General features: G+C 45.4%; 396 protein-coding genes, 21 tRNA genes, 10 rRNA genes, 1 other RNA gene, 10 pseudogenes and 1 riboswitch (2 of these 439 running past the window's edge). Of the genes and pseudogenes, 265 read left to right on the top strand and 173 right to left on the bottom strand.

What is annotated here, in order from left to right; translation table 11 throughout:
- From CTT30_RS14440 to trpS, 8 genes are all read left to right on the top strand, one after another.
- On the top strand, window positions 1-838 hold the 3' portion of the coding sequence (locus CTT30_RS14440) for a type IV pilus secretin PilQ (RefSeq protein ID WP_252035469.1). Its footprint begins 539 nt before the window's first position; the window shows 838 of its 1,377 coding nt (coding positions 540-1,377); its start codon lies off the left edge, out of view; its stop codon occupies window positions 836-838.
- Between the two features lie 161 nt (window positions 839-999).
- Window positions 1,000-1,518 carry a shikimate kinase AroK gene (aroK, locus tag CTT30_RS14435; RefSeq protein WP_239838680.1) on the top strand — a complete coding sequence of 173 codons (519 nt, stop codon included), beginning with the start codon at window positions 1,000-1,002 and terminating at the stop codon, window positions 1,516-1,518.
- Between the two features lie 31 nt (window positions 1,519-1,549).
- A complete protein-coding gene (gene aroB / locus CTT30_RS14430; RefSeq protein ID WP_239870685.1) occupies window positions 1,550-2,638 on the top strand; it encodes a 3-dehydroquinate synthase in 1,089 nt (362 codons plus the stop codon).
- Window positions 2,639-2,679: 41 nt separating this feature from the next.
- Window positions 2,680-4,185, top strand: coding sequence for an SPOR domain-containing protein (locus CTT30_RS14425; protein ID WP_252035468.1), 1,506 nt, complete (start codon window positions 2,680-2,682; stop codon window positions 4,183-4,185).
- Between the two features lie 69 nt (window positions 4,186-4,254).
- On the top strand, window positions 4,255-5,082 hold the full coding sequence (dam, locus tag CTT30_RS14420; RefSeq protein ID WP_252035467.1) for an adenine-specific DNA-methyltransferase: 828 nt from the start codon (window positions 4,255-4,257) through the stop codon (window positions 5,080-5,082).
- Window positions 5,083-5,184: 102 nt separating this feature from the next.
- Window positions 5,185-5,856 carry a ribulose-phosphate 3-epimerase gene (gene rpe / locus CTT30_RS14415; protein WP_239876952.1) on the top strand — a complete coding sequence of 224 codons (672 nt, stop codon included), beginning with the start codon at window positions 5,185-5,187 and terminating at the stop codon, window positions 5,854-5,856.
- Window positions 5,857-5,860: 4 nt separating this feature from the next.
- Complete coding sequence (locus CTT30_RS14410) at window positions 5,861-6,541, top strand: phosphoglycolate phosphatase (protein ID WP_252035466.1); 681 nt, start codon at window positions 5,861-5,863, stop codon at window positions 6,539-6,541.
- Window positions 6,542-6,656: 115 nt separating this feature from the next.
- Window positions 6,657-7,694, top strand: coding sequence for a tryptophan--tRNA ligase (gene trpS / locus CTT30_RS14405; RefSeq protein ID WP_252035465.1), 1,038 nt, complete (start codon window positions 6,657-6,659; stop codon window positions 7,692-7,694).
- 71 nt (window positions 7,695-7,765) lie between these two features.
- Here the strand turns inward: trpS and trmL are convergent, their stop codons facing one another.
- The 4 genes from trmL to CTT30_RS14385 all read right to left on the bottom strand — a co-directional run bounded on the left by trmL (window position 7,766) and on the right by CTT30_RS14385 (window position 11,091).
- A complete protein-coding gene (trmL, locus tag CTT30_RS14400; RefSeq protein WP_252035464.1) occupies window positions 7,766-8,242 on the bottom strand; it encodes a tRNA (uridine(34)/cytosine(34)/5-carboxymethylaminomethyluridine(34)-2'-O)-methyltransferase TrmL in 477 nt (158 codons plus the stop codon).
- An 86-nt stretch (window positions 8,243-8,328) separates the two neighbouring features.
- Entirely contained in the window at window positions 8,329-8,946 is a 618-nt protein-coding gene (locus CTT30_RS14395) for a superoxide dismutase (protein WP_239876948.1), read from the bottom strand.
- Window positions 8,947-9,019: 73 nt separating this feature from the next.
- Window positions 9,020-10,405 (bottom strand): envelope stress sensor histidine kinase CpxA, encoded by a 1,386-nt coding sequence (cpxA, locus tag CTT30_RS14390; protein WP_252035463.1) that lies wholly within the window; start codon window positions 10,403-10,405, stop codon window positions 9,020-9,022.
- Window positions 10,405-11,091, bottom strand: coding sequence for a response regulator (locus tag CTT30_RS14385; protein WP_239838613.1), 687 nt, complete (start codon window positions 11,089-11,091; stop codon window positions 10,405-10,407). Before CTT30_RS14385 ends, cpxA begins: the two co-directional genes overlap by 1 nt.
- 189 nt (window positions 11,092-11,280) lie before the next feature.
- Between CTT30_RS14385 and CTT30_RS14380 the strand changes: the two genes are divergently transcribed.
- The 3 genes from CTT30_RS14380 to pfkA all read left to right on the top strand — a co-directional run bounded on the left by CTT30_RS14380 (window position 11,281) and on the right by pfkA (window position 14,045).
- Window positions 11,281-11,778, top strand: a complete 498-nt coding sequence (locus CTT30_RS14380; protein WP_252035462.1) for a CpxP family protein — start codon at window positions 11,281-11,283, stop codon at window positions 11,776-11,778.
- A 107-nt stretch (window positions 11,779-11,885) separates the two neighbouring features.
- Window positions 11,886-12,794, top strand: coding sequence for a CDF family cation-efflux transporter FieF (gene fieF, locus CTT30_RS14375; protein ID WP_239838615.1), 909 nt, complete (start codon window positions 11,886-11,888; stop codon window positions 12,792-12,794).
- A gap of 288 nt (window positions 12,795-13,082) precedes the next feature.
- On the top strand, window positions 13,083-14,045 hold the full coding sequence (pfkA, locus tag CTT30_RS14370; RefSeq protein ID WP_239838616.1) for a 6-phosphofructokinase: 963 nt from the start codon (window positions 13,083-13,085) through the stop codon (window positions 14,043-14,045).
- Window positions 14,046-14,089: 44 nt separating this feature from the next.
- Here the strand turns inward: pfkA and CTT30_RS14365 are convergent, their stop codons facing one another.
- The 3 genes from CTT30_RS14365 to epmB form a co-directional block, all read right to left on the bottom strand.
- The gene (locus CTT30_RS14365) at window positions 14,090-14,605 is read right to left on the bottom strand and encodes an MgtC/SapB family protein (protein ID WP_239838617.1); all 516 of its coding nucleotides are present in this window, start codon (window positions 14,603-14,605) and stop codon (window positions 14,090-14,092) included.
- 82 nt (window positions 14,606-14,687) lie between these two features.
- On the bottom strand, window positions 14,688-15,179 hold the full coding sequence (locus CTT30_RS14360; protein WP_252035461.1) for a type II secretion system protein: 492 nt from the start codon (window positions 15,177-15,179) through the stop codon (window positions 14,688-14,690).
- Between the two features lie 8 nt (window positions 15,180-15,187).
- Window positions 15,188-16,210: an EF-P beta-lysylation protein EpmB gene (gene epmB / locus CTT30_RS14355; protein WP_252035460.1), complete on the bottom strand. Its 1,023-nt coding sequence runs from the start codon at window positions 16,208-16,210 to the stop codon at window positions 15,188-15,190.
- A gap of 33 nt (window positions 16,211-16,243) precedes the next feature.
- On the opposite strand from epmB, the gene efp reads away from it, so the two are divergent.
- From efp to rraA, 3 genes are all read left to right on the top strand, one after another.
- Window positions 16,244-16,810 (top strand): elongation factor P, encoded by a 567-nt coding sequence (gene efp / locus CTT30_RS14350; RefSeq protein WP_239838620.1) that lies wholly within the window; start codon window positions 16,244-16,246, stop codon window positions 16,808-16,810.
- 113 nt (window positions 16,811-16,923) lie between these two features.
- Window positions 16,924-17,841: a 1,4-dihydroxy-2-naphthoate polyprenyltransferase gene (locus CTT30_RS14345; RefSeq protein ID WP_252035459.1), complete on the top strand. Its 918-nt coding sequence runs from the start codon at window positions 16,924-16,926 to the stop codon at window positions 17,839-17,841.
- A 76-nt stretch (window positions 17,842-17,917) separates the two neighbouring features.
- Window positions 17,918-18,439, top strand: a complete 522-nt coding sequence (gene rraA / locus CTT30_RS14340; protein ID WP_252035458.1) for a ribonuclease E activity regulator RraA — start codon at window positions 17,918-17,920, stop codon at window positions 18,437-18,439.
- A 38-nt stretch (window positions 18,440-18,477) separates the two neighbouring features.
- Here rraA and CTT30_RS14335 read toward each other — a convergent pair whose 3' ends face one another.
- Window positions 18,478-19,821, bottom strand: a complete 1,344-nt coding sequence (locus tag CTT30_RS14335; protein ID WP_239870647.1) for an MATE family efflux transporter — start codon at window positions 19,819-19,821, stop codon at window positions 18,478-18,480.
- A gap of 110 nt (window positions 19,822-19,931) precedes the next feature.
- Window positions 19,932-20,702, bottom strand: coding sequence for a triose-phosphate isomerase (gene tpiA, locus CTT30_RS14330; protein ID WP_239838624.1), 771 nt, complete (start codon window positions 20,700-20,702; stop codon window positions 19,932-19,934).
- A 283-nt stretch (window positions 20,703-20,985) separates the two neighbouring features.
- Here tpiA and CTT30_RS14325 point away from each other — a divergent pair, with 283 nt between their 5' ends.
- A complete protein-coding gene (locus CTT30_RS14325; RefSeq protein WP_239870644.1) occupies window positions 20,986-21,333 on the top strand; it encodes a 5-carboxymethyl-2-hydroxymuconate Delta-isomerase in 348 nt (115 codons plus the stop codon).
- Between the two features lie 27 nt (window positions 21,334-21,360).
- A complete protein-coding gene (locus CTT30_RS14320; RefSeq protein ID WP_239870641.1) occupies window positions 21,361-21,786 on the top strand; it encodes a DUF805 domain-containing protein in 426 nt (141 codons plus the stop codon).
- A 74-nt stretch (window positions 21,787-21,860) separates the two neighbouring features.
- On the opposite strand, the gene CTT30_RS14315 is transcribed toward CTT30_RS14320, so the two are convergent.
- The 14 genes from CTT30_RS14315 to rsd all read right to left on the bottom strand — a co-directional run bounded on the left by CTT30_RS14315 (window position 21,861) and on the right by rsd (window position 37,244).
- Entirely contained in the window at window positions 21,861-22,343 is a 483-nt protein-coding gene (locus tag CTT30_RS14315) for a hypothetical protein (RefSeq protein WP_252035457.1), read from the bottom strand.
- Between the two features lie 107 nt (window positions 22,344-22,450).
- The gene (locus tag CTT30_RS14310; protein ID WP_239870636.1) at window positions 22,451-24,178 is read right to left on the bottom strand and encodes a sodium:solute symporter family protein; all 1,728 of its coding nucleotides are present in this window, start codon (window positions 24,176-24,178) and stop codon (window positions 22,451-22,453) included.
- 12 nt (window positions 24,179-24,190) lie between these two features.
- Entirely contained in the window at window positions 24,191-24,454 is a 264-nt protein-coding gene (locus CTT30_RS14305; protein ID WP_239870633.1) for a DUF4212 domain-containing protein, read from the bottom strand.
- 217 nt (window positions 24,455-24,671) lie between these two features.
- Window positions 24,672-25,298, bottom strand: coding sequence for a MarC family protein (locus tag CTT30_RS14300; RefSeq protein WP_239870629.1), 627 nt, complete (start codon window positions 25,296-25,298; stop codon window positions 24,672-24,674).
- 100 nt (window positions 25,299-25,398) lie between these two features.
- Complete coding sequence (locus CTT30_RS14295) at window positions 25,399-26,034, bottom strand: response regulator (RefSeq protein ID WP_239876556.1); 636 nt, start codon at window positions 26,032-26,034, stop codon at window positions 25,399-25,401.
- Between the two features lie 177 nt (window positions 26,035-26,211).
- Window positions 26,212-28,002: a protein-disulfide reductase DsbD gene (locus CTT30_RS14290; RefSeq protein WP_252035456.1), complete on the bottom strand. Its 1,791-nt coding sequence runs from the start codon at window positions 28,000-28,002 to the stop codon at window positions 26,212-26,214.
- A 149-nt stretch (window positions 28,003-28,151) separates the two neighbouring features.
- Window positions 28,152-28,640: an arginine repressor gene (locus CTT30_RS14285; protein ID WP_239876558.1), complete on the bottom strand. Its 489-nt coding sequence runs from the start codon at window positions 28,638-28,640 to the stop codon at window positions 28,152-28,154.
- Window positions 28,641-28,928: 288 nt separating this feature from the next.
- A complete protein-coding gene (gene pyrI / locus CTT30_RS14280) occupies window positions 28,929-29,393 on the bottom strand; it encodes an aspartate carbamoyltransferase regulatory subunit (RefSeq protein ID WP_239838632.1) in 465 nt (154 codons plus the stop codon).
- Window positions 29,394-29,409: 16 nt separating this feature from the next.
- Window positions 29,410-30,339: an aspartate carbamoyltransferase gene (gene pyrB, locus CTT30_RS14275; protein ID WP_239870615.1), complete on the bottom strand. Its 930-nt coding sequence runs from the start codon at window positions 30,337-30,339 to the stop codon at window positions 29,410-29,412.
- A 488-nt stretch (window positions 30,340-30,827) separates the two neighbouring features.
- Window positions 30,828-31,838: an ornithine carbamoyltransferase gene (locus tag CTT30_RS14270; RefSeq protein WP_006963254.1), complete on the bottom strand. Its 1,011-nt coding sequence runs from the start codon at window positions 31,836-31,838 to the stop codon at window positions 30,828-30,830.
- A gap of 124 nt (window positions 31,839-31,962) precedes the next feature.
- Complete coding sequence (gene arcC, locus CTT30_RS14265) at window positions 31,963-32,874, bottom strand: carbamate kinase (protein WP_239870609.1); 912 nt, start codon at window positions 32,872-32,874, stop codon at window positions 31,963-31,965.
- A gap of 59 nt (window positions 32,875-32,933) precedes the next feature.
- Window positions 32,934-34,154 carry an arginine deiminase gene (arcA, locus tag CTT30_RS14260; RefSeq protein ID WP_252035455.1) on the bottom strand — a complete coding sequence of 407 codons (1,221 nt, stop codon included), beginning with the start codon at window positions 34,152-34,154 and terminating at the stop codon, window positions 32,934-32,936.
- A 606-nt stretch (window positions 34,155-34,760) separates the two neighbouring features.
- Complete coding sequence (locus tag CTT30_RS14255) at window positions 34,761-36,209, bottom strand: YfcC family protein (RefSeq protein ID WP_239870569.1); 1,449 nt, start codon at window positions 36,207-36,209, stop codon at window positions 34,761-34,763.
- A gap of 540 nt (window positions 36,210-36,749) precedes the next feature.
- Complete coding sequence (rsd, locus tag CTT30_RS14250) at window positions 36,750-37,244, bottom strand: sigma D regulator (protein ID WP_239870566.1); 495 nt, start codon at window positions 37,242-37,244, stop codon at window positions 36,750-36,752.
- 178 nt (window positions 37,245-37,422) lie between these two features.
- On the opposite strand from rsd, the gene nudC reads away from it, so the two are divergent.
- From nudC to CTT30_RS14230, 4 genes are all read left to right on the top strand, one after another.
- The gene (gene nudC / locus CTT30_RS14245) at window positions 37,423-38,199 is read left to right on the top strand and encodes an NAD(+) diphosphatase (protein ID WP_239838638.1); all 777 of its coding nucleotides are present in this window, start codon (window positions 37,423-37,425) and stop codon (window positions 38,197-38,199) included.
- A 272-nt stretch (window positions 38,200-38,471) separates the two neighbouring features.
- Window positions 38,472-39,539 (top strand): uroporphyrinogen decarboxylase, encoded by a 1,068-nt coding sequence (hemE, locus tag CTT30_RS14240; RefSeq protein WP_239870544.1) that lies wholly within the window; start codon window positions 38,472-38,474, stop codon window positions 39,537-39,539.
- Window positions 39,540-39,644: 105 nt separating this feature from the next.
- Complete coding sequence (locus tag CTT30_RS14235) at window positions 39,645-40,280, top strand: TetR/AcrR family transcriptional regulator (RefSeq protein ID WP_239838640.1); 636 nt, start codon at window positions 39,645-39,647, stop codon at window positions 40,278-40,280.
- A 74-nt stretch (window positions 40,281-40,354) separates the two neighbouring features.
- Complete coding sequence (locus CTT30_RS14230) at window positions 40,355-41,311, top strand: DHH family phosphoesterase (RefSeq protein ID WP_252035454.1); 957 nt, start codon at window positions 40,355-40,357, stop codon at window positions 41,309-41,311.
- Window positions 41,312-41,339: 28 nt separating this feature from the next.
- Here the strand turns inward: CTT30_RS14230 and CTT30_RS14225 are convergent, their stop codons facing one another.
- The 11 genes and pseudogenes from CTT30_RS14225 to CTT30_RS14175 form a co-directional block, all read right to left on the bottom strand.
- Window positions 41,340-42,485: a murein hydrolase activator EnvC family protein gene (locus tag CTT30_RS14225; protein ID WP_239838642.1), complete on the bottom strand. Its 1,146-nt coding sequence runs from the start codon at window positions 42,483-42,485 to the stop codon at window positions 41,340-41,342.
- Window positions 42,486-42,640: 155 nt separating this feature from the next.
- The gene (gene gpmM / locus CTT30_RS14220; RefSeq protein ID WP_252035453.1) at window positions 42,641-44,173 is read right to left on the bottom strand and encodes a 2,3-bisphosphoglycerate-independent phosphoglycerate mutase; all 1,533 of its coding nucleotides are present in this window, start codon (window positions 44,171-44,173) and stop codon (window positions 42,641-42,643) included.
- 237 nt (window positions 44,174-44,410) lie between these two features.
- Entirely contained in the window at window positions 44,411-45,298 is an 888-nt protein-coding gene (locus tag CTT30_RS14215; RefSeq protein WP_239876563.1) for a DMT family transporter, read from the bottom strand.
- Window positions 45,299-45,369: 71 nt separating this feature from the next.
- Window positions 45,370-47,250: a methyl-accepting chemotaxis protein gene (locus CTT30_RS14210; RefSeq protein ID WP_252035452.1), complete on the bottom strand. Its 1,881-nt coding sequence runs from the start codon at window positions 47,248-47,250 to the stop codon at window positions 45,370-45,372.
- A 267-nt stretch (window positions 47,251-47,517) separates the two neighbouring features.
- A pseudogene (locus CTT30_RS14205) lies at window positions 47,518-48,932 on the bottom strand (SLC13 family permease).
- 180 nt (window positions 48,933-49,112) lie between these two features.
- Window positions 49,113-49,745 carry a cAMP-activated global transcriptional regulator CRP gene (gene crp / locus CTT30_RS14200; protein WP_004410522.1) on the bottom strand — a complete coding sequence of 211 codons (633 nt, stop codon included), beginning with the start codon at window positions 49,743-49,745 and terminating at the stop codon, window positions 49,113-49,115.
- Window positions 49,746-49,987: 242 nt separating this feature from the next.
- The gene (locus tag CTT30_RS14195) at window positions 49,988-50,857 is read right to left on the bottom strand and encodes a phosphoribulokinase (protein ID WP_019276788.1); all 870 of its coding nucleotides are present in this window, start codon (window positions 50,855-50,857) and stop codon (window positions 49,988-49,990) included.
- 82 nt (window positions 50,858-50,939) lie between these two features.
- Window positions 50,940-51,158, bottom strand: coding sequence for a YheU family protein (locus CTT30_RS14190; protein ID WP_252035451.1), 219 nt, complete (start codon window positions 51,156-51,158; stop codon window positions 50,940-50,942).
- 39 nt (window positions 51,159-51,197) lie between these two features.
- Window positions 51,198-52,175, bottom strand: coding sequence for a hydrolase (locus CTT30_RS14185; protein WP_252035450.1), 978 nt, complete (start codon window positions 52,173-52,175; stop codon window positions 51,198-51,200).
- A gap of 11 nt (window positions 52,176-52,186) precedes the next feature.
- Window positions 52,187-52,663: a TIGR02444 family protein gene (locus CTT30_RS14180; protein ID WP_038513779.1), complete on the bottom strand. Its 477-nt coding sequence runs from the start codon at window positions 52,661-52,663 to the stop codon at window positions 52,187-52,189.
- Window positions 52,663-54,582 carry an ABC transporter ATP-binding protein gene (locus CTT30_RS14175; RefSeq protein ID WP_252035449.1) on the bottom strand — a complete coding sequence of 640 codons (1,920 nt, stop codon included), beginning with the start codon at window positions 54,580-54,582 and terminating at the stop codon, window positions 52,663-52,665. The genes CTT30_RS14180 and CTT30_RS14175 overlap by 1 nt, the downstream gene beginning before the upstream one ends.
- Before the next feature lie 166 nt (window positions 54,583-54,748).
- Here CTT30_RS14175 and kefG point away from each other — a divergent pair, with 166 nt between their 5' ends.
- From kefG to motX, 7 genes are all read left to right on the top strand, one after another.
- Window positions 54,749-55,342 (top strand): glutathione-regulated potassium-efflux system ancillary protein KefG, encoded by a 594-nt coding sequence (kefG, locus tag CTT30_RS14170; protein ID WP_239838651.1) that lies wholly within the window; start codon window positions 54,749-54,751, stop codon window positions 55,340-55,342.
- Entirely contained in the window at window positions 55,332-57,128 is a 1,797-nt protein-coding gene (gene kefB, locus CTT30_RS14165; RefSeq protein ID WP_252035448.1) for a glutathione-regulated potassium-efflux system protein KefB, read from the top strand. The genes kefG and kefB overlap by 11 nt, the downstream gene beginning before the upstream one ends.
- Before the next feature lie 63 nt (window positions 57,129-57,191).
- Complete coding sequence (locus tag CTT30_RS14160) at window positions 57,192-57,386, top strand: YheV family putative zinc ribbon protein (RefSeq protein WP_252035447.1); 195 nt, start codon at window positions 57,192-57,194, stop codon at window positions 57,384-57,386.
- A 96-nt stretch (window positions 57,387-57,482) separates the two neighbouring features.
- Window positions 57,483-58,049, top strand: coding sequence for a peptidylprolyl isomerase (gene slyD / locus CTT30_RS14155; RefSeq protein WP_239838654.1), 567 nt, complete (start codon window positions 57,483-57,485; stop codon window positions 58,047-58,049).
- Window positions 58,050-58,174: 125 nt separating this feature from the next.
- Entirely contained in the window at window positions 58,175-59,116 is a 942-nt protein-coding gene (locus CTT30_RS14150) for an isoaspartyl peptidase/L-asparaginase family protein (protein WP_252035446.1), read from the top strand.
- Window positions 59,117-59,249: 133 nt separating this feature from the next.
- On the top strand, window positions 59,250-60,566 hold the full coding sequence (locus CTT30_RS14145; RefSeq protein WP_239870374.1) for an adenylosuccinate synthase: 1,317 nt from the start codon (window positions 59,250-59,252) through the stop codon (window positions 60,564-60,566).
- Window positions 60,567-60,837: 271 nt separating this feature from the next.
- Complete coding sequence (gene motX, locus CTT30_RS14140) at window positions 60,838-61,476, top strand: flagellar protein MotX (protein WP_239838657.1); 639 nt, start codon at window positions 60,838-60,840, stop codon at window positions 61,474-61,476.
- Between the two features lie 85 nt (window positions 61,477-61,561).
- Here the strand turns inward: motX and CTT30_RS14135 are convergent, their stop codons facing one another.
- Entirely contained in the window at window positions 61,562-62,965 is a 1,404-nt protein-coding gene (locus CTT30_RS14135; RefSeq protein ID WP_239838658.1) for an amidohydrolase, read from the bottom strand.
- Window positions 62,966-63,218: 253 nt separating this feature from the next.
- Between CTT30_RS14135 and rnr the strand changes: the two genes are divergently transcribed.
- The 30 genes from rnr to rplQ all read left to right on the top strand — a co-directional run bounded on the left by rnr (window position 63,219) and on the right by rplQ (window position 80,523).
- Window positions 63,219-65,675: a ribonuclease R gene (gene rnr, locus CTT30_RS14130; RefSeq protein WP_252035445.1), complete on the top strand. Its 2,457-nt coding sequence runs from the start codon at window positions 63,219-63,221 to the stop codon at window positions 65,673-65,675.
- A 12-nt stretch (window positions 65,676-65,687) separates the two neighbouring features.
- Entirely contained in the window at window positions 65,688-66,425 is a 738-nt protein-coding gene (rlmB, locus tag CTT30_RS14125) for a 23S rRNA (guanosine(2251)-2'-O)-methyltransferase RlmB (protein WP_239838660.1), read from the top strand.
- Window positions 66,426-66,871: 446 nt separating this feature from the next.
- Window positions 66,872-67,183: a 30S ribosomal protein S10 gene (gene rpsJ / locus CTT30_RS14120; RefSeq protein WP_001181007.1), complete on the top strand. Its 312-nt coding sequence runs from the start codon at window positions 66,872-66,874 to the stop codon at window positions 67,181-67,183.
- Between the two features lie 14 nt (window positions 67,184-67,197).
- Complete coding sequence (rplC, locus tag CTT30_RS14115; RefSeq protein ID WP_006963219.1) at window positions 67,198-67,827, top strand: 50S ribosomal protein L3; 630 nt, start codon at window positions 67,198-67,200, stop codon at window positions 67,825-67,827.
- 17 nt (window positions 67,828-67,844) lie between these two features.
- Window positions 67,845-68,447 carry a 50S ribosomal protein L4 gene (gene rplD, locus CTT30_RS14110; protein ID WP_006963218.1) on the top strand — a complete coding sequence of 201 codons (603 nt, stop codon included), beginning with the start codon at window positions 67,845-67,847 and terminating at the stop codon, window positions 68,445-68,447.
- Complete coding sequence (gene rplW, locus CTT30_RS14105) at window positions 68,444-68,746, top strand: 50S ribosomal protein L23 (RefSeq protein ID WP_093278415.1); 303 nt, start codon at window positions 68,444-68,446, stop codon at window positions 68,744-68,746. The genes rplD and rplW overlap by 4 nt, the downstream gene beginning before the upstream one ends.
- Before the next feature lie 16 nt (window positions 68,747-68,762).
- Window positions 68,763-69,587, top strand: a complete 825-nt coding sequence (gene rplB / locus CTT30_RS14100; RefSeq protein ID WP_006963217.1) for a 50S ribosomal protein L2 — start codon at window positions 68,763-68,765, stop codon at window positions 69,585-69,587.
- A gap of 21 nt (window positions 69,588-69,608) precedes the next feature.
- Complete coding sequence (rpsS, locus tag CTT30_RS14095; RefSeq protein WP_004745876.1) at window positions 69,609-69,887, top strand: 30S ribosomal protein S19; 279 nt, start codon at window positions 69,609-69,611, stop codon at window positions 69,885-69,887.
- A gap of 10 nt (window positions 69,888-69,897) precedes the next feature.
- The gene (gene rplV / locus CTT30_RS14090; RefSeq protein ID WP_006963216.1) at window positions 69,898-70,230 is read left to right on the top strand and encodes a 50S ribosomal protein L22; all 333 of its coding nucleotides are present in this window, start codon (window positions 69,898-69,900) and stop codon (window positions 70,228-70,230) included.
- A gap of 19 nt (window positions 70,231-70,249) precedes the next feature.
- The gene (rpsC, locus tag CTT30_RS14085) at window positions 70,250-70,948 is read left to right on the top strand and encodes a 30S ribosomal protein S3 (RefSeq protein WP_252035444.1); all 699 of its coding nucleotides are present in this window, start codon (window positions 70,250-70,252) and stop codon (window positions 70,946-70,948) included.
- Window positions 70,949-70,959: 11 nt separating this feature from the next.
- Window positions 70,960-71,370 carry a 50S ribosomal protein L16 gene (rplP, locus tag CTT30_RS14080; RefSeq protein ID WP_004410459.1) on the top strand — a complete coding sequence of 137 codons (411 nt, stop codon included), beginning with the start codon at window positions 70,960-70,962 and terminating at the stop codon, window positions 71,368-71,370.
- Window positions 71,370-71,561, top strand: a complete 192-nt coding sequence (gene rpmC, locus CTT30_RS14075; RefSeq protein WP_004410456.1) for a 50S ribosomal protein L29 — start codon at window positions 71,370-71,372, stop codon at window positions 71,559-71,561. The genes rplP and rpmC overlap by 1 nt, the downstream gene beginning before the upstream one ends.
- Window positions 71,561-71,815, top strand: coding sequence for a 30S ribosomal protein S17 (gene rpsQ, locus CTT30_RS14070; RefSeq protein ID WP_206371606.1), 255 nt, complete (start codon window positions 71,561-71,563; stop codon window positions 71,813-71,815). The genes rpmC and rpsQ overlap by 1 nt, the downstream gene beginning before the upstream one ends.
- Window positions 71,816-71,979: 164 nt before the next feature.
- On the top strand, window positions 71,980-72,351 hold the full coding sequence (gene rplN / locus CTT30_RS14065) for a 50S ribosomal protein L14 (RefSeq protein ID WP_004745883.1): 372 nt from the start codon (window positions 71,980-71,982) through the stop codon (window positions 72,349-72,351).
- Between the two features lie 13 nt (window positions 72,352-72,364).
- Window positions 72,365-72,682, top strand: coding sequence for a 50S ribosomal protein L24 (gene rplX / locus CTT30_RS14060; RefSeq protein WP_045974710.1), 318 nt, complete (start codon window positions 72,365-72,367; stop codon window positions 72,680-72,682).
- Window positions 72,683-72,705: 23 nt separating this feature from the next.
- Complete coding sequence (gene rplE, locus CTT30_RS14055) at window positions 72,706-73,245, top strand: 50S ribosomal protein L5 (RefSeq protein ID WP_008072340.1); 540 nt, start codon at window positions 72,706-72,708, stop codon at window positions 73,243-73,245.
- Between the two features lie 17 nt (window positions 73,246-73,262).
- The gene (gene rpsN / locus CTT30_RS14050; protein ID WP_006963211.1) at window positions 73,263-73,568 is read left to right on the top strand and encodes a 30S ribosomal protein S14; all 306 of its coding nucleotides are present in this window, start codon (window positions 73,263-73,265) and stop codon (window positions 73,566-73,568) included.
- A 29-nt stretch (window positions 73,569-73,597) separates the two neighbouring features.
- Window positions 73,598-73,990 (top strand): 30S ribosomal protein S8, encoded by a 393-nt coding sequence (gene rpsH / locus CTT30_RS14045; RefSeq protein WP_045974708.1) that lies wholly within the window; start codon window positions 73,598-73,600, stop codon window positions 73,988-73,990.
- A 12-nt stretch (window positions 73,991-74,002) separates the two neighbouring features.
- A complete protein-coding gene (rplF, locus tag CTT30_RS14040) occupies window positions 74,003-74,536 on the top strand; it encodes a 50S ribosomal protein L6 (protein WP_045974707.1) in 534 nt (177 codons plus the stop codon).
- Between the two features lie 9 nt (window positions 74,537-74,545).
- On the top strand, window positions 74,546-74,899 hold the full coding sequence (rplR, locus tag CTT30_RS14035; RefSeq protein WP_045974706.1) for a 50S ribosomal protein L18: 354 nt from the start codon (window positions 74,546-74,548) through the stop codon (window positions 74,897-74,899).
- A gap of 14 nt (window positions 74,900-74,913) precedes the next feature.
- Window positions 74,914-75,417 (top strand): 30S ribosomal protein S5, encoded by a 504-nt coding sequence (gene rpsE / locus CTT30_RS14030; protein ID WP_004745894.1) that lies wholly within the window; start codon window positions 74,914-74,916, stop codon window positions 75,415-75,417.
- Between the two features lie 7 nt (window positions 75,418-75,424).
- On the top strand, window positions 75,425-75,601 hold the full coding sequence (gene rpmD / locus CTT30_RS14025) for a 50S ribosomal protein L30 (protein ID WP_006963207.1): 177 nt from the start codon (window positions 75,425-75,427) through the stop codon (window positions 75,599-75,601).
- 5 nt (window positions 75,602-75,606) lie between these two features.
- Window positions 75,607-76,041, top strand: a complete 435-nt coding sequence (gene rplO / locus CTT30_RS14020) for a 50S ribosomal protein L15 (protein ID WP_006963206.1) — start codon at window positions 75,607-75,609, stop codon at window positions 76,039-76,041.
- Between the two features lie 20 nt (window positions 76,042-76,061).
- Window positions 76,062-77,396 carry a preprotein translocase subunit SecY gene (secY, locus tag CTT30_RS14015; RefSeq protein ID WP_239838662.1) on the top strand — a complete coding sequence of 445 codons (1,335 nt, stop codon included), beginning with the start codon at window positions 76,062-76,064 and terminating at the stop codon, window positions 77,394-77,396.
- 27 nt (window positions 77,397-77,423) lie between these two features.
- Window positions 77,424-77,537 carry a 50S ribosomal protein L36 gene (gene rpmJ, locus CTT30_RS14010; protein ID WP_000868186.1) on the top strand — a complete coding sequence of 38 codons (114 nt, stop codon included), beginning with the start codon at window positions 77,424-77,426 and terminating at the stop codon, window positions 77,535-77,537.
- A gap of 149 nt (window positions 77,538-77,686) precedes the next feature.
- Window positions 77,687-78,043 (top strand): 30S ribosomal protein S13, encoded by a 357-nt coding sequence (gene rpsM / locus CTT30_RS14005; RefSeq protein WP_005383154.1) that lies wholly within the window; start codon window positions 77,687-77,689, stop codon window positions 78,041-78,043.
- Window positions 78,044-78,061: 18 nt separating this feature from the next.
- The gene (gene rpsK / locus CTT30_RS14000) at window positions 78,062-78,451 is read left to right on the top strand and encodes a 30S ribosomal protein S11 (RefSeq protein WP_001118870.1); all 390 of its coding nucleotides are present in this window, start codon (window positions 78,062-78,064) and stop codon (window positions 78,449-78,451) included.
- Window positions 78,452-78,478: 27 nt separating this feature from the next.
- On the top strand, window positions 78,479-79,099 hold the full coding sequence (gene rpsD / locus CTT30_RS13995) for a 30S ribosomal protein S4 (RefSeq protein WP_006963204.1): 621 nt from the start codon (window positions 78,479-78,481) through the stop codon (window positions 79,097-79,099).
- 24 nt (window positions 79,100-79,123) lie between these two features.
- Complete coding sequence (locus tag CTT30_RS13990) at window positions 79,124-80,116, top strand: DNA-directed RNA polymerase subunit alpha (protein ID WP_004410407.1); 993 nt, start codon at window positions 79,124-79,126, stop codon at window positions 80,114-80,116.
- Between the two features lie 26 nt (window positions 80,117-80,142).
- Window positions 80,143-80,523 (top strand): 50S ribosomal protein L17, encoded by a 381-nt coding sequence (gene rplQ, locus CTT30_RS13985; protein ID WP_005383141.1) that lies wholly within the window; start codon window positions 80,143-80,145, stop codon window positions 80,521-80,523.
- A 71-nt stretch (window positions 80,524-80,594) separates the two neighbouring features.
- Here the strand turns inward: rplQ and CTT30_RS13980 are convergent, their stop codons facing one another.
- Window positions 80,595-81,074, bottom strand: coding sequence for a DUF2780 domain-containing protein (locus tag CTT30_RS13980; protein WP_252035443.1), 480 nt, complete (start codon window positions 81,072-81,074; stop codon window positions 80,595-80,597).
- Between the two features lie 96 nt (window positions 81,075-81,170).
- On the bottom strand, window positions 81,171-81,791 hold the full coding sequence (locus CTT30_RS13975; RefSeq protein WP_239838664.1) for an FKBP-type peptidyl-prolyl cis-trans isomerase: 621 nt from the start codon (window positions 81,789-81,791) through the stop codon (window positions 81,171-81,173).
- Window positions 81,792-82,025: 234 nt separating this feature from the next.
- Between CTT30_RS13975 and CTT30_RS13970 the strand changes: the two genes are divergently transcribed.
- A complete protein-coding gene (locus CTT30_RS13970; RefSeq protein WP_239838665.1) occupies window positions 82,026-82,595 on the top strand; it encodes a LysM-like peptidoglycan-binding domain-containing protein in 570 nt (189 codons plus the stop codon).
- On the opposite strand, the gene CTT30_RS13965 is transcribed toward CTT30_RS13970, so the two are convergent.
- From CTT30_RS13965 to cpdB, 4 genes are all read right to left on the bottom strand, one after another.
- On the bottom strand, window positions 82,596-83,459 hold the full coding sequence (locus tag CTT30_RS13965; protein ID WP_252035442.1) for a DMT family transporter: 864 nt from the start codon (window positions 83,457-83,459) through the stop codon (window positions 82,596-82,598). It lies immediately after the preceding gene.
- Between the two features lie 2 nt (window positions 83,460-83,461).
- Entirely contained in the window at window positions 83,462-83,914 is a 453-nt protein-coding gene (locus CTT30_RS13960; RefSeq protein WP_252035441.1) for a GNAT family N-acetyltransferase, read from the bottom strand.
- A 70-nt stretch (window positions 83,915-83,984) separates the two neighbouring features.
- Window positions 83,985-84,554, bottom strand: coding sequence for a Crp/Fnr family transcriptional regulator (locus tag CTT30_RS13955; protein WP_252035440.1), 570 nt, complete (start codon window positions 84,552-84,554; stop codon window positions 83,985-83,987).
- A 117-nt stretch (window positions 84,555-84,671) separates the two neighbouring features.
- The gene (cpdB, locus tag CTT30_RS13950) at window positions 84,672-86,633 is read right to left on the bottom strand and encodes a 2',3'-cyclic-nucleotide 2'-phosphodiesterase (RefSeq protein WP_239870323.1); all 1,962 of its coding nucleotides are present in this window, start codon (window positions 86,631-86,633) and stop codon (window positions 84,672-84,674) included.
- Window positions 86,634-86,895: 262 nt separating this feature from the next.
- Here cpdB and cobA point away from each other — a divergent pair, with 262 nt between their 5' ends.
- The 5 genes from cobA to cysC are packed head-to-tail and all read left to right on the top strand — an operon-like array spanning window position 86,896 to window position 92,535.
- Entirely contained in the window at window positions 86,896-87,762 is an 867-nt protein-coding gene (gene cobA / locus CTT30_RS13945) for a uroporphyrinogen-III C-methyltransferase (protein ID WP_252036654.1), read from the top strand.
- A 58-nt stretch (window positions 87,763-87,820) separates the two neighbouring features.
- Entirely contained in the window at window positions 87,821-88,729 is a 909-nt protein-coding gene (gene cysD, locus CTT30_RS13940) for a sulfate adenylyltransferase subunit CysD (protein ID WP_006963194.1), read from the top strand.
- Window positions 88,730-88,746: 17 nt separating this feature from the next.
- Window positions 88,747-90,159, top strand: a complete 1,413-nt coding sequence (gene cysN, locus CTT30_RS13935) for a sulfate adenylyltransferase subunit CysN (RefSeq protein ID WP_252035439.1) — start codon at window positions 88,747-88,749, stop codon at window positions 90,157-90,159.
- Between the two features lie 23 nt (window positions 90,160-90,182).
- Window positions 90,183-91,907, top strand: a complete 1,725-nt coding sequence (locus CTT30_RS13930; RefSeq protein WP_252036653.1) for an SLC13 family permease — start codon at window positions 90,183-90,185, stop codon at window positions 91,905-91,907.
- Between the two features lie 10 nt (window positions 91,908-91,917).
- A complete protein-coding gene (gene cysC, locus CTT30_RS13925) occupies window positions 91,918-92,535 on the top strand; it encodes an adenylyl-sulfate kinase (RefSeq protein ID WP_252035438.1) in 618 nt (205 codons plus the stop codon).
- Window positions 92,536-92,584: 49 nt separating this feature from the next.
- On the opposite strand, the gene CTT30_RS13920 is transcribed toward cysC, so the two are convergent.
- The 4 genes from CTT30_RS13920 to CTT30_RS13905 all read right to left on the bottom strand — a co-directional run bounded on the left by CTT30_RS13920 (window position 92,585) and on the right by CTT30_RS13905 (window position 98,363).
- The gene (locus CTT30_RS13920) at window positions 92,585-93,046 is read right to left on the bottom strand and encodes a chemotaxis protein CheX (protein WP_006963190.1); all 462 of its coding nucleotides are present in this window, start codon (window positions 93,044-93,046) and stop codon (window positions 92,585-92,587) included.
- A 15-nt stretch (window positions 93,047-93,061) separates the two neighbouring features.
- Window positions 93,062-93,520: a zinc uptake transcriptional repressor Zur gene (gene zur, locus CTT30_RS13915; RefSeq protein ID WP_239838671.1), complete on the bottom strand. Its 459-nt coding sequence runs from the start codon at window positions 93,518-93,520 to the stop codon at window positions 93,062-93,064.
- Between the two features lie 166 nt (window positions 93,521-93,686).
- Window positions 93,687-97,304, bottom strand: a complete 3,618-nt coding sequence (locus tag CTT30_RS13910) for a response regulator (protein WP_252035437.1) — start codon at window positions 97,302-97,304, stop codon at window positions 93,687-93,689.
- A 21-nt stretch (window positions 97,305-97,325) separates the two neighbouring features.
- Window positions 97,326-98,363: a response regulator gene (locus tag CTT30_RS13905; RefSeq protein ID WP_252035436.1), complete on the bottom strand. Its 1,038-nt coding sequence runs from the start codon at window positions 98,361-98,363 to the stop codon at window positions 97,326-97,328.
- A 996-nt stretch (window positions 98,364-99,359) separates the two neighbouring features.
- Here CTT30_RS13905 and dusA point away from each other — a divergent pair.
- From dusA to CTT30_RS13810, 19 genes are all read left to right on the top strand, one after another.
- Window positions 99,360-100,361, top strand: coding sequence for a tRNA dihydrouridine(20/20a) synthase DusA (dusA, locus tag CTT30_RS13900; RefSeq protein WP_252035435.1), 1,002 nt, complete (start codon window positions 99,360-99,362; stop codon window positions 100,359-100,361).
- 170 nt (window positions 100,362-100,531) lie between these two features.
- Entirely contained in the window at window positions 100,532-100,741 is a 210-nt protein-coding gene (gene pspG / locus CTT30_RS13895; protein ID WP_006963183.1) for an envelope stress response protein PspG, read from the top strand.
- Between the two features lie 90 nt (window positions 100,742-100,831).
- Window positions 100,832-101,506, top strand: a complete 675-nt coding sequence (locus tag CTT30_RS13890; protein WP_252035434.1) for a TIGR04219 family outer membrane beta-barrel protein — start codon at window positions 100,832-100,834, stop codon at window positions 101,504-101,506.
- A 146-nt stretch (window positions 101,507-101,652) separates the two neighbouring features.
- Window positions 101,653-101,883, top strand: a complete 231-nt coding sequence (locus tag CTT30_RS13885; RefSeq protein WP_239838676.1) for a hypothetical protein — start codon at window positions 101,653-101,655, stop codon at window positions 101,881-101,883.
- Between the two features lie 126 nt (window positions 101,884-102,009).
- Complete coding sequence (locus CTT30_RS13880) at window positions 102,010-103,869, top strand: assimilatory sulfite reductase (NADPH) flavoprotein subunit (protein WP_252035433.1); 1,860 nt, start codon at window positions 102,010-102,012, stop codon at window positions 103,867-103,869.
- Window positions 103,869-105,605 (top strand): assimilatory sulfite reductase (NADPH) hemoprotein subunit, encoded by a 1,737-nt coding sequence (gene cysI / locus CTT30_RS13875; protein ID WP_252035432.1) that lies wholly within the window; start codon window positions 103,869-103,871, stop codon window positions 105,603-105,605. Before CTT30_RS13880 ends, cysI begins: the two co-directional genes overlap by 1 nt.
- Entirely contained in the window at window positions 105,598-106,374 is a 777-nt protein-coding gene (locus CTT30_RS13870) for a phosphoadenylyl-sulfate reductase (RefSeq protein ID WP_004743371.1), read from the top strand. The genes cysI and CTT30_RS13870 overlap by 8 nt, the downstream gene beginning before the upstream one ends.
- Before the next feature lie 607 nt (window positions 106,375-106,981).
- Window positions 106,982-108,533 (top strand): 16S ribosomal RNA (locus tag CTT30_RS13865).
- Between the two features lie 66 nt (window positions 108,534-108,599).
- Window positions 108,600-108,676, top strand: a tRNA-Ile gene (locus tag CTT30_RS13860).
- A 42-nt stretch (window positions 108,677-108,718) separates the two neighbouring features.
- Window positions 108,719-108,794: transfer RNA gene (locus CTT30_RS13855), tRNA-Ala, on the top strand.
- Between the two features lie 277 nt (window positions 108,795-109,071).
- A 23S ribosomal RNA gene (locus tag CTT30_RS13850) occupies window positions 109,072-111,960 on the top strand.
- Between the two features lie 94 nt (window positions 111,961-112,054).
- Window positions 112,055-112,170, top strand: a 5S ribosomal RNA gene (rrf, locus tag CTT30_RS13845).
- Window positions 112,171-112,487: 317 nt separating this feature from the next.
- Window positions 112,488-114,039 (top strand): 16S ribosomal RNA (locus CTT30_RS13840).
- An 89-nt stretch (window positions 114,040-114,128) separates the two neighbouring features.
- Window positions 114,129-114,204 (top strand) — tRNA-Glu (locus tag CTT30_RS13835).
- A 2-nt stretch (window positions 114,205-114,206) separates the two neighbouring features.
- A tRNA-Lys gene (locus CTT30_RS13830) sits at window positions 114,207-114,282 on the top strand.
- A 30-nt stretch (window positions 114,283-114,312) separates the two neighbouring features.
- Window positions 114,313-114,388: transfer RNA gene (locus tag CTT30_RS13825), tRNA-Val, on the top strand.
- A 336-nt stretch (window positions 114,389-114,724) separates the two neighbouring features.
- A 23S ribosomal RNA gene (locus CTT30_RS13820) occupies window positions 114,725-117,613 on the top strand.
- 165 nt (window positions 117,614-117,778) lie between these two features.
- Window positions 117,779-117,894, top strand: a 5S ribosomal RNA gene (rrf, locus tag CTT30_RS13815).
- The 16S, 23S and 5S rRNA genes sit together here with 6 tRNA genes alongside, the layout of an rRNA operon.
- A gap of 31 nt (window positions 117,895-117,925) precedes the next feature.
- Window positions 117,926-118,002, top strand: a tRNA-Asp gene (locus tag CTT30_RS13810).
- 484 nt (window positions 118,003-118,486) lie between these two features.
- Here the strand turns inward: CTT30_RS13810 and CTT30_RS13805 are convergent.
- A complete protein-coding gene (locus CTT30_RS13805) occupies window positions 118,487-119,845 on the bottom strand; it encodes a cation:proton antiporter (RefSeq protein ID WP_370689705.1) in 1,359 nt (452 codons plus the stop codon).
- A gap of 127 nt (window positions 119,846-119,972) precedes the next feature.
- Between CTT30_RS13805 and metH the strand changes: the two genes are divergently transcribed.
- Window positions 119,973-123,650 (top strand): methionine synthase, encoded by a 3,678-nt coding sequence (metH, locus tag CTT30_RS13800; RefSeq protein ID WP_252035431.1) that lies wholly within the window; start codon window positions 119,973-119,975, stop codon window positions 123,648-123,650.
- Between the two features lie 68 nt (window positions 123,651-123,718).
- Here the strand turns inward: metH and mgtE are convergent, their stop codons facing one another.
- The 12 genes from mgtE to CTT30_RS13740 form a co-directional block, all read right to left on the bottom strand.
- The gene (gene mgtE / locus CTT30_RS13795) at window positions 123,719-125,074 is read right to left on the bottom strand and encodes a magnesium transporter (protein WP_239876503.1); all 1,356 of its coding nucleotides are present in this window, start codon (window positions 125,072-125,074) and stop codon (window positions 123,719-123,721) included.
- Between the two features lie 110 nt (window positions 125,075-125,184).
- Window positions 125,185-125,463 carry an HPr family phosphocarrier protein gene (locus CTT30_RS13790; protein WP_239838851.1) on the bottom strand — a complete coding sequence of 93 codons (279 nt, stop codon included), beginning with the start codon at window positions 125,461-125,463 and terminating at the stop codon, window positions 125,185-125,187.
- A 3-nt stretch (window positions 125,464-125,466) separates the two neighbouring features.
- On the bottom strand, window positions 125,467-126,330 hold the full coding sequence (gene rapZ, locus CTT30_RS13785) for an RNase adapter RapZ (RefSeq protein ID WP_239838852.1): 864 nt from the start codon (window positions 126,328-126,330) through the stop codon (window positions 125,467-125,469).
- Window positions 126,330-126,776, bottom strand: coding sequence for a PTS IIA-like nitrogen regulatory protein PtsN (ptsN, locus tag CTT30_RS13780; RefSeq protein WP_239838853.1), 447 nt, complete (start codon window positions 126,774-126,776; stop codon window positions 126,330-126,332). Before ptsN ends, rapZ begins: the two co-directional genes overlap by 1 nt.
- 5 nt (window positions 126,777-126,781) lie before the next feature.
- Window positions 126,782-127,069 (bottom strand): ribosome hibernation promoting factor, encoded by a 288-nt coding sequence (gene hpf / locus CTT30_RS13775; protein ID WP_006963171.1) that lies wholly within the window; start codon window positions 127,067-127,069, stop codon window positions 126,782-126,784.
- A 24-nt stretch (window positions 127,070-127,093) separates the two neighbouring features.
- On the bottom strand, window positions 127,094-128,554 hold the full coding sequence (locus CTT30_RS13770; protein WP_239876505.1) for an RNA polymerase factor sigma-54: 1,461 nt from the start codon (window positions 128,552-128,554) through the stop codon (window positions 127,094-127,096).
- A 51-nt stretch (window positions 128,555-128,605) separates the two neighbouring features.
- Window positions 128,606-129,331: an LPS export ABC transporter ATP-binding protein gene (gene lptB, locus CTT30_RS13765; RefSeq protein ID WP_239838856.1), complete on the bottom strand. Its 726-nt coding sequence runs from the start codon at window positions 129,329-129,331 to the stop codon at window positions 128,606-128,608.
- A 2-nt stretch (window positions 129,332-129,333) separates the two neighbouring features.
- Window positions 129,334-129,831 carry a lipopolysaccharide transport periplasmic protein LptA gene (lptA, locus tag CTT30_RS13760; RefSeq protein ID WP_239838857.1) on the bottom strand — a complete coding sequence of 166 codons (498 nt, stop codon included), beginning with the start codon at window positions 129,829-129,831 and terminating at the stop codon, window positions 129,334-129,336.
- Entirely contained in the window at window positions 129,812-130,375 is a 564-nt protein-coding gene (gene lptC, locus CTT30_RS13755; protein WP_252035430.1) for an LPS export ABC transporter periplasmic protein LptC, read from the bottom strand. The genes lptA and lptC overlap by 20 nt, the downstream gene beginning before the upstream one ends.
- Entirely contained in the window at window positions 130,372-130,929 is a 558-nt protein-coding gene (kdsC, locus tag CTT30_RS13750; protein ID WP_252035429.1) for a 3-deoxy-manno-octulosonate-8-phosphatase KdsC, read from the bottom strand. The genes lptC and kdsC overlap by 4 nt, the downstream gene beginning before the upstream one ends.
- Window positions 130,929-131,894, bottom strand: coding sequence for a KpsF/GutQ family sugar-phosphate isomerase (locus tag CTT30_RS13745; RefSeq protein WP_239871076.1), 966 nt, complete (start codon window positions 131,892-131,894; stop codon window positions 130,929-130,931). The genes kdsC and CTT30_RS13745 overlap by 1 nt, the downstream gene beginning before the upstream one ends.
- Before the next feature lie 27 nt (window positions 131,895-131,921).
- Window positions 131,922-132,893: a calcium/sodium antiporter gene (locus tag CTT30_RS13740; RefSeq protein ID WP_239838861.1), complete on the bottom strand. Its 972-nt coding sequence runs from the start codon at window positions 132,891-132,893 to the stop codon at window positions 131,922-131,924.
- A gap of 236 nt (window positions 132,894-133,129) precedes the next feature.
- Between CTT30_RS13740 and mlaF the strand changes: the two genes are divergently transcribed.
- The 8 genes from mlaF (at window position 133,130) to CTT30_RS13700 (ending at window position 138,554) form a co-directional block, all read left to right on the top strand.
- Window positions 133,130-133,924: a phospholipid ABC transporter ATP-binding protein MlaF gene (mlaF, locus tag CTT30_RS13735; protein WP_252035428.1), complete on the top strand. Its 795-nt coding sequence runs from the start codon at window positions 133,130-133,132 to the stop codon at window positions 133,922-133,924.
- On the top strand, window positions 133,924-134,715 hold the full coding sequence (gene mlaE, locus CTT30_RS13730; RefSeq protein ID WP_239838863.1) for a lipid asymmetry maintenance ABC transporter permease subunit MlaE: 792 nt from the start codon (window positions 133,924-133,926) through the stop codon (window positions 134,713-134,715). Before mlaF ends, mlaE begins: the two co-directional genes overlap by 1 nt.
- 2 nt (window positions 134,716-134,717) lie before the next feature.
- The gene (gene mlaD, locus CTT30_RS13725) at window positions 134,718-135,209 is read left to right on the top strand and encodes an outer membrane lipid asymmetry maintenance protein MlaD (protein WP_239871067.1); all 492 of its coding nucleotides are present in this window, start codon (window positions 134,718-134,720) and stop codon (window positions 135,207-135,209) included.
- Window positions 135,210-135,211: 2 nt separating this feature from the next.
- Window positions 135,212-135,853: a phospholipid-binding protein MlaC gene (mlaC, locus tag CTT30_RS13720; protein WP_252035427.1), complete on the top strand. Its 642-nt coding sequence runs from the start codon at window positions 135,212-135,214 to the stop codon at window positions 135,851-135,853.
- Window positions 135,850-136,158 (top strand): STAS domain-containing protein, encoded by a 309-nt coding sequence (locus tag CTT30_RS13715; protein WP_239871061.1) that lies wholly within the window; start codon window positions 135,850-135,852, stop codon window positions 136,156-136,158. Before mlaC ends, CTT30_RS13715 begins: the two co-directional genes overlap by 4 nt.
- A 13-nt stretch (window positions 136,159-136,171) precedes the next feature.
- A complete protein-coding gene (ibaG, locus tag CTT30_RS13710; RefSeq protein ID WP_239838867.1) occupies window positions 136,172-136,426 on the top strand; it encodes a BolA family iron metabolism protein IbaG in 255 nt (84 codons plus the stop codon).
- Between the two features lie 9 nt (window positions 136,427-136,435).
- Window positions 136,436-137,701: a UDP-N-acetylglucosamine 1-carboxyvinyltransferase gene (murA, locus tag CTT30_RS13705; protein WP_252036651.1), complete on the top strand. Its 1,266-nt coding sequence runs from the start codon at window positions 136,436-136,438 to the stop codon at window positions 137,699-137,701.
- A 112-nt stretch (window positions 137,702-137,813) separates the two neighbouring features.
- The gene (locus CTT30_RS13700; protein ID WP_239871057.1) at window positions 137,814-138,554 is read left to right on the top strand and encodes a 1-acylglycerol-3-phosphate O-acyltransferase; all 741 of its coding nucleotides are present in this window, start codon (window positions 137,814-137,816) and stop codon (window positions 138,552-138,554) included.
- Window positions 138,555-138,628: 74 nt separating this feature from the next.
- Here the strand turns inward: CTT30_RS13700 and yjgA are convergent, their stop codons facing one another.
- On the bottom strand, window positions 138,629-139,156 hold the full coding sequence (gene yjgA / locus CTT30_RS13695; protein ID WP_239871054.1) for a ribosome biogenesis factor YjgA: 528 nt from the start codon (window positions 139,154-139,156) through the stop codon (window positions 138,629-138,631).
- A gap of 108 nt (window positions 139,157-139,264) precedes the next feature.
- Here yjgA and pmbA point away from each other — a divergent pair, with 108 nt between their 5' ends.
- Complete coding sequence (gene pmbA / locus CTT30_RS13690) at window positions 139,265-140,608, top strand: metalloprotease PmbA (RefSeq protein ID WP_252035426.1); 1,344 nt, start codon at window positions 139,265-139,267, stop codon at window positions 140,606-140,608.
- A 79-nt stretch (window positions 140,609-140,687) separates the two neighbouring features.
- Here pmbA and lysC read toward each other — a convergent pair whose 3' ends face one another.
- Complete coding sequence (gene lysC, locus CTT30_RS13685) at window positions 140,688-142,040, bottom strand: lysine-sensitive aspartokinase 3 (protein ID WP_252035425.1); 1,353 nt, start codon at window positions 142,038-142,040, stop codon at window positions 140,688-140,690.
- A 90-nt stretch (window positions 142,041-142,130) separates the two neighbouring features.
- Window positions 142,131-142,308: riboswitch (Lysine riboswitch) on the bottom strand.
- A 219-nt stretch (window positions 142,309-142,527) separates the two neighbouring features.
- Here lysC and CTT30_RS13680 point away from each other — a divergent pair.
- Window positions 142,528-143,649 carry a pyridoxal-phosphate-dependent aminotransferase family protein gene (locus CTT30_RS13680; RefSeq protein ID WP_252035424.1) on the top strand — a complete coding sequence of 374 codons (1,122 nt, stop codon included), beginning with the start codon at window positions 142,528-142,530 and terminating at the stop codon, window positions 143,647-143,649.
- A gap of 60 nt (window positions 143,650-143,709) precedes the next feature.
- Here the strand turns inward: CTT30_RS13680 and arcA (CTT30_RS13675) are convergent, their stop codons facing one another.
- Window positions 143,710-144,930, bottom strand: coding sequence for an arginine deiminase (gene arcA / locus CTT30_RS13675; RefSeq protein WP_239838873.1), 1,221 nt, complete (start codon window positions 144,928-144,930; stop codon window positions 143,710-143,712).
- Window positions 144,931-145,495: 565 nt separating this feature from the next.
- Between arcA (CTT30_RS13675) and rraB the strand changes: the two genes are divergently transcribed.
- Window positions 145,496-145,909: a ribonuclease E inhibitor RraB gene (rraB, locus tag CTT30_RS13670; protein WP_239838874.1), complete on the top strand. Its 414-nt coding sequence runs from the start codon at window positions 145,496-145,498 to the stop codon at window positions 145,907-145,909.
- Between the two features lie 133 nt (window positions 145,910-146,042).
- Window positions 146,043-146,843, top strand: a complete 801-nt coding sequence (locus tag CTT30_RS13665; RefSeq protein WP_252035423.1) for a glycosyl hydrolase 2 galactose-binding domain-containing protein — start codon at window positions 146,043-146,045, stop codon at window positions 146,841-146,843.
- Between the two features lie 4 nt (window positions 146,844-146,847).
- Here the strand turns inward: CTT30_RS13665 and CTT30_RS13660 are convergent, their stop codons facing one another.
- The 5 genes from CTT30_RS13660 to argR form a co-directional block, all read right to left on the bottom strand.
- On the bottom strand, window positions 146,848-147,240 hold the full coding sequence (locus tag CTT30_RS13660; protein ID WP_252035422.1) for a DUF2061 domain-containing protein: 393 nt from the start codon (window positions 147,238-147,240) through the stop codon (window positions 146,848-146,850).
- 144 nt (window positions 147,241-147,384) lie between these two features.
- The gene (locus CTT30_RS13655) at window positions 147,385-147,822 is read right to left on the bottom strand and encodes a universal stress protein (protein WP_252035421.1); all 438 of its coding nucleotides are present in this window, start codon (window positions 147,820-147,822) and stop codon (window positions 147,385-147,387) included.
- A 129-nt stretch (window positions 147,823-147,951) separates the two neighbouring features.
- Entirely contained in the window at window positions 147,952-150,531 is a 2,580-nt protein-coding gene (locus tag CTT30_RS13650) for a TRAP transporter permease (protein WP_252035420.1), read from the bottom strand.
- Window positions 150,532-150,760: 229 nt separating this feature from the next.
- Window positions 150,761-151,729, bottom strand: a complete 969-nt coding sequence (locus CTT30_RS13645; protein ID WP_239838879.1) for a TAXI family TRAP transporter solute-binding subunit — start codon at window positions 151,727-151,729, stop codon at window positions 150,761-150,763.
- A 334-nt stretch (window positions 151,730-152,063) separates the two neighbouring features.
- Window positions 152,064-152,534, bottom strand: coding sequence for a transcriptional regulator ArgR (gene argR, locus CTT30_RS13640; RefSeq protein WP_239838880.1), 471 nt, complete (start codon window positions 152,532-152,534; stop codon window positions 152,064-152,066).
- A gap of 330 nt (window positions 152,535-152,864) precedes the next feature.
- On the opposite strand from argR, the gene mdh reads away from it, so the two are divergent.
- Window positions 152,865-153,797, top strand: coding sequence for a malate dehydrogenase (mdh, locus tag CTT30_RS13635; RefSeq protein WP_239871031.1), 933 nt, complete (start codon window positions 152,865-152,867; stop codon window positions 153,795-153,797).
- 101 nt (window positions 153,798-153,898) lie between these two features.
- Entirely contained in the window at window positions 153,899-154,063 is a 165-nt protein-coding gene (locus CTT30_RS13630; protein WP_239838882.1) for a hypothetical protein, read from the top strand.
- Window positions 154,064-154,145: 82 nt separating this feature from the next.
- On the opposite strand, the gene CTT30_RS13625 is transcribed toward CTT30_RS13630, so the two are convergent.
- From CTT30_RS13625 to CTT30_RS13605, 5 genes are all read right to left on the bottom strand, one after another.
- Complete coding sequence (locus tag CTT30_RS13625; protein WP_252035419.1) at window positions 154,146-154,535, bottom strand: RidA family protein; 390 nt, start codon at window positions 154,533-154,535, stop codon at window positions 154,146-154,148.
- Window positions 154,536-154,658: 123 nt separating this feature from the next.
- A complete protein-coding gene (gene pyrI, locus CTT30_RS13620) occupies window positions 154,659-155,120 on the bottom strand; it encodes an aspartate carbamoyltransferase regulatory subunit (protein ID WP_239838883.1) in 462 nt (153 codons plus the stop codon).
- 14 nt (window positions 155,121-155,134) lie between these two features.
- Window positions 155,135-156,064, bottom strand: a complete 930-nt coding sequence (gene pyrB, locus CTT30_RS13615) for an aspartate carbamoyltransferase (protein ID WP_029236336.1) — start codon at window positions 156,062-156,064, stop codon at window positions 155,135-155,137.
- Window positions 156,065-156,311: 247 nt separating this feature from the next.
- Entirely contained in the window at window positions 156,312-157,316 is a 1,005-nt protein-coding gene (locus tag CTT30_RS13610) for an ornithine carbamoyltransferase (protein WP_064488732.1), read from the bottom strand.
- Between the two features lie 118 nt (window positions 157,317-157,434).
- Window positions 157,435-158,811: a PhoH family protein gene (locus CTT30_RS13605; RefSeq protein ID WP_239838886.1), complete on the bottom strand. Its 1,377-nt coding sequence runs from the start codon at window positions 158,809-158,811 to the stop codon at window positions 157,435-157,437.
- A 472-nt stretch (window positions 158,812-159,283) separates the two neighbouring features.
- Between CTT30_RS13605 and rapA the strand changes: the two genes are divergently transcribed.
- Window positions 159,284-162,193 (top strand): RNA polymerase-associated protein RapA, encoded by a 2,910-nt coding sequence (rapA, locus tag CTT30_RS13600; protein WP_252035418.1) that lies wholly within the window; start codon window positions 159,284-159,286, stop codon window positions 162,191-162,193.
- Between the two features lie 57 nt (window positions 162,194-162,250).
- Here rapA and CTT30_RS13595 read toward each other — a convergent pair whose 3' ends face one another.
- Window positions 162,251-163,522: an NRAMP family divalent metal transporter gene (locus tag CTT30_RS13595; RefSeq protein WP_252035417.1), complete on the bottom strand. Its 1,272-nt coding sequence runs from the start codon at window positions 163,520-163,522 to the stop codon at window positions 162,251-162,253.
- A gap of 182 nt (window positions 163,523-163,704) precedes the next feature.
- Here CTT30_RS13595 and CTT30_RS13590 point away from each other — a divergent pair, with 182 nt between their 5' ends.
- A complete protein-coding gene (locus CTT30_RS13590; protein ID WP_252035416.1) occupies window positions 163,705-164,442 on the top strand; it encodes a pseudouridine synthase in 738 nt (245 codons plus the stop codon).
- Between the two features lie 29 nt (window positions 164,443-164,471).
- Entirely contained in the window at window positions 164,472-165,434 is a 963-nt protein-coding gene (locus CTT30_RS13585; protein WP_252035415.1) for a D-2-hydroxyacid dehydrogenase, read from the top strand.
- On the opposite strand, the gene CTT30_RS13580 is transcribed toward CTT30_RS13585, so the two are convergent.
- Window positions 165,431-166,183 (bottom strand): substrate-binding periplasmic protein, encoded by a 753-nt coding sequence (locus tag CTT30_RS13580; protein ID WP_252035414.1) that lies wholly within the window; start codon window positions 166,181-166,183, stop codon window positions 165,431-165,433. The genes CTT30_RS13585 and CTT30_RS13580 overlap by 4 nt on opposite strands.
- A gap of 278 nt (window positions 166,184-166,461) precedes the next feature.
- Here CTT30_RS13580 and CTT30_RS13575 point away from each other — a divergent pair, with 278 nt between their 5' ends.
- A complete protein-coding gene (locus tag CTT30_RS13575) occupies window positions 166,462-167,637 on the top strand; it encodes a YjgN family protein (RefSeq protein WP_252035413.1) in 1,176 nt (391 codons plus the stop codon).
- Window positions 167,637-168,629, top strand: a complete 993-nt coding sequence (locus tag CTT30_RS13570; RefSeq protein WP_252035412.1) for a M48 family metallopeptidase — start codon at window positions 167,637-167,639, stop codon at window positions 168,627-168,629. The genes CTT30_RS13575 and CTT30_RS13570 overlap by 1 nt, the downstream gene beginning before the upstream one ends.
- A 53-nt stretch (window positions 168,630-168,682) precedes the next feature.
- Here CTT30_RS13570 and CTT30_RS13565 read toward each other — a convergent pair whose 3' ends face one another.
- The 3 genes from CTT30_RS13565 to pepA all read right to left on the bottom strand — a co-directional run bounded on the left by CTT30_RS13565 (window position 168,683) and on the right by pepA (window position 173,648).
- Window positions 168,683-171,541 carry a valine--tRNA ligase gene (locus CTT30_RS13565; RefSeq protein WP_252035411.1) on the bottom strand — a complete coding sequence of 953 codons (2,859 nt, stop codon included), beginning with the start codon at window positions 171,539-171,541 and terminating at the stop codon, window positions 168,683-168,685.
- Window positions 171,542-171,637: 96 nt separating this feature from the next.
- The gene (locus CTT30_RS13560; RefSeq protein ID WP_252035410.1) at window positions 171,638-172,087 is read right to left on the bottom strand and encodes a DNA polymerase III subunit chi; all 450 of its coding nucleotides are present in this window, start codon (window positions 172,085-172,087) and stop codon (window positions 171,638-171,640) included.
- Between the two features lie 52 nt (window positions 172,088-172,139).
- A complete protein-coding gene (gene pepA, locus CTT30_RS13555; RefSeq protein WP_239838896.1) occupies window positions 172,140-173,648 on the bottom strand; it encodes a leucyl aminopeptidase in 1,509 nt (502 codons plus the stop codon).
- A gap of 191 nt (window positions 173,649-173,839) precedes the next feature.
- Here pepA and lptF point away from each other — a divergent pair, with 191 nt between their 5' ends.
- Together lptF and lptG are read left to right on the top strand one after the other, a co-directional pair.
- Window positions 173,840-174,946 (top strand): LPS export ABC transporter permease LptF, encoded by a 1,107-nt coding sequence (lptF, locus tag CTT30_RS13550; RefSeq protein ID WP_239838897.1) that lies wholly within the window; start codon window positions 173,840-173,842, stop codon window positions 174,944-174,946.
- Between the two features lie 3 nt (window positions 174,947-174,949).
- On the top strand, window positions 174,950-176,020 hold the full coding sequence (gene lptG, locus CTT30_RS13545) for an LPS export ABC transporter permease LptG (RefSeq protein ID WP_239838898.1): 1,071 nt from the start codon (window positions 174,950-174,952) through the stop codon (window positions 176,018-176,020).
- A 70-nt stretch (window positions 176,021-176,090) separates the two neighbouring features.
- Here lptG and mutS read toward each other — a convergent pair whose 3' ends face one another.
- Window positions 176,091-178,655, bottom strand: coding sequence for a DNA mismatch repair protein MutS (gene mutS, locus CTT30_RS13540; protein WP_252035409.1), 2,565 nt, complete (start codon window positions 178,653-178,655; stop codon window positions 176,091-176,093).
- Window positions 178,656-178,739: 84 nt separating this feature from the next.
- On the opposite strand from mutS, the gene pncC reads away from it, so the two are divergent.
- The 23 genes from pncC to luxS all read left to right on the top strand — a co-directional run bounded on the left by pncC (window position 178,740) and on the right by luxS (window position 197,435).
- Window positions 178,740-179,231 carry a nicotinamide-nucleotide amidase gene (gene pncC, locus CTT30_RS13535; protein WP_252036650.1) on the top strand — a complete coding sequence of 164 codons (492 nt, stop codon included), beginning with the start codon at window positions 178,740-178,742 and terminating at the stop codon, window positions 179,229-179,231.
- 192 nt (window positions 179,232-179,423) lie between these two features.
- Window positions 179,424-180,470, top strand: a complete 1,047-nt coding sequence (gene recA / locus CTT30_RS13530; protein ID WP_031343405.1) for a recombinase RecA — start codon at window positions 179,424-179,426, stop codon at window positions 180,468-180,470.
- Window positions 180,471-180,552: 82 nt separating this feature from the next.
- Window positions 180,553-181,017, top strand: a complete 465-nt coding sequence (gene recX / locus CTT30_RS13525; protein WP_252035408.1) for a recombination regulator RecX — start codon at window positions 180,553-180,555, stop codon at window positions 181,015-181,017.
- Between the two features lie 141 nt (window positions 181,018-181,158).
- Complete coding sequence (gene alaS, locus CTT30_RS13520) at window positions 181,159-183,741, top strand: alanine--tRNA ligase (RefSeq protein ID WP_252035407.1); 2,583 nt, start codon at window positions 181,159-181,161, stop codon at window positions 183,739-183,741.
- A 192-nt stretch (window positions 183,742-183,933) separates the two neighbouring features.
- A complete protein-coding gene (locus CTT30_RS13515; protein ID WP_239838902.1) occupies window positions 183,934-185,121 on the top strand; it encodes an aspartate kinase in 1,188 nt (395 codons plus the stop codon).
- Between the two features lie 92 nt (window positions 185,122-185,213).
- The gene (csrA, locus tag CTT30_RS13510) at window positions 185,214-185,411 is read left to right on the top strand and encodes a carbon storage regulator CsrA (protein ID WP_229631383.1); all 198 of its coding nucleotides are present in this window, start codon (window positions 185,214-185,216) and stop codon (window positions 185,409-185,411) included.
- A 183-nt stretch (window positions 185,412-185,594) separates the two neighbouring features.
- A tRNA-Ser gene (locus CTT30_RS13505) sits at window positions 185,595-185,687 on the top strand.
- Between the two features lie 43 nt (window positions 185,688-185,730).
- Window positions 185,731-185,807, top strand: a tRNA-Arg gene (locus tag CTT30_RS13500).
- 24 nt (window positions 185,808-185,831) lie between these two features.
- Window positions 185,832-185,924 (top strand) — tRNA-Ser (locus CTT30_RS13495).
- A gap of 83 nt (window positions 185,925-186,007) precedes the next feature.
- Window positions 186,008-186,084 (top strand) — tRNA-Arg (locus CTT30_RS13490).
- Between the two features lie 41 nt (window positions 186,085-186,125).
- Window positions 186,126-186,202 (top strand) — tRNA-Arg (locus CTT30_RS13485).
- Between the two features lie 51 nt (window positions 186,203-186,253).
- Window positions 186,254-186,330: transfer RNA gene (locus CTT30_RS13480), tRNA-Arg, on the top strand.
- 41 nt (window positions 186,331-186,371) lie between these two features.
- Window positions 186,372-186,448 (top strand) — tRNA-Arg (locus CTT30_RS13475).
- Window positions 186,449-186,499: 51 nt separating this feature from the next.
- Window positions 186,500-186,576 (top strand) — tRNA-Arg (locus tag CTT30_RS13470).
- A 441-nt stretch (window positions 186,577-187,017) separates the two neighbouring features.
- On the top strand, window positions 187,018-187,275 hold the full coding sequence (locus CTT30_RS13465) for an oxaloacetate decarboxylase subunit gamma (RefSeq protein ID WP_239838903.1): 258 nt from the start codon (window positions 187,018-187,020) through the stop codon (window positions 187,273-187,275).
- Window positions 187,276-187,306: 31 nt separating this feature from the next.
- Entirely contained in the window at window positions 187,307-189,091 is a 1,785-nt protein-coding gene (gene oadA / locus CTT30_RS13460; RefSeq protein ID WP_252035406.1) for a sodium-extruding oxaloacetate decarboxylase subunit alpha, read from the top strand.
- 9 nt (window positions 189,092-189,100) lie between these two features.
- On the top strand, window positions 189,101-190,231 hold the full coding sequence (locus tag CTT30_RS13455; protein WP_252035405.1) for a sodium ion-translocating decarboxylase subunit beta: 1,131 nt from the start codon (window positions 189,101-189,103) through the stop codon (window positions 190,229-190,231).
- 112 nt (window positions 190,232-190,343) lie between these two features.
- The gene (locus CTT30_RS13450; protein WP_252035404.1) at window positions 190,344-191,294 is read left to right on the top strand and encodes an NADP-dependent oxidoreductase; all 951 of its coding nucleotides are present in this window, start codon (window positions 190,344-190,346) and stop codon (window positions 191,292-191,294) included.
- Window positions 191,288-191,749 carry a YqaA family protein gene (locus CTT30_RS13445; protein ID WP_252035403.1) on the top strand — a complete coding sequence of 154 codons (462 nt, stop codon included), beginning with the start codon at window positions 191,288-191,290 and terminating at the stop codon, window positions 191,747-191,749. Before CTT30_RS13450 ends, CTT30_RS13445 begins: the two co-directional genes overlap by 7 nt.
- A gap of 9 nt (window positions 191,750-191,758) precedes the next feature.
- Window positions 191,759-194,617, top strand: a complete 2,859-nt coding sequence (locus CTT30_RS13440) for a M16 family metallopeptidase (RefSeq protein WP_252035402.1) — start codon at window positions 191,759-191,761, stop codon at window positions 194,615-194,617.
- A 104-nt stretch (window positions 194,618-194,721) separates the two neighbouring features.
- Window positions 194,722-196,290, top strand: a complete 1,569-nt coding sequence (gshA, locus tag CTT30_RS13435; RefSeq protein WP_239876553.1) for a glutamate--cysteine ligase — start codon at window positions 194,722-194,724, stop codon at window positions 196,288-196,290.
- A gap of 40 nt (window positions 196,291-196,330) precedes the next feature.
- A complete protein-coding gene (locus tag CTT30_RS13430; protein ID WP_239838916.1) occupies window positions 196,331-196,894 on the top strand; it encodes a transglycosylase SLT domain-containing protein in 564 nt (187 codons plus the stop codon).
- A 22-nt stretch (window positions 196,895-196,916) separates the two neighbouring features.
- A complete protein-coding gene (luxS, locus tag CTT30_RS13425; protein WP_252035401.1) occupies window positions 196,917-197,435 on the top strand; it encodes an S-ribosylhomocysteine lyase in 519 nt (172 codons plus the stop codon).
- A gap of 45 nt (window positions 197,436-197,480) precedes the next feature.
- On the opposite strand, the gene CTT30_RS13420 is transcribed toward luxS, so the two are convergent.
- Complete coding sequence (locus CTT30_RS13420; protein ID WP_239870956.1) at window positions 197,481-197,957, bottom strand: RDD family protein; 477 nt, start codon at window positions 197,955-197,957, stop codon at window positions 197,481-197,483.
- 189 nt (window positions 197,958-198,146) lie between these two features.
- Here CTT30_RS13420 and CTT30_RS13415 point away from each other — a divergent pair.
- The 7 genes from CTT30_RS13415 (at window position 198,147) to CTT30_RS13385 (ending at window position 203,011) form a co-directional block, all read left to right on the top strand.
- A tRNA-Leu gene (locus CTT30_RS13415) sits at window positions 198,147-198,231 on the top strand.
- A gap of 478 nt (window positions 198,232-198,709) precedes the next feature.
- Entirely contained in the window at window positions 198,710-199,702 is a 993-nt protein-coding gene (locus tag CTT30_RS13410) for a hypothetical protein (protein WP_252035400.1), read from the top strand.
- Window positions 199,695-200,156: a Panacea domain-containing protein gene (locus CTT30_RS13405; RefSeq protein WP_252035399.1), complete on the top strand. Its 462-nt coding sequence runs from the start codon at window positions 199,695-199,697 to the stop codon at window positions 200,154-200,156. The genes CTT30_RS13410 and CTT30_RS13405 overlap by 8 nt, the downstream gene beginning before the upstream one ends.
- Before the next feature lie 64 nt (window positions 200,157-200,220).
- On the top strand, window positions 200,221-201,468 hold the full coding sequence (locus CTT30_RS13400; RefSeq protein ID WP_252035398.1) for a tyrosine-type recombinase/integrase: 1,248 nt from the start codon (window positions 200,221-200,223) through the stop codon (window positions 201,466-201,468).
- Window positions 201,469-201,549: 81 nt separating this feature from the next.
- Window positions 201,550-201,933 carry a hypothetical protein gene (locus tag CTT30_RS13395; RefSeq protein ID WP_252035397.1) on the top strand — a complete coding sequence of 128 codons (384 nt, stop codon included), beginning with the start codon at window positions 201,550-201,552 and terminating at the stop codon, window positions 201,931-201,933.
- Between the two features lie 44 nt (window positions 201,934-201,977).
- Window positions 201,978-202,478: a hypothetical protein gene (locus tag CTT30_RS13390; protein WP_252035396.1), complete on the top strand. Its 501-nt coding sequence runs from the start codon at window positions 201,978-201,980 to the stop codon at window positions 202,476-202,478.
- Window positions 202,479-202,579: 101 nt separating this feature from the next.
- Entirely contained in the window at window positions 202,580-203,011 is a 432-nt protein-coding gene (locus CTT30_RS13385) for a DUF2787 family protein (RefSeq protein ID WP_252035395.1), read from the top strand.
- A gap of 685 nt (window positions 203,012-203,696) precedes the next feature.
- Here the strand turns inward: CTT30_RS13385 and CTT30_RS13380 are convergent.
- A complete protein-coding gene (locus CTT30_RS13380) occupies window positions 203,697-204,053 on the bottom strand; it encodes a WYL domain-containing protein (RefSeq protein ID WP_252035394.1) in 357 nt (118 codons plus the stop codon).
- 200 nt (window positions 204,054-204,253) lie between these two features.
- Between CTT30_RS13380 and CTT30_RS13375 the strand changes: the two genes are divergently transcribed.
- On the top strand, window positions 204,254-204,628 hold the full coding sequence (locus CTT30_RS13375; protein WP_252035393.1) for a hypothetical protein: 375 nt from the start codon (window positions 204,254-204,256) through the stop codon (window positions 204,626-204,628).
- Between the two features lie 73 nt (window positions 204,629-204,701).
- Window positions 204,702-204,899, top strand: a complete 198-nt coding sequence (locus CTT30_RS13370; RefSeq protein ID WP_252035392.1) for a hypothetical protein — start codon at window positions 204,702-204,704, stop codon at window positions 204,897-204,899.
- A gap of 139 nt (window positions 204,900-205,038) precedes the next feature.
- Here the strand turns inward: CTT30_RS13370 and CTT30_RS13365 are convergent, their stop codons facing one another.
- Window positions 205,039-206,193 (bottom strand): hypothetical protein, encoded by a 1,155-nt coding sequence (locus CTT30_RS13365; RefSeq protein ID WP_252035391.1) that lies wholly within the window; start codon window positions 206,191-206,193, stop codon window positions 205,039-205,041.
- A gap of 186 nt (window positions 206,194-206,379) precedes the next feature.
- Between CTT30_RS13365 and CTT30_RS13360 the strand changes: the two genes are divergently transcribed.
- The 6 genes from CTT30_RS13360 (at window position 206,380) to CTT30_RS13335 (ending at window position 212,813) form a co-directional block, all read left to right on the top strand.
- Window positions 206,380-207,537, top strand: a complete 1,158-nt coding sequence (locus CTT30_RS13360) for a site-specific integrase (protein WP_252035390.1) — start codon at window positions 206,380-206,382, stop codon at window positions 207,535-207,537.
- A gap of 10 nt (window positions 207,538-207,547) precedes the next feature.
- On the top strand, window positions 207,548-207,730 hold the full coding sequence (locus tag CTT30_RS13355; RefSeq protein WP_025589484.1) for a helix-turn-helix transcriptional regulator: 183 nt from the start codon (window positions 207,548-207,550) through the stop codon (window positions 207,728-207,730).
- Window positions 207,731-207,834: 104 nt separating this feature from the next.
- Window positions 207,835-208,275 (top strand): hypothetical protein, encoded by a 441-nt coding sequence (locus CTT30_RS13350; RefSeq protein ID WP_252035389.1) that lies wholly within the window; start codon window positions 207,835-207,837, stop codon window positions 208,273-208,275.
- A 62-nt stretch (window positions 208,276-208,337) separates the two neighbouring features.
- Complete coding sequence (locus CTT30_RS13345) at window positions 208,338-211,046, top strand: DNA polymerase (protein ID WP_252035388.1); 2,709 nt, start codon at window positions 208,338-208,340, stop codon at window positions 211,044-211,046.
- Window positions 211,047-211,371: 325 nt separating this feature from the next.
- On the top strand, window positions 211,372-211,971 hold the full coding sequence (locus CTT30_RS13340; RefSeq protein ID WP_252035387.1) for an RNase H1/viroplasmin domain-containing protein: 600 nt from the start codon (window positions 211,372-211,374) through the stop codon (window positions 211,969-211,971).
- Window positions 211,972-212,186: 215 nt separating this feature from the next.
- The gene (locus CTT30_RS13335) at window positions 212,187-212,813 is read left to right on the top strand and encodes a helix-turn-helix domain-containing protein (protein WP_252035386.1); all 627 of its coding nucleotides are present in this window, start codon (window positions 212,187-212,189) and stop codon (window positions 212,811-212,813) included.
- 334 nt (window positions 212,814-213,147) lie between these two features.
- Here CTT30_RS13335 and dcm read toward each other — a convergent pair whose 3' ends face one another.
- Together dcm and CTT30_RS13325 are read right to left on the bottom strand one after the other, a co-directional pair.
- On the bottom strand, window positions 213,148-214,287 hold the full coding sequence (gene dcm, locus CTT30_RS13330; protein WP_252035385.1) for a DNA cytosine methyltransferase: 1,140 nt from the start codon (window positions 214,285-214,287) through the stop codon (window positions 213,148-213,150).
- A 336-nt stretch (window positions 214,288-214,623) separates the two neighbouring features.
- The gene (locus CTT30_RS13325; protein WP_252035384.1) at window positions 214,624-215,871 is read right to left on the bottom strand and encodes a hypothetical protein; all 1,248 of its coding nucleotides are present in this window, start codon (window positions 215,869-215,871) and stop codon (window positions 214,624-214,626) included.
- A gap of 735 nt (window positions 215,872-216,606) precedes the next feature.
- On the opposite strand from CTT30_RS13325, the gene CTT30_RS13320 reads away from it, so the two are divergent.
- The 9 genes from CTT30_RS13320 (at window position 216,607) to CTT30_RS13280 (ending at window position 224,467) form a co-directional block, all read left to right on the top strand.
- Window positions 216,607-217,014: a VOC family protein gene (locus tag CTT30_RS13320; protein ID WP_239838912.1), complete on the top strand. Its 408-nt coding sequence runs from the start codon at window positions 216,607-216,609 to the stop codon at window positions 217,012-217,014.
- A gap of 113 nt (window positions 217,015-217,127) precedes the next feature.
- The gene (locus CTT30_RS13315; RefSeq protein ID WP_252035383.1) at window positions 217,128-218,384 is read left to right on the top strand and encodes a cyclic di-GMP phosphodiesterase; all 1,257 of its coding nucleotides are present in this window, start codon (window positions 217,128-217,130) and stop codon (window positions 218,382-218,384) included.
- Window positions 218,385-218,915: 531 nt separating this feature from the next.
- Window positions 218,916-220,467 (top strand): 16S ribosomal RNA (locus CTT30_RS13310).
- A gap of 90 nt (window positions 220,468-220,557) precedes the next feature.
- Window positions 220,558-220,633: transfer RNA gene (locus tag CTT30_RS13305), tRNA-Glu, on the top strand.
- 313 nt (window positions 220,634-220,946) lie between these two features.
- Window positions 220,947-223,835: ribosomal RNA gene (locus CTT30_RS13300) — 23S ribosomal RNA — on the top strand.
- A gap of 161 nt (window positions 223,836-223,996) precedes the next feature.
- Window positions 223,997-224,112: ribosomal RNA gene (rrf, locus tag CTT30_RS13295) — 5S ribosomal RNA — on the top strand.
- A 42-nt stretch (window positions 224,113-224,154) separates the two neighbouring features.
- Window positions 224,155-224,230: transfer RNA gene (locus tag CTT30_RS13290), tRNA-Thr, on the top strand.
- A gap of 13 nt (window positions 224,231-224,243) precedes the next feature.
- Window positions 224,244-224,359, top strand: a 5S ribosomal RNA gene (rrf, locus tag CTT30_RS13285).
- A 31-nt stretch (window positions 224,360-224,390) separates the two neighbouring features.
- Window positions 224,391-224,467 (top strand) — tRNA-Asp (locus tag CTT30_RS13280).
- Window positions 224,468-224,631: 164 nt separating this feature from the next.
- On the opposite strand, the gene CTT30_RS13275 is transcribed toward CTT30_RS13280, so the two are convergent.
- The 3 genes from CTT30_RS13275 to ispB all read right to left on the bottom strand — a co-directional run bounded on the left by CTT30_RS13275 (window position 224,632) and on the right by ispB (window position 228,707).
- Window positions 224,632-225,414 carry a DUF547 domain-containing protein gene (locus CTT30_RS13275; RefSeq protein ID WP_252035382.1) on the bottom strand — a complete coding sequence of 261 codons (783 nt, stop codon included), beginning with the start codon at window positions 225,412-225,414 and terminating at the stop codon, window positions 224,632-224,634.
- A gap of 186 nt (window positions 225,415-225,600) precedes the next feature.
- Window positions 225,601-227,364, bottom strand: coding sequence for a bifunctional lysophospholipid acyltransferase family protein/GNAT family N-acetyltransferase (locus CTT30_RS13270; protein ID WP_252035381.1), 1,764 nt, complete (start codon window positions 227,362-227,364; stop codon window positions 225,601-225,603).
- 371 nt (window positions 227,365-227,735) lie between these two features.
- On the bottom strand, window positions 227,736-228,707 hold the full coding sequence (ispB, locus tag CTT30_RS13265) for an octaprenyl diphosphate synthase (protein WP_239865304.1): 972 nt from the start codon (window positions 228,705-228,707) through the stop codon (window positions 227,736-227,738).
- Between the two features lie 272 nt (window positions 228,708-228,979).
- On the opposite strand from ispB, the gene rplU reads away from it, so the two are divergent.
- The 6 genes from rplU to folA all read left to right on the top strand — a co-directional run bounded on the left by rplU (window position 228,980) and on the right by folA (window position 232,881).
- Complete coding sequence (rplU, locus tag CTT30_RS13260; RefSeq protein ID WP_008072988.1) at window positions 228,980-229,291, top strand: 50S ribosomal protein L21; 312 nt, start codon at window positions 228,980-228,982, stop codon at window positions 229,289-229,291.
- Between the two features lie 19 nt (window positions 229,292-229,310).
- Window positions 229,311-229,568, top strand: a complete 258-nt coding sequence (gene rpmA, locus CTT30_RS13255) for a 50S ribosomal protein L27 (RefSeq protein WP_004409945.1) — start codon at window positions 229,311-229,313, stop codon at window positions 229,566-229,568.
- Window positions 229,569-229,842: 274 nt separating this feature from the next.
- Window positions 229,843-231,015 (top strand): Obg family GTPase CgtA, encoded by a 1,173-nt coding sequence (gene cgtA, locus CTT30_RS13250; protein WP_239865302.1) that lies wholly within the window; start codon window positions 229,843-229,845, stop codon window positions 231,013-231,015.
- Between the two features lie 120 nt (window positions 231,016-231,135).
- Window positions 231,136-231,903, top strand: coding sequence for a threonine/serine exporter family protein (locus CTT30_RS13245; RefSeq protein WP_239837850.1), 768 nt, complete (start codon window positions 231,136-231,138; stop codon window positions 231,901-231,903).
- The gene (locus CTT30_RS13240; protein ID WP_252035380.1) at window positions 231,900-232,373 is read left to right on the top strand and encodes a threonine/serine exporter family protein; all 474 of its coding nucleotides are present in this window, start codon (window positions 231,900-231,902) and stop codon (window positions 232,371-232,373) included. The genes CTT30_RS13245 and CTT30_RS13240 overlap by 4 nt, the downstream gene beginning before the upstream one ends.
- A 22-nt stretch (window positions 232,374-232,395) precedes the next feature.
- Window positions 232,396-232,881: a type 3 dihydrofolate reductase gene (gene folA, locus CTT30_RS13235; RefSeq protein ID WP_252035379.1), complete on the top strand. Its 486-nt coding sequence runs from the start codon at window positions 232,396-232,398 to the stop codon at window positions 232,879-232,881.
- 68 nt (window positions 232,882-232,949) lie between these two features.
- Here the strand turns inward: folA and apaH are convergent, their stop codons facing one another.
- The 6 genes from apaH to lptD all read right to left on the bottom strand — a co-directional run bounded on the left by apaH (window position 232,950) and on the right by lptD (window position 239,761).
- On the bottom strand, window positions 232,950-233,759 hold the full coding sequence (apaH, locus tag CTT30_RS13230; protein ID WP_252035378.1) for a bis(5'-nucleosyl)-tetraphosphatase (symmetrical) ApaH: 810 nt from the start codon (window positions 233,757-233,759) through the stop codon (window positions 232,950-232,952).
- 19 nt (window positions 233,760-233,778) lie between these two features.
- Window positions 233,779-234,156: a Co2+/Mg2+ efflux facilitator ApaG/CorD gene (gene apaG, locus CTT30_RS13225; protein ID WP_239837846.1), complete on the bottom strand. Its 378-nt coding sequence runs from the start codon at window positions 234,154-234,156 to the stop codon at window positions 233,779-233,781.
- A gap of 71 nt (window positions 234,157-234,227) precedes the next feature.
- Window positions 234,228-235,034 (bottom strand): 16S rRNA (adenine(1518)-N(6)/adenine(1519)-N(6))-dimethyltransferase RsmA, encoded by an 807-nt coding sequence (gene rsmA / locus CTT30_RS13220; protein ID WP_239865291.1) that lies wholly within the window; start codon window positions 235,032-235,034, stop codon window positions 234,228-234,230.
- 12 nt (window positions 235,035-235,046) lie between these two features.
- Entirely contained in the window at window positions 235,047-236,039 is a 993-nt protein-coding gene (gene pdxA, locus CTT30_RS13215) for a 4-hydroxythreonine-4-phosphate dehydrogenase PdxA (protein WP_252035377.1), read from the bottom strand.
- A complete protein-coding gene (gene surA, locus CTT30_RS13210; RefSeq protein ID WP_252035376.1) occupies window positions 236,029-237,324 on the bottom strand; it encodes a peptidylprolyl isomerase SurA in 1,296 nt (431 codons plus the stop codon). The genes pdxA and surA overlap by 11 nt, the downstream gene beginning before the upstream one ends.
- A gap of 52 nt (window positions 237,325-237,376) precedes the next feature.
- Entirely contained in the window at window positions 237,377-239,761 is a 2,385-nt protein-coding gene (gene lptD / locus CTT30_RS13205) for an LPS assembly protein LptD (protein WP_252035375.1), read from the bottom strand.
- A gap of 148 nt (window positions 239,762-239,909) precedes the next feature.
- Between lptD and djlA the strand changes: the two genes are divergently transcribed.
- A complete protein-coding gene (djlA, locus tag CTT30_RS13200) occupies window positions 239,910-240,761 on the top strand; it encodes a co-chaperone DjlA (RefSeq protein ID WP_239865287.1) in 852 nt (283 codons plus the stop codon).
- Window positions 240,762-240,821: 60 nt separating this feature from the next.
- Here the strand turns inward: djlA and CTT30_RS13195 are convergent.
- From CTT30_RS13195 to rpsU, 5 genes are all read right to left on the bottom strand, one after another.
- A tRNA-Ile gene (locus tag CTT30_RS13195) sits at window positions 240,822-240,897 on the bottom strand.
- Between the two features lie 139 nt (window positions 240,898-241,036).
- On the bottom strand, window positions 241,037-242,890 hold the full coding sequence (gene rpoD, locus CTT30_RS13190; protein ID WP_006958179.1) for an RNA polymerase sigma factor RpoD: 1,854 nt from the start codon (window positions 242,888-242,890) through the stop codon (window positions 241,037-241,039).
- A 97-nt stretch (window positions 242,891-242,987) separates the two neighbouring features.
- Window positions 242,988-244,745 (bottom strand): DNA primase, encoded by a 1,758-nt coding sequence (gene dnaG, locus CTT30_RS13185; protein ID WP_252035374.1) that lies wholly within the window; start codon window positions 244,743-244,745, stop codon window positions 242,988-242,990.
- 93 nt (window positions 244,746-244,838) lie between these two features.
- Window positions 244,839-245,282 carry a GatB/YqeY domain-containing protein gene (locus CTT30_RS13180; RefSeq protein ID WP_252035373.1) on the bottom strand — a complete coding sequence of 148 codons (444 nt, stop codon included), beginning with the start codon at window positions 245,280-245,282 and terminating at the stop codon, window positions 244,839-244,841.
- 26 nt (window positions 245,283-245,308) lie between these two features.
- Window positions 245,309-245,524, bottom strand: a complete 216-nt coding sequence (gene rpsU, locus CTT30_RS13175; RefSeq protein WP_001145625.1) for a 30S ribosomal protein S21 — start codon at window positions 245,522-245,524, stop codon at window positions 245,309-245,311.
- A 228-nt stretch (window positions 245,525-245,752) separates the two neighbouring features.
- Between rpsU and tsaD the strand changes: the two genes are divergently transcribed.
- Window positions 245,753-246,769: a tRNA (adenosine(37)-N6)-threonylcarbamoyltransferase complex transferase subunit TsaD gene (tsaD, locus tag CTT30_RS13170; RefSeq protein WP_064488052.1), complete on the top strand. Its 1,017-nt coding sequence runs from the start codon at window positions 245,753-245,755 to the stop codon at window positions 246,767-246,769.
- 51 nt (window positions 246,770-246,820) lie between these two features.
- Here the strand turns inward: tsaD and CTT30_RS13165 are convergent, their stop codons facing one another.
- The gene (locus tag CTT30_RS13165) at window positions 246,821-248,143 is read right to left on the bottom strand and encodes an IS4 family transposase (protein ID WP_252034657.1); all 1,323 of its coding nucleotides are present in this window, start codon (window positions 248,141-248,143) and stop codon (window positions 246,821-246,823) included.
- 194 nt (window positions 248,144-248,337) lie between these two features.
- Between CTT30_RS13165 and CTT30_RS13160 the strand changes: the two genes are divergently transcribed.
- Window positions 248,338-249,153, top strand: a complete 816-nt coding sequence (locus CTT30_RS13160; protein ID WP_252035372.1) for an alpha/beta fold hydrolase — start codon at window positions 248,338-248,340, stop codon at window positions 249,151-249,153.
- 11 nt (window positions 249,154-249,164) lie between these two features.
- Here the strand turns inward: CTT30_RS13160 and plsY are convergent, their stop codons facing one another.
- Entirely contained in the window at window positions 249,165-249,779 is a 615-nt protein-coding gene (gene plsY / locus CTT30_RS13155; RefSeq protein ID WP_252035371.1) for a glycerol-3-phosphate 1-O-acyltransferase PlsY, read from the bottom strand.
- Between the two features lie 158 nt (window positions 249,780-249,937).
- Between plsY and folB the strand changes: the two genes are divergently transcribed.
- The 11 genes from folB to rpoS all read left to right on the top strand — a co-directional run bounded on the left by folB (window position 249,938) and on the right by rpoS (window position 257,619).
- Window positions 249,938-250,291, top strand: coding sequence for a dihydroneopterin aldolase (gene folB, locus CTT30_RS13150; protein WP_252035370.1), 354 nt, complete (start codon window positions 249,938-249,940; stop codon window positions 250,289-250,291).
- On the top strand, window positions 250,288-250,776 hold the full coding sequence (gene folK / locus CTT30_RS13145) for a 2-amino-4-hydroxy-6-hydroxymethyldihydropteridine diphosphokinase (protein WP_252035369.1): 489 nt from the start codon (window positions 250,288-250,290) through the stop codon (window positions 250,774-250,776). Before folB ends, folK (CTT30_RS13145) begins: the two co-directional genes overlap by 4 nt.
- A gap of 17 nt (window positions 250,777-250,793) precedes the next feature.
- Complete coding sequence (locus tag CTT30_RS13140) at window positions 250,794-251,597, top strand: undecaprenyl-diphosphate phosphatase (RefSeq protein WP_252035368.1); 804 nt, start codon at window positions 250,794-250,796, stop codon at window positions 251,595-251,597.
- 112 nt (window positions 251,598-251,709) lie between these two features.
- Complete coding sequence (gene ftsB, locus CTT30_RS13135; RefSeq protein WP_239865280.1) at window positions 251,710-251,988, top strand: cell division protein FtsB; 279 nt, start codon at window positions 251,710-251,712, stop codon at window positions 251,986-251,988.
- Window positions 251,989-251,990: 2 nt separating this feature from the next.
- Window positions 251,991-252,695, top strand: a complete 705-nt coding sequence (ispD, locus tag CTT30_RS13130) for a 2-C-methyl-D-erythritol 4-phosphate cytidylyltransferase (RefSeq protein WP_239876863.1) — start codon at window positions 251,991-251,993, stop codon at window positions 252,693-252,695.
- A gap of 3 nt (window positions 252,696-252,698) precedes the next feature.
- Window positions 252,699-253,178, top strand: coding sequence for a 2-C-methyl-D-erythritol 2,4-cyclodiphosphate synthase (gene ispF / locus CTT30_RS13125; RefSeq protein ID WP_252036649.1), 480 nt, complete (start codon window positions 252,699-252,701; stop codon window positions 253,176-253,178).
- 46 nt (window positions 253,179-253,224) lie between these two features.
- On the top strand, window positions 253,225-254,271 hold the full coding sequence (gene truD, locus CTT30_RS13120; RefSeq protein WP_252035367.1) for a tRNA pseudouridine(13) synthase TruD: 1,047 nt from the start codon (window positions 253,225-253,227) through the stop codon (window positions 254,269-254,271).
- Window positions 254,268-255,026 carry a 5'/3'-nucleotidase SurE gene (gene surE, locus CTT30_RS13115; protein WP_252035366.1) on the top strand — a complete coding sequence of 253 codons (759 nt, stop codon included), beginning with the start codon at window positions 254,268-254,270 and terminating at the stop codon, window positions 255,024-255,026. The genes truD and surE overlap by 4 nt, the downstream gene beginning before the upstream one ends.
- 2 nt (window positions 255,027-255,028) lie before the next feature.
- Entirely contained in the window at window positions 255,029-255,655 is a 627-nt protein-coding gene (locus tag CTT30_RS13110) for a protein-L-isoaspartate(D-aspartate) O-methyltransferase (protein WP_239865274.1), read from the top strand.
- A gap of 2 nt (window positions 255,656-255,657) precedes the next feature.
- On the top strand, window positions 255,658-256,569 hold the full coding sequence (nlpD, locus tag CTT30_RS13105; RefSeq protein WP_252035365.1) for a murein hydrolase activator NlpD: 912 nt from the start codon (window positions 255,658-255,660) through the stop codon (window positions 256,567-256,569).
- 66 nt (window positions 256,570-256,635) lie between these two features.
- Window positions 256,636-257,619, top strand: a complete 984-nt coding sequence (rpoS, locus tag CTT30_RS13100) for an RNA polymerase sigma factor RpoS (RefSeq protein ID WP_239837826.1) — start codon at window positions 256,636-256,638, stop codon at window positions 257,617-257,619.
- A gap of 71 nt (window positions 257,620-257,690) precedes the next feature.
- Here rpoS and CTT30_RS13095 read toward each other — a convergent pair whose 3' ends face one another.
- Both CTT30_RS13095 and CTT30_RS13090 read right to left on the bottom strand, forming a co-directional pair.
- Entirely contained in the window at window positions 257,691-258,965 is a 1,275-nt protein-coding gene (locus tag CTT30_RS13095) for an HlyC/CorC family transporter (protein ID WP_252035364.1), read from the bottom strand.
- Between the two features lie 122 nt (window positions 258,966-259,087).
- Window positions 259,088-259,882, bottom strand: a complete 795-nt coding sequence (locus tag CTT30_RS13090; protein WP_239837824.1) for a cytochrome C assembly family protein — start codon at window positions 259,880-259,882, stop codon at window positions 259,088-259,090.
- A gap of 208 nt (window positions 259,883-260,090) precedes the next feature.
- On the opposite strand from CTT30_RS13090, the gene ffh reads away from it, so the two are divergent.
- The 5 genes from ffh (at window position 260,091) to rplS (ending at window position 263,689) form a co-directional block, all read left to right on the top strand.
- Window positions 260,091-261,470, top strand: coding sequence for a signal recognition particle protein (gene ffh, locus CTT30_RS13085; RefSeq protein WP_239876864.1), 1,380 nt, complete (start codon window positions 260,091-260,093; stop codon window positions 261,468-261,470).
- A gap of 207 nt (window positions 261,471-261,677) precedes the next feature.
- Window positions 261,678-261,926, top strand: coding sequence for a 30S ribosomal protein S16 (rpsP, locus tag CTT30_RS13080; protein WP_005438039.1), 249 nt, complete (start codon window positions 261,678-261,680; stop codon window positions 261,924-261,926).
- A gap of 29 nt (window positions 261,927-261,955) precedes the next feature.
- On the top strand, window positions 261,956-262,504 hold the full coding sequence (rimM, locus tag CTT30_RS13075) for a ribosome maturation factor RimM (protein WP_252035363.1): 549 nt from the start codon (window positions 261,956-261,958) through the stop codon (window positions 262,502-262,504).
- A 46-nt stretch (window positions 262,505-262,550) separates the two neighbouring features.
- On the top strand, window positions 262,551-263,294 hold the full coding sequence (trmD, locus tag CTT30_RS13070; RefSeq protein ID WP_252035362.1) for a tRNA (guanosine(37)-N1)-methyltransferase TrmD: 744 nt from the start codon (window positions 262,551-262,553) through the stop codon (window positions 263,292-263,294).
- A 41-nt stretch (window positions 263,295-263,335) separates the two neighbouring features.
- On the top strand, window positions 263,336-263,689 hold the full coding sequence (gene rplS, locus CTT30_RS13065; RefSeq protein WP_045977783.1) for a 50S ribosomal protein L19: 354 nt from the start codon (window positions 263,336-263,338) through the stop codon (window positions 263,687-263,689).
- Between the two features lie 131 nt (window positions 263,690-263,820).
- On the opposite strand, the gene yacG is transcribed toward rplS, so the two are convergent.
- The 8 genes from yacG to nadC all read right to left on the bottom strand — a co-directional run bounded on the left by yacG (window position 263,821) and on the right by nadC (window position 270,813).
- On the bottom strand, window positions 263,821-264,012 hold the full coding sequence (gene yacG / locus CTT30_RS13060; protein WP_252035361.1) for a DNA gyrase inhibitor YacG: 192 nt from the start codon (window positions 264,010-264,012) through the stop codon (window positions 263,821-263,823).
- A 52-nt stretch (window positions 264,013-264,064) separates the two neighbouring features.
- Entirely contained in the window at window positions 264,065-264,805 is a 741-nt protein-coding gene (gene zapD, locus CTT30_RS13055) for a cell division protein ZapD (protein ID WP_252035360.1), read from the bottom strand.
- 33 nt (window positions 264,806-264,838) lie between these two features.
- A complete protein-coding gene (gene coaE / locus CTT30_RS13050) occupies window positions 264,839-265,447 on the bottom strand; it encodes a dephospho-CoA kinase (RefSeq protein WP_252035359.1) in 609 nt (202 codons plus the stop codon).
- 1 nt (window position 265,448) lies between these two features.
- Complete coding sequence (locus tag CTT30_RS13045; RefSeq protein ID WP_252035358.1) at window positions 265,449-266,318, bottom strand: prepilin peptidase; 870 nt, start codon at window positions 266,316-266,318, stop codon at window positions 265,449-265,451.
- A gap of 49 nt (window positions 266,319-266,367) precedes the next feature.
- Window positions 266,368-267,603, bottom strand: a complete 1,236-nt coding sequence (locus tag CTT30_RS13040) for a type II secretion system F family protein (RefSeq protein WP_252035357.1) — start codon at window positions 267,601-267,603, stop codon at window positions 266,368-266,370.
- A gap of 9 nt (window positions 267,604-267,612) precedes the next feature.
- Window positions 267,613-269,262, bottom strand: coding sequence for a type IV-A pilus assembly ATPase PilB (gene pilB / locus CTT30_RS13035; protein ID WP_252035356.1), 1,650 nt, complete (start codon window positions 269,260-269,262; stop codon window positions 267,613-267,615).
- Window positions 269,262-269,702: a pilin gene (locus CTT30_RS13030; protein ID WP_252035355.1), complete on the bottom strand. Its 441-nt coding sequence runs from the start codon at window positions 269,700-269,702 to the stop codon at window positions 269,262-269,264. The genes pilB and CTT30_RS13030 overlap by 1 nt, the downstream gene beginning before the upstream one ends.
- 223 nt (window positions 269,703-269,925) lie before the next feature.
- Window positions 269,926-270,813 carry a carboxylating nicotinate-nucleotide diphosphorylase gene (nadC, locus tag CTT30_RS13025; RefSeq protein ID WP_252035354.1) on the bottom strand — a complete coding sequence of 296 codons (888 nt, stop codon included), beginning with the start codon at window positions 270,811-270,813 and terminating at the stop codon, window positions 269,926-269,928.
- A 131-nt stretch (window positions 270,814-270,944) separates the two neighbouring features.
- On the opposite strand from nadC, the gene ampD reads away from it, so the two are divergent.
- A complete protein-coding gene (gene ampD / locus CTT30_RS13020) occupies window positions 270,945-271,490 on the top strand; it encodes a 1,6-anhydro-N-acetylmuramyl-L-alanine amidase AmpD (RefSeq protein ID WP_252035353.1) in 546 nt (181 codons plus the stop codon).
- Window positions 271,491-271,578: 88 nt separating this feature from the next.
- Here the strand turns inward: ampD and fldB are convergent, their stop codons facing one another.
- Complete coding sequence (gene fldB / locus CTT30_RS13015; protein WP_239865423.1) at window positions 271,579-272,100, bottom strand: flavodoxin FldB; 522 nt, start codon at window positions 272,098-272,100, stop codon at window positions 271,579-271,581.
- 163 nt (window positions 272,101-272,263) lie between these two features.
- On the opposite strand from fldB, the gene xerD reads away from it, so the two are divergent.
- The 7 genes from xerD to lpdA all read left to right on the top strand — a co-directional run bounded on the left by xerD (window position 272,264) and on the right by lpdA (window position 283,275).
- Complete coding sequence (gene xerD / locus CTT30_RS13010) at window positions 272,264-273,160, top strand: site-specific tyrosine recombinase XerD (RefSeq protein ID WP_252036648.1); 897 nt, start codon at window positions 272,264-272,266, stop codon at window positions 273,158-273,160.
- Between the two features lie 40 nt (window positions 273,161-273,200).
- Window positions 273,201-273,953 (top strand): bifunctional protein-disulfide isomerase/oxidoreductase DsbC, encoded by a 753-nt coding sequence (dsbC, locus tag CTT30_RS13005; protein WP_252035352.1) that lies wholly within the window; start codon window positions 273,201-273,203, stop codon window positions 273,951-273,953.
- Window positions 273,954-274,100: 147 nt separating this feature from the next.
- Window positions 274,101-275,837, top strand: coding sequence for a single-stranded-DNA-specific exonuclease RecJ (gene recJ / locus CTT30_RS13000; protein ID WP_252035351.1), 1,737 nt, complete (start codon window positions 274,101-274,103; stop codon window positions 275,835-275,837).
- Window positions 275,838-276,190: 353 nt separating this feature from the next.
- Window positions 276,191-276,958: a pyruvate dehydrogenase complex transcriptional repressor PdhR gene (pdhR, locus tag CTT30_RS12995; protein WP_006958126.1), complete on the top strand. Its 768-nt coding sequence runs from the start codon at window positions 276,191-276,193 to the stop codon at window positions 276,956-276,958.
- 49 nt (window positions 276,959-277,007) lie between these two features.
- Window positions 277,008-279,671 carry a pyruvate dehydrogenase (acetyl-transferring), homodimeric type gene (aceE, locus tag CTT30_RS12990; protein WP_239876876.1) on the top strand — a complete coding sequence of 888 codons (2,664 nt, stop codon included), beginning with the start codon at window positions 277,008-277,010 and terminating at the stop codon, window positions 279,669-279,671.
- 19 nt (window positions 279,672-279,690) lie between these two features.
- Window positions 279,691-281,589, top strand: coding sequence for a pyruvate dehydrogenase complex dihydrolipoyllysine-residue acetyltransferase (gene aceF, locus CTT30_RS12985; RefSeq protein ID WP_252035350.1), 1,899 nt, complete (start codon window positions 279,691-279,693; stop codon window positions 281,587-281,589).
- A 255-nt stretch (window positions 281,590-281,844) separates the two neighbouring features.
- Window positions 281,845-283,275 carry a dihydrolipoyl dehydrogenase gene (gene lpdA, locus CTT30_RS12980; protein ID WP_239837807.1) on the top strand — a complete coding sequence of 477 codons (1,431 nt, stop codon included), beginning with the start codon at window positions 281,845-281,847 and terminating at the stop codon, window positions 283,273-283,275.
- Window positions 283,276-283,404: 129 nt separating this feature from the next.
- Here lpdA and CTT30_RS12975 read toward each other — a convergent pair whose 3' ends face one another.
- The gene (locus CTT30_RS12975; RefSeq protein ID WP_239837806.1) at window positions 283,405-284,010 is read right to left on the bottom strand and encodes a LuxR/HapR/OpaR family quorum-sensing transcriptional regulator; all 606 of its coding nucleotides are present in this window, start codon (window positions 284,008-284,010) and stop codon (window positions 283,405-283,407) included.
- 306 nt (window positions 284,011-284,316) lie between these two features.
- Here CTT30_RS12975 and hpt point away from each other — a divergent pair, with 306 nt between their 5' ends.
- On the top strand, window positions 284,317-284,847 hold the full coding sequence (gene hpt / locus CTT30_RS12970) for a hypoxanthine phosphoribosyltransferase (protein ID WP_239837805.1): 531 nt from the start codon (window positions 284,317-284,319) through the stop codon (window positions 284,845-284,847).
- Between the two features lie 52 nt (window positions 284,848-284,899).
- Here the strand turns inward: hpt and can are convergent, their stop codons facing one another.
- Window positions 284,900-285,559 (bottom strand): carbonate dehydratase, encoded by a 660-nt coding sequence (gene can, locus CTT30_RS12965; RefSeq protein WP_239837804.1) that lies wholly within the window; start codon window positions 285,557-285,559, stop codon window positions 284,900-284,902.
- A 353-nt stretch (window positions 285,560-285,912) separates the two neighbouring features.
- Between can and CTT30_RS12960 the strand changes: the two genes are divergently transcribed.
- The 3 genes from CTT30_RS12960 to CTT30_RS12950 all read left to right on the top strand — a co-directional run bounded on the left by CTT30_RS12960 (window position 285,913) and on the right by CTT30_RS12950 (window position 289,458).
- Entirely contained in the window at window positions 285,913-287,583 is a 1,671-nt protein-coding gene (locus tag CTT30_RS12960; protein WP_239865235.1) for a SulP family inorganic anion transporter, read from the top strand.
- A 188-nt stretch (window positions 287,584-287,771) separates the two neighbouring features.
- Entirely contained in the window at window positions 287,772-288,686 is a 915-nt protein-coding gene (locus CTT30_RS12955; protein ID WP_252036647.1) for an ABC transporter ATP-binding protein, read from the top strand.
- A gap of 1 nt (window position 288,687) precedes the next feature.
- Window positions 288,688-289,458 (top strand): ABC transporter permease, encoded by a 771-nt coding sequence (locus CTT30_RS12950; RefSeq protein WP_252035349.1) that lies wholly within the window; start codon window positions 288,688-288,690, stop codon window positions 289,456-289,458.
- A 72-nt stretch (window positions 289,459-289,530) separates the two neighbouring features.
- Here CTT30_RS12950 and panC read toward each other — a convergent pair whose 3' ends face one another.
- From panC to sfsA, 7 genes are all read right to left on the bottom strand, one after another.
- A complete protein-coding gene (panC, locus tag CTT30_RS12945; protein WP_252035348.1) occupies window positions 289,531-290,433 on the bottom strand; it encodes a pantoate--beta-alanine ligase in 903 nt (300 codons plus the stop codon).
- Between the two features lie 11 nt (window positions 290,434-290,444).
- Complete coding sequence (panB, locus tag CTT30_RS12940; protein ID WP_239865231.1) at window positions 290,445-291,239, bottom strand: 3-methyl-2-oxobutanoate hydroxymethyltransferase; 795 nt, start codon at window positions 291,237-291,239, stop codon at window positions 290,445-290,447.
- A gap of 23 nt (window positions 291,240-291,262) precedes the next feature.
- Window positions 291,263-291,748, bottom strand: coding sequence for a 2-amino-4-hydroxy-6-hydroxymethyldihydropteridine diphosphokinase (folK, locus tag CTT30_RS12935; protein ID WP_252035347.1), 486 nt, complete (start codon window positions 291,746-291,748; stop codon window positions 291,263-291,265).
- Window positions 291,745-293,115, bottom strand: a complete 1,371-nt coding sequence (pcnB, locus tag CTT30_RS12930) for a polynucleotide adenylyltransferase PcnB (RefSeq protein WP_239865230.1) — start codon at window positions 293,113-293,115, stop codon at window positions 291,745-291,747. The genes folK (CTT30_RS12935) and pcnB overlap by 4 nt, the downstream gene beginning before the upstream one ends.
- Window positions 293,116-293,229: 114 nt before the next feature.
- Window positions 293,230-294,120: a tRNA glutamyl-Q(34) synthetase GluQRS gene (gene gluQRS / locus CTT30_RS12925; RefSeq protein ID WP_252036646.1), complete on the bottom strand. Its 891-nt coding sequence runs from the start codon at window positions 294,118-294,120 to the stop codon at window positions 293,230-293,232.
- A gap of 70 nt (window positions 294,121-294,190) precedes the next feature.
- Window positions 294,191-294,637, bottom strand: a complete 447-nt coding sequence (gene dksA / locus CTT30_RS12920; RefSeq protein WP_006958112.1) for an RNA polymerase-binding protein DksA — start codon at window positions 294,635-294,637, stop codon at window positions 294,191-294,193.
- A 139-nt stretch (window positions 294,638-294,776) separates the two neighbouring features.
- Complete coding sequence (gene sfsA / locus CTT30_RS12915; RefSeq protein ID WP_252035346.1) at window positions 294,777-295,490, bottom strand: DNA/RNA nuclease SfsA; 714 nt, start codon at window positions 295,488-295,490, stop codon at window positions 294,777-294,779.
- Between the two features lie 54 nt (window positions 295,491-295,544).
- On the opposite strand from sfsA, the gene hrpB reads away from it, so the two are divergent.
- The 7 genes from hrpB to CTT30_RS12880 all read left to right on the top strand — a co-directional run bounded on the left by hrpB (window position 295,545) and on the right by CTT30_RS12880 (window position 307,643).
- A complete protein-coding gene (hrpB, locus tag CTT30_RS12910) occupies window positions 295,545-297,959 on the top strand; it encodes an ATP-dependent helicase HrpB (protein ID WP_252035345.1) in 2,415 nt (804 codons plus the stop codon).
- Between the two features lie 61 nt (window positions 297,960-298,020).
- Window positions 298,021-299,469, top strand: coding sequence for a site-specific integrase (locus tag CTT30_RS12905; RefSeq protein WP_252035344.1), 1,449 nt, complete (start codon window positions 298,021-298,023; stop codon window positions 299,467-299,469).
- On the top strand, window positions 299,462-301,402 hold the full coding sequence (locus CTT30_RS12900; protein WP_252037866.1) for a hypothetical protein: 1,941 nt from the start codon (window positions 299,462-299,464) through the stop codon (window positions 301,400-301,402). The genes CTT30_RS12905 and CTT30_RS12900 overlap by 8 nt, the downstream gene beginning before the upstream one ends.
- Window positions 301,399-303,513 carry a site-specific integrase gene (locus CTT30_RS12895; RefSeq protein WP_252035341.1) on the top strand — a complete coding sequence of 705 codons (2,115 nt, stop codon included), beginning with the start codon at window positions 301,399-301,401 and terminating at the stop codon, window positions 303,511-303,513. The genes CTT30_RS12900 and CTT30_RS12895 overlap by 4 nt, the downstream gene beginning before the upstream one ends.
- Window positions 303,510-303,926 (top strand): hypothetical protein, encoded by a 417-nt coding sequence (locus tag CTT30_RS12890; RefSeq protein WP_252035340.1) that lies wholly within the window; start codon window positions 303,510-303,512, stop codon window positions 303,924-303,926. Before CTT30_RS12895 ends, CTT30_RS12890 begins: the two co-directional genes overlap by 4 nt.
- 811 nt (window positions 303,927-304,737) lie before the next feature.
- Entirely contained in the window at window positions 304,738-307,002 is a 2,265-nt protein-coding gene (locus CTT30_RS12885) for a multiheme c-type cytochrome (protein ID WP_252035339.1), read from the top strand.
- A 71-nt stretch (window positions 307,003-307,073) separates the two neighbouring features.
- On the top strand, window positions 307,074-307,643 hold the full coding sequence (locus CTT30_RS12880) for a TetR/AcrR family transcriptional regulator (protein ID WP_252035338.1): 570 nt from the start codon (window positions 307,074-307,076) through the stop codon (window positions 307,641-307,643).
- Between the two features lie 58 nt (window positions 307,644-307,701).
- On the opposite strand, the pseudogene CTT30_RS12875 reads toward CTT30_RS12880, so the two are convergent.
- A pseudogene (locus CTT30_RS12875) lies at window positions 307,702-309,205 on the bottom strand (arylsulfatase).
- Between the two features lie 573 nt (window positions 309,206-309,778).
- Between CTT30_RS12875 and CTT30_RS12870 the strand changes: the two are divergent.
- Window positions 309,779-310,687, top strand: a complete 909-nt coding sequence (locus CTT30_RS12870; protein ID WP_252037867.1) for an IS5 family transposase — start codon at window positions 309,779-309,781, stop codon at window positions 310,685-310,687.
- A gap of 211 nt (window positions 310,688-310,898) precedes the next feature.
- Window positions 310,899-312,095, top strand: a complete 1,197-nt coding sequence (locus tag CTT30_RS12865; protein WP_252035336.1) for a hypothetical protein — start codon at window positions 310,899-310,901, stop codon at window positions 312,093-312,095.
- A 155-nt stretch (window positions 312,096-312,250) separates the two neighbouring features.
- Here CTT30_RS12865 and CTT30_RS12860 read toward each other — a convergent pair whose 3' ends face one another.
- The 3 genes from CTT30_RS12860 to CTT30_RS12850 form a co-directional block, all read right to left on the bottom strand.
- Window positions 312,251-313,159, bottom strand: coding sequence for an IS5 family transposase (locus CTT30_RS12860; protein WP_252035329.1), 909 nt, complete (start codon window positions 313,157-313,159; stop codon window positions 312,251-312,253).
- A 178-nt stretch (window positions 313,160-313,337) separates the two neighbouring features.
- On the bottom strand, window positions 313,338-315,776 hold the full coding sequence (locus CTT30_RS12855; RefSeq protein ID WP_252040072.1) for a hypothetical protein: 2,439 nt from the start codon (window positions 315,774-315,776) through the stop codon (window positions 313,338-313,340).
- A gap of 497 nt (window positions 315,777-316,273) precedes the next feature.
- Window positions 316,274-317,182 carry an IS5 family transposase gene (locus CTT30_RS12850; RefSeq protein WP_252035333.1) on the bottom strand — a complete coding sequence of 303 codons (909 nt, stop codon included), beginning with the start codon at window positions 317,180-317,182 and terminating at the stop codon, window positions 316,274-316,276.
- Window positions 317,183-317,300: 118 nt separating this feature from the next.
- Between CTT30_RS12850 and CTT30_RS12845 the strand changes: the two genes are divergently transcribed.
- Window positions 317,301-318,089, top strand: coding sequence for an Ig-like domain-containing protein (locus CTT30_RS12845; protein ID WP_252035332.1), 789 nt, complete (start codon window positions 317,301-317,303; stop codon window positions 318,087-318,089).
- Between the two features lie 65 nt (window positions 318,090-318,154).
- Here the strand turns inward: CTT30_RS12845 and CTT30_RS12840 are convergent.
- Window positions 318,155-319,098: pseudogene (locus CTT30_RS12840) on the bottom strand (transposase family protein).
- An 81-nt stretch (window positions 319,099-319,179) separates the two neighbouring features.
- Between CTT30_RS12840 and CTT30_RS12835 the strand changes: the two are divergent.
- A pseudogene (locus CTT30_RS12835) lies at window positions 319,180-319,278 on the top strand (IS110 family transposase); the annotation flags it as partial.
- A 133-nt stretch (window positions 319,279-319,411) separates the two neighbouring features.
- Here the strand turns inward: CTT30_RS12835 and CTT30_RS12830 are convergent.
- The 3 genes and pseudogenes from CTT30_RS12830 to CTT30_RS12820 all read right to left on the bottom strand — a co-directional run bounded on the left by CTT30_RS12830 (window position 319,412) and on the right by CTT30_RS12820 (window position 321,737).
- Complete coding sequence (locus CTT30_RS12830) at window positions 319,412-319,780, bottom strand: GFA family protein (protein WP_442308688.1); 369 nt, start codon at window positions 319,778-319,780, stop codon at window positions 319,412-319,414.
- Window positions 319,781-320,450: 670 nt separating this feature from the next.
- Window positions 320,451-320,900: pseudogene (gene tnpA, locus CTT30_RS12825) on the bottom strand (IS200/IS605 family transposase).
- A 129-nt stretch (window positions 320,901-321,029) separates the two neighbouring features.
- A complete protein-coding gene (locus CTT30_RS12820) occupies window positions 321,030-321,737 on the bottom strand; it encodes a hypothetical protein (RefSeq protein WP_370689718.1) in 708 nt (235 codons plus the stop codon).
- A 244-nt stretch (window positions 321,738-321,981) separates the two neighbouring features.
- Between CTT30_RS12820 and CTT30_RS12815 the strand changes: the two are divergent.
- Both CTT30_RS12815 and CTT30_RS12810 read left to right on the top strand, forming a co-directional pair.
- A pseudogene (locus tag CTT30_RS12815) lies at window positions 321,982-323,398 on the top strand (coniferyl aldehyde dehydrogenase).
- A 34-nt stretch (window positions 323,399-323,432) separates the two neighbouring features.
- Window positions 323,433-323,877 (top strand): annotated as a pseudogene (locus tag CTT30_RS12810) (hypothetical protein).
- A 40-nt stretch (window positions 323,878-323,917) separates the two neighbouring features.
- On the opposite strand, the pseudogene CTT30_RS12805 reads toward CTT30_RS12810, so the two are convergent.
- Together CTT30_RS12805 and CTT30_RS12800 are read right to left on the bottom strand one after the other, a co-directional pair.
- Window positions 323,918-324,265: pseudogene (locus CTT30_RS12805) on the bottom strand (IS4 family transposase); the annotation flags it as partial.
- A gap of 47 nt (window positions 324,266-324,312) precedes the next feature.
- Window positions 324,313-325,223 (bottom strand): annotated as a pseudogene (locus CTT30_RS12800) (IS5 family transposase).
- Window positions 325,224-325,303: 80 nt separating this feature from the next.
- On the opposite strand from CTT30_RS12800, the pseudogene CTT30_RS12795 reads away from it, so the two are divergent.
- The 10 genes and pseudogenes from CTT30_RS12795 to CTT30_RS12750 all read left to right on the top strand — a co-directional run.
- A pseudogene (locus tag CTT30_RS12795) lies at window positions 325,304-325,594 on the top strand (group II intron reverse transcriptase/maturase); the annotation flags it as partial.
- Window positions 325,595-326,042: 448 nt separating this feature from the next.
- On the top strand, window positions 326,043-328,403 hold the full coding sequence (mrcB, locus tag CTT30_RS12790) for a penicillin-binding protein 1B (RefSeq protein WP_252035328.1): 2,361 nt from the start codon (window positions 326,043-326,045) through the stop codon (window positions 328,401-328,403).
- A 100-nt stretch (window positions 328,404-328,503) separates the two neighbouring features.
- Complete coding sequence (locus tag CTT30_RS12785; protein ID WP_252036644.1) at window positions 328,504-330,756, top strand: patatin-like phospholipase family protein; 2,253 nt, start codon at window positions 328,504-328,506, stop codon at window positions 330,754-330,756.
- 298 nt (window positions 330,757-331,054) lie between these two features.
- Window positions 331,055-333,643, top strand: a complete 2,589-nt coding sequence (acnB, locus tag CTT30_RS12780) for a bifunctional aconitate hydratase 2/2-methylisocitrate dehydratase (protein ID WP_239865223.1) — start codon at window positions 331,055-331,057, stop codon at window positions 333,641-333,643.
- Between the two features lie 105 nt (window positions 333,644-333,748).
- Window positions 333,749-334,120, top strand: coding sequence for a YacL family protein (locus CTT30_RS12775; RefSeq protein ID WP_252035327.1), 372 nt, complete (start codon window positions 333,749-333,751; stop codon window positions 334,118-334,120).
- Window positions 334,121-334,309: 189 nt separating this feature from the next.
- Window positions 334,310-334,648 (top strand): P-II family nitrogen regulator, encoded by a 339-nt coding sequence (gene glnK / locus CTT30_RS12770; RefSeq protein ID WP_004742633.1) that lies wholly within the window; start codon window positions 334,310-334,312, stop codon window positions 334,646-334,648.
- A gap of 26 nt (window positions 334,649-334,674) precedes the next feature.
- Window positions 334,675-335,904 (top strand): ammonium transporter AmtB, encoded by a 1,230-nt coding sequence (gene amtB / locus CTT30_RS12765; RefSeq protein WP_252035326.1) that lies wholly within the window; start codon window positions 334,675-334,677, stop codon window positions 335,902-335,904.
- A 154-nt stretch (window positions 335,905-336,058) separates the two neighbouring features.
- Complete coding sequence (locus CTT30_RS12760; RefSeq protein WP_239865216.1) at window positions 336,059-337,072, top strand: Fe(3+) ABC transporter substrate-binding protein; 1,014 nt, start codon at window positions 336,059-336,061, stop codon at window positions 337,070-337,072.
- Window positions 337,073-337,237: 165 nt separating this feature from the next.
- Window positions 337,238-338,863, top strand: a complete 1,626-nt coding sequence (locus tag CTT30_RS12755) for an ABC transporter permease (protein ID WP_239865215.1) — start codon at window positions 337,238-337,240, stop codon at window positions 338,861-338,863.
- Window positions 338,863-339,894 (top strand): ABC transporter ATP-binding protein, encoded by a 1,032-nt coding sequence (locus CTT30_RS12750; protein ID WP_239875146.1) that lies wholly within the window; start codon window positions 338,863-338,865, stop codon window positions 339,892-339,894. Before CTT30_RS12755 ends, CTT30_RS12750 begins: the two co-directional genes overlap by 1 nt.
- A gap of 45 nt (window positions 339,895-339,939) precedes the next feature.
- Here the strand turns inward: CTT30_RS12750 and CTT30_RS12745 are convergent, their stop codons facing one another.
- From CTT30_RS12745 to hemL, 14 genes are all read right to left on the bottom strand, one after another.
- Window positions 339,940-341,352: a phosphoglucomutase/phosphomannomutase family protein gene (locus tag CTT30_RS12745; RefSeq protein ID WP_252035325.1), complete on the bottom strand. Its 1,413-nt coding sequence runs from the start codon at window positions 341,350-341,352 to the stop codon at window positions 339,940-339,942.
- Between the two features lie 54 nt (window positions 341,353-341,406).
- The gene (locus CTT30_RS12740; protein WP_252035324.1) at window positions 341,407-343,815 is read right to left on the bottom strand and encodes a glycoside hydrolase family 94 protein; all 2,409 of its coding nucleotides are present in this window, start codon (window positions 343,813-343,815) and stop codon (window positions 341,407-341,409) included.
- A gap of 88 nt (window positions 343,816-343,903) precedes the next feature.
- A complete protein-coding gene (locus tag CTT30_RS12735; protein WP_252035323.1) occupies window positions 343,904-345,811 on the bottom strand; it encodes a beta-N-acetylhexosaminidase in 1,908 nt (635 codons plus the stop codon).
- 9 nt (window positions 345,812-345,820) lie between these two features.
- Window positions 345,821-346,696, bottom strand: coding sequence for a glucosamine kinase nucleotide-binding domain-containing protein (locus CTT30_RS12730; RefSeq protein ID WP_252035322.1), 876 nt, complete (start codon window positions 346,694-346,696; stop codon window positions 345,821-345,823).
- Between the two features lies 1 nt (window position 346,697).
- A complete protein-coding gene (locus tag CTT30_RS12725) occupies window positions 346,698-348,419 on the bottom strand; it encodes a glycoside hydrolase family 9 protein (protein WP_252035321.1) in 1,722 nt (573 codons plus the stop codon).
- Window positions 348,420-348,475: 56 nt separating this feature from the next.
- Entirely contained in the window at window positions 348,476-349,471 is a 996-nt protein-coding gene (locus CTT30_RS12720; RefSeq protein ID WP_239837783.1) for an ABC transporter ATP-binding protein, read from the bottom strand.
- 41 nt (window positions 349,472-349,512) lie between these two features.
- On the bottom strand, window positions 349,513-350,496 hold the full coding sequence (locus CTT30_RS12715) for an ABC transporter ATP-binding protein (RefSeq protein WP_239837782.1): 984 nt from the start codon (window positions 350,494-350,496) through the stop codon (window positions 349,513-349,515).
- A gap of 2 nt (window positions 350,497-350,498) precedes the next feature.
- A complete protein-coding gene (locus CTT30_RS12710; protein WP_239865207.1) occupies window positions 350,499-351,524 on the bottom strand; it encodes an ABC transporter permease in 1,026 nt (341 codons plus the stop codon).
- Window positions 351,525-351,526: 2 nt separating this feature from the next.
- Window positions 351,527-352,513: an ABC transporter permease gene (locus CTT30_RS12705; RefSeq protein WP_239865206.1), complete on the bottom strand. Its 987-nt coding sequence runs from the start codon at window positions 352,511-352,513 to the stop codon at window positions 351,527-351,529.
- A 171-nt stretch (window positions 352,514-352,684) separates the two neighbouring features.
- Window positions 352,685-354,367 carry an ABC transporter substrate-binding protein gene (locus CTT30_RS12700; RefSeq protein WP_239865205.1) on the bottom strand — a complete coding sequence of 561 codons (1,683 nt, stop codon included), beginning with the start codon at window positions 354,365-354,367 and terminating at the stop codon, window positions 352,685-352,687.
- Window positions 354,368-355,052: 685 nt separating this feature from the next.
- Entirely contained in the window at window positions 355,053-358,439 is a 3,387-nt protein-coding gene (locus CTT30_RS12695) for a response regulator (protein WP_252035320.1), read from the bottom strand.
- 192 nt (window positions 358,440-358,631) lie between these two features.
- Window positions 358,632-359,654, bottom strand: a complete 1,023-nt coding sequence (gene rsmC, locus CTT30_RS12690) for a 16S rRNA (guanine(1207)-N(2))-methyltransferase RsmC (RefSeq protein WP_252035319.1) — start codon at window positions 359,652-359,654, stop codon at window positions 358,632-358,634.
- Between the two features lie 77 nt (window positions 359,655-359,731).
- Entirely contained in the window at window positions 359,732-360,817 is a 1,086-nt protein-coding gene (locus CTT30_RS12685; RefSeq protein ID WP_239837776.1) for an AI-2E family transporter, read from the bottom strand.
- Between the two features lie 261 nt (window positions 360,818-361,078).
- Window positions 361,079-362,371: a glutamate-1-semialdehyde 2,1-aminomutase gene (hemL, locus tag CTT30_RS12680; RefSeq protein ID WP_239875155.1), complete on the bottom strand. Its 1,293-nt coding sequence runs from the start codon at window positions 362,369-362,371 to the stop codon at window positions 361,079-361,081.
- A gap of 255 nt (window positions 362,372-362,626) precedes the next feature.
- Here hemL and erpA point away from each other — a divergent pair, with 255 nt between their 5' ends.
- From erpA to CTT30_RS12665, 3 genes are all read left to right on the top strand, one after another.
- Window positions 362,627-362,968 carry an iron-sulfur cluster insertion protein ErpA gene (gene erpA / locus CTT30_RS12675; protein ID WP_239837774.1) on the top strand — a complete coding sequence of 114 codons (342 nt, stop codon included), beginning with the start codon at window positions 362,627-362,629 and terminating at the stop codon, window positions 362,966-362,968.
- 182 nt (window positions 362,969-363,150) lie between these two features.
- Complete coding sequence (locus CTT30_RS12670; RefSeq protein WP_252035318.1) at window positions 363,151-364,227, top strand: efflux RND transporter periplasmic adaptor subunit; 1,077 nt, start codon at window positions 363,151-363,153, stop codon at window positions 364,225-364,227.
- 15 nt (window positions 364,228-364,242) lie between these two features.
- Window positions 364,243-367,356 (top strand): efflux RND transporter permease subunit, encoded by a 3,114-nt coding sequence (locus tag CTT30_RS12665; RefSeq protein WP_252035317.1) that lies wholly within the window; start codon window positions 364,243-364,245, stop codon window positions 367,354-367,356.
- 90 nt (window positions 367,357-367,446) lie between these two features.
- Here CTT30_RS12665 and CTT30_RS12660 read toward each other — a convergent pair whose 3' ends face one another.
- On the bottom strand, window positions 367,447-368,469 hold the full coding sequence (locus CTT30_RS12660; protein WP_239837771.1) for a porin: 1,023 nt from the start codon (window positions 368,467-368,469) through the stop codon (window positions 367,447-367,449).
- 531 nt (window positions 368,470-369,000) lie between these two features.
- On the opposite strand from CTT30_RS12660, the gene greA reads away from it, so the two are divergent.
- Entirely contained in the window at window positions 369,001-369,474 is a 474-nt protein-coding gene (gene greA, locus CTT30_RS12655) for a transcription elongation factor GreA (RefSeq protein ID WP_239837770.1), read from the top strand.
- A gap of 72 nt (window positions 369,475-369,546) precedes the next feature.
- Here the strand turns inward: greA and yhbY are convergent, their stop codons facing one another.
- Window positions 369,547-369,843 carry a ribosome assembly RNA-binding protein YhbY gene (yhbY, locus tag CTT30_RS12650; RefSeq protein ID WP_239837769.1) on the bottom strand — a complete coding sequence of 99 codons (297 nt, stop codon included), beginning with the start codon at window positions 369,841-369,843 and terminating at the stop codon, window positions 369,547-369,549.
- A 113-nt stretch (window positions 369,844-369,956) separates the two neighbouring features.
- Between yhbY and rlmE the strand changes: the two genes are divergently transcribed.
- From rlmE to rimI, 6 genes are all read left to right on the top strand, one after another.
- Window positions 369,957-370,586, top strand: a complete 630-nt coding sequence (gene rlmE / locus CTT30_RS12645) for a 23S rRNA (uridine(2552)-2'-O)-methyltransferase RlmE (protein ID WP_239837768.1) — start codon at window positions 369,957-369,959, stop codon at window positions 370,584-370,586.
- Window positions 370,587-370,693: 107 nt separating this feature from the next.
- Window positions 370,694-372,658, top strand: a complete 1,965-nt coding sequence (gene ftsH, locus CTT30_RS12640) for an ATP-dependent zinc metalloprotease FtsH (RefSeq protein WP_239837767.1) — start codon at window positions 370,694-370,696, stop codon at window positions 372,656-372,658.
- 48 nt (window positions 372,659-372,706) lie between these two features.
- The gene (gene folP / locus CTT30_RS12635; RefSeq protein ID WP_239865194.1) at window positions 372,707-373,537 is read left to right on the top strand and encodes a dihydropteroate synthase; all 831 of its coding nucleotides are present in this window, start codon (window positions 372,707-372,709) and stop codon (window positions 373,535-373,537) included.
- A gap of 26 nt (window positions 373,538-373,563) precedes the next feature.
- A complete protein-coding gene (gene glmM, locus CTT30_RS12630) occupies window positions 373,564-374,904 on the top strand; it encodes a phosphoglucosamine mutase (protein ID WP_252035316.1) in 1,341 nt (446 codons plus the stop codon).
- Window positions 374,905-374,989: 85 nt separating this feature from the next.
- Window positions 374,990-375,388 (top strand): DNA polymerase III subunit psi, encoded by a 399-nt coding sequence (locus CTT30_RS12625; RefSeq protein WP_252035315.1) that lies wholly within the window; start codon window positions 374,990-374,992, stop codon window positions 375,386-375,388.
- A 1-nt stretch (window position 375,389) separates the two neighbouring features.
- On the top strand, window positions 375,390-375,830 hold the full coding sequence (rimI, locus tag CTT30_RS12620) for a ribosomal protein S18-alanine N-acetyltransferase (protein ID WP_239865189.1): 441 nt from the start codon (window positions 375,390-375,392) through the stop codon (window positions 375,828-375,830).
- Window position 375,831: 1 nt separating this feature from the next.
- Here the strand turns inward: rimI and CTT30_RS12615 are convergent, their stop codons facing one another.
- Window positions 375,832-377,883 (bottom strand): putative bifunctional diguanylate cyclase/phosphodiesterase, encoded by a 2,052-nt coding sequence (locus tag CTT30_RS12615; protein WP_239875163.1) that lies wholly within the window; start codon window positions 377,881-377,883, stop codon window positions 375,832-375,834.
- A gap of 220 nt (window positions 377,884-378,103) precedes the next feature.
- Between CTT30_RS12615 and prfC the strand changes: the two genes are divergently transcribed.
- Window positions 378,104-379,693 carry a peptide chain release factor 3 gene (gene prfC / locus CTT30_RS12610; protein WP_239837761.1) on the top strand — a complete coding sequence of 530 codons (1,590 nt, stop codon included), beginning with the start codon at window positions 378,104-378,106 and terminating at the stop codon, window positions 379,691-379,693.
- Window positions 379,694-379,900: 207 nt separating this feature from the next.
- On the opposite strand, the gene srmB is transcribed toward prfC, so the two are convergent.
- Together srmB and CTT30_RS12600 are read right to left on the bottom strand one after the other, a co-directional pair.
- On the bottom strand, window positions 379,901-381,133 hold the full coding sequence (gene srmB / locus CTT30_RS12605) for an ATP-dependent RNA helicase SrmB (RefSeq protein WP_252035314.1): 1,233 nt from the start codon (window positions 381,131-381,133) through the stop codon (window positions 379,901-379,903).
- A 90-nt stretch (window positions 381,134-381,223) separates the two neighbouring features.
- Window positions 381,224-381,943: a tRNA1(Val) (adenine(37)-N6)-methyltransferase gene (locus CTT30_RS12600; RefSeq protein ID WP_252035313.1), complete on the bottom strand. Its 720-nt coding sequence runs from the start codon at window positions 381,941-381,943 to the stop codon at window positions 381,224-381,226.
- A gap of 304 nt (window positions 381,944-382,247) precedes the next feature.
- Between CTT30_RS12600 and brnQ the strand changes: the two genes are divergently transcribed.
- From brnQ to lysS, 3 genes are all read left to right on the top strand, one after another.
- Entirely contained in the window at window positions 382,248-383,561 is a 1,314-nt protein-coding gene (gene brnQ, locus CTT30_RS12595) for a branched-chain amino acid transport system II carrier protein (protein ID WP_252035312.1), read from the top strand.
- A gap of 162 nt (window positions 383,562-383,723) precedes the next feature.
- Window positions 383,724-384,822 (top strand): peptide chain release factor 2 gene (prfB, locus tag CTT30_RS12590; RefSeq protein WP_126575070.1). Its coding sequence is split into 2 segments (ribosomal slippage): window positions 383,724-383,798 and window positions 383,800-384,822, totalling 1,098 coding nucleotides; the frame shifts between segments, so codons are not numbered across the junction.
- Between the two features lie 50 nt (window positions 384,823-384,872).
- Window positions 384,873-386,390: a lysine--tRNA ligase gene (gene lysS, locus CTT30_RS12585; protein ID WP_252035311.1), complete on the top strand. Its 1,518-nt coding sequence runs from the start codon at window positions 384,873-384,875 to the stop codon at window positions 386,388-386,390.
- A gap of 69 nt (window positions 386,391-386,459) precedes the next feature.
- Here the strand turns inward: lysS and CTT30_RS12580 are convergent, their stop codons facing one another.
- From CTT30_RS12580 to CTT30_RS12570, 3 genes are all read right to left on the bottom strand, one after another.
- Entirely contained in the window at window positions 386,460-387,338 is an 879-nt protein-coding gene (locus tag CTT30_RS12580) for a U32 family peptidase (RefSeq protein WP_252036643.1), read from the bottom strand.
- Between the two features lie 20 nt (window positions 387,339-387,358).
- Window positions 387,359-388,372, bottom strand: a complete 1,014-nt coding sequence (gene ubiU, locus CTT30_RS12575) for a ubiquinone anaerobic biosynthesis protein UbiU (RefSeq protein WP_252035310.1) — start codon at window positions 388,370-388,372, stop codon at window positions 387,359-387,361.
- Between the two features lie 134 nt (window positions 388,373-388,506).
- Window positions 388,507-390,546 (bottom strand): sensor domain-containing protein, encoded by a 2,040-nt coding sequence (locus tag CTT30_RS12570; RefSeq protein WP_252035309.1) that lies wholly within the window; start codon window positions 390,544-390,546, stop codon window positions 388,507-388,509.
- 197 nt (window positions 390,547-390,743) lie between these two features.
- Here CTT30_RS12570 and ubiT point away from each other — a divergent pair, with 197 nt between their 5' ends.
- The 4 genes from ubiT (at window position 390,744) to CTT30_RS12550 (ending at window position 392,413) form a co-directional block, all read left to right on the top strand.
- Window positions 390,744-391,271, top strand: coding sequence for a ubiquinone anaerobic biosynthesis accessory factor UbiT (gene ubiT / locus CTT30_RS12565; protein WP_252035308.1), 528 nt, complete (start codon window positions 390,744-390,746; stop codon window positions 391,269-391,271).
- Complete coding sequence (locus tag CTT30_RS12560) at window positions 391,255-391,758, top strand: GNAT family N-acetyltransferase (RefSeq protein ID WP_239837752.1); 504 nt, start codon at window positions 391,255-391,257, stop codon at window positions 391,756-391,758. The genes ubiT and CTT30_RS12560 overlap by 17 nt, the downstream gene beginning before the upstream one ends.
- Before the next feature lie 220 nt (window positions 391,759-391,978).
- Window positions 391,979-392,314 carry a preprotein translocase subunit SecG gene (gene secG / locus CTT30_RS12555; protein ID WP_006958051.1) on the top strand — a complete coding sequence of 112 codons (336 nt, stop codon included), beginning with the start codon at window positions 391,979-391,981 and terminating at the stop codon, window positions 392,312-392,314.
- Window positions 392,315-392,329: 15 nt separating this feature from the next.
- A tRNA-Leu gene (locus CTT30_RS12550) sits at window positions 392,330-392,413 on the top strand.
- Window positions 392,414-393,913: 1,500 nt separating this feature from the next.
- Here the strand turns inward: CTT30_RS12550 and CTT30_RS12545 are convergent.
- The 7 genes from CTT30_RS12545 to CTT30_RS12515 form a co-directional block, all read right to left on the bottom strand.
- Window positions 393,914-394,957: an AAA family ATPase gene (locus CTT30_RS12545; RefSeq protein ID WP_252035307.1), complete on the bottom strand. Its 1,044-nt coding sequence runs from the start codon at window positions 394,955-394,957 to the stop codon at window positions 393,914-393,916.
- Between the two features lie 154 nt (window positions 394,958-395,111).
- Window positions 395,112-395,555 (bottom strand): HNH endonuclease, encoded by a 444-nt coding sequence (locus CTT30_RS12540; RefSeq protein ID WP_252040071.1) that lies wholly within the window; start codon window positions 395,553-395,555, stop codon window positions 395,112-395,114.
- 9 nt (window positions 395,556-395,564) lie between these two features.
- Window positions 395,565-395,900 carry a hypothetical protein gene (locus CTT30_RS12535; protein ID WP_252035306.1) on the bottom strand — a complete coding sequence of 112 codons (336 nt, stop codon included), beginning with the start codon at window positions 395,898-395,900 and terminating at the stop codon, window positions 395,565-395,567.
- 323 nt (window positions 395,901-396,223) lie between these two features.
- On the bottom strand, window positions 396,224-396,514 hold the full coding sequence (locus CTT30_RS12530) for a hypothetical protein (RefSeq protein ID WP_252035305.1): 291 nt from the start codon (window positions 396,512-396,514) through the stop codon (window positions 396,224-396,226).
- A 3-nt stretch (window positions 396,515-396,517) separates the two neighbouring features.
- Window positions 396,518-397,042: an HK97 family phage prohead protease gene (locus tag CTT30_RS12525; protein ID WP_252035304.1), complete on the bottom strand. Its 525-nt coding sequence runs from the start codon at window positions 397,040-397,042 to the stop codon at window positions 396,518-396,520.
- A gap of 298 nt (window positions 397,043-397,340) precedes the next feature.
- Window positions 397,341-398,339 (bottom strand): phage major capsid protein, encoded by a 999-nt coding sequence (locus CTT30_RS12520; protein WP_252035303.1) that lies wholly within the window; start codon window positions 398,337-398,339, stop codon window positions 397,341-397,343.
- A 10-nt stretch (window positions 398,340-398,349) separates the two neighbouring features.
- Entirely contained in the window at window positions 398,350-399,699 is a 1,350-nt protein-coding gene (locus CTT30_RS12515) for a phage major capsid family protein (protein ID WP_252035302.1), read from the bottom strand.
- Between the two features lie 488 nt (window positions 399,700-400,187).
- Between CTT30_RS12515 and CTT30_RS12510 the strand changes: the two genes are divergently transcribed.
- Both CTT30_RS12510 and CTT30_RS12505 read left to right on the top strand, forming a co-directional pair.
- Window positions 400,188-400,481 (top strand): hypothetical protein, encoded by a 294-nt coding sequence (locus tag CTT30_RS12510; protein WP_252035301.1) that lies wholly within the window; start codon window positions 400,188-400,190, stop codon window positions 400,479-400,481.
- 1 nt (window position 400,482) lies between these two features.
- The gene (locus tag CTT30_RS12505; protein ID WP_252035300.1) at window positions 400,483-400,845 is read left to right on the top strand and encodes a hypothetical protein; all 363 of its coding nucleotides are present in this window, start codon (window positions 400,483-400,485) and stop codon (window positions 400,843-400,845) included.
- A 24-nt stretch (window positions 400,846-400,869) separates the two neighbouring features.
- Here the strand turns inward: CTT30_RS12505 and CTT30_RS12500 are convergent, their stop codons facing one another.
- From CTT30_RS12500 to CTT30_RS12490, 3 genes are all read right to left on the bottom strand, one after another.
- On the bottom strand, window positions 400,870-401,160 hold the full coding sequence (locus CTT30_RS12500) for a type II toxin-antitoxin system RelE/ParE family toxin (protein ID WP_252035299.1): 291 nt from the start codon (window positions 401,158-401,160) through the stop codon (window positions 400,870-400,872).
- Window positions 401,141-401,368, bottom strand: a complete 228-nt coding sequence (locus tag CTT30_RS12495; protein ID WP_252035298.1) for a TA system antitoxin ParD family protein — start codon at window positions 401,366-401,368, stop codon at window positions 401,141-401,143. The genes CTT30_RS12500 and CTT30_RS12495 overlap by 20 nt, the downstream gene beginning before the upstream one ends.
- Window positions 401,369-401,939: 571 nt before the next feature.
- Entirely contained in the window at window positions 401,940-403,271 is a 1,332-nt protein-coding gene (locus CTT30_RS12490) for a tyrosine-type recombinase/integrase (RefSeq protein WP_252035297.1), read from the bottom strand.
- A 313-nt stretch (window positions 403,272-403,584) separates the two neighbouring features.
- Here CTT30_RS12490 and CTT30_RS12485 point away from each other — a divergent pair.
- The 6 genes from CTT30_RS12485 (at window position 403,585) to truB (ending at window position 410,032) form a co-directional block, all read left to right on the top strand.
- A tRNA-Met gene (locus CTT30_RS12485) sits at window positions 403,585-403,661 on the top strand.
- A gap of 212 nt (window positions 403,662-403,873) precedes the next feature.
- Entirely contained in the window at window positions 403,874-404,329 is a 456-nt protein-coding gene (rimP, locus tag CTT30_RS12480) for a ribosome maturation factor RimP (protein WP_239837751.1), read from the top strand.
- A gap of 24 nt (window positions 404,330-404,353) precedes the next feature.
- Window positions 404,354-405,841, top strand: a complete 1,488-nt coding sequence (gene nusA / locus CTT30_RS12475) for a transcription termination factor NusA (RefSeq protein WP_239837750.1) — start codon at window positions 404,354-404,356, stop codon at window positions 405,839-405,841.
- A gap of 22 nt (window positions 405,842-405,863) precedes the next feature.
- Window positions 405,864-408,557 carry a translation initiation factor IF-2 gene (gene infB / locus CTT30_RS12470; protein ID WP_252035296.1) on the top strand — a complete coding sequence of 898 codons (2,694 nt, stop codon included), beginning with the start codon at window positions 405,864-405,866 and terminating at the stop codon, window positions 408,555-408,557.
- Window positions 408,558-408,671: 114 nt separating this feature from the next.
- On the top strand, window positions 408,672-409,085 hold the full coding sequence (rbfA, locus tag CTT30_RS12465) for a 30S ribosome-binding factor RbfA (RefSeq protein ID WP_239837748.1): 414 nt from the start codon (window positions 408,672-408,674) through the stop codon (window positions 409,083-409,085).
- A complete protein-coding gene (gene truB, locus CTT30_RS12460; RefSeq protein WP_252035295.1) occupies window positions 409,085-410,032 on the top strand; it encodes a tRNA pseudouridine(55) synthase TruB in 948 nt (315 codons plus the stop codon). The genes rbfA and truB overlap by 1 nt, the downstream gene beginning before the upstream one ends.
- A gap of 65 nt (window positions 410,033-410,097) precedes the next feature.
- On the opposite strand, the gene CTT30_RS12455 is transcribed toward truB, so the two are convergent.
- The 5 genes from CTT30_RS12455 to gltB (CTT30_RS12435) all read right to left on the bottom strand — a co-directional run bounded on the left by CTT30_RS12455 (window position 410,098) and on the right by gltB (CTT30_RS12435) (window position 422,964).
- On the bottom strand, window positions 410,098-410,526 hold the full coding sequence (locus tag CTT30_RS12455) for a DUF1499 domain-containing protein (protein ID WP_252035294.1): 429 nt from the start codon (window positions 410,524-410,526) through the stop codon (window positions 410,098-410,100).
- 90 nt (window positions 410,527-410,616) lie between these two features.
- Window positions 410,617-412,029, bottom strand: coding sequence for a glutamate synthase small subunit GltD family protein (locus CTT30_RS12450; RefSeq protein WP_252035293.1), 1,413 nt, complete (start codon window positions 412,027-412,029; stop codon window positions 410,617-410,619).
- A gap of 20 nt (window positions 412,030-412,049) precedes the next feature.
- Window positions 412,050-416,513, bottom strand: coding sequence for a glutamate synthase large subunit (gene gltB / locus CTT30_RS12445; RefSeq protein WP_252035292.1), 4,464 nt, complete (start codon window positions 416,511-416,513; stop codon window positions 412,050-412,052).
- Window positions 416,514-416,944: 431 nt separating this feature from the next.
- A complete protein-coding gene (gene gltD / locus CTT30_RS12440) occupies window positions 416,945-418,414 on the bottom strand; it encodes a glutamate synthase subunit beta (RefSeq protein ID WP_252035291.1) in 1,470 nt (489 codons plus the stop codon).
- Window positions 418,414-422,964, bottom strand: a complete 4,551-nt coding sequence (gene gltB / locus CTT30_RS12435) for a glutamate synthase large subunit (protein WP_239875178.1) — start codon at window positions 422,962-422,964, stop codon at window positions 418,414-418,416. Before gltB (CTT30_RS12435) ends, gltD begins: the two co-directional genes overlap by 1 nt.
- A gap of 534 nt (window positions 422,965-423,498) precedes the next feature.
- On the opposite strand from gltB (CTT30_RS12435), the gene mnmL reads away from it, so the two are divergent.
- From mnmL to CTT30_RS12415, 4 genes are all read left to right on the top strand, one after another.
- The gene (mnmL, locus tag CTT30_RS12430) at window positions 423,499-424,458 is read left to right on the top strand and encodes a tRNA modification radical SAM protein MnmL/YtqA (protein WP_252035290.1); all 960 of its coding nucleotides are present in this window, start codon (window positions 423,499-423,501) and stop codon (window positions 424,456-424,458) included.
- A 50-nt stretch (window positions 424,459-424,508) separates the two neighbouring features.
- Window positions 424,509-426,257 carry a GGDEF domain-containing protein gene (locus tag CTT30_RS12425; RefSeq protein ID WP_252035289.1) on the top strand — a complete coding sequence of 583 codons (1,749 nt, stop codon included), beginning with the start codon at window positions 424,509-424,511 and terminating at the stop codon, window positions 426,255-426,257.
- Between the two features lie 81 nt (window positions 426,258-426,338).
- Complete coding sequence (gene arcB, locus CTT30_RS12420; RefSeq protein WP_252035288.1) at window positions 426,339-428,678, top strand: aerobic respiration two-component sensor histidine kinase ArcB; 2,340 nt, start codon at window positions 426,339-426,341, stop codon at window positions 428,676-428,678.
- A 5-nt stretch (window positions 428,679-428,683) separates the two neighbouring features.
- Window positions 428,684-429,130 (top strand): hypothetical protein, encoded by a 447-nt coding sequence (locus CTT30_RS12415; RefSeq protein WP_239865147.1) that lies wholly within the window; start codon window positions 428,684-428,686, stop codon window positions 429,128-429,130.
- Between the two features lie 157 nt (window positions 429,131-429,287).
- Here CTT30_RS12415 and tolC read toward each other — a convergent pair whose 3' ends face one another.
- Complete coding sequence (gene tolC, locus CTT30_RS12410) at window positions 429,288-430,613, bottom strand: outer membrane channel protein TolC (RefSeq protein WP_252035287.1); 1,326 nt, start codon at window positions 430,611-430,613, stop codon at window positions 429,288-429,290.
- Window positions 430,614-430,846: 233 nt separating this feature from the next.
- On the opposite strand from tolC, the gene nudF reads away from it, so the two are divergent.
- The 6 genes from nudF to parC all read left to right on the top strand — a co-directional run bounded on the left by nudF (window position 430,847) and on the right by parC (window position 437,710).
- Window positions 430,847-431,476: an ADP-ribose diphosphatase gene (gene nudF, locus CTT30_RS12405; protein WP_252035286.1), complete on the top strand. Its 630-nt coding sequence runs from the start codon at window positions 430,847-430,849 to the stop codon at window positions 431,474-431,476.
- Entirely contained in the window at window positions 431,464-431,904 is a 441-nt protein-coding gene (locus CTT30_RS12400) for a DUF1249 family protein (protein WP_239837735.1), read from the top strand. Before nudF ends, CTT30_RS12400 begins: the two co-directional genes overlap by 13 nt.
- A 9-nt stretch (window positions 431,905-431,913) precedes the next feature.
- A complete protein-coding gene (gene cpdA, locus CTT30_RS12395; protein ID WP_239837734.1) occupies window positions 431,914-432,732 on the top strand; it encodes a 3',5'-cyclic-AMP phosphodiesterase in 819 nt (272 codons plus the stop codon).
- 28 nt (window positions 432,733-432,760) lie between these two features.
- Entirely contained in the window at window positions 432,761-433,342 is a 582-nt protein-coding gene (yqiA, locus tag CTT30_RS12390) for an esterase YqiA (protein ID WP_239837733.1), read from the top strand.
- A gap of 213 nt (window positions 433,343-433,555) precedes the next feature.
- Window positions 433,556-435,436, top strand: a complete 1,881-nt coding sequence (gene parE / locus CTT30_RS12385; RefSeq protein ID WP_239875183.1) for a DNA topoisomerase IV subunit B — start codon at window positions 433,556-433,558, stop codon at window positions 435,434-435,436.
- A gap of 3 nt (window positions 435,437-435,439) precedes the next feature.
- The gene (gene parC, locus CTT30_RS12380) at window positions 435,440-437,710 is read left to right on the top strand and encodes a DNA topoisomerase IV subunit A (protein ID WP_252035285.1); all 2,271 of its coding nucleotides are present in this window, start codon (window positions 435,440-435,442) and stop codon (window positions 437,708-437,710) included.
- A gap of 46 nt (window positions 437,711-437,756) precedes the next feature.
- Here the strand turns inward: parC and degS are convergent, their stop codons facing one another.
- The 3 genes from degS to zapG all read right to left on the bottom strand — a co-directional run bounded on the left by degS (window position 437,757) and on the right by zapG (window position 440,889).
- Window positions 437,757-438,824 (bottom strand): outer membrane-stress sensor serine endopeptidase DegS, encoded by a 1,068-nt coding sequence (gene degS, locus CTT30_RS12375; RefSeq protein ID WP_239865142.1) that lies wholly within the window; start codon window positions 438,822-438,824, stop codon window positions 437,757-437,759.
- A 114-nt stretch (window positions 438,825-438,938) separates the two neighbouring features.
- A complete protein-coding gene (locus CTT30_RS12370; RefSeq protein ID WP_239875186.1) occupies window positions 438,939-440,306 on the bottom strand; it encodes a DegQ family serine endoprotease in 1,368 nt (455 codons plus the stop codon).
- Window positions 440,307-440,433: 127 nt separating this feature from the next.
- Window positions 440,434-440,889: a Z-ring associated protein ZapG gene (gene zapG / locus CTT30_RS12365; RefSeq protein ID WP_252035284.1), complete on the bottom strand. Its 456-nt coding sequence runs from the start codon at window positions 440,887-440,889 to the stop codon at window positions 440,434-440,436.
- A 152-nt stretch (window positions 440,890-441,041) separates the two neighbouring features.
- Here zapG and zapE point away from each other — a divergent pair, with 152 nt between their 5' ends.
- From zapE to sspB, 8 genes are all read left to right on the top strand, one after another.
- Complete coding sequence (zapE, locus tag CTT30_RS12360; RefSeq protein WP_252035283.1) at window positions 441,042-442,145, top strand: cell division protein ZapE; 1,104 nt, start codon at window positions 441,042-441,044, stop codon at window positions 442,143-442,145.
- Between the two features lie 230 nt (window positions 442,146-442,375).
- Window positions 442,376-442,804: a 50S ribosomal protein L13 gene (gene rplM, locus CTT30_RS12355; RefSeq protein ID WP_006877363.1), complete on the top strand. Its 429-nt coding sequence runs from the start codon at window positions 442,376-442,378 to the stop codon at window positions 442,802-442,804.
- 15 nt (window positions 442,805-442,819) lie between these two features.
- Window positions 442,820-443,212: a 30S ribosomal protein S9 gene (gene rpsI, locus CTT30_RS12350; RefSeq protein WP_005436094.1), complete on the top strand. Its 393-nt coding sequence runs from the start codon at window positions 442,820-442,822 to the stop codon at window positions 443,210-443,212.
- Between the two features lie 328 nt (window positions 443,213-443,540).
- A complete protein-coding gene (gene petA / locus CTT30_RS12345; RefSeq protein ID WP_239837726.1) occupies window positions 443,541-444,134 on the top strand; it encodes a ubiquinol-cytochrome c reductase iron-sulfur subunit in 594 nt (197 codons plus the stop codon).
- On the top strand, window positions 444,134-445,399 hold the full coding sequence (locus CTT30_RS12340) for a cytochrome b (RefSeq protein ID WP_239865137.1): 1,266 nt from the start codon (window positions 444,134-444,136) through the stop codon (window positions 445,397-445,399). Before petA ends, CTT30_RS12340 begins: the two co-directional genes overlap by 1 nt.
- Window positions 445,396-446,133 carry a cytochrome c1 gene (locus CTT30_RS12335; protein ID WP_252035282.1) on the top strand — a complete coding sequence of 246 codons (738 nt, stop codon included), beginning with the start codon at window positions 445,396-445,398 and terminating at the stop codon, window positions 446,131-446,133. The genes CTT30_RS12340 and CTT30_RS12335 overlap by 4 nt, the downstream gene beginning before the upstream one ends.
- 97 nt (window positions 446,134-446,230) lie before the next feature.
- Window positions 446,231-446,866 (top strand): stringent starvation protein SspA, encoded by a 636-nt coding sequence (gene sspA, locus CTT30_RS12330; protein ID WP_239837723.1) that lies wholly within the window; start codon window positions 446,231-446,233, stop codon window positions 446,864-446,866.
- 11 nt (window positions 446,867-446,877) lie between these two features.
- Window positions 446,878-447,363, top strand: a complete 486-nt coding sequence (gene sspB / locus CTT30_RS12325) for a ClpXP protease specificity-enhancing factor (RefSeq protein ID WP_239865132.1) — start codon at window positions 446,878-446,880, stop codon at window positions 447,361-447,363.
- 46 nt (window positions 447,364-447,409) lie between these two features.
- Here the strand turns inward: sspB and CTT30_RS12320 are convergent, their stop codons facing one another.
- Genes CTT30_RS12320 through CTT30_RS12305 form a run of 4 tightly spaced genes read right to left on the bottom strand, consistent with a single transcriptional unit; the run spans window position 447,410 to window position 450,743 of the window.
- Entirely contained in the window at window positions 447,410-447,979 is a 570-nt protein-coding gene (locus CTT30_RS12320; protein WP_239865130.1) for a BON domain-containing protein, read from the bottom strand.
- Between the two features lie 3 nt (window positions 447,980-447,982).
- Window positions 447,983-448,573 carry a phosphoheptose isomerase gene (locus CTT30_RS12315; RefSeq protein ID WP_045976171.1) on the bottom strand — a complete coding sequence of 197 codons (591 nt, stop codon included), beginning with the start codon at window positions 448,571-448,573 and terminating at the stop codon, window positions 447,983-447,985.
- 3 nt (window positions 448,574-448,576) lie between these two features.
- Window positions 448,577-448,945: a YraN family protein gene (locus CTT30_RS12310; RefSeq protein ID WP_252035281.1), complete on the bottom strand. Its 369-nt coding sequence runs from the start codon at window positions 448,943-448,945 to the stop codon at window positions 448,577-448,579.
- Window positions 448,929-450,743 carry a penicillin-binding protein activator gene (locus tag CTT30_RS12305; protein ID WP_252035280.1) on the bottom strand — a complete coding sequence of 605 codons (1,815 nt, stop codon included), beginning with the start codon at window positions 450,741-450,743 and terminating at the stop codon, window positions 448,929-448,931. Before CTT30_RS12305 ends, CTT30_RS12310 begins: the two co-directional genes overlap by 17 nt.
- A 63-nt stretch (window positions 450,744-450,806) precedes the next feature.
- Here CTT30_RS12305 and rsmI point away from each other — a divergent pair, with 63 nt between their 5' ends.
- The 10 genes from rsmI to ftsW all read left to right on the top strand — a co-directional run.
- On the top strand, window positions 450,807-451,670 hold the full coding sequence (rsmI, locus tag CTT30_RS12300; protein ID WP_239865126.1) for a 16S rRNA (cytidine(1402)-2'-O)-methyltransferase: 864 nt from the start codon (window positions 450,807-450,809) through the stop codon (window positions 451,668-451,670).
- Between the two features lie 111 nt (window positions 451,671-451,781).
- An RNA gene (gene rnpB, locus CTT30_RS12295) (RNase P RNA component class A) lies at window positions 451,782-452,176 on the top strand.
- A gap of 184 nt (window positions 452,177-452,360) precedes the next feature.
- The gene (gene rsmH, locus CTT30_RS12290; protein WP_252035279.1) at window positions 452,361-453,311 is read left to right on the top strand and encodes a 16S rRNA (cytosine(1402)-N(4))-methyltransferase RsmH; all 951 of its coding nucleotides are present in this window, start codon (window positions 452,361-452,363) and stop codon (window positions 453,309-453,311) included.
- 5 nt (window positions 453,312-453,316) lie between these two features.
- Window positions 453,317-453,634 carry a cell division protein FtsL gene (ftsL, locus tag CTT30_RS12285; protein WP_252035278.1) on the top strand — a complete coding sequence of 106 codons (318 nt, stop codon included), beginning with the start codon at window positions 453,317-453,319 and terminating at the stop codon, window positions 453,632-453,634.
- Window positions 453,631-455,361, top strand: coding sequence for a penicillin-binding transpeptidase domain-containing protein (locus CTT30_RS12280; protein WP_252035277.1), 1,731 nt, complete (start codon window positions 453,631-453,633; stop codon window positions 455,359-455,361). The genes ftsL and CTT30_RS12280 overlap by 4 nt, the downstream gene beginning before the upstream one ends.
- Window positions 455,362-455,373: 12 nt before the next feature.
- Complete coding sequence (gene murE, locus CTT30_RS12275; protein WP_252035276.1) at window positions 455,374-456,852, top strand: UDP-N-acetylmuramoyl-L-alanyl-D-glutamate--2,6-diaminopimelate ligase; 1,479 nt, start codon at window positions 455,374-455,376, stop codon at window positions 456,850-456,852.
- A 4-nt stretch (window positions 456,853-456,856) separates the two neighbouring features.
- Complete coding sequence (locus CTT30_RS12270; RefSeq protein ID WP_252036642.1) at window positions 456,857-458,215, top strand: UDP-N-acetylmuramoyl-tripeptide--D-alanyl-D-alanine ligase; 1,359 nt, start codon at window positions 456,857-456,859, stop codon at window positions 458,213-458,215.
- The gene (gene mraY, locus CTT30_RS12265) at window positions 458,212-459,294 is read left to right on the top strand and encodes a phospho-N-acetylmuramoyl-pentapeptide-transferase (protein WP_239837713.1); all 1,083 of its coding nucleotides are present in this window, start codon (window positions 458,212-458,214) and stop codon (window positions 459,292-459,294) included. The genes CTT30_RS12270 and mraY overlap by 4 nt, the downstream gene beginning before the upstream one ends.
- A 17-nt stretch (window positions 459,295-459,311) precedes the next feature.
- Window positions 459,312-460,631, top strand: coding sequence for a UDP-N-acetylmuramoyl-L-alanine--D-glutamate ligase (murD, locus tag CTT30_RS12260; RefSeq protein WP_252035275.1), 1,320 nt, complete (start codon window positions 459,312-459,314; stop codon window positions 460,629-460,631).
- A 13-nt stretch (window positions 460,632-460,644) separates the two neighbouring features.
- On the top strand, window positions 460,645-461,373 hold the 5' portion of the coding sequence (ftsW, locus tag CTT30_RS12255; RefSeq protein WP_239865120.1) for a cell division protein FtsW. 471 nt of this gene lie beyond the right edge of the window; 729 of the gene's 1,200 nt are visible here — the first part of the coding sequence; its start codon is at window positions 460,645-460,647; its stop codon lies beyond the right edge, outside the window.

Here is a 461,373-nt window from a genome sequence, read left to right as displayed (position 1 = left end):
AGATGTTGCCAGCCATATTCAAGCAATGAGGTCTATCATCACCGCCTTAGATGTCCCGGTGAAGCAAGTCCAAATAGAAGCGCGTATCGTCAGTTTGAACGAAGGCGATTTACAAGAGTTGGGTGTGCGTTGGGGGTTCAGTTCTACCAACGGGAGCCACTCGGTTGGAGGATCGATCGAAAGCAATGTAGAGAAGCTCAATTTATATGGGGACAGTGGTGTGTCACTGGATGATTTTTTAAACGTCAATTTGGCCGCAACTTCTACCACCGCGTCGACCATTGCATTTCAAGTGGCCAAATTGGCCAGTGATACTTTGCTTGATCTTGAGTTGTCTGCATTACAAAGAGAGTCGCGGGCAGAGGTGATCTCCAGCCCGCGTTTAATGACGACCAACAAACAGCCCGCTTATATTGAACAAGGAACCGAAATTCCGTACTTAGAAGCCGCATCGAGTGGCGCAACTAGTGTTAACTTCAAAAAAGCAGTACTGAGCTTGAAAGTGACGCCGCAGATTACCTCTGATAATCGCTTAATCTTAGATCTGAATGTTACGCAGGACAGGCCGGGCCAAGTTGTAAAAACGGGTACGGGAGAAGCGGTGGCGATAGATACGCAACGCATTGGGACTCAAGTATTGGTGAATAACGGTGAAACGATTGTGTTAGGCGGGATTTACCAACACAGTGTGTCTGATACTGTTGATCAGGTGCCGATTTTAGGTGATATTCCCCTGTTGGGAGCCCTTTTTCGACGAACTTATCAGCAAATGGGTAAAAGTGAATTGCTGATTTTCGTTACTCCAAAAGTGGTCGTTCCGTCATCAATCAACAGATAGATGAAAATAAATTTGCATTAGTGTCACCTTATCTAGATAATTTCGGGTCTTATCACGAATTATCTGTGAGGAATAGGTGCTGCAAGCATATCTTAGACCAGAGAAATCTTGGTTTTCTTGTAGCGATGTCATTGAATTAACGTTGTAAATTAATGCTGAACATGGCTGAAAAACGCAATATTTTTCTTGTTGGACCAATGGGTGCCGGCAAAAGTACAATTGGTAGACACCTGGCTCAACAGCTTCACATGGAGTTTGTTGACTCGGATACAGTGATCGAAGAACGCACTGGCGCGGATATCGCGTGGGTGTTTGACGTGGAAGGCGAAGAAGGCTTTCGTGTCCGTGAAGAAAAGGTGATCAATGACCTAACTGAAGAGCAAGGTATTGTTCTGGCAACAGGCGGTGGCTCTATCAAGAGTAAAGAAAACCGCAATCGCCTTTCTGCTCGCGGCATTGTTGTTTACCTTGAAACCACAATCGAAAAGCAACTTGCACGTACTAACCGTGACAAGAAACGCCCTCTACTTCAAACGGACAACCCTCGTAACGTGTTGGAGTCACTGGCTGGTGAACGCAACCCTCTTTACGAAGAAATTGCGGATTACACCGTGCGTACCGACGATCAAAGTGCAAAAGTGGTAGCCAACCAGATTGTAAAAATGCTAGAAGAACGTTAATACGTCAAATTTTAGCAACTGGAGAATACCCATGGAACGGATTACGGTCAGTTTAGGTGAGCGTAGCTATCCAATCTCAATTGGTGCCGGATTATTTAATGATCCGGCCCACCTTTCTTTTTTATCTGCAAAACAAAAAGTCGTTGTGATTACTAACGTCACGGTTGCTCCTTTGTACGCTGATAAAATCTTATCTCTTCTTGAGCAAGTAGGCTGCGAAGCCTCTGTACTTGAGTTGCCAGACGGCGAACAGTACAAATCGCTGGATACTTTTAATACTGTGATGAGTTACCTTCTTGAAGGCAACTTTGCACGTGATGTCGTCGTGATAGCACTTGGCGGCGGTGTGATTGGTGATCTCGTTGGCTTTTCTGCTGCATGCTACCAACGTGGTGTCGACTTTATTCAGATCCCAACCACGCTATTGTCTCAGGTGGACTCCTCAGTCGGTGGTAAAACTGCTGTGAACCACAAGCTGGGTAAGAACATGATAGGGGCTTTTTATCAGCCTAAATCGGTGATTATCGACACCGATTGCCTCGCAACGCTGCCACCAAGAGAGTTTGCGGCGGGGATTGCTGAGGTGATCAAATATGGCATCATTTACGATCAGGATTTCTTTGTCTGGCTAGAAGAAAACCTCGATAAACTCTACGCACTGGATGAGCAAGCTTTGACTTATGCGATAGCTCGTTGCTGTCAAATCAAAGCAGAAGTGGTGGCTTTGGATGAAAAAGAGTCAGGCATTCGTGCATTGCTGAATCTAGGTCATACATTTGGTCATGCGATCGAAGCTGAGTTAGGTTATGGTAAATGGCTACACGGTGAAGCCGTTTCTTCAGGCACTGTGATGGCAGCAAAAACTGCCGAGCTTCAAGGGCTTATCACGGAGCAGCAAGTAGAGAGAATTCTCTCTATACTGAAGAGAGCACAATTACCTGTGCATACACCAGAAACTATGACCTTTGACGACTTCATGAAACACATGATGCGCGATAAAAAAGTTCTCGCTGGTGAACTGCGATTAGTGTTACCGACCAGTATCGGTAGCGCTGAAGTAGTGAAAGGTGTGCCTGAATCGGTTATTAAGCAAGCGATCGATTTTTGTCGCGATATCTAAGTTCTTTTCTTTAGACAGTAGGCTGTCATTAGGATGGTTAAATGAGTTTGACGCATGAATCCCGTGTGTTGGAGTTAGCTTCTCAAGTTGAATTGCTTGAACGTATGCAATTGCTGACTAACTTCGGTTCAAACTTAGTCACTGTTGGCGGTGCATCAGGGGCTGGTAAGTCTTGGCTTGCCCAGCGTTATTTAGAAGCGTGGGTGTCAGATAAAAACCAATCACTCCTGATGTGTCATCCAAGTCAGGATGATCAGCAGCGCCGTACTATGATTCTGTCTCAGCTCTTTTCTGACTCAATGTTCAATCCTGCAGATCCTCTAGCTGAGAGTTTTGCCCGCCAGATGCAGGGGGAAAGCTGCGATGCGGTGATTGTTGTGGATGACGCCCATCTTCTACAGGAGACATTTGTATCTGAATTGTGGATGCTGATTTTGGAAGCGCAGGAAAACCCTGCTTGGACAATTAATGTGGTGTTGTTTGCCCAGTCGAATAGTTTGGATGTATTACTGACTCGGCTCAGTTATGGGCAGGATCACAAGCCAATTGATCTGGAGATCGAACCACTAAGTCAGGATGAAGCCGATCGATTTTTTGAACACTTAGTGATTCGTTTTGTCGAAGATGAAAGAGAAAAACGCGTACGTAATGCGTACCGAACTGTGGCCCGTCGACCGGGTGAGATTATGGCTTTAGGGGATCATAAAGTGGAAAAAAGGATTATTATCCGCTCAATTATTGGCTCACCAATTAACATCGCATTATTGGTGGTGACCTTACTGTTATTGATTGGTGGTGGGTACTGGTGGATGATGAGTCAACCCTCGCCGGATGATAAAGCACAGCAAATGGTTGATGCTATTGAGCAGACCGTCATCCCTACTTTAGCTAAAGACCCTGAGCCTGAAACGGAGCTGAATAACTCGATGGAAGAGGAGTCGATGAGCACCGATCCTATGCTTGCTTCTGCGGAAGATGATTCTGAATCTCTACCGCCGGCGGTAACAGAGCAAACGTCGAGCGTGGGTAATCCAGAAAGTGATCATCAGCGTGTCGTGATTACTTCTGAGGTGGTAGATGCTCTGCTCGAGGGTAAGCCTGAAACCGCAGATACCACCGCTATAGAACAAGTGGTTGAGCAGTCTATTCCTCAATCAGAACAATCAGCGACTCCAAGTGCTGTGGAAGCCGAGCCGATTGCTCAAACAGAGAATTCCCCTCAACCAGAAAAGACAGTCATTACGTTCTCTTTTACCAAAGAGGAACTAAAGCGCTTTTCTCCCCGTAGCTATACGCTACAGCTGGCCGCCGTACAATCACTGGAAGATGTGCAAGCTTTTCTCGATAAATATAAATTATCTGACAATGTGTATATCTATCCAACGGTGCGCAATGATATCGAGTGGTTCATCGTCACATATCAAAACTATCCAACCATTCAGGTGGCAAGGGATGCAGTAGATGCATTGCCTGAAGACTTGCAACGACTAGACCCTTGGGCAAAATCGCTCAGTCAGGTTCACCGTGAAATTGATCGAGTGAAATAACGCTGAGCTTAGCGGGAAAATATGTTACATTCCGCAGCCTTAATTTGTGGTTGATAGATAGAGCAGTTGATGAAGAAGCAGCGTGCCTTCCTGAAATGGGCGGGTGGAAAATACGGACTTGTCGAAGATATCCAGCGATACTTGCCTGAAGGTCGTAAGCTGGTAGAGCCGTTCGTTGGTGCTGGTTCTGTATTTCTCAATACTGACTATGAGCAGTATCTGCTTGCTGACATTAATCCTGATCTGATTAATCTCTATAATTTACTTAAAGAAAAGCCAGACGATTATATTTCAGAGGCCAGACGATGGTTTGTCCCTGAAAACAATCGCAAAGATGCCTACTTGTCTATTCGAGCAGAGTTTAATGGCACCGATGACGTGATGTATCGCTCGCTGGCGTTCCTTTACATGAACCGTTTTGGTTTTAATGGCTTATGCCGTTACAACAAGAAAGGCGGTTTTAACGTCCCGTTCGGTTCGTATAAAAAGCCTTATTTTCCTCAGGCTGAGCTGGAGTTCTTTGCCCAAAAAGCGAAGAAAGCGACATTTGTGTGCGAGAGCTACACCGACACGTTCAAACGTGCTCGCAAGGGCAGTGTAGTGTATTGCGATCCACCCTACGCTCCACTTTCTAATACAGCCAACTTTACCTCTTATGCGGGCAACGGCTTTACTTTGGATGACCAGGCCGCATTGGCGGATGTGGCAGAAAAAGCCGCTAAAGAGCGTAATATTCCAGTGTTGATTTCTAACCATGATACGACGTTAACACGCCGGCTATACCACGGGGCAGAACTCAATGTCGTCAAGGTTAAGCGTACGATCAGCCGCAATGGCGCTGGGCGCAACAAAGTAGATGAACTATTGGCGTTGTTTAAGCCACAAGACAACCGTTAACGACATTTCTCTTCTCTCATCTATCTTCTGACCTTTAGCTTAGGTAGAATTGCGTTCAACTTATATTCAGTCGTTTTGCTCAATTCATTTTAGAGGTCAGGTATGAAAGATTTCCTTATCGCTCCATCGATTCTATCTGCAGATATGGCTCGCTTAGGCGAAGACGTAGAAAAAGTTCTCGCAGCGGGTGCCGATGTGGTTCACTTTGACGTAATGGATAACCACTACGTACCTAACCTAACCTTTGGTGCGCCTATCTGTCAGGCACTGCGTGACTACGGTATTACTGCACCAATCGATGTACACCTAATGGTGAAGCCAGTCGATCGCATTATTCCTGACTTCGCTAAAGCAGGTGCGTCTATGATCACTTTCCATATCGAAGCCTCTGAGCACGTTGATCGCACACTTCAGCTTATCAAAGAGCATGGTTGTAAAGCGGGTGTGGTACTCAACCCAGCGACACCGCTATCTCACCTTGAGTACATCATTGATAAAGTAGATATGATTCTTCTGATGTCAGTAAACCCAGGCTTTGGCGGTCAATCTTTCATTCCTAAAACACTCGATAAGCTACGCGCTGTACGCAAAATGATTGATCAATCTGGTCGCGATATTCGTTTGGAAATTGATGGCGGTGTTAAGGTTGAAAACATCAAAGAGATCGCAGAAGCAGGCGCAGATATGTTCGTCGCAGGTTCGGCTATCTTCAACCAGCCAGACTACAAACAAGTGATCGATGAAATGCGCGCTGAACTGGCTAAGGTTAACTAATTCAATGAGCAATATTAAATTAATCGCATTCGATTTAGACGGTACGCTACTTGATAGCGTGCCTGATTTGGCGGTTGCTGCTGACCAAGCCGTACAAGCATTAGGCTACCCTGCGGTGACAGAAGAGCAAGTGCGTGACTATGTTGGTAACGGCGCTGATGTTCTTATTGGTCGTTCGCTGAGTCGCAGCCTAACGGTTTCACCAGATTTAGACCCAGAATTGCATGCTAAAGCGCGTATTCTGTTTGATGACTACTACGAGCAAAGTGGACACAAGCTTAGCCACCTTTACCCCGCGGTAAAAGAAACCTTGGCGGAGCTGCACGAAGCGGACTTTACCATGGCGCTAGTGACCAACAAGCCATCGAAGTTTGTCCCTGAGGTTCTGGCGAAGCACGGTATTGATAAGTACTTTGTTGATGTGATTGGTGGTGATACGTTCCCCGAGAAAAAGCCTAACCCAATGGCACTAAATTGGCTGCTTGAGAAACATGGCTGCCAGCCACAAGAAATGCTAATGGTGGGTGATTCAAGTAACGATATCAAAGCGGCGAAAAACGCAGGCTGTCATTCGTTTGGTTTGACCTATGGCTACAACCACGGTGAGCCTATTTCTGCCTCTCAACCGGATTATGTCGCAGATACCATCGCAGATTTAGCAGAACTCTTAATGGTTTCAGCTTAATAGCGACAAAAGATCTTTTAAAATACTCGTTAATGAGTACACTGAGTAAACCGTGTGGAGAGAAACCACGCGGTTTTTTCATTATTTAGCATAAGAAGTCAAAGGAACTATTCCCATGAGCAAACCCATCGTATTGAGTGGTGTTCAACCATCAGGTGAACTAAGTATCGGTAACTACTTGGGTGCTCTACGTCAATGGCAGCAGATGCAAGATGATTACGATTGCCAATACTGTGTTGTCGACCTTCACGCAATTACGGTTCGCCAAGATCCGAAAGCGTTGCACGAAGCGACTCTAGACGCACTAGCAATTTGTCTTGCAGTTGGTGTTGATCCGCAAAAGAGCACGCTATTTGTTCAGTCACATGTACCAGAGCATGCTCAACTTGGTTGGCTTCTTAACTGTTACACCCAGATGGGTGAACTGGGTCGAATGACTCAGTTTAAAGACAAGTCTGCGCGTTATTCGAAAGACTCATCTAGCCAATTTGGTGATGTGAACGTGGGCTTGTTTGACTACCCAGTGTTGATGGCAGCAGATATCCTTCTCTACGGTGCGCATCAAGTACCAGTAGGTAGTGACCAGAAGCAGCACCTTGAATTAGCACGTGATATCGCTAACCGCTTCAACAACATCTACTCACCAGAGCAGCCAATCTTCCAAGTGCCGGAGCCGTATATTCCAACAGTGAATGCGCGAGTGATGAGCTTGCAAGATGCGACTAAGAAGATGTCTAAGTCGGATGATAACCGTAAGAACGTGATCACTCTGCTTGAAGAGCCTAAGTCAATCATCAAGAAGATTAACAAAGCTCAGACAGATGCAGAAACGCCACCGCGTATTGCTCATGACTGGGATAACAAAGCCGGTATTTCTAACCTAATGGGCCTTTACTCGGCAGCGACAGGTAAGAGCTTTGAAGAGATTGAAGTTAAGTACCATGGCGTTGAGATGTACGGTCCATTTAAGAAAGATGTTGGTGAAGCAATTGTTGCTATGCTTGAGCCTATTCAAGCTGAATACCACCGTATCCGTACAGATCGCGCATACATGGATCAGGTGATGAAGCAGGGTGCTGAGAAAGCGTCTGCACGCGCCGCTGAGACACTGAAGAAAGCATACGAAGCGGTAGGTTTTGTGGCTCGCCCATAGACCTATCTGCTTTCGATAAATATAAAAAACGGACTCATTTGAGTCCGTTTTTTTATATCCAGTTTATGATGCTATTGAGCACCTTCAAAGCCCATTTGTCGCCATGCTTCAAAAGCGATAATGGCGACTGCGTTAGATAAATTGAGGCTGCGAGCATCAGGCATCATTGGGATGCGAATGCGCTGTTCCATTGGCATACTCTCAATAAGCTCTGCTGGCAGGCCGCGGGTTTCTGGGCCAAACAGTAACACGTCACCTCTCTGGAAATGAGCATCAACGTGATGACCAGTTGTTTTTGTCGTACAGGCAAAAATACGGAAGCTTTCGCGCTCTTTTTCTAGGTATTCAACAAACGCTTGATAGTTCTTATGCCGAGTGACACGTGCTAAGTCATGGTAGTCGAGACCAGCGCGGCGGACTTTTTTCTCTTCTAAATCAAACCCTAATGGCTCAATTAAATGCAGGTTTGCACCACAGTTAGCACACAGGCGAATAATGTTTCCTGTATTTGGGGCAATTTCAGGCTCATAAAGGGCGATATCGAACATAGTGTTAATTTCTTATCATCTGCTTGGAAACTCAGCAGTATAAGGCGGCTTTAAAATGCCGCCAAGCCTGAAATGGTGAGTTTTTGCTATGCGTTTTGCGCTAGAGCTACTGCATAGTTTTCACTGACGGCATCCCAGTTGACGACATTCCACCAAGCATCAATGTATTCAGGGCGACGGTTTTGGTAACTGATGTAGTAAGCATGCTCCCATACATCCAGCGCCAGAATAGGCTCACCTTGAACGCCCGCCACATCCATCAATGGATTGTCTTGATTACTTGTGGAAGTGATGTGCAGCTGACCTTCTTTGACGACTAACCACGCAAAACCAGAACCGAAGGTATTGATGGCCGCATCGGCGAACAGAGCCTTAAATTGCTCAAAACTTCCAAAAGTAGCATTAATCGCTTTTGCCAAGTCGCCTTCAGGTTCGCCGAGTGCACCTGGTGTCATGCAGTGCCAATAAAGAATATGATTGTAGTAACCTCCACCGTTGTTGCGAATGGCTGGAGAGTACTGGGAAATATTGGCAAAGATATCTTTCAGTGAGGCATTTTCCAGTTCGGTACCTTTGACTGCAGCAATAAATTTATCGAAGTATGTTCTGTGATGCTTACTGTAATGGACTTCCATGGTTTTAGCGTCGATATACGGCTCTAGTGAATCGTAAGCGTAAGGCAGGTCAGGGAAAGTGTGAGACATAGTAAATCCTCCGTCATTGAAGGATTTACTTTAAATGATAATGAGATCCATTATCAACTGTGTTTTTGTAAGGTTATTGCTTTGGTATCAGCGGTAGGAGAATTTCTACTTTCAGGCCACCAAGCTCGCTACGTAAAGCGCGAATGGTACCACTATGCTGGCGGATGGCATTTTCGGTAATGGCTAACCCTAATCCAGTGCCACCGCTGTGACGATCACGTGCTGTAGAGACGCGGTAGAAAGGACGGAAGATGGCTTCAAGCTCTTGCTCCGGCACACCTTCCCCATTATCATCCACAGAGATAGTGAGCTGGTCTGAATGAACGTCGAGTGATACTTGAATAATATCCTTACCGTAGTAGATAGCGTTACGAACAATATTATCGACAGCGCTCATCAGCAATTTCGGGTTGCCCGAAATCATGCGATCAGGGATGTCATTATAGCTCAGTGACTTTTCCATTTGTTCCGCTTCAAATTGCGCATCGGAAAGAATCGCCTCCCAAAGACTCACAATGGGTTGTTGTTCGCGCTCGACGTGACTATCGACTTGCATACGGGATAGCTCCAGCAATTCACCGATCATTTGCTCTAGCCGTTGCGCTTCTGTATCTATGCGAGTGAGCTCTGGGCTTTCTCCCTGTTTTCGTGAGGCAAGGGCTGTGGCCATCCGTAAGCGGGTTAAGGGTGAGCGAAGCTCATGTGAGATATCAGACAGCAAGCGCTGTTGACCTGAAATCATTTGATTTACGGCTTCGACCATCTGGTTAAAACTTTTGCCAGCTTGGCGAAACTCTGAGGTGCCTTTTTCTAATTGTGGATCAACAAAAAACTCTCCTTTTGCTACGCGCTTAGCGGCTCGCTCCAGTTTTCTGGCCGGTTGACTGAGCGCCCAGGCAAGCCACAGGAGCAAAGGGGTACTCACCAGCATTACAGCAAACAGCAATTGGAAGGGTTTATCAAACAGTCGAATTAGGAAAGGAGAGGGTTGATTCCATTTGACGCCGATGTACAACAGAAGATCCTTCTGCGCCAGTGTGATTGGCAATGGTCCTGCCACCATATAGTGCCCATAGAGCCTTTGTTTCGGCTTATCTGGATCTTCGATGCCGGTAATAAAATTTTGTACCGCTTTGAGCTTGAAGTCCTTGCGATCCCGGGTCGTGAGGATATTGCCTTCAAGATCGGTCAGGACAAAGCGAGGACGAGGATCTCGTGGTGATCGCTTGGGGCCTTCTAACTGAAAAATAATACGCCGTAGATCCGTTTCGTCAGCAAAGCTTTGTTCAATCTTCTGCTTAGTGGCCAACAGTTTTTGGTAATGATCAGCAGGGATATCTCTTGATTTACGTGGATCTAGATGAGGTAGAGACAAAACAGCGATCAGCACCAGAAACATGGTGAACCAGAAGATAGCAAAGATGCGCCCGTAGAGGCTGGTGATTTTGGGCAGACGCATTAATCTTCCTCTACCAACAAATAGCCGCGCCCGCGCAAAGTTTTGATACGTGACTTACCATCTTCACGCTCTGGCAGCTTTTTCCTGAGGTTAGAGACATGCATATCAATCGCACGATCAAAAGCAGCGAGTCGTTTCCCCAGAACATCCAAACTGAGAGTCTCTTTGGTTAAGGTTTCTCCAGGATGCTGAACGAAGTGGCTCAATAGGGCAAACTCTGTTGTGGTGAGTTCAAGATACTGCTCCTGGCAATACGCTTCCTGTTTACCCGGATAAATTTTGATGTCTTGATAGTGGATACAGTCGCTGTTTTTCGTGCCGATTTTGGCCTGTGTGCGGCGCAAAATAGCACGAATACGCGCTAGCAGTTCGCGATCACTGAAGGGTTTAGGTAGGTAATCGTCGGCCCCTAACTCTAATCCAATAACCCTATCTATTTCCTCCCCTTTAGCGGTCAGCATTAATACAGGGGTTTCCCAGTGTTCACGTAGGCGTTTAAGGGTTTCCATACCGTTGAGTTTGGGCATCATGACATCGAGCAGTATTAAATCGATGCTGTCATTAACCGCCTCAAGTCCAGCTTCTCCGTCGTTAGCCTCAGATACACTATAACCTTCGAACGTCAGCACCTCTTTGAGTAAGCTGGTTAGCTCGGTGTCATCATCAATTAATAGGATATTTGCCATGGAATGCATCTCTTCAATATTACCCGTTACACTAATACTACTGATTATTCGTCAAGAGCTTTAGCCAAAAATTTGCTCTTTACGATTCTTTACGCTCTCTAGACACCACTTTACGTTGCAGTTCGTATTCTACACTCAAGCGCTGTCAAGGCAGCTTGATTCCTCACTCTGGATACGAAAGGTACGATTATGAAAACGGCAAAGAAATTGATATTAGCGGCGGTGATTCTTCCTTTGACTCTGGGCACGGCAAGTGCATTCGCTTTTGGTGGCAAAGATCATAAAAAAGGCCACCACGGTGAGTTTGGTTTTGATCGTGGCATTATGCGTCAGCTTGATTTAACGGACGCGCAGAAAGAACAGATGAAAGTGCTGCGTGAAACGTCTAAAACCGAAATGAAAGCAGAGTTTAAACAAAACTTTGAAACTCGACATGCTGAAATGCAAGCCAATAAAGAAAAACTTCAAGCCTTGGTACTCGCGGATACGTTCGATAAAACGGCTGCGAATGAGTTAGCCAAACAAATGGTTGAGCAGCAGACTGCACGTAAAGTAAAAATGTTGGAAAAACAACATCAGATGTTGAGCATCCTGACGCCAGAGCAGAAAAACAAATATGTTGAACTGCAAAAAGAGCGTGCTGAGAAGCGCTTCAATAAGATGCAAGAGCGCTTAAGCGATAGTTAAACCGATGTGATTTATTAAGGCGGCCGATTGGCCGCCTTTTGTGTATCATTTTTATTCAATAATTTGCGAGTTATACTTAAGGTAATGTTTTTCAAACGCTTTACTCTATGAAACACGAATATGCACGTTTAGTAACACTGGCTGCTTGGACAGCGACGATTGTTGCAACGTTACTGCTGATGGTTAAGTTGGCAGCATGGTGGGTGACGGGCTCAGTCAGTTTACTCGCCTCATTGATTGACTCTATGCTCGATATTGCCGCATCTCTGGTCAACCTTTTTGTCGTCAGATATTCACTGCAACCCGCTGACAGAGAGCATACCTTTGGTCATGGTAAAGCTGAGTCCTTGGCGGCGTTGGCTCAGGCGATGTTTATTTCTGGCTCTGCGGTCTTCTTGATCCTCAATGGTGTAGAGCGCTTTTTCCGCCCTCATGAACTGCAATCTCCCGAATATGGGGTATACGTGAGTTTATTTGCCATTGTGATTACCTTTGCTCTTGTTCAGTTCCAAAAATACGTGGTTAAACAAACGGGCAGTCAGGCCATTGCTGCGGACTCTTTGCACTATCAATCTGATTTATACATGAATGCTGCAATTATGTTAGCGCTGGGCTTAAGTTGGTTTGGCATTACTCAAGCGGATGCGGTGTTTGCCGTCGGGATTGGTTTATACATTTTATATAGTGCTGTGCAGATGGTACGAGAAGCGATTCAGACTCTGCTGGATCGTAAGTTGCCGGATGAAGAGTTGGAAGAAATCAAGGCGTGCTGCTTATCAGTCGATGGAGTTTTAGGGGTGCACCAATTACGAACACGTATGTCGGGCCCAACGCGTTTTATTCAGTTACACCTTGAGCTTGAAGATCAGATCCCGCTGCTTGAAGCGCATCGCATTTCTGACTCAGTAGAAAATCGGTTATTGGAACGCTTCCCGCATGCCGATGTATTGATCCACCAAGACCCGTATTCGGTTGTTTTTGGGCCGGAGAAAGAGCAAAAAGCCCAAGATTGGTAGCGGCGGATGGTAAGCCACAGGTCTGAAGCGACAAAATGTGCCTTATTGACTATCTTTTCATCGAGGGCACAATCCGTTGGTATTCTGATGTGTATCAAATCAGAAAAAGAGTAAAACTGTAATACTCTTACATAAGTAGAAAAGTTACATAATTTAGTTTAAATAACAGTAGTATTCCTTGTGCGTCAAGGTAACATACTGCACAGCTATAAGAATCTTGTCAGTAATTCGGTTGTAAATTGCTGACGTAAAAATTGAAATAAGATTCCCAAAAAATCGAGGGTGAGCATGATTAAGAAGATCGGTGTTTTGACAAGTGGCGGTGACGCACCAGGTATGAACGCAGCCGTTCGCGGTGTGGTACGTACAGCGCTATCGGAAGGTTTAGAAGTGTACGGCGTTTACGACGGATACTTAGGCCTTTATGAAGACCGTATCGAGAAGCTTGATCGTTCAAGCGTATCTGATGTGATCAACAAAGGTGGTACTTTCTTAGGTTCAGCACGTTTTCCTGAATTCAAAGAAGTGGCTGTTCGTGAGAAGGCGATTGAGAACCTTAAGAAGCACGGCATCGAAGCACTGGTTGTGGTCGGTGGTGACGGTTCTTACATGGGCGCAAAGAAGTTAACCGAAATGGGTTACCCATGTGTTGGTCTGCCAGGGACTATCGATAACGACATTGCAGGTACTGATTACACGATCGGCTATTTGACGGCTTTGAACACAGTAATCGATGCTATTGACCGTTTGCGTGATACTTCTTCTTCCCACCAGCGCATTTCAATTGTTGAAATCATGGGACGCCACTGTGGTGACTTAACTCTGATGTCGGCGATTGCAGGTGGCTGTGAGTACATCATCACTCCTGAAACAGGCTTGGATAAAGAGAAACTGATTAACAACATTCAGGATGGCATCAAGAAAGGTAAGAAGCATGCGATTATTGCCCTTACTGAGCTAATGATGGACGCTAACGAGCTGGCGAAAGAGATTGAAACGGCCACTGGTCGTGAAACTCGTGCTACTGTTCTTGGCCACATTCAACGCGGTGGTCGACCAACGGCATTTGACCGCGTTCTCGCTTCTCGCATGGGTAACTACGCGGTTCACCTTCTTATGGATGGCCATGGTGGTCGTTGTGTCGGTATCCAGAAAGAGCAACTGGTTCATCACGACATCATCGACGCGATTGAGAATATGAAACGCCCTGTTCGTGAAGACCTATACAAAGTGGCTGAAGAGTTATTCTAAGCCGCGATGAATCAAACCAGCCACCCAATCGATGGGTGGCTTTTTTATATCTCGTTTGAGTGCAGTTGGTTATCCATGGCAGAGGCTTTACGCTGTTGTCTCTTTTGGTGGACACCACGCCTCAAAGCTTGAATACGATTTTCCGCCTTATCGACACCCAAAAGAACCATCAGTGTGAGCAAAGTAATGATGACCGATTGGTGCCAGTAACCCAGACCAATCATCATCCCTAATGCTGCGAGTACCCATATCACCGCAGCTGAAGTGACACCATGTATTTTGCCATCTTGTGTCATCATCACCCCTGCACCGAGAAAGCCGACTCCAGTAATGATCTGCCCTAGCACCCTAGCTTGATCTAAAGTGTTGGGGGAAAGAGAAACCGCCATAGACATAAATAAGTAAGTTCCAGCGATGATTAAGATGGATGTTCGGATACCAACAGGCTTGCCACGCGTTTGACGTTCAACGCCAATCAAAATACCGTTGATCGCGCAGCATAGCAGTGCAGCCCAGCTAAATGGGCCAAGATGCAGTAAAGGATCGGGTGTTATATTCATAGTGCTCTCCTAAACTGCGGAGTATGCCGAGCATACTTGGTTTAGGCGAACAAAAGATATTTATCTTGAGGGTAAAGCGAATTTAACAACCCGTCGTGGTCAAAACAAAGTTAGGCTCCGCAGCTGAAGTGGCTTCACGGTATTGCAGGTAGCAATTTTGCGTGCTTTGGCGTCGGTCTGCGGGCATGTAGAGAATGATACCATCATTGGGATCGGTATTGCTGAAGTACCAATCAGCACCATCCGCGCCGAAGGTGGCATCTTCAGTCGTTGTGTCCAAAAGCTGAGACCAAGCATTAGCATTATCGGCTTTTGGATAGCCATAACCTATATCGACGCTGTCACCCTCTAGAGTCAAGGTTGCGTTGGAGAGCGCGTTCAGGTTCTGCGCCGAGGCAATTCCAATAACTTGTTCATTCGCCCCTTGCATGGCTCCTTTTAGCCCTTGTAAAGCGGATATGCGTGCATTGGATTGCAAATTAAGTAGGCGAGGCAGGGCCGTGATGGCCAGAATACCCAATACCACAATGACGATAACCAGTTCGATTAGAGTGAAACCTTGTTTGCTTTTCATGACTATTTTTATTCTAAATGGAGATCCAGAGGGGTTTTGCTGGCTCGGCCACCGATTTCGCGCGTTAACTTAGGAACCAGATAGCCAGACACTCGCTCAATCACACCCGCCATAATTTGCTTCGCTTGCTGATCTGAAATGAAAAAGTGGGCTGCGCCTTGTACTTTATCTAATACATGAATGTAGTAGGGCAGTACACCTGCATCAAATAATGCTTCGCTGAGCTCCACTTGTACATCAACGCTGTCATTGACGCCTTTGAGCATCACTCCTTGATTAAGTAGGGTAACACCTGAACATCGTAGTGTACTTAAGGCATCTCTTAGTTGCTGATTGATTTCATTGGCGTGATTGATGTGAGTAACCATAATCACTTGCAAACGGGTTGCTGCTAACAGCTCGATCAACGTAGGCGTGATTCGATCTGGAATCACAACGGGCAGACGAGAGTGAATTCTCAACCGTTTAATGTGTGGAATATCCGCGATCTGATCAACCAACCATTGCAGCTCTTCATCCTTTGCCATCAGAGGATCCCCACCTGAAAGAATGATTTCATTCAGTTCAGGGTGCTGGCGTACATAATCTAGGCTCTGCAACCAGACGGATTTACTGCCTTTATTCTCGTTATATGGAAAGTGGCGACGGAAGCAGTATCGACAGTTGATTGCGCAGCCTCCTTTAACGATCATCAAAGCGCGATTGCGGTATTTATGCAGTAATCCGGGAACTTGGTTATCTTGCTCTTCCAAGGGATCGGTTGAGTAGCCGGGGTGTACCTCAAACTCTTCTGAGAGAGGCAAAACCTGACGCAATAAAGGATCCCACGGATTGCCTTTTTCCATTCGGTCAATAAAACTTTGCGGTACACGCTGGGCGAACAACTTGCGAGCGTCGAAACCACTTCGCCATGGAGAGGGATCGATTTCCAACTGCTCAAGCAGTTTTTCAGGATCAGAGATCCCATTCGACAGCTGTTTGAGCCAGTTTTGCTCAACAGAATCGACTTTTCGGGTTATGATGTGCGGCATTAAATTTAACTCGAAGAATGGTAAGAGGAAAAAATGGCTACTGTTAGCACGAATGAATTCAAAGGCGGTCTTAAAATTATGCTTGATAATGAGCCTTGTGTCATTCTCGAAAACGAGTATGTAAAACCAGGCAAAGGTCAGGCATTCAACCGTGTTAAAATCCGTAAACTGCTTTCAGGTAAAGTTTTAGAGAAGACATTTAAGTCTGGCGACACAGTTGAAGTGGCAGACGTAATGGATATCGATCTTGACTACCTGTACAACGACGGTGAATTCTACCACTTCATGAACAATGAAACATTCGAACAAATCGCTGCTGACACGAAAGCGGTGGGTGAAAATGCGAAATGGTTGGTTGAAAACGATACTTGTATGCTGACACTATGGAATGGTAACCCAATCGTAGTGACGCCACCAAACTTCGTTGAGTTAGAAGTGACAGAAACCGATCCTGGCCTGAAAGGTGATACTCAAGGAACTGGCGGTAAGCCAGCAACACTGACAACAGGTGCTGTGGTTCGTGTTCCATTGTTCATCGCTATCGGTGAAGTGATCAAGGTAGATACGCGTACTGGTGAGTACGTTGGTCGAGTGAAGTAAGTTTGGTTTACTGAATAATTTGAAAAAGGTCACTTCGGTGGCCTTTTTTGTTTCTGAGCTAACTTTGATGTGCCACAATTCCTGCCATGTACACAGGGACTAAACTGGTAAGCATGAAACAGTCTTTACGTATTTGGCTAGATGCCGCTCGCCCTAAAACGCTGCCATTGGCTCTGGTGTCCATTTTAACAGGTAGTGTTCTCGCGTATTCCACCCATCAGTTTTCTTTAATGATTACTGTGTTGGCGTTTGTGACAGCAACGTTATTGCAAATCTTGTCCAATTTAGCCAATGACTATGGTGATGCCGTTAAAGGCACCGACAACGACAATCGACTTGGGCCAATGCGCGCTATTCAGTCGGGGGCAGTGACACAGACGGATATGAAGCACGCTATTGTGATTAATATCGTCCTAACCATGGTGGCTGGACTGTCTCTGGTCTTTTATGCGCTCGATAGTTTACAGAGTATTCTGGCTTTTATTGGCTTAGGTGTGCTGGCAATTGTTGCTGCTATCGCGTACACGGTGGGGAATAAACCTTACGGCTATGTAGGACTTGGTGATGTATCGGTATTTATTTTCTTTGGTCTGCTCGGTGTGGCAGGGACTTTCTTCCTTCACACTGGAATTGTCGCGCCTTTGTTAATCTTACCAGCAGTCGGCTGTGGTTTACTTGCTGTTGCCGTTTTGAACATCAACAACATGCGAGACATAGAAAATGACCAAGAGTGCGGTAAGCGTACAGTCGCGGTTCGTCTCGGTCAGAAAAATGCTAAGCATTATCACAGCGCGTTGTTGGTTGGTGCTCTGGTTGCATTTATTGGTTACCTTATCGTTCAGCCTGTACCTGTCTGGTTGAGTTTGCCCTTTTTATTGAGTGTACTGGTGATTTACAAACATGGCCGAGCGGTATGGCAAGCGAAGAAGCCTGCTCAGATAGCCCCTATGATGCCAGTGGTTGTGAAATGCTCTCTGGTGACTAACTTATTGTTTGCGGGTGTGGTTATAGCTCAAACTCTGGTCAGTTAATTGAGCCTTGTCATTGCAATGACTTAATGTGTCTATATACTCGATGGAGATGACGAACCGTATGGGAAGGAACACGATGGAATACAATACATCGGCTTTATGCGACATTTACTCAGAACAAGTGGATGTAGTTGAACCAATGTTTAGCAACTTTGGTGGCAGTGCCTCGTTTGCTGGACAGATCACGACGGTGAAGTGTTTTGAAGACAACGGTCTGATTCGAGAAGTCCTCGAACAGGATGGTTTAGGCCGCATATTACTCATTGATGGTGGTGGCTCATTGCGCCGTGCATTAATTGATGCTGAGCTAGCTTCACTGGCTGAAGAAAATGAGTGGGAGGGCTTAATCGTCTACGGATGTGTACGTGAAGTCGATGAACTGGAAGATATGAGCATCGGAATTCAAGCCCTAGCTTCAATTCCGGCTGGAGCAACTTCCCAAGCAATTGGAGAAGTGGACGTCGCGGTGAACTTTGGCGGAGTCACTTTCTTGCCCGAAGATTATCTATATGCAGACAATACAGGAGTGATTTTGTCGCAAGAGCCGCTTGATGTGGACCTAGATACCGAAGACGATGAACTCAATGCAGACGAATAACAGAATCCAAAAACACCGACTGTCCCGTCGGTGTTTTGCTATATAGCTTGAGCTAAATATTGACGCCTAAGCTTAAGAGCATAAAGATACCCCAGAATGCCTCCGAGAATGTTTCCCACTGCGATGCCCGCAAATAGCCCTTCTATGTCATACCAATGACTACCGAGCCAAGCGCAAGGTAAGGTAAAGATGAATAGACGCATAAAGCTCCATTGGAATGCTTTGAGCGGCTCATGGAGTGCGTTTAGCCCGGACACCAGCATCATTACGATTCCCTGAAACCCGTAACTGAATGGCACAACTAGCAAATAGTGCCATAGCAGATCACTCACCGCTTGCTCTTGAGAAAAAAGTGCTGCCAGTGGGATGCTCAGTGGAACCATCATAATAAAAATGCCGAACTGGAATAGCAGTGAGAAACGCATGCTGAGGAATAACCCGGCAAAACTACGTTGAGGGTTATTTGCGCCAACGTTTTGAGCGATGAATGGGGTTAAGGTTGAGGTTAATGACATCAATACTATGATGAGAATGGACTCCACTCGTTGAGCTGCACCGTAAGCGGCCACTGCAGCGGTGCCATGACGGGAAAGCAACATCATTAGGATAGCGCCTGAGAGTGGATTCATTGCATTCGATAAAGCGGCAGGTGTGCCTATTTTTAAAATTTGCTGCCAATCTACCCCAAGGGTTTTAAAACATGGCCACGCTAGGAGTTTCTCTCTTTTTATCAGTACATATAGGGATCCGATTAACGCGCCAAACCAGCTCATCGCACTGGCAATGGCCGCTCCCTGAATGCCTAACTCGGGGAATGGACCATAACCAAAGATGAGTAAGGGGTCGAGCACACCATTAATTAGACCCGCTAGCATCATGATTTTAGCTGGCGTCTTAGTGTCACCTGTGGCTCGAATCGCACTGTTTCCTGCCATAGGAACGACCAGAAGAGGGATGGTCAGATACCAGATATCCATATACTGATGAATTAAAGGCAGTAGGGTTTGCTGTGCACCAAGAAAAAGGAAGAGTGGTTCGATGGTAAACAGCCCAAGTGTGGAGGCGAGGGCGACAAGTAACACGGCTAACAATAATCCATGAGAAGAAAATCGTGCCGCGATAATAGACTGACCTTGGCCCAGCAAGCGGCCGATATTGGTCGATAATCCCATTCCTATTCCCATAGTGATACAGTTAACAGCGAATGTGACTGGGAAAGTGTAGCTGATGGCGGCTAGCGCTTCTGTCCCCAAAAGAGAAATAAAGAAGGTATCCACCAAGTTGAACATCAGAATGGCTACCATGCCGAAAGTCATCGGAATGGTCATCTGACGAAGCACGAGAGGGATGGGGCCAGTTAAAAGGCCATGTTTATCCTGCATTCGGTACAGCGACTCTTAGGGGAGAAAAGCTGTAGGATACTTGATTGATGTGTGAGACACAAAAAAGGCCAGCTTGCGCTGACCTCAATAAGCGATTTCCTAAAGGAAAATTACGCTTTAGCTGCTGCTGCCGCTTTCGCGATGGCTGCGAAGCTCTTCGCATCTAGAGATGCACCGCCCACTAGAGCACCGTCGATGTCTGGTTGTGAGAAGTATGCTTCAGCGTTCTCTGGCTTAACAGAACCACCGTATTGAATTATTACTTGCTCAGCCACTGCAGCGTCTTTTTCTGCGATTAGAGCGCGGATAGAAGCGTGGATGCGCTGTGCATCTTCAGCTGTTGCTGCTTTACCAGTACCGATAGCCCAGATTGGCTCGTATGCGATGATCGCGTCGTTTAGCGCTTCAACACCGTATGCGTCGATTACTGCGTTGATTTGACGTGCACAAACTGCTTCAGTTTCGCCCGCTTCGTTTTGAGCTTCAGATTCACCAATACAGAAAACTGGCTTCAGGCCGTTCTCTTTTAGGAAAGCAAATTTCTTCGCGATGAACTCGTCAGATTCGTTGTGGTATTCACGACGCTCAGAGTGGCCGATGATGATGTGAGAAGCACCGAAATCCTTCAGCATTTCTGGAGACATATCGCCAGTGAATGCACCGCTGTTGTTTAGGTCAGTGTTTTGAGCACCTAGGATGATCTTGTTACCGCCTTCAGCGATAACACGTTCAGCTAGATCGATGTAAAGCGCTGGTGGAGCTACTGCTACGTCAACACCTTCCACACCTTCAAGTTCTGCGTTCAGGCCAGTTAGCAACTCTTTTACCATTGCTTTACTGCCGTTAAGTTTCCAGTTACCCATCACTACAGGACGACGCATAGGAATATCTCCCTTTGTATTTAATGTAAGTTCATTAATGTAAAAAATCTTCGTAGGAATATAACAGATTACACCAACCAAATCATGACTAGTATCATGTCTTGTTCGGTTCTGGATGATTGGATGCCGCTGTGACAACTCATAATTGGTATAAGCTTTGCTGTACTGAGTGATCCATAAAGCATTATGCTGGTTTTACGCTCGGAAACAGCAGCGGAAATTGGTAATAGTGTCTGAGTATTTTTAATGATTATTTGAAACTCTCTTACATTTGAGGACAGCTATGCCAAATCTAGTGATGGAATACTCTAACTCTGTTGATGAACGAGTTAACGTACAGGGATTATTGGAAGATCTACATCAGGTCGCCCTTCACAGTGGGTTGTTCGATGCCTCTTCGGTGAAGTCTCGAGCTTTGCGATGTCATCATTGGCTAGTGGGAGAGGCTGGTGATAATGTCGACTTCATACATATCAGCTTTGATTTACTTGGTGGACGAACGGCGGAGCAAAAGCGTGAGCTATCACGTCAGCTGATGGGAGTTCTGCAAGATCAAGCAAGCCATGTGCATAGTTTGACAGTCAATATCCGGGATATGGATAAAGAATGTTTTCAAAAAGTGGTCAATTAATAGTTTTGGCGGTTTAGGTAAGTCATCATGTCAATGAAAGAGTTGCTGCTTTCGTTTCAAGGTCGAGTAGGGCGCAAAACCTACTGGATATGGAATATCATATATTACGTGTTAATTGTTGGCTTTGCTGCCGGAGTGAATGCGTTGTTGCCAAGTATGGCGCATTTGCTGTTGCCGTTATTTTTGATTGTAGTCTTGCTCCCAGATCTCGCTATTACTGCCAAACGCTGGCATGACAGAGGCAAATCCAGTTGGTGGTTATTACTGAATGTGCCATTAATCATTGGCCGCATGACAGTCCCAGCAGGAGACCCGGCTCAGATGACGCAACCAACCACATTACAAGCCGTGAGTTCTTTAGCGGCCTTAGTGTGTGGTGTTTGGATTCTTGTGGAGTGCGGTTTCCTCAAGGGAAACCAAGGCAATAACCAGTATGGTGTAGAGCCTAAATAGAACATGAATAAGAAAAAAGGCTAGAATCAGGGATGATGCCATGACATCAACCCTGATCATCGTCTCGCGACTCTCTATTCTGTAAACATTGTTTCGTATTTTACAAATGCGGTTTGTGTTTCCCCATAATATAGCGTGCCGTCAGATTGAATCGCCACTCTCAACCAGCTGTCTGCTGATGTGGGTTTAGGTAACGTAATATACCAATTTTGCCCTGCTTGATCGGCTGGCTCCATATTGATTGGTTGCGCATTCTGCTCTTGGCTGTCGACCAAAGAAAGCTTAACGCCTTCGAGAGCATGGGCTGAATGAAGTGACAATTCAAGATTTTCATCGGTGAGCTTTTCTGAGCGGAACTTGACCTTAAAGTCTCCATTTTCCATATCGCACAAACCACTGGTGTAGCGACAGTTTGATTTGCTGACCAGTTTGTAGCTCTGGCCTTCTTTGGCGGCATGGGGTTTTTCGCTGACTGCTATATCAGTGCCGAAATAGGCAATAATGGACAGAATCGGTGCAATCAAAAGAGCGACAATAAAGTGCTTATTTTTGAACATCTTGGCTTCCTTGCGACAACATTTCGAAACTACGGTAACTGAATTAAGAGCAATAAAAAAGCCCCGGACGGGTCGTCCCGTGAGGGGCTTTAGTCATTAAGTGTAGATTAGTGATCTACCGCATCTCCAGCGCCTGCTGGAACACGAACGTGTTCGACCAAATCTTTCACTTCTTGTGGTGTTTCTGCCGTGACTTTCGATACTGCGAATGCCACTAGGAAGTTGAATAGCGCACCGATAGCACCGAAGGCATTCGGTTCGATACCTAGGAACCAGTTGCTGCCCCAGCTTTCTAGGTATTTCCAGTCAGCGATGAACAGGATGCCTTTGTGTTGGAATACGTAGAATAGAGTGATCGTGATACCTGCAATCATGCCGGCAATCGCGCCTTCCTTGTTGATGTTCTTACTGAAAATACCCATCATCAAGGCAGGGAAGATGGACGAGGCGGCCAGACCGAAGGCCAGTGCCACCGTACCTGCGGCAAAGCCAGGCGGATTGAGCCCCAGATAACCGGCGACAGCAATCGCGACTGCCATGGATATCCGACTGGCCAGTAACTCTTTCTTCTCAGAGATGTTCGGATTTATCACACCTTTGATTAAGTCATGAGATATTGCTGACGATATCGCGAGTAGCAGACCTGCTGCGGTAGACAGAGCGGCGGCTAAACCACCCGCAGCAACCAGTGCAATAACCCAGTTAGGTAGCTTGGCTATTTCTGGGTTCGCCAGAACCATGATGTCACGGTCGACTTTCAGCTCGTTGGTTTCCGCATTTGAGGTGTACTGGATGTTGCCATCGCCGTTCTTGTCATCAAAGCCAAGTAGGCCAGTTTTTTCCCAGTTTTTGAACCAGTCAGGGCGCTCATCGTAAGCAAGGTTCTGACCTGGAGCTGGGTTAACTGTATCCATTAGGTTTAGACGTGCCATTGCAGATACCGCAGGTGCAGTGGTGTACAGAATCGCGATAAAGACGAGCGCCCAGCCTGCTGAAGTGCGTGCATCACGTACTTTCGGTACTGTGAAGAAACGGATGATAACGTGCGGTAGACCCGCAGTACCAATCATCAGAGACATGGTGTAAACAAACATGTTCAAGGTATCGCCGCGCACCTGAGTCGTGTACTCGCTAAATCCGAGCTCAGTCACCACCTGATCAAGCCGATCGAGCAGATAGACGTCCGTTCCAGCCATGGTACTACCTAGGCCCATTTGTGGAATTGGGTTTCCTGTTAGCTGTAGCGAGATAAAGATAGCAGGAATGGTGTACGCCAGAATAAGTACACAGTACTGAGCAATCTGCGTGTAGGTAATGCCTTTCATGCCGCCCATTACCGCGTACATGAATACAATACACATACCGATCAGTAGACCTGTTGAGTAATCTACTTCAAGGAATCGACCGAAGGCAACACCCACCCCTTTCATCTGACCGATTACGTAAGTCACTGACGCGATAATCAGACACACAACCGCAACAATACGTGCCGCATTGGAGTAGAAACGCTCACCAACGAACTCAGGTACTGTGAACTTGCCAAATTTACGTAGGTAAGGTGCTAAAAGCAAAGCGAGTAGTACATAGCCGCCTGTCCAGCCCATCAGGAATACGGAACCACCGTAACCCATGAAGGCGATAAGGCCTGCCATTGAAATGAAGGAAGCTGCTGACATCCAGTCCGCAGCGGTTGCCATGCCGTTGGCAATCGGGTTAACCCCACCACCCGCGACATAGAACTCTTTGGTTGACCCCGCACGTGCCCAAATAGCGATACCGATATAAAGGACAAAAGTGGCACCGACAACGAGGTAAGTGATTGTTTTCAAATCCATCTGAACTGCTCCTTACTCGTCCACATTAAATTCGCGATCGATTTGGCGCATTTTCCACGCATAGTAGAAAATAATGCCTAAAAAGGTATAGATGGAACCTTGTTGTGCAAACCAGAAGCCCAGTTTGTAGCCACCTATCTGAAATTGGTTAAGTACGTCGACAAATAAAATGCCGCAGCCAAAAGAAACGACAAACCAGATCACCATCAAGCTGATCATCAGTTTTACGTTTTTGTCCCAGTAGGCTTTGGCTCGTTCCTGACTTTCAAACGCCATTGCCGCCTCCTTACGATTGGTGTTGTTAATAAAATGTTTCACTTTCTACCTTAGCAAGGTGCTGGCAAGAACTCTTTTCAACTTTAGTCGCGTAGGGAAAAACAAAAAGCGCCTATAAATAAGGCGCTTAGTATTTAAGTGATAGATTTTTGTGATGTTAATCTTGTGTTAAATTAGCCAAAGGTCTAATGATTTGTTGATGACTTTATAAAATAATTCAACCTAGGTAGAAATCTTTGATGCCTAGAAGCAGGTTGTTCAAAGCCACTGCGGCAAGGATCAACCCCATGACTCGGCTGATGATCGCAGCGCCGACATTGCCAATCCATTTCTGGATATGTGTCGCGCCAAGTAGCAAGAGTAAGGTGATCAACAGAACACTCACCATCACCGCTGCGGTGATGCCTTGGTCGACCAAAGAATAACGATGATTGTCAGTCAGCATTACGATTGCCATCATTGCACCAGGAGAGGCAATCGAAGGGATCGCAAGTGGGTAGACGGCTAAGTCAGCTAGGTCGGAGTGGCTGACTTCTTCAGAAAGCTTAGTTTCCTGTTCAGGTTTAGATTCACCAAAAATCATTGTTAGAGCGAACAGTAAGAGTACTAAGCCACCTGCTGCTTGAAATGCAGGCAGAGGAATCTGCATAGCTTCCAGTAATAGTTGACCGGCCATAAGGAAGAACAGAAGTACGCCTGTTGAGATACCTACCGCTTTAAGCGCCACTAAACGACGTTGTTTGGCTGTGAGGTGTTGAGTTTGAGATAAATAGACCGGAACGGAACCAATCGGATCGATGACGGCCCAGAGAACGACAAATTGAGTGATCAATACGCTAAGCAATGATGTGACTCCCAGAGTTAGTGAAACAGAGGGATGAATAAGTCGATCAGATGACCGACTTGACTATCTTAGCAGAGAAATGATCGAGATAGGATGAAAATTAAGCTTCAGATTCTAGCTGCTGAAGTAAAATTACAGCCTGAGTACGGTTTTTAACACCTAACTTTCTAAAGATCGCGGTCATATGGGCTTTTATCGTGGCTTCAGATACATTTAACTCATAAGCAATCTGCTTGTTTAGCAAACCATCAGATAGCATTCCGAGTACTTTGTATTGTTGTGGCGTTAAAGTGGCAATTTTCTCTGCTAAGTCATTGCAAGCCGCGTTGTTAGTGATGGAACCTTCTGGAAAGAAAGGCTCGCCATTCAAGACCTGATTCAATGCGCTGACCAATTCGCGCATGTCACTCGACTTAGGGATAAAACCAAACGCGCCATGGCTTTTGACCTGAGTGACGACGGAAGGCTCTTCACTGGCCGATACGACCACAATTGGCATGTCCGGGTACTCTGCTCGTAGCTGAATCAATCCAGACATTCCATTAGCGCCGGGCATTTTTAGATCAAGCAGCAGAAGATCGGGCTCGTCTTCCTTGGCAAGAACGGCCAAAAGGGCTTCAAGGGAATCCGCTTCCAATAAATTGGCACCACTAACCGCCATGTGCACAGACTGAAACAGTGCATTACGAAATAAGGGGTGATCGTCGGCGATGATAATGGTGTAAGTCGAGTCCATGACGTTAACTGCTTTTGAAAGTTTGCTTAATGGAATTATTGTCACCTTTGAGAGTATGGACAATATTCATACCCTAAAAGTCTGAACTGTATCGGGTTTTATCACCAAATTGCATATATATAAACAACAGACAAAAACGCCAGTCTGATGACTGGCGTAAAGTGAAGCTTAAGTTGGCTATAAGCTATTGGCATTGATATGTTGCAAAAACGGCTCTGCCTGCATAAATCCGGTGACTCTGGCGTTGGAGACATGTTGACCGCTGGCATCCCAGAACTCTATGGTTGGCAGGCCAAGTACATTCATCTCTTTCAGCAATGCGATATCTTGCGGCAAGTTTTTGGTGACATCGGCCTGTAACAGCACAAAATTACGTAGCTTTGCTTCTACATCAGGCTGGTGGAAGGTGTACTTTTCGAACTCTTTACACGCCACACACCAGTCAGCATAGAAGTCGAGCATCACAGGCTTGCCTGCCAGCTTAGCTTGCTCCAACTGGCTGTTGAGGTCATCCACAGTGCTAATGCGTGTAAATTGAATACTAGGCTGCGCTTGTTCTGTATGACCACCAAACCAATAGTTGAGTGCGGGTTGCGCTGAGACAAATAAGCCAAGAACCGCAATGATACCGACCGCACTTTGTTTCCAGCCGCCAAATGGCAGTGAGTTTTTAACATGGTATAGCCAGCCAAAAGCGGCTAGACCAAGAGCGGACCACAATCCTGTCGCCCAAGTTTCTGGCAGGATACGTTCAAGTAAGAAGATTGGCGCAGCAAGCAGAATAAAGCCAAACAGGGTTTTTACTCTGTCCATCCAGTTACCGGCTTTTGGCAGCAGTTTGTTGCCAAATACCGCAACCAGCATCAGTGGAATGCCCATACCTAAAGCGAGAGCGTACAGTGCGACGCCGCCCGTGAGTAAGTCACCGCTTTGTGCGACGTAGAGCAGTGCGCCTGAAAGTGGCGCTGTGGTGCAAGGGGAACAAACCAATCCAGAAATCGCCCCCATCGCAAACACGCCCAGTGAGCTGCCACCTTGTTGTTTGTTACTCAGGTTATTCAGCCACGTCTGTACTGCACTTGGCAGCTGAATGGTGTAGGCACCAAACATCGACAGCGCAAGGGCAACAAACATGACGCTCAAACCAATCAGGACATAAGGGTGTTGCATAGCGGCCTGAAACTGCATACCTGCAGAGGCGACAACCAATCCTAATAAGGTGTATGTGAGAGCCATCCCTTGAACGTAAATAAACGCTAAGCCTAATGCTCGGCCGTGGCTCAGTTTGCCGCTGCCAAGCACAATACTGGTTAAAATCGGATACATCGGCAGCACGCATGGCGTAAACGCAAGGCCAACACCCAGCGCTAAAAACAGTAAGGGTGTCCACCAGTTATCACTTAGGCTAGATGCTAGGCTCGATTCCTGAGAAAGCGGCTGTGATGGCTTGGCTGGAGTGTCTGTTGGTACGGAACTTGTGCTGCTTGATGGCGCCAAGTTGTCACTAGTGCTGGATTGGAAACGGGTTAAGTCAACCACGCGGGTCTCTGGCGGGTAGCAAAAGCCAGCTTTTGCACAGCCCTGATACTGGACAATCAGACGTGCACCATCCTGATAATCGGCTAAAGGCACTTCGACAAACAGAGGCGTGGTATAGATGTTGACCTCACCGAAAAACTCGTCTTGGTAGGGTTGGCCGTCTTCCATTTTGAGCTCGCCAACCGTGATATTTTCACCACTGACCGATAAACGGTGCTGGTAGAGGTAGTAATCTTGTTTGACTTGCCAGTCGAGGAAAACCTTATCGCCTTGCTGATAGGCGTTAAACGGGAAAGCTTGATCGACAGGGACAAAAGTATTGCTCTGATTTCCGAAGCTTGGTGCAGGGTTAGACTGCTCGAAAAGCGCCATAGCAGGGGCAGAAGCTACAGTCAGACATAATAAAATCAGTGAAAAGACGGCACGCATAGAAAAGTCACTTGAGTTTAGTTTTGATCATTTTAACTCAATCAGACAGGGGAAAGGGGGAATAAGTTTCATACTCCGACAAATATCGTCAATTCAGACGCTTAAGTCAGGTCGATGCCTGACTTAAGCCGAGAGGGTGTCAGAAAAGCTTAAGCCACCCCCAGTCGAGCGCGAACCACTCGCTCACAGGCATCAATATGCTCAGTATCTTTCGGGATCACCAAGACGGTGTCGTTACCCCCAACGGTACCTAGGATTTCAGTGTGTGGGTCGATATCGACCAATCGTGCGACGAGCTGAGCGCTGCCCGGGTGAGTTTTGACCACTACCATCGCCTGATTATGAGTAATAAATTCTATCTGCGAGGAAATCGATGACTCAACACGCACAGGAGCGGTTTCAACGGTAATGCAATACACCTTTTTACCACAGGCATTCTGGACTTTGACGACCCCAAGCTGAGACAGCAGACGCGAGACCGTTGATTGGCTGATGCCTTCAAAGCCGATAGCAACCAGAGCTTCGCGCAACTCATTCTGAGTAGTAAAGCTCTGTTGTTGAAGCAGGCGTTTACAGGCTGCAGTCAGAGTTTTGTCTTCAGTGTAATCGACTGAAGTTGGATTTAGAGTTTCACTCATGCGAACTCCTTTAAAACATGACGTAGAGATAATTCGTCCTTGCGACCTTCGACACTTCATTCCCTAGTAGCGTCTTCAGATATTGAGCGGTCACTTCTGTGGTGACTTAAAGGTTTGATTCGTAGATATCTTACCACCAAATAAAGTGTGGCTTTTTGAAAGGGATCACCAATCAAAGACTATTAATTTGCGATTTTATTGGTGAATAATTCTGTTGAAAGTGGATATTTATTCCTGGGTGGGAATAAATATCCACGGTTGTTTTATAAGAGTGACAGGCAGAGCGGATTAACGCGCTTCTGCCATGATTTCACGTGAGAATACTTTTTCACAGTAATGGCATTTGAGCTGAACCTGATGCTGTTTCTGTTGCACTTTGAATTGGCTTTCGACCGGTTCACCGTGTGAGATGCAATTGCTGTTCGGGCACTCAAAGACGCTCTGAATATGTTCTGGGAGCGCTAAAGTCAGTTTGTTGACCACCTGATATTCTTCGATCTGGTTCACGGTCGCTTTCGGCGCATACAAAGCCAATTGGTTGGCCTGCTCTTTGGTCAAATAGACATTTTCAATCTTGATGAGGTCTTTTTCACCGAGCGCCGAAGAGGGTAAGTTGAGACCAATAGTAATGCGTTGATTGGTCTTGTGCATTTTAAAAAGTTTGAGCACTTTAATGCCAACGTTCGCAGGAATATGGTCAATCACGCTGCCGTTACGAATGGCTTCTACTTGTAGTTGAGTTTCTTTCACCATGATAATTCTCCTGCAATTAAAGGGTTTCACTAAGAACAAGGGCAAGTAAGGCTTCACGCGCATAGACACCGTTTTCTGCCTGTTCAAAGTAGTAAGCGTGTGGTGTTCTATCGACGTCTGTTGTGATCTCATCGACGCGTGGTAATGGGTGAAGAACTTTCAGGTTCTCACGCGCCTCTTTCAGCGTGTCGGCGGTGAGAATAAACGCTGACTTAATGTGGGCGTATTCGGACTCATCAAAGCGTTCTTTCTGTACGCGTGTCATATACAGGACATCAAGTTCCGGTACGACATCTTCGATGTTGTTGTGCATGCTGAATTTGATGCCTGCTTCTTCGAGTTCTTCACAGATGTAATCAGGCATCGCCAATGCTTCAGGTGCGATAAAGAAGAAACGCACGTTATTGAACTTAGCCAGTGCCTGAGTCAGAGAGTGGACAGTACGACCGTATTTAAGGTCACCCACAAACGCGACATTGAGGTTGTCGAGTGTGCCTTGGGTTTCGTAGATAGAAAACAAGTCCAGCAGAGTCTGGGTTGGATGCTGATTCGCGCCATCACCGCCGTTGACCACAGGTACGCCATTGGAAAATTCGGACGCCAAACGCGCTGCGCCTTCTTGTGGGTGACGCATCACAAAGGCATCCACATAAGAAGATATTACCTGAACTGAGTCGGCCAGTGTCTCACCCTTTTTCGCCAGTGACGTGTTGCCACCATTATCGAAGCCAATAATTGTGCCGCCAAGACGCTGCACAGCCGTTTCAAATGACAACCTGGTGCGAGTGGAAGGTTCAAAGAAGCAGCTGGCCACCACTTTGTTTTTAAGCAGTGTCGGGTTTGGCTCGGCTTTGAGTCTAGCCGCGGTGTCGACGATAAGCTCTAGCTCGCTGCGGCTGAGCTCAGGAATGGAGATAATGTGCTTGTTAAATAACGAATGCGCCATAGCAGTGTTTCCTCGTCTCAATGGGTGAGTTTGTCCAACCCTTGTGGATTGCTAATCCATGGATTGATGTAAATTTCAGACAAAAAAAAGCCTCCTAAATAGGAGGCTTGAAAAGGATCGATAGAAAAAAATGAAACCACGCATGTCCCTGAGTCAGGGCATAAGTTAAGCCAACATTGAGTGGTTGCTGACAGGTTCATTTTGATCCTCCGAAGACAAATTGCGGAGGATTATACGGACAAAAAAAGCCAACGCAAGCGTTTGCGTAAAGTATTCATGAATTGGATTTTTATGCGTATTTCGCCCATTTTAGCGACACGTTTGCAGTGCTTGTGCTGTCTTGCATTGAGAGCGATGATTAGTCCTTAAGTGTGAAAAAAAATGCGGGCTTTATTCAGCATGTTTTTGATACATGATGAACGCCGCCCGCATTTCCCTGCAAACAATACTCAGTCTAATTTGAGTATGATTACTTTTAATCGATGATATTAGTCACCTAGTGTAGCTACCATCACCGCTTTGATGGTGTGCATACGGTTTTCAGCTTCGTCGAACACAATAGAGTAGTCAGATTCAACCACTTCATCGGTCACCTCACAGCCGTTTTTAAGCATTGGGTATTCTTCAGCAAGCTGTTTACCTACCGTGGTATCTTCGCCGTGGAAGGCAGGTAGGCAGTGCATGAATTTCACGTGAGGATTGCCTGTGGCTTTAATCATTTCCATGTTGACTTGGTAAGGCAGCATGAGGTTGATACGCTCTGCCCATGCTTCTTTTGCTTCACCCATCGATACCCACACATCCGTGTAGAGGTAGTCACAACCTTGAACGCCTTCTTGAACATCTTCAGTCAGGGTAATTTTCGCACCGGTTGTTTCAGCGATCTCACGGCACTGCGCGACAAGGGCTTCTTCTGGCCAGAACTGCTTAGGTGCGACGAGACGAATATCCATGCCCATTTTAGCGGCGCCAACCATCAGGGAGTTGCCCATGTTGTTGCGCGCATCGCCTAGGTAGGCAAACTTCATTTCGTGTAGCTGTTTGCCACGGCCATGTTCCATCATAGTCAGGAAGTCAGCGAGAATTTGCGTCGGGTGGAACTCATCAGTCAGGCCATTCCATACCGGTACACCCGCGTAAGCGCCCAGCTCTTCGACAATTTCCTGACCAAATCCGCGGTACTCGATGCCATCGTACATACGGCCTAAAACACGAGCGGTATCTTTCATCGATTCTTTGTGACCAATCTGAGAGCCTGTTGGGCCTAAGTAAGAAACTTGAGCGCCTTGGTCAAAAGCCGCAACTTCAAAGGCACAACGGGTACGAGTCGACGTTTTCTCGAATATCAGAGCGATGTTTTTGCCTTTGAGACGAGGTTGCTCATAGCCGTTGTATTTCGCTTTTTTCAACTCCACGGATAGGTCCAACATGTGTTGAATTTCACGCGGAGTAAAGTCTAATAATTTTAGGAAGTTACGGTTGCGTAGGTTGAAAGCCATGATGTTTTCCTTCTTATCGATGTGCACTTTCTCGTTGCAGGGAAAGAGGTAAGAAAGTGCAGTAATGAATTTGAGTGATTGTTTGTTTCATCTCAGCCCTGACTAAAGTCAGGACAGCTGGTAATTAGCCTTTGGTGATATTGGTGCCTGCCGTGCCCTGAAGAATGCGTAAACCATCTTCCAGTGAGCCGATCCCGACCACTTTGCCACCTTGTTTGACGAACTCGCATGATGCTTCAATTTTTGGCCCCATTGAGCCAGCATCAAATTGGTACTGCGCCAATTCAGTTGGGTTAGTGCTGCGCAGCGCATGTTGAGTTGGTTTGCCCCAATCGAGATAAACCGCATCCGCGTCAGTGAGGATGAGCAGGGCGTCAGCATTTAGCTGTTTAGCAAGGAAAGCGGCAGACATGTCCTTATCAATCACGGCTTCAACACCGACCAGCTTGCCGTTTTCGTGTTTGACCGGAATGCCACCACCGCCAGTACAAATCACTAAGTGGCCTTCGTCGATGAGCTTGGTGATCGCTTCGTGCTCGATAATTCCTGTTGGTTGCGGGCTAGGTACAACGCGGCGGAAGTGCTGGCCGTCAGGTTTGATCGTCCAGTGGTATTTCTCAGCCAGTTCCCGAGCCTCGGCTTCTTCATAAATCGGGCCGATGGGTTTAGTTGGGTCTGCGAATGCCGGATCATTGGGGTCCACTGTCATTTGCGTTAACATGCAAGTGGCATTGACGTTTGGCATTTGGTTTTTGAACTCTTGCATCAGCATGTAACCAATCATGCCTTGTGTTTCACTGCCCAGAACATCGAGTGGGTAGGGTGCTACCTTCTTGTACTCCAAGCCTTGTAACGCCAGTAAGCCAACTTGTGGGCCATTACCGTGTACCAGTACGACGTTGTATTCCTGAGCAATTTCCGAAATGGTTTTGACGGCAATTTCGATGTTCTGACGTTGTACTTCGGCTTCCAATGGTTCACCGCGGCGAAGTAGGGCGTTTCCGCCAAGTGCGACAACTACAGTTTGTTTTGTCATTGCTTTTATCTCTCTGCTGAGGGCGAAAGCTAAGTCGCTCTCGCCAACTTATCCGTTACTTAAATACCATCACGTTCGATTGGGCAGCTCATGCAGCGTGCACCGCCGCGGCCACGACCCAGCTCATCGCCCGGAATTGGCAATACTGTGATGCCCGCTTTGTCGTACTTCTCATTGGTGTAGGTGTTGCCTTCGTATCCGATCACGACACCAGGCTTAACGGTGAGAACGTTGTTAGCATCGTTCCACTGCTCACGTTCCGCGTTGAAGTTGTCGCCGCCAGTGGTGATAAGATTGAGTTGGTCGATGCCGAGTGCTTTCTCGATAGCCGTCACAAAGTAACCTTCTTCTTTGACATTCACTGCGCCAGACGCATCGCCAGTCAGGCTCCAGCACTTGACATCTTTGCGCATGACTTCTGGGTAAACAGAGAAGGTGTCTTCACGCATATGAGTCATGACGGTGTCTAAGTGCATGCAAGAGCGATGTTTTGGCAGCTCCATTGCAATCACTTGTTTCGCTTGACCATGTTTGAACAAGCCAGCAGCAAGGTGTTCAACACCTTGAGCGGTTGTGCGCTCTGACATACCAATCAGCACGGCACCTTTACCAATGACTAACACATCGCCGCCTTCAATGGTCGAGTTGTCGTAGAGCTTCTCTTCATCACCGAAGTACTTAATGAAATCCTGACCAGCAAAGCTTGGATGCCAGCGGTAGATTGCACGAACATGGTTGGTTTCACGTTGACGAGCAGGTTTGGCCATTGGGTTGATAGAAACACCGCCATAGACCCAGCAAGAGGTATCGCGGGTAAATAGGTGGTTAGGTAATGGTTCAATGATGAAATCAGTTGGCGCATGAAGTCCTTGCATCATTGATGAAGATTTCATCGGCATCTCTGCGTAAGAAAGGCCGCCGGTAAGGATCTTAGCTAGTTCTATATTCGGTAAGTCACTTAGGTAGCAGCGAACATCATTAGCAAAGGTTTTGCCCAAACGGTAATCCGACACTTGACGGCTGAGCAGCCACTCTTTAGCTTCTGCTACCGCCAGCGTATCTGCAAGCAAGTCCGTCAGAAGTAAGACTTCCACACCTTGGTCGCGCAGAGTTTGAGTGAACACATCGTGTTCTTTACCTGCACGCTCAACAGCAAGGACGTCATCGAATAGCAGATCGTGGCAGTTGGAAGGTGTCAGATGAGTCAGTGCTCGTCTTGGACGATGAACTAGAACACGACGTAATTGACCGATTTCAGAACCTACGTATAACTTACTCATGATCGTATCTCTCTTATATTTTTAATTAGTTTAAAACTTGAAAACTAATATTTAATTTGTAGGGAATAGAAGAGCGAATTTATTTATTCACTTATTTTGTTTCTGTAATTCATATTACGCTTGTCTGAGGAGGAATCTTAGAGGTCAGTCACAGTTCATTTTTTATGCCTAAAGCCAGTGTTTTCAAGGGTTTTAACAATATCTATGCAGTTGTTATTTGGATGTGAATGCCCTATTTAATCATTAGAAAGGAAAGTTTATGCATAAAATTATTCTGAGTGGTTGATACATATTGGTGAGAAGGAATAATATTCAAATTAAAATAACTTAAATATCTTTAACTAGATTGGAATTATGCATTTTAACTTTCTAGATAATTGCTTTTAAGGATTTAGAATATAGATTGATAACAAAAAAATGATAATAAGTTTAACCCAGATCACATATTAAATTTTCTGAAGTATTTAAGAATGGAACTATTGGATAAATAAAAGTTATAGCTAGAAATAACTTTTCTAATTTTTCGGTGAAGAGTGTAAAGAAAAGCCGCACTAAGGCGGCTTTGGGGGCTTACATCCTGTGAGCGAGTGTAAGGAAAAGAGCAGGCTAGATAAGTGCACCAATGCTTATCATTACAACACAGAATAACGTCAGAATGGCCAACAGTGGTGCCACCCATTTCACCCAGCGCACATAAGGCACTCGGGCAATGGCAAGGCCGCCCATAACGACTGCCGAAGTGGGAGTGATGAGGTTTACTAAACCAGAAGCCGACTGGTAAGCCGTGATGACTAGGTCGCGTCCGACACCAGCAAAGTCTGCGAGTGGGGCCATAATTGGCATGGTCAGTACCGCTAGGCCAGAGGTTGAAGGCACAAGGAACGATAACAAAATCTCAAGGAAGAACATGACATTAATGAATACGACCGACGATAGTCCGGTCACCATCTGTTCTGCTGAGTACAAGATGGTATCAGTGATCATGCCGCGGTCCATAACCACTACAATCCCGCGTGCAATACCAATGATCAGCGCTACGCCGAGTAGGTCACGAGCACCATCAATAAAGCTGTTAGTAAACTCTTCTTCGCTCATACGTGCCACGAGTCCGACTAAAATCGTTGCCGCTAAGAACATCGCTGAGATTTCTGCCATCCACCAGCCAGCCACAGAAACACCGTAGATCATCACGCCGAATGAGCCGCCGAAGATGGTTAAAATGACTTTACGTGTGGTGGTGAACTCAAGAGATTCGCCAGTTTGATTACCAAGAAAATGCGCTTTGTTCTCTTCGTATTTATCGTAAACAATTGATTTGCTCTGGTCTTCACGCACCATACGGGCATAGCGCATCACGTAGGCAACACAAATGACCCAGCCGATCACCAGCATTAAGGCGCGCAGCATGATGCCATCCGTAAACGGAATGCCAGAAGCGTTGGCGGCAATCACAGTGGCAAACGGGTTGATGGTGGATCCCAATACGCCAATACCAGCGCCGAGCAATACGGTCGCTGCGGCAACCAATGGGTCGAAGCGCGCAGCCATCATCACTGGCACTAACAGGGTGTAGAATGGCAAGGATTCTTCGGCCATGCCGTAGACGGTTCCCCCGGCAGCAAACAGCGCCATTAGGATGGGAATCATCATCTCTTCTCGGCCTTGAAGACGCTGCGTTACGCGTTCAATCCCAGCATCGATGGCACCCGTTTTTGTCACTAGCCCTAGGAAGCCACCAATGACAAGGATAAACAGAGAAACATCAATTGCGGCGGCTTCGTAGCTATTGTGGTCATAGAAGCCGTCAATCGGTGCTAGTAGTACGTCAATGACACCTTGAGGGTTGCCTTCAACAGCTTGGTAAGTGCCTGTGACAGGCACTTCTCGCCCTAAATCTTCATTCATTGTTCGCTGATACTGGCCAGCAGGTACGATCCAAGTCAGCATCGCAACCAGTGCAATGAGGATAAACAGAATTGTATAAGCGGAAGGGAATTTAAAGTTGGCAAAGAAGCCGCCTTTTTTTTCTTCAGTAGGTACAGTTTGGGTGGTCATGGTGTTCTCCTTACTTTTACTTGCTGAATAACAAATAAAAGTGAATCCGCGACTAGAGTTATAAAATAAAACTTACAAAGACTAAGTTATTGGAATGGTGATAATTAATTTGAGCTTCTTAATCACAGCTCTTAGTTGTTAGTTTAATTATTGATAGGGAATCTAACTTTGTTGATCTTCACAAAAATATTCAGTGTTATTTAATTGGATTTTAAATGGCGATGAATAGCTAGGGTAATTGTTTAAATAAAACGGATTTCTATTCTTTCGTGATAGGTAAGAGTAAGTTATTTAGACAGTATTTACTTGTGTGGAAATAAAATAAGGAATTTTATGCATTGATACGGATTTTCATTCAGGTATTTTTTTTGGCAGATCTTTTGATTAAAGTCAAAAATAATATGCTATAGAAGGTTCATTTCCCTTTGGAGGATAAAGAGATACATGATGAGTGTGTCTGGTATAGCCAAGAGTGTTGGTCATTATGAATAGCAAAAAGGCTGATATTCTCACATCAGCCTTTACATTTTCTCGTGTCGGCTAAGCGCCTGGAGGAATGGCCAAGCTATCAGCAATAAGCTGTATTAGGTGGTCTTCGACTTCAAAACGCACTTCGAGTAGTTCGCCAACCTTTGACATATCCACCTCAAAATCGGGGAGTTCATCATCGGCACTTACGTTGACATATTTATCGTTAAACTCAAGCAAAGGCTCTGTGGTTAACACAATTTTTGCGTAAGTAGCATCGATCTCGTTATTTGATTTAAAGCCAGTGGCCTGCCATTTCTCCATTACCATGTCGTAAATTTTGAAATGACCTTCTGAAATGTAATCAACCACATGGTCACAAAAAGAGCGGATTTGTTTCGGGGAAGGAAGTTCAACAACGTTAGCGTGTCCATTCGCTGGCTGAAGTGAGCCCAATCGACAATATTCGACAATCAGTGCCTGTCGAGTCTCTAACCAATGATCGATGACTTCACTGGAGCCACCCCACTGGTCTTGCGTTCGTTTGAATTTATTTAGCATGACCATGCCCTCATGATCGGATCACAGTTCCGGTGATCATTACGCTTTGCGGTGCAAAGCCATTCTAGAGTTTAACCTCTTGTCCTTACTAGAATTTATAGCCAGAAAATTGTTCCACTACAAACTCTGGTATGAAATTAGATTGCCAGTAAAATGGATGAACTGCAAGCAGAGAGGAAGGGGAATGTTTAAGAACAGTGACACAAACCGTACGAGCAATGCTTACTGGTGCGTTGTATCAGGTAGTGAGGTTTGGCTGGAGGAGCATGCGTTACCTTGTGGTTCAGCCCAGGCATTTGCACTACCGGAGGAAAATGCGATAAAGATAGGTGATTACAATGGGTTGCCAGTTATGTGGCTCAACGCACATGATGTCGAGCAGACGTTGCCATTGACTTCATTAAGAGAATGTTTGGGATTGGCTGAGCCGCTGTTTTTGTTGATCAGCAAGGCGGTGCAATATAGCCACATGACACAGACCCTGCGCTTTTGCCCAATTTGCGGTGGTCGTAACCACCTCAACCACAATCAAGTTGCTATGCAGTGTGGTGATTGTCGTACTTTACATTACCCGAGAATTTTTCCGTGCATCATTGTTGCCGTTCGTCATGGTGAGCAAATTCTATTGGCCCAGCACCCGCGTCATCGTAACGGTATGTACACCGTCATTGCAGGGTTTGTGGAAGTGGGGGAAACGCTTGAGCAGTGTGTAGCTCGTGAGGTCAAAGAAGAGACAGGTATTGATGTGACAAACATTCGTTATTTTGGCAGTCAGCCTTGGGCATTCCCTTCCAGTTTAATGATGGGCTTTTTGGCAGATTATCAAGGCGGGGAGTTAAAACCTGATTATAGCGAACTGAGTGATGCCCAGTGGTTCACTGCGCAGAATATGCCTCCTGTTGCTCCGCAAGGCACGATTGCGAGAGCATTGATCGAACGGACAATCAATGAAATGCAATGAAGCAATATTTTGATTTGATAGATAAAAAAAAACCCTCCGAGAGGAGGGGGTAAGTAAGATGTCGTTATGAGATGCTGAGTCGCGAGTACTCAGGTTATAATTGTTGTTTTCGCTAGCACACAAATTTTTAACACTCTTGTAGTTTGGGTGCAAATTAAGCACTGATTTAAAAGTTAATAACTTGATCTAGGTTGCAAAGCACACCGCTTTTGTATGGAAAACAGTGTTAGAATAGCGCCCCTAAATAGAAGCCGAATAGTTGGAAAGACGGAATGACTGAATTAAAAAATGATCGCTATCTACGTGCGCTTTTAAAGCAGCCTGTAGATTACACGCCAGTATGGATGATGCGTCAGGCAGGGCGTTACCTACCGGAGTATAAAGCGACCCGTGCTGAAGCGGGCGACTTCATGTCTTTGTGTAAGAACGCAGAACTTGCGTCAGAGGTCACGCTACAACCACTTCGTCGTTTCCCTCTAGATGCTGCTATTCTGTTTTCGGATATCTTAACTATCCCTGATGCGATGGGACTTGAGCTTCGTTTTGCAGCAGGTGAAGGTCCGGTTTTCGATAAGCCTATCACTTGTAAAGCTGACGTTGAAAAGATTGGTATTCCTGACCCGGAAGGTGAGCTGAAATATGTAATGAATGCTGTGCGCCAGATTCGTAAAGATCTCAATGGTGATGTTCCACTGATTGGTTTCTCTGGTAGTCCGTGGACTCTGGCAACTTATATGGTTGAAGGTAGCAGCTCTAAAGCATTCACTAAGATCAAAAAGATGATGTACGCAGAACCACAAACACTACACTTGTTGTTGGATAAGCTTGCAGACAGTGTGATTGAGTACCTAAATGCGCAAATCAAGGCAGGTGCACAATCTGTGATGGTCTTTGATACATGGGGTGGTGTTTTAACGCCACGTGATTACAACCTGTTCTCCTTACAATACATGCACAAAATCGTTGATGGCTTGATTCGTGAGAACGATGGTCGCCGTGTCCCTGTGACTCTGTTTACTAAGAACGGTGGCATGTGGCTAGAGCAAATTGCGGCAACTGGCTGTGATGCTGTTGGTTTGGACTGGACGATCAACATTCAAGATGCCGTTAAGCGTGTAGGTGATAAAGTGGCGCTGCAAGGCAATATGGATCCATCGATGCTTTACGCTTCACCAGAACGTATTCGTGAGGAGGTTGCGACCATCCTAGAAGGCTATGGTGATGCCGGTACAGGTCATGTATTTAACCTTGGCCATGGTATTCACCTTGATGTGCCGCCTGAAAATGCGGGAGTATTTGTTGAAGCGGTTCATGAGTTATCTAAGCCATACCACAAATAACTAAGAAACCAATGAAAGCGCCTGGTCTAATCAGGCGCTTTTTTGTTATTGGTTAATATACTCAGTTATACTGATGATATTAATGGAAGAGGGTACGGAAAACGAATGAAGACACGCGACAAAATAGTGCTTGCCGCATTGGATCTCTTTAATGAACATGGTGAGCGTAATATCACCACCAACCACATTGCTGCACATATAGACATAAGTCCGGGCAACCTTTACTACCACTTCCGCAACAAACAAGAAATCGTCCGCGAAATCTTTACCCTCTATTCGAATGAGTTATTGGAAAGGTTCTCTCCTATTCATGGTCAGCAAGAGAGCTTGGTATTGCTTAAGCACTACCTTGATTCAATTTTCAACTTGATGTGGAAATACCGCTTTTTCTACGCCAACCTGCCTGAGATTCTTCAACGTGATGAGCAGCTACATGACGATTACATTCAGGTGCAAGAAAAGTTGCAGACTAACTTGATCAACATTATGCGCGCATTTGTTGATTTGGAGCTGGTGTCTGTCGAAGACAGCGAAATGAAGTCACTGGTCACAACACTACATCTTATCGCATGTAGTTGGCTAGGTTACCAAGCGGCGATGTCGCCAAAAACTCAGATCACCGAGCAGGTCATTCATCAAGGTATGCTGCAGATGATAGCGGTCGTCAAGCCGAAAGCGACGGAGCAGGGGCTAGAACAACTGCAGTTATTGGAAGATGGTGTTAAAGCCATTCATGCTTAGCCATAACTAAACGCGATTGTGAAGTTTTCTCTAACCCCTTAAAGTGTCTAAAGATATTTTAAGGGGTTTTGTTTATGCACTACGATGTGTTCAACGGTGATGCGGATGGCATCATTTCTCTCCTTCAGCTTCGCTTAGCCGAACCTAAAGAATCGACATTGATTACGGGTGTGAAACGTGACATCGCACTGTTAACTTCTCTCCAGTGCCAAGCGGATGACTCGCTGACCGTATTGGATATCTCGATGGAGAAAAATAAAGCGAGCTTAGAAGCGATTCTTGCCACAGGTGCTCAGGTATTTTATGCCGATCACCACAAGTCAGGTGATATTCCACAGCATTCAAACCTTGATGCTCATATTTGTTTAGACGCCAATACATGCACCGCTTTGATTGTGGATGAGCTGCTGCAAGGTCGTTTTCACTTATGGGCTATTACTGCCGCGTACGGTGATAACTTGATTGCAAAAGCGGATGAGTTGGCTGACAGAGCAGGCCTTACCGATGAACAGAAAGAACAGTTGAAAGAGCTGGGGATACTCATTAACTACAATGGCTATGGGGCAGAGTTGGCGGATTTACATTTTGACCCCGCTCTGCTGTTTGAGCACCTTTTGGCCTATAATGATCCTTTTGCAGTTATTGCTGATCCAAACTCGGCTTATCACACTCTTACATCAGCGTATCAAAGTGATCTGGATAAGGCTCTCGCTATTGAAGCTTCTCATCAAAGTGATGTATTGGCAGTGTTTGAGCTGCCTAATCAAGCTTCTTCACGACGTATCAGTGGTGTTTATGGTAACTGGTTGGCGAACCAATCTCCGGACTGTGCACATGCTGTACTTTCAGAAAATGCGGATGGGAGTTATACCGTCTCACTACGGGCACCGCTGAATAATAAGCAAGGAGCAGGTGATATTTGTTCACAGTTTGCAACAGGCGGAGGACGCGCTGCCGCAGCTGGAATTAATTCACTCGATAGGGCGCAGGTTGGCGTCTTTATTGCGACAGTGGAAGCATATTACGCTTAAATACTAGTCGGCTAATGAGGTAACGAGATTACCTTGTTAGCCAGCGCTTCGGATTTTGTGTTTTGCTGTTTCTACGGATTTCGAAGTACAGGGAAGCTTGAGGTTGACCACCAGTATCGCCTGCGAGTGCAATGGTTTCACCTGCGGCGACTTTATCCCCTTCTTTTTTCAACAGGCTCTGATTAAAACCGTATAAGGTCATATCGCCTTTACCGTGATCGAGCAGGATTACCAAACCATAGCCCCTTAAATAATCAGAAAAAACAACGGTGCCCGAATACACGGCTTTCACTGATTGGCCGTAATTGGCATCAATGACCATACCTTTCCAGTTGATCTGGCCTGTCTGACGTGAGCCATAATTGTGTAAAACTTTACCTTTCAGTGGCCAAGGTAATCGACCTTTGCGTTTGGCTAAGCCATCCATAGGAACGGCATTGAGCTTGGCGGCTTTGGCTGCCTTGGCTATTTCCGCCTTTAAGCGTGTTTCATTGCGCTGTAGCTCAGTCAGGTAAACCTTATCACTGGAAATGCTTTTCTTAATGCTGGTAACGGTACCTTTACGTTTCGATTGTTCTTTACTCAATTGTTGACGCTTTTGGTTCTGTTGAGCGAGGAGCTTAGTGATTTGTTGCTGTTCAAGCTTGAGTTGATTTTCACTTTCTGAAAGCTGTTCTACGGTTGTTTCCAGCTTTTCAATCGTAATGGTACGTTGTTTCGCCAAGTGCTGGAAATATTGGCTGATCCTGTCCTCTTCCACTCCTTGATTAAGAAGGCTCGCGGATGATTTCGCTCGTTGAGTGACGTAATAGGTCTGCAATAGCTCAGCGAGCTTTTCGCTTTGTTGCTGTTTCTGCTGTCGAAGTGAAGTAATGCGCTTTTCTAACGTGGCAATACTGTGGTTGGTTTTATTCAGGGCCTCTTTGGCCTCTTTAATCTCTTTCTCTAAACGGACAATACTCAGTTCTTGCGCCTTGAGTGATTTCTGCAGGGAGTCGAGTTTCTTTTGCTGAGAACTTAATGCCTGCTTTTGACGAGATATCTCACTACTGACCCCTTTTAATTCATTGGGGGAGGCAGACCAACTAGGAAAGGCTAGGGTTGAGGCAACAATCAATACCCATGCTGAGAGCGTAGAGGTGGCGATCAGTCGTCCTTGTTGCTGTGTTGCCATCGAAGAATCAGTCCTAAGTCTTTGAGAGAAAGTCAGTATACCCAAACACATTCCTTCGAAGAAAGAGTAATGTCAAAACTTGTTAATGAGGAAATAAAAAAGCTCAGGTATTCACCTGAGCTTTTCGATATAAGCGATGTCGCCGTCAAGCGTGCCTATTTGACTAGAACTTCACCTGACATTTCTGCTGGAATTTCTAGGCCAGCCAGAGATAGCATGGTTGGCGCAAGATCGGACAGTTTTCCGCCTTCTTTGAATTCCACTGCTTTTTCACCGACATAAATTAGTGGTACTGGCAGATTGGTGTGTGCCGTGTGAGTACCGCCTGTTTCTGGGTCTACCATCATTTCGGCGTTACCGTGGTCTGCTGTGATAAGGAGCTGACCACCCACTTCCTTGATGGCTTCCACTACCTTACCAACGCTTTCGTCGAGTGCTTCGATGGCTTTCTCTGCCGCTTCATAGACACCGGTGTGGCCAACCATGTCGGCATTTGGGTAGTTACAGATGATGGCATCGTATTTACCCGACTTGATCGCCGCAACCATTTTCTCTGTCAACTCAGGGGAGCTCATCTCTGGTTGAAGGTCGTATGTGGCCACTTTTGGTGACGCTACAAGTTGACGCTCCTCGCCTTCAAATTCACTTTCAACTCCACCGTTGAAGAAGAAAGTCACGTGCGCGTATTTCTCTGTTTCAGAGATACGTAGCTGAGTTTGACCTTGTTTAGATAGCCACTCACCGTAAGTGTTTTCTAGAGATGCAGGTGGGAAGGCGATAGCTAGAGGGATATCAGCAGCGTATTGAGTCAGCATCACGAAGTTGATGGCTGGGAATGCAGCACGCTCGAAGCCGTCAAATGCAGGAACGAATGCACGAGTGATTTGACGTGCACGGTCAGCACGGTAGTTCATGAAGATAACCGCATCGCCATCTTGCATGATGGCATCTTCTTGGCCTTCTGCTTGGATTGCTGTCGCTTTAACGAACTCGTCGTTTTCTTCACGCGCGTACGCGGCTTCTAGGCCTGCAACTGCCGTTTCTGCTCTGAACTCAGCTTTGGCTTGAGTGAGAAGATCGTAAGCAACTTGAACGCGATCCCAGTTGTTGTCACGATCCATTGCATAATAACGGCCCACTAAAGAGGCGATACGGCCTTTACCTAATGTCGCAAAGAGATCTTGGAAACGTTGCAGTGAGTTTGCTGCGCTACGTGGTGGTGTGTCACGACCGTCAAGGAAGCAGTGTAGGTAAATCTTTTCTGCGCCACGTGCTGCTGCCATTTCAACTGCGGCATAGATGTGATCTTCGTGAGAGTGGACGCCACCTGGAGACATCAGGCCCATTAGGTGAACGGCTTTACCTGCTTTAACCGCCGAGTCAATCGCTTCGACAAGTGCTGGTGTCTCAGCAAACTCACCATCGGCGATGGATTTAGTAATACGAGTCAGATCCTGATAGACCACTCGGCCTGCACCAATGTTCGTGTGGCCGACTTCAGAGTTACCCATCTGGCCGTCAGGCAGACCCACATCTAGGCCTGATGCTGAGATGAGAGTGTGTGGATTGTTGGCAAGCAGGCCGTCGATCACGGGCGTTTTCGCATTTGCGATTGCGTTGCTTGCTGTCTCTTCACGGTGACCGTAACCGTCAAGAATAACCAGAGCCAATGGCTTCTTAGCTGACATAGTGATGTCCTCGTCAAATTCAAAGTAACTTTAGAAACAAAATTAGCGTAATTTTACTACACTTTTTACCCAAAACTGTAGGCTAAGATCAAATATTGTTGGCTAAATATCGTTGTTATATTTCACCTTATATTGAGCGTAACGACTGAATAGGGGGAGATTTCCTGTCTCGTTGACTTCATTTTCACTCATACAGAGGAAAGATAAAGCAGGTATTAACTATTGTTCTAATAGCGGTTAACTGACTAACAGCCCAGTTCCTACCACCGCCAAAATCGCGCCTAGCCATGCAAATCGATTGGGGCGTTTTTTGGTATAAATCCAAAGTATAGGCAGCAACATGATCGGCGTGGTAGAAGAAAGTAGGGCAACCATACCGACATTCCCTTCTTGAAGTGCATAGAGGATAAGCGTCATACCAACAGCCATCGCGAGAAAGCCGTTGAGAGCGGTGATGGCGAATAAGCGAAGATTCATGGGTAGTGTTGCTTTCGCGAGCTTAGCACCACTTAAGAAAAACAGGCAGTGTGCAGCAAAGGCTGTCATCATACGTATAGCTGATGCTGCCACGGGGTCGATAGCAGTCTGCATTACGGGTTTAGCGATAATGCCACCAAGTGCCTGACACAGCGCCGCAACCAGTCCTAAGGAGATACCAAACCAGATACTGCCTTTCACCGACTCCAAGTGATTAGTGCTCTGCCCTTTACGGCCAAAAAAGATAGCAGTGAGAACGCCAGAGAAAACCAAAGCTGAACCTATAAGCTCAATGCTGGTCATGGTTTCGCTAAACAGGAAGTAGCCCAGTATGGCGGAAAACACAGCATGGCAAGAAAACAGCAAGCCAGCTTGGCGAGGCCCCATCCGATTTAAGCAAGCGAACAGAGCTGTGTCGCCAACAAAAATGCCGATCAAACCAGATAAGGCCATGGCTGAAATGGCGCTGGTTTCAACCGTTGCCCAGCCGCCTGTAAATAATGCCATTGAAGCGAGAATGACAGAGGTGCATCCCATGCGCCAGCGACTGTACGCAAAGGTACCAAGGTGCTGTGCAGGTCCAACAGAGAGTAAACTGGCTACCGCCCAGAGAAAAGCTGCAGCCAGTGCCAGCCATTCGAATCCCATAAGCTGTTCGTCCTGTGAACAAAGAAATCAATAGGCTGACAATATGCATGAAATAGCGTTGGAAACAAAGCTTAAACTTTAAAGCGTTCTACCTCAGTGCGTACCGTGTTGGCTGAGTTAAACATGTTAGTCGCACTATCACTACTGCGCATCGCCTGTTCAGACAGAATATCTGACGCATCTTTAATACCTTGAGTATTGCGACTGATGTCTTCGCTGACGGCACGTTGCTCTTCCGCAGCACTGGCTATCTGAAGCGCCATATCGTTAATTTCTGTAATCGCAGAGGTGATGGTATTCAGGCTCTGATATGCTTGTTGAGCGTAATCCACACTAGTCCCTGCTAGTGCCGTGCTGCTTTCCATACTGTTGACGGCGAGCTTGGTATTGTTCTGTAGTGTTTCAATCATATTGCGGATCTCTTCGGTTGAGCCATGTGTGCGTTGGCTCAACACTCTGACTTCGTCCGCTACGACGGCAAAACCACGGCCTTGCTCACCCGCACGAGCAGCTTCGATCGCAGCATTAAGGGCCAGTAAATTGGTTTGCTCTGCAATTTCGCGAATGGTAGAGAGAATTTGATTGATGCTCTGTGTGTTGCTCTCCAGTTCTGAGATCACCCCAGAGGCTGCGGTCACCTGATCGGCTAGCTCAACAATAGCTTGACGGTTTTTTTCGATCACTTGCTGGCCGTCTTCACACGCGGATGCTGAACCTTGAGAAGCGTTCGCGGTCAACTCAGCGTGACTGGCTACTTCAGCCGCTGTTGCTGACATTTCATGAATCGCAGTCGCTATTTGATTAACATCATTTTGCTGTGCTTCGACTTGCTGGGAAGATTGTTGTGCTAGTAGGTTCGCTTGTTCAGCTTGGACGGCCAGATCTCTACTGTGATGAATGATACCGCTGAGCATAGATTGCATTTGACTGAGGAACTGATTGACGTGCTGCGCCAGTTCTCCGATTTCATCCATACGGCGAATGTCTATTCGTTGAGTTAAATCCCCTTCACCCTGAGAGAGCTGTGAAAGTGCTGCTGATAAGGTTTGTAGAGGCTGAAGTAAGCGAGTAATTACATAAGTGCTGATTGAAGCAATCACAATGTAGAGGAAAATCGATGCGATCGCGGTGAATTGAATTTGTTCGGCTACCGAGGCGTACGCCATGTCTTTATCTACCACAATGCCTAGTGACCAATCGGTATTGGGTACATTAGTCGCAAAGATCAGCTTATCGCCTTGTTGTGGCCAGCTGATAGTGGAAATGAAAGAGGTATTGACCAGTTGATGAACTTTATCGGCTGATAAGACTGGATTGAGCTCAGTCAGAGGTTGCTGGCTCAGCTTCTCATCTTGGTAAGCGACAATGTTGTTATTACCATCAACCAAAAACGAAAACCCTTCGTTGTCTAAGCTGACATTGAGCACTTCTTCGATGATATTCGTCACGGTCAAATCTGCGGCTAAGACGCCATTTTTACTGCCGCTAAATGCTTTAGCAAAGCTGACCACGATACTGCCATCGAAGTCTTGATAGGGCTCGGTGACGATCAGTCCATTGGTTGCCATGGCATCTTTATACCAAGGTCGGGTGCGAGGATCGTAATCTGCAGGCCAATCCTCGCTTTTATCTCCATAAGCGATAGAACCATCATCAAAACCAGCATAGACTGATAAGAACCCTCCGGCTCGTTTAGTGATAAGCATCTCTCTATCGGCATTGTCAGTGTTGAGAATGCTCACTTCATTTGCCAGCATCATATCGCTTCGGATGGAGAGCCAGTCACTGATATAACGAGAGGTGGCATGGCTGACGTTAGCCATTTCACTATTCAGTGCGGAAGTGGTTTCTTGTTTTAATTGACTGACAGAGATCCATGCCTGGACTCCTGAGACAATTGCAATAATGATCGCGATGGCGATCTGAATCTTTAATTTAATTGTGTTTCTCATTGCCCTTCCTTAATACTTAGACAACCTATCGAAAATCAGGGTGTGTGAGTTTGAATTAGTGGTTACACCCTGTTAGTGCGGAAGTTCACGTAGGAACTGCTGAAATAGCTATGAATATTGGTTTAACAGGCTGATGTTATAGAAGTTATTAAAATATAGATTTGATCTATATGGATATTCAGGAAGTGGAATATCGATGAAGAGGGACCTTTTGACTGAATTGTGACTTCTTGCCCATTAATGAAACAAGAAGCCACAACCTAATATCTAGGTTAAAAATAGAGCTGCCATATAGACAATCGCTAAACCAACGAGACCGATAATGACCCCTGTTTTTGCCATGTCTTTACTTTCGATAAGCCCAGTTGAGTAGGCGAGGGAGTTAGGGGGAGTAGAAACGGGCAATATCATGCCAAGTGATGCTGAGAAAGCTACCACGACCAGTAAGCCTTGCAATCCTCCGACTGAAGCTAGGCTGTCCATCGATGCCCCAATCGCTGCAGCGATCGGCATCAATAAGTTGGCCGTTGCGGTGTTGGACATGAAGTTCGCCATTAACCAACACACCATAGACAGGGTGAGGACCACCGCAACTGGGGACAAGGCCTCGTAATCAATCGCGTGTGCCAGCGCAGCGGCCAATCCGGTTTTATCTAGGCCAATTCCTATTGCAATGCCCCCAGCGACTAACCACAACACATCCCAGTTGATCTGTTTGAGCTCTGCTTTGCCCATGATACCTGTCAATGTGAAGACCGCGAGAGGGATAATGGATACCACGTAGGTGTTCATTCCATGCAGCTTTGTCGTCATCCATAACAATATGGTAGCCGCGAAGGTGACATAGACTACCATGGCACGCCAGCTACGCTGAAACTGGCCGTCGAGCTTCAGTGTCATAGTTTGATGTGAAGAAGGGAACAGTTTTTGAAGTAGGAACCAAGCAAAGGTGAGCTGGACTATCACAAAAGGCAAACCCATCATCATCCAGCTGAGAAAGTCGATGCTGTTTTCACCCGTTAAGTATTGTAGAGCGATGGCGTTAGGTGGGGTTCCGATCGGAGTGGCAATCCCCCTGTATTAGCGGCAATGGGAATACACAAAACCAGTGCTTTTATCCCTAAATCGCCTTTGGGGGCTGAGGCGACAATCGGGCCAAGCAGTGCCAGCATCATCACTGTTGTTGCGGTATTAGACATAAACATTGAGAACACTGCAGTAATCAACATTAAGCCGAGCATAATAAATTTTGGCTGGTGGCCGAAAGGGCGCAGCAAAACTCGAGCAAGGTTGTTATCGAGTTCGTATTTTGATGCAGCGATGGCTAGCGCAAACCCACCCATAAATAGAATAATAATGGGTGAGGAGAAGGCGCTGAAGATATCGGTGTATTTCATCAACTCTCCCAGATCATGTCCTGCTGGAGGAGTGCGAAAGAGATGCAGACCTTTGTCTGAAATCATGACCAATTCAAGTGCGATGATCAAAATCGAAGTGGCGAAAACGGGAACAGGCTCCAGTACCCATAATAGGGCGGCGAGCAGAAAGATAGCCAGTAAACGATGTTGAATTAAAGTCAGATCATCAATGGGGATGGCATCAATTGGCATAAACAACACGGCAATTGGCAAACCAAAGCAAATCAGTAACTTAATGACTATGGTTCGATCAATGTTGGGCATAAGGGCTTAACCTCAAAGCGAAACTCTGCGGATAAGAATAAAGAATAACTAAATGAAGGTCTTAGACTAAGATGGAAGTTTTTATATGTAATCAAGAAATGTTAAGCAAGGTTGTTTTTGGTCAAAAAAAACCACCAATGTTGCCATTGGTGGTTTGTTCAATCTTTTATGCCGCGGTAATTAACGAGTACCGTAAACAACAATTGTCTTACCGTGGGCAGAAATTAAGTTCTGCTCTTCTAGCATCTTCAAGATACGACCTACTGTCTCACGAGAACAGCCAACAATCTGACCGATTTCCTGACGAGTGATCTTGATCTGCATACCGTCTGGGTGTGTCATTGCATCTGGCTGTTTCGCCAGATTAAGCAGGGTTTGTGCGATGCGGCCGGTTACGTCTAGGAATGCCAAGTCACCCACTTTCTGACTAGTGACCTGTAGACGGCTTGCCATTTGTGCGGACAGACGCATCAGGATGTCAGGGTTAACTTGGATTAGCTGACGGAATTTCTTGAATGAAATTTCTGCTACTTCACAAGGAGATTTGGCACGAACCCATGCCGTACGCTCTTGGTCTTCTTCGAATAAACCAAGTTCACCGATAAAGTCGCCTTGGTTTAGGTAAGAAAGGATCATTTCCTTACCTTCTTCGTCTTTGATAAGTACTGCCACAGAACCTTTAACAATGTAGTAAAGAGTTTCTGCTTTTTCGCCCGCGTGGATCAGCGTGCTTTTTGATGGGTACTTATGAATATGACAGTGTGAAAGGAACCACTCTAATGTTGGATCGGTTTGAGGTTTACCTAGAACCATAATATCTCACTTCCTCTGCAGGGTACGCTTGCTGCTTTCCATGTTTTAGCTAAGCCTTGAATCAAGACCTACTAGGATAAGAGCACTTTTCAAATGCTGCAAGCCATCTTTGTTTCGGTTTCAAATAGTATCTTTTTTTGAAATCGATTTCTTGATTTTAATCGGGTACACCTTACGATTTTGTACGCAAAAATGTGCACATGATCACGGTATGAAAAGTAATCGTGCTTATCCGGTGGTTGTTAACCAATTTTTCCGGTTTCGATCAGTTGTTGCAAAATAGGGCGCACAATTAGCTCGACCGCGAAACTCATTTTGCCCCCAGGCACCACGAGCGTGTTATGACGTGACATAAATGAGCCGTCAATCATCGCCAGTAGGTAAGGGAAGTCGACGTTTTTAATACCACGAAGACGAATCACGACAAAGCTTTCATCTAAGCTTGGTATACCTTTGGCATTTAATGGGTTAGAAGTATCGACGGTTGGAACACGCTGGAAGTTAATATGAGTGCGCGAGAACTGGGGAGTAATGTAGTTTAGGTAGTCGTCCATTGAACGGACAATAGAGTCCATCACGGCCTCTCGAGAGTGGCCACGATCTCGGGTATCTCGAACGAACTTTTGGATCCATTCCAAGTTAACAATGGGGACCATGCCAATCAGAAAGTCGACGTGCTGAGCGACGTTAACATCGCCATCAACGACGCCACCGTGCAAGCCTTCATAAAACAATACATCAGAGTTCTCAGGCAGTTCTTGCCATGGCGTAAAGGTACCCGGCATCTGATTGTACGGTACGGCTTCATCAAAGGTGTGCAGATAACGGCGTACCTGACCTGTTCCTTCATTTCCGTATTTACGGAAAAACTCAGCGAGTGCTGGGAAGTCGTTCGCCTGTGGGCCAAAGTAGCTGATGTGTCGCCCCTGTTCACGGGCTTTGCGAATTTCGACATCCATCTCTGGGCGCGTAAAGCGGTGAAAACTATCACCTTCTACCCAAGCGGGCTTGACGTTCATCATGTTGAACATTTTGCGGAACGCTTCAGATGTCGTTGTGGTGCCCGCACCAGATGAACCAGTGACGGCAATAATCGGATGTTTTGCTGACATGACAAACCTTGTCTGTAAATAACTGTCCCTTGTTGCATGCCACTATAACACGCTTTAATGGGAAGAGACTGTATGCTGTGTTTTAAAAAGAAAACTTTTGTTTGAGCTGAATGTCGACGGTCTCGTGAAGCTCAGAAAAAACCACAACAGCTTCACCTGCTTCGAGCTGGTTTTTGATTTGATCGATTTTGTCTTGCAGGGAAATTTCTAGTTCGCCGTAGTCTGTGCCTTCACGCAGGACGAATTCACGAATCAGGTTGTCCAGTGTGTCTGGGTCAATTTGTTGCCATGGAACGATCATAAATACCTCTGTCTTTTATGCTCGAAAAGTTGACGGCTATTATCCAGAAACCACCAGACTTTGGTAGTAGGCTGGTAACGCTTCTTCTAGCCAGAACCTCGGTTTGAGTGCGCTGCCGGTTAAAAAGCCCACATGACCACCTTGTTCGAACAAGCGGTAGTCAATGTTATCTGGTAAAACGAATTTTGGTATAACGGCATCTGTCATAAAAGGGTCGTCTTTGGCATGAATGATTTGTGTCGGTATGCGAATGTCTTTGAGTCGATGAATACCGGAGCACCTCTGATAGTAATCCTGTGCGTCTTTAAAGCCATGTAAAGGAGCGGTAATCAAATCATCAAATTCAAACAGTTTGGTGACTCGCTTTATGCTTTGGTAAGAGACATTGAGCTCGCCTTTAATTAGGTGATGTTTACGCAGAGCATTTTTCTTCAAAGATGAGAGCAGGTACGTTTTATACACCTTGGAGAATCCTTTCTCGATGCGCTCTGAACAGGCCGATAGATCGAGTGGTGCCGAGACGATGGTCGCCGCAGAAAGTAGTGGCTCTTGATTGTATTGCGCCAGATAGTTAGCCAGCATGTTGCCACCAAGAGAAATCCCTACCGCGACTTTGGTTTGATTTGGTAGTTGTTGATTTAGCTGCTCAAGGAACAAGCGTGCGTCTTCTACTTCCCCCGAATGATAGGCTCGCGCACGGTGGTTCGGTTTGCCGCTGCAGCCGCGAAAATGCATCATCACAGACAGCCAGCCATGTTGAGAAAATGCGTGCATCAGGCCATTGGCATAAGGGCTGTAAAAGCAGCCTTCTAGCCCATGAAACAAGACAAAAACAGGTTTTTTCTTAGCTTGCTCAGTTTGCCAGTCTTCACTCCAAGCTAGATCGAGAAAATCACCATCCGGAGTATTCAGGGTCTGCCAAAGCGGTTCAAACAGTGCTTTCTTACGAATGAAACGTGGTGCCAGAGTTTGCAGATGCGGATTGGCTAATCCTTTGGCAGCAATAAATTGAGTCATAAGAACGCCTATCAGTGGGTAAGGTCATCGATGGAATGGGCAAAAACATCGTGCAAATGTTCTCCGCCAAGCTGACGACAATATCTCAACGTCAGCGGTTCAGCTTGGTTAGTCTGAAGTTCTATACTGTTGATGCAATCGACCAGATCAGACTGTTGTTGCTTTTCAAGTTGCAATTCGAATTGCAAGGATTCTCTGTAGAGGGTGTCTGGGACGTGGGATTTGAGTTTACGACGTAGGTCTCGATAGCTGTGTAACAGGGTTTCTGAACGACCTAGACACTCTTCGACTTTGTGCCAGTCTTCATCGAGAAAGGCAGCCTGCTGCTCATCAAGCCATTTCAGCAGCAACAGCAGGTTTACATTGCCTTTGAACTGGTTTTGTAAATTGAGGCACGCATCTTTCACTTCTCGAACACTGTAATATTGCAGGCTGAACTGCCATAAGCGTTCTAGGGTTAGCGAAACTGATACGTGCTTTGAGCTCATTAACCGTTAAACTCCTGTTCCATCTGCTCCAGCTCCTCCTGCAGTGCCATCCATTCCATTTCGACCTCTTCCAGCTCTGCTTTAGCCTGACTCTGAGCGGTTAATACCTGATTAAGTTTAGCTTTATTTTCCGCTTCATACAGTGAGTTATCAGATAATTGCGTTTCTGCTTCCGCTAATTGATTACCTAGGGTCTCCATCTTAGCTTCAAGCTTGGTGAGTGTTTTGCGTACAGGTGCCGTCTGTTTACGGAATTCTGCTTCACGACGTTTCTGCTCTTTCTTGGCGGCAGCACTGTTGGTAGCGCTCTTGTCTGGTTGCGCAGATTGTGCTTCGCGGCGTTCAGCTTTCTGCTGCTCTGTCAGCCACTTGTAGTAATCATTGAGATCGCCATCAAATGGTGCGACCTGACGATCATGCACCAAATAGAGGTCATCAGTGGTCGCACGCAGCAAATAACGGTCATGCGAGACAATTACCATTGCGCCTTCGAATGTTTGTAGAGCAAGCGTCAGAGCTTGGCGCATATCCAAGTCCAAGTGGTTGGTGGGTTCGTCGAGCAGCAGCAAGTTGGGTTTTTGCCACACAATCAACGCCAACACGAGGCGAGCTTTCTCGCCCCCAGAGAAAGGAGCCACTTTTTCTAACGCTTTGTCACCTTGGAATCCAAAGCTACCCAGATAGTTGCGCAGCTCAAGTTCGTTCTTGTCGGGCGCAATTTGCATCATGTGCTGAAGAGGCGTTTCTTCAGGGTGTAAAGTTTCTAGCTGGTGCTGAGCAAAGTAACCGATTTTAACGCCTTGCGAGTAAGTCAGCTCGCCACCTTGTGGGTTCAACTCACGGGAAAGCAGTTTGATCAGAGTTGATTTACCTGCGCCGTTACGTCCGAGTAGGCCTATACGGCTGCCGGGAACCAGATTGAGGCGGATTTTCTCTAAGATCAGGTTGTCTCCATAACCTGCAGAGACCTCATCCATCATAATGATTGGGTTGGGTAACGCATCGGGATCACGAAACTCAAAGCTGAATGGGTTATCAAATTGCGCAGGCAGCACTTTTTCCATGCGATCCAATGCCTTGATGCGGCTTTGTGCTTGACGGGCTTTCGAGGCTTTATAACGGAAACGGTCGATATACTTCTGCATATGCGCCATTTGCTTCTGCTGTTTCTGAAATTGCGCTTGTTGCAGGAGCAGTTTCTGGGCGCGCTGATCTTCAAACGAGGAGTAGTTGCCGGTGTACTCATTCATCTGCTCATTTTCGATATGAATAATACGGCCAACGATAGGATCGAGAAAATCACGGTCGTGCGAGATAAGGACGAGTGTACCTGGGTAGTTTTGCAACCACCTTTCTAACCACATCACGGCATCCAGATCTAAGTGGTTGGTTGGCTCATCGAGTAGCAGTAGGTCTGAGCGGCATAGTAGGGCTTGGGCAAGGTTGAGACGCATACGCCATCCGCCTGAGAACTGTGTCAGGTTCCAATTCATCTGGTCTTGGCTAAAGCCTAAACCATCAAGCAATTCAGCCGCACGAGCGCGGATGCTGTATCCGCCAATGGTCTCAATCTTTCCATGCAGTTCAGCAACCAGAGTACCATTGTCCGCTTGTTCGGCTTGAAGAAGCTGAGCTTCTAACGCTCGGTATTCACGATCACCATCAATGACGTATTCCAGTGCCGGACGCTCTAGTGCAGGTGTTTCCTGCGCAACCCAAGCGAGCTCCCAATGTAAAGGTTTACTGAAGTTACCGGCATCAATTGACAACTCATCTTTAATTAAGGCAAACAGTGTCGACTTGCCACAGCCATTTTTACCGACTAGGCCGACCTTGTCGCCAGGGTGAATCGTTGCTGAGGTTTGATCCAATAATGGTTTGCCGCCACGCAGTAACTGGATGTCAGAAAAGGTAATCATAATCTTGTGCTTATTCTTGCTCGTGTCGCGTCGAATAGTAGGGGGAATGAGATAAAATGTCGATCATTGCGTTATGCTTAACAACAACGTATAACAAACTGATAACGATAAAATTGTACCTAAGCCCAGCTTAGGCATTGAAAACAAAAGGATGGCTGCTTACGGAATGGCTGTAAACGATTTAAATATTGAGTCACCTGAAAAACCGAAAGTGCTGGTGATTTATGCTCACCCTGAATCGCAAAGCTCTGTCGCAAACCAAGTGATGATCAAGAAGATAACCGCGCTTGATCACGTTACTGTGCATGATCTCTATGCCTATTACCCTGACTTTTTTATTGATGTGGACGCGGAGCAGCAGCGTTTGCTTGATCACGATGTGATCGTCTTTCAGCACCCTCTATACATGTATTCTTGTCCTGCGTTACTCAAAGAGTGGATGGATCGAGTGTTGGGTAAAGGGTTTGCTTACGGTAAAGGTGAGGAATTAAAAGGGAAATATTGGCGCAGTGTCATCACCACGGGCGGTAATGAAGAGGCGTTTGGTAGTGAAGGCTACAACAAGTACCCGTTGTCAGAGATTCTTCAGCCATTTGAGTTAACAGCAGCCTTGTGTCAAATGGCATGGATTGAACCTCTGGTGCTTTACTGGGCACGCAATGTTTCAGATATGGATCGCTACCAGCACGCAGAGAAGTATCGCCAGTGGTTGCAAAATCCGATCATGACATCAACCTCGGGAGAAATTCATGGCACTTGAAAATGACTTTCTTCAGAGTAGCGTGATCTTTCTTACCGCAGCGGTCGTTGCAGTGCCATTAGCCCAACGCTTAGGTCTCGGTTCCGTGCTGGGTTATCTGCTGGCGGGCATTGCTATCGGTCCTTGGGGGTTGGGTCTGATTAGTGACGTTGAAGCGATTCTGCACTTCGCTGAATTTGGTGTCGTGTTACTACTGTTTTTGATCGGCTTAGAGCTGAACCCCAAAAAGTTGTTGCAGATGAAAGGGCCTATTCTTGGACTCGGCGGCGCCCAAGTTGTGATTACCACGGCGGTGTTGGCGAGCGTGACTAATCTCGCTGGGGTCAGCTGGCAAACCAGTTTAGTGATTGGTATGGGCTTAGCGTTGTCATCGACCGCGATTGCGCTGAAAGTGATTGAAGAGCAGGGCTTGGCAGGCAGTGAAGCGGGGCAGTCTGGGTTTGCTGTGTTGCTGTTTCAGGATATTGCGGTCATCCCCATGTTAGCAATTCTGCCTGTTCTGGCAGGAAACACCGCAGGGGACTGGCTCGATGCCATGTGGATGCTCGGCGGTGTAATCGGCCTTTTGGTCGGCGGCCATTTCTTATTGCGTCCCTTGTTCCGCTATGTGGTACTGAGTGGAGTTCGTGAACTATTTACCGTTGCAGCACTGCTGTTAGTTATCGGAATTGCACTGCTGATGCAGCAACTCGGCCTGTCTATGGCACTGGGTACTTTTCTTGCGGGTGTCCTCCTTGCAGAGAGTGAGTATCGTCATGAGCTGGAAATTGCCATCGAGCCGTTCAAAGGGCTACTGCTAGGTTTATTCTTTATTGCGGTCGGTATGGCGGTGAACTTAGGCTTGCTCGCACTGGAGCCATGGAATGTACTGATGGCGGTGTTTGGCTTAGTGGCTGTCAAGGCGGTCATTCTTTACTTCTTAGCCCGCTTGGCAGGCAGTAAACCCAAAGCTCGTAGTAAGATGGCGGCCATTCTTAGTCAGGGTGGTGAATTTGCCTTTGTTATCTTCACGGCAGCGAGTGCAGAAGGTTTGCTGGCGCAGGATCAAACCGCCTTCCTACTCGTGGTGGTAAGTTTGTCTATGGTCACCACTCCGTTATTATTGATGGTGCAAAGCAAGTGGTATGCCCGTGGTTTAAACTTTGATGAATCAGGGGCATTGCGCACCGATGTCGTTAACCGTGAACCAAGAGTGATTATTGCAGGATTTGGTCGTTTTGGTCAGATCGTTGGCCGACTGATGTACGCCAATAAAATTCGAGTGACGGTACTTGAAAGTGACGCCAGTCAGATCCAATTACTTAGAAAGTATGGTTACAAGGTATTTTATGGTGATGCCACGCAGCTAGACTTATTGCGTGCTGCTGGAGCGGATAAAGCGGAAGCTATGGTGATCTGTACCGACTCGCCGGATGAGATCATGAAGATCGTCGATTTGTGTCAGTACCATTTCCCGCATCTTAAATTACTGGCGCGGGCACGAAGTCGGGTTGAAGCCTATCAGCTTCTGAGCCACGGGGTAGATAACTACTCAAGAGAAACTTTCCTTGGGGCGTTGGACCTAGGCCGTCAAGCGTTAACCGAGCTCGGTATGCACCCATATCAGGCCAAGCGAGCCGAAGCACACTTTCGAAAATTAGATAATGCGATGCTGAAAGAATTACTGCCTCAGCATCATGAAGACAAGCAATTGGCCATGAGAGCCAAAGAAGCCCGAAAAGAACTGGAAGAAATCTTTGGTCGCGAGATGGAAAAAGATCAGCAATCAAAGAACTTCTGGGATTAAACCTAATCTTCCCAGATCAGGATGCATATTCTGTTTTGGAAGGTTTACGTTGTGGAATGAAAAATGAAAAAAAGATTTATCGCGGGAGCGAGCTGCCCTCAATGTTCCCAGCAAGATACGCTGCGCTGGTGGATAGAAAATAATATTGAGCTGGTAGAGTGTGTGGAATGTCATTATCAGGATCAGCGCAAACCGCAATCCGTAGAGAAAACTGAACACTCGCAACAAGAGATGATTGGTATTTTTAAGCCGGATTGATTGAGTTTCTGTGTTTGATCCCCATAATACCCTACATAGAAAATAGTTATTCGGAGCAAGCTACTTGCTCCGTTTCTTTATCTCCTTGGAGTCATTATGAAAATTGAAAAGAACGTAGTAGTAAGCCTTGCTTACCAGGTGAAACTGGAAGATGGCGCAGTGGTTGATCAGTCAACAGCAGAAGCACCACTTGACTACTTACACGGTAACAACAACCTGATCACAGGTCTTGAAACGGCACTAGAAGGTAAAGAAGCGGGCGCTAACTTCTCTGTAACTGTTTCTCCAGAAGAAGCTTACGGTGAGCACAACGACGCACTGGTTCAACGTGTACCAGCAAATGTTTTCCAAGGTGTTGACCAGATTGAAGTGGGTATGCGTTTCCTAGCGGATACTGACCAAGGTCCAATCCCAGTTGAAGTGACTGAGGTTGATGGTGACGAAGTTGTGGTGGATGGTAACCATATGCTTGCTGGTCAGACTCTAACTTTTGACGTTGAAGTTGTAGCGGTACGTGAAGCAACAGCAGAAGAAGTTGAGCACGGCCATGTTCACCAAGCTGGTGCACACGATCACGAAGGCGGTTGTTGTGGCGGCGACCATGACCACGCTGAAGAGAAGAAAGACGGCTGCTGTGGTGGCGGTAGCTGCGGTTCTCACTAACAGAGAAAAGACCACCTGAGTATTGTGCTCAGGTGTCGATTTTAAAGCGCAAGCTAAGTGATTAGCTTGCGCTTTTTGTTTATCTAAGGTGTGATGAGAGCAAAGCACACTCAAAGGAGTAGGACGTGAGTAAATCATTTTCAATCGCGATTCATGGCGGTGCGGGGACAATTTTACGTGAACAGATGAGTGACGAGTTAAAGGCGGACATTCTCAACGATTTAGAAAAGTCCGTTCGTTCTGGTCATGAGGTTCTTGCTCGTGGCGGTGATGCTATGGATGCCGTCGTTGCCGCAGTGAAGGTGCTGGAGGATTCGGTCAACTTTAATGCTGGTCGAGGCTCAGTGTTAACGCACAAGGAAATTGTTGAGATGGATGCCTCTGTCATGCACGGTAAAGACGCAAATGCAGGCGCAGTGGCTGGCGTGCGCCATATTCGTAACCCGATTGAGCTTGCTCGTGATGTGATGACAGACAGTAACCATGTGCTGTTGATCGGAGAAGGGGCCGAAGAGTTTGCCTTTGAGCAAGGCCATCAATACACCGAACAAGATTACTTCTTCACTGACCGACGCTATGACCAGTTGCAGTTGATGAAAGAGAAAGGCCTATTTGCCTTATCCGAGTCGAAATACCCGGATGACAAGAAATACGGCACAGTCGGCGCTGTTGCTCTAGACAAGCAAGGCAATTTAGCGGCAGCCACCAGTACTGGTGGTGTGACCAACAAAAAGTACGGTCGAGTGGGGGATTCTTCCATCATTGGCGCGGGTACGTTTGCCGAAAATGGTAACGTGGCGGTATCGACCACCGGAATGGGGGAGTACTTTATTCGCAAGACTGTCGCGAGTGATGTGGCCGCGCGAATGCGTTATCTCAAGGAAGATGTGCATACGGCCTGCGAGACGGTGATTCAAGGCGAGTTGAAGGCCATGGGAGGCGAAGGAGGTCTGATCGCCATTGATGGTGATGGACGTGTTCACTTTGCGATGAACAGCAGCGGCATGTACCGAGCGAGCATGGATGCGGATGGCAGCCTGCTAGTGAAGATTTATTCGGATGAGTAGAGTCAAAACGACCCCTAATAGTAGCACTAACAAAGGGTTAGTGCTTCATTACACTTCTATGATTAAAAAATGACTGCAAGAAGTGTGATTCAGTGCTAGAATCCATTTTTAACTAGCAATCAGACTTGGAAAGATGGGAAATAACGTAGTCGTTCTGGGCACCCAATGGGGTGACGAAGGTAAAGGTAAAATCGTAGACCTTTTAACTGAAGATGCAAAATACGTGGTTCGCTACCAAGGCGGTCACAACGCAGGTCACACTCTAGTCATTGACGGTGAAAAAACCGTTCTTCACTTAATTCCATCAGGTATTCTTCGCGATAACGTAAAATGTGTTATCGGTAATGGCGTAGTACTTTCGCCAGAAGCTCTCCTTAAAGAAATGAAGCCTCTTGAAGAGCGCGGTATTCCAGTACGCGAGCGTCTTTTCGTGTCTGAAGCTTGTCCTCTAATTCTTCCTTACCACATCGCTATCGACAACGCGCGTGAAATCGCTCGTGGCGCGAAAGCTATTGGTACAACAGGTCGCGGTATTGGTCCTGCTTACGAAGACAAAGTCGCTCGTCGTGGTCTACGCGTTGGTGACCTGTTCGATAAAGAGATGTTTGCCGAGAAGCTAAAAGAAGTGATGGCTTTCCATAACTTCCAGCTAGAGCACTTCTACAAAGCGGAAACAGTGAGCTACGAAGAAGTCCTTGAGCAATGCATGAGCTACGCAGATCTTCTTACTTCAATGGTTATTGACGTCACTGACGAACTAGACGCAGCACGTAAGCGCGGCGACAAGATTATGTTCGAAGGCGCTCAAGGTACGCTACTTGATATCGACCACGGTACTTACCCATACGTAACGTCTTCTAACACGACGGCTGGTGGTGTTGCTGCGGGTTCTGGTTTCGGTCCTCGTCACATCGGTTACATCCTTGGTATTACTAAGGCTTACTGTACTCGTGTTGGTTCAGGTCCATTCCCAACTGAGCTTTACGATGGTCAAGACAAGCAAGACCCAGTAGGTAAGCACCTAGGTGATGTCGGTCATGAGTTTGGCGCAACAACGGGTCGTCTACGTCGTACAGGTTGGTTCGATGCAGTGGCAATGCGCCGCGCAATCCAAATCAACTCGCTAACAGGTATGTGCCTAACTAAGCTAGACGTTCTTGATGGTCTGAAAGAGATCAAGATCTGTACTGGTTACAAGATGAAAGATGGCTCTATCCTAGAAGTTTCTCCAATGGCTGCAGAGTCATTCGAAGAAGCAACGCCAATCTACGAAACTATGCCAGGTTGGTCTGAGACAACCTTTGGTGCTAAATCTTTAGAGGCGCTTCCACAAGCAGCTCTGGATTACATCAAGCGTATTGAAGAACTTACGGGTGTTCCGGTAGACATTATCTCTACAGGTCCAGACCGTAATGAGACAATCATCAAGGTTCATCCTTACAAAGCTTAATTCTGTTCGCTTTCAGTGATTTAAAAACCAGCGTGGAAACGCTGGTTTTTTTGTGCTCAATATTTATGCATTATCTATACTGACAGTGGCAAGTTTTTGCCAGTTTTCGGCAATTTTGATTAAAGAGTTAGCAGTCATTGCCGATACAGGTATCAAGATTGCCGTTTGTACGGTTAATCCTCAATATACAGGTTGCTAAGAACCCAGCTTGTATTGCCTGTCGTGGTGAGTAGACAGGTGGAGACATTATCGAAGTCAAAGAGTGCAGACAATGAAGCTAAGAAAGTTAGCTGCTTCGATGGTATTTTTGTTTGGGGCCTCCATGGCTAATGCCAATGAACTTACTGAGATTGGTGAGCCGATTCCCATCTATACCGAAGCTGAACTGATAAAACTGATCAACGAAAATAAACATTTAGAGCAGGTCAAAGCAGACAGTTGCCAATTGGTTGAAGACATTGTTGCTCGTGCAACGAGGATCAGCCTGCCATCGTACGAATTTTTGTATGGGGATATGTTAGCGTGGGGTGTCTGTGTCGAGCAGGATGTCGAACTGGGCTTGTACTATATGGAAAATGCAGCGCATCAGGGCTTGCCAGCAGCACTGGAACAGCTCGGGCGTTATTATTCGCGCGGTACCTTAGTTCAGCAGGACAAAGAGCGTGCGATCCCCTATTTGCGTGAAGCGGCTGCAATGGGTAACCTTAAGGCACGTATTCACTTAGCGGAGCTGTTACTGCGTGACTATGGCAGTCCGCTGGATTACGAAGATGCCTATCGCTGGCTATACAACTCAGTGACAGCTGATCAGCGCACGCACAAACGTATTTCGATTCTGCGCCAAGGCTTAGAGCGGAGAATGCCACAAAATATTATTGCCAGAGCCAAAAAACGCGATACCTTCTGGTAACTCATCGACCTGACTGCACTCAGAGCGTGAATGAAAAGAAAATGCCCAGCACTTGCTGGGCATTGCTGCTTTAAGACAGGGGGGATTATTGTACGACTTCCCCTGATTCAATCACGGTCTCTCGTACGACTTCTGTAAACTCAAGCGCTTCTTTACGAATCGCTGCTTCATTTACGGTTAGCATCTTGCGATCTTCCATCAGAATTTTTCCGTCAACAATGGAATGGCGGACGTTGCCAGAATTTGCAGAATAAACCAATGCAGAGTATGGGTTGTATACGGGCACCATGTTTGGTGCTTTGGTATCGACAACGATGATATCCGCTAGCTTTCCTTCCTCTAGTGAGCCGATTTTGTCTTCCATATGCAGTGCTTTTGCTGCGCCCATGGTCGCCATATCGATCACTTTAATCGGTGGCATAGCAGCACGGTCTTTGTTAACCAGCTTATGCACTTTAGCGACCTGATTGAATTCATCAATGGTGCTTAGTGTGTTGCCAGACATTGGACCATCAGTGCCTAAACCAATACGAACGCCTTGATCGTACATCTTAAGCGCTGGTGATACGCCTTTCGCTGACTTAATGTTGGCACTCATGTTATGGGCAACGCCCATATCCGATTGCTTGACCAATTCAATGTCTTTGTCATCGACGAGAATCATATGTGCGCCAACTAAGTTTTTGTTGAGCGCGCCAATGCTATCCATGTACTCAACGGGAGACATTCCTTCAGCACGCTCAGCGATTTTTTCTTCTTCACGATGCGATTCTGCAAGGTGAATCATGACTGGAACATCCTTCTCCAGTGATAGTTTGGCAATCTTCTGCAGAGTTTCTGTTGTATTGGTGTAAGGTGCATGCGGGGCGAATGCGGGTGTAATGCGAGGGTGGTCTTTGTACTCTTCAATAAAGTTGAGCGCGTACTGAATACCTTCTTCTGCATTGGCTGCATCAGCAACTGGGAATTTAATCACTGTTTCGCCAAGAATGGCTCGCATGCCGATTTTATCGACAGTTTTAGCCACTTCGTCTTCAAAGTAGTACATGTCGGCATAAGTCGTCACGCCCCCTTTGACCATTTCGACGTTACCTAGGTTGGCACCAATGCGTACCATATCACGGGAGACGAGCTTAGCTTCAAGCGGGAAGATATAACGGTGTAGTCGGTCAGGAACATCGTCCGCTAGCGAACGAAAGACAGTCATTGATACGTGAGTGTGCGTGTTAATCAGGCCTGGCATCACGATATCACCATCAACATCGAGTGTTTTCTTAGCTTGGTATTGTGATTCAAGCGATTGGTCACCAACGGCCAAAATCTTATTATCTTTGATCACAACAGTGCCTTTTTCATACACCTGCTTGTCATGATTCATGGTTAATACCATCGCATCTGTGATCATCAGATCGACTTTCTCGGCGGCAGAAACGGATAAGGAACATAACCCTGCAACTGCAGCGGAAAGTAAAGTACGCTTAATACTCATAACGAAACCTAAATAAAATATAAACAGTAAAATTTGACTGGATAATAGAGTGAAATTTCACTTTTGCAATCGTTTGCTTTGTCATTTTCATCAAAGTGTGATCTTTGAATTTTGTTGTAAAAGATCGTGATCAAAGATGTTAACAGATGAAAACACAATAGAATTTGGCTTTTTAATCTATCTATCCTGTAGCTTAGTAAGTGAGTCGGATATACTAGCTTTAATTACCTTCCTTGTTTAATTAGGCGCGCCTATGTCAGAAAGCACACCAAACGATCCATTTGCAGCTCGTGAATCAGAAAATTATGAAAACCCTGTTCCAAGCCGGGAGTTCATTCTTGAGTTTCTCGCACAGGCGGGTGTTCCCTTGAATCGCAATGACTTGTTTGAAGCCCTACATTTAGAAGGCGAAGAGCAGTATGAAGGTTTACGTCGTAGACTGAGAGCGATGGAGCGTGATGGTCAATTGGTGTTTACGCGTCGTCAATGCTACGCCTTGCCGGAAAAGCTCGAAATGGTCAAAGGCTACGTGATTGGCCACAAGGACGGCCACGGTTGGGTTCGTCCAGAAGGCAGTGTTGGTAAAGATAATGACATAGTGCTGCCACATCATCAGATGAAGAACATCATTCATGGTGACTATGTACTGGTGCAACCAACGGACAACTCTAAGCGAGGGCGAAAGGAAGGGCGACTTGTTCGCGTTTTAGAAGAGCGAGCAACGCAGATTGTGGGACGTTTCTTCCTTGAGTATGGCTACTCATACGTTGTCCCTGATGATTCACGTATCAGCCAAGATATTCTGATTCCAAATGATCAGCGAGCCGGGGCTCGTATGGGGAACGTTGTGGTGATTGAAATCACTGACCGTGGCTCTCGCTCTCGCGGCATGATGGGAAAAGTCATTGAGGTGCTAGGTGAAAATATGGCACCGGGCATGGAAACGCAAATCGCAATCCGCACTCACCAAATTCCCCATGAGTGGCCTGAAGCTGTCGACAAGCAAATTGAGGGACTGGGTGAAGAGGTTCCAGAAGAGGCGAAACAAGGCCGTGTTGATCTTCGTGAGCTACCACTAGTGACTATCGATGGTGAAGACGCGCGTGATTTCGATGATGCAGTTTTCTGTCAGAAAAAGAAAAGTGGCGGTTGGCGCCTATGGGTGGCGATTGCCGATGTGAGTTATTATGTCCGCCCTGATAGCGCTTTAGATAAAGAAGCGATTAACCGCGGTAACTCGGTTTACTTCCCATCGCAAGTGGTGCCTATGCTTCCGGAAGTATTGTCTAACGGCTTATGTTCTCTTAACCCGCAAGTTGATCGCCTATGTATGGTGTGTGAGATGACCATTTCTGAGACGGGTAAGTTATCTGGCTATAAGCACTACGAAGCGGTGATGAACTCACATGCTCGTCTGACTTACAACAAGGTGAACGATATCCTTGAAGGAGATGAAGAGCTGCGTCAAAGATATGAGCCATTAGTTCCGCACTTGGAAGAGCTGCATAAGATGTACAAAGTGCTTAAGCACGCTCGAGATAATCGTGGCGCTATCGAGTTTGAAACGGTCGAAACTAAGTTCATCTTTAATGCTGAGCGTAAGATTGACAGCATCGAACCGGTAATCCGTAACGATGCGCATAAGATTATCGAAGAATGTATGATTCTTGCCAATATTGCTTCTGCTTCCTTGGTTGAAAAAGCAAAAGAGCCAGCACTATACCGCATTCACGAATCTCCGGGTGAGCTGAGATTACAAGGTTTCCGTGACTTCTTAGGCGAATTAGGTTTACATCTCAATGGTGGTTTAGAGCCTTCACCGACAGACTATGCAGATTTGGTCAAGCAGATTGGTGAACGTGCGGATAAAGAGTTGATTCAAACCATGTTGCTTCGCTCAATGAAGCAGGCGGTGTACAACGCCGATAACTGTGGTCACTTTGGTTTGGCATTAAAACGCTACGCGCACTTTACTTCCCCTATTCGCCGCTATCCGGACCTCTTGCTTCATCGGGCAATCAAATATCTGATTGCAAAAGAGAATGGCACGCTGAAAGATCGTTGGACACCTACAGGTGGCTTCCATTACTCCTTTGATGATATGGACTTCTATGGTGAGCAGTGTTCGATGACAGAGCGTCGTGCTGATGATGCGACGCGTGAAGTGTCTGACTGGCTTAAGTGTGAATATATGCAAGATCATGTCGGAGAAGAGCTGGATGGTGTTATAGCTAATGTCACCGGTTTTGGTTTCTTCGTGCGTCTGACAGAGTTACATATTGACGGGTTGGTGCATATTTCGACGCTTGCTAATGACTATTATCAATTTGACCCTATTGGCCAAAGACTTATTGGTGAAAGCTTTGGCGCTATTTATCGGCTTGGTGATGCCGTTAAAGTCAAAGTACTTTCCGTCAACCTTGATGATCGACAAATAGACTTTGAATTGATCGAAACAAATCGTAAGCTACGCGGCAAAGGAAAAACCGCTAAGAAGCGTGCTGCTGAGGCGCAGAAAAAAGCCAAAGCGAAAAAGAATGCGGCTGCGACTGGTCGACGTTCAGTAGATAAGGCCAAACCTTTGGTTGAACCAGCCAAACGCCCAGACGCAGGCCCCGAAGAAGGTAAAAAAGCCTCGAAGCAGTCAGATAAAGCACGTAAGAAAAAGCCACGTAATAAAGCTAAGAAAGCACGTAGCAAGAAACAGTAATCGGATAAAGTAATGAGTAACGAATTTATTTACGGGATTCACGCAGTAAAAGCGGTATTGGCAAAAGAGCCAGAGCGCTTTGTTGAAGCCTTTGTATTAAAAGGTCGTCAAGATGACCGTTTAATGCCAATCCTAAATGAGCTCCAGATGTGTGGCGTGTCGATTCAACAAATGACACGTAAGACTCTTGATGATAAAGCTCGTGGTGCTAACCACCAGGGCATTATGGCTAAGGTGAAGCCTGCCAAGCAATTAAATGAAAATGATCTCGATGACATCCTTGCCCAACACTCTGCACCATTATTGCTGGTATTGGATGGGGTCACCGATCCGCATAACCTAGGAGCGTGTTTACGAAATGCTGATGCGGCTGGTGTGGCAGCGGTGATCGTCCCTAAAGATAAATCAGCAAACATTAACGCGACAGTCAGCAAAGTTGCTTGTGGCGCAGCAGAAACGGTGCCTTTGGTTCGCGTAACCAACCTTGCGCGGACTATGCGTGCGTTGCAAGAGCAGGGGATCTGGTTTGTCGGTACGGCCGGTGAAGCGACACATGACATCTACCAAGCTAAGTTAACTGGGCCTCTTGCTATCGTCATGGGAGCAGAAGGTGATGGCATGCGTCGCCTGACACGTGAAACCTGTGATGACCTAATTAAAATCCCAATGGCAGGCAGTGTGTCGAGCTTGAACGTTTCTGTTGCTTCTGGAGTGTGTCTGTTTGAAGCGGTGCGTCAACGGCTCGTTTGACTTTACACACAGGACTACCTTCCTAATAACAAAACGCAGATCGGCTAGCTCCGTCTGCGTTTTTGCTTCTGAAATCCACCTTCATATCTGCTCTGGTTTATTTTTCAAACAAACCTTGCACATAAAATTGTGATCTGTATAATGCGTCGCACTGGTTAAGCCAGTTGTGAACCAATGAGCAATGAGGAGCGAGCAAATCAGATTGATTTGCAAGGTAATGTAAACTCAGCTTATGTTCGCGGTTAATACAATTAGCTATCTTTTCTTCGGAAAAACTATCCCCAAAGGTGACTTTGGCATGTAGGGGTGGTTAATCGAAAATTAACTGACAATGCGTCCTAATCTTGGATGCTACGGTTTCACATAAATCAATCGGCATTCTCTCGCTTTTGCGAGTTTGAGTGGCGATATTGTTTGTGTAATATTTAATTTTGGAGCTCTGTCTCATGCAGAACCAACGTATCCGTATCCGCCTAAAAGCTTTCGATTACAAACTGATCGATGCTTCAACAGCGGAAATCGTTGAAACAGCTAAGCGCACTGGCGCACAGGTTCGTGGTCCAATCCCACTACCTACTCGTAAAGAGCGTTTCACAGTTCTTATCTCTCCACACGTTAACAAAGATGCTCGTGATCAGTACGAAATCCGTACTCACAAACGTCTAATCGACATCGTTGAGCCAACAGACAAAACTGTTGATGCTCTGATGCGTCTAGACCTTGCAGCGGGCGTTGACGTACAAATTAGCCTAGGTTAAGGGAGATTAGAAGAATGATTGGTCTAATCGGTCGTAAAGTGGGCATGACCCGCGTATTTACTGAAGAAGGCGTTTCTATCCCAGTAACAGTTGTTGAGGTTGAAGCTAACCGTGTATCTCAAGTGCGTACACTTGAAACTGACGGCTACGCAGCAATCCAGGTAACTACTGGTGCTAAGAAAGCTAACCGTGTTTCTAAGCCAGAAGCTGGCCACTTTGCGAAAGCAGGTGTTGAAGCTGGTCGCGGTCTTTGGGAATTCCGTTTGGAAAACGGTGAAGAGTTTGAAGTTGGTGCTGAACTAACTGTTGAACTGTTCAACGAAACTAAGAAAGTAGACGTTACTGGTACATCTAAAGGTAAAGGCTTCCAAGGCGCTGTTAAGCGTTGGAACTTCTCTACTCAAGATATGACTCACGGTAACTCATTGTCTCACCGTGCTCCTGGTTCTATCGGTCAATGTCAGACTCCAGGTCGCGTATTTAAAGGCAAGAAAATGGCAGGTCACATGGGTGCTGAGCGTGTAACGACTCAAAACCTAGAGATCGTACGTGTTGACGCTGAGCGCAACCTGCTTCTTATTAAAGGTGCAGTCCCTGGCGCAACAGGCGGTAACGTGATCGTTAAACCAGCTGTTAAAGCATAACGTCTCAGGAGTAAGTAATGGAACTAATGGTTAAAGGTGCTGATGCACTAACTGTTTCCGAAACTACTTTCGGACGTGAGTTTAACGAAGCTCTTGTACACCAAGTAGTTGTTGCGTATGCAGCAGGTGCTCGTCAAGGTACTCGTGCTCAAAAAACACGTTCAGAAGTTGCAGGCGGTGGCGCTAAGCCATGGCGTCAAAAAGGTACTGGCCGTGCACGTGCTGGTACAATCCGTAGCCCAATCTGGCGTACAGGTGGTGTTACTTTTGCTGCGAAACCACAAGATCACAGCCAAAAAGTAAACAAAAAAATGTACCGTGGTGCTATGAAGAGCATTCTTTCTGAGCTTGTTCGTCAAGAGCGTCTAATCGTTGTTGATAACTTCTCAGTAGAAGCACCTAAAACTAAAGAGCTTGTAGCTAAGCTTAAAGAGCTTGAGCTAACTGACGCGCTTATCGTGACTAGCGAAGTAGACGAGAATCTATTCCTAGCTGCTCGTAACCTATACAAAGTTGACGCACGTGACGTTGCTGGTATCGACCCAGTATCGCTAATTGCGTTTGACAAGGTTGTAATTACTGCTGAAGCAGTTAAGCAAGTAGAGGAGATGCTAGCATGATCACTGAAGAGCGTATCCTAAAAGTTCTACGTGCACCGCACATCTCTGAAAAAGCAACCATGGCAGCTGAGAAAGCGAACACTATCGTTTTCAAAGTAGCTAAAGATGCTACTAAAAAAGAGATCAAAGCAGCTGTAGAAAAGCTATTTGAAGTTGAAGTTAAGTCTGTAAATACTCTTATTAATAAGGGTAAGACCAAACGTCAAGGTCTACGCCAAGGTCGCCGCAGCGACGTTAAGAAAGCGTACGTTACTTTGAAAGAAGGTCAAGATCTTGACTTCGTTGGCGGCGCGGAATAACAGGAGTAGTTGAGAAATGGCTATTGTTAAATGTAAGCCGACTTCCCCTGGTCGTCGTCACGTTGTTAAAGTTGTTAACGCTGACCTACACAAGGGCAAGCCATACGCACCTCTTCTAGAGAAAAACTCTAAGAACGGTGGTCGTAACAACAACGGTCGTATTACAGTACGTCACATCGGCGGAGGTCACAAGCACCACTACCGTGTCATTGACTTCAAACGTACTAAAGACGGTATCCCAGCGAAAGTTGAGCGTCTAGAATACGATCCAAACCGTAGCGCTAACATCGCTCTAGTTCTGTACGCAGACGGTGAGCGTCGTTACATCCTAGCACCTAAAGGTGTTCAAGCTGGTGATGCTATCCAGTCTGGTGCAGATGCACCAATCAAAGCTGGTAACGCACTTCCAATGCGTAACATCCCAGTAGGTTCAACTGTACACAACGTTGAACTTAAGCCTGGTAAAGGTGGTCAGCTAGCTCGTTCGGCTGGTGCATATGCTCAAATCGTTGCTCGCGACGGTGCATACGTAACTATCCGTCTACGTTCTGGCGAAATGCGCAAAGTACTTTCTGAAGGCCGTGCAACAATCGGTGAAGTTGGTAACTCTGAGCACATGCTACGTGAACTTGGTAAAGCTGGTGCTAGCCGCTGGCGTGGTGTTCGTCCAACCGTTCGTGGTGTTGTGATGAACCCAGTAGACCACCCACACGGTGGTGGTGAAGGCCGTACTTCTGGTGGTCGTCACCCAGTTTCACCATGGGGTCAGCCAACTAAAGGCTTCAAGACTCGTAAGAACAAACGCACCGACAAGTACATCGTACGTCGTCGTAACAAGTAATCTATATAAAGAGGAATCGCCATGCCACGTTCTCTCAAGAAAGGTCCATTTATTGACCTACACTTGCTGAAGAAGGTAGAGAAAGCGGTGGAAAGCGGAGACAAAAAGCCTATTAAGACTTGGTCCCGTCGTTCAATGATCATCCCTACGATGATCGGTTTGACCATCGCTGTCCATAATGGTCGTCAGCACGTACCAGTTTTCGTTACCGAAGAAATGATCGGTCACAAACTGGGTGAATTTGCACCAACTCGTACTTACCGCGGCCACGTCGTGGATAAGAAAGCTAAGAAGCGTTAAGGAGTAGATGATGGAAGCACTAGCTAAACATAACTTTGCTCGCATTTCGCCTCAGAAAGCTCGCTTAGTTGCGGATCAAATCCGTGGTAAATCAGTTGACCAAGCTCTAGAAATCCTAACTTTCAGCAACAAAAAAGCTGCTGACCTAGTTAAGAAAGTTCTTGAGTCAGCTATCGCGAACGCGGAGCACAACGAAGGTGCAGATATTGACGATCTAAGTGTCGCAAAGATCTTCGTAGATGAAGGCCCTATCATGAAGCGTATTATGCCTCGTGCTAAAGGTCGTGCGGATCGTATCTTGAAGCGTTCAAGCCACATCACTGTTGTTGTAGCAGATCGCTAAGAGACTAGGAGAGTAAGCAATGGGTCAGAAAGTACATCCAAATGGTATTCGTCTTGGCATCGTTAAGCCTTGGAATGCTACATGGTTTGCTAACACCAAAGATTTCGCTGACAACCTAGACGGCGACTTCAAGGTACGTCAGTTCCTTACAAGTGAACTGAAAAAAGCGTCTCTATCACGCATCGTTATCGAGCGTCCTGCTAAGAGCATCCGTGTGACTATTCACACTGCTCGTCCAGGCGTTGTTATCGGTAAGAAAGGTGAAGACGTTGAGAAGCTACGCGCAGCAGTAGCTAAAATTGCAGGTGTACCAGCGCAAATTAACATCGCTGAAGTACGTAAGCCTGAACTAGATGCGCAACTTGTTGGTGACAGCATCGCGTCTCAACTAGAGCGTCGTGTTATGTTCCGTCGTGCTATGAAGCGCGCGGTACAAAACGCAATGCGTCTAGGTGCTAAAGGCATCAAAGTAGAAGTAAGCGGTCGTCTAGGCGGCGCTGAAATTGCACGTTCTGAGTGGTACCGTGAAGGTCGTGTACCTCTACACACTCTACGTGCTGACATTGATTACGCAACTTCTTCGGCTCACACTCAATACGGTGTAATCGGCATTAAAGTTTGGATCTTCAAAGGTGAGATCCTAGGCGGTATGCCAGCAGTTAACGCTGTAGAGCCTAAAGGCGACAAGCCTAAGAAGCAGCGCAAAGGCCGTAAGTAAGGAGTCGACAGATGCTACAACCTAAACGTACTAAGTTCCGTAAGGTTCAGACTGGTCGTAACCGTGGTCTAGCTAAAGGTACTGATGTAAGCTTCGGCGAATTCGGTCTTAAAGCAACTGGCCGTGGCCGTCTAACTGCTCGTCAAATCGAAGCGGCACGTCGTGCAATGACACGTCACGTTAAGCGTCAAGGTAAAATCTGGATCCGTGTGTTCCCAGACAAACCTATCACAGAAAAACCACTTGAAGTTCGTCAAGGTAAGGGTAAAGGTAACGTTGAGTACTGGGTAGCCCAAATCCAACCTGGTAAGGTTATGTACGAAATGGGTGGTGTACCTGAAGAATTGGCTCGTGAAGCGTTTCGTCTAGCGGCGCGTAAACTGCCATTCAAAACTACGTTTGTAACTAAGCAGGTGATGTGATGAAAGCACAAGATCTACGCGAAAAAAGCGTTGAAGAGCTTAACGCTGAGCTATTGAATTTGCTACGCGAACAGTTCAACTTGCGCATGCAAGCTGCAACTGGTCAGCTACAGCAAACTCATACTCTGAAAGCTGTACGTCGTGATATCGCACGTGTGAAAACCGTATTGACTGAGAAGGCAGGCGCATAATGAGCGACAAAATTCGTACTTCATTTGGTCGTGTAGTTAGCAACAAGGCTGACAAGTCTATCACTGTTGCTATCGAGCGCATGGTTAAACACCCAATTTACGGCAAGTTCGTAAAGCGCACGACTAAAGTTCACGCACATGACGAGAACAACGAGTGTGGCCTAGGCGATACTGTTGAGATTCGTGAATGTCGTCCACTGTCTAAGACTAAGTCTTGGACTTTGGTTAAAGTTGTAGAAAAGGCGAAGATCTAATCTTCACTATTCTATAAACAAAAAAACGGCTCCAAAATTATTTTGGGGCCGTTTATTTTTTGACTACCCAATCACAGAAAAGGGTGGTACAATTCGCGTCCCTTTTAAAGAGGCAGCCCGACCCGTGATGGGTCTAGTTATTAATATTTAGCGGAGCACTAACAATGATCCAAATGCAAAGTACACTTGACGCAGCTGATAACTCTGGCGCGCGCAAGGTAATGTGTATTAAGGTCCTGGGTGGCTCACACCGCCGTTATGCACATATCGGTGACGTCATCAAAGTTACTGTTAAGGAAGCAATTCCTCGCGGTAAAGTTAAGAAAGGTGACGTTCTGAAGGCGGTAGTAGTGCGCACCCGTAAAGGCGTACGTCGTCCAGACGGTTCTGTCATTCGCTTCGACCGTAATGCTTGCGTATTGTTGAACGACAACACTGAGCAACCAATCGGTACACGTATCTTTGGCCCTGTGACGCGTGAACTTCGTGGCGATAAGTTCATGAAGATCGTTTCACTGGCTCCAGAAGTTCTGTAAGGAGCACGTAGAAATGGCAGCTAAAATCCGTCGTAACGACGAAGTAATCGTTCTTGCTGGTAAAGACAAAGGCAAGAAAGGTAAAGTAACTAAGGTTCTAGCAACTGGTAAAGTTATTGTTGAAGGTATCAACCTTGTTAAGAAGCACCAAAAGCCGGTTCCGGCTCTAGGTCAACAAGGTGGCATCGTTGAGCAAGAAGCAGCTATTGATGCTTCTAACGTTGCAATCTTTAACTCAGCTACTGGTAAAGCTGACCGTATCGGTTTCCGTTTTGAAGATGGTAAGAAAGTACGTTTCTTTAAATCTAACAACGAAATCGTTTCTAACTAATAGAAGTAATTTGGAGTTCTACTATGGCGAAACTGCATGATTACTACAAGTCGTCTGTAGTCGCTGAACTGACCAAAGAGTTCAGCTACACAAGCGTCATGCAAGTCCCTAGAATCGAGAAAATCACCCTAAACATGGGTGTTGGTGAAGCAATCAACGATAAGAAACTGCTAGAAAACGCAGCTGCTGATATGGCAACGATCTCTGGTCAAAAGCCACTTATCACTAAAGCGCGTAAATCTGTTGCAGGTTTCAAAATCCGCGAAGGCTACCCTATCGGTTGTAAAGTAACCTTGCGTGGCGAACGTATGTGGGATTTTCTTGAGCGTTTAATTAACATCGCTCTTCCACGTGTACGTGACTTCCGTGGTGTTAGCGCTAAGTCTTTTGACGGACGCGGTAACTACAGCATGGGCGTTCGCGAGCAAATCATCTTCCCGGAAATCGACTTTGATAAAGTTGATCGAGTACGCGGTCTAGACATCACTATTACGACGTCTGCTGGTACTGATGAGGAAGGCCGTGCTCTGCTGGCTGCCTTTAACTTCCCATTCCGTAAGTAAGGTGAAGGGTTACTGTTATGGCTAAAAATTCAATGAAAGCACGTGAAGCAAAACGTGCGAAGCTAGTAGCTAAGTTCGCTGAAAAGCGCGCTGCGCTTAAAGCTATCATCAGCGATGTAAACGCATCTGAAGAAGATCGTTGGAACGCAGTTCTTAAATTGCAATCTCTTCCACGTGATTCAAGTGCATCACGTCAGCGCAACCGTTGTAACCAAACTGGTCGTCCACACGGTTACCTACGTAAGTTCGGTCTAAGCCGTATCAAAGTTCGTGAAGCTTGCATGAAAGGCGAGATTCCTGGACTTCGTAAGGCTAGCTGGTAATTGCCACTTAATCATTTGGAGTAAATCATATGAGCATGCAAGATCCGATTTCGGATATGCTGACCCGCGTTCGTAACGGTCAGGCAGCAAACAAAGTTGCTGTTAAAATGCCTTCTTCAAAGCTTAAAGTTGCAATTGCTGCACTACTAAAAGCTGAAGGTTACATCACTGATTTCGCTGTAGAAGGCGAAGCTAAACCTGAGCTAGAAGTTACACTTAAGTACTTCCAAGCTAAACCAGTAATCGAGCAACTTAAACGTGTTTCTCGTCCAGGTCTACGTGTTTACAAGAAGAAAGATGAGCTTCCTTCTGTAATGGGTGGTCTTGGTGTTGCTATCGTTTCAACTTCCAAGGGTCTTATGTCAGACCGCGCTGCACGTAAAGCAGGTCTTGGTGGTGAAATCATCTGCTACGTAGCTTAATAGGAGTAGACTATGTCTCGTGTTGCTAAAGCACCTGTCGCTATTCCAGCTGGCGTAGAGGTGAAACTAAACGGCCAAGAAATCACTGTAAAAGGTGCTAAAGGCGAACTATCTCGCGTTCTTAACGATGCGGTAGTTGTTGCTCAGGAAGAAAACAATCTTACTTTCGGTCCACGCGAAGGTGTTGCTAACGCATGGGCACAAGCAGGTACTGCTCGCGCTCTAGTTAACAACATGGTTGTTGGCGTTACTGAAGGCTTTACTAAGAAGCTAACTCTTAAGGGTGTTGGTTACCGTGCTGCTATCAAAGGCAACGCTGTAGGCCTAACTCTTGGCTTCTCTCACCCAGTTGAGCATGAATTGCCAGCGGGTATTAAAGCTGAGTGTCCAAGCCAAACTGAAATCGTGATCACTGGTTGTGACAAACAACTTGTTGGTCAGGTTGCGGCTGACATTCGTTCTTACCGTGAGCCTGAGCCTTATAAAGGTAAAGGTGTTCGTTACGCAGATGAAAATGTGCGTACTAAAGAAGCTAAGAAGAAGTAAGGTAACACTATGGATAAGAAAGCATCTCGCATCCGTCGTGCTACACGCGCACGTCGTAAGATTGCAGAACTGGGTGCAACTCGCCTAGTAGTACACCGTACTCCTCGTCACGTGTACGCTCAGGTTATCGCATCAAACGGCTCTGAGGTTATCGCAGCAGCTTCTACTGTAGAAAAAGCGATCCGTGAGCAAATTAAGAACACTGGTAACATCGATGCAGCTAAAGCAGTAGGTAAAGCTGTTGCAGAACGCGCTCTTGAAAAAGGCGTTGATTCAGTTGCATTTGATCGTTCTGGTTTCCAATACCACGGTCGAGTGGCGGCGCTAGCAGAATCTGCTCGCGAAGCTGGTCTGAAATTCTAAGGTAGGGTTGGAAGATGGCTAAAGAACAACAAGTTCAAGCGAATGATTTGCAAGAAAAGCTAATCGCAGTTAACCGTGTTTCAAAAACGGTTAAAGGTGGTCGAATCATGAGCTTTACTGCACTAACTGTAGTTGGTGACGGTAACGGTCGTGTAGGTTTCGGTTACGGCAAAGCACGTGAAGTACCTGCAGCGATCCAAAAAGCAATGGAAAAAGCGCGTCGTAATATGACTACGATCGCTCTAAACGAAGGTACTCTTCACCACCCGGTGAAAGGTCGTCATTCGGGCTCTAAAGTTTACATGCAGCCAGCTGCTGAAGGTACGGGTGTAATCGCAGGTGGTGCGATGCGTGCAGTACTAGAAGTAGCAGGTGTACACAACGTACTATCTAAAGCATACGGTTCTACGAACCCTATCAACATCGTTCGTGCAACGATCGATGCACTAGGTAGCATGAAGTCGCCAGAAATGGTTGCTGCTAAACGTGGTCTAACTGTTGAATCTATTTCGGAGTAAGAACACCATGGCAACTATTAAAGTTACTCAAACTAAAAGCTCAATCGGTCGTCTACCTAAGCACAAAGCGTGTTTAAAGGGGCTAGGCCTTCGTAAAATCAACCATACTGTAGAACTTGAAGATACTCCGTGTGTACGCGGCATGATCAACAAGGTTTTCTACATGGTTAAAGTTGAGGAGTAATCAGAATGCGTTTGAATACTCTATCACCGGCTGCGGGTTCTAAGCCTTCTGCGAAGCGCGTAGGTCGTGGTATCGGTTCTGGCCTTGGTAAAACCGGTGGTCGTGGCCACAAAGGTCAAAAGTCACGTTCTGGCGGTTCAGTTCGTCCAGGTTTCGAAGGCGGTCAAATGCCTCTGAAACAACGTCTACCAAAATTCGGTTTCACTTCTCGTAAGAGCCTAGTGTCTGCTGAAGTTCGTCTAGCTGAGCTAGCGAAAGTTACTGGTGACGTCGTTGACCTAAACAGCCTTAAAGCTGCTAACGTTATCACTAAGAACATCGAATTTGTAAAAGTTGTTCTATCTGGTGAAATTAACAAAGCAGTGACTGTTAAAGGTCTACGTGTGACTAAAGGCGCTAAAGCTGCAATCGAAGCTGCAGGCGGTAAAATCGAGGAATAATCTCGAGGAACGAGGTACAGATGGCTAAGAAACCAGGACAAGATTTTCGTAGTGCTCAGAGCGGCTTAAGTGAACTAAAGTCGCGCTTGTTATTCGTAATTGGTGCACTTTTAGTATTCCGAGCAGGCTCTTTTGTGCCGATTCCTGGTATTGACGCAGCTGTACTTGCCGATTTGTTCGAACAGCAAAAAGGTACCATCGTTGAAATGTTTAACATGTTCTCCGGTGGTGCTCTTGAGCGTGCATCTATATTAGCGTTGGGTATCATGCCGTATATTTCGGCATCGATTGTTGTCCAACTGCTAACTGTAGTTCATCCAGCGTTAGCTGAACTCAAAAAAGAGGGTGAAGCAGGCCGTCGTAAGATCAGCCAATATACACGCTACGGCACGCTTGTACTTGCAACATTCCAGGCTATTGGTATTGCAACTGGCTTACCAAACATGGTCGACAATCTGGTTGTTATCAACCAAACCATGTTTACGCTAATTGCTACCGTAAGTTTAGTAACCGGCACCATGTTCTTAATGTGGTTAGGTGAACAAATTACAGAGCGTGGTATTGGTAACGGTATTTCGTTACTGATTTTTGCAGGTATTGTTGCTGGATTGCCTTCAGCAATCGGTCAAACAATCGAGCAAGCGCGTCAAGGTGAATTGCATGTACTTCTTCTGCTGTTGATTGTTGTACTTGCTTTTGCAGTAATTTACTTCGTTGTTTTCATGGAGCGTGGTCAACGTCGAATCGTTGTTAACTACGCGAAGCGTCAACAAGGTCGTAAAGTATTTGCTGCACAAAGTACTCACTTGCCACTTAAAATTAATATGGCAGGTGTTATTCCGGCAATCTTTGCGTCAAGCATTATCTTGTTCCCAGGAACATTGGCGCAGTGGTTTGGTCAAAATGGTGAGAGCAGCGCGCTCGGTTGGTTAACTGACGTGTCTTTGGCTCTTAGCCCAGGTCAACCTCTGTATGTAATGCTTTATGCTGCAGCGATTATTTTCTTCTGTTTCTTCTACACGGCGTTGGTATTCAACCCGCGTGAAACAGCAGATAACTTGAAGAAGTCTGGTGCATTCGTACCCGGCATCCGCCCAGGTGAGCAGACAGCGAAATATATTGATAAAGTAATGACGCGTTTAACCTTAGCTGGTGCGCTTTACATTACCTTTATCTGTCTGATTCCGGAGTTTATGATGGTCGCGTGGAACGTACGTTTCTACTTCGGCGGTACATCTCTACTTATCGTAGTAGTTGTCATCATGGACTTTATGGCACAGGTACAGACTCATCTGATGTCTCAACAGTATGATTCTGTGTTGAAAAAGGCAAACCTGAAAGGCTACGGCCGATAACTCAGGTTTCATTTACGGAGTTTAGCAATGAAAGTTCGTGCTTCCGTTAAAAAAATCTGCCGTAACTGTAAAGTTATCAAGCGTAACGGTGTTGTTCGCGTGATTTGCAGTGAGCCAAAGCACAAGCAGCGCCAAGGCTAATTAGCAGAAATTTTTACTTGAAATATAAGGTAGCGTCGAGTATATTCCTCGGCCTACCTTTTGCGTGCAAAAGAAGTAGTATTCCGCAGCGTATCCATAACGGGCTTTGCTGCGGCTAATTCTTTTATAGAAACACTTAGGAGTGAATAATGGCCCGTATAGCAGGCATTAACATTCCTGATCAGAAGCATGCTGTAATCGCTCTAACAGCGATTTACGGTATTGGTAAAACTCGCTCTCAAGCTATCCTAGCTGAAGTGGGTATTGCTGAAAATGTTAAGATCAGTGAACTAACTGAAGAGCAGATCGATCAACTGCGTGATGGTGTAGCTAAGTACACTGTAGAAGGTGATCTACGTCGTGAAGTATCAATGAACATCAAGCGTCTTATGGACCTTGGCTGTTACCGTGGTCTTCGTCATCGTCGCAGTCTACCACTACGTGGACAGCGTACTAAAACCAATGCTCGCACCCGTAAGGGTCCGCGTAAGCCGATCAAAAAATAATCGGGAAGGTAGAGTACAATGGCTAAACAACCAACTCGCGCTCGTAAGCGCGTACGCAAGCAAGTTGCAGATGGCGTTGCGCACATCCATGCGTCTTTCAACAACACAATCGTAACTATTACTGACCGTCAAGGTAACGCTCTAGCGTGGGCTACTGCAGGTGGTTCAGGTTTCCGTGGTTCTCGTAAGTCTACTCCGTTCGCTGCACAGGTTGCTGCTGAGCGTTGTGCTGAAATGGCTAAAGAGTACGGTCTAAAGAACTTGGAAGTTATGGTTAAGGGTCCAGGTCCAGGTCGCGAATCTACTGTTCGTGCACTGAACGCTGCTGGTTTCCGCATCACAAACATCGTTGATGCTACACCAATCCCTCATAACGGTTGTCGTCCACCTAAGAAACGTCGCGTATAACGTTTTTTAGATTACTGGAGAAAGATCATGGCAAGATATTTGGGTCCTAAGCTGAAGCTTAGCCGTCGTGAAGGCACTGACTTATTTCTTAAGTCTGGTGTTCGCGCGATCGATACCAAGTGTAAAATTGATAACGCACCAGGTGTACACGGCGCTCGTCGCGGTCGTCTATCTGAGTATGGCGTTCAGCTTCGTGAGAAGCAAAAAGTTCGTCGTATGTACGGCGTTCTAGAAAAACAATTCCGTAACTACTACAAAGAAGCAGCTCGCCTTAAAGGCAACACTGGTGAAAACCTACTTCAGCTTCTTGAAGGTCGTCTTGATAACGTAGTTTACCGCATGGGCTTTGGTGCAACTCGCGCAGAAGCACGTCAGCTAGTTAGCCACAAAGCTATCCTAGTTAACGGTAAAGTTGTAAACGTTCCTTCTTTCAAAGTTGCGGCTAACGACGTTGTTTCAATTCGCGAGAAAGCTAAACAGCAGTCTCGTATCAAAGCGGCTCTAGAAGTTGCAGAACAACGTGAAAAACCAACTTGGATTGAAGTAGATGGTGGTAAGATGGAAGGTACGTTCAAGCGTTTGCCTGAGCGTTCAGATCTATCTGCTGACATCAACGAACAATTGATCGTCGAGCTTTACTCTAAGTAAGGTTTAAACTAAAGAGAGGACACAATGCAGGGTTCTGTAACAGAATTTCTTAAGCCACGTCTTGTTGACATCGAACAGGTTAGCACGACTCACGCAAAAGTAACTCTTGAGCCATTAGAGCGTGGTTTTGGCCATACTCTTGGTAATGCACTTCGCCGTATTCTTCTATCTTCTATGCCAGGTTGTGCTGTAACAGAAGTAGAAATTGAGGGCGTACTTCATGAGTACAGTACAAAAGAAGGCGTTCAAGAAGATATCCTTGAAATCCTACTAAACCTTAAAGGTTTGGCTGTACGTGTTGCCGAAGGCAAAGATGAAGTGTTCATTACTTTGAACAAATCAGGCTCGGGCCCTGTGGTTGCAGGTGACATCACCCATGATGGTGATGTAGAGATCGCTAACCCTGAACACGTTATTTGTCACCTTACTGATGACAATGCTGAGATCGCAATGCGTATCAAAGTTGAACGTGGTCGTGGTTATGTTCCAGCTTCCGCTCGTATCCATACTGAAGAAGATGAGCGTCCAATTGGTCGCCTACTGGTTGACGCTACGTACAGCCCAGTAGACAAAATTGCTTATTCTGTAGAAGCGGCTCGTGTAGAGCAGCGTACAGACCTAGACAAGCTTGTTATCGACATGGAAACGAACGGTACCCTAGACCCTGAGGAAGCAATCCGTCGCGCAGCTACTATTCTAGCTGAGCAATTGGATGCGTTCGTAGATCTTCGCGATGTACGTGTACCTGAGGAGAAGGAAGAGAAGCCAGAATTCGATCCGATCCTACTGCGTCCTGTAGACGATCTTGAACTAACAGTTCGCTCTGCTAACTGTCTGAAAGCAGAAGCGATTCACTACATCGGTGATCTTGTACAGCGTACTGAGGTTGAGCTACTTAAAACGCCTAACCTTGGTAAAAAATCTCTTACTGAGATTAAAGACGTACTTGCATCACGTGGTCTGTCTCTGGGTATGCGCTTAGAGAACTGGCCACCAGCGTCTATCGCTGAAGATTAATCGATACTAGTTAGAAGGATTAGGTCATGCGCCATCGTAAGAGTGGTCGTCAACTCAACCGCAACAGCTCACATCGCAAAGCGATGTTCAGCAATATGGCTAGCTCTCTAGTACGTCATGAAGTTATCAAGACTACATTGCCAAAAGCAAAAGAGCTACGTCGCGTAGTTGAGCCTTTGATTACACTAGCTAAGACTGACAGTGTTGCTAACCGTCGTCTAGCGTTTGCACGTACTCGTGACAACGAAGTAGTTGCAAAACTATTTAACGAACTAGGTCCACGTTTTGCTGCTCGTCAGGGCGGTTACACTCGTATCCTAAAAGCTGGTTTCCGTGCTGGTGATAAAGCTCCAATGGCTTACATTGAGCTTGTAGATCGCCCAGCTGCTGAAGAAGCTGCTGAGTAATCAGGTTCGTACGAACGGAAAAGCCGAGCATTAGCTCGGCTTTTTTGTATCTGCTGATTATTTGACTCTTATTATTCTTTCCACAGCTCTTCTAGAGACGCCATTAACCCAGAGCTGGCTCCTTGTCCCGATAAGTACTCGAGTATGATTGGCGTGAACTGGCTGATCATTGATGACTCTAGCCCTATTTTCGCAAAAATATCGTTCACTGCACTTATTGATTGGACTTGGTCTGTTATCCCGCCCAGCGAAGACAAGCTCGATAGACCTGGTATAGATTCTGTTAGTTCAGCGCTTTGATTCGCGGGCAGTTGATTCTGAGCCAAAGATAGCAGCGCTGCCGAGCCTGTTGCGGCTTGCTCTGCGCTGATTGATAGGTTGCTTGCCAATGCGTCAGTCAATGGTGATTGACTTTGAGTGCCTGACATTTTTTCGCTCAGTAGGCCAGTTAACGCGTTTGAGTCGATGTTTTCTTTTCCGAGATTGAGAAATGCGTAACTGGAGAAACTTGTTGAAAGGATAATTGGAAGTAGTACTAAGGCTTTGTTCATAGTGATTCCTTGAGGGATAAAGCAAAACACTACCAGTGTAGACAAAAAAAGCGACGCAATGCGTCGCTTTATTAAGAATACTGAATTCGTTTTGAATTACAGAATGTCTAATAGTTCTACTTCGAATACTAGTGCAGCAAATGGAGGGATAGCTGCGCCAGCGCCACGCTCTCCGTATGCGAGGTCTTGCGGGATGTATAGTTTCCACTTAGAACCAACAGGCATTAGCTGCAGGGCTTCAACCCAACCTTTGATCACGCCAGTTACTGGGAACTCAGCCGGTTGACCACGAGACACAGAGCTGTCGAATACAGTGCCGTCTGTTAGCTCACCGTGGTAGTGAACACGAACTTGCTTGTCTGAAGTTGGGATTTCACCAGTACCTTCTGTAAGGATTTCATACTGTAGACCTGACTCTAGAACCGTTACTTCTGGGCGTAGAGCGTTGTCTTTTAGGAAGGTTTCACCATCAGCTGCTGCTGCTTTTGCTGCTTCTTGACGAGCAGATTCAGCACGTTGATGCAGATCTTGAAGTGCTGCGTTGATCTCGTCGATTTCAATTGCAGGCATGTCGCCTACTAGAGCCGTTGCGATACCTGCCGCGATAGCGTCAACATTAAGACCTTCTAAACCAGAACCTGCCAGTTGTTGGCCCATCTGTAGACCAATGCCATAGCTTGCTTTCTGTTCTACAGTTTCAAATTTAACTTCAGACATGATGTCTCTCTATTTTTGATGTATTGAGGTGGCACAGGATACCAGCATTAGTGCTGGGATGAAATGGGCTCGCTTTGAAGCAACGACAAGTGTTGCAATGTGGGATTTACCTCTTACTTTTCGGTTGATATTGGCAAATTTAACCTACGTATTACCTAACTCATTGAAAATTCCTATACTAGAGTGCGCTTCGTTTTTATACTTGTAGTCATAGATCTTGGGAGACCTAGTACAGTGAATCGCAGAAAGAAGAAAGCCAAACAGGTAGATTATGCTGAGATAATCCAGCAAAAATTCTCACAGGTGGATTGGAAAGGTATGGTTGAGCAAGCCAAGCAGGCTTGGTCTCGTTTGCCTAAACTACACCAGCGTGCGCTTATGATTCTGGTCCCTGTCGTTTTCCTCTTGCTTATACTTCCTACTCCTGAGCCGACAATTGATCAGCCACAATCAGAGCCGTCATCAAAACAGCGTGTTCAAGTGAATATCAATACCACAGGCTTGAGTGAGCAGTCTTCTAAGCAGCAGGACAGCTTAAAGTCTGAGGTTTGGCAAGAATATACGGTTAAGAAAGGTGATACGCTAGCTCAAGTGTTTCGCAATAATGACTTAGCGATGGCGGATTTAAATGCTTTAGTTCGTGTTGAAGGCAGTGATAAGCCACTGAGCTATATTAAAGCGGGTCAACTGGTGCGCTTTAAATTGGCGGATGACGGTAGCTTAGACATTCTTCAACTTGAGAAAAGCGCTAAGTCGGTGATGTTCTTCCGTTTGTCTGATGGTGGGTTTGGACGTAGTAAGTAGTTAACTGTTTACAATACGCTGTCGAAATCGTCGCCTTATTGGTAGCAAAGGGGCGATGATCAGCATGATTCCCATGGCAGTAATCCAATCCGGAATTTCGTTAAACCACCAGATTCCAAACAGAGTGACAAACACTAATCCAGAATACTCTGCTAAACCTATCTCCCCGGCTGGCGCTTTTCTGTAGGCCAGCACAGCCAGGCCATTATAAATAAGAATAAGAAGTGCTCCAGCAGCGATTAATCCCAACTGGGAGGCGTTGATTGCTTGCCACGACCAAACGGCCAGAATGCCCGCAACGGGAAGTGATAGCAGTGAAGTCCAAAACAAGGTACTGATCATGGACTGTTGCTCGGGCAGTTTACGTGCTGAAACATTAAACAACGCCAGCGTGGTTGCCGTACCGAGTGCAAAAAAGGTAGCCCAATGAAATTGTGAAGGTCTGAGAACAATCAGCACACCAACAAAACCTAATAGTGTGCCGAGCACTTTGGAACGAGAAGGTTTTTCCCCCATCATCAACACTGAAATGGGCAGCATTAACAAAGGTGCGGCATAGAACACGGCATTTGCACTGGCTAGGGGCATATGAGTGATGGCAACCACCATGCAACCACTGCCAATCAAAACGAGATGAGCGCGAAAGATATTGAGGCTAGGTGAATGCAGTTGGCGTGTGGTCTGTGCTTCTTTTCTCCACAGCGGGTAGATCACCGCCACTGAGATTAACTGGCGAATAAAAATGTACTGAAACGGGCTCACGCTACCATCAAGCAATTTGACCATCACATCTGACAGTGATGCCGTGAGATTACCTGCAATCAGTAACCACAGAGCAATGGCTTGAGGAGAGAACCCGGTCATAACTACCGACTAAACTTCATGTCGATGTGTGGAATGTCGTCCTCTAGGTACATCTCGGAGGTGCGCTGAAAACCATGGCGGTTGTAATACGTTTCTAGATGTTCCTGAGCACCAATCTCAATATCTTGTCCCGGCCACAGCTTGTCACATTCTAATAGCGCTTGTTCGATCAACTGATGGCCTAACCCGTCACCGCGGTGAGCTTGCGCGGTAGCCACTCGACCAATACTGACTGAAGGATAGCTGACGTTTTGCGGTAGAAGTCGTGCGCAAGCAACCAGTTCGTCTTCTTTGTAGCCCATTAAATGATGTACGTTTTCTAAGCTATCTTTGCCATCCAGTTCAGGATAAGGGCAGGTTTGTTCGACGACGAAGACATCGACTCTCAGCTTAAGTAATTGGTATAGCTGGCGAGTGGTTAATTGGTCAAAAGGAAGAAGTTGCCAGGTGATCATAGCGTTGCTCGGTTTGGTTCTTATGAAGACCTAAGTTAACAGTGATGAACCCTGACAGCATTAACAAATGTTAACTTTGCATTCGCTTTTTAATTCGGCTCAGGCTAATCGGTGTAATCCCTAGGTAGGCGGCTATCTGATAGTCGGTTAGCCTTTCAGGCAAGTGCGGGTAATGCTGGCAGAACAGTTCATAACGTTCTTCTGGGGTATACAACAGCATAAAGCGTTCTTTGTTCTCTTTGTACATCAACTGAGTTTCTAGTAGCTTGAGATACACGCTATGTTTTTGACTGCGCCATTGGCGAAGTGTTTCTACTGGAAGTGAGAAGAGCACACAAGAGGTCAGAGATTCGAGAAGGTATGGCGAAGGTTGTTGCTTGATTAAACTTTCGAAGCCGATGATCCAGTCGTGTTCCCAGTAAAATTCCTTGCTGAATTCCTTACCTTTATCAGTGAGATAGGCGGAGTGGCAAATTCCTTCGATGAGGAAAAAGATCTCGTCGGCGAGTTGACCTTGGTGAAGCAATATATGCCGGGTTGGGAGCTCAATAAGCTGAGCAGAGTCAAGCAATTGGGCTATTTCATCGTGATTGAAGCCTGTGGCTTGGAGCTGTTCCGTAAAGCGTTCGGTGGGCTGCATGAATTTTTATCATCAACTAAAACATGCTTAGAATTCTAACCGAATAAGTATGATTCGCTAACTTGTGATGAAAAAAAGCCGCGATAGACATCGCGGCTTGAAAGCTATATCACATGCTTACTTTTGCAGGTCGATCTGATAAACCGCAAAACCAATTTCGTCTGTAGCGACATGTTTCATTGGGTATTGACCTTTCTTCTCAATGAAATCTGCTGCTTTGTCACTTGGTGATGTTTCAAAGCGGATATCGAGTTTGTTGTCAGACTTAATTGGAGCGAATGTCCAGTTGTTGTCTGCGCTTGGCGTGACTTCGCCTTTTTCTTTACTTACTCGGCTAATGTAAGAAGCAATAACAGAGCGGTTTTCATCCGGAGAATCAAACGCGACAAACTCACTACCAGTACCTGGGAACTTGTTGCTGTAGGCACGGTAGTTGTTAGTCGCGATTAGGAAGTCTTGCTCCATATCGATTGGCTTACCTTGGTAAGTTAAGCCAACGATACGTTCAGCGCCTTCATTAACCAGCTTACAGTCACCATCATATTTGGCGGGTTGAGTCACATCAATCTGGTATTCAACACCGTCAATGACATCAAAGTTATAAGTACGGAAGCCATCCCAATTGATCAGTTGCTGCGGTGCAGTGCTGTTCACATCGATTTGCTGGAACTGGCCCGCTGTACACTCAAGCCACTCTTTCACTTCCTTGCCTTTGACCTTCATCGCAACAAGCGTATTCGGGTATAGGTAAAGGTCAGCTGCGTTACGGAAAGTAAGCTGCCCTGACTCTACTTCAGTGAAGTTTGCTGGGTCATTTTTACGACCGCCTGCTTTAAATGGCGCTGCGGCCGAAAGAACTGGAATATCAGAAAGATCAGGGTCGCCTTGAATGAAGCGTTCAACGTAATCTTTTTGCGCTAGGTTAACGATTTGTACGGTTGGATCATCCTGTACCAGAGCTAGGAAGCTGTACATAACATCATTAGCTTTACCAATCGGCTGGTTGACGAAATCCAGAGTACCTTTATGGTCTGCTTCTAGTGCTTTCACCATGTCAGGGTCGGCTTTAGCCAGCGATTTTTTGGCCACTTCGTCATAGATAGGACGAGCTTCAGACTGACCTTTAACAACGGTCCACTTTCCTTGTTTTTCCTTTAACTCTAAATCAATAACGCCAACGTGGCTGCCCCAACGGCCTGGCATGACTGAAGCGACGCCGTTAATGGTACCTTGTTGATTATCCACACCTTGGATGTTGTCAAAGCCTTTACCTGGGAAGACAGCATGTGAGTGACCAAAGGCGATCGCATCAATGCCTTCAACTTCTGATAAGTAGTAAGTTGAGTTTTCTGCACCTGCTTTGTAAGGATCAGATGCTACTCCAGAGTGTGGAATGGCAACGATCACATCAGCACCTTCTTTTTTCATCTGAGGGACAAGCTCTTCTGCTGTTTCTTTGATGTCCTTCGCAAATACCTTGCCTTCTAGGTTTTTCTTATCCCAAACCATGATTTGTGGTGGGACGAAACCAATGTAGCCCACTTTGATTTCATGTTCTACGCCATCAACATCTTTAAAAGTATGAGTTTTGATGATGTAAGGCTTGAAGTAGTGCTTGCCTGTTTTCTTATCAAACACGTTTGCGCTGATGTAAGGAAAGTCAGCGTCATTGATGGTTTCTGCAAGGAACTCGAGACCATAGTTAAACTCGTGGTTGCCGATATTACCGACATCGTAGTTTAGTTGGTTCATCGCTTTGTAAACAGGGTGTACTTCACCTGGCTTGATGCCTTTGTCGGCCATGTAGTCACCCATAGGGCTGCCTTGGATAAGGTCACCATTATCAACCAGTACGCTGTTCTCTACCTCGGCCTGAGCTTGCTTAACCAGCGTTGCTGTACGAGTCAGACCGGTTTTCTGAGTCGGTTTATCTTTGTAGTAGTCGTAGTCCATGACGTTAGTGTGAATATCCGTGGTTTCTACGATGCGTAATTTGATCGTTTCAGCCATAGCAGGGCCAGCCATAGTTAGCATGCCACCCAGTACGGCAATCGAAAGAGGTTTCACTGCGACTTTCATTTTATAAGCTCCGATAGCGTTATTGTGAGACGCAGCATAATGTAACAAAACGATGTGCAACGGATATTTCACTCATTAATAAACTGTGACCTAGAGCGATTACTTTATGCCGTTCTGCTTGGTAGATCTCATCTGTACCTCAGCATTAACCATATTGCATTCTAGTCTTATCAGAAAAAGGTATAAAAAATGAAATTTTAGAATTTCAGGTAATATATCTAGAGCGCCATAATGCTTTCAGCGATAGGAAAGGAATTACATGATGGCGAGCAAGGATACAGTTTCTCAATTTCCACTCAACAACCCACGAGCAGAGCAAGACCAAGCTGTTGCTTCAGTGAGTATTGGCAAGAGTGTGTTGACCCCGGGTGAAGTAGCGCTTATTGGTGCTGGCCCGGGGGATCTTGAATTGCTGACCATCAAAGCACTGCGCTTTTTACAGCAGGCGGATGTTGTACTTTACGACTATTTAGTCTCCGATGAAATCATGGCACTAGTACCGAGCGATACGATCTTAGTCTGTGTCGGTAAGCGTGCTGGTCATCATAGTGTTCCTCAAGAAAAAACCAATCAGCTACTGGTGGACTTCGCTCAACAAGGACATCGTGTTGTGCGTATCAAAGGTGGCGATCCATTTATCTTTGGCCGTGGTGGTGAAGAACTGGAAGTCTTGGCCGATGCAGGCGTTTCGTTCCACGTTGTGCCTGGCATTACCGCTGCTGCTGGTGCTACTGCCTATGCCGGCATCCCATTGACGCATCGTGATTACGCGCAGACGGCGATGTTTATCACAGGCCACCTTAAAGCGGATAGTGACCAAATGGATTGGTCAACGCTGGCTCGTGGCAATCAGACTCTGGTGATTTATATGGGGCTGATGAAGTCTGAATACATTCAAGGTCAGTTGATTGAACATGGCCGCTCTCCAGACACTCCGATTGCGATCATCGAACGCGGAACACAATCCTGTCAGAAAGTTTTTAAAGGTCAGCTGTCACAGCTGGCAACCCTTGCTCAAGATGCTGAGTCACCGTCACTGATCGTGATTGGTGAAGTGGTGTCTTTATCAGAAAAATTAACGTGGTTTGGAACACAGCAAGAACCATTACAACAGCGCCAATTCGCGTAATGCCCATTTATTTAGAATTTGTCAGACGCTCCCAGTGAGCCGCAAAGGAAGCACTAACATGGACCAAGAACGTTTAACCCATCTCAAGCAGCTAGAAGCGGAAAGTATTCATATTATCCGCGAAGTTGCCGCAGAGTTTGATAATCCGGTGATGATGTACTCCATCGGTAAAGATTCCTCAGTCATGCTGCATCTTGCTCGTAAGGCTTTTTACCCAGGTAAGATCCCGTTTCCTCTACTTCACGTCGATACCGACTGGAAGTTTAAGGAGATGATCAAATTCCGCGACAAAACCGCAGAAAAATACGGCTTTGAGCTTTTGGTTCATAAGAACCCAGAAGGTCTTGCGATGGGATGTAGCCCATTCGAACATGGCTCGTCCAAGCATACTGACATCATGAAAACTCAAGGTCTTAAACAAGCGTTGAATAAGTATGGTTTTGATGCGGCTTTTGGTGGTGCGCGCCGCGATGAAGAGAAATCTCGTGCGAAAGAGCGTGTCTATTCTTTCCGTGACAAGAACCATACATGGGATCCAAAGAATCAGCGTCCTGAGTTATGGCGTACTTACAACGGCCAGATCAACAAAGGTGAAAGCATCCGTGTGTTCCCACTATCCAACTGGACTGAGCTAGATATCTGGCAATACATCTATTTGGAAAACATCGAAATTGTTCCGCTTTACCTAGCTGATAAGCGTCCAGTCGTTGAGCGTGATGGCATGCTTATTATGGTGGACGATGAGCGAATGAAGCTACAACCAGGTGAAGTGATTGAAGAGAAAAACGTCCGTTTCCGTACTTTAGGATGCTACCCGCTGACCGGAGCGATCGAATCAGACGCCAATACACTGACGGGCATTATTGAAGAAATGCTGGTTGCGACATCAAGTGAACGACAAGGCCGTGCGATCGACCACGATCAGTCGGGATCGATGGAATTGAAGAAACGACAAGGTTATTTCTAAGGATCTAAGGAAAGATTATGAACAGTGCAGTTGAAGCTCAATTAGCTGAACTTGGTATCGAAGGTTACCTGACTCAGCATCAACACAAATCGCTACTTAGATTCCTCACATGTGGTTCAGTAGATGATGGTAAAAGTACATTGATTGGTCGTCTACTCCACGACTCAAAGCAAATTTATGAAGATCAGTTGGCCGCCGTTCACTCGGATAGCCAGCGTGTCGGTACCACCGGTGAACGTCCAGACCTAGCGTTGTTGGTTGATGGCTTGCAAGCTGAGCGTGAGCAGGGGATCACGATTGATGTCGCATACCGCTATTTCTCTACCCAGAAGCGTAAGTTCATCATTGCCGACACGCCAGGGCATGAGCAGTACACGCGCAACATGGCGACAGGCGCTTCGACCTGTGATCTTGCAGTCATTTTGATTGATGCGCGTAAAGGGGTATTGGATCAAACTCGTCGTCACTCTTTCATCTCAAACTTGCTTGGCCTTAAGCACTTTGTGGTGGCAGTGAACAAGATGGATCTGGTGGAGTATTCACAACAACGCTTTGAAGAGATCCGTGACGAATACCTGTCGTTCTCAGAAAACCTACAAGGCGAAACCGATATTCAGATCATTCCACTGTCTGCGCTAGAGGGCGACAATGTGGTGGAAGCGAGTGATAACCTGAGCTGGTTTGAAGGGCCATCTTTACTCGATCTTCTAGAAAATGTCGATGTTGACCAGGTTAAAGAAGAGGGGGATTTCCGTTTCCCTGTCCAATATGTCAATCGTCCAAACCTCGACTTCCGTGGTTTTGCGGGCACGATTGCCTCAGGCAATGTCAAAGTAGGTGACCGCATCAAAGCTCTGCCTTCAGGTAAGAGTTCGAAAGTGGCGCGTATTGTGACTTTTGATGGCGACCTAGAGCAAGCTCAAGCGGGTCTTGCGGTAACGCTGACATTGGAAGATGAGATCGATATCAGTCGTGGTGACTTGATCGTACTTGAACATGCTCAAGTTGAGTCAAGTAACCGACTGCTTGCTGATGTGGTGTGGATGACTGAACAGCCATTGCAGGCTGGCCGTGATTACGATGTGAAGATTGCGGGCAAGAAGACGGTAGGCCGCGTTGAAGCCATTCGTCACCAGTACGACATCAACAACCTGTCTATGCACAAAGCAGAAGAGCTACCACTGAATGGTATTGGTTTGTGTGAGTGGACATTGAATGAGTCGGTCGCCATCGACAATTACGATGCCGTGCAAGATACCGGTGGCTTCATCATCATCGATCGCCTGACTAATGTAACCGTAGGTGCGGGTTTGGTTCGCGATGCCTTGGCTGAGCGTCAGCGTTCTCCTCAGGAGCGAATGGGGGCTTTCGAAAACGAGCTAAAAGCTCTGATTCTTAAGCACTTCCCAGAGTGGGATGCGAAAATCTAACCGAGCGGAGCAGGTAGAATATGATGTGGCAGCAAGGATTCGTGTTGGCAGTGTTGTTAGGTATCGTTACGTGCCTGATCACAACACGAATTAAGCCAAGTTTCATATTTGCAGGAGCAGCGTTTATAGCGTTTCTTGCGGGCATGATTGAACTTGGTGATGTTGCCACTAACTTTACCAATTCCTCTCTGTTAACGCTGGTGTTGCTGATTCTTGCCTCCAGCGCGTTGGAAAAAACACGGCTGATTAGTTGGGTCAGCCGTTCCTTATCGACAGGTAAGCTTGGCGCTGTTGTCGCTAAGTTGGGCTTATCGACGGCATTGCTTTCGTCGTTTACTAACAACACCGCTGTGGTGGTATCTTTGATCGGCGCCATCAAGCGCAATCAAACTCATGCACCATCAAAGCTACTGATACCATTGTCTTATGCTGCGATCCTTGGCGGTACACTGACCTTGATTGGCACGTCAACCAACTTGATCATCAATAGCTTTGTCGAAGATGCAGGATTGCCAAGTCTTGGCTTTTTTACGCCAACCATGATCGGGTTATCTGTACTGGTGGCGGGCTTGTTGATCTTGATCCCGTTGAGTTACTTACTGCCAAACTATGAAGATAAACATCAGGAAGAGTTGCCATATTTTCTGGAAACGATTGTTGAACCAGGTTCGCCTTTGGTTGGGCGGAGCATCAGTGAAAACAACCTACGTGCATTGAGAAAACTGTTCCTAGCGGAAGTGATACGTGGTGGTAAAACCATGGCATCGGTGGAACCGGATTTTGTCTTACAGGCCAAAGATCGCTTGTTGTTCTGTGGTGATATCGAAAGCGTTGCGACACTTCAGGAAATTCAAGGCTTGACGCTGTTTGGTCAACATCACCTCAACGGCCAGAGCTTTGTTGAAGTGGTGGTGAGCTCTTCGGCTAGCTTCTGCAATAAGACTCTCAAGTCCAGCCATTTTCGTGATCGCTTTGATGCGGTTGTCGTCGCTATTCGTCGTGGCCACGAAAGATTGCAGGGTGGATTGGGTAATATAGAACTCAATGCCGGTGATACTTTGGTGTTAGCGCCGGGAAAACGCTTCGAGCAGGAGCGTAAGGCGCACCGCAAAGAGTTTGTTTTAGTCAATGACCTAGATTCGAGTGCTCGTCTAGATGTGAATAAATCAAGCCTAGTACTACTTGGGTTTGCAGGCGTGATTGGTGCAGCTTTGCTGAATGTTGTTCCATTGATTAAAGGCTTGTCGGTATTTCTTCTTGCGGCGATGTTTTTCGGCGTGATTCAGATGGGAGAGCTTAGACGTCGCTTTCCTGTCGATATCGTTGTCATTGTCGGCTCTGCTTTATCGATCGCCCAGCTGATGATGTCCTCTGGTTTATCCGCCACATTGGGCGCGATGTTTATGGAAACCTTCAATGGTTGGGGGGCATTTGGCGCTTTGGTAGCGACTTACCTGTTTACTCTAATACTGACCGAGCTGGTGACCAATAATGCAGCTGCCGCGCTCGCGTTTCCACTTGGCTACAGTATGGCAATTGGCTATGGCGTCGACCCTATGCCATTCATTATGGCGGTACTGTTTGGTGCCAGTGCCAGCTTTATTTCACCTTATGGTTATCAGACCAACTTACTCGTTTACAGCGTAGGTAACTATAAGCTTGCAGATTACATCAGAGTCGGTATTCCAGTATCCATTGTTTACTCGGTGCTGGTATTGGCTTTGATCCCTCAATTTTTCCCGTTTTAAGGACAGAATTATGACCACGGAAACGCCGACCAAAGATGAAAACATTGTTTGGCATCAGCATAATATTGATAAGGCTTTCAGAGCCAAACTAAAGCAACAAAAACCGGTTGTGCTTTGGTTTACAGGTTTATCTGGCGCAGGGAAATCGACGGTTGCAGGAGCGTTGGAAAACAAACTGGCAGAGCAGGGCTATCACACTTATCTACTCGATGGTGACAATGTGCGTCATGGTTTGTGTAGTGATCTTGGTTTCTCTGAGCAGGATCGCCGTGAGAACATCCGGCGTATTGGTGAGCTAGCCAAATTGATGGCTGATGCGGGGTTAATTGTTTTGTCTGCTTTTATTTCCCCGCATCGTGCTGAGCGTCAACTGGTAAGAGATTTACTGCCAGATGGGGAGTTCCTTGAAGTCTTCGTCAATACATCATTGGAAGTATGTGAACAGCGTGATCCTAAAGGGCTATACAAAAAAGCTCGCGCGGGAGAGATCGCTAATTTCACTGGGATTGATTCTGAGTATGAAGCGCCACTAGCCCCTGACATTGACTTGCTTGCGGGTGAGAAATCCATCGATGCGTTAGTGGAGGATTGCTTAACCGCGCTTAAGCAGAGAAACATCATCGCATAAAGCAAAAAAGCTTCCCAAGGAAGCTTTTTCTTTATCTGTCAGGGGCGTGTTATTCGAAACAAATTTCGATAAACGCGTTACCCCATTGAGATGTGAATGGCATGATGATGATCGCGCCTTCACATTTGTGGCGGATGGTGTGGCCCTTGCCTGATACTACGATTGGCGTTGCCATATCGAAATCGAAGCCGCTTTCGGAAAGGATGCGTTTTGCACCACCAGCGACCATGTTAGTGATTTCACCCACCATGTCGGTAATTTCGTCATTCAAACCGTTAGGGCGTTCACCTAACATGTTTTGCATAATTTCTAGAGCCAGATTTTCATCAAATGTGATAGACATAGAACCGCGTGTCTGCTGACCTACCATCCCAATTAAACCTGAAACATCACCGCGAGCAATTTCATCTTTTTTTACTCGAGGTTTCTGTGGCTTCAATTCCAGAGAAGCCATCGTTTTTAGAACGTTCATCAGAGAAGCTAAAAACGGGTTTACAAATTCAGCGCGCATAATCTTCTTCTATTCTTATTCCGTCTGTTCATTTGAACATGACTGACAAATGCCATGAGATTCAATCACGTGGTTTGTGATCGTAAAGCCATGTTTTTCTGCGTTATTTTCCAGTAAAGCTATCAAGCTCTCATCTTGGAGTTCAATAACATTACTGCATTTATCGCAAATCAGTAAATGTGAGTAGTGCTTATGAGCATTACAAGAGCTGCACTGAATAAAGCTATTGGTCGATTCAACACGATGGATAAACCCTTGCTCTAAAAGAAAGTCGAGTGCGCGATACACCGTTGGTGGTTTCGCTTGCGGTTCACTCTTTTTTAGCTCTTCCAATAACTCGTATGCGCTTGATGCTTTGGGGCTTGAACAAATGAGCTCAAAAACCCTTTTTCTTTGAGGCGTTAGTCTAACCCCTCGTGATGCACACATTTCTTCAATCTGCTTTATTAGCTTGTGGTCCAAATCTTTCACCATAACCATTGGACTTTAGTAATAATATACCATTTCTTGACGGATTTCGTTTATCAAGAGGCATTTTCTGATAATACAGTCAGTGAGTTAACCTATCTAATTGTGGTTACGGTAACTGGATCTGCTTTAAGTGCTATAAGTTACCTTATCTGTTAATAAAACGATACTGTTACGGCGCATTGGCATTACTGACTGTGTGCGCTCTGTTGGATAAAATCTCCTGGCCTAATTCGAAATCAAACTCCTCCAAGGCACTGTTGAGCTGGGTAAAATCAGATTCAGATAACCCAACTAATGAGCTTGACGTGATATCGTTTATGATCGAAAGGGCGTGGGTGTCGTTTTCATCCACGGCCTGCTTGAGCTGGTTAAATAGTGATTCATTGAACGTCTCTTCAGTTAAAGAGGGAGTTGGCTTTTCACTCGTTAGCTGACTGGAATGGATATTGTTGACTAAGGTAGCCAGTACTTTGATGACACGCTGGCGTAAGTCTCGATTTTTGCTGTCCTGTTCGAGTTCTTGACAAAGTTCATGCAGGGTCGTTGCTCCAATGTTACCAGCAACGCCTTTCAAAGAATGAATATTGCGTTGTCGTGTCGTGCTGTCTGCATCAGAGATGGCAATTTCTACCGCTTTGGGATCGGCATAAGTACTGGCAAAACGCAGAATGAGTCTGATGTATAAATCTGCATTCCCGCTGGCACGAGTCAATCCCGATGTTATATCGAGTCCAGTAATGTCGGGGACTTGCTTGGTGGGCTGCCCCTTTGCCATCACTAACTGTTGCGGATGTTTAGGTGTAATCCATTTTGCTAGGGTACTGAACATAGCGCCAACATCGATAGGCTTAGCGATAATGTCATTCATGCCTGCTTTTTTGGCTTTTTCTTTATCTCGCTCCATAACGTTAGCCGTCATAGCGATAATGGGGATATGTGGGTCGTCGAGCTTCTGACGAATGAACTCCGTGGCTTCATAACCATCCATTACAGGCATTTGGCAATCCATCAGGATGCCATCGAAGTCATGGCGCTTATAGAGATCGACAGCAACCTGCCCATTTTCAGCCACCATGACATGAACTTGCTGGCCTTCAAGCAGTTCAGTGGCCAGCTCTTGGTTAATCTCATTGTCTTCGACGAGCAGCAATTTTGCCCCAGCCAGTTGTTGAGCATTGGCGAGCTGTGTCTGCTCTTCTACATCGCTTCGGCTTACGCGACTGCCTTCAACGCCGTATAGCGTCACAATGGCATCGAAAAGATGTGAGGAGGTGACAGGTTTATCCAGAATTGATGGTGGTGTTAGCTGGCGCTGGATGAAGGCATCGGTTAGCTCTTCGCGGCCATAGGCTGTTAGCATTAAGAGTTTTGGCTGAGCTGGTTCCGCTAGTCTGCCCCACATGATTTCCGCTAAATCGATGCCGTCCTTGACAGGCATTTGCCAGTCCGAAATCACTAAATCATAAGGTTGTTCATTGGTGATCGCTGTTTCTAACTCATCCAGAGCGCTATCGACATTGGTGACGCAGGTGGTTTCAAACTGAAGGGATTGAAGAATGTCTTCTACGATCAATCGTGCGCTGGCATTGTCATCAACCACCAGAATTTTCAACTGGCCGAGTTCTTTCGGTACTAATAATGGTTCTTGCTTCAATGCATGACTAACGCCTAGTTGGACAGTAAAGGTGAAGGTAGAGCCCTTACCTTGCTCACTGGCCACATCAATATCTCCGCCCATCAGCTGACAAAGCTCTTTACTGATAGCTAGGCCAAGACCTGTCCCTCCATATTTGCGTGTGGTTGAGCTATCTGCCTGAGTAAACTTGTTAAACAGTTTATTGCATTGTTCCGATGTCATGCCGATCCCACTGTCAGACACAGAGAACTTGAGGGTGATATTGTCGCCTTCTTTTTTATCTAGAGTGATGCTGATTTTTATTTCACCTTGTTCGGTAAACTTGACGGCGTTGTTAGCCAAATTAATCAGGATCTGCCCAAGACGAAGAGGATCGCCGACTAAGGCGGTGGGCACATCGCGATCAATATGGATCAACAGTTCCAGTCCGCGCTCGGAGGCACGTAAACCAACGAGGTTAGAAATATTGTCGAGAACATTTTCCAGATGGAAATCGACGCTTTCGATATCCAGTTTACCCGCTTCAATTTTTGAGAAGTCCAAGATATCGTTGATCAAACCGAGAAGAGAATCGGCGGAAAGTTTTACTTTCTGGATATAGTTACGTTGCGCTTTAGAAAGGTCTGTTTTCAGGGCGAGATAGCTCATTCCGATAATGGCATTCATTGGTGTGCGGATTTCGTGACTCATATTGGCGAGAAAGTCCGATTTCGCTTTGTTTGCCGCATCGGCTTCATCTCTTGCCAGTGACAATTTATCAGCGAAACGTTCTAGTGCAGCATAGGACTTGTGGGCGAGTAAGCCAAGTAGCAGTAAGGTCACTACAAAGATAGCGCCACCGATAGCCAGATAGCGGGCAATGGCACCGGAACTTTCCACCGTATTGAGTTGTTCTTGATAGACAGGTTGAATGAAAGATTGTAATCGTTCGTATGTTTCTTCTAGCTGAGCGATTTGCTGTGAGGTAATACTGCGCGCTGAAGTTAATTGATTGAACAGAGTGTAGTAGCTGTTGGTCAGGGTTTGTATTTGGTTGACATTGATCTTTTCTTCATCGGTCGGCACTTGAGCTGATAGGTTATCGAGCAGACGCAGGGAATACTCAAGATAATCATTTACTTGGTCAGCAATCGCTTGTTGGCGCGTTGCTGAAAGTGACAATGAATAGTCGCGATCAAGTTGTTGTGCTTCACTGATCGAAGACTGGAGAACGAGTAAATTAGAGCTCACCGTCAGACGTTCACTGATGGCTATTTGAGTGCTAGAAACCGCTTGTTGCGATGTTCTGAGGATATCCTGAAGATGGTTACGCAAGTCGGTGGCTGAGCGCGCCATCTCATCACCAGAGCGATTGACTTGGCTGAGAATGCTTTGTTGAATTTTGTCGCCGATGTTGGACCAGCTTCTTAGTTGGACTAATGACGTTAAATAACGGTTTTTGGCGTTTTTAACCAGTGTCAGTTTGTTCATACTGGTTTGTTCGGTCAGTTTATCTTCCAGTAAGTTAATGAGCTGGTCGATTTTCTTCAACTCAAACTGTGCTTGGTTGAGCTCCTGCTGGTCTTTAGTGAGTACATATGACTTCTGATGGTTTTGTGAATTGGCAATTAAACCGACTAACCAGTGTGCTCGTATTGCGTTATCAGAATCTTCATCGACCTGATCGCGCAACGCTTCAATACTCACGATGCCATTTTCTACGAATTCTTCGTGCAGTTGTTGCAGGGCATCGATGGCATCAGCTGCTTGCTCGGCGACACTTGTCATTTCCTTACGTGTGGTGTTTTCGCTCTGGTTGAGTTGGATGTACTGGGTAAAATCTTGGCGATAATCGACAAGTGCATCTGTAATTTGTGCATCAATCCCATTGGCGATGGCGATCTCTGATAAAGCCTGTGCTTTATCTATTTGGTGGTAAATATCATCAGAGAGCTCATCTTGAGGCAGGCGAATATAGCTCTGTTCAAGCATTTTCACACTATCTAATGTTGATAATAGCTGGGCATTACCTGCATATTGCTCCACGGTCTCAAAGCGTTGATTGAGGCTCATCCATCCAATGCTGCCGACCACCAGCAACATGACAGAGGCAATGACAAAACCGGTAAGAATGCGCTTAGAATCGAGCGCATAGTCTTGTACTTGATTCATTCTCTACCTTAGCCGAAGCGCTTAAAATTCGTCTTTAAAGGACTCTTTGATTTTTAGGATTTCATCTAGTTGGCTGATGAAAATAGGCACTAAATTGGGGTCAAAATGCGCGCCAGCGCCTTCTTCAAGCAGCGCCACTGCCTCTTCAACAGGCCAAGCTTTCTTATAGGGTCGTTCACTGGTTAGAGCGTCAAACACGTCGGCAATCGCGACAATTCGGGCACTTAAAGGAATGGCTTCTCCTTGAGTGCCATGTGGGTAACCACTGCCATCCCATTTCTCATGGTGATACAGGGCAATTTCTTTCGCCATTTGCAGCAACAGCGAATCACTGTCTCCAATAATGTCAGCGCCGAAGTTGACGTGCTTTTGCATGACTGCCCACTCATCACCATCGAGTTTCCCTGGTTTACCTAGAATATGATCAGGGATGCCAATTTTGCCGATGTCGTGCATTGGCGAAGCTTGAAAAACCAGCTCTACCCAGCGTTTGCTGACATCCAGTTGCTCAGCCAGAATACGTGAGTAATGACTCATGCGGACAACGTGCATGCCTGTCTCATTGTCTTTGTATTCAGCGGCACGGCCCAAGCGTTGAATGATTTCAAGGCGACTGCGCTCCAGTTGTTCAGTCCGCTGTTTCACCTGAACCGATAACGCTAGATTTTGATCGTACAGTGCGATGTGTGTTTTTACTCTAGCTTTGACTATGGGTGGGCTGACAGGTTTGGTAATGTAGTCGACAGCACCAATCTCAAAGCCTTTTTGCTCGTCCATCACTTCCGCTTTAGCAGTCACAAAGATCACGGGAATATCGCAAGTGAGTGGGTTGGACTTTAGAATCGAGCACACTTCATAGCCATCCATTTCTGGCATCATGATATCGAGTAAGATCAAATGAGGTCGTGGAGAGCTATTGGCTATTTTGAGCGCTTTCGCACCGCTGGTGGCTGCCTTTATCTTAAATTCATCGGAAAGAATACCAGACAGAGTATGGATATTGTCTGGAATATCATCGACCACCAGTATGGTGGGTTTATCTAATGCTTCAGAGACCATAAGAGTAAATCCTTCTACTATGCGCTCTTAATATGTATCAACAGATAGAATAGTGAATATTTATAAATAGTTGCAGCGTTAATTAACCAACCAGATGATTCAAATTCATGAACAGTGAAGCATGTACAAGTTTGCCGATAAAGTCAGACTCAGGATTAGGAATGGTGAGCCTGCTGGTAAATAAGCTTAAGGGGATGTATTCAGATGTACATGTAGGTAGTTTTATTAATACTAGTTTAGAGTTTTCAGTTAGTTAATATGTGCTCATTTGTGTGCTGAGTAGTGTAATAGGTAAAAACATAGCTTTCTGCTTAATTAAGTTACATATGCGCTTGTGCTCTTATTGCTCTTACCGTATGGTTGATTCCGTCCCTAAACGGGATGATATGAAACTGTAACATTCATGTATCTTTCATTTAATTCAGATATTTATGCTGGCCGATAACTCCAAGGGCCAGCTTTTTTTTGCGTGGACCTTATGTAATCCAAGATGATTGAGTTCACATATTCGAAGTGGTTTATGTGGGGACGCGACTCTAAATCTAGGTGTAATACGCAAAATCGTGCGATGAATAACGAAAAAACCAATATGAAATTGAACTCATATTTAATTTTACTACGATAAAGATCCCTATGGGTAATTTATCAATCATTTCATATGCTTCATGGAACGGTGCTGGCCTTCAATTCATTTTCGGCCAGCATTTTTTTTGAAGTTTACTTTCTATTCTTGACTTGTTTTCCCCTTATCATGAGGACTGGTACATTAATTCAACGATATTGATGCTGTCACCGTCTAGTCCGAAAAGCGCCGCACAACGCTTATCCCTTCACTTTGAGACACTCTTTTCCTGAATGTTTTTTCTTGTCTGTGTATAATCCACCGATTATTTTTGACCACGCCACTTTGAAGCTCACGCTCTGGCAAAACTTGCTATTAGTTGTGATAGTGAATATTCATACATAGCAGTGGTATAAGATTTCGAGTAACACCTTATGAAACCTGACAATACTAGTAAATACGCGGCCAACCGCTTTTCCATTGCACCCATGTTGGATTGGACGGATAGGCATTGTCGCTACTTCCATCGACTGCTAACGAGCGAAACTTTGCTTTATACCGAGATGGTGACGACGGGGGCGATTATTCATGGTAAGGGTGATTTTCTGGCCTATAACCAGGAAGAACATCCGGTAGCACTTCAGTTAGGTGGCTCAAACCCTCAGGATTTGGCAACGTGTGCGAAATTGGCGCAAGATCGCGGCTACGATGAAATCAACCTCAACGTTGGTTGCCCGTCTGATCGTGTGCAAAATGGTCGTTTTGGTGCGTGTCTGATGGCAGAACCACAGCTGGTGGCAGAATGTGTCGCTGCAATGCGCGATGTCGTGGATGTTCCAGTGACGGTAAAAACTCGTATTGGTATTGATGATCAGGACTCTTATGAGTTTCTGACCGATTTTGTATCAATGGTTTCCGAGAAGGGGGGCTGTGAGCAATTTACTATTCACGCGCGCAAAGCTTGGCTTTCTGGTCTAAGCCCAAAAGAGAATCGTGAGATCCCACCGCTTGATTATCCACGTGCTTATCAGCTGAAGAAAGATTTTTCACACCTGACAATTGCCATTAATGGCGGTGTTAAGACACTGGAAGAGAGCAAGGAGCATTTGAGACATCTTGATGGGGTTATGGTAGGCCGTGAAGCATACCAGAATCCATATATTCTAGCGGAAGTTGATCAGCAGATTTTTGGATTAGATAAGCCTGTCAAGAAGCGCACTCAAGTTGTGGAAGAGATGTATCCGTACATTGAAAGCCAGCTAGAGAAAGGGGCATATCTTGGCCATATTACTCGTCATATGTTGGGTTTGTTCCAGAATATGCCGGGGGCGCGTCAATGGCGTCGTTATATCAGTGAAAATGCTCACAAGCCAGGCTCTGGCATTGAGGTTGTTGAGACAGCATTGAGTAAAATTCCTAAAGAATTGAATGTGTAAATTTTACCACTTAATAGTATTAAGTTGGTTTATTTTACCAATCAAGAAAATCAATAAAAGAGACGCCTGAAGAGGTGTCTCTTTTTATTTTGTTTAAAATCAAATTCTTATGTATTTTTCTTTAACTTGGCCTGCTTTCTGCTATGTGAAAGCTAACTAAGGAGAAAGATATGTTTGAACTCATCTTTGTATTGGTCTTTATTGCAACATTGTTGGTGACAGGTCTTACCATGTTCACGGTTTTTGCTGCGGCTGGGTTTGCTTTGATGGTCATGGTGCTACTCGGTATGGTCGGTGCGGTGATTAAACTGATTCCGTGGTTGATTGTTATCGCGGTGGGTATTTGGTTCTTTAAAAACTACGTGTACAGCCATCGTTAATCCACGCAGTAATTTGACATAAATCGTTGTGTGGGTGTGCTAGTATCGCTCTCATATCTCTAACCTCAATGAGCTCGGGAGCTAAAATAGATGAACAGATCAGCATTGGCAGTGAGCACTGCCGCTGTGATATCGATGGCAAGTTCAGCAGCAATGGCAGAAAGTTCTGTCGTTGCAAAAGTTGGGGCTGAAGCATGGTGGGTAGATACAGAAGTCAATGAAATCCGCCGTGATAAAGAAGTCACTCCAAGCGTTTATGCAGCGATCGAGCACGACATCAAATATGTGCCGAATGCACGAATCAGAACCACCAGTGTTGATAACGAGTTTATGGCGTTTGATAAGCTTGATCTCACGTTATATTACCAAGTGATGGAACATGAGCTGATGCATTTTGATGCTGGTATTACGTTCAGTGATATGAGTAATACAAAGTACAAGAATGCAGAAACAGGCCAAACTAAAGATTTTAATGAATTGCTGTGGGCCTTCTATGGTTACGCTGAAATCACAGTGCCAGACACGAACTTTGATATTATCGGTGAGATGAATTTCGGTGATAGTAGCGGTGTAAAAAGTACTGACTTAATGGCGGGCATGCAGTATCGAATGCCATTGAATAACTCCACGCTCACCTTCCGAGGAGGGTATCGTGTTATTGATCTTGAGTCCGATGAGTTTAAACCTACGTTGGAAGAGAGTACTTTAGGCAAACCTTTCATGATGGCGAACGGCTTCTTCGTCGGTGCTGAATACAGTTTCTAACGGAATTATTTTTCTAAAAACGCTGCGTAATATCGCAGCGTTTTTTTATGCCCATTAGTTATATTTTCACTTTTCTTTTAGCAGTTTTTTGTCTTTCGGCCATGCTTATTAAGGATTCTTATCAATAATTTTAGAGAAGGATTCTCATGACTATCAATGAGCTTAGAAATCTTTACCGAGAAAATCAGTTAGTTGAAGCCATCATTGAACCTTCAGCTCAGGAAGGAACATGGATTGTCGAGTTTCGCCACGCTCGCGGTGGCTTTGTGTTATTAACCGACTCCCATGGGGAAGAGTGTCACTATTTGGATCTGGATCTAGCATCAAAGTCTGCGATGGCTGTCGGTTTCAGACAGGTACGCGTTGAGGCGAAGTAAGCTTGCCTGCTTAAACTTTCGGCTTTCTTTAATTCCAAAAGTTATAAAACATTCATTTCTATTCTTTCTTGTTATTAAAGGGAGTGGTTAATCTATCATCACGCAATGAATAGGGATGTCGAGACCATGTCTTTAAACAAGAACGTGTCCTCTCAAGGAAACACACCACAAGAATTACCGTCAGTCGCTTCTCCTTTAAATGATCAACAACTGGATACGCTACAACAAACCGTCTCAGAACTGTCACCTCAACAGTTGGCGTGGGTCAGTGGTTATTTTTGGGGGCTATCACAAGTTCAACCTCAAACAGCAGGCGCTGCAGCACCTATCAGTCAGGCTGCTGCGGCTGTAGCTGCAAAACCAGCAGGCAAGCTTTCTATTATCTTTGCCTCTCAGACGGGGAACGCCAAGGGCGTTGCTGAAGCGCTTGAGCAAGAAGCAAAAGCTCAAGGCATAGCTGTCGAGCTGTTTGATGCTAGCGATTACAAAGGAAAAAATCTGGCGAAGGAAACGCACGTCATTATTGTTGCCTCCACCAACGGTGAAGGTGAAGCTCCAGATAATGCAATTGAGCTGCATGAATTCCTTCAGTCTAAGAAGGCACCTAAATTACCCAACCTGAAATACGGTGTGATTGGTCTGGGAGACTCGAGTTATGAATTCTTCTGCCAGACGGGTAAAGATTTCGATTCTTACCTATCTAAACTTGGCGCGACATCGTTTATTGAACGAGTCGATCTTGATGTGGACTATGAAGCGCTCGCTGCTGAGTGGCGGGCATCAGCGCTAGGGAAGGTCAAAGAAGCGCTCTCTTCTAATTCTGAGGCTGAAGTTGTACAGCTTCCAGTGGGTCAGGCTGCACTAGGTCATTCTCCATATAACAAGCAACATCCTTATACAGCGACGCTGCTTACGAACCAAAAAATTACAGGGCGTGATTCAGGCAAAGATGTACGCCACGTAGAGATCGATCTTGAAGGCTCGGGTTTAACATATGAGCCCGGAGATGCCCTTGGGGTTTGGTTTGAAAACAGCTCAGCTCTTGCAAATGCTATCCTGGCGAAAGTTGGGTTGTCTGGTGTTGAAAGTGTTGATGTTGATGGTGAGAGTATTTCCATCCACAGTGCGCTGGTAAGTAAGTACGAAATCACTTCTGCAAACCCCCAGCTTGTGAGCAAGTTTGCAGAGCTATCAGGTAGCAAGAAATTGCTCAAGTTATTGGAAGATAAAGACAAGTTACGCGAATACGCAACTAACACTCAAGTGGTTGATGTTCTGGCAGAAAAGAAAACCAAACTATCCGCTGAGGAACTTGTTGGATTGCTGCGCCGATTGACCCCTCGCCTCTATTCTATTGCTTCTAGTCAAAGTGAAGTGGATGAAGAAGTCCATCTTACAGTAGGCGTTGTTGAATATAACAAGGGAGATGAAAAGCGTTTTGGTGGCGCGTCTAGCTTCCTTTCTCATCGTTTAGAAGAAGGTGGTGAAGTGAAAGTGTTTGTTGAGCACAACAATAACTTCAAGCTACCTCAAGATGACAATACCCCAATGATCATGATTGGCCCAGGTACAGGTATCGCACCTTTTCGCAGCTTTATTCAAGAACGAGATAACCGAGATGCTGAAGGTAAAAATTGGCTGTTCTTCGGTGACCGTACCTTTACGCAAGACTTCCTTTATCAGGTGGAGTGGCAGAAGTACCTTAAGTCTGGAGTGCTAAATCGTCTTGATGTGGCATTCAGCCGTGACCAAGCAGAGAAAGTTTATGTGCAACATCGTATTCTGGAAAACGCTGAACAAGTTTGGCAGTGGATCCAAGAAGGCGCTTACCTCTATGTGTGTGGCGATGCAACCCGCATGGCGAAAGATGTGCACGAAGCCTTGATTCATGTTGCGGAGCAACAAGGCCAGCTATCACGCGATGATGCGGAAGAATTTATCAACGAACTACGTAAAGCGAAACGTTATCAAAGGGATGTGTACTAATGACTTTTTCTACTGAGAATAATAAGCAGCTTGTATTAGGCGAAGAGTTAGGAAAGCTTTCTGATAACGAGCGTCTAAAAACGCAAAGCAACTTCTTACGCGGTACCATTGAGCAAGAGCTACAAGACAGAATTACAGGTGGTTTTACTGCCGACAACTTTCAGTTGATTCGTTTCCACGGTATGTATCAGCAAGATGATCGTGACATTCGTAATGAACGTGCAAAGCAAAAGCTTGAACCTCTGCATAATGTTATGCTGCGTGCTCGTATGCCGGGCGGCATTATCAAACCGGATCAGTGGCTAGCGATTGATAAGTTCGCAACTGAGCACTCTCTTTACGGCAGCATTCGCCTGACTACTCGTCAAACCTTTCAGTTTCATGGGGTTCTTAAGCCGAATATTAAGTTGATGCACCAAACTCTAAACAGTATTGGTATTGATTCGATTGCCACAGCGGGTGATGTTAACCGTAACGTCTTGTGTACGACTAACCCAATTGAGTCAGAGCTACATCAAGAAGCCTATGAGTGGGCTAAGAAAATTAGTGAGCATTTGCTACCAAAGACTAAGGCATACGCCGAAATTTGGCTGGATGGCGAGAAAGTAGAGACAACAGAAGGTGACGAGCCAATCCTAGGTAAGACTTATCTTCCTCGTAAGTTCAAAACCACGGTTGTGATTCCTCCACAGAACGATGTTGATGTTCATGCAAATGATCTTAACTTTGTGGCGATTGGTGAGAATGGCAAGCTGGTGGGCTTTAATGTGTTAGTTGGGGGGGGGCTTGCAATGACCCACGGTGATACTTCCACTTATGCCCGTCGTGCCGATGACTTTGGGTTTGTTCCGCTAGACAAAACGCTTGATGTTGCAGCGGCAGTCGTTACCACTCAGCGTGACTGGGGTAACCGTTCGAATCGTAAGAATGCGAAAACCAAGTACACCTTAGATCGCGTCGGTATTGATGTGTTTAAAGCTGAAGTAGAAAAGCGCGCTGGTATTAAGTTTGCTGAAAGTAGACCTTATGAATTTACTGACCGCGGCGATCGTATCGGTTGGGTTGAAGGTATCGATGGTAAACATCACTTAGCACTGTTTATCGAAAACGGTCGTCTACTGGACTTCCCGGGTAAGCCTCTTAAGACAGGGGTTGCTGAAATTGCCAAGATCCATAGAGGTGACTTCCGCATGACGGCCAACCAAAACTTAATTGTTGCGGGTGTGGATAAAAGCCAAAAAGCCAAGATCGAGAAGATTGCCCGCGAACACGGTTTAATTGATGATAGTGTGAGTGAACAGCGCAAAAACTCAATGGCGTGTGTCGCTTTCCCAACTTGCCCACTTGCGATGGCTGAAGCCGAACGTTTTTTACCTCAGTTTGTCACTGATGTAGAAGCTATCCTTGAAAAGCACGGTTTACCAGAAGAAGACAACATCATTTTACGTGTGACGGGCTGTCCAAATGGCTGTGGCCGCGCTATGTTGGCTGAAATTGGTTTAGTCGGTAAAGCTCCCGGACGTTATAACCTCCACCTAGGTGGTAACCGAGCGGGTACACGCATTCCAAAGATGTACAAAGAGAACATTACCGATAAGCAGATTCTTGAAGAGATCGATCAACTGGTTGGTCGTTGGGCGCAAGAACGTGAAACGGGTGAAGGGTTTGGTGATTTTGCAATTCGTGCTGGAATCATCCAAGAGGTAAAAGTATCGATGAGGGATTTACATGCTTGATTCTGTCGCTTCTAAACCTCAGTTAGCGAAACTTCTCTCATTAACTAAGACGGAACAGATACTCCAGCTTGGCCAAATTAATGCAGAGTTAGAGCAGCTAACTGCACAGCAAAGAGTAGCTTGGGCTCTTGAAAACCTAGAAGGTCAATTTGCTGTTTCTTCTAGTTTCGGTATTCAGGCAGCGGTTATGTTGCACCTAGTTACTGAGCAAAAGCCTGATATCCCCGTTATCTTGACTGATACTGGCTATCTGTTTCCAGAAACCTATCGTTTTATAGATCAGCTGAGTGAGCAGTTGACGCTAAACCTCAAGGTCTATCGCGCAAAAGAAAGTGCCAACTGGCAGGAAGCGCGCTATGGCAAGTTGTGGGAACAAGGTATAGAGGGAATAGAGAAGTACAACAAACTAAATAAAGTCGAACCGATGAGGCGAGCTTTAGATGAGCTTGAAGTAGGAACTTGGTTCTCAGGTTTACGTCGTGAGCAATCTAAATCACGAGCAAGTTTACCAATCTTATCGATTCAAAATGGTGTGTTTAAGTTCTTGCCTGTGATCGATTGGACGAATAAAGATGTTCATTATTACCTAGAGCAAAACGGACTTTCTTATCATCCCCTAAGAGATGAAGGTTATCTATCCGTTGGTGATACCCATACAAGCAAAAAGTGGGAGCCAGGTATGAGTGAAGAAGAAACTCGATTCTTTGGATTGAAGCGTGAATGTGGTCTTCACGAAGACGATAGTGAGCAAGATGGTTCGGGGATTTAGTTTTTCCCTCTATATATAGATAAAAAGGCCGCGAGAGCGGCCTTTTTTTGCGTGAAAAACAGCGAATGTGGATAACTCTGTGTATATTTTGTTGGCTTAATTGGGGTAAAGTTGGATAAATAAGGCTTTGGGCGAAAGTTAGCCTGTTAAACGTTGTTTTTGCAGTTTTTTCAAAATAACGCTTGCCAATGTGAGCGCTATCTCTATAATGCCTCCTCGTCGACAGGGTAAGGGCTCACAAGGGTTCAAGCTAAATCGACAGGTTAACTAGCTAAGCGGAAACGCTTAAGAAAAAGTTTGAAAAAGTGGTTGACACTAAAACTTAAAACGCTAGAATGGCCGCCTCTTCCGAAGTGGTGAGAGCCGCAGTGAAGAGAAGCTCTTTAACAATATAAACCTATCAATCTGTGTGGGCACTCGTTGATGATAATCCAAATAGTTTCTTCGGAAACAATTTAGGTTTCAATGAAACGAAGTGACCATTCGAATTGGGAAGCAGCCTTGAGCTGTTTTGTTTTACTTTTTCAAAAGTGAAAACCAATAAGAGCACAGTCAATTCAAACATTACTTATGTAATGTTCAGTATTCATTGAGCCGACAAAATCTTAAATTGAAGAGTTTGATCATGGCTCAGATTGAACGCTGGCGGCAGGCCTAACACATGCAAGTCGAGCGGAAACGAGTTATCTGAACCTTCGGGGAACGATAACGGCGTCGAGCGGCGGACGGGTGAGTAATGCCTGGGAAATTGCCCTGATGTGGGGGATAACCATTGGAAACGATGGCTAATACCGCATAATAGCTTCGGCTCAAAGAGGGGGACCTTCGGGCCTCTCGCGTCAGGATATGCCCAGGTGGGATTAGCTAGTTGGTGAGGTAATGGCTCACCAAGGCGACGATCCCTAGCTGGTCTGAGAGGATGATCAGCCACACTGGAACTGAGACACGGTCCAGACTCCTACGGGAGGCAGCAGTGGGGAATATTGCACAATGGGCGCAAGCCTGATGCAGCCATGCCGCGTGTATGAAGAAGGCCTTCGGGTTGTAAAGTACTTTCAGCAGTGAGGAAGGTGGTAGTGTTAATAGCACTATCATTTGACGTTAGCTGCAGAAGAAGCACCGGCTAACTCCGTGCCAGCAGCCGCGGTAATACGGAGGGTGCGAGCGTTAATCGGAATTACTGGGCGTAAAGCGCATGCAGGTGGTTTGTTAAGTCAGATGTGAAAGCCCGGGGCTCAACCTCGGAATAGCATTTGAAACTGGCAGACTAGAGTACTGTAGAGGGGGGTAGAATTTCAGGTGTAGCGGTGAAATGCGTAGAGATCTGAAGGAATACCGGTGGCGAAGGCGGCCCCCTGGACAGATACTGACACTCAGATGCGAAAGCGTGGGGAGCAAACAGGATTAGATACCCTGGTAGTCCACGCCGTAAACGATGTCTACTTGGAGGTTGTGGCCTTGAGCCGTGGCTTTCGGAGCTAACGCGTTAAGTAGACCGCCTGGGGAGTACGGTCGCAAGATTAAAACTCAAATGAATTGACGGGGGCCCGCACAAGCGGTGGAGCATGTGGTTTAATTCGATGCAACGCGAAGAACCTTACCTACTCTTGACATCCAGAGAACTTAGCAGAGATGCTTTGGTGCCTTCGGGAACTCTGAGACAGGTGCTGCATGGCTGTCGTCAGCTCGTGTTGTGAAATGTTGGGTTAAGTCCCGCAACGAGCGCAACCCTTATCCTTGTTTGCCAGCACTTCGGGTGGGAACTCCAGGGAGACTGCCGGTGATAAACCGGAGGAAGGTGGGGACGACGTCAAGTCATCATGGCCCTTACGAGTAGGGCTACACACGTGCTACAATGGCGCATACAGAGGGCGGCCAACTTGCGAAAGTGAGCGAATCCCAAAAAGTGCGTCGTAGTCCGGATTGGAGTCTGCAACTCGACTCCATGAAGTCGGAATCGCTAGTAATCGTAGATCAGAATGCTACGGTGAATACGTTCCCGGGCCTTGTACACACCGCCCGTCACACCATGGGAGTGGGCTGCAAAAGAAGTGGGTAGTTTAACCTTCGGGGGGACGCTCACCACTTTGTGGTTCATGACTGGGGTGAAGTCGTAACAAGGTAGCGCTAGGGGAACCTGGCGCTGGATCACCTCCTTATACGATGATTACTCACGATGAGTGTCCACACAGATTGATGGTTTATACAGTTTAAGAGACGATACTGGGTCTGTAGCTCAGGTGGTTAGAGCGTTCGCCTGATAAGCGAGAGGTCGGTGGTTCAAGTCCACTCAGACCCACCAATCTTCCTCCCAGGAGATTGGCAACAGTATCGACACCTTGATGGGGCTATAGCTCAGCTGGGAGAGCGCCTGCCTTGCACGCAGGAGGTCAGCAGTTCGATCCTGCTTAGCTCCACCATCTTTAAGTGTTCTTGAAAAAGAATCTTTAAAAATGGTTCATTTATGAATCTAGCTCTTTAACAATTTGGAAAGCTGACGAATAACAACAATCCCCATCTCTATGAGATGCGTTGTTATTCATTGAAAAGTTCTCAAATCCTAAATCTTTATGATTTAGGTACCAACACACATTCAAGTGTTCTTGGAAATTTGAGTCCGGCAAAATCGAGTCTGCATCATGTTTAAATAATTGCAGACAACTTTGGTTGTTTAACAAAGACCCTTTGGGGTTGTATGGTTAAGTGACTAAGCGTACACGGTGGATGCCTTGGCAGTCAGAGGCGATGAAGGACGTATTAACTTGCGATAAGCCCAGATTAGGCAGTAAAAGTCATTTGAGTCTGGGATTTCCGAATGGGGAAACCCAACTGCATAAGCAGTTACTGTTAACTGAATACATAGGTTAACAGGGCGAACCGGGGGAACTGAAACATCTAAGTACCCCGAGGAAAAGAAATCAACCGAGATTCCGAAAGTAGCGGCGAGCGAAATTGGACTAGCCCTTAAGCTTTTAATGAGACAGGTGAAGGCTCTGGAAAGTGCCGCGATACAGGGTGATAGCCCCGTAACCGACATCTCATCATCAGTGAAATCGAGTAGGGCGGGACACGTGATATCCTGTCTGAATATGGGGGGACCATCCTCCAAGGCTAAATACTACTGACTGACCGATAGTGAACCAGTACCGTGAGGGAAAGGCGAAAAGAACCCCTGTGAGGGGAGTGAAATAGAACCTGAAACCGTGTACGTACAAGCAGTAGGAGCACCTTCGTGGTGTGACTGCGTACCTTTTGTATAATGGGTCAGCGACTTATATTCAGTAGCAAGGTTAACCATCTAGGGGAGCCGTAGAGAAATCGAGTCTTAACTGGGCGTCGAGTTGCTGGATATAGACCCGAAACCAGGTGATCTAGCCATGGGCAGGTTGAAGGTTGAGTAACATCAACTGGAGGACCGAACCGACTAATGTTGAAAAATTAGCGGATGACTTGTGGCTAGGGGTGAAAGGCCAATCAAACCTGGAGATAGCTGGTTCTCCCCGAAATCTATTTAGGTAGAGCCTCGGACGAATACTACTGGGGGTAGAGCACTGTTAAGGCTAGGGGGTCATCCCGACTTACCAACCCTTTGCAAACTCCGAATACCAGTAAGTACTATCCGGGAGACACACGGCGGGTGCTAACGTCCGTCGTGGAGAGGGAAACAACCCAGACCGCCAGCTAAGGTCCCAAATTACAGCTAAGTGGGAAACGATGTGGGAAGGCTTAGACAGCTAGGATGTTGGCTTAGAAGCAGCCATCATTTAAAGAAAGCGTAATAGCTCACTAGTCGAGTCGGCCTGCGCGGAAGATGTAACGGGGCTAAGCTGTAAACCGAAGCTGCGGCAATGCATTTTATGTATTGGGTAGGGGAGCGTTCTGTAAGCCGTTGAAGGTGAGTTGTAAAGCTTGCTGGAGGTATCAGAAGTGCGAATGCTGACATGAGTAACGATAATGGGGGTGAAAAACCTCCACGCCGGAAGACCAAGGGTTCCTGTCCAACGTTAATCGGGGCAGGGTAAGTCGACCCCTAAGGCGAGGCCGAAAGGCGTAGTCGATGGGAAACGGGTTAATATTCCCGTACTTCTTACAATTGCGATGGGGGGACGGAGAAGGCTAGGTGGGCCTGGCGACGGTTGTCCAGGTTCAAGTGCGTAGGCTTGAGAGTTAGGTAAATCCGGCTCTCTTTAAGGCTGAGACACGATGTCGAGCATCTACGGATGTGAAGTCATTGATGCCATGCTTCCAGGAAAAGCCTCTAAGCTTCAGATTGTAAGGAATCGTACCCCAAACCGACACAGGTGGTCGGGTAGAGAATACCAAGGCGCTTGAGAGAACTCGGGTGAAGGAACTAGGCAAAATGGTACCGTAACTTCGGGAGAAGGTACGCTCTTGACGGTGAAGTCCCTTGCGGATGGAGCTATTGAGAGTCGCAGATACCAGGTGGCTGCAACTGTTTATTAAAAACACAGCACTGTGCAAAATCGTAAGATGACGTATACGGTGTGACGCCTGCCCGGTGCCGGAAGGTTAATTGATGGGGTTAGACGTAAGTCGAAGCTCTTGATCGAAGCCCCGGTAAACGGCGGCCGTAACTATAACGGTCCTAAGGTAGCGAAATTCCTTGTCGGGTAAGTTCCGACCTGCACGAATGGCGTAATGATGGCCACGCTGTCTCCACCCGAGACTCAGTGAAATTGAAATCGCTGTGAAGATGCAGTGTACCCGCGGCTAGACGGAAAGACCCCGTGAACCTTTACTACAGCTTGGCACTGAACATTGACCCTACATGTGTAGGATAGGTGGGAGGCTTTGAAACCGGTACGCCAGTATCGGTGGAGCCGTCCTTGAAATACCACCCTTGTAGTGTTGATGTTCTAACTTAGACCCGTTATCCGGGTTGAGGACAGTGCCTGGTGGGTAGTTTGACTGGGGCGGTCTCCTCCCAAAGAGTAACGGAGGAGCACGAAGGTGGGCTAATCACGGTTGGACATCGTGAGGTTAGTGCAATGGCATAAGCCCGCTTGACTGCGAGAATGACAATTCGAGCAGGTGCGAAAGCAGGTCATAGTGATCCGGTGGTTCTGTATGGAAGGGCCATCGCTCAACGGATAAAAGGTACTCCGGGGATAACAGGCTGATACCGCCCAAGAGTTCATATCGACGGCGGTGTTTGGCACCTCGATGTCGGCTCATCACATCCTGGGGCTGAAGTCGGTCCCAAGGGTATGGCTGTTCGCCATTTAAAGTGGTACGCGAGCTGGGTTTAGAACGTCGTGAGACAGTTCGGTCCCTATCTGCCGTGGGCGTTGGAAGATTGAAGGGGGCTGCTCCTAGTACGAGAGGACCGGAGTGGACGAACCTCTGGTGTTCGGGTTGTCATGCCAATGGCATTGCCCGGTAGCTAAGTTCGGAATCGATAACCGCTGAAAGCATCTAAGCGGGAAGCGAGCCCTGAGATGAGTCTTCCCTGACCCCTTGAGGGTCCTAAAGGGTTGTTCGAGACTAGAACGTTGATAGGCAGGGTGTGTAAGCGTTGTGAGGCGTTGAGCTAACCTGTACTAATTGCCCGTGAGGCTTAACCATACAACACCCAAAGGGTTTTGATGGACTCAAAGCAAGAACAGATTGAATGTGTAAATACAGAACTTAAAAACAGCTTTCCAGATTAAAGAATTTGCTTGGCGACTATAGCGTTGTGGACCCACCTGACTCCATGCCGAACTCAGAAGTGAAACGCAATAGCGCCGATGGTAGTGTGGGGCTTCCCCATGTGAGAGTAGGACATCGCCAGGCTTTAATTTCGACTTTGCTTATTTACTAAGCAAGTCACCATAAGATTCTAAAAAAGTTTAGAGTTTTATGTTGACTTCAACAGTCAGTCGCGTATTATACGCGTCCTGCTTAGGTGCTAAGGCACTGAAAGCACAGCTCTTTAACAATATAAACCTATCAATCTGTGTGGGCACTCGTTGATGATAATCCAATTAGAAACTTCGGTTTCAAATTAGGTTTCAATGATACGAAGTGACCATTGAATCTTCGGATTCAGCACAGTCAATTCAAACATTACTTTATGTAATGTTCAGTATTCATTGAGCCGACAAAATCTTAAATTGAAGAGTTTGATCATGGCTCAGATTGAACGCTGGCGGCAGGCCTAACACATGCAAGTCGAGCGGAAACGAGTTAACTGAACCTTCGGGGAACGTTAACGGCGTCGAGCGGCGGACGGGTGAGTAATGCCTGGGAAATTGCCCTGATGTGGGGGATAACCATTGGAAACGATGGCTAATACCGCATAATAGCTTCGGCTCAAAGAGGGGGACCTTCGGGCCTCTCGCGTCAGGATATGCCCAGGTGGGATTAGCTAGTTGGTGAGGTAATGGCTCACCAAGGCGACGATCCCTAGCTGGTCTGAGAGGATGATCAGCCACACTGGAACTGAGACACGGTCCAGACTCCTACGGGAGGCAGCAGTGGGGAATATTGCACAATGGGCGCAAGCCTGATGCAGCCATGCCGCGTGTATGAAGAAGGCCTTCGGGTTGTAAAGTACTTTCAGCAGTGAGGAAGGTGGTAGTGTTAATAGCACTATCATTTGACGTTAGCTGCAGAAGAAGCACCGGCTAACTCCGTGCCAGCAGCCGCGGTAATACGGAGGGTGCGAGCGTTAATCGGAATTACTGGGCGTAAAGCGCATGCAGGTGGTTTGTTAAGTCAGATGTGAAAGCCCGGGGCTCAACCTCGGAATAGCATTTGAAACTGGCAGACTAGAGTACTGTAGAGGGGGGTAGAATTTCAGGTGTAGCGGTGAAATGCGTAGAGATCTGAAGGAATACCGGTGGCGAAGGCGGCCCCCTGGACAGATACTGACACTCAGATGCGAAAGCGTGGGGAGCAAACAGGATTAGATACCCTGGTAGTCCACGCCGTAAACGATGTCTACTTGGAGGTTGTGGCCTTGAGCCGTGGCTTTCGGAGCTAACGCGTTAAGTAGACCGCCTGGGGAGTACGGTCGCAAGATTAAAACTCAAATGAATTGACGGGGGCCCGCACAAGCGGTGGAGCATGTGGTTTAATTCGATGCAACGCGAAGAACCTTACCTACTCTTGACATCCAGAGAACTTTCCAGAGATGGATTGGTGCCTTCGGGAACTCTGAGACAGGTGCTGCATGGCTGTCGTCAGCTCGTGTTGTGAAATGTTGGGTTAAGTCCCGCAACGAGCGCAACCCTTATCCTTGTTTGCCAGCACTTCGGGTGGGAACTCCAGGGAGACTGCCGGTGATAAACCGGAGGAAGGTGGGGACGACGTCAAGTCATCATGGCCCTTACGAGTAGGGCTACACACGTGCTACAATGGCGCATACAGAGGGCGGCCAACTTGCGAAAGTGAGCGAATCCCAAAAAGTGCGTCGTAGTCCGGATTGGAGTCTGCAACTCGACTCCATGAAGTCGGAATCGCTAGTAATCGTAGATCAGAATGCTACGGTGAATACGTTCCCGGGCCTTGTACACACCGCCCGTCACACCATGGGAGTGGGCTGCAAAAGAAGTGGGTAGTTTAACCTTCGGGGGGACGCTCACCACTTTGTGGTTCATGACTGGGGTGAAGTCGTAACAAGGTAGCGCTAGGGGAACCTGGCGCTGGATCACCTCCTTATACGATGATTACTCACGATGAGTGTCCACACAGATTGATGGTTTATGTAGTTTAAGAGAACGAACATCCCCCAAGATGTTCAACTTAGTGTCCCGTTCGTCTAGAGGCCTAGGACACCGCCCTTTCACGGCGGTAACAGGGGTTCGACTCCCCTACGGGATACCATTGGGTCGTTAGCTCAGTTGGTAGAGCAGTTGACTTTTAATCAATTGGTCGCAGGTTCGAATCCTGCACGACCCACCATTCTTATCCACGAAGAATCAAAACTTATGTGGGCGATTAGCTCAGTTGGGAGAGCACCTGCCTTACAAGCAGGGGGTCACTGGTTCGAGCCCGGTATCGCCCACCATTCTCTAAGTATTTTTGGATTCAGATTTCCAAACCACTTCAGTAATACGTACGTGGTTGGATTTTTGCCGCTGAAAGTCTTTAGAAAATGTAACTTCCTTGTGAAGAAACATGCTCTTTAACAATTTGGAAAGCTGACGAATAACAACAATCCCCATCTCTATGAGATGCGTTGTTATTCAATTAAAAGTTCTCAAATCCTAAATCTTTATGATTTAGGTACCAACACACATTCAAGTGTTCTTGGAAATTTGAGTCCGGCAAAATCGAGTCTGCATCATGTTTAAATAATGGCAGACAACTTTGGTTGTTTAACAAAGACCCTTTGGGGTTGTATGGTTAAGTGACTAAGCGTACACGGTGGATGCCTTGGCAGTCAGAGGCGATGAAGGACGTATTAACTTGCGATAAGCCCAGATTAGACAGTAAAAGTCATTTGAGTCTGGGATTTCCGAATGGGGAAACCCAACTGCATAAGCAGTTATCATTATCTGAATACATAGGGTAATGAGGCGAACCGGGGGAACTGAAACATCTAAGTACCCCGAGGAAAAGAAATCAACCGAGATTCCGAAAGTAGCGGCGAGCGAAATTGGACTAGCCCTTAAGCCTATAATGCGTCAGGTGAAAGTTCTGGAAAGGTCTGCGATACAGGGTGATAGCCCCGTAACCGACAGCGCATTTTAGGTGAAATCGAGTAGGGCGGGACACGTGATATCCTGTCTGAATATGGGGGGACCATCCTCCAAGGCTAAATACTACTGACTGACCGATAGTGAACCAGTACCGTGAGGGAAAGGCGAAAAGAACCCCTGTGAGGGGAGTGAAATAGAACCTGAAACCGTGTACGTACAAGCAGTAGGAGCACCTTCGTGGTGTGACTGCGTACCTTTTGTATAATGGGTCAGCGACTTATATTCAGTAGCAAGGTTAACCATCTAGGGGAGCCGTAGAGAAATCGAGTCTTAACTGGGCGTCGAGTTGCTGGATATAGACCCGAAACCAGGTGATCTAGCCATGGGCAGGTTGAAGGTTGAGTAACATCAACTGGAGGACCGAACCGACTAATGTTGAAAAATTAGCGGATGACTTGTGGCTAGGGGTGAAAGGCCAATCAAACCTGGAGATAGCTGGTTCTCCCCGAAATCTATTTAGGTAGAGCCTCGGACGAATACTACTGGGGGTAGAGCACTGTTAAGGCTAGGGGGTCATCCCGACTTACCAACCCTTTGCAAACTCCGAATACCAGTAAGTACTATCCGGGAGACACACGGCGGGTGCTAACGTCCGTCGTGGAGAGGGAAACAACCCAGACCGCCAGCTAAGGTCCCAAATTACAGCTAAGTGGGAAACGATGTGGGAAGGCTTAGACAGCTAGGATGTTGGCTTAGAAGCAGCCATCATTTAAAGAAAGCGTAATAGCTCACTAGTCGAGTCGGCCTGCGCGGAAGATGTAACGGGGCTAAGCTGTAAACCGAAGCTGCGGCAATGCATTTTATGTATTGGGTAGGGGAGCGTTCTGTAAGCCGTTGAAGGTGAGTTGTAAAGCTTGCTGGAGGTATCAGAAGTGCGAATGCTGACATGAGTAACGATAATGGGGGTGAAAAACCTCCACGCCGGAAGACCAAGGGTTCCTGTCCAACGTTAATCGGGGCAGGGTAAGTCGACCCCTAAGGCGAGGCCGAAAGGCGTAGTCGATGGGAAACGGGTTAATATTCCCGTACTTCTTACAATTGCGATGGGGGGACGGAGAAGGCTAGGTGGGCCTGGCGACGGTTGTCCAGGTTCAAGTGCGTAGGCTTGAGAGTTAGGTAAATCCGGCTCTCTTTAAGGCTGAGACACGATGTCGAGCATCTACGGATGTGAAGTCATTGATGCCATGCTTCCAGGAAAAGCCTCTAAGCTTCAGATTGTAAGGAATCGTACCCCAAACCGACACAGGTGGTCGGGTAGAGAATACCAAGGCGCTTGAGAGAACTCGGGTGAAGGAACTAGGCAAAATGGTACCGTAACTTCGGGAGAAGGTACGCTCTTGACGGTGAAGTCCCTTGCGGATGGAGCTATTGAGAGTCGCAGATACCAGGTGGCTGCAACTGTTTATTAAAAACACAGCACTGTGCAAAATCGTAAGATGACGTATACGGTGTGACGCCTGCCCGGTGCCGGAAGGTTAATTGATGGGGTTAGACGTAAGTCGAAGCTCTTGATCGAAGCCCCGGTAAACGGCGGCCGTAACTATAACGGTCCTAAGGTAGCGAAATTCCTTGTCGGGTAAGTTCCGACCTGCACGAATGGCGTAATGATGGCCACGCTGTCTCCACCCGAGACTCAGTGAAATTGAAATCGCTGTGAAGATGCAGTGTACCCGCGGCTAGACGGAAAGACCCCGTGAACCTTTACTACAGCTTGGCACTGAACATTGACCCTACATGTGTAGGATAGGTGGGAGGCTTTGAAACCGGTACGCCAGTATCGGTGGAGCCGTCCTTGAAATACCACCCTTGTAGTGTTGATGTTCTAACTTAGACCCGTTATCCGGGTTGAGGACAGTGCCTGGTGGGTAGTTTGACTGGGGCGGTCTCCTCCCAAAGAGTAACGGAGGAGCACGAAGGTGGGCTAATCACGGTTGGACATCGTGAGGTTAGTGCAATGGCATAAGCCCGCTTGACTGCGAGAATGACAATTCGAGCAGGTGCGAAAGCAGGTCATAGTGATCCGGTGGTTCTGTATGGAAGGGCCATCGCTCAACGGATAAAAGGTACTCCGGGGATAACAGGCTGATACCGCCCAAGAGTTCATATCGACGGCGGTGTTTGGCACCTCGATGTCGGCTCATCACATCCTGGGGCTGAAGTCGGTCCCAAGGGTATGGCTGTTCGCCATTTAAAGTGGTACGCGAGCTGGGTTTAGAACGTCGTGAGACAGTTCGGTCCCTATCTGCCGTGGGCGTTGGAAGATTGAAGGGGGCTGCTCCTAGTACGAGAGGACCGGAGTGGACGAACCTCTGGTGTTCGGGTTGTCATGCCAATGGCATTGCCCGGTAGCTAAGTTCGGAATCGATAACCGCTGAAAGCATCTAAGCGGGAAGCGAGCCCTGAGATGAGTCTTCCCTGACCCCTTGAGGGTCCTAAAGGGTTGTTCGAGACTAGAACGTTGATAGGCAGGGTGTGTAAGCGTTGTGAGGCGTTGAGCTAACCTGTACTAATTGCCCGTGAGGCTTAACCATACAACACCCAAAGGGTTTTGATGGACTCAAAGCAAGAACAGATTGAATGTGTAAATACAGAACTTAAAAACAGCTTTCCGAATTATTCGATTTGCAAGCAAATCTCACCCTAAAGGGCCGCACTAAAGTGCGTTTGAATTTGCGAGCAAATTGATAAAGAATTTGCTTGGCGACCATAGCATTGTGGACCCACCTGACTCCATGCCGAACTCAGAAGTGAAACGCAATAGCGCCGATGGTAGTGTGGGGTTTCCCCATGTGAGAGTAGGACATCGCCAGGCTTTAAATTTAGACTTAGAGTCTAACCAGTGCGGAGCGGTAGTTCAGTTGGTTAGAATACCGGCCTGTCACGCCGGGGGTCGCGGGTTCGAGTCCCGTCCGCTCCGCCATTTATTCAGAAAAAGCCCTAACAGAAATGTTAGGGCTTTTTCGTATTTGCGGTATTATTTTTGGTCTATGACCAAAGAGCCGCACTTTACTGCAAGTCCAGTAGCTCTATTCCAGACCTTAGCAGAAATGCTGAGGTCTTTTTTGTGTGTTGAGTTACATGTTTTTCGGCCAACCACCATTCAGAATGTTCGAAGCCAACTCTCTATAAATAGCCCCTCTACCTACACAGAAAAGCATACCTGACTTGGCTTTGTTATTGGGTTGCTAGCGTCTTTGGAGAATGTTTACGTAGAGATTGGCCTGTTGATGACTATCTTGAACGTATGATCATTAACCAGAAAATCTAAGAGATAACACTTTGCCATTCTTTTGATTCTCGGTCTTGAAGATGAACAAGTGACCATCTCCAAGTGCTCGTTGTTTGTAACGAATAACAAAAAGCCGCTCATAGAGAGCGGCTTTGAAATGATTAATGGGATTAGATTACTCTGTATCGGATGACTCAGCTGCTTTTGGTTCAGGCTGAATTTCTTTTTCTGCCTGTTTAGCTTTTTCTATCATAGGAGTAATGGTCGAACCTTGAACGAGGATCGAGAATACTACGACAGAATAAGTCATGACTAGGATGATTTCTTTTACATCAATCAGCTTGTCTTGAATAACCCAGATACCCGATGGAATTGACAGTGCCATTGCCAGTGCAAGACCACCTCGCAAGCCTCCCCAAGTTAATATTTTCACTGACCAAGGGTTGTATTTACGATGTCTTTTGAACCCTAGGTAAGAACAAAAGACGCTGAGGTATCGTGCTGCTAAAACGAGTGGTATAGAGAAGGCCATTAAAATCCAGTCTTCTTTATGAAATTCGAACAGCAGCATCGACATACCGATGAGCAAGAATAGAACGCCATTGAGAAACTCATCCACTAGTTCCCAGAAGTGATCGAGATGATCTTCACTTTCTTTAGAGAATCCAATAAATCTGGTCCAGTTACCGATCATAATGCCTGATACCACCATGGCTAATGGGCCTGAAACATGCAATACCTCTGCAAATGCGTACCCTGCGGTTGGAATGCCAATAGTAAGCAACAGCTCCATCGAGTGATCATCGGTTGCGCTGATAAGGTAGTGAAACAGCAGTCCCAGAGCAAATCCGTAGACGATACCACCGATGGCTTCTTGAGCAAATAACATAGTGACGCTACCTAAGGTTGGCGTTTCCGTGCCAAAGGCGATAGTGAACAAAGTGACAAATATGACTAAGCCAAAACCATCGTTAAATAGAGATTCCCCTTCTATCTGAGTTGAAATTCTCTCTGGTGCATCGAGCTTCTTAACAATAGCCAAAACAGCGATTGGGTCGGTTGGGGAGATTAGGGCGCCAAATAGCAGACAATAAACTAAATCAAACTGCACCCCGATAAACTGACAGAATCCATATAGAACAAAGCCGATGAAAAAGGTAGAGAAGAGAGTTGCACCAAGTGCGAGGACGGTAATCTCCCATTTTTGGTCCTTGAGATGAGGAAGCTTAATTCCCAAACCACCTGCAAATAGTAGAAAGCCTAAGATCCCTTTCAGCAAAAAATCTTCGAAGTTAATGCTAGACATGGTCTTCGAAGCAATTTCTGTTAGATGGAACCAGTTGTTTTGGCCAGCAATAAGGATAACAAGAGATAACACCATTGAACCTGCAGTAATGGCAATAGTGGTTTGCATTTTACCTATCTTGCTGTTTACAAAAGCAATTAGCATTGCTGCTGCAGATAGAAAACAGAGAGTGTAGTAGACCGACATTGGGTTCTCAGCATGTAACAAATTATGAATGAGAATTTTCATCTCGACATGATTAAATAGCAAACACTTTTTTGTCATGTCGAGGTGATTAATTTACTCTTTTAGACGTCTAGACTCCTCTTTTATGTGTGATAGGATGGAAAGATAATGAAAGGAATGAGGCTGTACTGTGGGAAGTAACGTAAGGCAACAGATCGAAGCTCAATTAAGAAAGCGTATCCTATTAATTGATGGTGGTATGGGCACCATGATCCAGGGCTACAAACTTGAAGAGCCAGACTACCGAGGTGAGCGTTTCGCTGATTGGCATTGTGACCTTAAAGGCAATAATGACCTTCTGGTTCTGACACAGCCCAAATTGATTAAAGATATTCATGCTGAGTACTTAGAAGCTGGCGCAGATATCCTTGAGACCAACACGTTTAACGCAACGACCATCGCAATGGCTGACTATGATATGGAAAGCCTGAGTGAAGAAATCAACTTTGAAGCCGCGAGGCTAGCTCGCGAAGTGGCAGACGAGTGGACGTTAAAAACACCAGATAGACCACGCTATGTGGCGGGTGTTCTTGGCCCAACTAACCGTACATGTTCGATTTCCCCAGATGTGAACGATCCAGGCTATCGCAACGTTACGTTTGATGAATTAGTTAAGGCGTATTCCGAATCGACGCGCGCCTTAATTAAAGGTGGCTCAGACCTCATTCTTATTGAAACTATTTTTGATACGCTGAATGCCAAGGCCTGTGCCTTTGCTGTCGACAGTGTTTTCGAAGAGCTGGGTGTTAAGCTTCCTATCATGATTTCGGGAACCATCACTGATGCCTCAGGACGAACGCTTTCTGGCCAAACGACAGAAGCGTTTTACAATTCTTTACGTCATGTTCAGCCACTGTCTTTTGGACTTAACTGTGCTTTAGGCCCAGATGAGCTTCGGCCGTACGTAGAAGAAATGTCACGCATCTCTGAGAGTTTCGTCTCAGCACACCCCAATGCGGGTCTGCCAAATGCATTTGGTGAATATGACCTTTCGCCCGAAGATATGGCCGTACATGTAAAAGAGTGGGCTGAGAGTGGTTTCCTCAACTTAATCGGTGGTTGTTGCGGCACGACTCCTGAGCATATCCGCCAGATGGCTCAAGCTGTCGAAGGCGTGACGCCTCGTGCACTCCCCGATCTTCACGTAGCTTGTCGCTTATCAGGCCTTGAGCCTCTGTCAATTGAAAAAGAAACACTGTTCGTCAATGTGGGTGAACGTACTAATGTAACAGGTTCTGCCCGCTTTAAACGTCTGATCAAAGAAGAACTCTATGATGAAGCGCTTGAAGTGGCTCGCCAGCAAGTTGAGAACGGCGCTCAGATTATCGATATCAATATGGATGAGGGCATGTTGGATGCCGAGGCATGCATGGTACGCTTCCTCAATTTGTGTGCGTCTGAGCCAGAAATTTCCAAAGTTCCCATTATGGTTGATTCCTCAAAATGGGAAGTGATTGAAGCCGGACTGAAATGCATTCAGGGTAAAGGCATTGTTAACTCTATCTCGCTCAAAGAAGGCAAAGAGAAGTTTGTCGAACAAGCTAAGCTAATCCGCCGCTATGGTGCTGCTGTTATTGTTATGGCATTCGATGAAGTCGGACAAGCAGAAACACGTGAACGCAAGCTTGAAATCTGTACCAATGCCTATCGTATCTTGGTAGATGAAGTCGGTTTCCCTCCTGAAGATATTATCTTTGACCCAAATATCTTTGCTGTAGCAACAGGTATAGAAGAGCACAATAACTATGCGGTTGACTTTATTGAGGCAGTTGCCGATATAAAACGTGATTTGCCACATGCAATGATCTCCGGTGGTGTGTCTAACGTTTCTTTCTCTTTCCGCGGTAACAACTACGTTCGTGAAGCGATCCATGCTGTTTTCCTTTACCACTGTTTCAAAAACGGTATGGATATGGGAATTGTGAATGCGGGTCAGCTAGAAATTTACGACAACGTACCTGAAAAACTACGTGAAGCTGTGGAAGATGTTGTTCTCAACCGCCGTGATGACGCGACAGAGCGACTGCTTGATATTGCTGCCGAATACGCAGATAAAGGGGTAGGGAAGGAAGAAGATGCTTCAGCACTTGAGTGGCGGACATGGCCAGTCGAAAAACGCCTAGAACATGCTTTAGTCAAAGGCATCACCGAGTTCATCGTTGAAGATACGGAAGAAGCCCGTCTTAATGCATCCAAGCCACTTGAAGTTATCGAAGGGCCTTTGATGGATGGAATGAATGTGGTTGGAGATCTCTTCGGTGAAGGCAAAATGTTCCTTCCTCAGGTGGTGAAATCGGCACGTGTAATGAAGCAGGCTGTAGCGCATTTAGAGCCGTTCATTAACAAGGAAAAACAAGCGGGTTCTTCAAACGGTAAGATCCTACTGGCAACAGTGAAAGGGGATGTTCACGATATTGGTAAGAACATTGTCGGGGTCGTTTTGCAGTGTAATAACTACGAAATCATCGATCTTGGCGTGATGGTGCCGTGTGAAAAGATCCTTAAAGTCGCTAAAGAAGAAAATGTCGATATCATCGGTTTGTCTGGACTTATCACACCATCACTGGATGAAATGGTTCATGTGGCTAAGGAAATGGAACGTCTTGATTTCGACTTGCCACTTCTAATTGGTGGTGCGACAACATCGAAAGCTCACACTGCGGTTAAGATTGAGCAAAACTACCAACACCCAGTGGTGTATGTAAATAATGCTTCCAGAGCCGTTGGTGTGTGTACCTCACTTCTTTCTGATGAACTACGTCCCGCTTTTGTCGAGAAGCTAGACGCGGATTACGTACGCGTTCGCGATCAGCACAACCGTAAGAAACCTCGCACTAAGCCCATTACTCTGGAACAGGCGAGAGATAATAAGGTGGCGATTGACTGGGAAAACTATACCCCTCCAGCCCCAGCTAAACCAGGTGTGCATGTATTTGATGATTTTGATATAGCAACATTACGTGAATACATCGACTGGACGCCATTCTTTATGACTTGGTCTTTAGTGGGTAAGTACCCAGCCATTCTTGAGCACGAGGAGGTAGGGGAAGAAGCGAAGCAGTTGTTTGCTGATGCCAACGCTTTATTGGATAGAGTTGAGAAAGAGGGGCTGTTGAAAGCTCGTGGTATGTGTGCACTCTTCCCTGCTGCTAGTGTTGGTGATGACATTGAAGTGTACCACGACGAATCACGTACGGAAGTAGTGAAAGTCCTGCATAACCTTCGCCAGCAGACAGAGAAGCCTAAAGGCTATAATTACTGTCTCTCTGATTACATCGCACCCAAATCTTCAGGTAAGAAAGACTGGATTGGCGCATTCGCGGTAACCGGTGGTATTGGAGAACGTGAACTCGCTGATGAATACAAAGCAGCGGGAGATGATTACAACGCGATTATGATTCAAGCTGTGGCGGATCGCTTGGCTGAGGCTTTTGCTGAATACCTGCATGAAAAAGTGCGTAAGGAAATTTGGGGCTATTCCGCGGATGAAGATCTTTCTAACGATGATCTGATTCGTGAAAAATATCAGGGTATTCGTCCTGCCCCGGGCTATCCGGCATGTCCAGAGCATACTGAGAAAGGCTCTCTATGGGAGTTGCTCAAAGTAGAAGAAACCATAGATATGTCACTGACTAGCAGCTATGCGATGTGGCCAGGAGCATCAGTTTCAGGGTGGTACTTCTCGCATCCCGATTCACGTTATTTTGCGATCGCACAGATCCAGCAGGATCAAGTAGAAAGCTACGCTGATCGTAAAGGTTGGGATATGTTAGAAGCTGAGAAGTGGTTAGGTCCAAACATTAACTAGCATCAGCATATTGGATCCAAAAAGCACAGCCTGGCTGTGCTTTTTTTTGGAAGGAACTGGTTGACCGGTTAGATCATGATGGTTGCAAGACCGAGGAACACTGAGAGACCAATAACATCGGTGACAGTGGTTAATGCCATGCCTCCAGCCAAGGCTGGGTCAATGTTCATTTTCTTGAGTAGAATCGGGATGGTCACCCCAGCTATGCCAGCAACTAACAGGTTGGTTAGCATCGCTGCGGAAATGATCCCACCGAGCATCCAGTTACCTTTCCATGCGACGACTATTCCACCAATGATCAATGCCCACATAATGCCATTTAACAGGCCTATGGCTGCTTCCTTCATGAGTAGCTCACGTTTGTTGGAATCACCAATATGGCCTAAAGCTAAGCCACGGATGACCAAAGCAACGGTTTGGTTACCTGCCACACCGCCCATAGAAGGAACGATGGTCATCAAAACGGCAATAGCAGCCATTTGATCGAGTGTGGCTTCAAACATATTAGATACGGATGCCGCAGCAAGTGCCGCTAAGACATTCGCTCCCAGCCAGATACTCCGTTTACGCGCAGACTTTACGACTGGTGCGAAGGTATCCTCGTCATCATCCATACCCGCCATACTCATCATAGAGTGCTCTGCATCTTCACGGATTACATCTACAACATCATCGATGGTAATACGGCCGACCAGGTGCTGGTTTTCATCAATAACCGGAGCGGAAACCCAATTACGACGCTCAAATAGGCTGGCAATATCTGAGTCACTCATCGTCACTTCAATTGCTTCGTCGGCATCTCCCATAACTTCACTGACTTTGATATCAGGTTGAGTGGTAATCAAGGTGGTAATTGGAAGTTGACCAATAAGCTGATTATCCTCATCGATAACGTACAGAGCATCGGTTGCTTCAGGAAGCTCCCCTTTCATGCGCAGATAGCGTAAAACGACATCGACATCAACGTCACCACGTATGGTGATGACGTCGGTATTCATCAATCCACCAGCTGTATCTTCAGGATAAGAAAGAGCAGTCTCCACTCGTAGACGCTCTGCGCTGTCCATCTGAGCAAGGACTTCTCTCGATACATCATCAGGAAGGCTTCGAAGTACGTAGGCAACGTCATCGGTGTCCATACCTTCGGTTGCTTCAGCCAGCATCTCTGGCTCCATTTTGGAAACCAACGCATCTTTAACGTCTTCATTCAGCTCGTCGAGAATTTCACCATAATCTTCTGGATCAGTGAGCTGCCAAAGCACTTCGCGGCTTTTTCGTGGTGAGGCTTCTAATAGATGGGCTATATCTTCCGGTTCCATGTCCTGTAGTTGGCGACGGACATGCACAAAGCGACCATTTTCTAGAGCTTCTGTCACTTCTTGGAGGGCTTGGTGAGCTTGGTCAAATTCTATTTGCTCTGCCATGTGTTCCCCCTGACTCTATTTACTTACAATGCGTCGAATAGTAACTTAATTTTAGTGTTTATTTAATAAGTTAATGTGAAGGTAGTGATTTTTCTTATATAGGAGGAAAATTATTCCGCTTCTTCGAATTTAGCTTCAATTAAATGACAGACTGCTTCAAGGGCAGGGCTTGCATCATTGCCTTCTGCACTGATAGTAACGTGTTCGCCTTGAGCTGATTCCAGCATTAACAACCCCATGACACTGTCAGCGGTGGCTTCTTTGCCTTCATGGTTTTGAATGGTAAGAATGGCATCGAAAGATTGGGCAAGTTCGACAAGTTTAACGGCAGCACGAGCATGAAGGCCTAATCGGTTTTGAATGAGGACGGTTCGACTCTGTTGCTGCATAAGTTATTCCTTATAGTTCTTCTCTAGTGTGGCATGGCGAATTTGGACTTGGTGACCCATTTGAGCGAAATATTCGCCAATTTGTTGAGTCAGATAAACGGAGCGGTGTTTACCTCCAGTACAGCCTATTGCAACGGTCAAATAGCTGCGGTTATTCTTTTCTAGTAGAGGAAGCCAGTTCTCGATGAACTTCTGGATCTGTTGTTTGAGCTCTAACACATCTTGATGGCTTTCAAGAAAGGACTTAATTGGAGCATCCAATCCTGTCATTGGCCTTAATGCTGGCTCCCAATGTGGATTGGGCAAAAAGCGCACGTCAAATACGTAGTCTGCGTCACTCGGTAGACCATACTTGAAACCAAAAGACTGGAACACCATGACCAAGTCTTTGCGCTCTCGGCCTTCGATACGCATACGGACTGTTTCACTTAGATCGTGCAGAGATTGATTACTGCTATCGATGATAAGGTCCGCGTGCTCTTTGAGAGGGGAAAGAATGCAACGCTCTTTTTCAATCGCTTGTTCTAAAGACGTATTTTCATTGCTGAGCGTTAGTGGATGAATTCGTCTGGTTTCGCTGTAGCGTTTGAGTAAGGTATCTTTTTTGGCATCTAGAAACAGCACGCTGACGTCTGACGATTTCTTCAGCTTTGTGAGAACATCCGTCACTAAATTGGGCTCTGTCGGTAGATTACGGATATCAATACTGACTGCTACGTTTTGCTTGCTGGTTTTTACTGATTTGACGAAGTTATCGAGCAAATTGACCGGTAGGTTATCGACGCAGTAGTAACCTAAATCCTCAAGTACGCGAAGAGCAACGCTTTTTCCCGCACCGGATTGACCGCTGACGACGATAAGACGCATTACTGGTTCACCATAATGTCGTAAAGCTCTTCATCAGACTGAGCTTTACGTAACTGCTTAAGAACCTGTTTGTCGTTTAATCGCTCAGCCATGCTTGAAAGGGTTTTAAGGTGCTCTTTACACTGCGCGTCAGGAACAAGTAGAGCAAAGAGCAGATCGACAGGACGGTTATCTATCGAGTCAAACTCGACAGGAGATTCGCATTGTATGAGAACGGCAACAGCTTTATCGCTGGACTGCATACGAGCATGGGGAATGGCTATTCCATTTCCGATGCCAGTACTGCCCATTTTTTCGCGGCTAAGCATGCACTCAAAAAGTTCGGTAGAGTTTTGACCGGTCTGCTCTGCAACGATTTCACTGATCATTTCCAGAGCGCGTTTTTTACTGGTGCATTGGACTGCACTTTTTGTGCAGTCCAATGAAAGGATTTCGCTTAATTGCATGGTATCTAGTGCGTATTTAATTTTTCTTTGTGCTTGTTGAGCTGTCTGACCAGTTTGTCAACGAGAGAGTCGATAGCAGCGTACATACTTTCTTCATCCGCAGATGCGTGTATTTCGCCCTGGTTAACGTGAAGGGTAGCTTCTGCGATTTGACGGAGTTTTTCAACTTTTAAAACAACATGAACATTATTTATGTGGTCAAAGAAACGCTCAAGCTTTTGAAACTTTTCGTTTACGTAGTCTTGCATTGAATCGGTGAGATCAACGTGGTGGCCATTAATATTGATTTGCATAGACTTTCCTTCTCGGTTAGATGCCTAAAGTAGGCGTTTGCGCTGACTCGAAGGGGCAATGCCTAGTGATTCTCGGTACTTAGCTATTGTTCGTCTAGCGACCTGAATCCCTTGGTCAGCGAGTAGAGCTGCAATCTTACTGTCACTCAGTGGCTTAGCACTGTTTTCGGCAGCAACGAGCTTTTTAATCAGTGCTCGAATTGCAGTTGATGAACATTCTCCGCCATTATCGGTACTGACATGACTGGAGAAGAAATACTTTAGTTCGAAAATACCACGAGGGGTATGCATGTACTTTTGGGTGGTGACCCTTGAAATTGTCGATTCGTGCATATCAACATCTAAAGCGACGTCGTTAAGCACCATAGGTTTCATTGCTTCTTCACCATACTCGAAGAAATCGCGTTGATGTTCAACAATACACTTAGCAACTTTGAGTAACGTCTCATTTCTACTTTCTAGGCTTTTAATCAGCCACTTGGCTTCCTGCAAGTTTGAGCGAATGTATTGACTGTCTGAGCTGTTACCTTTACCCAATGCTGCGTATTGTTGATTGACTTTCAGCCTTGGTACTGAGTCTGGGTTGATAGTGACTACCCACTTACCATGGTCTTTAAATACAGAAACGTCAGGAATGACATACTCTGCGTGCTCTGTTGCAATACGGCTACCTGGGCGAGGGTCCAACTGCTGGATTAACTTAAGCGCTTCTTTGAGATCCGCTTCTTTAAGCTTAGCTTCTTTGATGATCAGCTTGTAATCACGATTGCCCAGTTGATCAATATAGTCGGTAAGTACTAACTTAGCTTCTTTCAACCAAGGCGTATCTTCAGGGAAGGTGGCTAATTGTAAGAGCAAACAGTCTTGTAGATTATTTGAAGCGACACCGAGTGGGTCAAACTGCTGAATACGTTTACGTACCGCTTCAATTTCTTCCAGCTCTATCTCTTCGTTATTAAAGCTTTCGAGGATGTCTTCCGTCGAAATCGTTAGATAGCCGTAGTCATCCACAGCATCGATGATCGCCATGGCAATAGTACGGTCTGTTTCACTGAAAGGCGTCAGGTCTAACTGCCAAGTTAGGTAGTCATGCAGTGACTGTGTGGTTTCACCTTGATAAACAGGTGTATCGTCATCGAGAGCAATGCCGGTACTGCCCGTATTGGCGCTGTAGACATCTTCCCAAGTGGTGTCTATTTCCAGCTCATTACTGATTTCAGATTTCTCAATCAAATCTGAGCTATCTTTGACTTCTGGCTCGGTAACATCAACACTTGGCTCTTTGTCCTCACTCGCTGACTTGTCTTCAACATTTTGAGGCTCTTCGCCGCCTTCTTCGACTTCGAGCAGAGGGTTAGAATCCAAGGCTTCCTGAATTTCTTGTTGAAGATCTAACGTTGACAACTGCAACAAACGAATTGCTTGCTGTAGCTGTGGCGTCATCGCTAACTGCTGTCCTAGCTTGAGTTGTAATGAGGGTTTCATTCAGTATTACTTGCCTTAGATGCTATAGAATCTTACCGTTCTTCACTTTAATCATAGACGGAATTGTTCGCCGAGATAAACTTGTTTTACCTGTTCGTTGTTGAGCACTTGTTCTGGTGTGCCCTCTGCAATCAGATGCCCCTGACTGACAATGTACGCTTTTTCACATACGTCTAATGTTTCGCGGACGTTGTGGTCGGTAATGAGAACCCCAAGCCCACGATCGCGCAGATGTTCAATAATCTTTTTGATATCAATGACCGATATTGGGTCGACACCAGCGAAAGGTTCATCCAGTAAGATAAATTGAGGGTTTGCAGCCAAAGCGCGAGCGATCTCAACACGACGGCGTTCCCCCCCTGATAGTGCCATACCAGCACTGTGGCGAATGTGCTGAATGTGGAATTCTTCCAATAAGTCTTCTAACTTATCTTGGCGTTGCTCACGGGTGAGTTCTTCACGGGTCTCTAGTACCGCCATGATATTATGTTCCACCGACAGCTTGCGAAAGATGGACGCTTCCTGAGGAAGGTAGCCAATCCCCATACGTGAGCGACTATGCATCGGCAGAATACTGATGTCTTCGCCATCGATAGTAATTGAGCCTTCATCGCGAGCGACCAAACCCACAATCATGTAGAAAGAGGTGGTTTTACCAGCTCCGTTCGGACCGAGCAATCCGACGATTTGCCCTGAAGTAACTTCAAGACTGACGTCTGTCACGACCTTACGGTTTCCGTAGGTTTTTGCTAAATGCTCTGCTTTGAGTTTTGCCATAATTATTCTTGTACTGCTTGTGGCTGAAGAACGGTTGAGACGCGATCGCCTTTCTCTTTACCATCAGCAATTAGCTTTTGTGAAGAGATTTTGTAGCGGATTTTAGTACCACGAATCACACTGTCGTCTTGAGACAGCATGGCTTCATCGATCATAGTGAGTTGATCATCAACCATCACGTAATACAGTTCTTTCGCTTCACCGTAAAGGGTTTTGCCATCATCAGTTAGTTGAGAGAAGGTGGCTAAGTCACCATATCCTTCAATTTCTTGAATAGACCCGTCTTTTGGATCGCGGGTAACGATGACTTTATCGGCATTAATATTGATACTGCCTTGCTTAAGTTTTACATCACCAAGAAAGGTCACTTGATTGCTTTGCATATCAAGTTGTTGGCTGTCTGAGTCTATGTAGACAGGTTGATCCTGATCGGTAGACAACGCGAGCGCATGCCCAGAAATCAGCAAACAAGAAATTAGACTAAGGTGTGAGAGTTTCATATCTACCTTGTACGTGTTTGTAGAGGATGGCGTTGTTTTCAGCAAAGTTGCCTTTCATCGCCTGACCTACTGTTTCAAACTGAGGGCCGACCAAAGTGACTTGGTTATCTGCCCAAAAATCGCGATTATCCAACTGAATACCGAGTACATCTGTTGACATGGTGTCAAAGCCTGAATCCGGCAATAGGTTTTTCGCCAATACGTTGTCATATAATGTCAGCACATGATCTTGCCCAAGAATACCTCGGTCAGCCGTGACCTCCCATTCTTGGGTTGTGCCTTCTTTGTAAACTTTCAAAATCGGTTGATCAAAAAAGGTATTACCGCTTTTTGCGTAGTGATCCAGCTTAACGGATGTAATGACATAGCTGCGAATACCTTCTTCGTTATAAGAAGTGTTCACTAGATCTTCACCGCTAAACATAGGTAATTCGGTATCCGGTTCTACCTGAATATCGTACTCTTTACCTTTATCAAACAAGTAGTAAGTGGACCAACAGATCACAAATGCCAGTATCAGGTAACCGATACGGGATAAACTCATATACTTAGACCTTTGTGGACATCAAGTTCATTGCGCGCTTGTAAAATAAGATCACACACTTCTCGGACTGCACCATGTCCGCCACGAATAGACGTGACGTAATTTGCACGCTGAGCCAGTAGTGGGTGTCCATCAGCCACGCAGACTTTCAAAGCGACTTTTTCCATCACAGGCCAGTCGATAAGATCATCACCAATATAACCGATGTGTTCTGGCGCAATATTTAATTGTCTGCAAATGTCCTGATAAGCTTTTACTTTATCGTCTTGCCCTTGGTAAATCAGCGAGATTCCCAGAGCTTTCATACGATTTTCAACAATACGTGATTGTCGGCCTGTGATGATAGCGATTTTGATGCCCGCATTCATCAGCGATTTTACACCGTATCCATCTCGTGTATGGAATGTTTTCAACTCTTCACCATCATTGCCCATATAAATCAGGCCATCAGAGAATACGCCATCGACATCGCATATTAACAGCTTAATCTGTTTGGCAATGTTAAGCGTGTTTTGTTCCACGGGTTTATACAGGGTTTCAATCAATTTTGACATCACATCACTCCTGCTTTTAATAAATCGTGCATATTTAATGCGCCGACCACTTTGCCATTTTCACAAAGGATCAAACCGTTAATGCTTTTTTGCTGCATTAGGTTTAAGCCTTCGGCAGCAAGAATATTTGGGCTGGCAGTAGTTGGGTGAGTCGTCATGACTTCTCCAATCAGAGCGCTGTGAATATCAATACGCTTATCGAGAATACGTCGCAAGTCACCATCCGTGAAGATGCCAACGAGATGCTGGTGGTCATCAACTACAGCCGTCATACCAAGGCCTTTTTGGCTGATCTCAAGTAGTGCTTCTCGCACCACAGTATCGGGTGTGACCAACGGGAGCTGCTCGCCGGTATGCATGATATCAGAAAGTTTTAGCAGTAACTTTCTACCTAGTGCACCACCTGGATGTGATAGTGCAAAATCTTCAGCCGTGAAACCACGAGCTTGGAGAAGGGCGACCGCCAAGGCATCACCCATGACCAAGGTTGCCGTGGTGCTTGCTGTTGGAGCCAAACCTAGTGGGCAAGCCTCTTTAGGAACAGTGATTTGTAAATGGAAATCAGCCAGTTTTGCCATCGTGGAGTCTGGCTTGCCTGTCATGCTAATAATTTTGATGTTAAGGCGCTTGAGAACGGGAAAGAGCCCTAAAATTTCAGACGATTCGCCGGAGTTGGAGATCGCTAGCACAATATCACCCGATTTTATCATACCCAGATCGCCGTGAGCGGCTTCACCGGGATGAACGAAGAAGGCGGACGTGCCCGTGCTGGCTAGCGATGCGGCAATCTTATTACCAATATGCCCTGATTTACCCATCCCCATGACGGCAACCTTGCCTTCTTTATTGGCAAGTATAAGTTCACAGGCTTGGATGAAATCTTCATTAAAATACTGATCAAGCTGCTCAAGGGCTTCGATTTCTGTTTTTAATACGTCAAGAGCAGCAGAGCGAAAATCAAACATGTCACACTCCGGCAGGCAAAAACTAAATTAAGCTGTCATGTTCAGGATTAGATATCCTTGATAAGCGATAAAGCAGCAGAATAATACAGCACCTTCTATTCGGTTGATACTGCGAGATTTACCCAATGCCATCGCCACCAACAGTAATGAGACCCCTAACATTACCCAAAAATCACGCCCCATGGCGTATTCACTAAGGATTGAAGGATTAAGAATACCTGGGATGCCCATTACAGCAAGAATATTGAATACGTTCGAGCCAATGATATTACCGACGGCCATATCGTCTTCCCCTTTCATAACACCTGCCAGTGAAGCCGCAAGCTCTGGTAAGCTGGTCCCTACGGCAATAATCGTTAGACCTATGACCAAGTCGCTCATGCCGAAATATTGGGCGATATACACGGCGCTATTAACTAAAGTGTCGGCCGCGATAGGTAAGATTATCAAGCCGACAATGACCCATAACCCTGCTTTAAGATTGCTCACTCCTTCTGGCACTTCGGACTCTTGATCTTCAAGTAGAGGATCGGAACTGCCAGAACTCTTTTCCTTTTTACTGATGCGCAGCATGGTCAGGATAAAGGCAGCGAATAAGACGAATAGAAGTACACCTTCGTAGAAGCCTAAGTGACTGTCCCACAGTAAAACACCGGCAAGAATCGTCACACCAATCATTAATGGCAATTCTCGACGAAGTACTGCTGAACTGATTGAAAGAGGTTTGATCATCGCTGTGATACCAAGAATCAGCGCGATGTTAGCGATGTTAGAACCCAAAACGTTGCCCACTGCGGTATCGGTTTTACCGTCTAGCGCAGCTGTTGCAGAGACCATCATCTCAGGCGCAGAAGATCCCATCGCAAGGATGGTCATACCGATCACCAGTGGGGATATTCCGACATTGCGGGCTAGGGCTGCGGCACCAAAAACAAGCTTATCGGCACTCCATACCAGAAAGACTAATCCAACAACGAGAAACGCAATCGCCTCAATCATGATGATCCTTAATTTTGTGTTCAATGGGACAAATTTAACCGTTAATTTTGACGGTTTAGGTACTAAAAGGGAAGCAATTAATTGTTAACCATTTAAATTGAAGGCGTTTATTTATGACTACAATGAAACAGGCATCGATTATAAAAATGTCAATCATAATTAATTGAACAGTGCTTTTAATTTTTACTCAATGTGCTTATGATTGCCCATTCTAAGCGCTAAAGTCAGGGTTCATCATGTCCTCACTCGATCTCGTTACCGTTAAAAATCTGACTTTTTCCCGCGGGAAAAGGAAGATATTTGATGATGTTAGCTTGCATGTCCCTAAAGGGAAGGTTACCTCTATTATGGGACCTTCTGGTATAGGTAAGACGACACTGCTACGCCTCATTGGAGGTCAGCTTTACCCTGAAAAAGGGGAAGTGTGGTTTGATGGTAAGAATATCCCAACTCTCAGCCGAAAAAAATTGTACAAAGAGCGTAAAAAGATGAGCATGTTGTTTCAATCTGGAGCTTTGTTCACAGATCTCAACGTTTTTGACAACATCGCTTTCCCAATACGTGAACATACCGAATTAAGTGAAGAGTTTATTCACACTCTCGTACTGCTGAAATTGGAGGCCGTAGGGTTGCGTGGCGCTGCTCAGCTTATGCCTAGCGAACTGTCGGGTGGTATGGCTCGTCGAGCGGCACTGGCTCGTGCGATTGCTCTCGACCCACAACTCATCATGTATGATGAGCCCTTTGTCGGGCAAGATCCCATCACCATGGGCGTCTTGGTGGAGTTGATACGAAACCTGAACCAAGCGTTAGGCGTGACTTCCGTTGTGGTCTCTCACGATGTACCAGAGGTCATGAGCATCGCAGATTGGGTCTACATTCTGGCGAATGGCAAAGTTATTGCCAAAGGAACGCCACAAGAATTGCATGATAACCCCGATCCGCAAGTCCAACAGTTTCTGAAAGGGGAGGCGGATGGCCCTGTGCCGTTCCGTTATCCTGCTCAACCTATTGCGAAGGAGCTATTCTGATGTTGTCTGACTTCGCGAATTTTGTCGCATCGACGGGGCGCAGAGCTATGGGGGTCTGCGAGTCTTTTGGTCGTGCCAGTTTAATGCTGTTTGGCGCTTTAGTATCACGTCCTCGTCCAATACAGCATCTGCCGCTGTTAGTGAAGCAACTATACAGCGTTGGTGTCCAGTCTCTTATTATTATTGTTCTATCCGGTTTGTTTATCGGCATGGTATTGAGCCTGCAAGGTTATGTCATTCTTGTCGATTTTGGTGCGGAAGGGGCATTAGGGCAGATGGTCGCTCTATCGCTCTTACGTGAATTAGGCCCTGTAGTGACTGCGCTGCTGTTTGCAGGCCGTGCAGGTTCTGCGTTGACGGCTGAAATTGGCCTAATGAAAGCGACCGAACAACTATCTAGCATGGAAATGATGGCTGTCGATCCACTTAAAAGAGTGATTGCTCCACGCTTCTGGGCTGGGGTGATTTCAATGCCTATGCTAGCAATGATTTTCATGGCGGTTGGCATCTGGGGTGGACAGTTGGTTGGGGTTGATTGGAAAGGGATAGATCATGGTAGCTTCTGGTCGGCTATGCAGGCGTCTGTTGAACTAGGACAGGATATTGGTAACAGCATGATTAAAAGCCTAGTGTTTGCTGTAACCGTAACATGGATTGCGCTGTTTAACGGCTACGATGCTATTCCTACTTCGGAAGGCATAAGCCGAGCAACGACACGCACCGTCGTACACTCTTCATTGGCGGTACTTGGCTTAGACTTTGTACTGACTGCATTGATGTTTGGGAACTAAGTATGCAACAAACAAGAAAAACTGAATTATTGGTAGGCAGCTTTGTCCTTGCTGGAATTTGCGCAATTTTGGTGATGATTTTTCAAGTCGCTGACGTAAAGGGGTTAGGCTCAAATGATACTTACTCACTGAAAGCAGAGTTCGATAACATCGGCAGCCTCAAAGTTCGCTCACCGGTTAAGGTCGGTGGGGTTGTGGTTGGACGTGTGACGAATATTGGTTTGAATACTGAAAACTTGCTGCCTGTTGTCACTATGGCCATCAGCAGTCAATATGACCAATTTCCCGAAACCTCCAGCGTTAAGATTCTCACTTCAGGTTTGATTGGTGAGCAATACATTGGTTTGACGCCGGGCTTTGTTTTTGATGACGAGCAAATGTTGGTAGAGGGTGACTATATTGAAGACACCAAATCAGCTTTAGTATTGGAAGATTTAATCGGTCAGGTGCTGTACAGCGTTGGTGGTTCTGATTCGGCTAAGGAAGAGGAATAATTATGTTGAAAAAGTTAGTACTCACTCTGGTGGCGTTTGCTTTGTCGTTTACCGTTTCTGCGGCTCAAATAGATAAAACTCAACCTTACCAGATGATGAAACAGGTCTCTGAGCAGGCCTTTGCGAGATTGAAGGCGGAGCAAGATCAAATCCATCAAAACCCTGATTATCTCAAGGTCATCGTCGAAGAAGAGTTGATGCCATACGTCAATGAAAAGTATGCCGCACTTAAGTTATTAGGCCCTATTCTCAAAGGAGCAAAGCGTGAGGATGTCGGTCAGTTTATCGAGGCGTTTCGCGCTTATCTGGTGAGTTCATATGCTCAAGTGTTGACACAATACACTAATCAAGAAATTGAGTTTGGCCCTGAGCCTAACGTTAGCTCTAAGAAAAGTATTATTGGCGTTAAAGTTGACATCATTGACTCACCCCGCCCAAACATCAAGCTTGAGTTCAAACTTCGCAAGGACAAAAAGAGTGGTGAATGGAAGGCGTTTGATATGATTGCAGAGGGCATCAGCTTATTATCAAGTAAGCAATCTGAGTGGAGTAGCAAGTTACGTCAGGAAGGCATTCTCGCTGTCGCGAAAGACCTCGAAGACCTTGCCGCACAGCCGATCCGTTTTGAGAGTAAATCACAATGATTCCCTCGCAATGGCTAAGTCTGTCTGATGACCAGTTTCAAATTTCTGGTGTACTGGATAGAGACTCGGTCCCTCTCTTATGGCGCTCTCTGTATAACTGGAAGCCTAATAGCTCTAACGTTGAAGTGAGCTTAGAGAAGGTCGAAAGAGTCGATTCTGCGGGTATGGTGATGCTAATTCATCTATTAGAGCATGCAAAAAAGCAAAACTGTCATATAATGCTCAGCTTCGTGCCGAAACAACTGTTAACTTTATTTCAGTTGAGTAACGTCGAAGAGTTGATCGACGGGCATTTAAAGAATTAAACAGGGGTGAATTGTGGATAGCGCAAAAGTACAACAGATTTTAGAACAAGCACTTAACCTGGAAGAAATACATGTTAAAGGTGAAGGCAGCCATTATGAAGTGGTCGCTGTTGATGCTAGTTTCGAAGGAATGAGCCGCGTTAAGAAGCAACAACTGATTTACGCTCCATTGATGGAATATATCCAAAGAAATGACATTCATGCCGTTTCTATCAAAGCTTACTCACCAGAAGAGTGGGCGCGTGATAAGAAGTTGATGTCACTGTAAGGGTTAATGATGGATAAGTTTCGAGTAAAAGGGTCTAAGCAACCTCTGGTTGGCGAAGTCACGATCTCTGGTGCTAAAAATGCAGCACTGCCTATTCTTTTTGCATCAATCCTCGCGGAAGAGCCCGTCGAAGTGGCGAATGTTCCTCACTTGCGTGACATCGACACCACGATGGAATTATTGAAGCGTTTAGGGGCTAAAGTAGAGCGCAATGGTTCTGTGCATGTCGACCCAAGCAGTATCAATGAATACTGCGCACCATATGATTTGGTGAAAACAATGCGAGCATCTATCTGGGCTCTTGGTCCTCTCGTCGCACGTTTTGGTCAAGGTCAGGTTTCTTTACCTGGTGGTTGTGCGATTGGAGCTCGCCCTGTTGATCTGCACATTCATGGCCTAGAGCAGTTGGGCGCTACGATCACGCTAGAAGACGGTTATGTGAAAGCCAATGTTGATGGTCGCCTAAAAGGTGCGCATATCGTTATGGATAAGGTGAGTGTTGGTGCCACTATTACGATCATGTGTGCGGCTACCTTGGCTGAAGGGACGACGGTGCTCGACAATGCAGCCCGTGAGCCTGAAATTGTCGATACGGCGGAATTCCTGAATAAGCTTGGTGCTAAGATTTCTGGTGCCGGTACCGATACGATTACTATTGAAGGGGTTGAACGCCTTGGTGGTGGTCAACACGCTGTTGTGGCTGATCGCATTGAGACGGGCACTTTCCTTGTTGCTGCTGCTGTTTCTGGCGGTAAAGTTGTGTGTCGAAATACTAAGGCTCAACTCCTTGAAGCTGTGTTGGCTAAGCTGGAAGAAGCTGGTGCGAAAGTTGAGACAGGCGAAGACTGGATTTCCGTTGACATGACAGATCGCGAGCTGAAAGCGGTGACTGTGCGCACGGCGCCACACCCAGGCTTTCCTACGGATATGCAGGCTCAGTTCACTCTGCTTAACTTGATGGCCAAAGGTGGCGGTGTTATTACCGAGACCATTTTTGAAAATCGCTTTATGCATGTACCTGAATTAATGCGTATGGGCGCTAAAGCTGAAATTGAAGGCAACACTGTGATTTGTGGTGATGTCGAAGAACTCAGCGGCGCGCAGGTGATGGCTACTGACTTACGTGCTTCTGCGAGCTTGGTGATCGCAGGCTGTATTGCAAACGGTGAGACGATTGTTGATCGTATTTATCACATCGATCGTGGCTACGATAAAATTGAAGATAAATTGTCGGCTCTTGGGGCCAATATAGAGCGTTTTCGTGACTCTCACTAACCTCAGCTAACATTTGTAAGCCGAAACGAGAGTTTCGGCTTTTTTATGGGTGCTAGATAAGTTAGAGTCATGGGCAAATTTTAATGACTATTTTGTTCTTGGAGAACAACCAATGATTGCACTACTACGTGTATTCGCTGTCGCGATTTTTGCAATTGTGATGTTTGTGTTCGGTTGTGGCTACTGTTTATTGAGCCCACGTAACCCGAAACATGTCTTCACCTTTGGACGCTTGTTCGGCAAGATGTCGCGTGTTTTCGGCATTACACTTGAGTTGCGTTTACCTGAAGACGCATACAAACGCGGACAGCATATTTATATTGCTAACCACCAGAACAATTGGGATTTGTTTACCGTTTCTTCTGCAGTGACGCCAAAAGTCGTCACGGTAGGTAAAAAGAGCTTAGCGTGGATGCCCCTGTTTGGTCAGCTTTACTGGCTGACAGGTAACATTCTGATTGATCGTGCTAACCGCTCTAAAGCGAAAGGGACGATTGATCAAGTTGTGGATAGTATGAATCAAAGTGACGTATCAGTCTGGATGTTTCCTGAAGGAACGCGCTCACGTGGACGTGGTTTACTGCCTTTTAAAACTGGGGCTTTCCATGCTGCGATTGGCGCTAAACTTCCGATTATTCCGATTGTGTGTAGTTCGACGGATGGATTGAAGCTCAATCGTTGGAACAACGGGCATGTCATTGTTGAGATGTTACCGCCAATTAGTACTGAAAGTTATGGAAAAGAAAATATCCGTGAGCTTGCGACGCTGTGCCGAGAGCAGATGAAAGACAAGCTGGAGTCGCTAGATAAGGAAGTTGCCATGCTCAATCAGCAAGCAGGTATCAAAGTCTAACCGAGCTAAAAATTGTTGAAATGGCCTCAGTCAACGTGTCTGAGGCCATTTTTCTTTTACTCTAAGGCTGGTTCTTAAAGTTCTTCGTCGTTAAGCTCTTTTAGCACTTGGAAGATTTCGCGAAATGCTTTAGCAGGTTTACCGGCTTTCTTTTCTTTCGCTGCCTGACGAGCTAACTGACGTAAACGCTGGCGATCCGCTTGTGGGTATAGCTCCATCACGTCTGCAATCGCCTCATCGCCTTGTTCAACGATTCGGTCACGCAACTGTTCTAGCTTGTGTAGTGCAGCGGTTGCTTGTGAGTGTTTATTACGTACCTTGTCCAGCGCAGCTTGAAGCGGCTCTGGATCTTCGAAGCGCATCAGCTTGCCAATATATTGCAACTGACGACGACGCGCTTCATTTTTAAAGCGTTGTGCGTCTTTAATTGCTTCTGCAAGATCTTCACTTAACGGGAATTTTTCTAACACCGAAGGTTTAAGACTGGCGAGTTCCTCACCCAGTTTTTGTAACTCTTCCATGTCACGTTTCATTTCGGTTTTACTTACCCAAATGATTTCCTCTTCTTCTTCCCATGGCGCTTTTTGATTTTTTCTGGCCATCTTTCTGCCTTAATTTGAACATCTATTTCTCTATTTTAACAAGAATCATGGGGAGAAAGCGAAATTCTTGTTATTCTAGGCATATCAGACCTTAAGCATGAAGAAGATATGGACGTAAGACAGCAAGTCGCTCAGCAACGTGTTGAGCTTGAGGCCGCCGTTGCGAAAGCACTGGAAATGGCCGCGGAAAAATCTGATGGCGCTGAAGTCGCGATCACCAAGACGACAGGCCTGAGTGTATCGACACGTATGTGCGAAGTCGAAAATGTTGAATTTAACAGCGATGGCGCGCTAGGCATTACCGTTTACCGAGGTCAGCGCAAAGGCAGTGCGTCTACCTCCGATCTCAGTGAAAAAGCCATTCAACAAACGGTGATGGCTGCATTGGATATTGCTCACTACACTTCTGAAGACCCATGCGCAGGCCCTGCTCCTAAAGAGTTGATGGTGCAAGATATTCCAGATCTTGACTTGTTTCACCCTGATACGCCTGACCCCGATCATGCTGCAGAGATTGCGATTGCTGCTGAGCAAAAAGCGTTATCCTTCAGTGACAAAATCAAACAAAGCGATGGCGCCAGCTACGACAGCCACTATGGCTTGAAGGTCTATGGCAACAGCCACGGTTTGCTTGCTAGCTATGCCTCCAGCCGACACAGTACCAGCTGTTGTGTTATTGGGCAGGGTGAAAGTGGCGTAATGGAGCGTGACTACAGCTATACAGTAGCACGCCATAAAGATGACCTTTGGACACCTGAGTCAGTCGGCTTGAAAGCGGCGGAGAAAACCATCAGTCGTCTTGATGCGCAAAAGCTCAAGACAGGCAAATACCCTGTGATGTTCGCAGCCGATGTAGCAACGGGTTTACTTGGACACCTGGTGATGGCAATCAGTGGCGGTAACCTGTATCGCAAGTCGTCATTCTTACTTGATCATCTCGGTCAGCAGGTACTGCCAGACTGGTTTAATATTTCTGAAAAACCTCATGTTCTACGCGGTTTAGCGTCGAGCCCATTTGATAGCGAAGGTGTTACAACCCAAGATCGTGAAATCATTACCGACGGTGTGCTCGCGACATACCTATTAACCAGCTATGCCGCGCGTAAAATGGATATGGCGCCAACGGGTCACGCTGGTGGTATTCATAACTGGTTCGTTCAATCGACGGGGCAAGACTTTGAGCAGATGCTTAAAGAACTGGGAACGGGCTTCCTTGTCACCGAAGTGATGGGGCAGGGCGTGAATATCGTCACCGGTGATTACTCACGAGGAGCGGCAGGCTTCTGGGTAGAGAATGGTCAAATCCAATATCCTGTTTCTGAAGTGACAATCGCCAGCAACCTGAAAGATATGTTTAATCAGATTGTCGCGGTTGGTAATGATGTTGAAACCCGCTCACAAATCCAGACGGGTTCGATTCTGATTGAGTCGATGAAAGTGGCGGGTGAGTAACATTCTCGGTTTTACCACTGATACAAATTGAAAGGGTTGGCGTTTTAGCGCCAACCCTTTTTTGTTCTCTGCTCTATTATTACTTCTCAAACAATTCAGTGTGCAGCTTCTGAATCGCTAGCTTTGCGTCTGACTCATCAACTAAGAAACACAGGTTGTGAGGGCTTGCGCCATAGCAGATCATTCTCATGTTAAACTCTTCTAATGTTCCAAATACTTGTTTTGCATAACCTTTGCTCTCACTCATATTGTTGCCAATCAGCGCGACCAGACACAGGTTATGTTCTACTTCAACCGTACACAGCTCTTCCAGCTCAAGACGTGCAGCTTCAGGTAACTGAGGAGCACCACCAGATGTGTCGGTTTGGTCAAGCGTTAGACTGACACTGATCTCTGAAGTGGTAATCAAATCTACCGAAATCTTGTGCTTCGCCAGAATTTCAAATACTTTGGCCAGGAAGCCGTAAGCATGGAACATCTGCGCGCTGCGCAGCGTCACCATGGTCTGGTTACATCGTAAAGCCAGAGCACGGAAGAGAGGTGAGCTCTCGACTTGATGGCGAATCCACGTGCCGCCTTTTTCGGGTTGCTTTGATGAACCGACAAAGACTGGAATATCATGGCGAAGAGCAGGAATTAGCGTCGAAGGGTGAAGGATCTTGGCGCCAAAATTGGCCATTTCAGAGGCTTCACTGAAGCTGATCTCAGAGATAGGTGATGCTTTTGGGGCAATACGTGGGTCAGTGGTATAAATGCCCGGTACATCGGTCCAAATCTCCAGCCCCTGCGCTTCAACCGCTTCGGCAATAAGTGCGGCACTGTAATCGCTGCCACCTCGACCGAGTGTCGTGGTATTGCCATCTGCATCGGCACCGATAAAGCCTTGAGTTACCACAACCTGTTGTTGGCATAACGGGATAAGCAATGCTTGCGCTTGTTGACGAATAGTGGCCAGTTCCGGTTCTGCTTTACCAAAATTATCATCTGTGCGTAGTACGTCACGAATATCAAAGCGTACCGCATTGATACCACGTTCCCTCATTAACTGGGCCAACAGGTGTGTAGACATCAGTTCACCACAGGCGACAAGGTGATCCGTCAGCTTAGTACTTGACTGAATCGAAGCAGCTTCTGCCAAACTTGTGACGGTATCTAGAATAGAGTAGACCTCGCTGGCTGCTTGAGTTGCATCTTCTAGTTGATTGAGTACCGCATCATGAATACTGGCGAGTTTGGTTAGAATCGCACTGCGCTCTGTCTGATCTTGAACTCCATTCGCGAGTTCGACTAATAAGTTTGTCACGCCTGAACAGGCACTGCTGACGACTAACTTTGTGTTTGGGTTTTGCTCAATGATCGCAGCACAGCGACTCATGGCTTCAAAGTTAGCGACACTGGTTCCACCAAATTTAGCAACGTTAAAATTGCCCACGGCATTTCTCCCACAACTTCCTGAAAGTAAATTAGTAATCCTTGCTTGAAGAGAGAATGAGCGTATTGAGAGGTTTTATTGTGTAAGGTTTACCTCAGAAGCTCTTCATCAGACGGAGCTGATGACAGTTGATGGGAGTCAACCCAAGTCAACCGACAGATCAAAACCACAACGTTGATCTACCTCGGCACTACTCCCCCTCAGTGATTTGTATCGGAGTTGTGGCTCCACAAAACACCTACCTGGGTAGTGCTCCTCTTCTGCAAAATGCATGTATATGGCGGCATAAAAATTCACCATATATTCTGCATTGAACGTTTTTATGTGACCTTTGTCAATGGGAAGTTGGTTCTTTCTTCCCCTTGTGAATTAACAAACTTGTGACAGTGGTTTGACCTGAGCTCTTATGGTCAATTGCCGCATGTAGTGATTTGTTTTAATGTAAAGACAAATCAATAAAGAGCAGATCAGTTTCAAGGAGCGAACAATGACTATTCAAAGCTTTATCCCCCCTCATCGTATTCTTATGGGCCCAGGCCCTTCGGATATTTCTCCTCAAGTTCTACAGGCTTTGAGTCGTCCAACAGTGGGCCACCTTGACCCGCTATTTATCAAGATGATGGATGAGTTAAAACAGCTACTTAAGTACGCCTTTCAGACTGAAAATGAATTCACTATTGCGGTTTCTGCACCGGGCAGTGCAGGTATGGAAACCTGTTTTGTTAACCTGATTGAACCGGGTGAGAAGGTAATCGTTTGTCGCAATGGCGTATTTGGCGAGCGTATGCGCGAAAATGTAGTTCGAGCGGGCGGTGTTGCTGTGGTGGTTGATGATGAGTGGGGCACTCCTGTCTCGGTCGATAAAGTTGAGCAAGCACTGAAAGAGAATCCAGATGCGAAGATCCTGTCATTCGTTCACGCAGAAACATCGACAGGCGCATGCAGCGATGCTGAAGCACTAGGTAAACTTGCAAAAGCGCACGGTGTGCTAACAATAGTTGATGCCGTGACTTCTTTAGGTGGTGTACCACTGAAAGTTGATGAATGGCAGCTAGATGCGGTGTATTCAGGCAGCCAGAAATGTCTATCTTGTGTCCCTGGCTTATCACCAGTGACCTTTTCTCCTCTTGCCATTGAAAAGATTCAGGCACGTAAAACTCCTGTCCAGAGTTGGTTCTTAGATCAGAGTTTAGTGCTGGGCTATTGGAGTGGGGAAGGCAAGCGTAGTTACCATCATACAGCGCCAGTAAATAGCCTGTATGCGCTGCATGAATCTCTATTAATCCTTAAGAATGAAGGATTAGAGAATGCTTGGCAGCGTCATAGTGATATGCATGAAAAGCTGAAGTTGGGCCTCGAAAAGTTAGGTTTTGAGTTCGTTGTGGCAGCAGAATCACGTTTGCCTCAGCTCAATGCGGTCTACATTCCTCAAGGCGTCGATGATGCAGGGGTTCGCAACCATTTACTGGAAAACTACAATCTCGAAATTGGTGCAGGTTTGGGGGCATTAGCGGGTAAGGCATGGCGTATCGGTATTATGGGCTACGGTGCCCGAGCTGAAAATGTTGCACTCTGTTTGAGAGCGCTGGAAGAGTCATTAACGCAGTAACTGCTTAAACAATAAAAGGGTTGATGTTTTGACATCAACCCTTTTTAGTTTCTCTCGGCTCTAAATATCGTCACGCTCAATCGGACAGCTCATACAACGAGCACCACCGCGACCGCGGCCAAGTTCATTACCCGGAATGGTCAGGACTTCGATACCTGCTTTGTCGTACTTCTCGTTGGTGTAAACGTTACGCTCATAACCGATAACCACGCCAGGCTTAACCGTCAAGACGTTATTCGCATCGTTCCACTGCTCTCGCTCAGCTTCGTAGTTGTCACCGCCAGTTGTGATGATCTTTAGGTAATCAACCCCCAGCGCTTCTTCGATAGCATGCGTATAGCTAGGTACCTGTTCTACCTTCATCTCATTGTCACCTTTCGGCGTCAGACGCCAAGTATCCAAATCTTTACGCATGATCTCTGGATAAACCGAGAAAGTGTCCACATCCATGTGCGTCATGACGGTATCTAAGTGCATGCATGAACGGTGCTTGGGCAGGTCAATGGCAATAACTTCTTTCGCCTGACCGTTTTTGAACAGGTTGGCTGCGAGGTTTTCTACACCTTGCGCTGTAGTACGCTCAGACATTCCCACTAGGACTGCACCTTTACCGATAACCAGTACGTCTCCACCTTCGATATTGGCATTGTCATAGTGTAGATCTTCATCACCAAAGTATTTGATGAAGTCTTGCCCTGCAAAGACTGGGTGCCAGCGATAAATGGCACGTAAGTGGTTGGTTTCACGCTGACGAGCGGGTTTCATCATAGGATTGAGTGACACACCGCCGTAGACCCAACATGAAGTGTCTCGGGTGAAAAGATGATTGGGCAGAGGTTCAATCACAAAGTCTAGCGGTCGATGCATTCTTGGTAGCATCGAAGAGGATTGGATTGGTAATTCCGAATATGCTAAACCGCCGAGTAACACAGTTGCTAGGTGCTCATTATCCATATCAGACAGATAATGGCGAAGATCACGAGCGAATGTCGGACCATAACGGAAATCAGAAATTTGCGTATCAAGCAGCCACTCTTTAGCTTCTTTTACAGCCAAAGTTTCGACTAATAGATCGTGAAGAAGCAGAACTTCGACACCTTGATTTGTCAGCGTTTGTGCAAACTGATCATGTTCTTCACCTGCAGCTTCGACAGCAAGAACATCGTCAAACAGTAGCTCATGGCAGTTTGAAGGGGTAAGGTGGGTTAGTGCTCGTTCTGGTCGAGCTAACAATACACGTCTTAACTGGCCTACTTCTGAGCCTACGTACAACTTACTCATTTTGCATCCTTACAATAATATCCAGTGCGTATTTATGACAAGGTTGTTATCAAGATGCAAGTGATAATGTTGGTTTCAATAACTGCTTTTTATTATTTTTGTGGTTTTTAATTTTATTAACTCGGTTATTTTTGTGGTTTTTATCTAAAGAGATGGGGTGGATTAGATAAGCGAACCAATGCGTTACTATGCGCCTTATGACATTGATGAACTTGAGAGAAAAAAACACAATTCAGCATAGCTATTCACAACTACGATATAACTTGGTTTGAAGATATATTTCTATGCAGTTACTGCCATTCTGAAGATATGCAGAGATGAAAAATAAAAACTCAATCTTTCAGGTTGTCGCTAGGCAGTCAGCGCGGCAGATAATTCTGAATCTCTCCGATGATAAAAAAATGTTAACTTTTCCATCTTGTGAACTTGATCATTTGCGATCTTTAATCTGTTTACCACTTAAGGTGAGGATCTTCATGGATTGCGGCTAGTAATTTCACTGGATCCATGCGATATTCCGTTGCGGTAAATTACGATCAATGTTGTCACTATCTGGAGCTGACTTATGTCTCATGAAGACGAATATCTATCTGTTGAAGAATTAATTGAGATTCAAAAGGAAGAGACTCGCGATATCATTCAAGCCTTGCGTGAAGATGGTAGTGATCCAGATGCATTGTATGAAATTGAGCACCACCTGTTTGCTGAAGACTTCGATACACTGGAAAAAGCCGTGGTAGAGGCATTCAAGATGGGCTTTGAAGTATTAGAAGCTGAAGAAACAGAAGATGAAGACGGTAATAAATTGTTGTGCTGCGACGCAACGATGGAATCGGCACTTGATGCTGAGGCGATTGATGCTCAAGTAGAGAAGCTGATTCACCTTGCTGAGAAATACGACATCATCTATGACGGGTGGGGCACTTACTATGAAGGTGAAGATGCCTTATACCCTGAAGAAGACGGAGATGACGAGTAATCTCTCGTCATAAGAAAAAACCAGCGTGAGGCTGGTTTTTTTGTACCTAAATTCGAGAGTACTTAGGTATCTTTCACTATATTGATTCTTTATAATCACCCAAACTTGATCTAGCTCAATTTATAAGGGAAACATGCAGCTATCACTCGCAGGTTTATGGCAAATTTCGCCGTTAACAAATTTCTCGATTCCTCAGGATGACATCACTTTTCCCGCTCCATTAAGCGCTAAACTCCCAGACCTTCTTTCGGAAGCTGCCATTGCAGAGCAGGAGTGGCACTTGATGCATGATATTGAAGTTGATGAGGCGATGCTGGCGTTCCCTGCCGTTGACTTGGTGCTCGGTGGCGTAGATTACCATGCTGAAGTTCGACTCAATGGTGTCGCGCTGTTTGATTGTGATGGCTCGCAAGCAGAATATAAGAAAGATATTCGACCTTATATGCAGCTTGGTCGGAATCGGTTTGAGATATTATTTCTCGAAGAGGAAGAGGGGCTGTTATTTGAGGAAGACAGTTTAGAACTTTGCCCCTTAGGGGCACAAACCTACCAGAAGTTTGACTCTCGAATGGGGATTTGGAAAGAGCCTTATTTACAGTTTATTCGCCATGTACGGCTCGAGCATGTTGTGACTGAGCAGATATGGCACCATGGGGGAGGCTGTGAATTTATGGTAGATCTGCACTACAAAACTTATGCGTCTGGGTTGGTTTCTGCATCCGTGAAATTTAATGGTATGACGTATCATATCCCCATTGATGTGAGAAATGATCATGTCAGCGCCTTATTTCAGGTAGAAGCTCCGATTTATTTCAACGCAAGCCAACCTGATCCCGAAGAGCTTTATCAATTGGAAGTGATGCTCGATGGCCAATGTCAAAAATTTAATATTGGCCTGAGTGAAGACCTCTGCGTGACGCATTTTCCAATTTAGTCTTTCAAGCGCGGGCTATGTGCTGTGAAAACAGAGAAGTTTGTCTGTGCTGCCAGACTCGCTCATGGAAGTAATAGGCAAGCGTATTAATACTTGGTTCTATCGTTGCCATGACTCCTCCGACTAACCAGCTCCCTGTTAAAAGATAAGCCACACTGAAGGCAACGCTGAAGTGTACAACAGCAAAGCTGGTGGTCTTCAGTGTGGTAGCACTCTGATGTTTTTTTAAGCGAGGTGAGGTGTGCCAGACTTGTTCATGAAAATAAAACGCAACAGTATTCACCATAGGCTCGATCATGGCAATTAAACTGCCGATCAAGATATCCCCCGTCAATAGATATGCGACAGTGAACGCGATAGTGAAATGAAGAGCGGCAAAAGTGAGTGTCTTTTTCATGATGTCATCCAGTCTTTGGTGTTGATAGGATCATTATTGATAATTATTTTCATTAAAGGAACTCGATTGAAACTATAATATCAATCGTTAATAACTATTAAAAAAGGCGCTCAATTGAGCGCCTTTTGTCTTTATTCAGTTAACTTAGCCGTGCGGTTTGACCACCAAAATATTGATAGGGGAGTTCTGAACCACTTTACTGGCGACGGAACCTAATACTACCTTATCCAGTTTAGAACGCTTATGGCTTGGCATCACAATCAGGTCTGCACCGAGCTTTTCCGCGTAGTCGAGAATCGTGGCGTACGCTTTGCCTTCAGCTACATGTGTTTTATAAACGACTTCTTCTGGAATATGCTGGACTGCGAACTGTTTCAGCTGGTTTTCAACGTCATTTTTCATTTTTGTTGCGGCATCCTTTGGAAAATAGGTCGCAACCATAGACATGTGAATGCCTGGTAATACGTTCAGAAGATGAACTTGAGCCTTGGAGTACTTGGCATGCCAGACAGCCAGTTCAAGTGCTTTATCAGAAAAACCTTTGTCGTTCAGATCGACAGGAACAAGAATTTGCTTATACATCGATAGCTCTCTTTTTAAGCTTAGCCTCCAACGAGGCCAAGTCATTGCATCCTTAGTAGATACCAAATCCACTAATGTGTTTGGTATAAGTGTAGCCCCACTTCCCTCAGTGGAGTGAGGCTGACTAAGTTACGCGCTCAATTGTTCCTTTCGAGCTCGTCTCTGCTGGTTCATGCCCAAGCCAATAAGGAGTAGCAGTGCTGGTACGAAAACCCACTCTTTCATTGGTCGATCGGCGTCAACGACAACAGAGCGAATTTCCCAGTCGAAATCAACACCAGCAGCTTCTGCAGGGCTGCCAAATTCGACCATGTCGACTAACATACGGCCGTTGGCGTTATTGAGCATTAGCCCCATCGACGCAATACGATCCTCCGCTGATTTCGCACTGTCATCGAATGGCAGACGAACTGTTTTCGAGATGAAATCACCTTCAAGATTTTCACCGGCAACGAGAAGCTCAATGTCCTGACCAACAGGCAGCTGTTCAGTGATTTGCGCGATCTCTGTACCTGGGTGAAGTACTTTGGCTGGATAAATTTGATCCCACCAGAAGCCAGGGCGGAAGAAAGTAAAGGTCAGAACCAAGAGTAGGACGGTTTCCCACCACTTGTTCTTAGTAAACCACCAGCCTTGCGTCGCAGCAGAGAATATCAGCATTGCGATGACGGAAGATATGATCGTGAGCAACAAATGCCACCAACTATCAATACCCATCAAAAGAAGTTGAGTGTTGAAGATGAACATAAATGGCAAGATTGCAGTACGAATATCGTAGGTGAAGCCTTGAATACCCGTGCGAATGGGATCTGATTTCGCGATAGCCGCCGCTGCGAAGGCAGCCAAACCAACTGGAGGTGTATCATCCGCAAGGATGCCGAAATAGAACACAAACAAGTGAACGGCAATCAGTGGGATGATCAAACCGCTTTGTGCACCAAGGGTAACAATAACTGGTGCCATCAAGGTCGATACCACGATGTAGTTTGCGGTCGTCGGTAGGCCCATACCGAGGATCAGACTGATCACTGCGGTAAACAGAAGCATCAGGATAATGTTACCGCCGGAAATGAATTCAACGAAATCCGTCATCACGAGACCGATACCTGTCAGAGTGACTACCCCGACAACTGTGCCCGCTGCAGCGGTAGCAACACCGATACCAATCATGTTACGAGCACCAGACACTAAACTCTCAAGCAAGTCGATAAAGCCTTCTTTGGTCTGTTCGGCAATAGCACCTTGCTTAGACAGTACGGCCATGAGAGGACGTTGAGTAATCAGGATAAAGATCATGAATACCGTTGCCCAAAAGGCTGATAGACCTGGAGAGAAACGTTCAACTGTCAGACACCACACAAGTACCACGATTGGAAGTAGGTAGTGCAAGCCAGATTTTATCGTTGGACCCGGATCTGGTACTTCAGTGAGCTCAGCATCAATCTCAATGGCGCCTTCTTTGGCGTATCTAGCCGAGACGCTGACCAGACCGATGTAAGAGAGCAGCAATGCCACGGTGACGATAGGGGTGGCGGCATCACCGAAGACGTCTTTCGTCCAACCAATACCGTAGTACACCGCGGCACTAATGACACACAAGCCGAGAATGGTGCCAGTGAATGATAGCAAGCTTGCGATTAGTGTAGGATTGTGACGACGCGGAAGACCAGTCATGCCTGCTTTACAGGCTTCTAGGTGAACGATGTAAATCAGTGCGATGTAAGAAATCAGAGCAGGAAGGATCGCCGCTTTGATGACTTCGACGTAAGAGATTCCAACGTACTCGACCATAAGGAACGCCGCAGCACCCATGATTGGTGGTGTTAGCTGACCATTGGTTGAAGCGGCGACTTCTACCGCACCGGCTTTCGTTCCTGGGAAGCCAACACGCTTCATCAATGGGATAGTAAAAGTCCCCGTCGTTACGACGTTGGCAATAGAAGAGCCAGAAACTAAGCCTGAAAGGCCTGAAGCGACAACTGCTGCTTTTGCTGGACCGCCTTTCATATGACCGAGTAAAGAGAAAGCGACTTTAATGAAATAAGCGCCAGCACCTGCACGTTCTAACATTGCGCCAAAGAGTACAAATAGGAAAACGAATGAGGTTGATACTCCCAGAGCAACACCAAACACACCTTCGGTCGTTAACCACAGGTGAGACATCGCTTTGTTCAGGCTGGCCCCTTTGTGAGCAATCACGTCTGGCATGTATGGGCCGCCAAACGTATACAGTAAGAATACGGCTGCTACGACCATCAATGGTGGACCTAGTGCACGACGAGTTGCTTCGAGGAGTAATACCATACCAGTCACAGCAACAACAATATCTAATGTTGTGGGAGCGCCGGAACGACCAGCCAGCTCAGTGTAGAAGATATAGATATACGCAGCGGAGAAGCTACCTGCTAAGGCTAATAACCAGTCCAAAGCGGGAATTTTATCACGAGGAGAGCTCTTGAGAGCGGGGTAGGCTGTAAACGCCAAGAACACGGCAAACATCAAATGTATTGAGCGTGCTTCCGTATCGTTGAGTACGCCAAAGTCAAAAATGAACGGCAGAGGGGATGCGTACCAAAGTTGGAACAGTGACCAACATAGCGGCACAAACCATAAGATACGTCCTGGGATCCCCAGTGGAGCACGGGCACCGGTATCGGCTTGAGCTACCATTTCTTGCACATCTTGAGACGGAGATGTTGTCTTCGACATGTACTTAATCCTTATTATAAATGGCCTTGTCTTTTATGATTGTCAGAACCTGACTTTGCATCTTTCAGTTTAGTGAAAAGATGAAATATTGCTCAGTTGTAAGTTTTTGATATATAGAAACAAAGAGGAGTTTCAAAAATGTGAAACTCCAAAATAATTATGATTTGGCTCAATACCTTAGAGCTTAATGTACCAAGGAGGGAGAGCCTCCTTGGTGAATAAAGAGAGGTTACTTAAGTAGACCTATTTCTTTGTAGTATTTCTCTGCACCTGGATGTAGAGGGATAGAAAGACCGGCTTTCACCATGTCTTCTTTCTTAAGGTTTGCAAAAGCAGGATGCAGACGCTTGAAGGTATCGAAGTTTTCAAATACAGATTTCGCCACATTGTAAGCAACTTCATCAGAAACGTTTGTTGTGGTTACCATAGTAGCAGCAACACCGAAGCTATTTACGTCTTTATCTGTACCGCGGTACATACCAGCAGGTACTGTGCTGAATGCGTAGTAAGGGTTGTCACCAACAATCTTGTCAATCTTAGGACCTGTCGCTGAAACTAACTTCGCATCACAAGATGTTGTGGCTTCTTTGATTGAACCGTTTGGATGGCCTACCACATAGACGAACGCGTCGATTTTGTTGTCACATAGAGCTTGAGAACGCTCAGAACCTTTCAGTTCAGAAGCCAGTTTAAAGCTGTCGTTAGTCCAGCCCATTGCTTCCATGACAACACCCATAGTTGCACGGTCACCTGAACCCGGGTTACCGATGTTAACGCGCTTACCTTTTAGGTCAGAGACATTTTCGATACCAGAGTCAGCTCGAGCGATGATGTTGAATGGTTCAGTGTGTAGAGAGAACATTGCTCGCAGTTCTTTGTACGGGCCTTGTTCAGCAAACTTACTTGTACCATTGTAGCCGTGGTACTGCCAGTCAGACTGAACGATGCCGAAATCCAGTTCGCCAGCACGGATAGTGTTGACGTTGTAGATTGAACCACCAGTCGACTCTACTGAACAACGAATGTTGTGGTCTTTACGGCCTTTGTTAACCAGCTTACAAATTGCACCACCAGTTGGGTAGTAAACACCTGTTACAGACCCAGTACCAATCGTGATGAACTCTTGAGCGTTAACCGCACCAGCACCCATTACAGCAGCTGCAATAGCACCAACTTTAATCAGTTTGTTCAATGCCATGAATTTCCCTTCCTTTATTCATTATTAACCCCATAGCAAGTGTAGTCGCTATGGGAGTTTCCTCTTATGGAAACGGCATCTTTTTCAATCCATATGTTGAAAAAGTGGCTGAATAATACCAAAAAATTGGCACATAATTACACGATTGTTAAAGAATGTAGCGGATTTGGCTGGTTTTTGAGCGAAAATTTAACCTAAGTTAGCAGGTTAAACCATTTGCTAATCAAGGATTTAGCTTAGTGTGTGTTTAGGTAAGGAGATTTATTCAAGATGTGATTTGAGTCACAGGAAAAATACTCTCGAGTGACTCATAAAATAGGCATATATCTGAAACTTATCCAGTATATTCAAACAGTTCGCAAACCGAATTGAACAGCTGTTCTGTGGTCATACTGAGAGTTGGAGTGATAAAGATAGTGTCATCTCCTGCTACGACACCTAATATGCCTTCTGATTTTCCTAGGGAGTCCAGTAAGCGCGCGATCAATTGTGCAGCCCCCGGCCCAGTATGAATAACCACTAAGGCATTGTTATGATCGATATCCAGCACTAGTTCACGCAGTGAGCTTGATACAGTGGGCACTCCTAACTCTGCCGGTAAACAGTAAACCATTTCCATTTTGGCATTACGGGTACGTACTGCGCCAAACTTGGTCAGCATGCGGGAAACTTTGGACTGGTTGATGTTTTCGAAGCCTTCATTTTTCAGAGCCTCAACAATATCCCCTTGGGAGCCAAAACGTTCCTCTTTGAGTAGCGCTTTAAAAGCACGGACGAGGTTATCTTGTTTTTCTGAATGACGCATGGTTCTCTTTCAACCGTTGTTTTTATAAAAATCAAGTGAATATTCTCGCATAGCTATGCACATAGTGCCAATGCTATACCAAATTCTGTCTATCGTGTCACTGTAAATGGATGTGTAAGGTGGCATTTTAAAGTTACTTAACTCTTTGTCATTAAAGGTAAATGTAAGGATAATAAACACTTGTGTGTAGCACGTTGTTACTGAGTTGCGCAAGGTCGCAAAGCTGACGTTAATTGATTGTAATCAGTATGTGATTGCTATAGCTTTGGACAGCGTTGATTTCAAATCACCCCAAGACTTATAAAGAGATTCATCTCAAGGAGAACTACGATGAAAGTAGCCGTTATTGGTGCCGCTGGAGGCATCGGTCAAGCCCTAGCCCTTTTACTAAAAAACCGTCTTCCTGCTGGTTCAGATTTAGCACTTTACGACATCGCTCCGGTTACTCCGGGTGTTGCTGCTGATCTAAGCCACATCCCAACGCCTGTATCAATCAAAGGTTATGCGGGCGAAGATCCAACGCCAGCACTTGAAGGTGCGGATGTTGTTCTTATTTCAGCGGGTGTTGCACGTAAGCCTGGTATGGATCGTGCGGACCTATTTAACGTCAACGCTGGTATCGTTAAGTCTCTTGCTGAGAAAATCGCTCACGTTTGCCCTAAAGCGATGATTGGTATTATCACTAACCCAGTCAACACAACCGTGCCAATTGCGGCAGAAGTTCTTAAGAAAGCGGGTGTTTACGATAAGCGTCGTCTATTTGGTGTTACCACCTTGGATGTGATTCGTTCTGAAACGTTCGTTGCGGATTTAAAAGATAAAGATCCAGGCGAAGTGCGTGTACCGGTTATCGGTGGTCACTCTGGTGTGACGATTCTTCCTCTTCTTTCTCAAGTGGAAGGTGTTGAGTTTACGTCTGAAGAAGTCGAAGCACTGACCAAGCGTATCCAGAATGCGGGTACTGAAGTGGTAGAAGCAAAAGCGGGTGGTGGTAGTGCGACTCTATCTATGGGCCAAGCTGCATGTCGATTCGGCCTTGCTCTAGTGAAAGCACTTCAAGGTGAAGATGTGGTGGAATACGCTTATGTCGAAGGTGATGGCGAGCATGCACCGTTCTTCGCGCAGCCAGTGAAACTAGGCAAAGATGGCGTTGAAGAAATCTTAAGCTACGGTGAGCTAAGCGCATTCGAAAAATCAGCGCTTGATGGCATGTTAGAAACACTGAACGGTGACATTCAAACGGGTGTTGATTTCGTTAAGTAAATCCTACATGAGTAGTGTAAATAAAGCCGACGTTGAGTCGGCTTTTTTGATCCTTTTTCCCTTAGATAGGGTAAACCTATGATGAGGTTAAGGAGACGATTATGGACATTACTGAAATCGAAAAAGGTATGTTGGTGGAGTGTAAGCAAGGTGTTGGGGTAATCTTGGTTATTGATGCCAAGACCAATGCCGTGCTTATTGAAGAGCGTGAATCCCATCAACAGTTTGCGGCTGATATTAGTGAACTAACGGGTAATCCACAATGATACATCGGTTGTCATAAAGGCCACTTATTTACCATGATCAAAAAAGCGAGCTATGTGCTCGCTTCCTTTTGTCACTGGTCGATTATTTACGGACAGCAATCGCTTCAATCTCGATACCCACATCTTTAGGTAGACGAGCCACTTCCACACATGAACGTGCAGGGTAGTTTGCTACGTTATGCTCATCGAAGAATTTACCGTACACTTCGTTAACTGTGCCGAAGTCATTAAGGTCTTTTACGAAAACTGTCATTTTAACGATGTCAGTAACAGACAAGCCAGATGCTTCAACCACCGCTTTTACGTTATCCAGAGACTGACGAGCTTGCTCTGCGATATTTGCCGACACTTCACCTGTTGCAGGGTTTACTGGGATCTGACCTGAAGTCAGTACCATGTTACCTAGGTCTACACCTTGTACATATGGGCCAATAGCAGCAGGAGCGGATTCTGTATGAAGTACTTTAGTCATTATTATGTTCCATCTGTTGTGGGTTACGTAATTAAGGAAACTCAGTGTGCCGTGAAAGCAAAGCAGCGTAAAGAAAAAATCCCTGCTATCAGAGAGCAGGGATTATTTATGATTAATCGACAATTAACGTTCAGTGACGATTTCTCGTGAGAAGACCTTCTCACAATACTTACATTTTAATCGCACGTTATCTTTTTTCTCGAACACTTTAAAGCTGGTTTCTACAGGCTCATCGTGAGTAATGCAGTTACTGTTTGGGCATTCAAAGACGTTGTTGATCTGTTCTGGTAAATCCAGTGCCAGTTTTTTCACAACCTCGTAGTTTTCAATTTGGTTAACTGTGGCATGCGGTGCGTACAAGGCAAGCTTGCTTGCTTGCTCTTCACTGATAAAAATATTTTCAATCTTAAGCAGGTCTTTGTGGCCGAGTGCTGAAGACGGCAAATTGAGGCCAACAGTCACGCGCTGTTCTGACTTATCCATTGAAAAGAGTTTGAGAACTTTAATACCAATCTGAGCTGGGATGTGGTCAATAACGGTTCCGTTTTTGATTGCTTCAACCTGCAATTGAGTTTCTTTAGCCATGATGATTCTCCCGATTACAGTGATTGGTTTAAAACAAGGGCAAGTAGGGCTTCACGCGCATAGACGCCATTTTCAGCCTGTTCAAAGTAATAGGCGTGTGGCGTTTTATCGACGTCAACAGTGATTTCATCCACGCGAGGCAGCGGGTGTAGCACTTTTAGGTTGTCGCGTGCACCTTCCAGCAGGGCTGCAGTGAGGATGTAGGCGGATTTGATGTGCGCGTATTCCGACTCATCAAAGCGCTCTTTCTGAACTCGAGTCATATACAGCACGTCCAGCTCAGGGATGACGGTTTCCATATCTGTGTGCATGCTGTATTCAATGCCAGCTTCATCCAGTTCTTCGCAAATGTAATCTGGCATCGCCAGTGCCTCTGGAGCGATGAAGTAGAAGCGAACATTGTTAAACTTCGCCAGAGCCTGCGTTAGAGAGTGAACGGTACGGCCGTATTTCAGGTCACCAACAAAGGCAACATTGAGGTTATCAAGACGGCCTTGTGTTTCGGCAATAGAGAACAGGTCGAGCAGAGTTTGGGTTGGGTGTTGGTTCGCTCCGTCACCCGCGTTGATGACAGGTACACCATTGGAGAATTCAGAAGCTAATCGTGCAGCGCCTTCCTGTGGATGACGCATAACAAATGCATCGACATAAGAAGAGATAACCTGAACCGAGTCCGATAAGGTTTCTCCTTTCTTGGCGAGCGATGTGTTACCACCATTATCAAAACCGATTACGCTGCCACCGACACGCTGGATAGCGGTTTCAAAAGACAGACGAGTACGGGTAGAAGGCTCAAAGAAGCAGCTGGCGATCACTTTATTCTTGATCAGCTCCGGATTAGGCTCTGCTTTGAGTTGACCTGCGGTTTTGACAATCAGTTCCAGCTCTTCACGAGAAAGCTCAGGAATTGAGATAATGTGCTTGTTATAAAGCGTGTTCGTCATAATCATCGTCCCATCTGCAATTTAGGCAATAAAAAAGCCTCCCAATTGGGAGGCTTTAAAAATCGGTAGAAATAGTAAAAAGACCAGCCAGTAAGCGTTTTGGCTTACCTAATGTAAATCGTTTTGTAGAACACGTTTTACGTGGCATTTGGTCACTACCTCCAGACAAATTGCCGAGCATTATACGCTGAAGATTTGTTAACGCAAGCGATTACATCGAAGCTTTATGGTGCAATTTTTGTTGGTGTTATGAACCGAGTGTTGCGACCATCACAGCTTTAATCGTGTGCATGCGGTTCTCTGCTTCATCAAACACAATCGAGTGGTCAGATTCGAACACTTCCTCGGTGACTTCCAGCCCATTCATACCGTATTTGTCTGCTACTTCCTTGCCTATGGTGGTTTCATCATTATGAAATGCCGGTAAGCAATGCATGAACTTGACTTGCGGGTTACCGGTTTTATCTAGGGTGTCCATATTGACTTGATAAGGCTTCATTTGTGCAACTCGCTCATCCCAAGCTTCTGGAGCTTCACCCATCGAAACCCACACGTCAGTATAAAGGAAGTCGCAATCTTTAACGCCTTCATCAACGCTTTCAGTCAGCGTGATTTTTGCCCCGGTTTGCAGAGCAATCAATTGGCAGTTTGCCACCAGTTCTTCTTCTGGCCAGAAAGCTTTAGGGGCGACGAGACGAATGTCCATGCCCATTTTGGCAGCTCCTACTAATAGAGAGTTGCCCATGTTGTTGCGTGCATCGCCTAAATAAGCAAACTTGATTTCATGGAGCAGTTTACCGCGGCTGTGTTCAAGCATGGTGAGAAAATCGGCCAGTATTTGAGTGGGGTGAAACTCGTCGGTTAAACCGTTCCACACGGGGACACCAGCGTATTGCCCCAGCTCTTCTACGATCTCTTGGCCGAACCCTCGATATTCAATGCCGTCATACATTCTGCCTAATACACGCGCGGTGTCCTTCATCGACTCTTTATGACCGATCTGTGAACCGGATGGGCCGATGTAAGACACTTGTGCGCCTTGGTCGAAGGCTGCTACTTCAAACGCGCATCGGGTGCGAGTCGAGGCTTTTTCAAAGATCAGGGCGATGTTTTTGCCAACGAGCTTTTTCTGTTCTGTGCCCGCGTATTTTGCCTTCTTAAGATCCGCAGATAGATCGAGTAAAAACTGGATCTCTTTTGGGGTGAAATCGAGAAGCTTAAGGAAATTTCGGTTACGTAGATTGAAAGCCATGCTTCAGTCCTTCATTGCTCATTATTTTAATAGGACTAGTTAAACATAGTTATGTGATGCTTGTGAATAATTATTTTGTAAATGTGGCGGGATATAAATAATATCCCGCTTTTTGTGATTATAAATTCTCTTCTGCAAACTCGGCCAGACGGCTGCGCACGACGCCATTTAGGTGGACATTAGCGCTGCCTTCGAAGTTCTTGAAGCGTTCAACCATGTAGGTTAACCCTGAGGTAACAGGGGTGAGGTAGTGGGAGTCAATCTGCGCCAGGTTACCCGAGCAGACTATCTTAGTACCTTCACCACAGCGAGTAATGATGGTTTTGATTTGCGAAGCAGTCAGGTTCTGACACTCATCCAGCAACACAAACGCGTTTTGGATTGATCGGCCACGCATAAAGTTTATCGACTTAAACTGTATATTGGCTTTGTCGCAGATGTACTTCAATGAGCCTTCAGTACAGTGGTCGTGCTTATGTAGCGCTTCCAGTGTGTCCGTTACCGCCGCTAACCAAGGCAGCATTTTTTCCTCCTCACTGCCAGGCAAGAAGCCAATCGATTCGCCGATATCTGGTGTATTACGAGTGACGATGATCTTGTCGAACATACCGTGTTCAATGGTTTGCTCCAAAGCGGAAGCCATAGCAAGTAGCGTTTTACCACTGCCCGCAGCCCCGGTGAGAATCACCAAATCAATATCAGGATCGAGTAAGGCATCTAAGGCCATGCCCTGATAGATGTTCTTCGGCGTGATGTCCCACGCTCGGCGATGCATCATACGCTCGCGGCTGAGATCTTTGAGTGTTACTTTTTCCGGGGTTATTTCTTCCACTCGCCCTGCAAAGTCACTTTCTTCATCAATAACATATTGATTGATGTATGTCGGCTCAAAAGGTTCTCGGTCTAGAGTGTGGAAGGTGTGACCGCCAAGGTTCTTACTCTCGACTTCTTCGATATTACTCCAGAAGTCGCCTTCGATTTGTTGGAAGCCTTTAGTTAGGTACTGAACGTCATCAATCAATTGGTCCGTTCGGTAGTCTTCAACGAAGCGAACGCCAGCGCCTTTGGCACGCAAGCGCATATTAATATCTTTGGTGATCAGAACCACTTCACGTGGTGCGCGTTTGTTTTGCAGATAAAGCACCGCATTAAGAATGCGATTATCGCCAGCCTTGTCTGCAAAAGCCTTAATGGTTTCTTGCAGCTCAAAATCGGCGAGAATAGAGATATGTCCGGTGTTTTCTTTATCGCGGTTGATGGGAATGCCTTCAGAGATTTCATCTGGTGTGGCGTCTTTGAACATGGCTTCCATTGCGCGGATGGCCACTCGGGCATCGCGGGCAACGTCGCGCTTACTGTCTTTGATTCGGTCGAGCTCTTCGAGGACGGTCATTGGAATGACCACGTCGTGTTCTTGAAAGGAATAGATGGCTAAAGGTTCATGAAGAAGGATGTTGGTGTCTAGGACAAAAAGTTTCCGATCCGTGTCACCCATAAGCGTCTCCTTGCCGTGATGCGGCTTGTTTGCCATTCACAATCGCTTGTGATTATGGCCTACCTGCGGTTGCTTGTAGCCTATCGCTAAGTCGCTCAGAGATCGCTGTCGGTTAGCTGATACGCTACAAACCCGTGTTGATCGTCATCCGAATAATGCATCTCTCGTGCCAGTCGAAAAATTGACGCGATAGCCTGCATTCTCATCTGTGAGTATAAGTCAGATTCCCAACTCTCTTTTTTAGATGTGCCACTCTTTTCTTACACTTTGATGTCATGCAAAAGATGAAGAAAAATTTGTTGTTTTTTGAGGCGTTTGTGCGTGACCAATATCACAGCTTCGAGTAATATGAGCGACCTTTTTGACGTGACGGCTGGCCATTCGTTTCTCCGTCAGCTGCCTTTCAAGTCACGTAAGAACAACTAAGATAAATAGACCCATTTTTGAATTAAACAGGTGAGGTAGTCGATTCATGACATTTGCTTTGGGCCAGCGTTGGATCAGCGATACGGAAAGCGATTTAGGTTTAGGGACGGTTGTAGCATTGGATGCTCGCACTGTGACGCTGATGTTTGCAGCGTCGGAAGAGAACCGAGTGTACGCTCGCAATGATGCACCGGTTACCCGAGTCACCTTTAATGCTGGCGATGTTGTTGACAGTCAGCAAGGCTGGTCACTTAAAATTGAGCAAGTGGTCGAGGACCAAGGTCTGTTTGCCTACATAGGCACTCGCGAAGACAGCGGAGAACAAGAGGTGATGCTGCGCGAAATCATGCTCAGTAATCAAATTCGATTTAACAAGCCGCAAGATAAACTGTTCGCCGGTCAGATTGATCGCATGGACAACTTTGTGCTCCGTTACCGTGCACTAATCAACCAATACGAGCAGCACAAAAGCCCGATGCGTGGCTTGTGTGGTATGCGTGCTGGTTTGATTCCTCACCAGCTATACATTGCTCATGAAGTTGGTCGTCGCCATGCGCCTCGCGTTTTGTTAGCCGATGAAGTTGGTCTAGGCAAAACCATTGAAGCTGGGATGATCATCCACCAGCAGGTGTTGGCGGGCCGAGCGGAGCGTATCTTGATTGTGGTACCGGAAACGTTGCAGCATCAATGGTTAGTGGAGATGATGCGCCGCTTCAATCTGCATTTCTCGATTTTTGATGAAGAGCGCTGTATTGAGGCGTTTGCTGATTCAGATAATCCGTTTGATACCCAGCAATATGTACTGTGTTCACTGGATTTCTTACGCAAGAGCCGTAAGCGTTTTGAGCAAGCACTTGAAGGCGAGTGGGATCTGTTGGTTGTCGATGAGGCGCACCACCTGGAGTGGAGCCCAGAGCAGCCAAGCCGTGAGTATCAGGTGATTGAAGGGTTAGCTGAGCGCACACCAGGGGTACTTCTTCTGACCGCAACCCCAGAGCAATTAGGACGTGAGAGTCACTTTGCCCGCTTGCGTTTGCTCGATTCAGACCGCTTCTATGACTACCAGGCATTTGTTGAAGAAGAAGAGCAATACGCGCCAGTAGCAGATTCGGTGAGTGCGCTGTTCTCTGGTCAACAGCTTGAGAATGACGCTAAAAATCAGATTACTGAGTTGTTGTCTGAGCAGGATGTTGAGCCTCTGTTCCGCATTATTGAAAGCGATAGTGAAGAAGAAGCCAAAGCTGCAGCTCGTCAGGAACTGATCGACAACCTGATGGACCGCCATGGTACTGGTCGTGTGTTGTTCCGTAACACCCGAGCAGCGATCAAAGGCTTCCCGGTACGTAACGTTAATCTGTTACCAATGCCGATCCCTCAGCAGTACACGACGTCTATGCGTGTATCGGGCATGATTGGTGGCAAAATTAGCCCTGAAGCACGTGCGCTGAAAAATCTTTACCCAGAAGAAATCTTCCAAGAGTTTGAAGGCGATGATGCCAGCTGGTGGCAATTTGACTCACGTGTCAATTGGCTGATTGAGAAGATCAAACAAAAGCGCAGTGACAAGATTTTGGTTATTGCTTCTCGTGCCAGCACTGCGTTGCAGTTGGAGCAGGCACTGCGTGAACGTGAAGGTATCCGTGCTACCGTGTTCCACGAAGGTATGTCGATTCTGGAACGCGATAAAGCGGCCGCTTACTTTGCGCAGGAAGAGGGTGGCGCTCAGGTCCTTATCTGTAGTGAAATTGGCTCAGAAGGTCGTAACTTCCAGTTTGCAAACCAACTGGTGATGTTCGATTTGCCGTTCAACCCTGACTTACTTGAGCAACGTATTGGTCGTCTGGATCGTATTGGTCAGAGTCGTGATATTGATATTCACGTTCCTTATCTGGAGCAAACGTCACAGGCAATTCTGGCGCGTTGGTTCGATGAAGGTCTAAATGCGTTTGCTGAAACTTGCCCGACAGGTCGCGCGGTGTATGACAAGTTCTCTGATCGTTTGATTGAAATGCTCGCTTCGGGTGACGTGACCGAACTCGATGATGTGATCAGCGAATCGGCTGCGATGAACAAAGAGCTCAAATCTCAACTTGAGCAAGGGCGAGACCGCTTACTGGAAATGCATTCCAATGGTGGTGAAAAAGCTCAGCAGATCGTCGATAAGATTGCGGCCACCGATGGCGATACCAATTTAGTGACCTTTGCGTTGAGTCTGTTTGATACCATTGGTCTTAATCAGGACGACAAAGGGGAAAATGCCTTGGTGGTGACGCCATCTGAACACATGATGGTACCAAGTTATCCTGGTCTGCCTTATGAAGGTGCGACGATCACCTTTGATCGTGAAACAGCCTTGTCTCGTGAAGACATGAACTTCATCAGTTGGGAGCACCCGATGATTCAGGGTGGTATCGACCTATTGATGAGTGAAGGCGTTGGTGCAACGGCAGTCTCTTTGCTGAAGAACAAAGCGTTGCCAGTAGGCACCATGCTGCTTGAGTTGGTATATAAAGTCGATGCGCAGGCGCCAAAGCGTAGTGGTATCAGTCGTTTCCTACCTGCAACGCCGATTCGCCTTATGATAGACGGCAAAGGTAATGACTTATCTCAGCAAGTAGAATTTGAAAGCTTTAACCGCCAACTTAGCCCGGTAGGTCGTCATATGGCGACCAAACTGGTGTCATCAGTTCAGGCTCAGGTCCATCAAATGATCACCGCAGGTGAAGCGTTGATCGTCGAAAAAGTCGAAGCCGTACGTGCAGAGGCGCAGCAGGAAATGCAGGCGAGCTTGAATGCGGAGTTGGAACGACTACAAGCTTTAAAAGCGGTAAACCCAAACATTCGTGATGAGGAGCTGGCCGCGATTGAAGAGCAAATTAAAGAGCTCAATGGCTACATTGCTCAAGCTCAGTACCAGCTAGATTCACTACGTATGATTGTTGTGTCCCACAACTGATTTTATGAAATTTGCAGTAAAAGGCCTTCATTTGAAGGCCTTTTTTATAGCGGCGGGTTACATAAGCCACTTCCACCACACAAATACTGCCAAGAAACCAAACAGGTAGACAAGGCCAGTGATAGAAAGCCACTTTAACTTATTGCCCAACGCTAGAGGTTCAGGTAACGGCGATTTTGAAACCAAAATATAGTTCAGCAGAGCAAAGAATGGCGTTGTCATAAAGGCTAGAATCATCGCAAAGTCGAGCATAGGCAGTAGTGCTGCTGCCCAGAAAACGATGATCGACAGTGCCGCTGCGGAAATCAGTAGCATCCACCCTTGCGTCACTTTAGGTCTCATCTCTTTTTGCTTACGCAGTAGGCGTTGAGATTCTGAAATCACTCGAGCGTAGCCATCAATGACGGTAATCGTACTGCCAAAAATACAGAAGAACGCGACGGCTGCAATTAGGTAACGTGACCATTCACCAATGGTTGATGCATATAGACCGACCAATTGATGCGAAAATCCTACACCCGATTGAGATAATTCAATATTGCTGCCATGTAAGACCAAAGTACCCAGCGCAAGGAAAACAATCGCCAGAATCGCCGTACCTATGTAGCCCACATTAAAATCAAACAAGGCGGAACGAGCCGTTACCTTTTGGTGGCGTTGCTGACTTTTAAGCCACATTGATGTCAGGCTAGAAATTTCAATCGGAGCTGGCATCCACCCCATGGTGACGACGATAAACCCGATAGCAGCAATGGACCAAGGTGAGGGCGCTTCAAAAGCAGGAGCCGCTTCGACAGGGTTACCTGCGGCAATAGCGACCGCAGTCAGGGTTGCAATGGTCAGTACCGCCATAATGATTTTCGATAAGGAGTCGAGGGCTTTGTAGTGGCCAGCAAACAGAATCGTCAAGCAGGTCGCTAGAACAATCAAACATAAGGTTGTGGTGGAGAGTTCCACGGGGATAAAGTACCCAAGTAAGCTAGCACTGAATAGCAATAAAGCAGCGGTATTGACGATACCGGAAATGACACTTAACGTAACAAATAACCATAGATACGGACGACCAAGTTTTGAGTAGCCTTCGACTAGACTTTCCCCTGTCCCCATTGTGTACTGAATACTGGCGCGGAAAAATGGGTATTTAAAAAAGTTGACCAGCAGAATTAATACCGCCAGTTGCCAACCGTAAATAGCTCCGGCTTTGGTCGAAGCAACTAAATGTGACCCTCCGACGGCAGCGGCAGCCATCATTATCCCAGGGCCTAGCGAACGAACAAGTTGTGGCAGAGAGTATTTAGCGTGGCTCTCTGAAGTGGAGATCGTTTCCATTTGTATTCCTTGATGTCGTGTTTTAGTGTTTTTCTTGTCAATGGTAAAACCAATATCATACGTAATCAGAGTGTTAAATATTATTTACATAAAAAGCGCTAAAATAGACTTGGATGTGGAAACTCCGTCACAACCCTGAGTCTGATATACTGGGTGAGTTATAAGTAGTATTGAGATATTTTATGGCCATGCAGGACTATTACCCGCCCACCGAACCTTGGATTGAGCGAGTATTTGAGGATCAAGGTATCCTTGTGGTGAATAAGCCGTCTGGCCTTTTATCTGTTCCTGGACGCGCGGCTGAGCACTATGACAGCATGTGGAGTCGATTGAAGGCACTCTACCCTGACATTCAACCGGTCCACCGTCTTGATATGTCAACATCAGGGCTGATGTTATTTGCCAAGGACAAACCCACAGAATCAGCACTAAAAAAGCAGTTTCAGTTCCGCCTTACTCACAAGGTCTACTATGCTCGTGTGTGGGGACATGTAGAGCAGGATGCGGGGGAAGTGGATCTTCCACTGATTTGTGATTGGCCAAATCGGCCGAAGCAGAAAGTTTGTTTTGAGCAGGGTAAGCCATCAAAGACCTTATTTGAGGTGGCAAAGCGCGAAGATCAGACCACCATTGTCAGGTTACTGCCTATTACAGGGCGTTCACATCAGCTGCGTGTGCATATGCAAGCGTTAGGGCATCCGATTGTTGGAGATGAGTTCTATTCACAGGGAGAAGCCTTCAAATTCTCCAATCGTCTTGAACTGCATGCGGCTGAATTGAGTTTTTACCATCCTCAAGATGAACGTCTACGCAGTATTTTTGTTCCTTGTGATTTCTATCCTGAAGCGGAGGCATTGATCTTTAACTATTTCGATCCTGTGCGAGAATTGCCGGACTATAAAACGCTGCCACGTCCATGATTTCACTATAGGCAGCGGAAGGAGAAACCATGTCGCTGCCTAATGTTGTTTTTTTGGATCGCGCCACGATCCCCACTCATATCGAATTACCTCACCTTCCTTTTGACCACCAATGGATTGAATATGATTTCACCAGCTCTGAGCTGGTGGTGGAGCGCCTACAAGGCGCCCAAATTGTGATTACCAATAAGGTGGTGCTAGACCAGCAAGTTTTGTCTCAATTGCCCGAACTTCAATTGATTGCCATATCGGCGACTGGGTTTAACAATGTTGATATCGATTATTGTCGAGTACAGGGGATTGCGGTGACGAATGTCCAAGGTTATGCCACACAGTCGGTGCCGGAGCATGTTATCGGCATGATCTTCGCTCTCAGACGCAATTTGCATGGCTACCATAACGATATCGCCAAAGGAGAGTGGCAACGAAATCAGCAGTTTTGCTTTTTCACTCACCCAATTGGTGATGTTGCAGGATCTACGCTGGGAGTGATTGGTTCAGGGGCTCTTGGCCTGGCGACAGCGGCGTTGGCTAAAGCGGTCGGGATGCAAGTTATTTATGCCGAACACAAAGGGGCTGATGCCTGTCGGGAAGGCTATTTACCCTTTGAACAGGTATTAATGATGGCTGATGTGATCACACTGCATTGTCCGTTGAGTGAGGCCACACGTAACTTGATTGGAGAAAATGAGTTGGCGCAAATGAAACCCGGAAGCCTACTGATCAATACTGGCCGCGGGGGATTAGTCGACGAAGGGGCTCTGGTTGCCGCATTAAAGCATGGCACGATTGCTGGGGCGGGTGTGGATGTCTTCACGCAGGAGCCTGCTGACGAAAGCAACCCGTTACTGGCGAATATGGATTTGCCGAATTTATTGCTGACACCTCATGTAGCGTGGGGAAGTGACTCATCGATTCAGAACCTGTCGAATATATTGATGGATAACATTACCGCCTTTATAGAAGGGAGAGAACAAAATCGAGTGGTTTAGTGCTCATTTTGCTGCTGGCGCCATTTGAGTAAGCCTTGATTAAATATGGCTAGCAGCTCCTTTCCTCTTGGGCTCTGTTTGGAAAACATCACGAAGCCATCGTTATTGAGAAAGGGCTTGGGGTGATAGGTAATATTGTTCTGAACATCTTTGGTTTGCTGACTGAGGTTGTACAAGCCTATCTGTCGCTCTTCTGGATAAACTTCAATTCGGTGGTGGTTGAGTCGTAGCAGATTCTGACTGGGGCTGTTAACTCGGCTCATAGTAACGCCCTTTGACTCTATAAGTGCGTCCAGTTCAGGTCCATAGCTGTAACCCAGTCCTCCGCCTAGTTTGTAGCCTTTTAAATCTTCGATCTCTGACCATTCAAAGTCTAAGTCCTTGTGGTGGAAGAAAACAAACTGCTCTTGTGAGACCGGTTTGCTATAGTAAAAATGCTGTGTTCGCTCGTCATCGAACATCCAGACGGCGGTGGCGTCGAACTCTCCGCTTTGTGCCTTTTCATACGCTCTGGCCCAAGGATAAAAAGTATAAGTCACTTTATAACCTTGAAGCGCAAATGCTTGAGTGATGGTTTGAGCGACAACACCATACCCTTCAAGGTTTTGGCCGATAAATGGTGGCCACTCTCCAGCTGTGATTCTAACCGTTTTATCTATGTTCTCTGCATACGCCTGCACACAGATAAAACATGATAATAGTGGAATACCGAGCAAGAACTTCTTCAACTTCTCTATACCTTTTTTCATGGCACCTTAGTTCATTTTAGATGAGTCAATTTGAAAAGAGCATTAAACGACAAAATACTTATAAGTAAGGTGTAAAGTTCGATATAAATGCTTGAAACTCAAACACCAAATGTTCTTATTGTTCGATATATGTAAAATTCTTGTATCGAGGTGCGGTGTTGTTTGTGATGTACATCAACTGGTTGCACTTTCTTGTTATTAAGACATAGACGCTAGGAATGAAATGTAAGAAATTATTCGGCTTGTGTTTTAGTCAATAACGTCAGGAAAATAAAGAAATGGAACATAAACATATCACAAACCCCGTTGAGTTTAGGGGTAAGGGAGGCGAGTTCTTTGGCATATGGATAGTCAATGTTTTGCTTAGCATTATTACTTTTGGCATCTATTCCGCTTGGGCCAAAGTTAGAACAAAGCGCTATTTCTACGGCAATACCTATGTAGATAGTGATAACTTTGAATATCACGCTCAGCCGATGCAAATTCTCAAGGGGCGTCTAGTGGCTGTTGCGGTTCTTGGTATTTGGGCTATTGCCAACGCATTCTTTCCTGAGGTGAGTTTTGTGTTGCTGTTGGTTTTTTATGTGGCTTTACCTTGGCTACTATGGAGCAACGCTCGATTTGATGCTGCAATGACGAGTTACCGCAATGTTCACTTCTCTTTTGACTCGTCATTGAAAGATGCTTACCTATCACTGATGGGGCGTGGCTTGGGAGCGCTAGTCGCCATTGCTATCTATATTGCCGCAATTGTCGCAATCTCAGGGGTGTCAGGTGTCGCAGCTACAGTACTAGGAATCGCATTCTTTGTCTTCTTGTCTGTGCTATACGCATGGGTTGTGGTTGGCGCACATAAGTATTTCACCAATGGTTATCGGTATGGTGACTGGAAGTTCAGTGCAGAATTGGAAACGGGCTTCTTTGTTAAGACCTACCTGAAAGCGATGGGGCTGGGTATTGCTGCGTCCATCATCCTTATGATAGCGATGTCTCTGACGATTTTTAGTGGCTTTGACCTTACGGCTATCCAGAATGGTGATTACAGTTCGTTAATGGGCGCATCTCAGTTTACGGTCTTCATTGTTGCTTATCTAGCAATCATCGTTCTGACCATTGGCTTGACCGCGTATACAACGACTCGAGTTCGTAACTACATCTTCGAACAACTGCAAGCTAAACTTGAACAAGAATCAGACAATCACTATACCTTTAACTCGACCTTTACTGCCAGAGGTTACACTTGGTTGGTTATCTCTAACTTCTTGCTTCAGGTCGTTACATTGAGTATTGCCCGACCTTGGGTCATGGTAAGAACCTCGCGCTATGTTGCCGATAATACCGCAGTATTTGGTGATATGAGCCTGCTAAAAGCGACAGATAAAGACTCGAACGTTCAATCTGCGATATCGGATGAAGTGGCTCAAGCCTTCGATTTAGGTATCGGAATTAGCTAATGATGTTTGATGGGGTGGCGTTTCCGCCACGAAGCTCGGAGCGCCATCCTGCTAAGCTGGATGTGACACAAGCTAATGCGTTAAGTTTGCGCGTTGAAGGTCAAATCATCAGTTGTGACCAGCAATACGCTGAGATCAGTGTCCCTGTTGGTAACCTACCTGTGCGATTCAAGTTTCCCGATGGCTGGGTTTTTGTGGTTGAAAGAACGACAGAAGTGAGCCACTGGCTGGAGCGAAATCGCAGAAGCAGCGCCATTGATAAAATGGAAGCTAACTGGTTCGCGTGGTTGTTGTCAGCGGTAGTGTGTATCGGAGTTGTATTGGGCAGTTACTTTTATGTCTTGCCATGGACCAGTGACAAGGTCGCCAATGCTATCCCTGATTACGTTGCAGTGGCATTGGGCGATAAAGTTCTCGAAAGCTTTGATAATAGCTGGCAAGAGAGCGAGTTGAGTCAGCAAGAGCAGCAAGCGATCCGCCAACGTGTGGCTCAGCATGTCACACAGCTTGAAGCATTACCTTATCCCATTGAAGTGGTGTTTCGCTCCTCAGAGCTTGGCGCCAATGCATTTGCATTGCCGGGTGGGAAAATCGTGTTACTCGACGACTTGGTTACTCTGGCTGAGAATGAACAACAACTCGATAGCATTATCCTTCACGAGCTAGGCCACGTTCATCATCGTCATATGATGAAGCGATTGGTTCACTCGAGCTTACTTTCGGTGGGCGTTGCACTCTTAACTGGCGAAAGTTCAGGAGTGGTAGATAATCTGGCTGGAGTGGGGGTGTTCTTCCTCTCCAATGGTCACTCTCGAGAAGCGGAAATTGAAGCGGATGTGTATGCCATACAGGCTATGCAAGCCATCTATGGAAGTAGTGCGCCAATGGCTGAAATGTTTGAATTGTTTAGGCAACAAGGTGAGTTGGAAATACCCGAGTGGATGAGTACTCATCCTGACTTCAAACAGCGGATTGATGCTGCTCGTCAATAGCTGATACAAAAAAGGCAGCGATTTCGCTGCCTTTTAGTTAACACTGTACCGGTTTATAGCGCAGCAATTGTGGTCTTTTGCTCTTCAAGCTTCACTAGCGTTTCTTTATAACCTTCTAGCTTCTCTCGCTCTTTCGCGACAACCGCTTCCGGTGCTTTAGCTACAAAACCTTCGTTGCCTAGCTTGCCTTCGATACGCTTGATTTCGCCGTGAGTCTTCTTGATTTCGCCATCGAGACGAGCAAGTTCAGCGTCTTTGTCGATAAGCCCGGCCATTGGGATCATTAGCTCAGACTTCGCCACAAGAGCGGTTGCGCATGCAGGCGTTTCTTCACCCGCTTCTAGCACACGTACAGACTCAAGCTTCGCGAGAGAAACAAGCACTTGGTTGTTCGCTTCTAGACGCGCTGCATCTTCTGCGCTCGCAGCTTTCAGCATCACTTCGAGCGGTTTGCCTGGATTGATGTCGTACTCAGCACGTAGGTTACGGATACTCGTGATGAATGACTTAACCCACTCGATGTCATCCAGTGCGGCTTGGTTGAAGTTCGCTTCGTCGTATTGAGGAAGAGCCTGCAGCATGATGGTGTTACCTTCTACGCCTTCAACAAGTGGTTTAACGCTCTGCCAGATTGTTTCAGTGATGTATGGGATCACTGGGTGAGCCAGACGCAGTGTCTTCTCAAGAACCGTGATTAGCGTACGGCGAGTACCACGTTGTTGAGCTTCGCTACCTTTCCAAAGTACTGGTTTAGTAAGCTCTAAGTACCAGTCACAGAATTGGTTCCAGATGAACTCGTAAATTGTATTCGCGGCCATATCCAAGCGATAGTTATCAATGTGGCCATTGAAATCGGCAGCGGCTAGCTCAAATTGAGACTCGATCCACTTGTCCGCAAGTGAGTACTCGATCTCGCCTTCACCAAAGCCACAGTCTTGCTCTTCTGTATTCATCAGAACGTAGCGGCTTGCGTTCCATAGCTTGTTACAGAAGTTACGGTAACCTTCTAGACGCTTCATATCCCAGTTGATGTCGCGGCCCGTTGAGGCCATTGCAGCAAGAGTAAAGCGCAGTGCGTCAGTACCGTAAGGTTCGATACCATTTTCAAATGTTTTACGAGTGTTTTTCTCGATCTTCTTCGCTAGCTGAGGCTGCATCATGTTACCGGTGCGCTTCTCAACGAGAGACTCTAGGTCAATACCATCAATCATATCGATTGGATCAAGTACGTTACCTTTAGACTTAGACATCTTGTCGCCGTTTTCATCACGGATTAGCCCCGTCATGTAAACTGTCTTAAATGGAACCTGTGGCTTGCCATTTTCATCTTTAACGAAGTGTAGTGTCATCATGATCATGCGCGCTACCCAGAAGAAGATGATGTCAAAACCAGATACCAGTACATCAGAAGGGTGGAATTGCTTCAGCGCTTCTGTATCTTCTGGCCAACCTTGTGTACCGAAAGTCCATAGTGCAGAAGAGAACCAGGTATCAAGTACATCGTCGTCTTGGCGCAGGACTACCACTGGTGCTAAGTTGTTTTGTTGACGAACTTCTTCTTCGGTGCGACCGACATAAACGTTACCGTCGTTGTCGTACCATGCCGGAATACGATGTCCCCACCAAAGCTGACGAGAGATACACCAATCTTGAACGTCACGCATCCAAGCGAAGTACATGTTTTCGTACTGTTTAGGCACGAACTGAATGTCACCATTCTCTACCGCCTCAACTGCTGGTTTTGCAAGCGGCGCAGTGCGAACGTACCACTGGTCTGTAAGAAGCGGTTCGATGACCACACCACCACGGTCACCGTATGGTACCGTTAGGTCGTGATCTTTGATTTCATCTAGAAGGCCTAACTCTTCAAACTCAGCCACGATGGCTTTACGTGCAGCAAAACGTTCCATGCCGTGGTATTTCGCTGGTAGCTCAGTTGAGTACGCATCGCTTGCTTCGCCGTTGGTGTTGAACACTTCAGCCGCATCACGGATGTTTGCATCGAAGGTGAGGATGTTGATCATAGGTAGCTGGTGGCGCTTACCGACTTCGTAGTCGTTGAAGTCATGCGCAGGTGTGATTTTTACACAGCCAGTTCCTTTTTCCATGTCTGCGTGCTCGTCACCCACGATTGGGATACGACGATCCACGATAGGAAGCAGAACTTCTTTACCGATCAGATCTTTATAACGTGGATCTTCTGGGTTAACTGCGACACCTGTATCACCCAACATGGTTTCCGGACGAGTTGTCGCAACAACAATGTAGTCTTTGCCGTCCGCTGTCTTAACGCCATCTGCTAGTGGGTAGCGGAAGTGCCACATGTGACCTTTTTTGTCTTTGTTTTCAACTTCAAGATCAGAAATTGCAGTGTGCAGTTTTGGATCCCAGTTCACCAGACGTTTACCACGGTAGATGAGATCTTCTTCGTAGAGACGGACAAAGACTTCTTTTACGGCATTAGATAGGCCGTCATCCATGGTGAAGCGCTCACGCTCCCAGTCTACCGATGCACCTAAACGACGCAGCTGTTTAGTGATCGTGCCGCCAGACTCGCCTTTCCATTCCCAAATTTTGTCGATGAAGGCATCACGGCCGTAATCGTGTTTGGTTTTGCCTTCTTCTGCTGCGATCTTACGCTCAACAACCATCTGAGTTGCGATACCAGCGTGGTCAGTACCAACTTGCCAAAGCGTATTTTTGCCTTTCATACGCTCCGCACGGATAAGGGTATCCATAATGGTATCTTGGAACGCGTGGCCCATGTGTAGACTACCAGTGACGTTCGGTGGCGGGATCATGATGCTGTATGATTCTTTCGTCGTGTCACCGTGTGGCTTAAAGTAGCCTTTCTCTTCCCAAGCTTGGTACAAAGCTTGTTCGATTGAAGTTGGGTTGTATGTCTTTTCCATAGCGATAGATATTCTGCAGATAGGTCTGGTTTAATTCTAAGTCAATCTTTATAAGTGAACTCTCTTGAAGGAGAGCTTAACTATAAGGATTGACCACTAATTGTGTGCGATGTCGATCGTTTGTAGCTGATAACCCGCTTGGCGATAGATTTTATATCGCTGTCGCGCCAGTTGCTTGGCTTCTTCTTCGCAAGGGACGAAGTCTACCACCTCAGCAAACTTGTTCGCAAAGGTTGTCTCATTTTCCGCCAAATTTATTACTAATTGACGATTCCACGAGGGTTTTACACCTTGATATCCGATTTCAATGCCCGTGGCATACTTTGGGCCCTCACCAACCAGGTTATGGGCGAGGTATTGCTCGGCTTCTACTTGCCAGAACCGCTCCGCTAATTGCTCAGCGTGCTGTTTATCATGGCAGTGTAGGTAGACCTTAGCGCCTTGTTTCGCAAAGTGCCCAGCAAGAAACACTACATATTGCTCAAAGCCTTGTGGCTTGGCCTGTGGAGAGCCCGATTGTATGATGTAAAACGTCGCGTTTGGCATAGTGATATCGAATAAAAAAGGGCCTTGCGGCCCTTTGAAATTTGTTCAGAAATTATTCTTCTGTCTCTTGGCCGCTGCGGTTCAGTAAGAACTGGACAAGCATCGAGACCGGACGACCTGTTGAGCCCTTCGCCGCGCCTGACTTCCACGCCGTTCCTGCGATGTCAATGTGGGCCCAGTTGTACTTTTTGGCAAATTTTGACAGGAAGCAGCCAGCCGTGATGGTGCCGCCAGGTCGACCACCGATATTTGCCATATCAGCAAATGGGCTCTTCAACTGTTCATGGTACTCATCCGCCATTGGAAGACGCCATGCGCGATCGCTTGCTTGCTCAGACGCATTAACCAACTCGTGAGAAAGAGGGTTGTGGTTAGAAACCACACCACTGATATGGTGACCCAGTGCAATCACACACGCGCCTGTCAGCGTGGCAACATCCACGACACAATCTGGCTCGAAGCGTTCAACGTACGTCAGTGCATCACAAAGAACCAAACGGCCTTCCGCATCGGTGTTGAGCACTTCAACCGTTTGACCTGACATTGTGGTTAGGATATCGCCAGGGCGGTAAGCATTGCTGCCCGGCATGTTTTCACAGCCAGCAAGAACACCAATGACATTGATTGGTAGGTTCAGTTTCGCCAGAGATTTCATGGTACCGAAAACAGATGCCGCACCACACATGTCGTACTTCATCTCATCCATGCCTTCACCTGGCTTAAGTGAGATACCGCCTGAATCAAAAGTCAGACCTTTACCAACCAACACGATTGGTTTCGCTTCGGGATCTGGGTTGCCCTTGTACTCCATGATAGACATCATAGATTCGTTCTTTGAGCCACGACCGACCGCTAGGTAGGAAGTCATGCCCAGCTTTTCCATCTCTTGCTCACCGATGATTTTGGTGGTGATGGTCTCATAATCATCAGCCAGACGACGTGCCTGAGAAGCAAGGTAAGCAGGGTTGGCGATGTTTGGCGGCATGTTGCCAAGATCCTTCGATGCTTTGACACCTGAAGCGATGGCAAGGCCATGGGTGATCGCTTTTTCACCTAGGTTTAATTCACGACGTGTAGGTACGTTGAATACCAGTTTACGCAGTGGGCGACGAGTTTCCGGTTTTACACTCTTGAATTGATCAAAGGTGTACAAGCCATCCTTTGTTGCTTCGACTGCTTGACGCACTTTCCAGTAAGTATCGCGGCCTTTGACATGCAGCTCAGTTAGGAAGCAGACCGCTTCCATCGAACCTGTTTCATTCAGAGTGTTAATTGTTTTCTGAATAATTTCTTTGTACTGACGCTCGCCCAATTCACGTTCCTTGCCACAACCGACAAGTAAAACACGTTCAGACAAAACACCCGGTACTTGATGCAGAAGTAGCATCTGTCCTGGTTTTCCTTCCAGATCACCACGGCGAAGTAGTGAACTGATATAGCCGTCGCTGATTTTATCGAGCTGTTCAGCAACTGGAGAAAGGCGACGTGGTTCGAATACACCTACAACGATACAAGCGCTGCGTTGCTTTTCCGGGCTACCACTCTTTACACTGAACTCCATGCGTACTCCTACATCCTGAAGACAAATAGAACTAAATGTTAGATAATGGCGTCTTACTTGTTGATTCCTTAATCGGAACTACTTTTAAATAAGCGCGTTAACAGTTAGCCAAAAAATTTAAAAATAAAAGGTTCAACGGGAAATTATAGTGATTCAATTAAAAAAACAAGTTTTGTATAGGTAATTTCAGCGTGATTATTGTTAGATATTTGATCCGCGAGACACTCAAGAGCCAGTTAGCGATATTTTTTATCCTGTTTTTAGTGTTTTTAAGCCAAAAATTGATCAAAGTTTTAGCGGATGCTTCGGATGGGGATATTCCTGCGGGTCTGGTAATGCACTACGTAGGTTTGAGCATGCCGTCAATGGGGCTATTGATGCTGCCATTGAGCCTATTCCTCGGTATTTTGCTTACTTTCGGCCGCCTGTACGCGGAAAGTGAAATAACCGTTATGAATGCAACCGGAATAGGAAATAAATTCCTTATTCGTGCAGCCTTGTATTTGGCCGTTATCACGGGTGTGATTGCCGCAGCTAATGCCTTTGTGTTTTCGCCAATGAGTCAGGAGAAGCTAATTCAGCTACAGGAAGAAGTGGAAGCCGAGAACAGTGTGGACCTTTTACAGAAAGGGCAGTTCCAAGGGACGCCGGATGGCTCTTCTGTGGTCTTTATTGATGATATTGAAGGCAAGCAACTTAAGCATGTATTTGTAGCACAGATGCGCCCACGTGATTCGATTTTGCCGAGCGTTTCCTTTTCGCAGTCCGGTGAAGTGAAAGAGCTGAGTGATGGGCGCCAGGTCATTCGCATGTACGACGGTACGCGTTATGAAGGTGTACCAACGCGCGTTGATTATATGGTAACCGACTTCGACCAATACGAAGGTTTGATTGGTCAGCGTGACGTGAAACCCAAAGGGCGTGACTGGGAAGCGATTCCAACCATGCAGCTTGTTTCTAACCCAGATCCGCGCGCTCAAGCTGAATTGCAATGGCGAATTTCGTTGGTGGTGTGTATCCCACTTCTAACCATGCTGGTTGTACCGCTGTCGGCAGTGAATCCACGTCAAGGACGATTTGCTAAAATGGGTCCAGCGATTCTTATCTACTTGGCGTATTTCCTTTCAATCAGTGCGACTAAATCTGCGTTGGAAGATGGCTCAATCCCTTCCTTTATTGGTATGTGGCCGATCAACGCGGCTTTGTTGTTGACCGCAGTCGGTATTAACTCCATGGACAGCATTCCAATGCGACGCTTTAAAGACAAACTAAGACAAAGAAAAAAGAAGGCAGCATAAGTCGTGTTTAAAATTCTCGATCTTTATATTGGCAGAACCATCATTGCAACCACATCGCTGGTGCTCGCGACCTTTGTTGGCTTGTCTGCGATCATTAAGTATGTGGAGCAGTTACGCAAAGTGGGTCAGGGTAGCTACGACTTACTTCAAGCTTTGTTCTACGTACTGCTGAGTATTCCTCGTGATGTTGAAATGTTTTTCCCCATGGCGGCTTTGCTTGGTGCTTTGATTGGCTTGGGGATGCTTGCTTCGAGTTCTGAACTGGTGGTCATGCAGGCGGCGGGCTACTCGAAATTGGATATCGGATTGTCGGTATTGAAGACAGCTGTGCCTTTGATGGTGTTAGTGACGTTACTTGGCCAGTGGGGGGCGCCCCAAGCTCAGAAGATGGCGCGTGACCTGCGTGCTTTTACCACATCTGGTGGGGCGATTATGTCGGTGAGAACCGGTGTCTGGGCACGTGATGCGAACGATTTTATTTTTCTTGGTAAAGTTGAGGACGATAAACTTTATGGCTTGAATATGTGGCGTTTCAACAATGATAAACAGTTGGAAAGTGTCGTGCATGCAGCGGAAGTGGATTATTTGTCCGATAACACTTGGGTAATGAAAGACGTTCAGTTAACGGAGATGTTGGATGAAGTGGAAATCTCCAAAACCAATTTGCCTGAGTATCGTTGGACGACCTCTTTAGCGCCTGACAAATTGGCGGTAGTGACGGTCAAGCCCGAAGAGCTATCACTGAGCGGTTTATATGATTATGTTACTTACCTCAAGGCTTCTGAGCAGGACGCCTCTCGTTATGAGTTGGCCTTGTGGCGCAAAGTCACTCAGCCATTCTCTATTGCGGTAATGATGTTGATGGCGCTGTCGTTCATCTTTGGCCCACTGCGCAGTGTAACAATGGGGGCACGTATTCTATCTGGTGTGGTAGCCGGTTTTACTTTCTATATTTCCAGTGAATTCTTTGGCCCACTCAGTTTGGTTTATAGCATTCCACCAGTCTTTGGTGCTGTGATGCCAAGCATCGTCTTTTTATCAGTGGCATTGATGCTACTGCGCAGAAAGCTCTAAACAGAAATTTATGCGCTGAGAAACCAAACGGCAGCTCCTCTATAAGTGAAGAGCTGCCGTTTTGTTTTTACTACATTAATTTTTTCAGCCGATAAAGAGCTTCCAATGCCTGTCTAGGAGTGAGGTCGTCAGGGTCGATGCCTGATAGCGCCTCTTCCACTTCGCTTGGCTCTGGAATCAGGCTCAGTTGATTAGCAATGTCTACTGCGCTGCTGGTGGTATTGCTATTGTCGCCATGGCTAAGCTGTTCAAGCTGAGTCAGTTTCGCTCGAGCATTTTTGATCACGCTTTTTGGCACGCCAGCGAGCCCAGCAACGGCGAGACCATAAGACTTACTGGCAGCCCCTTCCTGAACAGCGTGCATAAAGGCAATGGTATCGCCATGCTCAACCGCGTCTAGATGGACGTTAGCCAAATTCGGTATTTGGTTCGGTAGCTCGGTCAACTCAAAATAGTGGGTGGCAAATAAGGTCATGGAGCCGAGCTCTTTTGCCAACCACTCTGCACTTGCCCAAGCCAGTGATAAACCATCATAAGTACTGGTGCCTCGACCAATCTCATCCATTAAAACTAAGCTGTTTGCTGTGGCGTTGTGAAGAATATTCGCGGTTTCGGTCATCTCAACCATGAACGTTGAGCGGCCTGATGCAAGATCATCTGAGGCGCCGATGCGAGTAAAAATGCGATCAATAGAACCAATATGGGCTGATTCTGCCGGTACGTAGGAGCCAATATGAGCCATCAGTGCAATCAGCGCGGTTTGACGCATGTAGGTCGATTTACCGCCCATGTTTGGGCCAGTAATGATCAGCATCTTACGTTGTGGATTAAGCTCAATAGGGTTAGCAATGAACGGTTCTTCAAGGACTTGTTCAACCACGGGATGTCGGCCTGCTTGAATGTGGATACCAGCTTGCTGACTGAGTACAGGGCGGCAGTAATCTAGGCTATCGGCACGTTCGGCTAAGTTTTGCAGCACGTCAATTTGGGCAATCGCTGAAGCCAAATTCTGCAGCTTTTCTAGATGGGGCATTAAAAGGTCAAACAGTTCTTCCCACAACTGTTTCTCAAGCGCCAATGCCTTCGATTTGGAGTTAAGCACCTTATCTTCATGTTCTTTCAGCTCAGGAATGATGTAACGCTCTGCATTTTTCAGCGTTTGACGGCGAACATAATGTGGTGGCACCAAGTGGCTTTGTCCTCGGCTGACTTGGATGAAGAAGCCATGTACGTTGTTATAACCAACTTTGAGCGTATCTATGCTATGACGTTCACGCTCTTCCTGTTCCATTTTTTCCAGATACTCAGTCGCACCGTCGGCTAATTTTCGCCATTCGTCGAGCTCAGCATTATACCCTTCAGCGATGACACCGCCATCTCGGATCACCACGGGTGGGTTTTCTTTGATAGCACGTTCGAGAAGTTCACAGACTTCCTCTTGTGGAGCGGCATACTGGCCGAGTTTAACCAGATATGGATGTACTAGCGTTGCCATAGACTCAGATAATTCAGGCAGTTGTTGCATTGCATGACGTAAACGTGCCATATCACGCGGGCGGGCACTGCGCAAAGCAAGACGCGCCAAGATACGTTCGATGTCTCCGATCTGTTTGAGTACGGGGTGTAAGTCAGCAAACAGAGTCAACTCTTTCAACTCACTGATCGCGTCTAGGCGGTGATTGAGGGTGTTGATGTCGCGCATTGGCTGGTGAAGCCAACGTTTTAACATACGGCTACCCATTGGTGTGGCAGTGTGGTCAAGCACTTCAGCAAGTGTGTTATCAGTTCCGCCTGCGAGGTTCTGAGTAATTTCGAGATTGCGACGAGTCGCGGCATCAAGAATGACAGAATGATCCTGACGATCGTAAGTGAGAGAGCGAATATGCGGCAAAGCGGTACGTTGTGTGTCTTTAACATACTGAATCAAACAGCCCGCAGCGCAGAGCCCGAGCTTCGCTTGTTCTACGCCGAAACCGACAAGATCACGAGTACCAAACTGTTGATTCAACTGCTGCTTAGCGGTATCCAACTCAAACTCCCAAACGGGACGACGGCGATTACCGTTGCGAGCGGCCATCAGTTCGACGGGTTCGAAATCTTCTGGAAATAATAGCTCTCTCGGTGAGGTCCGCTGGAGCTCTGCGGCCATCGCTTCCTCAGTCTCGGGTTCCATAAGCTGAAAGCGCCCTGACGTGACATCCAGTGTGGCGTACCCGAATTTACCATCGTGGTGGTAGATAGCGGCAATAAGATTGTCGATACGTTCCGAGAGGAGGGCTTCATCGGTGACGGTTCCCGGTGTCACTATACGAACAACTTTGCGTTCTACTGGGCCTTTGCTGGTCGCGGGATCACCAATTTGTTCGCAGATCGCAACTGATTCACCTAGCTGAACAAGCTTAGCCAAATATCCTTCCACGGCATGAAACGGGACGCCGGCCATTGGTATCGGCTCACCAGCAGAAGCGCCGCGTTTTGTTAGTGAGATATCCAGCAACTGGGATGCGCGTTTAGCATCGTCATAAAAAAGCTCATAGAAATCCCCCATTCGGTAGAACAGCAATATATCTGGGTTCTCAGCCTTAAGCTTGAGGTATTGCTGCATCATGGGCGTATGTTTTTGTTCAGCTTTCACGGTTCAGATCTTTTGTTTATTTCTATTGCGGCTTAGGATACGTGAATCACGGATTGGCGAAAAGTCACAATGAGAGTTTTAGATATGGCGGCGTTGCACAAACTGTCTCAAAAATTAGGCGAATGCCTGAAACAGCATAATTTAATTCTGTCCACTGCAGAGTCTTGCACTGGCGGTGGTGTCTCTGCCGCAATTACCGATATTGCTGGCAGCTCGGCTTGGTTTGACCGTGCATTTATTACGTACAGTAATGAAGCGAAAATGGAAATGCTCGGTGTTAAAGATTCGACACTGGTTGATCATGGTGCGGTGAGTGAAGAAACTGTTATTGAAATGGTGCAAGGTGCGATCAAGCATTCAAAGGCGAATATTGGCGTATCCATCAGCGGTATTGCAGGACCGGATGGTGGAAGTGTCGAAAAACCTGTAGGTACAGTGTGTTTTGCTTGGGCTAAGGAAACTGGATGGCTGAAAGCGGCGACATACAGCTTTGATGGCAACCGGAGTGAAGTTCGCAGGCAAGCGGTCGAAGTTGCGCTAAAGGTACTGTATGAAGAAGTAAGTCAGCGTGAGTAATCGGAGAGATTTAAAATAAAAACTTTTAGAAATTAAATAGATATGATCTATATCTAAAAAAATTGTCTGCAGCTATGGACACTGTATGAATCAACAGTATAATGATTTTCATTGATTGCTCAGGATGGTTCCAGAGCAGAACAGAAGAATTCAAAGATCATCAATGTATTGATGAACAAATCGGAGAAAGTGATGGACGATAACAAACAGAAAGCGCTCGCCGCTGCGCTCGGTCAGATTGAAAAGCAATTCGGTAAAGGCTCTATTATGCGCCTTGGTGACAACCGCGCTATGGATGTCGAAACCATCTCTACAGGCTCACTTTCTCTCGACATCGCACTTGGTGCTGGTGGTCTGCCAATGGGGCGTATCGTTGAAGTATATGGCCCTGAATCTTCAGGTAAAACAACGTTAACCCTTGAGTTGATTGCAGCAGCACAACGTGAGGGTAAAACTTGTGCCTTTATCGATGCCGAGCACGCTTTGGATCCTGTCTACGCTAAGAAACTGGGTGTAGATATTGATGCCCTACTGGTTTCTCAGCCAGATACGGGTGAACAAGCGCTTGAGATCTGTGATGCATTAGCTCGATCTGGCGCTATCGATGTTATGGTCGTTGACTCAGTTGCGGCTCTAACACCTAAAGCTGAAATTGAAGGGGAAATGGGCGACAGCCACATGGGTCTTCAAGCTCGTATGCTTTCCCAAGCTATGCGTAAGTTAACGGGTAACCTGAAACAGTCAAACTGTATGTGTATTTTCATCAACCAAATCCGTATGAAGATTGGTGTGATGTTTGGTAACCCTGAAACCACAACGGGTGGTAATGCGCTAAAATTCTACGCTTCTGTTCGTCTTGATATTCGCCGCACAGGGTCTATCAAGGAAGGTGACGAAGTGGTGGGTAACGAAACTCGTATTAAAGTGGTTAAGAACAAGATCGCGGCGCCGTTCAAACAAGCAGAAACTCAGATTATGTACGGCGCAGGCTTTAACCGTGAAGGTGAGTTGATTGACTTAGGTGTGAAGAATAAGCTAGTTGAAAAAGCTGGCGCTTGGTATAGCTACAATGGTGATAAAATTGGCCAAGGTAAAGCCAATGCATGTAAGTACTTACGTGAAAACCCAGCTGCCGCTCAGCAAATTGACACCAAATTACGCGAGCTCTTACTGACTCCAGCAGAAATCCAACCAGATGACGCTGAGTTAGGTGAAATGCCAGAGCAAGAAGAGCTATAAAGTTATCTGGTTACTAAATTTAAAGCCCTGCAACAGCAGGGCTTTGTTGTATTTGGTGTGATGGAATAATCAATTACTTATTATGTTTCAACGTAAGCCTCCCACTTTATCCAGTAAAGAAATGGCGATTTACCTTCTTAGTCGGCGTGATCACGGAGAATATGAGCTGTATCAGAAGCTCGCAATGAAGGGGTACGATGACGATGCGATTCAAGAAGCTGTCAATTTTTGTTTAGATCATAACTATCTTGATGATCTGCGTTTCGCAAAAAGCCAGATAAGGCAACATGTCTATAAAGGGTACGGAGAGCGTCGAATTCGCCAAGAGCTTAAACAAAAACGAGTACCTGATTCAGTTATTGATCAAGCAATGGAAGAAGAGCCACAAGATTGGTTCGAGTTAGCAAAAAATGCAGCGGAGAAGAAATTCAAAGGAATCCACGCTAAGGACCAAAAAGAGTACGCCAAACAGGTGCGTTTTCTTCAATACCGGGGGTATAGTTTTGAACAAATTAGCTATGCTCTGATCTCTGATAACGAGGACTGATATTAAGTAACCGCGCGATTTATAGATTTACGTTGCATTAACACATCATTCCGTTCTTTTCTGCGAGAAAACTAGTCGAAGCGTTAACCATGATCTACAATAGCGCAAAATTCTAACTCGACTATTTTCAGGAAGAGCTGCATGTACATGAGCACTGATGAGGTTCGTAACGCGTTCCTCAAGTTTTTTGAGAGCAAAGGACACCAAATCGTAGACAGTTCATCGTTGGTTCCACATAACGATCCAACCCTGCTATTCACAAACGCAGGTATGAATCAATTCAAAGATTGCTTCTTAGGCGCTGAAAAGCGTGCCTACACACGAGCAACGACAGCTCAGCGTTGTGTACGTGCAGGTGGTAAACACAATGATCTTGAAAATGTTGGTTTTACAGCCCGCCATCATACGTTTTTCGAAATGTTGGGTAATTTCAGCTTCGGTGATTATTTCAAAGAAGATGCAATTGCCTTTGCATGGGAATTCCTAACCGAAACACTTCAGCTGCCGAAAGATCGTTTACTGGTTACCGTGTACGAAACTGATGACGAGGCATTTGACATCTGGAACAAGAAAGTTGGTGTGCCAGCTGATCGTATCGTCCGTATCGGTGATAAAGAAGGCGGTAAACAGTACGAGTCAGATAACTTCTGGACTATGGGTGACACAGGTCCTTGTGGTCCATGTACGGAGATCTTCTACGATCACGGTGAACATATTTGGGGTGGACGCCCAGGTACACCTGAAGAAGACGGTGACCGTTTCATCGAAATCTGGAACAACGTTTTCATGCAGTTTAACCGTCATGCAGATGGTACGATGGAGCCGCTACCTAAGCCTGCTGTTGATACCGGTATGGGTATTGAGCGTATTTCTGCAATCATGCAAGGCGTGCACTCAAACTACGAAATCGACGTTTTCCAACAGCTAATCAAAGCGGCAGCAGAAACGATCGGCTACGAAGACCTATCTAATCAATCACTACGCGTTATTGCAGACCACATACGTTCATGTTCATTCTTGATCGTTGATGGTGTGATGCCTTCAAACGAAGGTCGTGGTTACGTGCTACGTCGTATCATTCGTCGTGCTGTTCGTCATGGTAACAAGCTGGGGGCGAAGGGAGTATTCTTCCACAAACTGGTTGGTGTTCTTGCTGAAGTCATGGGTACTGCGGGCGAAGAGCTTAAAAAGCAACAAGCGGTTGTAGAAAAAGTGCTGAGAATTGAGGAAGAAAACTTTGGTCGTACCCTAGAGCGTGGCATGGCTATCCTCAATGAGGCTCTGGATAACCTAGAGGGTAAGGTTCTTGATGGGGAAACCGTATTTAAGCTTTATGATACCTATGGCTTCCCGGCAGACTTAACCAACGATGTTGCGCGCGAGCGTGATTTTGCGATCGATGAAGAAGGTTTCGAGAAAGCGATGGAAGCGCAGCGCCAACGAGCTCGTGAAGCTGGTCAATTTGGTACTGATTACAACGCAACGATCAAAACGGAAGAGCAAACCGAGTTCTGCGGCTACACAGGTACGGAAGGTAAGAGCAATGTTGCTGAAATCTTTGTTGAAGGTGAAGCAACGAGCTCTTTATCAGCTGGTGATAAAGCGATCATCATCCTTGGTGAAACACCATTCTACGCAGAATCAGGCGGCCAGTGTGGTGACGTTGGTATTCTAAAAACTGAATCTGGCCTGTTCCAAGTAGAAGATACTCAGAAGCTAGGTAATGCCATTGCACACCACGGTGTTCTAGCGGAGGGTGTGCTAGCGAAAGGTGATGAAGTTGAAGCCGTTGTTGATGCTGAACGTCGCGCTGCTATCTCTTTGAACCATTCAGCAACGCACTTGCTGCATTCCGCTCTGCGCAAAGTTCTAGGCGAGCATGTTACGCAGAAGGGCTCTCTAGTTAAGCCTGAGAACTTACGTTTTGACTTCTCTCATCTAGAAGCGGTAACCCCTGCAGAGCTAAAAGAAGTCGAGCGTCTGGTCAACGCGCAAATTCGTCGTAACCACAACATCGAAACCAATATCATGGACATTGAGTCTGCTAAGCAGAAGGGCGCAATGGCTCTATTCGGTGAGAAGTACGACGACGAAGTGCGTGTCTTGTCTATGGGAGATTTCTCTACTGAACTTTGTGGTGGCATCCACGCAGAGAACACCGGCGACATCGGTCTATTCAAGATAACATCTGAAGGTGGTATCGCCGCAGGTATCCGTCGTATCGAAGCTGTCACTGGTGAAGCGGCTCTAGATGCTATCGAAGAGCAACAAGCGAAGTACGAAGAAAAATTGGCAGAGTCAGTATTAAAAGCGAAAGCGTTAGAAAAAGAGATCCAGAAGCTGAAAGACAAGATGGCTGCGGCAGAAAGCGCAAACATCATGGGGAAAGCTCAGGAAATCAACGGTGTTAAGGTACTTATCGCGGCGATGGAAGGGGCTGATCCAAAGAACCTTCGTACTATGGTTGACGACATCAAGAACCAGATGGGGAGTGGTGTTGTTATGCTGGCGAACGTCAATAGTGAGAAGATCGGTCTTATCGCGGGCGTGACTAAGGATCTCATCGGTAAAGTAAAAGCTGGTGATCTTGTTAAGATGGTTGCTGAGCAAGTTGGTGGTAAAGGTGGTGGTCGTCCTGATATGGCTCAGGCGGGGGGGACCGACGTTGCCGCGCTTCCTGATGCAATTAAGTCAGTCCAGCCATGGCTTGAAGAACGCCTTTAAAAGCTAATTTAATATTTTTACGCTCAATCAATAGTTTGATTGGGCGTAATTTTTTTCTATTGACCAAGTGGTTTAATGGCGCAGTTGTTGTGTGCTATTCAGCGACTTGGTTTTTGTTATTACTGCTGCAGACAATATTCAACTAATTGAAAGCAGCCTAATGAGACTTTGGTCTTGGGAAGGTGAAGACTGGTGAAAAAGCCCCTTATCGTGCAAAAGTTTGGTGGAACCTCTGTAGGTTCAATTGAAAGAATCCACAGAGCCGCCAAGCACATCATTAAGGCGAAAAATGATGGTAATCAAGTTGTTGTAGTCGTGTCAGCAATGTCTGGAGAGACAAACCGACTTATGGATTTGGCAAAGCAAGTAGACAGCGTGCCAACAGCCCGAGAACTTGATGTTTTGCTTTCTGCTGGTGAGCAGGTGTCGATGGCACTGCTGGCAATGACTCTGAATAAATTAGGTTATGCCGCACGCTCACTTACCGGAGCACAGGCGAATATTGTGACGGACAATCAACACAATGACGCGACGATTAAAGACATTAATACATCAACAATTGAACAGCTCCTAGCACAAGACAACATAGTGATAATTGCAGGGTTTCAAGGTATTAATGAGAATGGGGACATCACGACTTTAGGCCGAGGTGGCTCGGACACCAGTGCTGTCACACTGGCAGGGGCTTTACAGGCCGAAGAGTGCCAGATCTACACTGATGTTGATGGGATATACACTTGTGATCCTCGCACAGTGGCTAATGCTAAAAAGCTGGATGTGATTGATTTTCCTTCGATGGAGGAAATGGCACGTAAAGGCGCAAAAGTACTCCACCTACCGTCGGTTCAGTATGCTTGGCAACACAATGTTCCGCTTCGCGTGCTTTCCACCTTTGATAATAACCAAGGCAGTCTTGTGAAAGGTCATGAATGCCAGAAGGCTATCTGTGGTGTGGCTATCCAGCGTGAGATGCTAATGATCAAGGTCGACCGAGATACATTTTGTAGCTTTGAGAAGCAATGTCAGATGTTGGGAGTGACGATTTGGAATGTGATCGACCATGCAGAATGGGTAGGTGTGGTGATAAAACACGATGCTTATGCAAAACTGGATCTGGTTTTCGGTGACAAAATCCGTAATAGTGAAGACGTTAGCCTACTTACTGTCGTGGGCGTTCAGGTCGAAGGATTGGTTGAACCGTCTTATGCCTTGCTGTCAGAGCAGGGGATGGGTGTGTTGCACTATGCAGTGAATCCGCGGTCGTTGGTGCTGGTATTGAAACCGGAATACGTCGACAAAGCTGCGAACATACTGCATGATGCTTACATCACTTCTGCAGAGGCTCTCGGTAGCCAGCAAAAACATGCCTTTTTAGGTTAATTTGGTTCGAGAATAGAGTTTACGAAAATATAACTTTTGTTGGATAATGGCCTCGTAGCAAGAAAAATCAGAGATTACTCAAGGAGCACAGAATGCTAATTTTAACTCGCCGCGTTGGCGAAACTCTAATGATCGGTGACGAAGTCACAGTCACAGTACTGGGTGTTAAAGGCAACCAGGTACGTATTGGTGTTAATGCACCAAAAGAGGTGTCTGTTCACCGCGAAGAAATCTACATGCGCATTCAAGCAGAAAAAGGTAATGGTAACCCTGCATCAGGCAACTACTAATTACACGAAAAGGCTGACATTATGTCAGCCTTTTTTGTATTATCACTCGGCACATTTATAGTAAAAAGAGCGAATTAGTATCGCTTTGATTAAATAGCCAACGGTTGGTTAACTTTTTGCTGATTTTACCAAGAAAATGTTTGACATATTTTCGGTAAATCGTAATATGTGCCTCCGCAAGACGGTGAGGTGGCCGAGAGGCTGAAGGCGCTCCCCTGCTAAGGGAGTATGCGGTTTGTAGCCGCATCGAGGGTTCGAATCCCTCCCTCACCGCCATTCTTGCACTGCTCCTCGGAGCTTGCTTTAAAACAAGCATTGCGCGCTCGTAGCTCAGCTGGATAGAGTACCTGGCTACGAACCAGGCGGTCGAAGGTTCGAATCCTTCCGAGCGCGCCATATTTCCTTACCAGGGAATAAAACGGTGAGGTGGCCGAGAGGCTGAAGGCGCTCCCCTGCTAAGGGAGTATGCGGTTTGTAGCCGCATCGAGGGTTCGAATCCCTCCCTCACCGCCATTAATTGGCCTATGGTCAATTTTTTTGTTTTAAAGAAAAGTTAGTGTGATATACTTCACAACTCTCTTTTGAGAGAACATTGCGCGCTCGTAGCTCAGCTGGATAGAGTACCTGGCTACGAACCAGGCGGTCGAAGGTTCGAATCCTTCCGAGCGCGCCACTATTTCGTTTAGTAAGCTGCAAGCTTGTTGAACATTTCGTGCGTCCTTAGCTCAGCTGGATAGAGTACCTGGCTACGAACCAGGCGGTCGGAGGTTCGAATCCTCCAGGACGCGCCACTCTTTAAGGTCATTAGACCTGATATTGATTTTATCGATATCAAACATTGCGCGCTCGTAGCTCAGCTGGATAGAGTACCTGGCTACGAACCAGGCGGTCGAAGGTTCGAATCCTTCCGAGCGCGCCACTATTTCGTTTAATAAGCTGCAAGCTTGTTGAACATTCCGTGCGTCCTTAGCTCAGCTGGATAGAGTACCTGGCTACGAACCAGGCGGTCGGAGGTTCGAATCCTCCAGGACGCGCCACTCTTTAAGGTCATAAGACCTGATATTGACTTTAACGATATCAAACATTGCGCGCTCGTAGCTCAGCTGGATAGAGTACCTGGCTACGAACCAGGCGGTCGAAGGTTCGAATCCTTCCGAGCGCGCCATTTATTAGAGCCCTGCTAGAAATAGCGGGGCTTTTTATTAACATTTTATTATCAATATATTAACTTTATTTTTACAAGTTGATGTTTTCTAAGAGCTTTTTTGAGAAACATTATCCCTATCGCAGTAATCGTCCGATTTATCTAATAACTTCATAAAATCAGCAGTTATTTATCCTTATATCGTCTCATATTGCAGATTTATGTGATTTTTATGACGCAATCATCCCTAGAAATGTGCAATATCATCAAGACTGCTTTAAACAAAATTGACAAAGTTTAACCAATCGAGATAATCCTAGACCTCTTATCAGGATATTTGACTACTTTTCCTGAAAGAAAACGTCAGCACAGAACTGACGTCAAAAAGGGCATTTAGGACACGAAGTCCCAATAATTAAATGGCCAATATCTTGTCAGGATGACAAAGAAAGGATGCTTAAAATGGAAAATGTTGGAAGCCTGCTAGTAGATGCTGCGACCCTGATGCTTACAGGGATGGCCGTAGTATTTATATTCCTAACTATTCTCGTCTATCTCGTTCGGTTAATGTCTAAGCTGGTGCCAGAAGAAGTGCCAGAGCCGATCGCTACACCGAAACAAAATAATAAAATTCAACCAACCTCTTCTGCTATTAGCCCCAAGGTCGTTGCTGCGATTGCCGCAGCTGTGCATCAACATCGCACGTCAACCGCTAAGTAGCACTTAAATGGATTAAAAGGAGTTAATGAGCATGTCTAAACCACTAGCTTTAACCGACGTGGTGCTTCGTGACGCCCATCAGTCGCTGTTTGCAACGCGTATGCGTCTTGAAGATATGTTACCTATCGCAGCGGAGCTCGATAAAGTGGGGTACTGGTCTTTAGAAACCTGGGGCGGTGCCACTTTTGATGCATGCATCCGCTTTCTAGGAGAAGACCCATGGGAGCGCTTGCGTGAGCTTAAAAAAGCGATGCCCAATACACCAATGCAAATGCTGCTTCGTGGCCAAAACCTGCTAGGTTACCGCCACTACGCAGATGATGTGGTTGAAAAATTTGTTGAGCGTGCACACGCCAATGGTATGGATGTGTTCCGCATTTTTGATGCAATGAACGATGTGCGCAATTTCCAGAAAGCGGTCAAGGCAGCAGTCGATGTTGGTGCTCACGCACAAGGTACGCTTTCTTATACTACTAGCCCGGTTCACAATACCGACACTTGGGTTGATCTGGCGAAGCGTCTTGAAGATCTTGGTTGCCACTCTTTATGCATTAAAGATATGTCAGGTTTGCTTAAGCCATATGAAGCCGAAGAGCTGATCACTCGAATTAAGTCTTCTACCGATATTCCTTTAGCACTTCACTGTCACGCAACGACTGGCTTATCTACTGCGACAGCAGTCAAAGCAGTCGAAGCTGGAGTCGATATTCTTGATACTGCTATTTCCTCAATGAGTTGCACTTACGGTCACACTCCGACGGAGACTGTGGTGGCTATGTTGCAAGGTACAGAGCGTGATACCAACCTTAAGTTAGACCAGATCGAACCAATAGCGGCATACTTCCGTGAAGTGCGTAAGAAGTACGCCAAATTTGAAGGTCAATTGAAAGGAGTTGATTCACGTATTCTGATTGCTCAAGTGCCGGGAGGTATGCTGACCAATATGGAAGGTCAGCTGAAAGAGCAGGGTGCAGCGGATCGTATTGATGAAGTATTGCAAGAGATCCCTCGTGTCCGCAAAGATCTGGGCTACATCCCACTTGTAACGCCCACATCGCAGATTGTTGGTACACAAGCCGTGATTAATGTACTTACGGGTGAGCGCTATAAGAGCATCACCAAAGAAACGGCTGGTGTTCTTAAAGGGGAATACGGTGAAGCTCCGGCTGCAGTGAACGCGGAACTACAGACAAAAGTGCTGGATGGTGATGAAGCGATTACCTGCCGTCCTGCGGATCTTCTTGAAGCGGAAATGGATACTCTGACTGACGATTTACTCGCAAAAGCAAAACAGGAGGGGATTTCTCTCGCTGAAGACACCGTGGATGATGTACTGACTTACGCATTATTCCCCCAGGTTGGTCTTAAGTTCCTTAAGAACCGCAGAAACCCTGATGCATTCGAGCCTGCTCCATGGTTAGAAGAGTCCTCTGTTTCTGCGCCTGTCGCGCAACCCGCTCAAGGTAGTATTGAGACATACAGTGTTAAAGTGGATGGTCAGGTTTATGATGTCGAAGTTGGTCCGCAAGGTCAGCTAACATCTGTAGCGCCTACTAGTTCGGCTGCTCAGCCAACAGCAGCTCCGGTTGCGTCCTCGGGGAGTTCAGAAACTGTTCCTGCTCCTTTGGCTGGGAACATTTTTAAAGTGAATGTTCAAACTGGTGCTCAGGTTGAAGAAGGTGAAGTTCTTCTGATCCTCGAAGCGATGAAAATGGAAACGGAAGTCCGTGCTGCCCGAAGTGGCACTGTGCAAGATCTTCACGTCAAAGAAGGTGATGCAGTGATGGTCGGTGCACCACTGCTGAGTCTGGCATAAGGGAGTATCATGGACGGATTAATGACCCTATGGTCAGAAACAGGGATTGCTAACTTTGAATTTGGCCAGATCTGCATGATTCTAGTTGGCTGTATTTTGTTGTTTTTGGCTATACGTAAAGGCTTTGAGCCCTTGCTGCTTTTGCCGATTGGTTTTGGTGCCATATTGGCCAATATTCCAAATGCTGGTTTTACCGACGAAGGTGGTCTACTGTACTACGTCTACTATGTGGGGATTGAATCGGGTATCTTCCCGTTGCTTATCTTCATGGGCGTTGGGGCGATGACCGACTTTGGCGCATTGATTGCTAACCCGAAAACCTTGTGGTTAGGTGCTGCAGCACAATTTGGTATCTTTGCTACCTTGTTTGGCGCAATTTTGCTTAATTACGTACCGGGTATGGAATTCAGCATGCCTGATGCTGCTTCGATTGCCATTATTGGGGGCGCTGATGGACCAACCGCGATTTTCCTTGCCAGTCAACTGTCCCCTGATTTGTTGGGGGCCATAGCGGTAGCAGCATACAGCTATATGGCATTGGTACCCATCATTCAGCCACCAATCATGAAAGCGCTGACAACACCCGAGGAACGTAAGGTTAAGATGGCTCAGCTACGCCATGTCGGCAAAGCTGAAAAAATTCTCTTCCCACTTGCCGTGTTGTTGATGACGATCTTGTTCCTACCTTCCGCAACCCCGCTGGTTGGTATGTTCTGTCTCGGTAACTTGATGCGCGAAGCTGGGGTGGTGGATAGATTGTCGAAAACAGCGCAGAACGAGTTGATCAATATTGTCACCATCTTCCTTGGTTTAGGCGTTGGCTCCAAGCTTCAGGCTGATGAGTTCCTCAATGTTGAGACCTTGGGCATTCTTGCCTTAGGTGCCGTTGCCTTCAGTATTGGTACAGCTGGCGGTGTCTTAATGGCTAAACTGCTGAACAAGTTCTCCAAAGAAGATATTAACCCACTGATCGGTGCAGCTGGAGTATCTGCGGTACCGATGGCGGCGCGTGTAGTGAATAAGGTTGGCTTGGAGGCTAACCCACAAAACTTTCTCCTGATGCATGCTATGGGGCCGAACGTGGCAGGCGTTTTAGGCTCCGCAGTGGCGGCAGGTATTCTCCTTGCGTTGGTGAATTAACGTAAGTTATGAGTCAAATTGAGAATAGGCAGTTAACTTACTAGCAATAAATAGTATATATTCAAAGGGATGCTTTCGCATCCCTTTTTCGTATCGATAGGGAAATGATGAAATGGAAAATAAACAAATCGCGATAACCCAATTTGGTGATCCTGAAGTCTTAACCATTCAAACCAACGCTGTGCCTGAACCCCAACAAGGTGAGGTGTTGATTAAGGTCGCTTTTGCTGGCGTTAACCCTATCGATGTTAAAACGCGTGCTGGCCTTGGGTGGGCGGCTTCACAGAACAAAGACAATCTACCGTGGGTGCCTGGCTATGATGTTTCAGGTGAAGTTGTGGGTTGTGGGGAACAGGCAGAACGATTTACTGCTGGTGATAAAGTGGCTGGCTTTATTGGCTTCCCACTCCAAGGCGGCGGTTACAGTCAGTACGTATGTGTGCCGGAAGCCGAACTTAGCTTAGTGCCTGAGTCGATCACTCTAGAAGCTGCGGCGGTGCTGCCTCTTGCTGGGCAAACTGCGGTTCAAGCTTTAGATAAAGCGAGTGTTCAAGAAGGGCAGAGAGTCTTGATTCTTGCTGGTGCAGGTGGTGTTGGTCATATTGCTATTCAGGTGGCGGTTGCCGCGAAAGCAGAAGTATTCACCACTTGTAGCGAAGCAAACCTTGATTACATGGCGACGTTAGGTGCTCACGCCGTGAACTACCAATTCTCTCCTGTTTCCGAACGTGTTGAGGAAGCAGACGTACTGATTGATTTAGTGGGTGGTGATGCTGCACTGGATGCGCTCAAGTGTCTGAAAGATGGTGCTAAAGTGGTTACTGTACCGACTATTACAGCAGAGCTGATCTGTGAAAAAGCCAAATTACTTGGTTTTGAAGCGACCGGCATGCTAGTTGATCCGAACCCTGAGCAGTTAGATGCGTTGATTTATATGGTCAGTGTCGGGCTGCTTAAGACAGAGATCCAGCATATCTACCCAATGGATCAGGTGATGGACGCGCATAAACAGATTGAAACAGGGCATACGCGAGGCAAGATCTTGCTTGATATGCAATGCTAGAGGCGTTTAACGCCGCGTTTGAAAGTATCGCTCTGTGGTTTTCTGATTCTGCACTCTGGGTTTTGTTTCTTTCTGGTTTCCTGAGTGCAACGCTACTACCTGGGGGTTCAGAAGCTGGACTGATCGCTACTCTGAGCCTCAATCAATTTTCTACTCTTTCTATTATCGCTGTGGCTACTGTGGGTAATACTCTCGGTGGTTTAACTAACTACTGGCTGGGTTTGTGGCTACCAAATCGAACTCAAGACGAAAAACATGGTCATAAAGCACTACAGTGGTTGGGGCAATATGGTTACTGGTCCCTTTTGTTTAGTTGGTTGCCCGTGATTGGTGACCCGCTTTGTCTGGCTGCAGGTTGGTTACGTATGCGTTTCTGGCCTTGTTTGTGGTTGATCATGGTGGGTAAAGCCATACGATATTGCCTGTTAGCCGCTCTTTACTATGGTTTTTTCTGAGGAGATATCATGAGAAAAATCTGGCTAGGTGCCTTTTCTCTCGTTGCTCTTTATGGTTGTGCCAACAATCCATTATCGTCTGGTTCTCATCTGTCTTCACTCCCACAAGGAGTTTCTCTAATTGAAGACGTTCAGGCACAGCCTGGTAAGGCTATGATTCCTTACACTAAATATCAGCTTGCGAACGGCTTGACCGTTATTCTTTCTCCCGATGATTCTGATCCTTTGGTCCATGTTGATGTTACTTACCATGTTGGGTCTGCTCGCGAAGAGATTGGTAAATCGGGTTTTGCCCACTTTTTCGAACATATGATGTTTCAAGGCAGCGAACATGTCGGTGATCAAGAACACTTTAAGATCATTACTGAAGCTGGGGGAACGCTTAACGGTACGACCAACCGCGATCGGACTAACTACTTCGAAACTGTGCCGTCTAATCAGCTAGAGAAAATGCTGTGGTTAGAATCCGATCGTATGGGTTTTTTGCTAGATGCAGTGTCACAGCGTAAGTTTGAGATCCAGCGAGATACAGTTAAAAATGAACGGGCTCAGAATTATGATAATCGCCCATATGGTCTGATGTGGGAAAAAATGGGTGAAGCGCTTTACCCTGAGGGACATCCTTATTCTTGGCAAACGATCGGCTATGTTGAAGACTTAGATCGTGTTGATGTGAATGATCTCAAAGCTTTCTTCTTGCGTTGGTATGGACCGAATAATGCGGTACTCACCATCGGTGGGGATATTAATGTTGAACAGACGCTGCACTGGGTTAATAAGTATTTCGGTTCTATTCCTGAAGGGCCAGAAGTCAAGCAGGCACCAAAGCAACCTGCTGTTCTCAATGAAGATAAATACATTACGTTGGAAGACCGTATCCAACAACCTATGGTTTTGGTGGGTTGGCCGACGACATATCGTGGAGAAAAGACAGAAGCTTCACTGAATGCATTGGCTAATGTATTAGGTAAAGGGGCAAATAGTCTGCTTTATCAAGACCTCGTTAAAACGCAAAAAGCGGTGGACGCCGGTGCATTCCAAGATTGCTCTGAATTGGCGTGTAATTTCTACGTTTATGCCATGGCTCCATCAGGTGAGAAAGGCAAACTGAAACCGCTGTATGATGAGTTGATGCAGACATTAGAGAAGTTTGAAGAGCGAGGTGTAGATCAAACTCGCTTGGATCAGATCACCGGTATGGCCGAAGCCAATGCGGTATTTGCGTTACAGAGTGTGAAAGGAAAAGTGACTCAACTCGCATCAAACCAGACTTTCTTCGGCCAGCCGGATCGTTTGCAAACTCAGCTCGAGCAGATTCGTGCGGTCTCACCAGAGTCGGTTATGAAGGCTTATCAGGATTATGTGAACGGTCACCATAAAGTTACGTTGAGTGTCGTTCCGAAAGGCAAGCTAGATTATGTGGTTACACCCGCTACATTCATCACTCCAGAACGTACCTTGCCAGAATACACCAAGATCAAGGAGCAAGACCTCGCCTATCGTCGTCCAGTGGATGACTTTGACCGTTCAGTAATGCCAGAAGTTGCTGAAGCAGTGAAAGCCCAGATGCCTAAGTTGTACAAGCTGTATTTTGATAATGGCGCAGAGCTGCTAGGTACGGAAAGCAGGGAAACCCCAACGGTTCAACTGGAAATTCGTTTCCCAGCCGGTGAGCGGTATGTTCAGCCGGGTAAGGAAGGCTTAGCGAATTTGACTGCTGCTATGATGGAAGAGGGGACGTTAGATTCCACGGTTGAACAGCTGCAAGCGAGGCTGGATAAACTAGGCAGTACGGTCTCCATTAATGCTGCAAACTACACGACCAGTATCTCCGTTTCCAGCCTAGAGAAAAATCTAGCTCAAACACTGGCCATTGTGGAAGAAGTGTTATTTAAACCGGCGTTTAATGAATCTGACTTTGAGCGTAATAAACAACAGATGCTTGAGGGTATTGTTTATCAGCATCAGAAGCCGAGCTGGTTGGCTTCTCAAGCAACCAGACAAGTACTGTTCTCTGGTTCTATCTACCAGCGTCCTAATGATGGAACGAAAGAGTCGGTGGCTGCGTTGACTTTGGATGATGTTAAAGCATTTTATCGTCAGCATTACACTCCACATGGCGCGCAAATTGTTGTGGTTGGTGATATTTCCAAACGTCAGGTTAAAAAACAACTCGCCTTCTTGGAAAATTGGCAAGGTGAAGAAGCACCTTTACTTCGCCCACAGTTGGTTGAGCAAACCAATGCACAAAAAATTTACCTAGTAGATAAGCCAGGGGCACCACAAAGTATTGTTCGCTTTGTCCGTCAGGGGCTGCCTTTTGATGCAACAGGTGAAGTTTATCTAACTCAGCTTGCTAACTTTAATTTGGCTGGAAACTTCAATAGCCGAATCAATCAGAACCTACGTGAAGATAAAGGCTATACCTATGGTGCAAGTGGTTACTTTGCTGCTAACAGAGAAGTGGGAGCAATTGTCTTCTCGGCTCAGGTTCGGGCTGACTCTACTCTCGAGTCAATTAAAGAGTTTGAAAAAGAGTTGGAGCAATACAGCAAACAGGGTATGACTGACGAAGAAATGAAATTTTTACGTTTAGCAGTTGGTCAACAAGATGCTCTGAAGTATGAAACACCTTCACAGAAAGCACAGCTGTTAAGTAGTATTCTGGCTTATAGCTTGGACGAAGATTATCTCAAGCAACGTAATGAGATTGTGGATACGGTCAGTAAAGACACTTTGAACCGAATGGCAGCTAAGTGGTTTACTCCTGATGCCTATCAGATCATTGTTGTTGGTGACGCAAAATTGCTGAAGCCTCAGCTAGAAAGTTTGCAAATCCCGCTAGAAGAGCTTGAAATCGTTCGTTAGAGTACACATAAATTAGAGCATGAGAGAGGGATGGGAGCAGTCTCACCCTCTGATAATTCAAACGGCCCAGAAGTATTTGGGTCAGGACATAAGCGAACCTCATTTTGACTGATTTTGCTGCGCGACTGGAGCGAGTTGCACTAAACCCGAAAATATTTCAATCCTTTGGCCGTGGTGTAGAGAGAGAAACACTGCGTTATCAAAAGGATGGTAGGTTAGCGACAACGCCTCACCCCCAAGCGCTGGGCTCGGCATACGCGAATGATTGGATCACGACTGATTTTTCTGAGTCTTTGTTGGAGTTCATTACTCCAGTATCCAGTGACATAAAAACATTGACTGCGCAGCTTGAGGATATTCATCACTTTACCCAGACGAAGCTGGGCGAAGAGAAAATGTGGCCACTGTCTATGCCATGTTATGTCAGTCAGGAGGACGACATCAATCTTGCCCAATACGGAAGCTCCAACTCTGGCAAGATGAAAACGTTATACCGTGAAGGGCTAAAGCGTCGCTATGGAAGCCTGATGCAAATTATTTCCGGCGTGCATTTCAACTTCTCATTTCCTGAATCTTTCTGGGATGCGTTGTATGGAGAACAGCCTGAAGCCGAGCGCCAGCAAACAAAATCTGACGCTTATTTTGGGCTGATTCGTAATTACTACCGTTTTGGCTGGCTGATTCCTTACTTTTTTGGAGCGTCACCAGCACTATGCTCTTCCTTTGTTCAGGGGCGAGAAACAACTTTGCCTTTTGAGAACATCGGAGAAACGCTATTTCTACCACATGCAACTTCCCTACGCATGAGTGACTTAGGTTATACCAACAGTGCGCAAAGTGTATTGAGGATTGGTTTCAATAGCCTAGATGAGTATTTAGACGGGCTCAACGCGGCAATTCGAACACCATCTGCTGAGTTTGCTGAGATTGGCGTTAAAGTAGAAGGTGAATATCGACAGCTAAACAGTAATGTGCTTCAGATTGAAAATGAACTGTATGCACCGATTCGCCCTAAGCGTGTTGCTAAAGGTGGTGAGAAGCCTTCGGAAGCCTTATCGCGTGGTGGTGTTGAATATATTGAAGTGCGTTCACTTGATGTGAACCCTTACAGTGCCATTGGTATTGATGAGGAGCAGATTCGTTTCTTAGATTTGTTTCTTACTTGGGCGGCGATAACGGAATCCGAACCGATGGATTTCTGTGAACAAGCATGCTGGCGTGAAAACTGGAATAAAGTCATTGAAGCGGGGCGTAAACCTGGCTTAGAACTGCAAATCGGTTGTAAAGGTGAAGTATTGTCATTACAGGATTGGGCTCTACGAGTATTTGACGAGATTCTCCTCATTGCAGAAAAAATGGATGCTGCAGTAGGAGGAGAAGCCTATCAGTCGGTATGCCATAAACTGTTGACTTGGATACATAATCCAGAATTGACCATTTCTGGTCAACTGTTGGCGGATACCAAACGTCTGGGAGGGTTAGGCAAAGTCGGTTGTGATTTTGGTCAGCAATACCGTGAGCAACATTTGAGTCATGTATTCCAAGTGTACAGTGCTCAAGTGATGGAGCAGGAAGTAGAACGTTCACGTATAGCCCAAGTAAACGCGGAACAAGCGGATACGCTAAGTTTTGATGACTTTTTAGATGATTACTTCACCTATTTGAAGGTATAGGAAAACATTGAAAAGGGCTTTTCTGCTATCGAGTATTGTGATGTTAGGTGGCTGCGCGACGGCTCCACCTAAAAGTCAAAGCAATGCATGTGATATCTTCCGTGAATATCAGGACTGGTATGATGCCGCTGTTGAGATGGAAGAAGAATGGGGAACTCCTATTCAAATTGCGATGGCATTTGTCAAGCAGGAAAGCAGCTTTCGACATGACGCTAGGCCCCCGAAAGATTACCTACTTGGTATTATACCTTGGGGAAGGGTCAGCAGTGCTTATGGCTATGCTCAGGCACAAGATCCTGCTTGGGAAGATTTTCAAAAAGCGACAGGTCATGGTGGTTCTAGGACGAACTTTGATGATTCAATGATGTTCATCGGCTGGTATACCAGTGAAACCCAGAAGCAATTAGGGATCTCTAAGTGGGATCCTTATAATCAGTATTTGGCCTATCATGAAGGACGTAGTGGTTATAAGCGAAAATCTTATCAATCAAAACCTGCATTGGTAAAAGTTGCTCGCAAAGTCGAGAAGCAGGCAAAGGATTATGGTTGGCAACTCAAACAGTGCCGACAAGAATTGGAAAGTAACCGGAGTTGGTTTTTCTAACCCGGGGCGAAGGAGAAGGACAATGCCATTATTAGATAGCTTTACTGTGGATCACACTCGTATGAATGCACCAGCGGTGCGTGTAGCGAAGACGATGACCACTCCGAAAGGGGATACCATAACAGTGTTTGATTTACGCTTTACCGCGCCTAACAAAGACATACTTTCGGAGAAAGGCATTCATACGCTTGAGCATTTATATGCGGGCTTTATGCGTAACCACCTGAATGGTAATAATGTTGAGATTATCGATATTTCCCCTATGGGTTGCCGTACAGGGTTTTATATGAGTCTGATTGGTACACCTTCAGAAGATCAGGTAGCTCAGTCGTGGTTATCCGCTATGCAAGACGTGCTCAAGGTCGAAAGTCAGAACAAAATCCCCGAGCTGAACGAATACCAATGTGGTACAGCAGCGATGCACTCTCTAGAGGAAGCAAAGCAAATTGCGCAGACAATTATCGATGCGGGAATTAAAGTTAATAAGAACGATGAGTTGGCACTACCAGAGTCGATGCTAAAAGAGTTGAAAGTAGACTAGTCGTTACATTGGAATAGAAGAGGAAGGCGGCTGCCTTCCTCTTCTTTATTGAACTTTAGGTAAAACAACAACCTGTGTCTTAGCCCAAATGTCATGAAAACCACGTTTTTGCGGATCGATGGGGACAGTCAAATTGGCTAAACCAAATCCTGAAGTAGCAATGCGAATAAGAGCCTGCGTGACAGAAATGGCGCTGCCATCGGCGTTACGAACTTGTATTTTCCAAGCTCTCATCCCAAGAGTTTGTCCTGCCCGAGTCCAGAAGAAAACAAAGAAATAAATCCAGACAACCGCTAGGTAGAGAGTATAAGTCGGTCCCCATATCGGATGATTAGTAAGAAAGTCGCTTACATCTGTATAAGGAGCGACATGAAAGGCGCCCATAGCGACTAAGGCGTGTAAAACGGCAATAACAATGCCTGCTGCCATCATTTCAATCGCAATGACGATTAAACTATCGTAAAACAATGCGCCAAGGCGACGCATTAGACCTGCTGGTGGCAGGGTGTCTGTTGTCGACATATTAACTTACCCAAATTTAATAAGGCGTCAGAATATAGCTTCACCGTTAGTCTGAAAAGAGACTTTGCGCACAGCTTAATAATTTGTGGTGATTTTATCAGCAAACGGCAATCAATTCAGTCTTTTGCACTTGCACGAATACTTTGCTTACGTATAATGCCAACCATCAAAGGGCAACAACCCAAAGATGCCGGTGTGGTGAAATTGGTATACACGACGGATTCAAAATCCGTTGCCTTCGGGCGTGGCGGTTCAAGTCCGCCCACCGGTACCATAATTCATATGACAAAGCCTCGACGAAAGTCGGGGCTTTGTTGTATCTGGCACAATCAAAACCTTACCTCAGTTTTTCTTTCTTGTTATCGACACTTTTCTCTCCCAATAGACAATCTTTATCCACCCTGAAATTTTGTCCATGGTGCATCTATGGTTCATCACATGTCGATTCTGTGCTCAAGGGAATCCTAGTAAATCCAACAAATGCAAACTTCTGTAATCTCACAAGTCAGTATTACCAAGGGCTGTAGAGTCAGAGAACCATGGTACGACCATGGTGATTTTACGGTGCTATGCAGTTTTGGCTTGGCTGTTATGTGGTTCCTGATCGTTTTGATGGATAGTAGAAAAGTCGGTTTGAGATAGGCGGTTTTGTGGTGTGTGTAGTAAATGCGTTGGGGATATGAATTACCTACTAAAACAACGAAAGATCTAATAACATATGCAATTGTGGATGTAACCTTGTCGGTGGATAGATGAACTTGTTTAAACATTTTGGGTTTACTGATAACTCTAAATTGTTCAATAAGCTAGGTTGTATGGTTGATCAGGGGTTCTTTATTGTATTAGCTGCAATAGGTACCGTGTTTTTGACGATCGGTGGCGCTTATGCAGGAAGTTATGAGTTTAACGTTGATTGGGAGAAAACTACTGGTTGGTGGGACTGTTTTGCGCTTATTCTCTGGAATCCAAATACTAGTTTGGTTTTTGGGAGTGCGTCATTCCTCTTCGGTGCTCTAGGTACGTTTAAAGATCAATCTGCTCAAAATAAGAAAATGATCGATTTGAAGAGTGAAAACGTTACTCTAGTTGATACAAGGAAAGCGTTGAATACGACTCAAGAGCAACTTCAGGAGAGCAAGTCAGAGCTTTCCAAGTTACATACCGACCTAGTTGAGACATGGTTGCTGGGAGTTTGTAAGCACTTAGCTTTGAATAGCAAAGAGAGGATAACTATTTATTATGAACATGATGAAGAGTTTTTCTTGCTTGCTAGACACTCTAGAAACCCCCACTTTTCTAAAGTGCATAGGCAGAAATTCCCTTTGAATCAAGGTGTTATTGGTCAGGCATGGCAGCACGATGTGTGCATAGAAGTTGAATGCCCTTCTTCTGACGATCTCGATGCTTATAAGTCTTTCATGAACAAAAAGTATGGGTATGAATTAGACAAGTTAGAGTCCTTGACTATGAAAAGCTGTAGGTATGTCGCTAAAGCTGTATCTGATGCAGGGGTTCACATAGGAGTCATCGTTTTTGAGAGTGAAAGTGGTGACTTTGTGACAAAGGAAGGTGATGGAAAAGTTAAGGAAATTCTGGCTTATTGTGAAGAACACCAAAGTCAGATTGCCAAATTTGTGCGAGACGGATTTAAATATAGTAAAGAAATTAACTTAAAGTCTGAGAATCAAGTACAATCAGTAGAAGATGATTTTTTAGAGCTGTTAAATGGAGGTAGCGATGAATAAGATCCAACAAATTATTGCTTACATTTGCCTTCATTATCCTCATCCATCAGAGTTATCGAAAGCGAGACTTACCAAGTTGGTCTATCTTGCTGACTGGTTTTCATCGGTTTCTGAAGGTGAACAAATGACGGATATTGAGTGGCTGTTTAACCACTATGGTCCGTATGTCGATGATGTTGTGGATGCGGCGCAAGGTCGACGTGGTTTTCGAATAGACCATGAACAAACAATGTATGGAACATCAAAGTATGTAATTTCCTTCCATGGAGATGAAGAAGACATTGAGCTCTCCAATAGAGAGAAAGACATACTTGATGCTGTTATTAAAAAGACTAAAAGTATGTACTTCAATGAGTTTGTAGACTTTGTTTACTCTACTTATCCAGTACGAAGCCGAGAACGCTATTCCACTCTTAATTTGGTGGGCTTAGCTGAACAGTACAAAGCAAGTTAATGAAATAAAATCAGTATCTTACATATATTATTTACTAGCTTAGTAACTATGTAAGGTACTGATTATGAATAGTAAAACCCGTCTAACGGTATCCTTCCTCAATAACCTTAAACCCAATCCTAAAACTGCAAAATCTGCTGATTACGAAGTTAACTTGTCTGCTATGAAAGATAGCGGCTTGCCCGTGGGCGTTAGATGTTTGGTGGGTAAGGGAAAGGGATCTGTCAGGTTCATATTTAGGTTTACCAGTCCTGTGACTGGCAAAAAATCCAGCATCGGCCTTGGCCGAGCGAGTGACGTTGACTTAATTACTCTGCGTAAAAAGGCAAAAGAGTATCGTCAGCAAATTCTTGAAGGTATTGATCCGAAGATCGAGCGTGATACTGAAAAGGTCGATAATTCTATGACCCTTGAACGGTTTTTCAATGAGGTCTATCTTCCTCTTCAAAAACAACGTCGTACATGGAAAGATGATGTCGCACGATTCCGTCATGCAAAGTCTATCTATCATGTTCCGATAAATGAACTGACCGCTGCGCATATCGTGAAAGTGCAAATGGAGATGCAGGGTAAGATTAGCAAAACTACAGGTAAGCCTTACGCAACCGCCAGTATTTGCAGGGTATTGGCACTTCTCAAGTCGGTAAATAAGCACGCATACCGTCTTATGGATTGTCCTTTGGTCGCTGATAAAGTCAGTTTGCCTAAGCTTGATAATATTCGTACTGGTTATCTCTCCGAGAGTCAGTTGAAAGATTTTGTTCGCCATGCTTTGGATTACCCAGATAGGCATGCCGGAGCGTTCCTTGCTTTGCTTTTTCTGACTGGATTAAGAGATCGAGAACTGAGGTACTTAAAGCACGAATCGATAAACTGGGAGCAGAAAACCTTGTATATAAGTCGAACAAAAAATGGTCGTGACCACATTGTTTATGCAAGTGATTACATGCTGTCTATTTTGAAATCGATACCCAAGGTGGCAAATAACCCTTATATCTTTGCTGGACGTAGAAAGGGTAAACCTATCAGCCCAGCTAGGCACGCATTGAAGGTGATCAAGGAGAAGATGGGACTGCCTGATATACCAGGCGATAGAGCTAACATAACCCTGCACTCAGCTCGCCATACGCTCGGAACACTTTTAGCGGCAAATGGTGTCCCTCTACATGATATAGCCAAACAATTGAATCATTCCGAGATAGGTATAACGAGTAAGTATTATGCCAAGCATACTGTTGGTCGTAGGCGTAAAGTTGGCTCTCATTTATCGGATATGGTCAGTGGTGATATATCACTTAAATCTAACGAGTAACTCTAAATAAAATCATTAGAAAAGCCCCTGTTTAGCGATGAGCTAAACAGGGGCTTTTTCATTATTAGAAGGAAATTCACGATGAAAACAATAAACAAGTTTGAAGATATTCAATCATTGCCAATGCCTGATGGTGTGAAAGCAAAACTGCTCGAACACTTGATAGAGCCATTCGGTGATGAAGAAAGTACGAAAGCGTTCTGGGATGACGTCGGAACAACCTTGTACTTAATTGAGGAAGTCGATACCGATGAAACCTTGAGTGAAGAATCAGAGGAAGCTCAGCATTTTCTAAGGTTCCTTAGTAACTTTAGCGAGTGGGTGCTAATTCTTAACTCTCCTGACTGTCCTTGGCTATTAGCAGTCGCCATAGTGACCATGGAAGGCGCTGGTGTGTACTGCTGTGCTCCTATGAACAGTCCAACGTTCCCTGTCGCCAAGCTCGCTGACCAAGCTGAATCTTAAAATCAAACTAAACCTGAATTATTCCATCTTAAAGGAGGTGTCCTATGGCACGTAAACCAAGCAATAAACAAGCAGCCGTTCTACCAGAAGTTGTAGAAGGCAATGAACAAGTCACGGTCACTGACGATCAACCAGTAGACCATTTCACTAATATCGTGCGCGAGGGCAAAGCTAAAAAGCTTTCACCGAAAACAGAGAACCATGTGTTCTATGAAATCGCCATTCATGATGAAGAAAACGAGCTCTATATCCGCATGTCGGGTAATGAAGGTGGAGGTCTACACAGCAAGGAATGGATCCCGCTTAAAGATATCACCGCTGTACTAGATGTGCAGGGTGATAAACCGTTCAAGAGTTCTGTGCTGAAGTGTGTATTTTCTGGACAGTCAGCGAACAACGCGGGTTTTATGGCTGCTTGTTGCAGGGGGCTTGGTCTTATCATCCAGTCGGAGAAATCAGTCTTCCTCCACGTTCTAGCATCAGGCTACGAGAAACGTCGAGATGAGCTTCTGTCTCTAGTGAGTGATGAAACTAAACCTGAATAACCTCGAAACTCACATCAATACTTACCCACTAAGCCAATTCTGGCTTTCATACTGAGCACTGCCCAAGAGTTCATCCCTAACAAACTAAACGAGATTTTATTATGAACTTAACTTTTGACGTTGAGCGATTACTGCTGCCTGTCAGTGTCGATCTTCAAGATACTTTAAACCGAGTGATCAGCGAATCAGGTAAATGGACACCCATGATCCAATCGGTGGTGATTCACTTCCGAGATTCGACCTATAGCTCTGAGAACGGTGGTTTTCATCCTGTTGAAATCAGGCTTGTTCGCCTCTACGACCAGTGGATCTTTGATTACATCACTGACTTTGCGTATAGCGGTGGCCTTTATCCTGAATTGGTTAAAGAGGTGGATTTTAACTTCTCATCTGGAACAGCGAGTTTTTCCTATGTTCCGGAACTGCCGATAACAAGTAGTGAGGTAATGGAGTTCTACTCGATGTGGGAATCCAACTTTCTCAGCTACGTCGAAATGGGCGTGTTCGATGAGATAAAAGTCACGGTGGATTAGTTCATCACGAACCAATCCAGTAGAAAGCACCATGTATGTACCATAAAATACTCGACTCACTTCCTAGTGAAACTAAGGCTTCCTATTGCTCCATGCAACTCATGGTGTAATGGGAAGCCTTTTTCATTTGGGTAACGTTCTACAACGGATTACTTAAACGTTGCCGTCGGTATTCAGAGAGGATGAAGTTGCTGGATTGCAATGGACGGTGGAAACACAAAGGAAGGGAGACTTCAATTTTAACGAGTTTGCTTGGTTTACACTGGTGTTTTGTTATTAAAGGCTCCCATTGCTATGTCGAAGCAATGGGAGCGAATGTTCAGGTTTAGCTATGGCGCGTAACGGATAAGGGAGTTTAGAACGAATTTCCCTGAGATTTTCCATAGTCATCTGTTTCTAATTACAGCGACAAGCGCCTTAATTCTATGTTTATAGATTGGAGTGAAAACATGGGTGTTTTTCAACTAACTCATATCCAGTCAACACTTTTTCGTGTCTTTGGTGTGTAATGTCGACGTTACCCATGGCCGCCATAGAAAGCTTAAAAATCGGTGTATAGTGGCTTGTTCATGGAGGGAGGTGGCTACAGTAGTAAATCGAAACGACATTATGTCTTGGTTTCGGTGTCCCATGATAAACAATCATCACCGAGGTCAACGACACACTTCAATCTGTACGATGCCTTCTACTTGGTTGAGTTCAGATACGCTTGAAGTTCTTGCCTCAACACGTAACGTATCCAATCAGGTGAGAGCTCTTCAGCATGAGGTAGCCACGTTTTAAGTTGACGTAGTAATTCTGGAATGTTCTTGGTTTGGTGACTAACCAGTACATCACCGGAAACTAGCTCTTTTAGCAATTGGCACTCATTGACGTTGCTTTCATTTAAGGGTGCTTCGGTCGCTTTAGTACTTACCTGAATAAGAACCTCAATGGGATTAAGTAACTCATCCTCATATCCTCGACCAGTGAGCTTCTGTTCAACGGTAGGGCTAGGAGAATATTTATCCTCGTAACGGGTTAAATCACGAACCTTAGTCATACTGAGCAATTCTCGGCGGTTTCTCACTAGCACATTCACGTCTCGCTAATCGAACTCCTTCGGTCTAGTCAATTAATCGACATCTCATTTTCTTATGCGCGGTATCACCGTAGCCATTTACGCAATTGATTCACTTTTTAATCTCACGATCTGTTCGAGTAGCTGACCGTGAATTCATCAATCCATTTAGGAAAATAAACATGAAAAAATTAGTAGTAACAGCACTTTTAGTAACGAGTTTTGGTGCATCGGCAGGGCTGTTTAGCTCTGATCTGGATGACGCAATAGATACCGTTCGTGAAGGTAGTCCTGACGGTTGCCAGTTTGCTTTAGGCGATATGATTGACTCTACATTCACCGATGAATCATGGAAAGCAGATAAAACTAAATCAGGTCGAATCTTCGTTGATATTGAAGGGGATGTGAACTTCCGTAATCAAGAGCAAAAAGCTTTTATGCAATTCGAAGTTGATGGTGATGAGTTTTGGCTCAACACGTTAAAACTGAACAACAGATACCAAAGTCAGATGATGACCCGAAGCTTCGCTAATCATCTATGCGATTCGGTTAAATAAGCTCAATCAATTCATGTCATTCAGGCGAGGCGTTGTCCTCGCCTTTTTCATATCTAAAGGGAAGGTAACTATTATGGCGAAAACACATTTTCATTCGGAGTCTCAACAACGCTGGTTTAAGCCGAGCGCGTCAACAGGCGTTCGATTTGCTCAATATGGTGCCACACTCGGTACGCGCTATGGTCCACAGGGTGTCGTTCTTGGCGGAGCGATAGGGTTTTTAACCGGAGCTGTCATAGGTGGGGTACTGGATGAACTAGACGTTATCTAGTGAAAAAGTAGAGGTGATTGCACCTCTACTTTTTTCTTTATCGTAATTGATGAGAAGTGAATTCCCTTTGTGCTGTAAGAGGTTCGGGTTAGTGTGTTATTAGCTCGTTGGGGATAAACCGCAACAACAAATCACACGCTCAACCAAGTAACAAGGGCTTAATCTTATGAGCACCTTCGCGTTCTACAAACATCTTAGGCTCTTTGTCGCCGTAGAACTCTTTCAGTGAGAGTGTGGCATGAATCTTCGTTAATGCTTGCTCAATACTCGCTTTATCATGTCCACCATTTGGTGCTGAAAACGGAATAACGCAATCACTTAATTTTTCATCTTCGATAATAGAATACTTACCGTCGGGGTGTTTGCTATCCCAAAGCACCGAGTGACTAAAGCTTCTTGTTCCGGTGAATGGGTTTTTCGTACCATTCTGCTCTTCGATTGAGGCTCGGTATGTAATGCGTAGTTTTGCGCTAAGAGTGAGTTCAATAGAGATCTGATTCTCTTTTTTAGTGGCGTAAACGCTGAACTTACTTTCGGGAAAGCTTATGAATTCGTGAATACTGTGTGCCTTATTGCCGCTATCTAACTTGAATGGAATGTACTTAATACTCTGATTTGGTTGAATGAGTAAGTAAACCGATGCTAGAAGTGAGTCTCCGTCATTATCGACACTATTGTTATTGACAATCAGTAGTCTAGCTTTTAATGGGTTAGCTTTTGGAAAGTGCTCTAAATCGGGTCTTCCAAACTGTTTTTTAAAACAGGTCAACGTCGGTTGTATAAGCTTCTTTTCTGATTGGGGTGATGTTTGCTGGAACGCCGACATTAATAGTCCATAGCTTTCTTCCTCGAACTTCCTACTTGTTGAAATAAATCGCCCAAGCGACTTGATGAAGGACTGATTGCGTTTGTACCAGGGTGGGAATAACAAAGTGTCGACTTGAACTGAAACTCTTATTTTTACAAAGCTTTTATCACTAGAACTGTTTTTTTCGACAATGCTGTTACCACATACAGTCAATGTGACTTGGTCTTGATTGCTTAACTTAGTGACTGCGTTAAGTCTATTGCTTGCTTTGTAGATGGAATGAGCTGAGCGTTTTGGAAAGGATACATCAATTCCTACATTGTTAAATGATTCACTTAACAGCTTTGCCGCGTTATCTGCTCGTAGTTGAAACAAGTACCAGAACGTATTGATAAGTAGGTGCTTTGAGTGTGTAGATAGTTTCTTGTCTTTCTCGATAAACAAGTGAATCGGTTTGCTGTAGAGGACTTTCTTTCTTCTCGGCATAACATTACAAATCAAACAAAATGGTACCTATTGTTGGTTTTTTACAGAAATGATGCATCTGTGGATACAGGGCTGTCATAAAAACTAGTCATTTCATCGCTTATCTCTGGCTTCAACCCATCAAATTTTTCCATCGCAGTGCGAATTAATCTGGCTCCAAGATTTACTTAGACCGAGCTAGATATTATGAGCAATACATCAATTGAAATGACCCAGAAGGTACTTAACGCCTTGTCTCGTCCTGATAAGGGCGAGCAAGGTTTTGAGTACCGATGGACTAAGAACTCTCGCTTACGTTTATTGGTAACTGCTTCGAGTAAGCGTTGGATCGTTCGCCTTGGCTGGAAAGGGCAACGTTACTACGAATCGTTTGGGACTTATCCTGAAATGAAGTTTGCGGACTTTGAGAAGTTGGCTTACCAGTTTATTGCTGATGTTCAGTCTGGTGCCTACCGCAAAGGTAGTCGCCTGACTGTACAACAGTTCTTTGATGATGTTGTACTTACATACAGTCGTAATCATCACCGTGATTCTAAGACCTTTTTATCCCGATCTAAGCGCGTAATGGCTGCGTTTGGTAAAAAGCGCGTTACGGATGTGACTCGCCGTGATGTGGAGAAATTTCTTTATTCTTTAACAGGCTTATCGCCAGCTACGGTGAACCGTTATCGAGCTTTTTTATCCAAGTTTTTTTCTATGGCGGTCGAACACGACATCATTGAAAAGAGTCCAGTGAAGGGCGTGAAAAAGCTGGTGGAGATCAACCAGAAAGACCGAGTGTTGTCCTCTAAAGAGATGGAAAGCTTTTGTCGCCATGCGTGTGCTGAGCCTAACTTCATTCACAGTTACGCACTAATCCTTAGTCTGTTAACTGGTATGCGCATTGGTAATGTGATTAGCCTGACTCGATCTATGCTTGCGGATGACCTTTCTTCTGCGCTCCTGCCGATGACGAAATCTGGTAAATCGCAGCGCATTTATTTCTCCGAGCCTGCAAAACGCCTGATCCGTAAATGTCTCAAAGTGTCGTTCAACGATTGGGTGTTCCCCTCGTTAAAGAACCAAGGTGAGCACATTGCATACCCACGCGCTTGTATGGAGCGCATTCAGCAAGCTATGAAAGCGGAAGGTTCGCTAGAAGCGCCTTTCACCATCCACGACCTTCGTAGAACGCAAGCGACACAAATGCTGATTGCAACTAACGATATTCGACTAGTTCAGCAAAGCCTTGGTCATTCTAATGTGAATGTCACCGAGCGCTACGCCTATTACCAAAACACCCATCTAGCGCAAGCCACTCAGCAGACCGTTGAGGCAATGCTACCTAATTTCCAATTCAGCTAAGGAGTACCTGATGAAAAATGCACTAACAGTAGAAGAGTTTGCAGAGGCATACAGCCTTAACCCTGCCACGGTGAGAACTAATGTGACTCGAAAGCCTGACAGTTTACCCAAGGTATTGCGCATTGGCCGCAGTGTCCGCTTTTTAGTTAGTGAAATTGAAAAATGGGAAAAAACGTTATTGGAAACGGCATAAACCACGAAATTTTCCAGTTATTTCCGGCTATTACTTTTGCCAGTCGAGGTTGGCTTGATTGGCACACAAACTTAAATAAAACATAAATCGATGGAGATTTTATTATGACTACTTCAACTCAACCACTATTCATCCGTAACGGTAACTCTGTAGTAAATGCGAGTGCTGCAACGAGTTTGACTCATAACGGTGATTTTACTTTGCTACTGGATGATAAATGCCAAAAGGTAGCGTTTGACCAAAGCGAGAAAGCGCCTGAATTGTTTGAACGTGTGAAGAAAGCAATTAAACCGCATGACAAGTATGGATTGGTGTTAGATAACGGCGGTTTTATTGATGCCCGTGTTATCTCAAATGTATTCGTATCGCCGAAGACGAGCAATCTTGTGATAGTTGGCTTGAATGACCGTCCTCTATGTGTTCTTGATGCGAAGACTTTCTCTGACCTAGATGGATTGACCGAAGTGATCTTGGATGCTCTGGTAAGTGTCGGTGAGGGTGAGAAGTTCCCTGCTATCGAATGGTCTGCTTACAAGGCTCAGTAATCTGATTTCGCTTTAACACTATGGCTCTTCGGAGCCATTTTTTGATCTAAGAGGAGGATAAAATGGAAGAATCAATGAATTACTGGGCTGAAGATACAGATATTAAGGTTGAAGAATCGTTTGATGGTATTGAGGTCGATGAAAACTTGGTTGAAGCGTGGGGAAATGCGAGTAACGATGAGCATGTAGATGAGAGACTTGGTGGTATTGCTTTAGAAACCATGTCTCCTATTGAAAGCGTTAGTAGTTATGTAAAGTCGAAGAAAAAGAGTAAGCGGTATAAGGCACGCACTAAGTTCTTCGATCGTCCGATTATCTCATTCGATACTGAGTATGTGTTGTCGAAGTGTGGGAAGTACAACCGAGTTCTAAGTTATCAATTTGTCACTTTACATAGTGGTAAGGTGTCTAAGTTGGTGCTGTATCCAGACTCAACTAAAAAGTCTGGTCGTTTATCGATGGATTACTGTTTTGCTCGTGTCATTGAAAAGGCTATTGAAGACGGTGTACTTGAGTGTTGGCCTACCGATATCATCGTAACAGCTCACTTCATGAAAGCTGACCTATTTAACTTCAACCAAGCTTTTGAGCAAGTCAAAACACATATCAAGGGTATCCGGAAAACCGTGGCGAGTTTGGGGGATGCGTATGAATTGGACTTGAGTAAGGTCATGACTCGTCGTATCGATAAAGAGCCTGTCAAAATTAAAGATAAGAATCGTAATTATCACACCTTACATATGTCATTTTTTGACACCATGCTACTTGCTCCAGCTAGCGCTCAGTCTTTATCGGCTGTCGGAAATATAGTGGGCGTACCTAAACTGGATATTCCAAAACCATACAGCATTGAACGTATGGATGAATATCTTGCAGGCGACAAGGCTGGGTTCGAAGCGTATGGATTGACCGATAGTTTGATATCAGCCCTTCACTTCAAGGCTAGCGCTGACCTATGTAAAGAATTAGGTTTGAAGTCAGTGCCTTATACGATTGGTGGTATGGCTGTAAAAACATTCATTAACTCGCTTGATGACCCTAAAAGTTATCGCAAGTTATTTGGTTTTGAAGAAAAGAAGCGTGAAATATGGTCGAAAGAAACAGGTAAGGTTCGCACTGTCACTATTGAAGAGCCTACTCAAGCTCGTAAAACCATGGAGTGGTTCGCTTCAGAATGTTATAGCGGTGGCCGTAATGAAGCGTTCTGGTCAGGTGTTACACCAGTTGATACATGGTTAGATCTAGACGTGCCTTCTTGCTACGGAGCGATTACGAATGGTCTACGCGAAATTTCGTATCAAGACATGTATATGAGTAACAAGGTGGAAGATTTCTTTGGTGACAAAATGGCACTTGCTTGGGTTGAATTTGAGTTTCCTGAAAATACACGTTTTCCATCGCTTGTTGTTCGTGATAAGGACTCATTGATTTTCCCACTCCGTGGTCAGACTCACTGCACAGGACATGAATTAGAAGTCGCTTATAACCAAGGTGCTAAGATCAAGATAAAACAAGGCTTTATATTTCCATGGAAAAACGATGTACGGATCTTCGAAAAGTACATGAAGTGGGGGCGTGAAAAGCGAAAGAGCTATGAGAAAGGCTCATTTCAGGAAAGACTTGTTAAAGAAATGTTGAATTCAACGTATGGTAAATTTAGCCAGAACGTAAAACCAAAGCAAACATTTTCAGTGGAGGATGGATACAGCAAGCCTCAACCTCCATCCAAATTGACCAACCCATTCTATGCGTCGTATACATGTGGTTTGGCGCGCGCATTATTAAGTGAAATGTTAGCTAGTGTGCCAGATGATAAAACGGTTCTGTCAATTACGACTGATGGATTTCTGGGTAATACAAGTGTTGAAGACCTTGATTTAACTGGACCAATTTGTCAGCGCTTTCGTGAGTTGTTTCATCGTATGGAGCCTAATGGTGGTGAGATATTGGAAGTTAAGCACAAGGCTAAGCAACTTATCTGTGCGAAGACGCGTGCTCAATATACGGTAACTCCAATGGACGGTTGGGAGCCTGTACTTGCGAAAGGTGGAATTCAGGTGCCTAAACAAGTTACGGATCAAAATCAGTACATGGTGAATCTATACAAAGAACGAACACCTGAACACAAGACGGATTCGTCACACCTTACTTCGCTCCGTTCAATGTGTACCGAACGTAAAGATATGCTGATGGAACGGAAGCAATCACGTTTGAACCTTGAATTTGATATGAAGCGTGAACCAATCAACCCACGAGTTATCGAAGTTGATGGTGTTCCATTAGTTAGCTTTGAAACTAAGCCGTTTAAGAATGCTTTTGAGATGCGTTATACCCGTATTCGCTTTGATGCTTGGCGTAAGAGTGGTCGCTGTTTGAAGACCATGGATGATTGGTACGATTGGCAGGAACGTTTAAGTATGTATAAGGCGAACGACAAAGGTGAAGTTCGTTTAAAGAAAGATGAAAAGCCTGATGAATTAATGGCTCGTTTGTTTGTTCGCTTTTACAGTCATGAAGTATCAGGTATCACTAAGAAAGATATTACCGCCAAAGCTCTATCTGAATGGCTTGTAGAGCTAGGTTATGATATTAAGCCAAGTTTGGTGCGTGGCGCTGGTCGTACAAAACTTGTGGAAGGTACTGTTCCTCTCACTCAATCAACTTTGAAACTAGCAAAGCTGTTGGTGGGTAAATTTCCTCAATTTGATCCTGTACCGTTGTTTAATGCCTCCGATGAAGAAGTTATGCGTCAATTGGAAAATATTTCGTAAATAATGAAACGCTATGAGCTCTTGTATAGCAAGGGCTTATGGCCTGTGTGTATCTAGTTCGTTGGGGATATACATCAATAACCCATCACACAATCAAATCTCAACCCAATATTCACAGCTAACCAAAATCAAACAAATACGTACCTATCATGCTGGTAACTTTCATAACCAGATACTATGAACAATGCCCGTTTGGGATATCAAGCAATTCTGCGCTTTTTTCCTTGCTCCAAACCCTGCAATTTCTCATTCCCCAATTCCCTTTTAATAGCCCGTAGCCACAACGTCGTGGTGAATTTTTCATTTACACATTAGGGAATTAGTCATGAGTAAGAAATCCAAAGCAAAAGCACACGTAGTAGCACAAGGACATCAACCTGGCGTTTATACCAATTGGGGCGATGTTCAGAAGCAAATTAGTGGATACAAAGGCAAGGTAAATTGGGGCTGTGAATCAGTTGAACAAGCTGAAGCTGAATATCAAGCCTTGAGTGCTTGGCGTTGTTTATCACCTGAAAATCGAACAGAGAAGCTAACTCTTGAAAAAGCGAAAGAGATTGTTGCAGGTATGCTGGCAGATTCTGAGGTGTTTATTGCTGAGTGTGCCGAGTCTAAAGAGCTAAAAGTAGCAGTGAATGAGTCAGTACCTAAATTCTACAAGCTAGTACTGACTTGCTGCTTTGGTGGTAAGAACGCTGATTCAACCATTACAGGCTCTGATGGAAAGAGTGAGGTCGTTAAGCTGAGTTCTGGTGCTACTGCCAAGCTGAAATACCTAGAGCTAGCCTATGCAGCGATTAAGTACGCTGATAACGCGATAAATGGTGGCGTAGATAGTGTTGAGGTTTGGGGAGTTGATGGTTCTGTGCTAGTCACTCTAAATGAATGGGCTCTTAAATATCGCGAACGTGGCTGGGTTAATTAGTTCGGTAAGCCTGTTGCTCATCGTGAAGTTATCGAACCTATGTTGGCTTTGTATGAAAAGCTAGGCGATAAGGTGAAACTGAACACAGGTGAGCAACCAGTAGATAACGACGCTCCATTCTAACTAGACATTAAGTTAGCCCTACAGGGGCTGAGAGGCTTGTCCTCTCTGCTCCTGTGGGGCTTTTTACTATCTGAATTACAGGAATAATACCGATGAAAAATACTGAAACATTGACCGTTGAGGGCGTTGAGTTTCCCTCTCGTACTACTGCTGCTCGTCATTACGGCTTGAACCCTAAACTGGTCACTGAACGCATTACTAAGCGTGGATGGACGTTGGAACAGGCTTTGGAGTTAGAACCAAGTCCAAGTCGTGCTTACGCCAAGAAAGTTGTTATAGACGGCACTGAGTATTCAAGTATGCGTCAGGCAGCTAAAGAGCTTGGTGTGTCGCAAAGTACGCTGATGAATCGCATAAAGTCTGGCATATCTCTAGAGGATGCGCTCTCGGCTTTCCATGCCAACCGAGAGAAGTTAAAAGGTCAGTCCAAGCCAATGTTCTACGGTAACAAGCTCTATCCGTCTGCGCGCCATTTGTTGCTTGCTAATCCAACGCTGGTTGCTGGTGGTGATTTGGGTAAAGCCATTACCTCACTGAATGACAAGGCTCGTCGAGCTAAGAATCAGGGTGAGATTGAGAATTTGAGTATTGATGAAATTTCGCTTAAGTATAGTTTGTTGAAGGTAAGGTTTGTTGATGAATTTGATGCTCTGGCGGCTCAGCTGACCGAAAAGATCGGTGAAGGTGCTTTGAACGGTATGTTTTATAAATTGAAGTAGCTGATATCGTTGCCTAAGAAGGGAGTAGTTACCTTGTGTGATTGATCCCTTGTTTATTATCTGCGATTTGTGCTGGTGGTTCTGCTGCTTGATGGTCTACCTGTAACCACTGCTGCTGGTATTTATAGTCGTAGGCGAATACGGCTGAGGATTTTGCGCTCAGTGGCTGCTGGAGGCTTTTGAGGGGGGATTTTCTGGTTGAATCTAGTTGCGCTTCTAGCGAGGTGGTTACGGTATGTGTTTAGCTGTCTGGGTATGCAGGGTATTGATATATTTAAATAAAGACCAGTACAACAGCGTAGCGAAGCGGCTGTTGTACTGGTCTTTATTATGTCTATACAGCAATTCTTAGTTGATCTTCAGGTAGTGAGTTTTCATCTAAATCATCGTATAAATGGTTTAGATCTAGAACATCAATCATTTCTTGTGTCGAGAAAGTTGTTTCACCAAATATATCTCTGCGAATTGCCTTGCCAATTTCAGCTGCTAATAATGGTGGAACAGCGTTTCCTATTTGCCTAATAGGGTGACGAGAAGTTCCAGAAAACGCCCACCAATCAGGGAAGGTCTGTATTCTTGCACTTTCACGAGGTGTTACTTCTCTTGGCTCCGTTGGGTGAACGTGCCCTTTTCCTCCTCCTGCATCTGAACCCACGATTATAGTGTAGCTAGGTGTGTGCAGATCTAACTTATTGATTCGCGTCTTAGGATCTCTTTCTCTAGGCTTTAAGCTCGCGTATCTATCAATTATTCTTTGGCTGTGCTTTCTGCCTGTATGGTTTGCAATGGTACCTGTTTCAGCGGGAGGTAAACCTCTTAATGCTTGTCCTACATTGCGATACACTGGGAGATCTAAAAGGATGTCTTCTGGTGATTTGTGCGTTGCTGGGATTTCGTGTACTTGGCGGCCTTTTTTACAACCTATAATAAAAACTCTATCTCTGTGTTGTGGTACCCCAAAATCAACTGCATTCAACCTGTGTACAGAGAGGGTATATTCTAAATCTTCAGCAGGCGACTTTAGTTGCTCCATGAGATCTTCGAAAACAGCGCCTTTTTCGATGGTCATAATTCCGTAAACGTTTTCAAATAGGAAACAGTCTGGAGCTATTTCACCAACGAGCTCAATGTATTTGTATGCTAATTGCCCTCTCGGATCATCAAGTCCTTTTCGCTTGCCAAAAACACTAAAGGCTTGACAAGGTGGCCCTCCGGCTAAGAGTGGTAGTTGCCCTCTGCTTAGGCCTACATGTTGAAGTAGGTCTGCGCCTGAAAGCTTATTAATGTCCTCGTTTAATATCACAGAATTTTGTAAGAAGGGTTTACCTCTTCGAGTGGACTCTTCTTTTGCTCTTGCCAGAGTCTTGCAACTATGCTCGTCAACGTCTGTAGCTAGTAGATTTTCGAATCCTGCTGCCTCTAGGCCGAGGTCTAGTCCTCCTCCACCTGAAAATAAAGAAATGTATTGAGTCATATGGTTTCTAATGAGTACTGGTTATATGTACAGTTTACTAACATGAAACTGTACCTGAATGCAAACTTTACCGCTGTTAGCTTTGTTTTTCTCGCGTTTGTAAGCGAGGATTTTAACCTGTTGAGCAATCCGCGACAAAGAAATTTGACATATTTGTAATTTTTACATATTCGTCAATTAGATAGCTGCCTGAGGTGGGTATAGGCTCCGCTTGATTGGTTTTGCTAGAAGGTTTGTGAGATGTATGAGTAGTTTTGAGTTGAATGTTTGATCTTAAACTTTTGATTTTTATTGCAAATAAAAAGAGGCGTTTTCCCGCCTCCTTTCTGATTACATCTAAAGTAATTTTTCGATTTCTATTGACTTCGCGTAGCTTTCTAGTTCGTCATTCTCAAACCAGTACAAGTTGATCTTTCTGTCTTCACTGAGGTAGTCAAGAATCCATTGCTCCACGAAACTGAGGGGGTTTTTGTTCAAAACAATTGCTAAATGATTGTTTTGTCCCAACTCCTCTCTGTATTTAAATGCGTACTCGTATAGTTGTGAAACGGCGGTTCTGATCTGTTTACCGACATTTTTTTCACTTATTGTTTTGATTTCGAATAGGATTCCAGGCTTGCTTTCTATTTCAGCGTGTAAGTCGTAACCCCCAGCAAGTTCGAAAGTCTTTAGTCCTAGTTGCTTAAGATAGCAGTGTAAGTTGAACACAGTTTGCTCATGTTCTCTGGAGGCTGTCTCTACTAGGTGAAGCCAATGTTCGCCGTTTTCATCACTAGTATTTTTAGCTTGAATAACGAAGTCAGCTATTGTTCTTTCCGTGGATACTTCTCTACGTTGTTGTGATGGCCTTCTTTCTGAACCTACGGTTTCTTTGGACTCTAACTTGTCTTTGAAAACAGCGTCTTCAAGTTCTGCTTCCGAGTTCAAAGAGTGGAGGAGCTCTATAGAGTTTACTTCCACAGTTTGCCCTTTGAGTAAGACCCCTCCAGCTGATTGTAGTATTTTGAGTATGGAGCGAAAGCGGCGATTTCTCGTTTTGTGTATAGAGCTTTTTAACTCAGAAGGTGGAATTGGTAGTAACTGCTTTTGGACTGTATCAACATCCCCATCTTGAGGGCGCCAATGCCTACAGATATTAATAAGTTCATCAACGCTGAACTGCTTTTTGGAGGTCTGAGCTAGAGCTTGTGCGATGATAACAAACGGTTTCTCGTTATCTTCTGTATGGTTTTTACATACATTGAGTAAGACGTTTTGGATGGATGTTCTTCCAACCAGCAAATCTTTACCTGCGACGCTTAAGGAGTATTTTTTATCTAACTCCTCGATTAATCCTAGTTTTTTCCACGTATTAGACCTTCTGAATATTGGTCTAAAACTATTGTCTTTTTTATCACGCGAAAACCATTTGATGTGGGGGACTTTCTCTTGGATGGCTGTGTAAAATGGGTCTGTAGACTCTCTATGAGAGACGGGTTGATGTGCAGCGATAACCCTAAGAGTCTCCATGATTACATCAGGAGCCCAAGTTTGTTCAACACCTTGATCAAGGCCTTTCCACTCAGCATTGTAATTCCTAGCCATATTTTTGTCCTTTTTAATGTACCTTGGAACATCATATTGGCTGCTGGAGGTAATGTAAAGTACCGTGGAACTTCACGTTGCCTTGAAGTAGCTTTTAATTACAAAGAATAAAGAGGCAGTGGTTTTTAGTTTGATGCTTGCTCTTTTCTATATGAAAGGAGATCTTTGTTAAATTCTGAGCCCTGTTCCGACAAACTAGACCTAATGCGCTCTCAGCAACTGTAGAAGATCTTAAGAGGGAATAAAAATGCGTTGACTATGTTGAGTCTGTACTTGACGTATGCAATCTTGATCTAATAGGATCCCACTACATGGTCTTTTATATCTAACAGAGTCCTAGTTGATACAACTAGTTAAAAGACCATGAGAGGTATTCAAAATCCGTTGCCTTCGGGCGTGGCGGTTCAAGTCCGCCCACCGGTACCATATTTAAACAACAAAGCCTCGACGAAAGTCGGGGCTTTGTTGTACTTGTCTGTTATAAATATAAAACTAGGTCGAAGTTCTAGAACGAAATGTCTCCTGACTGTAGGCAGGCTATCAATTCTAAGCATGGCCAATAGCTGGGAAGCTTGTTTTTATCTTGTTTGAATTATGCCCTGCCTGCAAAACCTCTCTCGTCGTTATACTTCTTTCGTCCTTACTAGCGATAATAAAAATCTTCAAATTTTTCTATTAGTTAAGTAAATATTGTCTATCTTTTAGAGAGAAGAAATTTCTGAAAGGATTCAATCAATGTATCAACTCACCCCTTACTTGTTTTTCGCTGGACGCTGTGATGAAGCGCTAGACTTCTACTGCCAAGCGTTTGGTGGGGTTGTGGTCACCAAGCAATACTTTAAGGACTCACCTCAACAAATAGAGGGCGCTGATCCCGATTGGATCATGCATGCAGAGTGCGAAGCATTCGGTATGAAATTAATGCTTTCAGATGGCTTAGTCGCGAAGGAACGTTCTGGTAATCATATTGCACTGTCTCTGGTGTTTGATGACATCAATGATCAGGCCAGAGTCTTTGATAAATTATCCCACGGTGGGAATATTATGATGCCACTTGCCGACACGTTTTGGGGGGCTCGTTTTGGTAAAATTGAAGATAAATTTGGGGTTCGTTGGATGTTACATTGTGAGTTGGTTAAGTAACTTCGCAAACTGACGCAGCCTCTTTACTTGCTAAGGGTTGTTAGTGGTGAATTCTGCGTGTGAGTTGCCTAAAATGATAAATCAATTAATGAAGATTAAGTTGTATATAAATCGTGGCTAGCATAAAAATAACTGTAGACAGACTTCAGCCAGGGTTGCATATCCGACTTCCAGTCAAATGGAATGAGCACCCCTTTTTGTTTAATAGCTTTAAGATTAAAGACGAAGAACAGATCCGTCTGATCCGTCACTTAGGCATTAAACATGTGTTTATGAACCCTAGCCAGAGTGATACTCAACCTCTCCCTCCACCGACAGAGCCACAGGATAAAGATGAAACTCCGGCAGAACAAATCGATCTTGAAGCACAGAAGCTTTGGAAAGAGAAGCAAGACCGAATTGAAAAACTTAGTGCGTATCGGCGCCGGGTGATTAACTGTGAGAAAGAATTTGAACGTTCACTATCTCGGATGAGAGCGGTGATGAATAAAATTCGTAACCGCCCGGAACAGGCGGTTGATGAAGCTGCCCTATTAGTCGATGACATTGTCGATAAACTGTTGAGTGACGATCATGTGACTTTGCATTTGATGAATGGCAAAAGTGAGTTTGAAGATATTTACTTTCATTGCCTTAATGTCTCAGTTATTGCCATGATGATCGCTCAAGCGAAAAAGCTTGAAGCACAACAGATAAAGGAAGTTGCTTTTGCGGCTTTGTTTCACGATATGGGGAAAGTGAAGGTACCGACTGCTATCGTTCGTAAGAAGACCCCTTTAAGTGAGCCGGAAAAAAACTACCTTAAGCTTCATACTAAATACGGGCTTGATATCGCCAGTAATATGGAGAGTTTTCCAGAAAGCGCCAGAAAGGTTATCGCTCAGCATCATGAATTAAACGATGGCTCAGGTTATCCAGAAGGATTGAAAGAAGATCAAATTGATGAGCTGACGCAAATTATTTCAGTTGCCAATGCTTACGATAACCTATGCCACAGCAACATCCCCTCCGAACAAAAAATTCCATATGTGGCACTGTCTCATCTATATAAAAACTGTAAGCATCTATATAACAATGAAAACCTCAACATTCTGATTAAGTTTATGGGGATCTATCCGCCAGGCACTGTTGTTCAGCTGTCTAACGATATGGTTGGTTTGGTTATCTCAGTCAATGCACGTAACATTCTTTTCCCTAATGTGCTTATCTATGATCCTTCGGTCCCAAGAACGCAAGCTCCGATCATTGATTTGGCCGAGAAAGAGATAAAAATCGTGAATGCCATTTTGCCTAACAAACTACCTGATAAAGTACGTGAGTATTTAAACCCTCGCTCTAGGATCTCCTATTTCTTTGATAGTGATGACTAGTTATCCACAGTAATTTGTGGGTAGCTTGATGATAAGTTGAAAATAAAATGGTACTAAATAGGCGCTTGAATGATTAATGGTCATTTAAGCGTTTTTTTATCGAAAAAGGCAAATTTATGCTTGCCATCCTTTTGGAGCTCCCTATAATGCGCATCCACTGACACGGCAGACGCCACAAGGCTTCAGCAGTGTGAGAGAGGTGAGAAACTCCTGAGAAAATAAGTTTGAAAAAGTGTTTGACTCTTCAAATTATCTCGTTAGAATGCACCTCCGCTTTGAGAGGAAGCCTCTCAAAAGCACAGCTCTTTAACAATATAAACCTATCAATCTGTGTGGGCACTCGTTGATGATAATCCAAATAGTTTCTTAGGAAACAATTTAGGTTTCAATGATACGAAGTGACCATTCGAATTGGGAAGCAGCCTTGAGCTGTTTTGTTTTACTTTTTCAAAAGTGAAAACCAATAAGAGCACAGTCAATTCAAACATTACTTTATGTAATGTTCAGTATTCATTGAGCCGACAAAATCTTAAATTGAAGAGTTTGATCATGGCTCAGATTGAACGCTGGCGGCAGGCCTAACACATGCAAGTCGAGCGGAAACGAGTTATCTAAACCTTCGGGGAACGATAACGGCGTCGAGCGGCGGACGGGTGAGTAATGCCTGGGAAATTGCCCTGGTGTGGGGGATAACCATTGGAAACGATGGCTAATACCGCATAATAGCTTCGGCTCAAAGAGGGGGACCTTCGGGCCTCTCGCGTCAGGATATGCCCAGGTGGGATTAGCTAGTTGGTGAGGTAATGGCTCACCAAGGCGACGATCCCTAGCTGGTCTGAGAGGATGATCAGCCACACTGGAACTGAGACACGGTCCAGACTCCTACGGGAGGCAGCAGTGGGGAATATTGCACAATGGGCGCAAGCCTGATGCAGCCATGCCGCGTGTATGAAGAAGGCCTTCGGGTTGTAAAGTACTTTCAGCAGTGAGGAAGGTGGATGTGTTAATAGCGCATTCATTTGACGTTAGCTGCAGAAGAAGCACCGGCTAACTCCGTGCCAGCAGCCGCGGTAATACGGAGGGTGCGAGCGTTAATCGGAATTACTGGGCGTAAAGCGCATGCAGGTGGTTTGTTAAGTCAGATGTGAAAGCCCGGGGCTCAACCTCGGAATAGCATTTGAAACTGGCAGACTAGAGTACTGTAGAGGGGGGTAGAATTTCAGGTGTAGCGGTGAAATGCGTAGAGATCTGAAGGAATACCGGTGGCGAAGGCGGCCCCCTGGACAGATACTGACACTCAGATGCGAAAGCGTGGGGAGCAAACAGGATTAGATACCCTGGTAGTCCACGCCGTAAACGATGTCTACTTGGAGGTTGTGGCCTTGAGCCGTGGCTTTCGGAGCTAACGCGTTAAGTAGACCGCCTGGGGAGTACGGTCGCAAGATTAAAACTCAAATGAATTGACGGGGGCCCGCACAAGCGGTGGAGCATGTGGTTTAATTCGATGCAACGCGAAGAACCTTACCTACTCTTGACATCCAGAGAACTTTTCAGAGATGAATTGGTGCCTTCGGGAACTCTGAGACAGGTGCTGCATGGCTGTCGTCAGCTCGTGTTGTGAAATGTTGGGTTAAGTCCCGCAACGAGCGCAACCCTTATCCTTGTTTGCCAGCACTTCGGGTGGGAACTCCAGGGAGACTGCCGGTGATAAACCGGAGGAAGGTGGGGACGACGTCAAGTCATCATGGCCCTTACGAGTAGGGCTACACACGTGCTACAATGGCGCATACAGAGGGCGGCCAACTTGCGAAAGTGAGCGAATCCCAAAAAGTGCGTCGTAGTCCGGATTGGAGTCTGCAACTCGACTCCATGAAGTCGGAATCGCTAGTAATCGTAGATCAGAATGCTACGGTGAATACGTTCCCGGGCCTTGTACACACCGCCCGTCACACCATGGGAGTGGGCTGCAAAAGAAGTGGGTAGTTTAACCTTCGGGGGGACGCTCACCACTTTGTGGTTCATGACTGGGGTGAAGTCGTAACAAGGTAGCGCTAGGGGAACCTGGCGCTGGATCACCTCCTTATACGATGATTATTCACGATGAGTGTCCACACAGATTGATAAGTTTATGTAGTTTAAGAGAACGAAGATATCCCAATATCTTCAACTTAGTGTCCCGTTCGTCTAGAGGCCTAGGACACCGCCCTTTCACGGCGGTAACAGGGGTTCGACTCCCCTACGGGATACCATCTTTAAGTGCATTTCTTTAAGTAGAAAGTTTTAAGTGTTCTTAAAAATGGTTCTTAAATGAATCTAGCTCTTTAACAATTTGGAAAGCTGACGAATAACAACAATCCCCATCTCTATGAGATGCGTTGTTATTCATTTAAAAGTTCTCAAATCCTAAATCTTTATGATTTAGGTACCAACACACATTCAAGTGTTCTTGGAAACATCCTTGTGATGTTTAATATTTGAGTCCGGCAAAATCGAGTCTGCATCATGTTTAAATAATTGCAGACAACTTTGGTTAGTTGACTAGAAGACCCTTTGGGGTTGTATGGTTAAGTGACTAAGCGTACACGGTGGATGCCTTGGCAGTCAGAGGCGATGAAGGACGTATTAACTTGCGATAAGCCCAGATTAGACAGTAAAAGTCATTTGAGTCTGGGATTTCCGAATGGGGAAACCCAACTGCATAAGCAGTTACTGTTAACTGAATACATAGGTTAACAGGGCGAACCGGGGGAACTGAAACATCTAAGTACCCCGAGGAAAAGAAATCAACCGAGATTCCGAAAGTAGCGGCGAGCGAAATTGGACTAGCCCTTAAGCTTTTAATGAGACAGGTGAAGGCTCTGGAAAGTGCCGCGATACAGGGTGATAGCCCCGTAACCGACATCTCATCATCAGTGAAATCGAGTAGGGCGGGACACGTGATATCCTGTCTGAATATGGGGGGACCATCCTCCAAGGCTAAATACTACTGACTGACCGATAGTGAACCAGTACCGTGAGGGAAAGGCGAAAAGAACCCCTGTGAGGGGAGTGAAATAGAACCTGAAACCGTGTACGTACAAGCAGTAGGAGCACCTTCGTGGTGTGACTGCGTACCTTTTGTATAATGGGTCAGCGACTTATATTCAGTAGCAAGGTTAACCATCTAGGGGAGCCGTAGAGAAATCGAGTCTTAACTGGGCGTCGAGTTGCTGGATATAGACCCGAAACCAGGTGATCTAGCCATGGGCAGGTTGAAGGTTGAGTAACATCAACTGGAGGACCGAACCGACTAATGTTGAAAAATTAGCGGATGACTTGTGGCTAGGGGTGAAAGGCCAATCAAACCTGGAGATAGCTGGTTCTCCCCGAAATCTATTTAGGTAGAGCCTCGGACGAATACTACTGGGGGTAGAGCACTGTTAAGGCTAGGGGGTCATCCCGACTTACCAACCCTTTGCAAACTCCGAATACCAGTAAGTACTATCCGGGAGACACACGGCGGGTGCTAACGTCCGTCGTGGAGAGGGAAACAACCCAGACCGCCAGCTAAGGTCCCAAATTACAGCTAAGTGGGAAACGATGTGGGAAGGCTTAGACAGCTAGGATGTTGGCTTAGAAGCAGCCATCATTTAAAGAAAGCGTAATAGCTCACTAGTCGAGTCGGCCTGCGCGGAAGATGTAACGGGGCTAAGCTGTAAACCGAAGCTGCGGCAATGCATTTTATGTATTGGGTAGGGGAGCGTTCTGTAAGCCGTTGAAGGTGAGTTGTAAAGCTTGCTGGAGGTATCAGAAGTGCGAATGCTGACATGAGTAACGATAATGGGGGTGAAAAACCTCCACGCCGGAAGACCAAGGGTTCCTGTCCAACGTTAATCGGGGCAGGGTAAGTCGACCCCTAAGGCGAGGCCGAAAGGCGTAGTCGATGGGAAACGGGTTAATATTCCCGTACTTCTTACAATTGCGATGGGGGGACGGAGAAGGCTAGGTGGGCCTGGCGACGGTTGTCCAGGTTCAAGTGCGTAGGCTTGAGAGTTAGGTAAATCCGGCTCTCTTTAAGGCTGAGACACGATGTCGAGCTACTACGGTAGTGAAGTCATTGATGCCATGCTTCCAGGAAAAGCCTCTAAGCTTCAGATTGTAAGGAATCGTACCCCAAACCGACACAGGTGGTCGGGTAGAGAATACCAAGGCGCTTGAGAGAACTCGGGTGAAGGAACTAGGCAAAATGGTACCGTAACTTCGGGAGAAGGTACGCTCTTGACGGTGAAGTCCCTTGCGGATGGAGCTATTGAGAGTCGCAGATACCAGGTGGCTGCAACTGTTTATTAAAAACACAGCACTGTGCAAAATCGTAAGATGACGTATACGGTGTGACGCCTGCCCGGTGCCGGAAGGTTAATTGATGGGGTTAGACGTAAGTCGAAGCTCTTGATCGAAGCCCCGGTAAACGGCGGCCGTAACTATAACGGTCCTAAGGTAGCGAAATTCCTTGTCGGGTAAGTTCCGACCTGCACGAATGGCGTAATGATGGCCACGCTGTCTCCACCCGAGACTCAGTGAAATTGAAATCGCTGTGAAGATGCAGTGTATCCGCGGCTAGACGGAAAGACCCCGTGAACCTTTACTACAGCTTGGCACTGAACATTGACCCTACATGTGTAGGATAGGTGGGAGGCTTTGAACCCGGTACGCCAGTATCGGTGGAGCCGTCCTTGAAATACCACCCTTGTAGTGTTGATGTTCTAACTTAGACCCGTTATCCGGGTTGAGGACAGTGCCTGGTGGGTAGTTTGACTGGGGCGGTCTCCTCCCAAAGAGTAACGGAGGAGCACGAAGGTGGGCTAATCACGGTTGGACATCGTGAGGTTAGTGCAATGGCATAAGCCCGCTTGACTGCGAGAATGACAATTCGAGCAGGTGCGAAAGCAGGTCATAGTGATCCGGTGGTTCTGAATGGAAGGGCCATCGCTCAACGGATAAAAGGTACTCCGGGGATAACAGGCTGATACCGCCCAAGAGTTCATATCGACGGCGGTGTTTGGCACCTCGATGTCGGCTCATCACATCCTGGGGCTGAAGTCGGTCCCAAGGGTATGGCTGTTCGCCATTTAAAGTGGTACGCGAGCTGGGTTTAGAACGTCGTGAGACAGTTCGGTCCCTATCTGCCGTGGGCGTTGGAAGATTGAAGGGGGCTGCTCCTAGTACGAGAGGACCGGAGTGGACGAACCTCTGGTGTTCGGGTTGTCATGCCAATGGCATTGCCCGGTAGCTAAGTTCGGAATCGATAACCGCTGAAAGCATCTAAGCGGGAAGCGAGCCCTGAGATGAGTCTTCCCTGACCCCTTGAGGGTCCTAAAGGGTTGTTCGATACTAGAACGTTGATAGGCAGGGTGTGTAAGCGTTGTGAGGCGTTGAGCTAACCTGTACTAATTGCCCGTGAGGCTTAACCATACAACACCCAAAGGGTTTTGATGGACTCAAAGTAGAACATTGAATGTGTAAACACAGAACTTAAAACAGCTTTCCGAATTATTCGATTTGCAAGCAAATCTCACCCTAAAGGGCCGCACTAAAGTGCGTTTGAATTTGCGATCAAATTGATAAAGAATTTGCTTGGCGACCATAGCGTTGTGGACCCACCTGATCCCATGCCGAACTCAGAAGTGAAACGCAATAGCGCCGATGGTAGTGTGGGGTTTCCCCATGTGAGAGTAGGACATCGCCAGGCTTTAAATACCTTGTTTGAGATAAATATCTTGAGCAAAATTATGCTGATATAGCTCAGGTGGTAGAGCGCATCCTTGGTAAGGATGAGGTCCCCAGTTCGAGTCTGGGTATCAGCACCAGTAAAGAATTTTACTTGGCAACCATAGCACTTTGGACCCACCTGATTCCATGCCGAACTCAGAAGTGAAACGAAGTAGCGCCGATGGTAGTGTGGGGCTTCCCCATGTGAGAGTAGGACATTGCCAGGTTCTTATTTAGACTCAAGAGTCTGACCAATGCGGAGCGGTAGTTCAGTTGGTTAGAATACCGGCCTGTCACGCCGGGGGTCGCGGGTTCGAGTCCCGTCCGCTCCGCCACTTACTCTAGGCCTCAGCATAAATGCTGGGGTCTTCTTGTATGTACGATATTATTTTTGGGCTACGATCTATCCCAGGCCTCGGCAGCAATGCTGAGGCTTTTTCATATGTATCGGTATTTATCCGAAACTTCCCATTGAAACGTTACAAAAATGCCCCTAGGGCTATTTTTTCTCGTTTAAGCTCCAATCGTACGCATAGCTGAATTTGCTGTTTAAGTCTGATAGTTCTGGACGATACTTGGCTAGGTGTTGAACTAGTTGTTTCTTATTACCAAAGTCATCAGCAAACCAATCATAAATGGATGACAGCTGTATTTTGCCGTTCTCGATGAGAACGCCTTTATTACTGTTGATGAAGGTCTCTGCAGCGCGTTCAAGCAGCATTTCCGTGTTTTCTGCTGTGAAAGCTTGAGATTGTAAATTGGGGCAACCTAAACTAGCACAGTTAACTGCATAGTGAGTTCTGGGGTCGTTCCAAATAGGCCGTAAGATACGGTGCTCAATGTCGTTGAGCGTTAGTGCTTTACCATTAATCGTAACGACTTCGTCATCCCAAGGACCAAAACTGAAAAATCCACCCAATTTGGTGATGGATGTGATTGGGTAAGCATCTAAAACCAATTGGATTGTCATAGCATTATATAAGTTCACCCAGTAGGCGTATTGCTCAGCCTTGTTTAGCTGGAGTGGATTGATACGACTCAGTTGTGTTAGGTATCGATTGAGCTGTTGTTTTCCTTGGGGGGTAACAGAGGAGTACCTAAAAAGAGTGTATTCATCTTCGGTGGTGAGGTAGCTATCAAGCAACTGCTGCCAAGGTTGATGATTAACCTTTGTTATACTGGAATCGTTATGACTATTCCAATACGGCCAAAGTTCCGATTTAGGTGCTGAGAAGGCTTGAAAAGATATTAATGTGAGGAAAAAAGTAAAGAGTAAGCGCATGGTAAGCCCTGTGATAATAGTGTTATAGTTTTAGACCGCGCTTACTAAGAATATCTTTCAAAGCTAGATAAATGGGCTTTCTCTGAGCAAAGACTTCTCCTCATTCAAGCTTTTTCACTCGCCATATCGCAGCTATACAAGCCAAGATAGTCCCTTGATAAGGCTTTTTGGCAGTGAGCTAATAACTTAGTTTGGTAGTGAATTGTGGTGTTGTAGATACTGCTGAGCTTGTGTTGCCCCCATACAACGAGTCAGTGTTTTGAGCGGCACTTGCTTAAGGTCTACTACGATTAATCCATCTAAGGCGTTGTTGAATGAGGGATCAACGTTAAATGAGATTAGCTTGCCGTTTAGGCCGAGATATTGGCGTAATAGAACGGGGACCCCCTTCCCATCATCGATCCTTGCAATGACTCTGGATAAAAGCTGAAGATCCGCAAGAGCGGTCAGCATGCTCGTGTTCCAGCTCGTATGCTGAGTGGGAAGCGGATTGGACGGGGTCACATATTCCGCTTTCTCAGAGTCGTAATGATGTAAGGTCATGGTTTGTGCAAGTAATTGTCTGGCTTGCTCGCTGTAGTCATTACTGATACTTACGGGACCAAATAAGTGTGTATAGCTTGGATTGCGGTGGACAAAAGTTGCAATCCCTTTCCAAAGCAGTAGCAGGGCACCCATGCTTTTTTGGTAGTGTTCATCAATCACAGAGCGGCCCATCTCAATTGAGCTCCCCATAGTATTAAGAAAGTCTTTACCGTAATGAAAGAGAGTCCGAGAGTATAAACCTGCTAAACCTTCATGCAGCATCAGCTCATCAACTAAACCGAGACGATATGCCCCAACTAGCCTTTCGTTGTCCTTATCCCAGATGAAAAGATGCTTGTAGTGTCGATCAAACTCATCAATATCCAGTGCTAGGCCGGTTCCTTCGCCCACTTTGCGAAAATTGATTTCTCTTAGCCGACCGATCTCATGCAGTATTGAGGGGATATAATCGGCATCGGTGCAGTAGACTTCAAACTCACCACTGGTCAGTAGATGATGCTCACGTGGTAGCGCGTTGAGGTCGATTTTTAACTCTCTAACCGGAAGAGCGTCAGATATGGGCAAGGGTTGTGACTCAAGTGCTTTTGCGTCAGTTTTGGTTAGGGTTTTGTTTTGCAGTAAATAAGTATTAAGTCGTAGATAGTTAACGATTTGTTCATCCGTCAGCCCATTAATTTCTTTATATCGAATCGCTGAGCCGATTGAAATATTGATGGGCTGTTGAGACTTGTTGAGCAGTTCTCTTCCTAACATTAAGGTTCTCAATAGAGGATGAACTTTACCTGCCAAGTAAAATCGTTTCGAATTCTGGCCATCTATAAACACAGGAATGGTATTGGCTTTAGCTTTACGTACTAGGCTACTGACGGAGCGGCTCCATTCCTTATCTTCAATTCGCTGGCTTTTTGGATCGACCAGCTGGGAAACTTCTCCTGCTGGGAAGAGTAACAATAAGCCTCCTTTATCTAGGTGGCTGTGTGCTTGACGGAGGGCTTTTAAGTTAGCTTTGTGGGCGTTTTGTCCCTCAAAGACATCAACACCAATAAATAGCTGGTCAAGCTCTGGAACAGTTTTTAAATATTGGTTGGCCAGAATTTGAACATCGGATCTCACATGTAGCAGTAATTCTGCCAATATAACACCTTCTACGCAGCCGAGAGGGTGATTGGCGACAACGACAGTGGCGCCACTCTTAGGGATATGAGTTAAGGAGCCTTTAATCACACGATAATCAATGCCGAGGATGTCGAGCGTGAAACGAAGAAATTCTCTGCAGTCACATTTAGCTGGCTTCTGAGAGTAGTATTGATCAAGCTTGCTCAATCCGATAACCCATTCAGCAAAATTTTCTCCTAAGCCAAAAGGTGTTTTCCGCGGGAGACGAAAAGGGCTCAAAACTTCCATACAATCCTCGGTGCTACGATGTTCAAATCAAGGCTAGGTTGATTTGATTGCAGTTTGAGGTCACTGTGATGAGAGATTTATGACCAAGCGGTGTCAGTTTGGTGACTGACAGGTAAATGGCAGTAGCCTTGGGTTTAGAGATGAAACTGTAAAGTCTTGCGGTAAACAAAGGGATAACTGATCGCAATTTATAAGGAGCAGGTATCTGAACTGGGAATTTACTGCTAGATTAAAAGGGTAGGGGAAGACTTATTACTAACAAAGCAATAGCATAGACTTGTCGCTAGGTGGTAATAGCAGAGTCAATAGACCTTCGATTTGCTGAACTGGAATCAACGGGAACCAAAGGTTCCCGTTGCTATATGTAAAGATTATTTGGATCGATGTACTGACATATGTGCCAATGTGACCAATGCCTCTTTATATTGGGACTCTGGCAGCACTCTCAATTCTGCGATAGCCTTGTCCGCTTCTTGATAGGCTTTCTGTCGGGTATATTCCAATGAACCAGTGTGCTCCATGGCTTCCATAATCGCTTCAAGCTTCTCCATACCATTAGATTTTTCTATTGCTTCGCGAATCATGCTTGCTTGTTCTGGTGAGCCGTGTTTCATCGCATAAAGAAGTGGTAGGGTAGGTTTTCCTTCAGCTAAGTCATCACCAACATTCTTGCCCATTTCATCACCATCAGATGTGTAGTCCATTACATCGTCGATGAGTTGGAAAGCTGTACCTAAATATTTGCCGTAATTCTGTAAAGCCAGCTCGACCTCTGCTGAGGAGTTGCTGAGGATTGCACCGATTTGTGTGGCGGCCTCAAACAGTCGAGCTGTTTTTGAATAGATGACCTGCATATAGCTTTCTTCGGTCGTTTCAGGATCGTTGCAATTCATGAGTTGCTGCACTTCACCTTCAGCAATTACGTTTACCGCATCGCTCATTAGCTTGAGGATCTTCATTGATCCTAGCTCGGTCATCATCTGAAAAGATCGTGTGTAAATAAAATCACCGACCAAAACGCTGGCGGCATTGCCGAAAGCGGCATTGGCAGTTGCCTTCCCACGACGCATATCTGACTCATCAACCACATCATCATGCAGCAAAGTGGCGGTATGAATAAACTCAATAAACGCAGCGGCTGTAGTATGAGCTTGCCCTTGATAACCAAGAGCACGAGCTGATAATACAGCAAGCAGAGGACGTATACGTTTACCACCACCACTAATGATGTAAAAACCTAATTGGTTGATCAAAGATACGTCAGAGTTGAGTTGAGCGTGAATCGTTTCATTCACTTTTGCCATGTCATCGGCAGTTAGCGCTTGGATAGCTTTAAAATCCATTGTAAATCCGGCTGAAGTTAGAACTTGTAAGGTCTTCTTATCTGACTTAATTACTGAATAATACACTAAAAAACGTTGATAAATACATGGCTAAAGGGCATGATTGCGGCACTTTTATCTGGCGATTAGCTTTTCGCCAATTTTTTCAAAATATGGCTTGTCATAGGGACATCTCTTCTGTAGAATCTGCGCCCTATTGATGATTAGTTTAGCGCACACCCACAATGCTCAATAAACAAGCATAAGGCTGTGCGGAAAAAGCGGAGTAAGATATGTACGCTGTTTTCCAATCTGGTGGTAAACAACACCGTGTAAGCGAAGGTCAAACTCTTCGTTTAGAGAAATTAGACGTAGAAACTGGTGCAACGGTTGAATTTGATAAAGTTCTTCTTGTTGCGAACGGCGAAGACGTTAAAGTTGGCGCTCCTCTTGTTGAGGGCGGCAAAGTAGTTGCTGAAGTTGTACAACACGGCCGTGGCGATAAAGTTAAAATCGTTAAGTTCCGTCGTCGTAAGCACTCTCGTAAGCAACAGGGTCACCGTCAGTGGTTCACTGAAGTGAAGATCACTGGTATCAACGCTTAATTATTAGGAGAGTTTAACAATGGCACACAAAAAAGCTGGTGGTTCTACTCGTAACGGCCGCGATTCAGAAAGCAAACGTCTTGGTGTTAAGCGTTTCGGCGGTGAATCTGTTCTTGCAGGTAACATCATCGTTCGTCAACGTGGCACTAAGTTCCACGCTGGTACTAACGTAGGTATCGGTAAAGACCATACTCTATTCGCTCTTACTGAAGGTAAAGTGAAATTTGAAGTGAAAGGTCCTAAGAATCGTAAATTCGTAAGCATCGAAGCTGAGTAATTCTCACTGAGATCTAGAATTTAGGCTTCTAGCTGAATTCAAAAGCCCTGCCGATTCGGCGGGGTTTTTTATTTGTAGTATGTTGGAATAGATACTAAGGCACTTTGTAAAAAGTCCCTCATTATATGTTCCTAAGTGGCAGAACGATCTGAGATTGTTGGGTGATCGATCTGATATTGGGATCTGCTAGAATTTATATCATTCACTGTCATTTGGGCTGTGAGATGATATTTGCAACGCAGCTACGTGATGTAGTAATTGGGCGGAGTAAGAGATGAAATTCGTTGATGAAGCGGTAGTTAAAGTTCAAGCCGGCGATGGCGGTAACGGTGTAGTGAGTTTCTGGCGCGAGAAATTCGTTGCGAAAGGTGGCCCGGATGGTGGTGACGGTGGCGATGGTGGTGACGTCTATATCCAAGCCGATGAAAACCTTAATACTTTGATCGACTACCGTTTTCAGCGCTTCTATGAAGCAGAGCGCGGTGAAAATGGCCGTGGTGGTAACTGTACGGGTAAGCGAGGAAAAGATAAGGTGTTGCGCGTACCAGTCGGTACTCGTGCAGTTGATATCCACACAAATGAAATTGTTGCTGAAGTTGCTGAGCATGGCAAAAAAGTCATGGTAGCGAAAGGTGGGTGGCACGGTTTAGGTAACACTCGCTTTAAATCTTCAGTAAACCGAGCACCACGTCAAAAGACGTTAGGTACTAAAGGTGAAATCCGAGAAATCCGTTTAGAGCTGTTGCTACTTGCTGATGTCGGTATGCTTGGATTGCCAAATGCGGGTAAGTCGACCTTTATTCGCTCGGTTTCAGCAGCTAAGCCAAAAGTGGCGGATTACCCATTTACAACGCTTATCCCGAGTTTAGGGGTTGTGAGTGTGGTTCCTGAGAAGAGCTTTGTTGTCGCGGATATTCCCGGATTGATCGAAGGGGCTGCGGACGGTGCAGGCCTTGGCATTCGTTTCTTGAAGCATTTAGAGCGTTGTCGCGTTCTGCTGCATATGATCGATATTATGCCGATTGATCAAAGTGATCCGATTCAGAACGCACTGACGATCATTGATGAGTTAGAGCAATATAGCGAAAAGCTTGCTGATAAGCCACGTTGGTTGATTTTCAACAAGGTTGATTTAATGCCCGAAGAAGAAGCTGACGAAGTGATCCAAAATATTCTCGATGCACTGGGTTGGGAAGAGGATTACTACAAGATCTCAGCGGTGAATAAGCAAGGAACCAAAGAGCTTTGTTACAAGTTGGCTGACTTTATGGAGAGTCTACCTCGTGAAGAAGAAGAGATCTCTGAAGAAGAGAAAGTTGACTTCATGTGGGATGATTATCATAAAGACGCAATGTCAGGCAAAGACGTCATTACTGAAGATGACGACGACTGGGATGACTGGGACGATGAAGAGGACGACGGACATGTGGTTTACGTCCGAGACTAGTCATTAAGTCCAATGAAAGCCGTAATGTTTCACGCATTACGGCTTTTTTATATTTAAATCAAATCAAACTCAGTTTATTTTGGTCACAATATCGGCTTTCTCAAGGAGTAGGAGACATTAATGGCTTCAAAACAACGCAGCGTTTCTCGTCTGATTGCACAGGCTGGTCAGATGCTGCTGGCTCATGGTGCTGAGAGTACATTAGTTGGAGATATAACAAGACGTATCGGTATTGCCAGTGGAATGGATGAAGTCGAAGTGTCTCTTTCCGCCAGCTCGTTGGTTGTTACTACGGTATATCAGGAGCACTGTATTACCACGGCACGCCGGAGCCCTGATCGTGGCATTAACATGCGTGTGATTACTCAGGTTCAGCGAATTTGCATTATGTTGGAGCGAGGAATTATCGATCACGTGCTAGCTCAGCGTAAATTAGAGCAGATCAGTCCCGAGCGGTATAACCGTTGGCTAGTGGTAGTAATGATAGGTTTGTCTTGTGCTGCATTTAGTCGCTTAGCTGGTGGTGACTGGATGGTCTTTGCAATGACCTTTATTGCCTCTTCAGTAGGCATGGTCGTGAGGCAGGAAATTGGCCATCGTCATTTTAATCCTCTCATCAATTTTGCAGCTACCGCTTTTGTGACCACAGTGATTTCTGCGCAGGCTGTGATTTACGAACTTGGCAACTCGCCATTTATTGTTATGGCGTCTTCAGTTCTTATGCTGGTCCCGGGTTTCCCATTGATTAATTCTGTGGCTGATATGCTGAAAGGCTATGTCAATATGGGTATTGCGAGATTTGTCATGGCGAGCTTACTGACCTTAGCAACCAGCCTTGGCATTGTGGCGGCAATGAGTTTAGTGGGGGTTTGGGGATGGGTACTATGACGTTATTTGAGCTCCTGTTTGGCCTGATCAACGATATGTTGTTTGCTGCGATTCCTGCTGTGGGTTTTGCACTCGTATTCAATGTTCCTAAAAAAGCGCTGACCTACTGCGCTATAGGTGGCGCAGTAGGGCATGGAAGTCGCTATCTGATGATGCATTTTGGTATTCCTATTGAGTGGGCAACATTCTTTGCTGCAATGATTGTAAGTATGATAGGTATTCACTGGTCACACCGTTTTCTTGCTCACCCTAAAGTATTCACAGTTGCAGCGCTAATTCCTATGGTGCCGGGGGTGTTTGCGTTTAAAGCGATGATTGCGTTAGTTGAACTTAATCACCGGGGTTACAGTCATGAGTTGGTCGCCATGTTGATGGAAAATTTCCTTAAAGCAATGTTTATAATTGCAGGGTTAGCGGTTGGCTTAGCGATGCCGGGATTGTTATTCTATCGCCGAAAGCCGATAGTATGAGACGTTTAAAGGAGTACCATTAATGATCATTAGCATGATCGCCGCTATGGCAAAAGACCGAGTTATTGGTAAAGACAACCAAATGCCGTGGCATTTGCCAGCTGATTTTGCCTGGTTTAAGCGTTGTACTATGGGGAAGCCTGTCATCATGGGCCGAAAGACATATGAATCGATTGGTCGTCCATTGCCGGGACGTCAAAATATTGTGATTAGTCGCGATGAAGGTCTCGTCATAGAAGGTGTCACAACAGTGTCTTCTATTGAGCAAGCGATAAAGGCCGCAGGCCAGGTTGAAGAGGTCATGATCATTGGTGGGGGGGTAATTTATCAAACCTGTTTGCCCCAAGCTGATAAGCTTTACGTAACTCATATCAATGCTGAAATTGAAGGCGATACGCAGTTTCCTCAGTGGGGGGAAGAGTTTGAAGAAAGCTATTCTGAAATTTACGAAGCAGATGAGAAAAACGCATACGGCATGCGTTTTGTGGTGTTAGAACGAAAAGGTTAACGACTCTTTTCCAAGTCGCCAGCTAGGGTGGGTGAATGAGAGACGTTTCAGTGGCTCATTGATTCTCTCTAGCGCTGTAGTGATTTTTGGGTAAAAAACGTCTTATCTTCCCATCTTAGTAAAGTTAAATAACCTCCCCAGACGCAACCTGTATCTAGGCCGATAACCTCTTTGCCATCATAGCCTTCCAGTGCAGCCCAATGACCGAACAAGATGGTTTTGTCTATTGTTATTCGGCTGGTCAGTTTGAACCACGGTGTCAGAGTACCATCATTAACTTCTTTTGGTGGGCGTTTACAAGCCATATCGAGTCTGCCGTCTGAAAAGCAGAAACGCATGCGCGTGAAGGCGTTAATAGTATAGCGATAGCGCTCAAGGCCTGTTAAATTTTCGCTCCACCGATCTGGCTGGTCGTCGTACATGTTCTTGATCAGCCAAGGCCAGTCTTCACCTTGTAGGATGGTTTCTACTTCACGCGCATTCTTTCGTGCGTTATCGAGTGACCATTGTGGTGAAACTCCCGCGTGGCATAAAGCGAACTCTTCATGCTCAGCAAGAAGAGGCTGTTGTCGAAGCCAGTCAAGCAGCTCTTGTTTGTCATCCGCATCAAAGATGGGAGCTGTTTTATCTTTGTTTTTGACCTTGTGTACCCCTAACGACACAGCAAGTAAATGTAGATCATGATTACCTAAAACCACTTTGGCTGATTGGCCAAGTGATTTAATAAAGCGAAGGGTTTCCAGTGACTTAGGACCACGCGCAACCAAGTCTCCAGCGACCCAAAGTGTATCTACTTTTGGGTCAAAACTGACTTTTTTGAGGATTAGCTTCAGTTCATCGAAGCAACCTTGAATATCACCAACAATATAATTGGACACAAAAATTCCTGAATAACTTCTAGTTGAGGATGTTAGGTAGAGCGAGCCTGAAAGGCTCAATTTCAGTGACAAACTCTTGGCCTTTCTCATCCAGTAAAATGTATTGACCTTGCATGACACCAACGGGGGTTTCTAACGCTGTACCACTGCTATAGGTGTATTCATCACTTCCGGGAATAAAAGGTTGTTGACCCACCACGCCATCTCCTTCAACCGTCATTTGTTTGCCATTAGCATCAGTGATTAACCACCGCCGACTGATGAGCTGGACAGTTTGGTTACTCAGGTTTTTAATGGTAATAACGTAGGCGAAGACATAACGCTTTGAATCAGGTTGGGACTGTTCTGAAATGTATTTGGTATGAACTTGGACTTTAATACAAGGGTTGGCTTCCATGTAGACTCCTGCGTACAAGTCAAAAAATTAGAGGTGTAGACCAATAGGTTACAACTCTAATTATATGAAGATTATTTGTGGTTTGCGTCTAACCAGTTAGCTAAGTCAACGAATTGCTCTAGAGTAAGGTTTTCAGGACGCATACCAGGATTGATCCCCAGTTGCTCTAGAATTTCAGCGTTGACCAGAGATTTATAACAGTTACGAACGGTTTTACGTCTTTGGTTAAAACCTTCTCGACACACGCGATCCAACCAGTTAAGACTTGTTGCTGGATAAGGTAGCGTCTCGTAAGGAACAAGGCGAACAACAGCGGAATCAACTTTTGGCGGTGGAACAAATGCGGTTGGAGGGACTTCTAGTACTGGAACCACTTTACAGTAGTACTGCGCCATTACCGTTAAACGACCGTAGGCTTTCGTCCCTGGTCCGGCTGCTAGACGATTGACTACTTCTTTTTGCAGCATAAAGTGCATATCTTGAATATCTCTGTGATATTCAAACAGGTGGAACATCAACGGTGTCGAGATGTTGTAAGGCAGGTTACCAAAAATGCGTAACTTATTGTTAGGCTTAACCAGCTGCGTGAAGTCAAAGCGCATTGCATCGCCTTCATGAATGGTTAGCTTCTCGGCAAGATCTGGATGAGTTCTTAAGCGTTCGGCTAGATCTCTGTCAAGTTCAATCACGGTGAACTTATCGACTTCTTTACCGACCGGCTCAGTAATTGCGCCTAAACCAGGACCGATTTCCACCAAGTTTTGACCTGGCTTAGGATTAATCGCAGAGACAATCCCATCGATAATGTATGGATCGTTTAAGAAGTTTTGACCAAAGCGTTTACGTGCTTTGTGCCCCAAATGGACATCGTTTCTCATAGTGTTCTCAAGTTAACTGGTTTTCTTATCGACAAGCTCAATGGCATGAGCAAGTGCCGTTGTAAAACTTCCTGTATCTGCATCACCTGTTCCTGCAAGGTCTAATGCAGTGCCGTGATCCACGGATGTCCTGATAAATGGAAGGCCCAGGGTAATGTTCACTGAACGCCCAAAACCTTTGTATTTTAGCACGGGTAAGACCTGATCGTGGTACATGCCTAGCACGGCATCGGCGTCGTTGAGGTATTTCTCATTAAAGATAGTGTCTGCAGGAAGTGGTCCGACAAGGTCAATACCTGCTTCTTGACGAAGTTTTTCCAATGTTGGCGTAATGGTTTCGATCTCTTCACGCCCCAAGCAGCCATCTTCACCTGCGTGTGGATTTAAACCACAGACATAGATTTTAGGTGATGGAATAGCAAACTTCTCGACTAAGTCTTGATGGAGTATACGAACTATTCTCTGTAACCTGTCTTCGGTTACTGCTTTAGAGACATAGGCTAATGGAATATGAGTTGTTACTAAAGCGACTCTAAGCCCTTCAGTGGCTAACATCATTACAACCAGTGGCGTATTGGATTTATCAGCGAAGAACTCAGTGTGTCCGCTGAAGGCGACGCCAGCTCGGTTTATCACTCCCTTATGTACAGGGCCAGTGACAATAGCATCAAACTCACCAGTCATACAGCCCAACGCGGCTCTTTCGAGTGTTTCTAACACATAGTGGCCATTTTTCTCATCGAGCTGACCCGCAATCACGGGGACATTAAGTGCAATATGATCGACAACCAACGAGCCAGCTTTCTGAGGGCTAGGAAGCGCTTCAGCATCATAATCAATAAGTTGTACGTCGATATTGAGTTGTTTAGCGCGTTGCTCAAGTAAGGCTTTATCGGCACTGACCACTATCTGATGTGGCCAGCTTTGCGTCGAAAGAGCTAAGACTAAATCGGGACCAATACCGGCAGGTTCACCTGCCGTTACGACAATACGTTTAATTGTCATTTTGATCTTCCTTGACGATTTCGACGAATGCGCTCGCGCGAATTTCTTGCAGCCACGCACTGGCCTCTTCGTTAAACTTACGGTTAAAGATAATGCGGTAAGCTTTGTTCTTCAGTGCAGAGTCAGTACGGTCAACCTCACGGCGATCCATCACTTCAACAATGTGCCAACCGTGTACGGTTTTGAATGGCTCACTGATCTGACCTACAGCGAGAGTATCCACCTGATGTTTAAATTCTGGGACGTAAAGGTCAGAAGTTTGATAACCTAACTCACCTTGCTGGGCGGCTGAACCAGGGTCTTGGCTATATTGCTGAGCCATTTCACCAAAGGTTACCTTGCCGGATTGAATTCGTTGAGTAATGTCGAGAAGCTCTTTCTGAACGCCTTCATCGCTAAGGATCACGGTTGGTTTAATCAAAATATGACGAGCGTTCACTTCGGTGACTGCAACCGTCTCAAGTCCCTTTACGTCTTCAATTTTTAGGATATGAAAGCCAACACCGCTGCGAAATGGACCGATAATACTCCCTTTATTCTGCAAATTGATTTGATCGGCAAAGATGGTTGGCATCTCTTCTTTACGCATCCACCCCCAATCACCACCTTGTAAAGCCTTAGGACCTTTTGAATAGGTGTAAGCCATGGTACTGAAATCAGAGCCTTGGTTTAGCTCTTTGACGATCTGATTAGCTTTTTCTTCGATAGCGGCTTTGTCGTCACCATCGTTTACACGTAATTGGATGTGGCCAATTTTGTATTGTACTGTCGCGTTGGTTTCTTTGGCTAGAATGTTTGCAAGATTATCGACTTCAGCCGGAAGAATATTAATACGACGACGGACGAGTGCATTGCGGGCTTCATTTGCTGCAATCTCTTTACGCACTTGCTCACGGAACTGGGTATAGCTTAAACCTTCTTGCGTCATAGAGGTGTTGAGTTGTTCCAGTGTCTGGTTGTTATTTTTGGCAATTTCATTGATCGCTTCGTTGAGACGATTATCGTCTATACGCACACCAATTCTTTCTGCTTCTTGCTGTTGGATAGTATCAACGATGAGTTTTTCTGTGACCTGTTCACGCAATGTTGCTTCATCTGGCAGTGACTGATCATTCTTCTTAGCATTGGCTCGAATGGTCTTGAGTGAAGTTTCAATATCACTCTGTAATACCACTCCGCTATTGACAATAACCGCGACTTTGTCCAGCTCGACAGGTTCGGCTTGCACAAAAGAAAACTGGCTGGTTGCAATCAATCCAAGTAAGGTTTGCTTCCAAAATTTCATCAAATGTCCTGTTAAAAAATGAACCTGTGCTTTTAGACCACAGGCTGTTAAATTAGTTGTTTAAGAAGAATGGTCGGCCGTAACCCAACGAACTATTCGCGCTATCAGCCCCTGTGACACCAGAATCAGAGCCAATAGCGGTACCAAATCCAATAATACCAAAGTTAAAACTGAAGTTGTTTTCATAAGTTGGTGTCGAGTCAGGGTAGCTTGAGAAACTCGGGCTCCAACTACGAAGCTGATTGCTGTAGTTAAAACCAATATACCAACAATCTGAGGTGTAGCTTAACCCAGCTAGCCATTCCAGTTCTTCATCAGTGGTTAAGTCGTAAAAATATTGAGCATTTGCTCGCCATTTTTGTGAAATTTGGTAACCTGCTATGACACCTGCCTGAGAAATGCCATCTTCCGTTATCGATTCTAGATCGCCAATACTGTCACCAAGCGTACTTTCTATGTAGCTACGCGTCACGTAGCGATAGTTACCTTGAATAAAACCATCGGAGAAGCGATATTCCAGAGTGCTATTGCCAAGCTGAACTTCACTGGTATCAATGTCATACTGAATACCGCCATGGTAGAAGAGATAGTCATCATAGTTGAAGTCCATTTCGACTGCCCATGCAGAGTAATCTGATTTGTTATCTTGATTAGCGATATTGGAATTCTTCGTATCTTTATCAAGATAGAATATTTGTCCGAATGAGATATTTAGACGCTCTTTGTACTGGTCGTCAAAAAATCGCGTAGAGGCACCATAGCTAAATTGATTGGCAGCGGCAATGCGGTCAACACCACTGTATTTGCGGCTGCGAAATAAACCATAATAATCGGTTTGTAGTAAGGTGCTATCGTAAAGGTAGATTTCACTTTGATCTTTTTCCGGCACATACAGGTATTGCACTTGGGGTTCAAGCGTCTGAGTGTAGTTATCAAAGATAACCGTATCTCTTTCCAATACTACGCCCGCGTGAGTACGAAATTCTGGAATGACGCGTGAGGTCGACTCTTTGAGGTTGTAGCCATCGTCACTAAAGTCGGAAAGGTCAAGTCCGCCCAAATCTTGTTGGTAGTAAGTTCCTAAGACACGGGCCTCGGTCGTCCAAGTCCCCCATGTGGTGCCGATTGGCATGGTGATACCTGGCTCGACATGTACTCGTGTTGCTGAAGGCTTGTTAGGATCGTCAGTATCAAACTGGGATACATGGCTGAGTACATCAAAATCAAGATAACGCATCAACTCGGGCGCATAGTAGTTAAACTCAAGTTGAGGTAGAAGACGGTAGGGGGTATTGCTACTGGTCGTAAGGACTTGGAAGTCTCGCGTAAGAATAGAGGCATCCCAGTTAGAAGAACGATAAGTGGCTTGTGCTTCTTGAATTAACTGCCCATCTTCTCGGTTACCTATTCCTGAGTCTAAATCGGTAAAGTATCGGATATCACTGACTTTGGAGTAGTCGATTTCGAATTTCCAACTTTCCTGAAAAATACCGTTGTGTTGCCATTGAAAGCCCCAGCGTTCCCCTTGTTCAGGGTACTTTTTATCATCTGGTAAGTACTCAGATTTAAGAGTGCTGTAGCCGAGATCCGAAAGATAGCGGAACTCACTGTTTAGCTGAGTCCCCCGTTCCTGCATATGCTTGATCGTTGTTTCTAAATCATAGTTTGGTGCCAAGTTCCAGTAAATTGGCACCTCCATTTCAAAGCCATCGCTGGAGCCATAGGAGACGGTTGGGTATAAGAAACCTGTCTTACGTGTATCACCAATAGGTACGGTGAGAAAAGGGAGATAAAATACTGGCACGTTCATTATCTCGAAACGCGGGTTGTAGAAGGTCGCTTCTTCTTCATTTTGATCAATGTCGATGCTCGACGCTTTCATTCGCCAAGATTTGTCGCCTTCAGGGCAGGAGGTGATTGAACCATCCTCGATTTCGTAAACGGCTTTACCTGTTTTTGAAACATAGACGGCTTCTCCGCGGCCCGGCTCACATAAGAATTTATAGTTTGTATTTTCCAGTGTCACTTCATCAGTGTTCAACTTGTTAACGGCTTTATCTGAGATTGTTTTCAGCTCACCGTCACTGAATGTCACATTACCCTCAGCCACAACAATATTGTCTTGTTGATGTAAAGTTACATTGTCCGCTTTCATGCGTTTTTTGCCTTGTACAACCGTCACGTTGCCACTATAGGTGGCTTTGTCTCCGTTGATCGCTTCTAGGCTGTCTGCTTCAACGTTAATTGGCAGTTGATTTGCGTTTTCAGGCTCCTCTTCATTGACCAGACATTGATCAATAAGGTCTAATGTTTGGCATTCGCCAATGAACGGCATTTCTTGTGAAGTGTCTAGAGGGACATCTTCAGCTTGGGCCTGAGGCATAAGAAATGCGGCACTAATTGAAGTGGCTAACAAGGTGCGAGAAAAACGTGGCATCGAGTTTTACTATCCTGTTGAACTTGATATATCCGGTGAATAGATGACCGAATGTAAAATAAAACGGCCCTTATAATAAAGGAATTTGTCGCTTACGGCACTATCAGACCGCTTTACTAAGAAAAAATTCAGAGATTGAGAACACATAATGCATATTTTTGGCAAGATACTTGGCACTTTTTTTGGTTTCTTGATGGGAGGGCCGTTTGGCGCCATATTTGGTCTGTTCTTAGGCCATCAGTTCGATAAAGCTCGCAGGTTGCGTCAAGCTGGTTTTAATTCCGGTTTCGGCGGTGGCCCCAGTCAGGCTGAACGACAAGAAGAGTTCTTTAAAGCGGCTTTTGCGGTAATGGGGCATGTAGCCAAAGCGAAAGGGCAAGTTACTCGTGAAGAGATTCAGTTGGCGACAACTATGATGGATCGTATGAGTTTGCATGGGGAGTTGCGCCGCGCCGCGCAGAATGCATTTCGTGAGGGGAAGGAGGCGGATTTTCCGCTCGAAACCGTTCTAGAAAGAGTGCGTATTTCCGCTGGTGGTCGATTTGATCTGATGCAGTTCTTCTTAGAGTTACAGATCTCAGCCGCCTTTGCTGATGGAGATATTCATCCAAGTGAACGTAGTGTCTTGCATAAAGTGGCAAAAGGGTTGGGCTTTTCCTCAGAACAGTTAGAGCAACGCTTACGTATGCAGGAGGCAGCATTCCGTTTTCAGCAAGGAGGCTTTAGTGGGCAATCTGGAGGTGCTCACTCCCATCAATCGAGTGGTTGGCAACAAGCCTCGACTGCGGATCAATTAAGTGATGCATATAAGTTATTGGGTGTTGATAGTAGTGCGGAGACAAAAACGGTTAAACGTGCTTACCGTAAACTGATGAATGAGCACCATCCTGACAAGCTAATGGCAAAAGGCTTACCACCAGAAATGATGAATGTAGCCAAAGAGAAAGCTCAAGAAATCCAGAATGCTTATGACTTAATCAAAAAGGCCAAGGGTTTTTAATATTAGATACAATCGAAAGTAAAAAGCCTGATGAGTTTCCTCATCAGGCTTTTTTGTATTTGGTGGCCCCTCGCAGACTTGAACTGCGGACCAATCGATTATGAGTCGACTGCTCTAACCACTGAGCTAAGGGGCCGTTAGGAGGAGAATTATAGGGTAAGCCGATAGGGCTGTCTAGATACTTGATAGGGTAAATGCGCTTAGATTTTATCCACTTAAATCATTTGGATACAAAAAAGACGAGCAAGTGCTCGTCTTTTAATCAATTTGCTTGGTTACTCATCCAAGAAGCTGCGCAGAGTTTCTGAGCGGCTCGGGTGACGAAGTTTACGCAGTGCTTTCGCTTCAATCTGACGGATACGCTCACGAGTTACATCAAACTGCTTACCAACCTCTTCTAAGGTGTGGTCAGTATTCATATCGATACCGAAACGCATACGCAGAACTTTCGCTTCACGAGGTGTTAAGCCTGCCAGTACATCTTTCGTTGCCACTTTTAGGCTTGTAGAAGTGGCTGAATCGAGAGGTAGCTCAAGCGTGGTATCTTCAATGAAATCGCCTAGATGCGAATCTTCATCGTCACCGATTGGTGTTTCCATTGAGATTGGCTCTTTGGCAATCTTCAGCACTTTACGGATTTTGTCTTCCGGCATTTGCATGCGTTCAGCCAACTCTTCCGGTAGTGGTTCACGGCCCATCTCTTGCAGCATTTGGCGAGAGATTCGGTTTAGTTTGTTGATCGTCTCGATCATGTGAACCGGAATACGGATAGTGCGTGCTTGGTCTGCAATCGAACGAGTGATCGCCTGACGGATCCACCAGGTTGCGTAAGTTGAAAACTTGTAACCACGACGATATTCGAACTTATCAACTGCTTTCATCAGGCCGATGTTACCTTCTTGAATCAGATCCAAGAATTGAAGACCTCGGTTGGTGTATTTCTTCGCGATAGAAATAACCAGACGTAAGTTCGCCTCGACCATCTCTTTCTTCGCACGGCGGGCTTTCGCTTCACCGATTGACATGCGGCGACTGATGTCTTTGATGTTCTGAACCGTAAGCGATGTTTCTTCTTCAATCACTTTTAGCTTCATGATTGAGCGACGAATATCATCCTCGCTACGACGGATCTTTTCCGCATACGGTTTATCTGAAGAGAGAATCTCATCTAGCCAAGCTTCGCTAGATTCATTGCCTGTGAAGAGAGTAATGAACGATTTCTTTGGCATTTTGCCATACTCAACAGACGCTTTCATGATCAGACGTTCTTGAGTACGTACACGCTCCATTGAGGTGCGCAGCTCTTCAACTAGGTAGTCAAATTGTTTAGGCGTTAGACGGAATTCTTTGAAGACGTCGATAACCATCTCATGGGCAAGTGTCGCTTTCGGACTCTCGTTGCCATACTCGTTACAAGCAAGCTGATAGTTCTGGAAAGTGTTACGCAAAGCCGTGAACTTTTCTAGAGCAAGCTCAGGGTCGATGCCTGTATCTTCCTCTTCTTCATCGTCCTCAGACTCTTCCGCGTCTTCTTCTTCAGCATCTTCATCTTCAAGATCTGATTCTGCAAGTTCAGAACCGATATGCGTAGCCGTTGGGGCCGCTGTTTCATCTGCGTCTGGGTCGACGAAGCCCGTGATAAGATCGGTGAGGCGAAGTTCTTCTGCCTGAACCTTATCAAACTGCTCAAGAATATATGGGATCGTTCCTGGATACTCAGCAACCGCATTTTGAACTTGGTTAATACCATCTTCAATACGCTTTGCAATATCGATCTCACCTTCGCGAGTCAGTAGCTCTACGGTACCCATCTCGCGCATGTACATACGCACTGGGTCAGTGGTGCGGCCGATTTCATTTTCTACGCTTGATAGCGCAGCAGCAGCAGCTTCAGCTGCATCCTCATCGGTGATTGTATCGTCATCATTCAGTGCAAGATCATCAGCATCCGGAGCAGTTTCCACTACTCGAATACCCATGTCGTTGATCATCTGAATGATATCTTCGACCTGCTCGGAATCTACGATTTCTGCTGGCAGGTGGTCGTTTACTTCTGCGTAGGTCAGATAGCCTTGTTCCTTGCCTTTAATGACAAGTTGTTTTAGCTGTGACTGCGGATTTTGATCCATAGACGGTATCCAACTTAGTATCTGGTGAAGGAATTAGTATGCGAGTGCAAACCACACATATTAACAAATTAATTTGTTGCTGACTATTCGAACAGGGTTACGCTTTTAAATCTAGCATCAATGCTAGCAGCTCCCTTCTCTCTTCGGTTGATAAACCGACACTTCTTTCTTTGGCCTGCAGATCTTCAATTTGTTTTTCGACACACTGAGCCAATATTTTGTCCAGCGAGTCTAAAAAAATATCTTGTTCATTGTCTTCATCGAGCGGAATTTCCCACCCTGCTAAACGAGACAGTAGAGCATCATGGCTCGTATTTCGCCAGTGTTCAGTCAACTGGCCTGTGCTTACATTGGGGTGCTGATAACAATATTCAAGCACCTCAACGAATAAACTTAATCCAGGTACCGCTAAGCCTTTCACACTCGAGAGATCTGGTACCATTTGAGCATAGCTCGGATTTTGAATAAGCAAAGCGATAACCTCTCGCATTGGAGTCCGTTTGATCTCCTTATGCGGTTGAGGTCTGGTTTCACTTGCCCTTTTACGAGGTTGGCGTAATCGGTTGTCAAACCCAGTACGTTCATCTAGAAGTTTTTCCAGTAATTCTTGAAAATAAGGATCTGGGATTTTATTGATCAGATTACTGGCGTGTGCACGTAGTGCCGATTTACCTTCATTACTGCCTAGGTTGAGTTGATGAATCTCGATTAAATTTTCAAATAAATAGCGTGAAAGCGGAATGGCTTGATGCATTTTCTGCTCAAAGGCATCTTTGCCGTATTTTCGGATATAGCTATCTGGGTCTTCACCATCTGGTAGAAACAAAAACTTCAGAGTGTTACCTGTTTTCAGGTATTGCAGCGCATTCTCTAGCGCACGCCAAGCCGCCTCTTTACCTGCGCGATCGCCATCGTAGCAACACACAACGGTATTGGTCTGCCTAAACAGCAGTTGAATATGATCACCGGTCGTAGACGTACCAAGTGAGGCTACCGAATAATCGACACCATATTGCGCTAGCGCGACCACATCCATATAGCCTTCAACGACAAGAATCTGAGGAGGCTCGCGGTATGCTTGGGTCACTTCATAGAGCCCGTAGAGCTCTTTCCCTTTGTGGAAAATAGGCGTTTCAGGAGAGTTAAGGTATTTTGGTGTGCCATCGCCAATGACTCGCCCACCAAAGCCAATCACTCGGCCTCGTCGGTCGCGGATCGGAAACATCACCCGGCCGCGAAAGCGGTCATAGCGGTTACCTTTATCGTTCTCAATCAGCATACCACCTGATACAAGCAAATCTTGAGCTTGTTTCTGTTGACCAAAGTTTTTCCGCACCAGATCCCATTCATCAGCGACATATCCGATGCCAAACTTCTGAACGATTTCACCAGATAAACCACGATCTTTGAGGTAGTCAATCGCGACCTTGCTGGTAGACAGTTTGAGCTGGTCTCTATAGAACTGCGCAATCCCAGTCATTAAATCATAGAGATTACGTTTTTGCTCGGTATTTGCTTGAGGCTGATTGGAAGGAAAACGGCCACCCTGACGTTGTTCTCTTGGAACATCAATGCCAAGGTAAGAGGCGAGCTCTTCAATGGCTTCAGGGAATTCAAGGCGCTCGTATTCCATCATAAAGTCGATGGCATTACCGTGTGCTCCACAGCCAAAACAGTGATAGAACTGCTTTTCTTGGCTAACACTAAATGAAGGTGTTTTCTCGTTGTGGAAAGGGCAGCATGCGCTGTAGTTTTTGCCTTTTTTCTTAAGTTTTACCCGAGCGTCAATGATATCGACGATATCCAGTCGAGCCAGTAGGTCATCAATAAAACTGCGGGGAATGTGTCCTGCCATAAAACCTAACAAAGAAAGAAAAGACTAATCTAGATACAAACAAGCCGTGCGTTCCAGAGGATAGCACGGCTTGCTGCAATTTGGCTTGGGTAATTAACCGAGTTTAGCGCGAACTAAACCACTGACTTTACCCATATCTGCACGCCCTTGAATTTGAGGCTTAAGCACGCCCATTACTTTACCCATGTCTTGCATGCCCGCAGCACCTGAATCAGCAATAGCACTCTCAATAAGTGCCGCCACTTCTTCATCAGTTAGCGGTTGAGGCATAAAGTCCTCAAGTACAGCAATCTCAGCTTGCTCAGCATCGGCAAGATCTTGACGACCTGCGGATTCAAATTGAGCGACAGAGTCGCGACGTTGTTTAACCATTTTCGTCAATACAGCGAGAATATTGTCGTCGCCCAGAGTAATCTGTTCGTCAACTTCACGTTGCTTAATGGCGGAAAGAGCTAAACGAATAGTGCCAAGGCGAAGTTTGTCCTTGGCTTTCATCGCTAATTTTTGCTCTTCTTTGAGAGTATCAATCAGAGCCATAACTAGAATCCTTTTGGACTTAGCTATTAGTACAGGCGAACGCGACGAGCGTTTTCGCGAGCTAGCTTCTTAGCGTGACGCTTTTGAGCCGCTGCTTTAGCGCGTTTGCGAACTGTAGTTGGCTTTTCGTAGTGCTCACGACGACGCACTTCAGAAAGGATACCTGCTTTTTCGCAAGAGCGTTTGAAACGACGTAGAGCAACGTCGAACGGTTCGTTTTCACGTACTTTAACTACTGGCATATGCCTTTCACCTCAGGGGTTATTCGTTAATGCTGACTTCACAGTACCGAGCTTTAATGCCGGGTCTACAATCAGCTTGATCAAAAATGGTGCGGAATTTTAATCCGATCACATAGGCTTTGTAAAGCCCTTTGTAGTCTATTCAGTATACAAAATTTGTTTGCGAAGCCAAGCCGAGGTAAGATTGCGCCAATTTTGAATCAGAGATTAAGACACCTAGGTTAAACCATGCGCATTATTGGTATTGAAACCTCATGTGATGAAACAGGCATCGCGATTTACGACGATGAGAAAGGGCTGCTTTCTCATAAGTTATATAGTCAGGTTAAGCTCCATGCCGATTATGGTGGTGTGGTACCTGAACTTGCCTCACGAGATCATGTAAAGAAGACGATCCCATTGATCAAAGCCGCAATGGCCGAAGCGAACCTGACGCCAAAGGATATTGATGGAGTTGCGTATACTGCAGGTCCGGGCTTGGTTGGGGCGTTGCTTGTTGGTGCAACTATCGGTCGTAGCTTGGCGTATGCGTGGGGTGTGCCTGCTGTGCCTGTCCATCATATGGAAGGTCACCTTCTTGCGCCTATGCTAGAAGATAATCCTCCTCCCTTCCCATTTGTCGCAGTCTTGGTCTCTGGTGGTCACTCAATGATGGTTGAAGTGAACGGCATTGGTGAATATAAGATTCTTGGTGAGTCGATTGATGACGCCGCAGGGGAAGCTTTTGATAAAACAGCTAAACTGATGGGGTTGGATTATCCAGGTGGTCCATTGCTTTCTAAGTTAGCTGAAAAAGGCACGCCAGGGCGCTTCAAATTCCCTCGTCCAATGACAGATAGACCGGGCTTAGATATGAGCTTCTCAGGGCTGAAAACATTTACTGCTAATACTATTGCAGCGAATGGTGACGACGAACAAACGCGTGCTGATATAGCTCTAGCTTTTGAAGAAGCGGTGTGTGCTACATTAACGATTAAATGTAAGCGAGCGCTAGAACAAACGGGTTTTAAACGCATCGTAATAGCGGGGGGCGTGAGTGCTAATCGTCGATTACGTGCTGACCTAGAACAACTTGCGCAGAAAATTGGCGGTGAGGTTTATTACCCTCGTACCGAGTTTTGTACCGACAATGGTGCAATGATCGCGTATGCAGGTATACAACGATTAAAAAATGGTGAGCTGGCAGATTTATCGGTTCAGGCGACGCCACGTTGGCCTATCGACCAGCTTGAACCCATCGCATAGATTGCTTGTTATAAGGCCGCTCTTGAGAGTCTAATGCCGTTCGGATAAGCATTAACGCTTATACCTAAATGGGTATTTGGGTGGGACAAAAAGGACTGAACGTGGATACGTTCGGTCCTTCCTTTTATCCGGTAAAATGAAGTGACTTATGTTCTCCCTCATTTGCTTGAGTTTGCTCGGTAGAGTTCCGTCAGGGCTAAGCGCTAGCCAACGTAGCTGGGTATCTATCAAATTTATTGCCGCTGTAAAGCTCACTCTAGTTGGCCTTACCTCAGCGTCTTTAGCAATATGAACCATCTCTAAGCGCACCAAATTGTACGCCAGCAATATTCCCCAGAGCTCTTGTCTAACACCAGCAGCAAAACGACTTCTCAAGGTGACTTCATTTTGTAACTGAGTTTGTTTTATCTCACCGTAACCTTCTTCTATTTCCCAGCGTTGCCAATAGACAGTCAATAAGTCTTCTAATGAGTATTTCTCAGGATCAACCAGTGAAGTTATAAAGCCTTCAATTTCACCTTTTGGGTCTTTGTAGAGGATGAGGCGTGCTTGCCAATGAGTCGGCAAATTAGGGTTATTGCGCTGAGCTTGCTGTGAAACAGGCATAGAGATAAGCATGTCGTTTTCAGCAAAACGCTCCAAAACTTCATATCTTACTTTGCGTTTCACAGGGGTTAGCCAGTGGCTATTGGAGGCAGCAGCATTCCACGATATCAATAGGTCGGCAGAAAAGTAGCAACGATCAAACAATGTGAGTGAGTTTGCTGGCACGTCTCCTAATAATCGGCGTGCCAGTGTTGTCTCACCGACCTGACAAGCATCGAATGCAGCCCCTACCATAAAACGTGTCTCGGTAGCCATCAGACCGACCAAGCGCAGTTGAGGATAAGGTTTATGTTTTTGAGAAATGAATCCAAACGCTTGCGCATTGTCTTCTGAATCTTGGCAACGAAAAGTGGTACCATCCACGGCCATAATGTTTAGCCCTAGCGCCTTATCCTTTACTAGCGCGTCGCTCTCCCATGCCGCCATAGAGGTTTTAAACAAAGCAGCGAGAGGAGCTTCGTCCAAACGTCGCCTAGAGTCAGTAAGTACGCTAGGTGCAACACGAGACCAAGAATCCTGAGGCTTAGGTTGGAGAGCTAGGTCAAGAGAACTGCATACTTCTTTGATTGATTTATTCCGTTGCAATCCCATCCAAATGACGAGCCAGACGGCTTGTTGCGCTGGTAAGCGTCGCCTTCTAATGCTTGCTTTAGACGTATCAAGCAAAGCTTGTTCTATCCATTCAAGCTGAATGGCATTAACTACAGACTCATAGTTTTTACCATCCTCGATAGTCTCATGTGCCAAAAGCAGCTCTTGAGCAAACATAAAAAATCCCCACTAACTTTGTTAGTGGGGATTATCATACGATCTCAGGATCGTTCAAGTCTCTAAAACGATCGGCATTACTCTTGAGAGTCGGCCTTTTTTCTTTTTATCGGATAAAGTGAAAACATCCGAGGTGTTAATTTTGTCATTAATGATACTCTTGGATTTTATAAATATTACCAATGGAAAAAACTGTGAATAAATTTGCTGTAGATGGCCATCAAATGGCGTATCAGGATATTGGCCAAGGCCCAGTTATTGTTTTTGGTCACAGCTATCTGTGGGACAGCGAAATGTGGGCACCTCAAATTGAAGTATTGAGTCAAAACTATCGCTGTGTAGTGCCGGATTTTTGGGCTCATGGTCAGTCTGAGTTTGCTCCTGCTTCAACTATCTCATTGGTGGATTATGCTCAGCAGATTATAGCGTTAATGGACCATCTGGAAGTTGAGCAGTTTTCGATTATCGGGCTTTCTGTTGGTGGTATGTGGGGCAGTGAAGTGGTTAATCTAGCACCTGAGCGTGTCAAATCTCTGGTTATGATGGATACGTTTGTCGGTTTAGAACCAGAAGTGACCCACAAAAAATACTTCACTATGTTGGAAACTATTTCGGCCGCACAAATGGTGCCTGAGCCTATCGTTGATATTGTTACTCCGATGTTTTTTGCGCGAAATGCAGAGCAAGAGTCACCTGATTTAGTGGCTGGATTTCGAGAGAAGTTATCTAATCTGAAAGGTCAGCAAGCTGCGGAAGTCGCTCGTATGGGGCGAATGGTGTTTGGCCGTCGAGACCAAATCGAAGATATTGAGAAGTTCGCGTTACCTGTGCTGATCGCTGTAGGGCAAGAAGACATTCCTCGTCCGGTCCTGGAATCGTATTTAATGAACGATTGCATTACAGGCTCAGAACTTATTCAGGTGCCGAAAGCTGGCCATATTGCTAACCTAGAGCAGCCAGAATTTGTCACTGCAATGTTGCAGAATTTCCTAGCGAAAATATACCTATAAACTCTAAGGCCTCATTCAGAGGCCTTATCTAAATCTTTCTTTTTCTCACCGACTTTAGGTTCCGTTCCCTCAGCTAATCGTCTGATATTTTGATGATGCCTAAATACAATAAGGCAACACAGCATAGCGACTGGTAAGGTGTATTGAGGTTTGATCATCCACGTATATAAAGGGGCCAGTAATACCGTGATGATAGCTGCAAGAGAGGAATAGCGAAAAACCAATGCGACTAATAACCATGTCACGATGATCATTGCGGTTAAATCAAGGCCTATCGGGGCTATTGCTCCAAGCGCAGTCGCGACACCTTTCCCTCCTTTAAAATGGAAAAAAATCGGATACATATGGCCTAAACAGGCAGCGATCGCAATCACACCAAGAATGATAGGGTCGATATTGAGGAAATATCCTCCCCAAACAGGAATGGTTCCTTTGAGCATATCGCAAAGCAAGACCGAAGCGGCGGCCTTCTTATCTCCGATTCTTAATACATTGGTTGCTCCGGGATTATGAGAACCTACACCCCTAGGGTCAGGCAACCGAAGTAAACGACAGATCAATACGGCACTCGAGATCGAGCCTAGTAGGTAGGCAAAAATGATCATGACAAGTGCTAGTGGAGTCATATTGAAGTTACTCGTTATTTAGAGATGTTAGCTAGGCAAGTAATTGATATCATATCGTGCTTAGAATACTCAAACTACCAACTGAGTGGTGTTTGAGATAAAAATAGTACGACTTTTTACCTGATTTGGGTATCCGACCTCTAAAGGAAGCAAAGCGCATGGATAAAGTATTTATCGAGCAGTTAGAAGTGATCACGACTATCGGCGTTTATGACTGGGAACAGGGAATCAAACAAAAACTGGTCCTGGATATTGAAATGGCTCATGACAACCAGCCTGCTGGGAAAAGTGATGACGTTGCAGATGCTCTAGATTATGCGCAAGTGAGTTCGGCTGTTTTGTCTCATATTGAATCAGGTCATTTTTTGCTGGTAGAACGGGTTGCGGAAGAAGTTGCCCATCTCATTATGACTCAATTTAGCGTGCCATGGGTTAAGATTCGCCTGACCAAGCCTGGTGCGGTTCCTCAGGCATCTGGTGTGGGTGTCGTGATTGAGCGAGGCCAAGCATGAACACGACATACATTGGCGTTGGTTCCAATGTAGACAGGCATAAACACATTGAGGCAGCTATCAGAGAGTTATCTCTACTCGGTCAAAATCTACGCTTATCAACTGTTTATGAATGCGAAGCGGTTGGGTTTGAAGGAGAGGCGTTTTTTAATCTTGTCGTAGAAATGCAAACCTCGTTAGATTTATTGGAATTTGCACGACAACTGCGTCAAATTGAGCTCAAATGGGGGCGAGAAGAAAATGCGAAGAAATTTGAGCCACGAACCGTTGATCTCGACATCATCTTGTTTGGCCAGAATATCTCTGAGCATTCGCCAGAGCTTCCTCGCAGTGATATCTACAAGTACGGGTTCGTGATTGAACCACTGCATGAACTGTGCGCTGCTCTTTGTGTTCCGGGAGATGGTCGCACGATCCACCAAATCTGGCTCGAATCTTCTTACCCAGAAACCTTAAACAAAGTTGAACTCTGGTTTAATAACTAAGCATAATTGAGTATCTAATGAGTTATTTTGAAGCTTTTATCCTTGCCTTAATTCAAGGGCTTACCGAATTTTTACCGATCTCCAGCTCGGCACACCTAATTTTACCATCGGCCATTTTGGGCTGGGAAGATCAGGGGTTGGCATTTGATGTAGCTGTTCATGTCGGCACATTAGCTGCAGTGATGATCTATTTTCGCAGCGAAGTGGTGGCATTGTTGTCGGCATTTTTTGCTTCGATCTTTAAAGGGGATCACAGTAAAGAAGCCAAGCTGGCATGGATGATCATTCTAGCCACCATACCTGCGTGTGTGTTTGGCTTGTTAATGAAAGACTTTATAGAATTGTATCTGCGCAGTGCTTGGGTGATTGCGACCACCACCATCGTGTTTGGTTTATTGCTGTGGTATGTCGATAAACACGCGAATCTAGCGGATGATGAGTATCAGGCAGATTGGAAGAAAGCATTGTTTATCGGTGTTGCTCAAGCCCTTGCCATGATTCCAGGCACCTCTCGTTCTGGCGCGACAATCACGGCAGCATTGTACTTAGGCTTTACCCGTGAAGCGGCCGCAAGGTTTTCTTTCCTCATGTCTATCCCTATCATTTTATTGGCTGGTGGTTACTTAGGTCTGAAATTGGTGAGCAGTGGCGATCCTATTCATCTAGGTTTTTTGCTGACAGGGATCGTAACCTCGTTTATCAGCGCCTACGTATGTATTCATTTCTTCCTGAAATTGATTTCACGAATGGGGATGACTCCTTTCGTTATTTATCGACTCATCCTTGGCTTTGGTTTATTTGCTTTCTTGCTTATACAGTAATTGCAGATAATAATCAGTATCTTCGTCAAGACCACGTGGCCTAATCTCGCCTGAAAAGCGACATTGTGGTATATAGGTGGTCTTTTTTTACCTCTTATTCTTAGAATATTTTATGCGGATTTTTGCCCTAACCTTACTTCTTTTATTAGGCTGGCTACAGTACACACTGTGGCTGGGTAAAAATGGCATTTCTGAATTTCAGTCGGTCAATGCTGAAATAGAAGTTCAGCATCAAGTGAATGGAAATTTGCAAAATCGGAATAATGAAATGTTCGCTGAAATTGATGACCTACGCCAAGGGCTTGACGCAATAGAAGAACGCGCGCGTCATGAATTAGGCATGGTCAAAGAAGGTGAGACGTTTTACCGCATTGTCGGAGATGAACGCTAGGCATGACAAAATCGAGTTTCTCTATAGTCGCTATTGTTCCAGCGGCAGGTGTCGGCAGTCGTATGCAGGCTGACCGCCCAAAACAGTACCTCACTATTAATGGTAAAGCCGTTCTTGAGCATACGGTTGAGAAGCTACTGCAACATCCTAAGGTAAGTACGGTTATCGTATCGATTACTGATGGTGATCCATATTTCCCATTGCTAGCTATTGCTCAAAACCCTCAGGTGATAAAAGTGGCTGGAGGAAAAGAGCGAGCTGATTCCGTGTTGTCGGGGCTAAAGTTTGTTCATGCTCATCGGCTTGCTGATTGGGTGATGGTACACGATGCCGCCAGACCATGCGTAAAACAGCAAGATTTAGACAAGTTAATTGATGTGTCTTTACAACACCCTGTGGGCGGGATTCTTGCCTCACCGGTCAGAGACACAATGAAAAGAGCAAACAGAGATCAAAACATTGCTCATACTGTAGATAGAGAAGCACTGTGGCATGCACTGACTCCACAAATGTTTAAAACTGAGCAACTGACCACTGTGTTAGAGGAGGCGCTTTCACGAGGTGCCACCATCACTGACGAGGCCTCGGCCCTAGAGTGGTCCGGGCAATCTCCAGCTTTGGTTCAGGGCTCGGCAGACAATATAAAAATTACACAGCCCGAAGACTTAGCGCTCGCAGAGTTTTATCTCAATCGTAATAAAGGATAAATGATGATTCGTATTGGTCATGGCTTCGATGTCCATAAATTTGGTGGTGAAGGCCCGGTAATTATTGGTGGCGTTTCAGTACCGTACGAGCAAGGTTTGATTGCTCATTCTGATGGTGATGTGGCCTTGCATGCATTGTGCGATGCGTTGCTAGGGGCAATTGCTGCAGGTGATATTGGGCGGCATTTTCCAGATACTGACGATGAATGGAAAGGGGCTAATAGCCGGGATTTGCTTCGCGATGTGTACCGCCGAGTTAAAGAGCAAGGTTACATCCTAGGTAATGCCGACGTCACTATTATGGCTCAGGCTCCGAAAATGGCGCCTCATATTGGCGCAATGTGTGAGGTTATCGCTCAAGATTTAGAAACTGACATCAGTAATGTAAACGTCAAAGCAACAACGACGGAGCGCCTTGGCTTTACTGGCCGTAAAGAAGGGATCGCGACGGAAGCCGTTGTACTCCTTATCAAACCACAATAAATCATGACGCCTTGGGAGTGAAAGCTTAGGGCGTAACGGTAATACTATGACTGATATTTTATCTTCCCTCGTTTATCTAAATGGCAAGCCTAAAGCAACAGGTAAGCTAAAAGCCAAGCCACAGCACTTTCAGGTTATTGAAAACTTGGGTTTTGCTTTTTCTGGTGAGGGAGAGCACTTGATGGTGCGAATCCGTAAAACAGGTGAAAACACCAGCTTTGTGGCAAATGAGCTTGCTAAAGTGTGCGGCGTCAAATCAAAAGATGTCAGTTGGGCTGGGCTTAAAGATCGACATGCTGTGACGGAACAGTGGTTGAGTGTCCATTTGCCTAAAGGTGAGACACCTGACTTTAGTGCGTTTCTTGCTCAGTACCCCACTATCGAGATTCTTGAGACTTGTCGGCACAACAAAAAACTGCGTCCAGGAGATCTAGTAGGAAATGAGTTTATCATTACTCTGACGGAAGTGAGTGAGGTTGACGATGTTCTCAAGCGGTTAGAGTTAGTTGGCCAGTACGGCGCACCGAACTACTTTGGTAGCCAGCGTTTTGGGCACGACGGGAATAACTTGAGTGAAGCTCGACGTTGGGGGCGCGACAATGTTCGAACCCGTAATCAGAATAAGCGCAGCCTATATCTTTCAGCTGCACGTTCATGGATATTTAATACCATTGTTTCTGCTCGTATTGAGCAAGAGTTGTTTAATCAGGTAATTGAAGGGGATTGCCTGCAAGCGCCTGAAGGAATCATGAGTGCAACCTCAGAGATGCTGGTGGAGTTAAATGAGAAGGTTGAAAAAGGAGCCCTACAGATCACGGCGGCAATGGCTGGTGATAATGCTTTACCCACAAAAGCTAAGGCTCTAGAACTTGAGCTACCTCACCTAGAGGCAGAACCGGATTTGATGGCTCTGATTCGCGGAAATCGTATGCGTCATGACCGTCGTAACATAGCTCTGAAACCTCAAAACTTGACGTGGAAGGCAGAGCATGACGCGATCACCTTACGTTTTTCATTAGATGCGGGTTGTTTTGCGACCGCAATTATCCGCGAGTTGATCCAAGAACTGGAAGTGGAGCGCAGTTACGAATGAGCGAGAAAGCACTAAAAATCCTGCTCAGTAATGATGATGGTGTGCATGCCGAAGGGATTCATGCTTTGGCTGATGCTTTGAGAGATTTGGCTGATATTACTATCGTTGCCCCAGACAGGAATCGCTCCGGTGCATCAAACTCACTTACGCTCGAGCAGCCTTTGCGAGTAAAAGTGCTTTCGGAAGGAGTCTACTCTGTTCAGGGAACCCCAACCGATTGTGTGCACTTTGCGTTGAATGAGCTTATGAAAGATGATCTGCCAGATTTGGTTTTAACAGGCATTAATCATGGGGCGAATTTAGGGGATGATGTGTTGTACTCTGGAACGGTGGCAGCTGCGATGGAAGGCCATTTTTTAGGGGTTCAATCGATCGCATTTTCATTGGTGGGTAAAACGCATTTTTCTACAGCAGCCCAAATTGCCCGTCAAATTGTCAGACAGCATCTATCGTCACCTATCCCTACTAATCGATTGTTAAATGTCAATATTCCGGATCTTCCACTTGAAGATGTGAAAGAAATCAGTGTGACTCGTTTAGGTGCGCGTCATCACGCTGAGGCGATGATCAAGCAGCAAGATCCACGAGGGCATGATATTTATTGGTTAGGGCCTCCTGGGAAGGAGCAAGATGCTGGGGAAGGGACGGACTTTTATGCCATTGAACAAGGCTTGGTTTCTCTGACCCCGTTGCAAGTTGATCTGACGGCACATGAGTCGTTACGCAGTATGGATAATTGGTTAAAGGACGAATAAGAATGACGAATCCCCATGCCGACCGATTGATTGACTTTTTGGTCGCCAGCGGCATTCAAGATCAAAGGGTGATCAACGCGATTTATACCGTACCGAGAGAGCGTTTTGTATCTCAGGCTATGATGCACCAAGCTTATGACAACAATGCGCTACCAATTGGTCAAGGGCAGACTATCTCTCAACCGTACATTGTGGCAAAGATGACAGAAATGCTTGAACTTAGCCAGACAAGTCAAGTCTTGGAGGTTGGGACTGGATCGGGCTATCAAACTGCGGTGTTGGCTCAGTTAGTGGATCACGTGTATTCGATCGAGCGTATTAAATCGCTTCAATGGGAGGCAAAGCGCCGCCTTAAGCAACTGGATATCTATAATGTTTCAACTAAGCATGGAGACGGTTGGCAAGGTTGGGCCGCAAAAGGGCCATTTGATGCGATCATTGTCACTGCTGCGGCCGCTTCAGTTCCGCCAGTGTTGCTTGAGCAGTTGGTTGAAGGTGGAATACTGGTGATTCCCGTCGGTGAGGATGTCCAAAAATTACTCAAAATTACTCGCCAGAATAATGAATTTTTATCTCAAATTATTGAGGACGTGCGTTTTGTTCCCCTCATTGCTGGTGAACTCGCTTAACTATGATGCTGTGGTCTAAGTTTTTTCCTGTTGTGGCTGTGAGTAGCATATTAATCGGATGCGCTGCTCATTCCCCTGCGCCAGTTTCAGGTTTAAACAAAGACTACAGCTCGATTTCCCGTGGGAGCTATCGAGGCAGTTACTACCAAGTCAAGAAAGGTGACACGCTTTACTTTATTGCGTATGTCACAGATAAAGATGTAAAAGATATCATTCGTTACAATGGTTTAACTAAGCCTTATACCATTTTCCCAGGCCAAAAATTGAAACTTTGGCAGCCTGCGTATAACCCGCCAGCGTATGGTGGTACTGGTGCGGGTACGGTATCCCCACCTGTGGCTGTTGCCGTAGCTTCAACTCCTTCTGTAAATTCGAGTAAAAACTCGAATCAATCAGTTAGCAACAAGGGCACACAAAGTAAACCGAGTGTGGCCAAAAAAGAACCAATTAAGAAGGTTGATCAATCAAAATCAAAGGAGTATGTTGGTTCTAAAAGTAAACAAAACGTTAACAAACCAGTCAGTGGTTCTAAACCAAAGAATGAGAAAATTTCTCGATGGTTATGGCCAACTAAAGGGAGGGTAATCAAAAACTTCTCAGCTGGAGATCAAGGGAATAAAGGCATCGACATTGCAGGACAGCGAGGTCAGCCGATATCGTCTACAGCTAGTGGCACCGTTGTATATTCGGGTAATGCACTGCGCGGTTATGGTAATCTTGTGATTATCAAACATAACGATAACTACCTCAGTGCTTATGCGCACAATGAACGGTTGCTCGTACACGAAGGACAAAGTGTAAAAGCAGGCCAGAAAATCGCAACAATGGGCAGTTCTGGAACCAACAGTGTTCGTCTACACTTTGAAATTCGCTATCAAGGTAAGTCGGTGAATCCAAAACGCTACTTACCCTAATACTTTATAGGTATATAGCGACATTAGAAGTAGTAATGTCTTGCTAGCTCGCCAGGGGGAGGCGCTATGAGTATCAGCAATGCAGCAACGAAAGTCGAAGAGTTTGAGCTTGGACCTACAATGGAATCGATTCAAGCAAGCGAACAGACTACTACCAACCGCACCCAATCTGAGGACGCCAAAGAGGAATTTGACGCTTCCACAAAGAGTCTGGATGCCACCCAACTTTACTTAGGGGAAATCGGTTTTTCTCCGCTACTCACCGCAGAAGAAGAAGTGTTGTACGCTCGCCGTGCCTTAAGAGGCGACGAAGCTGCGCGTAAACGCATGATTGAAAGTAACCTTCGTCTAGTAGTAAAAATATCTCGTCGATATAGCAATCGTGGTCTTGCCTTACTCGACTTAATCGAAGAGGGCAACCTTGGATTGATCCGAGCGGTTGAGAAGTTTGATCCTGAAAGAGGTTTCCGATTTTCCACTTACGCCACATGGTGGATTCGTCAGACTATTGAACGCGCCCTGATGAATCAGACTCGTACCATTCGTTTGCCAATTCATGTTGTCAAAGAACTCAATATTTATTTGCGTACTGCTCGAGAGCTATCACAAAAGCTTGACCATGAACCAACGGCAGAAGAGATTGCATCACAGCTGGATAAGCCTGTTGACGATGTCAGTAAGATGCTACGCCTCAACGAACGCATTAGCTCCGTTGATACACCGATTGGTGGTGATGGTGAGAAAGCGCTTCTGGACATTATTCCAGATGTAAATAACTCGGACCCAGAAGTATCCACTCAAGATGATGATATTAAGTCTTCATTGATCCACTGGTTAGATGAGCTCAATCCGAAGCAGAAAGAAGTACTGGCTCGTCGATTTGGACTACTAGGGTATGAACCCTCTACCTTGGAAGAAGTGGGACGAGAAATCAATTTAACTCGTGAACGCGTTCGCCAGATCCAAGTCGAAGGCTTACGCCGCTTGAGAGAGATCCTGATAAAACAGGGGCTGAATATGGAAAATCTATTCAGTATAAACGAAGAGTAAATTCTTAAGTGAAGAAAAAGCCTTGGCAGTGCCAAGGCTTTATTATTTTGTAGCGTGCTATCTATTGGTAATTAGCTTTCTTTAACAATACTTGGAAAAACTTTGACTAGCTTAATACGGTTTTCTTCCAGTTCGACAATTTCCATCGGATGCCCCGATACCTGAACACTCAAGTGGCTTTCAGGAATATCTTCTAGGTGTTCTAGAATCAAGCCATTTAATGTTCTTGGTCCGTCGGTCGGTAATTTCCACATCAGACCTTTGTTAATATCTCGAATGTTGGCGCTGCCTTCGATCAGGAAACTGCCATCGCCTTGGGGCGTGATTTCATCGGAGAGGCTTGGTGCAATGGACGTAGTAAACTCACCTACGATTTCTTCCAGAATATCTTCTAGAGTGATCAAGCCGATGATGTCACCATATTCGTTAACGATCAGGCCAATGCGTTCTTTATTGCGCTGGAATTTAAGTAGCTGAATATTGAGTGGTGTCCCTTCAGGAATGAAGTACACTTCGTCAGCGGCTCTCAGTAGTGTTTCTTTATTAAACTCGTTCTTTTCCAGCATTAAGCGATAAGACTCTCGTAAGCGTAGCATGCCAACGACTTCGTCAATCTGATCTCGGTAAAGCACGACTCGACCATGAGGTGAGTGGGTCAGCTGACGAACAATGGATTTCCAGTCGTCATTAATATCAATACCGGTAATCTCGTTTCTTGGCACCATGATGTCATTCACAGTCACATGTTCAAGATCGAGTATTGAGATCAACATATCTTGGTGACGCCTCGGGATCAGACTACCTGCTTCATTGACCACAGTGCGCAGTTCTTCTGAACTCAGGTGATCATCACCACCATGATTCGCTCGAATCCCAAGTAAACGGATAAAACCATTGGTAATGAAGTTTACTAACATCACTAGGGGTGAAAGTAGCCTCATCAAAATACTGAGTAAAATACTGCTGGCATAGGAGACTCGCTCAGGATAGAGCGCCGCCAGTGTTTTTGGGGTGACTTCTGCAAAGACGAGAATCACCATAGTTAAAGCGCCAGTGGCAATTGCCACACCGATATCGCCGTATAAGCGCATACCAAGAATGGTGGCGATGGCAGAGGCGAGAATGTTGACTAAGTTATTGCCAATCAGAATTAAACCAATCAAACGATCTGGGCGATCTAAGAGTTTCTCGACTCGCTTAGCGCCTTTATGTCCATGATTTGCAAGGTGCTTTAGGCGATAGCGATTCAGGGCCATCATACCAGTCTCTGAACCTGAGAAATATCCTGAAATAACAATCAGACACGCGAGTAGCGCAAACAAGATACCCGTTGATATGTCGTCCAAAACTTATCTTTTCCTTTTGATGTTTGATTAATTTATGACCTAACTAAAGCGCCAAGTCAATCTCAGGTTGCGGGCGAAGTATTGTAAAAGAAAGGTGCACTGTATGCACCTTTGAATATCAATTAGTTAAGAATGATCTCACGAACAAAGCGACTACCGAAGTAAGCTAGCGTCAATAAGGTTGCACCTGCTACGGCAAACCATGTGACTTTACGACCACGCCAGCCCTTTTGATAATGTCCCCAAAGCAGTATCGAGTACACTACCCACGCAATAAACGACAAGATGCCTTTGTGCGCTTTTCCTTGAGCGAACATATCCTGCACAAACACAAAACCCGTTATTAGCGTTCCCGTTAAAAGCAAGTTACCGACAAGGATGATGTTAAACAATTGTCGCTCAACCATCAGAAGTGGTGGCAAGTTAGGGTTGATCACTAAAGCTTTTTTCGCTTTAAGTTTATGATCTAACCATGCCAGCTGCAGGGCGTATAATGCGCCTATGGTTAGCGTTGAATAGGAAAACAACGCTAAAGAAATGTGGATCAGTAACTTAGGATCTTGTTCTAAGTGAGTAATGAAGGTACTCGGCAAGAAGGCCGCGGCAGATAGGTTAATCGCAGCAAAGCTATATACAACGGGAAGTAAGAACCACAAACGTGTTCTAAGCATAGCTAGGCTTAGGACCAGAGAAATAATAAAGCTAATCAATGAGGCGACATTGAGAATGCTAAGGTTCTGTCCTGAACCCTCAATAATCAGATCACTTAATAGCCAGGCATGAAAAGCGAGCGCTAAGAATGCACTGATAAAGACAGTTTTGGCTCGGATCCCTGTTTGATGTACAAGGCCTGGTACTATGGTTGCGATTGCTAAAAAATAGAGCACAGCAGCAGCAACGGCGATTAAGTTATCCATTCTTCTCTTAAAGATCGGGTGAATTTTTAACAAATTATACCCTGCATCAACCGCTTGGGCTATGACTTATCTCCCTGATTTGTGTCTCATCAGAGAGCAAATGTTATCGCGGCAGTGCAAAGGGTGGGCTGGCTAAGGTATACTCACAATAATTTGTCGTCATTTTTAGGGCGACTACACTGTGAGTCGCTCAGGTAAAGAGACTAAGATGTTTGAGAATTTAACGGATCGATTATCCAAAACGCTGAAGAATATCAGCGGTAAAGGTCGTTTGACCGAAGACAATATAAAAGACACGTTACGCGAAGTGCGTATGGCGCTGCTTGAAGCGGATGTCGCTCTTCCGGTTGTACGTGATTTTGTCAAACGCGTTAAAGAAGGCGCGGTGGGTGTTGAGGTTTCTAAATCTTTAACGCCAGGCCAAGAGTTCATAAAGATTGTTCAATCTGAACTTGAAGCCGTTATGGGCGAATCTAATGAAGCGTTAAACCTTGCTGCACAGCCACCAGCTGTCATTTTGATGGCGGGTCTGCAAGGTGCGGGTAAGACTACGTCGGTGGGTAAGCTCTCTAAGCTACTGAAAGAAAGAGATAAGAAGAAAGTTCTTGTAGTCTCTGCGGACGTTTATCGCCCGGCGGCGATTAAACAGCTAGAAACACTGGCTTCAGACATTGGTGTCGACTTTTTCCCATCTTCTCCTGACCAAAAGCCGATTGATATTGCCAATGCGGCCATTGATCATGCGAAGAAGAAATTTTATGACGTTCTTCTTGTCGATACTGCGGGGCGCCTAGCTATTGATGAGCAGATGATGGGGGAGATACAAGAACTTCACTCTGCAATTGATCCTGTTGAAACTCTGTTTGTTGTCGATGCAATGACTGGTCAGGATGCCGCCAATACAGCGAAAGCGTTTGGCGATGCGTTACCATTGACGGGTGTGATCCTAACCAAGGTCGATGGTGATGCGCGTGGTGGTGCGGCACTTTCGGTTCGTCACATCACAGGTAAACCAATTAAGTTCTTGGGTGTCGGTGAGAAAACCGATGCATTAGAACCATTCCACCCAGATCGTGTTGCTTCTCGTATCCTAGGTATGGGAGATGTGCTTTCTCTTATTGAAGACCTTCAGCGTAATGTTGATACCGAGAAAGCAGAAAAACTGGCGAAGAAGTTCAAAGAGAAGAAAGGTTTCGACCTTGAAGACTTCCGTGAACAACTTGGTCAGATGCAGAACATGGGCGGCATGATGGGCATGATGGATAAGCTGCCAGGCATGAGCAATTTGCCAGACAACGTCAAAGATAAAGTCGATGACAAGATGTTTAAGCAAATGGAAGCCATCATTAACTCAATGACCATGAAAGAACGTCAACGTCCTGAATTGATCAAGGGATCACGTAAGAAACGTATTGCTGCGGGCTCGGGTACTCAAGTTCAAGATGTCAATCGCCTGTTAAAGCAGTTCACTCAGATGCAGAAGATGATGAAGAAAATGCAGAAGGGTGGCATGAAAGGCATGATGCGCAACATGCAAGGCATGATGGGTGGCATGGGCGGCGGTGGCTTCAACCCATTTGGGCGTTAAGCTAAGTCATCGGCAATATTTCAAGGTGTTAGCTGAGTCACAAACTTAAATACCATTTTATGTTGGTGAAAAAGTAGCTAAAGACCTTGCATTGCTCCGGAATAAGAGTAAAATTCCGGAGCTTTATTTTGGCACGAGACCCCAAACTGTTTTTTGTTAAGCGGTTCCTGGGGTTAATTTTATTTTTGAGAAAGCAAAGAGGACGACATGGTAACCATTCGTTTGGCACGTCACGGCGCTAAGAAGCGTCCATTTTATCAAATCGTAGTAGCGGACAGCCGCAATGCTGCAACTGGCCGTTTCATCGAGAAAGTGGGTTTCTTCAACCCAACAGCTAAAGGTCAAGAAGAAGGTCTACGTCTAGACCTAGATCGCGTTAACCACTGGGTTGGTCAAGGCGCATCTCTATCTGACCGCGTAGCTAAGCTAGTTAAAGACGCTCAAAAAGCGGCTTAATTCTTAAATCAAGAAGTAGTAATTAGCTTATGTCGATGAAAGGTAAAGAAACGATGAGCAGTGAGAAAATTGTTGTAGGTAAGTTTGGTGCTTCTTACGGCATTCGTGGCTGGCTTAAAGTTTTTTCCTACACAGACAATACTGAGAGCATATTTGATTACACGCCTTGGTTTATTAACCCAAAAGGCGAGTGGGTTGAGCGTAAAGTAGAAAGCTGGAAGCGCCATAACAAAGGTTTGGTGGTAAAGCTGGAAGGTTTGGATTTGCGTGAAGATGCGCAATTGCTGACGAACTTTGAAATCGCCATTGACCCTGCGGTACTGCCGGAATTGCCAGAAGATGAGTTCTACTGGCGTGATTTGATTGGAATGCAAGTAGTCACCGACAAAGGTTACGACTTAGGCACTGTCTCTGACATGCTGGAAACGGGTTCCAACGATGTTCTGGTTGTTAAAGCAAATCTAAAAGATGCTTTCGGGCAAAAGGAACGATTAATTCCGTTCCTTGAAGAGCAAGTGATCAAGTTGATTGATCGCGAAGCTCAACGGATCGAAGTTGACTGGGATCCTGGATTCTAACTCCAAGTAACGGAGCGATTGAACCAAGTTTATATTGGTGAAAAACATGTGGGTTGGCGTAATTAGCCTATTTCCTGAAATGTTCCGCAGCGTTACTGATTATGGAGTAACAGGTCAAGCGGTTAAAAAAGGTCTTTTGTCGATTGAGACATGGAATCCTCGTGATTTCACTCATGACAAGCATCGTACAGTTGATGACAGACCTTACGGTGGTGGCCCTGGTATGTTGATGATGGTTCAGCCTTTGCGCGATGCTATCCATACCGCTAAAAAAGCCTCACCGGGTAAGACGAAAGTCATTTACCTATCTCCCCAAGGTCGTAAGCTTGACCAACAAGGGGTTGAAGAGCTGGCAACAAATGAGAATTTGCTTCTGATTTGTGGTCGCTATGAAGGGGTAGATGAGCGTGTCATCCAATCTGAAGTTGACGAAGAATGGTCAATTGGAGATTTTGTGATGACGGGTGGAGAAATTCCAGCCATGACGCTAATCGACTCGGTTTCTCGGTTTATACCGGGGGTGCTGGGTGATTTTGCATCAGCAGAAGAAGACTCTTTTGCTAATGGTTTATTGGATTGCCCACATTACACGCGTCCGGAAGTATTAGATGGAGAAGAAGTGCCCGCGGTACTGAAATCCGGTAATCACAAGGACATTCGTCGTTGGCGGCTCAAGCAGTCGTTAGGCCGTACCTGGCTAAGAAGACCAGAGCTCCTGGAAAACCTAGCTCTGACTGACGAACAGGAACTATTACTCGCAGAGTTCATTAAAGAACACAAAGCGAAGTAACCTATTAAATTTAGTATCAGTTTATTCTAGGAATATTGAAAATGAGTAACATCATCAAGGCTCTTGAAGAAGAGCAAATGAAAAAAGACCTGCCTAACTTTGCACCTGGTGACACAGTTGTTGTTCAAGTTAAGGTAAAAGAAGGTGACCGTGAGCGTCTACAGGCTTTCGAAGGCGTTGTAATCGGTATTCGTAACCGTGGTCTACACTCTGCATTCACTGTACGTAAGATTTCTAACGGTGAAGGTGTAGAGCGTACGTTCCAAACTCACTCTCCAATGGTTGATAGCATTGAAGTTAAACGCCGCGGTGCAGTACGTCGTGCCAAACTGTACTACCTACGTGAGCGTTCTGGTAAGTCAGCTCGTATTAAAGAGAAACTTGCTAAGAAGTAATGCTATAACTAGCGTTCTCATATTAAACGGAGTCCTTTTGGACTCCGTTTTTTTATGGTTTTAGTTAGCCAAACTTAATGGATGTGTTTGTTGTTAGGTTGTGCTCGTCTCTCAAGTGTCAAGATAATTCACTATTGATCTTCAGACCAGCCATCAGAATCCGACATGTCGGGTGCTCCCGGGATGGTATTTTCTTCATCTGCCCATTCACCAAAATCTATAATCTGACATTGTTTGCTGCAGAAAGGGCGGTGAGGGCTTTGCTCTCCCCATTCGACGTCGGTGCCACATTTAGGGCAGGGTACGATGGTGGTTTTGGGCATGTGATTTTCTCTGTGAACATTTAGATATTTGGACGAGTATAGCGTGATTGGGTTAGCTACACACGGCCAAACGAAATTGAATATTATCAATGGAGGCTTGGCCAGATGCGAAGCTTATAAATTTGATTGCAAAACGATTCTTATGACCAGAAATCATGGGGTATACCCCATATTGCATCGGGATTTCTAGACGCAAAATATTCGCTTCTTCGGCATCACTTTGGTAGAAGCCTGCCTGAGCTTCTTGTGGTTGAAAATGACCTGTTTCACGAGTTAGGCGTAGCCAGAGTTTGAGAGCATCGGTGAGTGGTTGGAGCGTATCTAACCAAAGCTTAGTGTCTTTGTTTTTTTGATCAAGAGGTAAATGCAGCCAGTGGTGCAATGCAGGTAAATCAAAACAGCAAGAGCCGCCAGGTAAGTTAAATCTTTGACGAATAGCACTGAGAAAACGATCTTCCTTGAGGCTTTGACCAAAGCGCTCTGCAGCCATCAGTTTACTATGGACATTATCGACTTCGCTAAGCACATTGCTCAACATGTCCTGATCCACCCCTTCAACATCAAGCCAAGAACGGTATGTTAATCGCTGTTTCTCAATGTCTTTCGCCAGCTCACTTTTTAGCTGGATTTGCTCGAAGATCTCCAAAAGATCAAACAAAGAACGGAAAAACAATAAGTGCTGCATGTCATCACTAAATTGAGAAGAAACGCTTAATTGGTTAAGCAAAGCTTCAACACGTAAATATATGCGAGTTTTCTCATTTAGTGGATGTTCAAAAAAGTGCGTTGTCATTACATGCGGCCTTTGATTCTTCTTCCTTTATTCTCACCGATTTTCCCTACATATTTCTAGGTACTTTTGATGTAATTCTGTGATTTGAGGCAAAAGTTCTTGGTTTGTTGCATTATTTCTAATCACATCGTCTGCGATTGACAGTCGTTGTGAACGGCTAGCTTGAGCGTCTAAGATAGCGTCGACTTGTTCAATCGGGACTCCATCTCTTTCCATGGTTCTTTGCCGTTGTACTTGCTCATCAACATCGACAACCAATACTCTGTTTGCCAAGCTTTGGAGGTTATTTTCAACCATGAGTGGAATAACCAGCAAAGCATAAGGAGATGAAGCCTTGGCTATATCTGCCTGCATCTTTTCGCGAATCATGGGATGCAGCAGTTGGTTTATCCAAGCTTTTTCCTTGTCACAGGCAAAGATGCTTTCTCTTAGTTTAGCTCGGTTGAGCGTTCCGTCTGCCAGTAAAATGTTAGAACCGTATCGTGCTTCTATCGCTTTCAGTCCTTCACTGCCTGGCTCAACAACTTCTCGGGCAATGACATCCGCATCAACAATTTCAATACCAAACTGATCGTGAAAGAGGTTGGCGACGGTGGTTTTCCCACTGGCAATACCGCCTGTTAGGCCGACGACAAAAGGCATATTAGATCCCCAGAATTTGTGTAAAGTACCAGTTGATGATGCTTTCTCCCCACATTGCACTGATCCAGCCTGCAATCGCAAGGTAGGGGCCAAACGGGAAGGCTTTGTCTATCCCTTGTTTTTGTAGTCGTAGTTGAATTAGGCCAAAAAGTAATCCAACGAGTGAGGAAAGCAGAACAATAACAGGCAAATACTGCCAGCCTAACCAAGCGCCTAGTGCGGCAAGAAGCTTGAAATCACCATAACCCATGCCTTCTTTACCAGTGAGAAGTTTGAACCCCCAGTAAATAGACCATAGGCACAAATAGCCTACTATTGCTCCAGTCACAGAGTCTTGCAAAGACACAGGGCTCAAGCCTAGTAATGATAATGCTATCCCAGACCAAATCAGTGGTAAGGTCAATTGATCAGGCAACAGCATAGTATCGAGATCGATGAAAGTTGCTGCGATTAAAACAAAGGTAAAGAACAATAAGGCAACGGCGAACACACTCAGTTCAAATTGGTAAGCAATCGAGAAACTCATTAACCCCGAGATAAGTTCAACGAGAGGGTAGCGTGGGGAAATGCGGTGTTGACAAGCTCGGCATTGACCACGTAAAGCAAGCCAACTGATCAGCGGAATATTATCAATATTACGAATTTGAGTGTTACAGCTTGGGCAAGTTGACCTAGGGACACTCAGATTATAAGTCCCCTCAGGTGGCTGAATGCCATACTCTGGAAAACTCTCTGCGCATTCATGTCGCCACTCTCGTTCCATCATCTTAGGCAAGCGATGAATGACGACGTTAAGAAAGCTGCCTATGATCAGACCAAAAAGGGTCGCTAGGGTTGGAAACAACCATGGGTAATAATTGAAAAGTTCCATAAAAATTTCAGTTGCTTGAATACGCCGTCTTTGAGTTGAGGTGGATATACTATCCCATAATGTTCATTAAGTTAAAGATAGGCAGGTACATAGCGATCACCAAACTTCCCACTAAACCTCCTAAAGCAAGAATCAAAATCGGCTCAAGTGTTTTCGCAAGGCTTTCAACAGTTGCGTCGATATCTGCTTCATATTGATTCGCGACTCTAGTCAGCATGTCATCCAGTCGCCCAGACTCTTCACCGATCATAATCATTTGCACCATGAGTTCGGGGAAGTCTCTCGATTGGCGCATGGTTGAATGTAAAGCGATTCCCGCGCTTGTTTGTTGGATGAGATGTCTGATGATGTGCTGATAGTAAGCATTGTCTGTTGTACGTGCTGCTGTTTCCAAGCTAGTGAGAATGGGCAGGCCTGACTTTAGACTGGTAGACAGTGTACGACTAAAGCGCGCCATACAGCTTTTGAGGAGTAAGGTTCCGAGAATGGGAAGATGTAATGTTACACGACTTAACCAATACCTGAATCTAGCTGAGCTTCGATATATAGATACAAAAGCAACAGGAATCAGAACACTCATTGTTCCAATACTCAAACTATGGTGCTGCACGGCTTGTGATAATGAAAGAACTTGCTGGGTAAACCATGGAAGCTCAGCACCATAACCGATGAATAGAGCTTCAAATTCGGGAATGACTTTGGTGAGCATTAATAGCGAGACGGCTAATGCTGTTAGAACGACCAAGCTGGGATAGATAGCAGAGCGTTGGACTCTCGAGGTCAATTGCTCTGTTTTTTCTCTATATTGAGCAATGCGCTCTAATGAAGCGGCTAAATTACCCGTTTTTTCACCCATGTCGACAATATCTATATAGAGGGCATCAAAGTATCGAGAGGAGTGCTTGAGAGCGCTTGATACCGACAGACCAGCTTGGAGTTGGTGGCTTATCATCCACAATACCGAGCGCAGTTCGGCACGCTTTTGATTCTGCATGATGAGTTTAAGTGACGTCGTGATAGGCAAACCAGACGCCAGCATAGTCGCCCACTGACGGGTTATATTAGTGAGATCTTTCGTCCTCACTTTATGTTTTATACGGGAGTAGCCTGGTAATGGCTTTTGGCGAATAAGACGTACACTGATATCGCGCTCGTTCAGTTGTTCTGCCACTTGTGCCTCACAAATTGCGAGCATTGTCCCTTTTAGCTTCAAACCTTTGTGGTTGATGCCTTGCCAATAGTATGAGCCCAATTGGGTAGTCGTGGGAATGGGAACTTTGTTCATGCTCAAAAACTAGAGTAGCACCCGCTGTAGTTCTGTTTGACTGGTTACCCCTTGCGTAAGCTTCTCAATTCCAGATTGGCGCAGAGTCTGCATCCCCTGCTCGATCGCCAAGCTTTCAATGTGGTGGGTTGGCGCTCTGGCAGCAATCGCTTCTGATATTTCTGGAGTGACGGTAAGAATTTCAAACAGTCCGATTCGTCCCGAATAACCTTGATGGCATGAACTGCAGCCTAATGGGTCAGCTTTGAATTCCTGAATTTTTTCTGAGTCTGGACGTTTACAGTGAGGGCACAGACGCCTGACTAACCTTTGTGCAACGATAAGACTTAAAGAAGCCGCGATATTGAAAGGTTCGATGCCCAGGTTTTGTAAACGTAGAATGGCTTCTGCAGCCGAGTTAGTGTGCAGAGTTGAAAGCACTAAATGCCCGGTCTGCGCTGCTTTGGCTGCGATTTCCGCTGTTTCACGGTCTCGTATTTCTCCGACCATAACAACATCAGGATCTTGGCGTAAAAAAGCTCGAAGAGCTTGAGCAAAATGAAACCCAATTTGGGGTTGGATTTGAACCTGATTGATTCCCGATACATGCATTTCAACAGGATCCTCTGCTGTCGCAATATTGACTTCACTTTGATTGAGAATATTCAGGCCACTGTATAACGACAACGTCTTGCCACTGCCTGTTGGGCCTGTGATTAGGATCATTCCCTGAGGTTTAGCTAACGCTCTACGATAGTGCTCACTTTGTGATGGGCTATAGCCTAAATGCTCTAAATCGAAGCTGGTTTTCCGGTTATCGAGCAGCCGCAATACGACTTTTTCTCCCCATATGGTCGGTAAAGTCGAGACACGTATATCGATGGCCTTTGAGGATGCGATCGCTAAGGTGATTCTGCCATCTTGTGGTAGGCGACGTTCTGCAATGTCGAGCTTAGCTAATATTTTGAGCCGAGCAATTAAACGATTAGATAGGTGGTGAGGGGGCTGTTGTCTTTCAATCAGTAAGCCATCACACCTGAATCGAACACGGAACCAGTTTTCATAAGGCTCAAAATGGATATCAGAGGCACGTTTGCGCACGGCGTCTAGCAGTACTTGATGTATGTACTGGCTAATAGGTGAAGTATCTTGATAGAGGGCTTCATGATCCGCACTTTCTTCTTCAGTGGTCTCGACCAGCTGCTCAAGCTCTTGATCGCTGATTGCTTTAAAACCAAACCTCTCACCTGAAAATTTATCACCATATAAGTGGTGTATCGCCTCCATCAAAATATGGATCTGACAGAGTACTAACTTGACTTTTAGACCTGTGGCAAAGCGAAAGTCTTGTTCAATTTCTGCAATCGATGGGTCACTGATCGCTAAGGTCAATTGGTGACTATCTATATGAAGGGGCAGCGCTGAATGTCGGCAAACTAAATCGCTAACTCCTAGGCGCTGACAGCACGAGATATAATCAAATGAGTCTAGCTGAATGATGGTGAGGGAGAAGAGTTCACTGATCATTGTGACCAGTTTTTGTGGTGATATATCGTCGAGAGTGAGCAGTGCAGTACAGGCATCCGCTTTCTGGGTATTCATTGCCGCCATGGCATGTAAGGCTTGAGCTTGAGTTATTTTGTTCGCTCTCTGTAGTAAGTGAGGTAATTGGCTCATCATTAGCGACTCGGACACCAATTCTGGCTTTCAGTACCACTACAGCTGACTGCCCATGTAATCCCACTTGTTGATGAATTGGGGGTTAAGTGAACGCTGGCATTGCTTGGTAGTGAGCCTTTTGAGCCTGATAATGCTGCGGTAATGACACTGATAGAACCACTTGTCTGTGCATTGACGTAAAAACCGTTGAAGTTTTGTTGTGATGGCACACCATTGTTACCTGAAATACAGCTAGCAGCAGAAGCACTGTTTGTTAGGCAAAGGCTTACCGCAGTTTTCATCACTGATGTTGCATTGAGCATATCGCTGGCATGGGCACGCTGGGTGTAGCTTTGATAAGCAGGAATCGCGAAGGCCGATAAAATTCCGATGATCGCCACAACGATCATCAACTCAATCAGAGTAAAGCCACGTAATGCAATATTGTTTGGTAACGTCATGAGAGTCCTACGTACTTTTCATTAGCGTGAGAAGAGTAGGGAAAGGACTTTACGCTGAATATTAGGCTGGAGGAGACTCGCGAGAAGGTAAGCTTAGCTTAATCGATATAAGACATCTGAATTGCATAGCTGTTTGAATTGCGGTTTATTTTGCTTAGTGATTTGCCTACATTAAAAACGACAAGAGAGAGGTTATTCCTCTCTCTTGTCGTTAGTGGTGGGCTTACTTAAAGCGCATCGACAAGTCCATGGCTTTGAGGTGTTTGGTCAGAGCGCCAACAGAAATGTAATCAACCCCCGTTTCAGCGTATTCACGCAGGGTTTCTAGAGTGACATTACCAGAGTTTTCTAGTGCTGCTCGGCCTGCGTTAATTCTTACCGCTTCACGCATCATGTCGGTTGTAAAATTATCAAGCATGATGATGTCAGCACCAGCCTCGATGGCCTCAGTCAGTTCTTGTAAACTTTCTGTTTCTACTTCAACAGGTTTGCCCGGGTTCAACTGCTTAGCATTTTTAATTGTTTGAGTGATACCGCCATTGGCAATAATGTGATTTTCTTTGATGAGATAGGCATCGAAAACGCCGATACGGTGATTGAAACCACCGCCACATGCAACGGCGTACTTTAGTGCGCTACGTAGGCCAGGAATCGTTTTACGGGTATCCAACAATCGGCAATTAGTGCCTTCGAGCTGTTTGGCGTACTCGGCAGTAATCGTGGCACAACCAGATAGCGTTTGGATAAAGTTCATTGCATTACGTTCACCAGTCAATAGCGCGCGTGAGGGACCAGATAGGTGACAAAGTGCCTGATTAGGTTCAACCGTATCGCCATCTTGTACGTGCCACTCGATCTTTACTTCGCCACCAAGTTGCCTGAAGACCTCATCAGCCCAAGCCTGACCACAAAATACGCCGTGTTCACGGGTAATGATGGTGGCTTCGTTATGAGCATCGGCTGGGATTAGACTTGCGGTGATATCAGCGGCTGGATCTAAAGTGCCACCGAGATCTTCTTTTATGGTTTCGGTAACGGAGCGAGAGATTTCCAGAGGCAAATGCTGTTTCAAATATTCAAGGCGTTCTTGGCTATTGTGGGTTTCTTTCATTGCAAATCTAATGAGCAGTTGAACATAAGGTGCGCATGATACGATGACTGCGAGGGAAATTCAGCCATTATTGTGGTATTTCACGCTTGAAAGTCTAAAATCAATAACTTAGTAAACAAAAGGAGACAAACATGATTGATGAAAACGGCTGGTATCAAGCTGCCAGGCATGTGCCGTCTCCCTTTTTTGATCAACGAACCGATGTAACGGATATCTCCTTACTAGTGATACATAATATCAGCCTGCCACCTGGCCAATTTGGCGGGCCATACATCGAGCAGTTTTTTACGGGGCAACTGAACGCTGAAGAGCATCCATTTTTTAAAGTGATTCATCAGATGGGCGTTTCTGCACATTGTCTGATCAGGCGTGATGGTGAGGTGGTGCAGTTTGTGCCGTTTACGGCAAGAGCGTGGCACGCAGGTGTATCCAGTTTTGCGGGGCGAGAAAAGTGTAACGACTATTCAATTGGAATTGAATTGGAAGGCAGTGATTACGTCGCGTATACCGATGAGCAATATCAAGCCCTCACTGAGCTGACGAAATGGATACAAAAATATTACCCTAAAATCACCTTGCCTCGAATAACGGGCCATCAATACATTGCGCCGCTGAGAAAAACCGATCCGGGTTTGGTGTTTGATTGGAGGAGGTATCGAAAAGGGCTACCTTCTTAAAGACAGGAGACAATATTTTTCAATAAAAGGCTTCGCTAGGGGAGTGAGGATCGCCATTCTCGTCAGCGAAGCATTATAAAGTCGGCTTTTATAGTGTTTCTTGATATTCCACTAGGACTTGTTCAATCCAAGTCGCAATGCGCTCATCACTCAGTTCATACTGAGAGTCTTCGTCCAATGCTAAGCCAACAAATTGGTTACCATCTTCCGTTAGCGCTTTTGAGGCTTCAAACTCGTAGCTTTCATCGTTTGGCCAGTAGCCAATCAGGTTAGCACCGGTCTTCTTCAGTTCGTCGTGCAACATCCCCATAGCATCCAGATACCATTCGCCATAGCCTTCTTGATCGCCTAAGCCGAACAACGCGACGGTTTTGCCACTTAGCGGTACGCCACCGATTTGATCCCATATCTCATTCCAGTCTTCCTGAATTTCGCCAAAGTCCCAGGTCGAGATACCTAAAATCAGAAAGTCATAATTAACCATTTCTGTCAGAGGAGTGTCTTTGACATTGCGGATATCTACCAGTTCTTCACCTATGATGGCGCGCATTTTCTCCGCGGCCATTTCTGTGTAGCAAGTTGTCGAACCGTAAAACAGACCAATTTTCATCACTTTCTTTTTCATTATTTTGAATCAATAGCGAATTCTAAACACAAAATGGCGAGCTTTGCAGCGAATATCCATATCGAATGGCAATTTTTATGGCTTTATTGCTGTGTGGCACTTACATTGAGCGCATATCATAACGTTGAGGATTATTGTGTCAGAAGTGATGTCACCCGATCAGGGCATGGTGGAGCAGTTTTTGGATACGATGTGGATGGAGCGAGGGTTATCCGAGAATACGTTGGCATCTTATCGTAATGATTTATCCAAATTACTTCACTGGATGGCTGAAAATAACTACAGACTCGATTTTATTAGCTTGTCTGGTTTACAGGACTACCAAAGTTGGTTAATGGAACAGGGGTACAAGCAGACTTCACGAGCCCGTATGTTGTCTGCGATCCGTCGTTTGTTCCAGTATCTACACAGAGAAAAAGTGCGAGCGGATGATCCTAGTGCTTTACTCGTTAGCCCTAAATTACCTAAGAGGCTACCCAAAGATCTCAGTGAAGAGCAGGTTGAAGCACTGCTGAATGCACCGGATCCAAACGATGCAATGGAATTACGCGATAAAGCCATGCTGGAATTGCTTTATGCGACAGGCTTGCGTGTCACAGAGCTGGTCAGCTTAACGATGGAAAACATCAGCCTTCGTCAGGGCGTTGTTCGTGTCACTGGTAAAGGTGGTAAAGAGCGCTTGGTTCCGATGGGCGAAAATGCAGTCGACTGGATTGAAACTTTTATCCAACAAGGTAGGTCTGAGTTACTTGGAGATACAACATCTGATGTTGTCTTTCCAAGCAAGCGTGCGCGCCAAATGACGCGTCAGACGTTTTGGTATCGTATCAAGCATTATGCGGTTTTGGCTGGCATTGATACCGAGATACTGTCACCGCATGTATTGCGCCATGCTTTTGCGACGCATTTGCTCAACTACGGCGCTGACCTGCGAGTGGTACAGATGCTACTCGGACACAGTGACTTGTCGACAACACAAATTTATACTCATGTAGCAACTGAACGATTGAAACAGCTACACAGTGATCATCACCCAAGAGCTTAAGCGCTCATGGTTATAACTAAATCGATTTAAGGTGAATTTAATGAGCGTACTACGCCGAGTGACTCTACTTACGTTACCACTGCTTGTGGCAGCACAGGCAGTATCTGCAGCGGAAGTAAAATTTGATACAGCTCAGCTTGAAGAGCGTTTTGCCAAGCTAGGATTGGAAGTGAAAAAAGTGGCGCCTGCAGATATCGATGGTTTAGTCGAAGTGCAGACCAGTGGAGGAATTCTTTTTGCTTCACCAGACGGTGAATACTTTTTAGCAGGTACACTTTATAAGCTTGATGGCAATGGCCAATATGAAGATGTGCTGGCGAAACGTCAGGCGCCGATCAATGCGGCTAAAATCGAAGCATTCAAAGACAGCATGATCGAGTTTAAGGCTAAAGACGAGAAATACGTTATCACTGTCTTCACGGATATTACCTGTGGCTACTGTGTACGTCTTCATAACCAAATGAAAGATTACAATGATTTGGGTATCACTATTCGTTACATGGCTTACCCACGTCAAGGGGCAACGGGTTCTGTTGCGGATCAAATGGCAGCAATTTGGGGCTCGGACGAACCACAAGCTGCCATGCATAACGGTAAGGTGAAACGTGAGTTCCCAGAAAAGAGCAAAGATTTCGCCAAGTATCAGGAAATCATCAAAGAGCATTATACTCTTGGGCGTGAGTTAGGTATTAGTGGCACGCCAGCGATTTTCCTACCAAATGGTGAAATGGTTGGCGGCTACTTACCACCAGAACAGATGCTGCAACGCCTACAACAAACACAAAAATCGTAATTCAATCTCCAGAGTTACGTTTGAGCGCCTGACAAGCGACCCTGTGATGAGAATCCTATGTCATGAATTAGGTTGATATAAGATTCTCATCTGTTAACTTGTTCGCTATTCAGGCGTCCTGCCCAAGAACAAGGCTCAATCCAATCTATGATCGAAATTCAACGCCGGCCTGAGGTTGATCTCAGTCTGCTTTCCACCGACATTGCTCCACTTCTTAAGCGCATTTACATCTCACGTGGTATCACCAGTGCCCAGCAGTTAGAAACGACTGCGCGTGCATTGCATTCTTATCAAAAATTGCATGGTATTGACGCCGCGGTCGAGCTGCTATTTGAATCTATTCAGAGTAATCAACGTATTATTGTTGTCGGAGATTTCGATGCTGATGGGGCAACCAGCTCGGCTCTATCGGTGCTCGCATTGCGAATGCTTGGTTCCAATAACGTCGATTATTTGGTGCCGAATCGCTTTGAAGATGGTTATGGTCTTAGCCCAGAAGTCGTTGATCAGGCGATTGAGATTGGCGCTGAAGTGATCATGACGGTCGATAATGGTGTCTCTTCAATTGATGGTGTGCGATACGCCAAAGAGCAGGGGCTAAAAGTATTAGTTACTGACCACCACCTGCCGGGCCATGAGTTACCTAACGTCGATGCGATGGTCAACCCAAATTTAGAAGAGTGCGCTTTTCCTTCGAAAGCCTTGGCTGGCGTGGGAGTGGCGTTTTATCTCATGATGGCGTTGTGTGTTCATATGAGAAAGCAGGGATGGTTTGCCGAGCAGGGCATGGCTGAACCAAAATTGATGGAGCTGATTGATTTGGTGGCTCTGGGTACGGTTGCTGATGTGGTGCCATTGGATGAAAACAATCGTATTCTGGTTCACCAAGGTCTGCAGCGTATTCGTGCCGGCAAAGCACGACCTGGCATTCAAGCATTGATTGAAGTCGCAAAGCGAGATGCGCGTCGGTTGGTTGCTGCCGATTTCGGTTTTGCACTAGGTCCGCGTATCAACGCAGCTGGTCGCTTAGATGATATGTCGTTTGGTGTTGAGCTTTTGATGGCCAACAACATTCATGCTGCACGTCGTATGGCAAGTGAGCTGGATGGTCTGAACCAAACGCGTAAAGAAATTGAAGAAGGTATGAAGCAGGAAGCAATGGCTTTTTGTGAGCGTCTTCAGTTTGGTGACAAGGATATGCCTCATGGGCTGGTGCTGTTTCAGCGTGATTGGCACCAAGGTGTGATTGGTATTTTGGCATCTCGAATCAAAGAAAAGTTCCACCGACCTGTGATTGCCTTCGCCGATGGTGGTGAAGGGAGCATTAAGGGCTCATGTCGTTCGATTCCGGGCCTACATATGCGTGATACTCTCGATCGTATTGATACTCAAAACCCCGGCTTGATCCTCAAGTTTGGTGGTCACGCCATGGCAGCTGGCCTGACGATCATGGAAAAAGACTTCGAACGATTTGCTCAGTTGTTTGATGAGGCTGTGAAACAAGAGTTGGACGACGCCGCACTCAAAGGTGTGATTTTGTCTGACGGTGAGTTGAAGCCTGAAGAGTTTTCTATGCATATCGCAGAGATGCTTCGTGCTGGTGGACCTTGGGGGCAAGCTTTCCCTGAACCTCTGTTCGACGGTGAATTTAAAGTGCTTCATCAGAAATTGGTTGGCGAGAAGCACCTGAAGCTGATGCTGGAGCCTTTACATAAAGGTCAACCGACCAACATCATGATTGATGGGATTGCTTTTAATGTCGATCTGCGTCGCTGGCCAGATGCGTCAGTGAAAACGGTACGTTTGGCTTACAAGCTGGATATCAACGAGTTTCGAGGTAATCAGTCACTGCAATTGATGATTGACCATATCGAAGCAAAATAGTCTTTCACGAAATGTAGGAACGGGCTGCGCTTGTGAAAGCGCAGCCCGTTTTTGTTTACTAGCAACGACGACTCTCTTCTTTTCCCGACATCTTCTGTTCATATTCCTTTAAAACTGACCAATTAAAGTGTGATTGCTAGCACGATTTATTCCCATCTGTTTATATTTTGTAATTGGTCAGACCAATTTGATTGCTGTTTTAATCGGCTAATGTTATCAAAGTGTTGATGCATGGCTCGTTCTATGATGTGGGTCAATTTTTGACTGGAACTTGCGTTTTAATTATGTTAATTTCGTCGCCAACTTAAAATTGGTAATACCAATTGACTGCAAAGAGTAGAAGAACAACAACTATGGCTTATCAAAGGATTCGTCAGCCAAAACTCTCTGATGTAATTGAACAAGAGTTAGAACGGCTGATTGTGGAAGGAACATTGTCTCCGGGGCAGCAGTTGCCACCAGAGCGCGAACTGGCAAAGCAGTTTGATGTGTCTCGTCCTTCAATCCGTGAGGCAATTCAACGCCTCGAAGCTAAACGTCTTCTCACTCGTCGCCAGGGTGGTGGCACATTTGTTAGCGAGAATATCTGGACGAGTTTTTCAGATCCTCTGCTAAATTTATTGTCTAGCCATTCGGAAACACAGCTGGATTTACTCGAAACGCGCCATGCGATGGAAGGTATCTCTGCTTATTTTGCAGCAGTTCGTGGCACCGATGAGGACTTTGCCCGTATTCAGGCTTGCCTGAAAAACATCAGCGAAGAGCAAACGAAGAAAAATGTTGAAGCGGAAGCGGCTGCGGTGATGCAGTTTCTGATCGCTTTGACTGAAGCGGCGCACAACGTTGTCTTGCTTCATATCGTTCGCAGTTTGGCCCCTTTGCTGGAGCAAAACGTCCTTCAGAATCTTAAGCTCTTACATCGCCGCGATGAAGTGGTGGAAAAAGTAAGTAAACACCGAGCTAATATCGTTGATGCGATCGTTTCTGGTCAGCCAGAAAAGGCGCGTGAAATGTCGCACTCACACTTAGCTTATATTGAAGAAACATTGTTGGATTTGAGTCGTGAAGAGTCTCGCCGTGAGCGATCTTTGCGTCGAATTCAGCAGGGTAACGACTCGTAAAGAGCGTTACTTAAATAAGTAGATCCAACCAACAGAAGGATAGATCGCCATGTCTGATATGAAGCATGACGTAGACGCACTGGAAACTCAAGAATGGCTACAAGCCCTTGAGTCAGTTGTACGTGAAGAAGGTGTAGAGCGTGCTCAGTTCCTACTAGAGCAAGTTCTGGACAAAGCACGTCTAGACGGTGTTGACATGCCAACAGGAATCACAACCAACTACATCAACACGATTCCTGCAGATCAAGAACCAGCTTACCCAGGTGACACAACACTTGAGCGCCGTATTCGTTCCATCATCCGCTGGAACGCAATCATGATCGTTCTACGTGCATCTAAGAAAGACCTAGAGCTAGGCGGCCACATGGCGTCTTTCCAGTCTTCTGCTGCATTCTACGAAGTATGTTTCAACCACTTCTTCCGTGCTCCAAACGAGACGGACGGTGGCGATCTAGTGTACTACCAAGGTCACATCTCACCAGGTATCTACTCTCGTGCATTCGTTGAAGGTCGTCTAACTGAAGAGCAGCTAGACAACTTCCGTCAAGAAGTAGACGGCAAAGGTATTCCATCATACCCGCACCCTAAACTGATGCCTGAGTTCTGGCAGTTCCCAACAGTATCTATGGGTCTAGGCCCAATTTCTGCGATTTACCAAGCGCGTTTTCTTAAGTACCTTGACGGTCGTGGTCTGAAAGACACGTCTGCTCAACGTGTATACGCGTTCCTAGGTGACGGTGAGATGGATGAGCCAGAATCACGTGGTTCACTGTCTTTCGCAGCTCGTGAGAAACTAGACAACCTATGTTTCCTAGTGAACTGTAACCTACAGCGTCTAGATGGCCCTGTAATGGGTAACGGTAGCATCATCCAAGAGCTAGAAGGCCTATTCAAAGGTGCTGGCTGGAACGTTGTTAAAGTTATCTGGGGTAGCAACTGGGATGCACTACTTGCTAAAGATACGTCTGGCAAGCTTCTACAGCTAATGAACGAAACTGTAGATGGTGACTACCAAACATTTAAATCTAAAGATGGCGCATACGTACGTGAGCACTTCTTTGGTAAATACCCAGAGACAGCTGCACTCGTTGCAGACATGACAGACGACGAAATCTTTGCACTTAAGCGTGGTGGTCACGAGTCTTCTAAACTGTACGCAGCATACAAAAACGCGGCAGAAACTAAAGGTCGTCCAACAGTCATCCTAGCTAAGACTGTTAAAGGTTACGGTATGGGTGAAGCGGCTGAAGGTAAGAACATCGCGCACCAAGTTAAGAAGATGGACATGACTCACGTATTACACCTACGTGATCGTCTAGGTCTTCAAGACATCCTAACTGACGAAGCGGTTAAAGAGCTTCCGTACCTGAAGCTTGAAGAAGGTTCTGCGGAATACGAATACCTACACGCTCGTCGTAAAGAACTAAAAGGTTACACGCCACAGCGTCTACCTAAATTCACTCAAGAATTCAAAGTACCTGAGCTAGAAGAGTTCGCACCGCTACTAAGTGAGCAAAAGCGTGATATTTCTACAACTATGGCTTACGTTCGTACTCTTAATATCCTGCTTAAGAACAAGAACATTGGTAAGAACATCGTTCCTATCATCTGTGACGAAGCACGTACGTTCGGTATGGAAGGTCTATTCCGTCAGATCGGTATCTACAACCCGCACGGTCAGGAATACACACCAGAAGATAAAGGCATTGTTTCTTACTACAAAGAAGCAACATCTGGTCAGGTACTACAAGAAGGTATCAACGAGCTAGGCTCTATGGCATCTTGGGTTGCTGCTGCTACTTCTTACAGCACAAACGATCTGCCAATGATTCCGTTCTACATCTACTACTCTATGTTCGGTTTCCAACGTGTTGGCGACATGGCGTGGATGGCTGGTGACCAACAAGCTCGTGGTTTCCTACTAGGTGCTACTGCTGGTCGTACAACGCTAAACGGTGAAGGTCTACAGCACGAAGACGGTCACTCACACATCATGGCGAACACAGTTCCTAACTGTATCTCTTACGACCCAACATTCGCGTACGAAGTTGCGGTAATCATGCAAGACGGTATCCGTCGCATGTACGGTCCTGAGCAAGAGAACGTGTTCTACTACCTAACGGTAATGAACGAAAACTATGCCATGCCAGCAATGCCAGAAGGCGCTGAAGAAGGCATTCGTAAGGGTATCTACAAGCTTGAGTCTTACGCTGGTGACAAGTCTAAAGTTCAGCTAATGGGCTCTGGCACTATCATGAACGAAGTACGTAAAGCTGCGACTATCCTGAGCGAAGAGTACGGTATCGCGTCTGACGTGTTCTCTGTAACCTCATTCAACGAACTGACTCGCGACGGCCAAGCGGTAGAGCGTGACAACATGCTACACCCAGAAGCTGACGCAAAAGTGCCTTACATCGCACAAGTGATGGGTAGCGAGCCAGCAATCGCAGCGACTGACTACATGAAGAACTACGCAGAACAAGTTCGTGCGTTCATGCCTTCTGAGTCTTATAAAGTACTGGGTACTGATGGCTTTGGTCGTTCAGACAGCCGCGAAAACCTACGTCGTCACTTCGAAGTGAACGCAGGTTACGTTGTTGTAGCAGCGCTAAGTGAACTGGCTAAGCGTGGTGATGTTGAGAAGTCAGTAGTCGTTGAAGCGATTGCTAAATTTGACATCGACACTGAAAAAACTAACCCGCTATACGCTTAATTGAGAAGGTAAATAAGAAATGGCAATCGAAATTAATGTACCAGACATCGGTGCGGATGAGGTTGAAGTTACTGAAATTCTTGTAAGCGTTGGCGACAAGGTTGAAGAAGAGCAGTCTCTGATCACAGTTGAAGGCGATAAAGCTTCTATGGAAGTTCCTGCATCTCAAGCGGGTATCGTTAAAGAAATCAAAGTTGCTGAAGGCGACTCAGTTTCTACTGGTTCTCTAATCATGATTTTCGAAGCCGAGGGTGCAGCTGACGCTGCACCTGCTACGGCAGAGGCTGCACCAGCAGCGGCTCCAGCTCCAGCAGCTGCGGCCCCTTCTGTTGCAAGTGAACTGAAAGAAGTTCACGTACCAGACATCGGTGGCGATGAAGTTGAAGTCACTGAAATCATGGTTGCAGTTGGCGACAGCATCGAAGAAGAGCAATCTCTTCTAACAGTTGAAGGCGACAAAGCTTCTATGGAAGTACCTGCACCATTCGCTGGTACTCTAAAAGAGATCAAAGTAGCAGCAGGCGATAAAGTTACGACTGGTTCGTTAATCATGGTATTCGAAGTAGCAGGCTCTGGCGCTCCAGCGGCACCTGTTGCAGCAGAAACTCCAGTAGCAGCGGCTCCAGCGGCGTCTGCAGCGAAAGAAGTGAACGTTCCAGATATCGGTGGCGACGAAGTTGAAGTGACTGAAATCATGGTTGCAGTTGGCGATACAGTGGAAGAAGAGCAATCTCTAATCACTGTAGAAGGCGACAAAGCTTCAATGGAAGTACCAGCACCATTTGCGGGCACGGTCAAAGAAATCAAGATTGCAGCTGGCGACAAAGTGTCTACTGGCTCTCTAATCATGGTCTTCGAAGTGGCGGGTGCAGCACCAGCTCCTGCAGCGTCTCCAGCTCAAGCGGCGGCACCTGCGGCAGCTCCTAAAGCAGAAGCACCAGCGGCAGCAGATCCAGTAACGACTGGCGATTTCCAAGAGAACAACGAGTACGCACACGCGTCTCCAGTTGTTCGTCGTCTAGCGCGTGAGTTTGGCGTTAACCTGTCTAAAGTTAAAGGTTCTGGCCGTAAGAGCCGTATCCTGAAAGAAGACGTTCAAGCCTACGTGAAGGATGCGCTTAAGCGTCTTGAGTCTGGTGCAGCAGCATCTGGCAAAGGCGGTGACGGCTCTGCTCTTGGCCTTCTACCTTGGCCTAAAGTTGACTTCAGCAAGTTCGGTGAAACTGAAGTTCAGAAGCTTTCTAAGATCAAGAAGATCTCTGGTGCGAACCTACACCGTAACTGGGTAATGATCCCTCACGTTACACAGTGGGATAACGCAGACATCACTGAGCTAGAAGCGTTCCGTAAAGAGCAGAACGCTATCGAAGCGAAGAAAGATACAGGCATGAAGATCACGCCACTTGTGTTCATCATGAAAGCTGCTGCTAAAGCGCTTGAAGCGTTCCCTGCGTTCAACTCTTCTCTGTCTGAAGATGGCGAAAGCATCATTCTGAAGAAGTACGTGAACATCGGTATCGCAGTAGATACGCCAAACGGTCTGGTTGTTCCTGTCTTTAAAGACGTGAACAAGAAAGGCATCTACGAGCTATCTGAAGAGCTAATGGCGGTTTCTAAGAAAGCACGTGCAGGTAAGCTAACTGCGGCTGACATGCAAGGTGGCTGTTTCACTATCTCAAGCCTAGGTGGCATCGGCGGTACTGCGTTCACTCCAATCGTAAACGCTCCAGAAGTCGGTATCCTTGGCGTGTCTAAGTCTGAAATGAAACCTGTATGGAACGGTAAAGAGTTCGAACCTCGCCTACAGCTTCCACTGTCTCTATCATACGACCACCGTGTGATCGATGGTGCTGAAGGTGCGCGCTTCATTACCTTCCTAAACAGTGCGCTATCAGACATCCGTCGTCTGGTTCTTTAATTGAACTGAGATGATTGAGAGGCGGCCTTTTTAGCCGCCTCTGTTAATAGAAACATCTGACAATTGGGTGAAGGAGAACGTTTTCCTAACTTAATTGTTGGCTAGCTCACAGGCTAAATGGAATTGCTTTTCACACCATTAACATCTCTGTAAACTGTTGGCGGTCTGAAAATAACTGTTTAAAACCAACCACTCTTAAACAAAAGAATCAATACCCACTCAGCCTGTTAGGGATAATGACTACAAGAGGTCAAAATGAGCAAAGAAATTAAAGCCCAAGTTGTTGTACTTGGTTCTGGTCCTGCTGGTTACTCCGCTGCCTTCCGTTGTGCAGACTTAGGTCTTGAAACTGTACTAATCGAGCGCTACAGCACTCTTGGCGGTGTATGTCTAAACGTGGGTTGTATCCCATCTAAAGCACTTCTTCACGTATCTAAAGTAATTGAAGAAGCAAAAGCTATGGCAGATCACGGCGTTGTGTTTGGTGAGCCGCAAACTGACATCAGCAAAATTCGTATCTGGAAAGAGAAAGTCGTTAACCAACTGACTGGCGGTCTTAGCGGTATGGCTAAGATGCGTAATGTGACGGTTGTTAACGGTTACGGCAAATTTACTGGCCCTAACTCTATCCTTGTTGAAGGCGAAGGAGAGGCAACAACCGTAAACTTCGATAACGCTATCGTTGCTGCGGGTTCTCGTCCTATCAAACTGCCATTTATTCCGCATGAAGACCCACGTATTTGGGACTCAACGGATGCACTCGAACTGAAAGAAGTTCCTGAAAAGCTACTTATCATGGGTGGTGGTATCATCGGTCTAGAAATGGGTACGGTTTACCAGTCACTTGGTTCTAAAGTTGACGTCGTTGAGATGTTTGACCAAGTTATCCCAGCGGCAGATAAAGATATCGTTAAAGTTTACACCAAGCGTGTGAAGGACAAATTCAACCTAATGCTAGAAACGAAAGTGACAGCAGTTGAAGCAAAAGAAGACGGTATCTACGTGTCAATGGAAGGCAAGAAAGCCCCTGCTGAAGCAGAGCGCTATGATGCAGTTCTAGTGGCTATCGGTCGTGTACCAAATGGTAAGCTTATCGATGGTGAGAAAGCGGGTCTAGAAATTGATGAGCGTGGCTTTATCAATGTAGATAAGCAACTTCGTACAAACGTACCTCATATCTTTGCTATCGGTGATATCGTTGGTCAACCAATGCTTGCTCACAAAGGTGTGCATGAAGGCCACGTTGCTGCTGAAGTTATTGCTGGTAAGAAGCATTACTTCGATCCTAAAGTTATTCCTTCAATTGCTTACACTGAGCCTGAAGTGGCATGGGTTGGTAAGACTGAGAAAGAAGCGAAGGAAGAAGGCATCAAGTACGAAGTGGCAACTTTCCCTTGGGCTGCATCAGGTCGTGCAATCGCATCTGACTGCGCTGACGGTATGACTAAGCTTATCTTCGACAAAGAGACTCACCGTGTTATTGGTGGTGCGATCGTTGGTACTAACGGTGGTGAACTACTCGGTGAAATCGGTTTAGCTATTGAGATGGGTTGTGATGCAGAAGATATCGCACTAACTATCCACGCTCACCCAACGCTACACGAGTCTGTCGGTCTAGCTGCTGAAGTATTCGAAGGTTCTATCACTGACCTTCCAAACAAAAAAGCAGTTAAAAAGAAAAAGTAATTTCTCTGAAAACTGACTAACAAAAGCCGCTGATTACTCAGCGGCTTTTTTCATTTTAGGACTAGACAGGTCTTTACAAACACAAAAAAGCCGGGTGAAAACCCGGCTAGTATTAAGGCGTAAGCCTACTTACTTGTAGATGCAAAGCATATCTAGGTAGCTTTGTGTCAGGCGATTCACAGACTCATCGTCCTGAGTACGGTTAGCCTGTACGAACAATGAGTAGCAAATACCATGGAACAGTGTTGCTAGATCTGCAGGATCGTGTTCGTCACACACCTCACCTCGCTCGATGGCTTTGACAAACATGTTCTGAACCAGCAGTTGATTGGTGCGGTTGGTGGTCACGAACAAGGGCCATACTTCATCACGTGTTGAAGCACTCCACTCAAACCAAACTTTCAACCAGTGACAGTCGTTGACAATCAGATCAACCATCGCTGAAGTTAGGTTGCGTAGGTTTTCTTTCGCGTGAATATCGAGGTCGATATTATCAGATAGGAAGTTAGAGAACTGACGAACCACGTAGTTTAGTACATCATCAACCAAATCTTCACGGGTTGGGAAGTAGTTAAACACGGTGGCTACAGAAACCTGGGCGATTTCTGCAATGTCAGCGTGACCACCGCGACCAATACCACGTCGAGCAAACACTTCTAATGCGATTTCCATCAGTTGTTGCTTACGTTTTTGTGGTGAAAGACGCGTACGCGGTCTCTTAGCTATAGAATCCATAGTTATATTTCCTTGCCAATTGAGTTGTATATGTGGGCTTTTGCCCTAATTAGTATTTTATTATTGCTTTCGCATTAATGAGTGTAATGGTGCATATTAATTAGGTCAACGATTTCAGTTTATTTAATAATTATTTTTATTAATACCGTGCTATCGATCATGTAGTTGCATATGGTTATTGCAGTCTTTAATCAAGCAAACGTTTCTCTCGCTACACAGTGGTGATAAACTACGGGCTTAAAATCATCTGGCGATATCTGAACTCGCGTCGAATAAGCTATCGTTAATGCAGAAAATGAGATTGGTATGAAACATACAGTAGAAGTAATGATTTCTGAGCAAGAGGTTCAGGAACGCGTCAATGAACTTGGCAAAGAAATTACAGCTCACTATCAGGGCAGTGAAGATTTGGTGCTGGTTGGTTTGTTACGTGGTTCATTTGTCTTTATGGCTGACTTAGCTCGAAAGATTGAACTGACACATCAAGTAGACTTCATGACAGCTTCTAGCTACGGCAACACGATGGAAAGTTCTCGTGATGTTCGCATTCTTAAAGATTTGGATGATGATATTAAAGGTAAAGATGTTCTAATCATCGAAGACATCATTGATACAGGCAATACGCTGAATAAAATTAAAGAGATTCTTTCTTTACGTGAACCAAAGTCTATTGCTATCTGTACTTTACTGGATAAGCCCTCACGACGTGAAGTAGAAGTGCCGGTCGATTGGGTTGGTTTTGCCATTCCAGATGAGTTTGTTGTGGGTGTGGGTATTGACTACGCGCAGAAATACCGCCACCTACCTTACATTGGTAAAGTGGTTCCTCAAGAATAAAGCACTCTGATTCCAATAACAAAAGACCCGCGAGATGCGGGTCTTTTGTTATCTATTCAAGTACTGGTGAAGTTAGAATCTTGTTTAGCGCTTCTTGATGGCTGTTTTCTAAGGTTTCTCTACTTGAACAGCGAACCCCTAAGTCTTGGAGCTTGCCATTGCCAATCCCATAGACGAAACCATGAATCTCAACTTCTTGGCCTCTTTCCCATGCCGTCTGTAGTATGGTTGAGTTGCCTAGATTGTAAACTTGCTCAGCAACATTGATCTCACACAATTTATTGCCCCACTGATCTCGTGGCAGGGACTCTATTTGTGCTTTGTATTTGAGGTAATTATCGCGAATGTGCAACAACCAGTTATTGATCAAGCCTAATTGAGGGTTATCGATAGCGGCATTAACACCACCACAGCCGTAGTGACCACAAACAATGATGTGTTTCACCTTAAGAACATCAACCGCATATTGCACAACCGATAAACAGTTCAGGTCAGTATGAACCACCTGATTCGCCACGTTGCGGTGAACAAATAGTTCGCCTGAGTAAAGGCCGGTGAGACGTTCTGCTGGAACTCTGCTGTCTGAGCAGCCGATCCAGAGGAAGCCTGGGTTTTGTCCTTCTTCAAGTTTTGCAAAGTACTCTGGTCGTTCTGCCTTAATAGATTCAGACCACTTTGAGTTATTGTCAAAAAGCTGTTTAATTTCCGGCATCTTACAATCAATCCTTAAAAATTCTTTCGCTACTATACACAATGTTACAATTCCGTTCCTGTCAAAACTGTGTAAACAAGCACTCATCTGACGTGTTTCATCGCTAAAAAACATAAACTTAGCAGTGAACCTAACAAAGAGTTATATAGTGTGCATGATGAATCTGTATTCGGACTAACCTTGAACAAGCCTATTTGTTAAAGTTATTAGTTTGTCACCATATCAACGAAGATGGCGACAAGATTGCTTTAATTTAATTACTTTTTATGCGGATATTCAGGGAAGAAAAAGGAAGCTTGAATTACCGCACCTTTAATCATCAAACTTGCATTAGTTAGCAGTGGAGCTGAGTTGTGTTTGGAAGTCGTTTTGAAGATATCAACCTAAAAGGGGATGTGTTTGGTGGTGTGACCACCGCTATCATCTCTTTGCCATTAGCATTGGCATTTGGGGTGGCCTCTGGAGCTGGGGCAGAAGCCGGTTTGTGGGGGGCTATTTTAGTTGGATTGTTTGCCTCTCTATTTGGTGGTTCTAACTCGCTAATTTCTGAGCCTACAGGGCCAATGACGGTGATCATGACTGCGGTCCTGACCAGTATGATGGCCAAATACCCAGAAACGGGCATGGCAATGACCTTTACGGTTGTGATGATGGCTGGTGCATTCCAGATTTTACTGGGGACATTAAAACTCGGTAAGTATGTAACTTTGATGCCTTACAGTGTTATTTCTGGGTTTATGTCTGGCATCGGCGTCATTCTAATTATCCTTCAGCTATCGCCACTGCTTGGCCACGCAGCCCCTTCCGGTGGTGTGTTAGGCACGTTATCCGCCTTCCCTGATACGGTGGCTAACATGAAGTTTAGTGAACTCTTCCTTGGGCTTCTGACATTGGGAATTTTATTCTTCTTTCCGAAGAAGTACCGGAAATACGTTCCCGCTCAGCTCGTTGCGTTAATCGCTGTAACGCTTTTATCGGTGATAGTGTTTGATAGTGAGGATATTCGTCGTATCGGTGAAATTCCTGCGGGTTTGCCATCTTTGGTTATTCCACATTTTGATGCTTCGATGTTCACTGAGATGGTGATTGATGCATTGGTTCTGGGTACGCTGGGTTGTATTGATACGCTTTTAACTGCCGTGATTGGCGATTCGTTAACACGTAAAGAGCACGATTCAGATAAAGAACTTCGTGGCCAAGGGCTAGCGAATATGATTTCAGGCTTATTTGGCGCGCTGCCTGGGGCGGGAGCAACCATGGGAACGGTGACCAATATTCAAGTTGGCGCGCGTTCTCCGTTGTCCGGTGTGATTCGTGCGCTTGTGCTAGCCTTGGTGGTTCTGGTGGCAGGTGGCCTCACAGAGCCCATTCCGATGGCTGTCTTAGCGGGTATTGCCGTTTACGTTGGCTTCAATATCCTCGATTGGAGTTTCATCCAGCGAGCTCATAAAGTGAGTTTTGCAGGTATGGCGGTCATGTATGGTGTGATGCTGCTGACCGTTTTCGTCGATCTTATCGTAGCCGTCGGGTTAGGCGTTTTTATTTCCAATATTATTATTATTGAACGTTTGAGTCGCGAGCAGGCACGTCAGGTTAAAGCGATCAGTGATGCGGATGAAAATGATGTGCCATTGACGGATAGCGAAAGAGCGTTGTTAGACAGTGCCAATGACAAAGTTCTGTTCTTCTATCTTTCTGGGCCGATGATATTCAGTGTGTCAAAAGCGATTTCTCGCCAGCACAGCAGTATCGCTGATTACGAGGTGATGATCCTCGATTTAACTGATGTTCCCATGATCGATGTTACTGTCGGTTTAGCCCTAGAGAATGCGATAAAAGATGCACTTGAAGCACATTGCCAAGTCTACCTATTGTGTCCTAACGAGGGTACAAGGCAACAGCTTGAAAAGTTCCATGTCATTGATTTGATACCAGAAGGCAATATGTATAAGTTCCGTTACGAAGCTCTCAAGGCGGCTTTGAAGCATGTTGACAGTGATGAACACCAGTTTCAATCCATCTAGTTTCGCCATACGCCGCTGATTGTCAGCGGCGTTTTTATTGAGTGGCAATATTTTATATTTCCAAATAAATCGAATTATGTAATTGTGTTCATCGTTATTCAACGATAAACTTGTTGGCAATTCGTGGCAGTCTAAGTGCACACGCACGCTACCCACACCTGCACCAACCAACGATTACACTGAAAACTATGTACGCATTAGAAATTGAACAACTCCGCAAAACGTATGCGGGGGGATTTGAAGCGTTGAAAGGTATCAGCCTCAACGTCGCCAAGGGAGATTTTTATGCCTTGCTCGGGCCTAATGGTGCGGGTAAGTCGACAACCATTGGCGTGATCTCTTCACTGGTTAATAAGACCTCAGGTAAGGTCAAAGTGTTTGGCTACGACATCGACCAAGATTTAGAGCTGGCAAAGCAAAATTTAGGTTTGGTTCCCCAAGAGTTTAACTTTAATCAGTTTGAAACGGTTGAACAAATCGTGCTTCAGCAAGCCGGTTACTATGGCGTGCCCCGCACATTAGCTAAGCAAAGAGCAGAGAAATACTTAACTAAACTCGATTTATGGGAAAAACGTAACGAACGTGCGCGAAACTTATCAGGTGGTATGAAGCGACGCCTGATGATTGCTCGTGCTCTGGTCCATGAGCCAAAGTTACTTATCTTGGATGAGCCGACGGCTGGTGTCGATATTGAGCTGCGCCGTTCTATGTGGGAATTTCTTAAGGAGATTAACCAAGAAGGCATCACGATTATTTTGACTACGCATTATCTCGAAGAAGCTGAGATGCTGTGTCGCAATATAGGTATCATCAGCAAAGGTGAGCTAATAGAAAACACCACAATGAAAGCACTGTTGAATAAACTTCATGTGGAAACCTTCATTCTTGATTTAGAAGATGGCGCAGAAGTGCCCCCATTGAAAGGGGTGAACAGCCAGAGTGTTGTCAATGGCTCATTAGAAATTGAAATCGAGAAGAGTGAGGGGCTCAATGCCATCTTTAGTCAATTGACAGATCAGGGTATCAAAGTGCTGTCGATGCGTAATAAGGCCAATCGTCTGGAAGAGTTGTTTGTGAATATTGTCCGCGAAGGAGGCCAATAAAATGTATCGTATTTATTGGACTGCTTTTTGTAGCCTACTAACCAAAGAGGTCAATCGCTTTACTCGAATTTGGGTCCAGACCTTGGTTCCACCAGCGATTACTATGACCCTGTACTTCATTATTTTTGGCAGCCTGATTGGCTCTCGAATTGGTGAAATGAACGGCTTCAGTTATATGGAATATATAGTGCCGGGATTGATCATGATGTCGGTGATCACCAACTCCTACTCCAATGTTGCCTCGTCATTTTTCAGTGCTAAGTTCCAGAAAAATATTGAAGAATTGTTGGTTGCCCCTGTCCCTAACTATGTGATTATTTGGGGGTTCGTCATGGGGGGAGTCGTACGTGGCTTATTGGTGGGGACGATAGTGACCTTTGTCTCGTTGTTCTTTGTCGACTTACAAGTGGATCATTGGGGGATCATCATCGCAACCGTATTTATGACGTCTGTGGTGTTCTCTTTGGGTGGGTTGATTAATGCGGTTTATGCGAAGACGTTCGATGATATCTCGATCATTCCGACATTTGTCTTGACGCCACTGACATATCTAGGTGGTGTGTTTTACTCAATTAGCCTGTTGCCAGATTTCTGGCAAAGTGTGTCGAAAATCAATCCAATTGTCTACATGGTCAATGCATTCCGTTACGGCTTTCTTGGGGTATCGGATGTTGGTATTGCAACGTCATTTGGCGTGTTAGGCATATTTGTTGTTGTACTTTACACTGTAGCTCATTACCTAGTGACAAAAGGTATTGGCCTGCGCTCGTAGCAAGCTACTTTATTCAAAAAATAAAGGCTTGGCATAATGCCAAGCCTTTTCGTTTCCTAATTAAAATACCGTTTACTCTGTCGTCTCAGAAGGGGCTTCGGAATTTTCTTCTTCTTTCGCTTCAACAACCATTTCAACGACTTGATTATCAATCAGGCGGGCTTGGCCAAGAAATGCTGACATTAAAATCACAGCTTGAGTCGTTTCTGTGGTGATGGCTTGTAACGTTCGAGCATCTCGAATAAAGATTTCATCGGGGTGTAGGCCAGCAGCACGTAGCTGATCGCTAGCATCTTCAATGATCGAAGCGTAATCATCACGGCCACCGCGCATAGCGCTGCTGATCCAGCGCATTGTGCGAGCTAAAACAGGAGCCCTTTGACGCTCATCAATCGTCAGGAGGCCATTACGTGAGCTCATGGCAAGACCATCCATTTCACGCACTGTGGCCACACCGATAATATCAATATCCATTGCGAGATCTGCGGCCATTTTACGAATGACGGCTAACTGCTGGAAATCTTTTTCGCCAAAGCAAGCCACATCTGGCTGAACGATGTTAAACAGTTTTGTTACTACGGTTGCGACACCACGGAAGTGGCCAGGACGAGAAGCGCCCTCAAGGATATTTGATAACCCAGGGACCTCAATAAAGGTTTGTTTTTCTGGCCCTTCAGGGTAAATGACCTCTGGTGTTGGAGTGAAAACGATCTCGACGCCTTCACCGCTCAACTTACTTAGGTCTTCATCTAAAGTTCTAGGATAATTATTAAGATCATCGCTTCGATCAAACTGCATAGGGTTAACGAAGATACTGACGATGACAATGTCAGCATGTTCGCGCGCTTTGCGTACTAAAGTTAGGTGTCCTTCGTGGAGGTTACCCATGGTCGGAACAAAAGCGATTGTACGACCATCACGCTTATACTGTTTGATCTGCTCACGTAGAGCGGCAATTTCAGCAAAAGTTTGCATCAGTCAAATCCTTACGCAATTGTGTGAGCTTCGCTTGGGAATGCACCACTTTCAACTTCGTCTTTGTACATAGCTACAGCTTTACGCATGTCACCTGTTTCAGCAAGGAAGTTCTTTGAGAACTTCGGCATGTAGTTGGCTGAAATACCAAACATATCATGCATGACGAGGATCTGGCCGTCGGTCACATTGCCAGCGCCAATGCCAATAACAGGTACATCGCAGACTTCAGTGATGCGTGCTGCTAGCTCTTGAGGAACACATTCAAGGAGAATGATTTGCGCACCAGCTTCTTGTAGAGCGAGGGCGTCACGTACCATACGATCGGCTTTTTCTTGCTCACGACCTTGAACTTTAAAGCCGCCGAAGATGTTGACTGATTGAGGTGTTAAGCCAAGATGAGCACAGACTGGAACGGCACGCTCTGTTAGCATTTTTACGGTTTCGACTAACCAGTCACCCCCTTCAATTTTTACCATGTTTGCACCTGCACGCATGATTTGTGCAGCGCTGTCACACGCTTGCTCTGGAGTGGCATAACTCATGAATGGCATATCCGCCATTAGCAAGCAGTTAGGGCTTCCAGCACGTACGCAACGTGTGTGATAAGCGATTTCTTCTACGGTGACAGGTAACGTATCGCGGGTACCCTGCAGTACCATTCCTAGTGAGTCACCCACTAGCAGTACTGGCATTTCTTCACTTTCAAATAGCTGGGCAAAGCTAGCATCGTAAGCAGTTGAAGTCGCAAATTTACGACCTTCCTGCTTCCATTTCATCAGGTCGTTAATGGTAATTTTTTTCATGATTTTTCCTTTTAAGGAGTTGGCTATGATTGCCAAATACGCAGACCGTTTTGATTGACAACTTTGAGTAAGTCTTCCAGTCTGGTCCCACATGGGAGGGTTAAATTTGGTGCGATTTCTGCGAGCGGATAAAGCACGAATTCGCGCTCTTTCATTCCATAGTGTGGAACTGTCAGACGCTCGGAATCAATCACCTCATTGCCATAAAGAACAATATCTAAATCGAGAGTTCTTGGCCCCCAACGTTCATCTTTACGGACACGCCCTTGTTCTTGCTCGATCGCTTGAGTACGGTCAAGCAGCTCAAAAGGCGTTAATTCAGTGTGGATTTCGACCACCGCATTAATGTAATCCGGCTGGTTTTGTGGCCCCATTGGAGTGCTACTGTACAGCATCGATGCCTGACTAAACTCAGATCTTGGTAGCTTTTTCAATGCATCAATCGCACTTTCTGCTTGGGCCACAGGATCGGCAAGGTTACTGCCGACAGCAATGTACGCCGTGATCATGATGTTGAAGCCTTGTTCTTTTTCTTACGAAATGGCTTACGACGACGTTTTTTACCTTGTTCTGGTGCGTCCGAATCCAGTTCGGCGACCATAGCTTGGCGCATGTTGCGTCCAGCATTTTGGAAGGTTTCCCACCATTTGGCTAATTGTTCCGTTTCACCGCCTTCTATTTCTCCTCTCATTTCAAGGAAGTCGTAGCCGGCTCTAAACTTATTTAGCTCCATCAGTCGGAAAGCGCGCTTGCCATTTCGACGCGGCATACGCAGTTGTAATTGCCAAATCTCACGAATAGTCGCGGTGTGACGGCGAGGAATCGCAATCGTGCGAACTTGCTCATCAAGAATGTAGTTACTCGCTTCCATGATAGCGTCGTAGTAAGACAGCTTGCGTTTTTCCATCAGTAAGGCTGCGCGTTCTTGTAACGGGTACCACAACATAGCCGCGAACATAAATGCAGGGTTGATGCGTTTACCTTCTTCGATTCGTTGATCCGTTGAATCAAGAACCAAGTCAAGCATCTGCTCTGTTTTTGAAGAATACTCTTCTGTGAAGTCAGCTGAGATGATTGGGAATAACTGCTGGAAAAGATTGTATTCACGCATCAGGTGATAGGTTTCCAGTCCATATCCTGACTGGAGCATTTTCAGTGATTCTTCGTATAGGCGTGCGGATGGAATATCGCCCAGCAGTGAAGACATTTCTTCGATCGGTGCTGCGGTGTCTTCTTCGATATCAAAGTCTAACTTTACAGCAAATCGAATGGCGCGAAGCATTCGTACTGGGTCTTCGCGGTAGCGTGTCTCTGGGTCGCCTATCAAACGTACCAGTCGATCTTCGAGGTCTTCATTACCGCCAGCGTAGTCGTGAATCGCATAGTCAGCAATGTTGTAGTACATGGCATTGATGGTGAAATCACGGCGCTCTGCATCTTCATCGATAGTGCCATAGACATTGTCACGTAGTAGCATTCCTTCTTTGGATTGCTGAGAGATATTTTTGCTGGTTTCTTGATGGTGGCCACGGAATGTCGCCACTTCAATGATGTCGCGGCCAAACATGATGTGTGCGAGACGGAAACGGCGGCCGATGAGGCGGCAGTTTTTAAACAGCTGACGAATTTGTTCTGGTGTGGCATTGGTTGCGATATCAAAATCTTTAGGGTTTTGTCCCAGTAGCAGATCGCGCACACCACCACCGACTAGGAAGGCATCAAAGCCTGCACCATGAAGTCGGTATAGCACCTTCAATGCATTGTCACTGATTTGTTTGCGAGAGATATTATGCTCTTGGCGAGTAATAATGTTCAGAGATAACTCTGGATAACTGTCTTTTTCGCTTGGTGTATAGTCGTTTTTATTCATGTGCATTAATGACTCGTTACGCTGATTCCGCTTGGCGTGAACAGCGGTTGAGTGTGCCTAGTTAGGACTAGCTTATGATTCCGTTTATGCCCTTGGGGCGAATTTGCGGCTAATAATAGCTTACAGTGAGCGGTTTGAGAATCTTGGTGTGAGCTCTGTTGATTCTGGTAGCTGGTCAATTCGCCAGTTTGAGACGCCCCACTCAATGATTTCTGCCACACTAGCCTGTGTAATTTCTTTATGTATATCAAAACCTAAAAAGTGCATTGCTTCGATAAGAGCTGGCTGAGGCTGGCTGTTGTCGATAGCTGGAGCATGGTTTTGCTTGGATAACTTATGACCATTCTCATCCAATGCCAGTGGCAGATGAAGGTAACGGACAGGTGTCTTACCTAACATCTTATACATACTGATTTGGCGGCCTGTCGGCTCAATCAGGTCTGCGCCGCGAACCACCTCTGTGATGCCTTGGTCAATATCATCCAATACTACTGCAAGGTTGTAAGCAAATAATCCATCCCGACGTTTTATAATAAAATCTTCATCTGCTAAGGGTTTAGGAATACTCAATTTACCGTGCTTTTGGTCATCAAAATCATAAACAGGATGTGTCATGGTTAAACGCACAGCACAATCTTTAGGATTGTTGAGGGCAAGGTGACGACACGCGCCATTATAAAAACCGCCCAGAGCTTTGATTTGCTTACGGGTGCATTGGCAATAATAGGCTTGCTGTGAGTCTAACCATTGCTCAATTTGGCCTTGATATAAGTCGTGGCGTTGACTTTGGAAGACGACTTCTTGGTCCCAGTGGAGTTGATAGGCTTCTAATGTCCGCAAGATCAAATCTGACGCACCGGGCATTTCTCTTGGTGGGTCAAGATCTTCTATTCGGACTAACCACTGTCCCTGTTGAGATTTTGCCTGAAAATAACTGCCCAAAGCGGCAACCAAAGAACCAAAATGCAATGGGCCAGAGGGAGAAGGGGCAAAACGGCCTATATAACTCATCATTTCCTGTCGTATCAAAATCAAAAAGGGAGCTTATGCTCCCTCTTACCTTAATGATTAAAAGCGCATGCTAGCCTTGCATCTGCTTTTCTTTGATTTCTGCCAGTGTCTTACAATCAATACACAGGTCAGCTGTCGGACGTGCCTCAAGGCGACGAATACCGATTTCAATGCCACAAGAGTCACAGAAGCCAAATTCATCTTCTTCGATCTTGTTAAGCGTTTTCTCAATCTTCTTGATTAGGCGACGCTCGCGATCACGGTTACGAAGCTCAAGGCTGAATTCTTCTTCTTGAGAAGCACGGTCAACTGGATCTGGGAAATTTGCCGCTTCATCCTGCATGTGGTGCACGGTGCGGTCAACTTCTTCCCTGAGCTGGTTGCGCCATGCGGTCAAAATTTTTGTGAAATGAGCCAGTTGCTCTGGTGACATGTACTCTTCACCAGCTTTTTCTGTGTATGGCTCAACCCCTGCAATGGCTAGGATGCCTAGCGCTTTTTTCTTCGATTCTGGCATGCAGCATCTCCTACTAACACCTAGTCAACTGCGCTCGCAGTTAGATTTTAAGGCGGGTATCTATAGCAAAAAGAACAATTTGAGGCAAACTCTAGAGAGTAAAGTTGTTGTCAATGTGAAGGTGACATCATTTTTTCTCTCAATAGGTGAAATTGATGCGCTCCACCAGTTTTATCTCAGTGTTTGAAAGTTCTGCTTTATAGCACAGAACTTCAACTCCTTGGTCTTGTGCGTTTTTCAACAATTGTGAATAATTTGCGTCTATATGGTGTGCCGGAGAGACTTTTTCAATCCCTGAATGTAAAACAGTGAATAAAAGTACCGCTCTGCTTCCATTTTGTGCCATTTCTGTGAGCTCTCTCAGATGCTTTTGACCACGTGTGGTCACCGTATCGGGAAAGTAGCCCTGCCCGTGCCGTTCTTCATCAAGCAACGTCACGCTTTTTACCTCTATATAGCACGTTGGTTGATGTTGTGACTTGAGCAAGATATCAATCCGACTATTTTCATTGCCGTATTTGACCTCTGTCTTTAACTGTTCATAGCCTTGCAACTCACTAATGACACCTGATTCTATCGCTTCCACTGCCAATTGATTGGCTCTTGCAGTATTAATGCATATACGGTGCCCAAGCGTTGTCTGTGTCAGTTCCCAGCTATTGGGGTATTTACGTTTTGGGTTGTCTGACGTTGAGTACCAAACGGTGTTGCCTACAGTAGCGCAGCCGGTCATCGCTCCGGTATTGGCACAATGAATAGTACGTTCGCTGCCGTCGGGTAGGGTAATGTCTGCCAAAAAGCGTTTGTAGCGTTTAATTAAGATGGCTGATTCAAGTTGGGGATCAAACTTCATTTGGGACTGGATTTATGTACAATATTCACATTATTACACCATAAGGTTTTTCCATTGTCACAGCTGCCTATCGAGAGCGTGATGCCTGAGTTGCTCTCGGCTGTACGCGAAAGCACTCAAGTCATCCTTAAAGCGGCGCCCGGTGCCGGTAAATCGACATACTTTCCCTTACAACTACTACGCAATAATGTGGTCGAAGGCAAAATTATTATGCTTGAGCCTAGGCGACTAGCGGCGCGTAATATTGCCCGTTACTTAGCCCAGCAATTAGGAGAGAGTGTAGGTCAGCAGGTTGGCTATCGAGTTCGTGGAGAAACTAAAGTCAGCCCTGAGACAAAACTTGAGATCGTGACCGAGGGCATCATGACCCGAATGATTCAATCTGATCCAGAACTCAATGGTGTCTCTCTACTGATTTTTGATGAGTTTCATGAGCGCAGCATTCATGCTGATACCGCGCTCGCGTTTAGCTTGGAAATTCAAGAAGCCTTAAGAGAGGATCTTAAGTTAGTCGTTATGTCTGCGACATTGGATGAGCGAGCATTGGGCCGATTGATGCCGGAAGCGAGCTACATTGAGTCGCAAGGGCGCAGTTTTCCGGTTGAGTACAGATACCACCCGTTACGTCCCAATGAGCGATTTGAAGATGCAATGGTCAAACATATCAGTATGTTGCTCCATTCAGAGTCAGGGTCGTTGTTGGCGTTTCTCCCCGGTGTGGCGGCAATCAAGCGCATTGAAGAGCGGCTGACTGCATTGCCAGATGAGGTAGAGGTGTGCCCTTTGTACGGGCAGTTGGGTTTCACTCAGCAGCAAGCCGCGATTCAGCCTGCAGCTTCAGGTAAGCGTAAAGTGGTGTTAGCGACGAATATTGCTGAAACTTCGCTGACCATTGAAGGTATTCGATTGGTGGTTGATGCAGGGTTGGAGCGAACCGCAAAGTTTGACATTAAAAGCGGTATTACTAGGCTTGAGCAAGTTCGGATCGCACAGTCGTCTGCGGAACAGCGGGCTGGACGTGCAGGGCGAGTTGAGCCCGGTATTTGTTTACGCTTATACAGTGAAGGTCAGTTAAATCAGCAGCCTGAAGTGCCTCAAGCCGAAATCTTGCACTCTGACCTTGCCGCTTTAAGTCTTGAACTTGCTCTGTGGGGAACGGTAGATGCGGCTGAACTAAACTGGCTCGATGAACCGCCTGTGAGCGGTTTGAGCCAATCTCGTTCTCTTTTACACAAGCTGGGATTATTGGATACCAATCATAAGTTAACGGAACGAGGTCGGTTAGCGAGCGAGCTTAGTGTTGAGCCACGCATCGCAGCTATGCTGACGCATTCAGCACAGCAAGATTGGGCTAATACTGCGGCGGCTGTTGCCGCTTTATTAGAAGAACCTGAGCGTCATATTTTGGACTTTCTGCAGAGCATTGACCGCTTGAAGCGCGGCCAGCACAGCAAACAAAAAATGGTTTTCCAACGGGCGCAAACATTGGCGCGCAAGTTGTCTGTCAACTTTTCTCTGGCGTCTGTTGATGAGGCTTTGGTTACGGCAGCTCTGGCTATCGCATTCCCTGACCGTATTGGGCAATTAAGAACTGGGCAGGCAGGTAAATTTCTTTTGGCTAATGGTCACGGGGCTGAAATGGCGGATGATGAACGATTGTCCACCTCGGAATACATAGTCGCGATTGAGCTCATGCGCAGTCACTCTGAGGCTTCCAAAGTATTCTCTGCAGTAGAGTTGGATTTATTGGCTGTCGAATCGTGGCTTTCTTCCCTGATTGATGACAAAGAGAATGTAGATTGGGATGAAAATAAAGGTCGACTGATTGCTGAGCAACATAGAACAATTGGTCGCTTGGTCATTAGTCGTCGCTCACTTCCAGAGCCAGATAAGCAAAAAATGACTCAAGCTTTACTCAACTATGTCCGCCGCAAAGGACTCGATGCATTAAACTGGTCGGAAAAAAGTAAAGAAACCCTCGAACGCATTCGATGTGCGGCAGAGTGGTTGCCAGAGCAGCAATGGCCGGGAGTGTCGGACGTTGAGTTACTGGATAATTTAGAGCAGTGGCTGGCGCCTTATCTTGTCGGAGTGACCTCACTGAAAGCATTAGCAAAAGTGGACTTGGAGCCAGCATTACAGGCTTATATCGCTTGGCCACTCAATCAAGAAATTGAACAATGGTTACCGACACACTATGTTGTGCCCACTGGGTCAAAAAAGAAGATACGCTATCAACAAGGCCAAGAGCCGGTACTTTCTGTTCGCATGCAGGAAATGTTTGGTGAGCAAACGTCGCCTCATATTGCTGATGGCCGAAAAACACTGGTTATGGAGCTGCTTTCTCCAGCGCAAAGGCCACTGCAAGTGACACGCGATTTAGCCAGTTTCTGGGCTGGGGCTTACAAAGAGGTGCAAAAAGAAATGAAAGGGCGTTATCCCAAGCATAGTTGGGATCTTCCAGATTGACAGTGCATGTATGATGTATGAGGATTGACACTTTGATTGTTCGCACTTAGGAGGTTGTCCCATGGAGCTGTCCAAAAATGAGAGGATTGTGCTTATTCGTCATGTAGGAAACACTTATGCGGAAATAAGCTCTACTCCAATCAGTAAGCAATCGATATTGAAGTCGTGTGAAGATCGAGAGTCATATTTTGTGACACCCAACTTGGCTTTCGATGAAAGGCATGACATTTATTTATTCCCCTTTCTGTTAAATCTAGACGGCTCTCCTTGGGACGAAGCTAATGTCTTTTTATTCTCCGCAGCTAGAGAAAACAGTAAGGGCTATACCGTCTCTGATGCTCTACGACAAAGAGCAAGTATGCTGCTCGATTACAAGATATTCTGCGAGCATCACAATATTGATCATACGAATTTTGTAGGTCGTAAGCCCCAAAGACCTACGTATAAATATTTTTTTGAATTGTTACAGCACGTAGATAACGGAGCTTTGGCCAGAGCTAGCCTGAATAAAAGAACAAAGGTCGTTTATGACTATTACAAATATCTTTCTATACAACCAAACTCAACGATAGATCTTGAAAGAGTTGACACCGTTGAGTCTGTACGATTGTTCTTTAAGAATTCGCATGGAAGAAGTTATGGGGTTAACGTTGAGAAGCGTCACCAGAGCTTAGCGATCAGCAGGCAAGCTAGCCCAGTTCCTATTGGTTGTGTTAGGGAGTATGGCGAAGATCTTCGACCTTTGCGTGATGCAGAACTGGAAGACATGCTGAGGGTTTTACAAACCAAAGTATTTTCGGTTGATGAACGCCTTATACACTATATAGCGTTGCATACAGGTTCACGTAAACAAACTATTCTTACCATGCGAATGAAACATTTGGACGCATTTTCTTCTGACAAGCTCTTACCAGATAAAACGTACATGCTTAAAGCTGGTCCAGGTACTGGCATTGATACGAAATTTAATAAACCACAAACTCTATACTTCCCTGCGTCATTAGCAGCACAAATTTGTACATATGCAAAGTGTAAAAAAGCTAGAGAACGGCGCAATAAGTTTTTATCGAAGAATGGTGACGTGCTATGTGGAGAGGATATGTACCTTTTCCTTTCTCCAGAGGGTGAGCCTCATTACATGGCTAAGTCAGATCCAAGATATAAGACAAAGAAGAGTAGACCTCAAGGACGTAATACATCTTATATGAAAAAGAAGTTGCAGAGTTATTCTAATGAAGTATTTCCAGATGATTTTACATTTCACTGGTTAAGAGCAACCTACGCTCTTCGTTATTATCGTTTTCTTCAACCTCTTGTTGCAAAAGGACTAGCTACAGATGGAGACATTATCTCTATGGTGCAAAAGCGATTACATCATTCGGAACGAGCCACTACTGAGCATTACTTAAAGTTATTTGATGGGATTGACAATAGACTTTCTGCTCAACAAAAGTATGAAGAAAGGGTATTTGATTTATATGGGATGGAAAGGGGGGGGGGGAGTGTCTGACGCGAATTATGTTGTACGAGAAACAGTAATCGTTACCTTACGTGATCTAGTAGAAAATGAATATCTTTACCCGGAGCAACTTAGAGTTTCTTTACCTAACGGAGGGAAGAAGCTACCTATGGACTTGGGAGCAATTGCTTACGCTAAGAGAAAATACATAAATGGCCAAAACCAAAATCCATACCTTGTTGTAGAAGAGTCTTTGATAAAACATAGGCGTAATTTTTTGCGTTCTTTGATGGATTATATCGTCACAAAAGGGTATCAAGAGAAATCCGTAGTTGCCATTATAGGAAGAGTACGAGGTGCTTTCAACTACATAGAAGAGCGTGGTTTTGCAGAATTATTTTTGAAGGACACCGAGCAATCGGAAGTAGTGTATAGAGAGATATCTAAAGAACTTAAACATCAGGTTACCAGCAATCAAATCACACCGAGGCAGGCTGAGATCAAACAAGTGGACATTGCTTTTTTGATTCAGGTTCATTTTGGAAAACAGATAAGTGATTACATAGTTGGCAACACAGTGAAATTTAATGGTAGTGTTTCTGTGACGGCTCCTCGCAAACGTGCTGATCTAAAATATGCTTTCAACATTTATAAGTCTCTGGCTGAAGAGTTGACGAGTTTTCTCATATATGAAAAGAAGCTCCCTTTTAAGTTGAGAATGCCTGACTATACAACCTTTATATTTCCATATGCTACACATAGAGTTACACCCTACTGTAATCGCTCTACCGATGTGTACAACCACCAATTGGGTAGGATGGCAACAGAAAAAGAGTATTTTGATAAGCGTCCAAATAAGAAAAAAAGCGAGCTTAGGGAGAACTTAAAACGCTCCAATAAACGTCTTGCACAAGCAAACCTAGATCCTCGCGCGAAATGTCGTCGAGCCTTTGCCTGTACAGCTATGCAGTCTTATCAGATGTTGTTTATGATGTTGACTGGTGCATATGCAAGCGAAATAGCACAGTTAGAATTTAATGGTAAATTAGAATTCGATAAGTCGCTGACAAACAAAAGTTATCGCGCTATTAAACTTAGAGCAGCTGGAAAAACCGTGCAATATGATATTGCTGCTGGGGCCGTTTCGTTATTCAGAAAATACTTGAAATTAAGACAATGGGTTCTGGACGGAAAAAAAGAGAGTCGATTGTTTTTTGGATTGAAGGTCAAAGACTGGGAGCCTGTTTCTGTATCTGAAGCAAATATAAGGAGCTTTCAGCGAAAAAAGATAATCGGTATATTCATGCCTTCAGATTTTGAAATGCTGACATCTCGCCAGTTTAGAAAAACAAAAAGCCTTTTTTTACATGAGCAACCGGATGTTGATCGTCATACAGTGGCTCAAGTCTTAAACCACTCAGAACAGACTAACGAGCGCCATTATATGATGGTATCTCCAGAGAGAGCCCAAAACGAACTCTCAAGTTTTTGGGAGGCTGCGTATGAGGCATCAAGACATGTAGTTCAGAACGCTTACAAGGACCAAGACTGCAAACATCGCCCCATTGCTGCAGGTCATTGTGATGATTTTCAGCGCCCACAGTCTGCAATAGAGTCTCCCCCTATTGAACCGGATTGTAGAAAGCAGTATGGATGTCTTTTTTGTATTAACTATATTTGCCATGCCGATGATGATGACGATATCCATAAGTTGTTTAGTCTGCTTTACATTGTAACGGGCGTGCTCAATGGCGTTTCTGATGCAAATAAGGCTAATGAGCTTTTTTTACTGTTATCAGCTAGGGTCCGACAAATACTTCATCAAATTAAGATGAAATCCCCAAAAGGCTGTAAAAAAGTCAGCGAAATTAGTGACCGGGTATTTAAACTAGGAGAGCTTACCCCGTACTGGGAAAATCGACTTCAAAGATATGAGGCTCTAGGCTTAATATTTCTTGAAGAGCAAAATGGGATGAACCCGTGAACGACCCGAAAGTGATTCAAAATCGTTGTTATCTCTTGGCTTTGGCAGCTCAAAAATTGAGTAGTGAAGAGTTTATTGCACCGGATATATTCGACAGCGCATTAGGTAATCACATTCCAGATAATTTCGTCCTGTGTCGTGACAGAAGCAATAAAGTTACAGCTTACTACGGCCAGATGGACTGGGATTTAAAACCTTATCGATTGGCTGCTAGCGGTAATTATAAAATGAGCTTTGGAAAGTTGATTAAAACTAATCAACCAGGTAAAGATCTAGAGCTAATTAATGAGGTTAAGCAAATAATGTTTGTCCTCATGTATCATGTCAGGTCTGGTGTTAATGGTTCTTTATCTGTTAGCTCACTAATGAAATACTACAATGTCACCATGCATGCGGCACAGTTTTGTATAGATAGCGGTGAAAACCGTATGCTTGGACGACTGTGCTTATCGGAATTGTTTTCAAATCCATTTTACTTGGCTGCTTTTGTCAAAACTATAGATAACAAGCGAAGGAGACAGGTCATCCACGCACTTTTGAATCATCTCAACATCGTCGGCCACGAACGACTTGGTTACTTGGTTATCAATGACCCAAAGATGCATGAGCAGCTCGACCATAACCAACACCCTTTGATTCCCACAAGAATCTACCTTGAGATGATTAACTTTCTTACAGAAAGAGTGCAATTCCTCAAGGCAAAAACAAAAGGGTTGGAAGCATTTATAAAGGAGTTTTCAGATCCGTTTTATGGTTTGAATAAGAAGGCACAACGAAAGCAACAACGTGAGCAAGGGATCGAAAGCCCTGTTGTCAGGCCAACTATCAAGGAGGCGATTTTCGCTCATGGTTTGGATGACTTATTCTCTCATTCTGATTACAAGATTAATGGTAGGGCGAAACTAAACGGTGCATTGACCCGTATTCAGTATGAGATGAAGTCATTAATCCATCTCTATACGGGAATGCGGAATGATGAAGTAAATAGGTTAAGGTACGATTGCGTTATTAATCGGCCTCTTGAAGATTCTATAAAGGATCACCTTGGTAACGTTTTGGTTCCTGCTAGGTCGGTAGAGTTATTGTCAACAACAACCAAATTTACGGGGTACCAACAAGAGGATTCTTGGTTGGCCCACCCTGTAGTGTTGGATGCGATTTATGTACTCCGTAGAATTGTTCGAGGTTACGCTTTAATGATTGGCGTTAAAGCTGATGAATGCCCTTTACTAGTAAGTACGATGGCGATATTCAAGAAAAGCGAACTGGGTAATAAAAGGTTAGAAATAACGGCTCATAAAAAGGAAACAGCAAAGACGTTCCTCTGTAAACCACAGTTTAAAATTACGGAAGATGATTATGACGTTTTGCAGGCAAGTGATCCTAGTCGAAATTTTTCATTAGAACCAACCTATCAGTGTGGGTGTGTTTGGCCACTTACGACTCATCAATTTAGGCGTTCTCTCGCATTTTACGCAGTAAATAGTGGGTTCGTATCACTGCCCACTCTCATGCGACAATTCAAACACCTATCGCAAGAGATGTCTAAGTATTACAGCCGTAACAACGAGAATGTAAAAACGATTTTCGGTCATTACGATGTAGCAGAGGGTAAATACGTACTGCCATTAAATCACATAGTATATGAAGTTCAGGTAGGAATGTCACTTGCTACAGCTGAGGCTCTTCTAACTGACTTACTAGATGAAGATGTTAGCTTGCATGGTAAGACAGGAGCGTATTTAGAGAGGAAAAGGAGCAAGCTTAGGAATGGCGAGGTTTTAGTTGAAAAACTCAAGGAAGAAACTGCGCAACGAGTTCATAACGGAGAGATGAGTTATAGAAAAACATTGCTTGGTGGATGCACTAATACGGAAACTTGTGAATGTTCAATTTTAGGAGAATTTGCAGACTGTCTCAGTAGTAAATGCGCTGTTATAACATCAAGTAATATTGAAAAATTAATTGCTTTAACTCAGAGAGAGTTGCAATGCTACGAACCAAACTCTATCGAGTTTTTATCTGCGGAGTTAGAGTTGGAAGACTTATTGCGATATAAAAAGTACAGTATTGAACGTGAATACCTTTCACCTGAAGGAGATACAACATGACAGTAAAGAGTGGATTAGAGGCATGTTATGAAGCGTTTGAGCGCCTAAAGGAAGGTAAGCCGAACAATTCTAAGTTTTTCGGTATTGCTCCAAGTAAATTAACCCCTTCAATCGTGTCTCAGGAGGCTGGTTTCGATAGTGGGTATCTTAAGAGGAAACGCCCGAATCATCAGGGGATTATTTCTCTGATTGATGCTTTTAAAGAGGAAAGTAAAGACACGACTTTATCTAAAGCCGAGACTATAAGACGTGAAAGTCGCAAAGCAAATTATTACAAAGATGAATTAGAACGGGTCAGGCTTCTTCTGGAGCACTCTCTAGCACGTGAGTTGTTGCTTGCTACAAAGCTAAGGGAACTAGAAAAACAGCTCTATGATTCGAATAAAGTGATTAGAATAGATCCTAGTAAGTAGCCGATTGCAGTGTTCAAAATAAAAATTGGGTAGTGCTTTAAGTTTTTCTTATGTTAATGTGGTTCGCTTAACCTATGTTACAGCTACATGTTCTCTGCCAACCATAGTAATCTAATCAATAATCAGATCAGATTCTTCTAAGCGGGAATAACCCTCCCTAGAGTAGTGAAGAAAAAGTCAGGTTGTGTTGAAGGGCAATAAATTTTGTTATGAATCTTTAAAGATGTAACATCGACTATAATGGTTAATATCTAGAATTATCTAGGTGAGCTGAGAAAAAGCATAGTTCTTATAGGAACGGTGTTTTCTTTGCTGATTGAGATCGGATTGGCCGATGTTGGCAAACTAATTTCTGCTCCTTTATCATTTAGAGTCCCATGCTCGCTTAAATTTGACTTTTTTATGTAGAACAAAATCTCGTTCAAGGTTGAAGTACTCGTCATCGTTTCTCATCTATAAGTTCACTTCAAACATCATTCGGCTCAGCTTATACTTATATTCTAAGTCACCCAGATCATTTGTTTATCTATTGCCAAAGCAGATGACATAGGCGTCACTAAACTCTTTGGGCTTTATCATAACTATGCATGTTACCTACAATTAGTGACAGGCAAGCTCTGAAACAATATATTTTAGAGAGAGCTTTAGAAAACAGACATAATCGAGTGCTTTTACTCTTGTTTCACGCTCGACAAGTTGAACAGTTTTTCCCAAGATTTATGCTATAAAATTCAAAGTCGTAAAACAATATTATACGTATAACCATAATCATACAAAGCAAGGACTTCTAGTCAGATGAATAAGGGCATTCATGAGCATGTCACTAGCTAAGAATTTATCTATTGTAAAGCTGTGTGTATTCGTAGCCATCTTTCCTTTAGCTCAAGCAAGCCAATTTGTTGGGAGTAATGTTTGTGCCGACTGTCATCAGGAGGCTTTCCAAGCCTGGCAGGGTTCTCACCATCAACAGGCAATGCAGCATGCGACTGCCGATACGGTATTAGGTAACTTCAGCGATTTAAAGTTGGAGTTTAAAGGTAGTATCAACCGATTCTTTAAACGTAATAATCAGTTCTTGGCCAATATACAAGGGCCAGATGGGCAATGGCATGACTACCAAATCAAATACACCTTTGGCGTCACCCCACTTCAGCAATATATGGTTGAGTTTGAGGATGGTAGAGTCCAACTGATTCCTTTTGCGTGGGACTCAAGGCCTGAAAGCCAAGGTGGGCAACGATGGTTCCACCTCTACCCGAATATGACCCCCAAAGATGAGTTTTATTGGACCAACACAGGTCAAAATTGGAATTTCATGTGTGCAGATTGCCACTCGACCAACCTTGAAAAAAACTATAGTGCTGACACAAACACTTATAAAACAACGTGGTCTGAAATCAGTGTCGGCTGCGAGGCATGCCATGGCGCAGGGCAAGCTCACCTTGAATGGGTCAACTCAAGTCAACCATCAGAAGCGCACTTTGGCTTCGACCGTGATCTATCAAAAACGGTAAAAGAATGGGTATTTAAAGAAGGTAGTTCAGCCGCTCAGCCTCTTGCCATTGAAGATACCGAGCAATTGGCGGTGTGCGCACAATGCCATAGCCGACGAGTTCAGCTTAGCGAAAGTAACGATCATGTCTCCGGCAATTTTCTGGACCGTTACTTGCTAAGTACTATTACCCCCGAGCTGTATCATCATGATGGTCAGATATATGACGAGGACTACGTCTACGGCTCATTTCTGCAGTCTAAAATGGCTGAAAAAGGAGTCAGTTGTACCAATTGTCACGACCCGCACAATGCGAAATTGAAAATACCAGAGGAAACGGTCTGCGCTCAGTGTCATTCGCCACAAGAGTACAGCTCAGATAAGCACACTTTCCACTTACCCAGCAGCGAGGCATCAAAGTGCACAACGTGTCACATGCCGGAAACGACTTATATGCAAGTTGACCCCCGACGTGACCATAGTTGGCAAATCCCAAGGCCCGATCTTTCTATGGACATCGGTACACCGAACGTTTGTACGAGCTGTCACGAGGATAAAACCGATCAATGGGCAGATAGTGCTTTGGAGAAATGGTTTCCAAACTCAGAGCATCGAAACCCACGACACTTTTCGATCGCCTTTTATGCCTCGGCCATCAATCATAATAGTGCCGGAAATGCACTGTCATATGTTGCTCAGAACTCAGGGGAAAGTGCCATCATTCGAGCCTCAGCATTACAACGCATAGCCAATCATCCAGGGCAAAATAGCCTAGTGGCATTAGCACGAGCAACGAAACACCAGAACGAGCTCATTCGGTTAGGCGCGGTTCAAGGAGCAATCAACTATCCTTTCGATCAGAAATGGCAGCTATTGGCGCCTTTACTCGAGGATTCTGTTTATGCTGTTCGGACAGAAGCGGCAGGTGCCTTAGCCAAACATTGGCAATCCATGGCAATAGCTCAGAAACAGCGTATTGAGCCGGCACTTGAAGAGTATTTAAGTATTCAGATTTATAACAGCGATAGAGGCTTTGGAAGAACCAATCTTGGCAACGTCTATCGTGCACAAGGAAAGCTTGATAAAGCCATTACATCTTACACCTCTGCTATAGAAATTGAACCCTACTACCCTAACAGCTATATCAGCTTAGCCGATTTATACAAGTCAGCGGGAAAAGAGGAATTAGCGTTAAACGTACTCAAGCAAGGACTCAATGCTCAACCTTCATCTGGAGTATTCATGTACTCCATCGGACTATCTTTGATACGGCAGAAGAACAAGAGTGAGGCCATAAGCTACTTTAAGCAGGCTACATTCGCTGAGCCTGAGAACGCACAATACTGGCTTGTTTATGGGCTTTCACTAGAGCATTCAAGCCTGACGAAAGCTGATTCTGCACTTGCCAAAGCTTACAGCCTAAGCCAAGACCCAAATCATCTATACGCACGCTGCGATCTACAAGTTAGGCACAAGTTGAAAACCGCACAAGCCTGTATCAATAAGCTTGCACCTTTTGCTCCCAACGATGTGGTTTCTCAGTTGAAGGCTAAGTTACATTCACCTTCAAATGTAGTTAAGTGAAATTACTTGTCGTCACTAGACCAAGCGGTTGGTATACTATCTAGACTATGTTATGTGAAGAGTAATAACCAATGAAAGATATGCGTCAAGCCATGTTGGATTCTGGCTTCAAGCTGATTAATGAACATGGGTTTGCCGGTGTTGGGCTTATGAAGATCATCAACGAGGCAGAAGGCACAAAAGGTTCTTTTTACCACTACTTCAAATCAAAAGAACATTTTGGCGAAATCCTACTTGGGGATTACTTCGATAATCACTTATCGATATTAGATGGCTACTTAAGTGATGAGACAATGGCTCGCCAACAAAGAGTGATTGAGTACTTTACGTTCTGGAGCAAATCCAAGCTAACAAACGACTTTCAAATTCAGTGTTTGGTCGTCAAACTGGCAGGTGAGATTTCAGGCACTTCCAACCAAATGCAGTCCACAATGTCGGAGGGTGCCGAGAAAATCATCCAGCGAATGGCAGATCTGTTTATTGAAGGAAATGAAAATGACGACTTTAATATCGCCGATCCTAAAGCGCTGTCTCGCACACTTTATGGTCTATGGCTTGGCTCTACCCTCATGGCGGCAATGCAAAGAAATCGCGCGATTCTAGATACGGCCATGCAAGAAACGATTTCCTCAATTAGCTAGACTAGCTCCCATATAGCAAAGGGCCCGCGATGCGGGCCCTTTTCGTTGGTGCTTTAGGTTAGTTACCAACACCACCATTATTTGTAGCTGGCATTTCCGGAGTGAGAGGCGGCCACTCTTTAAAGGTCGCTAAGTGTTGCTGCACTGCTGCCTGAGCAGGACCAAATACCCACATTTTTTCGCCCATCCACTTCAAGTACATACCTGACTCTTCTGCCGCTCTTTCGTAAGGGTCTCGGCGAAGGTTAAAGAGTAATGGTGCATTTAACTCCTCCTTCGCGCCACCCCAACCATGATTCTGTACTACAAAGTGGGCTTTCCAATCACCATAACGAACCGCCTGAAGTTTATCACGCTCATAATAGAAAATTTCATTACGATTCGATGGGCTATCTTTCGTGAGCATATCTAATTGGTTGTAACCATCAAGGTGGGCCTTGAAGCCATCGTGGCCTTTCAGTAGTTTTTCTTTGAGGTCGGTAGGGCCACCCGCTGCAGCGACTAGTGTTGGTAACCAATCCATGCCATCAAATATGCCGTTGTTCACAGAGCCTGCTGGGATTTTGTCTGGCCAGCTGACTAAAGCAGGTGCTCTAACGCCCCCTTCCCAAGTGGTCCCTTTCTCACCGTGGAATGGTGTCATACCGCCATCAGGCCACGTCATAATCTCAGGGCCGTTATCCGCGGTGAATATCACGATAGTATTGTCTGCTACGCCGAGCTCTTCTAACTTGGCAAACATCTCCCCTACATGGTCATCGAGATCTTTCATGACAACTTCTTGCAGCCCCCAACCATTTTTTCCAAGCATGGCTTCATACTCTGGCGACAGATGCGTCCACACATGGCCTCTCGAAGGACAATACCACGTAAAGAAAGGTTTATCGGCCTTGACCGCTCTTTCAATGAAGTCGATAGCGTGCTTATTCACTTCGTCATCAAGGGTTCTCATTCGTTCAATCGTCAGTGGACCATCATCTTTAATGGTTTGCTTCCCTTTGCCATCAGATTTTGCATGAATCACATTACGAGGCGCAAACTTCTGAAACGCAGGATCCGTAGGCCAATCGGGGTCTTCAGTGTATTCCATGGCGTTTAGGTGATATAGCCACCCCCAGTACTCATCAAAACCGTGCATAGTAGGTAGAAACTCGTCTCTGTCACCAAGATGGTTCTTACCAAACTGGCCAGTCACATAGCCCATCGTTTTCAATATCTCAGGTAACGTTGGGGTGTCCGCATGAAGACCCACCGGCTCTCCAGGCAAGCCAACGGTGTGCATACCGGTTCGCACTGGAAACTGCCCTGTTAGAAAAGCAGAACGCCCAGCGGTACAAGACGGCTGGGCGTAATAATCCGTTAGCATCATTCCATTTTCTGCGATGCTATCTATATTTGGAGTTTGGCTGCTCATCACCCCATTGTGATAAGCACTGACGTTAGAAATACCAATATCATCAGTAAAGATGACAAAAATATTCGGCTGCTCTTGGGCTGCAGCGCTGAAAGCAGGCCAAGTAGCCAAAAACACTCGCTATAAGAAGGTGAAGCATCCTTTTCATATGTTGCCCTCGTTCAATTTCTTCTAAGTAGGATATACAAGTCTCACTTCTAGGCAAATAATTGACCTGTATTTAAGTTGGCACACTATTTTTTATGAGGTTGATCTTGCCACGCGTTAAAGTATGTTTAACTTTCATATAGTTACTTCTCATACCTCGAACTAAAGCGTAGCAGACAAAACAAGATGTACAAGTTGCACAGAAAAAGACTTTACTCTCTATAAGAGTCAAGCTTTACAAGTACCCTACGATTTTGAAACAGACACGATATGGTCAATCTCAGGTTGTTTAAAAGCTTACCAGCTGAATACTGTTTTTTTATATAAACCACATTATTACTCGATCAGTTTTGATTATGTTTGATACAAACTCCCACGAACCCACGAACCCACGAGGCATTTGTCGGAATTTTCGGGGTTATGTAGGCCGGTTGGTGTGTTGTGGTGCAGCTTCACTTGAGATCAGTTAACATTGTTTTGGTTGTAGGGTTAGACTGGCGTTGTTGCCTAAATCAGTTGAACCTTTTCCGAGTCCTGCGATCTGATCCTTTATGAGGATTAGACTGGTGGTGATATGGGTAAAGCGAAGAAGAAGATAACTAACTGGGCGGAGTACAATACGTCTCTGTGCAAACGTGGTTCGGTTACGTTCTGGATAGATGACTCCGCCATAGATGCATGGCAATGCAAAACCCATCATGGCAAGCGTGGGAGAGGCTTTCAGTACTCAGATACAGCGATTGAAACGGCTTTGATGATAAAGGGTATCTTCTCTCTGCCATTGCGTGCACTTCAAGGCTTTATCGACTCGATCTTCAAGTTACTAGATGTTCCGCTGACGTCCCCTGACTACACCTGTATCAGTAAACGCTCGAAGACAGTTCAGGTCAAATATCGCAATAAATCTAGAGGGGCTATTCGCCATATCGCCATTGACTCGACAGGTCTCAAAGTTTTTGGTGAGGGTGAATGGAAAGTGAAAAAGCATGGTGCAGAAAAGCGCAGAACATGGCGCAAACTGCACTTAGCTGTTGATGTAGATACCCACGAAGCTATCAGTGCTGAAGTTAGCCTTGTCAATGTTGGCGATAGTGAAGTGCTTCCTACATTGCTCAACCCACTACGCAGAAAGGTCATTACCGTATCTGCTGATGGAGCCTATGACAGCAAAAATTGCCACGAGACTTTGAAAAAGAAAGGTAGTATCCCGTTGATACCGCCTCGAAAGAATGCAGCCCTTTGGGAAGATGGCCATCCCAGAAACGAAGCAGTAACCGCCTTGAAAAATGGGACAATCTCGGAGTGGAAAGCCCAATCTGGTTATCACTATCGGTCAATATCTGAAACTGCAATGTCCCGATATAAAGGACTAACAAGCGGAAAATTGAGCTTGAGATGTTACAACGCTCAAGTGGGCGAAATCATGGCGAATGTCAAAGTAATAAACAAAGTCATAGGACTAGGTATGCCTGTCAGAAGCTAACGGTTAGCCCTATATATAGCGTCGTTGTTCTTTAAGCTGATTTGATCAACAACGCCGTGAGTCTTCAAAGTGATTTGATTCTTTAGTCATACCTGATGATTTGTAATATCGTTCATTGCCTTTATTATTGATCGGGCGGAGCGCCCGTTCAAGGTAAGTCAGGTTTTTTGTGTAAAAATATCGGCATGTAAGTTTGTTTGTTGAAAGTGCTGTGGATAAAAGTGTCGTTGTTTGTGGACTTAGCCCAGAGTGTAACTTTGGAGGAAATAGAACTCTTGTAACCCATCTAATGGCAATAGAGCTTCCGGCCTATTTCTCCCTCCTTCCTGCTGACTCTAAAACAGAGGGCTTGTTGAAGTCTGTTCACAGTAAACTAAATAAAGACCGAATAACGGAAATTACTCACTCAATTAAGCTTGCACTGAGGAATGTCGAGAAGACCCCATTTTTGTCATTGACTTATGTAGTTGGAGGTAAATCTTCTATGCAAACGCAACAAAAACAAATGGTTGAGTTAACTTATGCTCCCAAAAACACCTTGATAGTGGGAGGAGTTCTAGAATTAATAGCGATTGCCAAGTTATTGGGCATAGAGCCCCCTTTTTATCCGGCGCGAAGATCTTCAGTTGAACACATGCTAGCGGATAGTGGCATTAGGCAAAGCCTATCGCGTTTACCGATTCAGGTTACAATGATATTCAATACCGTTTCAGCGATTAGTTTTGATGATATGTGCGACTACTACACCAAGTACAACGCTCGCACATCTCAGTTACATTCACCTATTCAAACCACCATGATGAGTAATTCGTCTATCAACGATTGTGTAAAAGAAATCGCTGAGAAAACTAACTTGGAGCGATATGGAGGAATGACTAGTTCGTCCATGCGCTTAACTAAATCTGAACAAGGAATTGTCGCAGAAGCGACGTTGATAAAACTTGTCCTAGGTTCAATTGCGGGAGCAAATGCTCAAGATAAAAACAAAGTAGATGATTTCAATGGAAGAAAAGGAGTTTTCTCAGAAGAAACCATATCAACAACGAAGCAATATATCATTTTATTTTTGAAGGTTTGGCTGGATGGTATTTCAAAACAGATCGGTAGCGACAGAGATGGTTTTCACTATTCCCCTTCACTTTGGCTATCGCTTGGGTTGTTGATTAAGAAAATCATCGATACTTCGCCTATAAATGAAACCCAGGCATCCATTCATAGATCAGCTCAAATGTTAGCGCAGCTAGGCTATTCAAAATCAGCTGAACATTGGAACCAATGCAAAGTTATGGATCTAGATTTAACGGGGCAAAAATATAAAAACGCCACTGGTGGCGGGCGTTCATTTAGAGTGGGCTTATCGAACTACCTTCTAACCAAGATTTGTAATATCAGTCAATCCAAAGTCTGATATTTTTCATTCAAATTGGTTTGTACGATTTAAGTATTTCCCGAAAAGTTTGTTACTTTTACATGTTCAGGGCTATGCCGTTTAAGAAGGGACGAAACAGGCGTTGTTGATCAAATCAGCTTAAAGAACAACGACGCTATATATAGGGCTAACCGTTAGCTTCTGACAGGCATACCTAGTCCTATGACTTTGTTTATTGCTTTGACATTCGCCATGATTTCGCCCACTTGAGCGTTGTAACATCTCAAGCTCAATTTCCCGCTTGTTAGTCCTTTATATCGGGACATTGCAGTTTCAGATATTGACCGATAGTGATAACCAGATTGGGCTTTCCACTCCGAGATTGTCCCATTTTTCAAGGCGGTTACTGCTTCGTTTCTGGGATGGCCATCTTCCCAAAGGGCTGCATTCTTTCGAGGCGGTATCAACGGGATACTACCTTTCTTTTTCAAAGTCTCGTGGCAATTTTTGCTGTCATAGGCTCCATCAGCAGATACGGTAATGACCTTTCTGCGTAGTGGGTTGAGCAATGTAGGAAGCACTTCACTATCGCCAACATTGACAAGGCTAACTTCAGCACTGATAGCTTCGTGGGTATCTACATCAACAGCTAAGTGCAGTTTGCGCCATGTTCTGCGCTTTTCTGCACCATGCTTTTTCACTTTCCATTCACCCTCACCAAAAACTTTGAGACCTGTCGAGTCAATGGCGATATGGCGAATAGCCCCTCTAGATTTATTGCGATATTTGACCTGAACTGTCTTCGAGCGTTTACTGATACAGGTGTAGTCAGGGGACGTCAGCGGAACATCTAGTAACTTGAAGATCGAGTCGATAAAGCCTTGAAGTGCACGCAATGGCAGAGAGAAGATACCCTTTATCATCAAAGCCGTTTCAATCGCTGTATCTGAGTACTGAAAGCCTCTCCCACGCTTGCCATGATGGGTTTTGCATTGCCATGCATCTATGGCGGAGTCATCTATCCAGAACGTAACCGAACCACGTTTGCACAGAGACGTATTGTACTCCGCCCAGTTAGTTATCTTCTTCTTCGCTTTACCCATATCACCACCAGTCTAATCCTCATAAAGGATCAGATCGCAGGACTCGGAAAAGGTTCAACTGATTTAGGCAACAACGCCGACGAAACAGGTTAAACGTTGTTACCTCTGCGTTTTTCTGCGTATGAGTTGTTCATCAACTCATACGCAGAAGGGTAAGTCCTTTCCTGACAGAAGAAAGCTATTGCAGTGGACTATTCTTAACTAAATATTCACTTTCGTCTTTGCAAAAATGTTCTTCGTAACTCTGAGGTGAAACGTAGTAAGGTCTCATTGCATAAGGTCTTTCAAGCACACTATATTTGTCGGTGCTATCTGTAAGTCTAGTCCCTGTCCTCGTCATCTTTATCGGATAGGTAAGAAGTTGCATAAGCTGTGTCTTACTAGAGGGTTCTATGAACAGAGAGCTTCGTTCTATATCCATTGTTCCAGCTTTAGTGACCGCAACCTTCAGATTGAATCTAGCTTGCTCCTCATAAGGCCATGGTTCTGGACTTAGCGCCATCCATAGCTCCTCTTTCCACTTTTCAATTGGGACAAACGTGCTAGTGTAACTTCTCCATACTCCATCGAGTCCTTGTGTTACCCGCTCAGCCGCAACGAATACTTCAATGTCTTCAGGGGACCAGCCAGAGGCAGGATTGATAGTGTAAAGTAGTTCACCAATTGAACCTTTATACACGTTAGATGCTTTCCAATTCCAATTAGACGAACGAAAGTCCCATTCAAAAGGATATTCAACCGTCATACTAAGACCTACACCAGATAGCTGACATTTACTACTGAATGTGACACAAAGATAACCATTATCGCGAATGGCCATCCGCTGGTTTGGATTAGATAGGCTCAGTGTGGGCATTGTTATTAGCGAAAATATGCCTAACTCTTCATTGTATGTCGGATAAGAGCCATTAGGTGATAACTCCGGTGCTTCTTTAGCTCCCAGAGACCCTGGCATCTCTATCGTGATCTTGTCAGTATTCCCCATAAACTCAACTGAACCACGGAGCGACAATTCACCAAAAACTACAGTAGGCATAGGCGGAGGCAACTGCAGACCAGTTAAAACAGAAGGTCGACTAAAATTGGCGAACTTGGTTAAACTGGATAGTCCATTTAAAACCGTTTTACTAATTGGCTCAGGACTTACGCCACCAGCGCCACCTAAAAACTCAGACACTTTATTCAGTGCAAAGGCGGCGTCTGAATTTGGTGACCAACCATTTCCGCCACTATAAATCGCATGAGCTATATCTTCTTGATTTTTGAACATGTCGTGCAGGGCTTGATAGTTACGGAACGTTGTAGCACCCACTTGTTGGTCTACACCTGTCTCTAATAAATAACTAGTCAAGTAATCATCGGAAACCATTCCATTACTGTCTCTGACAGGTACCGAATTTGCCAAAGAACGCCCAGTTAGTGATATGTCACCACTGGCTATCGGTGTAATTAAAACATCAAGGGCAGAAGAGAAACACGAAGTACAGGGGTCGTAGCCAATCTCAAAATCGCCATAAATCCATTGAGTATCTTCATTGGCAATTAGCTTAGCCATTGATGTCACTCGGGTTGGCGATTTAGCGCGATTAAGTGGGTGGCTTTTATAAGGAGAAAATAGATTTGTAGCCACCCTATCATTATCTCCATTGTGTGAAAGCTCAATAACAGCAGAGTTGTAAAGTCCGGGGTTTTGGTCGTACAAGGCCAGCACTCTTAACTTTCCTATTAATCGATTATACAAAATCATATAAGGTACTGAGTAAGACTTTGTTGGTGAAGCTGTAACGGGTTCACCATCTTGCGGCATAGTAAATCCCATATCCATTTTTATGAGTTCCCAACCACTGCTTGGCTGTATATCCGGGATTTGGCTGTTATCTCCCTCTAAAGCTGAAAACGGATAGCGATCCAGTAAGTATTCATAAGCAGGATTTGACACCCATTTCTGTTCAGAGGGTTGCCCAAGCTCATATTGAATGATGGGCAAATCTGGTTGAGTCCAGTCATTCCTGTTGGTTTGATAATCGTGGTCAGTACCATAACTATTGTTTCTTTTACTAATGGGAACGTGAGGTGCTGACGGATTCGTGCTAATAAAGTTGCTATCCGAAGTATTACCCCTACTTATCGACGATACTAACTTCCAAGCGCTATTAACTTCATCTCTTGTGGGTTCAAAACTAATTGAGTTATCATCTTGAAGAGTCATATAATAACCATTTGAAGGGTCTTTTAGATAAAAAAACGTTCCGTCAATATCTTCAGCGTCCCACCAACAGTATTGCTCTTTGCTTGCTGCAGGGCACAATTGAATGCTCGTATTCCCACCAGCAATTCTAAGCTTCCCATCTCTAATCCATAGCCACCACAAATCAACTCTGCCACGTTTATTTTTGTCAATCAACGTTAACTTAGCATCAACATCTATGTTCCTTTCCAATACAGTTGTCCGAGATATTTTTTTTTGTGAGTATGCGAAGCGGGAGTCTTTATACTCGTCTTTTTTAGGTACAAAGTGATATCCTGTACCTGGATTGTAAGTAGGAATAAAACCAGCGAATGCACTAGTGCAGCTTGCACTCAGGATGATACTCCAAAACACGTTACTGTAGGTCATAAATTTACCTTATTTTGTTATTTATATTAGGTCCCTTCGTCTATAACTGTGCACCACTCCTTGTGCTAATTTTCACAGTTAGTTTTTTCGCCGCTAAGACACCTCCTTTTTGTTCGCTCTCAACTATTTCAAAGTAAAGATATTAGCTGACTAAATAATCGCTATAGTAGATAAGAACGTTGTAGTGATTTTATTATTTCAAAGCTTCTTTCAGGTAATAAACAAAATTTTTATACCTACAATTATCTTTTAAATGGCAGTATATTTTGTTTGACTATCGATAAATTAATTAAATAGAAAAGTCAAGACCCACCTTTTAATAAAACCTCCATAGTTCACAAGCTAGTAATGGAAATCGTGATATAGCATCAGACATCACAAGCTGGGTTATTTATGGCTGGCTTTGCGTTTCCTCCATCGACGTAAAATCTGATTTAGAGGGGCGTTGTTGATCAAATCAGCTTAAAGAACAACGACGCTATATATAGGGCTAACCGTTAGCTTCTGACAGGCATACCTAGTCCTATGACTTTGTTTATTGCTTTGACATTCGCCATGATTCCGCCCACTTGAGCGTTGTAACATCTCAAGCTCAATTTTCCGCTTGTTAGTCCTTTATATCGGGACATTGCAGTTTCAGATATTGACCGATAGTGATAACCAGATTGGGCTTTCCACTCCGAAATTGTCCCATTTTTCAAGGCGGTTACTGCTTCGTTTCTGGGATGGCCATCTTCCCAAAGGGCTGCATTCTTTCGAGGCGGTATCAACGGGATACTACTTTTCTTTTTTAAAGTCTCGTGGCAATTTTTGCTGTCATAGGCTCCATCAGCAGATACGGTAATGACCTTTCTGCGTAGTGGGTTGAGCAATGTAGGAAGCACTTCACTATCGCCAACATTGACAAGGCTAACTTCAGCACTGATAGCTTCGTGGGTATCTACATCAACAGCTAAGTGCAGTTTGCGCCATGTTCTGCGCTTTTCTGCACCATGCTTTTTCACTTTCCATTCACCCTCACCAAAAACTTTGAGACCTGTCGAGTCAATGGCGATATGGCGAATAGCCCCTCTAGATTTATTGCGATATTTGACCTGAACTGTCTTCGAGCGTTTACTGATACAGGTGTAGCCAGGGGACGTCAGCGGAACATCTAGTAACTTGAAGATCGAGTCGATAAAGCCTTGAAGTGCACGCAATGGCAGAGAGAAGATACCCTTTATCATCAAAGCCGTTTCAATCGCTGTATCTGAGTACTGAAAGCCTCTCCCACGCTTGCCATGATGGGTTTTGCATTGCCATGCATCTATGGCGGAGTCATCTATCCAGAACGTAACCGAACCACGTTTGCACAGAGACGTATTGTACTCCGCCCAGTTAGTTATCTTCTTCTTCGCTTTACCCATATCACCACCAGTCTAATCCTCATAAAGGATCAGATCGCAGGACTCGGAAAAGGTTCAACTGATTTAGGCAACAACGCCTTCTCTAAGTGTTAGTTAAAATAATTAAGGTCGACCCAACATGAAATACATAGTTCAGTATATCTTTGTATTAATGGCATTAATGCTGTTAGCTGGTTGTGATTCAGAAGACTCCCAAACATCAGTAGATGCAAAAGTTAATGAAATTAAGGTCACTCCTTCACCAACTTCGGTATTAGAAGGTCGTACGCAACAGCTAATCGCAATTGCTAAATACGATGATGGAAGCGAAAATGACGTCAGTGATTCTGTTTCCTGGGAGATTGTTGGAGACCCAACAATCGCGGACGTATCCGCTTCAGGTTTGATAACGGCCAACACTAAAGGTGACACAGAGATCACTGCCAGCAAGGATGGTATCGTCAGTAATACGGTGAAAGTTACTGTGTGTGACTTAGCAGGTGTATGTATTGATCCCTTCGATACAGGTAGTGGTAGGTTGTTCACTAATTCACCATCGGTGGCTTACTTAGATAGCATTGGTGGCAGCGCAACAGATGGTAGCTATATTGAAAAAGGGGCTTACGGCCCAGTTGGTGAATTCTACCTATTCAACTGGGGTAATGCGAATGCCCTGTGCACGGCCTACAATACTAAAAGCTTAGGAGGACGAACCAATTGGCGCTTAGCAACAAGAGATGAGTTAAAAGTGGAGCTGTACGACATATACGGCAATATGTTTGCCGACCGCGGCTGGCCTACCGAGTACTCATATTGGTCTATGACACCTGATAGTTCTAGCTATTACTACGTAAGCCTCAACAATGGTAAGATCTCCAGCTCCATCCCAAGCGGCATGAACCAAGCGTCCTGCGTCTCAGAGCCTTAACGTTGGACTATAAGCGCAACCCAATGGTTGGATAAACAAGCTATTCCTTAAATGTCAGGTGAAGCTTATCTTTGCTTTCCGAAGTAAGCGTCATCAATGGTGAGTTCACTGAGTCCTTGATGGTTACACTCTTCTTATAAAATGTAAAAATTTCCAGTTCGGCTTAACGAGATGCCGTGTAAGCTTTTAAGTCGGTCCAGCGACCCTTTCCATCCACCATAGTCAATTAATTTCTGAGTGAACTCAGTGTTGGTAAACAAGCTAGCTTGTGATTTGAAAACATTATGTGGCCCATAGTGCTTAAGGGTTTTGATATAGAATCTCATGTCCATACGCTAGGGCAACATTTACGGCTATAAGCATCAATAATGACAACCAAGTACAGGAACCCGTCAGCCATTAGGACAATATGATGTCAATGGCCCAAATTTAGTTTGGGCAAGTGACTGCGATATCACGTAACAGGTAGGAGTGCTTTGTTCGGGAATATTATTTTCGGTTTGGGACATGGATCCAATGCACATGTCCGCATGACCCGAACGATACATTTACAATTAAGATTATGTCTCTTTTTTGCTAGAGCGGTTTGAAATCATCGACTATCCATGTTCGGATCTTGAAGATGAATTTCGTTAATCATGCGATACAAATCAACCTCTTCATCAGAGAGCCCGATGGATTGATAGCAAGCGGAAAAGCTAGCAGTATTAAGTAATACACACTAGAGTTTTATCAGTAATTGGGTAAATTTTACAACAAACTCTTTCGCTGTGCTAGGTCTAAAGACCGAATAACTTAGCCAAAAAATCATTTTCCAGACTCAACTGACTTTCAAAGAAAAAGTCATAGGCTCATTCTCAAACAGCTCCTTTTACCATGTAGAAATTTGGTTACCGTGTAAGTTGTATTTCTGAGCTAATTAAGCGACAGTTTTATGACCTTTTGCCGCCGCCAATGCAATCTTAGCTTTAAATTCAGGAGAATGGTTTCTACGCTTTCTAGTAATAATCTGTTCCAATATCTCAGAGAACTATCAAAACAGATAAGTCATTTAAAGTTATGTCTGAGAATTGAACATCACTTCTAAGCTCAAGTATGCACAATGTTCTACACGGCGATGATGTCATCAATGCAATGTAACCCAGTTTTCAAAGAAACCTACCAGCGGTTGGTGAAAGCTGAAAAGCCCTAAGAAGTCGAGATCATTGCTTGAAATGGTATTCATACTAAATTGAATGTTGAGAGGTGGCGTCAGGTGAAATGAAAACATGGCTTAAAATTAGCTATTGATGCCATAGTCGTTTGCTATGCGTTTCCTGAATTTAACCAGGTAGCCCTTCTATCATCGGAACCTGCTCTAAGTTTTGATCCCATTCTGCCTTACTAGCGACAAATATATGAGCGTTTGGTTTATTTGAAATTGTTGAGTCAATACTTCCTGCAGGCACTGCTAAAAACGACCCACCCATTTGAACATTTGGCAGAGCAGAACCACAGTGCGAGCAAAAACTCTTCACGTGCTTTGTAGACGGCAGACTATACGTGCTTATGTTGTTTTCGCCCGATATCCACGTTAGAACAGCGGTAGTAGAAAACAAGTTAGACGCATGAGCGGAACCAGTATCTTTGCGACAATATTGACAATGACACATGAAAAAACTTTCAAACTCACCTTCAACTTCAAAGCTCACTTCACCGCAAAGGCATGACCCTTTATGTATTGCACTAATTTAATATATCCTCAATAAATAAAATTGAAACGAACACACTTAGACACAATGACTCCCTGTCGATTCTAGCTATCAATATCACAATATCGTGGATTAGCCAATTGAGGTCGGATAGACTTGCATACCGCTGACGAATAATTTAATTACCCTTACCGCAGTGTATCTAATGAGGTGTCGCACACTTCATTCCACTATGCTAATACTCATTGCTATGCTAATCAATACCAAGCACATTCCAAGGAAGAGAACATATTTGTTGGCCATGAAGGAAAACTCTTTCTTCGAACAACGACTTCGAGTAGGGGGGGGGCAATTACTTACTCTAGGAGCTTACGCCGTCAAGGTAATGCACCTTTGCAAGATGGGGTAACTTCTCATTGGAACACCGTACTCAGAGTGCAGAGTGGTGGCGCCTTGCAAACACTTTCCCGCCATGCTGTTCTTTGGCGTAACTCTGCCGCACCTAACACTCTTCTACTGAAGATATCCATTCTTATACAAAGAAGTCAAAAATTGCAGACACCCCATTCAACTAGCGAAGTATTTTACATAGGCGAGCTAACGCGTTTTAAGTAAAAATCCACCTGCATAGCAGGTGGCTTTGGTTGGCCCCCTATAAGGGGGCTCACTGCTATTTATCTAATCCTAGAAGCATTTGTCGCTCCTCTTCTTCTTTTCCCACACGATCTTGGTGCCTGACATATCTACGTATAATTTCCTCGTTCATCCCTACCCGAATCAAACAAAGTAACCTCGTTGCCAGAACTTATTACCCCAGAGCTTTTTCTTTCTCAAATACGGAAATTTGTTAAACAACCTAATCGCTGTACGACCTTTAAACAAACCCCATGTAATTTGAGATACTCATGCTCGGCGGAAGCCTCACGACTAAATGGACATGATCAATTTGGACGTTAAGCTCGACAACCTTGCATTTCTTCATATTGCTGTAAACGTAGATACTCCGATACAGCTCTTTGCCTAAATTTCCTTTCAGAATCTTTAGTCGATATTTAGGTGTCCAAACAATATGATATTGACACCGATGATAAACGTGTGAAGCGGATTCATATCTGCTCATGTTCGTTATTTCCTTCATTTGTTGGTTGCAAACGAGGACATCTTGAACATGAGCGTTCTTCGGGCAAAGCCCAAAAGAACGATCACCACCTTCTAAAGAAGGTGGTTTAGGGCCAGAAAATAAAAAATTTTATTTAAACTGAACAACCCACCCAACTAGAAAGCCTTGGGAAGCGGTATTATATGCGAAAACATCACCGTTATCGTAATCCACCCAAGTGGATTTATAGGCTAGGTTAAGATCCGACCAACTATTTATTTGGTAGCGCACACCTGTTAGCACTGAGCTTGTAAAATCTGTGTCGCTTCCAAGCCCGACATCGACGCTCGCGTGAAAATGCCAATCTTCACTAAGCGAGTTCGTCCACCGAATTCCAACCAGATAATCGATCCAGTCTTCATCGAGCGATTTCGCTTTGTCTAGAGCACCTCCCTGTGTATAGAGTTTGGCGTCGATGTCGTTGTCCCACCAACGGATTCCAGCCATATAGTCTATGGCGCCAACCTCGTACTCAACGCGCTTGAATCCTTTGGCTTCAAGCACACCTTGGCGGATGTCTACGTTCCCTTTCAATAATTCCAAGTTAGTGTTCAACACTGCATCGGAGTGACCACTGAGCTTCATAAAGCTGTAATCAACGTAGTAACCCCATTGATTGGCGTAAATGCCTTCAAGGCGCAGCATTGCTCCCATATCGATATGATCCATGATGAAAGCAGGATCAATATTTACATCAGTGGAGAGACCTCCAATTCGATTGTCTCCCCGAATGTTCAATGCCAATGCATAGATCTCCATGCTGTGTCGCCATTGTGAATGAGCCTCTGCTTCTGATATATCGCTAGCATCAGCAGAACATGCAGCCCAAAGTATACCGAGACAAAAAATATTCCTTTTTTCCACCTGCTACTACCCTCTTATGTGAGTGTTGACTCATATATTTAAGGTAGTTCATATTTGTAGGACTGATCAGAAAACCCCCTTTTTGTGTAAAAACCTCTGACATACAATTGACAATACGCATCTAGACTGACCGGTTTGTTTTGTTTATTGTGTATGGAAATCAACCACGAGGTGATGTATGAAATATGATCTAACATCAGTGCAAATGGAAAATGCTCTTAGCTTTATGAAGGAAGCATTTACAGCTAACCCCATGCCAAGTCAGGCGAGCAGAATCAAGAAACTAATGAGGCTTAAGTCCGCGCTAATCGAATATACAGACAAACTTTGCACAGCTGTCAGCCTAGATTATGGATACCGAAGCCAATTGGATACATTGATGGCAGACATCGTGCCTTGTATTGGCAATATTGATCATACGATTGACTGCCTACCGCATTGGATGACGTCGTCAATTCGCCACCCAGGTGCCTTGCTTTCTACGTCTAAAGTTGAAGTAGTTTACCAACCTAAGGGGGTGGTTGGGATTGTTACACCATGGAACTTTCCTATTATGCTGTCCGTGGGGCCACTAATATCAGCGTTGGCAGCAGGTAACCGAGCGATGATAAAGATGAGTGAATTTACCCCATACACCAACCAGGTGTTGGGTGAAATGCTCGCAACGGTATTTGATCACAGTGAAGTTCAAGTTGTGGAGGGTGAAGCAGATATCGCAGCATCGTTTACGGCGTTAAATTTTGATCACATGTTGTTTACGGGATCAACGCAAGTTGGTCGTCACGTAATGAAAGCCGCTGCGGCCAATTTAACGCCTGTTACTCTTGAGTTAGGCGGAAAATCGCCGGTGATTGTGGCGGAAGACATGCCGATCAATATTGCGGTAGAACGCATTATTTATGGCAAGAGCCTTAACAATGGGCAGGTCTGCGTAGCCCCGGATTACATATTGTTGCCAGAGAGCAAAATTGAGCACTTTATTGATGAGTACAAATCTCGGTACCAAAGCTTGTTTGTTGAAGGAGTGTATTCGAACAACCTGACCTCAATGGCAAACCAAAGGCAGTATGAACGCATCATGGCGTTGCTGGATGAAGAAGAGCAGGCAGAAACTCGAATTGAAGCCTGTCATAGCGATGCACTTGATCCTAGTAACCATAGTCTAGTGACCCACTTATTGGTTGAACCTAGTTTGACCTCTACTGTTATGACAGAAGAAATTTTTGGCCCTATACTGCCAATTATCGGGTATCAAAATATTGAAGAGGCGTTTTCCATCGTCAATAGTAAACCTCGACCTCTCGCATTATACCTGATGACTTTTGATCGAGACTTGCAAGCGCAAGTGAAAACCAGAGTTCATTCCGGGGGAATGTGCATCAACGATTGTGTGTTCCACTTGGCTGTGGATGACGCACCGTTTGGTGGCGTTGGAGAATCTGGGTTAGGACATTATCACGGTAAAGAAGGCTTCTTAACTTTCTCTCATGCTAAAACCGTAATGGAAACAGGCTTGGACCATAGAGTAAAACACTTGTTTTCAGCGGAAGATAAACGAATTGAAAGCAGCAGTCATGAATATGTTTGGAAAATAGCAAGTGATTTAAATTAAATTTCAGGTTTATTAATATGTTAGAGCGATTTTTTGAAAAAACGATCAAATCCTATTTGATCATCACAGGTCTACTGACTGCCACTGCATTCTCTACGTTTTTGGCACCAGAGTGGAGCATGAAAACTTTGTTTTCCTACAATGACGTCATGATGATGAATAAGGAGTACTTGCAAGGAACCTATCAGCATTGGGGAGTGATGGTGGGTTGTATCGGTGTTCTGCTCATGTTCTCGGCGAAATACAAGCAGCTTAGAACCTCAACAATGATTTACAGCGCGTTCGAGAAATCCATGTTTGTTGGCATTTTCTTGTACAACGTTTGTATCAATGATTACCAAATGGTTTTACGGTTGGAGTGGTGTATTCGCGCTCGATGCGTTCGTCACAATTTATTCGTTGGTCTACCTGTATTACTACTTGAATAGAGATAAAACGAAAACCCCAGCTCACCTTCGTTGATCACCTTGCGAAAAAAAGCCCGCTGTCGGTGCAACGTAGTTCACTTAAGAGGAGCTGCGTAGCGATTAACAGGGTATCGGGTCTTTGATATTTTTACCGCCCTAGGCCGATTTGGCTTAGGGCGTTTGTCTATAAAGAGGATAGATAAATCTCCTCGAAGGCTCTTTAAGCGTTTCGGCGTGTTACCTAAAGACACCGCTTTACTCATCATTTTGAGCTGGCTGGCTATAAATTGGCAAGCGTACTTAAAGCTGATTTCATTAGGTAAGCGTCCGTGTTCAACGGCAGCTTGACTAGCTTCTCGTCTCACCAAGTTATAACCAAGTAATAACCCCCACAGCTCTTGATAGACGAGTTCGACTGTTTTGCTTCTCAACACGGCGTTGTTGATCAAATCAGCTTAAAGAACAACGACGCTATATATAGGGCTAACCGTTAGCTTCTGACAGGCATACCTAGTCCTATGACTTTGTTTATTGCTTTGACATTCGCCATGATTTCGCCCACTTGAGCGTTGTAACATCTCAAGCTCAATTTTCCGCTTGTTAGTCCTTTATATCGGGACATTGCAGTTTCAGATATTGACCGATAGTGATAACCAGATTGGGCTTTCCACTCCGAGATTGTCCCATTTTTCAAGGCGGTTACTGCTTCGTTTCTGGGATGGCCATCTTCCCAAAGGGCTGCATTCTTTCGAGGCGGTATCAACGGGATACTACCTTTCTTTTTCAAAGTCTCGTGGCAATTTTTGCTGTCATAGGCTCCATCAGCAGATACGGTAATGACCTTTCTGCGTAGTGGGTTGAGCAATGTAGGAAGCACTTCACTATCGCCAACATTGACAAGGCTAACTTCAGCACTGATAGCTTCGTGGGTATCTACATCAACAGCTAAGTGCAGTTTGCGCCATGTTCTGCGCTTTTCTGCACCATGCTTTTTCACTTTCCCATTCACCCTCACCAAAAACTTTGAGACCTGTCGAGTCAATGGCGATATGGCGAATAGCCCCTCTAGATTTATTGCGATATTTGACCTGAACTGTCTTCGAGCGTTTACTGATACAGGTGTAGTCAGGGGACGTCAGCGGAACATCTAGTAACTTGAAGATCGAGTCGATAAAGCCTTGAAGTGCACGCAATGGCAGAGAGAAGATACCCTTTATCATCAAAGCCGTTTCAATCGCTGTATCTTGAGTACTGAAAGCCTCTCCCACGCTTGCCATGATGGGTTTTGCATTGCCATGCATCTATGGCGGAGTCATCTATCCAGAACGTAACCGAACCACGTTTGCACAGAGACGTATTGTACTCCGCCCAGTTAGTTATCTTCTTCTTCGCTTTACCCATATCACCACCAGTCTAATCCTCATAAAGGATCAGATCGCAGGACTCGGAAAAGGTTCAACTGACTTAGGCAACAACGCCATTTAATCAAGTTGATAAATCCGAGGGCTGGTAGAATTACTGTCGACACTGCATGGCTTAACAGGCATTCGAATATATAGGTCACAAGCTATTCCATACGCTATGTCATTGGGCTGAAAGGCGTCATCTAACGAAATTTAGAACTTGGATTGCCTCTAAATAGTTCATCAACCGTCAAGGTCAATGGCAATTTTACGGTTGGCAAAAGATCATGAAAATGGATTTCAATACCAGAATACTTTGCAAAGAAAAAGTCAAAGAGGCAAATTAGTAGTTCTTGGCATGAGCCTAGTGAGGTGAAAGTTACACACTGGGTTCTTAGGAAGAGGGCACTTGGTAACAAGTGTCATCCACCTGATAGATTGAATTTGTCAAAGTTGCTCCCAACCAGAAAAACACTAGTTTTTATAAGAACTCCGCTTCCTTTCATGACTCTTATCCATGGTATAGTGTGGTTCACATCCAGAATAATAACTAAAGGCAGGAGCTTAAAGTCGAGTCGTGACTTACGAGGTCTAGTACAATCTGTGTCAATAATAGCCTCTACTTAGTCAATTACTGTCAATAACTAGGGTAATTAACTTTTGTCAATGTTTTTTATTAGTTTTGATTGTAAAGTTATGATTTTTAAAAAATAAATTTATGTCAATATCTTATACACCTGCACGTTAACGCAAATGTGTGGCCTGATGACCCAGCTAATCATGTGGCAACGACCAAAACTAAGCGACAAATGAACTCATGACCAAGAAAAAAACTACTACGAGCAGTAAAGCGAAAACAACCAAGAGACCAACTCGAAAGCGGGCTCAAACTCAACGTAAATCGTCCTCCAAAGGCCCACACCGCTGGTTGAAGACGCTATGGAGTGTGAGTTGGAAGTTAAGCTTGGCTGGTTTTGCTGTGCTTTTGTTTGTTGGGATTTACCTCGATAGTGTGGTCAAGCAACGCTTTGAAGGTCAGTTATTTGATCTCCCAACGGTCGTGTATGCGCGCATTCTTAACCTTTCTCCTGGCGATTCAATATCCATTCAAGAAGTGCGTAATGAGTTAGATGTGCTCAATTACCGCAAAGTGCAGCAGCCTCGTTACCCAGGTGAGTACTCTTCCTCATCGACTAAGATTGAGCTGATTCGTCGCCCATTTGAGTTTACTGATGGGCCAGAGCCTGACCGTCATGTAATGCTGCATTTTGACCGTTCAGAACTGACGCGAATTCAGTCGCTTGAATCATCAGGCGATCTTGGTTATCTGCGCATTGAACCTAAAATGTTGGGCATGTTGGAAAAAAATCATGATGAGCAGCGCTTATTTTTGCGGCGAGATCAGTTCCCAGAGGTGATGGTTGATGCACTACTAGTGACCGAAGACAGAGATTTTTACCAGCATGATGGCGTATCACCTTTCGCTATTGCTCGGGCGTTAGTCGCCAATATCAAAGCTGGTCGCACCGTACAAGGCGGTAGTACGCTGACCCAGCAGTTAGCCAAGAACATTTTTCTTTCCAGTGACCGCACTTTGTGGCGTAAGATCCGTGAAGCTTACATCGCGTTGATCATTGATTATCGTTATAGCAAAGATCGCATCCTCGAAGGTTATCTTAATGAAGTGTATCTAGGTCAAAGTCGAGGTGAGGCTATTCACGGTTTTGGCTTAGCGTCGCGTTTGTATTTTGGGCAGCCGATTCAAGAGCTGAGAATCGATCAATTGGCCTTATTGGTTGGGATGGTTAAAGGTCCGTCCTATTACAATCCCATTCGCTTTCCTGAGCGTGCAAAAGAGCGCCGTGATTTAGTGTTGCGTTTAATGATGCAGCAGGGAATGTTGAGTGCTAACCAATTTGATATGGCAGCCAGCCGGCCGCTCGATATTCAAGACAATCCACGTATCGCCAGCCGTCAGCCTGCTTATTTCCAGCAACTGAAAATTGAGCTGAAAGAAAAAGTCGGTGATGCATTTCAGGCTGATATGGGGTTGAGGGTGTTTACTTCTCTCGATCCGGTTTCTCAACAAGAGCTGGAACAAGCGATTGCGAAGAAAATTCCTCAACTGAGTAAGGTAGCAGGGAAGTCTTTGGAAGGAGCGGCTATAGCCGTGGATCGACATACTGGAGAAATCCGCGCCATGGTAGGGGGAAAGAAGACCGGCTATGACGGTTTTAACCGCGCACTCAATGCCAGTCGGCAAATCGGTTCATTGGCGAAACCTGCGGTTTACCTAACGGCACTCGAACAACCTGATAAATACAACTTGGCGACCACTTTGCATGATAAACCTCTCAGCCTTAAAGGATCGAAGGGCAGCGTTTGGTCACCTCGTAATTACGATCGTAAGTTCCGGGGTGATGTACCTTTGTACATTGCACTGGCAAAGTCTCTCAATGTGCCGACGGTAGAGCTTGGGATGAAATTGGGAATCCCTAATGTAGTCAACACCTTGGAAAAGCTGGGAGTGGACCGTAATGAGATCCGCCCGGTGCCATCCATGTTTCTTGGTTCATTTACTTTAACGCCGTTTCAAGTCGCGCAGATGTATCAAACGTTAACGAACTCGGGTAAAAAAGCCCCACTCTCTGCACTGCGCTCAGTCGTTGATTTGGAAGGTAATGTTTTGTATCAGTCTTTGCCGCGTATGTCGCAAACTATTGACCAACAAGCGGCATGGCTGACGACGTATGCCATGAAGCGTGGTGTGCTTGAGGGAACAGGCCGTTATCTCAATAGCCAGTTTGGCTGGGCGGCTCTGGCTGGGAAAACCGGCACCAGTAACGATACTCGAGACAGTTGGTTTGTTGGCGTAGATGGCCGGGAAGTGACAACCATTTGGTTAGGTCGTGACGATAATAAACCGACAAAGCTGACAGGCTCTAGTGGTGCGCTACGAGTTTATGCAGAATATCTCAATCACCGCATACCAGAAAAACTGACGCTACCTTGGCCAAAAGGGATCAGTACACTCGGATTTGCTTCCACAGAGCAGGGGAGCTTACAACTGGATTGCGATAACTCGTTTAAGTTGCCCGTTTGGGATGCTAACGGTGTGCTTAAACAGCAGTGTGACAATCAACCCACACAATGGATAAAAAAAATATTCAGTTGGTAAATCGTTGGGCGTATCTATTGCTCGATTCGGTGTATGAGAATGAGAAGGGAACTCTAGAGTGAGAAAACTAGCTTGGCTTCTAATCACGAATATAGTTGTGATGCCACAAGTCGCCTTTTCTGAGACGAAAAGAAAGCCAGAACCTGTAGAGCGCCCCAAAATTGCGGTGGTTCTGGCTGGTGGTGGGGCGAAAGGCGCTGCCCATATCGGTGTTTTGAAGGCGCTTGAAGAGTTGAGAATTCCCGTCGACTTTATTACCGGTACTAGTATGGGAGCCTATGTTGGCGGTTTGTACTCGACAGGTATGAGTGCCGATGAAATTGAAGTTCTGATTGAAACGGTGGATTGGAATAGTGGTTACCGCGACCGTGTGGACCGAAGTGAACGTCGCGTGCGTGATAAAGAGTATGAAGACAGATACCAGTTGACCACAGATTTGGGGCTGCGCTGGGGAGAAGTGCATGCTGCTCGTGGTATTGTTCAGGGGCAGGGCATGTTAAAAATCTTGCGTGAAACCTCTGGTAACCTCCCCCCATTTACCTCTTTCGATGATCTTGCCATTCCTTACCGTTCGGTGGCCACCGACATTATTGAACTGACACCTGTCGTTATCGATAGCGGATACTTGGTCGATGCCATGATGGCGAGTATGTCGGTGCCAGGGGCACTGCCTCCTTACGAGTTAAATGGTCAGCTATTGGTCGACGGTGGAGTGACGAATAATATGCCAGTCAACATTGCCCGTAAGCTGGGAGCAGATGTGGTGATTGCTGTTGATATTAGTACGGACTATAAAGGCGAAGATGATTTCACGACTCTATTCACTATAGCGGATCAGTTATCCAATTATTTGGTTCGAAGTACTACCAATCGTCAAGCTAAAGCTCTCACTGATCAAGACGTCCTCCTTCAACCGGAAGTTGGGGGGATGGAAACAACAGAGTTCAATAAAATGCCTGAGGCTTTCGAGAAGGGCTATCAGGTTGCCATTGAGAATGAAGCATTACTGAAACGCTACAGTGTTTCGTCATCTCAGTATCAGGATTACATTGATAAGAAAGAAGATGCGAGACGTCGGTTACGTTATGGCGATGAAATCCAAGTCGAGCGAATCATCATCCACAATCACACTCACTACAGTGATGATGTGCTTAAAAAGCATCTTAACTTAAAAGTTGGTCAACGATATCGCACCTCTGATGTAGAACAAAGTATCCAAGACCTTTATGCCTTAGACCGTTTTGAATTGATCACCTATCGCTATGAAAAGGTGGATGATCAAGAGGCGTTAGTGGTCAACGTTCGCGAAAAATCTTGGGGCCCTAATTATGTCAATTTCCGCTTTTTCCTCGAAGATGATTTTGATACTGACAGTCAATATTCTATCGGGGTGTCGACTAATTTTACTGACCTCAATGAATACGGTGCAGAATTTACCCTCAATTTGGAAATGGGCACGGACAAACTGATTGAAGGTCAGCTCTATAGTCCGTTGTTCTCTAGCTCAGATCTCTTTACGACGTTGGGAGTTACATTCAGTAATGAGAAGGTTAATGTACCTTTTGACGGAGTGGAAGAACCCTCACTGAAAGCGACTCAGGACTTTCTCCCAGTATCGTTTACTGAATGGGAGTCGGAGTTGGCGATTGGCTATCAAGATACTTTATGGCGCCGATTTAAAGTGGGAGTCAGGTATACGGATGGGTCAGGTGAGCTAGCTTCGGTCCCCTCATTGGGAGATGTCTCATTTAGGAGATTGGGAGCCTTTGCTAATTATCGTCTCGATACATTGGATAACTTCAGCTTGCCAAGTCGAGGGCTGTATCTCAACTTAGATTATTTAGTGTCCCATGATGAGAGTGTTGGTAGCTCCGGTAGTGTGTTTGACGGTCATGACGAAGACACGGCTTATGAGTACGGCGCTAAGATCATTTATGCTAACAGTTTTTCTCGACATACTTTGGTCGCAAATCTTGATGTGGGGGTTGTTGAGAGCAAAAACTCGTCATTGATTATTGACCCTAAGGAACTTGGCGGCTTTCTTAATTTGTCGGGTATCCCACGTAACAGTTTGATTGGTCAAAATAAAGCGTTTGGTAGTTTGGTATACCGTTATCGTTGGTTTGATAATGATTTCGGCTTGTTCTCATCACCATTCTATCTCGGTGCGTCTTTTGAGTATGGCGGAGTGTGGTCGGATCCAAGTATCAAGCTGGATGACGCCCCTTTATATGCGGCAGGTTCCGTATTTGCTGGGATTGATTCTCCCGTTGGGCCTATCATGCTTGGTTATGGTCGAACCGAGCAAAACTATGATTCAGTTTACCTGATCATAGGAACAAGTTTTAAATAGTTATGCAATGATTGATTTGGTCGATTATGTGTTCTCGTCACATGAGATTGACGAAATTAAGCGAAGAAAATCATAGAACTTTAGTCTTAAGTTGCTATGTTGGTCAAAATGATGAGATTTTAATTTATCGTTAAATTTGCTATTCTACCGCCCACAGTTTGGCCTCTTTGGCACTGTTTCTCACTCAAAATGAATGAAAAATATGGCAAAAAGGAGAGCCAAGTTTCCAAGGATGTTCACTTCGTTACGTTGAATAATAGTAATAATAACGAAGGAACCGCAATGAGAGGAAAAAGTCGTGCTTGAAGCCTACCGTAAACACGTCGAAGAGCGTGCTGCTGAAGGAGTTGTTCCTAAACCACTAGACGCTGAGCAAGTTGCTGGTCTTGTCGAACTTCTGAAAAATCCCCCTCAAGGTGAAGAAGATTTTATTCTTGACCTGTTAGAAAATCGTATCCCTCCTGGTGTTGATGAAGCTGCCTATGTTAAAGCAGGTTTTCTGACGGCAATTACCAAAGGTGAAGTGGAATCACCACTTGTTAGCCGTGAAAAAGCAGCTGAGCTGTTGGGTACGATGCAAGGTGGCTACAATATCGCGCCACTTGTTGACCTTCTTGATGATGACGCTTTGGCACCCATTGCAGTAAAAGCGCTATCTCACACGCTACTGATGTTCGATGCTTTCTATGACGTAGAAGAGAAAGCCAAAGCAGGTAACTCATACGCACAGCAAGTACTTCAGTCATGGGCTGATGCTGAGTGGTTTACCTCAAAAGAAAAAGTGGCTGAAAAAATCACAGTTAAAGTCTTTAAAGTGACCGGTGAAACCAACACCGATGACTTATCTCCAGCGCCTGATGCTTGGTCACGTCCAGATATTCCAGTGCATGCGAAAGCGATGCTTAAAATGGAGCGTGAAGGGATTAACCCAGATCAGCCGGGTAGTGTCGGTCCAATCAAACAAATTGAAGAACTGCAAAAAGATGGTATCCCTTTAGCGTATGTGGGTGATGTCGTCGGTACAGGCTCTTCACGTAAGTCAGCGACCAACTCAGTGCTATGGTTCATGGGAGAGGATATCCCTTACGTACCGAATAAACGCACTGGAGGCATTTGTCTAGGTGGTAAAATCGCGCCAATCTTCTACAACACAATGGAAGATTCCGGAGCTCTACCGATCGAGTTGAACGTTCAAGATATGCACATGGGAGATGTGATTGACATCTACCCATATGAAGGTGTTGTGCGTAAAGATGGTGCAGAAATTTCAAACTTTGAACTGAGCAAAGTGCTTCTTGATGAAGTACGTGCTGGTGGTCGTATTCCATTGATCATTGGTCGTGGTTTGACAAGCCGTGCTCGTACTTCTCTTGGTCTAGAAGAAACCGATTTGTTTGCCAAGCCTGTTGATCCAACGGCTTCAGACAAGGGCTACACACTTGCTCAGAAAATGGTTGGTAAAGCTTGTGGTGTTGAAGGCGTTCGTGCTGGTCAATATTGTGAGCCTAAGATGACGACAGTAGGTTCTCAGGATACAACGGGCCCTATGACGCGTGATGAGCTAAAAGACCTAGCATGTCTTGGCTTCTCTGCTGATCTTGTGATGCAGTCTTTCTGTCATACTTCTGCTTATCCAAAACCAGTCGACGTAAACACACACCATACGCTACCTGATTTCATCATGAACCGTGGTGGTGTCTCACTTCGCCCTGGTGACGGTATTATCCACTCTTGGTTAAACCGTATGCTATTGCCTGACACGGTCGGGACAGGCGGTGACTCTCATACTCGTTTCCCGTTGGGTATTTCGTTCCCGGCAGGTTCAGGTCTAGTCGCGTTCGCAGCGGCAACGGGTGTTATGCCATTGGATATGCCTGAATCTATTTTGGTGCGTTTTAAAGGTGAGATGCAACCAGGTATCACACTACGTGATTTGGTTCATGCAATCCCTTACTACGCGATTCAGCAAGGTCTATTGACGGTAGAAAAGGCCGGTAAAATCAATGAATTCTCAGGCCGTATCCTAGAGATTGAAGGCCTAGAAACTCTGACAGTGGAGCAAGCATTTGAATTGTCTGATGCTTCTGCTGAGCGTTCTGCGGCCGGTTGTACGGTTAAACTGTCGCAGGAGTCAATCGAAGAGTACCTAAACTCGAATATCACCATGCTGAAGTGGATGATTTCGGAAGGTTATGGCGACCGCCGTACGATCGAGCGTCGTATTTCAGCGATGGAAGAGTGGCTAGCGAATCCTGAATTGATGGAAGCGGATAAAGATGCTGAATACGCACATGTCATTGAAATCGACATGGCTGAAATCAGCGAACCAATCTTATGTGCACCAAACGACCCTGATGATGCTCGCCTTCTATCAGAAGTGCAGGGCACTAACATTGACGAAGTGTTCATTGGTTCTTGTATGACCAACATAGGCCACTTCCGTGCGGCAGGTAAGTTGCTAGAGCAATATGGTGGCCAATTAGATACTCGTTTATGGGTTGCTCCACCGACTAAGATGGATCGCGATCAGCTCACTGAAGAAGGTTACTACGGTATTTATGGTCGCGCCGGGGTGCGTATCGAAACCCCAGGCTGTTCATTGTGTATGGGTAACCAAGCTCGTGTCGCTGACAAAGCGACAGTAATGTCGACATCAACGCGTAACTTCCCGAACCGTTTAGGCACGGGAGCTAATGTTTTTCTAGCTTCCGCTGAACTTTCAGCAGTCGGTGCAATTCTAGGTAAGATTCCAACCAAAGAAGAGTACTTAGAGTATGCCAAGCAGATTGATGCGACAGCGGCTGATACCTATCGCTACTTGAACTTCCATAAGATGGATCAGTATACCAAGAAAGCGGATTCGGTGATTTTCCAAGAACCAGCTTAAGCTTTCTAAAAGCGAACGATAAAGCGTCTGCCTCGGCAGGCGCTTTTTTTGTGCTTTTCATACACACTCTATATACTCTGCGCTCGGTTTTTATGAGGCAGCACGATGGAATTTGAATTTATCCGAAATACATTGATGGGCGAGTACTATGTAAAGTCGAGTATGGGTCATGAAATTGTGGGTCGATGGCTGCAAGAAGAAATAGGTAAGGATTGGCAAAAAATAGCGCAGGTAGAGTCTTTGCTCACGTCTGTCCATCAATCTCCGCTCAAAGAACACGCTATGGTGGGCACTGAAATCTCTATCTTGATTCAAGGGGATGAAGTTACTGTGCAAGAAAATGTATTAGCACACGGCGATGTAATGGAAGAGGGCAGTGAACTTAATTTTTATAACAGTGAGAGCATCGCTTGCTGTGGGCTGGATGACTTCGAGCTCGTACTTGAACAATGGAAGGAATTCCTGACTACCAAATAGTTCTGCACTGAAATAGTGAAGAATTGAATATCTGCTTCATAATTGTGATAAGGGCGCACCATAACGGTGCGCCCTTTTGCGTTTTTCATCAAGAGAAAGTAATAAATTATTATTTATCAATAATTTAATAAATTGGCACGTACCTTGGATTAATAAAGCAAAAAGGATGACTGCTTCAGAGAGGATGCGATGAAACTAATTAATGCGATTATCAAACCATTCAAATTAGATGATGTTCGAGAGGCTTTGGCCGATGTGGGTATCGAAGGGATGACGGTATCAGAGGTAAAGGGTTTTGGACGTCAGAAAGGTCATACAGAGCTTTATCGTGGTGCAGAATATCAGGTGGACTTTTTGCCTAAAGTGAAGCTCGAAATCGCGACACAGGCAGAAAATGTCGACCGCGTGATTGAAGCGGTATCGAAGGCCGCACATACCGGAAAAATCGGTGACGGAAAAATCTTTGTCTATGACCTGAGTCAGGCAGTGCGAATCCGTACTGGTGAAATGGACGCTGAAGCACTTTAAGAATTCAAAGGACTGGAGACACAACAATGGAATTAACAACGACAGTAACGGAGTTACGTTACGCACTCGACACTTTTTTCTTCCTCATTTCAGGTGCGTTAGTCATGTGGATGGCAGCAGGGTTTGCCATGCTTGAAGCGGGTTTAGTTCGCTCCAAAAATACAACTGAGATTTTAACTAAGAACGTTTGTCTTTATGCGATTGCCTGTACCATGTACTTGGTAGTCGGCTACAACATTATGTATGTTGATAACGGTGAAGGGGGATGGCTCCCTTCATTTGGTGCACTCATTGGTACGCAAAGCGAAGGTGCGGACCATTCTTTAGAGTCTGACTTCTTCTTCCAAGTGGTGTTTGTTGCAACGGCTATGTCTGTTGTATCTGGCGCAGTCGCAGAGCGAATGAAGCTATGGTCATTCTTAATCTTCTCAGCAATTTTAACGGCATTTATCTACCCAATGGAAGGTTACTGGACTTGGGGTGGTGGTTTCTTATCAGAAGCAGGTTTCAGCGATTTCGCAGGTTCAGGTATTGTGCATATGGCAGGTGCTGCTGCTGCGCTAGCCGGTGTTCTACTTCTAGGTGCCCGTAAAGGTAAATACGGTAAGAATGGTGAAATCTATCCAATTCCAGGCTCGAACATGCCTCTAGCGACATTGGGTACCTTTATCCTTTGGTTTGGCTGGTTTGGTTTTAACGGTGGTTCTCAGTTGATGGTCTCTGACTTTGAGAATGCAACGGCAGTAGGTCAAATCTTCCTCAACACAAATGCAGCAGCAGCGGCTGGTGCGATTGCTGCCCTTCTTGTGTGTAAAACTACGTGGGGTAAAGCTGATCTCACAATGATTCTTAACGGTGCTTTAGCAGGTTTGGTTGCCATTACTGCCGATCCTCTGTCGCCATCACCAATCTATGCAGTAGCCATTGGTGCTGTATCAGGTGCTCTAGTCGTGTTTAGCATCATTGCTCTTGATAAGCTTAAGATTGATGATCCAGTGGGTGCGATCTCTGTTCACGGAGTGTGTGGCTTCTTCGGCTTGATGGTGGTGCCTCTAAGCAATGGTGATGCAACGTTTGGGGCTCAACTATTAGGTGCGGCGGTTATCTTTGCTTGGGTGTTCTTTGCTAGCCTTGTGGTTTGGGCGGTATTGAAGGCAACGATCGGAATCCGAGTATCTGAAGATGAAGAGTTAGAAGGGATGGATATGCACGACTGTGGGGTAGGTGCCTACCCAGAATTTGTGACTGTGAAGTAAGTCAGAATAAGACATAAACTGTTACAAATAAAATACTCAAAAACCTGCTCTAAGAGGCAGGTTTTTTTGTTTTGCATCATTGTTTTCTAAATCATCATGAATATAATAACGCAACTGATAAACGTTATCATTACGAAGTTAAAGGACTGAACCAATGAAAAAACTGCTAACTCTTTCGGCTCTAGCGTGTGCGACATTAGCACCGACAGCGATGGCTGCAGAAGAAGTGAACGTGTACTCTTACCGTCAACCTTTCCTAGTTGAGCCTATGTTCAACGAGTTCACTAAAGAAACAGGCATCAAAGTTAACGTTAAGTTCGCAAAGAAAGGTCTAGCAGAGAAGCTAGCTCAAGAGGGTGAATACAGCCCTGCTGATGTGATCCTGACTGTGGACATCAGCCGTCTTGCTGAGTTAACTAAGCAAGGATTGGTTCAGTCTGTAGAAAGCGACGTTCTTGAGAAGAATATCCCTGCTCAATACCAAGATACTGACAATGAGTGGTTTGCTCTAACTACTCGTACTCGTAGTGTTTACTCTTCACGTGACCGTGTTGGTAAGCTAGGTGATGATTTCACGTATGCTGATCTTGCTAAGCCTGAGTTCAAAGGCAAAATTTGTACTCGTAGTGGTAAGCACCCTTACAACGTTTCTCTAGTCTCTTCTATGATTGCTCATAAAGGCGAAGCGGAAACTAAAGAGTGGCTAGAAGGCGTTAAAGCTAACCTAGCGCGTAAGCCTCAAGGCAACGATCGTGCACAGGTGAAAGCGATCAAAGAAGGTCTATGTGACGTTTCTCTGGGCAACAGTTACTACCTAGGTAAGATGGTTAACGATAAAGAGCAAAAAGCATGGGCTGATGCGGTTTACATTAACTTCCCTAACCAGAACACAACTGGTACTCACGTAAACATCTCTGGTATGGCAATGGCTAAGTACTCTCCAAACAAAGAGAATGCGCTTAAGCTGATGGAATTCCTAGCGGGAGATACAGCACAAGGTATGTACGCTGAAGTTAACTACGAATACCCAGTAAAAGCCGATGTGAAACCTTCAGAGCTGGTTGCTTCTTGGGGTGAGTTTAAAGCGGATACGATTTCTCTGGATGAAATTGCTGAGCACCATGCCGCTGCAATCAAGCTGCTTGATGAAGTCAAGTTTGACCTGTAATCATTAACGCTTCATATCATTCTAGACGGCCTCAAGTCGCTCTTTTACAAGGGTCGCTTGAGGTTGTTTGTTTATAAGGGTATAACTGACCCTTAAGCGTATTAAAGGTATATGAGATGTATTAGCAAATGCATTCGAGTTATATATACCGATGATTATTAAGCAATGAAAGAAAATAATTATTTATGGAAAACCAGTAGTGGGACGCTAGCTCTGCTACTGGTTTTGCCGATCTTAGCGATATTCTTTACCGCGATTGGCGAAACAGATGAGCTGTTCTCTCATCTGATGTCAACCGTGATGCCAACCTATACATTCAATACCGTGGTATTAGCGTTGGGGACGATGGCTCTGTCCCTCGTATTTGGTATTCCTTCCGCGTGGATCATGGCGATGTGTCGCTTGCCCAGTGAACGTATTTTACAATGGGCGTTGGTGTTACCTTTAGCCATGCCAGCTTATATTGTGGGTTATATCTTTACCGATTGGCTCGACTTTGCTGGGCCTGTGCAAATCTTACTTCGTGACCTCACTGGTTGGGGGCCGGGAGATTATTGGTTTCCTGATATAAGAACACTGACGGGGGCGATTATTGTGCTCGCTCTGGTTCTGTATCCATATGTTTATTTACTTTGCCGCGCGGCTTTTATGGAGCAAAACGTTTCCTTGCTGCAATCAGCACGCCTGCTGAAATGCTCGCCATGGGAAAGCTTTCGTCGTATTTCACTGCCGTTGGCTCGTCCTTCAATGGCGGTTGGCTTATCGCTAGTGGCCATGGAAACCATTGGTGACTTTGGAACGGTGAGTTACTTTGCCGTTAACACTCTAACAACTGCGGTTTACGATACTTGGCTTGGGTATTCTAGCTTGACAGCGGCAGCGAAAATTTCTGCCATCATGTTGGTGTTTGTCATCTTATTGCTCAGCACAGAGCGTTACAGTCGCCGTAAACAAAAACTGTTTCAGAATCAGTTTAGTAGCAGAGAAGATTTTCGTTACGAGCTAAGCGGCTGGAAAAAATGGCTAGCACTCACTTGGTGTTGGGGTATCGTCGCCATTGCCTTTCTTCTGCCTCTGTTACAACTGTCTATCTATGCCTATAAGTATTTTGCTCAGAGCTGGACACCTGAATTTCGCGAGTACGCATTAAACAGCCTTTATGTTTCTTTAAGTGCAGCTTTTATTGGTGTGGTGGTCGCGCTTATTGTTAATTTTTATAGTCGCTTGTCTAACAACCGCCAGAGCGTGGCATTTATGCGTTTATCATCAATGGGGTATGCCGTGCCGGGTACTGTACTGGCCATTGGTGTTATGGTTTCTGTGTTATTGATGGATCACTTCGTCAATGATATTGCCAAATATATGCAGTGGGGCCGGCCAGGGCTGATATTTTCTGGCTCTATGTTTGCTCTTATTTTTGCTTTAGTGGTTCGATTCTCTGCGGTAGCGATCGGCAGTATTGAAAGTAGCTTGAATAAAGTGTCTCCATCGTTGGATATGGCTTCTCGTACTATGGGGTGTAACTCCAATCAAATGCTATGGCGTGTGCATTTTCCATTAATTCGTCGCGGTGCTTTGATTGCTGGGCTCCTTGTGTTTATTGAGTCGATGAAAGAGCTGAATGCTGCGCTACTCTTAAGGCCTTTTAACTTCGAAACATTAGCTACTTACGTTTACAATTTTGCCTCTGATGAGCAGCTGGAATTAGCGGCGTTACCTGCTGTCCTGCTGGTTTTAGTTGGCTTGATCCCCCTTGTTATGGTTAACCGTTCACTGGAGCATACACACTGATGAGCTGTGCATTATCGATCAATAACTTAACTTGTAAGTACGATGAGCAGACGACTGTACTTGAATCCTTATCGTTGAATGTAGAGCATGGGGAAATTGTGTGCCTTTTAGGGGCAAGTGGCTGTGGTAAAACGACTTTGCTTAAAGCCATTGCTGGCTTATTACCACTCAGCTCGGGTTCCATGAGTTTGAATTGTCTGACCATTGATGATGGTGAGAATTGGTTGCCTCCAGAACAACGCAATATCGGTATGATCTTTCAGGATTATGCCTTGTTTCCTCACCTGACGGTTGAGGACAACGTGGCGTTTGGTCTTAAAGCGCTGACTAGCGAAGAGAGAAAAGCTAAAGTGGCGGAGATGCTGGAGCTGGTGCACTTGACTGGCTATGGCGAACGTTACCCGCATCAGTTATCTGGGGGGCAACAACAGCGTGTCGCGATAGCTCGTTCGTTGGCTTATAAGCCTGATTTACTTTTGCTGGATGAGCCCTTTTCCAATATTGATACTCAGGTTCGTCATGAGTTAATTAGGGAAATACGTAAAATCTTTAAGAAGCAAGGTGTTACTGCAATTTTCGTCACACACAGCAGAGAAGAGGCGTTTGCTTTCGCCGATAAGATGGCGGTTATGAACCATGGTGTAATTGAACAATATGGTACTGCGAGTGAATTGTATTACCAACCGTCAAGTAAATTTGTAGCCGACTTCTTAGGCGGCGGTAGCTATCTTATGGCCAAGCGTGTTTCGGAGTCTGAATTTGAGACCGACCTTGGGCTAGTGGAAGCAAAAGCGCAGCAGGAAATTCAGTTACAAGCGGAATGTGAGCTATTGTTGCGTCCACAGCATGTTCAAATCAGTGCCACAGAAGAAAGCAGTGTGACCGTTTTAGAGCAACAGTTCATGGGCGACCATTGTCGTTATGTGATTGATGCTAGCGGGAGTCGATTACTGGCTAGTTCGGCGGAACCTTTGTCGATAGGGCAGCCTGTCTCGGTCAAAGTAGAGACGCAAGGCGTTCTGGCCTTTTAACGAAAACCACCCAGCAAGATGCTGGGTGGTTTTCGTTTATAACAATTAAAGTTGCAAAAACGCTTTAAACTGCTCGACGATACTTTCGGCGGTCTCTTTGTCTTCCATTTCAGAAAAAATACGCAGTAAAGGCTCAGTGCCAGAGAAGCGAGCAATCACCCAACCACCATTTTTGAAGTAAACCTTAGCCCCATCATCATAGCTGACTCTCTCTATTTCAAACTTAAACTTCGGCAATTGCTTCTCGACGTAAACCTTGTTGTGTAGGTGCAGCTTTTGACCACTTTTGAAGCTGCAATCACCTTCGGCTGTATAGGCATAACCGTATTTAGCGTAGATTTCGTCTAAGAGCTCTGACAGTTTTTTGCCTGTGACTGAAATCATCTCAACCAGCAGACTGGAGGCGAAGACACCGTCTTTACCTTTAATGTGACCACGAATGGTTAGGCCGCCAGAGCTTTCTCCACCGATCAGTGAGTCATCGGCTTCCATTTGTGAGCTAATGTGTTTGAAGCCAACGGGGACTTCAAAGCTCTTCTCACCATGGTCTGCGGCTATTTTGTCGAGGATATGAGTGGTCGCAATGTTACGTACAACAGAACCTTTCCAACCTTTGTACTCCAGCAGGTAGTAGTAGAGCAAAATAAGCACTTCATTTGGATGAATGAAGTTGCCTTTTTCATCAATGATACCTAAGCGATCAGCGTCTCCGTCCGTACCAATACCAATGTCGTAACCTTCAGCGGCGACAAGGTGCTTGAGACGATACAGAGTCGCAGCATTCGGTGAAGGCATTAATCCGCCGAAATCAGGGTTCTTGCCGTCATTGATAACATCAACGTCACAGCGGCCATTGATCAGTACAGTTTGCAATGCGTTTTTCGCCACACCAAACATAGGATCTATCAACACGCGTAAATTGGCTTTTTTGATCGCTTCTATGTCGATAAAGTCGATGATTGAATCAACAAACTCGTTCATGGGATTGATCAATTGAATCAGTTTATCTTCAACTGCTTGATCAAACTCGACGGAGGTTACATGCGCTAGGCTTAAGTTTGCGATCTGCGATTCGATCTTTTCTGTGATGATTTCATCAGCGTCACGCCCCCCTTCAATAAACACTTTGACACCATTGTAGTCGGCTGGGTTGTGAGAAGCGGTGATACATGCGGAATAAGCGCAGTTCATCTCTTTCGCTTTGAACATCACGATTGGGGTTGGAACAAACTTGTCGATAAAGCTGACGGTGATGCCATTGGCTGCGAGAACTTGCGCGAACCAGCGCCCGGCTTTGTCTGAAAGGAATCGGCGATCGTAGCCAATCACAAAACCGCGCTCGGCAACTTGTTCACGGTTAATGATGTTCGCCACGGCTTGAGCAACTAAGCGCACGTTGTCTTTAGTGAATTCTTCACCGATAAAAGCACGCCAGCCGCCAGTACCAAACTTGATCATATCTATAATCCTTTATTTATCGCGAAGAGCCTCTGTGAGAGGCTCATTGGGTAGTTAACCAAGCACAACGACGACGTTGTTTACGCTACCTTTTGGCTGTACGGGTATCGTGACGCCAGACACTTTTTCTCCATTGACTAGGATCGATTTGACCCCTTTGCTCACTGAGTCTGGGTTCTCCACTTTGATGTTGTACGTCGCCTCTAGCCATTGGCGAGTTACTTCAAAACCGGGCCAATCAGTTGGGATACATGGGTCGATCGTTAAGCCATCGAAGCCTGTACGCACACCAAGAATAAAGTTGGTGACTGCGAAGTAAGCCCAGCCGGATGTCCCTGTTAGCCAAGGGTGGTTAGCTCGGCCATGATCTTGGTGATCGCGCCCCATAATGAACTGTACGTAGGAGTATGGTTCAGCGATGCGTTTTTCGATGATGTCGTTTTGGTTGTATGGGTTGAGTGCGTCGTAGAATTTCATTGCACGGTCACCACGGCCTAGTTTCGCTTCAGCAACCCAAGCCCATGGGTTTGGATGCGAGAAGATGGCCCCATTCTCTTTTACGCCTTGGTAAACACGGGTTACAAAGCCAATGTCGTCATTTGGTGTTGCAAAGGATGGTGAGTTGAGGTGTAAGCCGTATTCAGAGAATAGGTTCTCGTCTACGGCGTCCATCGCTTTTTCACCACGCTCTTGGGAGACCGCGCCAGAAAGTACGGCTAGTGTGTTCGACTCAAGGTGTACTCGACCTTCTGCTTGTTGCGCGGTACCAATCTTGTCGCCATTCTTCGTCAGACCACGGATGTACCAACCGCCTTCGTCATCCCAAAGGTGGGTTTCACATGCTTCACGAACATTTGCTGCCATTTCCGTGTATTTCTCAACGTCGGCTTGTTTACCTAGGTATTTCGCTAGGTCGATGAACTCTTGCAGTGCCCAGAAGTGTAGGAACGACACCATTGAAGATTCACCGCCTCCTAGGTTTAGGCAGTCATTCCAGTCTGCCCGCAGACCTTTACAGATACCGGTTTGACCCACATATTCAGCTGAGAAGTCTAGTGCGGCTTTCATGTGGTCATAAACGCTCGCGTCGCCGCCATCTGCGTAAGGGATCACTTCGTCAAAGAAGCTGTGCTCACCAGTTTCCATCACGTACTTACAGATGGTTGGAACTAGCCATAGATGGTCATCAGAACAGGTGTCTTCGATGCCGTGGATCTTGTCCTCGTCAGATGGAGTGGGAACAACCGTTGGTGATTTCGAGGGTTTAACGTCTGCTTTTTCAGGATCAAACCAATCTGGATCGAATAGGTGTAGGCCGTACCCCGCTTTTACTTGGCCGCGTAATAGGTCAACGATACGTTTACGCGTCATTTCTGGGTTGGCGTGAGGTACGGAAATCGCATCTTGCGCGGTATCGCGGTAACCAAGACCAGTGCGACCACCGACTTCGATGAACGACGCAAAGCGAGACCACACGACACAAGTTTCTGCTTGGTATAGCGTCCAAGCGTTGATCATTGTATCTAGGCCTTGGTTTGGCGATGTCACTTGGAACTTGCCACAACGCTCATCCCAGTGTGCTTTGATACCAGCGAATGCATTGTCGACTTCAGCAAGGTCTTGGTATTTAGCACGTAGACGCTCTCCGTTGCCTTTACCTATACCTAGAATGTAGGCAAAGCGTACTTCTTCACCAGGCTGGATAGTAAACTGCTTATGCAGAGAGCCGCAGTGGTTGTAACATGTTTGCGCGGTGTTGAAACATTGACCTTGTTCTACGGCTAGCGGGTTTGCTTCGTCGCGGTATAGACCTAGGAAACTGTCACGTTGGCCGTCGTATGAATCTGGGTCAAACGTCGAAGCTAGGTAGTAGAAACCTTCGGCATCGTTGGTATTGTAATACAGGTCGTACTCAATCACGCCCTCGTTGTAAGCCGTGCCTGCTGAGTACAGAGACATCTGATGGTTTTGGTTATCAGATTGAATGTGGCTGAATGAGAACTCAACAAATGAGAATGCGCTGATGGTACGTGGTTTGTCAGAGGTGTTTTTAATCACTACATCCCAGATTTCAGCATCTTCACCTTTTGGTACGAATAGTGTTTTGGTTGCGATAATGTCGCTGTATTCACATTTGAACTTAGAGTAAGACAAGCCATGGCGAACTTCGTAGTTGGCTTCATCTAAGCTTTTTGCAACGGGTTGCCAAGAGATTGACCAGTAGTCCCCCGACTCATCATCACGCAGGTAAACGTAGTGCCCCGGGCGATCGAATGTTGCGTTAGGGCGGAATTTAGTAACACGGTTGTATTCTGGAGAGTTGTAGAATGAGTAGCCGCCCGCGTTGTGCGAGATAACCGTACAGAACTTCTCTGTGCCCAAATAATTTGTCCATGGTGCAGGGACATCAGGGCGAGTAATGACGTATTCGCGATTGTCGTTATCGAAATAGCCGTATTTCATGTTTTATTCCTTTTCCTACTGCCACTGAAGCCGTGGCCTAATATATTTGCTAGAGAAAACTGCTAAGGGCTATGGCCGTCAGCAAAAGTTACTTCCAAGGGTTGCGATAATTGATGCGTTGCTTATCCAATAAAGATAAGTGGCCTTTCAGTCTTGCTTGATAGTCGTGCCAGTCGCGATGTTCTTTCATTGTCCAGCAAGCTTCCGCTAGTGCTGTGAGACGAGGGAACACCATATAATCAAGCCGTGGTTGATTGTGGATAAGTTCACACCATAGAGCGCACTGAATACCAAGAATGCGTTTACGTATTGGGTCCTCATCTGGAATATCCGCGAGGGGTTCATAGCGGTAGGCGCTTTCAAGTGGAATGACGTTTGCCCAGTCAACCCCCGGCTCTTCTGGTGCGTAATCTTGGGCCATATCTAAATAGGTGGACTGAGCTGGCTGAAGGATGACATCAAATCCTTGTTTGGCACATTTGAGTGCAGCGTCTTCACTCAGCCATGAATAAATGACAGTATCTTTACTGACTTTGTCGCCATGTTGGGCTTCCTCCCAACCAACCATGCGTTTGCCGAGTGAGCGTAGCTTCTGCTCGGCATAGCGAAGCAGGTGTCCCTGCAGTTCTTTGCTATTTTGATATCCTTGGGTTTCCATCAGAGCTTGGCAGTTTGCGCTTTGTAGCCAGACACCGTCGGGCACTTCATCGGCGCCTATATGCACCCAAGGTGCAGGGAACAGCTGGGCAACTTCTTCGAGTACTTTATCGAGAAACTCATACGTACCAGGAATTGAAGGGGAAAGTACATTGTCGGTGTAATGTTGAATACTGCGAAATTCTGACTTATCGCTAGGGTCACAAAGCAATTCAGGCAATGCTTTAATCGCTGCGCGGCAGTGCCCAGGAATATCAATCTCTGGAATGACGGTGATTCCGCGCTCTTGAGCATAAATAATCACTTCACGCACTTGTTGCTGGGTATAGTAACCGCCATACATGCTAGATAGGTGGCTGAATTGAGGCTCAAGTGTCGCTGTTTGACCACGATGAGCTCCTACTTGTGTTAGCTGTGGAAATGCGTTGATTTCCAGCCTCCAGCCTTCATCATCGGTTAAGTGCCAGTGAAAAGTGTTGAATTTGTAATGAGCGAGTTGATTGATCAGTCTTTTGATATCTTCGAGCGGATGAAAGTGACGGGCGCAGTCAAGCATCATGCCGCGATATCTAAAGCGCGGTGTATCCACGACTTTGACATACGGAACCGAGAGTTGATGGTTTTCCTGCTTGATCAATTGCATTAAGGTTGCGCTCGCATGAACAAAACCAGCTGCTGAAGCGGATTCGATCCGGATGCCTGTGGCAGAAACGAATAACTGATACTGGCCTTCATCGAGGGTAGGGTTATTGCGAAACAAAATTTCGCTTTGACCAATCGCTTTAGCTTGATAGCCATACAAAGTCTGGAGTTCGTCTTCGAGCCATGTTGCTGCTTTTTCAGCTTGAGCGGTTTGGAGAGTGATTTGACTGGCGGCAGATAAATAAAAAACGCCCTCCTGATAGCTAATATGATTAGGCATAGGTATCAGCGCATGTTCAGCCGCTGTGGTCGGAGATAACTGAGTACGTTCTTGGTAAGGGGAGGCGAGCACGATGGGTGTTATTGAAACCGGCAATTTAATGGCACCATGCTGGTTGAGCACTAACGCATCTTTCAACCCATCAGTATAGAAACGTAATGGGGCAGTATTGATGCTAAATTCGCAATAATAATGCTGATTGGCCGCCAAAGTGTGATTATCTGGCTCAACAACACAAAAGCTCCCTGTTTGCTTTATTTGCCCGTTACTGAAGCTATCGGGAAGGATGTATCGGTCAATGATAAACTGTAATTGCCAGTTCACTAGCGTTTGTTCAGATAGGTTGTGCAGGGTTAGACCAAACCGGCAGTAGTGTTTGTGTTCTGATAAGACAGTAAGGTCAATGCGATAGCTCATGATAACCTCTTAATACAAATTGTGTTCAGGCTTGCCTGCAAACATCAAGGCACCTTCAATCGCGTCGAGCTTTGGCTCAACAATCCATTGTTGGACAGGAGGAGAAAGCCAATCGTAAATGCGTTCTGCGATACTCCCCATTAAACAAATTCGTGTTGCTCCTTTGCGATGAAGAGCACAAATGAACATTTCGATATCTTCAGCAGTCTGCTTAAGCAGTGAAAGTGCTAATGGGTCTGCGCTTTTAGCGTAGTGAAATATTGTTGGTGAGAATTGGCCATAATCCCGAGGCAAGGCGTGTTTAGACCAGCTAACAATCTGATCAACATCGTTGGAGAAATGAGCCATCACCTTATGACATAGCGGAGTTTTCTCTTGAATACCATCCTCTGCTAGTAAGACTTTCTGGATGAGCCTTAGCCCCATAATTGCGCCACCACCTTGATCGGAAATGGGAAATTCGCGACCACCAACGACATGTTGTTCGCTACCAGCCAAGTAAATGCCACACGATCCTGTGCCAGCGATCATGATGGCGCCACTATCTCCATTGTGGGCGCCTAAGCAGGCACCATAAGCATCAGTATTGAGCACCAGTGAAGCAAAAGGGTGAGTAAGAGCCATGAAGTCATGCCAAGTGGATTTTTGTTCGGCTCCTGCAAGGGCTAAACCTAAGTGCATGTATTGGAAGTGGGTATGATCTAAGCCTGCACCTTGGGCGGCTTTGGAAGTCGCTTCGATAATGGAGTTCAGCGCAATGTCTACACCCAGCAAAATGTTGGCACTACCACTTTTGGCTTCGCCTAGTAGCTTTCCGTGTGGATCTCTGATGCGTACGCGACAGGAAGTGCCACCACCATCCACACCAACGTAATAATGCGTCATCTTAGTGATTCTCCGTGGATTGAAAATGCGTGTGTTGGGCGAGTATAGCTAGCAGGAACCATGCGCCATGAGGGAGCCATTGCTCACCCCAGCGCCAGTTCTGTAGCATGTCATCTTTGTGCTCATTAGGGTTAAAAGCGATCCCTTCGGCGTCATCAAATCCTGCAGTGATACCATTGCAAATACCGCCTTTGGCATTAAAGAAACCGAGATGGGGTAAGTAGTTAGGGTTGTTATGTCCATGACCATCTAACATACACATGTCATACGGATTTAACCCAAGAATCCAGTTAAGGGCGTGCTGTGAGAAATCAGTTAATGCTTGTTTGAGGTTGGTATCGGTTAAGTGAGTTTGAGCAAGGTATCCCATGCTGGCTAATGAGGCTAATCGAGCATTTTCTCCTTGCCACCAGTAACCACTCTCATTGTCTTGCGCGATGAAAAAAGAGTCACGCTTGCTTTGGCTGACCCCTTTGACGTACTGACGAGGATAGCCGAATGGGTTAGCGACTTTATGGGTAATAGATAACTCGAAATAGCAAGCTTGTGTGAGCGTTGCTAAGACGGATTCATACAAATCTGAACGGTTTTCTATCTCTAAATATTGGCACAACGCAATCGCGGGTAACCCAGCTTCGGCTGCATGATAATAAGGTCTAGAGCCATCGCTGTTGGCCGACCAGAAGTGCTGAATGTAAGCATCAGAGTGTTGGCGCTGTGTGAGACGTTGAGCCCAGTCGCGACTTTCCTCTAAATAGTGAGTATTGAGTGTGGTCTTATAAAGCTCGGTTGAGGCGAGCAAAGCGCAATACTCATCAATGATATTTTCTTCACCATCATCAAGGTAGTAGCGATTGCACTCTTTGAGGTGCTGGTAGCCTAATTCAGCAGTATGGAGGTATCGTTGAGTGCTGAATTCTCCTTTTTTACCTAATCGGGCGGCGGCTGCCAACGCTGCAATGCTCGCTCCTGCGCCTTGGCGGAAGCCCGCTTGAAAACCCTCTGATTTATGGCCTTCTTGTGTGGCGTAGGCACAAATTTCGCGTTGCTCTGGATCTTTTGACCACTTATCAAATACCGTTGTGTAGAAATAACCGGACTTATGCTGCATTCTGACCAAAAAATCAGCACCAAATAGAGCTTCTTCTTCCATCCTTGAGCGAGTGTAGGAAGCCAAGCTAGTACTGGATTGGCTCAACTCGAGGCCTTTAAGAATATTCCAAACCACAATTGGAATCTGTTGAGGATTGAGGTAGTTAGCATAAGAAAGGTGGCTTAGGTATTTGCTGACATCACCTGATGCGTCATACCAACCGCCACTGACATCCACGCGTTCTTCAGTATTGAACAGTGGAACACTTTGATCCTGACGATCGTAGATGCCGCTGCAGCGTTGGGATTTAAAATAGTGCAGTACGTCTGAAAGCGTTGACGTTAGAAGTCTATCTTTTGCGATGGAGAAGATCTCAGACTGACTGTTATCAAAAGTGAGGTAGTAGCGCCCAGCTTTCTGAATGTTAGAAAAATCAATGCGAAAAAAATATCCCTGGTGCCAATTTGCGACTCGAGTGCCAGTCTCGACATCCAGTGACGCAACAGTCTGATGACTATCTGCACACACCAAAAGGGCAGTGGAAGATGGTAGGTTGGGTACATCTGCCATTAGAATAGCCTGTTTTGGTCCCAGGGATTCATAACCAATGTGGTTAGTAAGTAGCAGCATTGAAATCTCCGAGTGGTTAGGTGAAGCCAGCCACTCTTGCTGACTTCGATATTGTTTTAGTGTTGGTACAAGTAACAGCGCACAAAGTGGTTGTCTGACAGTTGAGTGACTTCCGGAAGCTGCTCACGGCATTGACTAGTGGCATGTTGGCAACGTCCAGCGAAAGGGCACCCTAGAGAACTTGGAGTCCAAAGAGGGATTTCGCCCTTATTGCCTTTTAACTTTTCGTGAATCGATTTGCTTGGATCTGGTACTGCTGAGACCAATAGCTGGGTGTATGGATGCTGAGGGTTGTGAATTATCTCTTCGGTGTCCCCCCATTCAACCATATGGCCCACATACATCACGGCAAGATCTTCGGCAATGTAACGAGCTGTAGCGATATCGTGAGTGATATAAAGCAGTGACATCTGCTTCTCAAATTTCATTTCTTCCATTAAGTTGAGCACACCAGCTCGAATCGACACATCCAGCATTGATGTTGGTTCGTCGGCTAGTACCACCTCTGCACCTACGGCAATGTTGCGCGCAAGATTAACCCTTTGGCGTTGCCCACCAGATAGTTGGTGGGGAAATTTCTGAGAGGTTTCTTTAGGCGGGATCAGCCCGACTTGTTCGAGTAGATCGTAAACACGCTCTTCAAGCTCTTTCTTATTACCAGGCTTCACTTTTTTGTGAATCAGTAATGGACGGGCAATGTGGTGAAAAATGTTGTGGGTTGGATTTAAAGATCCAAATGGGTCTTGCCACACCATCTGAACCCCTTCTCGGTAAGCCATCAGATCAGATCGAGAATCAATCGTTTTGATATCTCTTCCTTTGTATTCAATGGTTCCAGATGTCGGGGCATACATTTTTGCGATCATTTTGGCTGTGGTTGATTTACCTGAACCAGATTCGCCGACCACTGAAAGGCCACGACTTTTATACATTCTGAATGATACGTCGTTGATTGCACGCATCATGGGTTGTTGTAGTGCATTGCTGTTAATCGGAAAATCCTTAACTAGATTTTTTCCTTCGATTAGTAGTTCGCCAAATTCTTTGCTCATCATTCTCTCCAGTATTTTTACTTTGTTGTCTCGTGCCAGCGCTAGAGTTTGGCTTGGGCGATAGGTTCGCCATAAAGGTGGCAGTTTGAGAAACGATTTGGCTCTATTTGTTTCAGTTGAGTTGGTATCTTGGTACAGGTTTCATGTACGCGATCACAGCGAGCTTGGAATCGACAACCTTGGGGGATTTCAAGCAAGTTAAGCGGATTACCTGGAATACCAGTTAACTTAGTTTTAGGGCCAGTTAATGGAGGGAAAGAGCTACCTAGTCCTTTGGTATATGGATGGTACGGGCTCTCGAGAATTTGCTTTGATGGAGCAACTTCGATTAATTCACCCGAGTACATGATGCCAATGCGATCAGAAAACTCGACCATCAAAGAAAGGTCATGAGTAATGAATAAGATTGAGAATCCAAACTCTTCTTTCAGAGCGTAGATTTTCTGTAAAATCTCGCGCTGAACGACCACATCTAACGCCGTAGTGGGTTCGTCCATGATGATCATTTTAGGGTTGAGTGCCAAAGCAATTGCAATAACTAAACGCTGGCGCATACCACCGGAGAACTGATGTGGATAATCTGTCAGTCGACTTGGATGAATATCGACGATTTCCAACAAGCCTTCAGCACGATTACGAGCTTGTTCTCGTGTCATATTGGTATGGCGCATGATCACATCGCAAAACTGCTCTTCCATCGGAAGAACGGGGTTTAATGCGTTCATGGCACTTTGGAAAACCATTGACATTTCACTCCAGCGAAAGGCCTGCATACGCTCATCGCTGTAGTTGAGAATGTTCTCACCATTGAAGATAACTTCACCGCCAGTGATAAATGCGGGTGGCTTATGTAGGCGCATCAGTGAGAAGGCCACAGTGGATTTTCCGCAACCTGATTCTCCGGCCAAACCGAAGACTTCACCAGGCGCTATATCAAAGCTGACATTGTTGCAAGCACGGACGTCGCCAGCTGCCGTAATATAGTCAACACATAGGTTACGGATAGAAATGAGTGGTGCTGTCATGATTATTTATCTCCGCTCCAAAGTGCACTTTGTGGGGCCAATTCTGGCTCACGTTCTTTTTTGTCTTGCTGAGCAAGTTTTTTCCAGCGCTTCATCCCTTTGTGAGAGCGCAGCTGTGGATTGGCGATTTCATCGACCGCGAAGTTGAGTAAGGCCAAGCCAGTAACGAGTAGGACTAGAGCAGCACAAGGGGCAAACAGTTCCCACCAAGCGCCAATCAACATTGAAGATGAGGTCTGAACGTTGTAGAGCATGATGCCCCAACTCACCGTATTCGGGTCGCCTAATCCAAGAAATGAGATTGTTGCTTCCATCATGATGGCGTACATAACTGAACCGATAAAACTTGCACCGACAATCGGGATAAGGTTAGGGAGGATCTCTACAAAGATGATTCGCCAAGATGATTCACCAAGTACCTCTGCCGCTTTAACAAACTCTTTTTCTCGTAAAGCTAAGGTTTGCGAGCGAACGACTCGTGCTCCCCAAGCCCAAGCTGTGAGGCCAATGATCATCGCAATGGTTAATGGACCCGCTTCGCCAATAAAGGCTGCGAGAACGAACAATAGTGGGTATTGTGGAATGACCAGCATGATGTTCATCGCTGCGGTTAGGATGTCATCGATACGTCCCCCGAAGTAGCCTGCAGAGATACCAATCACTGTGGCGAGAAAACACACGGTGATACCGGCACCAAAACCTACGGCGAGAGATACTCGCGCACCATGGATAAATTGAGACCAGACATCACGTCCCATGCGTGTTGTACCGAGAGTGTGATCCGCTTTTTTTGACATCAGCAGGGTTCGGCGATCTGTGGCAAGGTTTTCTGCTACCCAGCCATCTGGGTTGGCTTGAGCAGCCTTAACAACAAAAGCAGGATATTCATGCGGGTTACCTGTACGTTTATCAGGCGCGTGTTTACTGAGTAGCGGTGCAGCAAGAGCGATGAACAGAAAAACACTGATGATGATGCTACCAACCAAAGCGATTGGGTTACCTATGATGAGTTTGATGAATCCCTTCATGATTATTTACCTCCCTTACGTAGGCGAGGGTCGAGTACAACGTAAAGCATGTCAGCCAGCAGGTTAAAGAACAGCATAAACAGCGTCATGATCAGTAATTGACCTTGAAGCACCTGATAATCACGGGCTTTGATCGCATTGAACAGTACCGAGCCTAGGCCTGGGTAGTTGAAGATGATTTCGATGATGAGCTGGCCACCAATAGCCATACCTAATGCCATTGATAAAGCGGTGACACTCGGTAATAAGGCGTTACGAGCGGCATAGTTGAACACGACGCGGTTCTCGCTCAATCCTTTGCCTTTAGCCATGGTGATGTAATCTTCTGCAAGAAGGTTAATCATGTTGTTTCGCATGTTAACGAGGAAGCCACCTATTTGGACAACTGAAGCGCAGAATAGGGGTAAAACTGCGTGATAAGCCACGTCTTTGATGAACGCCCAGCTTGTCCAGTCAGGTAAAGTACCAGCGGTGTACGCATACCCTGTAGGGAACCATTTCAAACCAATAGCAAAGATGAACATGGCGAGCATGGCTATCACCACTTGTGGTACAGCTTGGATGATCAGCATTCCTGGAGTAATGAAGGCATCGTACTTACTGCCTCGTTTCCAAGCGGCATAAATACCGAGAATAGAACCTAATGAAAAAGATAAAACAACGGCGGTACCCGCAAGAAAGAGTGACCAGCCAAAAGCACTTCCTAGCAACTCATTCACAGATAAAGGGTAAAACTGAATCGATGTTCCCAGCTCCCAGCTGAGAATGTTCTTCATGTACGCGATGTATTGAACAAATAGTCCACCATCAACAAAACCGAGCAGTTCTTTCATCGCGGCAATGCGCTCTGGGGTCACTTGTACTGATGCATTTGCGAACATCATGGTGACCGGATCGCCCGGCATCGCCCGGGGAATAATAAAATTAAGTGTTGCTGCAACTAATAGTGCGACAAAATAAAATGACAAACGTCTTAAAAAATAGCCCATAACTTACACCTTACTGACCCAGATATTTCCTGTTTCTGGTTTCAGGTCGCTCCTAGCGAAAAGCCAAAATTGAGAGCGAACAATCCCCTGACGACTGGCGCCATACTTTAAATAGTCAAAAGCTTGGGGGATAAAGCGGTGCACGGGATGTGCACCGCAAAGATTGAACGCTTACTTAACTGGTTTTAGGTCCAGTACGTGAAGTAGACGCTCAGGGATACCAGCCCAAATGTTTGGACGGCCCTTCGGATTGTCTTTATTCCACCAACCTGTGAAGCGTGTTGTGTTGTACTGATACATGTAGGCACCAGACATAACAGGCACGGTCACTTGGTCTGCGGCGATGATTTGCTGGATACCATGAGCAATTTCTAGCTGCTCACTCTTGTCAGCGGTTTTGTAGAAGCTGTTAAGAAGTCCATCAAGTTTATCGTTTTTGTAGAAGTGCATAGCAAAGCGAGGCATGCCGTCACCAGATTGCAATGATGAGTTGTATGCACTGTTCCAGTAAGTATATGGATCTGCACCGTGGAAGTAGTTGGTGTACGATACGTCGTATGTTCCTTCCAACATAGCTTGATTGTAGACAGAGAAATCAGGTGTACGTGCTTTCGCTTTAATCCCCACTTCGGCCAGCTGTTCAACTGCCAGTTGAACTGTGTTGTTGAAGTCTGTCCAACCATTTGGTGACTGAATTAGCAGCTCAAATGATTTGCCAGATGGGGTATCGACGAAACCATCATTGTTGACATCTTTAAAGCCAGCTTTGTTGAGAAGATCTTTAGCGCCCTTGACGTTGTATGTGTTGTATGTTTTGTACTTGTCGTGAACTTTTTCATCTGACCAAGCTTCAAAGGCATAGCCGAGGCCAGAGGCAAAGTCATTCACTGTGCCACCACCGTAGAAGGCAATATCGATGATAGTCTGACGGTCTAGAGCCATTGAGAATGCACGGCGAAAATCGACATTAGTTAATGCTTCGTTTTTCGCGGCGTCTGGGTTCTTAAAGTTAATCACGAATGCTTGAGTACCTGCTGGTGGGTACCAGTACTGGTGATTTGGACTAGAGGCTGCGTAGGTGCGGTCAATATCTGGAATGAAAGATGATGTCCAATCCATTTCGCCGTTAACCACTTTACCTAGGAACTGATCGTTGTTTGCAATTTGAGGCACGCGAAGACAATCGACTTCTAGGTTGTCGGCATCCCAGTAGTTTGGATTGCGACACTGGATGTACAGTTGCGCAGTGAAGGTATCGATCTCAGTGAAAGGGCCTGAACCAACAGGATTCTCATTGGTAAAAGTGGCTGGATCTTTTACGTCTTTCCAAACGTGTTCAGGAACAACAGGTACCTTGGCAATTTCGTAAGGAACGTTTGAGTTCGCTTCAGTTAGGCGGAACTTAACTTGGTAGTCATTCAGCTTTTCAACGCCAGCTACCCATGAGTTGATACCACTTTGGTCAAGCTCTGGCTTTTCTTTAACTAAATTAAAAGAGTAAACCACGTCGTTCGCATCAAATGCCTCACCATCTGACCACTTTACCCCTTTGCGAATGTCAAACGTTACGCTCATAAGATCGTCAGACATTTTGAAGTTTTCTGCCAAACGGAATACTGGTGTGTTGCCGTGCATTTCATTAAATACAACAAGGGGTTCGTATAGAAAGTCCGTTGTTGTGTGTAGGTTAGTGGCACCTAGGAATGGGTTAAAGTTGCGTACAAAAGTGGTGAACTCTTTAGGGTGTACTGTTAATTCACTGCGCTCAGCAGCCGTTGCGACAGAAGTAAACCCAGTTGTCGCGGTTGCAATAATTGCTGTAGCTAGTGCAGTTTTTTTTATGTTGGCAAGCATAGCTGTTCCTTACTATTTGCTTTCATTTCACTGTATGGAAGTTGATGGTTCTTAATAAATAGACATTTCCTAAACACCTACCTCAATCTTCATTCCCTCATACCGAAGGAGTCGAGGGTATTGAGTGGCCTGTAGGCCTTAGGCAAGTTAAGAAAACACCTTTACGTTAAATTTGGCAATTAGCTTTCTCGTTAAAAACGTTAAAAAGTACCCAAACGACGTTAATAACGTTGATTCGTCCTTTTTTTAGTCTGTTGTTGACGTATTGTTAAATTTGAGTTCACTCGCACTATTCACTGATCTTAAAATTATATGTGAGTGCTCACTAACTTATTGTGGTTTTGTTTTTAAGGTCTGTCTTTGATTTGGTTTGTATGTGAGATCATTATCACTAGTGTTGGGGAGGGTTAATTTATAGTGAAAAATTAATTCTGCCGTCTTGTTGTGATTATGTTCGCAAACTGAATTCTTTTCTTTAAATCCTGGTGAAGTAACGGCCCTTTTCTCTATTAAGTTGATTTGAATTGTCGGTCTTTGCTAGGGGAATATGAGTTGTTTTATGTTGTGTAAAAACTCTTTAACTCCCTTTTGGGCTCAGTGGCCGACGTGCGTAAGGTGTATGCCGATAGCTTGGTTTAGGCAATAAAAAAGCCCGTTTCCGGGCTTAATCAATAGACTGGGTTGTTTAGCTGGTGAGAAGGTGTTGAAGCTTGTCACGAAGGTTTTCAATATGGGTTCGCTCAGGGCTCATCTCTTTACAGTGTTCCAAAATGTACTCTAATGAGCTCAACACGGTTCGCCAGCGAGGTGTTTTAGGCAACGTCTCGACTCGTAGATATTTATCTAGAGTTCGAGTTTGTAATGTACTGCGGTCAAGGTACACTCGCCACAAACCACTTTGCTCTGCAAATGCAAACTTACTTTGGCCCGTGACACTTTCCCAGTAATTCAGGGCACTTGTCATGGAATCGACCAATACTTCACGCATAATTTCCTGTTTGGACTTATTATCCGTTGTGACGCGGTCGGCCAAGCGTGTGAACTCACCTCCGAGTTCTTTTAATTCCTGAAGTTTGGCTTTGTCGCCTTCGAAGGCATAGCTGGAAAGCGCTTCAATGGCTGTTTCAAGATTGGTAATGCGTGCTGCATTCACACCACCACCGACATCGAAAATATACATGGATTTCAGCCCAGATCCCTCGGGAAGCTTTAGAATATCCGCAGATAAATGCTGACGAACATCTTCCACGTATATATCAATGACTCCACAATAATGCGGCTGTTCTACATTAAGGTATTTGGGTGCGATAAGTTCATCGGCGCTGGAGCGTCTAAGCTGCTCGGTTGTGCGCTTAAATAGTCTTGAGGCCGCGTCATTGGTGAAACGGACTTTATTATCATCACGCACACAGATAATAGCTTCTGGGGCAGACTCTAACTGTTCTAGTAATCGTCCTTGGGTTTCCAGCAGGCTAGCTTCAACCATGGCGCGCTGTTTAAGCTCATTTTGTAATTGTTGATTTTCAATTCTGCGCTGCTCCGCCTTACTGGCGGTTAAGTGTGCGGTTATTCGAGCGGCGAGTTCCTGTTTATTGAATGGCTTTGATAAGTAATCGTTCGCTCCGGCTTCAAAACCACGTACACGATCGTCAGGCTGATTTAATGCAGTCAGCATAATGACAGGTAATTGAGCGTGGTCGTAATCTTGTCGAAGCGTTTCGCACACTTGATAGCCGCTCATACCCGGCATCATGATATCGAGCAATAAAAGTTCGGGCTTCTCTTCTCGAACTGAGCCAATCGCTTCTTCCCCATTGTTAGCCGTACGTACTCGGTAACCTTCTAAACGGAGGAAGCTGTCTAACACACGTAGGTTGACCGGTTCGTCATCCACAATCAATAACAATGGCCCTTCGGGGTTTTCAGGCAAATTTGAACTCTCTATGAGTTCAAGATTATTGCTCTCCGGTGCAACGAAGTGAGCGTTCTCAATATCGTTGATTTGAGCGATCTGCTCTACTGATGCGATTGGTAGAGTGAAGCTGAAAGTGGTGCCGACCATTGGCTGGCTGCTCACATAGAGCGTACCTTGCATCAAATCAATTAACTGTCGGCTAATGGATAGGCCTAACCCTGCCCCTTGTCGATAGCGGCTGCTGTCGCTACCCGCTTGAATGAGTGGCTCAAAGATATGTTCCAGTTGATCGGCTGGTATACCTTGGCCAGTATCGACAACTTGTACGCGGATATTATCATCAACCTGAGTGGCAGATATGACGATTTTGCCTTCACTGGTGTACTTAATGGCATTGCCAACCAAGTTATACAGTACCTGCTCAAGACGTTGTGGATCCGCACTGACCCAAAGAGGATCGGTAGGAACTTGGTTGATAATGCGAATTGGCTTGTTACCGACAAGGTGAGAAGACAGCTCCAAAACCAATCGTGTTGCGCCAGAAATGTCCACTGCGCGGGTTTCGATATCCAGATTACCATAACGCATTTTGTGATAATCAAGTAAATCATCGACTAAGGTTGCCAGCCTTTGACCACTACTGATGATGATATCAAGTTGATATTTGTGGCTGGCGGTGATGGGGCCATTCGCACCTGAAATCAGGGCTTCGGCAATCCCAACCATGCCATGCAAAGGCGTGCGTAATTCATGGGAAGTTGTGGCAAGAAACTCGTCTTTGAGTTTGTTGGCTAGCTGTAATTCATCATTTTGCTTCTGAATCAGTTTTAGATTGCTTTCCAGTTCTTCATTTTGCTGTTTGATGAGCTGCATTTTGTCACGGATGGAGCGTTGCATACGTTCAAAGCTCACCGCGAGACGACCAATTTCATCTTTACGCTCAGTATTGATGATATCGGTGTCAAGGTCGCCAGCTGAGACTTTCTCTGCAGCCCAAGTCAACTTAAGAAGCGGTGCGGTAATAAAGTTGGATAAGTAATGCGATGCCGCGACTACCAGTACAATTGCACATAACATGGCGAAGATGAAGAGGGTTTCGAGCTGATTCACTCGAGCAAAGGCTTCTTTTTCTGGAACTTCAACCACAATTGCCCATTCTACACCTTTGAAAGATATCGGGCTGTAAGCGGCAATAGTCGCTTCTCCAACTGTATTGATGTAAGTACCTACTTCCGTTCTTCCTGATAGCGCTAAGTCTACGACTTCGCGACTTTTGTCGATGTCTTCTTGCTCATAAGCCATGGTGCGTGAACGATGGTCGGCACCTACCAACAAGGTTTTCATAGCTGAAGCATTGTTGGTATCAGCGATCAGCTTAGTGATGCCATTATTCGGTAAGCGGAACATGGCATAGCTATGGAGGTAACCTTGCTGAATTATGGGCGCACCTAGCCAAGCAACGGGTTTCCCTTTATCCATTTCAAAATCAGAAATGATAACAGGGGTATAATCTTCATTGGTCTTACGCTTTTCGGTGACTTGAGTTTTGAGCTTATGGAAAGTTTTGCCTAGGTTGCTATCGCGGAAACGACCAGTGAGGAGGTTAGTACCGTAGTTATCGTGTTTGTAGATCGAATAGGTGACATTACCTTCTAAATCAACTAGGAGGACGTCGTCAAAGTCAGAGCGTTTGAGAAGCTCTAGGTAAGCACGATGGTAGCGTTTATGCAGTAGGCGGTAGCGTTCAGTACCACTATAAACCTTAGACTGAGGAAGAATGGATGTTTTTATTTGATCGCCTGAACCTTGAATATAACGTCGTTGGGCGTAGTCACGTGCTTGTTCAATATCTAACCCTAAGCTACGAAAAGCATTGACCAATCCATAAAAGCGTCCACCGCTCGCATAAGCCAATTCTGAACGAACGAACCCCATGACTTCAGATTCTTTTGCATACATATAATCGACGACTTGTTGCTGTTTGCTGTCGCGTACTGAGAGCAAGTGCGAAGTGCTTTGTTCTTGCAGATCTTTGGTGTGAGATTGTAAAAAGAAGATAGCGATAATGGTGAGAGGGGTAATGCTGAGCACCAAAAACGCTAGCATCAAAGTATGTTGCAGGCGCTTGAATTTTTGTTTTCGATACAACTTAAACATGAGCTAACGAGACTTTCCGTAATCAAGATAGGCATACAATGCCCAAGTAAAATGTCACTTTCCTAGAATGACAAAATTAACGAGTTTTTTTACTTTGACAAGTAAGTCTGATTTAAAGCGTGGAGGGATGCGCAAATTTAGCGTAGCGGGGTGAGATAAGCCCGATATACAGGTTTGAATCGGGCTAGCTAGTTATTTCTTCGCGTAATAAATCGCGAATTTATTGGTCTTATTTAGCGTCTCGCAATTACCAAACGCTTGTTGAATAATGGGTGGGTATTTGAGGAAACTATTCGCCACAATCAGTAACTGCCCCTGTGTATTCAGGTACTTTGGTGCATCAGCTAACAAGGTTTCTGTCGCACTGTAACTGGTATCTAGACCTGCATGGAAAGGAGGGTTGCTGATAATGAAGTGGTAATCATTGCTGGTGCCAGAGTAAATATCAGAGGCAAATACGCAACCTTTCAATCCGTTTGCTTCTAAAGTGGCTTTGCTTGATTCGACCGCCAGTGCGCTGATGTCACACATTTCCAGTTCGATGTCTGAATTGATTGTGGCCATGACTGAGCCAATCACACCGGCTCCACAGCCAAAGTCGAGTACTTTCCCGGTCAAGGATGGCAGTGTATCAAGGAGCAGTTTACTGCCCACATCAAACTGACCGTGGCTGAATACCCCAGGTAGGCTTTTTACTGTCAAGTCGTGGCCTTGGTAGCTGACTTGATACTGCTTAAACCAGTCTTTGAGGTTAAACTGGGCGGGCTGTTCAAGGCATTGCCCCCAGTAAAAAGAGCATCGCCTTGCTGAGTCAAACTTATTAATTGGGCCATAAGCTTTAAACATCTTTTCAATGCTTTTTACCCCTGAACGGTTTTCGCCGACGACCACAATTTCCGTGCCTGGACCTAGCTTGGCGAATAGCATTGCCAGCAAAAACTCCGCTTCTGCTTTCGCTTTTGGCCAGTAAAGTAAGATCATATCTGCTTGAGTTGGCTGATCAAATTCAGCACCAAATACAGTCGTGAGCTGGGTGTAGGATTCTAGCTGACGGTAGTAACCATAGTGAGTTGTGAACACAGTAACGGATTCACAATGTTTGGTCAGTTCAACCGGAAATAGATCTTCTGATTCTCCGGCGACGAGAACATGCTTGCCTGCAAAGTAGGCGAGCTGTCGTTGTGCGATTTGGCTTGGGGCAATGTAAGCAGACATAGTGAACTCTGACAGAAAAAGACGGGGGATTTTCGCATAATCCCCCACATTCTTGAAGTTTTCCTGTTTCCTAGATCTTAGTTCTGATCTTGTTCATCAAGGAAGTCTTTAAACTCTTCCTCATAAATATTAAATAGCACCATAGTAATGGCGAAAATCAGTGGGCCGTAGATAAGGCCAATTAAACCGAATAAATGAAGACCACCTAACAAAGAAAAGAAGATCATTAAGGTGTTCATGCCTGCACTGCCTTGCATGAGTAATGGTCTTAGCAGATTATCGATTGAACCAACAACCGCCACACTCCAAATAGTGAGGAATATTGCCCAGGTGGTGTCTCCGGTCAGAAATAGGTAAGCCGCGGCCGGAATCCAAATTAAGGCTGTCCCTACAACCGGTATAAAAGAAGCAAAACCCATCATCGTACCCCAGAATAAACCGGGAAAGCCTGCGAGCCACATACCGATACCCCCAGCGACCCCCTGTGCAATCGCTGTGAGAAAAGATCCCATTACCGCGGATTTTGAAACTTGTTCAACTTCATCCAGCAGCTTGTCTTCTTGGCTGCGCGAGAGTGGCAAAATATGGCGAATCGCCGCGATGATTTTGTCGTGATCGCGAAGTAAGAAGAATAAAACAAATAACATCAGGAAAAAGTTGAGTAGGAAGTTAGTCGCATCTCCCAGTATTTTGGCACTGATACCGACAAGGTTAGAGCCAAATGACGTTGCAAATTGGGCGACTTTCTGGCCGATTTCTTGAGGTTGAACTTCATCAAAAGGTAAGTAGGTGTTGATGAGTGACAAACCTTTAATGACCCAAGGATGTTCAAATAACGCTTGGATACCACCATGAGTTACCCATTGATAGACATTTTGCGAAAAGGAGGAGCCTTGTTGAACGATCGCGGCAAAAACAAACAGTAAAGGCAGTACTATGATGACAGTGAGTAAGGTACAGGATAGTAGTGAAGCGAGGTTTCTGTAATTTGGCATCCGGTTCTCAATCCATTCATGAATCGGAAACATGAGCAGTGAGATGATAAACGCCATCACAATTGAGTTGATGTAAGGTTCAACTAATAAGAAACATGCAAGGCCAGCAGCAAGCAGGGCAATAATCAACACTCTATGACTGGAAGTTATTTTGAGTTTTTCTGACACGTTAGTTGTCCAATGATTCGTCGCGATAGAAGTATAATGGCCGCAAAACACTGCGTCTTCAATGTAAAATCAAAATGTTATCAGCGGAGGGTAAAAATTATGGGCTGTTGTAACGATAAAAAAGCTTGTGGCGGGAGTACAAAGCAGAAGCGGAAGATACCATGGTTTTCTGTGATTATGATTTCTCTCTTAGTGTTAGTGATCGTGAACTGGCAATAAAAAGGCTGCAATTGCAGCCTTTTTGTCAGTTAAAAGAGGTTATTACGCCTCTTTAGCCAGAATGGCAAGACAGCGATCGGCCGCTTCTAAAGTTGCGTCAATCTCTTTACTGCCGTGTGCTAATGAAGTAAAACTCGCTTCAAATGCAGACGGTGCTAAATAAACCCCGTGTTCTAGCATTAGGTGGAAGAAGCGCTTAAAGCGTTCGATATCACACTTAGTCACGTCTTCGTAGCAAGTTATTTCTTGTTGGTCAGTAAAGAAGAAACCAAACATACCGCCAACTTGGTTAACCACCATTGGAATCCCGTGCTGTTCCGCTAGAGCTTTAAAACCTTCAGCCAGTTGTTTGGTTTTTGAAGCAAGGCGCTTTTCGTTACCTTCCTCTTTAAGTAAGCTCAGACAAGCGTAACCCGCAGCCATCGCTACCGGGTTGCCTGACAAGGTACCTGCCTGATAAACCGGGCCTGTTGGCGCAATGTATTGCATCACGTCTTTACGGCCACCAAAGGCCCCCACAGGCATACCGCCACCGATAACTTTACCAAGCGTGGTGATATCTGGCTTAATGTTGTAATGACCTTGAGCACCTCCTAAGGCGACACGGAAACCTGTCATAACTTCATCAAAGATCAGCAGTGCGCCTTCTTCATCACAGATTTGACGCAGACCTTCGTGGAAACCTGCGACTGGTGGGATACAGTTCATATTGCCCGCGACGGGTTCAACGATGATACAAGCGATCTCGCCTTTATTGGCAGCAAAAAGCTCGCGAACCGAATCCAAGTCATTAAACGTGGCTGTGAGCGTGTGCTTTGCAAAATCCGCAGGAACACCTGGTGAGCTTGGTTGACCAAGTGTTAATGCGCCAGAACCTGCTTTAACCAACAAACTGTCGGCATGGCCATGGTAGCAGCCTTCGAACTTGATGATTTTATCGCGACCGGTGAAGCCACGTGCAAGGCGGATGGCACTCATTGTGGCTTCTGTACCTGAACTCACCATGCGGACTTGTTCCATGGATGGTACCAGCTCAGAAACCAGCTCTGCCATTTGGATTTCCATTTCAGTCGGCGCACCAAAGCTTAGACCACGCTGCGCGGCTTCAATCACGGCTTCGCGGATGACTGCATGGTTGTGGCCAAGGATCATCGGGCCCCAAGAACCAACATAATCAATGTAAGCTTTACCATCAGCATCGAAAATTAACGGGCCATCTGCACGTTCTACAAAGATAGGTGCACCGCCAACGCCGTTGAAAGCACGTACTGGAGAATTAACGCCACCAGGAATGGTTTGTTGTGCTTTTTCGTAAAGCTCTGCTGATTTGGTCATGGATATATCCTCTTCTGATTGCTCGGACCAATTTGGCTGGCATTGTACCTGCCGATTCCGGTTCAAGAAAACGCTTTGCGCCACATTATGGGCAGTTTTCCATCAGGAAGGCGGTGTTTTTGTGAAAAAAAGCCGTCAGAGGTGGCGAATACTTGAACGGATAACTCAGGTATTAGATAATGACTCGATTATACAAAGATGATTTATCCAATCCTGCTAATAGCGATTGGATTTACACGAGTGAGAGAGGTCATCGTGAGCGAATTAAATATCCCACTAACATTTTCAGATGCAGCGGCACAACGTGTTGGTGCGCTCATTGCTGAAGAAGAAAACCCGAACCTAAAGCTACGTGTTTATATCACGGGTGGTGGTTGTAGTGGTTTCCAGTACGGTTTCACCTTTGATGAAAACGTTAATGATGGTGATACAACCATTGTTAATAGCGGTGTGACACTCGTCGTTGACCCGATGAGTTTACAGTACCTAGTCGGTGGTCAGGTTGATTATACTGAGGGTTTGGAAGGTTCTCGTTTCTTCGTCAATAACCCCAATGCCACGACAACGTGCGGATGTGGCGCTTCATTTAGCGTCTAACGTAAAAGTCTAATTTGAAGAGCCGCGCTAAGTCGCGGCTTTTTAGTCTCTGCATATTCTATGCAACTAGGTCAGAACTGAGACCTCGGCTAGATTACTGTCCAACTGTATTTTATTTTTTATTGGTTAATTAATATCCTGAGCTTATTAAAGTTGGTGCTTTTACTCAGCAAAGGATTGTTATGGGCAGATTCTCACTTCTCCGCTTTCTCGCGGTCAGACCTTATATAGTGTCACTATTTATCATTCTACTTCTGTCTATTTGGCTCGGGCTAGGAACACTCAAAGCCGATGATGGTCACGCAAATCATCAGGAAGAGGGAGTACCGCTTGCCAAAGTCGCTTTCCAAAACTTTACAGCTCAAAACACCCACAAATCGATTGATTTATATGGTCGAACAGCACCAGATAAGCAAGCCCAACTGGGGGCTGAAATTGCAGGGAAAATTATTGAAATCAAAGTGCGCAAAGGCTCCAGTGTTAAACAAGGCCAAGTGATTGCTTTAATTGATAAAGGTGATCTCGAGATTCAACTTGAGCGAGCAAAAGCCATGCTTAAAGTGCGTGAGAAAGAGTACAAAGCGGCTCAATCATTGAAAAATAAAGGTTTGCAAGGTGAAGTCGCGTTTAGTAATGCCGAGGCTGCCTTGGTTGAAGCTCGAGCCATGGTGAGTAATGCGAACATCGCATTGAGAAATACAGTGGTGACAGCTCCGTTTAGTGGCATTGTCGATAGTTTATCGATTGAATTAGGTGACTTTGTTGGGGTTGGCGATCCAGTGGCGACATTGATCGACCTTAGCAAAATTGTTATTGAAGCGGATGTCAGCGAGCGCCACATTCAAGACTTGACCCTTAACCAATCAGCATCAGTCAGTTTTATTGGTGATGAAACGCTGGAGGGAAAAGTACGTTACATTTCACGGGTATCTTCTCCTTCTACTAATACTTTCCCGATTGAAATCGTGTTACCCAACCCACAGCAGCAGATTCCCGCAGGGATTAGTGCCGAGGTTGAGCTGAGTCTGAAACAGCAACTGGCGGTGAAAGTGACCCCTGCGATGTTGGCACTGGATGATTCGGGCAACCTAGGAGTCAAAACATTAGTGGATAAACGCGTTCATTTTGTTCCGATTCAGCTAGTCAAGGCCGAGCAGGATGGTGTGTGGCTGACAGGCTTGGGTGAGCAGGTCAGTATTATCACCACAGGGCAAGGCTTTGTGCGAGATGGCGATCGAGTTATCGCTGTCGAACAGTAATAATAAGGAGTCATTATGTACGCCTTAATTGATGCGGCCTTATCCCGTACTCGAACCATGCTAGTGCTGCTCGTTTTCGTCCTGATCGCTGGCGTTATGACTTACCTGACGGTACCGAAAGAGTCCAGCCCGGATATTACCATTCCAATAATCTATGTCTCCGTGGGGCATCAGGGAATTTCGCCGACCGATGCCGAGCGTCTCTTGGTTCGTCCGATTGAACAGGAGTTACGTTCAATTGAAGGGGTTAAGGAAATGACCTCAACCGCTTCAGAAGGGCATGCTTCCGTGCAGTTAGAGTTCAGCGTCGGTGTGGATCTGAATAAAGCCATGGCGGATGTACGAGAAGCGGTTGATTTAGCAAAACCAAAACTACCGGAAGACAGTGATGAACCGACGGTCAATGAGGTGACGTTTGCTTCAGAAGAGCCAGCGCTAACGGTGGTTTTGTACGGTACCGTACCTGAGCGCACCATAGTGCAAATTGCCCGTCAACTCAGAGATAAGCTGGAGAGTTTTCGTCAGATCTTAGAAGTCGAGATCGCTGGTGACAGAGAAGACATAGTCGAGATCGTTGTTGACCCTTTATTGATGGAAAGCTACGGATTAGACCAAGCGGATATCTATAACTTGATTGCTCTTAACAACCGAGTTGTAGCGGCAGGATTTGTTGATACCGGTTATGGCCGCTTTTCGGTGAAAGTCCCCTCCGTATTCGACTCGTTAAAAGATGTTCTTGAGTTGCCAGTTAAGGTTGATGGGAAACAAGTGATCACTTTCGGTGATGTCGCAACAGTGCGCAGAGCGTTTCGCGATCCTGAAAGCTACGCGCGTCTTGACGGTAAATCGGCGATTGTTTTGGATGTGAAAAAGCGCGCCGGTGAAAATATCATTGAGACTGTCGCTTTGCTCAAGAAGGTGATGGAGGAAGGACAAAAACGCGCAGACTGGCCGAATAATTTGCAGGTCAAATACACTTGGGATCAGTCTAAAGACGTCAAAATGATGCTCAATGATCTGCAAAACAATATTTTGTCAGCGATCATTCTAGTTGTTGTGGTGATCATCGCAATCTTAGGTGTCCGAACGGCCTTATTGGTGGGCGTCTCCATTCCTGGTTCTTTTCTCACGGGGCTATTGGTGCTTTCTGTATTTGGCCTGACGGTTAATATCGTAGTGCTGTTCTCTCTGATAATGGCGGTCGGTATGCTGGTGGACGGGGCAATTGTGGTGACAGAGTTTGCGGATCGGCGCATGCAAGAAGGCACGCCGCGTCGAGATGCATATCGGGATGCTGCTAAACGCATGGCATGGCCTATTACCGCGTCTACTGCGACAACTTTAGCGGCATTTGCGCCGCTATTGTTCTGGCCAGATATTACTGGCGAGTTTATGAAATACCTGCCTTTGACACTGATTGCGACATTGGCTGCGTCATTGGCGATGGCATTGTTGTTTGTTCCTGTACTAGGCGGTTTGATTGGTAAGCCACAACATGTGACTAAACAGCAACGTGAGAAAATGGTCGCTCTGCACGACGGCGACTTTTCCAAGGCCACCGGGCTCACCAAGCTGTATTATGAAACGCTTAAACTGGCTTTACGCCACCCGCTCAAAATTCTATTAAGTGCGATTTTACTTGCTGTGGGAGTTGGTTTCACCTATGCCAAAGCGGGCTTAGGCGCGGAGTTCTTCCCTGAAGTGGACCCACCATTTTTTACTGTAAAAGTGCGTTCTTATGGCGATCTGTCGATAAACGAGAAAGACGTCATCATGCGTGATATCGAGGCAGTAATGCTTGGTCATGACGAATTTGAAAGCGTTTATACCAAAACGGGTGGGGATGATGAAATCGGGCAGATTCAGATCACGCCAGTGGATTGGCAATATCGCCGTAAAGTGAAGACCATTATTGATGAACTAAAGCAAGCAACCGACCAATATGCTGGGGTAGAAATCGAGTACAAGTTCCCAGATGCCGGGCCGCCTGTGGAGCATGATCTGGTTATTGAAATGTCGACACGTATTCCTGGAGAACTAGATCGCGCGGCTAAAATGGTTCGTCATTGGGCAGATGCGTACCCTGCTTTCACCAATATTAGTGATACATCGAGTAAAGAGGGGATTGACTGGCAGATAGATATTCGCCGAGATGACGCGTCCCGATTCCTAGCTGATGCCACCTTAGTTGGTAACACGGTTCAGTTTGTCACCAATGGACTTAAGCTGGGGGATTACTTGCCAGATGATGCCACGGAAGAGGTCGATATTCTGGTGCGTTACCCAGAAGATAAGCGTGATATTGGCCGTTTCGATCAGCTTAAAGTCAAAACAGCAGCGGGTATGGTACCCATCACCAACTTTGCCAGCATCATTCCAGATCATAAGCAGGATACTATTCGTCGTATAGACGGGCATAGAGTGATCAATATTTTTGCCGACATGAAAGAAGGTTACAACTTAGCGTTGGAACTACCGAAAATCGAAAAGGCCTTGGCTGAAATGGATTTACCTGAGGGTGTAGAGTTTAAGATCCGCGGTCAGAATGAAGAGCAAGAGAACTCTTCAGCTTTCTTACAAAAAGCATTTTTGGTTGCACTCGTAGTGATGGCACTGATATTGATCACTCAATTTAATAGTTTTTATCAGGCATTTTTGATCCTCAGTGCAGTGCTATTCTCTACTGTTGGTGTGTTTGTCGGCCTACTTATTTTTCAAAAGCCGTTTGGTGTCATTATGTCGGGGATAGGTGTGATTGCTCTGGCGGGTATCGTCGTGAATAACAACATTGTTTTGATTGATACCTACAATCAGCTTCTTAAGAGAGGTTTGGATAAACGAGATGCAATTTTAAGGACTGGAGTACAGCGCTTACGTCCTGTTTTGTTAACGACAGTGACGACCATTCTTGGTCTTTTGCCAATGGTGCTAGAAATGAATATCGACCTGATTAATCAGAAAATCGAATTTGGTGCTCCAAGTACCCAGTGGTGGTCGCAATTGGCGACTGCCGTTGCAGGAGGACTAGCGTTTGCAACGGTACTAACGCTGGTATTGACGCCCTGCTTACTCATGCTTGGACGACAGCATAAGGTCGAGGAAAGTGCAAATATTGTCCTAGAAGAGTAGCTCTGCTTCGTAAGGCTAAATGGAAAATGTCCCTTGAACACCAACTCGGGGTTCAAGGGACATACTATCAGCGCTTTAGTTAGTGACTAATTAGAAGTCGTAACGTAGACCTAGAGCAATTTCGTCTTCTGATTGGATCTTAGTTGCGTTACCAACTGTAGTGTCAACAGAGCCGATCTTGTCGCCTTCACTGATTAGGTTAAAGTTGTAAGAAACGTAACCACGGAAATTAGGCTTAAAGTAGTAGGTTGCATCGATTGCTACATTGTCAGCAGAAGTCTCGTTGTTAGTTTCTGCGTTGTTGTAGGTAGTCGAGAATACAGTCTGACCCATAGTATAAGCCGCTGCAAGTTCGTACCCCGTGTAGTCAACAGTGCTCTTTGAGTTAGAAAGCTGCTTTTCACCGTCAGTGTAGATACCAGCAAAGTAAAGGTCATTGATTGAGTATGACGCAGTACCCATGTACTCGTTAGCTTCGTCTTGAGCTGCGTAACCAGCACCTAGCTTAACGCCAGTTTCACCGATTGCGTAGATTGCTGATAGAGAGTAGCCATCTGCATCGTTATCTGTGTATGAACCAGGGTTTGTTGTGTCTTCTGTGCGGTCAGCAAAACGGTAGCTTGCTTTTAGACCTAGGTCAGCAAATTGGCCTTTGTAAGAGATCATATTGTCTGAACGATCAGCTACAGCTAGTTTGTCTGCTGCAGAGTTACCGTGGTAAGCCATGATATCGGTAAAGTCTGTTAACACGCCTAGGGCACCTTCGTTTTTACCGTAAGTCACCTCACCGAACTTACCACCAAGTCCACCATACAGGTAACGGTTTGTTAGAGTGTCCGTGCTGCTGTCTGTAGCGCCACCATTTTCGTTCGTAGTGAACTCACCTTCGTAGAAGCCGACACCGTATAGGCTGTCAGTGATCTGAGCTGTACCAAGGAAGTTTAGGCGTACGCGAGAGTTATCTTCAGCTTTGCCATCTTTTAGCGATAGGCGAGCTTCAGCACGACCACCCATTTCGATAGTGTTACCGTCTTGGTTGTAGATTTCCGCTGCGTTTGCGCCAGTTGCCACTGCTGCTGCAGAAACTGCTAGAGCGATCAGAGTTTTGTTCATCTTATAAGTCCTAATTTACTGTCCATAAATAGTTTGGAGAAAATGTTTAACGTTGTTGTTCGTTTCACTTTTTCCTTTCTTCCGTTCTATAGCCCAAGTGCACAGTGGAATAAGAAACACAACACACATTGAGTGCCATAGAGCATTTGGTGTGCATTGTTGTACCGTCAAAGTTCCTTGATGAGTTAGTAAAATGATATAAATTGGGCTAATGAACAGTGTTTTATTTAATGTAAAAAATGCTCAAGTTATTGTATTTTAATTATTATTTTTGGTTTCTTATCGCTTCTTTATATATCTGTTATTTAGATTTTTTTATTCAATAGTTGAACTATAAAAAGAATTTTGCGGAGCTATTTAGCTGATTGAATTATCATATTGAAGACGTAAAAGTTATGAGTATTGAATTCAGATGATTTAGTCGTTAACTTTGTTTACACTAAAGGAAATTGATTAGTTAACCCACTACCTAATCCACAGGATTAGGTAGTTTTGTTTTGTCCAAAGATAGCTTTGGCAATGAGGTAAACAATGGAAAAAGTCCCAATGACAGTGCGCGGTGAACAAAAGCTGCGCGAAGAATTAGACCGACTACTAAAGCTTCGTCCACAGATTTCTGAAGCTATTGCAGAAGCGCGTGAACTCGGTGACCTGAAAGAAAATGCGGAGTACCATGCAGCCCGTGAAGAGCAGGGGATCTGCGAAGCACAAATCCGTGACATCGAATACAAGCTATCGGTAGCTCAGGTTATTGACGTCACTAAAATGGATAACTCAGGCAAGGTTATCTTTGGTTCGACAGTGACACTTATTGACTGTGACACTGAAGAAGAGAAAACGTACCAGATTGTCGGTGACGACGAAGCAGATATTAAAGCAGGTCGTATTTCTGTGAGTTCACCAATCGCCCGTGGTTTAATTGGCAAGATGGAAGGTGATGAAGTTGTGATTTCTACACCAGGTGGTGATCGTGATTTCGAAATCGACAGTGTTGAGTATGTGTAAAACTCTTTTCACCTGAAACTAAAAAGGTCGCTGAGTGCGACCTTTTTTATACCGTTAAAATCTCAATCCACTTTATTTACGTGGTAATTCGATTTTACGATCTTCAGTCTGACGATACAGAACCAGTGTCTTACCGATGACTTGTACTTTTTCTGCGCCAGTTTCGCGAACGATAGCTTCAATAATCAGGTTTTTCGTTTCGCGATCTTCAGAGGCTACTTTTACTTTAATCAACTCATGGTGATTAAGAGCAATTTCGATTTCCGCTAGAACAGCCTCAGTGAGTCCATTTGCGCCCATAAGCACAACAGGTTTTAGACTGTGCGCTAGGCCTTTTAGATGCTGTTTTTGTTTGGTGCTTAGGTTCATTACGCGGCCAATTTTCTTTACTATAAGGGTTGAAAAATACCATTTTAACGCCATCTACCCTTGAAGACTATAATTTATTGGGTAAGTTGGTCCCTCTATTAGTTAGGAATCGAATGAGTAAACAGAAACATTCGGCAAGCTCTGGCCGTTGGTTGAAAGAACATTTTGATGATAAATTCGCGAATGAAGCGCGTAAAAAAGGCTACCGTTCACGAGCCTATTTCAAGATGGAAGAGATTCAAAACAAAGACAAAATACTCAAATCTGGGATGACTGTCGTCGATTTAGGTGCGGCTCCCGGTGGTTGGTCTCAATATGCTGCTAAGATAGTAGGTGATGAAGGTAAAATCATCGCGTGTGATTTACTTCCAATGGATCCTATTGCTGGAGTGAGCTTTTTACAGGGAGACTTCCGTGAAGATGCTGTATTAGAAGCGTTACTGGATAGAATCCAACCTTCTATGGTCAATGTTGTGATGTCAGATATGGCGCCAAACATTGCTGGGAATAATTCGGTTGATCAGCCACGAGCTATGTATTTGGTCGAATTAGCTTTAGATATGTGTCGACAAGTTCTTGCGCCCAATGGTAGTTTTGTTGTTAAAGTATTTCAGGGCGAAGGCTTCGATCAATACGTTAAAGACGTTCGTGAAATGTTCAAAGTCGTGAAAATCCGTAAACCTGATTCTTCAAGGGCTCGCTCCCGAGAAGTATTTATTGTAGCCACTGGTTACAAAGGTTAACTATTTGCTCTACAGAGCAGCAGTTAACACTGTAGCTACAGTCAACAAACTGTAGTACCCTACCTTTAATTACAATTAGTTATCGCGAGGCTGACACCTTGAGTGACATGGCAAAAAATTTAATTCTGTGGCTTGTGATCGCCGTAGTCTTGATGTCGGTTTTCCAGAGCTTTGGCCCTGGGGAAAGTAACGGCAGAGCGGTTGATTACACCACGTTTGTACAGGAAGTTGGCCAAGGCCAGATTCAGGAAGCAACATTTAAAGGCGAGGAAATCACTTTCACTCGTCGTGGCGGTGGCTCGCGTTATGTTACTTACATGCCGGTCTATGACCAGAAATTGCTGGATGACCTGATTAACCAGAATGTGAAAGTGCAAGGTACTCCTCCAGAAGAGCAGAGCTTACTTGGCACGATCTTTATTTCTTGGTTCCCAATGATTTTACTGATTGGTGTATGGATTTTCTTCATGCGTCAAATGCAAGGCGGTGGCGGTAAAGGTGCCATGTCTTTCGGTAAGAGCAAAGCTCGTATGATGAGCGAAGAGCAAATCAAAACCACATTCGGCGATGTTGCTGGTTGTGATGAAGCGAAAGAAGACGTTAAAGAGCTGGTAGATTACCTGCGTGATCCAAGCCGCTTCCAGAAGTTGGGCGGTAAGATCCCAACTGGTGTTTTGATGGTTGGCCCTCCTGGTACAGGTAAGACGCTTTTGGCTAAAGCGATTGCCGGTGAAGCGAAAGTACCATTTTTTACCATTTCTGGTTCTGACTTTGTGGAAATGTTCGTTGGTGTTGGTGCATCTCGTGTACGTGACATGTTCGAACAAGCGAAAAAAGCAGCACCTTGTATCATCTTTATTGACGAGATTGATGCAGTTGGTCGTCAGCGTGGCGCCGGCGTGGGTGGCGGTCACGATGAACGTGAGCAAACACTAAACCAAATGCTGGTTGAAATGGATGGTTTTGAAGGTAACGAAGGTATTATTGTTATCGCTGCAACCAACCGTCCAGACGTTCTTGACCCTGCTCTACTTCGTCCTGGTCGTTTTGACCGTCAAGTGGTTGTTGGTCTACCAGACGTTCGTGGTCGTGAACAGATTCTTAAAGTTCACATGCGTAAAGTACCACTAGCTGGTGATGTAGAGCCATCTCTTATCGCTCGTGGTACACCAGGCTTCTCGGGTGCTGATCTAGCTAACCTAGTTAACGAAGCAGCCTTGTTTGCAGCGCGTGGTAACAAGCGTAACGTTTCTATGGTTGAGTTTGAATTGGCCAAAGACAAGATCATGATGGGTGCTGAGCGCCGTTCTATGGTGATGTCGGAAGAGACGAAAGAGTCTACGGCTTACCATGAAGCGGGTCACGCGATTGTTGGTCGTTTGGTTCCTGAACATGATCCAGTTTATAAGGTTTCTATCATTCCACGTGGCCGTGCGTTAGGTGTGACGATGTACTTGCCTGAGCAAGACCGAGTGAGCATGTCTCGCCAGCACTTAGAGTCAATGGTTTCTAGCCTATACGGCGGTCGTCTTGCTGAAGAGCTTATCTACGGCGCGGACAAAGTATCGACTGGGGCTTCTAATGATATCGAACGTGCAACCGATATTGCGCGCAAGATGGTGACTCAATGGGGTTTCTCCGAAAAGTTAGGTCCGTTACTTTACGCAGAAGATGAAGGCGAAGTTTTTCTTGGTCGCAGCGTAACGCAAACGAAGCACATGTCAGATGATACGGCTAAGCTCATTGACGACGAAGTGCGTAGTATCATTGATCGCAACTACGAACGTGCTAAGAAAATTCTTGAAGAAAACATGGACATTATGCATGCAATGAAGGATGCATTAATGAAATACGAAACCATCGATGCAGGTCAAATTGATGATTTGATGGAGCGTAAAGCTGAAATTCGTGAACCAGCAGGTTGGAGTGATAATAGTGGTAATAAGCCAGAATCCAAGCCTGAGAATAAGGTAGAAGAGAAAGAGTCACCAAGTGAAGCAAAAGACGAAGAGCCAACTGCTTCACAAGAGAACACTTCAGCAGAAGCGACTGAGAAGAAAGACTCAGAATAGTGTATTTGATTAAGAGAAACCCCGAGGAAACTCGGGGTTTTTGTGTTTATGATATTAAAAGCAAACAATAAAACTCTCGATTTATCTGAACCCCAAGTGATGGGGATATTAAATGTAACGCCGGATTCTTTTTCTGATGGCGGTCAGTTTCAAGCATTAGACGATGCACTTAATCAAGCTCGACGTATGATTGATGCCGGCATCACCATTATTGATATCGGTGGCGAGTCGACTCGTCCAGGAGCTCCTGATGTTGATTTAGAAGAAGAATTACAGCGAACTATTCCTGTGATTAAAGCGATTCGTACATTTTCTGATGTGTGGATCTCAATTGATACCAGCAAAGCTGAAGTGATGAGGCAAGCGGCTGAAGCCGGAGCTGACATCATTAACGATGTGCGAGCACTTCAAGAACCTAATGCGCTTGAAGTCGCAGCCGCGACTGGATTACCGGTTTGTCTCATGCATATGCAAGGCCAACCTCGCACTATGCAAGCCAATCCACATTATGATGATCTGCTCAAAGAAGTGGAAAAGTTTCTTCACGAGCGTATTAAGGCGTGTGAAGAGGTAGGTATCGCACGAGAACAGCTCATACTCGATCCCGGGTTTGGTTTTGGAAAAACACTAGAGCACAACTATCAGATGCTGTCTCATCTAGAAGAACTTCATCAATTTGGCTTGCCAATACTAGCGGGAATGTCGAGAAAATCTATGATCTTCAAGCTGCTCGACAAAGCACCCACGGAGTGCGTGTCAGCTAGCGTAGCATGCGCTACAATCGCGGCGATGAAAGGGGCTCAAATCATCCGAGTTCACGATTTTGAACAAACGCTTGATGCGATGAAAATAGTCTCAATGGTACGAAAAAACCACTGAGAAAAAGATGATAAAAAGGAATAAATATGTCTGATAAAAGACGATATTTTGGGACTGATGGTGTACGTGGAAAAGTGGGTCAGTATCCCATTACCCCTGATTTTGTCCTTAAACTTGGTTGGGCTGCGGGGCGTGTTCTAGCAAAGCAGGGCACAAAGAAAGTCATTATTGGTAAAGATACGCGTATTTCAGGTTATATGCTGGAATCAGCACTTGAAGCAGGCCTTGCGGCTGCAGGCCTAAAGGCCACGTTTACAGGGCCAATGCCAACCCCAGCTGTTGCTTACCTAACTCAAACATTTCGTGCTGAAGCGGGTATTGTGATTTCGGCTTCTCATAACCCTTATTATGATAATGGTATCAAGTTCTTCTCTTCTGAAGGGACTAAGCTACCGGATGATATTGAGTTAGCGATTGAAGCTGAGTTGGACAAAGATATTGAATGCGTTGAGTCATCTTTGCTGGGCAAAGCAAGCCGTTTGAATGACGCGGCCGGGCGTTATATCGAATTCTGTAAAAGCACTTATCCTTCTGAGTTGAGCCTTGCTGGGTTAAAAATTGTAGTGGATTGTGCGCATGGCGCAACTTACCATATTGCACCAGCCGTCTTTAGTGAGTTAGGCGCTGATGTTATTGCTATGGGCATTGAGCCTGATGGTACGAATATTAACCACGAAGTCGGTGCAACGGACGTTAAAGCGTTACAGAAAAGAGTTGTGGAAGAACAGGCTCACCTAGGCTTAGCATTCGATGGCGATGGTGATCGCATCATTATGGTTGATCATCTAGGCAATAAGATAGATGGTGACCAGATTGCCTATATTATCGCTCGTGACGCGCTGCGCCGTGGAGAATTAAAAGGCGGGGTTGTCGGGACTCTGATGACAAACCTAGGCATGGAAAATGGCCTCAAACAACTGGGTATTCCCTTTGTTCGTGCTGCAGTCGGTGACCGCTATGTTATGGAGCAATTGCTTGAGAAAGGCTGGAAGATCGGGGCGGAAAATTCAGGCCACGTGATTTTACTTGATAAAGTGACAACGGGAGATGCTATTGTCGCTGCGTTGCAAGTACTTGCTTCAGTTGTTGGTAGTGACATGTCCCTGCATGAACTTTCTCAAGGTATGACCTTATACCCTCAAGTACTGGAAAATGTCCGTTTTTCTGGTGATTCTAATCCTCTCGAAGCGGAAGCGGTGAAAGCGTCTGTTGTTGAAGTTGAAACAGAGCTCGGTGATAAAGGTCGAGTGCTGTTACGTAAATCAGGCACTGAGCCGCTTATCCGAGTTATGGTGGAAGGTGAAGACGCTGAATTAGTGAAATCATCAGCACTAAAAATTGCAGACGCGGTGAAAGCTAGCTTCTAAGGCTTTTCATTTCGTTTAGTCGTATAATAGCGGTGCCTGCTTGTGATAGCATGGCGCCGTTTTTTATTCTAGCGATTTGCCAATTATGACGACTCAAGAGCTTACATACTTACACGAAATGGGGATTCAAGCCTATCAACTGGCTCACCCGGAAAGGTTGCAAGGCTACAGTGTTGAAGGTATTGCTTTACCTGATGATTGCAAAATGCTCTTAGTATCACCTCAACAGCCGTTAGGCTCTACCGTAACCTTGTTTGAGAATATTTTAAAAACCATCAATTTGACGTTAGAGCAATCTCTCTATTTTGCCCCAGAGCATCTGGCTTTACTGGAGAATTCTCAGGTTGATTGGATCTGGTTTGCTGGTTGTGAAGCTCAGTTGGAGTTGGGGCAGAGGACGCTGCGATCTCCATGCCTAAATGAAATTGATGGCAATCAGCAACATAAACGCGTGCTCTGGCAACAAATCCAAGCTTTAAAATAATATGACCCTACTTCCTTTAGCTGAGGCTCACCTCGATTCGGTGTACTCAATAGAAACCCAAGCACATAGTCACCCTTGGTCAGAAGCGATGATTCGCGATGTGACAAGCAGAGGTGCGTGTCATCATGTGCTATTGGATGACAATACGGTTGTTGGCTATTTTTATGCTCAGAACATTGTTGGTGAGGTTACGCTTCTCAACATTGCTGTTGATCCTACTCAACAAGGAAAAGGCTACGGTAAACAACTTATCGAGTCTTTCCTAACTATGTGTGAACAGCTCAATGCTGAAAGCGCTTGGTTAGAAGTAAGGGAAAGCAATACACGCGCGGCTAATTTGTACGAGGCGGTAGGTTTTAATGAGGTTGATCGCCGCGTTAATTACTACCCAACGACGACCGGAAAAGAAGATGCCATTATAATGAGCTACATCTTCTTTTAGATTATTTCTGTACCGCTTTGATGGTTGGAGAGCCTTCAACCGGATAGAAGTTTGCTTCAAATCGTGAAATCAATTCTGAGGCAGGAAGAGGCTTGTCGAATAAGTACCCCTGGAATTGATCACAACCGAGTTGTTTGAGGGTATTCAGCTCGTCGGCATCCTCAACCCCTTCTGCGATGACTTCAAGGTTGAGTCTCTGCGCTGTCATGATGATGGTGTCGACAATAGCTTGATCACTTTCATCCATGTGCAACTGAGTAACAAATGAGCGATCTATTTTTAGTACATCAACTGCAAGATGCTTTAGGTATCTCAATGAAGAGTAGCCCGTACCGAAGTCGTCGATGGAAATTTTGAGATTGTGTTGCTTAAGCTTACTCATCTTCTGAATCGCACTTTCGACGTTTTCAAGCAAAAGGTTCTCGGTAATTTCCAGTTCTATATGTTCTCCATCAATATCAGCTTGGGCAAGCACATCATGTATGTGTTCGACAAAACTGTTCTGCGAGAATTGCAGTGGGCTGATATTGATAGCAAGACGACGGAAAGTCTCTGGCAGGACTCCTTGTTTACGCCAGCGTGAGTATTGATAACACGCTTGTTCAATAATCCAGTTACCGATTTGTAAGATCTGTCCGGTTTCTTCAGCGATTGGCATAAATACCCCAGGAGGCAATACGCCTTTCTCTGGGTGGTTCCAACGGATCAATGCTTCGACCCCAACGATTTGTTGTTCGCCATTCACCTGAGGCTGGTAGTAAAGCTCTAACTGACCTTTGTTAAGCGCTTCATGGAGACCTTTTTCTATTTCTAAGAAAGATTCCACCTGAGCCTGCATCTCTGGCTCATAAAACATGTACTTGTTTCTTCCGGCAACTTTGGCTCGGTATAACGCGGTATCAGCCTGACGTAGCACATCAATGTTGGTGGTGCTGACAGAAGGAAATACAGAAATACCGACACTGGTTGTGCAATAGAGTAGGTGATCGTCAATGGAATAGGGATTAGAAATCAATGCCAGCAGCTGTTGAGCTGTTTCATGCGCTTTATCTGGGTGAATTGAGGGCATGAGAATAGCAAACTCATCGCCTCCGATACGGGCTGCGGTATAGTCATCAATTAGCCAAGCTTCGATACGTTTTGAGATCGCTTTGATAAGGTGGTCACCGATAGTGTGGCCTAACGAATCATTAATGGTTTTAAAGCGGTCTAAATCAAGATAAAACAAGACACCGGAAGTATTTGTTTGCTTGGCATGTTCGATCGCCTCTTCCAGCATTTGTAGCAATAAACTCCGGTTGGCCAACCCAGTTAACGAATCATAATAAGCCAATTGGTTCAGCTTAGCTTCTGCCGCTTCTCTGTCTTTCCACAGATTGTGGAACGTTTTCGCCAAGTGTCCGAGTTCATCATCACGATACAAATTCGGCATGGGAACTTCTGCGTTTTTGTCTTGAAGTGAGCGTACCCAATCGATCAAGGTGACCAGAGGTTTGGAAAGCTTCTGGTAGAAGAACAGCAGCAAAATGGTTGTTAGCAGAATGTTCCTGAATAAGTCAAAGAGAAGAATTTGGCTGGTTTTGGCAATAAAGTCTTTGGCAATATTGGCGCCATTCACAGAGAAACTTAATGTGCCAACCACCACGTGGGAATTCGGCTGGTGTAGCTCAGTTTTGTAAACGGGGGTTGTTGGTGTCAAATAATGAGAGAGTGCTTCGGTAAATGAGTTTTCAAGCGATACTCCCCTTTCCCGTTCGGTCAAAGTATCGCCAAAGTCATCAACAATGGAGACTTTATAGATAGCACTGTCCATCATCAAGCTCGATGCTACTTGTTCGGCTAAAAGCTGATTTAAGTGATATGCAGCCTGGCTGGCATTGGAATAATTCTGTAATAGCTTAAATTGGTAGTGTGCTTCAATCCGTTTTTGTTCCTGATGAAGGTCCACCAAAATTTGATATAAGCTGAAAATGATCCCTAATATCACGGATACTAAAAAAACCGTTTTCGCTTGCCGGAATGCTAATGAGTTTATTTTCTTGCTCGTAGGCATAATTTTATATAGTTCCCTCTACTCCTTTAGTTATAGCCTAAATTTATTGATATTTTAATTTGTATCTTACTTAGATGTGAATTGTTAGGCTTTTATTCGCCTTTGTTGCTCCTAAAGGCAATATAAGCGAGAATACCGCGCAAAACCGAATCAATCTGCCAGCTTATCAGTCATGGTTATCTTGACGATACACTGGCGTTCAGATGAAGAAGATCTTTTGATGTCAAATACAGCATTTACCGGCGAAGTTTCCAAGCGCAGAACGTTCGCTATCATCTCGCACCCAGATGCGGGTAAGACCACCATTACTGAAAAAGTATTACTTTTCGGACGCGCAATTCAAACGGCAGGTACAGTAAAAGGCCGTGGCTCTGCTCAGCACGCGAAATCTGACTGGATGGAAATGGAAAAAGAGCGTGGTATCTCGGTCACCACCTCAGTGATGCAGTTCCCATACAACGAATGCCTAGTCAATCTATTGGATACACCGGGACACGAGGATTTCTCAGAAGATACTTACCGTACTTTAACGGCGGTTGACTCCTGCTTGATGGTGATCGACGCAGCGAAAGGTGTTGAGGATCGTACTCGCAAGTTAATGGAAGTGACCCGTCTGCGTGACACACCGATTGTAACGTTCATGAACAAACTTGACCGTGATATCCGTGATCCCATGGAGCTACTGGACGAAGTCGAAAGTGAGTTAAATATTTCCTGTGCACCGATTACTTGGCCTATTGGTTGTGGTAAAGAGTTTAAAGGTGTGTACCACATTCATCGTGATGAAACGATTCTCTACTCGACAGGCCAAGGCCACACCATTCAGGAGAAACTGGTTGTAAAAGGCTTAGATAACCCTGAACTTGATGAGGCGGTCGGTGCTGAATTAGCGGATCAGCTACGTGAAGAGCTTGAGCTTGTGATTGGTGCATGCCCTGAGTTTGATCAGGAGTTGTTCCTTGCAGGTGAGCTTACGCCGGTATACTTTGGTACGGCACTGGGTAACTTTGGGGTTGACCATATGCTGGATGGCTTGACGGAGTGGGCGCCAGCGCCGATGCCTCGCCAGGCGAATGAGCGTCAAGTCGAAGCGAATGAAGAAAAATTCTCTGGCTTTGTATTTAAGATTCAAGCCAACATGGATCCAAAACACCGCGACCGTATTGCTTTCATGCGTATTGTTTCTGGTACCTATACGCAGGGTATGAAGATGAATCATGTGCGCCTTGGTAAGCAAATCAATATTTCTGATGCGGTTACCTTTATGGCTGGTGATCGCTCTCGTGCTGAAAATGCTTATGCGGGTGATATTATTGGTCTGCATAACCACGGTACCATCCAGATTGGCGATACTTTCACTCAAGGTGAAGCGCTCAAATTCTCCGGTATTCCTAACTTTGCCCCTGAGCTATTCCGTCGTATTCGTCTAAGAGATCCATTGAAGCAGAAGCAGTTGCTAAAAGGTTTGGTACAGTTATCTGAAGAGGGGGCGGTGCAAGTGTTCCGTCCGCTACAAAATAATGATCTTATCGTAGGTGCGGTCGGTGTGCTTCAGTTTGACGTCGTTGTTGCGCGTTTAAAAGCGGAGTACAACGTAGAAGCGATTTACGAAAGTGTTAACGTTGCAACTGCGCGTTGGGTCGAGTGTGAAGATGGCAAGAAGTTAGATGAGTTCCAGCGTAAGAACCAAGCCAATCTAGCACTGGATGGGGGCGATAACCTGACGTACATCGCGCCAACTATGGTCAACTTGAATCTGGCGAAAGAGCGTTTCCCAGATGTTGAGTTCCGAGCGACTCGCGAACACTGATCTTCGTCACCTTTGGCGCGATAGCGGTGTTGACTGCGTAACCTCATCTTAGCTAGCGCCAAAGGACTTGGTAGATCTGATAACTCAATACCGCCTCTGTATAAAGGCGGTATTTTTGTTTTTAGCAATGAGGATGCGCTTTTAGCCGATCGAAAATAAAAAGGGCTGATGCTCTCACATCAACCCTTTAGTGTTGTTAGTTTGTCGCTACTTTTTCTTCTTTGCGACTTTCTTTTTGCCTTTCGCGGTGGACGCTTTCTTGTCGTCTTTTTTCTTTTTCTTGAATGTAGGTTTCTTGTGCTTAGGGCGAAGCTCTTTAATGAAGCGCTCTTTGATCTCTTCTTTTACGTAGCGAGCCACGCGATCCATCATGGGTTGGTCGTGGGCCTCGACGAGTGAGATCGCATTGCCTTTCTTACCAGCACGAGCAGTTCGGCCGATGCGGTGAAGATAAACATCTGCGCTTCGTGGCATGTCGTAGTTGATAACATGGCTGACATCTGGCAGATCAATGCCTCGCGCCGCCACATCAGTGGCAAGAAGCACATTGACTGAGCCATCGCGGAATCGTGCAATGGCGTTGTTACGACGATCCTGTGGCATTTCACCTTGAATCCAGGCACATGGAATTTGGGCTTTTTCCAATTCTACGCGTAGCTCGGCTAGTCGTTCCCGAGTTTTAAGGAAGACAATAGAACGCTCAGCTTGGTCATTGATGATTTTTTTCAGTAGCTCTAGCTTATGCGACATATCATCAGCACGGTGATACCACTGAGCAATCTTTTTACGCTCGCGACGAGAAGGTTCGGCATCGATCTCTGCGGGCTCTTTGAGTAGATCAGCGGTAAAACCTTCTACGCCTTTACCTTCAAGTGTCGCAGAGAAAAGTAAGGTTTGTTTTCGCCAGCGACATTCAGAAGAAAGACGATCAACGGTCGGGCCAAAGCCCATGTCGAGCATGCGATCCGCTTCATCTAGGATCAACCATTCGATTGCTCGGCAGTCGAAACGTTCTGCTTCGATGTATTCCATCAAGCGTCCTGGGGTCGCAACCACGATATCTTGGGTTTTGGAGAGAATATCAGCGTGTTCCTGATACTGTACTCCACCTGTGATGGTGAAAATGTTTAGGCTGGTATGTTTGGCGAGCTCACGAGCTTGGTCAGCGACTTGCATAGCCAATTCGCGAGTCGGAGTCAGGATCAGCACACGAGCAGGCCCCGGCTTACGACGAGGGAAGTCTTGCAAATATTGCAAAGCGGGCAAGACAAAAGCGGCCGTTTTACCTGTGCCAGTCGGCGCCGAAGCGAGAATGTCTCTGCCGTCCAAAGCTTGTGGAATGGCTTCAGCCTGGATCTGGGTTGGGCGGGTATAACCCATTTCTTCGATTGCAGCGAGCAAGTTGTTATCTAGCTCTAGTTCAGCAAAATTTCTGATCACTCTGGTGTCTCCACAAGCTGGTAAGTGAGAACGATAAATTTAAGGGAACGTATTATAGAGGGTTCGGTGATAAGGATCACACCTTAATTTCTACATCTTCAAATAAAACGCCTTCGTCAATGCGATAAACTTGTCGCTGTAGCCATTATCATCTTGAATTATCAGCGTTTCTACCTTCGTATTTGATGGGTGTTGGCTAAGCTCAATCAGCAACCGGCTCACTGGCTTCTTCTCTGTAGTGTGTACCTCACATAAACTAGCTAGGTGCCAACCAAGTGTTTCCGCTAAGGAGATAAAAAGCCTCCCTTCCGTTTCAGGAAGTACAAACCAAGCTCGGCCGTCAGCGTTCAGTAACTTTTGGCATTGCTGAAGTAACGCTTCGTGGCTCAAGGTTAAGGTGTGCCTTGCCGTGGCACGGTGTTGGCTTTGGGCGTGCTCTCCGGAGTTAAAATAGGGGGGGTTACAGACAATAGCGTCATAGCTTGTTCCGAATGGAAAGTTGAGTACGTTGCCTTCCAGTAATGTTAGTCGGGAAGACCAAGGAGAAGAGGTGAAATTGTCTTCAGCAGCTTGTAAGGCATGTTGGTCAATATCGATAGCATCAATAGTAGCGGATATATTTCTTTGCGCGCACATTAAGGCTAGCAAGCCTGTGCCTGTTCCAATATCTAAAATGGTATTCGCCTGTTTAATATCGCACCAAGCTCCGAGTAACACGCCATCAGTGCTGACTGGCATGCCTGAGTAACCACCAGAAATTTTAAACTGCTTGAATGAAAAGTCTTTCGTCTTGGTTTTTGTGTTTTTCATTTTATTCTGTGCGTGGTGAACAATTGAGTGATTCAGTCTATTGTTGGATATTTGTATGGTCTTTTGTTCTGTTAATGTTGCATTTGTTTTATTTATTGATCCATATATTAAACTAATATTTTTTATTTTAATGGTCGATATAACTGGTTGTGAGTTGAAAGTATAAATTTATATGGTGTTTTTAGCCCTAGGGTTGCGGATGAGTGTGTGTTTCGTCATTATTCGCCTCCAAATTTATAGATTGGGTAGCCATCACGGACTACTCAGCATGCACAACATCAATCAAAAAGTTAAAGGGTCTCTTGTGAATCAGACTTTAAAATTAACAGATATTATCGCGGTAGGCTTTATGCTTTTCGCCTTCTTCTTAGGTGCGGGTAACATTATCTTCCCGCCACTGGCAGGACAACTTGCAGGTGAAAATCTTGTTCCTGCGATGACTGGTTTTCTTCTCACTGCGGTAGGTCTTCCTCTTATTACGATCGTTGCTATCGCCGTTGCAGGGGGATCTTGGGATCATCTCACCAAAGATTTACCTAAGCGTGTAGCAATGACGATTGCGGTACTGATCTTTATCATTATTGGGCCGGCTTTTGCGGCGCCACGTACCGGCTTGGTGGCTTATGAAATGGCGGTGAAGCCATTTTTTGCTGATGCCGCACAACTTCATCTGACTGTTTTTTCCATCCTATTTTTTGTGGTTGCGATGTCTTTTGCTTGGTCTCAAGGCAAGCTGATTGATGTGATCGGAAAAATACTGACACCAGTGCTTTTCTTAGGTTTGATTGCGCTTGCTGTCGCTGTGTTTATCGACCCTCAAGGAGAAATGATCGCAGCGCAAGGTGAATACCTTACGCACCCACTGCAAAAAGGTTTCCTTGAAGGTTACAACACCATGGATACCTTCGCCTCGCTGATGTTTGGCGGGCTTATCGTCGATGCACTTCGTCAAAAAGGGATTTCTGATCAAAAGGCAACTGCAAAATACCTGATCAGAGCCGCATGTGTTGCTGCTGCTGGTTTGGCTTTCGTTTACGTCTCTTTATTCTACCTAGGTGCAACCAGTGCGGCTGTGGCTGCTGGTGCAGACAATGGCGGTGTGATTCTTAGCGTGTACGTTCAATCTCTGTTCGGCCCGTATGGTCAAATTGTATTGTCAGTGATTGTGCTTCTTGCGTGTTTAACCACGGCTATCGGTATTATCTCAGCGTGTTCTGATTACTTTAGCTCGCTGACTCCAGTGTCTTACAAAACTTGGGTTGTGGTTAACGGTGTGGCGTGTGCAGTGGTTGCCAATGTTGGTCTTTCCCAACTGATTGCCTTGTCTGTTCCTGTGCTATTTGCACTATACCCAGTGGCTATCGCTTTGGTCGCACTGACGTTTATTCGCAAGATGCTACCAAACCCACAAGTGGCTTACCGTGTCGTTATCCTTGTGTCACTGCTGTTTGCTCTGATTGATGCAGCAAAAGTCGCGGGTGTGGATGTATCTGCGCTAAGTATGTTACCGCTGTTCGATATTGGCATGGGTTGGTTGCTGCCAACCATTGCTGCCATGATCTGCATGTTCTTCATTGGAAAATCAGCTCAACCAGATCTAGCGGAAGAAGCGTCTTAAGCTGAAATGATCAATAGATAAAAAATCCCCTGTCATACCCTGTGTGACAGGGGATTTTTCATTGTATTTTAGGTAGGTCGCAGTGCAAAAAATTCCTGTATCTTCATCACTCTTTTCAGTACAATTCTCCGGTTAAATTCTACTCATAAATGTTGAGCAAACATGTTTGAAATCAATCCTATTAAAAACCGCCTTAAGGACGTGTCTGAGCGCACTAATGTCCTGAGGGGGTACCTTTGACTATGATGCCAAACAAGAGCGTCTAGAAGAAGTCAACGCAGAACTAGAACAACCGGATGTGTGGAACGAGCCTGAGCGTGCGCAAGCGCTAGGTAAAGAGCGTTCTGCCCTCGAAGCAGTTGTGGAAACGATTGATCAACTTGAGCAAGGTGTGGAGGACGTTGATGGTCTTCTAGAGCTTGCGGTTGAAGAAGAAGATCAAGAAACCTTCGATGAAATTGAGCCAGAGCTTGCTGAGCTTGAAGCTAAGCTAGAAAAGCTCGAATTCCGTCGTATGTTCTCTGGCGACCATGATGCGTCTGACTGCTACATTGACTTGCAATCAGGCTCTGGTGGTACAGAAGCGCAAGACTGGACATCGATGATGCTACGCATGTACTTACGTTGGGCTGAAGCAAAAGGCTTTAAGACGGAAGTGATCGAGGTCTCTGAAGGTGAAGTTGCGGGCCTTAAAGGTGCAACGGTTAAGATCTCCGGTGAGTACGCTTACGGTTGGCTACGTACGGAAACAGGTGTTCACCGCTTGGTTCGTAAATCGCCATTCGATTCAAGTGGCCGTCGTCATACATCGTTTGCTTCTGCGTTTATCTACCCAGAGATTGATGACAACATCGACATCGACATTAACCCTTCTGATCTACGTATTGACGTATACCGTGCATCCGGTGCGGGTGGTCAGCACGTTAACACCACGGAATCGGCGGTACGTATTACTCACGTTCCAACCAATACTGTGGTTCAGTGCCAGAATGACCGCTCTCAACACAAGAACAAAGATCAGGCAATGAAGCAGCTTCGTGCGAAGCTATTTGAATTAGAGATTCAAAAGCAAAATGCAGAGAAGCAAGCCAATGAAGACGCTAAGTCGGACATTGGTTGGGGTAGCCAGATTCGTTCATACGTACTGGATGACTCGCGCATCAAAGATCTGCGTACTGGTGTTGAAAACCGCAATACTCAAGCGGTTCTTGACGGCGATCTAGACAAATTTATCGAAGCTAGCCTGAAATCAGGTCTGTAAGCTTTTCACCGAAAAACTATTTTCATAAAGAAAGACAGGATACATCAAAAATGACTGATGCTGTTCAAAACGACAATGTACAAGAAGAGAATAAGCTGATTGCTGAGCGTCGCGCTAAACTGGATCATATCCGTAAGAGCTGCAAAGCAAACGGCCACCCAAATGACTTCCGTCGTGAGCACCTAGCTGGCGATCTTCAAGCGGAATTCGGTGAAAAGACGAAGGAAGAGCTAGAAGAGCTAAACCATGTTGTAGCAATTGCTGGTCGTGTTATGGCAAAGCGTGGTCCTTTCCTAGCGATTCAAGAAACCTCTGGTCGTATTCAGGCCTACGCTGCAAAAGAGGTTCAAAAAGAGCTGAAAGAGAAGTACCAAGGTCTCGATATCGGTGACATCATCGGTGTGAAAGGTGCTCTTCATAAGTCAGGTAAAGGCGACCTTTACGTGAACATGGAGTCTTACGAGCTGCTAACGAAAGCACTTCGTCCACTTCCAGAGAAATTCCACGGCCTGACTGACCAAGAGATGCGTTACCGTCAGCGTTACGTTGATCTGATTGTAAACGAAGAGTCTCGTAACGCATTTATCGTGCGCTCTAAACTTGTATCATCTATCCGTAACTTCATGAGCTCTAAAGGCTACCTTGAAGTGGAAACGCCAATGATGCACGTGATCCCTGGTGGTGCAACGGCTCGTCCATTCATCACTCACCACAACGCACTAGACATCGATATGTACCTACGTGTAGCACCGGAGCTTTACCTTAAGCGTCTGGTTGTCGGTGGTTTTGACCGCGTATTCGAGATCAACCGCAACTTCCGTAACGAAGGTCTTTCTCCTCGCCATAATCCAGAATTCACCATGATGGAATTCTACCAAGCATATGCTGACTACAAAGATCTAATGGATCTGACAGAAGAGATGCTAAGCACAGTTGCAATGGACGTTCTAGGTTCAACGTCTATGCCTTACGGTGATGAGACAGTTGAGTTTGGTGGTAAGTACGCTCGCATGAGCATGTTTGAAGCAATCAAGCACTACAACCCAGAGCATGCAGAAATCCAAGCGCTAACAGAACAAGACCTGACTAACCGTGACAAGATGGTTGCGATTGCTAAATCAGTACACGTGGAAGTAGAAACGTTCTGGACATGTGGTCAGCTTCTAGAAGAGATCTTTGGTGAGACTGCTGAACCTCAGCTAATTCAACCAACGTTCATCACTGGTTACCCAGCGGATATTTCTCCTCTTGCTCGTCGCAGCGATGACAACCCGTTCTTCACAGACCGTTTCGAGTTCTTCATCGGTGGCCGTGAAGTGGCGAATGGCTTCTCAGAGCTTAACGACGCAGAAGACCAAGATGCGCGCTTTAAAGCACAGGTTGATGCGAAAGATGCAGGTGATGATGAAGCTATGTACTACGATGCGGACTACATCACAGCACTTGAGCACGGCTTACCGCCAACGGCAGGTCAAGGTATCGGTATCGATCGTCTAGCGATGCTGTTTACTAACACGCACACTATCCGTGACGTGATTCTGTTCCCGGCAATGCGTCCACAAGCTTAATTGCTAGCTTAAGAACAGCGAAAGGCCGATATCACTGAGGTGATATCGGCCTTTTTTATGACGTAAAGATCACAGGTTTTTCACTTCCAGCCCGGCGAGCTGATGCCAGTAACCGTTACATTGGCGGCTATCAATTTTCATCGGACTTTGCCCAGATTCGTTAGCCCGAAAATGGTTTAACTCTGAGAGGGTTTCGATGCCAAGTGGGCTGAGGCGAACGACATCGACCAGTTCTTTCATATTTGGTAAATCATTGATCAGGTTGTAGCAATATCCTGATTGAGTCTGAATGCCGTTGAGGTTAAACACTTGCTGACCTTCCTGACTGCTGACCTTTATGCCTGTTGGGTATTTGATACAGCAAGTTTCGCAATCGTCTTTAGCACGATTTTCAGCACGTGCAGTGAAGCAGCGAGCAGAGTAGGCGAGTGGCAAATAGCCATGGCTGAATACCTCGACTTCAAATTTACCTTTAATACCAATTTCATCACATTGGTTAAGTACATTACCTAACCATTCTCTAGATAGCTCGACTGGCATACACCAGCGCGTCATACCCTGTTTAAGAAATAGTTTCAGCGTGTGTGCGTTGTAGGTATTCACCGCAGGGCCGACGACAAACGGGACCTTGTGTTCAGAGGCCAGCTGGATGGCAGAAACATCGTTGGCTTCGATCGCAAATTCGCCATTATCAATGTACTTCTTCATCATGTTGACTTCACTAGGCGCTTCAAGCAACGCCATGGTGGAGAGCACCACTTGTTTACCGGATTGACTGAGCGATCTTGCAATATCCATCCAATGTGCAGGTTTCATTTCTCGGCGTTTGGAACAGACGCTCTCGCCAAGGTAAATGATGTCGGCGGAGCTGGATGCGGCCTGCAGATAAAAGGCTTCAACATCTTGCTTAGGCCAGAAGTAAAGCAAAGGGCCAAGGGCGTATTTCATCATGTTTTCCTTTCTGTACTTTACTGCCATTTACGGTGGTAAGCACCGAGGGTTGTCTGAGTGCCTTCTGAGACGTTAGCCAGTGCAGCATCCCAGGCCGCCTCAACTTGATAAGCTTCTGGATTGGCTAAGTAGCGGTCGATAGCTGCACGCCAAGTTCGAGTCACTTGCTCGACATAGGCGGGGCTTCGTTGACGGCCTTCGATTTTGACAGAAGCCACATTTGCGGCAAACAAGTCTGGCAACATGGAGAGTGTGTTGAGGCTGGTGGGCTCTTCCAGTGCATGATAAGCATGAGTGTGCTCGTCTAGCTCGGCGGTGAATCGCCCCTTACATAAAGTGGGGTAGCCGGCATTTTCTCCGTCACTATAGCGATCAATCAGAATGTTATTGAGCCGAGATTCCAGTCCTTTGTCTGTCTCCTGCCAACGAACAAATTTCGCAGGCGAGCAGGCGCCAACGGTATTGGGAGACTCGCCCGTCATGTACGAAGAAAGGTAACAGCGGCCTTCAGACATAATGCACAAGCTACCGAAGGCGAACACTTCTAGGTCGACATCTTGCGGAATGTTGCGTGACAGCTGTTTGACCTGATGGATAGACAGCACACGCGGCAGTACCACGCGTTTAACATTGAAGTTCCGTTTATAGAAGTCGATTGCAGCGACATTGGTCGCCGATGCCTGAACCGACAAATGCAATTCGAGTTCAGGGTATTTATTGGCGGCATAATCCAAAACGGCAATGTCAGCAATAATTAACGCATCAATACCACTTTGGGCAGCGCGATCGACAGCGTCGGTCCAGCGTTCAAATCCATCGGGATGAGCAAAAGTATTCAATGCGACGTGGATCTTTTTGTTATGGTCGTGAACATACTGAACCGCTTTGTCCAGTTTTTTACCTGTGAAGTTGAGCCCAGCGAAATGGCGTGCATTGGTATCGTCTTTGAAGCCGATATACACTGCGTCAGCACCACAATCGATGGCTGTTTTGAGAGCCGGTAAATTACCCGCAGGACAGAGGAGTTCCATTGTGCCTTCCTATCCGTTTATAACTGCTTTACGAAAATTGCTCCGCATTTTATGAAGGAACACGAGTGTCGAGTTTGATGTAAGGCAGGTTTAGGTAAGTTCTGAGTCAAATACTCATTTAGAGTGAGTGACAATCAGTTTTTATGGCGACGATGTTGGGCAAACAGCTCTTCGACCTCTTGCTTAGGTTGAGGGCGATAAAAGTGGAAACCTTGGATTGAGTTACAATTGAGATTGGAAAGTAGAGTAGCTTGCTGCTGGGTTTCAACCCCTTCGGCCACTACGGTGAGATTAAGGGATTTGCCTAGGTTAATGATGTTCTCGATAACCGTGACTTGTTTAGGTAATGTATCGATGTCATTAATGAAGGCGCGGTCAATCTTAAGCTCATCTAACGGGAATCGAGCCAGATAAGACAGTGATGAGTAACCAGTACCAAAGTCATCGATAGATAAGGCAAAACCAAGTTTTTTGATTGCGTTAAGCATTTGCAATGTGTGTTCACTGTCGCTCATTACCGCACTTTCGGTGAGCTCAAACGTGATGCAACTAGGGTCAAGCTCTGTGGTACGCAGTAGCTTCTCCATATAATCGATCAATTTCGGATTACCAAACTGCTCAGGTGATAAGTTAATCGCCACACGCCCCGGCAGAATACCTTGGAGTTTCCAGCGTTTTACAGTGTTGAAAACTTCTCGCATGACAACCCGGCCTAAGTGTTCAATAAGGCCGGCTCGCTCTGCGACAGGAATGAAAGCTCCAGGGCTGATATAACCTTCGACGGGGTGTTTCCAACGGATAAGAGCTTCAGCACCGTTAATACTGAAGTCACGAGCGTTAACTTTAGGCTGATACCATACTTCTAAGCCATTTTGCTGTAAGGCTTTTTGCAGCTCAATTTCCAGCCATAAACGCATACGCGCTTCTTTGTTCATCTGATCATTAAATTTAATCAGGCGGTTACGGCCTCTGTCTTTGGCTTCGTACATCGCGGTATCGGCATTCTGCAGTAGAATACGGGCGTCATTGCCATCTCCAGGATAAGCGACGCTACCGATGGAACAGGCTAGACGCTTACTGAAATGGTGTAAATCAAATGGCTGGTTAATGAGAGAAATGATTCGTTCCGCAAGAATTTCCGCCATTCGATTATTTTCTGGCTCCGGCAGGATTAAGCCAAATTCATCACCACCTAAATGTCCAATGACGGCGTGTTGCGGTAAAAGGCGTTTAAGCCGTGATGACACTTCTTTGATCACTTTATCACCGATGTGATGACCTAAAGAATCATTAATGTTTTTGAAGTTGTCAATATCCAAATAAAGCAGTAACAGTGGTGTTTCATTGTGAATGAACTGCTCTAAGCGTTTGGTAAAGCCAAAGCGATTGTATAGACCTGTGAGGGAGTCTATGTGAGCATCTTCAAGCGGCTTGTTGCTGAGCTGTTTAGGTGTTTCATTCGCATCTTGGATAAGGACCAGCTGTGAATTACTACCTAGAACCATTGCATTGTCAGCGTGCAAATGCACTCGGCGCTCGAAACCACACCTTGGTCCAGTCAGGCAAGTCAGAGGGTTTTTGGCAAGTGAATGGCTTAGTGATTGATTGAAGACCGTTTTGGTTTTTTCATCAACAAACAGGCGTGAAAGCTCTTCGCCTAGCAAATCCCTGCTGCTTTCGAAGCCCAACAACCGCACTGCTGCCGGGTTGGCGAAAATAATACAGTCTTCCTCAACGATCAAAAGGCCATCAGGCAGCAAAGTCGTCAGAGTAGAAAATTTACCTTCGGATTCTTCTAACGAACGAACAAGAATGTGTTTCTCTGAAGTATCTACAGCGTGAAAAACCACGTGTTCAATGTTGTTGTCGATTTCTACAGGGGTGAGGCTGAAATGTAGGCTGGTCTCGAGATCGATTTCATTGAGCGTAATTTCTGCTTCGAGAGATTCTCCTTTGAACGCTCGTTCATAATAAGGCTTGAGTTGATTATAAAAATGCTTACCCAGAGTTTGAGTATCGTTCATACCAACTAGCTCTTGATTGGATAGCCCCGCGATATCGCAATAGCGGCCATTAACCATGGCATAGTTATGTTGGTTATCTAAGATAGCGAAAAAAAACGGACTATTCGCCGTCATCTTCATGAACCAATGCTGTAGTTGTTGCGAAAGCATCAAAGGTATTACCGACTCTCCCAAGAGCAATACGAGTCACAGAGCTGTGAACTGAAGCGATATCAATAACTATAACTGTGATTGCCGCTAGATTAAAGGTTTAGGGGCATTAGACGAAATTTTGATACACAACAGGAATCGCTCCATCATCATCCATTATGATGAATTCCTTATTTACAAAGTAACGGATAACGCGCGTGATTAACAAGATTCGTACCCAACTAGTTCAAAATGCTGCATCAATTTTGCGATCTCCAGTCCACTTATTACCTCAAATTGTACAAAAAAAAATCTTATTAGATGGGCTAAAGAGTGTGTTTAAAGAGGCCTTAGAGGATGGTGACTTTGAGTTCCTCCAAGATAAGTGGTTGAAAGTTGAAGTAAAAGATATGAATCTGAGTTGGTATATTAGCTATCAAAAGGACAAGTTGATTGTTGCGGATTCGCCGGTTCAAGAAGATGTGGCTTTTGGAGGAAATCTAAATGATCTGGTGTTAATCGCAGGAAGAAAGGAAGATCCGGATACATTATTTTTTCAGCGTCGGCTATCTATAGAAGGTGATACTGAGCTGGGGTTAGAAGTAAAAAACCTGATGGACAGTGTCGATCTTGAACAACTGCCTAAAGCGATGCAAACGCTATTAAATCAGCTAGCAGACTTTGTGCAGAAAGGGTTACAATCGCCTATTGCACAAAGTGAGGTTATCAATGCTTATTCGAACTGAAGCCCCAGCGGACATTCTCGCCGTGGATAGACTGCTAAAATCTGCCTTTGAGACAGAAGCAGAAGCTGATTTAGTGATGCGATTAAGAGAAAACGGTCGAAGAACGTTGTCGCTGGTGGCCTGTAATGATGAAGGGGAAGTCGTTGGGCATGTTATGTTTAGCCCAGTGACTCTAAATCACGAAGAGTTGAGTTGGCAAGGGTTAGCACCGCTGGCGATCAAAGAGGGCTACCGACGCCAAGGTTTAGCGGCTGAGCTGGTAAAAGAAGGATTTGAGTCTCTGAGAGAGTTCGGCTATCCAGCTTGTGTGGTACTCGGTGAACCAGATTATTACTCGCGATTTGGTTTTGAAGCGAGTGAAAATTATGGCTTTCATTGCCAATGGGAAGTGCCTAAAGGTGCGTTTCAGGTGATAGAGTTATCGCAGGGTGAGTTTTTGGGCCGTAGTGGCTTGATTGAATACAGCCCAGAATTTTCAGCATTTTAGGCATAAAACCTAGGCGAATAACGAGAAAAGTATGACTTTTGTCCTTTTTTTGACCGCTTAGGCATCAAGTCGTCTTTTTTTGAAAAATTCTACTTGTCAGCGTAATAACGTTTCGCTAGTATTGCTCGGCCTTCGATAAGGAGGTCGCTAGCCTTGTTCAAAAACATCAAAAAGTTTTCGAGCGGCGCTGGCTCAACAATTTGGAACATAGGTGGAAATCATGTTTACAGTTCTACTTGTGATTTACCTGTTGGCAGCGGTTGGTGTAATCGGCCTAGTACTGATTCAACAAGGTAAAGGCGCAGATATGGGAGCCTCATTCGGTGCAGGCGCATCAAACACAGTGTTTGGCGCAAGCGGCTCAGGTAACTTCCTAACCCGAATGACTGCAATTTTTGCAACAGTATTTTTCATCCTTAGCTTAGTGCTAGGTAACATGTCGACTCATAAAACTGAATCTCAGTGGGTTGACCCGACTCAAGGTCAAGTTATCCAACAAGCTGATGATGCTGCGAGTGAAGTTCCAGCCCCTACAGGCGACGAAATTCCTCAATAAGCTAAAGATTTAGCTGCCGAGATGGTGAAATTGGTAGACACGCTAGCATGAGGTGCTAGTGCCTTAGGTGTGAGGGTTCGAGTCCCTCTCTCGGCACCATTATTAAGTCCTTGTTTTACAAGGATATTATTCAGAGAACTCGCAATCAAAGTTACCCATAACGGGTACATCCTAGATTCGATTCCCTGAATATTCAAGTACCACTCTCTCGTAGAGTGGTCTTGCTGTATCTGTAGATATAAGAATTTATTGCTTAGTGGCAACGCGTGATCTTGGTCGGTCTGCTGCGTCTAGTCTGCTAAGTTTTAAGTCAGCAAGATCCCCTTTATTGGGGATTTTGTTGTTTTAGGGCAATAGGAGTCATCTAGAGGGGTTTAGGGTGATGCCAGTCGATGCACTAGCCTTGTCCTGTCCGTCTCTATTCGATTTTTATGTTAGATCTGAGATATCTCAAACCTGTAAATCCAACCTACTAGCTTTATCTGCTGCGCAAATTTCCGAGGGTTTCAGTTCTCACGAACGTCTACGGAGGAAGCGCCAAGCACCTTGCCCGCCGGGGCACACATCCCGACTTCCAAACAACGTGGTTTACCGCGTCACCAGTAAGCCAATGCAAATTAGTTTACGTTGTCTGTCATCAACTAACTTTTAGTAAGTATCACCATGTAACAGATTATCCAGACACTGACACCATCCCGGCGTGTTAAGTCTGACGTAGCCCTCTATCGACTCGCACAAATAACCCGACGTTACTCAAAACGCGGCCGTCACCTGTAAAAATCTCTACGGCTAGTATTGTATTGGATGCTTTGATTCATGCGTTACCCGTTGGTAACACCCATTTATTTGAATTCGCTGGCGGGAGAAAAAAATAGATTTGGTCGGTCTGCTTTTTCTAGTCTGGGTACGGCAACGAATGACTGAAATCAAAGGGTCAGTCACATGCACTTGAAGGGCTAAAGCTTGGAGTCTTGAGAGAAGCAACGGTGATCAATTGTCGACCACTTAAACCTGAGAGGGTTTACTTTTTACGCGATTCACCTAGAATTCAGTGGCTCGTGAAAAAAGAGAGGAATGTAATTTCCTTTGTTGGTTGCGTTTCTCTTTGACTGCTAGGTGCTCCAACACCTTCAGTTCACGCGAGCAGAACCTTACCTTCGATTCCTGTCTTCGTAAATACCTCGATTTTTCAATTGGTTAAAAAACATCCTTTTGTTTTTCACTCGCTGTGAGTGTATTTACCAACTAACATGCTGATAATGTAATAAAAAAGGTATGGAGATCTTCCAAAATTGATTTAATGCCTTTGTGATCGTGATCACCTGCCAACTTAGTCTTCCACACAGTAACCAAACCAAGTGATGTGACTATGTGAGTGATTCCCCCTCTCTTAGAGAGAGAGGGGGGGATCACATTACATTTTTATAGTTGTGATCATGCTTTGTGATCTTCTCTGACGAATTTAAGTTGTTGATAAAATTGGAGTTAAATGAATATTATGGGATTGTGATTTAGAGATGTGATTGAAAATCACAATCACTGTTGTGATCGATGTGAGATCACAAATGTTTAGGTGTGGAAGATTAAGTTGGCGAGCTGTCAAAAGTTGCTCGGCTTATAGCCGGAGCCTACTTTTTCAACTCTGCGATCGTCTAATAGACGTTTCATTGTCTGTGGGTGGTAGTTAAGATTGTGGATGGCCATTAGTTCTCTGACATCACGGATTTCTACCACGACATCTTCACTACCTGAAGTGTTCACCTGTTCTAGGTAGAGACTAGTTATCACTGCTAGAAGCTTATCTTGGTTGGTTCCCTTCATTTCTTCGGGTAGCTTGGTTCTCATGGCTAAACTAAGTGATTCATTAGGTCTACACACTACAAGCGATGTGCTTTCTTTTTGGTTGTCGTCGTAGATTCCAAGCTTGATTGGCTCAACGTCAAAGATGAAAGGTTTGGCCAGCTCACCGTCTTTCTGTTTATCGTTCAGCACTTGGATGTAATCGCTTGAACGTTCCAAACGGAGCCTGAAATCGACGTTAGATTCAAATGTATGAGAACCTTCGGCTGATTTTGATGCGTTTTTTCCTGTGTGATGGATGATGATAGAAGTACAGCCACCCAACTCAGATATTTTTCTAATCAAGTGGATTGCCTTGGATGTTTCGCCTGAATCGTTGTTATTTACATGTGGGAATAACTGATTAAAAGTGTCATAGATGATGAGCCGAATATCTGCTTTTTGGACCAGTAAAGCGATCTTCTCGGCATAAGCATTGTTCATTACTTCACTATTTGGGATGACGAATATCTTTTCTGTTGGACCATGTTTCAAGCTTAATGCTTTTAGTCTTCTTCCTAGCCCATGCTTTCCTTCTCCAGCGATATAAAGCACTTTGCCAGCCTGTTTGACACGTTTACCAAAGAAGCTACGCCCAGTCGCTACACAGTGAGCAAGTTCTAGCATTAAGAATGTCTTCTTTACTCCCGATTTACCGTAGCATAATCCTATCGTTTCACGTTCTATTAATCCGTCGATCAAGTAATCAGGGTATGAGGCATTATCAGCCAACATATCACTAGTATACGCACCAAGGTTAGACAGCAATTCATTCTCTGAAATATTATATGATTCTTCTGTCATTTAACAATTCCTAGCTGCATGAATTGCAGCTTAATAGAGTAGGAGGGGCTTCAAAAAAGGTTTGAAATTAAGTTCGCGTGAAATTGAGATTGCTGCGAATAGTCTTAATGTGTCTTATTATAGAAATATCCCCCCCTTTAAAATAATAATTACATTATTTTCCGATAACTTTATTTGCATTTAATTTAATTAAATCTACTAATTTGAAATAGTCACAATAATACTTTCTTAAAGTACCTTTATTTCTATTCATGGCTACTTGGTTAGTCTTTATATTATGGCATGTCCTACAGAGGCTCATAAGATTATTAATGCAATACTTTAAGTCTGGTCTATCTTCTATCTCTCTTATATGATCAGCTACCTCTGCTGGAGTAGTGATATTCTCATATAAGCACACCTCGCATAGTGGTGTTATAGTTCGTTTCAGTTTAGATAATTTTCTCCATTCTTGGCTGTCATAGAATGATTTGTTTCTGTAGCTTCTGAGCCTTTGATAATTGTCCTTGTTATCCTTTCTGTGCTTGTTACAGCGAGGGTTTCCATCATAGACAACCACTTTACAGCCAGGATAATTGCACTGTTTAGGTAATGACATATTATTCCCTTAATAGAATTTAAAAACGTACACATAGCCTAAATCGAACAAATGATTGAATCCTGCTTTAACTTTATCCGATTCTATTTTTAATATATGAGCTAATAGCTTTCTTTTATATTCAGAACTAACCGTTTTATTTTCATTAATATTTCTTACGTTCGGGGATTTAATTAATCCTTTACTTTTTTCATAGTATGATATTTCACATTCTTTAAAAGCATTTATATTTCTTTTGTCTCTCAGTATTTTATTTATTGTTTCAACATCTATAATGTTTTCACATAATATAGATATTTCTTTCTTCTTTAATTCATTACCATTTTCATCTTTGTAGTAAAGCATATTAATACCTTTGATAAGGCCGAGTTAACGGCCTTTAAATTAACAGAATTCAAACTTTAAATACTCACCATTATTAAAGTAATCATGAAGGTATTTATTGTAAGAGTTAGTGCTTAAATTATTAAGTAAACTAATTAGATCTCGTTTTGATTCAGATTCTAATGAGTATTTATTTCCACTCTTATAACAGCAAGATTCTATATGAACTGACTCGAAAGATATTTTATTTAAAGGTTCATTTAATAAATCTTTTATGAAAAATGCAGTATCTATATTATCAACGTAATAACGTAACCTTTCTATTAAAATTCCATCAATGATAATCATGATTCCTTATTACCTCTTAGCGCCTCATTCAGAGATTCAATTAAATCAACCATAGTTAGTTCGCGTTTTTGTGGGAAATTATAATTGTGAGCCTGTACATGGGATAAGTAATTTATAATTTGATTAGCAATCTGAATATCACTAATTGGGTGTTCGCCGCCTAATTCTATATAACTTGCGGAATCAGTAAGCCCCAGTTTCTTCATTAACTTGTTAGCAATATGTGGTCGTTTATCGACATCGTTAATAATCACATTTAAACCGTGATAGCTAAAATTAACATCCATTTCTTAACTCCAAAGTATCTCGTTTATCTCTTTCATAGTGTTAATAAATGCCTCGTGTTCTTTGCGGTCTTTAACACTATCTACACGGCTGGAATCGTTCGCTGGGAACGTCACTAAACTAGCCTCTCGCAAGTCGGCCTCATTCAGATGATTTGCACCAGTTCGGGCATTGGGTTTTACATCAATTTCAAAGTAACCTATCGATATCCCGGTTAAAGCTCCCTGCTTGGCCAGCTCGTATGCCTCGCGCCCGGCCTGTACGTTTAGGTTAACCTGACCACGGCCCCACAGCCCTTTAGAATCCTCTCTCAGCTCCTCCCAGACGCCAATCGGCACATCCTGTTTATGGTGGAGTAACATCGGCAGTTTTCGACCTTCTCGGCCTATCCTGGCAAGGGAGTTTTTGAACGCACCTGGCATAGTGATATCGTTGGCCGCATCGAGCTCGTTAAACGTGTTCAAGTAGCCCTCGATAGCGCCAGTTTCAGAGATACTTTTAACCTCAAACTCAAGTTGCTTTCTCTTCATGAACTACCGACCTTTGTTTTTAAATCTTCCATGAAACGGCCATCGGAAAATATTTCATCTATATCTTTGATAATGACATTCTGACTAAAGACAGATAGGTGATCTGGGCCGTAGACTCTCAGAACTTCATTTATGAACTTTGTGTAAAGCCCATTTTGTAAACAGCGAATTAAGCGGGTGTTATCCTCGTCTAATCGCAGAGCTATGTTTTTTGATTTCATAATTCACCAGAAATAAAAAAGCGCTCTATAGTGAGCGCTTACGTGTGATTTCTCTCTTTGATAAGAAAAAGAATTGCCTACGGTACCGGTGTGACATCTGGACCACTCCAACCTATGACCAATGAATTATTACTCAATGAATGGACTGAATATTTCGTTTCGTAATAAATAGAAGTTGCACCTTTTACGCTTACGTTATCAGCCACCATGTTTTCTGAGCCTTCAAGCTCATTTACTGTTACTGCTGCATTCATATCACCATAAAGCACCCAAGGAACGGCTCCAGTTAACGAGTAATCAGGGATTCCATCAATGACAACGATTGCTTTATCAAGCACATCATAGTAACTAAGAATCTCGCCGTTAAACTCAATCGGTGTTGATTTAAGTGGTAGAAATCCATCAGCATCTCGCAACTTTTTAATCATGTTCATCGTATTCTGAGAAATAAGATAAACCGCATTATCTGAATAGTTGCTGTTAACTTCTGCCTGCATATCTAAAAGCGAATCAATGAGAGCTGCTGCGGTTTCTGGTGACTCACTTGGGTCTATAGGTAAGTCGTCCCCTTGGCTATCTAAGTCACTATTAATAGGCGTCTTCACTGCCTTAAAATATGCCGGGTCTCGTGTCTCTTCAGGCTTCCAACTTTCACCAGTATCTACTTCAGGATCAAAATGAAGTGGGCCAAGAATAGTGGAGATTAAAAAGGCGGCTTTATCGGCCGCCTCTTTTAGTGTGATATCGTCTTCAATAGTGGACTGAAGTGGAACTTGAGATTCATTCCATATCTCATTTGAAATAACCCCCGTATCATAAGTGAATTTATTAAACGAGCCTTCTGAGCCATGGAATATATTTCCTACTTTATCGGCGTGAAATAGCATTACTGGTTCTTTTTCACCTTGGCTTGTTACCGTTCCGGTATTGGCCATACGCAAAACGCGTGAGTTTTCACGCGCTCGAATATGAAGGCGATCAGTAACAAGCTCTTGAATCATTTCTGGGGGAACTTGTTTCCCTTGCTCAATCTTATAATGAGTGTATTTAATATCGTTGTGAGATCGTTTGTACATTGGCGACTCCTTATGCTGCTAAGACATAAACACGCAGAGCGTCATGATTGTTTACAGCTGTTCCATGCCATACTTCTTGATAAATCGTTAGAGCGCCTTTATTGGTGTATGGCTCAACATGGTAATGCTCGTGAAGCATTAAACGACCAATTGCTTCTTCCATGTGGCCCACGAATAGCGCTGGTTCATTTACCACACCAAACGATTCAGCCATATTATCGACGATAACAACTTCCATTGTTTCCACATGGGTAACGCGAGCATCACGGAAGTTTTCACGGTAAAGCGGGTTGCCGTCAGCGTCTTCGGCCATCTCGAAAACCTGCAACATTTGCTTGTTCATATAGATATTCGGTTCCATGCCGTATTTGTTCACTGACAGAGAATTCTTCATATCTAGAATATGAGTTCGAAAGGTTGGCCAATCCACAGAATCTGGAGTATTACCGCCCGGAAGCGTGCCATCAACACCAGATTTAAAGACCTGTAAATACTGCTGATCGCGTGTGTCGTCATCGAGCAAGGATTCTGCAAAAGTGTTGGTATAATCAATGATGTCTCGACAGATACCGCGCACGCCTTCGTCATAAGCATCTGAAACCAACGAATCACCATAAAGGAATTCGATCTCAACTTGCTTAGTCATGTCATCGACAACTAAGCGATTTATCGCATCAATAACCGGTTCATTAAGAATACTTTCATTGATGAACTCGTTAGAAATGATGAAATGCTTATGTGGTTTGAAGCTGTGGAACATCGAGCGAACAAAAGTTGGCGCGTCAGTTTGGTCTGGCGGTGGGATGATCCCATCGACTTCAGCGAACGTTCCGTCACCTGTGCGGGTGTCTAGTTGGATAACCTCACTATTACGCGTCGAGTTTGCGCCAAGAATAGGGATGTTTTCGATCAGGTTACTATTTGTGTCTATCGTGTAGTTAACGCGATCAAACAATTGTTCCTGAATAACTGCCGCATTGTTGCCTGTGTGCATGTTCTTGTAAGAAAGCTCGCCAGTTCTCGATTTCTGTGGCTTCCAGCCTTTAGACTCCATGAACTGATTGAACGTCTCTTGGCTCTTCGTCTTTTGGAAGTTGTTGAAGTATTCGCAGAGCTTTTCCGCAAAATGGTGTTTTGCTTCCTTGAGTTCTTGCGGCTCGTCATTGGTTATAACATCTGATGCTACCCGGCCTCGCTTTGATTCGATATCAGCAATGATGTTCTTCAGCTCGTCGATATCTTCAGCATATTGAGATTTAAACTTTGCGTCTTGATCCAACAAATATTCAGCGACATCCTTTGAAAATTCAGCCGCGCCATTATTGTCTTCTGAGTAATTCTTAATATTTGGTTTTCTCATATGAGTCCCATAAAAAAGGCCGCATAAAGCGACCTGATTGAAAGATTTTAGGCATTAAAAAACCCGTCACAATGGACGGGTTAAATAATGTTCGATATGTAGCTGTTCATATATAGCTTTAAATAGGGTTTTTACCCTTAATGGGTGCAATATGTCTTAATTTAAGGGGTAGAAGTTCTATAGGTATATATATGACCAGTATGGGAAATATAACATAAAAAAATGACGAAAAAACACCCACAGAGGGTGAAGATAGGAATTATTTAAATTTATTTTTATTTTGTTAATAAATTCAGTGAAATAGAAATTGATTGAATGTTAATAAATGTTAATGTCTCGACTGTCATCAAATAAAGCTAAATCTTAGCTGAGCATCACGTATTAAAATGAACCGTCAATTCGTCTAGAAGAAACGTGGTTTCGTCACTCATAACAAAGTGATACTTGTTGTATATTCCATAATTTGAATTCAGGTAAAAGGTTCCGATATGGCTGATTATGGTCTGTTACTCGATGCACTTGGCTCGATGGGTAATCGAATTGTCGATAAATACAAAGCGAACAAGCAGTATAAAACGCTGGTCCCTATGATTAAGAAGATGCTTCACCAGGGGACGCCATACAACGATCCGATTATTCAGAACGCGGTGAAGGCATTAGCTGATACGGCGCCAATGGGTTTAGTCGGCCGTAACTTTGAGCGGCGTTACTTGCGAACCCGTGATGACTTCCTTAGACTCCCAGACGATCCAGATCGAATCATGTGGGGTTATTGGTGGTAGTATGTTGAAATTCGTCTTTTGGCTGAACTTGTTAATCACTCCGGTTTCGCTGATTATCTTGCAGTTGACCGGTGAAATGCCGCTTGTTCTTCAGGAAGAATCTAACAGGCTAGAAAGTTACTCCCTGATAGCCTCTATAATCATCATAGCGGGGCTTTACTGCTCGGCTTATGGTGTTGAGGTCAGTAGTCACATTAAGCGTGCTGTCATCGTTTATGTGGGCTTCTATGCCATTTATGACACGTTGGTTGAAGTGGACCTTCAGAACATGGCCGGGGGCTTTGGTACGCTCCCCGCATTAATATTCATGTGTACCATGTACGCTCTGACGTTCTTCAGCCTGTCCAAGATGCCGACCAAATAAAAAGCCCCGAAAGGGGCTTTTTTACTACTTTAAATCTCGGTAGAAATTTTCGTGACTACCTAGAGCCATTAAGGTCAGCGTGAGCGTTCCGTCTTCGTCATATTTGTAGCCTAGTAACGTTAGTTGCTTGGCCATCTTGAATTTATGAACTCTAAGAAAGGACAAATCACCTTTCTTTCTCTCTCCAATGTCCGGTTTTTCTATCACTTCTTTTACAGCCTTATCCAGATCTTTTTTCTGGTTGGCGTGTAACTTCTTCACCGTCTTTTGAAAAGAACGGGTTTGCTCAACCTTACTAACCTTCGCTAAACTCATATGTCGTTACCTGACCTGATTCAATTTCGGCTTTAGCGATGATGGTTTGAAGAACGAACTCATAAGTTAAATCTGGATTGTCTTCCATCATTTGACCTATTTTTGCCCAATGCTCAATTTGCTTTGGGGTAGTTCGAGAAAGAGCTTCACCAATAACGGCGGCTCTATCTACAAGACCATTATCTAGCCTTACACTAGTTGTAGGCATATCACTCCTATCTGCATACCATACTCAAAATAATTGTAGCAAGGCGCATCAATTGATGCAAGTTGCTACAAAGTGAAAGCCGCTAAGGTTTTTTTGTTACTCGATAGGCGTTAGGGTTATCGGCTCCCGGAATGCCTAAAGAATAATTCTTATGAGAAATGATACCCGAGGAACCCTGATATTGTGCAGCTCACAATGAGCGTAATTGCTATGTTATTCTCGAACCATTCATCGAGATTTAGCCAGCCGCGAGACTTATGGCTATAAGTACGACAATGACTAGAGTCAGCCACACTATCCGATTTACAATCGTCAAGATGTCTCTTATCGTGGTTAGCTTCTGTTTGTCCATTCTTAACCCTAACTTTCAATAATTCGATATTGGCTTTCGTGTTGGCCATCCGCTCGCTGGCAAACTTCCAACGGGAACATCCAACGATATATTTCTCAAGTCGTATATGAAGTAATGCTACCCGATATCGTAGTAGCTCAATGCGCCGTGCATCATCCATGCTTATAACCTTCTCCAAAATTTCTCCAAGTTATCTCCTAGGACTCGTCAACTTTTCTCCTAATTATCTCCATTTGAGGCTGGTTGTTGATAGAGAATAAGAGTTGCAATATGTTTCATTATGTCGGTTTCCCATACCTTGAACATGGCCTCTTTCAATTGTTCCCCGTTTTTCCCCTTGGAGTAACGAGAGAGGATCATCGGAGTTCGTTTGAGGTTTGAACCGCTATTTCCAGCCAACTGGGCTGCTGTTCTGTCATCAAGATCTGCGTGATCAATCGCAGTTCCAAACAAGTGGCGAGCTGAGTGAAGACAAACAGTGTCGTCTTTAATTCTACTATTGAACCTTTTAGAAAATCTTTTACCGAATGGATCTGAATATTTTGCTTCTCCCTTTTGCTCTCGCTCCCTAGAGTCTTTAAAAATTAGAGCTTCGGGATCTAAGTGCTGTATTAGCAATTCGATTTCCGTTGATAAGGAAGGGTGAACGGGTAATACTCGCAAAGCTGCTTCGGTCTTTCCTTCTTCACCTACCAACATAAACATACCGTGTTCTGATACGGCTATGTCTTTTTTCTTAACTCTGAAAACCTCTTCACGTCGACACCCTGATGTGAGCAATAGGTGGGTTGCAAGCCAATCTTCATACTCTTTCGTGTTGTGTTCAAATAAAACACTGATAAGGGTAACTTCGGCTTTGGTAAAAGGTCGTCTCTTCTTTTCTGGTTTAGCGCCTTCGGTTTTCAAACCCAAAAATGGTGAGTCTGTGAAAACGAGATCTCTTTCTTGCGCATCCGTCCATAGCTTACTCAAATGAGTACAAAACGCTGCAAACCTCTTCGTGGACATATTTTTCTTGAAAAGAACCAAATCTCGAAACTTTGCAGCCATTGATTTAGTTATTTTAGATACTGGGCAGTCAGTAAGATTTCCATTTGCTTCTAGAAAGAGTTCTAGGGCTGTTTTCATAGTTCCTATTGAGTTCTTTAAGTTTTTTGTTTCTTTAGCATCAGCGTTGTTTAAGCGACGATGCTGGAGCACTTCCCATCGTTCATATAGGGCTTTTAGGGTAGTGTGATTGTCGTTAGAGTTTGAATCTAATGGCTGGTTGGGAGTTGGGCCGTCAACATAGCTTTGAAGTCGTTCGATGATGTCGGGCAAAACAAGCTGTAACTGTGGGAGAACTTCAACAGGGTTAAAATCTTGCTCCTTTTGGAAGTAAATAAGCCCTTGTAAAATATCTCTGCGCCTTTGTGCTTGCCTGATCGAAAACGTTTTAAGTGATTTTTTGATGGCTTTACTCGAACCAATTAGCGAACCCGCTGTTTTATTCAGGTTACAGTGCCAATAATAGACTCCTGACTGCTCTCTGATGTTTGTTCTGTTTGTCATGATGGTTATATTTTACGAATACTTAGTGCTCGGAAATTTACACGAAAAAAAACACCTGTAAAACGCTTGGGGTTACAAAAATAGTTACCTAAAACAATGGCTTACACTCATTTTGAGTGTGTTGTTTTATGTTTGTTTTTGGTGTGTTTTTAATCAACCTGTTATGATTCAGAAACTTATTGATTGACTTCGGGTGAAATAAGTTTATATTTCACACCCATTGCGAGTGTCTTGCAGAGAGTCCCTCTCTCGGCACCATTGTTTACAAACTTGTAAAACACCTTGGAGAGCGTATAATGCTCGACAAGTCGGACGCGGGGTGGAGCAGCTTGGTAGCTCGTCGGGCTCATAACCCGAAGGTCGTCGGTTCAAATCCGGCCCCCGCAACCAATCCTTTACTGGATGTGGACAAGTTTGCACAGTCGCTAATAGCAACTGTGAGTTAAGCAAACTTTGATTGCTTAACACATCAGGGTCCAGCATCAAAAAACCCCGACTTTCGGGGTTTTTTGTTATCTAAATTTCTGTATCGCAGAAATTTGGACATTGCTTGGAATTTAAATTGGGCTCTGAGCCCTTTTTTTGTTTCTGGAGTGGTTTAAATGACTGGTTTAGAAAGACAACTTACTGAAATGCTTGAAGCTCCAGTAGCAGCATCAGGTTATGAGTTAGTTGGATTAGAATTTATTCGCGCAGGCGAACATTCAACGCTACGTATCTTTATTGACCATGAAAATGGCATCACTGTGGATGACTGTGCAGAAGTTAGCCGTCAGGTTAGCGCAGTAATGGACGTTGAAGATCCAATCACCGTGGCTTACAACCTAGAAGTGTCTTCTCCAGGTTTAGAAAGACCACTTTTCAAAGCAGCACACTATGAACAATTTATTGGTCACGAGGTAAGCATCGTTTTGAAAATGGCTGTTGGCAACCGTCGTAAGTGGAAAGGTGTTATCCACGCTATAGAAGGTGAAACAGTAACAGTTACTGTGGACGGCAACGCTGAAGAGTTTGCTTTGAGCAATATTTCAAAAGCTAACCTGATCCCTAAATTTTAATTAAGGTCTTAGAGGCTATTTAAAATGAGTAAAGAAATTTTAGCGGTAGCAGAAGCGGTATCGAACGAAAAAGGGGTACCTCGTGAGCGCATCTTTGAAGCCCTAGAGATTGCTCTAGCTACATCTACAAAGAAAAAGCACGAAATCGAAATCGATGTTCGTGTTGAAATTGACCGTAAGACCGGAGAGTTCGATACTTTCCGTCGTTGGTTGGTTGTTGAAGACGTTGAAAACCCAACAAAAGAAATTTCACTTGAAGCTGCACAGTTTGAAGATGAAACTATTGAGCTGGGTGCTTATGTTGAAGACGAGATCGAATCCGTCACGTTTGACCGTATTACGACGCAAACTGCGAAGCAAGTAATTGTACAAAAAGTACGTGAAGCTGAGCGCGCACAGATCGTAGAGCAGTTCATCGACAATGAAGGTGAATTGGTTACTGGCGTAGTGAAAAAGGTTAATCGCGATACCATCGTTCTTGATCTAGGTAATAATGCTGAAGCGGTAATCTTACGTGATGACCAGCTTCCTCGTGAAAACCATCGTCCAGGTGACCGTGTTCGTGGTCTTCTTTATCGAGTAGCGCCAGAAGCGCGAGGTTTCCAACTATTCATCACGCGTTCTAAACCAGAGATGCTGGCAGAACTATTCCGTGTTGAAGTGCCGGAAATTGCAGAAGAGATCATTGAACTGAAAGCTGCAGCTCGTGATCCAGGTTCTCGTGCGAAGATCGCTGTGAAAACAAATGACAAACGTATTGACCCTGTTGGTGCGTGTGTAGGTATGCGTGGTGCACGTGTACAAGCGGTTTCTGGCGAGCTAGGTGGCGAGCGTATTGATATCGTGCTTTGGGATGATAACCCAGCTCAGTTCGTTATCAATGCAATGGCTCCGGCTGATGTGGCTTCTATCATTGTTGATGAAGATGCGCACGCAATGGACATCGCGGTTGAAGCGGATAACCTAGCACAAGCAATCGGCCGTAATGGTCAAAACGTCCGTTTGGCTTCTCAACTTACGGGTTGGGAACTGAACGTGATGACAGTTGAAGACCTACAGAAAAAACATGCTGAAGAGTCTCAAGCGTCAATCGAAAACTTCATGAAGTATCTAGATATCGAAGAAGATTTCGCTCAATTATTGGTTGAAGAAGGCTTTTCTACTCTGGAAGAAGTCGCTTACGTACCTGTAAACGAACTTCTTGAAGTGGATGGTCTAGACGAAGACTTAGTTGAAGAACTACGTAGTCGTGCTAAAGATGCCCTTACCACCCTAGCACTAGCTCAAGAAGAGTCTTTTGAAGGCTTAGAGCCAGCAGAAGATTTGCTTGGCCTTGAGGGGCTAGAGCGTGAGATGGCATTTAAACTAGCGGCTAAAGGTGTAGCAACACTGGAAGACCTAGCAGACCAAGGTATTGATGACCTAGAAGGTATCGATGGCCTAACTGAAGAACGTGCGGGTGAGCTTATTATGGCAGCTCGTAACATCTGTTGGTTCGGCGAAGACGCATAATATTCAGCAAGGAGGAAGCGGCATGACACAAATTACTGTTAAAGCACTGAGTGAAGAAATTGGTACACCAGTTGACCGCTTATTAGAGCAACTTGCTGATGCTGGTATGACAAAAGCGAGTGCAGATCAGGTGACTGAAGAAGAGAAGCAAAAGCTTCTTACTCACCTGAAAAAAGAGCACGGTGATACTTCTGGTGAAGCTGAGCCAACTCGTTTAACTCTACAGCGTAAAACTCGCAGCACACTCAGCGTTAATGCTGGTGGCGGCAAGAGTAAGGATGTTCAAGTAGAAGTGCGCAAAAAGCGCACTTATGTGAAGCGCAGCACTATCGAAGACGACGCAAACCGCGAGGCTGAGGAAGCAGCAAAGCGTGAAGCTGAAGAGCTTGCGAAGCGTGAGGCTGAAGAGCTAGCAAAACGTGAAGCTGCAGAGAAAGCACAACGCGAGGCCGAAGAAAAAGCGAAGCGAGAAGCGGACGCAAAACGTGAAGCTGAAGAAAAAGCCAAACGCGTACAAGCTGATAAGGCTAAGAAAGACATGAATGCAACAAAAAGTGCAGAAGTGAACGCGCAAGCGAAACAAGAAGCTGACGAACTGAAACGTCGTCAGGAAGAAGAAGCACAGCGTAAAGCGGAACAAGAAGCAGCTAAGCTTGTTGAAGAAGCTCGTAAGCTGGCGGAAGAAAATGAAGCTCGCTGGAGTGAAGCGGAACAGAAGAAGAAAGAGCTAGAAAACTCTGACTACCATGTCACGACTTCATCTTATGCACGTGAAGCAGAAGATGCCGCTGACCGCCGTGAAGAAGGTGGCCGTCGTAAGAAGAAGAAGAAAGCTTCTGGCAACGATGAGCAAAACAACCGTGGTGGTCGTAACCAGCGTGGCGGTAAGGGCCGCAATAAAGGTAAACTGGCGAAACCTGCTTCAATGCAACAAGGCTTCGATAAGACAGCAACAGTTGCTAAAGCGGACGTTGTTATTGGTGAAACTATCGTGGTTTCTGAGCTGGCAAGCAAAATGTCAGTAAAAGGCACGGAAGTCATCAAAGTTATGATGAAGATGGGCGCTATGGCGACTATCAACCAGGTTATTGACCAAGAAACAGCGGCACTTGTTGCTGAAGAAATGGGCCATAAAGTTATCCTGCGTAAAGAGAATGAGCTTGAAGAAGCGGTATTGTCTGATCGTGATAGCAACGCAGAAGCGGTTCCACGTGCACCAGTTGTGACTATCATGGGCCACGTTGACCATGGTAAGACATCGACACTAGACTACATCCGTAAAGCACACGTTGCTTCAGGTGAAGCGGGCGGTATTACACAGCACATCGGTGCATACCACGTTGAAACTGAAAACGGTATGATCACTTTCCTTGATACTCCTGGACACGCGGCGTTTACCGCAATGCGTGCTCGTGGTGCTCAAGCGACAGATATCGTTGTTCTAGTAGTTGCTGCAGACGATGGCGTAATGCCACAAACCATCGAAGCGATCCAGCACGCGAAAGCGGCAGGTGTGCCTCTGATTGTTGCTGTGAACAAGATCGATAAAGAAGATGCGAACCCAGATAACGTGAAGAATGAGCTAGCTCAGTATGACGTTATTCCTGAAGAGTGGGGCGGTGAGAACATGTTTGTTCACATCTCTGCCAAGCAGGGTACCAACATTGATGGTCTACTAGAAACTATCCTTCTACAATCTGAAGTTCTTGAGCTTACAGCGGTAGAAGAAGGCATGGCATCTGGTGTGGTTGTTGAATCTCGCTTAGATAAAGGTCGTGGTCCTGTTGCTACTGTACTGGTTCAGTCTGGTACGTTGAACAAAGGCGATATTATTCTTTGTGGTCAAGAATATGGCCGTGTTCGTGCAATGCGTGACGAGAATGGTCAAGAGATCTTTACTGCGGGTCCATCTATCCCTGTAGAAATCATAGGTCTGTCAGGTGTGCCAGCATCTGGTGACGAAGCAACCGTTGTACGTGACGAGCGTAAAGCGCGTGAAGTTGCTAACTACCGTCAAGGTAAGTTCCGCGATGTGAAACTAGCACGTCAACAGAAAGCCAAACTTGAGAACATGTTCTCTAACATGGCTGCTGGTGAAGTTGCTGAGCTTAACGTGGTACTTAAAGCTGACGTTCAGGGTTCGGTTGAAGCAATCGCAGATTCTCTAGTGAAACTTTCTACTGACGAAGTGAAAGTGAACATTGTAGGTTCTGGTGTAGGCGGTATCACGGAAACGGATGCCGTTCTAGCAGCCGCGTCGAATGCTATTATCCTAGGCTTTAACGTTCGTGCTGATGCGACAGCTCGTCGTGCTGTAGAGAACGAAAACCTTGATCTACGTTACTACTCAATCATTTACCAATTGATTGATGAAGTGAAACAAGCCATGGGTGGTATGCTTGCTCCAGAATTTAAGCAAGAGATCATTGGTCTTGCTGAAGTACGTGACGTGTTTAAGTCACCGAAACTGGGTGCTATCGCAGGTTGTATGGTTACGGAAGGCCTTATCAAACGTAACAACCCTATCCGCGTACTACGTGATAACGTTGTTATCTACGAAGGTGAGCTAGAGTCACTGCGTCGCTTTAAAGATGACGTTCAAGAAGTTAAGAACGGCTACGAATGTGGTATCGGCGTTAAGAACTACAATGATGTTCGCGTTGGTGACCAAATCGAAGTATTTGAAGTCGTTGAAGTGAAACGTACTCTAGACTAATTGACTATAATTACAGGCTTACTTATTGATAGTTAAGCTGTAATTGGTTGTTGAATACGCCATGGGGGGTTGGAATTTATCCATCCCCCCATTCTTTCTAATAAGAGAAAAGATATGTCAAAAGAATTTAGCCGAACGCAGCGCGTTGCACAGCAGCTGCAAAAAGAACTTGCGATGATCCTTCAGCGTGAAGTTCGTGATTCTCGCTTAGGTATGGTGACCATTTCTGATGTAGAAGTGTCGCGTGACCTAGCTTATGCCAAAGTGTTTGTCACTTTCCTTTGTGTGGGCGAGCAAACACCAGAGTCTTGCCTAGAAGCACTACGTGAGCATGAAGTGCACATCCGTATGATGCTAGGTAAGCGTATCCGTTTACGCTTGACTCCTGAAATTCGCTTCCATTACGACAATACACTTGTCGAAGGTATGCGTATGTCTAATTTGGTCAGTGAAGTGATCAGTGAAGACAAACGAAAACAGCAAGATGCTGGTCGTGAAGATGAGAATTCGGAAGAAGGTAACGCGTAATGGCTCGTCGTCGTAAAGGTCGTCCAATTAATGGTGTTGTCCTTTTAGACAAGCCAACAGGTATTTCATCGAATGATGCTCTGCAGAAAGTAAAGCGCATCTATTTTGCTGAAAAAGCCGGACATACCGGCGCTCTGGATCCTCTCGCGACAGGCATGTTACCCATCTGCCTTGGTGAGGCAACCAAGTTCTCTCAATTTCTATTAGATTCAGATAAGCGTTATCGAGTGATCGCTAAACTGGGTGAGCGAACTGACACCTCTGATTCCGATGGAGAAGTGGTTGAAACTCGTCCAGTTAGTGTTTCATTAGAGCAACTTGAAAAGTGTATTGATAAGTTCCGAGGTGAATCTGATCAAGTCCCATCGATGTTTTCAGCATTGAAATACCAAGGGAAGCCACTTTACGAATATGCTCGTCAAGGTATTGAAGTACCTCGTGAATCGCGAAAAATCACTGTATACGAAATTATTCTGCATCGTTTTGAGGGTGATGAAGTTGAAATGGAGGTCCACTGCTCAAAAGGGACTTACATTCGTACTATCGTTGATGACCTCGGTGAAATGCTGGGATGTGGTGCCCACGTTACTATGCTACGTCGTACTGGGGTTGCGAAATACCCATATGAGAAGATGGTCACTTTAGAGCAGCTTAATGAACTTTTAGAGCAAGCGCATCGTGATGAAGTCGCGCCTAAAGAGTTGCTTGACCCTCTACTACTGCCAATGGACACTGCCGTTGAAGATTTACCTGAGGTGAACCTAAACGCTGAGCTAACAGATTTAGTGCAGCATGGTATGCCAGTACAAGTACTCGGTGCTCCAGAAGGGACTGCGCTGCGTATGACGTCTGGTGACGAGAAGCTTTTTATTGGTGTTGCTGAGGTTAATGATGATGGTAAAGTCGCACCAAAGCGTTTAGTTGTCTTTCGTGGTGACGCTGAGTAATCACTAATTACGAGTACAAAAACCGAAGCTTAGTGCTTCGGTTTTTTATTATGCAAAGAAACGCTTTACTCTATAAGATTTCTGGCTTGAAGAGCTTCTCTCAGTTGTTCAGCACGTTTACGGTTCACGCCAAAGTCTGAATAGCCAACGCGAGACTCGGAACGAACAATCAACTGATTAGCCTCTATTTTTAGCTCTAAATCGTCCACAAAGCGCATGATCTTGGATGTGCACTCGATTCGCAGATAATTGCCTTCTTTCACCGCTGTCTTCGCGCCTGGCAGTTCAAGTGCCACTTGCTCAATGGCATCGATGTTTGCGGATTCGGTTAAGGTGAATGGTGCTAGGTTGTATTCTTCACGTGTGTCTTGGGTAGAAACGCAGTTTGGTTTGTCACCACAAGGTAATTGAGAACGATCCGTCATGGTTGTGACTCCTTGGCTACAAGCAGTTAAGCCGAGCAAAGTGATAGAAAGGAGAGCGGATTTTTTCATTGTTTTATTCCTTATATTACGAACTTAATTATATGTAATAAAAGAAAAAGGGATCCAATTGTAGGATCCTTTTTGAGACGTTAGCTGGGATTAAACTTCAAGGTAATCGAGAATGCCTTCCGCCGCTTTTCGACCTTCATCAATCGCAGTGACGACTAAATCTGAGCCTCGTACCGCATCGCCACCCGCAAAGATCTTTTCGTTGCTGGTTTGGAATTGGAACTCTTGTTTCGCAGGAGCTTTGATACGCCCCCATTGATCCAACTCGACATCAAATGGTGCTAGCCAATCCATTTTGTGCGGCTGGAAACCAAACGCCATGATCACGACGTCTGCTGGTAGAACGTGCTCACTGCCTTCGACGGGTTCTGGATGTCGGCGACCTGCGTCATCAGGTTCACCAAGGGCAGTTTTTACCACTTTGACCCCTGAGACTTTGCCCGACGCATCCACTTCAATTCCTAAAGGCTGAAGGTTGAACATGAACTTCACGCCTTCTTCCTTGGCGTTTTTCACCTCGCGGCGAGAGCCTGGCATATTGGCTTCATCACGACGGTAAGCACATACAACGCTTGATGCGCCTTGGCGGATAGAGGTACGAACACAGTCCATTGCGGTATCACCACCACCGAGTACCACTACGCGTTGTTTTGCCATGTCGATAAAAGGTTGGTCGTGCTCCAAGCCCATGACCTTGTACGTATTTGAAATCAGGAATGGCAGAGCATCGTAAACGCCCGGCGCACCTTCATTTTCGAGTCCTGCACGCATGTACTTGTAAGTACCAACACCCAAAAAGACCGCATCGTACTCATCAAGTAGCTCTTGCATTTGCACATCTTTACCTACTTCGACATTCATCTTGAACTCCACACCCATCTCGGTGAAGACGCGACGACGGTTTTCCATCACGCCTTTTTCAAGCTTGAATGAAGGGATACCGAAGGTCAGAAGGCCTCCAATTTCAGGGTAGCGATCAAATACGACAGGTTTGACGCCATTGCGCACTAGGATATCGGCAGCGGCCAAGCCGGCTGGGCCTGCGCCAATGATGGCGACCTTTTTATCGGTCCATTCCACCTTCGACATATCTGGCTTCCAACCCATTTCGAAAGCTTTGTCGGTAATGTATTTTTCAATGTTACCTATGGTGACTGCGCCAAAGTCATCATTGAGAGTACAAGAGCCCTCACACAGGCGATCTTGTGGACAAACTCGACCACAAACTTCAGGCAAGCTGTTGGTTTGGTGGGACAGCTCAACAGCTTCAAGAATACGGCCTTCATTGGCAAGCTTTAGCCATTGTGGAATGTAGTTGTGGACAGGGCACTTCCATTCACAGTAGGGGTTACCACAATCTAAGCAGCGATCCGCTTGTGCAGTCGCTTGTTGCTTGGTAAATGGCTCATAGATTTCAACGAACTCGATCTTCCGAACTTTGATAGGCTTCTTCGCAGGATCTACGCGTTGAACATCGATAAATTGATAAACGTTCTGACTCATGATTCAAACATCCTCCATGATTACTGGGCTTGAACGCGCAGTTCTGCGGCACTGCGACTCTGGTGACCAAGTAGCGTACGCAAATCCGCCGCTTGAGGCTTCACCAAGTAGAACTTTGGAATCCATTCATCAAAGTTCGCCAAGATATCTTCTGCGTGGCTAGAGCCGGTTTCTTCAAGATGTTCGGCAATCAGACCGCGCAAGTGCTCTTGGTGGATGTAGAGATCCGACAGAGAAATTGCTTCAACCGATTCGTTGTTCACGCGACCTTGGAAGTCTTGGTTCTCATCCAATACGTAAGCAAATCCGCCAGTCATGCCTGCGCCAAAGTTCACGCCTGTCGCGCCAAGAATGGCAACAATACCGCCGGTCATGTACTCACAAGCGTTATCGCCAGCGCCTTCAATGACAGCAATCGTACCTGAGTTACGTACGCCGAAACGCTCACCGGCTTTACCCGCCGCAAACAACTTACCGCCAGTTGCCCCGTACAGACAGGTGTTACCAATGATGGTCGCCTCATTACACTTAAATGCAGTGCCAAGGTGAGGTTTGATAACCACCTTACCGCCAGCCATGCCTTTACCTACGTAGTCGTTGGCATCACCAGTGAGGTAAAGCTCTACGCCACCCGCGTTCCAAACGCCAAATGACTGGCCTGCAGTACCATCTAAGTGCAGTTTGATTGGCGTCGCCGCCATGCCTTGGTTGCCGTAACGCTGAGCGATTTCACCGGATAGGCGAGCACCAATAGAGCGGTCGGTGTTGATCACGTTGTAGAAGAAGCTAGCAGATTGACGTTTCTCAACCGCTTGTAGCGCATCTTCAATGATCTTGTTGTTGAGCTCTGCTTTATCAAATGGTGTGTTTGGCTGTGTCCAATAAAGAGGGTGTCCTTCTAGAGAGACTGGTGCCTCGAGGATATTCGACAAATCCAGCTTGGTTTGTTTTGCTGTTAGACCTTCAACGGTTTCCAACAAATCGGTACGACCAATCAAGTCAGTCAGTTTTTCAACACCAAGTTCAGCAAGTAATCCGCGCACTTCGTCCGCCAGACCGATGAAGTAGTTCATCACCATTTCCGGCAGGCCCTTGAAGTACTCTTTACGCAATGTCTCGTCTTGAGTTGCAACGCCAGTAGCACAGTTGTTGAGGTGACAAATACGTAGGAACTTACAACCCATTGCCACCATTGGTGCAGTACCAAAACCGAAGCTTTCGGCACCGAGAATCGCCGCTTTCACCACGTCTAGGCCAGTTTTTAGGCCGCCATCTACTTGTAGACGGATCTTATGGCGTAGACCATTAGCAACCAGTGCTTGTTGTGTCTCTGCCAGTCCCAATTCCCAAGGGCTACCTGCGTATTTCACTGAAGTTAATGGACTTGCTGCGGTACCGCCGTCGTAACCCGAGATGGTAATAAGATCAGCGTAAGCTTTCGCGACACCTGTTGCGATGGTACCGACACCTGGTTCAGAAACTAACTTCACCGAAACCAGCGCATTTGGATTGACCTGCTTTAGGTCGAAGATAAGCTGAGCTAAATCTTCAATCGAATAAATATCATGGTGCGGAGGAGGGGAGATCAGAGTCACCCCCTGTACCGAATAACGCAGTTTCGCGATTTCTGCGGTGACCTTGTGTCCTGGTAACTGGCCACCTTCACCCGGCTTCGCCCCCTGTGCCACCTTAATTTGCAGTACATCTGCATTGGTAAGGTAGTGAGGCGTTACACCAAATCGCCCAGAAGCAATCTGCTTGATACGTGAGTTACGCTCTGTACCGAAGCGACGTGGATCTTCACCACCTTCACCAGAGTTAGAGTAGCCACCGAGACGGTTCATCGCTGTTGCAAGTGCTTCGTGCGCTTCTGGGCTAAGTGCGCCAATGGACATCGCCGCAGAATCAAAGCGTTTGAAGAGCTCAGTGCTAGGTTCGATTTGCTCAAGTGGTAGCGGTGAGTCTGATTTTTTCAGCGCCATTAAGTCACGCAGCATAGCAACAGGGCGTTGGTTCACCTGCTTAGCAAAGCTCTGATAATCGTTACTTTCACCTGATTTCACCGCAGTTTGCAGTGTGCCAACCACGTCTGGGTTGTAGGCGTGATATTCACCACCGTGGACATATTTCAATAAGCCACCATGCTCGATGGCTTTTCGTTTCGCCCAAGCTTTACGAGAAAGGTTATACAAGTCTTGTTGGAAGTCGTCGAAGTTCGCGCCTTCAATACGAGTCGTCACGCCTTTAAAGCATAAATCGACCACTTCTTGGCTTAAGCCAACCGCTTCAAATAGTTGTGAGCAGCGGTAAGAGGCGATGGTAGAAATCCCCATTTTCGACATGATCTTGTACAGACCTTTGTTGATGCCGTATTGGTAGTTTTGCATCACATCGCGATAGTCTTTTTCTAGCGCTTTATCATCGATCAGCTTACCTAGCGCTTCATAAGCAAGGTATGGGTAAACTGCAGTGGCACCAAAGCCAAGCAAGACGGCAAATTGGTGTGGGTCACGTGCTGTGGCTGTCTCAACAACAATGTTGGCATCACAACGTAAGTTGGCATCAATCAAGCGAGTTTGAACCGCACCGACTGCCATTGCTGCAGGAATTGGTAGCTTGCCTTTGACTAAAGCGCGATCTGAAAGCACAACCAGAACTGTGCCTTCACGTACGACCTGTTCGGCTTGCTCACACAGATCATCAATGGCTTGTTTAAGATCTTTCTGTTGTGGATCATAGTTGATATCGAGAATGGTATTACGGTAGTGATCATCACCAAGCTCGAGTAACTGCTGCATGTCGGAATAAAGCAATACTGGTGAATCGAAGGTCACTCGGTAGGCGTGGCCATCGGTTTCACAGAAGACGTTCATCTCCTGACCAATACTGGTCGCCAGTGACATTACGTGTTTTTCACGCAATGGATCGATTGGCGGGTTGGTTACCTGAGCGAACTTCTGGCGGAAGTAGTCCGTTACCAAGCGCTCTCTAGACGATAAGACGGCCATCGGGGTGTCATCACCCATGGAGCCGACCGCTTCTTGGCCCATGTCACCAAGGACACGCAGTACTTGATCGACTTCTTCATTGCTCATAGCGAATTGCTTTTGATAAGTCTTAAGCAAGTCTTCATCAAAGCTACGTTCACCCACTTGATCTTCAGGTAGCTGAGCAAAAGGTGTGAGTTTGCGAACGTTGTTTTCCATCCATTCGCGATAAGGGTGACGAGATTTCAGGTCGTTATCAATCTCGCTCGATTGCCAAAGCTTACCTTTTCTAGTGTCGATAACCAGTAGTTCACCAGGACCAACACGGCCTTTCTCGGCAACTTCATCTGGAGCGTAATCCCAAATCCCCACCTCAGAAGCCAGAGTGATCAACTTGTCTTTGGTAATCACATAGCGTGCAGGACGCAGACCATTTCGATCTAGGTTACAGGCAGCGTAACGGCCATCGGACAGTACGATACCTGCCGGGCCATCCCATGGTTCCATATGTTTGGAGTTGAAGTCGTAAAACGCTCGCAGATCCGGATCCATATCTGGGTGGTTTTGCCATGCTGGTGGCACAAGCATGCGCATCGCACGGAAAATATCCATACCACCAGCTAAAAAGAGATCCAGCATATTATCTAGGCTGGAAGAATCTGAACCTGTCTCGTTCACAAATGGCGCCGCAGTTTGTAAGTCAGGTAGCAGTGGTGATGAGAACTTGTAAGCCCGAGCACGAGCCCATTGGCGGTTACCTTCGATAGTGTTGATCTCACCATTGTGAGCAAGGTAGCGGAATGGTTGAGCCAGCGGCCAACGAGGTTGAGTATTAGTTGAAAAACGTTGGTGGAACAGGCAGATAGCGGATTCCATGCGTAGATCAGCAAGATCAAGATAGAAGCGCGGTAAGTCCGCCGGCATGCACAAGCCTTTGTAGACCAGAACTTGTGTCGACAAGCTACAGATGTAGAAATCAGGATCTTCGGTGATTTGTTTCTCGATGCGACGACGTGCGATGTAGAGGCGACGTTCAATGTCACGCTCGCGCCAACCTGCCGGAGCAGAGATAAAGACTTGCTGAATGTTTGGAAGTGAATCGGCGGCTATTGGGCCGAGTACTTCTGAATTGGTTGGTACTTCACGCCAACCCGCAACAGTTAACGTCTCTTGTGCGAGTTCTTTGTTGACGATGTCCTTCGCAAGTTGGGCTTTGACCGGGTCTTGATTGAAGAAAAGCATCCCTACGGCATATTGCTTGCCAAGGTTAAAGCCATTTTCTTCAGCGATAAGGCGTAAATAGGAATCGGGCTTTTGTAATAGAAGGCCACAACCATCACCGGTTTTACCATCAGCAGCGATACCACCACGATGAGTCATGCGATCTAATGCCGAAATTGCCGTACGAACCAGTTTGTGACTTGGTTGCCCATCCATGTGCGCAATCAGACCAAATCCACAGTTGTCTTTCTCAAGACTAGGATCATATAAAGCCATTGCAATTCTCCCTTTGCTTCTCTGTCTTCTAGACAGAACTACCAACATGATAAGGGTTGGTATATATGACTAACTATGCTTTTAATTTGTTAAATTTTGCATAAATAAACACAAAATCTTCTTTATTATTTTACAAAATAAGATGAATTCATTTTCATCGACTTCACAACGTATAGCTTATGATAGAAAAGGTCAAGTTTTTGGTGATTTATCACGCCAATGTTCTATTTACCACTTAATAATCTGAAAACTTCTTTCTTATCATATGGATACATTTTTCATTGTTACACTTTTTTAACAATTGAATCTGGCTTAAATAAAAAAGACCAGCACATTGTGCTGGCCAGAATGGAAAGTTTGGAAGGATTGATTAGCTATTTGTTTAATACCCAGAATCATTCATTATTGGTTAGTTCTGGGGATTATTTGGTTTACGCAGACAACATCAGTGAATCCGCTTTTGCTTCTAGGTTTGTGCCACCCATTAGGTAATCATCGATAGCACGGGCACATTCGCGACCTTCGTTGATACAACGAACCACCAAAGATTGGCCTGTTCGCATATCTCCAGCAGCAAATACACCTTCTTGGTTGGTAGCAAAATCTTGAGTTGCTACGTTACCCCGATCATCTAGCGCGATATCCAGTTGAGCAAGTACGCCTGTTGGTTCTGGGTGTAGGAAGCCCATCGCTAGAAATGCCATATCACACGGGATAACACGCTCGCTGCCTTCTACTTCTTTAAAGCTTGGACGCTCGCCATGCTTCGCATCTTGCCAAACGATATCAGCTAGACGAAGGCCAGTGACTTCACCTTTGTCATTGCCAATGAACTCTTTGGTTAGGATGTTCCAGTGACGATCAACGCCTTCTTCATGAGACGTTGAAGTACGCAAGATCATTGGGTACTGTGGCCATGGCATATTAGCAGGGCGTTTTTCTGGTGGAATCGGCATGATTTCAACCTGAGTGATGCTTGCTGCGCCGTGACGGTTTGATGTACCCACACAGTCTGAACCAGTATCACCACCACCGATAACCACAACATGTTTACCCGCAGCGTGAATTTCTTCCGTTTTCAGGTCCATGTTATTGGCGCGACGGTTGTTTTGACCTAGGAATTCCATCGCGAAGTGAACGCCTTTTAGTTCACGACCTGGAACGGGCAAATCACGTGGAACGGTTGAGCCACCAGTTAGCAGAACCACATCGAACTCTTGACGCAGTTGCTGAGCATTTACATCAACACCGACGTGTTGGTTTACTTTAAACTCAACGCCAGCTTCTGCCATTAGGTTGATCTTACGATCAATCACGTCCATACCCAGTTTGAAATCTGGAATACCAAAACGTAGCAGACCGCCTACTTTCTCGTCTCGCTCGAAGACGGTCACAGTATGACCTGCGCTGTTTAGCTGCTCAGCCGCCGCAAGGCCAGCAGGACCCGAACCGATGATCGCAATGGTTTTACCTGTGCGAGAACGTGGTGTTTTTGGTTTGGCGTACCCTTCACGATACGCCGTTTCTACGATGGTTTTCTCGATATTACAGATGGTGATTGGATCTTGGTTGATACCAAGAACACAAGCACTTTCACACGGAGCTGGGCAAACACGACCAGTAAACTCTGGGAAGTTATTGGTTGAGCTCAGAATGTTCCATGCTTCTTCCCAGCTATCACGATAAACCGCATCGTTAAATTCTGGGATGATGTTACCGATAGGGCAGCCGTTATGACAAAACGGCACACCACAATCCATACAGCGAGAAGCCTGAGTATTGATCTTGTCACCAAACTCCTCGTTTAGAACGAACTCTTTGTTGTTCTTGATGCGTTCAGCTGGGTCGATCTTCTGTGGTAGTTCACGACCATGCTCTAAAAATCCAGTAGGCTTACCCATTATACGGCCTCCACTTGAGTTTCGTTTCCTTGAGACTGTGCTTCAGCTTTGCGTTTTTGAAGAACCGCTTTGTAATCACGCGGCATTACCTTAACCATAGAGGCTAGGCTTGCTTCAAAATTGTCTAGGAAAGACTGAGCGACTTCACTTCCTGTGAATTGAACATGCTTAGTTAGCATGTCGAGTAATAGATCTCTGTCTTCTTGCTCGATTGGATCTAGGTCTACTAGCTCTGGGTTCAGTTTTGACTCAAAGTCGCCTGATTTATCCCATACGTATGCCACGCCGCCACTCATACCAGCAGCAAAGTTACGACCTGTTGAACCAAGGATGATGGCTGCACCGCCTGTCATGTATTCACAACCGTGATCACCGACGCCTTCTACTACGACTTTTGCGCCTGAGTTACGAACACAGAAACGTTCACCAGCCATACCGCGAATGAAAGACTCACCCGAAGTTGCACCGTAGAAACACACGTTACCAACCACGATGTTGTCTTCCGCGACAATGCTTGATTTCGCATCTGGGTAAAGTACTAACGTACCGCCAGATAAGCCTTTACCCCAGTAGTCGTTCGCGTCGCCTTCCACTTCGAACTTTACGCCCTTAGCTAGAAATGCACCGAATGACTGACCCGCAGAACCTTTGAACTTCACGTTCATTGGCTGAGGTAGACCTGCATCCTTGTACACTTTCGAGATTTCGTTCGACAACATGGTACCTGCAGAGCGGTCCGTGTTAACAATAGGGAACTCTGCATTCACCGCTTCGCCTTTCTCGAGTGCAGGAATCGCCGCTTGAATCAGCTTGCGGTCTAGCACTTCTTCTAGGTTGTGGTTCTGCTCTGCTTGGTTGAATACGCCATCAGCTTCACGTGGCTGTTCAACGTGGAGAACAGGAGACAGATCTAGGTTCTTGTATTTCCAGTGAGAAACGTCTTGGCGAATCTTCAGCTTCTGACCTTGACCGACCATCTCATCGATAGTGCGGAAGCCAAGTTCAGCCATGATTTCACGCAGACCTTGTGCCATGTATTGGAAGAAGGTTACGACGTCTTCTACGCGACCATCAAAGCGCTCACGAAGCGTCTTGTTTTGAGTTGCGATACCAACAGGACAAGTGTTCTTATGACACTTACGCATCATGATACAACCTTCAACCACCAAGGCAGCGGTTGCCACGCCCCATTCTTCTGCACCGAGTAGTGTTGCGACTGCTAGGTCGCGAGGTGTTTTCATCTGACCATCCGCTTGAACCACGATACGGTTACGCAGACCGTTCTTCAGTAGCGTTTGGTGCGTTTCTGCCAAACCAAGTTCCCAAGGAAGACCGGTATGACGAATTGAAGACATTGGTGATGCACCAGTACCGCCGTCAAAACCTGCGATTAGTACAACGTCTGCTTTCGCTTTCGCTACACCAGAAGCGATCGTACCTACGCCTGCTTCCGATACCAGCTTCACGTTCACACGACCTGCACGGTTCGCGTTCTTCAAGTCGTAGATCAGCTGAGCCAAATCCTCGATTGAGTAGATATCGTGGTGTGGCGGTGGCGAGATAAGACCAACGCCCGGAGTAGAGTGACGTGTTGCACCGATCCAATCGTCTACCTTATCGCCTGGTAGCTGACCACCTTCACCTGGCTTCGCGCCTTGAGCCATCTTGATTTGTAGCTCATCAGCGTTGGTTAGGTAGTAAGAGGTTACGCCGAAACGACCTGAAGCCACCTGCTTGATTGCAGAGCGTTCCCAATCGCCGTTCTCTTTGCGCTCGAAACGCATTGGGTCTTCACCGCCCTCTCCTGAGTTCGATTTTGCGCCAAGGCGGTTCATCGCAACAGCCAGTGTGGAGTGTGCTTCGTAAGAAATAGAACCGAATGACATTGCACCTGTCGCGAAGCGTTTCACGATGCTTTCAATTGGCTCGACTTCGTCGATAGAGATAGAACCGGCTGGGTTCTTAATGAATTCTAGCTGGCTACGCAGGGTTACCGCGTTGTCACCTTGCTTATCTACGGCTGTCGCGTACTGCTTGAACTGATCGTAGTTCTTGTTGCGTGTAGACTCTTGCAGTAGAGAAATGGTTTCTGGGTTGAAGAGATGCTTCTCACCACGCTGTTTCCATTGGTAAACACCGCCAACATCCAGCATTTGAATTGGGATTTCGCGTTGTGGGTAACCGATGCGGTGACGGATCAGCACTTCTTTGGCGATATCATCAAGGGTGAGACCTTGAATACGAGAAACCGTACCTGTGAAGTACTTGTCGACTACTGACTTGTGGATACCCAAGGCTTCGAAGATTTGCGCACCGTGGTATGATTGTAGCGTAGAGATACCCATCTTCGAGAAGATCTTCAGAAGACCGCCATTAATCGCTTTACGGTAGTTGTTGAACAGATCGCGAGGGTTCGCTTCTGGATCCAACTTCTTCGTACGTTGAAGTTCAATGATGGTTTCAATGACTAGGTAAGGGTTAACCGCATTCGCACCGTAACCAAGTAGCGTTGCAAAGTGGTGCGTTTCACGCGCGTCACCGGTTTCAACCACGATGTCACACTTCGCACGTAGACCTTTGCGGATCAAGTGGTGGTGAACTGCGCCCACTGCCAGCATTGCTGGGATCGCCGCGTGGTTTGAGTTCACTGCACGGTCAGTGAGTAGGATGATTGAGTAACCATCGATAACCGCGTCTTCTGCGTATTGGCAGATACGTTTTAGTGCGCGCTCAAGCTTGCCTTGATCTTCATTGGCTTGGAACACGATATCCAACGTCTTAGCTTGTAGGTGCTCGTTATCGATCGCACGCAATTTCTCAAGCTCAGAGTTCGCCAGAACAGGCGATTCCAATTCAACTTTCTGACAGTGAAGTGGTGTTTCAGTCAGAAGGTTTTGGTCTTTACCCAAGTAGGTGTTCAGCGACATAACCATACGCTCACGTATCGGGTCGATCGGTGGGTTAGTTACCTGTGCAAACAGCTGCTTGAAGTAGTTTGAAAGATGCTGAGACTGATGAGAGAGAACCGCAAGAGGCCAGTCGGCACCCATTGCTGACAATGGTTCTTTTGCGTCATTCGCCATTGGAACGATGATTTCGTTCACTTCTTCAGTGCTCACACCGAAAGCTTGCTGACGATGCAACAAACGCTCTGGAGAAGGTTGGCTGAACTGGTTGCTCGCATCTGGCAGCTTCTTCAAGCTCAGTAGGTTTTCTTCTACCCACTTCTCGTAAGGCTGCGCCGTTGCGATGGTGTCTTTCACTTCTTCATCAGAGATGATGCGACCTTGCTCTAGGTCTGCAACGAAGATACGACCTGGTTGCAGACGACCACGGAACTCTACGTTCTCTGGTTCAATATCCACAACACCAGATTCAGATGCCATCACTAGGAAGTTATCTTTGGTCACTGTGTAGCGAGAAGGGCGCAAACCGTTACGGTCTAGTGTCGCACCAACTTGAACACCATCAGTAAAACATACTGAAGCAGGACCATCCCATGGTTCCATGATGTTCGCGTGGTACTGATAGAACGCGCGACGTTTAGGATCCATGTTTTTGTTTTCTTGCCATGCTTCAGGAATCATCATCATCAATGCATGTGGCAGGCTACGACCAGAAAGAACTAGGAGCTCAAGTGCCATATCGAAGTTAGATGAATCCGAGCTGCCTTCCTGACAGATTGGAAGAAGCATGTCGATTTCAGCCTGAGTAAACAGGTCTGATTCTAGGATTGCTTCACGGGCTTTCATCCAGTTCAAGTTACCGCGAACTGTATTGATTTCACCGTTGTGGGCAATGTAACGGAAAGGCTGTGCAAGACGCCATTTCGGGAAGGTGTTGGTAGAGAAACGAGAGTGTACTAGTGCTAGTGCAGTCACCATGGTCGGGTTTTGCAGATCAAGGAAGTACTGAGGTACTTGCTCGGTCGTTAACTGACCTTTGTACACCAATGTCTTGTAAGACATTGAGTTAATGTAGAAGTCGTCACCAATGTTCGAAACGCTTTCTAGGCAAACACGTACAGTGTAGTTACGAAGTACGTACAGTTTGCGCTCTAGCTCTTCAGGTGTGATGCCAGGGCCACCAGAGATAAACACATGCTCAAACTGAGGCTCTGTGCTTAGTGGGTCTGCACCGATCATTGAGTTATCGGTTGGCAATACACGGTAGCCGATAACTTCAAGATCTAGACGCTGTGCGTTACGTTCTAGAATGTCACGGCATTGTTCGCGTTTGTATTCGTCTTTCGGGAAAAGAACGACACCAACACCATACTTTTCAAACGAAGGCAATTTAATGCCTAACTTAACGGCTTCTTCTAATAGGAATTCATGAGGTTTTTGTAGCAAGATACCTGCACCGTCACCGCTGCATGGATCACAACCTTGACCACCACGGTGCTCCATGCGAGCCAGCATATCCAATGCTTGAGTCACAACTTCATGAGATTTACGGTTTTTCAGGTGAGCAACAAAACCGATGCCACAAGCGTCATGCTCCAGCTCAGGAGTATACAGACCTTGCGAATTTTGCTCTCTATCTACCATAGATACATCCTTCCAGTTCAATAGGCGCAAATGAGTTAGTCGAAACCAGCTTTGCGTCCAGTCCTTTATTTTTTATGATTCGAAGTCTTCCGAAGTTGGCGACTTTGATTCCATTCCGTATCTCGCAGGAAAAATATTGCGAGAAAAACAATCCTTGGTGTAATCCATGTTTTTTGTATCACTATTTAGTGATTTATATAGGTGGGAGTTGGAAAACACCGACGTTTTAGTAAATGATTGTGTAATTAAATACACAAATAAAACTAAAATCTGAAATTATCCTACAATTTTGTCCAGCTTAATTGCAATCAAAATTCGAGGAAGTCGAGTAGTTTTTTAGGTCCTGTTATTGTATTTATGTTTAACTTTTGCTTAACAATTGCTTTTTGTGCTTAATTTTATGCATTTTTATTGATTTTAGATAAAGCTTAGCTGTTTTAAATCTTTAAATTCTGACCTGTTAATTTTTCATTGTTGTAATTTAATTACACAAATCGAAATGATAGTTATTCCTATTTGGTGTGTAAGAGAAATATGCAGCTACATGAGATGGTCAATACGATTGGGCAAGATCTACAGCGACGATATGGAGAGAAGGTCCATAAACTGACACTGCATGGCGGTTTCAGTTGCCCAAATAGAGATGGCATGATAGGCAGAGGTGGATGTACATTCTGCAATGTTGCTTCATTTGCTGATGAAAAAAGCCAGATTAAGAGTATTGGTGAGCAACTGAATGATCGTGCCAATGAAGTTCGCAGAGCGAAGAAGTACTTAGCGTATTTTCAAGCTTACACCAGCACTTATGCAGAAGTGCAAGTGCTGAAAAGTATGTATGAGCAGGCCTTGAAAACAGCCGACATAGTTGGGCTTTGTGTCGGGACAAGGCCTGATTGTGTGCCAGATGCCGTGTTAGATCTTTTGTCTGGTTATGCTCAACAAGGTTATGAAATTTGGTTGGAGCTGGGCCTGCAAACTGCTAATAATGAGACTCTGAAACGTATTAATCGTGGTCATGACTTCGAGTGTTACGCTGAAATTACTCACCGTGCGCGGGCTATGGGTATTAAAGTGTGCACTCACCTGATAGTTGGCCTACCAAAGGAGACTCATGAGGACAATCTGAGCACGCTGAGTAAAGTGCTAGAGGTAGGGACCGATGGTATTAAGCTTCATAGTCTGCATATTGTTGAAGGGAGTACTATGGCTAAAGCTTGGAAAGCGGGCAGATTGGATGCGCCATCATTAGAACAATACGTTGAAACCGCAAGTGCGATGATTCGGATGACACCTCCAGAGATTGTCTTTCATCGAGTGTCGTCTGCGGCCCGTCGACCTACTTTGCTTGCACCTTTGTGGTGTGAGAATCGTTGGCTAGCGATGACAGAGCTTGAACAGACACTTCAACGTGATGGTGCACAAGGTTCGTTAATTAATCAGCCGTTTGTATATATAAAACCATTAATAAATACAGAAAAATCAGCAATAAGCTGATATCTTTTGTAACCTTAGTATTAGGTTGCAGATGGACATAGAGTATTAGAATGGAGCAGGTACTTTACTGGCTATGGGATGTTTCCCGTGGACATGGTTTTAGCCTTGTCGTCATCCTGCTCTTCGTTATTTTATCCTCAGTGCTCTATTCGCGATTGCAAAAGCATATCGAGTTGCTGTTTCAGGATACCCCCACAGCCTTGATTCTCGTCGAGGCTCAGTCAGGAAAGTTGCTTCTATCCAATAAGAGTGCCATGCAGTTGCTTGCTATTCGACGCATGGGGAAATCGTTTCTTCTACCTGATACTGTTTCACGAGAATTCTTACTATCGACAATTAACCAGTTTGCAGGAAATGGATTTAAGAGTTTTCCCATTGAATGGAGTGTTTCGAGAAATACGCGTATTAAAGTAGAGATGACTGGGCGTAAGACTGTCTATCGAGGACGTGCATCTTGGTTACTCTATTTATCACCTCACCAAGCTTCTCACGAGGAAATGGCACGTGAGATTCAATCTCTTTCCATCGCCAAAAGTGCGTTAAATAACCTTTCAGAACTGGTGTTTATCAAGAATAACCAAGGTGAGTTGATTTTTACTAATCGAGCATTTGAACGTTTTTGGGATGGACGTGAACAGGAAGGCAGCGCTGATATTAAAGGTGTCGTTAAAGGGCGAGCGAATAAACGGCGCTGGACTGCAGACTGCGATGGGCGAAGTTGCCTCCTCGAAACCTATCAGAATATCTTGCTTTCCTCTACGGGAGAAAAAATGGGCAGCATAGGTATCAGCCATGACGTAACGGACTGGCATAATATGCAGCAAAGCCTTCGTGATGAGATGGATAAACGTCGCGATACTGAAGTGGCTTTGGCGCAACGCGATACCATTTTACAGAATATTCTTGAGTCTAGCCCAGATGCTATCGGTATCTTTAACGAGAACATGGTCTACCAAGCCTGTAACCTACCTTTTGTACGCGCCCTCGGCATTTCTGAGGTGGATGAGCTCATTGGTAAGCGGCTTCAAGATATCATCCCAGATGATGTCTATAGCCGTTTGTCTGAAACGGATCAGAAGGTTTTATATGAAGGGAAATCATTACGTTACATCGATAAAGCGATCAATAGTAATGGAGAGTTTACTTGGTATGATGTCGTGAAATCGCCGTTTCGTGATCCCGCTTCTGGCACTAATGGTGTATTGATCATGGCGAGAGATGTCTCGGATCGTTATCTTGCGGCACAAAAACTGGAAGAGGCCAATCAAGAGCTAGAGAGGTTGAGTTTTCTTGACAGCTTGACGCAAATTTCCAATCGACGTCGATTTGATGAGCAACTCGCTATTTTATGGCCTTTACATATTCGAGAGCGTCAGCCGCTGAGCGTTCTCCTGTGTGATATCGATTATTTCAAAGGCTTCAATGATTATTACGGTCACCAAGCTGGTGATGACGCTCTGGTTCGAGTGGCTGAGGTGTTTAAATCAGTGCTATCTCGAAATAGTGATTGTGTGGCTCGATATGGCGGGGAAGAGTTTGGCTTCATTTTGCCTAACACAACCGTTGAAGGTGCGTGGCAGATTGCTGAAAAAATCCACCAAGAGGTGAAACGGCTGGGGTTAGAACATGCAGCCTCTGAAGTCTCTTCGAGTCTGACCGTAAGTATTGGGGTTGCCACGCTTGTCCCTAATCCTATGGATAACAGAGAAAGCTTGATTGCGTTGGCAGACAGTGCCCTGTATCAGGCGAAAGCAAACGGGCGTAATCAAACTTGTGTCCATCACACATCAGAAAATTAACTTCTCCAGATTTTAGGTTCTCTTAGCCGTGGGTAGTGAAAACAGGTAGTATTTACCTAGTCTTATCGTACGGAGCGCCCAATGAAACCTATAAAGAATCTCGCTCAGTATTATGTCGATCTTCTGGTCAAGCTTGGCATTTTGCGTTTCTCTATTTTACTCGCTTTAGCGCTGGTTGCCTTGGCTGTTGTGGTTCAGGTTGGCATCACCTTAGTGTTGAGCGGACATGTGGATGACATTGATATTGTTCGCTCAGTGTTTTTTGGTCTGCTAATCACGCCTTGGGCTGTGTATTTCTTATCTGTGGTCGTCGACCAACTTGAGGAATCACGCCAGCGTTTATCAAAGCTCGTATCTAAGCTCAAAGATATGCGTTCTCGAGATCAAGAACTGAACCATAAGTTACAGCAGAATATTGCTAAGCTGAATCAGGAAATTGAAGAGCGGATTAAAGCTGAGGAAGCCCGTGAAGAAGCGATGAAAGATCTCGAAAACGAAGTCTACCAACGTGAGCGTACGCAGCTGGAATTGGCGGAAAGAACCGCACTTCTACGTTCATTTATTGATGCGTCTCCGGATCTTATTTATTACCGCAATGCTGAAGGGGTATTTTCCGGTTGTAACCGGGCCATGGAAGAACTAACGGGTAAAAAAGAAAATCAGCTGGTGGGACTCACACCTTGGGATGTCTACAGCAAAGAAGTGGCTCAACAGATTGTTGATACGGACGAAAAGGTGTTTGCGGATAACCAAGCCTTGACTTACGAGCAGTGGCTGGAATACCCAGACGGCCGTAAAAATTACTTTGAGCTACGCAAAGTTCCTTTTTATAGCAAGGATGGCCGCCATCTTGGGTTAGTCGGTTTCGGGCGTGATATTACTGAGCGAAAACGTCACGAGGAATCATTGAAGAAAGCAAGCCGAGATAAGACGACTTTCATTTCAACCATCAGTCATGAGCTACGTACCCCACTAAACGGCATCGTTGGTTTGAGCCGTATGTTGCTTGATACGCCATTAACGGATGAGCAACGAAACCATATGCAGACCATCAATGTCAGTGCGATTACCCTAGGTAATATTTTCAACGACATTATTGATATGGATAAGTTTGACCGTCGCAAGTTAGAGCTGTTCCCATCTCCACTGAACTTTGAGGAATTTGTGGCTGAAATGGAGAGTATTTCTGCCCTTATGGCCTCCCAAAAAGGTTTACGTTTTGATCTAGAGCGTTTAAGCGAACTTCCAACAGCAATAGAAGTCGATGCAACCCGTTTGCGACAGGTACTGTGGAACCTGATCAGTAATGCTATGAAGTTCACCAAAGAGGGGGGCGTTGTGATGACCGTCGATGCAGAAATCGATGGTGAGCTTGCCAATATCACCATGGAAATTGAAGATAGTGGTATTGGTATTCCGGAATCTGAGCTTGAGAAGATCTTTGCGATGTACTACCAGGTTAAATCCGGTAAGGATAACCTTCACGCAGTTGGCACAGGCATTGGTTTAGCGGTATCTAAACAACTCATTAAAATGATGGATGGAGATATTACCGTCAGTAGTGAGGAAGGGTTTGGCAGTACTTTTACGGTGACCATACGTGTTCCTCTTTCTGCTCACGAGCAGCCACTTGAAAGCGAGCCAACGGAGCGTAAAGAGCTCAATATCTTTATGGTCGAAGATATTGAACTCAATATTACTGTAGCGCGTTCGCTCCTAGAGAGTATGGGGCATGAGGTTAGTGTGGCCATGACCGGACAGGATGCGATTGAGATGTTTGATCCGGAAATTTATGATCTGGCATTCTTGGATATCCAACTTCCAGATATGACAGGTTTTGATGTTGCTGATTTTTATCGTAAAACCTATAAAGATTTGCCGCCATTGGTCGCCCTTACTGCTAATGTACTGAAGAACAAAAATGAATACTTGGAAAAGGGCATGGACGATGCGATCAGCAAGCCTCTATCCGTGACGGCTGTTCAGGAAGTTATCGCGAAATTTACCTCCGATGAAGAGTATCAACAGCCACTGACGATTGAAGAGCCAGTTGTGGTGGAAAGTAACGACTTATACAGCCGGGTGTTGGATTTGGAGATGCTGGAGTCTTATGTCGGTATAGTGGGATCTCAACCGGTACTGGATAGTATCGAGATGTTTGAAAATATGATGCCAGAGTATGTCGAAGTGCTTAATTCTAATATGACGGCGAAACATCAAGACGGTATTGTTTCTGAAGCCCATAAGATTAAAGGTGCGGCTGGTTCTATTGGTCTTAAACATATTCAGAAAGTCGCACAAAAAGCTCAGTCTCCTGATTTGCCAGCATGGTGGGAAAACATAGATGATTGGGTTGAAGAAATAAAAAATGAATATCAGAATGATATTCAAACTCTCAAAGAGTGGTTGGCTCAAAGGTGATAACAATGAAAAAATATGCAGTAGTGGTGTTGGGAGCTGTGCTGCTAGCTGGCTGTGCATCGACTCCAGTGGGTTGGGAGCAGGATGAACAGGTTGCTATTGAAGGGGCTACGGTTCGGCTAAAAAGTAATTTATGGCTAAACAAAATGCCTACCTTAGGAGAAGTTCAGGACCAAACGCTCCATGGCGCGCTCTACCTAGAATCGGATAAAATACTACCTGCCACTTTGGAAGTGGACAGTATTTCTATTAAGCAAGGTGAAGAAAGTTGGGTTATCGATGGTGATTTACTGGATTTACGTACTCACAATCAAAGCCGTTGGGAAGTGGCATTTGTGTGGCAATTCGCGGTAGAGACAGAAAAACCAGTCGATGTCGCCTTAATGCTTAAGAATGGTGACAAGGTCGAGTGGCTGGTAGAAAAAGATGTTGTTATAGATACGGTGTACTAGTTTTTGAGATAGGCAAGAACTAAAAAAAGGTTGATGCGAAAGCATCAACCTTTTTACTTTTCCGTGTTAGCTGTTAGCTGTTAGCTGTTAGCTGTTAGCTGTTAGCTGTTAGCTGTTAGCTGTTAGCTGTTAGCTGTTAGCTGTTAGCTGTTAGCTGTTAGCTGTTAGCTGGAGCTTCTTTCAGACCAGCATTGATATCTAGGATATCTTGCTCGCTTAACGTGCCGACTGCTTGACGAAGCTGCAACACACTTAGGATGTAATCGTAACGTGCGTTAGAAAGGTTCTTGTTTGCATCGTACAAGTTACGAGTTGAGTCAAGAACGTCTACGATAGTACGGGTACCTACATCAAAGCCCGCTTCAGTGGCTTCTAACGCTGAACGAGCCGACACTACGGTCTGTTCATAAGCGCGTAGTGCACCAATCGAAGCACTGATGTTGTTATTAAAGGCACGAACGTCTTTCACCACGCTGCGGTAAGTCGCTTCTAAATCTTGGCTTGCCGCTACGTAATCAAATTCCGCTTGCTTAGTCAGAGAGGTTGTTGAGCCACCGCTATAAATTGGCACAGACAGATTTAGCCCAACATTGAAATTGTCCGAGTCATAATCACTTGAACTGGATGTACTGTTCTTTTGTTCGGCCAATGTATAGCCGCCATCTAAAGTCAATGAAGGAAGGTGGCCTGAGCTCTGCAGAGAAATATTATCTTTAGCGATGTCTTGGGCGATGCGTGAAGAAAGTAAGTTTAGGTTCTTCTCTTGGGCCTCTTTAACTAGAGAGTCTACTGGCGATTGAATCTTGGTCGCAGAGAAACGGTCAATATCTAATACATTGAGATCATCATGCTCTATGCCCGTGATTTCGCGTAAACCTTCGTAGCTGTTGATCAAACTGTTTTCGGCCAGCACTTCATCTGCTAAAACAGTATCGTACTGTGCTTGTGCATCATGGACGTCTGTAATCGCAGAAAGTCCTACTTCAAAACGCTGTTTGGTTTGTTCTAGTTGACGACCCACAGCCGCTTTCTCTGCTTGGACAAAAGCCAGGTTATCTTGCGCTTTTAACACTTCAAAATAGGCGGTAGCGACGCGAAGAATAAGATCTTGCTGAGCAGCCGCATAGGTTGCATCCGCCTGGCGTGCCGTTTTCTCCGCTGTATCTAGAGTGAGCCAGCTAGAACGTTTATACAACTCTTGAGTAAAACCTAGTTTAGCTGTCCAAGTATCCTTGTCATTGTCTGCGTCATTGTACTCACCGCGATCAAAGTCGTAGCTTGCTGTCAGATCAATTTGAGGGAGTAAAGTGGCACGGCTAGAAGTCACCGCTTCAAATGCAGAGTCGCGGGTAGCAGCTGCGCTAAGTAATGTTGGGTCGTTTTCTTTTGCTTGATTGTAAATTTCCGTCAGTGTGTCAGCAAAAGCGTTGGTGCTTAAGCTGCCAAGTGCTGCACTGATAAATAGTGGAAGCAGTTTTTTCATAGGTCCTATTCCTGCCAAAATATGAAAAAGGTGACTGAGCGAGAGTTTAACTCATACTGATGCTAATTCACGCAAAACTTTGCAAATTTTTACACTTAACTATCCACCTGTGCAATATACTTGATTCGCAGATTTAACTCAGAATATAAAAATTGTATAAAAAGTTGAGCCATGTCCTTGGAAGTTAAGCTTCTGTCTGAGTAAACTATAAGATTCACTCACTGAGGTGCCAAATGCAACTATCTGATAGTCAACAAAGTGAATTTACTCCACAAGATGTAGAAATCCTCTCAAAAGAGACACTATTTAAGGGCTTTTTTAGGATGATTAAGTATCGCTTTCGACATAAGTTGTTTGAAGGTGGCTGGAGTGAGGTTATTGAGCGTGAAATGTTCGAGCGAGGGCACGCTGCGGCGTTACTGCCTTATGATCCAGTAACGGATCAGGTTGTATTGATTGAACAGATTCGTGTCGGTGCGCTGGAACATGATCACCCTTGGCAATTTGAAATTGTGGCGGGGGTGATTGATACCAATGAATCTTCAGAGCAGGTTGTGCGTCGCGAAGCGGTTGAGGAAGCGGGGATCTCCGTTGACTATGTAACCAAGGTGACGTCTTATTACCCTTCTTCTGGTGGTTGCTCCGAGAAACTGGATGTTTACGTTGGGAAAGTGGATGCATCCACCGCTCAAGGCGTTCATGGTTTAGACTATGAAGGTGAGGATATTCGAGTTCATGTGGTCAGTCGTGAGACCGCCTATCAATGGGTCACAAACGGAAAATTTGAAAATGGCGCTTCGATTATTGCACTGCAATGGTTGCAGCTGAATTACCAAACGCTAAGAGAACAATGGCACAAGTAGCAGTAAAAAAGCCGTATCACGTTGATTTATCAGAATTGATGCGGACTTATGAAACCAATTACGCCAAATTAAATGCTTTGCTTCCAAGTAGAGCAAAGGTTGGTAATGTGCGCTGCTATCAGGCTGCTAACATGACATATCAAATTCAAGTGGTCGAAGTCACAAAGTACACAACTTTGGTCGATATTTGTCAAAGTGATGATATCCCGGTGTTTCCATTGCCAAAAATGTCTGTCAGGCTCTACCACGATGCTCGCGTAGCAGAGGTGTGTGAGTGTGAGCATTTAAAACGAGTGAATGCTCGATACGAATACCCCAATGACAAAATGGTTCAGCAAGATGAAAAAGTGCAACTGAACCGTTTTTTGGGTGATTGGTTATCTTTTTGTTTAAGGCATGGTATTAGCCGGACGCCGCTCAATATTTAGGTTTTAGTTTTGAAAGTAACGTCGAGCTCATCAGATGGTCGCATCAGGCTGCTTCAAATTACAGATACTCATCTGTTTGAAGCAGCAGATGGAAGCCTATTGAGTGTGAATACAGGTGACAGCTTTAAGGCTGTTGTTGAAGCTATTGTCGAAGAAAATCCTGCCTATGACGCTGTTTTGGCGACAGGGGATATTTCACAGGATCATAGCGAAGCGTCATATCATCGTTTTGAGCAAGGTATTGTACCGCTCAAGAAAACCTGTTTTTGGCTCCCTGGCAATCATGATTTTAAACCGAGCATGACCTCGGTGATTCCTTCTCCACAGATTCAGCAAATTGAGCATGTACTGCTTGGTGAAACATGGCAGATGATTATGCTTGACTCTCAAGTTGTGGGAGTGCCTCATGGTCGTTTGAGCGATAAGCAATTTGCACTGCTGGAAGAAAAATTAGTTCAGTATCCAGAACGTCACGCTTTGATCCTATTGCATCACCATCCCATGCTTGTGGGCAGTGCTTGGTTAGACCAACATTCTTTGAAAGATTCAGAGGATTTTTGGCAATTGGTCGATCAGCATAATAATGTCAAAGCAGTCCTGTGTGGCCATGTGCACCAAGACATGAATGTGATGAGAAATGAAGTGCGGGTTATGGCCACGCCTTCAACCTGTGTACAATTTAAACCCAACTCAGATGACTTTGCTTTGGATAACCAGTCTCCGGGGTGGCGTGAATTATTGCTCCACGATGATGGAAATGTGACTACCGAAGTGAAACGTCTACCCGCAGGTAGGTTCCAACCTGACTTTAACTCAACGGGTTATTAACCTTGAGCTCACCTGATTAAGGACCATTATGCAACCTTCATTACTGCTTTATATTCATGGTTTTAACAGTTCTCCTTTGTCTCATAAAGCTAATGTTATGAAGGAGTATTGCCAGCAATATCGTCCTGATATTAAGGTTGTTGTTCCTCAATTACCTTGTTTTCCCAAGCAAGCTGCAGAATGTTTGCTGGACATTATTGAAACGCACCTTAACGATTATCAAATTGGCTTGGTGGGCAGTTCGCTGGGTGGGTATATGTCCATGTGGCTCAATGCTCAATTTGGTTTTAGAGCAGTGGTGGTTAACCCTGCGGTGAAACCTTATGAGTTACTTTCTGACTATTTAGGCGAGCAGGAAAACCCCTACACACAGCAACGCTATGTTTTAAAAGACACCCATATTGATGAATTAAAAGTGTTGGATACGCCAGTCATCAAACAACCGGAAGATTTCTGGCTTTTACAACAAACAGAAGACGAGGTGTTGGATTATCGTCAGGCGGTTGAAAAGTTTAGCGGAGCTAAACAAACCGTTGAACAGGGAGGAGATCATAGTTTTGTCGACTTTGAACGCTACCCTAAGCATATCATTGAGTTTCTCCAGCTATAGGCTCATTGAGGGAAAAGTCATAATTTTAGTGGTTACTTAGTTATCTCACTTGACATCATTCCCTCTCTTCCAGACTATGTTTCCCTTGTACTGAGCTGGATGTGAAACGACGAGAGTTTGGTCGTTTTTGCTACTTTTTAGACTAATTAATAAAAAGAACAAAAGCTTACCTGCTCAGTAACCCATTTATTTTCTATAACGATATTCCGTATTATGACTGAACAATATAATGCTGGAGCCATTGAGGTTCTTAATGGTTTGGAGCCTGTACGTCGCCGACCAGGGATGTATACGGATACAGCGCGCCCTAACCACTTGGGACAAGAAGTCATCGACAACAGTGTCGATGAAGCGCTAGCCGGACACGCTTCAAAAGTTCAAGTAATTCTGCATGCCGATCAATCTCTGGAAGTGATCGATGATGGCCGAGGCATGCCTGTTGATATTCACCCGGAAGAGAAAGTCTCCGGCGTTGAACTTATTCTGTGTAAACTCCACGCGGGTGGTAAGTTTTCCAATAAAAACTATCAATTCTCTGGTGGTCTTCACGGTGTAGGTATTTCGGTTGTAAATGCCTTATCAAAACGTGTTGAAGTAACGGTACGTCGTGAAGGACAAGTGTATGAAATTGCATTTGAGCACGGCGATAAAGTATCTGACTTAACGGTCACAGGCACTTGTGGACGTCGTAACAAAGGTACCAGTGTTCACTTCTGGCCTGATGCTAAATATTTTGATTCTGCCAATTTCTCCGTCACTCGTTTGGTGAATAACTTACGAGCTAAAGCGGTACTTTGCCCAGGGTTAGAAATCACTTTCTCTGATAAAGTGAACGGTAACGAACACAAATGGCTGTACGAAGATGGACTGAAAGACTATCTAGCAGAAGGTGTGAAAGGTTATACCGTCTTGCCTGAAGAGCCGTTTACTGGAGAATTCTCTGCGGAGACCGAGGCGGCTAACTGGGCGGTGATTTGGCAGCCGGAAGGTGGTGAGATGATCACCGAAAGCTACGTAAACCTGATCCCGACAGCTCAAGGCGGCACCCACGTAAATGGATTGCGCCAAGGCTTGCTTGATGCGATGCGAGAGTTTTGTGAGTTCCGTAACCTGCTTCCTCGTGGTGTTAAGCTCACGGGGGACGATGTCTTTGACCGCTGTTCCTACGTATTGTCGGTTAAGATGCAAGACCCTCAATTTGCCGGTCAAACCAAAGAACGTCTGTCTTCGCGTCAAACCGCTGCCTTTGTTTCTGGCGTGGTAAAGGATGCGTTTAGCTTATGGCTGAATGAGAAGCCGCAACTGGCTGAACAGCTGGCAGAAGTTTGTATTGCCAATGCACATCGGCGAATGCGTGCAAGTAAAAAAGTGGTACGTAAAAAAGTGGCTTCAGGGCCAGCCTTGCCGGGTAAATTAACGGACTGCTCAGTACAAGATCTAAACCGTACCGAAATCTTCTTTGTCGAGGGTGACTCGGCTGGTGGTTCAGCGAAGCAGGCTCGCGATCGAGAGTTTCAGGCTGTCATGCCGCTTCGCGGTAAAATTCTTAATACTTGGGAAGTGTCTGCTGACCAAGTATTAGCCTCTCAAGAAGTCCATGATATTTCGGTTGCGCTGGGTATTGACCCAGACAGTGATAACCTTGAAAGCTTACGTTACGGCAAGATCTGTATCTTGGCCGATGCCGACTCCGATGGACTACATATTGCAACATTGCTCTGTGCATTGTTTACCCGCCACTTCAGAGCTCTGGTAGAAGCGGGTCATATCTATGTGGCTATGCCACCACTCTATCGTATTGATTGTGGTAAAGAAGTCTTTTATGCCCTTGATGATGATGAGAAAGAAGGCATCTTAGAACGTTTGTCGAAGAAAAAAGCTAAGATCAATGTCCAGCGATTCAAAGGTTTGGGTGAAATGAATCCACTTCAGCTACGTGAAACGACTATGGATCCGAATACTCGCCGCTTGGTTCAGCTCACGATTGATGACTCTCAGGCAACCATGGAAATGATGGATATGCTACTTGGTAAGAAACGTGCTGATGACCGCCGTTCTTGGCTACAAAACAACGGGGATTTGGCAGAGGTTTAACGAATGTCTACGGAAATTACATACGATGGCGTTGAACAGTTGCCAATGCGCAAGTTCACTGAAGACGCTTATCTCAATTACTCGATGTACGTCATCATGGATCGCGCCTTGCCATACATTGGTGATGGCTTAAAGCCGGTTCAGCGACGAATCATTTATGCGATGTCAGAGCTGGGGCTCTCGGCAGCAGCAAAATACAAAAAATCCGCGCGCACGGTTGGCGATGTGTTGGGTAAATACCACCCTCACGGCGACTCCGCATGTTATGAAGCTATGGTGTTAATGGCTCAGCCGTTCTCTTATCGTTATCCATTGGTTGACGGTCAAGGTAACTGGGGTGCGCCGGATGATCCTAAATCATTCGCTGCGATGCGTTATACCGAAGCGAAATTGTCCAAGTTTGCAGAAGTTCTGCTTGGTGAACTTGGACAAGGAACCGTTGAATGGCAGCCGAACTTTGACGGTACGATGAAAGAGCCGCAAATGCTGCCAGCGCGACTGCCACATATTCTACTCAATGGCGTTACGGGTATCGCAGTAGGGATGGCGACCGATATTCCGCCACATAATGTGCGTGAAATTGCTGATGCCACTATCCATCTGATCGATCATCCTAAATCCGAACTGTCAGATGTGATGAACTTTGTTCAGGGGCCGGATTACCCAACGGAAGCTGAGATTATCTCGCCAAAAGCTGAGCTGGAAAAAATCTACCGCACTGGTCGCGGCAGTATCAAAATGCGCGCAGTATGGCATAAAGAAGGCAGTGATATTGTTATCACGGCACTGCCACATCAGGTATCGGGTGCCAAGTTACTTGAGCAAATTGCTAGCCAAATGCGAGCCAAGAAACTGCCAATGGTCGATGACCTACGTGACGAATCGGATCACGAAAACCCGACGCGTATTGTTGTGGTTCCTCGCTCAAATCGTATCGACTGTGATCAGTTGATGAACCACCTGTTTGCGTCGACGGATCTTGAAAAAAACTTCCGCGTTAATCTCAACATGATTGGCTTGGATAACCGTCCTCAGGTGAAAGGTCTGGTTCAGATCTTATCAGAGTGGATTGAGTTCCGCCGTGCGACCGTTCGCCGCCGTTTGCAGCATCGCTTGGACAAGGTCCTTGCACGTTTGCACATTTTAGAAGGTTTGTTGGTTGCTTACCTTAATTTGGATGAAGTGATAGAGATCATCCGTACGGAAGATGATCCCAAAGCAGTGCTGATGGCACGCTTCGGTATTACGGATATTCAGGCGGATGCGATTCTTGATACCAAACTTCGTCACCTTGCCAAGCTGGAAGAGATGAAGATCCGTGGTGAGCAGGAAGAGCTAGAAAAAGAACGCGAAAAGCTTGAACAGCTGCTAGGCTCTGAGCGTCGTCTGAATACGCTATTAAAGAAAGAAATCAAAGCGGATGCTGAAAAATACGGTGATGATCGCCGCTCTCCTCTTGTTGAGCGTGCGGAAGCCAAAGCCTTGACTGAGCGCGATCTTGTACCGAGCGAACCTATTACCGTTGTGCTTTCAGACAAAGGGTGGATCCGCCACGCGAAAGGTCATGATGTTGATGCTGAAGGACTGAATTACAAGTCGGGTGATAAGTACTTAGCCCATGCTCGCGGTAAGAGTAATCAGCAAGCCGTCTTCTTAGGCAGTGATGGTCGAAGCTACTCGTTAGAGTCACACTCATTGCCTTCAGCGAGAAGTCAAGGTGAGCCTATCACGGGACGTCTGAATATTAATGCAGGGACTAACATTCGCCATGTGGTGATGGGGGAAGAAGACCAGTTATGGTTGGTCGGTTCTGATGCCGGTTATGGCTTTGTGTGTAAAGGAAGTGATTTACTGTCGAAAAACCGCAGTGGTAAAGTACTAGTCACGTTGCCTCAAAATGCTGAGGTCTTGAGCCCGGATGCGATCCGTAGCCTGGACCAAGATGAGATTTTGGCTATTACCAATCAAGGGCGAATGTTGTTATTCCCTATCAAGGATTTACCTCAGTTAGGCAAAGGTAAGGGCAACAAGATCATTAATATTCCAGCGGCCAAAGCCAAAGAGCGGGAAGAAGTGGTTTCTCATCTGATGTCGTTACCTCAAGGGGCATCGGTGACGCTCTATGCCGGTAAACGTAAACTTGGCTTGAAGCCAAGCGACCTGGATAATTTCCGCGGTGAGCGTGGTCGTCGAGGTAGTTTGCTACCGAGAGGTTTACAGCGGGTAACCCGTATTGAAGTTGAAACTTCTACCACAGAAGAAGACAGCGAATAAAGAAAAATCCCATGCTATCGAGCATGGGATTTTTCTATCTAGGTTTTTAAATTTCTCGGGTATCTTCTGCGATCGTCACGCTAAGTGTTTGCTCTTTGCCCTTACGTAGGATGAGCACATCGACGGTTGTCCCCGGCCTCAACTCAGTGACAATATCCATTACGCTCTGGCGACCATTGATTTTTTGTCCATCAATTTTGAGAATAATATCCTGAGCCTGAAATCCTGCATCGGCGCCTGGTCCGTTAGGATCGACGCCTAACACGATAATCCCCCCTAAATGTTCATTCCCTAGTAAGCGGGAAGTGACGGAGTTGATGTCCTGACCATCAATACCGATATAACCTCGGATCACGCGACCATCGGCTATGATTTTTTGCATGATTTTATTGGCAAGAGCATAAGGGATAGCAAAAGAAATGCCGTAAGTTTCTAGTTCTGTTGCTTGCTGAAAGGATGCAGTGTTGATACCAACCAGTTCACCTCGTGTGTTAACCAATGCCCCACCAGAGTTGCCTTCATTGATGGCAGCATCAGTCTGAATAAAGGCTTGTCGTCCGCCGGCGCTGATGGAAGAGCGACCAGTTGCGGAGATAATGCCGAAAGTGGTTGTTTGGCCGAGGTTGTATGGGTTACCGATGGCGAGTACGACATCACCGACGGTTGGGGAATAGTTTGGATTGAGTGGTATGACAGGAAGATTACTACCTTCTACACGTAAAACCGCAATATCGGTTCGCTTATCAGTACCGACCAATTGAGCGGCAGCGACGCGCCCATCTTGCAGTGCTACTACCACCTGATCGGCTTGAGCAACAACATGATAGTTAGTGATGATATAGCCTTTGTCGCTAACAATAACCCCAGAGCCCAGCCCCTGGGTCAATAGCTTCGAACGATCATCCTCTTTGTACTTTCGGCTGTAAATGTTCACAACAGCAGGCGCAGCCTTATGTACTGCACTGTTAAATGAGATTTCTTGCGCCGAAGTAATACTGATTTCATCGCTCAGTGTCTGAGGGAGGATAGTAGAGCGTAGAGAAGGGATCGCCAATAGTAATAATGCTGCTGTTGCCAGCCCTAAACCTATTGAACGCAATAAGAATTGCAGCATATCTTCCTAACCACTCTAAATATCAGACAAGTGGCGAAAGGATAGCATTAGATGAGAAAATAATAAAAGGACGGCAGGAGATCCTACCGTCCTTTGACATTGAGCTCTCGTTTTTTAACGTACGACTAAATAAATAGTCCGTTCGCCACGTTGAATGTTCAGAGCCAATACACTTGGTTGCTTCTCAAGGACTTTTCTAAACTCAGCAAGGTTTTTGACTCGTTTACGGTTTACACCAATAATGATGTCACCTTTCGCGAGCTGATACGCTTCAGCTTTTGAGCCTTTCTCTACGCCGGCGACTTTAATGCCTTGTACTGGATCGCTTGAGGTTGTATTGGTGAGTTCTGCACCAGAAAGGCCGTCATGGAGTTTGTCGGCTGAGGCTTTGACATTTTGCTGCTCACCTAATGTCACATCAAAGTTTTCCTTCTTACCATCGCGGACCACTCCGAGCGAGATTTGTTTGCCTGCACCAAGTGTTGCAACTTTTGCGCGCAGTTCACTGAATGAATGAATGCTTTTGCCGTTGACGGATACAATGACATCACCCGCTTTGAGCCCTGCTTTATCTGCTGCACTGTCAGGCACCACTTGACTAACAAAAGCCCCTTTACTGGACTCATAGCCGAGTGCATCAGCAAGCTCTGAAGTAATTTCTCCACCTTGAACACCTAACATTCCGCGTTTAACTTCACCAAACTCAAGGATTTGTGCTGTTAGGTTGTTCATCATATTTGATGGAATGGCAAACCCAATACCAACATTACCGCCATTTGGCCCCAAAATAGCAGTATTGATACCAATCAACTCACCATTTAGGTTCACCAAAGCACCACCAGAGTTACCACTATTGATAGCGGCATCGGTTTGAATGAAGTTCTCGAAATTTTCAATGTTCAGGCCGCTGCGTCCTAGAGCGGAAACAATACCGGAGGTGACCGTTTGTCCAAGACCGAATGGATTACCGATCGCAACAGCAAAGTCACCGACCCGCAAGGCATCCGAATCTGCAATCTGAATTTCCGTGAGATTCTTGGCTTTTTCTAACTGCAGAAGCGCTACATCTGACATTTGGTCGCCGCCCACTAATTCAGCGTCATACTCTCTGCCATCGTGTAGCTTAACGCGAATTTTTTCAGCACCATTGATGACGTGATAGTTAGTCACGATGTAGCCTTTATCGGCGTTGATGATGACACCAGATCCAAGACCTCTAAATGGACGTTCCTGTAATTGCTCGGTTGGAAACTCTGGGCCGAAAAAGAAACGGAATTGTTCAGGGATGCGCTGCTTCGAGACTTGGGTACCTTCCACAGAGATGCTGACGACAGCAGGGGTAACCTTTTCCAACATTGGAGCCAAACTTGGCAATTGCTCTCCATCTACTGAAAGCGGCAGGGCAGCAGTGGCTGGTATGGGGGTGATGATTGAACTTAAGCTTAAAGATAGGACGGTTAAAGCAAGCAAAGGTTTTTTCATCTGATAACTCCTCGTTAAGTTAAGGCCTGAGATTTAATATTTGGTTAAAAAATAAGAAATCAATCGACGCTTATTGGAGTTTAAGACTAAAAAACCTTTATAAAGTTCAGCAAGTGAACAAATAGAGCTAAGAGGCTTTTGCTGTAACCACTTGTTCTGAGTTAAGAACTTCCTTTTTCTCTTCGGTCAGCATGCCTGTTGCGCCAGAGGCGTAATCTTTAGGTGCTTCATTGAGAATTAATGGTTGTTCAACTTCAGCTTGCATTTCTACTTTCGTTTGCTCTGCTACTTTTTTGTTGAATGGGTTATCCTGAATTGGAATATTTGGTAGCAATTCAGAAGATGTTTTGGTCATGTGCTGATAAAGCTTAGTGTATTCTTTGCCTAAAGAATCCAGCATTTCTGCAGTTTGGGCAAAATGATCGGCAAGATCTTGCTTTTGCTGCTCCAGCTCAAATTTAGCGTTATCTAAATCTTTTTGAATGGTCTTCTGTTTGCTATATCCCGGAGTGGTGATACGCGAGATGATGATTCCTAAAACAGCGCCTACAAGCAAACCTACAAGGGCATAAATCCAAGGCATATTCGCTCCTTATCATTGTTATTTAACATGTTTTTTACCGGTTGGTTACACATGTTCACCGGACATGTTACTATGAGAATTCGAGACGATAAAGAAAAATGCATGTGCTCTGCATAGCAGTTTCAATCCTTCTATAGCACGTGAGTGAAGCGATGACCCCATTAGAGATCTATACAAAAGATGTAAAAGAGCATGGCTTTCAACAAGATGAAGCCCAACTTCAAGCCGTGAAAGCTCTGGATAATCTCTACCATGAATTTGTTCAATATATAAATACCCCTGTTGAACCTGTCACCGGATGGAAAAGCTGGTTTGGCAAAAAAACACCTCAACCTATTGCTCCTAAAGGATTGTATTTTTGGGGGGGAGTAGGGCGTGGAAAAACCTACTTAATGGATACTTTTTTTGAAGCCCTTCCCTGCGACAAAAAAATGCGTGTCCACTTCCACCGATTTATGTATCGAGTGCATGACGAGTTGAATGCGCTTGGAGATATCAATGATCCATTGGAGCAGGTGGCTGATATCTTTAAGTCAGAAGCGGAAATCATATGTTTTGATGAGTTTTTCGTATCAGATATTACCGATGCAATGATTTTGGGAACTTTGTTTCAGGCTTTATTCAAGCGTGGTGTGATTTTAGTCGCCACATCCAATATTCCACCACAGGACTTGTATCGCAATGGCTTACAAAGAGCTCGTTTTTTGCCTGCGATTGATTTGATTCAGTCAAACTGTTTAGTGCTTAATGTTGATAGTGGCATTGACTACAGATTGAGAACGCTTGAACAAGCGGAAATTTATCATTTTCCTTTGGATGCTCAGGCCAATACCAATCTCTGTCATTACTTTGAACAATTGGTTGGTGAGCATAAGCAAGGTGCGAAAAGCATTGAAATCAATCATCGTCAGATAGAGGTATTGAATTCGTACGAAGGGGTGCTGCATGCTACCTTTGAGCAGTTGTGCCAGTCAGCCCGGAGTCAAAATGATTATATAGAGCTGTCACGTATCTACCACACCGTACTATTAGCCGACGTCCAGCAAATGGGAAAGTCTATTGATGATGCGGCTCGTCGTTTTATTGCTTTAGTGGATGAATTCTATGAGCGTCATGTCAAATTAATTATCTCAGCGACAGTTCCGTTAGAAGAGCTATATACCCAAGGACAATTGGAATTTGAATTTAAACGCTGTCAGTCTCGACTTATTGAAATGCAAAGCCATGATTATCTGGCGAAAGAGCATTTAGCATAAGGGGTTTGATGTTTCTATAAGGGAAGAAAAAAATTGATTTTTTTGCCTAAAAAGAGGTGATTTTTTCAACTGACTTCTCTATAATCCTGCGACCCACCGTTACTGCAGACCAGATCCTTACAGATCTAGGGTCGAGAGTGCCAACCACTCGAAGGGGTGATGAATGGGCTCTTAGTCAGTGGGAGCAATGCTCCTTAAGTGTAAATTTTAATAAACGGGTTATTATTAGCATGAAAACTTTCGTTGCTAAACCAGAAACTGTAAAACGCGACTGGTACGTTGTAGACGCTGAAGGTAAAACTCTTGGTCGTCTAGCAAGTGAAATTGCATCTCGCCTACGTGGCAAACATAAAGCTGAATACACTCCACACGTTGACACTGGTGATTACATCATCGTTGTAAACGCGGAGAAAGTTACTGTAACTGGTAACAAAGCTAAAGGTAAAATTTACTACCGTCACACTGAATTCCCTGGCGGCCTAAAATCAATCAGCTTCGAGAAGCTAATTGATCGTAAGCCAGAGATGGCGCTTGAGCTAGCGGTTAAAGGTATGCTACCACGTGGTCCTCTAGGCCGTGCTATGTACCGTAAGCTGAAAGTTTACGCGGGCGCTGAGCACAACCATGTTGCTCAACAACCACAAGTACTAGACATCTAATCGGGGATTTCGAAAATGGCAGAGAATCAATACTACGGCACTGGCCGTCGCAAAAGCTCAGCTGCACGTGTTTTCATTAAACCAGGCAGCGGCAACATCGTAATCAACAAGCGTAGTCTTGATGAGTACTTTGGTCGTCCAACTTCTCGTATGGTTGTTAAACAGCCTCTAGAGCTAGTTGAACTAACTGAAAAATTAGACCTATACGTTACTGTTAAAGGTGGCGGTATTTCAGGTCAAGCAGGTGCTATCCGTCACGGTATCACTCGCGCACTAATGGAATACGATGAGTCTCTACGTCCTACTCTACGTGCAGCTGGTTACGTTACTCGTGACGCTCGTTGCGTTGAACGTAAGAAAGTTGGTCTACGTAAAGCACGTCGTCGTCCACAGTTCTCTAAGCGTTAATCTTTTTTCGAAAAGATTGGCCTTCGGTGTTTTCACCGGATTGTGGTCCCAAAAGCCTGGCTTCATGCCAGGCTTTTTGTTTTTCTGCACAAAAAAATCCCTTCTCTCAGACCAGTTTCGAGAACTTTTATATTACTTATTCCCCTTTTGTGACCTCATAGGCGATTTACTTCACGATTGTTACAAAAAGGTAGCTTTATCTTGTCAAAAAGTAGGGTTTTATTTATCATTTGCCATCAAATAAATACAACTAAATTCGTATTTTGTTAGCCATGCTCTTTAAGCGGAATAACAATAATCCAAAAGGAGCAAATGGGAGAATGTTTGGATGAGCAATGCGCCTTTAAATAACGGTCGCAGACGTTTCTTGACAGCAACAACGGCGGTTGTTGGTGGTCTCGGAGCAGCTGCTGTCGCCGTTCCTTTTATTAAATCTTGGAACCCAAGTGAGAAAGCAAAAGCTGCGGGTGCCCCTGTTGAAGTTGACATAGGTAAACTTGAAGAAGGGCAGATGGTTCGTGTTGAGTGGCGTGGTAAACCTGTCTGGGTTGTCCGCCGAGCACAATCTGTCGTAGATGCGCTGAAAAATATTGACGGTCAACTTCGTGATCCAGCGTCAGGCGAAGAGCAACAGCCAACTTATGCTCAAAACGCCTACCGTTCTATCAAGCCTGAGTACTTTGTCGCTGTAGGTATCTGTACCCACCTAGGGTGTTCGCCGACTTATTTACCGGACAGTTTTAGCGAACAAGTTCAAGGTGTTAAATCAGGTTTCTTCTGCCCTTGTCACGGTTCCAAGTTTGATATGGCTGGCCGCGTATTCCAAGGTGTACCAGCCCCACTAAACTTGGTTGTTCCAAAGCACATGTATCTCAGTGATACTAAGATTATCATCGGTGTTGACGAAGAAGGGGAGGCATAATGCAAGCTCTACTTGACTGGGTAGAAAAACGTCTACCCGCAATGAATGCGTATAAGAAACACCTTTCTGAGTACCCGATGCCAAAGAACTTTAACTTTTGGTATCTTTTTGGCTCTCTAGCAATGCTGGTATTGGTTAACCAGATTCTGACAGGTATTTGGCTGACAATGAACTACGTCCCATCTGGCGATGGCGCGTTTGCTTCAATCGAATACATCATGCGTGACGTAGAGTACGGCTGGCTACTGCGTTACATGCACTCGACAGGTGCTTCGGCATTCTTTGTCGTGGTGTATCTGCACATGTTCCGCGGTTTAATCTATGGCTCTTACCAGAAGCCTCGTGAGCTACTGTGGATCTTCGGTATGCTTATCTTCTTAGTGTTGATGGCTGAAGCCTTCATGGGCTACCTACTTCCATGGGGTCAGATGTCCTACTGGGGAGCCCAGGTAATCATTTCACTATTTGGTGCGATTCCTGTTATTGGTGACGATTTGACACTATGGATTCGTGGTGACTACGTTATTTCTGGTGCAACGCTGAACCGTTTCTTCGCTTTACACGTTATTGCATTGCCAATCGTACTTCTGCTGCTTATTGTTCTACACGTATTAGCACTACACGAAGTGGGTTCAAACAACCCAGATGGTATCGAAACTAAGCTGCCTAAAGGCACCATGGGCGACGATTACAAGACGCAGTTCAAGTTCCACGATTACTACTCGAAGAAATACGATATCATCGATTCTATTCCGTTCCATCCTTACGGTACGGTTAAAGACATGGTTGGTGTAGCAGGCTTCCTGTTCTTGTTCTGTTACGTGTTGTTCTTTAACCCTGAGATGGGTGGATACTTCCTTGAGCCGCCTAACTTTGAAGCGGCAAACCCACTGAAAACACCAGAGCACATTGCTCCAGTATGGTACTTCACACCTTTCTACGCGATTTTGCGTGCGGTACCTGATAAGTTACTAGGTGTTATCGCGATGGGAGCGTCAATTGCGGTTCTATTCGTTCTGCCTTGGCTGGATCGTTGTAAGGTTCGCTCTTACCGTTACCGTAGTAAATTCCATTTGTTTAATATCATCCAGTTTACGATCAGCTTTATTGCTCTGGGTATTCTTGGTGCGCTTCCTGCTACACCAACGTACACACTGCTAGCTCAGATCTTTAGCTTAGCTTACTTCATGTTCTTCGTACTGCTGTACTTCTACAGTAAGAACGAAGCGACTAAGCCACTACCAGAAAGGGTGACATTCAAATGAAAAAATGGATTGTAATTCTATTTGCAATGCTGCCTTCTCTGGCGATGGCAGCGGGTGCAAGCGTACCGCTAGACAAAGCAAACAATGACCTAAGTGATCAAGCATCACTACAAAACGGTGCCAAGCTGTTCATGAACTACTGTTTTGGCTGTCACTCAGCGCAGTATCAACGTTATGAGCGGGTTGCACGTGACATCGGTATTCCGGTCGAACTACTGAAAGAGAACCTGATTTTCGATCCTAATGCGAAAGTCGGTGATTTGATGGAAAACGCAATTCCTGATGAATCCGCAGCCAAATGGTTTGGTGCTACGCCTCCTGATCTAACTTTGGTTGCTCGTGTTCGTGGCTCTGACTGGCTATACACATACCTGCGTTCTTTCTACGAAGACCCATCTCGCCCGTTTGGTGTAAACAACGTTGTTTTCCCAAGCGTAGGTATGCCGCACGTTCTCGAAGAACTACAAGGGATTCCTAAACCAGTTTATGAGACTAAAATCGTAGAAGGCGAGGAGCATAAAGTTGTCGTTGGTGTTGAAACCGACGGGACTGGTGAGCTGAACCAAGAAGAGTACGACGATGCTGTTCGTGATTTGGTGAACTTCCTAGAATACTCTGGTGATCCAGTGAAACTAGAGCGTCACGCATTAGGTTGGTGGGTAATGGCATTCCTCGTTATCTTCACTATTGTGGTTGTTCTGCTTAAGAAAGAGTATTGGCGTGATGTGCACTAATTGTGCTATCATACTGTGCTAATTCCCAATTTTATTGTTGATAATGGAGGCTTAGCCTCCATTATTTTTTATATCTGTAAGTGTGCTGGAGGGCTCCATGGCTGTAGCTGCCAATAAACGTTCTGTGATGACTCTATTTTCAAGTGCATCTGATATGTATAGCCATCAGGTACGTATTGTACTGGCTGAAAAAGGTGTAAGTGTCGAAGTTGAACTGGTTGATGAAGGAAATCTTCCCGCAGAGCTGATTGAGCTAAACCCGTATAAATCAGTACCCACTTTAGTTGATCGTGAGCTAGCGCTTTACGATTCGAAAATCATCATGGAATATCTGGATGAGCGTTTTCCCCATCCTCCATTGATGCCTGTATACCCAGTTGCACGTGGTAACAGCCGTTTGATGATTTACCGTATTGAGAAAAACTGGTACTCACTGGCAGAGAAAGTGGTAAAAGGTAACGTTGAAGAAGCGGAAGCTGCGCGCAATAAATTGCGTAATGATCTGCTGACTCTCGGCCCTGTATTTGCAGAGTTTGAATACTTTATGAGTGAAGAGTTCAGTTTGATCGATTGTTACCTTGCTCCGTTATTGTGGCGCTTGCCTCAGCTAGGTATTGAACTCACTGGCCCAGGTTCGAAAGAGTTGAAAGTGTACATGAACCGCGTATTTGAGCGTGATTCATTCCTAGCTTCACTGACCGAGGCAGAACGTGAAATGCGTCTGAGTCGCTAATTGGAAGCGAAATGGACATAACTAATATGACACCTCGCCGACCTTATATGCTTCGAGCATTTTATGATTGGCTGGTAGATAATGATTTAACACCTCATTTAGTCGTTGAGGCAACCTTGCCTGGTGTTCGTGTTCCTGTTGAGTTTGTTCAGGATGGGCAAATTATTCTCAATATTGCTCCACGAGCAGTAGGTAACCTTGAACTAGGTAATGAAGCGATTACGTTTAGTGCGCGTTTCTCTGGTCGTCCTCACTCCGTTATTGTACCTCTGTATGCGGTCCAAGCCATTTATGCTCGTGAAAACGGTGCAGGGACCATGTTTGAGCCTGAAGAAGCATATATGGATGACTTTGATGGAGGTACATCTGGCGTTGAAGAATTTTCGGAAGAAGATTCAGGTTTGTCTTTGGCTACGGAAGCTTTTGAAGAAGAACCCACCCCGGATGACGAACCACCTAGACCTAAAGGCCGACCAAGCTTAAGAGTCATCAAATGAAAAAAGCAGCGTATTCGCTGCTTTTTTGTCTTTTATGAATTAAATTTTAATTTCCAGTCTGAAATGCTTTGATGACTTGTTTTACACCTGAAATATTACGTGCCACCTCTACAGCCACATCCGCTTGTTCTGGTGATACATAACCAAGTAAAAATACTTCTTTATCCTCGGTAATGACTTTCACTTTTACTCCATTAAGCTCGCTATTTGTCAGTAGTGCTGATTTGACTTTGGTTGTGATCCAACTATCGTGACTGATTTGACCAACTGATAGCGGGGCTTTAATACGCACTTGGTTGTGGACTTTCTTAACACCTTTTAAATCTCTTGTCTTGCTTACAAACTGATTAAGAAGATCTTGGTTACTGGCTTGGCCCATTAATACCACCGTCCCGTCATACGAGCTTGCTGTAATTCTTACTTCTCGTTGAAAAGGTGGTTTGTTTGCAAGGCCGGCAACTTCAAACTCGATATTATTATCATCCCACATTTCTTGGGTTGTTCGGGTATCAGTCACCACATTAACAGTGGTTGCCGCTCCCGCTACAAATAAACCAGCGCATCCAGTGGTGCTAAGCAGCATACAAATGATGACAAAAGTTTTAAGATGTTTCATAACTTACTCTTCGTGAGCTGGAAATAGGACTTGATCGATAAGATCACATAAGCAGTGAAGCGTCACCATATGCACCTCATGGATCCTTGCTGTTCTGTGAGATGGAATTCGAATTTCAACATCATTCTCACCTAGTAAGCCAGCCATTTCACCACCGTCTTTTCCTGTGAAAGCAATGATGGTCATATCGCGTGTTACAGCCGCTTCCATGGCCTTAATGATGTTTTTGCTGTTACCACTGGTAGAAATAGCCAACAAAATATCACCGGCTTGTCCAAAAGCTCTAACCTGCTTTGAGAAGATTTCTTCATAATGGTAATCATTGGCGACCGCAGTTAAGGTGGTATTATCCGCAGTGAGGGCCATGGCAGGTAGACTCGGACGCTCCGTCTCAAAGCGGTTTAGCAGGCAAGAAACAAACTGTTGAGCGTTAGAAGAGGAGCCTCCATTACCACAGCATAGAATTTTATTACCATTAAGTAAGCTGGCGACCATTGCCTGAGCTGCATGGGTAATCGCATCGGGCAGGGCCTCTGCGGCTGCAATCTGAATTTGAATACTTTCTGTAAAGCTGTCTTTAATGCTGTCTAGCATCGATTATCCTTGAGTTATTGCGTTTTTTATCCAGTCGATCTGCTTACCTTGCTGGTGCATGGCCACTAAGTCAAATCGAAAATCAGTAGTATGTACGGATTTACCCTGTTTCATCAGCCAAGTGTTTGCAGCGTGAATAAGTTTGTTCATCTTGCATGGGGTGACGGTTTCTGCTGCATGACCGTAACGCTGGTTTGAACGATAACGTACTTCAATGAATACGATAGTCGAACCATCAAGCATTATAAGATCGAGTTCCCCACCTTTGGAATGAAAGTTTTTACCAATTAGAGAAAGCCCTTGGCGGATCAAGTACTGCTCCGCCAAGGCCTCATAATGCTCGCCGCTTTGACGTTTATTTAGCCACGCCATGTTCGGCCCAACTCATCTCACGTTGCACCACACAATCTTTGTTGATACTTAACACTCCAGTATTGCCCTGTAATGTATGCCCATCAACGACCTTCATTTGTGGTAACTGCTCCATCAGTAAGTAGGCGTCCATACCTAAAGCTTGTAAGCGCTTTTCTGCATTAGAATCTTTTGGCCACAGTTGCTCCATCTGGGCTTCAAGTGCCTCATTTGGCTGAATGAGCAGTGGAATATCACTGTACATGACGCCAGAGAGATCTTCATACTGTTGGCGACCGCTATTACTACGAGAGTTAGAAAACAGCTTTGGTGGCACTGTGTCGGGGTTTACGGCCACTTCGATGAATGGTTTGATCAGAGTTAGCTCGGAGCTGCCTGCAACAATGTAAACCGCATCAATATCGCGGCGGCTACGTGGTTGGCTTTCCAAAGGTATCGCCAGCAATGACTCCATTTGGGCGATATGCTGTTGACTCTCTTGTAGGCCAAAGACTTTATTGATATCGCGCTGTAATTGACGCTTATCGCCAAATAGGTTAACGGCTACTTTGTCTTTACTGTATTTCTTCCATTCTTCTTCAAATGCTTCAACAACACGTGTCCCTAATCGACCTTGTGGGGCGAGGATGAGTGGGTAGCGATAACCTTGAGTAAATAAGTGCTTGGCAGCTTGTGCCACCTCTTGATCAGGAGAGAGTGCCAAATAGCAGGTATTGTTGCCAGACTCTAAGTTATCAGGAATATTTAAAGCTAGAGTCGGTAATGGACGAGAGAAGCTTGCTTGAGCTTGCTGGAGCTTTTCAATATTGCTTTTGATTAGCGGACCGACCACGAAATCGACATTTTTCTCCACTAAAGTCCGCTCAAGTTGTTCAGGTGTTACGGTATTGGTATCAATGACTGTCAGGTTGGCGTTTTCATCGCGTTCTGTGTCATTCATCATTTCCAAAATAAAGCCATCACGAATGAGCTGGGCCTGCTTGGCAAACTTACCAGATAAAGGCAGTAGTAGTGCCGTGCTGACGGGCTTGACCACTTCAAGGTTCAGGATATCGACAATTGCTTGTGGGGTATAGGTAGCCGCTGGGTGGCTTGGATTTTCTGCCAACCACTTTTCCAGTGTATTTTTTAGTTGTGGAATGTTACTGGATAGCGTTTTGGTATAAATAGCCAACTGTAACCAGCCATCAAGCACCTCTTCATCAGCTTCCGCAGAGAGTTCGGTTATCTGATCCTGATTGTATTGGTTGAGGTTGCTCCAAATGCTTTGGGCAATGGCCGTTTGTTTTGCTCTTTCAACGAACTCAGCAGACCGAGTCAGCTCACGAGCCGCTTCAAAGTACTGACCTTGTTGAGTCAATAGCTGCGCGCGTAGCTGGTGGTAGACCTTCCATTGCTCGTCGGCTAAGTTCCATGATGGGTTAAACTTCAGCTGACTAAGTGCTTGCTCATACTGCTCTTGTTTATTCAGTATCTCTGCACGAGCAAGTTGCCACTCAGCTTGCTGTAAATGAGAAAGTTTTTGTCTAGATAAGCGTTTTACTAGCAAATCAGCCTGTGCTAAGTCATCCGATTCTATGGCTGCTTTTAATGCCATGATTAACCAGTCACTCTGAATACTTCCTACGCTGCTGTCTGCCCGCATCAGGTAAGTTTGCATGGATTGGTTCGGATCTAGCGTAATATCAACGTTGGTTGGTGTTGAAGGTGCGGTAGAACAAGCTGCCAGTGTGACAGCAAGGGCTACAGGAGTCAGTAAGCGTGTTACACTGAGTCGCTTTTGGTTTTTCATGGCCATGAGTTATTAACTAATTCCGTATAAAATTGTGTCTATATTAATCGTTGAAGTGATGGTAAACAAATGACAGATAACAAAACCTTACCAACTGAGGTCCCAACTCTCTATATTGTCCCGACTCCAATTGGCAATTTAGGTGATATCACTCAACGTGCGCTCGATGTTTTAACCGGTGTGGATCTCATTGCTGCCGAAGATACGCGTCATACTGGCAAATTGTTGTCTCATTTTGGTATTTCGACAAAAACTTTTGCACTGCATGATCATAATGAACAGCAAAAAGCGCAAGTTCTGGTTGAGAAACTGTTATCTGGGTATTCAATTGCCTTAGTTTCTGATGCTGGAACACCTTTAATCAGTGACCCAGGGTATCACTTGGTTACAAAATGTCGTCAAGCGGGCGTTAAAGTTGTGCCACTTCCTGGTGCTTGTGCAGTGGTGACTGCGTTAAGTGCTTCAGGCTTACCGTCAGACAGATTCAGCTTTGAAGGCTTTTTACCGGCAAAAAGTAAAGGACGTAAAGATAAGTTTCTTGAGATTGCCAAAGCGGAGCGTACTTGTATCTTTTATGAATCTCCGCACCGTATTGTGGACTCTCTACAGGACATGTTAGAGATATTGGGGCCTGAGCGTGAAGTTGTATTAGCTCGTGAGCTGACTAAGACATTCGAAACTATTCACGGATTACCGTTAGGAGAACTCGTGGACTGGGTCAAAGCGGATGAGAATCAACAAAGAGGTGAAATGGCGTTGTTGATCCATGGTTACCGCGCGGCCGCAGAAGATACTCTTCCTGAAGAAGCAACTCGGACATTGGCTATCTTAACGAAAGAGCTGCCTTTGAAGAAAGCGGCGGCTATGGCGGCAGAAATCTATAACTTGAAGAAAAATGCCCTGTATAAATGGGGATTAGAACATCTCAATTGAGGCTACATGTGATTCACACCTTCGCTCGTTTTCTAAGCACTTGTTCTTTGGTTGACGGTTAATCTGTGATCTCGCTAGACACTGAGTAGCAATCTCTATACAATCCGCCTCGGAGTTGACTGGGTAGTCGCTGCTTCATTGATGTCCTTTTAACCTTGTGTTGGGGAGACTGATGAAGGGGAGGAAAGTCCGGGCTCCATAGAGCAGGGTGCCAGGTAACGCCTGGGGGGCGCAAGCCCACGACAAGTGCAGCAGAGAGAAGACCGCCGATGGCTCGTAAGAGTACAGGTAAGGGTGAAAGGGTGCGGTAAGAGCGCACCGGACGACTGGCAACAGTTCGTCGCAAGGTAAACTCCACCCGGAGCAAGACCAAATAGGCTTCCACATTGCGTTGCTCGCGTAAGGAAGCGGGTAGGTTGCTTGAGCCAGTGAGCGATTGCTGGCCTAGACGAATGGCTACCACCGCGCAAGCGGAACAGAACCCGGCTTACATGTCGGCTCCACCTATTCGAGACCCATCGTAACGTCCGCGTTATGATGGGTTTTTTGCTTTTTGTTGACGAAATTAATTCTGCAAGCACTAAACTTAGCGCAATATCACGTGTTCGGAGCTGCGATGGGTGACGATCACCTTCTAAATCAGTACACTGGAAAGTTTGAGCGCGCCTGTGCGAGAGCGAGATAAAAACCATGACCGAAGAATTTAAGCACATTTCTGTATTACTGCATGAGTCTATCGACGGCTTAGCGATTAAGCCTGATGGTACCTACATTGACGGTACATTTGGTCGTGGTGGTCACAGCCGCCAAATTCTTGCGCAGTTGGGTGAAAATGGTCGCCTTTTTAGTATTGACCGAGATCCGCAAGCCATTGCTGAAGCAAAGACGATCGATGACCCTAGGTTCACCATCATTCATGGTCCTTTTTCAGGTATGGCTAAGTATGCAGAAGAAAGAGGTTTAGTCGGTCAAGTCGATGGTATCTTGCTTGATCTTGGTGTTTCCTCACCTCAGCTTGATGATGCCGAACGCGGCTTCAGTTTTATGAAAGATGGTCCACTAGATATGCGTATGGACCCGACATCGGGTATTCCTGTCTCACAGTGGTTGATGGAAGCCGATCTTGATGACATCACTTGGGTTATTCGTGAGTTTGGTGAAGATAAACATGCTCGCCGCATTGCTAAAGCGATCGTTGCTTACCGTGAGAATGAAGAAAACGAACCGCTGACGCGTACAGGTCAGCTCGCTAAACTTATTTCTGATGCGGCGCCAAAGAGTTTTAAAGAGAAAAAGCACCCAGCCACGCGTTCATTCCAGGCGTTCCGCATTTATATCAACAGTGAGCTGGAAGAAATTGAGACTGCGTTAAAGGGAGCGGCGAGTATCCTAGCCCCTGAAGGCCGCCTATCAGTGATCAGTTTCCATTCACTGGAAGACAGAATGGTGAAGCGTTTCATTCGTAAAGAGAGCAAAGGTCCAGAAGTGCCTCATGGAATTCCCATGACAGAAGCTCAGATCAAAGCGCTAGGAAGTGCGAACCTCAAACCTATTGGCAAAGCGATCAAACCTTCGAAACAAGAAATTGATGTAAATACGCGCTCTCGCAGTTCAGTACTGCGCATTGCGGAGAAACTCTAGCCCCGATGAGTAAAACTACGCCTAATCTCGCCAAGCTAATTGCCCTTGACCTATTTACCGTTGGTCGGGTGCCTTTGCTGGTATTGATCATGATCTTTGCATCAGCGATGGGGGTAGTATTTACCACCCATCACACACGTCAAGCGATTACCGAGAAAGATCAGGCTTTACAAGAAAGGGAAAGGCTAGACAATGAGTGGCGTAACCTTTTGATTGAAGAAACTGCCTTAGCGGAGCACAGCAGAGTGCAAGAAATTGCTAAAGATGAGTTGCAGATGAAACGCCCAGACTCAGATAAAGAAGTGATTATCGACCTCCCATGAGTAAAACTAAAGTCTCCTCAGCTGCTAAGAAAAAAGCTGTTGCAGAACAGCCGAGCTTGATCCGTTGGCGTTTTTATTTAGTGCTGTTGTTTGTCTTTGGTGCTTTCGCGGCGCTAGTGACAAGAATTGCCTATATTCAAATCGTTGAGCCTGACAACCTTATTCAGCAAGGCGATTTACGTTCCGTTCGCGCGAAGACGATTCATTCTGCGCGAGGGATTATTTCTGATCGTAACGGTGAACCTCTTGCTGTTAGCGTGCCTGTGGAAGCCGTTTGGGCCGATCCTGCAACGATTTTCAAACGTAATGGTTTTGCCAACATGGATCGCTGGTATGCACTGGCCGATGTTCTTGGTCTTGACCGTCAAGACATGATCGACAAAATTCGTAACAATGCATCCCGTCGTTTTATCTATCTTCAGCGCCAAGTAAGCCCTGCGATGGCACACTATATCCGTGAGCTTAAGCTTGCTGGTGTGGGGCTGAAAGCTGAATCTCGTCGTTATTACCCCACGGGAGAGGTCAGTGCTCACTTAGTCGGTGTGACAGGGATTGATGGTCATGGTCTAGAAGGGGTTGAACGCAGTTACGATAAATGGCTGACCGGTGAAGCGGGCAAACGGATCATTCGCAAAGATCGATATGGTCGGGTGGTGGAAAACATTTCTTTGGAAGAGCATGAAGAAGGTAAACCACTGGAGTTAACCATTGATCAACGTATTCAGGCAATTGCCTATCGATCGATTAAACAGGCGGTAGCGGATTATCGCGCCACATCCGGGACGGCAGTCATATTGGATGTGAAGACGGGAGCCGTATTGGCTATGGTTAATGCGCCATCCTACAACCCGAATAACCGCTCTGATCTCCAGTCCGCTAAAATGCGTAACCGTGCGATTACTGATGCGTTTGAACCCGGCTCAACAGTGAAACCATTTGTTGTATTGGCAGCTCTTGAAAATGGGGTCGCGGATAAGGATACGATCATTGATACTGGCAATGGCCTGATGCCGATTGGGGGGCAAAGAGTCCGTGATACCTCCAAAGTCGGTAAGGCTGATTTAACCACTATCTTGAAAAAATCAAGTAATATTGGTGTGGCCAAGCTGGCACTGGATATGCCATTGGAAGCACTTCTTGGTATGTATAGTTCGGTGGGCTTTGGTGAAATGTCAGGGCTTAACCTTGTTGGTGAAACTCCGGGTATTTTTCCCAACCGACGCCGTTGGTCCAAGTTTGAGATCGCGACTTTAGCCTTCGGCTATGGTTTGACGATTACGCCTCTTCAGCTTGCGCATGCCTATGCTACGTTAGGTAATTTTGGTAAGTACCAGCCGATCCATATTATTGAAAATAACCAGCAAGATTTATCCCGCCAAGTAATCGATGAAGATGATGCGCATATGGTGCTGAATATGCTAGAGACGGTTACCCAACCTGGCGGTACCGCGACTAAAGCGGCGGTACCTGGTTATCGTGTTGCAGCCAAAACCGGTACGTCACGCAAGGCGATAGCGGGTGGTTATGGTGACGAGTACTTTGCATATACGGCAGGAATTGCCCCTGTTAGCAACCCACGAGTCGCTTTAGTCGTAGTTGTCAATGAACCTCAAGGGGACAACTATTATGGGGGCGCCGTTGCTGGTCCTGTATTCTCTGAGATATTGAAAGGAACGCTTCAGATCCTCAATGTCGCTCCTGATGAAAACCGATTTAAAGAAGAATAAGTGAGGCGTTAAATGTCCAAAGAACTCACGCTGGCCAATCTGCTTGCTCCTTGGGTTGAATTGTCATCTCAGGACGGTGGCAAGATTGTAATTTCAAAGTTGGAGTTAGACAGCCGTAAAGTGATATCTGGCTCTACATTTGTTGCTATTAAAGGCCATGTTGTTGATGGCAGAAAATTTATCGGCTCTGCTATTGAGCAAGGGGCAAATGCGATCATTGCTGAAGCTGATGAGCAGCAAGTTCATGGCTCTGTTGAGTTTTTTGATGATGTTCCCGTCATATATATCGCGCATTTGACTCGTCATCTGTCTGAACTTGCGAATCGCTTGCTGCCGCTTAAACACAATCAATTGATTGCGGTGACTGGGACCAATGGCAAAACGACCATTACTCAGCTGATTGCTCAGTGGTTAGAGTTAACAGGGCGGCGAGCAGCGGTGCTTGGAACAACGGGCAATGGCTTTTTAGACTCACTAACGCCGACCGCTAATACCACGGGCAATGCGCTTGACATTCAACAAACGCTAGCGGATCTAGAAAGCCAGGGTGCGCAGTATACGGCAATGGAAATCTCATCCCATGGCTTGGTTCAAGACCGTGTCAAAGCACTGAGTTTTGCGGTTGGAGTCTTCTCTAATCTCAGCCGTGATCACCTTGATTACCACGGTACGATGGAAGAATACGCTCGGGCTAAGCTATCTTTATTTACTCATCATGATTGCGCTCACGCCGTGATCAACATTGATGACCCTGTCGGCGCTGCTTGGGTAGAGCAGCTCGAAGATTGTACACCGGTCTCTTTATCTCCGATACCAAACGGCAACGGACTCTTTGCCACTGATGTTAAATATTCTGAAGCAGGCATTACGTTGTCGTTTTCTGGGCAGTACGGCGAAGGCCATTTTACGGTGCCACTGATCGGAGCTTTTAATGCCAGTAATGTGTTGGTGGCTTTTGCGGCTTTACTGTCTTTAGGGATTGAGAAACAAGCATTAATGGACTGTGCCAGTCAGCTAAAGCCGGTATTAGGCCGTATGGAACTGTTCCATGCCAAAGGGAAAGCCAAAGTCGTAGTGGATTATGCCCATACGCCTGACGCTTTAGAAAAAGCGCTGTCCGCCTTAAAAGTACATTGCCAAGGGCGACTCTGGGCCATATTTGGCTGTGGGGGGGATCGGGATACAGGTAAGCGCCCGATGATGGCGTCTATTGGTGAAGCTTTAGCCGACGTGGTCATCTTAACGGATGATAATCCCCGTAGCGAATCGCCTTCAGCAATAGTAGAAGATATGCTGGCGGGTATGGTTTCACCTGATGGTGCGATTATTGAACATGACCGTTATAAAGCATTAGCGCATGCTTTGCAGAATAGTGAGGCAGAGGACATTATTTTGCTTGCTGGCAAAGGCCATGAAGATTATCAGGTGCTGGCGAATGAAACGGTTTACTACTCCGATCGCGAGTCTGCTAAGCAACTTCTGGAGCTATAACACTATGATTACTTTGATGCTATCTCAGCTTGTTGATGTGCTTGATGCTCAACTTATCGGTAATGATACCGCTATTCATTCCGTTTCTACTGATACTAGGACCATTGAGTCAGACTCTTTGTTTGTGGCGCTGGTTGGCGAAAAGTTTGATGCTCATAACTTTGTCCAGCAAGCGGTTGAATCGGGTGCCAGTGCTTTATTGGTCAGTAAAGCGGTGGATGTTCAAATACCACAGTTATTAGTGGAAGATACTAAAGCTGCGCTGGGTAAATTAGGTCAATTTGTTCATCAAGTCTGTCAGACACCGACTGTTGCGATTACGGGGAGCTGCGGTAAAACGACGGTTAAAGAAATGGTTGCGAGCATTATGGTGCAAAAAGGCCAAGTGCTGTATACCGCAGGCAATTTTAACAATGATATTGGCGTGCCACTCACTTTACTGCGTTCTCAGCCGGAAGATGATTTTGCCGTGATTGAGCTGGGCGCGAATCACATCGGTGAAATTGCTTATACCACACGACTTGTCAATCCTGATGTTGCATTGGTCAACAATGTTGCTGCTGCTCACTTAGAAGGCTTTGGTTCAATGGACGGAGTCAAGCAAGCGAAAGGTGAAATTTATCAAGGTCTAAAACCGGGGGCGGTCGCGATTGTCAATTTAGACAGCAATGGCGGTCACTACTGGCAGGAAGTGTTATCTGACAAAACGGTGAAGACATTCTCACTGTCCGATAACAGTGCAGAATATAAAGCGCGTAATGTAATAATGAGCGAAAATGGTAAGGCATCTTTTACCATTGATACACCGAATACATCATTGAATGTTAAGCTCGGTATTATTGGACAGCACAATGTGGCCAATGCGCTTGCCGCAACAGCTCTAGCAATGGAGCTTGGGGCTACGCCAGAAATGATCGTGTCTGGCCTTGCTAACTTATCAAAAGTGAAAGGCCGAGTTGAAACTGTCGAACTAACCGATAGCATAAGGTTGATTGATGACAGTTATAATGCCAGCGTTCCTGCTATGAAAGCGGCTGCAGACTTATTAAACAGCTTTGATGGTATACGCTGGTTGATTGTGGGCAATATGGCTGAGTTAGGTGAGGAAAGTCTTGCACTTCATCGTCAAGTCGGTGAACATGCGGCCCCATTTAAATTTGAACACGTGCTTACTTATGGCGCTGACGCCAAAGCGATCAGTGACGTTTGTCAAGGAAAGCACTTTGATACTCATGACAGCATGATTGAGTTTATTAAGCAGCAGCTCAACCTGACTACAGGCTCTCAAACATTACTTGTTAAAGGAGCAAACAGTGCAGGAATGGGCAAGATCGCCGCTGCTTTAAAGGAGATGTATACATGATCATTTGGCTTGCAGAGCTTCTACAGCCATACTTTTCATTCTTCCGTTTATTCGAATACTTATCGTTTCGTGCCATTGTTAGTGTCTTGACAGCATTAGGTATCTCGCTCTGGATGGGGCCGCTTATGATCCGCCGTTTGCAGATGTTGCAAATTGGCCAGGTAGTTCGTAACGAAGGTCCCGAGTCACACTTTAGTAAACGTGGTACCCCAACGATGGGGGGAGTCATGATCTTGACTGCGATAACGACTACCGTTCTCCTTTGGACTGATCTCTCTAACCCATATGTATGGGCTGTGCTCGCGGTTTTAATTGGCTATGGTGCCGTCGGTTTTGTTGATGATTATCGTAAAGTGGTGCGTAAAAATACTGATGGTCTTATTGCTCGTTGGAAGTATTTTTGGCAGTCAGCAATTGCTTTGGTGGTTGCTTTTGCATTGTATGCTTACGGCAAAGATACGACGGCCACCCAGCTTGTTGTCCCTTTCTTTAAAGACATCATGCCCCAGTTAGGTTTGATGTATATCGTACTGACTTACTTTGTGATTGTAGGGACGAGTAATGCCGTAAACCTGACCGATGGTTTGGATGGTTTGGCTATTATGCCAACAGTATTAGTGGCCGCAGGCTTTGCGGCAATTGCCTGGGCAACAGGTAACGTTAACTTTGCGAATTATCTGCATATTCCCTATGTTCCTCATGCGTCAGAGCTTGTGGTGGTATGTACTGCTATTGTCGGTGCAGGTTTAGGCTTTCTTTGGTTCAATACCTATCCAGCACAAGTCTTCATGGGTGATGTGGGGTCACTGGCTCTGGGGGGCGCTTTAGGGACTATCGCTGTCCTGGTACGACAAGAGTTCGTTTTAGTGATCATGGGCGGTGTGTTTGTAATGGAGACACTGTCAGTGATTTTACAGGTTGGTTCATACAAGTTGCGTGGTCAGCGCATTTTCCGCATGGCGCCGATTCATCATCACTATGAATTGAAAGGATGGCCAGAGCCTCGTGTGATTGTTCGCTTTTGGATCATTTCAATTGTTCTGGTTCTTGTTGGCTTAGCAACACTGAAAGTACGTTAAGGAAAATCAACTTGACTATGGAACGCTGGCAAAACATAGAGAGTGTTGTGGTGGTAGGGCTCGGTATTACCGGGCTCTCAGTCGTTAAGTACTTAGCGAACTTGCCATATAACTTAACCATTCGTGTTATCGACACTCGAGATAATCCCCCAGGTAGAGAAGCGCTGCCTAAGCAAGTGGAGTTGCATTCTGGTGGCTGGCGCTTAGATTGGTTATCCGCAGCAGACTTGATAGTTGCTAACCCTGGGATTGCATTAGCGACTCCGGAATTAAAGCAAGCAAGAGAGGCCGGTATTCCAATTGTCGGCGATATCGAATTATTTGCATGGCAGGTCGAAAAGCCAGTTGTCGCAATCACTGGTTCAAACGGTAAGAGCACAGTGACCGACCTAATGGGGGTTGTTGCCAATGCTGCTGGTGTTAAGACCGTTATTGGTGGCAATATAGGGGTTCCTGCATTGGATTTATTGGAGCAAGAAGCCGAGCTATATGTACTCGAATTATCGAGTTTTCAGTTAGAAACCACGTCGAGCCTTAACCTTAAAGCGGCTGCATTTTTAAATTTATCTGAAGATCATATGGATCGCTATGATGATATGAGTGGTTATCGTCAGGCTAAGCTTCGTATTTTTGAGCATGCACAGGCGTGTATTGTCAATGCGGATGATCCTGCGACTTATCCTGACCAGGTCAATTTTCCTCTGATTGAGTTTAGCTTGGACAAAGCCTGTGATTTCCACCTCCAAACATTGGGTGGACGAGAGTATCTGTCTCACCGGGAGCGGAGTTTACTGGCTGCTGATGAGTTGAGCTTAGTCGGAAGACATAATGTCGCTAATGTTTTGGTTGTACTAGCGCTACTTACTCAGGTGGGCATTGATGTATCTCTTGGGCTTGAGGCGCTGAAATCTTACAACGGGCTGACACATCGATGTCAGGTGGTTGTGGATAATCAAGGCGTTAAGTGGGTAAACGACTCCAAAGCGACCAATGTAGCTAGCACCCTAGCGGCACTCTCAGGATTATCACTGACTGGTAAGTTGTATCTATTAGTGGGAGGCGATGGGAAAGGTGCGGACTTTTCTGAATTGCAACCTGCACTCAGTCAGCTAAATGTTCAGCTCTGTTGTTATGGTGCTGATGGTGATAAGTTTCTCCCTCTACACCCAGAGGCAAAACGTTTTGAGACGCTTGATGACATTGTTCGATGGGTGAGCTCACAAGTTGAGTCGGGAGATATGGTTATGCTGTCTCCGGCTTGTGCGAGTTTTGATCAATTTAAGAACTTTATGGCTCGCGGTGATGCTTTTACAGCTTTAGCCAAACAATACGCATAGTGAAGCAACTTGGATGCAGATACGCCACTTTTTCTTGAAGACTCAACGCTGGCTGACCACTTCGTCACCGGAAGTTTTGTTCGATCGTCAACTAGTGTGGATTTCTCTCGGTCTGATGCTAACTGGCTTAGTAATGGTGACATCAGCGTCATTTCCGATCAGTTCCCGTTTAACGGATCAGCCTTTCCACTTTATGTTTCGTCATGCTGTTTTTTTGGTGTTGGCATTATCAACCGCTAGTATCATTTTACAGGTGCCACTGAAGAAATGGTCTGAATACAGTACATTGTTGCTAGGGTTATCCTTTTTTCTCCTGGTGGTTGTGCTCGTTGCAGGCAAATCAGTTAACGGTGCTTCTCGCTGGATCCCCCTTGGTTTGTTTAACCTTCAACCAGCAGAAGTGGCTAAGCTATCGCTGTTCATTTTTATGTCGGGTTACTTGGTCCGAAAACATGAAGAAGTGAGATCGAGCTTCTTTGGTGGCTTTATCAAACCCATTATGGTGTTTGGCACCTTAGCAAGTTTGCTGCTGCTTCAGCCTGATCTCGGGACAGTCATCGTAATGCTTGTCACCTTGTTTGGCATGTTGTTTATTGCTGGGGCAAAGCTCACTCAGTTTCTAGCTTTGATGGTGGTAGGGATCGCTTCTGTCGTGGGCTTAATTCTGATTGAACCCTACCGAATGCGTCGAGTCACTTCCTTCTTAGACCCTTGGGAAGACCCGTTTGGTAGTGGCTATCAG

This window comes from Vibrio coralliilyticus (genome assembly GCF_024449095.1).
In the GTDB taxonomy this organism is placed as follows: domain Bacteria; phylum Pseudomonadota; class Gammaproteobacteria; order Enterobacterales; family Vibrionaceae; genus Vibrio; species Vibrio coralliilyticus_A.
The sequence above is the reverse complement of the archived record's forward strand: the minus strand, read 5'-3'. Positions and strand labels throughout refer to the sequence as shown.

Excerpts from the sequence above, each read along its gene's own strand:
- aroK (WP_239838680.1), top strand. The coding sequence starts at position 1,000 with ATGGCTGAAAAACGCAATATTTTTCTTGTTGGACCAATGGGTGCCGGC.
- aroB (WP_239870685.1), top strand. The coding sequence starts at position 1,550 with ATGGAACGGATTACGGTCAGTTTAGGTGAGCGTAGCTATCCAATCTCA.
- CTT30_RS14425 (WP_252035468.1), top strand. The coding sequence starts at position 2,680 with ATGAGTTTGACGCATGAATCCCGTGTGTTGGAGTTAGCTTCTCAAGTT.
- dam (WP_252035467.1), top strand. The coding sequence starts at position 4,255 with ATGAAGAAGCAGCGTGCCTTCCTGAAATGGGCGGGTGGAAAATACGGA.
- rpe (WP_239876952.1), top strand. The coding sequence starts at position 5,185 with ATGAAAGATTTCCTTATCGCTCCATCGATTCTATCTGCAGATATGGCT.
- CTT30_RS14410 (WP_252035466.1), top strand. The coding sequence starts at position 5,861 with ATGAGCAATATTAAATTAATCGCATTCGATTTAGACGGTACGCTACTT.
- trpS (WP_252035465.1), top strand. The coding sequence starts at position 6,657 with ATGAGCAAACCCATCGTATTGAGTGGTGTTCAACCATCAGGTGAACTA.
- trmL (WP_252035464.1), bottom strand. The coding sequence starts at position 8,242 with ATGTTCGATATCGCCCTTTATGAGCCTGAAATTGCCCCAAATACAGGA.
- CTT30_RS14395 (WP_239876948.1), bottom strand. The coding sequence starts at position 8,946 with ATGTCTCACACTTTCCCTGACCTGCCTTACGCTTACGATTCACTAGAG.
- cpxA (WP_252035463.1), bottom strand. The coding sequence starts at position 10,405 with ATGCGTCTGCCCAAAATCACCAGCCTCTACGGGCGCATCTTTGCTATC.
- CTT30_RS14385 (WP_239838613.1), bottom strand. The coding sequence starts at position 11,091 with ATGGCAAATATCCTATTAATTGATGATGACACCGAGCTAACCAGCTTA.
- CTT30_RS14380 (WP_252035462.1), top strand. The coding sequence starts at position 11,281 with ATGAAAACGGCAAAGAAATTGATATTAGCGGCGGTGATTCTTCCTTTG.
- fieF (WP_239838615.1), top strand. The coding sequence starts at position 11,886 with ATGAAACACGAATATGCACGTTTAGTAACACTGGCTGCTTGGACAGCG.
- pfkA (WP_239838616.1), top strand. The coding sequence starts at position 13,083 with ATGATTAAGAAGATCGGTGTTTTGACAAGTGGCGGTGACGCACCAGGT.
- CTT30_RS14365 (WP_239838617.1), bottom strand. The coding sequence starts at position 14,605 with ATGAATATAACACCCGATCCTTTACTGCATCTTGGCCCATTTAGCTGG.
- CTT30_RS14360 (WP_252035461.1), bottom strand. The coding sequence starts at position 15,179 with ATGAAAAGCAAACAAGGTTTCACTCTAATCGAACTGGTTATCGTCATT.
- epmB (WP_252035460.1), bottom strand. The coding sequence starts at position 16,210 with ATGCCGCACATCATAACCCGAAAAGTCGATTCTGTTGAGCAAAACTGG.
- efp (WP_239838620.1), top strand. The coding sequence starts at position 16,244 with ATGGCTACTGTTAGCACGAATGAATTCAAAGGCGGTCTTAAAATTATG.
- CTT30_RS14345 (WP_252035459.1), top strand. The coding sequence starts at position 16,924 with ATGAAACAGTCTTTACGTATTTGGCTAGATGCCGCTCGCCCTAAAACG.
- rraA (WP_252035458.1), top strand. The coding sequence starts at position 17,918 with ATGGAATACAATACATCGGCTTTATGCGACATTTACTCAGAACAAGTG.
- CTT30_RS14335 (WP_239870647.1), bottom strand. The coding sequence starts at position 19,821 with ATGCAGGATAAACATGGCCTTTTAACTGGCCCCATCCCTCTCGTGCTT.
- tpiA (WP_239838624.1), bottom strand. The coding sequence starts at position 20,702 with ATGCGTCGTCCTGTAGTGATGGGTAACTGGAAACTTAACGGCAGTAAA.
- CTT30_RS14325 (WP_239870644.1), top strand. The coding sequence starts at position 20,986 with ATGCCAAATCTAGTGATGGAATACTCTAACTCTGTTGATGAACGAGTT.
- CTT30_RS14320 (WP_239870641.1), top strand. The coding sequence starts at position 21,361 with ATGTCAATGAAAGAGTTGCTGCTTTCGTTTCAAGGTCGAGTAGGGCGC.
- CTT30_RS14315 (WP_252035457.1), bottom strand. The coding sequence starts at position 22,343 with ATGTTCAAAAATAAGCACTTTATTGTCGCTCTTTTGATTGCACCGATT.
- CTT30_RS14310 (WP_239870636.1), bottom strand. The coding sequence starts at position 24,178 with ATGGATTTGAAAACAATCACTTACCTCGTTGTCGGTGCCACTTTTGTC.
- CTT30_RS14305 (WP_239870633.1), bottom strand. The coding sequence starts at position 24,454 with ATGGCGTTTGAAAGTCAGGAACGAGCCAAAGCCTACTGGGACAAAAAC.
- CTT30_RS14295 (WP_239876556.1), bottom strand. The coding sequence starts at position 26,034 with ATGGACTCGACTTACACCATTATCATCGCCGACGATCACCCCTTATTT.
- CTT30_RS14290 (WP_252035456.1), bottom strand. The coding sequence starts at position 28,002 with ATGCGTGCCGTCTTTTCACTGATTTTATTATGTCTGACTGTAGCTTCT.
- CTT30_RS14285 (WP_239876558.1), bottom strand. The coding sequence starts at position 28,640 with ATGAGTGAAACTCTAAATCCAACTTCAGTCGATTACACTGAAGACAAA.
- pyrI (WP_239838632.1), bottom strand. The coding sequence starts at position 29,393 with ATGGTGAAAGAAACTCAACTACAAGTAGAAGCCATTCGTAACGGCAGC.
- pyrB (WP_239870615.1), bottom strand. The coding sequence starts at position 30,339 with ATGGCGCATTCGTTATTTAACAAGCACATTATCTCCATTCCTGAGCTC.
- CTT30_RS14270 (WP_006963254.1), bottom strand. The coding sequence starts at position 31,838 with ATGGCTTTCAACCTACGCAACCGTAACTTCCTAAAATTATTAGACTTT.
- arcC (WP_239870609.1), bottom strand. The coding sequence starts at position 32,874 with ATGACAAAACAAACTGTAGTTGTCGCACTTGGCGGAAACGCCCTACTT.
- arcA (WP_252035455.1), bottom strand. The coding sequence starts at position 34,154 with ATGAGTAAGTTATACGTAGGTTCTGAAATCGGTCAATTACGTCGTGTT.
- CTT30_RS14255 (WP_239870569.1), bottom strand. The coding sequence starts at position 36,209 with ATGACCACCCAAACTGTACCTACTGAAGAAAAAAAAGGCGGCTTCTTT.
- rsd (WP_239870566.1), bottom strand. The coding sequence starts at position 37,244 with ATGGTCATGCTAAATAAATTCAAACGAACGCAAGACCAGTGGGGTGGC.
- nudC (WP_239838638.1), top strand. The coding sequence starts at position 37,423 with ATGTTTAAGAACAGTGACACAAACCGTACGAGCAATGCTTACTGGTGC.
- hemE (WP_239870544.1), top strand. The coding sequence starts at position 38,472 with ATGACTGAATTAAAAAATGATCGCTATCTACGTGCGCTTTTAAAGCAG.
- CTT30_RS14235 (WP_239838640.1), top strand. The coding sequence starts at position 39,645 with ATGAAGACACGCGACAAAATAGTGCTTGCCGCATTGGATCTCTTTAAT.
- CTT30_RS14230 (WP_252035454.1), top strand. The coding sequence starts at position 40,355 with ATGCACTACGATGTGTTCAACGGTGATGCGGATGGCATCATTTCTCTC.
- CTT30_RS14225 (WP_239838642.1), bottom strand. The coding sequence starts at position 42,485 with ATGGCAACACAGCAACAAGGACGACTGATCGCCACCTCTACGCTCTCA.
- gpmM (WP_252035453.1), bottom strand. The coding sequence starts at position 44,173 with ATGTCAGCTAAGAAGCCATTGGCTCTGGTTATTCTTGACGGTTACGGT.
- CTT30_RS14215 (WP_239876563.1), bottom strand. The coding sequence starts at position 45,298 with ATGGGATTCGAATGGCTGGCACTGGCTGCAGCTTTTCTCTGGGCGGTA.
- CTT30_RS14210 (WP_252035452.1), bottom strand. The coding sequence starts at position 47,250 with ATGAGAAACACAATTAAATTAAAGATTCAGATCGCCATCGCGATCATT.
- crp (WP_004410522.1), bottom strand. The coding sequence starts at position 49,745 with ATGGTTCTAGGTAAACCTCAAACCGATCCAACATTAGAGTGGTTCCTT.
- CTT30_RS14195 (WP_019276788.1), bottom strand. The coding sequence starts at position 50,857 with ATGTCAGCAAAACATCCGATTATTGCCGTCACTGGTTCATCTGGTGCG.
- CTT30_RS14190 (WP_252035451.1), bottom strand. The coding sequence starts at position 51,158 with ATGATCGTTCCATGGCAACAAATTGACCCAGACACACTGGACAACCTG.
- CTT30_RS14185 (WP_252035450.1), bottom strand. The coding sequence starts at position 52,175 with ATGACTCAATTTATTGCTGCCAAAGGATTAGCCAATCCGCATCTGCAA.
- CTT30_RS14180 (WP_038513779.1), bottom strand. The coding sequence starts at position 52,663 with ATGAGCTCAAAGCACGTATCAGTTTCGCTAACCCTAGAACGCTTATGG.
- CTT30_RS14175 (WP_252035449.1), bottom strand. The coding sequence starts at position 54,582 with ATGATTACCTTTTCTGACATCCAGTTACTGCGTGGCGGCAAACCATTA.
- kefG (WP_239838651.1), top strand. The coding sequence starts at position 54,749 with ATGGCTGTAAACGATTTAAATATTGAGTCACCTGAAAAACCGAAAGTG.
- kefB (WP_252035448.1), top strand. The coding sequence starts at position 55,332 with ATGGCACTTGAAAATGACTTTCTTCAGAGTAGCGTGATCTTTCTTACC.
- CTT30_RS14160 (WP_252035447.1), top strand. The coding sequence starts at position 57,192 with ATGAAAAAAAGATTTATCGCGGGAGCGAGCTGCCCTCAATGTTCCCAG.
- slyD (WP_239838654.1), top strand. The coding sequence starts at position 57,483 with ATGAAAATTGAAAAGAACGTAGTAGTAAGCCTTGCTTACCAGGTGAAA.
- CTT30_RS14145 (WP_239870374.1), top strand. The coding sequence starts at position 59,250 with ATGGGAAATAACGTAGTCGTTCTGGGCACCCAATGGGGTGACGAAGGT.
- motX (WP_239838657.1), top strand. The coding sequence starts at position 60,838 with ATGAAGCTAAGAAAGTTAGCTGCTTCGATGGTATTTTTGTTTGGGGCC.
- CTT30_RS14135 (WP_239838658.1), bottom strand. The coding sequence starts at position 62,965 with ATGAGTATTAAGCGTACTTTACTTTCCGCTGCAGTTGCAGGGTTATGT.
- rnr (WP_252035445.1), top strand. The coding sequence starts at position 63,219 with ATGTCAGAAAGCACACCAAACGATCCATTTGCAGCTCGTGAATCAGAA.
- rlmB (WP_239838660.1), top strand. The coding sequence starts at position 65,688 with ATGAGTAACGAATTTATTTACGGGATTCACGCAGTAAAAGCGGTATTG.
- rpsJ (WP_001181007.1), top strand. The coding sequence starts at position 66,872 with ATGCAGAACCAACGTATCCGTATCCGCCTAAAAGCTTTCGATTACAAA.
- rplC (WP_006963219.1), top strand. The coding sequence starts at position 67,198 with ATGATTGGTCTAATCGGTCGTAAAGTGGGCATGACCCGCGTATTTACT.
- rplD (WP_006963218.1), top strand. The coding sequence starts at position 67,845 with ATGGAACTAATGGTTAAAGGTGCTGATGCACTAACTGTTTCCGAAACT.
- rplW (WP_093278415.1), top strand. The coding sequence starts at position 68,444 with ATGATCACTGAAGAGCGTATCCTAAAAGTTCTACGTGCACCGCACATC.
- rplB (WP_006963217.1), top strand. The coding sequence starts at position 68,763 with ATGGCTATTGTTAAATGTAAGCCGACTTCCCCTGGTCGTCGTCACGTT.
- rpsS (WP_004745876.1), top strand. The coding sequence starts at position 69,609 with ATGCCACGTTCTCTCAAGAAAGGTCCATTTATTGACCTACACTTGCTG.
- rplV (WP_006963216.1), top strand. The coding sequence starts at position 69,898 with ATGGAAGCACTAGCTAAACATAACTTTGCTCGCATTTCGCCTCAGAAA.
- rpsC (WP_252035444.1), top strand. The coding sequence starts at position 70,250 with ATGGGTCAGAAAGTACATCCAAATGGTATTCGTCTTGGCATCGTTAAG.
- rplP (WP_004410459.1), top strand. The coding sequence starts at position 70,960 with ATGCTACAACCTAAACGTACTAAGTTCCGTAAGGTTCAGACTGGTCGT.
- rpmC (WP_004410456.1), top strand. The coding sequence starts at position 71,370 with ATGAAAGCACAAGATCTACGCGAAAAAAGCGTTGAAGAGCTTAACGCT.
- rpsQ (WP_206371606.1), top strand. The coding sequence starts at position 71,561 with ATGAGCGACAAAATTCGTACTTCATTTGGTCGTGTAGTTAGCAACAAG.
- rplN (WP_004745883.1), top strand. The coding sequence starts at position 71,980 with ATGATCCAAATGCAAAGTACACTTGACGCAGCTGATAACTCTGGCGCG.
- rplX (WP_045974710.1), top strand. The coding sequence starts at position 72,365 with ATGGCAGCTAAAATCCGTCGTAACGACGAAGTAATCGTTCTTGCTGGT.
- rplE (WP_008072340.1), top strand. The coding sequence starts at position 72,706 with ATGGCGAAACTGCATGATTACTACAAGTCGTCTGTAGTCGCTGAACTG.
- rpsN (WP_006963211.1), top strand. The coding sequence starts at position 73,263 with ATGGCTAAAAATTCAATGAAAGCACGTGAAGCAAAACGTGCGAAGCTA.
- rpsH (WP_045974708.1), top strand. The coding sequence starts at position 73,598 with ATGAGCATGCAAGATCCGATTTCGGATATGCTGACCCGCGTTCGTAAC.
- rplF (WP_045974707.1), top strand. The coding sequence starts at position 74,003 with ATGTCTCGTGTTGCTAAAGCACCTGTCGCTATTCCAGCTGGCGTAGAG.
- rplR (WP_045974706.1), top strand. The coding sequence starts at position 74,546 with ATGGATAAGAAAGCATCTCGCATCCGTCGTGCTACACGCGCACGTCGT.
- rpsE (WP_004745894.1), top strand. The coding sequence starts at position 74,914 with ATGGCTAAAGAACAACAAGTTCAAGCGAATGATTTGCAAGAAAAGCTA.
- rpmD (WP_006963207.1), top strand. The coding sequence starts at position 75,425 with ATGGCAACTATTAAAGTTACTCAAACTAAAAGCTCAATCGGTCGTCTA.
- rplO (WP_006963206.1), top strand. The coding sequence starts at position 75,607 with ATGCGTTTGAATACTCTATCACCGGCTGCGGGTTCTAAGCCTTCTGCG.
- secY (WP_239838662.1), top strand. The coding sequence starts at position 76,062 with ATGGCTAAGAAACCAGGACAAGATTTTCGTAGTGCTCAGAGCGGCTTA.
- rpmJ (WP_000868186.1), top strand. The coding sequence starts at position 77,424 with ATGAAAGTTCGTGCTTCCGTTAAAAAAATCTGCCGTAACTGTAAAGTT.
- rpsM (WP_005383154.1), top strand. The coding sequence starts at position 77,687 with ATGGCCCGTATAGCAGGCATTAACATTCCTGATCAGAAGCATGCTGTA.
- rpsK (WP_001118870.1), top strand. The coding sequence starts at position 78,062 with ATGGCTAAACAACCAACTCGCGCTCGTAAGCGCGTACGCAAGCAAGTT.
- rpsD (WP_006963204.1), top strand. The coding sequence starts at position 78,479 with ATGGCAAGATATTTGGGTCCTAAGCTGAAGCTTAGCCGTCGTGAAGGC.
- CTT30_RS13990 (WP_004410407.1), top strand. The coding sequence starts at position 79,124 with ATGCAGGGTTCTGTAACAGAATTTCTTAAGCCACGTCTTGTTGACATC.
- rplQ (WP_005383141.1), top strand. The coding sequence starts at position 80,143 with ATGCGCCATCGTAAGAGTGGTCGTCAACTCAACCGCAACAGCTCACAT.
- CTT30_RS13980 (WP_252035443.1), bottom strand. The coding sequence starts at position 81,074 with ATGAACAAAGCCTTAGTACTACTTCCAATTATCCTTTCAACAAGTTTC.
- CTT30_RS13975 (WP_239838664.1), bottom strand. The coding sequence starts at position 81,791 with ATGTCTGAAGTTAAATTTGAAACTGTAGAACAGAAAGCAAGCTATGGC.
- CTT30_RS13965 (WP_252035442.1), bottom strand. The coding sequence starts at position 83,459 with ATGACCGGGTTCTCTCCTCAAGCCATTGCTCTGTGGTTACTGATTGCA.
- CTT30_RS13960 (WP_252035441.1), bottom strand. The coding sequence starts at position 83,914 with ATGATCACCTGGCAACTTCTTCCTTTTGACCAATTAACCACTCGCCAG.
- CTT30_RS13955 (WP_252035440.1), bottom strand. The coding sequence starts at position 84,554 with ATGCAGCCCACCGAACGCTTTACGGAACAGCTCCAAGCCACAGGCTTC.
- cpdB (WP_239870323.1), bottom strand. The coding sequence starts at position 86,633 with ATGAAAGTCGCAGTGAAACCTCTTTCGATTGCCGTACTGGGTGGCATG.
- cobA (WP_252036654.1), top strand. The coding sequence starts at position 86,896 with ATGGCGAGCAAGGATACAGTTTCTCAATTTCCACTCAACAACCCACGA.
- cysD (WP_006963194.1), top strand. The coding sequence starts at position 87,821 with ATGGACCAAGAACGTTTAACCCATCTCAAGCAGCTAGAAGCGGAAAGT.
- cysN (WP_252035439.1), top strand. The coding sequence starts at position 88,747 with ATGAACAGTGCAGTTGAAGCTCAATTAGCTGAACTTGGTATCGAAGGT.
- CTT30_RS13930 (WP_252036653.1), top strand. The coding sequence starts at position 90,183 with ATGTGGCAGCAAGGATTCGTGTTGGCAGTGTTGTTAGGTATCGTTACG.
- cysC (WP_252035438.1), top strand. The coding sequence starts at position 91,918 with ATGACCACGGAAACGCCGACCAAAGATGAAAACATTGTTTGGCATCAG.
- CTT30_RS13920 (WP_006963190.1), bottom strand. The coding sequence starts at position 93,046 with ATGCGCGCTGAATTTGTAAACCCGTTTTTAGCTTCTCTGATGAACGTT.
- zur (WP_239838671.1), bottom strand. The coding sequence starts at position 93,520 with ATGGTGAAAGATTTGGACCACAAGCTAATAAAGCAGATTGAAGAAATG.
- CTT30_RS13910 (WP_252035437.1), bottom strand. The coding sequence starts at position 97,304 with ATGAATCAAGTACAAGACTATGCGCTCGATTCTAAGCGCATTCTTACC.
- CTT30_RS13905 (WP_252035436.1), bottom strand. The coding sequence starts at position 98,363 with ATGGTCTCTGAAGCATTAGATAAACCCACCATACTGGTGGTCGATGAT.
- dusA (WP_252035435.1), top strand. The coding sequence starts at position 99,360 with ATGAAACCTGACAATACTAGTAAATACGCGGCCAACCGCTTTTCCATT.
- pspG (WP_006963183.1), top strand. The coding sequence starts at position 100,532 with ATGTTTGAACTCATCTTTGTATTGGTCTTTATTGCAACATTGTTGGTG.
- CTT30_RS13890 (WP_252035434.1), top strand. The coding sequence starts at position 100,832 with ATGAACAGATCAGCATTGGCAGTGAGCACTGCCGCTGTGATATCGATG.
- CTT30_RS13885 (WP_239838676.1), top strand. The coding sequence starts at position 101,653 with ATGACTATCAATGAGCTTAGAAATCTTTACCGAGAAAATCAGTTAGTT.
- CTT30_RS13880 (WP_252035433.1), top strand. The coding sequence starts at position 102,010 with ATGTCTTTAAACAAGAACGTGTCCTCTCAAGGAAACACACCACAAGAA.
- cysI (WP_252035432.1), top strand. The coding sequence starts at position 103,869 with ATGACTTTTTCTACTGAGAATAATAAGCAGCTTGTATTAGGCGAAGAG.
- CTT30_RS13870 (WP_004743371.1), top strand. The coding sequence starts at position 105,598 with ATGCTTGATTCTGTCGCTTCTAAACCTCAGTTAGCGAAACTTCTCTCA.
- CTT30_RS13805 (WP_370689705.1), bottom strand. The coding sequence starts at position 119,845 with ATGAAAATTCTCATTCATAATTTGTTACATGCTGAGAACCCAATGTCG.
- mgtE (WP_239876503.1), bottom strand. The coding sequence starts at position 125,074 with ATGGCAGAGCAAATAGAATTTGACCAAGCTCACCAAGCCCTCCAAGAA.
- CTT30_RS13790 (WP_239838851.1), bottom strand. The coding sequence starts at position 125,463 with ATGCAGCAACAGAGTCGAACCGTCCTCATTCAAAACCGATTAGGCCTT.
- rapZ (WP_239838852.1), bottom strand. The coding sequence starts at position 126,330 with ATGCGTCTTATCGTCGTCAGCGGTCAATCCGGTGCGGGAAAAAGCGTT.
- ptsN (WP_239838853.1), bottom strand. The coding sequence starts at position 126,776 with ATGCAATTAAGCGAAATCCTTTCATTGGACTGCACAAAAAGTGCAGTC.
- hpf (WP_006963171.1), bottom strand. The coding sequence starts at position 127,069 with ATGCAAATCAATATTAATGGCCACCACGTTGATCTCACCGATTCAATG.
- CTT30_RS13770 (WP_239876505.1), bottom strand. The coding sequence starts at position 128,554 with ATGAAACCCTCATTACAACTCAAGCTAGGACAGCAGTTAGCGATGACG.
- lptB (WP_239838856.1), bottom strand. The coding sequence starts at position 129,331 with ATGGCAAAACTCAAAGCAGAGCATTTAGCAAAAACCTACGGAAACCGT.
- lptA (WP_239838857.1), bottom strand. The coding sequence starts at position 129,831 with ATGAAACTCTCACACCTTAGTCTAATTTCTTGTTTGCTGATTTCTGGG.
- lptC (WP_252035430.1), bottom strand. The coding sequence starts at position 130,375 with ATGAGTTTATCCCGTATCGGTTACCTGATACTGGCATTTGTGATCTGT.
- kdsC (WP_252035429.1), bottom strand. The coding sequence starts at position 130,929 with ATGTCAAAATTGATTGAAACCCTGTATAAACCCGTGGAACAAAACACG.
- CTT30_RS13745 (WP_239871076.1), bottom strand. The coding sequence starts at position 131,894 with ATGTTTGATTTTCGCTCTGCTGCTCTTGACGTATTAAAAACAGAAATC.
- CTT30_RS13740 (WP_239838861.1), bottom strand. The coding sequence starts at position 132,893 with ATGATTGAGGCGATTGCGTTTCTCGTTGTTGGATTAGTCTTTCTGGTA.
- mlaF (WP_252035428.1), top strand. The coding sequence starts at position 133,130 with ATGTCCTCACTCGATCTCGTTACCGTTAAAAATCTGACTTTTTCCCGC.
- mlaE (WP_239838863.1), top strand. The coding sequence starts at position 133,924 with ATGTTGTCTGACTTCGCGAATTTTGTCGCATCGACGGGGCGCAGAGCT.
- mlaD (WP_239871067.1), top strand. The coding sequence starts at position 134,718 with ATGCAACAAACAAGAAAAACTGAATTATTGGTAGGCAGCTTTGTCCTT.
- mlaC (WP_252035427.1), top strand. The coding sequence starts at position 135,212 with ATGTTGAAAAAGTTAGTACTCACTCTGGTGGCGTTTGCTTTGTCGTTT.
- CTT30_RS13715 (WP_239871061.1), top strand. The coding sequence starts at position 135,850 with ATGATTCCCTCGCAATGGCTAAGTCTGTCTGATGACCAGTTTCAAATT.
- murA (WP_252036651.1), top strand. The coding sequence starts at position 136,436 with ATGGATAAGTTTCGAGTAAAAGGGTCTAAGCAACCTCTGGTTGGCGAA.
- CTT30_RS13700 (WP_239871057.1), top strand. The coding sequence starts at position 137,814 with ATGATTGCACTACTACGTGTATTCGCTGTCGCGATTTTTGCAATTGTG.
- yjgA (WP_239871054.1), bottom strand. The coding sequence starts at position 139,156 with ATGGCCAGAAAAAATCAAAAAGCGCCATGGGAAGAAGAAGAGGAAATC.
- pmbA (WP_252035426.1), top strand. The coding sequence starts at position 139,265 with ATGGACGTAAGACAGCAAGTCGCTCAGCAACGTGTTGAGCTTGAGGCC.
- CTT30_RS13680 (WP_252035424.1), top strand. The coding sequence starts at position 142,528 with ATGACTATTCAAAGCTTTATCCCCCCTCATCGTATTCTTATGGGCCCA.
- arcA (WP_239838873.1), bottom strand. The coding sequence starts at position 144,930 with ATGAGTAAGTTGTACGTAGGCTCAGAAGTAGGCCAGTTAAGACGTGTA.
- rraB (WP_239838874.1), top strand. The coding sequence starts at position 145,496 with ATGTCTCATGAAGACGAATATCTATCTGTTGAAGAATTAATTGAGATT.
- CTT30_RS13665 (WP_252035423.1), top strand. The coding sequence starts at position 146,043 with ATGCAGCTATCACTCGCAGGTTTATGGCAAATTTCGCCGTTAACAAAT.
- CTT30_RS13660 (WP_252035422.1), bottom strand. The coding sequence starts at position 147,240 with ATGAAAAAGACACTCACTTTTGCCGCTCTTCATTTCACTATCGCGTTC.
- CTT30_RS13655 (WP_252035421.1), bottom strand. The coding sequence starts at position 147,822 with ATGTATAAGCAAATTCTTGTTCCTGTCGATCTGAACGACAAAGGTTTT.
- CTT30_RS13650 (WP_252035420.1), bottom strand. The coding sequence starts at position 150,531 with ATGTCGAAGACAACATCTCCGTCTCAAGATGTGCAAGAAATGGTAGCT.
- CTT30_RS13645 (WP_239838879.1), bottom strand. The coding sequence starts at position 151,729 with ATGGCATTGAACAAACTGATTAAAGTTGGTGCTATTGCAGCTGCTGTA.
- argR (WP_239838880.1), bottom strand. The coding sequence starts at position 152,534 with ATGCGTCATTCAGAAAAACAAGATAACCTCGTCCGTGCTTTTAAAGCG.
- mdh (WP_239871031.1), top strand. The coding sequence starts at position 152,865 with ATGAAAGTAGCCGTTATTGGTGCCGCTGGAGGCATCGGTCAAGCCCTA.
- CTT30_RS13630 (WP_239838882.1), top strand. The coding sequence starts at position 153,899 with ATGGACATTACTGAAATCGAAAAAGGTATGTTGGTGGAGTGTAAGCAA.
- CTT30_RS13625 (WP_252035419.1), bottom strand. The coding sequence starts at position 154,535 with ATGACTAAAGTACTTCATACAGAATCCGCTCCTGCTGCTATTGGCCCA.
- pyrI (WP_239838883.1), bottom strand. The coding sequence starts at position 155,120 with ATGGCTAAAGAAACTCAATTGCAGGTTGAAGCAATCAAAAACGGAACC.
- pyrB (WP_029236336.1), bottom strand. The coding sequence starts at position 156,064 with ATGACGAACACGCTTTATAACAAGCACATTATCTCAATTCCTGAGCTT.
- CTT30_RS13610 (WP_064488732.1), bottom strand. The coding sequence starts at position 157,316 with ATGGCTTTCAATCTACGTAACCGAAATTTCCTTAAGCTTCTCGATTTC.
- CTT30_RS13605 (WP_239838886.1), bottom strand. The coding sequence starts at position 158,811 with ATGGGTGACACGGATCGGAAACTTTTTGTCCTAGACACCAACATCCTT.
- rapA (WP_252035418.1), top strand. The coding sequence starts at position 159,284 with ATGACATTTGCTTTGGGCCAGCGTTGGATCAGCGATACGGAAAGCGAT.
- CTT30_RS13595 (WP_252035417.1), bottom strand. The coding sequence starts at position 163,522 with ATGGAAACGATCTCCACTTCAGAGAGCCACGCTAAATACTCTCTGCCA.
- CTT30_RS13590 (WP_252035416.1), top strand. The coding sequence starts at position 163,705 with ATGGCCATGCAGGACTATTACCCGCCCACCGAACCTTGGATTGAGCGA.
- CTT30_RS13585 (WP_252035415.1), top strand. The coding sequence starts at position 164,472 with ATGTCGCTGCCTAATGTTGTTTTTTTGGATCGCGCCACGATCCCCACT.
- CTT30_RS13580 (WP_252035414.1), bottom strand. The coding sequence starts at position 166,183 with ATGAAAAAAGGTATAGAGAAGTTGAAGAAGTTCTTGCTCGGTATTCCA.
- CTT30_RS13575 (WP_252035413.1), top strand. The coding sequence starts at position 166,462 with ATGGAACATAAACATATCACAAACCCCGTTGAGTTTAGGGGTAAGGGA.
- CTT30_RS13570 (WP_252035412.1), top strand. The coding sequence starts at position 167,637 with ATGATGTTTGATGGGGTGGCGTTTCCGCCACGAAGCTCGGAGCGCCAT.
- CTT30_RS13565 (WP_252035411.1), bottom strand. The coding sequence starts at position 171,541 with ATGGAAAAGACATACAACCCAACTTCAATCGAACAAGCTTTGTACCAA.
- CTT30_RS13560 (WP_252035410.1), bottom strand. The coding sequence starts at position 172,087 with ATGCCAAACGCGACGTTTTACATCATACAATCGGGCTCTCCACAGGCC.
- pepA (WP_239838896.1), bottom strand. The coding sequence starts at position 173,648 with ATGGAGTTCAGTGTAAAGAGTGGTAGCCCGGAAAAGCAACGCAGCGCT.
- pncC (WP_252036650.1), top strand. The coding sequence starts at position 178,740 with ATGGCGGCGTTGCACAAACTGTCTCAAAAATTAGGCGAATGCCTGAAA.
- recA (WP_031343405.1), top strand. The coding sequence starts at position 179,424 with ATGGACGATAACAAACAGAAAGCGCTCGCCGCTGCGCTCGGTCAGATT.
- recX (WP_252035408.1), top strand. The coding sequence starts at position 180,553 with ATGTTTCAACGTAAGCCTCCCACTTTATCCAGTAAAGAAATGGCGATT.
- alaS (WP_252035407.1), top strand. The coding sequence starts at position 181,159 with ATGTACATGAGCACTGATGAGGTTCGTAACGCGTTCCTCAAGTTTTTT.
- csrA (WP_229631383.1), top strand. The coding sequence starts at position 185,214 with ATGCTAATTTTAACTCGCCGCGTTGGCGAAACTCTAATGATCGGTGAC.
- CTT30_RS13465 (WP_239838903.1), top strand. The coding sequence starts at position 187,018 with ATGGAAAATGTTGGAAGCCTGCTAGTAGATGCTGCGACCCTGATGCTT.
- oadA (WP_252035406.1), top strand. The coding sequence starts at position 187,307 with ATGTCTAAACCACTAGCTTTAACCGACGTGGTGCTTCGTGACGCCCAT.
- CTT30_RS13455 (WP_252035405.1), top strand. The coding sequence starts at position 189,101 with ATGGACGGATTAATGACCCTATGGTCAGAAACAGGGATTGCTAACTTT.
- CTT30_RS13450 (WP_252035404.1), top strand. The coding sequence starts at position 190,344 with ATGGAAAATAAACAAATCGCGATAACCCAATTTGGTGATCCTGAAGTC.
- CTT30_RS13445 (WP_252035403.1), top strand. The coding sequence starts at position 191,288 with ATGCTAGAGGCGTTTAACGCCGCGTTTGAAAGTATCGCTCTGTGGTTT.
- CTT30_RS13440 (WP_252035402.1), top strand. The coding sequence starts at position 191,759 with ATGAGAAAAATCTGGCTAGGTGCCTTTTCTCTCGTTGCTCTTTATGGT.
- CTT30_RS13430 (WP_239838916.1), top strand. The coding sequence starts at position 196,331 with ATGTTAGGTGGCTGCGCGACGGCTCCACCTAAAAGTCAAAGCAATGCA.
- luxS (WP_252035401.1), top strand. The coding sequence starts at position 196,917 with ATGCCATTATTAGATAGCTTTACTGTGGATCACACTCGTATGAATGCA.
- CTT30_RS13420 (WP_239870956.1), bottom strand. The coding sequence starts at position 197,957 with ATGTCGACAACAGACACCCTGCCACCAGCAGGTCTAATGCGTCGCCTT.
- CTT30_RS13410 (WP_252035400.1), top strand. The coding sequence starts at position 198,710 with ATGAACTTGTTTAAACATTTTGGGTTTACTGATAACTCTAAATTGTTC.
- CTT30_RS13405 (WP_252035399.1), top strand. The coding sequence starts at position 199,695 with ATGAATAAGATCCAACAAATTATTGCTTACATTTGCCTTCATTATCCT.
- CTT30_RS13400 (WP_252035398.1), top strand. The coding sequence starts at position 200,221 with ATGAATAGTAAAACCCGTCTAACGGTATCCTTCCTCAATAACCTTAAA.
- CTT30_RS13395 (WP_252035397.1), top strand. The coding sequence starts at position 201,550 with ATGAAAACAATAAACAAGTTTGAAGATATTCAATCATTGCCAATGCCT.
- CTT30_RS13390 (WP_252035396.1), top strand. The coding sequence starts at position 201,978 with ATGGCACGTAAACCAAGCAATAAACAAGCAGCCGTTCTACCAGAAGTT.
- CTT30_RS13385 (WP_252035395.1), top strand. The coding sequence starts at position 202,580 with ATGAACTTAACTTTTGACGTTGAGCGATTACTGCTGCCTGTCAGTGTC.
- CTT30_RS13380 (WP_252035394.1), bottom strand. The coding sequence starts at position 204,053 with ATGACTAAGGTTCGTGATTTAACCCGTTACGAGGATAAATATTCTCCT.
- CTT30_RS13375 (WP_252035393.1), top strand. The coding sequence starts at position 204,254 with ATGAAAAAATTAGTAGTAACAGCACTTTTAGTAACGAGTTTTGGTGCA.
- CTT30_RS13370 (WP_252035392.1), top strand. The coding sequence starts at position 204,702 with ATGGCGAAAACACATTTTCATTCGGAGTCTCAACAACGCTGGTTTAAG.
- CTT30_RS13365 (WP_252035391.1), bottom strand. The coding sequence starts at position 206,193 with ATGCCGAGAAGAAAGAAAGTCCTCTACAGCAAACCGATTCACTTGTTT.
- CTT30_RS13360 (WP_252035390.1), top strand. The coding sequence starts at position 206,380 with ATGAGCAATACATCAATTGAAATGACCCAGAAGGTACTTAACGCCTTG.
- CTT30_RS13355 (WP_025589484.1), top strand. The coding sequence starts at position 207,548 with ATGAAAAATGCACTAACAGTAGAAGAGTTTGCAGAGGCATACAGCCTT.
- CTT30_RS13350 (WP_252035389.1), top strand. The coding sequence starts at position 207,835 with ATGACTACTTCAACTCAACCACTATTCATCCGTAACGGTAACTCTGTA.
- CTT30_RS13345 (WP_252035388.1), top strand. The coding sequence starts at position 208,338 with ATGGAAGAATCAATGAATTACTGGGCTGAAGATACAGATATTAAGGTT.
- CTT30_RS13340 (WP_252035387.1), top strand. The coding sequence starts at position 211,372 with ATGAGTAAGAAATCCAAAGCAAAAGCACACGTAGTAGCACAAGGACAT.
- CTT30_RS13335 (WP_252035386.1), top strand. The coding sequence starts at position 212,187 with ATGAAAAATACTGAAACATTGACCGTTGAGGGCGTTGAGTTTCCCTCT.
- dcm (WP_252035385.1), bottom strand. The coding sequence starts at position 214,287 with ATGACTCAATACATTTCTTTATTTTCAGGTGGAGGAGGACTAGACCTC.
- CTT30_RS13325 (WP_252035384.1), bottom strand. The coding sequence starts at position 215,871 with ATGGCTAGGAATTACAATGCTGAGTGGAAAGGCCTTGATCAAGGTGTT.
- CTT30_RS13320 (WP_239838912.1), top strand. The coding sequence starts at position 216,607 with ATGTATCAACTCACCCCTTACTTGTTTTTCGCTGGACGCTGTGATGAA.
- CTT30_RS13275 (WP_252035382.1), bottom strand. The coding sequence starts at position 225,414 with ATGCGCTTACTCTTTACTTTTTTCCTCACATTAATATCTTTTCAAGCC.
- CTT30_RS13270 (WP_252035381.1), bottom strand. The coding sequence starts at position 227,364 with ATGGAAGTTTTGAGCCCTTTTCGTCTCCCGCGGAAAACACCTTTTGGC.
- ispB (WP_239865304.1), bottom strand. The coding sequence starts at position 228,707 with ATGGATTTTAAAGCTATCCAAGCGCTAACTGCCGATGACATGGCAAAA.
- rplU (WP_008072988.1), top strand. The coding sequence starts at position 228,980 with ATGTACGCTGTTTTCCAATCTGGTGGTAAACAACACCGTGTAAGCGAA.
- rpmA (WP_004409945.1), top strand. The coding sequence starts at position 229,311 with ATGGCACACAAAAAAGCTGGTGGTTCTACTCGTAACGGCCGCGATTCA.
- cgtA (WP_239865302.1), top strand. The coding sequence starts at position 229,843 with ATGAAATTCGTTGATGAAGCGGTAGTTAAAGTTCAAGCCGGCGATGGC.
- CTT30_RS13245 (WP_239837850.1), top strand. The coding sequence starts at position 231,136 with ATGGCTTCAAAACAACGCAGCGTTTCTCGTCTGATTGCACAGGCTGGT.
- CTT30_RS13240 (WP_252035380.1), top strand. The coding sequence starts at position 231,900 with ATGACGTTATTTGAGCTCCTGTTTGGCCTGATCAACGATATGTTGTTT.
- folA (WP_252035379.1), top strand. The coding sequence starts at position 232,396 with ATGATCATTAGCATGATCGCCGCTATGGCAAAAGACCGAGTTATTGGT.
- apaG (WP_239837846.1), bottom strand. The coding sequence starts at position 234,156 with ATGGAAGCCAACCCTTGTATTAAAGTCCAAGTTCATACCAAATACATT.
- rsmA (WP_239865291.1), bottom strand. The coding sequence starts at position 235,034 with ATGAGAAACGATGTCCATTTGGGGCACAAAGCACGTAAACGCTTTGGT.
- pdxA (WP_252035377.1), bottom strand. The coding sequence starts at position 236,039 with ATGACAATTAAACGTATTGTCGTAACGGCAGGTGAACCTGCCGGTATT.
- surA (WP_252035376.1), bottom strand. The coding sequence starts at position 237,324 with ATGAAATTTTGGAAGCAAACCTTACTTGGATTGATTGCAACCAGCCAG.
- lptD (WP_252035375.1), bottom strand. The coding sequence starts at position 239,761 with ATGCCACGTTTTTCTCGCACCTTGTTAGCCACTTCAATTAGTGCCGCA.
- djlA (WP_239865287.1), top strand. The coding sequence starts at position 239,910 with ATGCATATTTTTGGCAAGATACTTGGCACTTTTTTTGGTTTCTTGATG.
- rpoD (WP_006958179.1), bottom strand. The coding sequence starts at position 242,890 with ATGGATCAAAATCCGCAGTCACAGCTAAAACAACTTGTCATTAAAGGC.
- dnaG (WP_252035374.1), bottom strand. The coding sequence starts at position 244,745 with ATGGCAGGACACATTCCCCGCAGTTTTATTGATGACCTACTGGCTCGA.
- CTT30_RS13180 (WP_252035373.1), bottom strand. The coding sequence starts at position 245,282 with ATGGCTCTGATTGATACTCTCAAAGAAGAGCAAAAATTAGCGATGAAA.
- rpsU (WP_001145625.1), bottom strand. The coding sequence starts at position 245,524 with ATGCCAGTAGTTAAAGTACGTGAAAACGAACCGTTCGACGTTGCTCTA.
- tsaD (WP_064488052.1), top strand. The coding sequence starts at position 245,753 with ATGCGCATTATTGGTATTGAAACCTCATGTGATGAAACAGGCATCGCG.
- CTT30_RS13165 (WP_252034657.1), bottom strand. The coding sequence starts at position 248,143 with ATGTTTGCTCAAGAGCTGCTTTTGGCACATGAGACTATCGAGGATGGT.
- plsY (WP_252035371.1), bottom strand. The coding sequence starts at position 249,779 with ATGACTCCACTAGCACTTGTCATGATCATTTTTGCCTACCTACTAGGC.
- folB (WP_252035370.1), top strand. The coding sequence starts at position 249,938 with ATGGATAAAGTATTTATCGAGCAGTTAGAAGTGATCACGACTATCGGC.
- folK (WP_252035369.1), top strand. The coding sequence starts at position 250,288 with ATGAACACGACATACATTGGCGTTGGTTCCAATGTAGACAGGCATAAA.
- CTT30_RS13140 (WP_252035368.1), top strand. The coding sequence starts at position 250,794 with ATGAGTTATTTTGAAGCTTTTATCCTTGCCTTAATTCAAGGGCTTACC.
- ftsB (WP_239865280.1), top strand. The coding sequence starts at position 251,710 with ATGCGGATTTTTGCCCTAACCTTACTTCTTTTATTAGGCTGGCTACAG.
- ispD (WP_239876863.1), top strand. The coding sequence starts at position 251,991 with ATGACAAAATCGAGTTTCTCTATAGTCGCTATTGTTCCAGCGGCAGGT.
- ispF (WP_252036649.1), top strand. The coding sequence starts at position 252,699 with ATGATTCGTATTGGTCATGGCTTCGATGTCCATAAATTTGGTGGTGAA.
- truD (WP_252035367.1), top strand. The coding sequence starts at position 253,225 with ATGACTGATATTTTATCTTCCCTCGTTTATCTAAATGGCAAGCCTAAA.
- surE (WP_252035366.1), top strand. The coding sequence starts at position 254,268 with ATGAGCGAGAAAGCACTAAAAATCCTGCTCAGTAATGATGATGGTGTG.
- CTT30_RS13110 (WP_239865274.1), top strand. The coding sequence starts at position 255,029 with ATGACGAATCCCCATGCCGACCGATTGATTGACTTTTTGGTCGCCAGC.
- nlpD (WP_252035365.1), top strand. The coding sequence starts at position 255,658 with ATGATGCTGTGGTCTAAGTTTTTTCCTGTTGTGGCTGTGAGTAGCATA.
- rpoS (WP_239837826.1), top strand. The coding sequence starts at position 256,636 with ATGAGTATCAGCAATGCAGCAACGAAAGTCGAAGAGTTTGAGCTTGGA.
- CTT30_RS13090 (WP_239837824.1), bottom strand. The coding sequence starts at position 259,882 with ATGGATAACTTAATCGCCGTTGCTGCTGCTGTGCTCTATTTTTTAGCA.
- ffh (WP_239876864.1), top strand. The coding sequence starts at position 260,091 with ATGTTTGAGAATTTAACGGATCGATTATCCAAAACGCTGAAGAATATC.
- rpsP (WP_005438039.1), top strand. The coding sequence starts at position 261,678 with ATGGTAACCATTCGTTTGGCACGTCACGGCGCTAAGAAGCGTCCATTT.
- rimM (WP_252035363.1), top strand. The coding sequence starts at position 261,956 with ATGTCGATGAAAGGTAAAGAAACGATGAGCAGTGAGAAAATTGTTGTA.
- trmD (WP_252035362.1), top strand. The coding sequence starts at position 262,551 with ATGTGGGTTGGCGTAATTAGCCTATTTCCTGAAATGTTCCGCAGCGTT.
- rplS (WP_045977783.1), top strand. The coding sequence starts at position 263,336 with ATGAGTAACATCATCAAGGCTCTTGAAGAAGAGCAAATGAAAAAAGAC.
- yacG (WP_252035361.1), bottom strand. The coding sequence starts at position 264,012 with ATGCCCAAAACCACCATCGTACCCTGCCCTAAATGTGGCACCGACGTC.
- zapD (WP_252035360.1), bottom strand. The coding sequence starts at position 264,805 with ATGACAACGCACTTTTTTGAACATCCACTAAATGAGAAAACTCGCATA.
- coaE (WP_252035359.1), bottom strand. The coding sequence starts at position 265,447 with ATGCCTTTTGTCGTCGGCCTAACAGGCGGTATTGCCAGTGGGAAAACC.
- CTT30_RS13045 (WP_252035358.1), bottom strand. The coding sequence starts at position 266,318 with ATGGAACTTTTCAATTATTACCCATGGTTGTTTCCAACCCTAGCGACC.
- CTT30_RS13040 (WP_252035357.1), bottom strand. The coding sequence starts at position 267,603 with ATGAACAAAGTTCCCATTCCCACGACTACCCAATTGGGCTCATACTAT.
- pilB (WP_252035356.1), bottom strand. The coding sequence starts at position 269,262 with ATGATGAGCCAATTACCTCACTTACTACAGAGAGCGAACAAAATAACT.
- CTT30_RS13030 (WP_252035355.1), bottom strand. The coding sequence starts at position 269,702 with ATGACGTTACCAAACAATATTGCATTACGTGGCTTTACTCTGATTGAG.
- nadC (WP_252035354.1), bottom strand. The coding sequence starts at position 270,813 with ATGAAAGAAACCCACAATAGCCAAGAACGCCTTGAATATTTGAAACAG.
- ampD (WP_252035353.1), top strand. The coding sequence starts at position 270,945 with ATGATTGATGAAAACGGCTGGTATCAAGCTGCCAGGCATGTGCCGTCT.
- fldB (WP_239865423.1), bottom strand. The coding sequence starts at position 272,100 with ATGAAAATTGGTCTGTTTTACGGTTCGACAACTTGCTACACAGAAATG.
- xerD (WP_252036648.1), top strand. The coding sequence starts at position 272,264 with ATGTCACCCGATCAGGGCATGGTGGAGCAGTTTTTGGATACGATGTGG.
- dsbC (WP_252035352.1), top strand. The coding sequence starts at position 273,201 with ATGAGCGTACTACGCCGAGTGACTCTACTTACGTTACCACTGCTTGTG.
- recJ (WP_252035351.1), top strand. The coding sequence starts at position 274,101 with ATGATCGAAATTCAACGCCGGCCTGAGGTTGATCTCAGTCTGCTTTCC.
- pdhR (WP_006958126.1), top strand. The coding sequence starts at position 276,191 with ATGGCTTATCAAAGGATTCGTCAGCCAAAACTCTCTGATGTAATTGAA.
- aceE (WP_239876876.1), top strand. The coding sequence starts at position 277,008 with ATGTCTGATATGAAGCATGACGTAGACGCACTGGAAACTCAAGAATGG.
- aceF (WP_252035350.1), top strand. The coding sequence starts at position 279,691 with ATGGCAATCGAAATTAATGTACCAGACATCGGTGCGGATGAGGTTGAA.
- lpdA (WP_239837807.1), top strand. The coding sequence starts at position 281,845 with ATGAGCAAAGAAATTAAAGCCCAAGTTGTTGTACTTGGTTCTGGTCCT.
- CTT30_RS12975 (WP_239837806.1), bottom strand. The coding sequence starts at position 284,010 with ATGGATTCTATAGCTAAGAGACCGCGTACGCGTCTTTCACCACAAAAA.
- hpt (WP_239837805.1), top strand. The coding sequence starts at position 284,317 with ATGAAACATACAGTAGAAGTAATGATTTCTGAGCAAGAGGTTCAGGAA.
- can (WP_239837804.1), bottom strand. The coding sequence starts at position 285,559 with ATGCCGGAAATTAAACAGCTTTTTGACAATAACTCAAAGTGGTCTGAA.
- CTT30_RS12955 (WP_252036647.1), top strand. The coding sequence starts at position 287,772 with ATGTACGCATTAGAAATTGAACAACTCCGCAAAACGTATGCGGGGGGA.
- CTT30_RS12950 (WP_252035349.1), top strand. The coding sequence starts at position 288,688 with ATGTATCGTATTTATTGGACTGCTTTTTGTAGCCTACTAACCAAAGAG.
- panC (WP_252035348.1), bottom strand. The coding sequence starts at position 290,433 with ATGCAAACTTTTGCTGAAATTGCCGCTCTACGTGAGCAGATCAAACAG.
- panB (WP_239865231.1), bottom strand. The coding sequence starts at position 291,239 with ATGAAAAAAATTACCATTAACGACCTGATGAAATGGAAGCAGGAAGGT.
- folK (WP_252035347.1), bottom strand. The coding sequence starts at position 291,748 with ATGATCACGGCGTACATTGCTGTCGGCAGTAACCTTGCCGATCCTGTG.
- pcnB (WP_239865230.1), bottom strand. The coding sequence starts at position 293,115 with ATGCACATGAATAAAAACGACTATACACCAAGCGAAAAAGACAGTTAT.
- gluQRS (WP_252036646.1), bottom strand. The coding sequence starts at position 294,120 with ATGAGTTATATAGGCCGTTTTGCCCCTTCTCCCTCTGGCCCATTGCAT.
- dksA (WP_006958112.1), bottom strand. The coding sequence starts at position 294,637 with ATGCCAGAATCGAAGAAAAAAGCGCTAGGCATCCTAGCCATTGCAGGG.
- sfsA (WP_252035346.1), bottom strand. The coding sequence starts at position 295,490 with ATGAAGTTTGATCCCCAACTTGAATCAGCCATCTTAATTAAACGCTAC.
- CTT30_RS12905 (WP_252035344.1), top strand. The coding sequence starts at position 298,021 with ATGGAGCTGTCCAAAAATGAGAGGATTGTGCTTATTCGTCATGTAGGA.
- CTT30_RS12890 (WP_252035340.1), top strand. The coding sequence starts at position 303,510 with ATGACAGTAAAGAGTGGATTAGAGGCATGTTATGAAGCGTTTGAGCGC.
- CTT30_RS12885 (WP_252035339.1), top strand. The coding sequence starts at position 304,738 with ATGAGCATGTCACTAGCTAAGAATTTATCTATTGTAAAGCTGTGTGTA.
- CTT30_RS12880 (WP_252035338.1), top strand. The coding sequence starts at position 307,074 with ATGAAAGATATGCGTCAAGCCATGTTGGATTCTGGCTTCAAGCTGATT.
- CTT30_RS12870 (WP_252037867.1), top strand. The coding sequence starts at position 309,779 with ATGGGTAAAGCGAAGAAGAAGATAACTAACTGGGCGGAGTACAATACG.
- CTT30_RS12860 (WP_252035329.1), bottom strand. The coding sequence starts at position 313,159 with ATGGGTAAAGCGAAGAAGAAGATAACTAACTGGGCGGAGTACAATACG.
- CTT30_RS12855 (WP_252040072.1), bottom strand. The coding sequence starts at position 315,776 with ATGACCTACAGTAACGTGTTTTGGAGTATCATCCTGAGTGCAAGCTGC.
- CTT30_RS12850 (WP_252035333.1), bottom strand. The coding sequence starts at position 317,182 with ATGGGTAAAGCGAAGAAGAAGATAACTAACTGGGCGGAGTACAATACG.
- CTT30_RS12845 (WP_252035332.1), top strand. The coding sequence starts at position 317,301 with ATGAAATACATAGTTCAGTATATCTTTGTATTAATGGCATTAATGCTG.
- mrcB (WP_252035328.1), top strand. The coding sequence starts at position 326,043 with ATGACCAAGAAAAAAACTACTACGAGCAGTAAAGCGAAAACAACCAAG.
- CTT30_RS12785 (WP_252036644.1), top strand. The coding sequence starts at position 328,504 with ATGCCACAAGTCGCCTTTTCTGAGACGAAAAGAAAGCCAGAACCTGTA.
- CTT30_RS12775 (WP_252035327.1), top strand. The coding sequence starts at position 333,749 with ATGGAATTTGAATTTATCCGAAATACATTGATGGGCGAGTACTATGTA.
- glnK (WP_004742633.1), top strand. The coding sequence starts at position 334,310 with ATGAAACTAATTAATGCGATTATCAAACCATTCAAATTAGATGATGTT.
- amtB (WP_252035326.1), top strand. The coding sequence starts at position 334,675 with ATGGAATTAACAACGACAGTAACGGAGTTACGTTACGCACTCGACACT.
- CTT30_RS12760 (WP_239865216.1), top strand. The coding sequence starts at position 336,059 with ATGAAAAAACTGCTAACTCTTTCGGCTCTAGCGTGTGCGACATTAGCA.
- CTT30_RS12755 (WP_239865215.1), top strand. The coding sequence starts at position 337,238 with ATGAAAGAAAATAATTATTTATGGAAAACCAGTAGTGGGACGCTAGCT.
- CTT30_RS12750 (WP_239875146.1), top strand. The coding sequence starts at position 338,863 with ATGAGCTGTGCATTATCGATCAATAACTTAACTTGTAAGTACGATGAG.
- CTT30_RS12745 (WP_252035325.1), bottom strand. The coding sequence starts at position 341,352 with ATGATCAAGTTTGGTACTGGCGGCTGGCGTGCTTTTATCGGTGAAGAA.
- CTT30_RS12740 (WP_252035324.1), bottom strand. The coding sequence starts at position 343,815 with ATGAAATACGGCTATTTCGATAACGACAATCGCGAATACGTCATTACT.
- CTT30_RS12735 (WP_252035323.1), bottom strand. The coding sequence starts at position 345,811 with ATGAGCTATCGCATTGACCTTACTGTCTTATCAGAACACAAACACTAC.
- CTT30_RS12730 (WP_252035322.1), bottom strand. The coding sequence starts at position 346,696 with ATGACGCATTATTACGTTGGTGTGGATGGTGGTGGCACTTCCTGTCGC.
- CTT30_RS12725 (WP_252035321.1), bottom strand. The coding sequence starts at position 348,419 with ATGCTGCTACTTACTAACCACATTGGTTATGAATCCCTGGGACCAAAA.
- CTT30_RS12720 (WP_239837783.1), bottom strand. The coding sequence starts at position 349,471 with ATGAGCAAAGAATTTGGCGAACTACTAATCGAAGGAAAAAATCTAGTT.
- CTT30_RS12715 (WP_239837782.1), bottom strand. The coding sequence starts at position 350,496 with ATGACAGCACCACTCATTTCTATCCGTAACCTATGTGTTGACTATATT.
- CTT30_RS12710 (WP_239865207.1), bottom strand. The coding sequence starts at position 351,524 with ATGAAGGGATTCATCAAACTCATCATAGGTAACCCAATCGCTTTGGTT.
- CTT30_RS12705 (WP_239865206.1), bottom strand. The coding sequence starts at position 352,513 with ATGGGCTATTTTTTAAGACGTTTGTCATTTTATTTTGTCGCACTATTA.
- CTT30_RS12700 (WP_239865205.1), bottom strand. The coding sequence starts at position 354,367 with ATGCTTGCCAACATAAAAAAAACTGCACTAGCTACAGCAATTATTGCA.
- CTT30_RS12695 (WP_252035320.1), bottom strand. The coding sequence starts at position 358,439 with ATGTTTAAGTTGTATCGAAAACAAAAATTCAAGCGCCTGCAACATACT.
- rsmC (WP_252035319.1), bottom strand. The coding sequence starts at position 359,654 with ATGTCTGCTTACATTGCCCCAAGCCAAATCGCACAACGACAGCTCGCC.
- hemL (WP_239875155.1), bottom strand. The coding sequence starts at position 362,371 with ATGACCAAATCAGCAGAGCTTTACGAAAAAGCACAACAAACCATTCCT.
- CTT30_RS12670 (WP_252035318.1), top strand. The coding sequence starts at position 363,151 with ATGGGCAGATTCTCACTTCTCCGCTTTCTCGCGGTCAGACCTTATATA.
- CTT30_RS12665 (WP_252035317.1), top strand. The coding sequence starts at position 364,243 with ATGTACGCCTTAATTGATGCGGCCTTATCCCGTACTCGAACCATGCTA.
- CTT30_RS12660 (WP_239837771.1), bottom strand. The coding sequence starts at position 368,469 with ATGAACAAAACTCTGATCGCTCTAGCAGTTTCTGCAGCAGCAGTGGCA.
- greA (WP_239837770.1), top strand. The coding sequence starts at position 369,001 with ATGGAAAAAGTCCCAATGACAGTGCGCGGTGAACAAAAGCTGCGCGAA.
- yhbY (WP_239837769.1), bottom strand. The coding sequence starts at position 369,843 with ATGAACCTAAGCACCAAACAAAAACAGCATCTAAAAGGCCTAGCGCAC.
- rlmE (WP_239837768.1), top strand. The coding sequence starts at position 369,957 with ATGAGTAAACAGAAACATTCGGCAAGCTCTGGCCGTTGGTTGAAAGAA.
- ftsH (WP_239837767.1), top strand. The coding sequence starts at position 370,694 with ATGGCAAAAAATTTAATTCTGTGGCTTGTGATCGCCGTAGTCTTGATG.
- folP (WP_239865194.1), top strand. The coding sequence starts at position 372,707 with ATGATATTAAAAGCAAACAATAAAACTCTCGATTTATCTGAACCCCAA.
- glmM (WP_252035316.1), top strand. The coding sequence starts at position 373,564 with ATGTCTGATAAAAGACGATATTTTGGGACTGATGGTGTACGTGGAAAA.
- CTT30_RS12625 (WP_252035315.1), top strand. The coding sequence starts at position 374,990 with ATGACGACTCAAGAGCTTACATACTTACACGAAATGGGGATTCAAGCC.
- rimI (WP_239865189.1), top strand. The coding sequence starts at position 375,390 with ATGACCCTACTTCCTTTAGCTGAGGCTCACCTCGATTCGGTGTACTCA.
- CTT30_RS12615 (WP_239875163.1), bottom strand. The coding sequence starts at position 377,883 with ATGCCTACGAGCAAGAAAATAAACTCATTAGCATTCCGGCAAGCGAAA.
- prfC (WP_239837761.1), top strand. The coding sequence starts at position 378,104 with ATGTCAAATACAGCATTTACCGGCGAAGTTTCCAAGCGCAGAACGTTC.
- CTT30_RS12600 (WP_252035313.1), bottom strand. The coding sequence starts at position 381,943 with ATGAAAAACACAAAAACCAAGACGAAAGACTTTTCATTCAAGCAGTTT.
- lysS (WP_252035311.1), top strand. The coding sequence starts at position 384,873 with ATGACTGATGCTGTTCAAAACGACAATGTACAAGAAGAGAATAAGCTG.
- CTT30_RS12580 (WP_252036643.1), bottom strand. The coding sequence starts at position 387,338 with ATGAAATACGCCCTTGGCCCTTTGCTTTACTTCTGGCCTAAGCAAGAT.
- ubiU (WP_252035310.1), bottom strand. The coding sequence starts at position 388,372 with ATGGAACTCCTCTGTCCTGCGGGTAATTTACCGGCTCTCAAAACAGCC.
- CTT30_RS12570 (WP_252035309.1), bottom strand. The coding sequence starts at position 390,546 with ATGCTTTCGCAACAACTACAGCATTGGTTCATGAAGATGACGGCGAAT.
- CTT30_RS12560 (WP_239837752.1), top strand. The coding sequence starts at position 391,255 with ATGCTTATTCGAACTGAAGCCCCAGCGGACATTCTCGCCGTGGATAGA.
- secG (WP_006958051.1), top strand. The coding sequence starts at position 391,979 with ATGTTTACAGTTCTACTTGTGATTTACCTGTTGGCAGCGGTTGGTGTA.
- CTT30_RS12545 (WP_252035307.1), bottom strand. The coding sequence starts at position 394,957 with ATGACAGAAGAATCATATAATATTTCAGAGAATGAATTGCTGTCTAAC.
- CTT30_RS12540 (WP_252040071.1), bottom strand. The coding sequence starts at position 395,555 with ATGTCATTACCTAAACAGTGCAATTATCCTGGCTGTAAAGTGGTTGTC.
- CTT30_RS12535 (WP_252035306.1), bottom strand. The coding sequence starts at position 395,900 with ATGCTTTACTACAAAGATGAAAATGGTAATGAATTAAAGAAGAAAGAA.
- CTT30_RS12530 (WP_252035305.1), bottom strand. The coding sequence starts at position 396,514 with ATGGATGTTAATTTTAGCTATCACGGTTTAAATGTGATTATTAACGAT.
- CTT30_RS12525 (WP_252035304.1), bottom strand. The coding sequence starts at position 397,042 with ATGAAGAGAAAGCAACTTGAGTTTGAGGTTAAAAGTATCTCTGAAACT.
- CTT30_RS12520 (WP_252035303.1), bottom strand. The coding sequence starts at position 398,339 with ATGTACAAACGATCTCACAACGATATTAAATACACTCATTATAAGATT.
- CTT30_RS12515 (WP_252035302.1), bottom strand. The coding sequence starts at position 399,699 with ATGAGAAAACCAAATATTAAGAATTACTCAGAAGACAATAATGGCGCG.
- CTT30_RS12510 (WP_252035301.1), top strand. The coding sequence starts at position 400,188 with ATGGCTGATTATGGTCTGTTACTCGATGCACTTGGCTCGATGGGTAAT.
- CTT30_RS12505 (WP_252035300.1), top strand. The coding sequence starts at position 400,483 with ATGTTGAAATTCGTCTTTTGGCTGAACTTGTTAATCACTCCGGTTTCG.
- CTT30_RS12500 (WP_252035299.1), bottom strand. The coding sequence starts at position 401,160 with ATGAGTTTAGCGAAGGTTAGTAAGGTTGAGCAAACCCGTTCTTTTCAA.
- CTT30_RS12495 (WP_252035298.1), bottom strand. The coding sequence starts at position 401,368 with ATGCCTACAACTAGTGTAAGGCTAGATAATGGTCTTGTAGATAGAGCC.
- CTT30_RS12490 (WP_252035297.1), bottom strand. The coding sequence starts at position 403,271 with ATGACAAACAGAACAAACATCAGAGAGCAGTCAGGAGTCTATTATTGG.
- rimP (WP_239837751.1), top strand. The coding sequence starts at position 403,874 with ATGACTGGTTTAGAAAGACAACTTACTGAAATGCTTGAAGCTCCAGTA.
- nusA (WP_239837750.1), top strand. The coding sequence starts at position 404,354 with ATGAGTAAAGAAATTTTAGCGGTAGCAGAAGCGGTATCGAACGAAAAA.
- infB (WP_252035296.1), top strand. The coding sequence starts at position 405,864 with ATGACACAAATTACTGTTAAAGCACTGAGTGAAGAAATTGGTACACCA.
- rbfA (WP_239837748.1), top strand. The coding sequence starts at position 408,672 with ATGTCAAAAGAATTTAGCCGAACGCAGCGCGTTGCACAGCAGCTGCAA.
- truB (WP_252035295.1), top strand. The coding sequence starts at position 409,085 with ATGGCTCGTCGTCGTAAAGGTCGTCCAATTAATGGTGTTGTCCTTTTA.
- CTT30_RS12455 (WP_252035294.1), bottom strand. The coding sequence starts at position 410,526 with ATGAAAAAATCCGCTCTCCTTTCTATCACTTTGCTCGGCTTAACTGCT.
- CTT30_RS12450 (WP_252035293.1), bottom strand. The coding sequence starts at position 412,029 with ATGAGTCAGAACGTTTATCAATTTATCGATGTTCAACGCGTAGATCCT.
- gltB (WP_252035292.1), bottom strand. The coding sequence starts at position 416,513 with ATGGCTTTATATGATCCTAGTCTTGAGAAAGACAACTGTGGATTTGGT.
- gltD (WP_252035291.1), bottom strand. The coding sequence starts at position 418,414 with ATGGGTAAGCCTACTGGATTTTTAGAGCATGGTCGTGAACTACCACAG.
- gltB (WP_239875178.1), bottom strand. The coding sequence starts at position 422,964 with ATGGTAGATAGAGAGCAAAATTCGCAAGGTCTGTATACTCCTGAGCTG.
- mnmL (WP_252035290.1), top strand. The coding sequence starts at position 423,499 with ATGCAGCTACATGAGATGGTCAATACGATTGGGCAAGATCTACAGCGA.
- CTT30_RS12425 (WP_252035289.1), top strand. The coding sequence starts at position 424,509 with ATGGAGCAGGTACTTTACTGGCTATGGGATGTTTCCCGTGGACATGGT.
- arcB (WP_252035288.1), top strand. The coding sequence starts at position 426,339 with ATGAAACCTATAAAGAATCTCGCTCAGTATTATGTCGATCTTCTGGTC.
- CTT30_RS12415 (WP_239865147.1), top strand. The coding sequence starts at position 428,684 with ATGAAAAAATATGCAGTAGTGGTGTTGGGAGCTGTGCTGCTAGCTGGC.
- tolC (WP_252035287.1), bottom strand. The coding sequence starts at position 430,613 with ATGAAAAAACTGCTTCCACTATTTATCAGTGCAGCACTTGGCAGCTTA.
- nudF (WP_252035286.1), top strand. The coding sequence starts at position 430,847 with ATGCAACTATCTGATAGTCAACAAAGTGAATTTACTCCACAAGATGTA.
- CTT30_RS12400 (WP_239837735.1), top strand. The coding sequence starts at position 431,464 with ATGGCACAAGTAGCAGTAAAAAAGCCGTATCACGTTGATTTATCAGAA.
- yqiA (WP_239837733.1), top strand. The coding sequence starts at position 432,761 with ATGCAACCTTCATTACTGCTTTATATTCATGGTTTTAACAGTTCTCCT.
- parE (WP_239875183.1), top strand. The coding sequence starts at position 433,556 with ATGACTGAACAATATAATGCTGGAGCCATTGAGGTTCTTAATGGTTTG.
- parC (WP_252035285.1), top strand. The coding sequence starts at position 435,440 with ATGTCTACGGAAATTACATACGATGGCGTTGAACAGTTGCCAATGCGC.
- degS (WP_239865142.1), bottom strand. The coding sequence starts at position 438,824 with ATGCTGCAATTCTTATTGCGTTCAATAGGTTTAGGGCTGGCAACAGCA.
- CTT30_RS12370 (WP_239875186.1), bottom strand. The coding sequence starts at position 440,306 with ATGAAAAAACCTTTGCTTGCTTTAACCGTCCTATCTTTAAGCTTAAGT.
- zapG (WP_252035284.1), bottom strand. The coding sequence starts at position 440,889 with ATGCCTTGGATTTATGCCCTTGTAGGTTTGCTTGTAGGCGCTGTTTTA.
- zapE (WP_252035283.1), top strand. The coding sequence starts at position 441,042 with ATGACCCCATTAGAGATCTATACAAAAGATGTAAAAGAGCATGGCTTT.
- rplM (WP_006877363.1), top strand. The coding sequence starts at position 442,376 with ATGAAAACTTTCGTTGCTAAACCAGAAACTGTAAAACGCGACTGGTAC.
- rpsI (WP_005436094.1), top strand. The coding sequence starts at position 442,820 with ATGGCAGAGAATCAATACTACGGCACTGGCCGTCGCAAAAGCTCAGCT.
- petA (WP_239837726.1), top strand. The coding sequence starts at position 443,541 with ATGAGCAATGCGCCTTTAAATAACGGTCGCAGACGTTTCTTGACAGCA.
- CTT30_RS12340 (WP_239865137.1), top strand. The coding sequence starts at position 444,134 with ATGCAAGCTCTACTTGACTGGGTAGAAAAACGTCTACCCGCAATGAAT.
- CTT30_RS12335 (WP_252035282.1), top strand. The coding sequence starts at position 445,396 with ATGAAAAAATGGATTGTAATTCTATTTGCAATGCTGCCTTCTCTGGCG.
- sspA (WP_239837723.1), top strand. The coding sequence starts at position 446,231 with ATGGCTGTAGCTGCCAATAAACGTTCTGTGATGACTCTATTTTCAAGT.
- sspB (WP_239865132.1), top strand. The coding sequence starts at position 446,878 with ATGGACATAACTAATATGACACCTCGCCGACCTTATATGCTTCGAGCA.
- CTT30_RS12320 (WP_239865130.1), bottom strand. The coding sequence starts at position 447,979 with ATGAAACATCTTAAAACTTTTGTCATCATTTGTATGCTGCTTAGCACC.
- CTT30_RS12315 (WP_045976171.1), bottom strand. The coding sequence starts at position 448,573 with ATGCTAGACAGCATTAAAGACAGCTTTACAGAAAGTATTCAAATTCAG.
- CTT30_RS12310 (WP_252035281.1), bottom strand. The coding sequence starts at position 448,945 with ATGGCGTGGCTAAATAAACGTCAAAGCGGCGAGCATTATGAGGCCTTG.
- CTT30_RS12305 (WP_252035280.1), bottom strand. The coding sequence starts at position 450,743 with ATGGCCATGAAAAACCAAAAGCGACTCAGTGTAACACGCTTACTGACT.
- rsmI (WP_239865126.1), top strand. The coding sequence starts at position 450,807 with ATGACAGATAACAAAACCTTACCAACTGAGGTCCCAACTCTCTATATT.
- rsmH (WP_252035279.1), top strand. The coding sequence starts at position 452,361 with ATGACCGAAGAATTTAAGCACATTTCTGTATTACTGCATGAGTCTATC.
- ftsL (WP_252035278.1), top strand. The coding sequence starts at position 453,317 with ATGAGTAAAACTACGCCTAATCTCGCCAAGCTAATTGCCCTTGACCTA.
- CTT30_RS12280 (WP_252035277.1), top strand. The coding sequence starts at position 453,631 with ATGAGTAAAACTAAAGTCTCCTCAGCTGCTAAGAAAAAAGCTGTTGCA.
- murE (WP_252035276.1), top strand. The coding sequence starts at position 455,374 with ATGTCCAAAGAACTCACGCTGGCCAATCTGCTTGCTCCTTGGGTTGAA.
- CTT30_RS12270 (WP_252036642.1), top strand. The coding sequence starts at position 456,857 with ATGATTACTTTGATGCTATCTCAGCTTGTTGATGTGCTTGATGCTCAA.
- mraY (WP_239837713.1), top strand. The coding sequence starts at position 458,212 with ATGATCATTTGGCTTGCAGAGCTTCTACAGCCATACTTTTCATTCTTC.
- murD (WP_252035275.1), top strand. The coding sequence starts at position 459,312 with ATGGAACGCTGGCAAAACATAGAGAGTGTTGTGGTGGTAGGGCTCGGT.